The sequence below is a fragment of the Zestomonas ipomoeae genome (assembly GCF_057128665.1).
This window is the reverse complement of the sequence record NZ_JBSKHQ010000001.1, coordinates 155,986-606,511: the sequence shown is the minus strand read 5'-3', so window position 1 is coordinate 606,511 and position 450,526 is coordinate 155,986. Positions and strand designations below refer to the sequence as shown.

The 450,526-nt window shown below is 64.4% G+C and carries 414 protein-coding genes, 4 tRNA genes, 1 other RNA gene and 2 pseudogenes (2 of these 421 running past the window's edge); 274 read left to right on the top strand and 147 right to left on the bottom strand.

Annotated features, from left to right (window positions below; all coding sequences use genetic code 11):
* The 6 genes from ACWKV7_RS02750 to gliR form a co-directional block, all read right to left on the bottom strand.
* Positions 1 to 1,390, bottom strand: the 5' portion of a protein-coding gene (locus ACWKV7_RS02750) for a GumC family protein (protein ID WP_483856095.1). 599 nt of this gene lie to the left of the window's left edge; only the first 1,390 of its 1,989 coding nucleotides appear in the window; it begins with the start codon at positions 1,388 to 1,390; its stop codon lies off the left edge, out of view.
* Positions 1,391 to 1,448: 58 nt separating this feature from the next.
* Complete coding sequence (locus ACWKV7_RS02745) at positions 1,449 to 2,276, bottom strand: polysaccharide biosynthesis/export family protein (protein ID WP_483856094.1); 828 nt, start codon at positions 2,274 to 2,276, stop codon at positions 1,449 to 1,451.
* A gap of 5 nt (positions 2,277 to 2,281) precedes the next feature.
* Positions 2,282 to 3,193 (bottom strand): glycosyltransferase family 2 protein, encoded by a 912-nt coding sequence (locus ACWKV7_RS02740; RefSeq protein ID WP_483856093.1) that lies wholly within the window; start codon positions 3,191 to 3,193, stop codon positions 2,282 to 2,284.
* A complete protein-coding gene (locus tag ACWKV7_RS02735) occupies positions 3,193 to 4,647 on the bottom strand; it encodes a mannose-1-phosphate guanylyltransferase/mannose-6-phosphate isomerase (protein ID WP_483856092.1) in 1,455 nt (484 codons plus the stop codon). Before ACWKV7_RS02735 ends, ACWKV7_RS02740 begins: the two co-directional genes overlap by 1 nt.
* 3 nt (positions 4,648 to 4,650) lie before the next feature.
* Positions 4,651 to 6,087, bottom strand: a complete 1,437-nt coding sequence (locus ACWKV7_RS02730) for an undecaprenyl-phosphate glucose phosphotransferase (protein ID WP_483856091.1) — start codon at positions 6,085 to 6,087, stop codon at positions 4,651 to 4,653.
* Between the two features lie 292 nt (positions 6,088 to 6,379).
* Positions 6,380 to 7,399 carry an AraC family transcriptional regulator GliR gene (gene gliR, locus ACWKV7_RS02725; RefSeq protein ID WP_483856090.1) on the bottom strand — a complete coding sequence of 340 codons (1,020 nt, stop codon included), beginning with the start codon at positions 7,397 to 7,399 and terminating at the stop codon, positions 6,380 to 6,382.
* Positions 7,400 to 7,524: 125 nt separating this feature from the next.
* On the opposite strand from gliR, the gene ACWKV7_RS02720 reads away from it, so the two are divergent.
* The 7 genes from ACWKV7_RS02720 (at position 7,525) to yegS (ending at position 16,063) form a co-directional block, all read left to right on the top strand.
* Positions 7,525 to 9,120 (top strand): FAD-binding oxidoreductase, encoded by a 1,596-nt coding sequence (locus ACWKV7_RS02720; RefSeq protein ID WP_483856089.1) that lies wholly within the window; start codon positions 7,525 to 7,527, stop codon positions 9,118 to 9,120.
* A complete protein-coding gene (locus ACWKV7_RS02715) occupies positions 9,117 to 10,694 on the top strand; it encodes a glycerol-3-phosphate dehydrogenase/oxidase (protein ID WP_483856088.1) in 1,578 nt (525 codons plus the stop codon). The genes ACWKV7_RS02720 and ACWKV7_RS02715 overlap by 4 nt, the downstream gene beginning before the upstream one ends.
* Before the next feature lie 141 nt (positions 10,695 to 10,835).
* Entirely contained in the window at positions 10,836 to 12,395 is a 1,560-nt protein-coding gene (locus ACWKV7_RS02710) for an FGGY-family carbohydrate kinase (RefSeq protein WP_483856087.1), read from the top strand.
* A 181-nt stretch (positions 12,396 to 12,576) separates the two neighbouring features.
* Positions 12,577 to 12,930, top strand: coding sequence for a response regulator (locus tag ACWKV7_RS02705; protein ID WP_483856280.1), 354 nt, complete (start codon positions 12,577 to 12,579; stop codon positions 12,928 to 12,930).
* Between the two features lie 12 nt (positions 12,931 to 12,942).
* Complete coding sequence (locus tag ACWKV7_RS02700; protein ID WP_483856086.1) at positions 12,943 to 13,545, top strand: chemotaxis protein CheC; 603 nt, start codon at positions 12,943 to 12,945, stop codon at positions 13,543 to 13,545.
* A 17-nt stretch (positions 13,546 to 13,562) separates the two neighbouring features.
* The gene (locus ACWKV7_RS02695; protein WP_483856085.1) at positions 13,563 to 14,888 is read left to right on the top strand and encodes an ATP-binding protein; all 1,326 of its coding nucleotides are present in this window, start codon (positions 13,563 to 13,565) and stop codon (positions 14,886 to 14,888) included.
* A gap of 224 nt (positions 14,889 to 15,112) precedes the next feature.
* On the top strand, positions 15,113 to 16,063 hold the full coding sequence (yegS, locus tag ACWKV7_RS02690; protein ID WP_483856084.1) for a lipid kinase YegS: 951 nt from the start codon (positions 15,113 to 15,115) through the stop codon (positions 16,061 to 16,063).
* 336 nt (positions 16,064 to 16,399) lie between these two features.
* On the opposite strand, the gene ACWKV7_RS02685 is transcribed toward yegS, so the two are convergent.
* From ACWKV7_RS02685 to ACWKV7_RS02640, 10 genes are all read right to left on the bottom strand, one after another.
* Entirely contained in the window at positions 16,400 to 17,038 is a 639-nt protein-coding gene (locus tag ACWKV7_RS02685) for a response regulator (protein ID WP_483856083.1), read from the bottom strand.
* Between the two features lie 277 nt (positions 17,039 to 17,315).
* The gene (locus tag ACWKV7_RS02680) at positions 17,316 to 18,395 is read right to left on the bottom strand and encodes a protein-glutamate methylesterase/protein-glutamine glutaminase (protein WP_483856082.1); all 1,080 of its coding nucleotides are present in this window, start codon (positions 18,393 to 18,395) and stop codon (positions 17,316 to 17,318) included.
* On the bottom strand, positions 18,392 to 18,874 hold the full coding sequence (locus tag ACWKV7_RS02675; protein ID WP_483856081.1) for a chemotaxis protein CheD: 483 nt from the start codon (positions 18,872 to 18,874) through the stop codon (positions 18,392 to 18,394). The genes ACWKV7_RS02680 and ACWKV7_RS02675 overlap by 4 nt, the downstream gene beginning before the upstream one ends.
* The gene (locus ACWKV7_RS02670) at positions 18,871 to 19,680 is read right to left on the bottom strand and encodes a CheR family methyltransferase (RefSeq protein ID WP_483856080.1); all 810 of its coding nucleotides are present in this window, start codon (positions 19,678 to 19,680) and stop codon (positions 18,871 to 18,873) included. The genes ACWKV7_RS02675 and ACWKV7_RS02670 overlap by 4 nt, the downstream gene beginning before the upstream one ends.
* Positions 19,680 to 20,192 carry a chemotaxis protein CheW gene (locus ACWKV7_RS02665; RefSeq protein ID WP_483856079.1) on the bottom strand — a complete coding sequence of 171 codons (513 nt, stop codon included), beginning with the start codon at positions 20,190 to 20,192 and terminating at the stop codon, positions 19,680 to 19,682. Before ACWKV7_RS02665 ends, ACWKV7_RS02670 begins: the two co-directional genes overlap by 1 nt.
* Positions 20,193 to 20,207: 15 nt before the next feature.
* A complete protein-coding gene (locus tag ACWKV7_RS02660; RefSeq protein WP_483856078.1) occupies positions 20,208 to 21,866 on the bottom strand; it encodes a methyl-accepting chemotaxis protein in 1,659 nt (552 codons plus the stop codon).
* Positions 21,863 to 24,097 carry a chemotaxis protein CheA gene (locus ACWKV7_RS02655; RefSeq protein WP_483856077.1) on the bottom strand — a complete coding sequence of 745 codons (2,235 nt, stop codon included), beginning with the start codon at positions 24,095 to 24,097 and terminating at the stop codon, positions 21,863 to 21,865. The genes ACWKV7_RS02660 and ACWKV7_RS02655 overlap by 4 nt, the downstream gene beginning before the upstream one ends.
* An 11-nt stretch (positions 24,098 to 24,108) precedes the next feature.
* Complete coding sequence (locus tag ACWKV7_RS02650; RefSeq protein WP_483856076.1) at positions 24,109 to 24,432, bottom strand: STAS domain-containing protein; 324 nt, start codon at positions 24,430 to 24,432, stop codon at positions 24,109 to 24,111.
* 2 nt (positions 24,433 to 24,434) lie between these two features.
* Complete coding sequence (locus ACWKV7_RS02645; RefSeq protein WP_483856075.1) at positions 24,435 to 24,800, bottom strand: response regulator; 366 nt, start codon at positions 24,798 to 24,800, stop codon at positions 24,435 to 24,437.
* A 20-nt stretch (positions 24,801 to 24,820) separates the two neighbouring features.
* Entirely contained in the window at positions 24,821 to 25,543 is a 723-nt protein-coding gene (locus ACWKV7_RS02640; protein ID WP_483856279.1) for a methyl-accepting chemotaxis protein, read from the bottom strand.
* Between the two features lie 594 nt (positions 25,544 to 26,137).
* Here ACWKV7_RS02640 and ACWKV7_RS02635 point away from each other — a divergent pair.
* Positions 26,138 to 27,073 carry a chemotaxis protein gene (locus ACWKV7_RS02635; protein WP_483856074.1) on the top strand — a complete coding sequence of 312 codons (936 nt, stop codon included), beginning with the start codon at positions 26,138 to 26,140 and terminating at the stop codon, positions 27,071 to 27,073.
* 20 nt (positions 27,074 to 27,093) lie between these two features.
* Here the strand turns inward: ACWKV7_RS02635 and ACWKV7_RS02630 are convergent, their stop codons facing one another.
* Entirely contained in the window at positions 27,094 to 28,155 is a 1,062-nt protein-coding gene (locus ACWKV7_RS02630) for an SMP-30/gluconolactonase/LRE family protein (RefSeq protein ID WP_483856073.1), read from the bottom strand.
* 289 nt (positions 28,156 to 28,444) lie between these two features.
* Here ACWKV7_RS02630 and rnd point away from each other — a divergent pair, with 289 nt between their 5' ends.
* The 5 genes from rnd (at position 28,445) to ACWKV7_RS02605 (ending at position 32,616) form a co-directional block, all read left to right on the top strand.
* On the top strand, positions 28,445 to 29,578 hold the full coding sequence (gene rnd / locus ACWKV7_RS02625) for a ribonuclease D (RefSeq protein ID WP_483856072.1): 1,134 nt from the start codon (positions 28,445 to 28,447) through the stop codon (positions 29,576 to 29,578).
* On the top strand, positions 29,575 to 29,868 hold the full coding sequence (locus tag ACWKV7_RS02620) for a YcgL domain-containing protein (protein WP_483856071.1): 294 nt from the start codon (positions 29,575 to 29,577) through the stop codon (positions 29,866 to 29,868). The genes rnd and ACWKV7_RS02620 overlap by 4 nt, the downstream gene beginning before the upstream one ends.
* A gap of 6 nt (positions 29,869 to 29,874) precedes the next feature.
* On the top strand, positions 29,875 to 30,807 hold the full coding sequence (locus tag ACWKV7_RS02615; RefSeq protein ID WP_483856070.1) for a D-2-hydroxyacid dehydrogenase: 933 nt from the start codon (positions 29,875 to 29,877) through the stop codon (positions 30,805 to 30,807).
* A gap of 79 nt (positions 30,808 to 30,886) precedes the next feature.
* Positions 30,887 to 31,336, top strand: a complete 450-nt coding sequence (locus tag ACWKV7_RS02610; protein ID WP_483856069.1) for a YcgN family cysteine cluster protein — start codon at positions 30,887 to 30,889, stop codon at positions 31,334 to 31,336.
* 56 nt (positions 31,337 to 31,392) lie between these two features.
* Complete coding sequence (locus ACWKV7_RS02605) at positions 31,393 to 32,616, top strand: hypothetical protein (RefSeq protein ID WP_483856068.1); 1,224 nt, start codon at positions 31,393 to 31,395, stop codon at positions 32,614 to 32,616.
* Here the strand turns inward: ACWKV7_RS02605 and ACWKV7_RS02600 are convergent.
* Both ACWKV7_RS02600 and ACWKV7_RS02595 read right to left on the bottom strand, forming a co-directional pair.
* Positions 32,613 to 33,518, bottom strand: coding sequence for a TIGR01777 family oxidoreductase (locus tag ACWKV7_RS02600; RefSeq protein WP_483856067.1), 906 nt, complete (start codon positions 33,516 to 33,518; stop codon positions 32,613 to 32,615). The genes ACWKV7_RS02605 and ACWKV7_RS02600 overlap by 4 nt on opposite strands.
* A 20-nt stretch (positions 33,519 to 33,538) precedes the next feature.
* A complete protein-coding gene (locus tag ACWKV7_RS02595) occupies positions 33,539 to 35,575 on the bottom strand; it encodes a S9 family peptidase (protein WP_483856066.1) in 2,037 nt (678 codons plus the stop codon).
* A 98-nt stretch (positions 35,576 to 35,673) separates the two neighbouring features.
* Here ACWKV7_RS02595 and ACWKV7_RS02590 point away from each other — a divergent pair, with 98 nt between their 5' ends.
* The 4 genes from ACWKV7_RS02590 (at position 35,674) to ACWKV7_RS02575 (ending at position 37,979) form a co-directional block, all read left to right on the top strand.
* Positions 35,674 to 36,123, top strand: coding sequence for an MFS transporter (locus ACWKV7_RS02590; RefSeq protein ID WP_483856065.1), 450 nt, complete (start codon positions 35,674 to 35,676; stop codon positions 36,121 to 36,123).
* 82 nt (positions 36,124 to 36,205) lie between these two features.
* Positions 36,206 to 36,649, top strand: a complete 444-nt coding sequence (locus tag ACWKV7_RS02585) for an HIT family protein (protein WP_483856064.1) — start codon at positions 36,206 to 36,208, stop codon at positions 36,647 to 36,649.
* Positions 36,650 to 36,652: 3 nt separating this feature from the next.
* The gene (locus ACWKV7_RS02580) at positions 36,653 to 37,432 is read left to right on the top strand and encodes a class II glutamine amidotransferase (RefSeq protein WP_483856063.1); all 780 of its coding nucleotides are present in this window, start codon (positions 36,653 to 36,655) and stop codon (positions 37,430 to 37,432) included.
* A 19-nt stretch (positions 37,433 to 37,451) separates the two neighbouring features.
* The gene (locus tag ACWKV7_RS02575; RefSeq protein ID WP_483856062.1) at positions 37,452 to 37,979 is read left to right on the top strand and encodes a DUF2937 family protein; all 528 of its coding nucleotides are present in this window, start codon (positions 37,452 to 37,454) and stop codon (positions 37,977 to 37,979) included.
* A gap of 56 nt (positions 37,980 to 38,035) precedes the next feature.
* Here ACWKV7_RS02575 and ACWKV7_RS02570 read toward each other — a convergent pair whose 3' ends face one another.
* Complete coding sequence (locus ACWKV7_RS02570) at positions 38,036 to 39,460, bottom strand: aminotransferase-like domain-containing protein (protein WP_483856061.1); 1,425 nt, start codon at positions 39,458 to 39,460, stop codon at positions 38,036 to 38,038.
* Between the two features lie 100 nt (positions 39,461 to 39,560).
* Here ACWKV7_RS02570 and ACWKV7_RS02565 point away from each other — a divergent pair, with 100 nt between their 5' ends.
* From ACWKV7_RS02565 to ACWKV7_RS02545, 5 genes and pseudogenes are all read left to right on the top strand, one after another.
* Entirely contained in the window at positions 39,561 to 40,499 is a 939-nt protein-coding gene (locus tag ACWKV7_RS02565; protein WP_487249189.1) for a DMT family transporter, read from the top strand.
* Positions 40,500 to 40,514: 15 nt separating this feature from the next.
* Positions 40,515 to 42,395 (top strand): annotated as a pseudogene (gene moeB, locus ACWKV7_RS02560) (molybdopterin-synthase adenylyltransferase MoeB).
* A gap of 18 nt (positions 42,396 to 42,413) precedes the next feature.
* Positions 42,414 to 43,328 carry a PLP-dependent cysteine synthase family protein gene (locus ACWKV7_RS02555; protein ID WP_483856060.1) on the top strand — a complete coding sequence of 305 codons (915 nt, stop codon included), beginning with the start codon at positions 42,414 to 42,416 and terminating at the stop codon, positions 43,326 to 43,328.
* Between the two features lie 20 nt (positions 43,329 to 43,348).
* The gene (locus ACWKV7_RS02550) at positions 43,349 to 44,356 is read left to right on the top strand and encodes a serine O-acetyltransferase (RefSeq protein WP_483856059.1); all 1,008 of its coding nucleotides are present in this window, start codon (positions 43,349 to 43,351) and stop codon (positions 44,354 to 44,356) included.
* Between the two features lie 84 nt (positions 44,357 to 44,440).
* Positions 44,441 to 45,175: an alanyl-tRNA editing protein gene (locus ACWKV7_RS02545; protein ID WP_483856058.1), complete on the top strand. Its 735-nt coding sequence runs from the start codon at positions 44,441 to 44,443 to the stop codon at positions 45,173 to 45,175.
* 109 nt (positions 45,176 to 45,284) lie between these two features.
* On the opposite strand, the gene ACWKV7_RS02540 is transcribed toward ACWKV7_RS02545, so the two are convergent.
* From ACWKV7_RS02540 to ACWKV7_RS02525, 4 genes are all read right to left on the bottom strand, one after another.
* Complete coding sequence (locus tag ACWKV7_RS02540; protein ID WP_483856057.1) at positions 45,285 to 46,463, bottom strand: vWA domain-containing protein; 1,179 nt, start codon at positions 46,461 to 46,463, stop codon at positions 45,285 to 45,287.
* A 55-nt stretch (positions 46,464 to 46,518) separates the two neighbouring features.
* The gene (locus tag ACWKV7_RS02535) at positions 46,519 to 46,911 is read right to left on the bottom strand and encodes a GFA family protein (protein WP_483856056.1); all 393 of its coding nucleotides are present in this window, start codon (positions 46,909 to 46,911) and stop codon (positions 46,519 to 46,521) included.
* A 57-nt stretch (positions 46,912 to 46,968) separates the two neighbouring features.
* Positions 46,969 to 47,814, bottom strand: coding sequence for an AAA family ATPase (locus ACWKV7_RS02530; protein ID WP_483856055.1), 846 nt, complete (start codon positions 47,812 to 47,814; stop codon positions 46,969 to 46,971).
* Positions 47,815 to 47,965: 151 nt separating this feature from the next.
* Entirely contained in the window at positions 47,966 to 49,027 is a 1,062-nt protein-coding gene (locus ACWKV7_RS02525; RefSeq protein ID WP_483856054.1) for an AsmA family protein, read from the bottom strand.
* A 128-nt stretch (positions 49,028 to 49,155) separates the two neighbouring features.
* On the opposite strand from ACWKV7_RS02525, the gene cysK reads away from it, so the two are divergent.
* Positions 49,156 to 50,130, top strand: a complete 975-nt coding sequence (cysK, locus tag ACWKV7_RS02520; protein WP_483856053.1) for a cysteine synthase A — start codon at positions 49,156 to 49,158, stop codon at positions 50,128 to 50,130.
* Between the two features lie 49 nt (positions 50,131 to 50,179).
* Here the strand turns inward: cysK and ACWKV7_RS02515 are convergent, their stop codons facing one another.
* Positions 50,180 to 51,088: a DMT family transporter gene (locus tag ACWKV7_RS02515; protein ID WP_483856052.1), complete on the bottom strand. Its 909-nt coding sequence runs from the start codon at positions 51,086 to 51,088 to the stop codon at positions 50,180 to 50,182.
* Between the two features lie 265 nt (positions 51,089 to 51,353).
* Between ACWKV7_RS02515 and aceK the strand changes: the two genes are divergently transcribed.
* From aceK to ACWKV7_RS02500, 3 genes are all read left to right on the top strand, one after another.
* Positions 51,354 to 53,084 carry a bifunctional isocitrate dehydrogenase kinase/phosphatase gene (aceK, locus tag ACWKV7_RS02510; protein WP_483856051.1) on the top strand — a complete coding sequence of 577 codons (1,731 nt, stop codon included), beginning with the start codon at positions 51,354 to 51,356 and terminating at the stop codon, positions 53,082 to 53,084.
* A gap of 148 nt (positions 53,085 to 53,232) precedes the next feature.
* The gene (locus ACWKV7_RS02505; protein ID WP_483856050.1) at positions 53,233 to 53,409 is read left to right on the top strand and encodes a hypothetical protein; all 177 of its coding nucleotides are present in this window, start codon (positions 53,233 to 53,235) and stop codon (positions 53,407 to 53,409) included.
* Between the two features lie 101 nt (positions 53,410 to 53,510).
* Positions 53,511 to 53,627: a PA1414 family protein gene (locus tag ACWKV7_RS02500; RefSeq protein ID WP_483856049.1), complete on the top strand. Its 117-nt coding sequence runs from the start codon at positions 53,511 to 53,513 to the stop codon at positions 53,625 to 53,627.
* A gap of 56 nt (positions 53,628 to 53,683) precedes the next feature.
* Here the strand turns inward: ACWKV7_RS02500 and ACWKV7_RS02495 are convergent, their stop codons facing one another.
* The 3 genes from ACWKV7_RS02495 to speB all read right to left on the bottom strand — a co-directional run bounded on the left by ACWKV7_RS02495 (position 53,684) and on the right by speB (position 57,777).
* Positions 53,684 to 55,285, bottom strand: coding sequence for a 5-guanidino-2-oxopentanoate decarboxylase (locus ACWKV7_RS02495; protein ID WP_483856048.1), 1,602 nt, complete (start codon positions 55,283 to 55,285; stop codon positions 53,684 to 53,686).
* A 68-nt stretch (positions 55,286 to 55,353) separates the two neighbouring features.
* Positions 55,354 to 56,748, bottom strand: coding sequence for a YjiH family protein (locus ACWKV7_RS02490; protein ID WP_483856047.1), 1,395 nt, complete (start codon positions 56,746 to 56,748; stop codon positions 55,354 to 55,356).
* A 69-nt stretch (positions 56,749 to 56,817) separates the two neighbouring features.
* Complete coding sequence (speB, locus tag ACWKV7_RS02485) at positions 56,818 to 57,777, bottom strand: agmatinase (protein WP_483856046.1); 960 nt, start codon at positions 57,775 to 57,777, stop codon at positions 56,818 to 56,820.
* 170 nt (positions 57,778 to 57,947) lie between these two features.
* Here speB and ACWKV7_RS02480 point away from each other — a divergent pair, with 170 nt between their 5' ends.
* Positions 57,948 to 58,178, top strand: a complete 231-nt coding sequence (locus ACWKV7_RS02480; RefSeq protein WP_483856045.1) for a hypothetical protein — start codon at positions 57,948 to 57,950, stop codon at positions 58,176 to 58,178.
* A gap of 223 nt (positions 58,179 to 58,401) precedes the next feature.
* Positions 58,402 to 58,755 carry a VOC family protein gene (locus ACWKV7_RS02475; protein WP_483856044.1) on the top strand — a complete coding sequence of 118 codons (354 nt, stop codon included), beginning with the start codon at positions 58,402 to 58,404 and terminating at the stop codon, positions 58,753 to 58,755.
* A gap of 46 nt (positions 58,756 to 58,801) precedes the next feature.
* On the opposite strand, the gene ACWKV7_RS02470 is transcribed toward ACWKV7_RS02475, so the two are convergent.
* Positions 58,802 to 59,557, bottom strand: a complete 756-nt coding sequence (locus tag ACWKV7_RS02470; protein WP_483856043.1) for a substrate-binding periplasmic protein — start codon at positions 59,555 to 59,557, stop codon at positions 58,802 to 58,804.
* 186 nt (positions 59,558 to 59,743) lie between these two features.
* Here ACWKV7_RS02470 and ACWKV7_RS02465 point away from each other — a divergent pair, with 186 nt between their 5' ends.
* Complete coding sequence (locus ACWKV7_RS02465) at positions 59,744 to 60,637, top strand: LysR family transcriptional regulator (protein WP_483856042.1); 894 nt, start codon at positions 59,744 to 59,746, stop codon at positions 60,635 to 60,637.
* Between the two features lie 113 nt (positions 60,638 to 60,750).
* Positions 60,751 to 61,935 carry a thiolase family protein gene (locus tag ACWKV7_RS02460; protein ID WP_483856041.1) on the top strand — a complete coding sequence of 395 codons (1,185 nt, stop codon included), beginning with the start codon at positions 60,751 to 60,753 and terminating at the stop codon, positions 61,933 to 61,935.
* A gap of 58 nt (positions 61,936 to 61,993) precedes the next feature.
* Here ACWKV7_RS02460 and ACWKV7_RS02455 read toward each other — a convergent pair whose 3' ends face one another.
* Positions 61,994 to 62,215, bottom strand: coding sequence for a DUF6316 family protein (locus ACWKV7_RS02455; RefSeq protein WP_483856040.1), 222 nt, complete (start codon positions 62,213 to 62,215; stop codon positions 61,994 to 61,996).
* 251 nt (positions 62,216 to 62,466) lie between these two features.
* Between ACWKV7_RS02455 and ACWKV7_RS02450 the strand changes: the two genes are divergently transcribed.
* Positions 62,467 to 63,438, top strand: coding sequence for a DMT family transporter (locus ACWKV7_RS02450; protein ID WP_483856039.1), 972 nt, complete (start codon positions 62,467 to 62,469; stop codon positions 63,436 to 63,438).
* A gap of 89 nt (positions 63,439 to 63,527) precedes the next feature.
* On the opposite strand, the gene ACWKV7_RS02445 is transcribed toward ACWKV7_RS02450, so the two are convergent.
* From ACWKV7_RS02445 to ACWKV7_RS02435, 3 genes are all read right to left on the bottom strand, one after another.
* On the bottom strand, positions 63,528 to 64,088 hold the full coding sequence (locus tag ACWKV7_RS02445; protein WP_483856277.1) for an NAD(P)H-dependent oxidoreductase: 561 nt from the start codon (positions 64,086 to 64,088) through the stop codon (positions 63,528 to 63,530).
* Positions 64,089 to 64,140: 52 nt separating this feature from the next.
* Positions 64,141 to 65,535 carry a class II fumarate hydratase gene (locus ACWKV7_RS02440; protein ID WP_483856038.1) on the bottom strand — a complete coding sequence of 465 codons (1,395 nt, stop codon included), beginning with the start codon at positions 65,533 to 65,535 and terminating at the stop codon, positions 64,141 to 64,143.
* Between the two features lie 111 nt (positions 65,536 to 65,646).
* On the bottom strand, positions 65,647 to 66,666 hold the full coding sequence (locus ACWKV7_RS02435; RefSeq protein WP_483856037.1) for a DUF2804 domain-containing protein: 1,020 nt from the start codon (positions 66,664 to 66,666) through the stop codon (positions 65,647 to 65,649).
* Positions 66,667 to 66,953: 287 nt separating this feature from the next.
* On the opposite strand from ACWKV7_RS02435, the gene ACWKV7_RS02430 reads away from it, so the two are divergent.
* The 5 genes from ACWKV7_RS02430 (at position 66,954) to ACWKV7_RS02410 (ending at position 71,284) form a co-directional block, all read left to right on the top strand.
* The gene (locus ACWKV7_RS02430) at positions 66,954 to 67,442 is read left to right on the top strand and encodes a DUF2059 domain-containing protein (protein WP_483856036.1); all 489 of its coding nucleotides are present in this window, start codon (positions 66,954 to 66,956) and stop codon (positions 67,440 to 67,442) included.
* 12 nt (positions 67,443 to 67,454) lie between these two features.
* The gene (locus ACWKV7_RS02425; protein ID WP_483856035.1) at positions 67,455 to 67,754 is read left to right on the top strand and encodes a BolA family protein; all 300 of its coding nucleotides are present in this window, start codon (positions 67,455 to 67,457) and stop codon (positions 67,752 to 67,754) included.
* Between the two features lie 123 nt (positions 67,755 to 67,877).
* Positions 67,878 to 68,816 (top strand): oxygen-dependent tRNA uridine(34) hydroxylase TrhO, encoded by a 939-nt coding sequence (trhO, locus tag ACWKV7_RS02420; protein ID WP_483856034.1) that lies wholly within the window; start codon positions 67,878 to 67,880, stop codon positions 68,814 to 68,816.
* 64 nt (positions 68,817 to 68,880) lie between these two features.
* The gene (locus ACWKV7_RS02415) at positions 68,881 to 69,513 is read left to right on the top strand and encodes a DsbA family protein (RefSeq protein WP_483856033.1); all 633 of its coding nucleotides are present in this window, start codon (positions 68,881 to 68,883) and stop codon (positions 69,511 to 69,513) included.
* Positions 69,506 to 71,284: an ABC transporter ATP-binding protein gene (locus ACWKV7_RS02410; protein WP_483856032.1), complete on the top strand. Its 1,779-nt coding sequence runs from the start codon at positions 69,506 to 69,508 to the stop codon at positions 71,282 to 71,284. Before ACWKV7_RS02415 ends, ACWKV7_RS02410 begins: the two co-directional genes overlap by 8 nt.
* Positions 71,285 to 71,313: 29 nt before the next feature.
* On the opposite strand, the gene ACWKV7_RS02405 is transcribed toward ACWKV7_RS02410, so the two are convergent.
* Complete coding sequence (locus tag ACWKV7_RS02405) at positions 71,314 to 73,242, bottom strand: transglycosylase SLT domain-containing protein (RefSeq protein WP_483856031.1); 1,929 nt, start codon at positions 73,240 to 73,242, stop codon at positions 71,314 to 71,316.
* 187 nt (positions 73,243 to 73,429) lie between these two features.
* On the opposite strand from ACWKV7_RS02405, the gene ACWKV7_RS02400 reads away from it, so the two are divergent.
* Together ACWKV7_RS02400 and ACWKV7_RS02395 are read left to right on the top strand one after the other, a co-directional pair.
* Positions 73,430 to 75,337 carry an ATP-binding cassette domain-containing protein gene (locus tag ACWKV7_RS02400; protein ID WP_483856030.1) on the top strand — a complete coding sequence of 636 codons (1,908 nt, stop codon included), beginning with the start codon at positions 73,430 to 73,432 and terminating at the stop codon, positions 75,335 to 75,337.
* A gap of 20 nt (positions 75,338 to 75,357) precedes the next feature.
* Entirely contained in the window at positions 75,358 to 76,044 is a 687-nt protein-coding gene (locus tag ACWKV7_RS02395; RefSeq protein WP_483856029.1) for a DUF6901 family protein, read from the top strand.
* A gap of 45 nt (positions 76,045 to 76,089) precedes the next feature.
* Here the strand turns inward: ACWKV7_RS02395 and ACWKV7_RS02390 are convergent, their stop codons facing one another.
* Positions 76,090 to 76,530, bottom strand: coding sequence for a universal stress protein (locus tag ACWKV7_RS02390; RefSeq protein ID WP_483856028.1), 441 nt, complete (start codon positions 76,528 to 76,530; stop codon positions 76,090 to 76,092).
* 80 nt (positions 76,531 to 76,610) lie between these two features.
* Between ACWKV7_RS02390 and ACWKV7_RS02385 the strand changes: the two genes are divergently transcribed.
* Positions 76,611 to 77,045, top strand: a complete 435-nt coding sequence (locus ACWKV7_RS02385; protein ID WP_483856027.1) for a hypothetical protein — start codon at positions 76,611 to 76,613, stop codon at positions 77,043 to 77,045.
* 101 nt (positions 77,046 to 77,146) lie between these two features.
* Here ACWKV7_RS02385 and ACWKV7_RS02380 read toward each other — a convergent pair whose 3' ends face one another.
* Positions 77,147 to 77,956 carry a hypothetical protein gene (locus ACWKV7_RS02380; RefSeq protein WP_483856026.1) on the bottom strand — a complete coding sequence of 270 codons (810 nt, stop codon included), beginning with the start codon at positions 77,954 to 77,956 and terminating at the stop codon, positions 77,147 to 77,149.
* A 450-nt stretch (positions 77,957 to 78,406) separates the two neighbouring features.
* Here ACWKV7_RS02380 and fadB point away from each other — a divergent pair, with 450 nt between their 5' ends.
* The 6 genes from fadB to ACWKV7_RS02350 all read left to right on the top strand — a co-directional run bounded on the left by fadB (position 78,407) and on the right by ACWKV7_RS02350 (position 85,703).
* Positions 78,407 to 80,554: a fatty acid oxidation complex subunit alpha FadB gene (gene fadB / locus ACWKV7_RS02375; RefSeq protein ID WP_483856025.1), complete on the top strand. Its 2,148-nt coding sequence runs from the start codon at positions 78,407 to 78,409 to the stop codon at positions 80,552 to 80,554.
* Between the two features lie 29 nt (positions 80,555 to 80,583).
* On the top strand, positions 80,584 to 81,759 hold the full coding sequence (fadA, locus tag ACWKV7_RS02370; RefSeq protein WP_483856024.1) for an acetyl-CoA C-acyltransferase FadA: 1,176 nt from the start codon (positions 80,584 to 80,586) through the stop codon (positions 81,757 to 81,759).
* Positions 81,760 to 81,834: 75 nt separating this feature from the next.
* Positions 81,835 to 82,062 (top strand): DUF1653 domain-containing protein, encoded by a 228-nt coding sequence (locus ACWKV7_RS02365; RefSeq protein WP_483856023.1) that lies wholly within the window; start codon positions 81,835 to 81,837, stop codon positions 82,060 to 82,062.
* Positions 82,063 to 82,175: 113 nt separating this feature from the next.
* A complete protein-coding gene (gene topA, locus ACWKV7_RS02360; protein WP_483856022.1) occupies positions 82,176 to 84,782 on the top strand; it encodes a type I DNA topoisomerase in 2,607 nt (868 codons plus the stop codon).
* A gap of 93 nt (positions 84,783 to 84,875) precedes the next feature.
* On the top strand, positions 84,876 to 85,394 hold the full coding sequence (locus tag ACWKV7_RS02355) for a DUF6586 family protein (protein WP_483856021.1): 519 nt from the start codon (positions 84,876 to 84,878) through the stop codon (positions 85,392 to 85,394).
* A 72-nt stretch (positions 85,395 to 85,466) separates the two neighbouring features.
* The gene (locus tag ACWKV7_RS02350; protein WP_483856020.1) at positions 85,467 to 85,703 is read left to right on the top strand and encodes a hypothetical protein; all 237 of its coding nucleotides are present in this window, start codon (positions 85,467 to 85,469) and stop codon (positions 85,701 to 85,703) included.
* Positions 85,704 to 85,749: 46 nt separating this feature from the next.
* Here ACWKV7_RS02350 and sulA read toward each other — a convergent pair whose 3' ends face one another.
* Together sulA and lexA are read right to left on the bottom strand one after the other, a co-directional pair.
* The gene (gene sulA, locus ACWKV7_RS02345; RefSeq protein ID WP_483856019.1) at positions 85,750 to 86,214 is read right to left on the bottom strand and encodes an SOS-induced cell division inhibitor SulA; all 465 of its coding nucleotides are present in this window, start codon (positions 86,212 to 86,214) and stop codon (positions 85,750 to 85,752) included.
* Positions 86,215 to 86,224: 10 nt separating this feature from the next.
* Positions 86,225 to 86,833, bottom strand: a complete 609-nt coding sequence (gene lexA, locus ACWKV7_RS02340) for a transcriptional repressor LexA (RefSeq protein WP_483856018.1) — start codon at positions 86,831 to 86,833, stop codon at positions 86,225 to 86,227.
* 262 nt (positions 86,834 to 87,095) lie between these two features.
* Between lexA and ACWKV7_RS02335 the strand changes: the two genes are divergently transcribed.
* The 4 genes from ACWKV7_RS02335 to ACWKV7_RS02320 are packed head-to-tail and all read left to right on the top strand — an operon-like array spanning position 87,096 to position 90,147.
* Positions 87,096 to 87,803 carry a TetR/AcrR family transcriptional regulator gene (locus tag ACWKV7_RS02335; protein ID WP_483856017.1) on the top strand — a complete coding sequence of 236 codons (708 nt, stop codon included), beginning with the start codon at positions 87,096 to 87,098 and terminating at the stop codon, positions 87,801 to 87,803.
* A 48-nt stretch (positions 87,804 to 87,851) separates the two neighbouring features.
* On the top strand, positions 87,852 to 88,376 hold the full coding sequence (locus ACWKV7_RS02330) for a L,D-transpeptidase family protein (protein WP_483856016.1): 525 nt from the start codon (positions 87,852 to 87,854) through the stop codon (positions 88,374 to 88,376).
* A 24-nt stretch (positions 88,377 to 88,400) separates the two neighbouring features.
* Positions 88,401 to 89,399: a beta-N-acetylhexosaminidase gene (gene nagZ, locus ACWKV7_RS02325; RefSeq protein WP_483856276.1), complete on the top strand. Its 999-nt coding sequence runs from the start codon at positions 88,401 to 88,403 to the stop codon at positions 89,397 to 89,399.
* Between the two features lie 10 nt (positions 89,400 to 89,409).
* Positions 89,410 to 90,147 carry an S-methyl-5'-thioinosine phosphorylase gene (locus ACWKV7_RS02320; RefSeq protein WP_483856015.1) on the top strand — a complete coding sequence of 246 codons (738 nt, stop codon included), beginning with the start codon at positions 89,410 to 89,412 and terminating at the stop codon, positions 90,145 to 90,147.
* 57 nt (positions 90,148 to 90,204) lie between these two features.
* On the opposite strand, the gene ACWKV7_RS02315 is transcribed toward ACWKV7_RS02320, so the two are convergent.
* Both ACWKV7_RS02315 and mfd read right to left on the bottom strand, forming a co-directional pair.
* Positions 90,205 to 90,729 carry a CsiV family protein gene (locus ACWKV7_RS02315; protein ID WP_483856014.1) on the bottom strand — a complete coding sequence of 175 codons (525 nt, stop codon included), beginning with the start codon at positions 90,727 to 90,729 and terminating at the stop codon, positions 90,205 to 90,207.
* An 11-nt stretch (positions 90,730 to 90,740) separates the two neighbouring features.
* On the bottom strand, positions 90,741 to 94,187 hold the full coding sequence (gene mfd / locus ACWKV7_RS02310) for a transcription-repair coupling factor (protein WP_483856013.1): 3,447 nt from the start codon (positions 94,185 to 94,187) through the stop codon (positions 90,741 to 90,743).
* 150 nt (positions 94,188 to 94,337) lie between these two features.
* On the opposite strand from mfd, the gene ACWKV7_RS02305 reads away from it, so the two are divergent.
* From ACWKV7_RS02305 to sthA, 10 genes are all read left to right on the top strand, one after another.
* Entirely contained in the window at positions 94,338 to 95,786 is a 1,449-nt protein-coding gene (locus ACWKV7_RS02305) for a glyceraldehyde-3-phosphate dehydrogenase (protein ID WP_483856012.1), read from the top strand.
* Between the two features lie 355 nt (positions 95,787 to 96,141).
* Positions 96,142 to 97,479, top strand: coding sequence for a Na(+)-translocating NADH-quinone reductase subunit A (locus ACWKV7_RS02300; RefSeq protein WP_483856011.1), 1,338 nt, complete (start codon positions 96,142 to 96,144; stop codon positions 97,477 to 97,479).
* A 3-nt stretch (positions 97,480 to 97,482) separates the two neighbouring features.
* On the top strand, positions 97,483 to 98,694 hold the full coding sequence (locus tag ACWKV7_RS02295) for an NADH:ubiquinone reductase (Na(+)-transporting) subunit B (RefSeq protein ID WP_483856010.1): 1,212 nt from the start codon (positions 97,483 to 97,485) through the stop codon (positions 98,692 to 98,694).
* On the top strand, positions 98,687 to 99,475 hold the full coding sequence (locus ACWKV7_RS02290; protein WP_483856009.1) for a Na(+)-translocating NADH-quinone reductase subunit C: 789 nt from the start codon (positions 98,687 to 98,689) through the stop codon (positions 99,473 to 99,475). Before ACWKV7_RS02295 ends, ACWKV7_RS02290 begins: the two co-directional genes overlap by 8 nt.
* Positions 99,472 to 100,146, top strand: a complete 675-nt coding sequence (locus tag ACWKV7_RS02285; protein WP_483856008.1) for an NADH:ubiquinone reductase (Na(+)-transporting) subunit D — start codon at positions 99,472 to 99,474, stop codon at positions 100,144 to 100,146. The genes ACWKV7_RS02290 and ACWKV7_RS02285 overlap by 4 nt, the downstream gene beginning before the upstream one ends.
* Positions 100,146 to 100,754 carry an NADH:ubiquinone reductase (Na(+)-transporting) subunit E gene (gene nqrE, locus ACWKV7_RS02280; protein WP_483856007.1) on the top strand — a complete coding sequence of 203 codons (609 nt, stop codon included), beginning with the start codon at positions 100,146 to 100,148 and terminating at the stop codon, positions 100,752 to 100,754. The genes ACWKV7_RS02285 and nqrE overlap by 1 nt, the downstream gene beginning before the upstream one ends.
* A 15-nt stretch (positions 100,755 to 100,769) precedes the next feature.
* Positions 100,770 to 101,996, top strand: a complete 1,227-nt coding sequence (gene nqrF / locus ACWKV7_RS02275) for an NADH:ubiquinone reductase (Na(+)-transporting) subunit F (protein WP_483856006.1) — start codon at positions 100,770 to 100,772, stop codon at positions 101,994 to 101,996.
* A 1-nt stretch (position 101,997) separates the two neighbouring features.
* Positions 101,998 to 103,026, top strand: coding sequence for an FAD:protein FMN transferase (locus ACWKV7_RS02270; RefSeq protein WP_483856005.1), 1,029 nt, complete (start codon positions 101,998 to 102,000; stop codon positions 103,024 to 103,026).
* The gene (gene nqrM, locus ACWKV7_RS02265; protein ID WP_483856004.1) at positions 103,023 to 103,256 is read left to right on the top strand and encodes a (Na+)-NQR maturation NqrM; all 234 of its coding nucleotides are present in this window, start codon (positions 103,023 to 103,025) and stop codon (positions 103,254 to 103,256) included. The genes ACWKV7_RS02270 and nqrM overlap by 4 nt, the downstream gene beginning before the upstream one ends.
* Before the next feature lie 125 nt (positions 103,257 to 103,381).
* The gene (sthA, locus tag ACWKV7_RS02260) at positions 103,382 to 104,776 is read left to right on the top strand and encodes a Si-specific NAD(P)(+) transhydrogenase (protein ID WP_483856003.1); all 1,395 of its coding nucleotides are present in this window, start codon (positions 103,382 to 103,384) and stop codon (positions 104,774 to 104,776) included.
* A gap of 227 nt (positions 104,777 to 105,003) precedes the next feature.
* On the opposite strand, the gene ACWKV7_RS02255 is transcribed toward sthA, so the two are convergent.
* Genes ACWKV7_RS02255 through ACWKV7_RS02245 form a run of 3 tightly spaced genes read right to left on the bottom strand, consistent with a single transcriptional unit; the run spans position 105,004 to position 106,605 of the window.
* Entirely contained in the window at positions 105,004 to 105,723 is a 720-nt protein-coding gene (locus ACWKV7_RS02255) for a glycerophosphodiester phosphodiesterase (protein ID WP_483856002.1), read from the bottom strand.
* 1 nt (position 105,724) lies between these two features.
* On the bottom strand, positions 105,725 to 106,015 hold the full coding sequence (locus tag ACWKV7_RS02250; protein ID WP_483856001.1) for a phosphodiesterase: 291 nt from the start codon (positions 106,013 to 106,015) through the stop codon (positions 105,725 to 105,727).
* A gap of 8 nt (positions 106,016 to 106,023) precedes the next feature.
* Positions 106,024 to 106,605 (bottom strand): PilZ domain-containing protein, encoded by a 582-nt coding sequence (locus ACWKV7_RS02245; RefSeq protein WP_483856000.1) that lies wholly within the window; start codon positions 106,603 to 106,605, stop codon positions 106,024 to 106,026.
* A 94-nt stretch (positions 106,606 to 106,699) separates the two neighbouring features.
* Between ACWKV7_RS02245 and ACWKV7_RS02240 the strand changes: the two genes are divergently transcribed.
* The 3 genes from ACWKV7_RS02240 to ACWKV7_RS02230 are packed head-to-tail and all read left to right on the top strand — an operon-like array spanning position 106,700 to position 109,893.
* Positions 106,700 to 107,956: a lipoprotein-releasing ABC transporter permease subunit gene (locus ACWKV7_RS02240; protein WP_483855999.1), complete on the top strand. Its 1,257-nt coding sequence runs from the start codon at positions 106,700 to 106,702 to the stop codon at positions 107,954 to 107,956.
* On the top strand, positions 107,949 to 108,647 hold the full coding sequence (gene lolD / locus ACWKV7_RS02235; RefSeq protein WP_487249188.1) for a lipoprotein-releasing ABC transporter ATP-binding protein LolD: 699 nt from the start codon (positions 107,949 to 107,951) through the stop codon (positions 108,645 to 108,647). Before ACWKV7_RS02240 ends, lolD begins: the two co-directional genes overlap by 8 nt.
* 1 nt (position 108,648) lies before the next feature.
* Entirely contained in the window at positions 108,649 to 109,893 is a 1,245-nt protein-coding gene (locus tag ACWKV7_RS02230) for a lipoprotein-releasing ABC transporter permease subunit (RefSeq protein WP_483855997.1), read from the top strand.
* A gap of 12 nt (positions 109,894 to 109,905) precedes the next feature.
* On the opposite strand, the gene ACWKV7_RS02225 is transcribed toward ACWKV7_RS02230, so the two are convergent.
* On the bottom strand, positions 109,906 to 110,433 hold the full coding sequence (locus ACWKV7_RS02225) for a DUF2062 domain-containing protein (protein WP_483855996.1): 528 nt from the start codon (positions 110,431 to 110,433) through the stop codon (positions 109,906 to 109,908).
* A gap of 129 nt (positions 110,434 to 110,562) precedes the next feature.
* Here ACWKV7_RS02225 and ACWKV7_RS02220 point away from each other — a divergent pair, with 129 nt between their 5' ends.
* The 8 genes from ACWKV7_RS02220 (at position 110,563) to murB (ending at position 117,354) form a co-directional block, all read left to right on the top strand.
* On the top strand, positions 110,563 to 112,788 hold the full coding sequence (locus tag ACWKV7_RS02220) for a DNA internalization-related competence protein ComEC/Rec2 (protein WP_483855995.1): 2,226 nt from the start codon (positions 110,563 to 110,565) through the stop codon (positions 112,786 to 112,788).
* Positions 112,789 to 112,857: 69 nt separating this feature from the next.
* Positions 112,858 to 113,490: a MotA/TolQ/ExbB proton channel family protein gene (locus ACWKV7_RS02215; RefSeq protein WP_483855994.1), complete on the top strand. Its 633-nt coding sequence runs from the start codon at positions 112,858 to 112,860 to the stop codon at positions 113,488 to 113,490.
* The gene (locus ACWKV7_RS02210; protein ID WP_483855993.1) at positions 113,487 to 113,912 is read left to right on the top strand and encodes an ExbD/TolR family protein; all 426 of its coding nucleotides are present in this window, start codon (positions 113,487 to 113,489) and stop codon (positions 113,910 to 113,912) included. The genes ACWKV7_RS02215 and ACWKV7_RS02210 overlap by 4 nt, the downstream gene beginning before the upstream one ends.
* A complete protein-coding gene (gene lpxK / locus ACWKV7_RS02205) occupies positions 113,909 to 114,913 on the top strand; it encodes a tetraacyldisaccharide 4'-kinase (RefSeq protein WP_483855992.1) in 1,005 nt (334 codons plus the stop codon). The genes ACWKV7_RS02210 and lpxK overlap by 4 nt, the downstream gene beginning before the upstream one ends.
* A 14-nt stretch (positions 114,914 to 114,927) precedes the next feature.
* The gene (locus ACWKV7_RS02200) at positions 114,928 to 115,113 is read left to right on the top strand and encodes a Trm112 family protein (RefSeq protein ID WP_483855991.1); all 186 of its coding nucleotides are present in this window, start codon (positions 114,928 to 114,930) and stop codon (positions 115,111 to 115,113) included.
* Entirely contained in the window at positions 115,110 to 115,874 is a 765-nt protein-coding gene (gene kdsB, locus ACWKV7_RS02195; RefSeq protein WP_483855990.1) for a 3-deoxy-manno-octulosonate cytidylyltransferase, read from the top strand. Before ACWKV7_RS02200 ends, kdsB begins: the two co-directional genes overlap by 4 nt.
* Positions 115,874 to 116,338: a low molecular weight protein-tyrosine-phosphatase gene (locus ACWKV7_RS02190; protein WP_483855989.1), complete on the top strand. Its 465-nt coding sequence runs from the start codon at positions 115,874 to 115,876 to the stop codon at positions 116,336 to 116,338. The genes kdsB and ACWKV7_RS02190 overlap by 1 nt, the downstream gene beginning before the upstream one ends.
* Positions 116,335 to 117,354: a UDP-N-acetylmuramate dehydrogenase gene (gene murB, locus ACWKV7_RS02185; RefSeq protein ID WP_483855988.1), complete on the top strand. Its 1,020-nt coding sequence runs from the start codon at positions 116,335 to 116,337 to the stop codon at positions 117,352 to 117,354. The genes ACWKV7_RS02190 and murB overlap by 4 nt, the downstream gene beginning before the upstream one ends.
* Before the next feature lie 57 nt (positions 117,355 to 117,411).
* Here the strand turns inward: murB and ACWKV7_RS02180 are convergent, their stop codons facing one another.
* Together ACWKV7_RS02180 and ACWKV7_RS02175 are read right to left on the bottom strand one after the other, a co-directional pair.
* Positions 117,412 to 118,410 (bottom strand): sulfotransferase family protein, encoded by a 999-nt coding sequence (locus tag ACWKV7_RS02180; RefSeq protein WP_483855987.1) that lies wholly within the window; start codon positions 118,408 to 118,410, stop codon positions 117,412 to 117,414.
* Positions 118,407 to 119,222, bottom strand: coding sequence for an aspartyl/asparaginyl beta-hydroxylase domain-containing protein (locus ACWKV7_RS02175; RefSeq protein WP_483855986.1), 816 nt, complete (start codon positions 119,220 to 119,222; stop codon positions 118,407 to 118,409). The genes ACWKV7_RS02180 and ACWKV7_RS02175 overlap by 4 nt, the downstream gene beginning before the upstream one ends.
* Positions 119,223 to 119,321: 99 nt before the next feature.
* On the opposite strand from ACWKV7_RS02175, the gene cysC reads away from it, so the two are divergent.
* Complete coding sequence (cysC, locus tag ACWKV7_RS02170) at positions 119,322 to 119,909, top strand: adenylyl-sulfate kinase (RefSeq protein WP_483855985.1); 588 nt, start codon at positions 119,322 to 119,324, stop codon at positions 119,907 to 119,909.
* Between the two features lie 3 nt (positions 119,910 to 119,912).
* Here the strand turns inward: cysC and ACWKV7_RS02165 are convergent, their stop codons facing one another.
* Complete coding sequence (locus tag ACWKV7_RS02165) at positions 119,913 to 120,974, bottom strand: metal-dependent hydrolase (protein WP_483855984.1); 1,062 nt, start codon at positions 120,972 to 120,974, stop codon at positions 119,913 to 119,915.
* 131 nt (positions 120,975 to 121,105) lie between these two features.
* On the opposite strand from ACWKV7_RS02165, the gene arfB reads away from it, so the two are divergent.
* Together arfB and ACWKV7_RS02155 are read left to right on the top strand one after the other, a co-directional pair.
* Positions 121,106 to 121,519, top strand: coding sequence for an alternative ribosome rescue aminoacyl-tRNA hydrolase ArfB (gene arfB, locus ACWKV7_RS02160; RefSeq protein WP_483855983.1), 414 nt, complete (start codon positions 121,106 to 121,108; stop codon positions 121,517 to 121,519).
* A 416-nt stretch (positions 121,520 to 121,935) separates the two neighbouring features.
* On the top strand, positions 121,936 to 122,277 hold the full coding sequence (locus ACWKV7_RS02155; protein WP_483855982.1) for a DUF1622 domain-containing protein: 342 nt from the start codon (positions 121,936 to 121,938) through the stop codon (positions 122,275 to 122,277).
* A 97-nt stretch (positions 122,278 to 122,374) separates the two neighbouring features.
* On the opposite strand, the gene ggpS is transcribed toward ACWKV7_RS02155, so the two are convergent.
* Together ggpS and ACWKV7_RS02145 are read right to left on the bottom strand one after the other, a co-directional pair.
* On the bottom strand, positions 122,375 to 124,630 hold the full coding sequence (gene ggpS, locus ACWKV7_RS02150) for a glucosylglycerol-phosphate synthase (protein ID WP_483855981.1): 2,256 nt from the start codon (positions 124,628 to 124,630) through the stop codon (positions 122,375 to 122,377).
* A 69-nt stretch (positions 124,631 to 124,699) separates the two neighbouring features.
* On the bottom strand, positions 124,700 to 125,971 hold the full coding sequence (locus tag ACWKV7_RS02145) for an MFS transporter (protein ID WP_483855980.1): 1,272 nt from the start codon (positions 125,969 to 125,971) through the stop codon (positions 124,700 to 124,702).
* Positions 125,972 to 126,257: 286 nt separating this feature from the next.
* Here ACWKV7_RS02145 and ACWKV7_RS02140 point away from each other — a divergent pair, with 286 nt between their 5' ends.
* A complete protein-coding gene (locus tag ACWKV7_RS02140) occupies positions 126,258 to 128,054 on the top strand; it encodes a hypothetical protein (protein ID WP_483855979.1) in 1,797 nt (598 codons plus the stop codon).
* Between the two features lie 7 nt (positions 128,055 to 128,061).
* Here ACWKV7_RS02140 and ACWKV7_RS02135 read toward each other — a convergent pair whose 3' ends face one another.
* From ACWKV7_RS02135 to phhA, 4 genes are all read right to left on the bottom strand, one after another.
* The gene (locus tag ACWKV7_RS02135; RefSeq protein WP_483855978.1) at positions 128,062 to 129,384 is read right to left on the bottom strand and encodes a DUF2254 domain-containing protein; all 1,323 of its coding nucleotides are present in this window, start codon (positions 129,382 to 129,384) and stop codon (positions 128,062 to 128,064) included.
* A gap of 124 nt (positions 129,385 to 129,508) precedes the next feature.
* Entirely contained in the window at positions 129,509 to 130,705 is a 1,197-nt protein-coding gene (locus ACWKV7_RS02130) for an amino acid aminotransferase (protein ID WP_483855977.1), read from the bottom strand.
* Positions 130,702 to 131,058 carry a 4a-hydroxytetrahydrobiopterin dehydratase gene (locus tag ACWKV7_RS02125; protein WP_483855976.1) on the bottom strand — a complete coding sequence of 119 codons (357 nt, stop codon included), beginning with the start codon at positions 131,056 to 131,058 and terminating at the stop codon, positions 130,702 to 130,704. Before ACWKV7_RS02125 ends, ACWKV7_RS02130 begins: the two co-directional genes overlap by 4 nt.
* A gap of 165 nt (positions 131,059 to 131,223) precedes the next feature.
* Positions 131,224 to 132,150, bottom strand: a complete 927-nt coding sequence (phhA, locus tag ACWKV7_RS02120; RefSeq protein WP_483856275.1) for a phenylalanine 4-monooxygenase — start codon at positions 132,148 to 132,150, stop codon at positions 131,224 to 131,226.
* 119 nt (positions 132,151 to 132,269) lie between these two features.
* Between phhA and ACWKV7_RS02115 the strand changes: the two genes are divergently transcribed.
* From ACWKV7_RS02115 to ACWKV7_RS02010, 22 genes are all read left to right on the top strand, one after another.
* Positions 132,270 to 133,823 (top strand): sigma-54-dependent transcriptional regulator, encoded by a 1,554-nt coding sequence (locus ACWKV7_RS02115; protein WP_483855975.1) that lies wholly within the window; start codon positions 132,270 to 132,272, stop codon positions 133,821 to 133,823.
* An 809-nt stretch (positions 133,824 to 134,632) separates the two neighbouring features.
* Positions 134,633 to 136,594, top strand: coding sequence for an acetate--CoA ligase (gene acs / locus ACWKV7_RS02110; RefSeq protein WP_483855974.1), 1,962 nt, complete (start codon positions 134,633 to 134,635; stop codon positions 136,592 to 136,594).
* Positions 136,595 to 137,360: 766 nt separating this feature from the next.
* Positions 137,361 to 138,134: an ABC transporter substrate-binding protein gene (locus ACWKV7_RS02105; protein ID WP_483855973.1), complete on the top strand. Its 774-nt coding sequence runs from the start codon at positions 137,361 to 137,363 to the stop codon at positions 138,132 to 138,134.
* 214 nt (positions 138,135 to 138,348) lie between these two features.
* A complete protein-coding gene (locus ACWKV7_RS02100; RefSeq protein ID WP_483855972.1) occupies positions 138,349 to 139,038 on the top strand; it encodes an ABC transporter permease in 690 nt (229 codons plus the stop codon).
* Positions 139,035 to 139,733 (top strand): ABC transporter permease, encoded by a 699-nt coding sequence (locus ACWKV7_RS02095; RefSeq protein WP_483855971.1) that lies wholly within the window; start codon positions 139,035 to 139,037, stop codon positions 139,731 to 139,733. Before ACWKV7_RS02100 ends, ACWKV7_RS02095 begins: the two co-directional genes overlap by 4 nt.
* A 2-nt stretch (positions 139,734 to 139,735) precedes the next feature.
* Positions 139,736 to 140,848, top strand: coding sequence for a succinylglutamate desuccinylase/aspartoacylase family protein (locus ACWKV7_RS02090; protein ID WP_483855970.1), 1,113 nt, complete (start codon positions 139,736 to 139,738; stop codon positions 140,846 to 140,848).
* A gap of 23 nt (positions 140,849 to 140,871) precedes the next feature.
* Positions 140,872 to 141,636: an ABC transporter ATP-binding protein gene (locus ACWKV7_RS02085; protein ID WP_483855969.1), complete on the top strand. Its 765-nt coding sequence runs from the start codon at positions 140,872 to 140,874 to the stop codon at positions 141,634 to 141,636.
* Between the two features lie 50 nt (positions 141,637 to 141,686).
* Positions 141,687 to 142,670 (top strand): GlxA family transcriptional regulator, encoded by a 984-nt coding sequence (locus tag ACWKV7_RS02080; RefSeq protein ID WP_483855968.1) that lies wholly within the window; start codon positions 141,687 to 141,689, stop codon positions 142,668 to 142,670.
* Positions 142,671 to 143,067: 397 nt separating this feature from the next.
* A complete protein-coding gene (locus tag ACWKV7_RS02075; RefSeq protein WP_483855967.1) occupies positions 143,068 to 144,288 on the top strand; it encodes an aspartate aminotransferase family protein in 1,221 nt (406 codons plus the stop codon).
* 166 nt (positions 144,289 to 144,454) lie between these two features.
* Entirely contained in the window at positions 144,455 to 145,471 is a 1,017-nt protein-coding gene (gene aruF, locus ACWKV7_RS02070; RefSeq protein WP_483855966.1) for an arginine/ornithine succinyltransferase subunit alpha, read from the top strand.
* Between the two features lie 65 nt (positions 145,472 to 145,536).
* Positions 145,537 to 146,562, top strand: coding sequence for an arginine N-succinyltransferase (astA, locus tag ACWKV7_RS02065; RefSeq protein WP_483855965.1), 1,026 nt, complete (start codon positions 145,537 to 145,539; stop codon positions 146,560 to 146,562).
* 11 nt (positions 146,563 to 146,573) lie between these two features.
* Positions 146,574 to 148,037, top strand: coding sequence for a succinylglutamate-semialdehyde dehydrogenase (gene astD, locus ACWKV7_RS02060; RefSeq protein ID WP_483855964.1), 1,464 nt, complete (start codon positions 146,574 to 146,576; stop codon positions 148,035 to 148,037).
* Positions 148,034 to 149,380 carry an N-succinylarginine dihydrolase gene (gene astB / locus ACWKV7_RS02055; protein ID WP_483855963.1) on the top strand — a complete coding sequence of 449 codons (1,347 nt, stop codon included), beginning with the start codon at positions 148,034 to 148,036 and terminating at the stop codon, positions 149,378 to 149,380. Before astD ends, astB begins: the two co-directional genes overlap by 4 nt.
* A 77-nt stretch (positions 149,381 to 149,457) precedes the next feature.
* On the top strand, positions 149,458 to 149,739 hold the full coding sequence (locus ACWKV7_RS02050) for a topoisomerase II (protein WP_483855962.1): 282 nt from the start codon (positions 149,458 to 149,460) through the stop codon (positions 149,737 to 149,739).
* A gap of 10 nt (positions 149,740 to 149,749) precedes the next feature.
* The gene (gene astE / locus ACWKV7_RS02045) at positions 149,750 to 150,745 is read left to right on the top strand and encodes a succinylglutamate desuccinylase (protein ID WP_483855961.1); all 996 of its coding nucleotides are present in this window, start codon (positions 149,750 to 149,752) and stop codon (positions 150,743 to 150,745) included.
* A gap of 104 nt (positions 150,746 to 150,849) precedes the next feature.
* The gene (gene ltaE / locus ACWKV7_RS02040) at positions 150,850 to 151,851 is read left to right on the top strand and encodes a low-specificity L-threonine aldolase (protein ID WP_483855960.1); all 1,002 of its coding nucleotides are present in this window, start codon (positions 150,850 to 150,852) and stop codon (positions 151,849 to 151,851) included.
* Positions 151,852 to 151,969: 118 nt separating this feature from the next.
* Complete coding sequence (gene alaS / locus ACWKV7_RS02035; protein ID WP_483855959.1) at positions 151,970 to 154,594, top strand: alanine--tRNA ligase; 2,625 nt, start codon at positions 151,970 to 151,972, stop codon at positions 154,592 to 154,594.
* A gap of 99 nt (positions 154,595 to 154,693) precedes the next feature.
* Entirely contained in the window at positions 154,694 to 155,929 is a 1,236-nt protein-coding gene (locus ACWKV7_RS02030) for an aspartate kinase (protein ID WP_483855958.1), read from the top strand.
* Positions 155,930 to 156,115: 186 nt separating this feature from the next.
* Complete coding sequence (gene csrA / locus ACWKV7_RS02025) at positions 156,116 to 156,301, top strand: carbon storage regulator CsrA (RefSeq protein ID WP_090211452.1); 186 nt, start codon at positions 156,116 to 156,118, stop codon at positions 156,299 to 156,301.
* A gap of 61 nt (positions 156,302 to 156,362) precedes the next feature.
* Positions 156,363 to 156,453, top strand: a tRNA-Ser gene (locus ACWKV7_RS02020).
* 105 nt (positions 156,454 to 156,558) lie between these two features.
* Positions 156,559 to 156,635 (top strand) — tRNA-Arg (locus tag ACWKV7_RS02015).
* Positions 156,636 to 156,707: 72 nt separating this feature from the next.
* Positions 156,708 to 156,784, top strand: a tRNA-Arg gene (locus tag ACWKV7_RS02010).
* Between the two features lie 72 nt (positions 156,785 to 156,856).
* On the opposite strand, the gene ACWKV7_RS02005 is transcribed toward ACWKV7_RS02010, so the two are convergent.
* Positions 156,857 to 157,579 (bottom strand): XRE family transcriptional regulator, encoded by a 723-nt coding sequence (locus ACWKV7_RS02005; protein ID WP_483855957.1) that lies wholly within the window; start codon positions 157,577 to 157,579, stop codon positions 156,857 to 156,859.
* Between the two features lie 174 nt (positions 157,580 to 157,753).
* Between ACWKV7_RS02005 and ACWKV7_RS02000 the strand changes: the two genes are divergently transcribed.
* The 24 genes from ACWKV7_RS02000 (at position 157,754) to ACWKV7_RS01885 (ending at position 175,883) form a co-directional block, all read left to right on the top strand.
* A complete protein-coding gene (locus tag ACWKV7_RS02000; RefSeq protein WP_483855956.1) occupies positions 157,754 to 158,284 on the top strand; it encodes a hypothetical protein in 531 nt (176 codons plus the stop codon).
* Between the two features lie 219 nt (positions 158,285 to 158,503).
* On the top strand, positions 158,504 to 158,878 hold the full coding sequence (locus ACWKV7_RS01995; protein ID WP_483855955.1) for a putative holin: 375 nt from the start codon (positions 158,504 to 158,506) through the stop codon (positions 158,876 to 158,878).
* On the top strand, positions 158,871 to 159,146 hold the full coding sequence (locus tag ACWKV7_RS01990; RefSeq protein WP_483855954.1) for a phage holin family protein: 276 nt from the start codon (positions 158,871 to 158,873) through the stop codon (positions 159,144 to 159,146). Before ACWKV7_RS01995 ends, ACWKV7_RS01990 begins: the two co-directional genes overlap by 8 nt.
* Before the next feature lie 78 nt (positions 159,147 to 159,224).
* Positions 159,225 to 159,758 carry a phage neck terminator protein gene (locus ACWKV7_RS01985; RefSeq protein WP_483855953.1) on the top strand — a complete coding sequence of 178 codons (534 nt, stop codon included), beginning with the start codon at positions 159,225 to 159,227 and terminating at the stop codon, positions 159,756 to 159,758.
* 1 nt (position 159,759) lies between these two features.
* Positions 159,760 to 161,259: a DUF3383 domain-containing protein gene (locus ACWKV7_RS01980; protein WP_483855952.1), complete on the top strand. Its 1,500-nt coding sequence runs from the start codon at positions 159,760 to 159,762 to the stop codon at positions 161,257 to 161,259.
* A 67-nt stretch (positions 161,260 to 161,326) separates the two neighbouring features.
* Positions 161,327 to 161,758 carry a phage structural protein gene (locus ACWKV7_RS01975; protein ID WP_483855951.1) on the top strand — a complete coding sequence of 144 codons (432 nt, stop codon included), beginning with the start codon at positions 161,327 to 161,329 and terminating at the stop codon, positions 161,756 to 161,758.
* 2 nt (positions 161,759 to 161,760) lie between these two features.
* On the top strand, positions 161,761 to 162,168 hold the full coding sequence (locus ACWKV7_RS01970) for a phage tail assembly chaperone (protein WP_483856274.1): 408 nt from the start codon (positions 161,761 to 161,763) through the stop codon (positions 162,166 to 162,168).
* The gene (locus ACWKV7_RS01965) at positions 162,165 to 162,329 is read left to right on the top strand and encodes a hypothetical protein (protein ID WP_483855950.1); all 165 of its coding nucleotides are present in this window, start codon (positions 162,165 to 162,167) and stop codon (positions 162,327 to 162,329) included. The genes ACWKV7_RS01970 and ACWKV7_RS01965 overlap by 4 nt, the downstream gene beginning before the upstream one ends.
* Positions 162,319 to 163,641, top strand: coding sequence for a hypothetical protein (locus tag ACWKV7_RS01960; protein WP_483855949.1), 1,323 nt, complete (start codon positions 162,319 to 162,321; stop codon positions 163,639 to 163,641). The genes ACWKV7_RS01965 and ACWKV7_RS01960 overlap by 11 nt, the downstream gene beginning before the upstream one ends.
* Before the next feature lie 9 nt (positions 163,642 to 163,650).
* Positions 163,651 to 164,427 (top strand): phage baseplate protein, encoded by a 777-nt coding sequence (locus tag ACWKV7_RS01955; protein WP_483855948.1) that lies wholly within the window; start codon positions 163,651 to 163,653, stop codon positions 164,425 to 164,427.
* Positions 164,424 to 164,741, top strand: coding sequence for a phage baseplate plug family protein (locus tag ACWKV7_RS01950; RefSeq protein WP_483855947.1), 318 nt, complete (start codon positions 164,424 to 164,426; stop codon positions 164,739 to 164,741). The genes ACWKV7_RS01955 and ACWKV7_RS01950 overlap by 4 nt, the downstream gene beginning before the upstream one ends.
* Positions 164,738 to 165,583, top strand: a complete 846-nt coding sequence (locus ACWKV7_RS01945; protein ID WP_483855946.1) for a phage protein — start codon at positions 164,738 to 164,740, stop codon at positions 165,581 to 165,583. Before ACWKV7_RS01950 ends, ACWKV7_RS01945 begins: the two co-directional genes overlap by 4 nt.
* Positions 165,576 to 166,217: a Gp138 family membrane-puncturing spike protein gene (locus tag ACWKV7_RS01940; protein ID WP_483855945.1), complete on the top strand. Its 642-nt coding sequence runs from the start codon at positions 165,576 to 165,578 to the stop codon at positions 166,215 to 166,217. Before ACWKV7_RS01945 ends, ACWKV7_RS01940 begins: the two co-directional genes overlap by 8 nt.
* Entirely contained in the window at positions 166,214 to 166,567 is a 354-nt protein-coding gene (locus ACWKV7_RS01935; protein ID WP_483855944.1) for a contractile injection system sheath initiator, read from the top strand. Before ACWKV7_RS01940 ends, ACWKV7_RS01935 begins: the two co-directional genes overlap by 4 nt.
* 51 nt (positions 166,568 to 166,618) lie before the next feature.
* Complete coding sequence (locus ACWKV7_RS01930; protein ID WP_483855943.1) at positions 166,619 to 167,764, top strand: baseplate J/gp47 family protein; 1,146 nt, start codon at positions 166,619 to 166,621, stop codon at positions 167,762 to 167,764.
* Entirely contained in the window at positions 167,761 to 168,399 is a 639-nt protein-coding gene (locus tag ACWKV7_RS01925; protein WP_483855942.1) for a baseplate wedge 1 family protein, read from the top strand. Before ACWKV7_RS01930 ends, ACWKV7_RS01925 begins: the two co-directional genes overlap by 4 nt.
* Positions 168,396 to 169,550 (top strand): hypothetical protein, encoded by a 1,155-nt coding sequence (locus ACWKV7_RS01920; protein ID WP_483855941.1) that lies wholly within the window; start codon positions 168,396 to 168,398, stop codon positions 169,548 to 169,550. The genes ACWKV7_RS01925 and ACWKV7_RS01920 overlap by 4 nt, the downstream gene beginning before the upstream one ends.
* A 94-nt stretch (positions 169,551 to 169,644) precedes the next feature.
* The gene (locus ACWKV7_RS01915) at positions 169,645 to 170,163 is read left to right on the top strand and encodes a glycoside hydrolase family 24 protein (RefSeq protein WP_483855940.1); all 519 of its coding nucleotides are present in this window, start codon (positions 169,645 to 169,647) and stop codon (positions 170,161 to 170,163) included.
* Positions 170,160 to 170,567: a hypothetical protein gene (locus ACWKV7_RS01910; protein WP_483855939.1), complete on the top strand. Its 408-nt coding sequence runs from the start codon at positions 170,160 to 170,162 to the stop codon at positions 170,565 to 170,567. Before ACWKV7_RS01915 ends, ACWKV7_RS01910 begins: the two co-directional genes overlap by 4 nt.
* Complete coding sequence (locus tag ACWKV7_RS01905) at positions 170,564 to 170,836, top strand: hypothetical protein (protein ID WP_483855938.1); 273 nt, start codon at positions 170,564 to 170,566, stop codon at positions 170,834 to 170,836. The genes ACWKV7_RS01910 and ACWKV7_RS01905 overlap by 4 nt, the downstream gene beginning before the upstream one ends.
* 210 nt (positions 170,837 to 171,046) lie before the next feature.
* Complete coding sequence (mgtE, locus tag ACWKV7_RS01900) at positions 171,047 to 172,486, top strand: magnesium transporter (RefSeq protein ID WP_483855937.1); 1,440 nt, start codon at positions 171,047 to 171,049, stop codon at positions 172,484 to 172,486.
* A gap of 197 nt (positions 172,487 to 172,683) precedes the next feature.
* Positions 172,684 to 172,935: an OadG family protein gene (locus tag ACWKV7_RS01895; protein ID WP_483855936.1), complete on the top strand. Its 252-nt coding sequence runs from the start codon at positions 172,684 to 172,686 to the stop codon at positions 172,933 to 172,935.
* Between the two features lie 25 nt (positions 172,936 to 172,960).
* The gene (oadA, locus tag ACWKV7_RS01890; RefSeq protein WP_483855935.1) at positions 172,961 to 174,736 is read left to right on the top strand and encodes a sodium-extruding oxaloacetate decarboxylase subunit alpha; all 1,776 of its coding nucleotides are present in this window, start codon (positions 172,961 to 172,963) and stop codon (positions 174,734 to 174,736) included.
* Between the two features lie 10 nt (positions 174,737 to 174,746).
* Positions 174,747 to 175,883, top strand: a complete 1,137-nt coding sequence (locus ACWKV7_RS01885) for a sodium ion-translocating decarboxylase subunit beta (RefSeq protein WP_483855934.1) — start codon at positions 174,747 to 174,749, stop codon at positions 175,881 to 175,883.
* A gap of 130 nt (positions 175,884 to 176,013) precedes the next feature.
* Here the strand turns inward: ACWKV7_RS01885 and ACWKV7_RS01880 are convergent, their stop codons facing one another.
* Positions 176,014 to 176,346, bottom strand: a complete 333-nt coding sequence (locus ACWKV7_RS01880; protein ID WP_483855933.1) for an Arc family DNA-binding protein — start codon at positions 176,344 to 176,346, stop codon at positions 176,014 to 176,016.
* A gap of 376 nt (positions 176,347 to 176,722) precedes the next feature.
* Positions 176,723 to 177,190, bottom strand: a complete 468-nt coding sequence (locus ACWKV7_RS01875; RefSeq protein WP_483855932.1) for an Lrp/AsnC family transcriptional regulator — start codon at positions 177,188 to 177,190, stop codon at positions 176,723 to 176,725.
* Between the two features lie 197 nt (positions 177,191 to 177,387).
* Here ACWKV7_RS01875 and ACWKV7_RS01870 point away from each other — a divergent pair, with 197 nt between their 5' ends.
* The 3 genes from ACWKV7_RS01870 (at position 177,388) to ACWKV7_RS01860 (ending at position 183,470) form a co-directional block, all read left to right on the top strand.
* A complete protein-coding gene (locus ACWKV7_RS01870; protein ID WP_483855931.1) occupies positions 177,388 to 180,855 on the top strand; it encodes an indolepyruvate ferredoxin oxidoreductase family protein in 3,468 nt (1,155 codons plus the stop codon).
* An 87-nt stretch (positions 180,856 to 180,942) separates the two neighbouring features.
* Positions 180,943 to 182,001: a Glu/Leu/Phe/Val dehydrogenase dimerization domain-containing protein gene (locus tag ACWKV7_RS01865; protein ID WP_483855930.1), complete on the top strand. Its 1,059-nt coding sequence runs from the start codon at positions 180,943 to 180,945 to the stop codon at positions 181,999 to 182,001.
* Between the two features lie 65 nt (positions 182,002 to 182,066).
* Positions 182,067 to 183,470, top strand: coding sequence for a sodium-dependent transporter (locus ACWKV7_RS01860; protein WP_483855929.1), 1,404 nt, complete (start codon positions 182,067 to 182,069; stop codon positions 183,468 to 183,470).
* Here ACWKV7_RS01860 and ACWKV7_RS01855 read toward each other — a convergent pair.
* Complete coding sequence (locus tag ACWKV7_RS01855) at positions 183,467 to 183,937, bottom strand: N-acetyltransferase family protein (protein ID WP_483855928.1); 471 nt, start codon at positions 183,935 to 183,937, stop codon at positions 183,467 to 183,469. The two genes, ACWKV7_RS01860 and ACWKV7_RS01855, sit on opposite strands and share 4 nt — an antisense overlap.
* 104 nt (positions 183,938 to 184,041) lie before the next feature.
* On the opposite strand from ACWKV7_RS01855, the gene ACWKV7_RS01850 reads away from it, so the two are divergent.
* The 5 genes from ACWKV7_RS01850 (at position 184,042) to ACWKV7_RS01830 (ending at position 188,351) form a co-directional block, all read left to right on the top strand.
* Positions 184,042 to 184,118, top strand: a tRNA-Arg gene (locus ACWKV7_RS01850).
* Positions 184,119 to 184,334: 216 nt separating this feature from the next.
* Positions 184,335 to 185,678, top strand: a complete 1,344-nt coding sequence (locus ACWKV7_RS01845; protein ID WP_487249187.1) for a glutamine synthetase family protein — start codon at positions 184,335 to 184,337, stop codon at positions 185,676 to 185,678.
* Between the two features lie 65 nt (positions 185,679 to 185,743).
* Positions 185,744 to 187,030: an MFS transporter gene (locus ACWKV7_RS01840; RefSeq protein WP_483855927.1), complete on the top strand. Its 1,287-nt coding sequence runs from the start codon at positions 185,744 to 185,746 to the stop codon at positions 187,028 to 187,030.
* Entirely contained in the window at positions 187,027 to 187,722 is a 696-nt protein-coding gene (locus ACWKV7_RS01835) for a TIGR04283 family arsenosugar biosynthesis glycosyltransferase (protein ID WP_483855926.1), read from the top strand. The genes ACWKV7_RS01840 and ACWKV7_RS01835 overlap by 4 nt, the downstream gene beginning before the upstream one ends.
* On the top strand, positions 187,719 to 188,351 hold the full coding sequence (locus ACWKV7_RS01830; RefSeq protein WP_483855925.1) for a TIGR04282 family arsenosugar biosynthesis glycosyltransferase: 633 nt from the start codon (positions 187,719 to 187,721) through the stop codon (positions 188,349 to 188,351). The genes ACWKV7_RS01835 and ACWKV7_RS01830 overlap by 4 nt, the downstream gene beginning before the upstream one ends.
* A gap of 11 nt (positions 188,352 to 188,362) precedes the next feature.
* Here ACWKV7_RS01830 and ACWKV7_RS01825 read toward each other — a convergent pair whose 3' ends face one another.
* From ACWKV7_RS01825 to flgA, 4 genes are all read right to left on the bottom strand, one after another.
* The gene (locus tag ACWKV7_RS01825) at positions 188,363 to 189,106 is read right to left on the bottom strand and encodes a flagellar brake protein (protein WP_483855924.1); all 744 of its coding nucleotides are present in this window, start codon (positions 189,104 to 189,106) and stop codon (positions 188,363 to 188,365) included.
* Positions 189,107 to 189,191: 85 nt separating this feature from the next.
* The gene (locus ACWKV7_RS01820; protein WP_483855923.1) at positions 189,192 to 189,659 is read right to left on the bottom strand and encodes a flagella synthesis protein FlgN; all 468 of its coding nucleotides are present in this window, start codon (positions 189,657 to 189,659) and stop codon (positions 189,192 to 189,194) included.
* 49 nt (positions 189,660 to 189,708) lie between these two features.
* Positions 189,709 to 190,044 carry a flagellar biosynthesis anti-sigma factor FlgM gene (gene flgM / locus ACWKV7_RS01815; RefSeq protein WP_483855922.1) on the bottom strand — a complete coding sequence of 112 codons (336 nt, stop codon included), beginning with the start codon at positions 190,042 to 190,044 and terminating at the stop codon, positions 189,709 to 189,711.
* Positions 190,045 to 190,202: 158 nt separating this feature from the next.
* On the bottom strand, positions 190,203 to 190,961 hold the full coding sequence (gene flgA / locus ACWKV7_RS01810; RefSeq protein ID WP_483855921.1) for a flagellar basal body P-ring formation chaperone FlgA: 759 nt from the start codon (positions 190,959 to 190,961) through the stop codon (positions 190,203 to 190,205).
* Positions 190,962 to 191,039: 78 nt separating this feature from the next.
* Here flgA and ACWKV7_RS01805 point away from each other — a divergent pair, with 78 nt between their 5' ends.
* The 49 genes from ACWKV7_RS01805 (at position 191,040) to flhB (ending at position 241,400) form a co-directional block, all read left to right on the top strand.
* On the top strand, positions 191,040 to 191,972 hold the full coding sequence (locus tag ACWKV7_RS01805) for a chemotaxis protein CheV (protein WP_483855920.1): 933 nt from the start codon (positions 191,040 to 191,042) through the stop codon (positions 191,970 to 191,972).
* A gap of 44 nt (positions 191,973 to 192,016) precedes the next feature.
* Positions 192,017 to 192,844, top strand: a complete 828-nt coding sequence (gene cheR / locus ACWKV7_RS01800; protein WP_483855919.1) for a protein-glutamate O-methyltransferase CheR — start codon at positions 192,017 to 192,019, stop codon at positions 192,842 to 192,844.
* A 269-nt stretch (positions 192,845 to 193,113) separates the two neighbouring features.
* A complete protein-coding gene (flgB, locus tag ACWKV7_RS01795; RefSeq protein WP_483855918.1) occupies positions 193,114 to 193,521 on the top strand; it encodes a flagellar basal body rod protein FlgB in 408 nt (135 codons plus the stop codon).
* 14 nt (positions 193,522 to 193,535) lie between these two features.
* Positions 193,536 to 193,979, top strand: a complete 444-nt coding sequence (gene flgC, locus ACWKV7_RS01790; protein ID WP_483855917.1) for a flagellar basal body rod protein FlgC — start codon at positions 193,536 to 193,538, stop codon at positions 193,977 to 193,979.
* Between the two features lie 20 nt (positions 193,980 to 193,999).
* Positions 194,000 to 194,680 carry a flagellar hook assembly protein FlgD gene (gene flgD / locus ACWKV7_RS01785; RefSeq protein WP_483855916.1) on the top strand — a complete coding sequence of 227 codons (681 nt, stop codon included), beginning with the start codon at positions 194,000 to 194,002 and terminating at the stop codon, positions 194,678 to 194,680.
* A gap of 42 nt (positions 194,681 to 194,722) precedes the next feature.
* Positions 194,723 to 196,123, top strand: a complete 1,401-nt coding sequence (locus ACWKV7_RS01780; RefSeq protein WP_483855915.1) for a flagellar hook protein FlgE — start codon at positions 194,723 to 194,725, stop codon at positions 196,121 to 196,123.
* A 188-nt stretch (positions 196,124 to 196,311) separates the two neighbouring features.
* Positions 196,312 to 197,052 (top strand): flagellar basal body rod protein FlgF, encoded by a 741-nt coding sequence (gene flgF, locus ACWKV7_RS01775; RefSeq protein WP_483855914.1) that lies wholly within the window; start codon positions 196,312 to 196,314, stop codon positions 197,050 to 197,052.
* A gap of 46 nt (positions 197,053 to 197,098) precedes the next feature.
* Positions 197,099 to 197,884, top strand: a complete 786-nt coding sequence (gene flgG, locus ACWKV7_RS01770; protein WP_483855913.1) for a flagellar basal-body rod protein FlgG — start codon at positions 197,099 to 197,101, stop codon at positions 197,882 to 197,884.
* 66 nt (positions 197,885 to 197,950) lie between these two features.
* Positions 197,951 to 198,667 (top strand): flagellar basal body L-ring protein FlgH, encoded by a 717-nt coding sequence (gene flgH / locus ACWKV7_RS01765; RefSeq protein WP_483855912.1) that lies wholly within the window; start codon positions 197,951 to 197,953, stop codon positions 198,665 to 198,667.
* Positions 198,668 to 198,741: 74 nt separating this feature from the next.
* A complete protein-coding gene (gene flgI / locus ACWKV7_RS01760) occupies positions 198,742 to 199,815 on the top strand; it encodes a flagellar basal body P-ring protein FlgI (protein ID WP_483856272.1) in 1,074 nt (357 codons plus the stop codon).
* A 10-nt stretch (positions 199,816 to 199,825) separates the two neighbouring features.
* Positions 199,826 to 200,968 carry a flagellar assembly peptidoglycan hydrolase FlgJ gene (gene flgJ, locus ACWKV7_RS01755; protein ID WP_483855911.1) on the top strand — a complete coding sequence of 381 codons (1,143 nt, stop codon included), beginning with the start codon at positions 199,826 to 199,828 and terminating at the stop codon, positions 200,966 to 200,968.
* A 7-nt stretch (positions 200,969 to 200,975) separates the two neighbouring features.
* Positions 200,976 to 203,009: a flagellar hook-associated protein FlgK gene (gene flgK, locus ACWKV7_RS01750; RefSeq protein WP_483855910.1), complete on the top strand. Its 2,034-nt coding sequence runs from the start codon at positions 200,976 to 200,978 to the stop codon at positions 203,007 to 203,009.
* A 72-nt stretch (positions 203,010 to 203,081) separates the two neighbouring features.
* A complete protein-coding gene (locus ACWKV7_RS01745) occupies positions 203,082 to 204,755 on the top strand; it encodes a flagellar hook-associated protein 3 (RefSeq protein ID WP_483855909.1) in 1,674 nt (557 codons plus the stop codon).
* 110 nt (positions 204,756 to 204,865) lie between these two features.
* On the top strand, positions 204,866 to 207,688 hold the full coding sequence (locus ACWKV7_RS01740) for an O-linked N-acetylglucosamine transferase family protein (RefSeq protein WP_483855908.1): 2,823 nt from the start codon (positions 204,866 to 204,868) through the stop codon (positions 207,686 to 207,688).
* Entirely contained in the window at positions 207,685 to 208,458 is a 774-nt protein-coding gene (rfbF, locus tag ACWKV7_RS01735; protein ID WP_483855907.1) for a glucose-1-phosphate cytidylyltransferase, read from the top strand. Before ACWKV7_RS01740 ends, rfbF begins: the two co-directional genes overlap by 4 nt.
* Entirely contained in the window at positions 208,440 to 209,522 is a 1,083-nt protein-coding gene (rfbG, locus tag ACWKV7_RS01730; protein WP_483856271.1) for a CDP-glucose 4,6-dehydratase, read from the top strand. The genes rfbF and rfbG overlap by 19 nt, the downstream gene beginning before the upstream one ends.
* Positions 209,519 to 210,079, top strand: a complete 561-nt coding sequence (locus tag ACWKV7_RS01725; RefSeq protein ID WP_483855906.1) for a dTDP-4-dehydrorhamnose 3,5-epimerase family protein — start codon at positions 209,519 to 209,521, stop codon at positions 210,077 to 210,079. Before rfbG ends, ACWKV7_RS01725 begins: the two co-directional genes overlap by 4 nt.
* Entirely contained in the window at positions 210,076 to 211,311 is a 1,236-nt protein-coding gene (locus ACWKV7_RS01720; RefSeq protein ID WP_483855905.1) for a methyltransferase domain-containing protein, read from the top strand. The genes ACWKV7_RS01725 and ACWKV7_RS01720 overlap by 4 nt, the downstream gene beginning before the upstream one ends.
* A gap of 32 nt (positions 211,312 to 211,343) precedes the next feature.
* Entirely contained in the window at positions 211,344 to 212,099 is a 756-nt protein-coding gene (locus ACWKV7_RS01715; RefSeq protein ID WP_483855904.1) for a TylF/MycF/NovP-related O-methyltransferase, read from the top strand.
* Positions 212,100 to 212,133: 34 nt separating this feature from the next.
* On the top strand, positions 212,134 to 213,042 hold the full coding sequence (locus ACWKV7_RS01710) for an NAD-dependent epimerase/dehydratase family protein (protein ID WP_483855903.1): 909 nt from the start codon (positions 212,134 to 212,136) through the stop codon (positions 213,040 to 213,042).
* 31 nt (positions 213,043 to 213,073) lie between these two features.
* Positions 213,074 to 213,841 (top strand): cephalosporin hydroxylase family protein, encoded by a 768-nt coding sequence (locus ACWKV7_RS01705; RefSeq protein ID WP_483855902.1) that lies wholly within the window; start codon positions 213,074 to 213,076, stop codon positions 213,839 to 213,841.
* 358 nt (positions 213,842 to 214,199) lie between these two features.
* Entirely contained in the window at positions 214,200 to 215,807 is a 1,608-nt protein-coding gene (locus ACWKV7_RS01700) for a flagellin (RefSeq protein WP_483855901.1), read from the top strand.
* A gap of 372 nt (positions 215,808 to 216,179) precedes the next feature.
* A complete protein-coding gene (locus ACWKV7_RS01695; RefSeq protein WP_483855900.1) occupies positions 216,180 to 217,790 on the top strand; it encodes a flagellin in 1,611 nt (536 codons plus the stop codon).
* A gap of 76 nt (positions 217,791 to 217,866) precedes the next feature.
* Entirely contained in the window at positions 217,867 to 218,277 is a 411-nt protein-coding gene (locus ACWKV7_RS01690) for a flagellar protein FlaG (RefSeq protein WP_483855899.1), read from the top strand.
* Between the two features lie 74 nt (positions 218,278 to 218,351).
* Positions 218,352 to 220,082 (top strand): flagellar filament capping protein FliD, encoded by a 1,731-nt coding sequence (fliD, locus tag ACWKV7_RS01685; RefSeq protein WP_483855898.1) that lies wholly within the window; start codon positions 218,352 to 218,354, stop codon positions 220,080 to 220,082.
* Positions 220,083 to 220,478: a flagellar export chaperone FliS gene (gene fliS, locus ACWKV7_RS01680; protein ID WP_483855897.1), complete on the top strand. Its 396-nt coding sequence runs from the start codon at positions 220,083 to 220,085 to the stop codon at positions 220,476 to 220,478.
* Between the two features lie 99 nt (positions 220,479 to 220,577).
* Entirely contained in the window at positions 220,578 to 220,958 is a 381-nt protein-coding gene (gene fliS / locus ACWKV7_RS01675; protein ID WP_483855896.1) for a flagellar export chaperone FliS, read from the top strand.
* A gap of 19 nt (positions 220,959 to 220,977) precedes the next feature.
* On the top strand, positions 220,978 to 221,274 hold the full coding sequence (fliT, locus tag ACWKV7_RS01670) for a flagellar protein FliT (RefSeq protein ID WP_483855895.1): 297 nt from the start codon (positions 220,978 to 220,980) through the stop codon (positions 221,272 to 221,274).
* A gap of 249 nt (positions 221,275 to 221,523) precedes the next feature.
* A complete protein-coding gene (locus ACWKV7_RS01665; protein WP_483855894.1) occupies positions 221,524 to 222,993 on the top strand; it encodes a sigma-54 dependent transcriptional regulator in 1,470 nt (489 codons plus the stop codon).
* A 169-nt stretch (positions 222,994 to 223,162) separates the two neighbouring features.
* Positions 223,163 to 224,374, top strand: coding sequence for a sensor histidine kinase (locus tag ACWKV7_RS01660; protein WP_483855893.1), 1,212 nt, complete (start codon positions 223,163 to 223,165; stop codon positions 224,372 to 224,374).
* 4 nt (positions 224,375 to 224,378) lie between these two features.
* Positions 224,379 to 225,767, top strand: coding sequence for a sigma-54-dependent response regulator transcription factor FleR (gene fleR, locus ACWKV7_RS01655; RefSeq protein WP_483855892.1), 1,389 nt, complete (start codon positions 224,379 to 224,381; stop codon positions 225,765 to 225,767).
* A 202-nt stretch (positions 225,768 to 225,969) separates the two neighbouring features.
* The gene (fliE, locus tag ACWKV7_RS01650; RefSeq protein WP_483855891.1) at positions 225,970 to 226,302 is read left to right on the top strand and encodes a flagellar hook-basal body complex protein FliE; all 333 of its coding nucleotides are present in this window, start codon (positions 225,970 to 225,972) and stop codon (positions 226,300 to 226,302) included.
* Positions 226,303 to 226,317: 15 nt separating this feature from the next.
* A complete protein-coding gene (gene fliF, locus ACWKV7_RS01645) occupies positions 226,318 to 228,108 on the top strand; it encodes a flagellar basal-body MS-ring/collar protein FliF (protein ID WP_483855890.1) in 1,791 nt (596 codons plus the stop codon).
* Positions 228,101 to 229,120 (top strand): flagellar motor switch protein FliG, encoded by a 1,020-nt coding sequence (gene fliG / locus ACWKV7_RS01640; RefSeq protein ID WP_483855889.1) that lies wholly within the window; start codon positions 228,101 to 228,103, stop codon positions 229,118 to 229,120. The genes fliF and fliG overlap by 8 nt, the downstream gene beginning before the upstream one ends.
* Positions 229,121 to 229,900, top strand: a complete 780-nt coding sequence (gene fliH / locus ACWKV7_RS01635) for a flagellar assembly protein FliH (protein ID WP_483855888.1) — start codon at positions 229,121 to 229,123, stop codon at positions 229,898 to 229,900.
* On the top strand, positions 229,890 to 231,242 hold the full coding sequence (gene fliI / locus ACWKV7_RS01630; protein ID WP_483855887.1) for a flagellar protein export ATPase FliI: 1,353 nt from the start codon (positions 229,890 to 229,892) through the stop codon (positions 231,240 to 231,242). Before fliH ends, fliI begins: the two co-directional genes overlap by 11 nt.
* A gap of 2 nt (positions 231,243 to 231,244) precedes the next feature.
* Entirely contained in the window at positions 231,245 to 231,694 is a 450-nt protein-coding gene (gene fliJ, locus ACWKV7_RS01625; RefSeq protein WP_483855886.1) for a flagellar export protein FliJ, read from the top strand.
* Between the two features lie 201 nt (positions 231,695 to 231,895).
* On the top strand, positions 231,896 to 232,201 hold the full coding sequence (locus tag ACWKV7_RS01620; RefSeq protein ID WP_483855885.1) for an STAS domain-containing protein: 306 nt from the start codon (positions 231,896 to 231,898) through the stop codon (positions 232,199 to 232,201).
* A 14-nt stretch (positions 232,202 to 232,215) separates the two neighbouring features.
* Positions 232,216 to 233,913: an ATP-binding SpoIIE family protein phosphatase gene (locus ACWKV7_RS01615; RefSeq protein ID WP_483855884.1), complete on the top strand. Its 1,698-nt coding sequence runs from the start codon at positions 232,216 to 232,218 to the stop codon at positions 233,911 to 233,913.
* 93 nt (positions 233,914 to 234,006) lie between these two features.
* Entirely contained in the window at positions 234,007 to 234,360 is a 354-nt protein-coding gene (locus ACWKV7_RS01610; protein ID WP_483855883.1) for an Hpt domain-containing protein, read from the top strand.
* Between the two features lie 102 nt (positions 234,361 to 234,462).
* Positions 234,463 to 235,728 (top strand): flagellar hook-length control protein FliK, encoded by a 1,266-nt coding sequence (locus ACWKV7_RS01605; RefSeq protein WP_483855882.1) that lies wholly within the window; start codon positions 234,463 to 234,465, stop codon positions 235,726 to 235,728.
* Positions 235,729 to 235,922: 194 nt separating this feature from the next.
* Complete coding sequence (gene fliL, locus ACWKV7_RS01600) at positions 235,923 to 236,444, top strand: flagellar basal body-associated protein FliL (protein WP_483855881.1); 522 nt, start codon at positions 235,923 to 235,925, stop codon at positions 236,442 to 236,444.
* Between the two features lie 8 nt (positions 236,445 to 236,452).
* The gene (gene fliM / locus ACWKV7_RS01595) at positions 236,453 to 237,424 is read left to right on the top strand and encodes a flagellar motor switch protein FliM (protein ID WP_483855880.1); all 972 of its coding nucleotides are present in this window, start codon (positions 236,453 to 236,455) and stop codon (positions 237,422 to 237,424) included.
* 44 nt (positions 237,425 to 237,468) lie between these two features.
* The gene (gene fliN / locus ACWKV7_RS01590; protein ID WP_483855879.1) at positions 237,469 to 237,948 is read left to right on the top strand and encodes a flagellar motor switch protein FliN; all 480 of its coding nucleotides are present in this window, start codon (positions 237,469 to 237,471) and stop codon (positions 237,946 to 237,948) included.
* Positions 237,949 to 237,952: 4 nt separating this feature from the next.
* Positions 237,953 to 238,384, top strand: a complete 432-nt coding sequence (fliO, locus tag ACWKV7_RS01585; RefSeq protein ID WP_483855878.1) for a flagellar biosynthetic protein FliO — start codon at positions 237,953 to 237,955, stop codon at positions 238,382 to 238,384.
* The gene (gene fliP / locus ACWKV7_RS01580) at positions 238,384 to 239,160 is read left to right on the top strand and encodes a flagellar type III secretion system pore protein FliP (protein ID WP_483855877.1); all 777 of its coding nucleotides are present in this window, start codon (positions 238,384 to 238,386) and stop codon (positions 239,158 to 239,160) included. The genes fliO and fliP overlap by 1 nt, the downstream gene beginning before the upstream one ends.
* Positions 239,161 to 239,170: 10 nt before the next feature.
* A complete protein-coding gene (gene fliQ / locus ACWKV7_RS01575) occupies positions 239,171 to 239,440 on the top strand; it encodes a flagellar biosynthesis protein FliQ (protein ID WP_483855876.1) in 270 nt (89 codons plus the stop codon).
* Position 239,441: 1 nt separating this feature from the next.
* On the top strand, positions 239,442 to 240,218 hold the full coding sequence (fliR, locus tag ACWKV7_RS01570; protein WP_483855875.1) for a flagellar biosynthetic protein FliR: 777 nt from the start codon (positions 239,442 to 239,444) through the stop codon (positions 240,216 to 240,218).
* A gap of 45 nt (positions 240,219 to 240,263) precedes the next feature.
* Positions 240,264 to 241,400: a flagellar biosynthesis protein FlhB gene (flhB, locus tag ACWKV7_RS01565; RefSeq protein WP_483855874.1), complete on the top strand. Its 1,137-nt coding sequence runs from the start codon at positions 240,264 to 240,266 to the stop codon at positions 241,398 to 241,400.
* A 38-nt stretch (positions 241,401 to 241,438) separates the two neighbouring features.
* Here the strand turns inward: flhB and sodC are convergent, their stop codons facing one another.
* A complete protein-coding gene (sodC, locus tag ACWKV7_RS01560) occupies positions 241,439 to 241,960 on the bottom strand; it encodes a superoxide dismutase [Cu-Zn] SodC (protein WP_483855873.1) in 522 nt (173 codons plus the stop codon).
* Positions 241,961 to 242,174: 214 nt separating this feature from the next.
* Between sodC and flhA the strand changes: the two genes are divergently transcribed.
* The 15 genes from flhA to ACWKV7_RS01485 all read left to right on the top strand — a co-directional run bounded on the left by flhA (position 242,175) and on the right by ACWKV7_RS01485 (position 256,897).
* Complete coding sequence (flhA, locus tag ACWKV7_RS01555; RefSeq protein WP_483855872.1) at positions 242,175 to 244,286, top strand: flagellar biosynthesis protein FlhA; 2,112 nt, start codon at positions 242,175 to 242,177, stop codon at positions 244,284 to 244,286.
* A gap of 12 nt (positions 244,287 to 244,298) precedes the next feature.
* Positions 244,299 to 245,612 (top strand): flagellar biosynthesis GTPase FlhF, encoded by a 1,314-nt coding sequence (flhF, locus tag ACWKV7_RS01550; protein WP_483855871.1) that lies wholly within the window; start codon positions 244,299 to 244,301, stop codon positions 245,610 to 245,612.
* Between the two features lie 58 nt (positions 245,613 to 245,670).
* A complete protein-coding gene (gene fleN / locus ACWKV7_RS01545; RefSeq protein WP_483855870.1) occupies positions 245,671 to 246,501 on the top strand; it encodes a flagellar synthesis regulator FleN in 831 nt (276 codons plus the stop codon).
* A complete protein-coding gene (gene fliA / locus ACWKV7_RS01540; RefSeq protein ID WP_483855869.1) occupies positions 246,498 to 247,244 on the top strand; it encodes an RNA polymerase sigma factor FliA in 747 nt (248 codons plus the stop codon). The genes fleN and fliA overlap by 4 nt, the downstream gene beginning before the upstream one ends.
* 83 nt (positions 247,245 to 247,327) lie before the next feature.
* Positions 247,328 to 247,702 carry a chemotaxis response regulator CheY gene (locus tag ACWKV7_RS01535; protein ID WP_178113450.1) on the top strand — a complete coding sequence of 125 codons (375 nt, stop codon included), beginning with the start codon at positions 247,328 to 247,330 and terminating at the stop codon, positions 247,700 to 247,702.
* 19 nt (positions 247,703 to 247,721) lie between these two features.
* On the top strand, positions 247,722 to 248,516 hold the full coding sequence (locus tag ACWKV7_RS01530; RefSeq protein ID WP_483855868.1) for a protein phosphatase CheZ: 795 nt from the start codon (positions 247,722 to 247,724) through the stop codon (positions 248,514 to 248,516).
* A gap of 12 nt (positions 248,517 to 248,528) precedes the next feature.
* Positions 248,529 to 250,829 carry a chemotaxis protein CheA gene (locus ACWKV7_RS01525; protein ID WP_483855867.1) on the top strand — a complete coding sequence of 767 codons (2,301 nt, stop codon included), beginning with the start codon at positions 248,529 to 248,531 and terminating at the stop codon, positions 250,827 to 250,829.
* Between the two features lie 47 nt (positions 250,830 to 250,876).
* Complete coding sequence (locus ACWKV7_RS01520; protein ID WP_483855866.1) at positions 250,877 to 251,974, top strand: protein-glutamate methylesterase/protein-glutamine glutaminase; 1,098 nt, start codon at positions 250,877 to 250,879, stop codon at positions 251,972 to 251,974.
* 10 nt (positions 251,975 to 251,984) lie between these two features.
* Entirely contained in the window at positions 251,985 to 252,725 is a 741-nt protein-coding gene (locus ACWKV7_RS01515) for a flagellar motor protein (RefSeq protein WP_483855865.1), read from the top strand.
* Positions 252,726 to 252,743: 18 nt separating this feature from the next.
* The gene (gene motD, locus ACWKV7_RS01510) at positions 252,744 to 253,568 is read left to right on the top strand and encodes a flagellar motor protein MotD (protein WP_483855864.1); all 825 of its coding nucleotides are present in this window, start codon (positions 252,744 to 252,746) and stop codon (positions 253,566 to 253,568) included.
* 53 nt (positions 253,569 to 253,621) lie between these two features.
* Positions 253,622 to 254,410, top strand: coding sequence for a ParA family protein (locus ACWKV7_RS01505; RefSeq protein ID WP_483855863.1), 789 nt, complete (start codon positions 253,622 to 253,624; stop codon positions 254,408 to 254,410).
* A gap of 95 nt (positions 254,411 to 254,505) precedes the next feature.
* Positions 254,506 to 255,330 (top strand): CheW domain-containing protein, encoded by an 825-nt coding sequence (locus ACWKV7_RS01500; RefSeq protein ID WP_483855862.1) that lies wholly within the window; start codon positions 254,506 to 254,508, stop codon positions 255,328 to 255,330.
* A gap of 91 nt (positions 255,331 to 255,421) precedes the next feature.
* On the top strand, positions 255,422 to 255,901 hold the full coding sequence (locus tag ACWKV7_RS01495; RefSeq protein ID WP_483855861.1) for a chemotaxis protein CheW: 480 nt from the start codon (positions 255,422 to 255,424) through the stop codon (positions 255,899 to 255,901).
* Positions 255,902 to 255,904: 3 nt separating this feature from the next.
* Positions 255,905 to 256,309, top strand: a complete 405-nt coding sequence (locus tag ACWKV7_RS01490; protein ID WP_483855860.1) for a DUF2802 domain-containing protein — start codon at positions 255,905 to 255,907, stop codon at positions 256,307 to 256,309.
* A 156-nt stretch (positions 256,310 to 256,465) separates the two neighbouring features.
* A complete protein-coding gene (locus ACWKV7_RS01485) occupies positions 256,466 to 256,897 on the top strand; it encodes a rhodanese-like domain-containing protein (RefSeq protein WP_483855859.1) in 432 nt (143 codons plus the stop codon).
* A gap of 87 nt (positions 256,898 to 256,984) precedes the next feature.
* Here ACWKV7_RS01485 and ACWKV7_RS01480 read toward each other — a convergent pair whose 3' ends face one another.
* Together ACWKV7_RS01480 and fliK are read right to left on the bottom strand one after the other, a co-directional pair.
* A complete protein-coding gene (locus ACWKV7_RS01480) occupies positions 256,985 to 257,323 on the bottom strand; it encodes an EscU/YscU/HrcU family type III secretion system export apparatus switch protein (protein WP_483855858.1) in 339 nt (112 codons plus the stop codon).
* Positions 257,320 to 258,867, bottom strand: coding sequence for a flagellar hook-length control protein FliK (gene fliK / locus ACWKV7_RS01475; RefSeq protein WP_483855857.1), 1,548 nt, complete (start codon positions 258,865 to 258,867; stop codon positions 257,320 to 257,322). Before fliK ends, ACWKV7_RS01480 begins: the two co-directional genes overlap by 4 nt.
* Before the next feature lie 151 nt (positions 258,868 to 259,018).
* Between fliK and ccmA the strand changes: the two genes are divergently transcribed.
* The 11 genes from ccmA (at position 259,019) to ACWKV7_RS01420 (ending at position 267,622) form a co-directional block, all read left to right on the top strand.
* Positions 259,019 to 259,654, top strand: a complete 636-nt coding sequence (ccmA, locus tag ACWKV7_RS01470) for a cytochrome c biogenesis heme-transporting ATPase CcmA (RefSeq protein WP_483855856.1) — start codon at positions 259,019 to 259,021, stop codon at positions 259,652 to 259,654.
* The gene (gene ccmB / locus ACWKV7_RS01465; RefSeq protein WP_483855855.1) at positions 259,651 to 260,322 is read left to right on the top strand and encodes a heme exporter protein CcmB; all 672 of its coding nucleotides are present in this window, start codon (positions 259,651 to 259,653) and stop codon (positions 260,320 to 260,322) included. The genes ccmA and ccmB overlap by 4 nt, the downstream gene beginning before the upstream one ends.
* Before the next feature lie 19 nt (positions 260,323 to 260,341).
* Positions 260,342 to 261,100 (top strand): heme ABC transporter permease, encoded by a 759-nt coding sequence (locus ACWKV7_RS01460; RefSeq protein WP_483855854.1) that lies wholly within the window; start codon positions 260,342 to 260,344, stop codon positions 261,098 to 261,100.
* Positions 261,100 to 261,276, top strand: coding sequence for a heme exporter protein CcmD (ccmD, locus tag ACWKV7_RS01455; protein WP_483855853.1), 177 nt, complete (start codon positions 261,100 to 261,102; stop codon positions 261,274 to 261,276). Before ACWKV7_RS01460 ends, ccmD begins: the two co-directional genes overlap by 1 nt.
* A complete protein-coding gene (ccmE, locus tag ACWKV7_RS01450; protein ID WP_483855852.1) occupies positions 261,273 to 261,740 on the top strand; it encodes a cytochrome c maturation protein CcmE in 468 nt (155 codons plus the stop codon). Before ccmD ends, ccmE begins: the two co-directional genes overlap by 4 nt.
* The gene (locus ACWKV7_RS01445) at positions 261,737 to 263,710 is read left to right on the top strand and encodes a heme lyase CcmF/NrfE family subunit (RefSeq protein WP_483855851.1); all 1,974 of its coding nucleotides are present in this window, start codon (positions 261,737 to 261,739) and stop codon (positions 263,708 to 263,710) included. The genes ccmE and ACWKV7_RS01445 overlap by 4 nt, the downstream gene beginning before the upstream one ends.
* Entirely contained in the window at positions 263,707 to 264,246 is a 540-nt protein-coding gene (locus tag ACWKV7_RS01440; RefSeq protein WP_483855850.1) for a DsbE family thiol:disulfide interchange protein, read from the top strand. Before ACWKV7_RS01445 ends, ACWKV7_RS01440 begins: the two co-directional genes overlap by 4 nt.
* Positions 264,243 to 264,728, top strand: coding sequence for a cytochrome c-type biogenesis protein (locus tag ACWKV7_RS01435; protein WP_483855849.1), 486 nt, complete (start codon positions 264,243 to 264,245; stop codon positions 264,726 to 264,728). Before ACWKV7_RS01440 ends, ACWKV7_RS01435 begins: the two co-directional genes overlap by 4 nt.
* The gene (gene ccmI, locus ACWKV7_RS01430; protein ID WP_483855848.1) at positions 264,725 to 265,930 is read left to right on the top strand and encodes a c-type cytochrome biogenesis protein CcmI; all 1,206 of its coding nucleotides are present in this window, start codon (positions 264,725 to 264,727) and stop codon (positions 265,928 to 265,930) included. The genes ACWKV7_RS01435 and ccmI overlap by 4 nt, the downstream gene beginning before the upstream one ends.
* Positions 265,931 to 265,962: 32 nt before the next feature.
* Positions 265,963 to 266,406 (top strand): hypothetical protein, encoded by a 444-nt coding sequence (locus tag ACWKV7_RS01425; protein ID WP_483855847.1) that lies wholly within the window; start codon positions 265,963 to 265,965, stop codon positions 266,404 to 266,406.
* 397 nt (positions 266,407 to 266,803) lie between these two features.
* The gene (locus ACWKV7_RS01420) at positions 266,804 to 267,622 is read left to right on the top strand and encodes a cyclase family protein (protein WP_483855846.1); all 819 of its coding nucleotides are present in this window, start codon (positions 266,804 to 266,806) and stop codon (positions 267,620 to 267,622) included.
* On the opposite strand, the gene ACWKV7_RS01415 is transcribed toward ACWKV7_RS01420, so the two are convergent.
* The 10 genes from ACWKV7_RS01415 to gcl form a co-directional block, all read right to left on the bottom strand.
* On the bottom strand, positions 267,619 to 269,508 hold the full coding sequence (locus tag ACWKV7_RS01415) for an ATP-binding protein (protein ID WP_483855845.1): 1,890 nt from the start codon (positions 269,506 to 269,508) through the stop codon (positions 267,619 to 267,621). The two genes, ACWKV7_RS01420 and ACWKV7_RS01415, sit on opposite strands and share 4 nt — an antisense overlap.
* A 221-nt stretch (positions 269,509 to 269,729) precedes the next feature.
* A complete protein-coding gene (locus tag ACWKV7_RS01410; protein WP_483855844.1) occupies positions 269,730 to 270,074 on the bottom strand; it encodes a low molecular weight protein tyrosine phosphatase family protein in 345 nt (114 codons plus the stop codon).
* On the bottom strand, positions 270,071 to 270,715 hold the full coding sequence (locus ACWKV7_RS01405) for an HD domain-containing protein (protein ID WP_483855843.1): 645 nt from the start codon (positions 270,713 to 270,715) through the stop codon (positions 270,071 to 270,073). The genes ACWKV7_RS01410 and ACWKV7_RS01405 overlap by 4 nt, the downstream gene beginning before the upstream one ends.
* Positions 270,708 to 271,544 (bottom strand): ion transporter, encoded by an 837-nt coding sequence (locus tag ACWKV7_RS01400; protein ID WP_483855842.1) that lies wholly within the window; start codon positions 271,542 to 271,544, stop codon positions 270,708 to 270,710. Before ACWKV7_RS01400 ends, ACWKV7_RS01405 begins: the two co-directional genes overlap by 8 nt.
* 116 nt (positions 271,545 to 271,660) lie before the next feature.
* Positions 271,661 to 272,542, bottom strand: coding sequence for an urea transporter (locus ACWKV7_RS01395; RefSeq protein ID WP_483855841.1), 882 nt, complete (start codon positions 272,540 to 272,542; stop codon positions 271,661 to 271,663).
* Positions 272,543 to 272,787: 245 nt separating this feature from the next.
* Positions 272,788 to 274,203: a pyruvate kinase gene (pyk, locus tag ACWKV7_RS01390; RefSeq protein ID WP_483855840.1), complete on the bottom strand. Its 1,416-nt coding sequence runs from the start codon at positions 274,201 to 274,203 to the stop codon at positions 272,788 to 272,790.
* Complete coding sequence (locus ACWKV7_RS01385) at positions 274,190 to 275,473, bottom strand: glycerate kinase type-2 family protein (protein ID WP_483855839.1); 1,284 nt, start codon at positions 275,471 to 275,473, stop codon at positions 274,190 to 274,192. The genes pyk and ACWKV7_RS01385 overlap by 14 nt, the downstream gene beginning before the upstream one ends.
* A 377-nt stretch (positions 275,474 to 275,850) precedes the next feature.
* Entirely contained in the window at positions 275,851 to 276,741 is an 891-nt protein-coding gene (locus tag ACWKV7_RS01380; RefSeq protein ID WP_483855838.1) for a 2-hydroxy-3-oxopropionate reductase, read from the bottom strand.
* A 13-nt stretch (positions 276,742 to 276,754) separates the two neighbouring features.
* On the bottom strand, positions 276,755 to 277,537 hold the full coding sequence (gene hyi / locus ACWKV7_RS01375; RefSeq protein WP_483855837.1) for a hydroxypyruvate isomerase: 783 nt from the start codon (positions 277,535 to 277,537) through the stop codon (positions 276,755 to 276,757).
* 114 nt (positions 277,538 to 277,651) lie between these two features.
* Positions 277,652 to 279,427 carry a glyoxylate carboligase gene (gcl, locus tag ACWKV7_RS01370; protein WP_483855836.1) on the bottom strand — a complete coding sequence of 592 codons (1,776 nt, stop codon included), beginning with the start codon at positions 279,425 to 279,427 and terminating at the stop codon, positions 277,652 to 277,654.
* A gap of 334 nt (positions 279,428 to 279,761) precedes the next feature.
* Here gcl and ACWKV7_RS01365 point away from each other — a divergent pair, with 334 nt between their 5' ends.
* Complete coding sequence (locus ACWKV7_RS01365) at positions 279,762 to 280,205, top strand: GlcG/HbpS family heme-binding protein (protein ID WP_483855835.1); 444 nt, start codon at positions 279,762 to 279,764, stop codon at positions 280,203 to 280,205.
* A gap of 243 nt (positions 280,206 to 280,448) precedes the next feature.
* On the opposite strand, the gene ACWKV7_RS01360 is transcribed toward ACWKV7_RS01365, so the two are convergent.
* Positions 280,449 to 281,087 (bottom strand): TetR/AcrR family transcriptional regulator, encoded by a 639-nt coding sequence (locus tag ACWKV7_RS01360; RefSeq protein WP_483855834.1) that lies wholly within the window; start codon positions 281,085 to 281,087, stop codon positions 280,449 to 280,451.
* Positions 281,088 to 281,289: 202 nt separating this feature from the next.
* Here ACWKV7_RS01360 and moaA point away from each other — a divergent pair, with 202 nt between their 5' ends.
* The 4 genes from moaA to ACWKV7_RS01340 all read left to right on the top strand — a co-directional run bounded on the left by moaA (position 281,290) and on the right by ACWKV7_RS01340 (position 293,092).
* Positions 281,290 to 282,285 (top strand): GTP 3',8-cyclase MoaA, encoded by a 996-nt coding sequence (gene moaA / locus ACWKV7_RS01355; protein ID WP_483855833.1) that lies wholly within the window; start codon positions 281,290 to 281,292, stop codon positions 282,283 to 282,285.
* A gap of 59 nt (positions 282,286 to 282,344) precedes the next feature.
* Positions 282,345 to 283,163 carry a substrate-binding periplasmic protein gene (locus ACWKV7_RS01350; RefSeq protein WP_483855832.1) on the top strand — a complete coding sequence of 273 codons (819 nt, stop codon included), beginning with the start codon at positions 282,345 to 282,347 and terminating at the stop codon, positions 283,161 to 283,163.
* Between the two features lie 327 nt (positions 283,164 to 283,490).
* Positions 283,491 to 284,042, top strand: coding sequence for a hypothetical protein (locus ACWKV7_RS01345; RefSeq protein WP_483855831.1), 552 nt, complete (start codon positions 283,491 to 283,493; stop codon positions 284,040 to 284,042).
* 8 nt (positions 284,043 to 284,050) lie between these two features.
* A complete protein-coding gene (locus tag ACWKV7_RS01340; protein ID WP_483855830.1) occupies positions 284,051 to 293,092 on the top strand; it encodes a calcium-binding protein in 9,042 nt (3,013 codons plus the stop codon).
* Between the two features lie 131 nt (positions 293,093 to 293,223).
* Here the strand turns inward: ACWKV7_RS01340 and ACWKV7_RS01335 are convergent, their stop codons facing one another.
* The 7 genes from ACWKV7_RS01335 to puuE form a co-directional block, all read right to left on the bottom strand.
* The gene (locus ACWKV7_RS01335; RefSeq protein ID WP_483855829.1) at positions 293,224 to 294,090 is read right to left on the bottom strand and encodes an outer membrane protein OmpK; all 867 of its coding nucleotides are present in this window, start codon (positions 294,088 to 294,090) and stop codon (positions 293,224 to 293,226) included.
* A gap of 110 nt (positions 294,091 to 294,200) precedes the next feature.
* The gene (locus ACWKV7_RS01330; protein WP_483855828.1) at positions 294,201 to 295,631 is read right to left on the bottom strand and encodes a uracil-xanthine permease family protein; all 1,431 of its coding nucleotides are present in this window, start codon (positions 295,629 to 295,631) and stop codon (positions 294,201 to 294,203) included.
* Positions 295,632 to 295,935: 304 nt separating this feature from the next.
* Entirely contained in the window at positions 295,936 to 297,237 is a 1,302-nt protein-coding gene (locus ACWKV7_RS01325) for a urate hydroxylase PuuD (RefSeq protein WP_483855827.1), read from the bottom strand.
* A 47-nt stretch (positions 297,238 to 297,284) separates the two neighbouring features.
* The gene (locus tag ACWKV7_RS01320) at positions 297,285 to 297,788 is read right to left on the bottom strand and encodes an ureidoglycolate lyase (protein WP_483855826.1); all 504 of its coding nucleotides are present in this window, start codon (positions 297,786 to 297,788) and stop codon (positions 297,285 to 297,287) included.
* 119 nt (positions 297,789 to 297,907) lie between these two features.
* Entirely contained in the window at positions 297,908 to 298,903 is a 996-nt protein-coding gene (alc, locus tag ACWKV7_RS01315) for an allantoicase (RefSeq protein ID WP_483855825.1), read from the bottom strand.
* Between the two features lie 27 nt (positions 298,904 to 298,930).
* Positions 298,931 to 299,446 carry a 2-oxo-4-hydroxy-4-carboxy-5-ureidoimidazoline decarboxylase gene (uraD, locus tag ACWKV7_RS01310; RefSeq protein WP_483855824.1) on the bottom strand — a complete coding sequence of 172 codons (516 nt, stop codon included), beginning with the start codon at positions 299,444 to 299,446 and terminating at the stop codon, positions 298,931 to 298,933.
* Positions 299,443 to 300,372 (bottom strand): allantoinase PuuE, encoded by a 930-nt coding sequence (gene puuE, locus ACWKV7_RS01305; RefSeq protein WP_483855823.1) that lies wholly within the window; start codon positions 300,370 to 300,372, stop codon positions 299,443 to 299,445. The genes uraD and puuE overlap by 4 nt, the downstream gene beginning before the upstream one ends.
* A 409-nt stretch (positions 300,373 to 300,781) precedes the next feature.
* Here puuE and uraH point away from each other — a divergent pair, with 409 nt between their 5' ends.
* Positions 300,782 to 301,135, top strand: coding sequence for a hydroxyisourate hydrolase (gene uraH, locus ACWKV7_RS01300; RefSeq protein WP_483855822.1), 354 nt, complete (start codon positions 300,782 to 300,784; stop codon positions 301,133 to 301,135).
* A gap of 190 nt (positions 301,136 to 301,325) precedes the next feature.
* On the opposite strand, the gene ACWKV7_RS01295 is transcribed toward uraH, so the two are convergent.
* Together ACWKV7_RS01295 and ACWKV7_RS01290 are read right to left on the bottom strand one after the other, a co-directional pair.
* The gene (locus ACWKV7_RS01295) at positions 301,326 to 301,952 is read right to left on the bottom strand and encodes a LysE family translocator (protein WP_483855821.1); all 627 of its coding nucleotides are present in this window, start codon (positions 301,950 to 301,952) and stop codon (positions 301,326 to 301,328) included.
* A 71-nt stretch (positions 301,953 to 302,023) separates the two neighbouring features.
* On the bottom strand, positions 302,024 to 303,373 hold the full coding sequence (locus ACWKV7_RS01290) for an NCS2 family permease (RefSeq protein ID WP_483855820.1): 1,350 nt from the start codon (positions 303,371 to 303,373) through the stop codon (positions 302,024 to 302,026).
* 584 nt (positions 303,374 to 303,957) lie between these two features.
* On the opposite strand from ACWKV7_RS01290, the gene ACWKV7_RS01285 reads away from it, so the two are divergent.
* Positions 303,958 to 304,722 (top strand): GntR family transcriptional regulator, encoded by a 765-nt coding sequence (locus ACWKV7_RS01285; RefSeq protein WP_483855819.1) that lies wholly within the window; start codon positions 303,958 to 303,960, stop codon positions 304,720 to 304,722.
* An 87-nt stretch (positions 304,723 to 304,809) separates the two neighbouring features.
* Here ACWKV7_RS01285 and guaD read toward each other — a convergent pair whose 3' ends face one another.
* From guaD to xdhA, 5 genes are all read right to left on the bottom strand, one after another.
* On the bottom strand, positions 304,810 to 306,114 hold the full coding sequence (guaD, locus tag ACWKV7_RS01280; protein WP_483855818.1) for a guanine deaminase: 1,305 nt from the start codon (positions 306,112 to 306,114) through the stop codon (positions 304,810 to 304,812).
* 86 nt (positions 306,115 to 306,200) lie between these two features.
* On the bottom strand, positions 306,201 to 307,034 hold the full coding sequence (gene xdhC, locus ACWKV7_RS01275) for a xanthine dehydrogenase accessory protein XdhC (RefSeq protein ID WP_483855817.1): 834 nt from the start codon (positions 307,032 to 307,034) through the stop codon (positions 306,201 to 306,203).
* Positions 307,031 to 307,204 (bottom strand): hypothetical protein, encoded by a 174-nt coding sequence (locus ACWKV7_RS01270; RefSeq protein ID WP_483855816.1) that lies wholly within the window; start codon positions 307,202 to 307,204, stop codon positions 307,031 to 307,033. Before ACWKV7_RS01270 ends, xdhC begins: the two co-directional genes overlap by 4 nt.
* Before the next feature lie 154 nt (positions 307,205 to 307,358).
* A complete protein-coding gene (xdhB, locus tag ACWKV7_RS01265) occupies positions 307,359 to 309,758 on the bottom strand; it encodes a xanthine dehydrogenase molybdopterin binding subunit (RefSeq protein ID WP_483855815.1) in 2,400 nt (799 codons plus the stop codon).
* Entirely contained in the window at positions 309,751 to 311,202 is a 1,452-nt protein-coding gene (gene xdhA / locus ACWKV7_RS01260; RefSeq protein WP_483855814.1) for a xanthine dehydrogenase small subunit, read from the bottom strand. The genes xdhB and xdhA overlap by 8 nt, the downstream gene beginning before the upstream one ends.
* Positions 311,203 to 311,480: 278 nt before the next feature.
* On the opposite strand from xdhA, the gene ACWKV7_RS01255 reads away from it, so the two are divergent.
* From ACWKV7_RS01255 to ACWKV7_RS01225, 7 genes are all read left to right on the top strand, one after another.
* Positions 311,481 to 313,100, top strand: a complete 1,620-nt coding sequence (locus tag ACWKV7_RS01255) for a methyl-accepting chemotaxis protein (protein WP_483855813.1) — start codon at positions 311,481 to 311,483, stop codon at positions 313,098 to 313,100.
* 13 nt (positions 313,101 to 313,113) lie between these two features.
* Complete coding sequence (locus ACWKV7_RS01250) at positions 313,114 to 313,617, top strand: chemotaxis protein CheW (RefSeq protein WP_483855812.1); 504 nt, start codon at positions 313,114 to 313,116, stop codon at positions 313,615 to 313,617.
* On the top strand, positions 313,614 to 314,864 hold the full coding sequence (locus tag ACWKV7_RS01245; protein ID WP_483855811.1) for a CheR family methyltransferase: 1,251 nt from the start codon (positions 313,614 to 313,616) through the stop codon (positions 314,862 to 314,864). Before ACWKV7_RS01250 ends, ACWKV7_RS01245 begins: the two co-directional genes overlap by 4 nt.
* Complete coding sequence (locus ACWKV7_RS01240) at positions 314,851 to 315,522, top strand: chemotaxis protein CheW (protein ID WP_483855810.1); 672 nt, start codon at positions 314,851 to 314,853, stop codon at positions 315,520 to 315,522. Before ACWKV7_RS01245 ends, ACWKV7_RS01240 begins: the two co-directional genes overlap by 14 nt.
* Positions 315,519 to 317,735, top strand: a complete 2,217-nt coding sequence (locus ACWKV7_RS01235) for a response regulator (RefSeq protein ID WP_483855809.1) — start codon at positions 315,519 to 315,521, stop codon at positions 317,733 to 317,735. The genes ACWKV7_RS01240 and ACWKV7_RS01235 overlap by 4 nt, the downstream gene beginning before the upstream one ends.
* Entirely contained in the window at positions 317,732 to 318,739 is a 1,008-nt protein-coding gene (gene cheB, locus ACWKV7_RS01230; RefSeq protein ID WP_483855808.1) for a chemotaxis-specific protein-glutamate methyltransferase CheB, read from the top strand. Before ACWKV7_RS01235 ends, cheB begins: the two co-directional genes overlap by 4 nt.
* An 84-nt stretch (positions 318,740 to 318,823) precedes the next feature.
* Positions 318,824 to 319,786, top strand: a complete 963-nt coding sequence (locus ACWKV7_RS01225; protein ID WP_483856270.1) for a diguanylate cyclase domain-containing protein — start codon at positions 318,824 to 318,826, stop codon at positions 319,784 to 319,786.
* 18 nt (positions 319,787 to 319,804) lie between these two features.
* Here ACWKV7_RS01225 and ACWKV7_RS01220 read toward each other — a convergent pair whose 3' ends face one another.
* The 3 genes from ACWKV7_RS01220 to ACWKV7_RS01210 all read right to left on the bottom strand — a co-directional run bounded on the left by ACWKV7_RS01220 (position 319,805) and on the right by ACWKV7_RS01210 (position 324,032).
* A complete protein-coding gene (locus ACWKV7_RS01220) occupies positions 319,805 to 321,115 on the bottom strand; it encodes an NAD(P)/FAD-dependent oxidoreductase (RefSeq protein ID WP_483855807.1) in 1,311 nt (436 codons plus the stop codon).
* A gap of 47 nt (positions 321,116 to 321,162) precedes the next feature.
* A complete protein-coding gene (locus tag ACWKV7_RS01215) occupies positions 321,163 to 322,527 on the bottom strand; it encodes a glutamine synthetase family protein (RefSeq protein ID WP_483855806.1) in 1,365 nt (454 codons plus the stop codon).
* Positions 322,528 to 322,898: 371 nt separating this feature from the next.
* Positions 322,899 to 324,032, bottom strand: a complete 1,134-nt coding sequence (locus tag ACWKV7_RS01210) for an alkane 1-monooxygenase (protein WP_483855805.1) — start codon at positions 324,030 to 324,032, stop codon at positions 322,899 to 322,901.
* 305 nt (positions 324,033 to 324,337) lie between these two features.
* Here ACWKV7_RS01210 and ACWKV7_RS01205 point away from each other — a divergent pair, with 305 nt between their 5' ends.
* The 5 genes from ACWKV7_RS01205 to ACWKV7_RS01185 all read left to right on the top strand — a co-directional run bounded on the left by ACWKV7_RS01205 (position 324,338) and on the right by ACWKV7_RS01185 (position 333,553).
* Positions 324,338 to 324,997, top strand: a complete 660-nt coding sequence (locus ACWKV7_RS01205) for a GntR family transcriptional regulator (RefSeq protein ID WP_483855804.1) — start codon at positions 324,338 to 324,340, stop codon at positions 324,995 to 324,997.
* A gap of 9 nt (positions 324,998 to 325,006) precedes the next feature.
* Positions 325,007 to 328,495, top strand: a complete 3,489-nt coding sequence (smc, locus tag ACWKV7_RS01200; RefSeq protein ID WP_483855803.1) for a chromosome segregation protein SMC — start codon at positions 325,007 to 325,009, stop codon at positions 328,493 to 328,495.
* Between the two features lie 178 nt (positions 328,496 to 328,673).
* A complete protein-coding gene (gene zipA / locus ACWKV7_RS01195) occupies positions 328,674 to 329,492 on the top strand; it encodes a cell division protein ZipA (protein ID WP_483855802.1) in 819 nt (272 codons plus the stop codon).
* An 89-nt stretch (positions 329,493 to 329,581) separates the two neighbouring features.
* Positions 329,582 to 331,945: an NAD-dependent DNA ligase LigA gene (gene ligA / locus ACWKV7_RS01190; protein WP_483855801.1), complete on the top strand. Its 2,364-nt coding sequence runs from the start codon at positions 329,582 to 329,584 to the stop codon at positions 331,943 to 331,945.
* A 651-nt stretch (positions 331,946 to 332,596) separates the two neighbouring features.
* The gene (locus ACWKV7_RS01185) at positions 332,597 to 333,553 is read left to right on the top strand and encodes a methyltransferase domain-containing protein (RefSeq protein WP_483855800.1); all 957 of its coding nucleotides are present in this window, start codon (positions 332,597 to 332,599) and stop codon (positions 333,551 to 333,553) included.
* 140 nt (positions 333,554 to 333,693) lie between these two features.
* Here ACWKV7_RS01185 and ACWKV7_RS01180 read toward each other — a convergent pair whose 3' ends face one another.
* Complete coding sequence (locus ACWKV7_RS01180) at positions 333,694 to 334,656, bottom strand: LysR family transcriptional regulator (protein ID WP_483855799.1); 963 nt, start codon at positions 334,654 to 334,656, stop codon at positions 333,694 to 333,696.
* A 636-nt stretch (positions 334,657 to 335,292) separates the two neighbouring features.
* Between ACWKV7_RS01180 and ACWKV7_RS01175 the strand changes: the two genes are divergently transcribed.
* Together ACWKV7_RS01175 and ACWKV7_RS01170 are read left to right on the top strand one after the other, a co-directional pair.
* Positions 335,293 to 342,525 (top strand): DUF7933 domain-containing protein, encoded by a 7,233-nt coding sequence (locus ACWKV7_RS01175; RefSeq protein WP_483855798.1) that lies wholly within the window; start codon positions 335,293 to 335,295, stop codon positions 342,523 to 342,525.
* Complete coding sequence (locus ACWKV7_RS01170) at positions 342,522 to 346,727, top strand: OmpA family protein (protein WP_483855797.1); 4,206 nt, start codon at positions 342,522 to 342,524, stop codon at positions 346,725 to 346,727. Before ACWKV7_RS01175 ends, ACWKV7_RS01170 begins: the two co-directional genes overlap by 4 nt.
* Positions 346,728 to 346,890: 163 nt before the next feature.
* On the opposite strand, the gene ACWKV7_RS01165 is transcribed toward ACWKV7_RS01170, so the two are convergent.
* From ACWKV7_RS01165 to ACWKV7_RS01140, 6 genes are all read right to left on the bottom strand, one after another.
* Positions 346,891 to 347,952 (bottom strand): alpha/beta hydrolase, encoded by a 1,062-nt coding sequence (locus ACWKV7_RS01165; protein ID WP_483855796.1) that lies wholly within the window; start codon positions 347,950 to 347,952, stop codon positions 346,891 to 346,893.
* A gap of 129 nt (positions 347,953 to 348,081) precedes the next feature.
* Complete coding sequence (locus tag ACWKV7_RS01160; RefSeq protein ID WP_483855795.1) at positions 348,082 to 348,360, bottom strand: HU family DNA-binding protein; 279 nt, start codon at positions 348,358 to 348,360, stop codon at positions 348,082 to 348,084.
* 102 nt (positions 348,361 to 348,462) lie between these two features.
* Entirely contained in the window at positions 348,463 to 349,503 is a 1,041-nt protein-coding gene (gene arsB, locus ACWKV7_RS01155; protein WP_483855794.1) for an ACR3 family arsenite efflux transporter, read from the bottom strand.
* On the bottom strand, positions 349,500 to 349,979 hold the full coding sequence (locus ACWKV7_RS01150; RefSeq protein WP_483855793.1) for an arsenate reductase ArsC: 480 nt from the start codon (positions 349,977 to 349,979) through the stop codon (positions 349,500 to 349,502). Before ACWKV7_RS01150 ends, arsB begins: the two co-directional genes overlap by 4 nt.
* 39 nt (positions 349,980 to 350,018) lie before the next feature.
* Positions 350,019 to 350,495: an ArsI/CadI family heavy metal resistance metalloenzyme gene (locus tag ACWKV7_RS01145; RefSeq protein ID WP_483855792.1), complete on the bottom strand. Its 477-nt coding sequence runs from the start codon at positions 350,493 to 350,495 to the stop codon at positions 350,019 to 350,021.
* Positions 350,496 to 350,552: 57 nt separating this feature from the next.
* Entirely contained in the window at positions 350,553 to 350,891 is a 339-nt protein-coding gene (locus ACWKV7_RS01140; RefSeq protein ID WP_483855791.1) for a metalloregulator ArsR/SmtB family transcription factor, read from the bottom strand.
* A gap of 198 nt (positions 350,892 to 351,089) precedes the next feature.
* Between ACWKV7_RS01140 and ffs the strand changes: the two genes are divergently transcribed.
* Positions 351,090 to 351,186, top strand: an RNA gene (gene ffs / locus ACWKV7_RS01135) — signal recognition particle sRNA small type.
* 25 nt (positions 351,187 to 351,211) lie between these two features.
* Here ffs and ACWKV7_RS01130 read toward each other — a convergent pair.
* Positions 351,212 to 351,940, bottom strand: coding sequence for a substrate-binding periplasmic protein (locus ACWKV7_RS01130; RefSeq protein WP_483855790.1), 729 nt, complete (start codon positions 351,938 to 351,940; stop codon positions 351,212 to 351,214).
* Positions 351,941 to 352,081: 141 nt separating this feature from the next.
* On the opposite strand from ACWKV7_RS01130, the gene dnaX reads away from it, so the two are divergent.
* The 4 genes from dnaX (at position 352,082) to recR (ending at position 356,438) form a co-directional block, all read left to right on the top strand.
* A complete protein-coding gene (gene dnaX, locus ACWKV7_RS01125) occupies positions 352,082 to 354,127 on the top strand; it encodes a DNA polymerase III subunit gamma/tau (protein ID WP_483855789.1) in 2,046 nt (681 codons plus the stop codon).
* A gap of 10 nt (positions 354,128 to 354,137) precedes the next feature.
* Positions 354,138 to 354,464, top strand: coding sequence for a YbaB/EbfC family nucleoid-associated protein (locus tag ACWKV7_RS01120; protein WP_483855788.1), 327 nt, complete (start codon positions 354,138 to 354,140; stop codon positions 354,462 to 354,464).
* A gap of 556 nt (positions 354,465 to 355,020) precedes the next feature.
* On the top strand, positions 355,021 to 355,335 hold the full coding sequence (locus tag ACWKV7_RS01115) for a KGG domain-containing protein (RefSeq protein ID WP_483855787.1): 315 nt from the start codon (positions 355,021 to 355,023) through the stop codon (positions 355,333 to 355,335).
* A 503-nt stretch (positions 355,336 to 355,838) separates the two neighbouring features.
* Positions 355,839 to 356,438: a recombination mediator RecR gene (gene recR / locus ACWKV7_RS01110; RefSeq protein ID WP_483855786.1), complete on the top strand. Its 600-nt coding sequence runs from the start codon at positions 355,839 to 355,841 to the stop codon at positions 356,436 to 356,438.
* A gap of 54 nt (positions 356,439 to 356,492) precedes the next feature.
* On the opposite strand, the gene ACWKV7_RS01105 is transcribed toward recR, so the two are convergent.
* Entirely contained in the window at positions 356,493 to 357,008 is a 516-nt protein-coding gene (locus ACWKV7_RS01105) for an N-acetyltransferase family protein (protein ID WP_483855785.1), read from the bottom strand.
* Entirely contained in the window at positions 357,002 to 357,442 is a 441-nt protein-coding gene (locus ACWKV7_RS01100) for a rhodanese-like domain-containing protein (protein WP_483855784.1), read from the bottom strand. The genes ACWKV7_RS01105 and ACWKV7_RS01100 overlap by 7 nt, the downstream gene beginning before the upstream one ends.
* Positions 357,443 to 357,541: 99 nt before the next feature.
* Here ACWKV7_RS01100 and ftrA point away from each other — a divergent pair, with 99 nt between their 5' ends.
* Both ftrA and ACWKV7_RS01090 read left to right on the top strand, forming a co-directional pair.
* Complete coding sequence (gene ftrA / locus ACWKV7_RS01095; protein ID WP_483855783.1) at positions 357,542 to 358,510, top strand: transcriptional regulator FtrA; 969 nt, start codon at positions 357,542 to 357,544, stop codon at positions 358,508 to 358,510.
* Between the two features lie 105 nt (positions 358,511 to 358,615).
* Positions 358,616 to 359,764, top strand: a complete 1,149-nt coding sequence (locus ACWKV7_RS01090) for an acyl-CoA dehydrogenase family protein (protein ID WP_483855782.1) — start codon at positions 358,616 to 358,618, stop codon at positions 359,762 to 359,764.
* 42 nt (positions 359,765 to 359,806) lie between these two features.
* On the opposite strand, the gene ACWKV7_RS01085 is transcribed toward ACWKV7_RS01090, so the two are convergent.
* Positions 359,807 to 360,259: a MarR family winged helix-turn-helix transcriptional regulator gene (locus ACWKV7_RS01085; protein WP_483855781.1), complete on the bottom strand. Its 453-nt coding sequence runs from the start codon at positions 360,257 to 360,259 to the stop codon at positions 359,807 to 359,809.
* Positions 360,260 to 360,434: 175 nt separating this feature from the next.
* Here ACWKV7_RS01085 and ACWKV7_RS01080 point away from each other — a divergent pair, with 175 nt between their 5' ends.
* From ACWKV7_RS01080 to ACWKV7_RS01060, 5 genes are read left to right on the top strand one after another with little or no spacing between them, the layout of a single operon-like run.
* Positions 360,435 to 363,281: an ATP-binding protein gene (locus ACWKV7_RS01080; RefSeq protein WP_483855780.1), complete on the top strand. Its 2,847-nt coding sequence runs from the start codon at positions 360,435 to 360,437 to the stop codon at positions 363,279 to 363,281.
* A complete protein-coding gene (locus tag ACWKV7_RS01075; protein ID WP_483855779.1) occupies positions 363,278 to 363,658 on the top strand; it encodes a response regulator transcription factor in 381 nt (126 codons plus the stop codon). Before ACWKV7_RS01080 ends, ACWKV7_RS01075 begins: the two co-directional genes overlap by 4 nt.
* The gene (locus ACWKV7_RS01070; protein ID WP_483855778.1) at positions 363,655 to 364,785 is read left to right on the top strand and encodes a YaiO family outer membrane beta-barrel protein; all 1,131 of its coding nucleotides are present in this window, start codon (positions 363,655 to 363,657) and stop codon (positions 364,783 to 364,785) included. Before ACWKV7_RS01075 ends, ACWKV7_RS01070 begins: the two co-directional genes overlap by 4 nt.
* Entirely contained in the window at positions 364,775 to 365,884 is a 1,110-nt protein-coding gene (locus ACWKV7_RS01065; protein ID WP_483855777.1) for a HEAT repeat domain-containing protein, read from the top strand. Before ACWKV7_RS01070 ends, ACWKV7_RS01065 begins: the two co-directional genes overlap by 11 nt.
* The gene (locus ACWKV7_RS01060) at positions 365,874 to 367,277 is read left to right on the top strand and encodes a glycosyltransferase family 2 protein (RefSeq protein WP_483855776.1); all 1,404 of its coding nucleotides are present in this window, start codon (positions 365,874 to 365,876) and stop codon (positions 367,275 to 367,277) included. The genes ACWKV7_RS01065 and ACWKV7_RS01060 overlap by 11 nt, the downstream gene beginning before the upstream one ends.
* 15 nt (positions 367,278 to 367,292) lie before the next feature.
* Here the strand turns inward: ACWKV7_RS01060 and ACWKV7_RS01055 are convergent, their stop codons facing one another.
* Positions 367,293 to 368,096, bottom strand: coding sequence for a substrate-binding periplasmic protein (locus tag ACWKV7_RS01055; protein ID WP_483855775.1), 804 nt, complete (start codon positions 368,094 to 368,096; stop codon positions 367,293 to 367,295).
* Positions 368,097 to 368,199: 103 nt separating this feature from the next.
* The gene (locus ACWKV7_RS01050) at positions 368,200 to 368,886 is read right to left on the bottom strand and encodes a spermidine synthase (protein ID WP_483855774.1); all 687 of its coding nucleotides are present in this window, start codon (positions 368,884 to 368,886) and stop codon (positions 368,200 to 368,202) included.
* Between the two features lie 374 nt (positions 368,887 to 369,260).
* Between ACWKV7_RS01050 and ACWKV7_RS01045 the strand changes: the two genes are divergently transcribed.
* Complete coding sequence (locus ACWKV7_RS01045) at positions 369,261 to 369,536, top strand: con-10 family general stress protein (RefSeq protein ID WP_483855773.1); 276 nt, start codon at positions 369,261 to 369,263, stop codon at positions 369,534 to 369,536.
* 243 nt (positions 369,537 to 369,779) lie between these two features.
* The gene (locus tag ACWKV7_RS01040; RefSeq protein WP_483855772.1) at positions 369,780 to 370,001 is read left to right on the top strand and encodes a hypothetical protein; all 222 of its coding nucleotides are present in this window, start codon (positions 369,780 to 369,782) and stop codon (positions 369,999 to 370,001) included.
* Here ACWKV7_RS01040 and ACWKV7_RS01035 read toward each other — a convergent pair.
* On the bottom strand, positions 369,976 to 370,485 hold the full coding sequence (locus ACWKV7_RS01035; RefSeq protein WP_483855771.1) for a GNAT family N-acetyltransferase: 510 nt from the start codon (positions 370,483 to 370,485) through the stop codon (positions 369,976 to 369,978). The genes ACWKV7_RS01040 and ACWKV7_RS01035 overlap by 26 nt on opposite strands.
* A gap of 250 nt (positions 370,486 to 370,735) precedes the next feature.
* Here ACWKV7_RS01035 and ACWKV7_RS01030 point away from each other — a divergent pair, with 250 nt between their 5' ends.
* Positions 370,736 to 371,566, top strand: coding sequence for an undecaprenyl-diphosphate phosphatase (locus ACWKV7_RS01030; protein ID WP_483855770.1), 831 nt, complete (start codon positions 370,736 to 370,738; stop codon positions 371,564 to 371,566).
* 10 nt (positions 371,567 to 371,576) lie between these two features.
* Here the strand turns inward: ACWKV7_RS01030 and ACWKV7_RS01025 are convergent, their stop codons facing one another.
* Together ACWKV7_RS01025 and ACWKV7_RS01020 are read right to left on the bottom strand one after the other, a co-directional pair.
* Positions 371,577 to 371,924 carry an MmcQ/YjbR family DNA-binding protein gene (locus ACWKV7_RS01025; RefSeq protein ID WP_483855769.1) on the bottom strand — a complete coding sequence of 116 codons (348 nt, stop codon included), beginning with the start codon at positions 371,922 to 371,924 and terminating at the stop codon, positions 371,577 to 371,579.
* Positions 371,925 to 371,948: 24 nt separating this feature from the next.
* Positions 371,949 to 372,860 (bottom strand): LysR substrate-binding domain-containing protein, encoded by a 912-nt coding sequence (locus tag ACWKV7_RS01020; RefSeq protein ID WP_483855768.1) that lies wholly within the window; start codon positions 372,858 to 372,860, stop codon positions 371,949 to 371,951.
* A 132-nt stretch (positions 372,861 to 372,992) separates the two neighbouring features.
* Here ACWKV7_RS01020 and ACWKV7_RS01015 point away from each other — a divergent pair, with 132 nt between their 5' ends.
* On the top strand, positions 372,993 to 373,607 hold the full coding sequence (locus ACWKV7_RS01015) for an FMN-dependent NADH-azoreductase (RefSeq protein ID WP_483855767.1): 615 nt from the start codon (positions 372,993 to 372,995) through the stop codon (positions 373,605 to 373,607).
* A gap of 139 nt (positions 373,608 to 373,746) precedes the next feature.
* The gene (locus tag ACWKV7_RS01010) at positions 373,747 to 374,253 is read left to right on the top strand and encodes a DUF1993 domain-containing protein (protein ID WP_483855766.1); all 507 of its coding nucleotides are present in this window, start codon (positions 373,747 to 373,749) and stop codon (positions 374,251 to 374,253) included.
* 64 nt (positions 374,254 to 374,317) lie between these two features.
* Here the strand turns inward: ACWKV7_RS01010 and ACWKV7_RS01005 are convergent, their stop codons facing one another.
* The 18 genes from ACWKV7_RS01005 to ccoN (ACWKV7_RS00920) form a co-directional block, all read right to left on the bottom strand.
* The gene (locus ACWKV7_RS01005) at positions 374,318 to 375,907 is read right to left on the bottom strand and encodes an ABC-F family ATPase (RefSeq protein ID WP_483855765.1); all 1,590 of its coding nucleotides are present in this window, start codon (positions 375,905 to 375,907) and stop codon (positions 374,318 to 374,320) included.
* Between the two features lie 167 nt (positions 375,908 to 376,074).
* Positions 376,075 to 376,893: a metal-dependent hydrolase gene (locus tag ACWKV7_RS01000; RefSeq protein WP_483855764.1), complete on the bottom strand. Its 819-nt coding sequence runs from the start codon at positions 376,891 to 376,893 to the stop codon at positions 376,075 to 376,077.
* Positions 376,894 to 377,066: 173 nt separating this feature from the next.
* The gene (locus ACWKV7_RS00995; protein ID WP_483855763.1) at positions 377,067 to 377,615 is read right to left on the bottom strand and encodes an adenine phosphoribosyltransferase; all 549 of its coding nucleotides are present in this window, start codon (positions 377,613 to 377,615) and stop codon (positions 377,067 to 377,069) included.
* Positions 377,616 to 377,658: 43 nt separating this feature from the next.
* The gene (gene fnr / locus ACWKV7_RS00990) at positions 377,659 to 378,393 is read right to left on the bottom strand and encodes a fumarate/nitrate reduction transcriptional regulator Fnr (RefSeq protein WP_483855762.1); all 735 of its coding nucleotides are present in this window, start codon (positions 378,391 to 378,393) and stop codon (positions 377,659 to 377,661) included.
* Between the two features lie 138 nt (positions 378,394 to 378,531).
* Positions 378,532 to 379,914: an oxygen-independent coproporphyrinogen III oxidase gene (gene hemN / locus ACWKV7_RS00985; RefSeq protein WP_483855761.1), complete on the bottom strand. Its 1,383-nt coding sequence runs from the start codon at positions 379,912 to 379,914 to the stop codon at positions 378,532 to 378,534.
* 103 nt (positions 379,915 to 380,017) lie between these two features.
* Positions 380,018 to 380,701, bottom strand: a complete 684-nt coding sequence (locus ACWKV7_RS00980) for a sulfite exporter TauE/SafE family protein (protein ID WP_483855760.1) — start codon at positions 380,699 to 380,701, stop codon at positions 380,018 to 380,020.
* On the bottom strand, positions 380,694 to 380,903 hold the full coding sequence (ccoS, locus tag ACWKV7_RS00975; RefSeq protein WP_483855759.1) for a cbb3-type cytochrome oxidase assembly protein CcoS: 210 nt from the start codon (positions 380,901 to 380,903) through the stop codon (positions 380,694 to 380,696). Before ccoS ends, ACWKV7_RS00980 begins: the two co-directional genes overlap by 8 nt.
* 199 nt (positions 380,904 to 381,102) lie before the next feature.
* Positions 381,103 to 383,502, bottom strand: a complete 2,400-nt coding sequence (locus ACWKV7_RS00970; RefSeq protein WP_483855758.1) for a heavy metal translocating P-type ATPase — start codon at positions 383,500 to 383,502, stop codon at positions 381,103 to 381,105.
* 52 nt (positions 383,503 to 383,554) lie between these two features.
* Entirely contained in the window at positions 383,555 to 384,052 is a 498-nt protein-coding gene (locus tag ACWKV7_RS00965; protein WP_483855757.1) for a FixH family protein, read from the bottom strand.
* Positions 384,053 to 384,063: 11 nt separating this feature from the next.
* A complete protein-coding gene (gene ccoG, locus ACWKV7_RS00960; protein WP_483855756.1) occupies positions 384,064 to 385,473 on the bottom strand; it encodes a cytochrome c oxidase accessory protein CcoG in 1,410 nt (469 codons plus the stop codon).
* Between the two features lie 131 nt (positions 385,474 to 385,604).
* Positions 385,605 to 386,555 (bottom strand): cytochrome-c oxidase, cbb3-type subunit III, encoded by a 951-nt coding sequence (ccoP, locus tag ACWKV7_RS00955; RefSeq protein ID WP_483855755.1) that lies wholly within the window; start codon positions 386,553 to 386,555, stop codon positions 385,605 to 385,607.
* On the bottom strand, positions 386,552 to 386,740 hold the full coding sequence (locus tag ACWKV7_RS00950; RefSeq protein WP_483855754.1) for a cbb3-type cytochrome oxidase subunit 3: 189 nt from the start codon (positions 386,738 to 386,740) through the stop codon (positions 386,552 to 386,554). Before ACWKV7_RS00950 ends, ccoP (ACWKV7_RS00955) begins: the two co-directional genes overlap by 4 nt.
* A 7-nt stretch (positions 386,741 to 386,747) precedes the next feature.
* Positions 386,748 to 387,359 carry a cytochrome-c oxidase, cbb3-type subunit II gene (ccoO, locus tag ACWKV7_RS00945; RefSeq protein ID WP_483855753.1) on the bottom strand — a complete coding sequence of 204 codons (612 nt, stop codon included), beginning with the start codon at positions 387,357 to 387,359 and terminating at the stop codon, positions 386,748 to 386,750.
* Positions 387,359 to 388,801 (bottom strand): cytochrome-c oxidase, cbb3-type subunit I, encoded by a 1,443-nt coding sequence (gene ccoN, locus ACWKV7_RS00940; protein ID WP_483855752.1) that lies wholly within the window; start codon positions 388,799 to 388,801, stop codon positions 387,359 to 387,361. Before ccoN (ACWKV7_RS00940) ends, ccoO (ACWKV7_RS00945) begins: the two co-directional genes overlap by 1 nt.
* Before the next feature lie 358 nt (positions 388,802 to 389,159).
* Positions 389,160 to 390,095: a cytochrome-c oxidase, cbb3-type subunit III gene (gene ccoP / locus ACWKV7_RS00935; protein ID WP_483855751.1), complete on the bottom strand. Its 936-nt coding sequence runs from the start codon at positions 390,093 to 390,095 to the stop codon at positions 389,160 to 389,162.
* Entirely contained in the window at positions 390,092 to 390,271 is a 180-nt protein-coding gene (locus ACWKV7_RS00930) for a cbb3-type cytochrome oxidase subunit 3 (RefSeq protein ID WP_483856269.1), read from the bottom strand. Before ACWKV7_RS00930 ends, ccoP (ACWKV7_RS00935) begins: the two co-directional genes overlap by 4 nt.
* Positions 390,272 to 390,288: 17 nt before the next feature.
* Positions 390,289 to 390,900: a cytochrome-c oxidase, cbb3-type subunit II gene (ccoO, locus tag ACWKV7_RS00925; RefSeq protein ID WP_483855750.1), complete on the bottom strand. Its 612-nt coding sequence runs from the start codon at positions 390,898 to 390,900 to the stop codon at positions 390,289 to 390,291.
* Positions 390,900 to 392,339 carry a cytochrome-c oxidase, cbb3-type subunit I gene (gene ccoN, locus ACWKV7_RS00920; RefSeq protein ID WP_483855749.1) on the bottom strand — a complete coding sequence of 480 codons (1,440 nt, stop codon included), beginning with the start codon at positions 392,337 to 392,339 and terminating at the stop codon, positions 390,900 to 390,902. Before ccoN (ACWKV7_RS00920) ends, ccoO (ACWKV7_RS00925) begins: the two co-directional genes overlap by 1 nt.
* Positions 392,340 to 392,424: 85 nt before the next feature.
* Here ccoN (ACWKV7_RS00920) and ACWKV7_RS00915 point away from each other — a divergent pair, with 85 nt between their 5' ends.
* Positions 392,425 to 393,129, top strand: a complete 705-nt coding sequence (locus tag ACWKV7_RS00915) for an alpha/beta family hydrolase (protein WP_483855748.1) — start codon at positions 392,425 to 392,427, stop codon at positions 393,127 to 393,129.
* A 78-nt stretch (positions 393,130 to 393,207) separates the two neighbouring features.
* Here ACWKV7_RS00915 and ACWKV7_RS00910 read toward each other — a convergent pair whose 3' ends face one another.
* Positions 393,208 to 394,773 (bottom strand): methyl-accepting chemotaxis protein, encoded by a 1,566-nt coding sequence (locus tag ACWKV7_RS00910; RefSeq protein ID WP_483855747.1) that lies wholly within the window; start codon positions 394,771 to 394,773, stop codon positions 393,208 to 393,210.
* Between the two features lie 180 nt (positions 394,774 to 394,953).
* Positions 394,954 to 397,629 carry an aconitate hydratase AcnA gene (acnA, locus tag ACWKV7_RS00905; protein WP_483855746.1) on the bottom strand — a complete coding sequence of 892 codons (2,676 nt, stop codon included), beginning with the start codon at positions 397,627 to 397,629 and terminating at the stop codon, positions 394,954 to 394,956.
* A gap of 248 nt (positions 397,630 to 397,877) precedes the next feature.
* Here acnA and rlmM point away from each other — a divergent pair, with 248 nt between their 5' ends.
* The 6 genes and pseudogenes from rlmM to ACWKV7_RS00875 all read left to right on the top strand — a co-directional run.
* On the top strand, positions 397,878 to 398,930 hold the full coding sequence (gene rlmM / locus ACWKV7_RS00900) for a 23S rRNA (cytidine(2498)-2'-O)-methyltransferase RlmM (protein ID WP_483855745.1): 1,053 nt from the start codon (positions 397,878 to 397,880) through the stop codon (positions 398,928 to 398,930).
* Between the two features lie 210 nt (positions 398,931 to 399,140).
* Complete coding sequence (locus ACWKV7_RS00895; protein WP_483855744.1) at positions 399,141 to 400,418, top strand: MFS transporter; 1,278 nt, start codon at positions 399,141 to 399,143, stop codon at positions 400,416 to 400,418.
* A gap of 124 nt (positions 400,419 to 400,542) precedes the next feature.
* Positions 400,543 to 402,447, top strand: a complete 1,905-nt coding sequence (gene htpG, locus ACWKV7_RS00890) for a molecular chaperone HtpG (protein WP_483855743.1) — start codon at positions 400,543 to 400,545, stop codon at positions 402,445 to 402,447.
* 151 nt (positions 402,448 to 402,598) lie between these two features.
* The gene (locus ACWKV7_RS00885) at positions 402,599 to 403,591 is read left to right on the top strand and encodes an amidohydrolase family protein (protein WP_483856268.1); all 993 of its coding nucleotides are present in this window, start codon (positions 402,599 to 402,601) and stop codon (positions 403,589 to 403,591) included.
* A gap of 62 nt (positions 403,592 to 403,653) precedes the next feature.
* Positions 403,654 to 404,118 (top strand): DUF3859 domain-containing protein, encoded by a 465-nt coding sequence (locus ACWKV7_RS00880; protein ID WP_483855742.1) that lies wholly within the window; start codon positions 403,654 to 403,656, stop codon positions 404,116 to 404,118.
* A 241-nt stretch (positions 404,119 to 404,359) separates the two neighbouring features.
* Positions 404,360 to 404,681: pseudogene (locus ACWKV7_RS00875) on the top strand (methyl-accepting chemotaxis protein); the annotation flags it as partial.
* 54 nt (positions 404,682 to 404,735) lie between these two features.
* Here ACWKV7_RS00875 and fabB read toward each other — a convergent pair.
* The 5 genes from fabB to ACWKV7_RS00850 all read right to left on the bottom strand — a co-directional run bounded on the left by fabB (position 404,736) and on the right by ACWKV7_RS00850 (position 411,642).
* A complete protein-coding gene (fabB, locus tag ACWKV7_RS00870) occupies positions 404,736 to 405,953 on the bottom strand; it encodes a beta-ketoacyl-ACP synthase I (protein WP_483855741.1) in 1,218 nt (405 codons plus the stop codon).
* 11 nt (positions 405,954 to 405,964) lie between these two features.
* Entirely contained in the window at positions 405,965 to 406,480 is a 516-nt protein-coding gene (fabA, locus tag ACWKV7_RS00865) for a 3-hydroxyacyl-[acyl-carrier-protein] dehydratase FabA (RefSeq protein ID WP_483855740.1), read from the bottom strand.
* A gap of 206 nt (positions 406,481 to 406,686) precedes the next feature.
* Positions 406,687 to 408,615 carry an ATP-binding protein gene (locus ACWKV7_RS00860; protein WP_483855739.1) on the bottom strand — a complete coding sequence of 643 codons (1,929 nt, stop codon included), beginning with the start codon at positions 408,613 to 408,615 and terminating at the stop codon, positions 406,687 to 406,689.
* A complete protein-coding gene (locus ACWKV7_RS00855) occupies positions 408,612 to 409,535 on the bottom strand; it encodes an ABC transporter substrate-binding protein (RefSeq protein ID WP_483855738.1) in 924 nt (307 codons plus the stop codon). The genes ACWKV7_RS00860 and ACWKV7_RS00855 overlap by 4 nt, the downstream gene beginning before the upstream one ends.
* A gap of 1 nt (position 409,536) precedes the next feature.
* On the bottom strand, positions 409,537 to 411,642 hold the full coding sequence (locus ACWKV7_RS00850; protein WP_483855737.1) for a TonB-dependent receptor plug domain-containing protein: 2,106 nt from the start codon (positions 411,640 to 411,642) through the stop codon (positions 409,537 to 409,539).
* Between the two features lie 224 nt (positions 411,643 to 411,866).
* On the opposite strand from ACWKV7_RS00850, the gene ACWKV7_RS00845 reads away from it, so the two are divergent.
* From ACWKV7_RS00845 to ACWKV7_RS00820, 6 genes are all read left to right on the top strand, one after another.
* Entirely contained in the window at positions 411,867 to 412,889 is a 1,023-nt protein-coding gene (locus ACWKV7_RS00845; protein ID WP_483855736.1) for an NAD(P)H-dependent glycerol-3-phosphate dehydrogenase, read from the top strand.
* A 69-nt stretch (positions 412,890 to 412,958) separates the two neighbouring features.
* Complete coding sequence (locus ACWKV7_RS00840; protein WP_483855735.1) at positions 412,959 to 413,306, top strand: DUF4389 domain-containing protein; 348 nt, start codon at positions 412,959 to 412,961, stop codon at positions 413,304 to 413,306.
* Positions 413,303 to 413,767, top strand: a complete 465-nt coding sequence (sixA, locus tag ACWKV7_RS00835; RefSeq protein WP_483855734.1) for a phosphohistidine phosphatase SixA — start codon at positions 413,303 to 413,305, stop codon at positions 413,765 to 413,767. The genes ACWKV7_RS00840 and sixA overlap by 4 nt, the downstream gene beginning before the upstream one ends.
* 148 nt (positions 413,768 to 413,915) lie before the next feature.
* Positions 413,916 to 415,583 carry an AMP-binding protein gene (locus tag ACWKV7_RS00830; protein WP_483855733.1) on the top strand — a complete coding sequence of 556 codons (1,668 nt, stop codon included), beginning with the start codon at positions 413,916 to 413,918 and terminating at the stop codon, positions 415,581 to 415,583.
* A 96-nt stretch (positions 415,584 to 415,679) separates the two neighbouring features.
* On the top strand, positions 415,680 to 416,411 hold the full coding sequence (locus tag ACWKV7_RS00825; RefSeq protein ID WP_483855732.1) for a substrate-binding periplasmic protein: 732 nt from the start codon (positions 415,680 to 415,682) through the stop codon (positions 416,409 to 416,411).
* Positions 416,412 to 416,558: 147 nt separating this feature from the next.
* Complete coding sequence (locus tag ACWKV7_RS00820) at positions 416,559 to 416,837, top strand: hypothetical protein (protein WP_483855731.1); 279 nt, start codon at positions 416,559 to 416,561, stop codon at positions 416,835 to 416,837.
* On the opposite strand, the gene ACWKV7_RS00815 is transcribed toward ACWKV7_RS00820, so the two are convergent.
* A complete protein-coding gene (locus tag ACWKV7_RS00815) occupies positions 416,807 to 419,539 on the bottom strand; it encodes a cation-transporting P-type ATPase (protein ID WP_483855730.1) in 2,733 nt (910 codons plus the stop codon). The two genes, ACWKV7_RS00820 and ACWKV7_RS00815, sit on opposite strands and share 31 nt — an antisense overlap.
* Positions 419,540 to 419,696: 157 nt before the next feature.
* On the opposite strand from ACWKV7_RS00815, the gene ACWKV7_RS00810 reads away from it, so the two are divergent.
* From ACWKV7_RS00810 to ACWKV7_RS00790, 5 genes are all read left to right on the top strand, one after another.
* Complete coding sequence (locus ACWKV7_RS00810; protein WP_483855729.1) at positions 419,697 to 420,614, top strand: AAA family ATPase; 918 nt, start codon at positions 419,697 to 419,699, stop codon at positions 420,612 to 420,614.
* Positions 420,614 to 421,573, top strand: coding sequence for a DUF58 domain-containing protein (locus ACWKV7_RS00805; RefSeq protein WP_483855728.1), 960 nt, complete (start codon positions 420,614 to 420,616; stop codon positions 421,571 to 421,573). Before ACWKV7_RS00810 ends, ACWKV7_RS00805 begins: the two co-directional genes overlap by 1 nt.
* Positions 421,570 to 423,561: a transglutaminase TgpA family protein gene (locus ACWKV7_RS00800; RefSeq protein ID WP_483855727.1), complete on the top strand. Its 1,992-nt coding sequence runs from the start codon at positions 421,570 to 421,572 to the stop codon at positions 423,559 to 423,561. The genes ACWKV7_RS00805 and ACWKV7_RS00800 overlap by 4 nt, the downstream gene beginning before the upstream one ends.
* 18 nt (positions 423,562 to 423,579) lie before the next feature.
* Entirely contained in the window at positions 423,580 to 424,338 is a 759-nt protein-coding gene (locus tag ACWKV7_RS00795) for a CHAD domain-containing protein (RefSeq protein WP_483855726.1), read from the top strand.
* A gap of 112 nt (positions 424,339 to 424,450) precedes the next feature.
* Positions 424,451 to 425,245 carry an acyl-CoA thioesterase gene (locus ACWKV7_RS00790; protein ID WP_483855725.1) on the top strand — a complete coding sequence of 265 codons (795 nt, stop codon included), beginning with the start codon at positions 424,451 to 424,453 and terminating at the stop codon, positions 425,243 to 425,245.
* Positions 425,246 to 425,358: 113 nt separating this feature from the next.
* On the opposite strand, the gene ACWKV7_RS00785 is transcribed toward ACWKV7_RS00790, so the two are convergent.
* Both ACWKV7_RS00785 and ACWKV7_RS00780 read right to left on the bottom strand, forming a co-directional pair.
* A complete protein-coding gene (locus tag ACWKV7_RS00785) occupies positions 425,359 to 426,840 on the bottom strand; it encodes a methyl-accepting chemotaxis protein (RefSeq protein WP_483855724.1) in 1,482 nt (493 codons plus the stop codon).
* Positions 426,841 to 427,051: 211 nt separating this feature from the next.
* Positions 427,052 to 427,882 carry a TatD family hydrolase gene (locus ACWKV7_RS00780; protein ID WP_483855723.1) on the bottom strand — a complete coding sequence of 277 codons (831 nt, stop codon included), beginning with the start codon at positions 427,880 to 427,882 and terminating at the stop codon, positions 427,052 to 427,054.
* A 176-nt stretch (positions 427,883 to 428,058) separates the two neighbouring features.
* Here ACWKV7_RS00780 and ACWKV7_RS00775 point away from each other — a divergent pair, with 176 nt between their 5' ends.
* On the top strand, positions 428,059 to 429,471 hold the full coding sequence (locus tag ACWKV7_RS00775) for an MltF family protein (protein ID WP_483855722.1): 1,413 nt from the start codon (positions 428,059 to 428,061) through the stop codon (positions 429,469 to 429,471).
* A gap of 99 nt (positions 429,472 to 429,570) precedes the next feature.
* Positions 429,571 to 430,005 (top strand): DoxX family protein, encoded by a 435-nt coding sequence (locus ACWKV7_RS00770; protein WP_483855721.1) that lies wholly within the window; start codon positions 429,571 to 429,573, stop codon positions 430,003 to 430,005.
* Positions 430,006 to 430,021: 16 nt separating this feature from the next.
* Here ACWKV7_RS00770 and ACWKV7_RS00765 read toward each other — a convergent pair whose 3' ends face one another.
* The 3 genes from ACWKV7_RS00765 to thpR form a co-directional block, all read right to left on the bottom strand.
* Positions 430,022 to 431,044 (bottom strand): lipase secretion chaperone, encoded by a 1,023-nt coding sequence (locus tag ACWKV7_RS00765; protein WP_483856267.1) that lies wholly within the window; start codon positions 431,042 to 431,044, stop codon positions 430,022 to 430,024.
* A 58-nt stretch (positions 431,045 to 431,102) separates the two neighbouring features.
* Positions 431,103 to 432,047 carry an alpha/beta fold hydrolase gene (locus ACWKV7_RS00760; RefSeq protein ID WP_483855720.1) on the bottom strand — a complete coding sequence of 315 codons (945 nt, stop codon included), beginning with the start codon at positions 432,045 to 432,047 and terminating at the stop codon, positions 431,103 to 431,105.
* Between the two features lie 228 nt (positions 432,048 to 432,275).
* Complete coding sequence (gene thpR, locus ACWKV7_RS00755; RefSeq protein WP_483855719.1) at positions 432,276 to 432,794, bottom strand: RNA 2',3'-cyclic phosphodiesterase; 519 nt, start codon at positions 432,792 to 432,794, stop codon at positions 432,276 to 432,278.
* Positions 432,795 to 432,978: 184 nt separating this feature from the next.
* Here thpR and ACWKV7_RS00750 point away from each other — a divergent pair, with 184 nt between their 5' ends.
* Positions 432,979 to 433,287, top strand: a complete 309-nt coding sequence (locus ACWKV7_RS00750; RefSeq protein WP_483855718.1) for a class I SAM-dependent methyltransferase — start codon at positions 432,979 to 432,981, stop codon at positions 433,285 to 433,287.
* A gap of 6 nt (positions 433,288 to 433,293) precedes the next feature.
* On the opposite strand, the gene greB is transcribed toward ACWKV7_RS00750, so the two are convergent.
* The 3 genes from greB to ACWKV7_RS00735 all read right to left on the bottom strand — a co-directional run bounded on the left by greB (position 433,294) and on the right by ACWKV7_RS00735 (position 437,047).
* Positions 433,294 to 433,791, bottom strand: coding sequence for a transcription elongation factor GreB (greB, locus tag ACWKV7_RS00745; protein WP_483855717.1), 498 nt, complete (start codon positions 433,789 to 433,791; stop codon positions 433,294 to 433,296).
* Positions 433,792 to 433,854: 63 nt separating this feature from the next.
* The gene (locus tag ACWKV7_RS00740) at positions 433,855 to 436,359 is read right to left on the bottom strand and encodes an ABC transporter permease (protein WP_483855716.1); all 2,505 of its coding nucleotides are present in this window, start codon (positions 436,357 to 436,359) and stop codon (positions 433,855 to 433,857) included.
* 4 nt (positions 436,360 to 436,363) lie between these two features.
* Complete coding sequence (locus ACWKV7_RS00735; RefSeq protein WP_483855715.1) at positions 436,364 to 437,047, bottom strand: ABC transporter ATP-binding protein; 684 nt, start codon at positions 437,045 to 437,047, stop codon at positions 436,364 to 436,366.
* Positions 437,048 to 437,057: 10 nt separating this feature from the next.
* On the opposite strand from ACWKV7_RS00735, the gene ACWKV7_RS00730 reads away from it, so the two are divergent.
* From ACWKV7_RS00730 to ACWKV7_RS00720, 3 genes are all read left to right on the top strand, one after another.
* Entirely contained in the window at positions 437,058 to 437,663 is a 606-nt protein-coding gene (locus ACWKV7_RS00730; protein WP_483855714.1) for an arylesterase, read from the top strand.
* A 104-nt stretch (positions 437,664 to 437,767) separates the two neighbouring features.
* Positions 437,768 to 438,049 carry a hypothetical protein gene (locus tag ACWKV7_RS00725; protein ID WP_483855713.1) on the top strand — a complete coding sequence of 94 codons (282 nt, stop codon included), beginning with the start codon at positions 437,768 to 437,770 and terminating at the stop codon, positions 438,047 to 438,049.
* A 75-nt stretch (positions 438,050 to 438,124) separates the two neighbouring features.
* Positions 438,125 to 439,099 (top strand): L,D-transpeptidase family protein, encoded by a 975-nt coding sequence (locus tag ACWKV7_RS00720; RefSeq protein ID WP_483855712.1) that lies wholly within the window; start codon positions 438,125 to 438,127, stop codon positions 439,097 to 439,099.
* Positions 439,100 to 439,219: 120 nt separating this feature from the next.
* Here ACWKV7_RS00720 and ACWKV7_RS00715 read toward each other — a convergent pair whose 3' ends face one another.
* Positions 439,220 to 439,471, bottom strand: coding sequence for an Lpp/OprI family alanine-zipper lipoprotein (locus ACWKV7_RS00715; RefSeq protein ID WP_483855711.1), 252 nt, complete (start codon positions 439,469 to 439,471; stop codon positions 439,220 to 439,222).
* Between the two features lie 251 nt (positions 439,472 to 439,722).
* On the opposite strand from ACWKV7_RS00715, the gene ACWKV7_RS00710 reads away from it, so the two are divergent.
* Complete coding sequence (locus ACWKV7_RS00710; RefSeq protein WP_483855710.1) at positions 439,723 to 441,087, top strand: hypothetical protein; 1,365 nt, start codon at positions 439,723 to 439,725, stop codon at positions 441,085 to 441,087.
* Between the two features lie 19 nt (positions 441,088 to 441,106).
* Positions 441,107 to 441,385 (top strand): GNAT family N-acetyltransferase, encoded by a 279-nt coding sequence (locus ACWKV7_RS00705; RefSeq protein ID WP_483855709.1) that lies wholly within the window; start codon positions 441,107 to 441,109, stop codon positions 441,383 to 441,385.
* 59 nt (positions 441,386 to 441,444) lie between these two features.
* On the opposite strand, the gene ACWKV7_RS00700 is transcribed toward ACWKV7_RS00705, so the two are convergent.
* Complete coding sequence (locus ACWKV7_RS00700; RefSeq protein WP_483855708.1) at positions 441,445 to 442,521, bottom strand: 3-deoxy-7-phosphoheptulonate synthase; 1,077 nt, start codon at positions 442,519 to 442,521, stop codon at positions 441,445 to 441,447.
* A gap of 153 nt (positions 442,522 to 442,674) precedes the next feature.
* The gene (locus ACWKV7_RS00695; protein WP_483855707.1) at positions 442,675 to 443,094 is read right to left on the bottom strand and encodes a PilZ domain-containing protein; all 420 of its coding nucleotides are present in this window, start codon (positions 443,092 to 443,094) and stop codon (positions 442,675 to 442,677) included.
* On the opposite strand from ACWKV7_RS00695, the gene ACWKV7_RS00690 reads away from it, so the two are divergent.
* The 5 genes from ACWKV7_RS00690 to cysB all read left to right on the top strand — a co-directional run bounded on the left by ACWKV7_RS00690 (position 443,093) and on the right by cysB (position 447,027).
* A complete protein-coding gene (locus tag ACWKV7_RS00690; protein WP_483855706.1) occupies positions 443,093 to 443,482 on the top strand; it encodes a thioredoxin family protein in 390 nt (129 codons plus the stop codon). The two genes, ACWKV7_RS00695 and ACWKV7_RS00690, sit on opposite strands and share 2 nt — an antisense overlap.
* Positions 443,483 to 444,439 carry a putative 2-dehydropantoate 2-reductase gene (locus tag ACWKV7_RS00685; RefSeq protein ID WP_483855705.1) on the top strand — a complete coding sequence of 319 codons (957 nt, stop codon included), beginning with the start codon at positions 443,483 to 443,485 and terminating at the stop codon, positions 444,437 to 444,439.
* 6 nt (positions 444,440 to 444,445) lie between these two features.
* A complete protein-coding gene (locus ACWKV7_RS00680) occupies positions 444,446 to 445,351 on the top strand; it encodes a 5'-nucleotidase (RefSeq protein WP_483855704.1) in 906 nt (301 codons plus the stop codon).
* Between the two features lie 73 nt (positions 445,352 to 445,424).
* On the top strand, positions 445,425 to 445,925 hold the full coding sequence (locus ACWKV7_RS00675) for a universal stress protein (RefSeq protein ID WP_483855703.1): 501 nt from the start codon (positions 445,425 to 445,427) through the stop codon (positions 445,923 to 445,925).
* Positions 445,926 to 446,052: 127 nt separating this feature from the next.
* The gene (gene cysB, locus ACWKV7_RS00670) at positions 446,053 to 447,027 is read left to right on the top strand and encodes an HTH-type transcriptional regulator CysB (RefSeq protein ID WP_483855702.1); all 975 of its coding nucleotides are present in this window, start codon (positions 446,053 to 446,055) and stop codon (positions 447,025 to 447,027) included.
* Positions 447,028 to 447,077: 50 nt separating this feature from the next.
* On the opposite strand, the gene ACWKV7_RS00665 is transcribed toward cysB, so the two are convergent.
* Positions 447,078 to 447,812 carry a phosphoadenylyl-sulfate reductase gene (locus ACWKV7_RS00665; protein WP_483855701.1) on the bottom strand — a complete coding sequence of 245 codons (735 nt, stop codon included), beginning with the start codon at positions 447,810 to 447,812 and terminating at the stop codon, positions 447,078 to 447,080.
* Positions 447,813 to 448,001: 189 nt separating this feature from the next.
* Between ACWKV7_RS00665 and thrH the strand changes: the two genes are divergently transcribed.
* Positions 448,002 to 448,619 carry a bifunctional phosphoserine phosphatase/homoserine phosphotransferase ThrH gene (gene thrH / locus ACWKV7_RS00660; protein WP_483855700.1) on the top strand — a complete coding sequence of 206 codons (618 nt, stop codon included), beginning with the start codon at positions 448,002 to 448,004 and terminating at the stop codon, positions 448,617 to 448,619.
* Positions 448,620 to 448,659: 40 nt separating this feature from the next.
* Here the strand turns inward: thrH and pabB are convergent, their stop codons facing one another.
* Positions 448,660 to 450,006, bottom strand: coding sequence for an aminodeoxychorismate synthase component I (gene pabB, locus ACWKV7_RS00655; protein ID WP_483855699.1), 1,347 nt, complete (start codon positions 450,004 to 450,006; stop codon positions 448,660 to 448,662).
* A gap of 221 nt (positions 450,007 to 450,227) precedes the next feature.
* Between pabB and ACWKV7_RS00650 the strand changes: the two genes are divergently transcribed.
* Positions 450,228 to 450,526: the start of a winged helix-turn-helix domain-containing protein gene (locus ACWKV7_RS00650; RefSeq protein WP_483855698.1), read on the top strand. The gene runs 2,413 nt beyond the window's last position; only the first 299 of its 2,712 coding nucleotides appear in the window; the start codon lies at positions 450,228 to 450,230; its stop codon lies off the right edge, out of view.

Below are 450,526 nucleotides of genomic sequence, written 5' to 3'. Positions count from 1 at the left end.
GCAGCAGGATCAGCAGGCTCTTGGGGAAGACCCGGCTGGGGTTGAAGGTGGCTTGTTCGATCTGGGCGATGTTGCTGATCTGGCTGGCATCCAGCTGCCGGTCGATGCGCGCCTTCTCGAGGCTGTCGGTGTACAGCGCGAAGTTCTGCTCGGCGGCCTGCAGCTCCAGTTGCAGCCGGCTCAGTTCCGGTTCGTCGCTCAGCACCTGGTTGCGCTCCTGGCGCAGGCGGGCGATGTGCTGCTCGTAGTCCTTCAGTTGGCCATCGAGCTGACGCTGGCGTAGCTCGGCGTCGAGAATCTGCTGCTTGAGACTGACCACCAGGCTGTTGGGCGCGCGGTTCTGAGAGCGCTCCAGGCGTTCGGCCTCGCTCTCGATCAGCGCTTGCACGGACTTGATGTTCTCCTCCACCTGCACCACTGGCGGCGCTTGCTCGCGGAAGGTCCGCAGCAGGCGTGCGCGCTCGATATTCAGCTCGTTGAGCTTGAGGCGCAGGTCGAGCTGGTTCGGGTTGAGGCTGATCTCGCGTTCGGTCACCACCTCGCCCGGTTGGCGTTTAAGCTGCTCGCGGGCGCTGGCTAGAAAACTATGGATGCCTGCCAGCTGGTTGAGGGTTTCGCCGCGGGCGTCGGTCATGCGGTTGATCTGGTTGGTCAGGTTGTCCAGCCGTTCGCTGACGCTGATGCTGTCGATCTTCTGCAGGCGGCCCTGCAGCTCCTTTTTCAGCTCGGCGATCTGCGCTGCGACCTTCTGGGTTTCGCCCTCGTAGAAGGCGTACAGGCTCTTGCGGCCCAGGGCGCGGGTGCGTTCCTCCATATAGGCGTTGACCCAGGCCTCCAGCACCTTCTGGGCGATGCCCGGATCGTCCCAGGTGAAGCTGATTTCCATGACCGCAGAGCCCGGCTCATGGCCCACGGTGAAAGACTTTTCCAGTTTTTTGGCCAGCCGGTCGACCGGTGATTGCTCCTCGACGATGCCGAGTATCTGCAGGACGTTGCGAATGACTTCCAGGACCTCGCCGATGGCCTTCTTGATGTGGAATTTGACGGTCTTCCAGAACCCCTGCGGCTGGTAGTTCGACATCTCTTCCAGATAGCGCTCGGCCACCATGCGAACGATCGGACGCCCGGTCAGCATCTTCTCCTCGTCAACGACGGGATCGCGCTGGGTGCTCGGGGCGATCAGGGTCTGGCGATTGCTCGCCTCGATCGGCAGGGTAGTGTTGTCCCGCCCGGGCTTGACCAGCAGGCGGGCGTTGGACTCGTACTTGGCCGGCAGCAGGAAGGCGCCAAGCACAGCGACGACCACCGTGGCTATCACTGCCCATTTGAACTCGCGGCGGAAAATGAAGAACAGCCGCAGCAGGTCACGGAAGGAACGGATTTCGATCACGACTCACCCCCTTGAGCAACAGGAGGGCGTGGAAGAGCGAGAGACACGGCGAGCTCCTTCATGGGGTGATGTTGTTGACGGTGCCGATCGTGGTGTTGGAGTTGCCGCTGTTGCTGACATCCGATTGGTTCAGGTCGTAGTTGAAGCCGACACCGATGCCCTTGTTGATTGGGAATAGGCGGGTGAAATACATGTCCACGGCTTCCACGGCGTTGCCGATGCCTGACTTCGGCACGAAGATGATGTCGCCTCGCTGCAAGGCCACCATCGGCCGCTCGGAGTCTTGCAGCAGGGCCGCGAAGTCGAACAGATAGACCTTGTACTTGCCGTCGCGGCCCGGGCGCAGTAGCGCCACGTTCTCGCTGTCCGCCGATGCCAGCACGCCACCTGAGCCGATCAGGGCCTGCTCCACGGTGGCATGGCCGACCAGGTCGAAGAAGGCCGGATTGGGCACCGCGCCGCCGATGTACACCTTGTTGCTCGGTGCGCTGGCGATATTCACCGTGACCGCCGGCTGCCGGTAGATGCTTTCCAGCCTGGCCGTGACCTCCTTGGCGACTTCTTCCGGCGTGCGGCCGGCGCCTTTGACCAGGCCGACATAGGGCATCGAGAAATAGCCGTCGGGACGCACGACGAACAGCGTCATGTCGTCTTTCTCCGACGGCTCCTGGGCATCGCGCACGATGCGCAGGGTGTCGCCGCCCTGGATCAAGACCTCGGGCGGGGGCAGGTCGGCAAGCGACAGGATTTCCTGGTGGCGCAGCGCGCGGGCGTCGGCGTTCGGCAGCGGCACGGTGGCCGGGGTCGAACAGGCCCCCAGCAGCAGGCACAGCACGCTGCCGAGCAAGGAGCGGAGCAGGGTCGGGTTCCGGGATGAGTCAGGCATGGGCATCAGGACCAGTAGGCGGGAAACATGCTGAGGCGGCGTTTCAGCGTGAGGGGGAGACGGTGTTCCAGTTGCCCGAGGCGGTAGCCGAGCAGCTTCAGGGCGCTGCGCAGCAACGTCTCCGGCACGCGATGCAGCGCACCGGCCTGGCGCAGCGCGGCCAGCTCGGCCAGCACATAGCGCTTGCCTTCGCCGCCGGCGCCGCCGAATGCCTGGCGAATCCAGCGCTCGCGTCCATAGAACACGCCAATGTCGAAATACCGCCGGAATTCCTCCCCCAGGCGGTAGTCGTGGGAATGCTCGACCTGTGCATCGGCCGCGTAGCGGATTGCTTTACCGGCCAGCAGCAATTTTGCCGCGACATAGGCGTCCTCGCTGCCGATCACGTCCCGCGGGAATCCGCCGACCGCATCGAGCGCGCTGCGGCGGTAAGCCGCGAAGGAGTCCGAACTGAAGCAGGTCTTGATACCCAGTTCGGCGGCATCCTCCAGCCGCTTGGTGCGGCTGGTCGGCGGATAGTTGAAGCGCCGTGCCTGGGCGCCGAGCAGGCCGGCGTGCGGGTGTGGCAACTGGCGGCCGTAGGCGGCACCGATATCGCTCTCGCCGAGCAGCGCGTCGCGCAGGCGCTGGAAGCTGTCGGCATGGGCGGGAATCGCGTCCTGGGTCAGGTAGATCAGCACGTCGGCGGAGACCTGTTCGCTGGCCCAGCGGCGCGTGCCGCCGTGGTTGAACTGCCTTGGCTCGATCACGTGGACCCGTGCGCCGAAGTCGCCCAGGCGAACCACGGTGTCGTCCGTGGAGCTGCTGTCGACGACGAGGAACTCGTCGGGCTGCAAGGTCTGCCTGGCCAGCGCCGGCAACAGCCGATCCAGGTGGGCGCCGGCGTTGCGGGTGGGAATGATCAGCGCGGTCCGCATCAGGCCTTGGCCTCGGCGGCGGGTGCGCGGCCATAGAGGTCGTTGAAGCGCACGATGTCGTCTTCGCCGAGGTATTCGCCGCTCTGCACCTCGATCATGACCAGGTCGATCACGCCGGGGTTGCTCAGGCGATGGCTGTGCCCCGCGGGAATGAAGGTCGACTCGTTGGTATCGAGCAGGAACTCGCGCTCGCCGTTGGTGACCTTGGCCATGCCGCTGACGACGATCCAGTGCTCGCAGCGGTGATGGTGCATCTGCAGGGACAGGGAGGCGCCGGGACGAACCATGATGCGCTTGATCTTGAAGCGCGGGCCTTCCTCCAGCACGGTATAGCTGCCCCAGGGGCGCGAGACGGTGCGGTGCAGGCGATAGGCATCGTGGCCGCGCCGCTTGAGTTCCTGGGCGATGTGCTTGACGTCCTGGCTGCGGCTGGCGTCGGCGATCAGCAGTGCATCCGGGGTGTCGACCACGATCAGGTCCTTGACTCCGACGGCGCCTACCAGGCGCCTGGGCGTGTCGATGTAGCATCCGCTGACATCGTGCAGCACGGCCTCGCCATGCACGCGGTTGCCTTCGGCGTCGGCCGGCAACAGTTCGCTGACCGCCTGCCAGGAGCCAATGTCGCTCCAGCCCAGGTCGCAGGGCACGACAGCGACCTTCTCGGAGCGCTCCATCAGGGCATAGTCGATGGAAATGTCCGGGGCCCGGGCGAAGCTGGCGGCGTCCAGTTCGCATTGGCGGTTCTGCGCTCCGCTCAACGCATGGCTTTGCTCCAGGCAGGCGCTCACCGCGTCGAGCAGTTCAGGTGCATGCTGGCGCAGTTCGGCCAGCAGCGCGTCGGCACGGAAACAGAACATGCCGGCATTCCACAGGTGGCGGCCGCCGTCCAGGTAGCCTTGCGCGGTGTTCGCGTCAGGCTTCTCGACGAAGCGCGCAACACGGTTTCCGTCCATCAGCGGCTGGCCCTTCTCGATGTAGCCGAACCCGGTTTCCGCGTGGGTGGGGCGGATGCCGAAGGTGACCAGCCAGCCTTCGTCGGCAAGCTGGCGCGCCTTGCCCACGGCCTCGGCAAAGGCCTGCTGGTCGCGCACCAGGTGATCGGCGGGCAGAACCAGCAACTGGGTTTCCTCGCCATACAGGCGGGCGGCATGCAGCGCTGCCGCAGCGATGGCCGGTGCGGTGTTGCGGCCGCAGGGCTCGAGCAGGAAGTCCAGCGGAAGGGCGCGGCGATTGGCTGGGCGGTAATGATCGAGGGTGGGGAAGAGCAATTCCCGATTGGTCACCGTCAGCAGGCTGGTCACGCCGGGCAGCTCGGCGGCGCGGCAAAAGGTCTTCTGCAGCAGGCTGTCGCCGTCGGGAAGTGCCATGAAGGGCTTGGGCATCGCCTCGCGAGACAATGGCCACAGGCGGGTGCCGGCACCGCCGGCTATGATGCAGGGCAGCAGGGTGCTCATCGATCAGTAAGCCTCTCGGGTGAAGAGCACCGCGGGAATGGTGCGAAACAGGATGTACAGGTCGAACCACACCGACCAGTTTTCGATGTATTCGAGGTCGTACTCGACGCGTTTCTCGATCTTCTCCAGGGTGTCGGTTTCGCCGCGGTAGCCATTGACCTGGGCCCAGCCGGTGATGCCGGGCTTGACCCGGTGACGCGCGGTGTATTCCTTGACCGCATCCTCGAACAGGATGCCGGCGGCCTTGGTGGCGGTGGCATGGGGGCGGGGGCCGACCATGGACATGCTGCCGAACAGCACGTTGAACAGTTGCGGCAGCTCATCGAGGCTGGTCTTGCGAATGAAGCGACCGACCCGGGTGATGCGGTCATCGTCACGCGTGGTTTGTCGCTCGGCATTCGCATCGCTCTGGTGGTGATACATCGAGCGGAACTTGTAGACCTCGATCAGGCGGTTGTTGTAGCCGTAGCGTTTCTGGCGAAACAGCACCGGGCCGGCGGAATCCAGCTTGATCGCCACCGCCAGGGCCAGCATGACCGGCGACAGCGCCAGCAGCGCCAGGCTGGCCAGGATCAGATCCTCGCAGCGCTTGAAGAACGGCGACCAGCCATTGAGCGGCACCTCCGAGGCGTTGAACATCGGCAGGCTGGCGACCTCGGTGACGCGGTTGTGGGCATGGCGGAAGGCAACCATGTCCGGCACCAGCAGGACGTTCACCGGCAGCCGGCGCAGTTCGCCAATCACGTGGGCGATACGGCTTTCCGCCGACCAGGGCAGCGCCACCAGCACCTGGGTGACCTTCTCCTCGCGGATCAACCGTTGCAGCTCGCGGGTGTCGCCGAGCAACGGCAGGCCGGCGATCGTGTCGGGCAGGCGGGCGATGCGGTCGTCGATGAAGCCGAGCAGGCCCGAGCGAATGTCGCGGTTCTGCTGCAGGTATTCGGCCAGGCGCATGCCGTTCTCGGTACCGCCGAGGATCACCGCGTTCTGCAGGAACGATCCCCTTCGCATCAGGCGACGGAACAGGGCAAGCAGGGCCAGGCGTTCGCCGCCGAACAGCGCCAGGCTGGAGGCGAACCAGAGCGCCAGCTGCATTTCCGAAAGATGCTTGAGCAGCGCCAGTCCCTGGCTCATGAACAGCAGCAGGCAGAAGGAGGCGGACCAGGCGAAGAAGGTGATGCGAAAGCGCAACAGGTTGCTGAACATCGCCTCGCCGTAGATGCCCAGCGCCTGGAACATCAGCACGCTGAGCAGGCCGAAGAACAGCAGCACCGCAAGGTAGCTCTGGTCTAACAGCGGCTGGCCCCCGTGGGCGTAAAGCGGGATCAACAGGCCAGGCAAGACGGCGGTCAGCGCATGGAGCAGGCGCACGCCGGCCAGGAAGTACTCGACGAATCCTGGGCGTGTCAGCAGCAAGCTGTCGACTGATTGCAAGCGCATGGCAAATTCTCCCGACCACGGCAAAGGTTCGGCGGCAGTAAAAAGACTGGATTTGTCAGAAAACCAGCAGAGGGAAAAGCCAATTTATTGGCATTTTTTTGCCATTAAAACGACATGCCAATTTTTTGTCGAAATAGAACACATTACTGATGGCATTTCAATAGCAATTGGCCCGCTCGGTCATTGGTGGTGCCAGCCGGTCGGTTTTTGCCTGGCAGCCGTTTCGAACCGAGCCCAAGTAAGGAGGTCGGCCGAGAGAGAGGTGTGCTTGAGGGTTTCCCGACGAGGGGCGCTAGCGGCGGCTGGCGCGGAATTCCCCCGGCGTCATGCCGGTCCAGCCTTTGAAGCTGCGATGGAAGGAGCGGGCCTCGGTGAAGCCGAGGTAGCAGGCGATGTCCTGGATCGGCAGGTCGCTGCGGGTCAGGTAGTGTTCGGCCAGTTCCTGGCGCAATTGGTCGAGGATTTCCTGGTAGCTGGTGCCGGCCTGTTGCAGATGGCGTTGCAGGGTACGCACGGTCATGGCGAATTTTTCCGCCACGCGCTCCTTGCGCGGCAGGCCGTCCTTGAGCAGCTGGCGCAGGGCGTTCTTGACCCGTAGCGGCAAGGGCTCGTCCTCGTCGAAGCCGGCCATCAGGGCGAGGGCGTGCTCTTCGAGGGTGCGCAGCAGGTTGGCGTCGGCCTGGCGCAGGGGGACGGCGAGGTATTCCAGCGGCACCAGCAGGGCGTTGAGCGGTTGGCCGAACCTCACCGGGCAGCCGAACACCGTTTCGTAGTCGTCCTGGGTCGTACCGGTCGGGCGTTCATGTTCGAGCCAGACCTCCTGCGGCGAGCGGTCCACGCTGTCGGCCATCCAGCGGGCGTAGAGCAGCCAGGAGGCGAGCACGCTTTCCACCATGTGCCGGCGGATGTCCGGGGTCCGGTGCCGGCAGCTCCAGATCAGCCGCACGTGATCGCCGGCTGCTTCGATGCGGCTGGTGCCCATGTCGCCCACCAGTTTCTCGTAGGGCACGATGCGGCTCATCGCTTCGCCGAGGGTGGCGCAGTTCATGGCGATGTAGCCGAGCACGCTCCAGGAGCCGGGCTGCACGTAGCGCGCCGAGTGCAGGCCGAACAAGGGGTCGGCCGAGGCCTCGATCAATGTGGCCAGCAAGGCTTCGTGGGCTTCGCCGGGCAGGCGCTGGTTGTTGTCGCGCAGGTCATCGGCAGCAAGCCCGGCAGCCGCGAGCGCCGCGTCCGGGTCGAGGCCCAGCTCTTCGGCATGGCGCAGGTATTTGAGCAGGGCGGAAACCGAGGTGTAGCCAAGGGAATGCATGGCGTCGTGCTTGTTGTCTTGATTGGCGACAGGGGCTGGCCCGATCCGACAGTGACGACCATCGGCGGCCGGCTAGTATAGGCAGCCATTGGCGGTAATCGAAACTGGCTTGAGAGGAGTGCGGCATGCGGCGTTGGAACGGTTGGGGCGACGAGGCGACGTTAGTGGAGCTGCCGGCCCATGGTGGCGAGTTCCTTGCCGCGCGTATCGGCCCTGGGCAGGCGCTGCCGGATGCCAGCCTGGAGCAGGTATTGGCCAAGGTGCCGGAGTCGCGCCTGGCGGCCCACCCGCTGATCGTCACTCGCGCCGAGGACCGCGTGCGCCATGCCCGCGGGCAAAGCCTGCCGGACTGGCTGGCCATGCGCTCGGGTGACTTCGGCGTGTTCCCCGACGGGGTTGCCTACCCGGAAACCGCCGAGGACATCCGCAAGCTGATGGCCTGGGCGGCCGAGCAGGACGTGCTGTTGATCCCCTACGGCGGCGGCACCTCCGTGGCCGGGCACATCAACCCGCCGGAGTCCGGCAAACCGGTGCTGACCCTGTCCCTGGAGCGCATGTACAAGCTGCTGGAGCTGGACGAGCAAAGCCTGGTCGCCACCTTCGGGCCAGGCGCCACCGGCCCGCAGGTGGAAAGCCAGTTGCGGGCCCGCGGCTATACCCTCGGGCATTTCCCGCAATCCTGGGAGCTGTCGACCCTCGGCGGCTGGGTCGCGAGTCGCTCCAGCGGCCAGCAATCGCTGCGCTATGGGCGCATCGAGCAACTGTTCGCCGGCGGCACCCTGGAGACCTTCGCCGGGCCGCTGGAGTTGCCCACCTTCCCGGCGTCCGCCGCCGGCCCTGACCTGCGTGAACTGGTGCTGGGCTCGGAAGGGCGCTTCGGGGTGATCTCCGAAGTCAAGGTGCGGGTCACCCGCCTGGCCGAGCGCGAAGCCTTCTATGCGGTGTTCCTGCCGAGCTGGGGGCAGGCACTGGAGGCGATCCGTACCCTGGCCCAGGCACGGGTGCCGCTGTCCATGCTGCGCCTGTCCAATGCCATCGAGACCGAGACCCAGCTGGCCCTGGCCGGGCACCCGCAGCAGATCGCCCTGCTGGAGAAATACCTGGCGCTGCGTGGCTGCCGGGAGGGCAAATGCATGCTGACCTTCGGCGTCACCGGCAGCCGCCTGCAGAACGCCGCCTCGCTGAAGCAGGCGAAGAAACTGCTCAAACGCTTCGGCGGCGTGTTCACCGGCACCCTGCTGGGCAAGAAGTGGGCGGAGAATCGCTTCCGCTTCCCCTACCTGCGCGAAGGCTTGTGGCAGGCCGGGTATGCAGTGGACACCCTGGAAACGGCCACCGATTGGAGCAACGTCGACAGCCTGCTGAACACGATCGAGGCCAGCCTGCGCGGCGCGTTGGCCAGCGAAGGCGAGCAGGTGCATGTGTTCACCCACCTGTCCCATGTCTACGGCGAAGGGTCGAGCATCTACACCAGCTACGTGTTCCGCCCGGCGGACAGCTACGCCGGCACCCTGGAGCGCTGGAAGAAACTCAAGGGCGTCGCCAGCACGGTGATCGCCCACAACCGCGGCACCATCAGCCACCAGCATGGCGTCGGTCGCGACCACGCGCCCTACCTGCCGGTGGAGAAGGGCGTGCTGGGCATGGCTGCGCTCAAGGCGATGGCCGGGCATTTCGACCCGCAGGCCCGGCTCAACCCCGGCGCGCTGATCGAAGAATGAACAACTGGAACGCCGCCTGGCGCGAGCGGGCGCTGCCCGAACTGGCGACCCGCGAGTGGGACCTGATCGTGGTCGGCGGCGGCATCACCGGCGCCGGTATCCTGCGCGAGGCGGCGCGGCGCGGCTGGAAATGTCTGCTGCTCGAACAGCGCGACTTCGCCTGGGGTACCTCCAGCCGCTCGTCGAAAATGGTGCACGGCGGGCTGCGCTATGTCGCCAAGGGGCAACTCGGCCTGACCCGCGACTCGGTGCGCGAACGCCAACGGCTGCTCAGCGAGGCGCCGGGTCTGGTGGAGCCGTTGAGCTTCGTTATGGCCCACTACCGCGGCGGCTTTCCCGGTCCGAAGGTCTTTGGCGGGCTGCTGGCGGTGTACGACGCCCTGGCCGGCAAGCGCAACCACCTCTACTACCCGCTGCAGCAGCTGCGCTTCCTGGCGCCGGGCCTGAAGGAGGACGGCCTGCTCGGCGGTACGCGCTTCTTCGACGCGGTCACCGACGACGCCCGCCTGGTGCTGCGCGTGCTCGGCGAGGCGCGCGCCGAAGGTGGCGAGGCATTGAATGGCATGAAGGTGGCGCAGCTGTGCCGGGACAACGGCCGGGTGGTCGGGCTGGTCGCCAACGATGCGGAGAGCGGCCGTCAGTTCACTTTTCGCGGTCGTGCTGTGGCGCTGGCCACCGGCGCCTGGTCCGATCGCCTGAGGAACAAGGCTGGCAGCGAGTCCATACGACCGCTGCGCGGCAGCCATCTGTTGCTGCCGGGCTGGCGCTTGCCGGTGGACCACGCGTTCAGCTTCATGCATGGCGAGGACGGCCGCCCGGTGTTCGTGTTTCCTTGGGAGGGGGCCACGGTGGTCGGCACTACCGACCTTGACCACGGCGACGATCTCGATCAGGAAGCACGCATCAGCCCGGCTGAGGTGGACTACCTGCTGGCGGCCTGTGCCCAGCAGTTTCCGTCCGCTGCCATCGCGCGCGACGACGTGCTGTCGACCTGGGCCGGGGTTCGCCCGGTGGTCAGCGACGGCGCCCCAGGCACCAAGCCGTCGGACGAGAAGCGCGAGCACGCGCTCTGGGTCGAGCCCGGCTGCGTGACCCTGGCCGGCGGCAAGCTGACCACCTTTCGCCTGCTGGCGCTGGAGGTTTTGCGCGCTTGCGCGCCGATGCTCGGCAAGTCGGTGGAGGATCGTGGCACGGCAGTCTTTCGTGCCGTGCAGCCGGTGCCCCTGCCGCAGCTCTCGCCGAGCCGGCAGAAGCGCCTGGCCGGGCGCTACGGGCGCTATCTGCCGGAGGTTGCCCAACTGATCGATGTTCGCGGCTGCGAGCGGGTCGGCGCCAGCGAAACGCTCTGGGCCGAGCTGGCCTGGGCCTGCGACAACGAACTGGTGCTGCACCTGGACGACCTGCTGCTGCGCCGCACCCGCCTCGGGCTGCTGCTGGCCAACGGCGCGGCCGCCGAACTGCCGCGCATGCGCACCCTGTGCCAGTCGCGCCTGGGGTGGGACGACCAGCGCTGGGCGCAGGAAGAGCAGCGCTATCGAGCGCTCTGGCAGCGCTGCTACAGCCTGCCGGCGTGAGCGCTGGAAGCGAAGGTGTCGATGTGCGGCGGCAGGCGCGGGCGGTTGCCGGTGGGTAGGTGATGTCGGTCGGCGACTGGATATCAGGCAAGCGGGTGCTCGCTGGGGTGCCCGGCAATCAACAAGAACGGAAGTATTTTCTTGAGTGAATCAAGCTATCTGCTGGCCATCGACAACGGGACCCAGAGCGTGCGCGCGTTGCTTTTCGACCTGGAGGGCAACCTGCTCGGCAAGGGCAAGGTGGAGCTGGAAGCCTACTACTCCAAGCAGCCCGGCTGGGCCGAGCAGGACCCGGAATACTACTGGCAGAGCCTCGGCGAGGCCTGCCGGCGGCTCTGGCAGGCGGTGCCCATCGACAAGCGGCTGATCAGGGGCGTGTCCCTGACCACCCAGCGCGGCACGGTCATCGCCGTCGACGAACAGGGCCAGCCGCTGCGCCCGGCAATCCTCTGGCTGGATCAGCGCCGCGCCGAAGTGCCGGGCAGGATCAAGGGGCCCTGGGGCTGGCTGTTCAAGCTGATCGGCGAAGAGGCGACGGTGGACTACTTTCGCGCCCAGGCCGAGGTCAACTGGATCGCTCAGCAGCAACCGGACATCTGGAGCAAGACCCACATGCTGTTGCTGCTGTCTGGCTTTCTCACCCAGCGCCTGACCGGCCGCTTCGTCGATTCTGTGGGCTGCCAGGTGGCCTATCTGCCGTTCGACTACAAGCGACTGCAGTGGGCGGCGCCGAGGGACTGGAAGTGGCAGGCGATGCCGGTGCGTCAGGAGCAGTTGCCCGAGCTGTACAAGCCCGGCGAGCGGCTGGGTTGCATCAGCGCCGAGGCCAGCCGGCATACCGGCATTCCCGAAGGGTTGCCGCTGATCGCCGCCGGCTCGGACAAGGCCTGCGAAGTGCTCGGCGCCGGCGGGGTCGAGCCGAGCATCGCCTGCCTGTCCTATGGCACCACCGCGACCATCAACACGACCCGCAGCCGCTATTTGGAGACCATCCCGCTGATCCCGCCGTACCCGGCAGCGATTCCCGACCACTACAACACCGAGGTGATGATCTACCGCGGTTTCTGGATGGTCAGTTGGTTCAAGCAGGAGTTCGGCCTGCGCGAGATGCAGCGGGCCAAGGAACTGGGCGTCGAGCCCGAGGCACTGTTCGACGAACTGGTCGACAGCGTGCCGCCCGGCAGCATGGGCCTGATGCTCCAGCCTTATTGGTCTCCCGGCATCCGCGAGCCGGGGCTGGAGGCCAAGGGCTCGATCATCGGCTTCGGCGACGTGCACACCCGTGCGCACATCTACCGGGCGATCCTCGAGGGGCTCGCCTACGCCCTGCGCCAGGGCAAGGAGCGCATCGAGAAGCGCTCCGGCACTCGCGTGGAGCGCCTGCGGGTCTCCGGCGGCGGCTCGCAGAGCGATGCCGCCATGCAGCTCACTGCCGATATCTTCGGCTTGCCGGCCGAGCGTCCGCACGTGTACGAGACCTCTGGCCTCGGTGCGGCAATCGACTGTGCGGTGGGCCTCGGTCTGCACGCCGATTTCCCCAGCGCCATTGCCGCCATGACCCGTGTCGGCGATGTGTTCCAGCCCAACGCCGAGGCACGGCAGGTATACGAACGGCTCTACCAGGAGGTCTACCAGCGCATGTACAAGCAGCTGCGCCCGCTGTACCGCAGCATCCGCGAGATCACCGGCTACCCGGCCTGAACCTGGTGTCCGCTACGCCAGGGATAGGGCCGCTGGCAACGAGGTCTAATCTCTTCAGCAGCTCCCGTGCAGGCGCGGGAGGCGCCCGCCGGGTTCCGGCCATGCCGGGCGAAGGCGGGGGTTTGCTGCTATAACCTCAATCAGCGCCATCGAGAGTCGAGAAGGGGAGACACGCTTGAAAGTGCTAATCGTCGACGATTCCGCCATGTCCCGGAAAATGGTGATGAAGGCCCTGCCACCGGAGTTCCAGTTAGACGTCAGCCAGGCCGCCAATGGCGAGGAAGCGTTGGCGGCCTATCATGCAGGTAATGCCGAAGTGATATTCCTGGACTTGACCATGCCGGTGATGGATGGCTTCAAGACCCTGGAAATGCTCAAGCGCGAGGAGGCCAACGCCGTTGTCATCGTCATCAGCGCGGATATCCAGCCGCAGGCCCAGCAGCGGGTGCGGGAGCTCGGTGCGGCCGCCTTCGTGAAGAAGCCGATCACCGCCGAGGCCATGCATGCCGCCTTGTTCGAAATAGGTCTGATTTAAATGAGCAGCCTCATGAGTCTGAACGAAGAGCAGCGGGACGCCTTGCAGGAACTCATGAACGTGGCGATGGGCCAGAGCGCCGATCGCCTTGCGCGGCTGACCGAGACCTTCGTCACCCTGTCGGTGCCGCGCATCCACCCCATGGAGGGGGCCCAGGCCAACCTGCTGGACAAGCTGATGATCGCCGGGCAGCCGGCCATCGTCACGCGGCAGTCGTTCCTCGGTCGCCTGCGTGGCGAAGTGCTGGTTTGCTTCGGCGAGAACGGCGCAGACCAACTGGCCGAGCTGATGGGCTACGAGGGCGAAGACAGCGGCGGCATCCAGGAAGAGTTGATGCTGGATGTCACCAACATCCTTACCGGTGCCTGCATCAATAGCCTGGCCCAGCAGATCGACATCAAGGTCAGCTACGGCGCGCCTTCGCTGTTGTCCCGCGGACGCTCGCTGCAGGAGGTGCTGGGCAGCCAGGTACTGCAGGGGCACCAGACCCTGGTGCTGGAGATTCACTTCGAAGTCGCCAGCCATAGCTTCTACTGCGATCTGCTGGTGTGCATCGCCGAGGAAACGGTATCCACGGTCATCGAAGTGATCGACCGCCTGTTGAGTGATTTCTGACCCGATAAGGATGCGAAATGGCAGTCATCACCCCGGGGGGAAACCTGCATACCGCGCTAGAGTCCGTACTTCAGCAGATCAACAATGGCGTGCTGTTGCTCGACAGCGAATACCGCGTGGTCTTCTGGAACGATTTCATGGTGGTCAACAGCGGCAAGCCGAGCGATGAGGTGATCGGCCGCTCGTTGTTCGATCTGTTTCCCGAACTACCCAGGCTGTGGGTCAAGAAAAAGATCGACAGTGTCTTTACCCTGCAGAACCTCGCCTTCACCTCCTGGCAACAACGTCCGCACCTGTTCGATTTCTCCGATAGCAGGCCGATCACCGGGCAGGGCCAGACGATGTACCAGGACTGCACGTTCTTTCCCGTTTTCGATTCGAGTGGCAATGCGATGTATGTCTGCCTGGTGGTGGTCGATGCCACCGAGACGGCCGCGCAGCATCTGGAAATGGAACGGCTCAACAACTTGCTGCGTGCCGAGAAGGACGAACAGGCGCGCCTGATCAAGAAACTCGAAGAGGCGCAGGCGCAGTTGCTGCAGTCGGAGAAGATGGCGGCTATCGGCCAGTTGGCGGCGGGTGTTGCGCACGAGATCAATAACCCGGTCGGCTACGTCTACTCCAACTTCTCCAGCTTGCAGAGCTATGTCGGTGACTTGCTCAAGCTGATCGACACCTTTAGCGAAAAGACCAAGGGTTTGCCCGAGGGCGGGTTGCGCGCCGAGATCGAGCAGGCGTGCCAGGCGCTGGACTATGAGTTCCTGCGCGAGGATATCGGTGCCCTGGTGCGCGAATCCCGCGAGGGGTTGGAGCGGGTCAAGCGCATCGTCCAGGACCTGCGGGACTTTTCCCATATCGACACGGCCGACTGGCAGATGGCCGACTTGCACAAGGGCCTGGACAGCACGCTGAACGTGGTCTGGAACGAGGTGAAGTTCAAGGCCGAGGTGGTGAAGAACTATGGCGAGATCGAGCCGGTCGAGTGCATTGCCGCGCAGCTCAACCAGGTGTTCATGAACCTGATCATCAATGCCACCCATGCTATCGAGACCAAGGGCACCATCTGGCTGGAAACCGGCCGGCAAGGCGACTGGGTGTTCGTGCGGGTGCGCGACGACGGCTGCGGTATCGCTCCGGAAAACCTGCCACGCCTGTTCGAGCCGTTCTTCACCACCAAGCCCGTGGGCTCGGGCACCGGCTTGGGCCTGTCGGTTTCCTACAACATCATCAACAAGCACCATGGGCGTCTGGAGGTGGAAAGCGAGCTGGGTAAAGGCACGGCCTTTACCGTCTGGCTTCCCCTGCGCCAGCCCGAACCGGCCATTACAGGCGTTCCTGCCTGACGCGTCGTTCAGGCGCAGCCGTGACCGCCGGGTCGTCGCCGCTATGCGTGGCGGCAGACCTTCTCTCCAGCGGCGCGGTCCATATCGAGCAGGCCGTTGAAACGCTTGGGCGAAGCAGCCGTGAGGCCAGTCGCCCTCGACAGGATGAGGCGAAAAGTGGAGCCTGCTTAAACGCGTCGGCCACGCCGGTGGTCTTTTTCAGGCTCACTCCAGAGAAACAGCCCATGAACGAACGCAAGGCCCTACTGATTCTGCATGGCAAGCAGGCGCAGAACGAAGAGGTGCGCGCGGCAGTGCGAACCCGCCGTGACGATGGCTGGGAGCTGGCCGTGCGGGTGACCTGGGAGCCCTGCGATGCGCAGCGCTTCGTGGCCGAGGCGCTGGATGCCGGCTACCCGACGATCATCGCCGGCGGCGGCGATGGCACCCTCAGCGAGGTGGCCGAGGCGCTGGCGCAGGCTCCGCAGGAGGCCAGCCTGGCTCTGCTGCCGCTGGGCACGGCCAACGACTTCGCGCGCGCTGCCGGGGTTTCCCTGGTGCCGCTGGAAGCGCTGGCGCTGCTGGATGAGCCCGCCCGGCCGCTCGATCTCGGCGACGTGGATGGGCATCTGTTCCTGAACATGGCCACCGGCGGCTTCGGCTCGCAGATCACCGCCAGCACCTCGGACGAGTTGAAAAAACTGCTCGGCGGCACCGCTTACCTGCTCACCGGACTGACCCGCTTTGCCGAAGTGCATCCGGCGTTCGGCCGCTTCCAGGGGCCGGGTTTCGACTGGGAAGGCGAGTTTCTCGCCGTCGGCATCGGCAATGCCCGCCAGGCCGGTGGAGGGCACGTGCTGTGCCCCGATGCCTTGGCCGACGATGGCCTGCTCGACCTGTGCATCGTGCCGGCACCGCAGGATCTGGTGGGCACCCTGGGCACGCTGCTGTCCGGTGGCGTGCTCGGCCTGGAGGCGATTTCCGTCCGGGCACGGTTACCCTGGATCACCCTCGAAGCCCCGGAAGGCCTGCATCTGAACCTGGATGGCGAACCGGTGGGGCCGGATACACACTTGCGCTTTTCCATTCGCCGCCGGGGCTTGCGAGTGCACCTGCCGGCAGGGTCGCCCATCCTGGCCTCACCGCCCGCGGAGCGGCAGGAGCAGGAACTGGCGGTGCTGGAGTCGGGCCGCTGAACCGTGGAGCCATGCAGGTTGAGGCCATGGTGCTCACTCGGCGCTGCCTTCCCCTGGATGCCGGCCTTCGCCGGTATGACGGAGTTGTCCGGGGGGCTCGTCGTTCGTGCCGTACAGGCCACCCCCGGCTCTCCTGCGCGTTTCGCCGTTCCATCCAACCGCCACCCCGCAGGCCGGGGCCCAGGGAGCACTACCAGGACGCCGGACGCTGCCTGCCGCTGAGGGCTGACCTTCGCCGGCAATACTGGTTATTGCTGGTTCGGGACGTCTGCCGCGGTGGCTCGCCGATGCGTCGGGGAGGCGCATTTGTGTGCGCGCCTCTGCCGGATTGGCGGGTCAATCGTCCGGGCTGATGATGCCTTCGCGAATGGCGAACAGCACCAGCCCCGGCACGTCGTGGATCTGCACGCGCCGCATGATCTGCGAGCGGTGTGCCTCCACGGTCTTCACGCTCAGGCCAAGGCCCTCGGCGATGGTGCGGGTCGACTGGCCGCGGGTGATCAGCCTGAGGATCTCCAGTTGCCGCTGGGTCAGTTCATGTTCGGGGTGGCTGCGGGAAACGGCCTGTTCGATTACCGGTTGCACGATGGCCGAGCTGAGGTAGCGATCGCCTCTCCGTATCGCGTCCAGCGCCATGCGCAACTCGGCGGTGGCGGAGTTTTTCAACAGGTAGCCGTTGGCGCCTTTTTGCAGCGCTTCGAGCACCACCTCCGGGTTGGAGTGCATGGACAGGATCAGCACCTTGCTGTCGGGATCGCGGCGCTTCAATGCTTGCAGGGCTTCGAGGCCGCTGACGTTGCGCATGGTGATGTCCAGCAGAACGATATCCGGGGCCAGCTCGCGGGCCAGTTCGACGGCTTCCTTGCCGTCCTCGGCCTCGCCGACGATGGTGTAGCCATCTATGTCGTGTACCAGCGCCCGGACACCCGCGCGAATCAGGGCATGGTCGTCGGCGAGCAGCAGGCGGCAAGTCATGGCCTGTCCCCCGCAAGGCGGCAGGAAGGTGTTCGGCGGTCGAGGAGGGGTGACGGCTGAAGGACACAGGTTCGCATCATTACCATTGCTCCTTATCCCTGCCGAGCTCTGGCGAACCCGGTCCTTGGGCGTGCACCGGCGAAGCGGTGACGAACTACTGAGCGTTAATCATAGGAAGTTCTGGCGAAAGCGAAAGTTCAAGGCGCAGCGCGCCCTGCCCAAGCGGAAGGGTTTCCGCAGGCAAAGCGCGCCGCGCCGGCCGTGGCCCGCAGGCGGATTACCGTCTGTCTGCTTTCTGCAGACCGGGGATGGCCTCTGCGCGGGCATACTGGCCGATGACCCTCGGTAGATTGGCCAGCGCTTCGGTGGATTCCGCTGCGCCCATGCGCAGCGCTTCCTTGGGCATGCCGAACACTACGCAGCTGGCTTCGTCCTGGGCCACGGTGCGTGCGCCTGCTTCGCGCATGGTCAGCAGGCCGCGGGCGCCGTCGTCGCCCATGCCGGTCATGATGATGCCGAGGGCATTGTGGCCGGCGTGGCGAGCCACCGAGCGGAACAGCACGTCCACCGAGGGCCGGTGCCGGTTGACCGGGGGGCCGTCGAGCACTTCGACAAAGTACTGGGCGCCGCTGCGCTTTAGCTGCATGTGCTTGCCGCCCGGCGCCAGCAGTGCCAGGCCGGGGCGGACCCGGTCCAGATGCCTGGCTTCGCGCACTTCGATCTGGCAGATGCTGTTCAGCCGTTCGGCGAAGGCCGCGGTGAATTTTTCCGGCATGTGCTGGACGATGACGATGCCGGGCGAGTCGACCGGCAATTGGCGCAGCACCAGCTCCAATGCCTGGGTGCCACCGGTGGACGTGCCCAGTGCCACCACCCGGTCGGTGGTGGTCAGGGCCGCTTGCGGGCAGCTTTCCAAGGCTGGCTCGGGCACCAGGCGCGATTTACCGGGCATGGCACGGGGATGACTGCGGGCGGCGATTTCGATCTGCTTGATCAGCTCGCCGGAGAGCTGCTGCAGGCTGTCCTTCAGGCCCAGGCGTGCCTTGGTGAAGACGCCGACGGCACCGGCGGCCAGTGCATCCAGCGTGATGGCCGCGCCGGCCTCGGTCAGGGTCGAGCAGATGATGGTGGGCGTGGGGCGCTCGGCCATCAGCTTGCGCAGGAAGGTGATGCCGTCCATGCGCGGCATTTCCACGTCCAGCACCAGCACATCCGGCCAGTCGCGCTGCATCTTTTCCAGGGCGAAGAGCGGGTCGGCGGCCTGGCCGATGACGCGGATGTTCGGATGGCTGTCGAGGCAGGCGGTGAGTACCTGCCGTACCAGGGCAGAGTCGTCGACGATGAAGACATTGATCATGCTTTGCCCGTCAGTAAGGTGGGTGTGGCGAGGCATTGGCAGACCAGGCTGCCATCGCGTCCGTTGAGGGTGAGCCGGCGATATTCCTTGCCGCCCAGGTGTTCGTGGTCGATGCGCCAGCCCAGCAAATGGAACTGTTCGCGAGCGAAGCGCACGTTGGCCGCACCGACCTGCGTCTTCGGGTTGTCACCGCAGTTGATGCGGCTGCCGCCGCCGAACAGGCCCTTGCGAAACTCGCTGGCTTGGGTGCCGTGGCGGCGCATATCGCTCAGCAACTGGTGGAAGACGCCCTCGCCGTAGCGAGTGTCATGGGCGTCCGAATCGCGGCTGCGCGCCAGCAGAAAGTGCGAGATGGCGACCAGCCGTCGTTGCGGGTGCCAGAGTGTCACCGCCACGCAGGAACCGAGCAGGGTGACGATCGAGCCGTCGAACTCGCCGAAGAAGTAGTCACCTGGCAGGACGAACTGATGGCTGCTCACTGGAGGCGATAGACCGAGGGGGCCACGGTGCGCAGCGGCAGGTTCAGCCCGTGCAGGCTCTCGGCGTGGCCGATGAACAGCAGGCCGTCCGGGCGCAGGCGTTCCAACAGGCGAGCGACGATGGCGCGCTTGTCTTCCGGCGTGAAGTAGATCAGCACGTTGCGCAGGAAGATCAGGTGAAAGTCGTCGACCTCTCTGGGAATCGGCCGCATCAGGTTGATTTCCCTGAAGCTGACGCGCTGGCACAGGGTCGGCGCGACGCGAAACATACCCTCGTATTGGCCGATGCCGCGCAAGCAGTGGCGTTTCAGCCAACCGGTGGGGAACTGGCCGGCCTCGTCCATCGGGTAGACGGCGGCGCGAGCCTTGTCGAGCATGCGCAGGCTGAGGTCGCTGCCGAGGATCGACCAGTCGTCATGCCGTGCGTGCTCGGCCATCACCATGGCCAGGCTGTAGGGCTCCTCGCCGGACGACGAGGCGGCGCTCCACAGCCGCAGCGGGCCTTGCCTGCTGCCCAGCCAGTCGGCGAGGAAGGTGAAATGCTGCGGTTCGCGAAAGAAGTAGGTCTCGTTGGTGGTCAGCAGATCGATGACCAAGCGGCGTTCTTCCTGCTGCTTGCCATCGCTCAGCAGTTTCAGGTACTCGCCGTAGCTGGACAGGCCCAGCGCCCGCAAGCGGCGCATCAGGCGGCCCGCCATCAGGGGCCGCTTCTGCTCGCTCATGCGAATGCCGGACTCTTCGGCCATCAGCGCCTGCAGATGCTTGAATTCCCGGTCGCCCAGCACCGGCAGGCCTGAACTGCTCATCAGCTGGCCTGGGCCACGGCGCGGTTGATCTGCAGGATGTCGTCCAGCGAGAGCACCCGGCGCACGTCGAGGATGATGGTGAATCCGCGCTCGTCGCGGGCCATGCCGGCGATGAAGTCGGTGCGGATGCCGGCCCCGAACGGCGGCGCGGGTTCGACATCGCCGGCTTCGATGTCCAGCACTGCATCCACCGCATCGACCACCAGGCCGATGCGTTGATGCAGGTCGTCCAGCTCCAGCTCGATGATGACGATGCAGGTGCGTTTGCCCGGCACCGTCAGTTCAAAGCCGAAGCGCGCGGCCAGATCCAGCACCGGCACCACATTGCCGCGCAGGTTGATCACGCCATGGATGCACGGCGGCATCATCGGCACGGTGGTGATCTGCCCGTACTCGATGATTTCCCGCACCAGTTCGATGGGCAGGGCATAGCGCGCCTGCCGCACCCGGAACGACAGGTTCTGCACGCTGGTCGGCGTGCTGTCCTGGGAGAGAACTTGAGGAAGGTTCATGCGCGCGTCCCTCCGTCAGCTGAAGCTGACGAACTGGCCTTCATCGACCCGGGCGGCGACCGGGTGCTCGCTGCGTGGCGAGCGAGCGGGGCGCTGCGGCAGGTTGCGCACGTTGCTGTCGCGACGCACGTTGCTGTGGGAACCGCCGGTTCCGGTCGAGCCATCAAGGCGGAAGTAGCTGATCAGCTCCAGCAACTGGCTTGCCTGGGCATTCATCTCTTCTGCGGTCGCGGCCAGCTCCTCGGAAGCCGAGGCGTTCTGCTGGGTGATCTGGTTCATCTGGCCCATGGCCACGTTGATCTGCCCGGCACCAACGCTCTGCTCCTGGGACGCGGCGGTGATCTCCTGGACCAGGTCGGAGGTCTTCTGGATATTCGGCACGATCTCGTCGAGCAGCGAGCCGGCCTGTTCGGCCAGGTGCACGCTGTTGCTGGCGACACCGCCGATTTCCTGGGCGGCCACCTGGCTGCGTTCGGCCAGTTTGCGTACCTCGGCGGCGACCACGGCAAAGCCCTTGCCGTGGTCGCCGGCACGGGCGGCCTCGATGGCGGCGTTCAGCGCCAGCAGGTTGGTCTGGTAGGCGATGTCGTCGATGATGCCGATCTTGTCGGCGATCTGTTTCATCGCGATCACCATGTCGCGGACCGCACGGCCACCTTCCACCGCATCGTTGGCGGCCTTGCCGGCGATGCCGTCGGTGATCTTGGCGCTCTCGGTGTTCTGGGTGATCGAGGCGGACATCTGCTCCACCGAGGCAGTGGTTTCCTCGACGCTGGCGGCTTGCTCGCTGGCGGCCTGGCTCAGGGACTGCGAGGTGGCGCTGACTTCCTCGGAGGCCGAGGACAGGGAATCCGCCGCGCTGCGCACATCGCCCATGATGGTGCGCAGGCGCTCGGTCATGTGCTTCATGGAGGCCAGCAGCTTGCCGGTCTCGTCCTTGCGGTCGACTTCGACCTGGATGCCCAAGTCGCCGGCGGCCAGGCTGTCGGCCACGCTGACGGCTCGGTTCAACGGGCGGGTGATGCTGCGGGTGACCAGGATGCCGACGCCGAAGCCGAGCAGGGCGGCGATCACTACCAGGACGATCATCTGAGTACGCGAGCTGAGATAGATCTGGCTGATTTCGTCGTTCGACGCGCTGGCGCTCTTGCGCCGGAAGTTCACCGCCTCGGTCATCAGGGCATCGACGATGTCGGCGCGCTGGGACAGTTCGGGCAGCTTGCGGCCGGCAGCGCTTTCTTCCTGTACGTTGCCCGAGGCCAGGTGCAAGCCGAGCACTTCCTTCAGGGTACTTTCATAAGCCTTCAGCGGCTCATCCAGGCGATTGACCAGGGCCTTGCCCTCTGCCGTGGTGAACGACTGCTTGGCCCGCTCCAGGGAGGCCCAGGTATCGACGATGGCCTGCTTGCTTTTTTCCGCCGCGGCGTCGCGGGCCTCGTAGGAGGTGGCCAGAAGCGCTACGCGCAATGAGCGGCCAGCGACGATCAGGGTGTAGTTGGCGTTCTGCATTTCGTTCAGGCCAACCAGATCGCGTTCATACATGTTGTCGGCCAGTTCGTTGACCTGCCCGAGGTTGCGTATGCCGACCAGCCCTACCGCGACGGTCAGGACCACCACCAGGAGAAAGCCCAGGATCAGGCGCATACCGATTTTCATGTTGCTAAAGAAGTTCATGCTGGGATTTCTCCTTGTTGACCGCTGATGTCCTGGCGTTGCTGGCCCATGCGGGAATCGGCAGCATTCGCTTCGACGTGGTTTTGCAGATGACGGAACAGGCTGGGAATATCCAGGATCAGGGCGACTTGCCCGGTCCCTAGAATGGTGGAGCCGCCGACGCCCTGAAGATGTTGAAACAGGGGGCCGAGCGGCTTGATAACGGTTTGCAGCTCGCCGTGCAGGTTGTCGACGATCAGCCCGGCCTGTTGCCGGCCCTGGCTGACCACGACGATGTTGCGGCGTTTGCTGCGGCTGTCGGGCAGATCGAAATGGGCGGCCATCGACAGGCAGGGCAGGGGCTTGCCGCGCAGGTTGAGATAGCCGTAGGCACCATTGAGCTGCGCATCGTCCATTTCCAGGCACTCGGTGACCATGTCCAGCGGGATCACGAAGTGCTCCTCGCCAAGGCTGACCAGGAAGCCGTCGATGATCGCCAGGGTCAGCGGCAGGCGGATGCGAAAGGTGCAGCCATGGCCCAGGCGCGAGTCGATTTCGATGCTGCCGCGCAGGGCGTCGATGGCGCTACGCACCACGTCCATGCCGACGCCCCGGCCGGAGAGGTCGGAGACGCTCTCGGCGGTGGAAAAGCCGGCGGCGAAGATCAGCGCATGGATGTCCGGCTCGGCCAGGTTGGCCTGGGCATCGATCAGCCCGCGGGCGATGGCTTTTTCGCGAATGCGTTCGGTGTTCAGGCCGCGGCCGTCGTCGCCGACTTCGATGACGATCATGCCCGACTCATGGTAGGCATCCAGGCGCAACTGGCCCTCGGCCGGCTTGCCGGCGGCAAGGCGCTCCTCGGCCGGCTCGATGCCGTGGTCGATGGCGTTGCGCACCAGGTGGGTGAGCGGATCGGCGAGCTTGTCGATCACCGATTTGTCCAGCTCGGTATCGGCGCCGCGAATCTCCAGGCGGATGTTCTTGCCCAACTGCTGGCTGACGTCGCGCACCACCCGGTGGAAGCGGTTGAAGGTGTCGCCGATCTCGATCATGCGCAGCTTGAGTGCCGCCTCGCGGATCTGCTCGACGTGTTGGTTGACCGTCTGGGTGGTTTCCACGCAGCCGGCGTCACCGTGGGAGCGGGCGCGTAGCTGGGCGCCGGCGGCGCTGATCACCAGTTCGCCGACCAGGTTGATCAGCTCGTCGAGCTTATGGGCGGCGACGCGGATCTGGCTGCTTTCCTGGCTGCGCTTCTCGCGCACCGCCTGCTGCTTGGCCAGCGCAGCGTTGACCGCTTGCGGCGCGACCATGCCTTCTTCCACCAGCACCGCGCCCAGCGGCGGCTTCAGCTCCTGGGCCTGGGCCTGCAGGGCCAGGCCTTGCGCCAACTCGTGCTCGGTGAGCAGGCCGGCGGCCACCAGGATGCGACCGATGCGCGCGTCGTTTTCCGGCAGTTCCTGAATCAAGCGCAGGTAGTCGTCCAGCGCACTGTTCGGCGGCAGGATGCGCAGGGTGCAGAAGTCGCGCACGAACTCGAATACTTCCTCGATCTCGCTCTTGCTCGCCGAGGTGCACAGGTCGACCTCAAGGCCGAGGTAGCAGTTTTCCGGGTCCAGCTCCGCCAGGGACGGCAGGGCCTCGTCGATGGTTTCCAGATGCAGGATGTCGCCCAGACGGCCGAGGTAGCGCAAGAAGGCCGCCGGATCGAAGCCGTTGCGCAGCAGGTCCCCGTCGAAGCGCAGGGAAATGTGCCAGGCACCGTCGGCCTTGCACCCCTCGCAGGCTTCCAGGCGACCGCGGCTCTGGCAGTCGGCGGTTTCCACGGTGGCCACCGGGATCGCCGGCAGCGTCTGGCCGCTGTGCTGGCTGAGGGACTCAAGCAGTTCGGCCTGGTGTACCTCATCCACCGTCAGGTCGCCGCTGTCGACGTCGATCAGCTCCACCATCGAGCCGATTTCATCCAGGCAGCGCAGCATCAGCGAGATCAGCGGCGCATTCAGCTCGCGCTCGCCGTCGCGCACCAGCATCAGCAGGTTTTCCAGGTGGTGGGTGAAGTTCACCAGGGGCGTCAGCGAGAACAGGCCGGCGGAACCCTTGAGGGTATGCATGGCCCGGAACAGGCCGTTGATGGCGTCCTCGTCGGTGGGCGATTGATCCAGCAACAGCAGGTATTCCTCGGCCTGCTTGGCCAGGTCGCGAGCTTCTTCGATAAAGCCCTGCAACAGCTGGCTCCATTGTTCGCCATTGAACATCGCAGTCTTCCTCAGCCGTGGGCCGGCAGCAGATCCGGGTAAAGCGCCTGCAGGCGCAGCAGTTCGAGCAGTTCCAATACCGCGGCGCCGGGGTTGCAAACCTCCAGGCGGGCGCCGGCCTGGGCCAGGTGCCGCTGTGCCGCGAGCAACAGTTGTGCACCGGCGGTATCCAGTTCCTCGAGGGCCTGCAGGTCGAACTGCCAGTGATCGCCCGGCTCGTTGCCGAGCACTTCGAGCAGGGCGGCGTGGGCCTCGCGCACCTCGTAGATGGTCAGGTTGCCGGACAGGGCGAGTCGCGCCGGTTGTTCGCTGGGGTCATGGCTCAGCTGGAACATGCTCAGCCCACCAGCTTGTCGACGGCGGCCAGCAGCTGTTGCGGCTGGAACGGCTTGACGATCCAGGCCTTGGCGCCGGCGGCCTGGCCCTCGGCCTTCTTGCCCTGCTCGCTTTCGGTGGTGAGCATGACGATGGGGGTGAAGCGATAGTCGTTGCGCGCCTTGACTTCCTTCACCAGGCCGATGCCGTCCAGGTTCGGCATGTTCACGTCGCTGATGATCAGGTTGATCTTCTGGCCGTTGAGCTTGGTCAGCGCGTCGCGGCCGTCCACGGCCTCGATCACCTGGTGCCCGGCCCCGGTCAGGGTCATCTTCACCAGCTGGCGCATCGACATCGAGTCGTCGACGATGAGAATGGTCTTGGACATGTGGAGCTCCTTGTAGAGGTTTAGAAGAAGGTCACTTCGTTCTGCGGTGCGCTGCGGCGGCGGCCGTGGCGCTCCTCGTCGGTGGTGAAGTGCTGACGCAGCTCGCGCAGCCAGCGCTGGGGATTGGCGAGAATCTCGTCCTGGGTGCCGATGGCCTGTTGCATGCGCTGCAAGTCGTTCTGCACGTGGTCGAGCATCTGGTCGGTGCGGTCCTGGAACTGCAGGTTGACCACGATCTCTTCGATATCGGCCTGGGTGACGCGGGTGTCCTGCTGCAGTTGCAGCGAGATGCTGGAGAGTTCCTCCAGGTTCTGGCTGAGGCCCTGCATCACTTCGCCGGCGACGGTATCGAGGTAGCCGAGGTTGCTCGCCTCGCTGCTCGACAGCTCCTCGGCGGCGGTGACCGTCGAGCGGATGGCCTTGTTGATCTCGCCGACCTTCTCGCCCATGCGCTGGCCGGTTTCGGCAGACAGGGTGGAAAGCTTGCGCACTTCATCGGCGACCACCGAGAAGCCGCGGCCGTACTCGCCGGCGCGGGCGGCCTCGATGGCGGCATTGAGGGCGAGTAGGTTGGTCTGGCTGGCGATGTCCTGAACCAGCTTGGACATGCTCTGCAATTCGCTGGCGTAGTTGTTCAGCTCGCCGATGGTGCCGAGCAGTTCGGTCTTGCGTGCGCTGGCCTGGTGGAAGGCCTGGATCACTTCGTTGAGGCGGGCGTGGGCCTGGCGCAGGCTGTTGGCCATGCCGTTGCCGCCGATCACGCTCTCGGAATTGCTCAGGCTCTGGCGCAGGCGCTGGGTCAGCGCATCGAAGTGTTCGAACAGCTGGCGGATGTTGCTTTGCAGCAAGTTGCGCACCTGGCCGAGGTTCTGGCTCCAGGTCGGCAGCACTTCCAGCAGCAAGGGTTCCATGATCGGAGCGGCGGGAGCGATCTCGGTCGTGGGCTGGGGTTCGGCGTGGCTCGTGGCGGGCCCGGGGCGAAGGAAGAACGCGGCCACGGCGCAGGTGGCGGCGGCCGCGCCGCTGAGCCATGGCAGCCCCAAGCCCAGGCCGACAAGACCGATGATGATTCCTGACCAAAGTGTGCAGTAGGCAAACACGCGTCGCACTCCCTCTGTGGGTGACAGCTGGAGCGAACGATAGAGAGCCGTCGGCGACGGAGAAATCGGGGATTCCCCTAGACCACCCTAAGGGGGCGCCTGAGGGATGTAAGCGCCTGTCGCCTCGGGCCTTTCAGAGCTGTCAGGGTAGTGGCGAACGGCTATGCTGTGGAAGTCGACGGGGCTGCCGATAACCCTGTACTGACACCGGCATCGCACTATTGGTAGGAGCACACGATGGCGAGCATTCTCGATTCAGTAAACCAACGCACCCAACTGGTGGGCGAGAATCGCCTGGAAATCCTCATGTTCCGCCTGGCCGGGCGGCAACTGTTCGCGATCAACGTGTTCAAGGTGCAGGAAGTCCTGCAGATGCCCAAGCTGACGCTGATGCCCCAGCGGCATCGCTTCGTCTGCGGCGTGGTCAACCTGCGTGGCCAGACCCTGCCGGTGATCGACCTGTCCCAGGCCATCGGTATGCGCCCTCTGGTGCCGGACGAGCGCAGCACCATCATCGTCACCGAGTACAACCGCTCGGTGCAGGCGTTCCTCGTCGGCGGTGTGGACCGCATTCTCAATCTCAACTGGGAAGACATCCTGCCGCCGCCCGGCGGAGCAGGGCGCCAGCACTACTTGACTGCCATCACTAAGGTCGAGGAGCAACTGGTCGAGATCATCGACGTGGAAAAGGTGTTGGCGGAAATCGTGCCCTACAACGCCACGGTGTCCAGCGACCGCCTGGCCGATCCGATCTTCCAGAAGGCCCGCGGCCGCGAGGTGCTGCTGGTGGACGACTCCAGCGTGGCGCTGGCGCAGTTGCGCGATACCCTGACCCAGCTCGGCCTGAAGATGCACACCGCCAGCGACGGGCTCAAAGGCCTGGGCCTGCTGAAGAAGTGGGCCGACAGCGGCGCGGTGATGACCGACAAGCTGCTGATGGTCTTCACCGATGCCGAAATGCCGGAGATGGATGGCTACCGCCTGACCACCGAGATTCGCAACGACCCGCGCCTGAAGGATCTCTACGTGGTGCTGCACACCTCGCTGTCCGGCAGTTTCAACGAGGCGATGGTGAAAAAGGTCGGCTGCGACAATTTCCTCTCCAAGTTCCAGCCGGACAAGCTGGTGGACGTGATTCGCGAACGCCTGCTGCTGGACGAGGCGCGTTCCTAGACCGTTGCCCGGCGGTTCGTTCAGCGAATGCGCAGTTTGCCGATCCGGTCGCCTTCCAGGCTGCCCAGGTAAAGGTAATCGCCCACCGGCTTTGCCGAGGTGACCATGCGCAGATGGCTGCCGCTGGTGTCGTGCAGGCAGCGCTGGATGTTGCCCTGCTCATCGATGGCGAGCACCAGCCCATAGCGAATCGGCTTGGGCAGCATCGAGCGCGGCAGCTTGGCAACCTGTGCCTTGAGCCAGGGAAAGCGGTGCAGCAGGTCTACGCTGCTCTTGCGCGGGCTGGGCAGGGCCACCCAGAAGGTGCCGGCACCATCGCCCTGCAGGTTGTCCGGCAGGCCCGGCAGGTTGTCGACGAGCACCTCATGGCTACCGGCCTTCTCGCCCTTCAGCCAGTAGCGCAGGATGCGATAGCGATAGGTCTCGTTGACCAGCACGAAGTCTTCCCGCGCCGACAGCGCGACGCCGTTGGCAAAATACAAGTCGTCCAGCAGCACTTCGGTGCGGCCGGTTGCCGGGTCGTGGCGCAGCAGCCGGCCGTGGGGGCGGGCTTCCAGCAGATCGAGCATGTACTCGGGCTGGGTGAACTTGCTGGAGGCGTCGGTGAAGTAGATGCGGCCGTCGCTGGCGATATCCACATCGTCGGTGAAGGCGAAGGGCACACCGCCGGCTTCGCGCGCCAGCACCTCGATCCGTCCCTGCGGGTCTATGCGCAGCAGACCCTTGTGGGCATCGGCGACGACCAGCCTGCCAGTGCTGTCGAAATCCATGCCCAGCGGCCGGCCCTGGGTATCGGCGAACGTCTGCGGCGAGCCGTCGGCGCCGATACGCACTATTCTGCCATCATGCAGGCCCGCATAAACGCGCCCTTCGGCATCCACCGCGGTGTCTTCCGGGCCATCCAGTTGGCCCGGAGCGAGCAGTTCCGCCTTCATCAGGGTGTCGTTGGGCTCCAGCACGCCGGTCATGGCCGGCGCCTCGGGGGCCTGCCAGGCCAGCGGGTCGATGGGGCTCGGCGTCAGGGCCAGATAGCCGAGCGCGGCAATGGCCAGCAGGGCGACGACGCCCAGGAGCTTTTTCATGGCAATCCCTTGTGTTGCTGAGGTACGTGAGCGCGGCAGCATAGGAGGCGCGAGCGGCACGCGGCAAGTCGCGAATACCCGTGGCCTGCCGGGGTCGATATACTGCGCGCTTTTTTGCGGCGAATACCGTCGGGTTTCGCGGGGCGGCACCCGCAGCGGGTGACTTCTGCCCGGAACCCGTGGGGTAGCGCACGGCGCGAGTGGTGCATGGCCGAGCCGGGCGACCGCCTGTGGGTTGCCTTGGACACCTTCAGGGTGAAGTGTTCAGTGCTTTTTGTAGGAGAGCCGTGTGGCTATCGATATACATTGGATTTGTGACGACGCCAGCCTGGCCGCGCATTGCGCCGCCTGGCAGCAGCTACCGTACCTGGCCCTCGATACCGAGTTCATGCGGGTCGACACCTTCTATCCGCGTGCCGGGCTGGTGCAGGTCGGCGATGGCAACCGGGCGTTCCTGATCGATCCGTTGCTGATCGGCGACTGGTCGCCGTTCGCCGCGGTGCTGGAGAACCGCGGGGTGGTCAAGGTGTTGCACGCCTGCAGCGAGGATCTGGAAGTGCTGCAGCGGCTGACCGGCAGCCTGCCGCTGCCGCTGTTCGATACGCAACTGGCCGCGGCCTACCTCAATCTCGGCTTCTCCATGGGTTATTCGCGCCTGGTGCAGACGGTGCTGGACATCGAACTGCCCAAGGGCGAGACCCGCTCCGACTGGCTGCAGCGCCCGCTGACCGAGATGCAGGTGCGCTACGCCGCGGAAGATGCCCAGCACCTGGCCGAACTTTACGAAGCGCTGTGCCCGAAATTGTCCGCCGAGAAGCGTGACTGGGTCCTGGAGGACGGCGCCGAGCTGGTCGCCAACCTGGGGCGTGAGGTCGAGCCGGACGAAATCTACCGCGAGGCCAAGCTGGCCTGGAAACTGTCCCGCGCGCAGCTTGCCGTGCTGCGCCCGCTGTATGCCTGGCGCGAGCGCGAGGCGCGTCGGCGCGACCAGCCGCGCAACCGCATCCTGCGGGAGAACTCGCTGTGGCCGCTGGCGCGCTTCCAGCCCGCCGACCTGGTGGCGCTGGCGCGAATCGACGAAATGCACCCGCGCACGGTGCGCCAGGACGGCGAGACGCTGCTCAAGCTGATCAAGGACGCTGCCGCGCTGCCGCCCGCCGAGTGGCCCGAGCCGGTACCCGAGCCGTTGCCGGTGGAAGCCTCTGCGCTGCTGAAGAGGCTGCGCGCCATCGGCCAGGCCGAGGCCGAGCGCCTGCAGATAGCCCCCGAGCTGATGCTGCGCAAGAAAGTGCTCGAAGCGCTGCTGAAAAGCGGCTACCCCAATGGTCCCTTCCAATTGCCCGAGTCCCTGCGGGGCTGGCGGCGTGAACGACTGGGACAGGCCCTGCTCGACAGCCTGGCCGCCGAAGGAGAACGACTGTGAAACGCATCTGCTCCATCTACCGCAGCCCGCGCAAGCGGGACATGTACCTCTACGTCGAGAAGAAAGATGCCCTGGAGCGGGTGCCGGAAGGCCTGCTCGCGGCCTTCGGTGCACCGCAGCATGCCTTCGACCTGGTGCTCAGCCCGGAGCGCCAACTGGCCCGCGAGGACATTCACAAGGTCCTGGAGAACCTGGAAACCCAGGGCTATCACCTGCAGATGCCGCCGCCCGAGGAGGACTACATCGAGCACCTGCCGGAAGAACTGCTGCGCATGAACGACCCGATCTGACCGCCGATGCGTCTGCTGATCGCCGAGCGTAGCGGCGCCCGCTATGCCGAACTGCTGGCGCGGGCCGAGCCGGCGCTGGACATCGTCGCCAGCGACGATCTCGGCACGCTTGCCGCGCAAGCAGCCGAGTGTCCGCTGTGGCTCGGCCAGCCGGACCTGCTCGCCACACTGCTGCGACAAGGCCATCGACCCCTGTGGCTGCAGGCGACCTGGGCCGGCATCACGCCGCTGTTGGCCGACGACCTGCCGCGCGATTACCGCCTGAGTCGCGCGGTCGGCATCTTCGGCCAGGCGATGGCCGAGTACGTACTGACCTATCTGCTCGCCCATGAGCGGCACCTGCTGGGCCGCCTGGCCAACCAGGTCGAACGCCGCTGGGAGGCGCGCCCGCCGCGAAGCCTGGCCGGGCGGCGCGCGCTGATCGTCGGTTGCGGGGAGATCGGTACCGAGGTGGCGCGCTTCCTCGCACCCTTCGGCCTCGAACTGGAGGGCATCGCCAGCGCCGTCCGCGAGCAACCGCCGTTCGCCAGGATCGCACCGCTGGACCGGCTCGGCGACCGGGCGGCCGGCGCGGATTACCTGATCAACCTGCTGCCCGATACCCCGGCCACCCTGGACATCTATGACGCTGCGCTGTTTGCCCGCCTGGGGCCGTCCGCGCTGTTCATCAACGCCGGGCGCGGCAGTGCGGTGGTCGACGGCGACCTGGTCGCTGCCCTGGCGCAGGGACGCCTGGGCGCCGCGGTGGTCGATGTCTGCCGGCAGGAGCCGTTGCCCGCCGAGCATGCGTTCTGGACGGCGCCACGCCTGCTGCTCACCGGCCATAGCGCGGCACCGACACTGCCCGAGGCCATGGTCGGTCTGTTCCTCGATAACCTGCAGCGCTATCGCGCCGGCGAGCCCCTGCGTGGCCAGGTGGACTTCCCCCGTGGCTATTGAGTCCGGCGGTCGCGTCCGCTTGGCCGGCTGCCGGCGCCAGGCTAGACTGCCGGCCCTTCGCCGCTAACCTGTCGTCGCCATGGCCGCCAAAGTCGAACCCTTCTGGAAACGCAAGACCCTCGATCAGCTCGATCAGGAAGAATGGGAATCGCTGTGCGACGGTTGCGGGCTGTGCTGCCTGCAAAAACTCGAAGACGAGGACGACGGCAGCGTCTACTACACCCGTATCGCCTGCAAGCTGCTCGACCTGACGAGCTGTCGCTGCACCGACTACGCCAACCGCAAGGCCTCGGTGCCCGACTGCATCCAGCTCACACCGGCCCAGGCCGACCAATTCAAGTGGCTGCCACCGACCTGTGGCTATCGCCTGGTCAGCGAAGGCAAGGACCTGCCGCTCTGGCACCCGCTGGTCTGCGGCGATCCGGAAGCGGTGCACCACGAGCGCATTTCCCAGTCCGGACGCATGCTCGCCGAGGGCAGCGTGGCGGAGGATGAGTGGGAGGATCACCTGATCTTCCGCGCCGGTTGAGCGTTTCGTCGGCGCCCTGTCTAATGGGTTCGGTCTTCATACAAGGAATCCGCTTCATGCCTGTCGCAGTGAAGTCGCTGTTGCTGTCTGCCGTTCTGCTGAGCCTGAGCGCCCCGGTCTGGGCGAAGAAAGTCGATCTGGATTACCACGTGCGCCTGCTGCCGGAGAGCGACCAGGCCGAGGTGCGGATCACCCTGGCAAACGGGGCGGCCGTGCGCAGCTTCGATTTCGATCTCGGCGACAAGGGCTACTACAGCGACTTCGCCACCGATGGCCAGTGGCAGCAGACCGACGAAGGGCGCGGCGTCTGGCAGCCGGCGGCCGGCAAGACCAGCCTGACCTATCGGGTACAGGTCAGCCACCCGCGCAAGAATGATCGTTTCGATGCGCGCCTGACGCCGGGCTGGGCGCTGTTTCGCGGCGACGACCTGGTGCCGAGTGCGCGACTGCGCCAGGAAAAGGGCACCGAGCTGGTTTCGCGCCTCGAGTTCGAGTTGCCCAAGGGGTGGCCGGGCGTGGAGACCGGCTGGGCGCGCATCGGGCCGCGGCGCTTTCGTGTCGATAATCCCGAACGCAAGTTCGACCGCCCCACTGGCTGGATCGTTGCCGGCAAGATCGGCAGTCGCCGTGCCACGCTGGGCAATACCGCCGTTACCGTTTCCGCGCCGCTCGGCGAGGGCATGCGGCGCATGGACGTGCTCACGCTGCTGACCTTCACCTGGCCCGAGTTGACCGCGGTATTTCCCCGTGAGCCGGACAAGCTGTTGATCGTCGGCGCCGGCGACCCGATGTGGCGCGGCGGCCTGTCGGCCTCCAATTCGTTCTTCATGCATGCCGACCGGCCGCTGGTCAGCGAGAACGGCACCAGCTCCCTGCTGCATGAGCTGGTGCACGTGGTCGGCCGCATCTATGGCAAGGATCGCAGCGACTGGATCAGCGAGGGGCTGGCGGAGTTCTATGCCGTCGAGCTGCTGCGCCGCGCTGGCGGCCTGAGCGAAGACCGTTACCAGAAGGTTCGCAAGCAGCTCGGCGGCTGGGGCGGCAAGGTCAAGAGCCTGCGTGGCGACCGCGTCAAGGGCCCGGTCACGGCGCGTGCGGTGCTCTTGTTGCAGGATCTCGACCAGGAAATCCGCAAGCGCACCAAGAACCAGCGTTCCCTGGACGACGTGACCCGCGGCCTGATGCGGCTGGATAAGGTCAGTACCGCCGAGTTCATCGAGATCAGCGAGAACGTCATGGGCGGCGCGTCGAGGGTGCTGGACACCAAGTTGCTGCGCTAGGCCAGGTCCGCCAGGGCTGAGGACAGATCGGCGTAGTTGAACGCGAACCCGTGCTCCAGCAGCCTAGTCGGCACGACCCGTTGCCCGGTGAGCAGGATTTCCTGCGCCATCTCGCCGGCCAGCAGCCGCAAGGCGAAGGCCGGCAGGTGGATTCTGGCGCGTGTGCCCTTGAGACGGCCGAACAGCTCGCAGAACTGTCGGTTGGTGACGGGATGCGGCGCGGTGGCATTGATCGGCCCGCTGAGGCTCGATTGGGTGCCGACGAAGGAAACGATACGCAGCATGTCATCCAGGTGAATCCACGACATCCACTGCCGCCCATTGCCCAGTTGCACCGCCAGCGACCAGTCGAAGGGCTTGCGCAGTTCCGCCAGCGGACCGCCATGCCTGCCAAGCACAATGCCGATGCGCAGCAGGCATACCCGCGTTCCCAGGGCCTCGAATTGCCGGGCGCTGTCTTCCCAGGCCTTGCACAGGCGATGGGAATAGCAGTCGGTATAACCGCCGTTTTCGTCCAGTTCGTTGTCGTCCTGGTGCCCGTAGTAGCCGATCGCGGAGCCGTTGATCAGTACCTGCGGCTTGCGCCGCAGGCGTGTCGCCAAGGCTAGCAACGCAGCGGTCATCTGCAGCCGGCTGTCGAGGAATTGCGCCTTGCGCGCGGCGTTCCAGCGGCCCTTGGCCAGGGGCTCGCCCGCGAAGTTGATGATCCAGTCGAAGGTCGCGTCGTCGCCGATGTCCGCCAGGTCGCCGATCAGCCGGATGGGCGCCGCCAGGGTCTGGCGCGCCTTGTCGGGGTTCCGGGCCAGTACCCAGACCTCGTGTCCGTCGGTGGCCAAGGCCTGGGCAAGCGGCTGGCCGATGAAGCCGGTGCCGCCGGTGAGCAGGATCTTCCTGGGCGGCACGGATTTCCCGTTCGCACCGATCAACGGGACGCCAGCCCCAGCACCTTGAGCAGGAAGGCATATTCCAGCGCCACGTCCTTCAGGGCCTGGTACCGGCCGCTCATGCCGCCATGGCCGGCGCCGAAATCGGTCTTCAGCAGCAGCAGGTTGCCGTCCGTCTTGGTGGCGCGCAGCCGGGCCACCCATTTGGCGGCCTCCCAGTACTGCACACGGCTGTCGTGGTAGCCAGCGACCGCCAGGATGGCGGGGTAGGGCTGGGCGCTGACGTTCTCGTAGGGGGCGTAGCCCTTGATGCGTTCGAAAACCGCCGGCTCGTGGGGATCGCCCCACTCGTCATACTCGGTAACGGTCAGCGGCAGGTCCGGGTTCTGCATGGTATTCAACACGTCCACGAACGGCACTTCGGCGATGGCGGCGGCGAACAGGTCAGGTCGCTGGTTGAGCACGGCGCCGATCAGCAGGCCGCCGGCGCTGCCGCCGCTGATGGCCAACTGGCGCGGCGTGGTATGGCCGCTGGCGATCAGGTGTCCGGCGCAGGCGATGAAGTCGCCGAAGCTGTTCTGCTTGTGTTCCAGCTTGCCGCCGCGGTACCAGGCCTCGCCCAGCTCGCCGCCGCCGCGTACGTGGGCGATGGCGAAGACGAAGCCGCGGTCGAGCAAGCTCAGGCGTGCGTGGGAGAACCAGGGGTCGAGGCTTTCTCCGTAGGCGCCGTAGCCGTACAGGTAAAGCGGCGCAGGCTTGCCGAGCACGTCGCGCTTGCCTACCAGACTGATGGGGATGCGCGTGCCGTCGGCGGCCGTCGCCCACAGCCGCTGGCTGAGGTAGTCGTCGGCATCGAACGGGCCTTCCACCGGGGTCTCCTTGAGCACCACCTGGGCGCCGCTGGCCAGGTCCAGCTGGCGAACCTGCGCCGGTCGGTTCAGGGCCTCGTAGCGCAGGCGGATCACCGGGCTGTCGAATTCCAGGCTGTCGCGCACATGCAGGCTGTAGGCGGCGTCCGGGAGCTGCACGCGATAGGTGGCGGCGCCCTGCGGGTGGACCTCGACGATCGGCAGGCCGCCTTCGCGCAGGCCGAGGGTGAAGCCGCCGGCATTCAGGGTGAGGTCTTCGAGCATGCAGCTGTCGCTATGGGGAATCAGCTCCTGCCAGTGCTCGCGGGTCGGGGTGCTTTCCTTCGCCTGATAGAGCGCGAAGTTGATGCCGCTCTGGTTGCTGCGGATCAGCCAGGCCCAATTGCCGTCGAGGCGGCCGTGGTCCGGGTAGTACTCGTGGCCTTCCTGCCGCGGTGCCAGGCAGACGAAGGCTTCGCGCGGCCGCTGTGCATCCAGGACCCAGGCCTCGCTGGTGGTCTTGCTGTTCAGCAGCAGGATCAACTGGCGCTCCGAACTGGAGCGATAGCAGTGCAGGAAGAAACGCCCGTCGTTCTCGTGGAAGACCATGTCCGCCGTCTGGTCGCCGAGGCGGTGGCGATAGAGCTTGTGCGGGCGGTGGGTATCGTCCAGCTCGCCGAAGAACAGCGTCTGGCTGTCGTTGGCCCAGGTCATGCTGCCATCGCAGTCCTCGAAGGGCAGGGCGTCGATGGTGCCGCTGGCCAGGTCCTTGACGTACAGGCGGTAGATTTCGTCTCCGCTGGTGTCCAGGCTGTAGGCCAGCTTGCCGTGGTCCGGGCTTACGCTGAAGGCGCCGAGGGCGAGATAGCCGCCAGCGGCCAGTTCGTTCGGATCGAGCAGTAGCTGCTCGGCGGCTTCGTCCACCTGCAGCGTGCCGTCGGCCGGGCGAGGGCAGCGGTAGTGGCGCGGGTATTCGTCACCGGCGGTGGTGCGCTGGTAGTAGAGGTAGGGGCCCCAGGGCGTGGGCAGCGACAGATCGGTCTCGCGAATGCGTGCCTTGATTTCCTGGAAGAGGGTTTCACGCAGGTCGGCCTGGTCGGTCAGCTCGGCTTCCAGGTAGGCGTTTTCCGCCTTGAGGTAGTCGAGCACGTCCGCCGCGTCGCGGTTTTCCAGCCAGCGATAGGGGTCGGTACCGGGCTCGATGCGGGCGATGGGGGCTTGCGACATGGGACGCTCCGATGGTCAGCGGCCGACGGCGGGGAGGCCGGGGCGGGGAAAAGCCGCTATCATAAGCCCCCCTTTGAGCTGCCTGCCAACCGACGCCAATGATCGAGACCGACTATCACCTTGCCTGGGCCGCCTATGGAGTGGCCGCTCTCGGCTGCCTGTTGGTGTGGTTCCGCCTCACCCGATGGATGTGGCGCTGGCTGCGCGAGCCGCTGCGGGTACTGGTCGCGGTGCTGCTGTTGACGCCGACGCTGGTCGATCCGGGCAAGGAATTGTTCGCGCCGGCGATCGCCATCACTGCCATGGACCTGTTCCTGAAAGTCGGCAACAACGCCTGGCGCGCGGTCTCCGATCTGGTGCTGTTCGGGCTCATCGCCTTCGGTGCCTACTTGCTGTTCGTCGCCGTGCGCTGGCCGATCGAGCGTTGGTGGCGGGCCAATCACAGCGATCATGAACCAGTCGGCAGCGAGCGGACCCTGCGCGAGGTGCTCGATCGCGACGAGGCGAACCGTTACAGTCGCGGCGAACGTCGCGAGCCGCGCCTCTAGCCCAAGCCTCCTGGCGCACGTCCGGCTTGCAGCCGGGGCCTCGGCCATTCAGCATGGAGGCCAGTTGCGAAAAGGAGAGCCCATGGATTGCGTATTCTGCGCCATCGCCGCCGGCAGGCTGCCGGCCCATCTGCTGCATGAGGACGAGGATTTTCTCGTCCTGCTGGACATCTTCCCGCTGCGCCCGGCCCATGTACTGGTCGTTTCCCGGGCCCATGCTCCTCTGCTTCGCGACCTGCCAGCTTCGGCCCGCGAGCGCCTGCTGCCGCTTACCGAACTCCTCGCCCGGGCGTTGCGCGATTGCGGGCTGGGCGTTGAAGGCATCAATCTGATGGTCAACGACGGCCCGGCGTCCAACCAACACGTGCCACACTTCCATCTGCATCTGGTGCCGCGTCGCAAGGGTGACCTGCCGGCATTGTTGTGGCGCTTCCTGACGCGCTTCCTGCCGTTCGGCCAGGCGCCGCGGCATCGCTTGGAAAGCGAGGCCGCGCAGCTGCGCCAGGCACTCCAGCGAGAGGCCTGAGCGATGTGCGAGCTGCTCGGCATGAGCGCCAACGTGCCCACCGATATCGTTTTCAGCTTCACCGGGCTGATGCAGCGCGGTGGCCATACCGGTCCGCACCGCGACGGCTGGGGCATTGCCTTCTACGAGGGGCGTGGCCTGCGCCTGTTCCGGGACCCGGCGGCCAGCGCCGAGTCAGAGGTGGCCAGGCTGGTGCAGCGCTACCCGATCAAAAGCGAGACCGTCATCGGCCACATTCGCCAGGCCAACGTCGGCAAGGTTTGCCTGGCCAACACCCACCCGTTCGTGCGCGAGCTGTGGGGGCAGAACTGGTGCTTCGCCCACAACGGCCAGTTGAGCGACTTCGTTTCCGAGCCGGGCTTTTATCGCGCGGTGGGCGATACCGACAGCGAGGCGGCCTTCTGCGCGCTGCTCGATCGCCTGCGCACGGCCTTCCCGGAGCCGGTTCCCGCAGAAGCGCTGCTGCCGATCCTGGTCGAAACCTGCGACGGCTATCGCGCCAAGGGCGTATTCAATTGTCTACTGAGCAACGGTGACTGGCTGTTCGCCTACTGCTCCACCAAGCTGGTGGAAATTACCCGGCGGGCGCCGTTCGGGCCGGCGCGCCTGAAGGATGCGGAAGTCACCGTGGACTTCCAGACGGAAACCACACCCAACGACGTGGTGACGGTACTGGCGACCGAACCCTTGACCGCGAACGAGCGCTGGGCCTTGTACCGGCCGGGCGAATGGAGCCTTTGGCGGCTGGGTGAGTGCATTGCCCGTGGCCAACCCGCGGCGTGAGCCATAACCGGAGTGCGGCATGCTGAGAAGCTATCTGCGTTTGATGTTGTTCGCCTTGGGCCTGCTGGTCGGGGTGCAGGTGCCAGGTTTCATCGACGACTACGCCAAGCGTGTCGAGGCCCATCGGTTAGAGGCCGAGCTTAGCCTTCGCGGTTTTCGCGAGACGGCCGAGCGCTTCTTCCAGGGCGATCTGCAGGCGCTGGTGGAGCACTATCGGGCCAGTACCGATCCGGTCATGCAGAGCGATGCACGCAGCGTCGGGCAACTGATCGACCGGCGCCAGTTGCTGGAGCGGGAATGGCAGGCCATGCAGGGGCCCTGGTATGTGCAAGCCTGGCATCTGGTTCATGGGGCCGACCGCGGGTTGCTGCAGGAAACGCTGGACGCCTATCGCTATCAGGTACTGCTGGCCCCCGAGGCTATCGCCTGGGGCATCGTCTGCGCGCTGTTGCTGGCGTGGTGGGTGGAGAGCCTGTTGCTGCTCGTCGGTTGGTTGCTGGGCGGCATGCACCGCGACCGCCGCAGCCTGGCCCGCCATCGGCGCTGAGCGGCAGACTGCGCCGCCTGCCCGCGATGCGATAGCCAGGGGCCGCTGACGGCCGGTCACATGCTGTACTGCCCGGCGTCCTCCTTGAGCGTGTTGGTCAGCACCTGAAAGCCGTCGAGCAGCAACTGGTCGTTGCTCGAGGCGTTGCTGACGCTGGCGCGGATGTATTGCGGCACCGCGCTGCGACCCACGGCGAACGCCTCGGCGACCGACACCAGATAGTTCTTCTGCTTCAGATCCGCCTCGATTTCCGAGGCACGCCAGGGTTCCGGCACCTCGATCCAGAAGTGCGGGCTCTGCGGGTGGGTGCGGTAGTTCAACCCGCTCAGCAGATGCGTGACCATCGCCTTGCGCCGACCGATCTCGGCTACTTGCTGGCGGCGCAACAGGTCCGACGTGCCGTCCTCGATCCAGCTGGTGGCCATTTCCAAGGCCAGTGGCGTTCCCATCCAGCAGCTCACCCGCAGCGCTGCCGACAGGCGACTGAGCAGGGACGGCGGCGAGTGCAGGTAGCCGACCCGCAAGCCGGCGGCCACCGCCTTGCTCAGGCTGCTGATCAGCACGGTGCGCTCCGGGGCGAAGCGGGTCAGCGGTGGCGGGCGGTCGTCCACCAGCACGGCATGGGCTTCGTCTTCGATGACCAGCAGGTTGTATTCCCGGCAAATGCGCGCAATCGCTTCACGCCGCTCCAGGGAGAGCACCGAGGTGGTGGGGTTCTGAATCGTCGGGGTGCAATACAGCGCGGAAATCCGGTTGTTGCGACACAGCTCCTCCAGCGACTCGGGGATCAGGCCGAACTCGTCCATCACCACGCCCTGTACCTTGATGCCCAGAAAACGCGCGGCGCTGATCAGTCCCGGATAGGTCAATTGTTCGGTGGCAATGCTGTCGCCGGCCCGCAGCAGGCCCATCAGCGCGCAGAGCAGGCCATGCTGGCCGCCGTTGACGCAAATCACCTGGTCGGCCTGGGGCTGGAAGTCGCCATGGGCCAGCCACTTGGCACCTGCAGCGCGATAGCGGGGCAAGCCCACATCGGGGGTATAGAGGGTGAGGTCCTGGAGCAACTGCGGATCGCTGGCGAAGGCTCGCAGCGTTTGCGCCAGGTAATCCCGCTCATGCCCGGGAATGTGCATGTTGCGGCTCATGTCGTAGTACTGCTGGGGTTCGTCGATGAAGTTGCGAAAGCCCTCGTCGCGCTTGCGCTCCAGGCCGCGCTTGCGCACGAAGGTGCCGTCGCCGACCCGTGCCACCACCAGGCCGGTGCGCTCCAGTTCGGCATAGGCCCGGCTCACCGTGCCGATGGTCACCCCCAGCCGGTCGGCCAGCGCACGGTGGGGCGGCAGCTTCGCGCCGCTCTCCAGAGTGCCGTCGACGATCTTCCCTTCCAGGGCTTCGGCCAATCGCTGGTACTTGGCGCCTTGGCCCGATTGCAGAGCGGATTGGAGTATTGGCACCGTGTCAATAATTGGTTTGACAGTCATATTAGGTCCTAATAGCCTGATTGAACTGTATCAATATATGGGTTAACTCTCGATTTGACACAGTAATTTACCGCCAAATGAGAGAAATGTAATCATGCCAATGTCCGCAGTGATCGAGAGTGATGCCAAGGCGCAGAGTGTCTGGCTGGCAAGGTTTTTGACGGCGGTGCTTTTTCTGATCGTCTGCCTGAGCTGGGGCACGACGTGGCTGGGGATCAAGATCGCGGTAGAAAGTGTGCCGCCGCTGACATCGGCGGGGCTGCGGTTCCTGATTGCGTTTCCGTTGTTTCTGGTCTTTGCACTGGTCAGGCAGGACCCGATCTTCTTTCCCCGCAAGAGTCTCTGGTTCTTTGCCTTCGTGACCCTGTCTTACTTCTGCATTCCCTACTACTTGCTCAACTATGGGGAACAGCATGTCTCTTCCGGATTGACCTCTCTGCTGTTCAGCAGCATGCCGGTATTCATCCTGATTTTTTCCGCCTTCTTCTTGAAGGAAAAAATCTACTTCTCGCAAATCCTCGGTATTGCCATTGGTTTCGGCAGCCTGTTCATGATCATCAAGACCCAGGGGTTGCACCTGGACAAGGCAGAGTTCTTCGGCGTGGCAGCCATCCTGCTGGCGGCGGTGATGCATGCGCTCTGCTACGTGATCACCAAGCAGAAGGGCGCGGCGATCAGCGTCATCACCTACAACACGCTGCCTATCGGCCTGGCCGGCCTGATGCTGTTCGTCGCCGGGCTGGTCATGGAACAGCCGGACATGGGGGCCATCACCCTGCGTTCCTGGACGGCGCTGACCTACCTGGGGATCGTCGCTTCGGTCGGCGGGTTCATTGTCTACTTCATGCTGCTCAAGCGCCTGAGCCCGATCATTCTGTCCTTCGTGTTCATCATTTTCCCGGTGTTCGCCGTGATCATCGGCTCCTGGTACGAGGGCATCGCGATATCCCGCGACCTGGCCACCTACTCGGCCATCCTGCTTACCGGGTTTGCCATAACCAAGTTGCCGGTGGAAAAGTTGCTGGCGAAGAAGTCTTGAGAGAACGAAGTCGTCATGGACATTTTCGATAAGGACGTTCTGGAGCGAATCTATCGACATGGGGTCGATACCTATCCGGAGGAGTGCTGCGGTTTCATCTTCGCCGATGGCCGCGTACATGCCGGGGTCAATATCCAGAGCGAATTGAATGCACGCAATCCGGAAATCTATTCGCGCGATTCCACGACCGGATACACCTTCTCGGTGAGCGATACGCTGCTGTTGAACAAGAGTTTCAGAAGCGACAACCCGGTTTCCGTCGTTTATCACTCCCATCCGGATGTGGGGGCTTATTTCAGTCGGGAAGACGAAGACAAGGCGCTGTTCCAGGGCGAGCCGATCTACCCGGTCAAGTACCTGGTGGTGGACATACGCGAGTCCCGGGCCCGCGGCGCCAAGTTGTTCGAGTGGGCCGATGGGAAATTCATATGCAGTCAGGAGTTCTCCTGCTGATTAACGACCTTGGCAAAAGGAGTTGAAATGAAAACGGTGATCTTTCCGGAAGTTCTGGCAAAAGTGGCCAAGTTGCCAAATACGGAAATGCATGCTGAGGGGCGCACGCTGCGCGAAGTGATCCAGTCCATTTGCGAGTCGCATGCCGAATTGCGCGGGCACATGTTCTACCAGAACGATCATTTCAAGGAACACTTCCTGCTGACCGCCAACGGCAGCCTGGTCGACCCGGACAGTGAGCTGCCGGAAGCCTGCGAGGTGGACATCATGCTCGCCACCTCCGGCGGCCTGGATCTGGACCAGTTGTCCAACGACGAAGTCAGGCGCTACGTGCGGCATATCACCTTGCCGAACGTTGGCCGCGACGGACAGTTGCGCCTGAAGAAATCCCGCGTGCTGATCATCGGCACCGGCGGACTGGGCTCGCCGGTTTCGCTCTACCTGGCGGCGGCAGGGGTGGGCACGCTGGGGTTGATCGATTTCGACGTGGTCGAGTCGAGCAATTTGCAACGACAGGTGGTGCACGGCACCAGTACCCTGGGCCTGCCCAAGGTGGAGTCGGCCAAGCAGCGGCTGCTCGACCTGAACGCGGACATCCGCATCAACACCTACAATTGCCCGCTCAACATCGACAACGCGCTGGAGCTGATCGGCCAGTACGACATGGTCATCGACGGCTCGGACAATTTCTCCACCCGCTACCTGGTCAACGATGCCTGTGTGCTGCTGGGCAAGCCGTTCGTGTATGGCGCGATCTATCGCTTCGACGGGCAGATGAGCATCTTCAACCTCAACGGCGGGCCCTGCTACCGCTGCCTGTTCCCGAAAAGCCCACCTTCGGAGCTGGCGCCCAACTGTAGCGCTGGCGGCGTGATCGGCGTGCTGCCCGGCGTCGTCGGGCTGATCCAGGCGACCGAGGCGGTCAAGCTGATTCTCGGGCTCGGCGAGCCTCTGGCCGGTCGGCTGCTGCGCTTCGACGCCCTGGCGATGAAGTTCACGGAGGTGCGTTTCAACAAGCGCGCGGATTGCCCGATGTGTTCGTCCAACCCGAGCATCACCTCGCTCAGCCAGGAGGCAGCGGTATGCGCCAGCGCGCCGCCGGCCCAGCCGACCCTGACCGACGACTTCTATGTCACCCCGGCGCAGCTGAAGGAAATCCTTTCTCGCGGCGACCAGCAGACGGTGGCGCTCGATGTGCGCGATGCCAATGAATTGGAGGTCTGCAAGCTCGATGGAGCACTGCACATCCCCTTGGCCGATCTCGACCAGCGTCTGCACGAGCTGGACAGGCACAAGACCTACTACCTGATCTGCTACAGCGGGGCGCGCGCCGAGCGTGCCGCGGGCAAGCTGTTGGAAGCGTCGATCAGCAATACCTTCGTTCTCGCTGGAGGCATGAAGCGCTGGGCCCGGGATGTCGATCCCGACATGCCCCTCTACTGAGCAGGACGGTTCGACGCGATGATCTATAACTCCATTCTCCAGGCCATCGGCCAGACTCCCATCGTCCGGCTCGGGGCTCTGTCCGCCGAGCTTGGGCTGAACGTGTTCGCCAAGCTGGAATCGCTCAATCCCGGCGGCAGCCACAAGGTGCGCATCGCCCTGGGCATGATCCAGGAGGCCGAGCGCAAAGGCATCCTGGTACGGGGCCGGCGGCAGACGATCATAGAACCGAGCGGTGGCAATACCGGTATCGGCCTGGCCATCGCCGGCAACATCCTCGGCTACAAGGTGCTGCTGGTGATCCCGGACAACTACAGCCCGGAAAAACAGAAGGTACTGAAGCTCTACGGAGCCGAGGTGGTGCTCTCCGACAGTCGCCTGGGCAACAACTCCCATGGCCAGAAGGCGATGGAGTTGCAGTTGGAGAACCCCGACTTCGTCATGCTCAACCAGCAGCGCAATGCCGCCAACCCGGAGACCCATCGGCAGACCACGGCCAAGGAAATCATTCGCTCCTTCGGCGAGCGCAAGGTGGATTACTTCGTCGGTGGTATCGGCACTGGCGGGCACATCACCGGTCTGGGCGAAACGCTGAAAGAGCAGTGGCCGTCGATGCGCGTGTTCGGCGTCGAACCGGAGCAATGCGACCTGCTCAACGATCGCCATGCTCCCCACGAGATCCAGGGCCTGTCGGTGGGCATCATCCCCAGCATTCTCAACCTGTCGGTCCTTGATGGCATGCTCAAGGTCTCGAAGCGCGAGTGCGTCGAGCAGGTGCAGAAAACCATGTGCAGCGACGCGATCAGCCTGGGCATTTCCTCGGCGGCGAACCTGGTGGCCATTTCCAAGCTGGCACCGGAGATCGAGAAGGATTCGGTCGTGCTGACCATGATTTACGACGGCGTGGATTCCTATCTGTCCTATTTCGATTGACCAGAGCCAGCGGAGGGCCCATGTGGAGTTTTCTTCACAAGATCGACCTGTACGACAGATTGCTCGATCACTTGATCAATGCACTCAAGCATTCGGAAATCGAGCTGATCTTCGAGCACATCGAAACCATCATGAATCCCGCGGTGAAGCTGGTGGAGGAGGATCTGGAGGCCTACGCGCTGCGGGACCCCGCCGCGGGCGGCCGCGGCGACCTGATCTTCGATGCCTATGCTTCGTTCAAGGCGGTGCTCTACTACCGCCTTGCCCATGAAGTCTGGCGGCTGTCGGACGATCTCAATGGCATGCGCGCCATCATCGCCCACAAGCTGACCAACAAGGGCAAGATCTGCTCGGGCGCGGAGATCCATCCGGCGGTAAAGGTCGGCCGGCGCTTCGTGCTGGACCACGCCTACGGCACGGTGATCGGCGAAACCTGCGAGATCGGCGACGACTGCTACATCCTCAGCGGCGTCACTCTCGGAGCATCGGGCATCGCCAACAACCCCAGCGGCAAGCGTCATCCGAAGCTCGGCAACAATGTCGAGGTCGGTGCCGGGGTCAGGGTGCTCGGGCCGGTGACCATCGGCGACAACGTGTTCATCAGCCCCGCCTGCGTAGTGACCCAGGACATTCCATCCAACAGCAAGGTCAGCATCGTCAACCAGGTGCAGACCCAGCGCTTGTCCGATGGCAAGGGCGCCGGTTTCTACAGTGCCTTCGCCTCCGGCGGGCGCCTCTACCTGATCGGCGAGAGGCTCGATTTCAGCGACCTTTCGCTCGTGGATGCCAACCACCGCAAGGTCGTCGGTCTGGCCATGCAATGCGCCGCGCGCGGCAGCAATCACCTGGAGTTCCAGTTGCATCGGCACTCCGCCGGCAATGCCGCGGCGCCGGATTTCCCGCTGAGCCTGAGGATTTCCGGCGCGCTGCACGAAGTGACGCTGCTCAGTCCACCGGGACTCGATGCCCTGGCACGACAGGTCCTGGGGGCGAGCGAGCACTCGGAAGCCCTGGTGGGCAAGAGTTGAGAACGCTTGCAGGATGCAAGCAATACGTTCGACAAGAAAAACCAAGAGAGCCTGATACTCATCTCGAACACTTAGGAGGCTGACATGCCTGGTGCTGTGGCGAAAACGCTCCCGCTCTTCGACGAATCACCCTACCAGACCACCTTTACCGCCGAGGTCGTTGCCCTGGGGGAACTGGGGGTGGCGCTGAACCAGACCCTGTTCTATCCCACCGGTGGTGGACAGCCCGGCGATGTGGGCAACTTCATCCTGGCCGACGGCTCCTGCGTGATGATCACCGGCACCCAGCGCGATCCCGTCGAACGCTCGGTCATCTGGCACCAGGTCGAGGGCGGCCTGGAAGCGTTCACGCCGGGGCTGAGCGTGCAGGGCTGCATCGATTGGGAGCGGCGCTACCAGCACATGAAGATGCATACTTGCCTGCACCTGTTGTGTTCCATCGTCGACGCGCCGGTCACCGGTTGCAGCATCGGGCATGAGAAGGGTCGTCTGGATTTCGACCTGCCGGAGATGACCCTGGACAAGGACGCCATCACCGAGGGCCTGAACGAGATGATCAAGTGCGCCATCGATGTGCAGACCCACCTGATGCCCGCTTCGGATTATCCGGCGATCGCCCAAATGACCCGCACCCAGGCGGTGGCGCCACCGGTGTTCGACGAAGCGGTGCGGGTGATCGAGATTCCCGGCATCGACATCCAGCCCTGTGGCGGCACCCACGTGAAGAACACGCTGGAGATTGGCCGGGTGGTTTGCGACAAGATCGAGAAGAAGAGCAAGCACAACCGGCGTGTCGTGCTGCGCTTCGTCGAGGCCTGAGGCTCCCGCCTTGCTCATGCCCGCGAAGACCGCCTGGCGGTGCTTCGCGGCGATGCCAATGCTTGTCGGGTGAGCTGGGCGCCTGGCTGGCGACGCCGGCCGGCGGGCGTCACTTGGAAAGGAAGCGCATGCCTTCTTCCAGCCCGCGCAGGGTCAACGGGTGCATCTGGTCGTTGATCAGTTCGCGCACGATGTTGGTGGAGGCGGTGTAGTTCCAGGTGTCCTTCGGGTAGGGGTTGATCCAGATGAGCTTCTTGTATTTCTCCATGAAGCGCTTCATCCATACGTAGCCCGGTTCTTCGTTCCAGTGCTCGACGCTGCCTCCGGCCTGGGTGATCTCGTAAGGCGCCATGGCGGCATCGCCGACAAATACCACCTTGTAGTCCGGGCCGTACTTGTGCAGCAGATCCTGGGTCGAGGTGCGTTCGCTGGTGCGGCGCAGGTTGTTCTTCCACACCGACTCGTAGATGAAGTTGTGGAAGTAGAAGTATTCGAGGTGCTTGAACTCGGTCTTGCAGGCCGAGAACAGCTCTTCGCAGACCTTCACGTGGGCGTCCATCGAACCGCCGATATCCAGCAGCAACAACAGCTTCACGGTGTTGCGCCGTTCCGGGCGCATCTGGATGTTGAGCAGGCCGGCATCCTTGGCGGTATGGTCGATGGTGCCGTCGATGTCCAGCTCTTCCGCCGCCCCCTCGCGGGCGAACTTGCGCAGCCGGCGCAGGGCCACCTTGATATTGCGCGTGCCCAGTTCGACCTGGTCGTCGAGATTCTTGTATTCGCGCTGGTCCCAGACCTTGACCGCCTTGCCCTGGCGCTTGCCGGCATCGCCCACGCGAATGCCCTCGGGGTTGAAACCGCCGGAGCCGAACGGACTGGTGCCGCCGGTGCCGATCCACTTGTTGCCGCCGGCATGGCGTTCCTTCTGCTCCTCCAGGCGCTTCTTGAATTCCTCGATCAGCTTGTCCAGGCCGCCGAGGGACTGGATCTGCGCGCGCTCCTCATCGGTGAGCATGCGTTCGAATTCCTTGCGCAGCCATTCCTCCGGAATCAGCGCCTGCAAGTGGTCGTCGAGCTTTTCCAGACCCTTGAAGTAGGAGCCGAAGGCCCGGTCGAACTTATCGAAATGGCGCTCGTCCTTGACCATGATGGTGCGGGCAAGGAAGTAGAACTCGTCCATGTCGGCGAATACCACGTTGTGCTTGAGCGCATTGATCAGGTCGAGCAGCTCGCGCACCGATACCGGTACCTTGGCGGCACGCATTTCATTGAACAAGCCAAGCAGCATGGGCACCTCGGGTCGTGCCGCTCGGCGGCACGCTAGATAACGATTGAAAGAAGCCTCAGGCGTCGCCGCGGTGTTGCGGCAGGCCGTCGCGCAGTTCGTACCAGTCGGCCTTGGAGCCAGTGAAAATGTGCGATTGCGGCGGCACGCCGAGCGGCGAGTCGAGGGTGCCGACGGCTACGCCCAGCATGTCCTCGCGGTTGTCGACGAACTGCAGATTGGCCCCGCAACGCTGGCAGAAGGTCCGCGTTACATGCTCGGAGGAATGGAAGACGCCCAGTCGGTCCTTGCCCTCGGTGATGTGGAAGGCTCCCGGCGGCACGCTGGCGTAGGTCGCGAAGGCTGCGCCGTGGGCCTTGCGGCACATGCTGCAATGGCAGTGGCTGAGGGACGTGATGGGCGCATCGATGCGATATCTCACGCTCCCGCAAAGGCAGCTACCGGTATGCATGGGCTCGTCCTCCTGTCCGTTCGAGTCTGCCCGCTCCACGAGCGGGGCGGGCGTCTGTCAGCGGCTGGCGCGACGGCTCATGAACGCCAGGCGCTCGAGCAGCTGCACGTCCTGTTCGTTCTTCACCAGGGCGCCGGCCAGGGGCGGAATCGCCTTGGTCGGGTCGCGCTCGCGCAGCACGGCTTCGCCGATGTTGTCGGCCATCAACAACTTCAACCAATCGACCAGTTCGGAGGTGGAGGGTTTCTTCTTCAGCCCCGGCACCTTGCGCACGTCGAAGAAGACGTCGAGCGCCTCGCTGACCAGGTCAGCCTTGATGTTCGGGTAGTGCACATCGACGATCTTCTGCAGGGTCTCGCGATCCGGGAAGGCGATGTAGTGGAAGAAGCAGCGGCGCAGGAAGGCGTCCGGCAGTTCCTTCTCATTGTTCGAGGTGATGATGATGATCGGGCGCTGCTTGGCCTTGATCGTCTCGTTGGTTTCGTAGACGTAGAACTCCATCTTGTCGAGTTCTTGCAGCAGATCGTTGGGGAATTCGATGTCGGCCTTGTCGATCTCGTCGATCAGCAGGATGACCCGCTCCTCGGCTTCGAAGGCTTCCCACAGCTTGCCCTTCTTGATGTAGTTGCGCACGTCGTGGACCTTGTCCACGCCCAGCTGCGAATCGCGCAGGCGGCTGACCGCATCGTATTCGTAGAGCCCCTGGTGGGCCTTGGTGGTGGACTTGATGTGCCAGGTGATCAGCTTGGCGCCAAAGGACTCGGCCAGTTGCTCGGCGAGCATGGTCTTGCCAGTGCCCGGCTCACCCTTGACCAGCAGCGGCCGCTGCAGGGTGATGGCGGCATTGACTGCCAGCTTGAGGTCGTCGGTGGCGACGTAGGATTGGGTGCCTTCGAACTTCATCGTGGATTCCTTGGGACCGAAGCCCGGTAGAACCAGGCGTTTTACAGAATGGGAGGCTGCAGACTATAACGCGGGGAACGTCCGGCTGTGAACGAGTCGGCGGTATTCAGTCACTGAATGGTCAAGACGCTCGCGTCGTCTCCGCCGCGCCTCATTCCCCTCGCTCGTAGGTGGGTTTGAAGGCATCGATGAAGGCGTTGCGCAGGATCGCTAAAAATGCCTGGAAAGGGCTGGTGTCGGGGCTCGTCAGGTTGCCGGACAGCTCGATTCGCGTGGCGAACTGATCCTTCGGCTGGTTCTGCAACAGGCCTTCGACGGCGCCGACCAGGCCCTCCCAGGCTCCTTGCCAGAGGCTTTTGTCCTGGTCCTGCACATCCTGTTGCCAGTCGAAGACTTCGGTGTCGTGAAACAGCGGCTTGATGTAGCCATCGAGCTGGCTATCGCTCACGTCGACCTCCATCACCAGGTCGCCGCTGCCGTCCTTGAAGTCGAGGTTGGCGTAGGCCCTGGCCAGGTCGTTGACGCGCGTGAGTTCGATGCCTCGGATCTTCAGGCGGAACTCGAAGTTCTCCATGCGCACCAGCGGATCGAAGGTCGCATGGGCTTCCATGGGAGCATGGGCGAGGAAGCGTGCCGAGGCGTCCAGTTCGGCATCGCGTGTGCCCTCCGGGTCAGCGATGTTGCTGAGGTTGTACACGCTCATCTGCACCTGGTCGGCATAGACGTCCACCGGCGGTTCGGAGGCGAAGTTGCGAAAATGCACCTCGCCATTGTCGACGCGCACTTCGTTGAGCCGGATCGGCACCATATCGCGCAACTTGTCGCGCCAGTCCACACCTTCGCCCTTCTGGGTATCGTCGGGGGTCTTGCCGTCGACGAAGTTCAGCTCGGGGCTTTCCAGGATCACCTGCGCCACCAGCGCGCCGTCATTGAACAGCGAGCGCCAGCTGACGCCGATATCGATGCCGGGGATCTTCAGGAAGGCCACCTCGATCTGCTCGGTGGTCTTCTCTACCACCAGGCCGTCGATGCGATAGGCACCGCGCCACCAGGCCAGGTCCACGTCGCTGATGTGGCCGCGATAGTCGCCCATGTTCGCCATCTTGTCGTTCAGGTAGTTGCGCACCCAGTAGGGCAGGGCCAGTTGCGCCACGGCCAGCACGGCGACGAAGATTAGCAGGACGAGCAAGGGCAGGCGGTGGCGGCGTTTCATTGGCAGGGGTCCGGGACGGCGACATTGCTTGGTGGACAACCGCCGTGGCGACAAGGTTCGGCGATGCTGGACGACCAACCCGCGCCGGCATAGGCTCTTGGGTCCCGGCAACGACAAGGACACGCTTCATGAGCCGCATCTACGCTGACAACGCGCAAAGCATCGGTAATACCCCGCTGGTAATGATCAACCGTCTCGGTCCCAGCGGCGTGACGATTCTGGCCAAGATCGAAGGACGCAACCCAGGCTATTCGGTGAAGTGCCGGATCGGCGCCAACATGATCTGGGACGCCGAGGCCAGCGGCCGCCTCAAGCCGGGCATGACCCTCGTCGAACCCACCTCCGGCAACACCGGCATCGGCCTGGCCTTCGTCGCCGCCGCCCGTGGCTACAAGCTGCTGCTGACCATGCCGGCCTCCATGAGCCTGGAGCGGCGCAAGGTGCTCAAGGCCCTCGGCGCCGAGCTGGTGTTGACCGAACCGGCCAAGGGCATGAAAGGGGCCATCGAGAAGGCCGGCGAGATCGCCGCCTCCGATCCGTCGAAATATTTCATGCCGCAGCAGTTCGATAACCCGGCCAACCCGGCGATCCACGAGAAGACCACAGGGCCGGAAATCTGGAAAGACACCGACGGCACCATCGATGTGCTGGTCGCCGGGGTCGGCACCGGGGGCACCATCACCGGGGTATCGCGCTATATCAAGCAGACCCAGGGCAAGCCAATTCTCTCGGTGGCGGTGGAGCCGGCTGCCTCGCCGGTCATCAGCCAGGCGCTGGCCGGCGAGGAAATCAAACCCAGCCCGCACAAGATCCAGGGCATTGGCGCCGGCTTCGTGCCGAAGAACCTCGACCTTTCGATGATCGACCGGGTGGAGCGGGTGACCGACGACGAGTCCAAGGCCATGGCCCTGCGTCTGATGCGCGAGGAGGGCATTCTCTGCGGGATTTCCTGCGGCGCGGCGATGGCGGCGGCCGTGCGCCTGGCCGAAGACCCGTCCATGCAGGGCAAGACCATCGTCGTCGTGTTGCCAGATTCCGGCGAGCGCTACCTGTCGAGCATGTTGTTCAGCGACCTGTTCAGCGAGCAGGAACTGGTCCAGTAGAGGGACCGCGCTAGCCCTGTTGCGCCCTTGGGCGCCGCCGGGCTGGCGATCAGCTTGCTTCCGCCGCCGGGCGCACCGCCACGGCCGGCTTCAATACCAGCCAGAGCGCCAGGGCGATCAGCGCGCCGCCCTGCAGGTGGGCCCAGGACAGCGATTCGTCCAGCAGCAGAGCGCCCCAGAGCACCCCGAACAGCGGAATCAGAAAGGTCACCGTCATGGTTTTCACCGGACCGATATCGGCGATCAGGCGGAAATAGATGATGTAGGCCAGCGAGGTGCAGATGAAACCGAGCCCGGCCAGGGCCATCCAGACCAGCGGGTCGGCCAGCGGTGCCAGCGGCATCTCCGGGCTGCCGTAGGCGAAGATCGGCAGCAGGCAGAGGGTGGCGCCGATCTGGCAGCCGAAGGACACCAGGCGGCTGTCGAGACCGCCGGCATCGCTGATCCAGCGCTTGCTCAGGAACCCGGCCAGGCCGTAGCAGGCGGTGGCGGTCAGGCATGCTGCGGCGCCCCAGAGCAGCTCCACGTCGAAAGCGACCGGCCCGGTGCGGGTGAGCAGGGCGACGCCGCCCAGGCCGAGCAGCACGCCCAGGCTCTTGGCCAGGGTCAGCGACTCGCTGAAGAACAGGGCGCCGATCAGCACGCCCATCAGCGGTGTGGTGGCGTTGAAGATGGCCGAATAGCCGGCCGGCAGCACCTGGGCGGCCAGGCTGTACATGGCAGCGGGTATGCCGGAACTGATGACGCCGATCAGCAGCGTCTTGCCCAGCTTGCCGCGGAAATTCCAGCCCACCCGCAACGCGGCGAGGATCGCCAGCAGGCCGATGGCGGACAGCGAGACGCGGAAGAACGCCGTTGGCATGGCGCCGATCTGTGGCACCAGCAGGCGCATGAACAGGAAGCTGGCGCCCCAGATGGCGGCGAGGCCGAGCAGACGCAGGCAGGCGGCGGGATTCATGGCGAGTCGTTCCCTAGGGCGGAGTGCTGGCCAGCTTACGCCGGCCCCCGGAGGGTGCAATCCACAACTGGCTTTCAAATGAGCGGCACAGTTGGCGAAAACAGCGCAACGGTCATCGGGAAACTGACCGATTCGACAACGGCGGTCGGCGGGATGCATTTCATCGTGCCGTCGACCGGAGGCGAAGTTTCCAGCGAGAACGCTTTTCCTCGGCTCGGTCACTGGCTAAGCTCGCCTTCTCCGATTCGCAGCAGAGACCTTCTCCATGGCGCAGCAATGGCCGGCCGCCGATATCGCCCGGCAGATCCTCCACGGTTTCGACGACTATCGCGAACACTTCCGCCAGATCACCGACGGGGCCCGCGCGCGCTTCGAGCAGGCGCAGTGGCTGGAGGCGCAGAATGCCTCGGCGGCGCGCATCAACCTCTATGAGGAGAAGGTCAGCGAGGTGGGCGAGCGCCTGCGGCACAACTTCAGCGAAGACGTGTTGCTGGATGTGGAACTGTGGCCTCTGGTGAAAAACGCCTACATCAGCCTGATTGACCTGCGCTTCGACGACGAGCTGGCGGAAACCTGGTTCAACTCGATCTTCTGCGGGCTGTTCAGCCATGACTGCATCAGCGACGGCACCATGTTCGTGCACACCACCCGGCCCTCGCTGCGCAGCCACGAGCGCGCGGCGCAGACCCGCAGCTATCGGCCCCAGGCGCACCTGCGCGGCATGCTCGAACAGATCCTCGAGGACTATCGTTTCGCCGAACCCTACGACGACCTGCCGCGAGATATCGAACGCCTGGAAACCCAGTTGCGCGCGCACCTGCCCGATTGGGTCTGCAAGGACCCGGAGCTGACCGTCGAGCTGTTCTCCTCGGTGCTTTACCGCAACAAGGGAGCCTACCTGGTCGGCCGCATCTTCACCCGCGACGAACAGTGGCCGTTGGTGATTGCCCTGGTGCACCGCGAGGGTCACGGCATCCAGGCCGACGCGCTGATCACCGACGAGGCGGAGGTGTCGATCATCTTCTCCTTCACCCGCTCGTACTTCATGGTGGACGTGGCGATCCCGGCGGAGTTCGTCGGCTTCCTCAAGCGCATCCTGCCGGGCAAGCACATCGCCGAGCTGTACACCTCCATCGGCTTCTACAAGCACGGCAAGTCGGAGTTCTACCGCGCGCTGATCAACCATCTCGCCAGCACCGACGACCGTTTCATCATGGCGCCCGGCGTGCGCGGCATGGTGATGAGCGTGTTCACCCTGCCGGGCTTCAATACGGTGTTCAAGATCATCAAGGATCGCTTCTCGCCGTCGAAGAACGTCGACCGCGCCACCGTGATCGAAAAGTATCGCCTGGTGAAGAGCCACGACCGGGTAGGGCGCATGGCTGATACCCAGGAGTTCTCCGACTTCCGTTTCCCCAAGAGCAAGTTCGAACCCGAATGCCTGGCCGAACTGCTGGAGGTGGCGCCGTCCACCGTGGTGCTGGAAGGCGATACGGTCCTGGTGCGCCACTGCTGGACCGAGCGGCGCATGATCCCGCTGAACATGTACATCGAAACCGCGACCGAGAGCCAATTGCGCGAGGCGCTCTACGACTATGGGCTGGCGATCAAGCAACTGGCGGCGGCGAATATCTTCCCGGGCGACATGCTGTTGAAGAACTTTGGCGTTACCCGCCACGGCCGCGTGGTGTTCTACGACTACGACGAGATCTGCTACCTGACCGAAGCCAACTTCCGGCGCATCCCGCCGCCGCGCTACCCGGAGGACGAAATGGCCTCCGAGCCCTGGTATTCGGTGGCGCCCAACGACGTCTTTCCCGAGGAGTTCCCCACCTTCCTGTTCGCCGATCGCGAGCACCGCAAGTTGTTCAAGGAGCTGCACGGCGATCTGTACAAGGCCGAGTACTGGCAGGGTTTTCAGGAGGCGATCCGCGCCGGCAAGGTGATCGATGTGTTCCCCTATCGGCGCGATGGGCGCCTGGAGGAATCGCGCTAGTCGGGCTGTTCGCGGGCGCTTTCCGAGCCCCGCGAAACACCTGTGCTCGTCCCGTAGGAAAGGACGGGGACGGCCGCTGAACTAATGGTTGCGAGCGTCGTCGATTCTTATATCGCCTGCTTACTTCCACTTTCAGAAGGCCGACTCCATGGACGAGCAAGAAACCCTCGGTTCGGTGCTTATGATCAGCGCTGCGCTCCTTCTTCTTATCGTGATGAGCAGTCTCGCCGACGCGGCACCTTTGGCGCCATCGGCGGACGACGCGCCTGCCCAGCGAGCCTGGCAGGCGTGCACGGCGTTGGCACCGCTGCCGGCCTCCCGTTGAGCCGACCGTTCATCAGGATCAGGGCGAAACAATCGCCAGCATCTAGTCTGTTAGTAAGAGGGCTGCGCCCTCGTTCCCAAGTCGTCAGAGGAGTGCAGTCGATGAGAGCTTGGTTTGCGCGTTGTACCTGGCAGTTGGGCGTCGCTTTGGGCCTGATCGAACCGCCGCGCTTGCAGCCGATCCGGGTTGAGCTGGAATCGCCGCCCCGCCGACGTTAGTTGGAAAGAGAACGAGCCGCCTTCGGGCGGCTTTTCTTTGCGCGTCCGGTCCGTTCCTAGGGGTGGAACGGTGGGGCCTCCAGCACTTCGATCAGCAGAGGGCGGTCCTGCGGTGCGTGGCGCAGCAGCTCGGCCAAGTGTTCGTAGTCGCAAGCACGCTCGGCGGCGCAGCCGAAGCCGCGGGCAATGGCGATCAGGTCCGGGGTGTAGATGTCCACGCCAATCGGCTCGATGTCGCGGCGTTGCATATAGCGCTTGATCTCACCGTAACCCTGGTTGTTCCACAGCAGCAGGATCACCGGCACCCTGGCTTCCACCGCGCTGGCCAGCTCCGGCAGGGTGAACTGCAGGCCGCCATCGCCGATCAGGCAGATCACCGTCCGGCCCGGTTCGGCCAACTGGGCGCCGATGGCCGCCGGCAGGCCGTAGCCGAGAGTGCCGTAGCCGGTGGAGGAATTGAACCAGCGTCGCGCGCCGTCCAGTTCCACCAGGTGGTTGCCGGCATACACGGTCTGCGTCGAGTCGCCGACGAAGCGGGCCTCGGGCAGCACCTCCAGTACCGTGTCGAATAGTTGGCGATAGTGGCCCCAGCCGCCGAGGTCTTCGGCCAGTCGCGCCAGGGCGGCAGCGGTGCGCTGCGCGCCGGGGCTGTAAGGCCCGGCGCTGCGCGGGTTGAGCCCGGCCAGCAGCATGCGCATGGCCAGGCGCGCGTCGCCGTGGATGGCCAGGGTCGGCGCGTGGTTGCGGTACAGCTGCTGTGGGTCGATGTCGATGCGGATCAGCTGGCCGGCGATGCGGAAGTTGCCGTCGAACACCACGTCGTAGTCGGTCTCGCCCAGTTCGGTGCCGATGGCCAGCACCACGTCGGCCTGGCGCGCCAGTTCCCGCACCGGCTCCAGAGACTGGTTGCTGCCCAGCAGCAGTGGGTGCCCCGGTGGCAGCAGGCCCTTGGCGTTGATGGTCAGTGCGGTCGGCGCGTCCAGCGCGGCGGCCAGGGCGCGCGCCTCGGCCTGGGCCTCGACGCAGCCACCGCCGAGCAGCAGCAAGGGGCGCCTGGCTCCGCGCAGCAGGTTGGCGGCTTCCTGCAGCAGGGCGCGATCCGGCGCGGGGCGGGCGCTGCGTGGCTTTGCCTGGAGACACAGGTGGCCGGCATCGGCGGTGATGATGTCCAGCGGCAGCTCGATATGCACCGGCCGTGGCCGCTCGCCCTCGAACACGGCGAAGGCGCGGGCCAGCACGGCCGGCAGTTCTTCGACGCTCATCAGCGTGTGGCTGAAAGCGCTGACTCCGGCGACTAGCCCGCGCTGGTCCGGCAGTTCGTGCAGGAAGCCGTTGCCCAGGCCCAGGCGGTGCCGTTCGTTGACGCTGGAGATCACCAGCATCGGGATCGAGTCGGCGTAGGCCTGGCCCATGGCGGTGAGGATGTTGGTCATGCCTGGGCCGGTGATGATGAAGCAGACGCCGGGTTTGCCGATCACCCGTGCATAGCCGTCGGCCATGAAGCCGGCTCCCTGCTCGTGGCGCGGGGTGATGTGGCGGATGCGGCTGCCGGGCAGGCCGCGGTACAGCTCGACGGTGTGCACGCCAGGGATGCCGAACACGGTGTCGACGCCCCAGGCTTCCAGTTGCTTGACGAGAAATTCGCCGCAGGTGGTCATGTCTTGATCCTGTGTAAGCAGTAGACCCTCACCCCAACCCCTCTCCCGGAGGGAGAGGGGGTGTGAGCTTAGCCGACTATCCAGTGCGCCATCAGCGCGATGATTGGCAGGGTGATCAGGGTGCGGATGACGAAGATCGCGAACAGCTCCATCACGTTCAGCGGCAGCTTGGCCTTGATGATCAGTACGCCCACTTCCGACATGTAGATCAGCTGGGTCAGCGACATGCAGGCCACCACGAAGCGCGTCAGCTCACTCTCGATGCCCTTGCCCAGCACCGCCGGCAGGAACATGTCGGCGAAGCCCACCAGCATGGCCGGTGCCGCCTTGGCGGCTTCCGGTAGCTGCAGCGCTTCCAGCAGCGGCACGATGGGGTAGGACAGCCACTGGAATACCGGGGTGTACTCGGCGATGGCCAGCGAAACGGTGCCGATGGCCATCACCAGCGGCAGCAGGCCGAGCCAGATATCCACCACGTTGAGCACGCCGACCCGCACCATCTGCAGCGGCGAGGGATTGCTGTTGGCACGCTTGACCGCCTGCGCCGTGCCCCAGCGCAGCAGCGAGACATTGCTCGGCACGTCTTCCCTGATCTGCTTGCCGACGCCGGCCAGGTAGTCGTCCTTTTTCCACGACAACGGCGGGATGCGCGGGGTGATGATGGCGGCAGCCAGGCCGGCGACCACCACGGTCAGGTAGAAGGGCACGAACAGGTGGTCGAGCTTCATGAAGCTGGTGATCAGCAGGCTGAAGGCGATCGAGGCGATGGAGAAGTTGGTGGCGATCACCGCCGCCTCGCGGGCGCTGTAGAAGCCCTTGTGGTACTGCTGGGCGGTGATCAGCACGCCGACGGTGCCCGAGCCGAGCCAACTGGCGATGGCGTCGATGGCTGAGCGCCCCGGCAGGCCGAAGACCTTGCGGAACACATTGCGCACCAGGGTGCCGCAGAACTCCATCAACCCGTAGTCGGTGAGCAACGGTAGCACCAGGCCGGCGACCAGGAAGAAGGTGATCAGCACCGGCGCCAGGTCCTTGAGCACCACGCCACCGGTGTTCGCATTCCAGATCCAGGCCGGGCCGAATTCCCAGAAGGTCATGATCGCGAAGGCCGTGCCGACTACCCGCAGGCTCAGCCAGAACGGATGCAGGTTGAACAGCTCGTTAAGCGCGGGGCGTTCGACGATCCAGTGCGGTTTGAACAGCGAGCCGATCAGGCCGAGCAGGCTGGACAGCGCCAGCAGTGCGACGGCGATGGCCGGCAGATAGGGGCCGCTGATCGCCTTCAGGCCGTCGGCGAGCAGGCCGAGGCCGATGGTGACCTTGTCGTCGTAGACGATGGGGGTCAGGAACAGCAGCACGCCGAGCAGGGAGGGGATCAGGAAAATCAACAGCTGGCGCAGATTGAAGGAGCGGTCGGCCGGGGGTTGGTCGTCCAGCAGCAGTGCGGGTTCGTCGTGGTTCATGGGTACACCTTGCTTATTGTTGTTCAGTGTACGGGCGCCGCGGCCGGCGCCCAGTGGTAATGAAAGGCCCTAACGGCGCTTTACACCGGGCAACACGCACAACATCTCGTAGAGCAGGTTGGCTCCCAGCAGCGAGGTGTTGCCGGTGGTGTCGTAGGGCGGGGAAACCTCCACCAGGTCGCAGCCCACCAGATCCAGGCCGTGGCAGCCGCGGATGATCTCCATCGCCTGAATGGTGGTCAGCCCGCCGATTTCCGGGGTGCCGGTGCCCGGTGCCCAGGCCGGGTCGATGCCGTCGATGTCGAAGGACAGATACACCGGGCCGCCATCGACCTTGGCGCGGACTTCTTCCATCAGCGGGGCGAGGGACTGGTGCCAGCACTCCTCGGCCTGCACCACGCGAAAGCCCTGCTTGCGGCTCCAGTTGAAGTCCTCGGCGGTGTAGCCCTGGGCGCGCAGGCCGATCTGTACCACGCGCTCGCAATCGAGCAGCCCTTCTTCGACCGCGCGGCGGAAGGTGGTGCCGTGGGCGATCTTCTCGCCGAACATGTGATCGTTGACGTCGGCATGGGCATCGATGTGCACCAGGCCGACCTTGCCGTGCTTCTTCCTGATCGAACGCAGGATCGGCAGGGTAATGGTGTGGTCGCCACCGAGGGTCAGCGGCAGGATGCCGTGTTCGAGAATGCCGTCGTAGGCCTCCTCGATGATGCGGATCGCCTCGGCCATGTTGAAGGTATTGATCGGCACGTCGCCGATGTCGGCCACGTTCAGCGAGTCGAAGGGCGCGGCGCCGGTGGCCATGTTGTAGGGGCGGATCATCACCGATTGGGCGCGGATTTCCCGCGGACCGAAGCGGGTGCCGGAGCGCAGCGAGGTGCCGATATCCAGCGGCACGCCGACGAAGGCGGCGTCGAGGGCATTGAGTTCGGCGGGCGTCTGGATGTGCGGCAGGCGCATCATGGTGGCGATGCCGCCGAAGCGGGGCATCTCGTTGCCGCCCAGGGGCTGGTGGAGGGTCTTGTCCACGGCAGGGCCTCATCATTTTGTTGTGTTTGTGGGCCGGATTCTTGGCCAACCGGGGCGGCGGAAAAATCGCTGGGGGCAAAAACTCAGTTCAGGAATTTGTGAACTGATTCCGTTGCCATCTGAGGTGGGCTTTGGCGTCATGCCTGCTGTACGAACGGAAGGCCGGGAAGATGGACGAGATCATCGGTGCGTTGCTACGTGTTGCGGTGTACGTGGTAACCGAGCTTTTCTTCGGCACGTTGTGCTATGGCTTGGGTTGGCCAGTGATATGGCTAGCGACCTTGGGTCGACATCCGCGCAAGGGATGCTGGCTGAACGGGTCGCGTGAAGAAGTGTATGTCTGCGCTGTTGGCATGCTGGTTCTCCTTTTCACGCTGTTGGCGATGCTCGGCCAGTTCTGAAAATGTTGATCGCGCGTTAACAGGCCGTTGAAAACGTCGGCGAGGCAGGCAAGACAAGGCCCAGGCGGCCCCGCAAAGCAGGCGAGGAAAGGTCGGAGTCGCGGGCGACTTACGCGCTGAAAATGAGCATTCCGACCGGGCTGGCGATCCAGCCTGTTTTTAACGCAGTACTGTCATCGCAGGTGGTTTTTCAACGGCCTGTTAATCATAAGGAGAAGGGAAATTGCCCACTGATCAGAAGATTGATTATCTGGAGCTGCCTGCGCGCGATTTCGATGCCGTCCAGGGCTTCTACTCGCAAGCCTTCGGCTGGACATTCACTGACTACGGCTCCGAGTACCGTGCTTTCAGCGATGGCCGGCTCGACGGCGGTTTCTATCGCTCCGAGGCCTGCTCCACAACGGCTAATGGTGCGGCGCTGATCGTGCTGTATGCCGACGATCTGGAGCATGCCCGGGAGCGGGTGCTGGCTAGCGGGGGCAGTCTGGTGAAGGACATCTTCTCGTTCCCGGGTGGGCGGCGCTTTCACTTCGCCGACCCCAGCGGCAACGAACTGGCGGTCTGGTCGGATCGCTAACTGCAGTGAGCGGACGGGGCGCCGCAGGGCGCCTCGCTCCGTTTGGCTATTGCCAGTCCTGCAGACCGTACTTGTCGAGGATGACCTTCAATTCCCCGGATGCCCTCAGCTTCTTCACACCGTCGCTGAGCAGCTGGGTGTAGGCCTTGGAGGTGGCTTTGGCCGGCGAGCAGGCGATGTACATGGCCACTGGCTCGGTCAGCGCGCCGGCGGATTCGACCTGGTCGGCCACCCCCATGTCCTTGAGCTTGGCTTGCATCACCGCCGGTGATTCCAGCACGCTGTCGACGCGGCCGGCGAGCAGCTTCTTGATGTTCTGTTCCAGCGCGTTGTTGGCATTCAGGGTTTGCGATTGCACACCATTGGCGGGTTGCTCGATGAAGGCGGCGAACTCCTCGTCGTAGGCGTAGCCGCCGATCAAGCCAACGCTGCGGCCCTTGAGCGAGGGCAGGCCATCGAAGCGCCACGGCTCGCCCTTCTTCACATAGAAATGCGATTGGTCCATGCCCAGCGGCTCGTCCGGGAAGACAAAGTCCGGGGCGTCTTCCTTATAGGCGCCGACTGCGCAGTCGTACTTGCCTTCGCGCACCATCAGCAGGGTGCGTTCCCAGGGCAGGGTGGCATAGTCCACGCGGTGGCCGCCGGCCTCCAGCGCAGCCTTGGCGATTTCGATCATATAGCCGGGTTTGTCCGAATTCGGCTTCCCGTTCATGGGATACCAGAGGTCGGCTCTCAGGGTGACGGTGTCGGCAAACGCCAGGCCGCAGAGGCTTAGCAAGGCAGGAATGAGCAGGTACTTCATGGGCTGGCTCCTGGCTGAGTCTTTCGGGGCGGTGTGCTGCGGCAATGAGGCCGCACCTTCTAACCCTAGCAGCCAGGCGCCGGCCGCGTTCCGTTTTCGACCGACTGAAGGCCGCGTTGGCATCGCGGTATGTCGCTCGCTTCGCTTGGCGCTAGACTGGGTTTCGTCCGCCACGGGTTGCCGTCCATGCCGTCCGATTTTCCCGACCTGAAACTACTGCGCATCTTCGTCAGCGTGGTCCGCCACCAAGGCTTTGCCGCAGCGCAGCAGGATCTGAACCTGTCCACCTCGGCGATCAGCACCTACATGAGCCAACTGGAAAGCCAGCTCGGGCTCACCCTGTGCCACCGCGGCCGTGGTGGCTTCAGCCTGACCAGCAAGGGTGAGCTGTACTACCAGCAAACCCTGCGCCTGTTCGGCGAACTGGAGGGCTTCGAGCGCTATGCCGCCGAACTCAAGGGCGAATTGCGCGGCACGCTCAACCTGGGCGTGCTGGATTCCACGGTGAGCGATCCGGCCCTGCCGTTGCCGGACGTGATCGGCGCCTATAGCCAGGAACACCCCGCGGTGCATCTGCATCTGGCGGTGCTGAGTCCATACGAGCTGCAACTGGCGGTGCTGGAGAACCGTCTGGATCTCGCCATCGGCGCCTTCTCGTCGCGCATGAATGGTCTGCTCGAGCAGCCGCTGTATCGCGAGCAGCACTGGTTGTATTGCAGTGACCGTCATCCGCTGTTCGAAGCGCGTGGCATTCCGCCGGAGACCATCACCCGCCAGCGCATGGTCGGCCGAGGCTACTGGAGCCAGGCGGAACTGGCCCGGCATGGTTTCAAGCACAGTGCGGCGACGGTGGAGAGCATGGAGGCGCAGTTGATCCTGGTGCTGTCCGGCGCCTACGTCGGCTATCTGCCCGAGCACTACGCGCAAGCGTGGGTCGAGCAGGGACGTCTGCGGGCCTTGCTGCCGGCGATCTTCGGCTATCAGGCACCGTTCTCGCTGATCCTTCGCCGCGGTCGCGCGCGCGAGCCGCTGTTGCAGGCGTTTCGCGACTTGCTCAAGGCGCGGCTGAGCCAGTCCTGAGCGCGACCCCGCCGGGATGGTCCCGCATACGCTTGATGAATGATCGTCGCCGAAGGAGATTCTCTGGTTCTATCCTCAGCCCATCGTCAACCGAACAAGCAATGAGGTATGCCATGCGTGAAGTGGTGATCGTCGACAGCGTGCGGACCGGCCTGGCCAAGTCCTTCCGCGGCAAATTCAACCAGACCCGCCCGGACGACATGGCGGCCCATTGCGTCAACGCACTGTTGGCCCGTACCGGCATCGATCCGGCGCTGGTGGACGACTGCATCGTCGGCTGTGGCTCCAACGAAGGCGCCCAGGGCTACAACATCGGGCGCAATGTCGCGGTGCTGTCCGGCCTGGGCATCCAGGTCGCCGGCATGACCCTCAACCGCTACTGCTCTTCCGGCCTGCAAGCCATCGCCATTGCCGCCAACCAGGTGGCGTCCGGCTGCAGCGATGTCATCGTCGCCGGTGGGGTGGAATCCATCAGCCTCACCCTCAAGAGCGTCAACACCGACAACCTGTTCAACCCGCTGATCAAGGAGCGCTTCCCCGGCATCTATTTCCCCATGGGGCAGACTGCCGAGATCGTCGCCCGCCGTTATGGTGTGACCCGCGAGCAGCAGGATGCCTATGCCCTGCAGAGCCAGCAGCGCACCGCGCGGGCCCAGGCCGATGGCCTGTTCGACGATGAAATCGTGCCGATGAGTGTGAAGTATGCGGTGGAAGACAAGGCCACCGGCGAGAAGAAGATCCTCGACGGCGTGGTCGATCGCGATGATTGCAACCGCCCGGATACCACGCTGGAAAGCCTGGCCAGCCTGAAGCCGGCGTTCGCCGAGGACGGTTCGGTAACTGCCGGCAACGCCTCGCAGCTGTCCGACGGTGCATCCATGACGCTGGTCATGAGCCTGGACAAGGCCCTGGCGCTGGGGTTGAAGCCGAAGGCATTCTTCCGCGGCTTCACCGTTGCCGGTTGCGAACCGGACGAGATGGGCATCGGCCCGGTGTTCTCGGTGCCCAAGTTGCTCAAGGCCAAGGGCCTGCAGGTAGCCGACATCGACCTGTGGGAACTGAACGAAGCCTTCGCGTCCCAGTGCCTGTACAGCCGCGACCGCCTGGAAATCGACAACGACAAGTACAACGTCAATGGCGGTTCGATTTCCATCGGCCATCCCTTCGGCATGACCGGTTCGCGCCAGGTCGGTCACCTGGTGCGCGAGCTGCAGCGGCGCAATCTACGCTACGGCGTGGTGACCATGTGCGTGGGTGGTGGCATGGGTGCCAGCGGGCTGTTCGAAGCGGTGCGCTGAACAAACCGGGAGCGACACGCACGGCCAGCGCCGTGCGTGCGATCGGAGAAGGGGAGCTTCAGCGGTCCTGCAACGCCGCCGCCCTGGCATAGAGCGCCTTGGCGAGCTGCATGCGCTGGATGTAGCGCTCGATCTGAAGTTCGGCATCGACCCGTGTGTAGAAGGGCCCTTCCAGGGTGCCCTCACGGGTGGCGAAAAAATACTGGCCGTTGATCGCGCTCACCCGCTCGCTGCGGTAGTGGGTGCCTGGGATTGGATCGATTTTGCGCTGGCCGAACATAGCGGGGACCCCCGAGAAGCGAGCCATATGCTTTTGAGTCTAATGGGCTGTTGCCGGTTTGCCGTCATAGCCGACAAATGGTCGCTGTTTTTCAGCTAGTTCCGCGATTTTCACTCTTTTGACGCCAGATTTACGCCGTTAGCCGGTACAGTTGCTTCGTGCAACTGTTCCTGTGCCACGCACAGGCTCCGGCCTAGAATGCCGTTTTGCGGCCATCGCCCGGCGATGGTCGCCGCGCATACGAGGCCGTCATGCATATCTCCTCCGGCCGCTGGCTTTATGGCCTGCTGCTCGCTCTGCTGACCACGCTGCTGTGGGGCATCCTGCCAATCAAGCTTAAGGAAGTACTACAGGTGATGGATCCGATTACCGTCACCTGGTATCGCCTGTTGATTGCCGGCTCGCTCCTGTTTGCCTGGTTGGCCGCCAGCCGGCGCTTGCCGAGCTTCCGCCCGCTGGGGCGCAGCGGTGCCTGGCTGCTGGTGCTGGCGGTCGCCGGTCTGGCGGCCAACTATGTGCTCTATCTGATGGGGCTCAGCCGGCTCAGCCCCGGCACGACGCAACTGGTCATCCAGGTGGCGCCGATTCTGCTGCTGATCGGCAGCATCTTCGTCTTCCGCGAACGTTTCAGCCTCGGCCAGGGCGTTGGCCTAGTCCTACTGCTGTTGGGCTTCGGCCTGTTCTTCAATCAGCGCCTGGGCGAACTGCTCACCTCGCTCACCCAGTACACCGCCGGTGTGCTGCTCATGCTGGCGGCGGCGTTGGTCTGGGCAATCTATGGCCTTGCGCAGAAGCAATTGCTGACGGCGTGGAATTCGCTGCAAGTGATGATGGTGATCTACCTCGCCTGCGCCGCGCTGCTGACACCCTGGGCGCATCCGCTGGAGGTAGCCCGGCTCAGCAACTTGCAGTTTTGGCTGTTGATCGCCTGCTGCCTGAACACGCTGGTGGCCTATGGTGCCTTTGCCGAGGCTTTGGCGCATTGGGAAGCGTCGCGGGTCAGCGCCACGCTGGCGACCACGCCGCTGGTGACGTTCTCTGCGGTCGCCGTGGCTTCCAGCCTGTGGCCCGAGCATGTAAAGCCGGAGCAGCTCAATCTGCTGGCTTATGGCGGCGCCACGTTGGTGGTGGTGGGTTCGGCGCTGACTGCCATAGGGCCGACCTTGCTGGCCAGTTGGCGGAGCCGGCGAGCACGCCTGGCGGCGAACCCCAGCGCGCTCTAGATTCCATGGCGATCTTTCGCGCGTAGCGCCGGGGCCGCCCCGGTCGCTTGGTTGGCGATTGCTGCCTGGCCCGGCCACGAGCCCATCATTCAGGCACGGCAGCCGAGGATTTCGGCCTTGCGTAGCCAGGTCTGGCGCTGTTCCTCCGAAGAGAGCCGCACCGGGGAGAACTCGGCCAGGCGGCGGGTCTTGATGCCACTGAAGCCGAGAATGGTGCGCACCATCTGCCGGTGAGCCGGCGCACCGTAGATCCAGCGGAAATACCAGGGCGGAGTATCCAGCGTCACCAGCAGGTCGGCAGTGCGGCCGCTGAGCAGCTTGTCCCAGGCCTGCGTGTGCCCACGGAACTTGAAGGCGAAGCCAGGCAGGAACACCCGGTCGAAAAAGCCCTTGAGCAGCGCCGGCATGCCGCCCCACCAGACCGGATAGACGAATACCAGGTGCTCGGCCCAGTGGATCTGTCGCTGGGCTTCCAGCAGATCGTTCTCCAACGCCTGGCTTTGGTCGTAGCCGGCATGGAGGATCGGGTCGAAGGCCAGTTCGCCGAGCCTGATCTGTCGCACCACGTGCCCTTCGCCTCGCGCGCCCTGGGCATAGGCATCGCCGAGGGCATGGCAGAGGCTGCCGCTCTTCGGCGAGCCATAGATCATCAGAATCCGCTTGCCGTCCCCTTCCAGTGGGGTTGCTCCGCTCTTGCTCCGTTCAGTCACTCTTGCCTGCCTCCAACATGGTTTCCGGGCGCACCCAGGTATCGAATTCTTCCGCGCCAAGATACCCCAGCGCCAGCGCCGCCTCGCGCAGGGTGGTGCCTTCGGCATAGGCCTTCTTGGCGATCTCCGCGGCCTTGTCGTAACCGATGTGCGGGTTGAGCGAGGTGACCAGCATCAACCCCCGTTCCAGATGCTCGGCCATTCGTGTCGCATCGGGCTCCAGGCCAGCGACGCAATGCTGCTGGAAATTCCGGCAACCGTCGGCGAGCAGGCGGATCGACTGCAGCAGATTATGAATGATGACCGGCTTGAACACGTTCAGCTGCAAATGCCCCTGGCTGGCGGCGAAGCCGATGGCGACGTCGTTGCCGAGTACCTGACAGGCGAGCATGGACAACGCCTCGCACTGGGTCGGGTTGACCTTGCCGGGCATGATCGAGCTGCCCGGCTCGTTGGCCGGCAGACGGACTTCGGCGAACCCGGCGCGCGGGCCGGAGCCGAGCAGGCGCAGGTCATTGGCAATTTTCATCAAGGCCACGGCGAGGGTCTTCAGGGCCCCGGCCAGGCTGACCAGCGGCTCGTGGCCGGCCAGCGCGGCGAATTTGTTCGGCGCCGAGACGAGCGGCAGGCCGCAAAGAGCCGCGAGTTCGGCGGCGATCGCTTCGGCGAAGCCATGGGGGGAATTCAGCCCGGTGCCTACCGCAGTGCCGCCCTGTGCCAGCTCGTAGACCGCCGGCAGCGCGGCGCGAATGGCCTGCTCCGCATAGTCCAGTTGGGCGACGAAGGCGGACAGTTCCTGGCCGAAGGTGATGGGCGTGGCATCCATCAGGTGGGTGCGCCCGGTCTTGACCAGGCTGATGTGCCGCGCGGCCTTTTCCGCGAGGCCGCCGGACAGCTCGGCAATGGCCGGCAGCAGGTCGTGTTGCACCGCCTGGGCCGCGGCGATGTGCATGGCGGTGGGGAAGCAGTCGTTGGAACTCTGCGCGCGGTTGACGTGGTCGTTCGGGTGAACCGGGCTCTTGCCGCCGCGTTGGCCCCCGGCCAGTTCGTTGGCGCGGCCGGCGATCACCTCGTTGACGTTCATGTTGCTCTGGGTGCCGCTGCCGGTCTGCCAGACCACCAGTGGAAACTGGTCGTCATGCTGGCCGGTGAGCACTTCGTCGGCAGCCTGCTCGATCAGCCTGGCGATGTCCGGCGACAACTCGCCGATGCGGCTGTTGACCCGCGCCGCAGCCTTCTTGATCAGCGCCAGGGCATGCAGTACCGGCAGCGGCATGCGCTCCTGGCCGATGGCGAAGTTGCTCAGCGAGCGCTGGGTCTGAGCGCCCCAGTAAGCGTCCTCGGGGACGTCGACCGGGCCCAGGCTGTCGGTTTCGGTGCGGCTCATGGCGGTGTGCTCCAAGCGGGCGAATACCGCAGTTTAGGCCGCTTGGGGCAGGGTGGGTTCCGTCATGCGGCCCATGGCCCGCTCGGGCTTTGCCGTATGGCTGGGGTGCGGTTACCAGCAGGTGCGGGTCTTGCCCAGCCAGCCGAGGGCGCCGAGCACCGGTACACGCTCGCCGGCTGGCCCGCGCAGGGTGCCATCGAAGCGGCCGAACCACTGACGGGTGTCGGCATAGAAGGGGCCCAGCTTCGGGCAGGCGTGATGCTGCTGGCGGGGGCTGAATTCGAGGGCGACGCGGTCGTCGTTGCTGTGCAGGCGCCAGGGGCTGCCCGGTTCGTCATCCACGGGCGGCTGGATGTTCACGGCTTCCTCCAGATGCAGCAGCTCGCCGCCGAACCATAGGGCATTCTCCGTCAGCCCTGCGTGCTCGGCCCAGCCGCTGCCGAAGTTGCCGGCAATGCCGCCTGGCGCGGCGAAGGCGGCGCGGGTCCAGTGGCTGTGCAGGGGCCAGACGCCGCGGCCGAAATCCAGCGCCGCAAAGCTTTGCCGGGGCTCGCAGCGATAGTGACGTTCGCCCAGGTAGAGATTGCCCAGCGCCGGGAGGCCGAGCTGCCTGCTGCAGGCGTGAAATCCGCCATTCGGAAACGGTGCCGCCAGGTTGAGCGAGTCCAGGTGGGAGGGGCGCTGGATATCCAGCGCAACGTGGAGCGAATTGCCTCGCCCGACGTTGTCGGCGTTCGCCGTCAGCAGCAGCCGCCCAGGCTGTTCATCGATCCGCAGTTGCAGGTGCGGATGGCAGAATTCGTGGCTTTCCAGGGGCGTGTCCGGGAGCTGGCAGCCCATGGCCAGGGGGCGCAAGTGGGTGCGATGAAAGCTCTGGCCGCTGTTCAGGTCGAGGAAGTAGGCGGCGCCGTAGCCGACGTAGTCGAGGTCGGCGATGGTCAGCGAGAGCATCCAGTCCGGCGAGGTGATGCACCAGTGATTCCAGCGCTTGCGCCGTCCGTAGTGGCCGGGCAGGGCGCAGTCCAGCAGGGGCCTGGGGGAGAAACCGATGGCGTGCGGATCGAGGTGGCCGCGGGCATCGCACAGGGACGGTGTGGCGGCGGGGGGGAGAGCGGTGACGAAACTGTTCATTCGGACACGTCCATGTGTGCTGGTCAGCTGAGAATAGCTGCTGCGCGGCAAGGCGCGCGCTATTTTTGCGCGGGCGTGGTCTAGGGGCATGCAGGATGCGGCGGTGACGGAAACCGAGGCAAGTAATGGCACTTTGGTAAGCGTCGATCCGGTGAGCCAGTGCGCAAAGCGGGCGTGATCGGGTGCACGACCCGGTCGCTTGAGCCCTGCGCGGGCTCGGCGCACAATGACCGGCCCGCGGCGTGACTCCGTCCCCGCTTCATCTCTCTGCTTCCAAGGAATCGCCGATGCCCGGTCTACGCACCCTTTGCGCCGCACTTCTGTTCGCCAGCACCCAGGCGCTGGCCGATGCCGCCAGCCATGCCGCCGACGCGGAGAACTTCCTCAAACTCGCCCATGCCGACAAGTTGACCGTGCCGGTGTACGCCCAGGTGCAGCAGATGTTCGCCCAGCGCTTTGCCCAGGCCCCGGCCGGCGAAGGCAAGCAGGCCTTGCTCGAGCGTTACCAGGCCAAGGCCAATGCCGCGCTGGACAAAGCGGTCGGCTGGGGCGAGCTGAAGCCCGAATTGGTCAAGCTGTACACCGCCAACTTCAGCGAGAGCGAGCTGAAGGAGCTGGTGGCTTTCTATCAGTCGCCGCTGGGTCGCAAGGTCATGGAGAAGATGCCGACGCTGACTGCCGAATCCGCCAAGCTGACCCAGGCTCGCCTGGAAACCGCCGTGCCGGAAGTCAACAAGCTGCTGGCCGAGATGAGCAAGGAACTGGGAGCGGAGTAAACCGTGGCGAACATGCGCGAACGTATCGAAGCGGCCCTGGCGGCGCTCGAGCCCCAGCACCTGGAGGTGCTGGACGAAAGCCACCTGCACAGCCGTGGGCAGGAAACCCACTACAAGGCAGTGATCGTCAGCCCGGCATTCGTCGACCTGAATGCGGTCAAGCGGCACCAGAAGGTCTATGCCGGCCTGGGTGAGCTGATGGGGCAGATCCATGCCCTGGCGTTGCATACCTATACGCCGGATGAGTGGCAGGGGCAGATGGCCGCGCCGGACTCGCCGACCTGCCGCGGTGGCAGCAAGCTCGACCACTGAGGCGCGCGGGTGCGCCAAGGCGTGCCCCTGGGGTAAACTTCGCGGCGCGCCGGCCTTCGCCGGCGCCTTCGTTTCGATTGCCCCGGTCCGCCCTTTGCGTGGGCGACCACTGAGGAAGTCTCCATGACCGACAAGATCGTCGTGGCGGCGCTGTACAAGTTCGTCTCCCTGCCGGACTACGTCGCGCTGCGCGAACCCCTGCTGCAAATCCTGATCGACCACGGCATCAAGGGCACCCTGCTGCTCGCCGAGGAAGGCATCAACGGAACTGTCTCCGGTAGTCGCCAGGCGATAGATGCCTTGCTTGCCTGGTTTGGCCGCGACCCGCGCCTGGCCGATATCGACCACAAGGAATCCTACTGCGACGAGCAGCCGTTCTATCGCACCAAGGTCAAGCTGAAGAAAGAGATCGTCACCCTCGGCGTGCCAGGCGTGGACCCCAACCAGCGGGTCGGCACCTATGTGGAGCCGCAGGACTGGAACGCGCTGATCGATGACCCGGAAGTGCTGCTGATCGATACCCGCAACGATTACGAGGTGGCCATCGGCACCTTCGAAGGCGCGGTCGATCCGAAAACCAAGTCGTTCCGCGAGTTCCCGGACTACATCAAGGCCCACTTCGATCCCACCCGGCACAAGAAGGTGGCAATGTTCTGCACCGGCGGCATTCGCTGCGAGAAGGCCTCCAGCTACATGCTTGGCGAAGGATTCGAGGAGGTCTACCACCTCAAAGGCGGCATTCTCAAATACCTCGAGGAAGTACCCGAGGCGCAATCGAAGTGGCGTGGCGACTGCTTCGTCTTCGACAACCGCGTCACCGTGCGCCACGATCTTTCCGAGGGCGACTACGATCAGTGCCATGCCTGCCGTAACCCGATCTCGGTCGAGGACCGCCAGTCGCCTTATTACGCGCCGGGCGTCAGCTGCCCGCATTGCTGGGGCTCGCTGCCGGAAAAGACCCGCGCCAGCGCCCGCGAACGGCAGAAGCAGATCGAGCTGGCCAAGGCGCGCAACCAGCCGCATCCGATTGGCCGCGACCCCCGGCAGGTCGCGGACGGCTGAGCGACCGGGCGGTCCTGGCGACAAGACGGTCCATGGCGGCCAACCATTCGACGGAGAAGCAGTGATGAGCGCGCGCCTGATCTACGTAATGGACCCGATGTGCTCCTGGTGCTGGGGCTTTGCCCCGGTGCTGGAAGCCCTGGCCGCGCAAGCGCGGGCGCAAGATGTTCCCTTGCATCTGGTGGTCGGTGGCCTGCGCCGGGAGTGCGCCGCGCTGGACCCCGCCGCCCGGGTGCGCATCCTGGCCCACTGGCAGGCGGTGAATGCCACCACCGGGCAGCTGTTCAATTTCCACGACGGCTTGCCCGAGGGCCTGGTCTACGATACCGAGCCCGCCTGCCGGGCGCTGGTCGCGGCGCGTACGCTGGACGAGCAGAGCGTGTGGCCGCTGACTCGGTTGATCCAGCAGGCCTTCTACGAAGAGGGTTGCAACGTGACCCAGGCGGGTGCGCTGCTGGCGCTGGCCGAGCAGGCCGGCATTCCACGTATCGAATTCGCCGAGGCCTTCGACAGCGTGGCCATGCGCGAGGCCACCGCCGGCGACTTCGCCTGGGTGCAGGCCCTGGGCATCGCCGGCTTCCCGACCCTGCTGGCAGAGCGCGGCGGCCAACTGGCGCTGCTCACCAACGGGTACCAGCCATTGAACGAACTCGCCCCGCTGCTGGCGCGCTGGCTGGAGCGGGGTGCCCATGCCTGATCGCTTGAGCTGGGCGGAGGTCCGTCGCCTTGCCCTGCGTCATCGCAAGGCTCTGATCGTAGCCAACCTGGTGGCAGTGCTCGCCACCCTCTGTAGTGTGCCGATCCCGCTGCTGTTGCCGCTGCTGGTGGACGAGGTGCTGCTGGGCGAAGGCGATGCCGCGCTCAAGGTGATGGATAACGTCCTGCCTGAGAGTTGGCAGGGCCCCGTCGGCTACATCGGCCTGATGCTGGCGGTCACCCTGACGCTGCGCGTGTCCGCCCTGGTGTTCAATGTGCTGCAGGCGCGGCTGTTCGCCCGCCTGTCGAAGGACATCGTCTATCGCATTCGCCTGCGTCTGATCGAGCGCCTCAAGCGCATTTCCCTCGGCGAGTACGAGAGCCTTGGGGGCGGCACGGTCGCCACCCATCTGGTGACCGATCTGGACACCCTCGACAAGTTCGTCGGCGAAACCCTCAGCCGCTTTCTGGTCGCCATGCTCAGCCTGGCCGGGACCGCGGCGATCCTGGTATGGATGCACTGGAAGCTGGCGCTGCTGATCCTGCTGTTCAATCCGCTGGTGATCTACGCCACGGTGCAGCTGGGCAAGCGCGTCAAGCACCTGAAGAAGCAGGAAAACGACAGCACCTCGCGCTTCACCCAGGCGCTCACCGAAACCCTGGAGGCTATCCAGGAGGTACGCGCCGGCAATCGCCAGGGCTACTTCCTGGGGCGCCTGGGCAACCGGGCGCGGGAGGTGCGCGACTATGCGGTGGCCTCGCAATGGAAGAGCGATTCCGCCAGCCGCGCCAGCGGCCTGCTGTTCCAGTTCGGCATCGATGTGTTTCGCGCCGCGGCCATGCTCACGGTGCTGTTCTCCGATCTGTCCATCGGCCAGATGCTGGCTGTGTTCAGCTACCTGTGGTTCATGATCGGGCCGGTCGAGCAGTTGCTCAGCCTGCAATACGCCTTCTACGCCGCCAGCGGCGCGCTGCTGCGCATCAATGAGCTGCTGGCGCGCCGCGACGAACCGCGGCATAGCGGTGGTGTGGACCCGTTCAAGGGGCGCGAGACGGTGGGCATTCAGGTCAGCGACCTGCGTTTTTCCTATGGCGACGAGCCGGTTCTGGAGGGACTCGACCTCTCCATCGCACCCGGCGAGAAGGTGGCGGTGGTCGGCGCCAGCGGCGGCGGCAAGAGCACCTTGGTGCAGCTATTGCTCGGCCTGTACAGCGCGGAGGCCGGCACGATTCGCTTCGGCGGCTCGACGCTGGAGGAAATCGGGCTGGAGACGGTGCGGGACAATGTCGCGGTGGTGCTGCAGCATCCGGCGCTGTTCAACGACAGCGTGCGGGCCAACCTCACCCTGGGGCGCGAGCGCAGCGACGAGGCCTGCTGGCGTGCGCTGGAGGTTGCCCAGCTGGCGGACACCGTTCGCCTGTTACCGCAGGGGCTCGACAGCGTGGTCGGCCGTTCTGGCGTGCGACTGTCGGGCGGTCAGCGCCAACGGTTGGCCATCGCCCGCATGGTCCTGGCCGAACCCAAGGTGGTGATTCTCGACGAAGCCACCTCGGCCCTGGATGCCGCCACAGAATACGCGCTGCATCAGGCGCTCGGGCGCTTTCTCAATGGCCGCACCACGCTGATCATCGCCCACCGCCTGTCCGCGGTGAAGCAGGCCGATCGCGTGCTGGTGTTCGATGGCGGCAGTATCGCCGAGCAGGGCGATCACCAGCAGCTGATCGCCGAAGGAGGGCTCTACGCCAAGCTCTACGGGCACCTGCAGCACTAGGGTCGCTTCTGCAGGCCCGGCCGCTCCGGCTACTGCCCGTCGAAGTAGCGTTCGTGCCAATCCACCAGCGGTTGCGGTGTATTGAGCTTCTGTCCGTAGATTACCGAGTAGGTCAGCACGTTCTGCACGTACTGGCGCGTTTCATCGAATGGAATGGTTTCCACCCAGACGTCGAAGGACAGGTGGTTGGCATCCCTGAGCCATTGGCGCACGCGACCGGGGCCGGCGTTGTAGGCGGCCGAGGCGAGTACGCGGTTGCCGCCGAACTGGTTGTAGATCTGGCTGAGGTAAGCGGCGCCCAGTTGGATGTTGACCTTCGGGTCCAGCGCCTTCTGCGGGGAGCTCAGCGGGATCTTGAAGCGCCGAGCGGTCTCCTTGGCGGTGGCGGGCATCAGTTGCATCAGGCCCATCGCGCCCACCGGGGACTTGGCGTCGGCCATGAAGGCGCTTTCCTGGCGAGTGATGGCGAAGACCCAGCTTGAATGCAGGTCACGCACCTTGGCCTCGCGGGTCAGGCTGCTCTGGTGGGCCATGGGGAAACGAATGTCCAGGTCGTCCCAGTACTGCGCCTGGCTGATGGTGCGGATCGCCGGGAAATACCATTCCTTGTCATACGCCATGCGGGCCTGGGCCACCAGCTCCTCGCGGCTGAACAGACGGCTGACGTGGTACCACTCGCGGCGACCGTCGACGATCTGGCCGCGATCGTGGAATTCCAGTGCGCGACGGATGCCAGCGGTGTTGCGCACCTTCTGCACGGTCTTGGGATCCAGCACCAGCGGCTTGTTATTGAGGCTGTAGGGCGCCTGGATGCGGTCGGCGGCGAGAAATCCGTAGTAGTCCCGCTCACCCGCGACAGGTTGGTACAGTGCCAGCGGCTGCTTGCTCTGCGGTTGCGCCAGCTGCAGGCTGCGTGCCTTCCAGTAGCGCCAGCGGTTGCTCTCGGCCAGCTCCGGCGGCAGTTGGGTGGTCAGTTGGTAGGCCTCGCCCCAGCGTCCCAGGCGCAACAGCAGCCGTGTCCGCCATTCGGAAACGGTGTTGTCGCGCAGCTCAGGGTCGTACTCGGCCATCACTTTCAGGGCGCGGGCGTCGAAGCGCTTGGCCAGGGTCAGGCCGATCTCCCGGGCGATCGCCACCTTTTCCTCGGCCGAGAAGGGCAGGCGCTTGGCATAGCTGTCCAGCAGGTTCAGCGCTTTTTCCGGGTCCTGGCGGCCCAGGCGCCGCAGGCCGAGGCCGACCACATCGGCCATCGCCCGGTCGGCCGGGGCGAAGCGTGTCGTTTGGTTGAGCAGTTCGGGTTTCTGCGCCACCTCCAGCAGCAGTTTCCCGTGCGTGTCGAGGGTCTTGAGCTTCTTGACCAGATAGCCGGCCAGTCCGTAGTTGCGCGACTCCGCCGCCAGCTTCGCGCGTTTCCAGAACATCTGCTCGGTCAGTTGGCCCTCGGCTGCCCAGCGGTCGAACAGACGGTCGCAGGCTTCGGGTTGCGACTTGCCCACCAGCCAGAGCTTCTCGGCGGTGGCAAAGCCTTCGGTCTTGAGCCCGTGGCCGAGCTGGTACTGGCCATACAAGCAATCCAGTTCGGTGAAGTTCAGAGTCGGGTCGTAGTGGTTGATGAAGGTCTTCCACTCGCCGCGCTCCGCCAGCCAGCGCAACCAGCGCAGCTTCATCCAGCTCGCCTGGGGCAGGTCGCCGTGCTCGGCGAGGAATTTCTCGATTTCGTCGTTGCTGGCCGATTTCAGACGGGCGGTCAGCTCGTCGTAAGCCAGGTAGGGCGTCAGCGGGTAGTCCCGCAGGGCAGCGGCATAGCGCTTGTAGGGGCCGCTGTCGCCCTTGGCCAGCGCGCGCTTGGCCTCGTCGTAGTACTGACGCTGCTGCGCAAGGGTGGTCGCATGGGCGGTATCGAAGGGGGGGGTGGAGAAAAACAGGCAGAGAACCAGACTAAACAGACAGCCGCGCATGACACTTCCGGACAAGATGAACGCCAAGTAGCGCCGGGTGCCGACGCCGAATGCACCTAGCTTAGCTGTTGCCCGGAAAGGGTGAAAGCGTCGTCCGGCGGGCATTTGCATGATGAAAAAAGGCCAGCATGGTCTTGTTGTGGCTTCCGCTCAGGTAGAATGCGCGCCCAGTTGTTGGAGACGCCCCATGACCCTGCTCAAATTCGCCGATGTTTCCCTTGCCTACGGCGCCATGCCGCTGCTGGAGCGGGTCTCCTGGCAGATCGCCCGCGGCGAGCGGGTATGCATCATCGGCCGCAACGGCACTGGCAAATCCAGCATGCTGCGGCTGGTCAAGGGTGAGCAGAGCGCCGATGACGGCGAAATCTGGCGGGCGCCGGGACTCAAGATCGGCGAATTGCCACAGGAGCTGCCGCGTGCCGACGACCGCACCGTCTTCGACGTGGTGGCCGAAGGCCTCTCCGGGGTCGGCGAGTTGCTCGCCCAGTACCACCATCTCAGCCAGAACATCCACAGCGACGCCGACCTGGAAAAGCTGATGCACGTCCAGCACGATCTGGAAGCGAAGGATGGCTGGCGCCTGCAGCAACTGGTGGACAGCACCCTCAGTCGCCTGCAACTGCCCGCCGACAAGACCCTTGCCGAGCTTTCCGGCGGCTGGCGTCGCCGTGTGCTGCTGGCCCAGGCCCTGGTTTCCGAACCCGACTTGCTGCTGCTCGACGAACCTACCAACCACCTCGACATCGGCGCTATCGCCTGGCTGGAAGAGGCGTTGATGGGCTTTGGCGGTGCCGTGCTGTTCATCACCCACGACCGCTCCTTCCTGCAGAACCTGGCGACGCGCATTCTCGAACTGGACCGCGGCCACCTGATCGACTGGAACGGCGACTACGCCAGCTTCCTGGTGCACAAGGAGCAGCAACTGGCTGCGGAAGAGACCGCCAATGCGCTCTTCGATAAACGCCTGGCCCAGGAAGAAGTCTGGATTCGCCAGGGCATCAAGGCGCGGCGTACCCGCAACGAGGGCCGGGTGCGCGCACTGAAGGCGATGCGTGCCGAGCGCAGCGAGCGTCGCGAGCGTCAGGGCAAGGCGAATATCCAGCTCGACACGGCGGAGAAATCCGGCAAGCAGGTGATCGTCGCCGAGCACGTCAGTTTCGCCCATGCCGGCGGTGTACCGCTGATTCGCGACTTCTCCCTGGTGCTGCAGCGCGGCGACCGCATCGGTCTGCTCGGCGCCAACGGCACTGGCAAGACCACGCTGCTCAAGCTGCTGCTCGGCGATCTGCAGCCGACCAGCGGCACGATCGAAGTCGGTACCAAGCTGGAAGTCGCCTACTTCGACCAACTGCGTCACCAACTGGACCTGGAAAAAACGGTGATCGACAACCTCTCGGAGGGTCGCGACTTCATCGTCATCGATGGCCAGAGCCGGCATGTGCTGAGCTATCTCGGCGACTTCCTGTTCAGCCCGCAGCGTGCGCGCACGCCGGTCAAGGCGTTGTCGGGTGGCGAGCGTGCCCGGTTGCTGCTGGCCAAACTGTTCAGCAAGCCAGCCAACCTGCTGGTGCTGGACGAGCCGACCAACGACCTCGATGTGGAAACCCTCGAGCTGCTCGAGGAAGTGCTGCTGGGCTTCCAGGGAACCGTGCTGATGGTCAGCCATGACCGTGCCTTCCTGGATAATGTGGTGACCAGCACGTTGGTGTTCGAGGGCGAAGGGCGCGTTCGCGAATACGTCGGTGGCTATCAGGACTGGCTGCGTCAAGGCGGCTCGCCGCGTTTGCTGGGCGTGGGTGAAAGCAAGCCGGAGAAGGGCGAGGTGGCTAAGGCCGAGGCACCGGTCGCCGCGCCCGTCGAATCGCCGGCGGCACCGAAGAAGAAACTGAGCTACAAGTTGCAACGGGAGTTGGAGGCGATTCCAGAGCGCATCGATGTTCTCGAAGGCGAACTGGCCGCTTTGCAAGAGCAGATCGCCGATCCGGCGTTCTATCAGCGGCCGGCGGATGAGACCAGCGCCAGCCTGGCTCGCCTCGATAGCCTGCAGCAGGAACTGGACCAGTTGATCGAGCGCTGGGCCGAGTTGGAAGCCTAATCAGCCTGTCGGAGACATGCATGGCTATTGAGTACCGCATCACCCTGGATGATGACCACGACTTCAGCTACCGCATCGAGCCGGAACGCGTCTACGACAGCGAGACTGCCCGACAGGCACCGAAGTGGACGCGTCTGGAGCACCAGCAGTGCAGCAACTGCCCGCTGCGCAAGGAAGAGTTCAGCCATTGCCCGGCGGCGGTGGATTTGCACCGGGTGATCGAGGACTTCCAGGGGCTGCCGGCTTTCAAGCGGGCACGGGTGTGGGTACGCACGGCGGAGCGTGAATACACCAAGGAGGTGGGGTTGGAGGAAGGGCTGCGCTCCCTGCTCGGTGTGATCATGGCCACCAGTGCTTGTCCGGTACTTGGCAGGCTGAAGCCGATGGCCTACAACCACCTGCCGTTTGCCAGCAACCAGGAGTTCATCCTGCGGGCGGTGTCGCTCTACCTGTCCCGGCAGTATTTCAACTTTCGCGAGGGGCGCCACGCGGACTGGGAACTGAAAGGGCTGGTGCGGCTGTTCCAGCAACTGCAACTGGTCAACCAGGCATTCTGGCAGCGCATTCACGATACCTGCGAGGGCGACTCCAACCTCAAGGCTTTCCTGTCGTTCTTCTCTCTGTCGTCGAGCATGACCTACTCGCTGGAAACCCAGTTGCAGAAGATCCGGCCGCTGGTGATGAGTGCAGGGGATTCGCTGGAATAACGGCTGCATCGACACCCAGCAGCGGGCGATGCAGCCTTTGGCCCATTACTCGGGCTTGCTCAGGCGTACGGCCAGCACATCGCATGGTGCGCCATGCAGCAGATCGTTGGCGGTCGAGCCGAGCAGCAGGGCAAGACCATGGCGACCATGGCTGCCGACCACGATCAGGTCGCAGCCCTGCTCGGTGGCCAGTCGGTGGATTTCCTGGCGCGGCTGGCCGTAGGCGAGGTGGCGGTGGTCGGGGCTGAGTTCGGCATAGCGGCCGGCAAAGCTGTCCAGCCGTTCCCGGGCCTGCTCGAACTGTTGCTGCTGGAGCATGGAAATATCCATCGGAACATCGCCGCCGAACGCCATGGCCATCGGCTCGACGATATGCACCAGCGACAATCGGGCTTGATTGCTCTTGGCCAGATCCTGGGCGCGGAGCATCACTGGGTGGCACTCGTCGGTCAGGTCGACGGCAACCAGGATGTGCTGGTAGGGCATGGGACAGTCTCCTTTGTATTTGGCGAATTCATTCAAGTATGGCCTTCCTGGCCATACTTAACAGATTTTTGGGGTAAACCGTGGCGCTGTGGATTCTCCTGTTGCTTGCACTGCTGCTGAGCCCGCTTGCCTGGCTGGTGCCTTCGCGGCGCCAGCGCGGGCAGATGGAGCAGCGCCTCGCTGCCCGGCGCATGGGGCTGTCCATGCAGCTGTCGCGCCAGGAATGGCCTCACTGGTTGCCACGCACGCCGCCCGATCCCTGCGCGCAATATCATCGACCCAGGCTGGCCGGTCGCGCTGATAGTTGGTGCTACTGGCAGGCGGAGCCGGGGCAGTGGCTGAATCGCTGGCGTGAGCCCTGTGTCGACAACGCTTTGCTGGATCTGTTGGCTGCGTTGCCGGAGGATGTCTACAAGGTCGAGGCTGGGCCGCAGATGGTTGCGTTGTGCTGGGGTGAGCGCAGCGGGCCGGAGGCATTGCAGCGTATCGCCGCGCTGCTCAAGGCGCTGGCCTGAGTCGACGGTGCGTCCGATGCAGGCAAGAAAATGCCCGGTGGGAGCACCGGGCTGGAAGTCAGGCCAGGCAGGCCGGATAAGCTGGGTGGTCGGTAACAGCGTCAGGGCTGGGCCGCGGCGTACTGGGCGGAGACGCTTTCCAAGCCTTCGATGATGCGATCCGAATACTTGTTGATCAGGAACGGCACGCTGTTCTCGTTGTAGTTGGTCAGCGACTTCTCGATATAGCGCCACTTGACGCCGACCTCGCCGAGCTCCTGCTTGATCTGCGCGGTGTTTTGCGGCGCCTGCTCCAGGCTCGCCAACTCCGTTGCGAATTCTCGGGCGAGTTCGTCGATGGCCTTGCCTTCGTTGCCGCCGAAGAAGGTGGCGCCGACCGAGGCACTGCGTGAAGCATAGTCCAAGGCGATGGTTTGCATCAGCAGACTCTGCTCGCGGCTCTGCTGGATCAGGGGCGGCACCTTGCTGCCGCTTTCCTGCTGGATCTTCCCGTACAACTCGTTGCTCGACTTCAGCAGTTCCTGGTTGCGTCCATAGAGGTCGGCGATCGGTTGCAGGTCGGTGAAACCTTGCGTCTTGAGGGTGGCGACCAGGCTCTTCAGCAGGCCCTGGTAGTCCTTCCATTGCTGGTCGAGGCGGATGCGTAGCGCCTTGGAGGCTCCTCCCGGCATCTCGCCGATGGCCTTGAGGTGGCTGTCGGCGTCCTGCAGGGACTGGTCGATCATGCGCGCGTAGCGCAGGTCGCCTTCCATGCCCATGTACATATAGAAGTCACCCAGGCTCTTCAGCGTGATCAGTCGCAGCTGATGCAATTTGAGCAGGCTGGTGGCCGGGTCGCTGTCCTTGCCGAACGCGGGGGAGGCGAAGGCGAGCAAGGCGCTGAGAATGGCGGCAAGCAGACGGCTTGGCATGGGGCTATTACTCCGTGTCACGGCCGTTGGCGGGGCCGCATCTTGTTGTTCTTGTGTCACAGTCGAGCGGAATGCTGTGTTGCGGCGACTCTAACCCGAGCTATCCGCTTTTACCAGATGTGCACCAGTTCACGGCTATTTGCCCATTTTGTCTGGCCGAAATGCCAATGCTGGGCTACCGCATCGGCCGCCACGCCGGTCCCGCTCCAGATGTGTCCGAGCAGCCCGATTGACAATTCGGCGCTTTTCCCTGAAGGTGTGCACACCCAAATCAAACGGGCGTATGAATTGAGCGTTTGCCTGCGGGCGGCGACTCGCAAAACAGTCCGAATATCGCGTTGGCGGGTGTGCCAGACGGTTTGGGACTATCCTCGACGGCTGCGCCGTGAGTGAGTCCCTGGTTGGCGTCCGACGTGTACAGTTCAGCTTCCATACCGTGGAGATCAGTTGATGATTTACGAAGGTAAAGCCATCACGGTTAAGGCTCTTGAGAGTGGCATCGTCGAACTGCAGTTCGACCTCAAGGGTGAGTCCGTCAACAAATTCAACCGTCTCACCCTGAACGAACTGCGTCAGGCGGTGGATGCCATCAAGGCGGATGCCTCAGTCAAGGGCGTGATCGTCACCAGCGGCAAGGACGTGTTCATCGTCGGCGCCGACATCACCGAATTCGTCGACAACTTCAAGCTGCCCGACGAAGAGCTGGTTGCCGGCAACCTCGAAGCCAACAAGATCTTCAGCGACTTCGAAGACCTCAATGTTCCCACCGTGGTTGCCATCAATGGCATCGCTCTGGGTGGCGGCTTCGAAATGTGCCTGGCCGGCGACTACCGTGTCGCGGCCGAATCCGCCAAGGTTGGCCTGCCGGAAGTCAAGCTGGGCATCTACCCTGGCTTCGGCGGTACCGTGCGCCTGCCGCGCGTGATCGGTACCGACAATGCCATCGAGTGGATCGCTTCCGGTAAGGAAAACAAGGCTGCCGACGCGCTGAAAGTAGGCGCCGTCGATGCCGTGGTCGCCGCCGACAAGCTGCAGGCCGCGGCGCTGGACCTGGTCAAGCGCGCCATCTCCGGCGAGCTGGATTACAAGGCCAAGCGTCAGCCGAAGCTGGAAAAGATCAAGCTCAACGCCATCGAGCAGATGATGGCTTTCGAGACCGCCAAGGGCTTCGTCGCCGGTCAGGCCGGTCCGAACTACCCGGCTCCGGTCGAGGCGATCAAGACCATCCAGAAAGCGGCTAACTTCGGTCGCGACAAGGCCCTGGAAACCGAAGCCGCCGGCTTCGTGAAACTGGCCAAGACGTCCGTCGCCGAAAGCCTGATCGGTCTGTTCCTCAACGACCAGGAACTGAAGAAGAAGGCCAAGCAGTACGACGAAATCGCCAAGGACGTGAAGCTGGCCGCCGTGCTCGGCGCCGGCATCATGGGTGGCGGCATCGCCTACCAGTCCGCCGTCAAGGGCACTCCGATCCTGATGAAGGATATCCGCGAAGAGGGTATCCAGATGGGTCTGACCGAGGCCTCTAAACTGCTCGGCAAGCGCGTCGAGAAAGGCCGCCTGACCCCCGCGAAGATGGCCGAAGCCCTCAACGCCATCCGTCCGACCATGTCCTACGGCGATTTCGGTAACGTCGACATCGTCGTCGAAGCCGTGGTCGAGAACCCCAAGGTCAAGCAAGCCGTGCTGTCCGAGGTGGAAGGCCTGGTGAAGGAGGATGCGATCCTGACTTCCAACACCTCTACCATCTCCATCAGCCTGCTGGCCCAGGCGCTCAAGCGCCCGGAAAACTTCTGCGGCATGCACTTCTTCAACCCGGTGCACATGATGCCGCTGGTTGAGGTCATCCGTGGCGAGAAGTCCGGCGAAACCGCCATTGCCACCACCGTCGCCTACGCCAAGAAAATGGGCAAGACGCCGATCGTGGTCAACGACTGCCCTGGCTTCCTGGTCAACCGCGTGCTGTTCCCGTACTTCGGCGGCTTCTCCAAGCTGCTCGAGTTCGGTGTCGACTTCGTGCGCATCGACAAGGTCATGGAGAAGTTCGGCTGGCCCATGGGCCCGGCCTACCTGTCCGACGTGGTCGGCATCGACACCGGCCACCACGGCCGTGATGTAATGGCCGAGGGCTTCCCGGATCGCATGGCTGTCGAAGGCCGCACCGCGGTCGACGTCATGTACGAAGCCAACCGCCTGGGCCAGAAGAACGGCAAGGGCTTCTACGCCTACGAAATGGATAAGCGCGGCAAGCCGAAGAAGGTCTCCGACCCGCAGGCTTACGAATTGCTGAAGTCCATCGTCAGCGAGCAGCGTGAGTTGACCGACGAAGACATCGTCAACTTCATGATGATTCCGCTGTGCATGGAAACCGTCCGTTGCCTGGAAGACGGCATCGTCGAAACCGCTGCCGAAGCCGACATGGGCTTGATATACGGCATCGGCTTCCCGCCCTTCCGTGGTGGTGCGCTGCGTTACATCGACAGCATCGGTGTAGCCGAATTCGTGGCCCTGGCCGACAAGTACGCCGAACTGGGCCCGCTGTACCACCCGACCGCGAAGCTGCGTGAGATGGCCGCCAACGGCCAGAGCTTCTTCGGTTAATCGGAACGAACAGAGCGAGAGCGAAATATATGAGCCTGAATCCGAGAGACGCCGTCATTGTCGACTTCGGCCGCACCCCGATGGGCCGTTCCAAGGGTGGCATGCACCGCAATACCCGTGCCGAGGACATGTCGGCGCACCTGATCAGCAAGCTGTTGGAGCGCAACGCCAAGGTCGATCCGGCCGAGGTGGAAGACGTGATCTGGGGCTGCGTCAACCAGACCCTGGAGCAGGGCTGGAACATCGCACGCATGGCGTCGCTGATGACCCAGATCCCGCACACCAGCGCTGGCCAGACTGTCAGCCGTCTGTGCGGTTCCTCCATGAGCGCCCTGCACACTGCCGTGCAGGCGATCCAGACCGGCAATGGCGACGTGTTCGTCATCGGTGGTGTGGAGCACATGGGTCACGTCGGCATGATGCACGGCGTCGATCCGAACCCGCATCTGTCCCTGTACGCCGCCAAGGCGTCGGGCATGATGGGCCTGACCGCCGAAATGCTCGGCAAGATGCACGGCATCAGCCGCGAGCAACAGGACCAGTTCGGCGAGCGTTCCCATCGCCTGGCCCACAAGGCCACCGTCGAAGGCAAGTTCAAGGATGAAATCATCCCGATGCAAGGCTACGACGAGAACGGTTTCCTGAAAGTCTTCGACTACGACGAAACCATTCGTCCGGAAACCACCGTCGAAAGCCTGGCGCAGCTGAAGCCGGCGTTCAATCCGAAAGGCGGCACCGTGACCGCGGGTACTTCCTCGCAGATCACCGACGGCGCTTCCTGCATGATCGTCATGAGCGCCCAGCGCGCCCAGGATCTGGGCATCCAGCCGATGGCCGTGGTTCGCGCCATGGCCGTGGCCGGTGTCGATCCGGCGATCATGGGCTACGGCCCGGTGCCGTCCACCCAGAAGGCGCTCAAGCGTGCCGGCCTGACCATGGACGACATCGACTTCGTCGAGCTGAACGAAGCCTTCGCCGCCCAGGCCCTGCCGGTTCTGAAAGACCTGAAACTGCTCGATAAGATGGAGCAGAAGGTCAACCTGCACGGCGGCGCCATCGCCTTGGGCCACCCCTTCGGTTGCTCCGGTGCCCGTATCTCTGGCACTCTGCTCAATGTCATGAAGCAGAACGGTGGTACCTTCGGTGTGTCTACCATGTGCGTAGGCCTCGGTCAGGGCATCACCACCATCTTCGAACGCCTGTAAGGATTTCGTCGATGTGAAGCCGGGGCCTAGTGCCCCGGTTTTTGTTTTTAGCGGTTTTAACCCAGGAGCCATGCAATGCAGCTACAGCCTGGCATTTATCGCCACTACAAAGGTCCGGAGTATCGCGTATTCGGCGTGGCCCGGCATTCCGAGACGGAAGAGCAGATGGTGGTCTACCAAGCGCTCTACGGCGAATATGGCCTCTGGGTAAGGCCGCTGAGCATGTTCAGCGAAAGCGTCGAGCTGGACGGCGAAAGCGTGCCGCGCTTCGCCCTCGTGCAGGCAGAGAACAGCCGCTTCTGAGCGGCATTGACCTTGCGCCAAGCTTGACCTCGGCTTGACTGCCACTATATATAGCGGTGCCGCGTCAGGCGCCTCCCGCCTTTCACCTCTCGAATTCAGGAACTTTCCGATCCATGGGCAAATCGCTGGTCATCGTGGAATCCCCGGCCAAGGCCAAGACCATCAACAAGTATCTGGGCAGCCAGTACGTGGTGAAATCGAGCATCGGCCATATTCGCGATCTGCCTACCAGCGGCTCGGCCAGCGCCGCCAAGGAACCGGCCAAGCGTGGCAAGGCCGCCGCCGAGGCGCCGGCCCTCTCGCCCAAGGAAAAGGCCAAACGCCAGTTGTTCTCCCGTATGGGCGTCGATCCCGAGCATGGCTGGAAAGCCAAGTACGAGATTCTTCCTGGCAAGGAGAAGGTCATCGAGGAGCTGCGCCGACTGGCCAAGGATGCCGATACCATCTATCTCGCAACCGACTTGGATCGCGAAGGGGAGGCCATCGCTTGGCACCTGCGCGAGTCCATTGGTGGCGACGACAGCCGCTACAAGCGCGTGGTGTTCAACGAGATCACCAAGAAGGCTATCCAGGAGGCTTTCTCCGCGCCGGGAGAGTTGGATATCAATCGCGTCAACGCCCAGCAGGCGCGGCGCTTTCTTGATCGCGTCGTCGGCTACATGGTCTCGCCGCTGCTCTGGCAGAAGATCGCCCGCGGCCTGTCCGCTGGGCGCGTGCAGTCGGTTGCGGTGAAGCTGGTGGTCGAGCGCGAGCGCGAGATCCGCGCGTTCGTGCCGGAAGAGTACTGGGAGATCCACGCCGACCTCGGCACCGCCAAGGACGCCAAGGTGCGCTTCGAAGTGGCGCGGGAGAAAGGCCAGGCCTTCAAGCCGCTCAATGAAGCCCAGGCGATGGCTGCACTGGAGAAGCTAAAAGCCTCCAGCTACAGCGTGGCCAAGCGCGAAGACAAGCCGACCAGCAGCAAGCCTTCGGCGCCGTTCATTACCTCGACCCTGCAGCAGGCGGCGAGCAATCGACTCGGCTTTGGCGTGAAGAAGACCATGATGATGGCCCAGCGCCTTTACGAGGCGGGCTACATCACCTACATGCGTACCGACTCGACCAACCTCTCCGCCGATGCCATTGGCATGGTGCGCGGGTTCATCGAGGACGAATTCGGCCAGAAATACTTGCCGGCCAAGCCCAATGTCTATTCCAGCAAGGAGGGCGCACAGGAAGCCCACGAAGCAATTCGCCCCTCGGACGTCAATCTGCGGCCGAACCAGCTTTCCGGCATGGAGCGCGATGCCGAGCGCCTGTATGAGCTGATCTGGCGCCAGTTCGTCGCCTGCCAGATGCCTCCCGCAGAATACCTCTCCACCACCGTCAGCGTGGCGGCGGGCGACTTCGAGCTGCGCGCCAAGGGCCGCATTCTCAAGTTCGACGGCTACACCCGCGTCCTGCCGGCACAGAGCAAGCCCGGCGAGGACGACGTGCTGCCGGAAATGAAGGAAGGCGAAGTGCTCAGGCTGCTCAAGCTTGACCCCAGCCAGCACTTCACCAAGCCGCCGGCACGTTACTCCGAAGCCAGCTTGGTCAAGGAGTTGGAAAAGCGGGGCATTGGCCGTCCTTCGACCTACGCGGCGATCATCTCGACCATCCAGGAGCGTGGCTACGTCGCGCTGCACAATCGTCGTTTCTATGCGGAGAAGATGGGCGATATCGTCACCGACCGGCTCTCGGAAAGCTTTTCCCACCTGATGGACTACGGCTTCACCGCCGGCATGGAGGAGAACCTGGACGATGTCGCCCAGGGCGAGCGCGACTGGAAGCACTTGCTCGACGAGTTCTATGGCGATTTCAAGACCAAGCTGGAAGTCGCCGAGGCAGCCGACAGCGGCATGCGTGCAAACCAGCCGACGCTGACTGACATTGCCTGTCGCGAGTGCGGACGGCCGATGATGATCCGCACCGCATCCACCGGGGTGTTCCTCGGCTGCTCGGGCTACAGCCTGCCACCCAAGGAACGGTGCAAGGCCACCATCAACCTGATTCCCGGCGATGAGATTGCAGCGGACGATGAGGGCGAATCCGAATCCCGCGTGCTGCTAGGCAAGCATCGCTGCCCGATCTGTGCCACGGCCATGGATGCCTATCTGCTGGATGAAACGCGCAAGCTGCACATCTGCGGCAACAATCCGGATTGCGCCGGCTACGAGGTCGAGCAAGGGCAGTTCCGCATCAAGGGTTACGAGGGGCCGAGCCTGGAGTGCGATAAGTGCGGCAGTCAGATGCAATTGAAGACCGGTCGCTTCGGCAAGTTCTTCGGCTGCACCAATGCGAGTTGCAAGAACACCCGCAAGCTGCTGAAGAGTGGCGAGCCGGCGCCGCCGAAGATGGATGCGATCAAAATGCCGGAACTCAAGTGCGAGAAGGTCGATGACGTCTACGTGCTGCGTGACGGGGCGTCCGGATTGTTCCTCGCCGCCAGCCAGTTTCCGAAGAATCGCGAAACCCGTGCGCCACTGGTAAGCGAAATCGTTCCACACAAGGATGAGCTGGACCCCAAGTACCATTTCCTGCTCAGTGCACCGCAGAAAGACCCGGACGGCCGTCCGGCGGTGATCCGCTTCAGCCGCAAGACCAAGGAGCAGTATGTGCAGTCCGAAGTGGACGGCAAGCCCACGGGCTGGCGAGCGTTCTACGACGGCGGCAAGTGGAAGGTCGAAGACAAGCGCTGATCGTGCCCTACGCGCGCCCGTGGCGGGCGCGCGTATAGTCGATTAACCGCCCGACCGGGCGGTCAGCGATCATCCCCATCGGAGGCTGCCGCAATGGCCCACGAGCTCTATACCCGAACCAACCAGAAGCTGTATTTCGCTGGACTGGCGCTGGATGCCTGGCGCCAGGCCGAAGCCGGTCGTGCCATGAATGCGCAAGCGCTGATCCAGGCCGAGCGCGAGGCCTCGCTGTTCCACCTGTATGGCGCTGTGCTGGGCCTTTGCCATGAAATCGCCGGCTTCTATCGCCTGCCTGAGGCTGATGCAGAGCGTGCCGAGTCTTTGTTGACCCAGTCTGTGCTGGACGCGGCCCCGAGCCCGGAGTTGGCGGAGTTGGTGGAATTGACGCAACAGCCGGAAACCTGGCTGGCGCAGCTGCTAGCTGCCTATGACGCATTGTTCCTGCCGCCGAAGCCGCCCAGGAAGGCCAAGCATGATCCAGGCTTGCCGCTGATCCAAGCGATAAGCCTCGACGAGCAGGAGCAGCCGCTGGCGCGTGAGCAGCTGGAAGACTGGCGCCAACGTCTAAAGGAGCTGGCGCTGCGTTTTCGGGAAACCCTCACGGAGTGCTGAACGGGCCGCACCGGGCTAGGGCCTGGCGGTATCGGCTGGTACAATAGGGGGCCTTTGCCTGAGAACTGACCTATGCCCACCTCCTTCCTGGAAATCGTAGAACTGCCCGACGGGCGCATTGCATTGCGTCGCGCAGATGACGAAGAGGCATTGGTCACCTTGGATTTCTCCGCCGATGCCAAGGCCTTCTTGCAAGGTCATCATGTGGAGGTTGCCAAAGCCATGTTGAACGTCGGCGTGCAGATGGCCGGCCGTTTGGCTGAAGGCGACTTCGAGCGAGAGGATGAGGGCGCGCGAGTCCTGCACTGAGCGGATCACGCTTCAAGCGGTGCACATCCTTGTGCATATGGGTTTTTCAGCCCAGGCAAATATTCAGGCTTTGCGCATTGCCCTCAGTGGCGCTCGCAGCCAGTCGCTGTCTTGTTTGTGATGAGAGCGGAGCCAGCCAGCTCACTACCGTATGGCTGCGGCCCAGGCGTAGCGCTTCGCAAGCCAGTTCGGTCGCGCTCTGGCTGCCGCGTGGCCGAAGGAGCAGAATGCGCTCGCGATTCAGCCCGGCTTCCCGCAACCAGCTCTGCGTGAGGCTGGCTGGGGGTGCGATCAGCGTCAGCCAGCGCGCATCGGCTTCCTCGCTCAGTTCGCGCAAGATCGGTGCCAGCAGGTGCAGGCAATGGCCGGCTGCTCCACTCAATGCCAGTTCGCTGAAGGCAGGCGAGCCGATATCCGTCATCTCCTTCGGCGATGGAGTTGCTTCCCTTGGGGTTAGAAAGGTGCCGAACAGGGGCAGTTGTGTGCGCTCAAGCGTCTGTTGATACAGCATGACCGTTCCTCTAGCGGCGAATAACGCCGACGCTCAAACCTTCTATCACCAGGTCCTGCTGCTGCAGATCCACCTCGATCGGAGCGAACTCGGGGTTCTCGGCGATCAGCCAGACCTTGTCGCCCTCACGCTTGAAGCGCTTCACCGTAACCTCGTCGTCCAGTCGCGCGACCACGACTTGGCCGTTGCGCGCTTCCGGAGTGCTGTGCACGGCCAGCAAGTCCCCGTCGAAAATCCCGATGTCTTTCATGCTCATACCGCGAACCCGCAGCAAGTAGTCGGCGCGAGGATGGAAAAAAGACGGGTTGATCTTGCAGGAGTCCTCGATATTTTGCTGAGCCAGGATGGGAGCGCCGGCGGCTACGCGACCGATCACTGGTAATCCGTCGGTTTCGCTGCTGGGCTCGAATCCAGGTATGCGAATGCCTCGTGAGGCACCGGGTGTCATCTCGATGGCGCCCTTGCGTGCCAGTGCCTTCAGGTGTTCCTCGGCGGCATTGGGTGATTTGAAGCCAAGTTCCTGGGCGATCTCTGCGCGGGTTGGCGGGTAGCCGTTGTCTTCGATGCAGCGCTTGATAAAGGCGAGGATCTCGCTCTGGCGGGGCGTCAGCTTCAGCATGTCGTGGGCTCTGTCTTTTTATACAGTTGCTGGGATTATATACAGTGATCGAGGCTTGGCAATCTTCTATTTTTCCGGCGATCGATTTGCCCAGACCGCGAACGAGGTGGGAGGTGTAACCTATTGCCGCGACCGGTCGTCTCGCTTTTATTGCGCATGCGGTCGATGTCCCTGACCGGTCAGCCAAAATCGGACTCTGTGACTTGACAAGGCGACGGGCTGAAACGTATGTTTCAAACAAGTGTTTGTCAGGTGAGTAGTCATGGCCCAATCAGAAACCGTCGAGCGCATTCTCGATGCCGCTGAACAACTGTTCGCGGAGAAGGGCTTTGCCGAGACTTCGCTTCGGTTGATTACCAGCAAAGCCGGGGTCAACCTGGCTGCGGTCAATTATCACTTCGGTTCGAAGAAGGCCTTGATCCAGGCGGTTTTCTCTCGCTTTCTCGGGCCGTTCTGCGTCAGCCTGGAAAAGGAACTCGATCGCCGCCAGGCCAAGCCTGAGTCCAGGGCCAGTCTGGAAGAGCTTCTGGAAATACTGGTGGAACAGGCCCTGGCGGTTAAGCCTCGCAGTGGTAACGATCTTTCAATCTTCATGCGCTTGCTGGGCCTGGCTTTCAGCCAGAGTCAGGGGCACCTGCGTCGCTATCTGGAAGATATGTACGGCAAGGTATTCCGTCGCTACATGCAATTGGTGCATGAGGCCGCGCCGCGCATTCCGCCGATCGAACTGTTCTGGCGGGTGCATTTCATGCTCGGCGCGGCGGCGTTCAGCATGTCCGGTATTAAGGCGCTGCGTGCCATTGCCGAGAATGATTTCGGAGTGAACACCTCGATCGAACAGGTCATGCGGCTGATGGTGCCGTTCCTGGCTGCGGGCATGCGCGCGGAGAGCGGCGTCAGCGATGAGCGTCTCGCCACGGCGCAATTGAAGCCGCGCAGCAAGGCGACGGCGGCGACCGCCAAGCTTTGATGTTTCGGTGTGGGCGCTGGCCGGTCTGATCGGCTAAGCTAGCGGCCCATGCGCCCCCTCGATTTTCTCCATGTTTCCCTTGCCGACCAGCGCCTCTATGGCTTCGCCGACGGTCGCCTGCTGCTTCGCCTTCCGGTTTCCACTGCCACCAATGGCGGAGGCGAACGCAATGGATCCGGCTGCACGCCGCGGGGCTTGCACCAAGTGCGGGCCAAGATCGGCGATGGCCTACCGGAGGGGGCGGTGCTGCGTGGCCGGCGCTGGACCGGTGAAGTCTGGACGCCAGATCTGCACCGGCAGTTCCCTGGGCGCGACTGGATACTGACGCGCATTCTCTGGCTCAGTGGCTGCGAGCCGGGGCGCAATCGGCTCGGCGAGGTCGATACCTTTCGCCGCTATGTCTATTTGCATGGCACGCCGGACAGTGAGCCCATGGGCGTGCCCGGCTCCCATGGTTGCGTGCGCGTGCGCAATGCCGACCTGCTGGAGCTCTATGAGCGGGTGCCGCTGCACTGCCCCGTGCGTATCGAAGACGCGCCGTGTCCGGACTGGGCCGCGGCAGAACTCGGTTAAGGATTTCTCTGTATGACTTCAAGCCTGCAAGGCTCTTTGATGCTGGATGTCGGCGGCACCTGGCTGACCGCCGAGGATCGGCAGTTGCTGCGTCAACCCGAAGTGGGTGGGCTGATCCTGTTCGGCCGCAACATCGAGCATCCGCGTCAGGTGCGCGAGCTGTGTGAAGCGATTCGTGCCGTGCGTCCGGATATTCTGCTCGCAGTGGATCAGGAGGGCGGGCGCGTGCAGCGCTTGCGCCAGGGCTTCCTGCGCCTGCCGGCGATGCGTGCGATTGCCGACACCCCCGATGCGGCGGGGCTTGCCGAGCAAGTCGGCTGGCTGATGGCCACCGAAGTGTTGGCTGCAGGGTTGGATTTCAGCTTCGCGCCGGTGCTGGACCTCGACCACCAGCGCAGCGCGGTGATCGGTAGCCGTGCCTTCGAGAGCGACCCCGAGCGGGCCTCGCAACTGATTGCGGCGTTCATTCGCGGCATGCGCGCGGCAGGCATGGCCTGCACCGGCAAGCATTTCCCCGGGCATGGCTGGGCCGAGGCCGACTCGCACGTGGCAATTCCCACCGATGAGCGCAGCCTGGAGCAGATTCGTGCCGTCGACATGCTGCCTTTCGCCCGTCTGGCTGCCCAGCTGGATGCCGTGATGCCGGCCCATGTGATCTATCCTCAGGTCGATGCGCAGCCCGCAGGATTTTCCCGGCGTTGGTTGCGGGACATCCTGCGGGGCGAGCTGAAGTTTTCCGGGGTGATCTTCAGCGACGACCTGTCCATGGCGGGTGCCCAAGTGGCTGGCGATGCCGCCGGGCGCATCGAGGCGGCGCTTGGCGCCGGCTGCGACATGGGGCTGGTGTGCAACGACCGTGCTGCCGCCGAGCTTGCCTTGTGTGCCTTGCAGCGGCTCAAGGCAAGGCCGTCCGAGCGGCTGGCGCGCATGCGTCGCAGCGCCTGGCCGTCCCTCGAATATCGCCAGGATCCCCGCTGGCTCGCTGCCCTTGGCGCCCTGCGGGCCGCCCATTTGATCGACTAAGGAAGAACCAATGACTGTCTACGCCATTATCGGTGGCACCGGTCTGACCGAGCTGGAAGGTCTGACCATTGAAGAAGCCTTGCCGATGGATACGCCTTTTGGCGCGCCTTCGGCGGATATCCTGCGCGGTGTCTATGCGGGTCGCGAGGTGCTGTTCCTCGCCCGCCATGGGCAGCCGCACCGTATTCCTCCGCACCAGGTCAACTATCGCGCCAACGTCTGGGCGCTCAAGCAGGCCGGTGCCAATGCGATTCTCGCGGTGAACGCGGTAGGCGGCATTCATGCGGCGATGGGGACCGGGCATTTCTGCGTGCCCCATCAGGTCATCGACTACACCTCGGGACGTGCCCACACCTTCTATGAGGGCGAGCTGGAGCATGTGACCCATGTCGACTTCAGTCATCCCTACGACGACGTCCTTCGCGAGAAGCTGGTGGCGGCGCTGATGGCCGAGGGCTGTTCCCATAGCGGTCACGGCGTCTATGGCTGCACCCAGGGCCCGCGCCTGGAAACGGCCGCGGAGATCGCGCGCATGGAGCGGGACGGCTGCGATATCGTCGGGATGACCGGTATGCCGGAGGCGGTCCTGGCACGCGAGCTGGCGTTGCCCTATGCCTGCTTGGCGTTGGTCGTGAATCCGGCGGCTGGCAAGTCGACCGCCCAGATCACCATGGCGGAGATCGAGCGGGCCTTGGAGCAGGGCATGGGTAAGGTCAAGGCGACCCTGAAGCGCGTCCTGGCAGGGTGATGTCCAGCTGGGGAAGGGGATAAGGGCCGCTTGCGCGGCCCTCTTTCATTAATGGTTTCAGAGCCGGCTGATGCGGACCAACAAGCCCAGGTTGCCGTGGTCAATGTAGGTAAGCTCGCCGGTCTTCACGCGGGCGCTTTGCTTGAGTCTTTCGCTTTCGGTGAGCAGGCCGCTGTCGTCGAACCGGTTGATCCAGAGGTTGGCCGAGAAGTCTGTACTGCGTCCCTGTTGGAGCGTCAGCGTACCTTCGACGGGATGGTGGCCGAATTGCCCTTCGCCCGCGCTCAGGGCTACGGTGGACGGCTGGTCGCCGAGGCTCTGCTGCCAGGCCTGGTGCAGCAGCACCTGATAGCCGTTGTTCGGATTCAGCTTGGCGGCCTCGCTGTCGAGCAGAGTCGAGCGCTCGTTTTGCGAAGATAGCAGTTGAGCGCCGGCGGACCAGTCGTCCGGTGCCGGCTGGCTGGCGAGCACCGGTTCGCCGGCTTGGCGGAAGACAATCAGTTCGACCTGATACAGGCCATCGGCGAAAGCGGCCGGGGCGAGAAGGGCGAGCAGCAGGGCAAAGTGGCGGAAGGCACGCATGAATCAGTCCTTTAAGCAGAGGGTGGAGCGAGGCGTTCGAGCAGCGCCTCCAGTGTATTGAAGCGTTCTTCCGGGCGCTCCATCGGCACCTGGAATTTGAACAGGGTGGCGCCTTCGAACTTGTAGCGATTCGGTTGGCCTTGAATCAGCTTGATCAGCACCAGCGGGTCAACGCAGGTGTCTGCGGCGAACTCGATACGTCCGCCTTGCGGTCCGGCATCGATCTTCCTGATGCCGAGCTTTTCCGCTTGCAGCTTGAGCAGCGTCAGGCGCACCAGGTTCTTCGCCGGTTCTGGCAGCAGGCCGAAGCGATCGATCATTTCCACCTGCAGCTCCTTCAGGCCCTCCTCGTCGACCGCCAAGGCGATGCGCTTGTAGAGAATCAGGCGGCCATGCACGTCCGGCAGGTAATCGTCCGGTATCAGCGCCGGAATGCGCAGGTTGACCTCGGGTCCGCCGCCGAGCGGTTGCTCCAGGTTCGGTTGCTCGCCCTTGCGAATGGCCTTCACGGCCCGCTCGAGCATTTCCATGTATAGCGTGAAGCCGACGGCCTGGATCTGCCCGCTCTGGCCCTCGCCGAGCAGTTCGCCTGCGCCGCGGATTTCCAGGTCGTGGGTCGCGAGGACGAAACCGGCACCGAGGTCCTGGGCATTGGCGATGGCTTCCAGGCGCTTTTCCGCGTCCGGGGTCATCTGTTTGCGCGGCGGAGTGAGCAGGTAGGCGTAGGCCTGGTGGTGACTGCGGCCGACGCGGCCGCGGAGTTGATGCAGCTGTGCCAGGCCGAACTTGTCGGCCCGCTCGATGATGATGGTGTTGGCGCTCGGCACGTCGATGCCGGTCTCGATGATGGTCGAGGCGATCAGCACGTTGAAGCGCTTGTGATAGAAGTCGCTCATCACCTGTTCCAGTTCGCGCTCGCGCATTTGCCCGTGACCGACGGCGATGCGTGCCTCCGGTACCAGCTCGGCCAGGTCGCGGGCACACTTCTCGATGGTCTTCACCTCGTTGTGCAGGTAGTAGACCTGCCCTCCGCGAAGCAACTCCCGCAGCAGTGCCTCCTTGATCACGGCGTTCTGCTGTTCCATGACGAAAGTACGCACGGAGAGGCGGCGTGCCGGCGGTGTGGCGATGATCGACAGGTCGCGCATGCCTGCCACCGCCATGTTCAGCGTGCGCGGAATCGGCGTAGCGGTGAGGGTGAGGATGTCTACCTCGCTGCGCAGCGCCTTGAGCTGCTCCTTCTGTCGCACGCCGAATCGGTGCTCTTCGTCGATGATCACCAGGCCAAGATTCTTGAACTTGACGTCATCCTGCAGCAGCTTGTGGGTGCCGATGACGATGTCCACCTTGCCCTCGGCAAGTTGCTGCATCGCGCTTTCGACCTCCTTGGCGGACTTGAAGCGGCTCATCACCTCGACGGTGACCGGCCAGTCGGCGAAGCGGTCGCGAAAACTGTTGTAGTGCTGCTGGGCGAGCAGGGTGGTCGGTACCAGTACCGCTACCTGTCGGCCGCTGTGCACGGCGATAAAGGCGGCGCGCATTGCCACCTCGGTCTTGCCGAAGCCGACATCGCCGCAGATCAGGCGGTCCATCGGCTTCGCAGCGAGCATGTCCTCGCGCACCGCCTCGATGGCGGCCTGCTGGTCGGGAGTCTCCTCGAAGGGGAAGCCAGCGCTGAAGGTGGCGTAGTCTGCCGCCGGGTCCTTGAACGCATAGCCTTCGCGGGCCGCGCGGCGGGCGTAGATATCCAGCAGCTCGGCTGCTACGTCGCGTACCTGCTCCGCGGCCTTGCGCTTGGCCTTCTGCCAGGTTTCCGAGCCAAGTTTGTGCAGCGGCGCCAAGGCATCGTCGCTGCCGGTGTAGCGGGCAATCAGGTGCAGGCTGGCGACGGGTACGTAGAGCTTGGCGTCATCAGCGTATTCGAGGGCGAGGAACTCGGCGTTCTGCCCGTCGATCTCCAGAGTGACCAGGCCCAGGTAGCGGCCGACGCCATGGTCGATATGCACCACCGGCGCGCCTTCGCGCAGCTCGGTGAGGTTCTTGATCACATTGTCGCCGCCGTCGCGCGCCTTCTCGCGCCGGCGACGCTGCATCACGCGCTGGCCGAACAGCGGACTTTCGGCGACCAGGGCGATGCCGGGGTCTTCCAGCAGCAGTCCTTCGTCCAGGGGGGCGATGCAGATGGCCAGGCGTTCCGGGCTGGCGAGGAACTGCGGCCAGCCTTCGACTTCCAGCGGCTTGAGTTTCAGTCGGGCGAGCAGCTCCAGCAGCACTTCGCGACGCCCGGCGGACTCCGCGCTGAACAGCACGCGGCCGGGGAACTGGTCGAGGAAGCGGCGCAGGGCGCCGAGCGGTTCGCTGGCCTTGGCTTCGATGGCCAGCTCGGGCAGCGGCTGTGCCGGAAAGCGCTCGCGGCCGATGCCCGGCTCCACGTCCTGCTGGCTGACGACCACCCGCGGCCAGCTCTTCAGGCGCGCGAAACAGTCCTCCACCGGCAGGAACAGCTCGGCGGGCGGCAGGATGGGGCGCTCCGGATCGATGCGGCGGTCCTCGTAGCGGTTGCGCACGTCGTTCCAGAACTGTTCGGCGGCCTGTTCGATGCCGGGCAGCGAAAACACCTGGGTGTCTTGCGGCAGATAGTCGAAGAGGGTGGCGGTCTCTTCGAAGAACAGCGGCAGGTAGTACTCGATGCCCGCCGGGGTGATGCCGCTGGCCAGATCCTGGTAGACCGGGCAGCGGCGGAAGTCCACGTCGAAGCGCTCGCGGAAGCGACCGCGGAAATCGGTGACGGCCTTCTTCTCCAGCGGAAATTCGCGGGCAGGCAGCAGGCGGATCGAGTCCACCTTGTCGATCGAGCGCTGGGTTTCCGGATCGAAGGTGCGCAGCGTCTCGATTTCGTCGTCGAACAGGTCGATGCGGTAGGGCAGGGGGCTGCCCATCGGAAACAGGTCGATCAGTGCACCGCGCACGGCGAACTCGCCATGCTCGTAGACGGTATCCACGCAACGGTAGCCGGCGGCTTCCAGACGCAGGCGCATCTGCTCGACGTCGAGCGTCTGGCCGACATCGAGCACCAGGCTGGAGCCGAGCAGGAAGCGCGGTGGAGCCAGGCGGTGTAGGGCGGTGCTGATCGGCACTACCAGAATGCCGTGGGTCAGTTCCGGTAGGCGATAGAGCGCGGCGATGCGCTCGGAAATGATGTCCTGATGCGGCGAGAAAACGTCGTAGGGCAGGGTTTCCCAGTCCGGGAAATGCAGCACTGGCAGGTCCGGCGCGAAAAACGCCAGCTCCTGCTCCAGGCGCTCGGCGCTTTGGCTGCCGTCGGTCAGTAGCAGCGTGAAGCGGCTGGCGGCGCTGGCGGTCTCGGCGATCGCCAGGGACAGGGCGGCACCGGGCAGGTTGCCCCAGTGTTGCTTGCTGGCGGCGGCAGGCAGTCTCGGGAGGCGCAGTACGGACACGGGAAGCTCGCGGTCGTGACACAGGGCCGGGAATTGTAGCGGGGCATGGCGGTCAATGTCAGGCGCGACGGGCGCGCATTGCTCATGCTTGCGTGCGCCGTCATAATGTAGCCCCTTTTTTCAGCCCCTACATGTGGAAGGTATTGCACCGTGAATCAGAAGCCCGACCAGTGTCTTGGAGAGTGGATTGATCGTGAAGCGCTTGCCGAGGCGATGATTCCGCTGATCGGCCAGCTCTACCGCAATAACAATGTGGTGACCTCGATCTATGGCCGTGGCCTGATCAATCGTTCGGTGATCGCCATCCTTAAGGCGCATCGCTTTGCCCGCCACCGCATGGGCGATGAGACCGAGTTGTCGGTGCACGAGACCTTCCCGATCCTCAAGACCATGAGCGAACTCAAGCTCGGCGCGGCTTCGGTCGATCTGGGCAAGATGGTTTCGAAGTTCAAGACCGAGGGCAATGGCCGCAACATCGAGCAGTTCGTGCGCGAAGAGCTGGCCGAGGTCGTCGGTAAGCAGAACAGCGCACCGCGCGAAGGCACCGACGTGGTGCTGTACGGCTTCGGTCGCATCGGCCGCCTGCTGGCGCGCATCCTGATCGAGAAGACCGGTGGTGGCGACGGCCTGCGTCTGCGTGCCATCGTCGTACGCAAGGGTGCCGAGAACGATCTGGTCAAGCGCGCCAGCCTGCTGCGCCGCGATTCTGTGCATGGTCCGTTCGACGGCACCATCACCATCGATGAGGAAAACAACACCCTCACCGCCAACGGCAACCTGATCCAGGTCATCTACTCCAACGACCCGGCGTCCATCGACTACACCCAGTACGGCATCAAGAATGCCCTGCTGGTGGACAACACCGGCAAGTGGCGCGACGCCGAAGGCCTCGGCCAGCACCTGAAGTGCCCGGGCATCGATCGCGTGGTGCTGACCGCGCCGGGCAAAGGGGCGCTGAAGAATATCGTGCATGGTATCAACCATGGCGACATCACCGCCGACGACAAGATCATCTCCGCCGCGTCCTGCACCACCAATGCCATCGTGCCGGTGCTCAAGGCCGTGAATGACCAGTACGGCATCGTCAATGGTCACGTCGAGACCGTTCACTCGTATACCAACGACCAGAACCTGATCGACAACTTCCACAAGGGCAGCCGTCGTGGGCGCAGTGCCGCGCTGAACATGGTGATCACCGAAACCGGTGCCGCCACCGCCGCCGCCAAGGCCCTGCCGGTGCTGAAGGGCAAGCTGACCGGCAATGCCATTCGCGTGCCGACGCCGAACGTGTCCATGGCCATTCTCAATCTGAACCTGGAGAAGGCGACGACTCGCGAGGAGATCAACGAGTACCTGCGCCAGATGGCCATGCACTCGGACCTGCAGAAGCAGATCGACTTCGTCAGCTCGCAGGAAGTGGTATCCACCGACTTCGTCGGCTCGCGCCATGCCGGTGTGGTCGATGCCGAAGCCACCATTGCCAACGACAACCGCGTGGTGCTCTATGTCTGGTACGACAACGAGTTCGGCTACAGCTGCCAGGTGGTACGGGTGATGGAAGACATGGCCGGGGTCAACCCGCCGGCGTTTCCGCGCTAAACGCTGATGCAAACAGAACGGGAGCTTCGGCTCCCGTTCTGCATTCTGCGGTTTTGTTTCTGGTCGGCGAGTGACGCGCCGGGGCCGGTTCTCGTCTTTTCGGCAGTCTGGTTCAGTGCGTTCGTGGGGCGCTGGCGATGAGCTGGGGAAACTGTCGCCCGCTCCGGAAAAATCCAAAAGAAGCAAGTGCTTGGGTGGCCAGCCGGGGAAGGATGCCCCTATAATCGGGCGGATTTTTTCCCGGGTCGACCGCTTCGCCCACGCCGATCGTTTCAATCGGGGTGCGCCGTGTCGCACGGCTTCGAAGCGCGCACGTACTCAAATAAGTATTCCAAATCAGTGGTTAGGCAAACCTATGATCAAAATAAAACGTGGGCTCGATTTGCCCATAACGGGTGCGCCGGCGCAGCGTATCGAGGCCGCGAGGCCGGTGCGCAGCGTCGCCGTGATAGGCTTCGACTATCACGGAATGAAGCCGACCATGCAGGTCCAGGTCGGTGACCGGGTCAAGCTCGGTCAGGTGTTGTTCTCCGACAAGAAGTCGCCGGGGGGCAACTACACCGCACCGGGGGCTGGCGTAGTCAGCGCCATTCATCGCGGCGAGAAGCGCGTCCTGCAGTCCGTCGTCATCGATCTGGAAGGCGACGAGCAGCTGACTTTTTCCCGCTATTCCTCTGCCGAACTGGAAGGGCTGAGTGGCGAGCAGGTGCGTGAAAACCTGCAACAGTCGGGCCTGTGGACCGCGCTGCGCACCCGGCCGTTCAGCCAGGTGCCGGCGGTTGACGCCACGCCCAGCTCGATCTTCGTCACCGCCATCGATACGCATCCGCTGGCTGCCGATCCGACAGTGGTCATCGGCGAGCAGGCCGAAGCCTTTGCCGATGGCCTGAAGGTTCTGGCCCGCCTGGCCAAGGTCTATCTGTGCAAGGCCGAGGGCGCCAGCCTGCCGGGCGACGGTCTGGCCAATGTTTCCAGCGAGACTTTCTCCGGCCCGCACCCGGCAGGCCTGGTCGGTACCCATATTCATTTCCTCGACCCGGTCAGCGCCAGCAAGAGCGTCTGGTCCGTCGGTTACCAGGATGTGATCGCCATCGGCAAGCTGTTCACCAGCGGCCAGTTGTCGGTCGAGCGCGTGGTCGCTCTGGCCGGACCGGTCGTCGAGCAGCCGCGCCTGGTGCGCACCCGCCTGGGCGCCAACCTCGAGGAGCTGACCGCGGGCGAACTGCAGCCCGGCTACAACCGAGTCATCTCCGGCTCGGTATTCGGCGGCCGCACCGCTCACGGTGCATTCGCCTTCCTCGGCCGCTATCACCAGCAGGTTTCCTGCCTGCGCGAGGGCAGCGACCGCGAGATGCTGCACTACCTGCGCGCCGGGGTGAACAAGCACTCTGTGCTCAATGTGTTCGTCTCCAAGCTGATGGCGGCGAAGAAATTCGCTTTTTCCACCACCACCAACGGCAGCCCGCGGGCCATGGTTCCGGTCGGCAACTACGAGGAAGTGATGCCGCTGGACATCCTGCCCACCCAGTTGCTGCGCTACCTGATCGTCGGCGATACCGAAATGGCGCAGAAACTCGGCTGCCTGGAGCTTGACGAAGAAGACCTGGCGCTGTGCACCTACGTGTGCGCCGGCAAGTACGAATATGGCCCGATCCTGCGGGATAACCTGACCCGCATCGAGAAGGAGGGTTGATCCATGGGTATTCGAGCATTTCTCGACAAGATCGAGCATAACTTCGAGAAGGGCGGTAAGTTCGAGAAGTGGTATGCCCTCTACGAGGCCATAGACACCTTCTTCTATCGTCCCGGCAGCGTGACCAAGACCACCGCTCACGTGCGCGACGGCATCGACCTCAAGCGCATGATGATCACCGTGTGGCTGTGCACTTTCCCGGCAATGTTCTTCGGCATGTGGAACATCGGCTACCAGGCTAACCAGATCTACGCGGCCAGCCCCGAGCTGCTGTCGGCCCAGGAAGGCTGGCGTTTCGCGCTGATCGGTGCCCTGGCCGGCTTCGACCCGTCCAGCCTGTGGGACTGCTTCGTCCAGGGTGCGGCGTACTTCCTGCCGGTGTACCTGGTGACCTTTCTGGTCGGCGGCTTCTGGGAAGTACTGTTCGCGTCGATCCGCAAGCATGAAGTCAACGAGGGCTTCTTCGTTACTTCCGTGCTGTTCGCCCTGATCCTGCCGCCGACCATCCCGTTGTGGCAGGTCGCCCTGGGCATCAGCTTCGGCGTGGTGATCGGCAAGGAAGTCTTCGGCGGTACCGGCAAGAACTTCCTCAACCCGGCGCTGACCGGTCGTGCGTTCCTGTTCTTCGCCTACCCGGCGCAGATGTCCGGTGATGCGGTATGGACAGCGGTGGACGGCTTTGCCGGCGCCACCGCGCTGGGCCTGAGCGCCGCCGGCGGCATCGACAACCTGCTGAGCCACGGCGTGACCTGGATGAGCGCCTTCCTCGGCACCATCCACGGCTCGATCGGCGAAACCAGCACCCTGGCCATCCTGATCGGCGGCGCGGTGTTGCTGATGACCAAGATCGCCTCCTGGCGCATCGTCGCCGGCGTGATGTTGGGCATGATCGGCCTGTCGCTGCTGTTCAATGCCATCGGTTCCACCACCAACCCGATGTTCGCCATGCCCTGGTACTGGCACCTTGTGGTCGGCGGATTCGCCTTCGGCATGATCTTCATGGCCACCGACCCGGTGTCGGCCTCCATGACCAACACCGGCAAGTGGATCTTCGGTGCGCTGATCGGCGTCATGGTGGTGTTGATCCGCGTGGTCAACCCGGCCTTTCCGGAAGGCATGATGCTGGCGATCCTGTTCGCCAACCTGTTCGCACCGCTGATCGACCACTTCGTCGTTCAGGCCAATATCAAGCGGAGGCTGGCACGCAATGTCTAGTCAAAAAGAATCCACCGTACGCACGCTGATGGTGGCCCTGCTGGTCTGCCTGGTGTGCTCGGTGTTCGTTGCCGGCGCCGCCGTGGCGCTGAAGCCGACCCAGGTCGACAACCGCCTGCTGGACAAGCAGCGCAGCATCCTGGCGATCGCCGGGCTGGGCAAGCCGGGCATGTCCGGCCGTGAGGTCAAGGAGCTGTTCAACAGCACCATCACGCCGAAACTGGTGGACCTGGAAACCGGCAAGTTCAGCGATGCCTTCGATCCGAAGACGTTCGACCCGCTGACTGCGGCCAAGAACCCCGAGCTGTCCGAGGTCCTGCCACCCGAGCAGGACATTGCCTCGATCAAGCGCCAGGAGCGCTACACCACCGTTTACCTGGTGGAGAAGGATGGTCAGCTGGACACCCTGATCCTGCCAGTACGCGGTTACGGCCTGTGGTCGACCCTGTACGGCTTCATGGCGGTCAAGGGTGATCTCAATACCGTGGTGGGCATGGGCTTCTACCAGCATGGCGAGACCCCCGGTCTCGGCGGCGAAGTGGACAACCCGAAATGGAAGGCCCAGTGGCCGGGCAAGACGCTGTTCAACGACAGCGGCGAGCTGGCGGTGCAGATCGTCAAGGGCGGCGTGGACCCGCAAAGCCCGAATGCCGAGCATCAGGTCGACGCTCTCGCCGGGGCGACCCTGACCAGCAAGGGGGTGAACAACCTGTTGCACTTCTGGCTGGGTGAGAACGGCTTCGGCCCGTTTATCGCTAACCTGCGCGCTGGGGAGGCTTGATCATGTCGCAACCGACAATCAAAGAAGTCCTGTTCAATCCGATTCTGAACAACAACCCGATCGGCCTGCAGATTCTCGGAATCTGCTCGGCCCTGGCGGTGACCTCGAACCTCAAGACCGCGCTGGTGATGTCCATTGCGCTGACGCTGGTGACGGCGTTCTCCAGCATGTTCATCTCGATGATCCGCAGCCAGATCCCCAGCTCGATCCGCATGATCGTGCAGATGGTGATCATCGCCTCGCTGGTGATCGTGGTGGACCAGGTGCTCAAGGCCTACGCCTATTCGCTGTCCAAGCAGCTCTCGGTGTTCGTCGGCCTGATCATCACCAACTGCATCGTGATGGGTCGCGCCGAGGCTTTCGCCATGCAGAACCCGCCGGTCCTGTCGTTCTTCGACGGCATCGGCAACGGTCTTGGCTACAGCGCCATGCTGATCGTGCTCGGCATCGTTCGCGAGCTGTTCGGCGCCGGCAAGCTGATGGGCTACGAGATCATTCCGGTGGTCAACGACGGCGGCTGGTACCAGCCCAACGGCTTGTTGCTGCTGCCGCCCTCGGCATTCTTCCTGATCGGCTTGATCATCTGGGGCCTGCGTTCCTGGAAGAAGGAACAGATCGAACCCGTCGCCTACAAGATGGCACCGCAGGTATCCAACAAGGAGGCCTACTAATGGAACACTACATCAGCCTGTTCGTGCGGGCGGTGTTCGTCGAGAACATGGCGCTGGCCTTCTTCCTCGGCATGTGCACCTTCATCGCCATCTCCAAGAAGGTGGAAACCGCCATCGGTCTCGGCGTCGCGGTCATCGTGGTGCAAGCCATCACCGTGCCGGCCAACAACCTGATCTACACCTACCTGCTCAAGGATGGTGCCCTGGCCTGGGCCGGCCTGCCTGAGGTCGACCTGAGCTTCCTCGGCCTGCTCAGCTACATCGGCGTGATCGCGGCCATTGTGCAGATCCTGGAAATGACCCTGGATAAGTACGTGCCCTCGCTCTACAACGCCCTGGGTGTGTTCCTGCCGCTGATCACGGTGAACTGCGCCATCATGGCCGGCTCGCTGTTCATGGTGGAGCGGGACTACAACCTGGGCGAGAGTGCGGTCTATGGGGTCGGCTCCGGCCTGTCCTGGGCGCTGGCGATCGCCACCCTGGCGGGTATCCGCGAGAAGCTCAAATACAGCGATGTGCCCGAGGGCCTGCGTGGCCTGGGTATCACCTTTATCACCATCGGCTTGATGTCTCTGGGCTTCATGTCCTTCTCCGGTGTGCAGCTGTAAGGAAGGGATGAGTAGATGATCAATTTCGAGATTTTCCTCGCCATCGGCATGTTCACCGCCATCGTCCTGGGCCTGGTGGTGATCATCCTGATGGCGCGCGCCAAGCTGGTTTCCAGCGGCGACGTGACCATCGAGGTCAACGGCGAGCGGACCATCACCGTGCCCGCCGGCGGCAAGCTGTTGCAGACCCTTGCGGCGAACAACATCTTCCTGTCTTCCGCCTGTGGCGGCGGCGGTACCTGTGCGCAGTGCAAATGCATCGTCGAAAGCGGCGGTGGCGAGATGCTGCCGACCGAGGAGTCGCACTTCACCCGTCGTGAGGCGGGCGAGGGCTGGCGCCTGTCCTGCCAGACTCCGGTCAAGCAGGACATGAAGATCGAGGTGCCGGAAGAAGTCTTTGGCGTGAAGAAGTGGGAATGCACGGTGGAGTCCAACCCCAACGTCGCCACCTTCATCAAGGAGCTGACGCTCAAACTGCCGGAAGGCGAGAACGTCGACTTCCGCGCCGGTGGCTACGTGCAGCTGGAATGCCCGCCGCACGTGGTCAACTACAAGGACTTCGACATCCAGCCGGAATATCGTGGCGACTGGGACAAGTTCAACATGTGGCGTTACGTGTCGAAGGTGGACGAAACCACCATTCGCGCCTACTCCATGGCGAACTATCCGGAAGAGCGCGGGCTGGTGAAGTTCAACATCCGTATCGCTTCGCCGCCGCCAGGCAAGGACGAAATCCCGCCGGGCAAGATGTCCTCCTATGTGTTCAGCCTCAAGCCGGGCGACAAGATCACCGTGTACGGGCCTTTTGGCGAATTCTTCGCCAAGGACACCGATGCCGAGATGGTCTTCATTGGCGGTGGTGCCGGCATGGCACCGATGCGCTCGCATATATTCGACCAGCTCAAGCGGTTGAAGTCCAAGCGCAAGATCAGCTTCTGGTATGGCGCCCGGTCGCTACGGGAAGCCTTCTACAGCGAGGAGTACGACCAGCTGCAGGCGGAGAACGAGAACTTCCAGTGGCACCTGGCGCTGTCCGATCCGCAGCCCGAAGACAACTGGACCGGCCTCAAGGGCTTCATCCACAACGTGTTGTACGAGAACTACCTGAAGGACCACCCGGCTCCCGAGGACTGCGAGTTCTACATGTGCGGTCCGCCGATGATGAACGCCGCGGTGATCAAGATGCTTACCGACCTGGGTGTGGAGCCGGACAACATCCTGCTCGACGACTTCGGCGGCTGACATGATTCCTGCTGTACTCAAGCCCGCCATCGTTGCCGCATTCGCGGCAGCCTTGGCGGGCTGCTGGTTTTCGGATTCCATCGAATCGTTTTCCGGCCCGACCATGGGCAGCACCTATTCGGTGAAGTATGTGCGCGACTCCAGTGCTCCGGAGTCGGCTCGGCTGCAGCCGGAGGTGGAGGCGATCCTTGCAGAGATCGACCGGCAGATGTCGACCTATCGCGCGGATTCGGATATCGAACGATTCAACGAAAGCCCGGCCGAGCGCTGCATGGCCATGCCAGAGCCCGTGCTGCACCTGGTGCGCGCCGGTATCGAGCTGGCTGAGCGCAGCGATGGTGCCTTCGATCTGACCCTGGAGCCGCTGCTCAACCTGTGGGGGTTCGGACCCAAAGCCAAGGGCGATCGGGTGCCGACTGCTGCGGAGCTCGAGGCGGTGCGTGGGCAGTTCGGCTACCGACATCTTTCCATCGACGGCGACCAATTGTGCCGGGATGCGCCGGTGCAGGTGGACTTCAACAGCATTGCCGCCGGCTATGCAGTGGATCGCATCACCGCCTATCTGGAACAGCAGGGCGTTTCCAGCTACTTGGTGGAGATTACCGGCGAGCTGAAGGCGGTCGGCAAGAAGCCCGACGGATCGCCCTGGCGTATCGCCATCGAGGCGCCGCAGAGCGGCGAGCGAGTGGCGCAGAAGATCATCGCGCTGGATGGCTACGGGGTATCCACCTCCGGCGACTATCGCAACTATTTCGAGAAGGACGGCCGGCGCTATTCCCATACCCTGGACCCGCAAACCGCCGCTCCCATCGAGCACACCCTGGCGGCGGTGACCGTGGTGCACCGGGAAACCCTGCAAGCCGACGGACTGTCTACCCTGTTAATGGTGCTGGGGCCCGAGCGGGGCTATGCCTTCGCCGAGCGAGAAGGCCTGGCGGCCTTTTTCGTCAGCCGCGACGGCGACGGTTTCGCCAGCCGCAGCACCCCCGCATTCGACGCGCTCTTCGCAGCGCAAGGAGAACAGCCATGACCTGGCTAGCCGTATTCATCGTGATGCTTCTGGTGGTGCTCGGCATGTCTGTCGGCGTGATCATGGGGCGCAAGCCGATCGCCGGCTCCTGCGGCGGCATCGCCAACCTGGGGATCGAAAAGGAATGCTCGATCTGCGGCGGTGACCGCACCAAGTGCGAGGAGGTCAATGCCGACAAACCGGCCGCCGAGCCGGAGCCCGATCTCGCCTACGATGCGACCAAGCGCTAATGGACGCGCGCCAGTCATCCGCCCAGGCTGACCGGCGCACGCATAAGAAGAATTCTGGCTGGACGGCTGGTCCGGCACTGCCCTGGCGCTAATTCGGCGCCAGGGTTTGTTCTGAAGGAGTAATCATGGCGGTCTACAACTACGACGTGGTGGTGCTGGGCTCCGGTCCGGCGGGCGAGGGCGCGGCGATGAATGCCGCCAAGGCGGGCCGCAAGGTCGCGGTGGTGGACGATCGCAAGCTGGTCGGTGGCAACTGCACGCACCTCGGCACCATTCCCTCCAAGGCGCTGCGTCACTCGGTGCGCCAGATCATGCAGTTCAACACCAATCCGATGTTTCGCCAGATCGGCGAGCCGCGCTGGTTCTCCTTTCCCGATGTGCTGAAGAGCGCGGAAAAGGTCATCGCCAAGCAGGTCACCTCGCGCACCGGCTACTACGCACGCAATCGCATCGACACCTTCTTCGGGACCGCCAGCTTCTCCGACGAGCATTCGGTCGAAGTGGTGTGCCTCAACGGAATGGTGGAAAAGCTGGTAGCCAAGCAGATCGTCATCGCTACCGGTTCGCGCCCCTATCGCCCGGCGGACGTCGACTTCAACCACCCGCGGGTGTACGACAGCGACACCATTCTCACCCTCAGCCACACGCCGCGACGGTTGATCATCTACGGCGCCGGGGTGATCGGCAGCGAATATGCATCGATTTTCAGTGGCCTGGGCGTGCTGGTCGACTTGATCGACAACCGCGACCAGTTGCTCAGCTTCCTCGACGACGAAATCTCCGATGCGTTGAGCTACCACCTGCGCAACAACAACGTGCTGATCCGTCACAATGAAGAGTACGAGCACATCGAGGGCCTGGATAACGGGGTGATCCTGCACCTGAAATCCGGCAAGAAGATCAAGGCCGATGCCTTGCTCTGGTGCAACGGTCGTACCGGCAATACCGACAAGCTCGGCCTGGAGAACATCGGTCTGAAGGCCAACAGCCGCGGGCAGATTCAGGTGGACGAACACTACCGCACCGAGGTCAGCAACATCTATGCGGCCGGCGACGTGATCGGCTGGCCGAGCCTCGCCAGCGCGGCGTTCGACCAGGGCCGTTCGGCGGCGGGCAGCATCGTGGAGAACGGCAGCTGGCGCTTCGTCGACGACGTGCCGACCGGCATCTACACCATTCCGGAGATCAGCTCGCTAGGCAAGACCGAGCGTGAACTGACCCAGGCCAAGGTGCCCTACGAAGTGGGCAAGGCGTTCTTCAAGGGCATGGCGCGGGCGCAGATCGCCGTTGAGCCGGTGGGCATGCTGAAGATCCTGTTCCATCGCGAGACCCTGGAAATACTGGGCGTGCACTGCTTCGGCTACCAGGCTTCGGAGATCGTGCACATCGGCCAGGCGATCATGAACCAGAAGGGCGAGGCGAACAGCATCAAGTACTTCGTCAATACCACCTTCAACTATCCGACCATGGCCGAGGCCTATCGGGTGGCTGCCTTCGACGGACTCAACCGGCTTTTTTGAGCGGCTCCGGCCGGCGGCCTGGGCCGGCTGGGGATGACCCGTTCGATGGCTCGCCTGGCTGGCGCTGGCCGAATCGCGAGAGCTTCTGACGCTTCAGGTAAAAAAAGACCGGCTTTCATGCCGGTCTTGTCCTTTTCGGCTGCTTGTTCCGGAAGCATCGTTTGCTCATTCGGAACTCGCCGACTCCGTAGGGCGGGAGCATTTCGCCGGGGCGGCAGTGAGCGGTCTCAAGCCTGCAGGGTGTGTACCGCCAGCCCGGGAAAGTCGGTGATGATGCTGTCGACTCCGAAGTCGGCGAGCCGGCGCATCAGCGCCGCATCGTTGACCGTCCAGACCGATACGTGCAGTCCTTGCTTCTGGGCCTTGGCCAGTCGCTCCGGCGTGCAGAGGGTCCAGTTCAGTGCGAGCATCTGGCAGCCGTAGTGCCTGGCGACCTTCAGCGGGTCAAGCCAAGCGTATTCGGCCACCAGGCCGCGCGCGAGGTCCGGGGTCAGTCGTTTGAGCGCGCGCAGTACTTCCCTCGAACTGGAGGTGACGGTGACCTTGTCGAGCAGACCGTGCTGCTCGGCCAGCGCGCGAATTGCCAGCACGGTACGGGCGGCCCGTCCTTTCGAGGCGCTCTTCACCTCCAGTTGCCAGTGCTCGAACGGGCACTTCTCGAACAGTTCGGCGAGTCGCGGAATGGGGCAGGGCTGGGGCCAGTCCGGTCCTGCGCGGCGGGCGTCGTATCGGGCCAGCTCATCGGCATCGTGCTGCACCACCTTGCCGTGCCGGCCGGTGGTGCGCTTGAGGGTCGGGTCGTGGATCACCATCAGTTCGCCGTCGCGGGACAGGTGCAGGTCCAGCTCGCAGCGCCTGACGCCATGCTCCAGGCATTGCTGGAAGCTGGCCAGGGTGTTTTCCGGTGCTTCGCCCTTGGCGCCGCGATGACCGTAGATCAGGGTCAACTCATTCTTCCTTCGTGGTGTGAGGTTGGTGATGGCGCACGCTATCGATCACGCGGCCACTTTCGAAATAGACCGAGAACTCGCGATAGTCCCAGCGGCTGATCGGCGGCTTGCCGACCGGCGCATGCTCCTCGTCGGCCAGGCCGAAGCGTTCGAGCACCGCACGCTGCGACTCCCCTCGCTTGGGCAGCGGGATGTCGGCGGTGCCTTGCTGGCCAATGGGGATTTGCAGGGTGTCGGCGTAGCCGGCGACGGGCAGGAGCAGGGCGAACAGCAGGACAAGGCGGGACATGGGCACTCTCAACGTTGTGGATCGGGACGTTCGCGGGCCTGGCGGCGTTCCAGGGCCTGCCGCTGGAGGATATGCCGGGCGAGCAATTGACGCTGTGCGTCGGTCAACGCTTCGAACTCGGTACCGATCTCGAATTGCCCGCTTGGCAGCTCGCGGCAATGCAGCACCTGGGCTCTCAGCAGGAGACCGAGGGCCTGGGGCATCAGTACCATCTTCACCGCCAGATGGCTGCCTACCGCCACCGCCTTGCCATGGTTGAAGCTGATGCCACCTTCGGAGAGGCTGACCTTGCGGGGTTCGCCGATGTCTCTCAGCAGGCTCTGCGCGACGGCCTGGCCGAGCAGGTCGATACGCTTGTTGATTACTTTCAGGTAGTTGGCCAGGGTGCGGTCGCGTTCGCTGATATGGCGCAGCAGGTGCTGCGACTCGAAGTCCATCAGGTGCAGATCGCTGAGCAGGTTGAACAGCGGCGAGGGGTCGTGAAGTATGTCACCGGCCTGCGCCTCCGGGCCGGCCAGCAGGCTAAATTCCAGTGCGATCGTATCCTCGATACGATAGTATTCGCGGCGATCCTCGACATCCTGTGACATGGTGACCCCATGACTGCATTGGTGCTTCGAGTGTAAAGCCGCGCGCCAAGCCCCGCCACAAGGACGTTTCTCTTTCCAGCGAACCAGCCCCGACATGTTCAGACCTTTGTCCCTGTACATTGGCGCGCGCTATACGCGGGCCAAACGCCGTAATCACTTCGTCTCCTTCATTTCCCTCACCTCCATGATCGGTCTCGCCCTCGGCGTGCTGGTGATGATCGTGGTGCTCTCGGTGATGAACGGTTTCGACCACGAGATGCGCAACCGCGTGCTTGGCCTTGTGCCGCACGCCACCATCGAGTCGGCCCAGCCGATGGACGATTGGCAGCAGACCGCCGCCGAGGTCGCGCGCCACCCGCAGGTCGAGGCGGTCGCCCCCTTCACCCAGATGCAGGGCCTGCTGAGCAACGCCGGCAAGGTACAGAAGGTCCTGATCAACGCCGTCGACCCCGCCGCGGAAGCCCAGGTGTCGATCATCGGCGACTTCTTCCAGCCCGGAAAAGGCTCCCTGCAAGCCCTTGAGCCCGGCAAGTTCGGCATCGTGCTTGGCAGCCGTTCCGCGGAAAAACTCGGCGTGGGCATCGGCGACAAGATCACTTTCGTCGCTCCCGAGGTGGCGGTCACGCCAGCGGGCATGTTCCCGCGCATGAAGCGCTTCACCGTGGTGGGCATCTTCCACACCAAGGTCGGCGAGTTGGATGGTTTCCTGGCACTGACCCATATCGAGGATGCTGCGCGGCTGAAGCGTTGGCGGCCCGAGCAGGTGCAAGGGCTGCGCCTCAAGCTGGAGGACCTGTTCCAGGCGCCGCAGGTGGCCTGGGAACTTGCCACGCGGCTGGATGGCGAAGAATTCTTCGCCCGCGATTGGACCCGCACCCATGGCAATCTGTACCAGGCCATTCGCATGGAAAAGGCGATGATCGGCCTGCTGTTGCTACTGATCGTCGCCGTGGCGGCCTTCAATATCATTTCCACCCTGGTGATGGTGGTCACCGACAAGAAGTCCGATATCGCCATCCTGCGTACCCTGGGCGCCACGCCGGGCCAGATCATGGCGATCTTCATGGTGCAGGGCACGGTGATCGGGGTGATCGGTACGCTGATCGGGACCGTGCTCGGCGTGCTCGCCGCGCTCAATGTCAGTGCCGGGATCGCAGCGCTCGAGCGCTTGCTCGGCCACACGTTCCTCGATGCCGAGGTGTATTTCATCGGCTACTTGCCGTCGAAGATTCTGCTGAGCGACGTGCTGATGATCAGCGGCGCGGCGCTGGTCCTGAGTTTCCTCGCCACCTTGTATCCGGCCTGGCGTGCCGCGCGCACCCAGCCCGCGGAGGCCTTGCGCTATGAGTGATTCGTCCATGAAAGATCGGGCCGTGCTGAGCTGCCGCAGCCTGGGCAAATGCTATGAGGAAGGCCCGCAATCGGTCGAAGTGCTGGCCGATGTGCAACTGGAGCTGCATCCCGGCGAACGGATCGCCATCGTCGGTAGCTCCGGCTCCGGCAAGAGCACGCTGCTCAATCTGCTCGGCGGTTTGGATACGCCCAGTCACGGCAGTGTCTGGCTGGCTGGCGAGGAGCTTTCCGCGCTCAACGAGAAGGCCCGGGGGCTATTGCGCAACCGCGCGCTGGGCTTCGTCTATCAGTTCCATCACTTGCTTCCGGAGTTCACCGCCCTGGAGAACGTCTGCATGCCGCTGCTGATCGGCAAGACGCCGATCCCCGAGGCCCGGACGCGGGCCACCGCCTTGCTCGAACGGGTCGGTCTCGGCCATCGCCTGGCGCACAAGCCGGCGGAGCTGTCCGGCGGCGAGCGCCAGCGCGTAGCCATTGCCCGCGCGCTGGTCAATCAGCCGGCGCTGGTGCTGCTCGACGAGCCAACCGGCAACCTCGACCAACATACGGCCCATGGCATCCAGGAGCTGATGCTGGAACTCAGCCGCTCCTCGCTGACCGCATTCCTGGTGGTGACCCACGATATGCAACTGGCGCGGCAGATGGATCGCGTACTGCGCCTGGACGAAGGTCGGCTGGTGGCTGCCTGATATGTTCCGGCCTCTCTCGATCTTCATCGGCACGCGCTATACCCGCGCCAAGCGCCGCAATCATTTCATCTCCTTCATTTCCCTGACCTCGATGAGCGGCCTCGCCCTCGGCGTGCTGGCGATGATCGTGGTGCTCTCGGTCATGAACGGTTTCCAGAAGGAAATGAGCAAGCGCATTCTCGGCACGGTTCCCCATGCGGTGATCACGGCCGAGCAACCGCTGGACGACTGGCGCAGCGTGGCGGCGGCGATCTCGCGCAATCCGCAGGTGCTGGCGGCTGCGCCGTTCGGCGAGCTGGAAGGCATGCTCTCCTACAAGGGCGCGATGCAACCGGTACAGATCAACGCCATCGATCCTGCCGAGGAAGCGAAGGTTTCCATCGTCGCCAAGCATATGAAGCAGGGTCGGCTGGATGCCTTGCAGGCCGGCGAGTTCGGCGTGGTGATCGGCGATCTCACGGCGCGCCGCTTCGGCTTGCAGGCGGGCGACAAGTTGACCCTGATCGTGCCCGAGGCGAGCAGCGCGGCGGGTGGCATCACGCCGCGCATGCAGCGGCTGAGCGTCGTCGGGATCTTCAAGGTGGGTGCTGAGCTGGATGGCTCGCTGGCGCTGATCCATATCGCCGATGCGGCGCATATGCAGCACTGGCAACCGGACCAGGTGCAGGGTGTGCGCCTCGAGCTGAAGGACCTGTACCAGGCGCCGCAGGTGGCCGCGAGCATTGCCGCCGGGTTGGGCAAGGAGTACCGCGCGAGCGACTGGACGCAGACCCAGGGCAGCCTGTTCAGCGCCATGCAGATGGAAAAGACTATGATCGCCTTGCTGCTGCTGCTGATCATTGCCGTGGCGGCCTTCAACATCATCGCCACGCTGGTCATGGTGGTTGCCGACAAGCGCGCCGACATCGCCATCCTGCGTACCCTGGGGGCCACGCCGGGACAGATCATGGCGGTTTTCATGGTGCAGGGTACGGTGATCGGTTCGATCGGTACCCTGCTCGGGGCGGTCCTGGGCGTGATCGCTGCGCTCAACGTCAGCCAGTTGGTGGGCTGGATCGAGCGGATCAGCGGCCAGCAGATCCTCAGTTCGGACATCTACTTCATCAGCAACCTGCCGTCCGAGTTGCAAGTGGCTGATGTGCTGCTGATCTGCGGCGCGGCGTTTTCCCTCAGTTTCCTGGCGACCCTCTATCCGGCCTGGCGCGCGGCGCGCACCCAGCCGGCGGAAGCCTTGCGCTACGAATGAGAGGAGGCGGTGTCAGCGATTGCGCTGGCGCCGGCTTTCCTGGCGCTTGCGCCAGCTGCGGCGTACCCACCAGCGCCAGTAGACCATGGTCAGGCAGTAACCCAGCACGGCGCTCACCACGGCGGTGATCAATGATCCCGCCAGCAGCGGTTGCCAGAGGGTGGTCAGGCGGGCGCTGAACCAGGTCCAGCTCAATTCTGCGGGCATGTTCAGTGCCGGTGTCTGCAGTACCCAGGTGCCGAGTTTGTAGGTGCAGTAGAACACCGGCGGCATGGTGATCGGGTTGGTCAGCCAGACCAGCCCCACCGAAATGGCCATATTGGCCCGCAGCGGGATGGCCAGGGCGGCGGCCAGCAGCATCTGCATCGGGATCGGAATCAGCGCGGAAAACAGGCCGACCGACATAGCCCGGGCCACCGAGTGCCGGTTCAGGTGCCAGAGGTTGGGATCGTGGATCAGGGAGCCTAGGAAGCGCAGGGATTTGCTGCCCTTGATACGTTCAGGGTTGGGCATGTAGCGCTTGAAAAAACGACGCGGCATGAAGGCTCTCTGGCAGGCTGAAAAGCGCCGATTATTATGCACCGATTCATGCCCGGTTGCTGGCATAGTGTGTGACAGACGATTTAAACGAAGCGGCAATCGTTCGCTTTATTGGGAGACGGTCCGTCGATGCGCACAGGGATGTTCGCACTCGTCGCGGGACTCTTGGTCCTGCGTTTCATGCCTATGCTGCCGCCCGGCTGGGTCGTGGTGTCCGTGGCGCTGCTGGCGCTCATGCTGCTGCCGTTTCGCTCCTATCCCGTGGCGTTCTTCCTGTTCGGCTGGGCCTGGGCCTGCCTGTCGGCGCAAGGCGCGCTCGACGATCGCCTCGCTCCCGAGCTGGACGGTCGCACGCTGTGGATCGAGGGGCGGGTCGCCGGCCTGCCGGAAGTCGGCGATGGGGCGGTACGCTTCCAGCTCGAGCAGGTGTCTGCGCGTCGTGTCGACTTGCCCTCGCGCCTGCGCTTGGCCTGGTACGACGGCCCGGCAGTGCAGGCAGGCGAGCGCTGGCGCCTGGCGGTGCGCCTCAAGCGCCCCTATGGCCTGGTCAATCCGAACTCGTTCGACTATGAGGCGTGGCTGCTGGCGCGACGCGTTGGCGCCACGGGTACCGTCAGGATGGGGGAGCGCCTGGCACCGGCCAGCGGAATCGCCGCCTGGCGCGATGCGCTGCGCCAGCGCCTGCTGAGTGTCGATGCATTCGGTCGCGAAGGTGCTATCGCGGCCCTGGTGTTGGGCGATGACTCGGGGTTGTCGCCGCGGGATTGGCGAGTGCTGCAGGACACCGGCACCGTACATCTGTTGGTGATTTCCGGGCAGCATGTCGGGTTGCTGGCGGCCCTGTTGTACGGACTGGTTGCTACCCTGGCACGCCTGGGCTTTTGGCCACGCGCCTTGCCTTGGTTGCCCTGGGCGTGCGGCCTGGCGTTCGCCGGTGCGCTGGGCTACGGGCTGCTGGCGGGCTTCGAGGTGCCGGTACGGCGTGCCTGCGTGATGCTGGGGTTGGTGTTGCTCTGGCGCCTGCGTTTCCGCCACCTGGGCGTCTGGCTGCCCCTGCTCGTGGCATTGGCAGCGGTGCTGTTGGTGGAGCCGCTGGCGAGCCTGCAGGCGGGTTTCTGGTTGTCGTTCGCCGCGGTTGCGGTGCTCGCGCTGGCCTTCAGCGGGCGCCTGGGGGCCTGGGCGTGGTGGCGCACCCTGGGGCGGGCGCAGTGGACGGTGGCGCTCGGCCTGTTGCCGGCGATGCTGGCCCTGGGGCTGCCGATCAGTGCCAGCGGGCCGCTGGCCAATCTGTTGGCGGTGCCCTGGGTGAGCCTGGCGGTGGTACCGCTCGCGCTGCTGGGAACCCTGCTGCTGCCGGTACCCTGGGTCGGTGAGGGATTGCTCTGGGTGGCTGGCGCGTTCCTGCACGGACTCTTCTGGCTGCTCGCGCAGGTGGCCGCCGGCATGCCCGCCTGGTTACCGCAAGCCCTGCCGCTATGGAGTTGGGTGCTGGCGCTTTTGGGGTGTCTGATGCTGCTGTTGCCGGCTGGCGTACCGTTGCGCGGGCTCGGCCTGGCAATGCTGCTTCCGCTGTTCTTCCCGGCACAGGAGCAACCGCCGCAGGCGCATGCCGATATCTGGCTGCTGGACGTGGGTCAGGGGCTGTCGCTGCTGGTGCGTACTCGCGAGCATGCCTTGCTGTATGACGCCGGGCCGCGCTTCGGCGAATTCGACTTGGGGGAGCGGGTGGTCGTGCCTTCCCTGCAACGCCTCGGCGTGAGGCGAGTGGATCTCCTGTTGCTCAGCCATGCCGACAGTGATCATGCGGGAGGGGCCCTGGCGGTACGCCGAAGCTTGGCGGTCGATGCCGTGCTGAGCGGTGAGCCCCGGCAGTTGCCCGCGTCGCTGCAGGCGCAGCCGTGCAGCGATGGTGCGGACTGGCAATGGGATGGCGTACGTTTTCGCACCTGGCGGTGGGCCGCGGCGCAGGATGGCAACCAGTCATCGTGCCTGCTGCTGGTGGAGGCCAATGGGGAGCGCCTGTTGCTGACCGGCGACATCGATGTGCAAACCGAGCGAGCATTGATCGATAGCGGCCGGGACCTGCAGGCGCAGTGGCTGCTCGCTCCCCATCATGGCAGTCGCAGCTCGTCGTCGTCGGCCTTCCTGTGGAAGGTGGCGCCGAGCGCGGTGTTGATTTCACGCGGTCGGAACAATTCGTTCGGCCATCCACACCCGCAGGTGCTCGCGCGCTACCGGGCTCGCTCGATCGCCATCCACGACACGGCGGAGCAGGGCGCCGTGCATTTTCGCCTGGGCGATTTCGAATCCGCGCAAGGTTTGCGTGAAGAGCGGCATTTTTGGCGGGAGAAATGAGAACGGCGACGGTCGGCGAGGGCACCACCCTATGCTAGAGTGGCGCCATTTTTCGGAGAGGGTTCAACTGTGTGGGAACTGGTCAAAGCAGGCGGCTGGATGATGCTGCCGATCATTCTCTGTTCCATCGTGGCTGCCGGCATCATCGGCGAGCGTCTATGGACCTTGCGGCCCAGCCGCATCACCCCACCCCAGTTGCTGGGCCAGGTGTGGCGCTGGATCAAGGAAAAGAAACTCGGTAACGACAAGCTCAAGGAGCTGCGCTCCAACTCGCCGCTGGGGCAGATCCTGGCCGCTGGCCTGGCCAACACCAAGCACGGTCGCGAGATCATGAAGGAGTGCATCGAGGAAGCGGCCGCGCGGGTAATCCACGACCTGGAGCGCTACCTCACCGTGCTCGGCACCATCGCCGCCGTCGCGCCGTTGCTCGGTCTGCTCGGCACGGTGCTCGGCATGATCGAGATCTTCAGCGCCTTCATGGGGGCGGGCATGGCCAACGCGCCGATGCTCGCCGGCGGTATCGCCAAGGCTCTGATCACCACCGCAGCGGGCCTGATCGTGGCGATTCCCGCGTTGTTCTTCCACCGCTATCTGCAGCGTCGCGTCGATGAGCTGGTGGTGGGCATGGAGCAGGAGGCGATCAAGCTGGTGGAAATGACCCAGGGTGATCGCGAAGTCGACCTGGGCGAGGGCAAGGCGTGAAGTTCCGGCGCAAACCGCGGGAAAGCGTCGAGATCAACCTGGCGCCGTTGATCGACGTGGTGTTCATCCTGCTGCTGTTTTTCGTGGTGACCACGACCTTCACGCGCGAGACGCAACTCAAGGTCGACCTGCCCGAGGCCGCCACCGGTGCACCGCCGGAGCAGGCCGAACAGCAGCTGGAGGTGTTGATCGGCCCCGATGGCGCCTACTCGCTGAATGGCAAGGCACTGCTGAAGAGCGACCTGAACAGCCTGATGGCGGCACTCTCCAAGGAGTCCGGCGGCGACAATCGCCTGCCGTTGGTGATCAGCGCCGATGCCAAGACGCCGCACCAAGCGGTCATCACCGCAATGGATGCCGCCGGCAAGTTGGGCTTCGCTCATCTGCGCATCACCACCGTCGAGGCGCAGCCGGCACCGTGAGCCTGGCCGGCCGCCTGCAGGACGCCTGGTATCGCGGCCATCCGGCACTGGCCCTGCTGCGCCCGCTGGAAGCGCTGTACCGCTCGGTGGTAAGGCGCAAGCGGGCCCGGTTCCTGGCAGGGCAGCAGGACAGCTACCGGGCCCCAGTGCCCGTGGTGGTGGTCGGCAACATCACCGTCGGCGGTACCGGCAAGACACCTCTGATTCTCTGGTTGATCGAGCACTGCCGCGCCCGTGGCCTGCGGGTCGGCGTGGTCAGCCGCGGCTATGGCGCCCGACCATCGCAGGTGCCCTGGCGGGTGACCGCCGAGCAGAGCGCGGAGCAGGCCGGCGACGAGCCGCTGCTGATCGTCCAGCGCAGCGGCGTGCCCGTGATGATCGACCCGGACCGCGCCCGCGCCGTGCGGGCCCTGCTGGAAAGCGAGCCGCTGGACCTGATCCTCAGCGACGACGGCCTGCAGCATTACCGCCTGGCGCGCGATCTGGAACTGGTGCTGATCGATGCCGCGCGGGGGCTCGGCAATCGCCGCTGCCTGCCGGCGGGCCCGTTGCGCGAGCCGGCCGAGCGCCTGCAGTCGGTGGATGCGGTGTTGCACAACGGCGCACCGGCGGATCGGGCCGACGGTTTCGCCTTCTCCTTGCGACCCATGGCCCTGGTGAATGTGCGCAGCGGCGAACGCCAGCCCCTCGCGCACTTCCCATCCGGTCAGCTGGTGCATGCGGTGGCGGGGATCGGCAATCCGCAGCGTTTCTTCAATACCCTCGAAGCGCTACACTGGCGCCCGATTCCGCATGCCTTCGCCGACCACGCCCAGTACAGTGCCGCGCAGCTCGCTTTCAGCCCGGCGTTGCCGTTGGTGATGACCGAAAAGGATGCGGTGAAGTGTCGAGCCTTCGCTGCCGCCGATTGGTGGTACCTAGCGGTCGAGGCCGTTCCCTCGGCGGCTTTCAGCGACTGGTTCGATGCGCAATTGGCCCGTTTGCTGCCCGGTTGCCCCTGACCCAAGGATTCCCGATGGACCCCAAACTGCTCGATATTCTTGCCTGCCCGCTGTGCAAGGGCCCGCTCAAGCTCGCCGACGACAAGTGCGAGCTGATCTGCCGGGCCGACGCCCTGGCTTTCCCGGTTCGCGACGGCATCCCGGTGATGCTGGAGGGCGAAGCCCGCACGCTCAACGTCGACGAGCGCCTGGACAAATGAGTCCGGCCTTCACCGTTGTCATCCCCGCCCGTTTCGCTTCCAGCCGCCTGCCGGGCAAGCCGCTGCAGGACATCGCCGGCAAGCCGATGGTCCAGCATGTCTGGGAACAGGCGCGCAAGAGCGCTGCGCAGCAAGTGGTAGTGGCCACCGACGATGCGCGCATCGTCGAGGCCTGTCGCGGGTTCGGCGCCGAGGTGCTGCTGACCCGTGCCGATCACAACTCCGGTACCGACCGTCTCGCCGAGGTCGCCAGCCAGCTCGGCCTGGCCGACGATGCCATCGTGGTCAACGTACAGGGCGATGAACCGCTGATCCCGCCGGCCATCATCGACCAGGTGGCGGCCAATCTGGCGGCCCATGTAGAAGCGGGCATCGCCACCCTGGCCGAGCCGATCGACACCGTTGAAGCATTGTTCAACCCCAATGTGGTGAAGGTTGCCGCCGATCTCGACGGCCTGGCCCTGACCTTTAGCCGCGCGCCTTTGCCCTGGGCCCGCGACGCGTTCGCCGCCAGTCGCGACAGCCTGCCGGCCGGCGTGCCCTACCGGCGCCACATCGGCATCTATGCCTACCGCGCGCGCTTCCTGCACGACTTCGTAGCCTGGGGACCGTGCTGGCTCGAAGACACCGAGTGCCTGGAACAGCTGCGCGCGCTCTGGCACGGCGTGCGCATCCACGTCGCCGATGCCCTGGAGTCACCGCCGGCCGGCGTCGACACCGCTGAGGACCTGCAGCGGGTACGCCGCTTGCTGGGGGCCTGATGCGCATCCAGTTCGTCTGTCTCGGCAATATCTGTCGTTCGCCCACTGCCGAAGGGGTATTCCGCCATCTGGTGCGTGAAGCGGGGTTGTCCGAGCGCATCAGCATCGCCTCTGCCGGCACCGGCGGCTGGCACGTCGGCAAGGCGCCGGACAGCCGTACCTGTCGCGCCGCACGGCTGCGCGGGTACGACCTGTCGCAGCAGCGCGCGCGGCAGTTCGAGGCGGCGGACTTTTCCCGCTTCGATCTGATCCTCGCCATGGACCGCAGCAACCTGCAGCACATCGACGCCCTGCGTCCGGCTCAAGCCGGCGCCGAAACCGATCTGTTCCTGCGCCGCTATGCGCTGGCGGTGGACGAGGTCCCGGACCCCTACTATGGCGGCGAAGACGGCTTCGAACGCGTGCTGGACCTGATCGAGCAGGCCAGTGCGGCGCTGCTGGCCGAGATCAGGGGACGTCTGTGAGCTTGTCGCTGCGGGACCAGGTTTCCCTTCGGCCGTTCAATACCTTTGGCCTCGACGTCCGTGCCCGTCTGTTCGCGGAAGCTCGGGATGAAAGCGAGGTACGCGAAGCCCTGCGCATCGCCGCCGAGCAGCGCCTGCCGTTGCTAGTGATCGGCGGGGGCAGCAATCTGCTGCTGACTGGCGATGTCGACGCGCTGGTGGTGCGCATGGCTGCCACCGGCATTCGCGTGCTGGCCGACGATGGCCGGCAAGTGCTGGTCGAGGCGGCGGCCGGGGAGCCCTGGCATCCCTTCGTTCGCTGGAGCCTGGACCAGGGCTTTGCCGGGCTGGAGAACCTCAGCCTGATACCGGGCACCGTGGGGGCCGCCCCGATGCAGAACATCGGTGCCTACGGCGTGGAGCTGAAAGACGTGTTCGCCGGGTTGACCGCGCTGGACCGCCAGAGCGGCGAGTTGCGTGACTTCAGCCTGGAAGAGTGTGCGTTCGGCTACCGCGACAGCCTGTTCAAGCGCGAGCCAGGACGCTGGCTGATCCTGCGTGTGCGCTTCGCCTTGAGCCGCGAGCCGCAACTGCGGCTCGACTACGGACCGCTGCGCCAGTGGCTGGCAGAGCAGGGCATCGAGAGGCCGGCACCGCTGGACGTGAGTCGCGCGGTATGTGCCATTCGCAGCGCCAAGCTTCCCGATCCGGCAGAGCTAGGAAACGCCGGCAGTTTCTTCAAGAACCCCGTGGTCTCGGCGGAGCATGCCCAGCGTTTGCGCAGCGAGCATGCCGACCTGGTGGCCTACGGGCAGCCCGATGGGCAGGTGAAGCTGGCGGCCGGCTGGTTGATCGAACGCGCCGGCTGGAAGGGCTTTCGCGAAGGGGATGCCGGCGTGCACCGCCAGCAGGCCCTGGTGCTGGTCAACTACGGCAAGGCCAGCGGGGCGCAGTTGCTGTCGCTGGCCCAGCGCATCCAGGCGGACATCGCGGCGCGCTTCGGCGTGGATCTGGAAATCGAACCCAACGTGCTCTGAGCGCATCGCGTGGCGGGGAAGGTTCTCGACGGATCGGCCTTGCGTTCGCCCGCCGTTTCACGGCGAGGGATGTTCCCTCAGCCGCAATGCCTCCAACTCCCGATAGGCTGGCATGGCCCAGCGCTCCACCGCCTCGCGAACCTCGGTGCTGGCGGCGGCGCGCTTGCGCTCGCGGTCCGGGACGAAGCCGATACCCGGTTGCTTGGCATCCCGCCCGGCGGCTTGCGCCAGCGCCGCCTGGGCGGACTTCGGCACGGCCAGAATCTCTCCCAGGCGTCCCCAGACCGCCGTCGGCAATTCGCTGTAGTTCACCGCCATGCAGCCGTCGCTGCGGCACTCGGCGAGCCCTCGTTCGAGGATGCGGCCGATGCAACGCGCGGCGAACTCCAGCGAAGACATCTGCGCCATTTCCTCCAGGTCGAACGCCAGCAGCGATGGGCCGATCATTCCTGGCACCATGTGGATGCCGGGTTGCCGTAGCTGGGAGACGACGATTTCCAGCGGATCGCGGTAGAGAAACAGGCAGGGCGTCTGTGGATACAGCTGGCGCAGGAATTGCGCTTCGAACACATTCCAGGCATCCAGCTTGACCACCAGGGCGTGCTCCGTGCCGCGGCGCGGCTGGCCGTAGGCAGAGAGCAACGCACTGACCGAGGCGCCTTGCCAGGCGCTGGCACGCGGATCGAGGAAATGGGCCCGCAGCAGCGCATCCAGGGGCGGGGGTTCGGAGAGCACCACGTGGGAATCCAGCGTCGCCAGCATCTGGGCGATCAGCGTCGAGCCGCAGCGCGAGGCATGATGGATGAAGGCTTTCGGCGCCACCCCAGGGCTGCGCGCCTGCCAGGCGAGCAGGGCATCGAGCCCGCTGATGCGCCGCATCGCCTGGTTGAATGGCCGGCGCATGGCTACCTGCACGCTGTCGCGGAAGAACGGCTCGGCCAGCGCGCATTCACCGAACCAGCACCAATCGACCCACCAGTTGCCTTGTTCCGGCCATACGCGAATGGGCAGCCAACCCTGGAAATCCCCTTCGCAGTCCATCGCCTGCATGCTCATATCACCCACTGTTCGGTCCAGGAACGCCGCCCCTGGCGCATGGCCGCCTGCACGTCGTCGTTACTGAACGCCAGCCCCAGCTGCGCGCCCAGTTCCACTGCCGCGTCGGCGAAGCGCTCGGCGTCCTCGATATCCACCAGGCGCTCGCGCAGCGCCGGATCGCCTTGCACGCGCGAGCGGAACAGCGCGAACTGCGCCGTTCCTCTTGCCGGGCCGGCCGGTGGCGTATGGGGCAGGCCTGCGGCGATCTGGCCGAGCAGCCAGGCGTCGCGGCGGCAATCGATCACCAGATGCACGCGCACATGCGTGCTGCGATTCTCCACCCGGTGCGGGCGGCTGAGGTCGAGAAACCAGCATTCGCCCGGCTGCATGGGAATGCTCCGGCCGTCGAGCATGAACTCCACCTCCTCGTGGCTGAGAATCGGTATGTGCAGGCGCAGATCCCCGTCCGGGCGGCCGAGGTCCGGATCGACATGCTCGCGAATCCGCGCACCGGGGCCGAGGCGAAGCAGGCGAGCGCTGCCGATGGGCGAGACAATGCTGCCGAGAATGTCGCGCCAGAAGGGATAGTCCAGCAGCGTGGCGGTGGGTGCCACGGCCTCGCCGGGGTTGCCGACCCGTAGCGGGCTGCCGGTCTGTTGCGGGGCGAGCAAGGCGATGCCGCTCCAGTCTCCGGTGAAATAGTCTTCGTTGAAATGGGGCGTCCATAGCTGCTCCGGCAGCCTGGCCAGCTCGGTTTGCAACGTGGCGACGTCGAAGGTCAGGGGCAGTCGGGCGAAGGCGGGAAGGCGGGACGCTGTCGTTGGGCTCATCGGTGGCGCTCGGCTTTTTTCGCGCAGTCTAGGCGAAAACTTTCCTGCCGGCTGCCGGGCTGCTAAAAGAGCCGGTACTCAAGGTCAGGATGTCATCGTATGGAGCACCACGCGGAAACTGTCAGTCTCGATTGGCGGGAGGCGCGCAACGGCCACCGTGCCGCCGTGGTTTTGCTGACCGGGCTGTCCGGCGCCGGCAAGACCACTTGGGCCCGGGCTCTGGAGCGCGCCTTGTTCGTCTGTGGCGCGCAAAGCTATGTGCTCGATGGCGATCAATTGCGCCAGGGGCTGAACGCCGATCTCGGGTTCTCTCCCGAGGCCCGGCGGGAAAACGTGCGTCGAGCCGGCGAAGCCGCCCGATTGCTGGCCGACGCCGGGCAGATCGTGGTGCTCGCGCTGATCGCGCCGCTGACGGAGTATCGCGCGCTGCTGCGGGCGCAGTCGCGCGTGCCGTTCCTCGAGGTCTGGTGCAGCGCGGCGCTGGAAGTATGCGAAGCCCGCGACTGCAAGGGACTCTATGCGCGGGCGCGTGCTGGAGAGCTGCGCGAGTTCACCGGGGTGTCCGCTCCCTACGAAGCGCCGCAACAGGCCGATCTGATCCTCGACAGCGGCACCCTCGGCATCGCCGACGGTGTCGAACGCCTGCTGGCGTTGCTGAGCGAGCGCGGTATCCTGCCGCCGGCCTGAGCGCTACTGCTGCGCCGCCTGCTGCGCGCCCCGTTGCAGCGCGCTGGCCCAGGCCAGTAGCGGCACCTCGCGCTCCTCCTGCCAGATGCGCTGCCAGAGCAGTGCCAGCCGGCCGAAGTCGCCGCGCTCCAGTGGCCAGCGCTCGATGCGTTCGATCAGGTGCCAGCGCCCCTCGCGCCGTTCCGCGAAGGCGAAGCGGAAGGGGTGGAAGCCGGTCATGCCCAGGCGCAGATCGGTGACCACCAGTTGGTCGTCGAGCACGTCGTAGCGCAGCACGCCATTGGTGAACCAGCGCAAACGAGCGTACTGCGGTGAATCGCCGAGTGCCTGGGCCAGCTCGGTGTGGCGAGCAATACGCTCCAGCCGAGGCAACCCCTTGTCGAACCAACTGACCAGCGCCTCGTGGTAGTCCTCGCCATCCAGCACGACCACGCGCCAGAGCAATCCATTGAACGGCGTCGGCGTGCTGAACATCGCCTGCGCCTCGATGCCATCCCGCGCCAGGGCCTGCTCGACGCGCGACTCCGCCATCCACTTGCCCGCCACGCCGAAGGCCAGGTACAGGCTGGAAATCGCCAGGGCCGCGACCGGCCAGCGTGGCGCTTTGTCGCGCAGCCCGGACAGCAGCCCGACGACCACCGCGACGATCAGCGGCACGGTGTACAGCGGGTCGATGATGAACACGCTGGACCAGGCGATCGGCGTGCTTTGCAAGGGCCAGAACAGCTGCGTGCCGTAGCTGGTGAAGCAATCCAGCAGCGGATGGGTGATCAGCGCCAGCCAGAGGGCCAGGAACAGCCGCATCGTCGAGTAGCCGGGGTTCGGGCGAAACTGCCGCACCAGCCAGGTCAGCAGCAGCGCCAGCCCGCTGAGCACGAACAGCGAATGGCTGAAGCCGCGGTGGTAAGTCATGTCGGCGATGGCATCGCCGTAATCGATGATCACATCGAGGTCCGGTAGGGTGCCCAGCATGGCTCCGTAGAGCAGCGCCTTGCGTCCTTGCCAGCGGCCGAGCAGCGCCCCCTGAATGCTGGCGCCGAGGACGGCTTGAGTAATCGAATCCATGAAACAGCCCCGTAGATAATCGAGCCGATACGTTAACGGAGCCTGGCGGGCGGGGCTGCCGATAAATTTCAAGCAAAGGTTTCAGCGCCTGGCGGGTTATCCTGGCTGCTCATTCCACGATCGAATCCGTCATGCTGGAAATCTCCAACGCCGTCCAACTGCCCGACAGCGAGGTCGAACTCACCGCCATCCGCGCCCAGGGCGCCGGCGGGCAGAACGTCAACAAAGTCTCCAGCGCCGTGCACTTGCGCTTCGACATCCATGCGTCCTCCTTGCCGCCATTCTACAAGGAGCGTCTGCTCGCCCTGCGTGACAGCCGCATCACCGCCGACGGCGTGATCGTCATCAAGGCCCAGCAGTACCGCACCCAGGAACAGAACCGCGCCGACGCGCTGGAGCGCCTGGCCGATCTGATCCGCAGCGTCGCCAAGGTAGAAAAGGCCCGCCGCCCCACCAAACCCACCCTTGGCTCGAAAAAGCGCAGGCTGGAAGGCAAGGCCAAGCGAGGAGCGATCAAGGCGGGGAGAGGGAAGGTGGATCTCTGAGGTGCTCAGCATGCCACGGACGTCGACCACGCTACGCATCGCTGATGCCCGCACTGTCGCCGCGATTCGGGTGGTGGCCTGGCGCGTGACGTACGACCACATCCTGCCAGCCACCTGACTATCTGGACCCCGCGCGGAGCGACTCAGAGCTTCGCCAGGTAGGCGCACTTGATCGCTGTGCTTCGCTTGAGTCGATGCGCAACGGCCAGGATTTCGGCGCCATGCCTGAAATCGGTGGGGCTCGGATTACCGAGCAGGCTCAGGGTGTTTGCCGCCCTCGTCGCATTGCGCGGAGTGGCGAACGCTGAGACCAGGCTCCGCATCGACGATAAGCGATGGAACCCCCTTGCAGACCGAAGGCCGAAACGTCAGTGGTCAGTCCGTGGGGCGGGGTGACTCTTGAGCTGGGAGGTCGCATGCCATCGTTTCTGGAAATGGTCGAATTGGCTGGGTTGGTGATCGACGGCGTCGGAGTGCTGGTCATCATGTTTGGGCTGGCATGGGCAGTGGTGCGTTTCTTTTCCGCCGGGCGGAATGTGGCGGAACCCTATCGGCGTTTTCGCCAGGAACTCGGCAAGGGCATCCTGCTCGGGCTGGAGTTTCTGGTGGCGGCGGACATCATCCGCACCGTGGCCATGACGCCCACGCTCGACAGCGTGCTGGTACTGGGGGTGATCGTCGTGATTCGTACCTTTCTCAGCATGTCGCTGGAGATGGAACTGGAAGGGCGCTTGCCCTGGCGGCGCTCCGGCGAGTGAGGCGGCGGTAGTTCATCCGGGGCTCCTGGAGGGCTCGGTGGACCGTGCCTCCAGCGCCCCGGATGAACCGCCCGCCACGACAGCGCTTCTGGCCGGTTCAGGCCGTGGCTGGCTCCGCGAGGGCGGGCTGAGGTTCGAGAGTGCCGAGGAACTCATCGCCCCAACGGCGAATATCGTTGAAGCTGACGATATCGAACAGTTCGCGCAGTCGTGCCTGGGCTTCGGCCTTGGGCAGGTTGAGAGCCAGGTAGCAGGTCTGCGCGAGGTCGGCCGGATCGTGGGGGTTGGTCAGCAGGGCACCCTTGAGTTCGGCGGCGGCGCCGGCGAACTCGGAAAGCGCCAACACGCCGTGGCCTTCCAGCAGGCCCTGCGTGGCGACGAATTCCTTGGCCACCAGGTTCAGGCCGTCCCGTAGCGGGGTGATCCACATGACGTCGGCCATGGCATACCAGGCAACCACCTCCTCGAACGGGAAGGCGCGGAAGAAGAACTGTACCGGCGTCCAGCCGATGCGGGCGAAGCGACCGTTGATGCGGCCGACTGCCTGTTCGATCTGCGTTTGCAGCGCGTCGTAGACCGTCATCTCCTGCGCCGCCGGCACGCAGATGCTGACCAGGGTGACCTTGCCGAGCAGTTCGGGATTGTCGGCCAGCAGGCGCTCGTAGGCCTGCAGCTTCTCCAGCACGCCCTTGGTGTAGTCGAGGCGTTCCACCGACAGAATCAGCTTCACCCCGCGCAACGCTTCCCGCAACCGTGCCATCTGCGACTGGACCCTGGGTTGGGCGAGGGCGTTGCGCACACGGTCCAGGTCGAGGCCGACCGGGTGGGCGCCGAGCCTGACCTCACGGTTGCCGGTGTCGATGGCGGTGGTCATGCGATCGAGGCCCACCGCGCAGCCGTAGGTGACGAAGCGCGGCGCGCAATTCTGCCGTGCCAGGGTCTTGAGCGGAAACACGCCGCGGGCGACATCGACGAAGTTTTCCACCTGGCGCGGGATGTGGAAGCCGATGTAGTCGCATTGCAGCAGGCTGCCGACGATCTGCCGGCGCCAGGGCAGCACGTTGAACACATCCGCCGAGGGAAAGTAGGTGTGATGGAAGAAGGCGATGCGCAGGTCCGGGCGCAACTCACGGAGGAAGGCCGGCACCATCCACAGGTTGTAGTCGTGCAGCCAAACGATGGCGCCTTCGGCGGCCTCTAGCGCGGTGCGCTCGGCGAAGGCGCGGTTGACCTTGAGGAACACCTGCCAGTCGTCATCGTTGAAGGTCGCGCGCTCCCAAAAGGTGTGCAGCGTCGGCCAGAAGGCCTCCTTGGAAAAGCGCTTGTAGAAGGTGTCCACCTCGTCCTTGCTCAGCGGCACCCGCGCGGCGGTCAGGCGCGGGTAGCGCTCGGCGTCGACGGTGGTATGGCTGTCGAAGGCCTCGTCGCCCGGCTCATGAACCGCCCAGGCGACCCAGGAGCCCTTGCGGCCGTCGGCGAAGAAACTGAGCAGGGTAGGGATGATGCCGTTGGGCGAGGTGGGCCGGCGCCGTTGCAGCGCGCCGTCGACCCGATGCTCCTCGTAGGGCAGGCGATGGTAGACGATCACCAGGTCGGCCTGGCCGGGTGCGGCTGCCTGGCGACTCTCGGCGGCGATGCCGTGTTCGCCGAGGAAGCCGAAATGGGCGAAGGCCTGGAGGATGCCGCCGCAACCGGGACGCTCGGCGTGCAAGACGCGGGTGCAGTGGCGGGTGCGTTCCAGCAGCTCCGGTTCGGAGTGGCCGACGCAGACGCCCTTGAGCCCGCTGGTGAGCATCGAGAGGTCGTTCAGTGTGTCGCCTGCGGTCAATACCTGTTCGGTATCCAGGCCCAGGTGCTCGGCCAGCGCCAGCAGGCTGCTGCCCTTGTTCACTCCGCGTGGGAGAAAATCCAGGTAAAGGTCGGCGGAGTACAGCAGGTCGCAGCCGAGGGCATCGGCGATTTGCCGCAGGGCGGGGTCGGCTGCCCGTTCCGGGGTGCAGAAGTAGGAGCAACGGCGCGCCTGTGGGACATCCTGGCGCTGCATGTCGGGGAACTCGGCCAGTGCGCTGGCGACCTGGGACTCCCCTGGCCAGCGGGCGTCGATCCGGCTTTGCAGCGGCTGGATCGGCTGCAGGGTTTCGCCGTCGTACAGACTGGCGCCGACGTCGGCGATGATGTAGTCCGGCTGCGGCAGGGTGGGGTCGGCCAGCAGCGGCAGAACCGCTTCCAGGCTGCGTCCGGTGACATAGGCGAGCTGGATGTCCGGGTGCGCGGTGATGGTCTGGTAGAGGCTGAGGCGATCGGCGGGATCGCCGGCGAGAAAGGTTCCATCGAGATCGGTGGCAAGTAGCATGCGCTGTCTCCCTGTCCATTCAATTGGGTGCAGTTGACGCGCCGACCTGGGCCGACGTGCAGGGTTTGCTTAGAAGTGTTCCTCTCCGGCAGTCGCGGTGGCAGGTTCGCCTTCGGGCTCTTGGGGTGGCGCGTCGGGCATCAGTTCCAGCACCGCGGGGCTGGTGCGCAGCATGGGGGCGAAGTGACCGTGGGGTTCGGTGAGCAGATCGCTGACATGGCGCAAGCGGTGAAAGGTGTAGCCGGCCAGCAGCGCCAGAGACAGGGCGAAATAGAGCGGCAGCGCCGCTGGGCCGAACTGCTCCATCAGGCTACCGGCGAGCAGCGGGCCGGCCGCCGAGCCCAGGCCGTTGACCAGCAGCAGGCTGCTGGAGCTGGCTAGGATCTCATCGGGATGCAGCTGGTCGACCATCTGCGCCACGGCAATGGGATAGAGGGAGAACGCCAACCCGCCCCAGAGGAATATCGCGCCCAGTAGCAAGGGGCCGGCCGTCAGCTGGCTCATCACCAGTGCCAGCAGCGTGCCCAGCACGGCGACCCAGAGCAGCACCTGGCGGCGGTCATGGCGGTCCGAATAGAGGCCGATCGGCCATTGCAGCAACGCGCCGCCGAGAATGCTGCTGGTCATCAGCAGGCCGACGCCGGCGGAGTCGAAGCCGTTCAGGTTGGCATACGCCGGTGCCAGACCCCAGAACGCGCTCATCGCCAATCCGGAGAAACCCGCCGCGGCCACCGCCAGCGGTGCGGCCCGGAAAAGCTGGCGCAGGTTGCTGCGCGGGCGCTCCGGCAGGGCGGGCTGGGCCTGGCGGGTAAGGGTGATCGGCATCAAAGCGCAGCAGATCAGGATCGAGGCGATGGCGAAGAGAGTGAAGGCAGAGGGGCTGGCCAGGCTCAGCAGCTGCTGGGCAAGCGCCAGGGCCACCAGGTTGACCGTCATGTAGACGGCAAAAATCTGGCCGCGCCGTTCGTCCGAAGCCTGCGCGTTCAGCCAGCTCTCGATGGCCATGTACAGGCTGACCAGGGCGATGCCGTAGAAGACCCGCAGGACCAGCCAGACCCAGGGATCGACGATCACCGCATGGAGCAGGGCGCTGACCGACGCGAGCGCCGCACTGAAGGCGAACATGCGGATATGCCCGATGCGGCTGATCAGCGGGCCGGCCAGCCAGGTGCCGAGGAGGAAGCCGACGAAGTAGCCGGACATGATCAGCCCGAGCATCGTGCTGGAGTAGCCTTCGGCTACGCCGCGCAGGGTCAGCAGTGTATTGAGCAGGCCATTGCCGAGCAGGAGTAACGCGACCCCGCCGAGCAAGGAGCTGATGGGGGCAATTGAGGACCACATGGCGAACTACCCTAGGGAACTCTCACCCGCATGGCAAGCACGGTATGCTCCGAAGATGCTTCTCTGTTGCTCATAACCAATTGAAATATCTGAATAAAAAACCGGAGCGACAAGGCTGATTTTTTATCCGTGGCGTTTCGACCTGGCGGGTAGATCCGGTTCCAGCCGATGTGCGCCTCTGGCATTGCGCACGGCGTCACGTACAGGCGCGCCAAGCATTGCCCGGATGTACGCATGCTGGCATTTTGGTGCGCTGTTTTTCCTTTCTCCTACAAGGACGTATCCCATGGACGTTGCCGTTCAGCCTGCGACCCCCGTTTTCGGTTCCAACATCATGCGTGGCGGGGACTTTCCCTTTCGCCCCTGGAGCGGTTTGACGCTGGAGATCGACGGGCAACCGGAAACCGGTGCCCCGCTGCTCGGCGTGGCCGGGTACCTGGTGCGCCAGGCGCTGGCCGACGTCTATCCGGACAAGGTCAAGCGCGCCGCCGATGTCGAGTTGCTGCTGTTCGGGCTCAAGGCCCATGTGAGCCTGGAATCTGGCGGTGTGGTAACGCTGGGGGATGGCTATACGCCGCCGGAGTTGACGGAAAGCCGGGTCTTGCCGGGCCTGGCCCTTGGCAATCGTCTGCTTGATTCCAGTATGGATGCTGGCGGCGGCGTCGCCGAACTCTATGACCGGCTGGCTCCGGCCAACGGTTTCGAGACTGCCCTGGCGGACCTGGAGCGAGCCGAATCTCCGGTCCCGCTCCAGCTGGTGAGTGCTCGCCTGCCGAGCATGGTCATCGATCTGGAGCCGCCCTACGAGGAGCGCTTCTCGCTCGTTTACGAGAGCAAGCTGGTGGAGTTCAAGGCCCAGTTGGAGAGCGAGCAGTATCTGCTCGACCGCATCGGGCGGGCGCGCTACGACATTCTGCTGGGTGACCGTGCCCTGGCGGCGGATGACCCGCTGTATGAGCTGTCGGAACTCCTGCTGGAACGCATGCTGCGCGAGCTTGAGCAGCGGGATCGCCAGGCCGGCACAGCGAGCCTGGAGGCGCGCGCCACCGAATGGGACAGGCTGCATCTGGTAATCGGCAGCGAGGTGAGCTGCGAGCCACTGTTCATTCTCGATCCGGAATCCATGCAGCCGGTATTGCCGGAAGCGACGCGCAGCGTGCGCTTCGCCTCGGTGGAGATGATGCTTGCGCCCGAGCAGCCGGGTGTCGAGATGGGCGAACAACTGTGGTCCGCCTTGGCGACCGACGAGGCCTGGAAAGCCTGGCGGGAAGTCGAGGGCAGCGATTCGTTCGAAGGACGTTGCACGTTGATCCGGTTGAACGTGCAGGCACGCCTCGATGTGCTGGAGCAAAAAGCCGGCGCGGCGCCTCGCGTGCTGGAAAGCCATAGCGACAGCGAGCTATTGCCCGACAGGCAACCCGAGCCGGCCGTCGAGGAACCCGTCGAGAGGGTGGAGAGCAGTGCTATTCCCACACCGGAGGCTGACCCTGAGGCTGAGGCCGGGAATGAAGCGGCTGGCTTCGAGCTGCAACTGTCCATCAACGGCAGACCCTGGACCGAGGGCGGTGATCTCGAAGCGTTGTGCCGCCGGCTTGCCCAGCGCTACGCCGCCACAGCCAAGGTCGAGTTGCTGCCGGAGCACGTCTGCGTGCTGGATATCCGTTCCGGCGATGTCCACGGGCTGCGCTCGCCAGAGGCAACGGGGCAAGGAGAAGTGGTGCGCTCCATCCGTATCGGCGAGGAGGTGTTCTCCCTGGAGAGCGGGCCCGACCGGCAGGGCATCGCCGCGCTCTATGAGCAGTTGCAGGTGGACGAAGAGCAGGCGTTCGCCGAGTTCGCCTGCATGGATGACGGACGCTCGATTCCGCTGGTCCTGGTGACCCCGCAGGTGAATTGCCGAATCCTGCGCGACCGGGTCCTGGTGGCCGAGATCGGCCTGACGGCATCGGTGCGGCTGGAACATTCCGAAGTGAAGCGACGCGAAGGGGAGCGCGAGCATGTCGCCAGCCTGGAGATGGAAGCGGGCTTCTTCTGGCTCCTCGTCGCAATGACGGTGATGGTGCTGTTCTTCTTGATGAACTGACCGGGTTTCAACGAAATGTGCCGATCCTGTGCAGCGGGTCGCTGTAGCGAAGTTCGGCGTTGAGGCGCTCGATCTGCTGGTCGATGGCGCGCCGGTCGTAGCTGTTGTGCAGATTGCCCGCCGCTGCCTCCACCAGGCTGACGGCGAAGCTGTGCAGTGCCTGTTCGTCCGCTTCCACCGGCTCGCTGCGCAGCAGGTTGCCGACCGCCTGCAGCAAGCACAGCATGATCTGGGCGTTGCCGCAGCCATAGGTGCGGAGCGGCCCGTATACCTGGAACAGCATGTCGTCGAGCGGCAGCTCACGGTAGAACAGGCGTAGCTCGTCCGAGGCGGTCTCGATATCAAGCATCGGCAGTTTCAACCGCTCGGCGAACAGCGCACTGAGCATGTCGATGGCCTTTGCCGCGGTGCCGGGGTCGTTGATGCCGGGGCTCAGGGCCTTGATCGCGATCTCGCTGATCTGCTTGAAGCCGAAGAAGAAATGGGTGCTGGCGTATTCCTCGACGAAGAAGTCGAAGCAGTCGAGCAACTGTGCGCTGACCTGCTCGGTCGGCTTGCGGCTCAGGCAGAACAGCGCGGTGCCGGGCATCACGAAGAAGCCGCGGTGCGCCAGCACCGCCATGTGCAACCCCTGTTCCTTGAGGATGGTCTGAGCCGCCTGGGCATTGAGCGCCTTGAAGTAGCCCGAGCGCCGGGCTTGCACCTCGTGCCAGTCGGCCTGCACAGGCCAGACCAGAAAGTGCGGGCTGCGCTCGAGCTGGTCGATGCGCCCTTGCAGTTTCTTCCGCGTCGCTTGGTAGATCTCGGTAAGGATGTAGTCGACCTGTATCGAGTGGGAGATCGAGCGAATGAAGTGGATGAACAGGCCCAGGCACACCAGGCCCATGCACAGCGAAACGAGCACCCCCAGGCTGGGAATGCGGTCCGGGCCGCCCTGCTGGATGGTCGAGATCAGCAGCAGCGCGTAGAGGATGGTGCCAAGGTAGACGCCCAGGGTCTTCTGGTGGCTCTTGCTGCTGATCAGGCTGGGAATGACCCGTGGCGTGAGCGAGGCGGCGGCGCTGTTGAGTACCACCATGACCATGGTGAAGCTGAACACCATCAGCGACAGGATGCCACCCACCAGTGTGCCGAGGATCAGTCGCGCGTTGTCGGCGTTACGGGCCAGCCCCATCCGGGATTTGATCTCCAGCAGCCAGGGTTGGTACTCCAGGAAGATGGTCAGCACCAGCAGGAGCAGGTAGCCGAGGGCGATCAGCGTCGGATAGAGGGCGATGCTGTGGATGATGCGTTGGTAGAGGCGAAACAGGCGATTGGGCAGTAGCTGCATGGGCGCGTCCTGCGAGTGAGACCTTAGGAACAGTAGAGGGCGCCCGGCGCGCTGCGGTTCCCTGGCGAAATCCACGCAAAAAAACGCCGGCTTTGGGGCCGGCGCAAAGAGGGTGTTGCCTGGTTCAGTCGCAGACCCGGGCGATGGCCCCGGCCAAGGCATCGAGTCGGGTGGCGTCGAGGCCGGCGACGTTGGCGCGGCCGGAGCCGACCATGTAGATGCTGAACTCGTCCCGCAGGCGTGCCACCTGGGTCGGCGTCAGGCCGGTGTAGGAGAACATGCCGCGCTGCACGCCGATGTGGGCGAAGCGCTCGGCCAGGCCGTAGGGGCGCAGGGCATCGAGCAGGCCCAGGCGCAACTCGGCGATGCGGCGGCGCATGGCTTCCACTTCGCGCTGCCAGAGCGCCTTGAGTTCTTCGTCACCGAGAATCTCCGCAACCACCGCCGCACCGTGGGACGGTGGGGTGGACCATAGGCTGCGGGCCAGAAAGGCCAGTTGGCTGCGCACGTCGGCGAGCTGTTCGGCGTTGCCTGCGCAGACGATCAGCGCGCCGGTCCGCTCGCGGTAGAGGCCGAAGTTTTTCGAACAGGAGCTGGTGATCAGTAATTCCGGCAACGCCTCGGCGAACAGGCGCACGGCGTAGGCGTCCTGCTCCAGGCCATCGCCGAAGCCCTGGTAGGCGAAGTCGATCAGGGGCAGCAACTGGCGCTCGCGCACGATCTGCAGGACCCGCTGCCAGTCGTCATGGGACAGGTCGAAGCCGGTGGGGTTGTGGCAACAGGCGTGCAGCAGCACCACATCGCCCTGGGGAATGCGCTCCAGCGCGGCGAGCATGGCGGCCACGTCGAGGCGGTTGTCCGCGCCGACGTAGGGATAATGGTGGACCTTGAGGCCGGCGGCATCGAACAGCGTTTCGTGGATCGGCCAGGTCGGGTTGCTCAGCCAGATGCCGCGACCGGGCAGGCAGTGGGCGATGAAGTCCGCCGCCAGACGCAACGCCCCGGTGCCGCCAGGGGTCTGGCTGGCGCCCGCGCGCTGCTGGCCGAGCAACGGCGAATCGCTCCCCAGCACCAGCTCGCAGAGCAGGTTGCCGAACACCGGCGCGCCGTGCCCGCCGACATAGCTCTTGGTGGTTTCGCTGGCGGCCAGGCGTTGCTCGGCGAGCTTGACCGCCTCGGGGATGGGCGTCAGGCCCTGGGCATCCTTGTAGACACCGACGCCGAGGTCGAGCTTGGCCGGGTTGGGGTCGGCGCGGAAGGCTTCCAGCAACCCGAGAATCGGGTCGCCGGGCACACGCTGGACCTTGTCGAAATGACTCATTTGCGCCCCTCGGCGGTGTGCGCAACCTCGTCGGTGCGTGCTGCCATGATGAAGTCGTTGCGGTGCAGGCCCTTGATCGAGTGGCTCCACCAAGTAACGGTGACCTTGCCCCATTCGGTGAGCAGACCGGGGTGGTGGCCTTCGGCTTCGGCGATCTCGCCGACCGCGTTGGTAAAGGCCAGGGCGTGCTTGAAGTTCTTGAACAGATAGACTTTTTCCAACTCCATGTGGCCGTCCCGAGTCTCGATATTCCAGTCGGGAATCTGCTTGATCAGCTCGGCCAGTTCATCGTTGCTCACCTTGGGCGCGTCGGCGCGGCAGGCTTCGCAGTGGGCTTGGGAGAGTGCGGACATGATCGGTTCCTTGGTTCATTGATGGAAAATTTGGGGGTAGGCGCAACCCGGCGTGGCAGGTTGGCTTTCACCGGAAACGCAGTGCCCCATGTTGGGCTTCGCTTCGCTCAACGCCAACCCACGTCACGCGCAGGTTGGCAGAGGCCGTGTGGGAAGCGTATGGGCTCAGGCCGCTTTCGGTGGGAATTTCGGTGCGTGAAGGCCCAACTGCATGGCCTTGTGCACCATGCCCATGATGTCTTCGTGGGCCAGCTCGAACAGGCGCTTGAGGTCCGGCAGTACGAAGTAGAGCGGCTGCAGGATGTCGATGCGATAGGGCGTGCGCATTGCCTCCATGGGATCGAAGGCCTGGTGCTCCGGCTCGTTGGACAGGCTGTAGAGGGTTTCCTTCGGCGAGGAGAGGATGCCGCCGCCATAGATGCGCCGGCCGACCGGGGTGTCCACCAGGCCGAATTCGATGGTCATCCAGTACAGGCGGGCGAGGAAGACGCGTTCTTCCTTGCTCGCGGCCAGGCCGAGCTTGCCGTAGGTGTGGGTGAATTCGGCGAACCAGGGGTTGGTGAGCAGCGGGCAGTGGCCGAAGATTTCATGAAAGATATCCGGCTCCTGCAGGTAATCCAGCTCTTCCGGCGTGCGGATGAAGGTGGCTACCGGGAATTGCTGGCTGGCGAGCAACTCGAAGAACGTCTGGAACGGAATCAGCGCCGGCACCCGCGCCACGCGCCAGCCGGTCGCGGCTTCGAGCACGCGGTTGATCTCGCCGAGTTGCGGAATGCGATCATGGGGCAGGCCGAGCTGCTCGATGCCGTCCAGGTATTCCTGACAGGCGCGGCCATCGATCACCTTCAACTGGCGGGTGATCAGCGTATTCCAGACTTCATGTTCGGCTTCCGGGTACTGGATGAAGCCTTGTTCGTCTGGCTGACGGGCCACGTATTGCGTTGCTTTCATTGTCGCCTCCTGCCGCGGAGCCTTGTTGTTGTATGGCTCTAGCGATAGCGCAGAAGGCCGCCTGGCGCAGCCCCTGGCTCGGCGCTGGCGGCGGGAACGGGTCGGGAAATCCGTAAAGAATGCATTACGTTTTTCGGCCAGTGGCGAAGTTCGGCCTTGCTGGTGCGACGAACTGTCACATATTCTTGACGATGAATGCGGCCCCGAGAGCGATTCTTCGGCCCGCCTGACCTCGATTTCGCCACTGACAGAGCCGCTCCATGCGCATCAAAGTCCACTGCCAGAACCGCGTCGGCATCCTGCGCGACATCCTCAACCTGCTGGTCGACTACGGCATCAATGTGGCCAAGGGCGAGGTGGGCGGCGAGCAGGGCAACGCCATCTACATGCTCTGCCCGAACCTGATCAACCTGCAATTCCAGGCCCTGCGGCCGAAGCTGGAAGCCGTTCCGGGAGTGTTCGGCGTCAAGCGCGTGGGGCTGATGCCCAGCGAACGGCGGCATCTGGAACTGAACGCGCTGCTCGGCGCGCTGGACTTCCCGGTGCTGTCCATCGACATGGCCGGCAGCATCGTCGCCGCCAACCGCAGCGCCGCGCAATTGCTCGGTGTGCGGGTGGACGAAGTGCCGGGCATTCCGCTGTCGCGCTACGTCGAGGACTTCGACCTGCCGGAGCTGGTGCGGGCGAACAAGGCGCGCATCAACGGCCTGCGCATCAAGGTGAAGGGCGATGTGTTCCTTGCCGACATCGCGCCGCTGCAATCCGAGCACGACGAGAGCGAGGCCCTGGCCGGCGCGGTATTGACCCTGCACCGGGCGGACCGGGTCGGCGAGCGCATTTACCATGTGCGCAAGCAGGAGCTGCGTGGCTTCGACAGTATTTTCCAGAGCTCCAAGGTGATGGCCGCAGTGGTGCGCGAGGCCCGGCGCATGGCGCCTCTGGATGCGCCGCTGTTGATCGAGGGTGAGACCGGCACCGGCAAGGAGCTGCTGGCGCGTGCCTGCCACCTGGCCAGCCCGCGCGGGCAGTCGCCGTTCATGGCGCTCAACTGCGCGGGGCTGCCGGAATCCATGGCCGAGACCGAGCTGTTCGGCTACGGCCCCGGTGCTTTCGAGGGCGCGCGCCCCGAGGGCAAGCTCGGCCTGCTGGAGCTGACCGCCGGCGGCACGCTGTTTCTCGATGGGGTGGGGGAGATGAGCCCGCGCCTGCAGGCCAAGTTGTTGCGCTTCCTGCAGGACGGTTGCTTTCGCCGGGTCGGCAGCGACGAGGAGGTGTATCTCGACGTGCGGGTGATCTGCGCGACCCAGGTGGACCTCTCCGAGCTATGCGCCAAGGGCGAGTTCCGCCAGGACCTCTATCACCGGCTCAACGTGCTCAGCCTGCACATCCCGCCGCTGCGCGAATGCCTGGACGGGTTGCCGCCGCTGGTGGATCACTTTCTCGACCAGGCCAGCCGGCAGATCGGCTGCAGCCTGCCGAAGCTGGCACCGCAGGCGCTGGAGCGGCTCGGCCACTATCACTGGCCGGGCAATGTGCGGCAGCTGGAAAATGTATTGTTCCAGGCGGTATCCCTGTGCGAGGGCGGCACTGTCAAGCCCGAGCACATCCGCCTGCCGGACTACGGCGCGCCCCAGCCGCTGGGCGAGTTCTCCCTGGAGGGCGGGCTGGACAACATCCTCGGTCGCTTCGAGAAGGCGGTGCTGGAACGGCTCTATCAGGAGCACCCGAGCAGCCGCCAACTGGGCAAGCGGCTGGGCGTGTCCCATACCACCATTGCCAACAAGCTGCGGCAGTATGGGATGGGCAAGGAGTAGAGGTGGTTCTCTCGGTGGCTTCGGCGTTGCCTGCTTCTAGATACCGGCCTTCGCCGGTATGACGGGCCGGGCAACGGTAGATAGCCAGTTGCCTGATGCGTCTTGCTGAGTTGCCAGGCAGTGCCGCCGATGGTTTCCACGCGTGGAAACCCCTCAGGGGACGCTCCGCGTCCCACAGGCGCGGAGCGTCCGGCGTTGCATTCCCACGCGGAGCGTGGGACCGATCTACTTCCCCGATATGTGGGCGCGAAAGGGAGCGGCTTCGCTACCGCCTGCTCCCTGGATACCGGCCTGCGCCGATATGACGGGCTTGAGGCTCCGGGGTAGATAAGGCAGCGAGAGTCGCCTGGTCGTCTCTGTAGGCTGCCGGATAGGGTTCGACGCGTCGTCTCGGGCGCGTTTCCCATCGGCCCGTCACCCTGGCGAAGGCCGGGGTCCAGGCGGGTTGGATGGCGATGGCGAGGTCGCTCGCCGTAAAAACCTGCCTGCCGCAGCACCATCCTAGGTGTGAGTCATGGCCTACGACCTTGGTGCAATGGCTCGCCATCCAACCGTTGCGGTTCAATGCAGGTGTCCGATGCCTGCAAGGTTCTTGGGCGTGAGCGTTTATCCATTCCTCCCGGAATGTTTGGGCGGGCGACCTCCGAGGTCGCCCTTTTTTATGCCTGCGAGAACGCCTGGCCTCACTTCGGGAAGGCGCGCTCGACCTTGGTCTTAGGCCGGTAAGACCATGGTCGAATGGTTCCGCGGCGGGGCGAGACCTACAAATATCCACATAGAAAAAACAACTACTACCGTCGAGGTTTCCGATGAGTGCTGCTTCCCTGTATCCCGTGCGTCCCGAAGTCGTTGCCAACACGCTGACCGACGAGGCCACCTACAAGGCCATGTACCAGCAGTCGGTGATCAACCCCGATGGATTCTGGCGCGAGCAGGCCAAGCGCCTCGACTGGATCAAGCCGTTCACCAAGGTAAAGCAGACTTCGTTCGACGATCACCACGTGGACATCAAGTGGTTTGCCGACGGCACCCTTAACGTCTCCTACAACTGCCTGGATCGACACCTGGAAGAGCGCGGGGACCAGGTGGCGATCATCTGGGAGGGCGACGACCCTTCCGAGCACCAGCACATTACCTACCGCGAGCTGCACGAGCAGGTCTGCAAGTTCGCCAACGCGCTGCGTGGCCAGGATGTGCACCGCGGCGATGTGGTGACCATCTACATGCCGATGATCCCGGAGGCGGTGGTGGCCATGCTGGCCTGCGCACGCATCGGGGCGATTCACTCGGTGGTATTCGGTGGCTTCTCCCCCGAGGCGCTCGCCGGTCGCATCATCGATTGCCAGTCCAAGGTGGTGATCACTGCCGACGAAGGCGTGCGTGGCGGCAAGGGCATCCCGCTGAAGGAGAACGTCGACGAGGCGCTGACCAATCCGGAAACCGCCAGCGTGCAGAAGATCATCGTCTGCAAGCGCACCGGGGCGACCATCAAGTGGCACGGGCACCGCGACATCTGGTACGAGGACCTGATGAAAGTCGCCGGCAGCGTCTGCGCGCCGAAGGAGATGGGTGCCGAGGAACCGCTGTTCATCCTCTACACCTCCGGCTCCACCGGCAAGCCCAAGGGCGTGCTGCATACCAGCGGCGGCTACCTGCTGTACGCCTCGCTGACTCACGAGCGGGTGTTCGACTATCGCCCTGGCGAAGTGTTCTGGTGCACCGCCGACATCGGCTGGGTCACCGGCCACAGCTACAACGTCTATGGTCCGCTAGCCAACGGCGCGACCATCGTGCTGTTCGAGGGCGTGCCGAACTACCCGGACGTCACCCGCGTGGCGAAGATCATCGATAAGCACAAGGTCAACATCCTCTACACCGCGCCAACCGCCATCCGCGCCATGATGGCCCAGGGCAAGGCCGCGGTGGAGGGCGCCGACGGCTCCAGCCTGCGCCTGCTGGGCTCGGTGGGCGAGCCGATCAACCCGGAGGCCTGGCAGTGGTACTACGAAACCGTCGGCCAGAGCCGTTGCCCGATCGTCGACACCTGGTGGCAGACCGAGACCGGCGCCACCCTGATGAGCCCGCTGCCGGGCGCCCATGGCCTGAAGCCGGGCTCGGCCGCGCGGCCGTTCTTCGGCGTGCAGCCGGCGCTGGTGGACAACCTGGGCAACATCCTGGAAGGCGCCACCGAGGGCAACCTGGTCATCGTTGACTCCTGGCCGGGGCAGGCGCGCACCCTGTTTGGCGATCACGACCGCTTCGTCGATACCTATTTCAAGACGTTCAAGGGCATGTACTTCACCGGCGACGGCGCGCGCCGTGACGAGGACGGTTACTACTGGATCACCGGGCGCGTCGACGACGTGCTCAACGTGTCCGGGCATCGCATGGGTACCGCTGAGGTGGAGAGCGCGGTGGTCGCTCACCCGAAGGTCGCCGAGGCGGCGGTGGTTGGCGTACCCCATGACCTCAAGGGGCAGGGCATCTACGTCTACGTCACTCTTAATTCCGGCGAAGAGCCATCCGAGGCGCTGCGTCTGGAGCTGAAACAGTGGGTCCGCAAGGAAATCGGTCCGATCGCCACGCCGGATGTGATCCAGTGGGCGCCGGGCCTGCCGAAGACCCGCTCGGGCAAGATCATGCGTCGCATCCTGCGCAAGATCGCCGTCGCCGAATACGACGCCCTCGGCGATATCTCCACGCTGGCTGATCCCGGCGTGGTGCAACACCTTATCGACACCCACCGGAGCATGCAGGCCGCCTGCGCCTGACCGCTCCACCCGAGCGCCCCGCCCAGGCCACAAGCCTGGGTGGGGCGTTTCGCTTCTAACAGAGATGCGCCGAATAGGGCCCTCCATGCCGCGTCACGCCGGCGGTATCCAGAAACAGAAGCGCCTGATCTCCGGCAAGCCTCTGAACACCCGCCTGCGGGGGAGGGTGGTCTACCGAGGGGGCTCACGAACGACTTCGTCGTGCCGGCGCAAGCCGGTGCCCCGAGACAGGCAGCCACCGTAGCTGGCTGCAAGCCTCTCGGCGCAGCCTATGCCCGAGTGAACTGAAGACCCGGCATTGCAGCGATATCTCTTTGCTTTCAGGATTTTTATCCGTTTATCGGATTGCCCGAGAGGTGTCACCGGTCGGTAACAGTGGGGGCAGGAACGGGGCGCGCGGAAACAAATTGTCCCCTTGGAGTGGCCCTTGAGAGAAATATTCTTCTCACGTAAGCCGCATGAAATCGAGGTCTTGATATATCGGGCCCGCTTATTGCTACAACTCCAGGTTACCCTTCTCTATGTGCTGAGCACTTTTCGTGGTGCCTGTCAATGTCGACCATTGGCCCGTCCGAGGCTTTTGTAATTTGTTGTCGCATTGAAGAAATATCGGCTTTTGACCCCTCGCTAGAATGCCGAGCACCCGGCCGGAGCCCCAAACTGCGCGAATCGTGCAGCAAACTGGGCGGCTCTTCCTACAATTCAAGCGCGGCCCGGGCGTTTACCACTCTGCCAATCGATGCCAACCATTCGAGGGAGTCACAACATGAAGAAGATCGTACTTCTCGGCGCCATGGCGCTTTCCGTGCTGTCGCCGCTGGCCATGGCAGACAAGCCTCTGCGCATTGGGATCGAAGCGGCCTACCCGCCCTTCGCCTACAAGACCCCGGAAGGCAACATCACCGGTTTCGACTACGACATCGGCAACGCCCTCTGTGAGGAAATGAAGGTCGAGTGCAAGTGGATCGAGCAGGAGTTCGACGGCCTGATCCCGGCGCTGAAGGTACGCAAGTTCGACGCGGTGCTGTCCTCCATGTCCATCACCGAGGACCGTCTGAAGTCGGTGGACTTCACCAGCAAGTACTATCACACCCCCGCCAAGCTGGCGATGAAGGCCGGCACCGAGATCAAGGACCCGCTGGTCGACCTGAAAGGCAAGAAGGTCGGTGTGCAGCGCGCGTCCATCTACGATCGCTACGCCACCGACAAATTCGCCCCGGCCGGTATCGAAGTCGTGCGCTACGGCTCGCAGAACGAGGTGTTCCTCGACCTCGTTGCCGGTCGCCTGGACGCTACCCTGGCCGACGTGGTGAACATCGACGAAGGCTTCATCAAGACCGACGCCGGCAAAGGCTTCGCACTGGTGGGGCCGGACTTCACCGAAGAGAAGTACTTCGGCAAGGGCGCCGGCATCGCCGTTCGCAAGGGCGACAAGGAACTGGCCGACAAGATCAGCGCCGCCATCGCCGCCATTCGCGCCAACGGCAAGTACAAGGAAGTGCAGGACAAGTACTTCGACTTCAACGTCTACGGCGAGTAATCGCCTTCCCTGAAAGTCTCACAACCGAGGTTCGCACCGGGACGCGATCCGCTGGTACAGGGCGTGCCACGGCTCTCGGTCGGGTCGAGTCCTTTTTTTGCGGATTCGACGCGCTACGGGCAATTGCTGGTCAATTGCCCGGCTACCCTGATGTTGTGCCGCTTTTTCGTTGTAGCGGACGCCGCAGTGGTGTCCTGCATGAGGAATCAAGATCATGCTGCAAGGCTACGGGGCAACCATCCTCCATGGTGCCTGGCTCACTCTGTTGCTGGCGCTGGCCTCCATGGGCGTGGCTGTCACGCTCGGCCTGATCGGCGCCTCCTTCCGTTTGTCGCCGATCAAGTGGTTGGCGTGGCTCGGCGATGCCTATGCCACGGTCATTCGCGGAATTCCGGATCTGGTGCTGATCATGCTGATCTTCTACGGCGGCCAGGACATGGTGAACCGCATCGCACCGCTTCTCGGCTACGAGGACTACATCGACCTGAACCCGTTTGCGGCGGGCGTCGGTACCCTGGGTTTCATCTACGGTGCCTACCTGTCGGAAACCTTCCGCGGTGCCTTCATGGCGATTCCCAAGGGGCAGGGTGAGGCTGGTGTGGCCTATGGCATGAATGGAGTGCAGGTGTTCTTCCGCCTCCTGGTGCCGCAGATGATCCGTTTCGCCATTCCCGGTATCACCAATAACTGGCTGGTGCTGGTCAAGGCCACGGCCCTGGTGTCGCTGGTCGGCCTGCAGGACATGATGGCCAAGGCCAAGAGCGCTGGCGACGCCACCCATGAGCCGTTCACCTACATCCTGGCGGCGGCGGCGATCTACCTGTTGTTCACGAGTATTTCCCTGCTTGCCTTGCGGTTCCTGGAAAAACGCTACTCGGTAGGCGTTAAGGCGGCCGAATTATGATCTTCGACTACACCGTAATCTGGTCCAATCTGCCGCTTTACTTCAGCGGCGTGCTGACCACCCTCGAGCTCCTGGCGATGTCCCTTGCCGTCGGTCTGGCCGCCGCGGTACCGCTGGGGCTGATGCGGGTATCGCGCAAGCCCTGGGTAAATTTCCCGGCCTGGCTCTATACCTACGTCATCCGTGGTACGCCCATGCTGGTGCAGCTGTACCTGATCTACTTCGGTCTGGCCCAGTTCGACGTGATCAAGAGCAGCGCGCTTTGGCCCTACCTATCCGATGCGACCTTCTGTGCGGTGCTGGCGTTCGCCATCAATACCAGCGCCTACTCCGCGGAGATTCTTGCCGGCAGCCTTAAGGCCACGCCCCATGGCGAGCTCGAGGCGGCCAAGGCGGTGGGCATGTCGCGCGGCAAGCTGTATCGGCGGATCCTGTTGCCCTCGGCCCTGCGCCGCGCGCTGCCGCAGTACAGCAACGAGGTGATCATGATGCTGCATGCCACCAGCCTGGCATCGGTGGTGACCTTGGTGGATATCCTGGGTGCGGCCAAGACCGTCAACTCGCAGTTCTACATGCCGTTCGAGGCCTACATCACGGCCGGCGTGTTCTATCTGTGCCTGACCTTCATCCTGGTGCGCCTGTTCAAGCTGGCCGAGCGCCGCTGGCTGGGCTACCTCGCCCCGCGGAAGGCCTGAGCATGCAGCGCATCGACCATGAGCTGCCCTGGGGCTGTCCCGGTACGGAGCGCCGCCTGACGGTGTTCCGTTTTGGCAGCGGGCCCTGCAAGGCCTATATCCAGGCATCCCTGCATGCCGACGAGCTGCCGGGCATGCGCGTGGCGGTGGAGTTGAAGCGCCGCCTGCGCGAGCTGGAGGCCGAAGGGCGCTTGACCGGCGTGATCGAACTCGCGCCGGTGGCCAACCCGATCGGGCTGGGGCAGATGTTCCAGGCGACCCAGCAGGGCCGGTTCGAGTTCGGTAGCGGCAGGAATTTCAATCGCGACTTTCCCGATCTGGCCGAGTTGGTCGCGCCGTTGGTGGAAGCCACCGTCGGTGCAGACGGCCCCGCCAACGTGCGGTTGATCCGCCAGGCGATGTCGCAGGTGTTGGAAGCGCTGCCGCCGGCCGGCTCGGAGCTGCTCGGTTTACAGTGCCTGCTGCTCAAGCACGCCTGCGACGCCGACGTGGTGCTCGATCTGCACTGCGACTTCGATGCGGTGGTGCACTTCTATCCGATCCCCCAGCAGTGGTCGCAGTGGAAATCCCTTGCGGCGCGGCTGAAGGCCGGCGCGGTGCTGCTAAGCGAGGACTCCGGCGGCAGCTCCTTCGATGAAGCCTGTTCGATGCCTTGGGTGCGATTGTCGCGGCGCTTTCCGGATGCAGCCATTCCGCTGGCTTGCCTGTCGGCGACCATCGAGCTCGGCGGCATGGCCGATACCGAGAAGGAAACTGCGGAGCGGAGTGCCGAAGCCATTCTTGCCTTCCTTGCCGAGCAGGGCCTGATCGCCGGCGACTGGCCTGAGGCGCCGGAAGAATGTTGCGAGGCGACGCCCTTCGAGGGCGCCGAGTACGCCTATCCGCCCCATGCGGGCGTGGTGAGTTTCCTTCAGCCAGTGGGGGCGCAGGTCAAGAAGGGTGATCCCCTGTTCGAGGTGATCGATCCTCTGGATGATCGCCACAGCATTGTCCGCGCCCATACCGATGGCGTGCTCTACGTGCGCGAGCGTCTGCGTTTCGCTCAGCCCGGCCTGTGGCTGGCCAAGGTGGCCGGCCGCACCCCTATCCGTCAGGGACGCTTGCTCAGCGACTGATTAACCGTATCGAGACCGAAACCATGTACAAACTGGAAGTCCAAGACCTGCATAAGCGCTATGGCAGCCACGAGGTGCTCAAGGGCGTGTCCCTGGCGGCCAAGGCGGGCGACGTGATCAGCATTATCGGCTCGAGCGGTTCCGGCAAGAGCACCTTCCTGCGTTGCATCAACCTGCTGGAGCAGCCCCATGGCGGCAAGATCCTGCTCAATGGTGAGGAGCTGAAGCTGGTGGCGAACAAGGACGGTGGCCTCAAGGCGGCCGATCCCAAGCAGTTGCAGCGCATGCGCTCGCGGCTGTCGATGGTGTTCCAGCACTTCAACCTCTGGTCGCATATGACCGCGCTGGAAAACGTGATGGAGGCGCCGGTGCACGTGCTCGGCATGCCCAAGCAGGAGGCGCGGGAGAAGGCCGAGCACTACCTGTCCAAGGTTGGCGTGGCCCACCGCAAGGATGCCTATCCGGGGCATATGTCCGGCGGCGAGCAGCAGCGCGTGGCCATCGCCCGGGCCCTGGCGATGGAGCCGGAGGTGATGCTGTTCGACGAGCCGACGTCGGCGCTCGACCCGGAGCTGGTCGGCGAGGTGCTCAAGGTGATGCAGGACCTGGCCACCGAGGGGCGTACCATGGTGGTGGTCACCCACGAAATGGGTTTTGCTCGCGAAGTGTCCAACCAGTTGATCTTTCTGCATAAAGGCCTGGTCGAAGAGAGCGGCGATCCGCGCGAAGTGTTGGTCAATCCGCAATCCGAGCGTCTCAAGCAGTTCCTGTCGGGTAGCCTGAAGTAAAGTCGCTGCCGCGCCTGGCGCATGTGTAACCGGAGCCTAAACTGCCTGTCATGACTGCCCATAAGATTGGTTTTCTCCTGTGGTCCAGCGCTAAGCCGATGACGCTTGCGCTGGCCGAGGAAGCATTGCGGGTCGCCCAGCGGGTTCATCCGGACGTCACTTACGAGTTGCTCTTTCTGCAGGCGGAACCGATGGTCGAGGAGGGCGCCTGGCGCCTGCCGGGCGAGCCCTGGGCGGGCCGTCTCGAGGGCTGCCAGAAGCTCTTCCTGCTCGCCGACGAGCCGCCGGCGCAGATGGCGCCAGCGCTTTCCGCCGCGCTACGGCAGGCGGTGCGGGCTGGTTGCGTGATCGGCGGGTTGTCCGCCGGGGTCTATCCGCTGGCCCAGCTCGGCCTGCTCGACGGCTATCGTGCTGCCGTGCACTGGCGCTGGCAGGACGATTTCGCCGAGCGGTTCCCCAAGGTCATCGCCACCAGCCATCTGTTCGATTGGGATCGTGATCGCCTGACCGCCTGCGGTGGCCTGGCAGTGCTCGACCTGCTGCTTGCCGTGCTGGCCCGCGATCACGGCGCCGAGCTGGCTGGGGCGGTGAGCGAAGAGTTGGTGGTCGAGCGCATTCGCGAGGGCGGCGAGCGGCAGCGCATTCCGCTGCAGAATCGCCTCGGTTCCAGTCATCCCAAGCTGACCCAGGCCGTGCTGCTGATGGAGGCGAATATCGAGGAGCCGCTGACCACCGACGAGATCGCCCAGCACGTCTGCGTCTCCCGTCGTCAGCTGGAGCGCATCTTCAAGCAGTACCTCAACCGCGTGCCCAGCCAGTACTACCTGGAGCTGCGACTGAACAAGGCGCGCCAGTTGCTGATGCAGACCAGCAAGTCGATCATCCAGATCGGCCTGTCCTGCGGCTTTTCCTCCGGGCCGCATTTCTCCAGTGCCTACCGCAATTTCTTCGGCGCCACGCCGCGGGAAGACCGCAACCAGCGTCGCAGCAGCAGTCCTTTCGAGTTGACTTCCTCGGGCACCGAGCGGGGCTGAATCATACGCTGATATCCGGATATTTATCCGGATAATGAAGGCTTATGGCGCAGCTTCCTCCCGCTCAATCCGATCGCTGGGGGCATTCTCCGTGTTCTTGCCCTGTGTTGCAGGGGGTCTCTGGTGGCTCCCCTGGGTGGCGTCCTGTGCTGATGGCTCAAGGCTAGCTGCCGTATTTTCGGCGTGCTTGCGGTGGCCGAGAAAATTTCCCCGCCGTCGCTCTCCGGTGGCGAACAGCGTTTAAACTGCGCCTTCCCGACGCTTTCTGTCGCATTTACGTAAGCCTCGGGATTTATCGGGTTTGAGCTATAAGAAGTTGTCGCATAGCGGCAATGCCCGCCCCCAATCAGCCCCTACAATCCTCTCATCGCAAGCCGTTCTAGGCAGGAGAACCCCGATGTCTGTTGAACATGCGCCGGTAGCACGTGCCGACTTCGACCAGGTAATGGTCCCCAACTATGCCCCCGCCGGTTTCATTCCGGTCCGCGGTCAGGGCTCCCGCGTCTGGGATCAGAGCGGTCGCGAGCTGATCGATTTCGCCGGCGGCATCGCGGTGAACGTGCTCGGCCATTGCCATCCGGTGCTGGTCAAGGCGCTGGCCGACCAGGCCAACACCCTCTGGCACATCTCCAACGTGTTCACCAACGAGCCGGCGCTGCGCTTGGCCAAGAAGCTGGTGGATGCCACCTTCGCCGAGCGTGCCTTCTTCTGTAACTCCGGTGCCGAGGCCAACGAAGCCGCCTTCAAGCTGGCCCGTCGCTACGCCAACGATGTGCATGGCGCCGACAAGTTCGAAATCATCGCCGCGACCAATAGCTTCCATGGACGCACCCTGTTCACCGTCAACGTCGGTGGTCAGCCCAAGTATTCCGACGGCTTCGGGCCCAAGATCGAGGGTATCAGCCATGTGCCCTACAACGATCTCGAAGCGCTCAAGGCCGCCATCTCCGACAAGACCTGCGCCGTGGTGCTCGAGCCCGTACAGGGCGAGGGCGGCGTGCTGCCGGCCGACAAGGCCTACCTAGAGGGCGTGCGTGCGCTCTGCGACCAGCACAAGGCGCTGCTGATCTTCGACGAAGTGCAGACCGGCATGGGCCGCAGCGGCGAGCTGTTCGCCTACATGCACTACGGCATCACCCCGGACATCCTCTCCAGCGCCAAGAGCCTGGGCGGCGGCTTCCCGATCGGCGCCATGTTGACCACCGAGGCCATCGCCAAACACCTGGTGGTCGGCACCCACGGCACTACCTACGGCGGCAACCCGCTGGCCTGTGCGGTGGGCGAGGCGGTGATCGATACGATCAACACCCGCGAGGTGCTCGATGGCGTGAAGGCCAAGCACGACCGCTTCAAGACCCGTCTTGAGCAGCTCGGCCAGCAATACGGCCTGTTCACCCAGGTGCGCGGCCTCGGTCTGCTGCTCGGTTGTGTGCTCAACGAGGCCTGGAAGGGCAAGGCCAAGACTGTGCTCGATGCCGCTGCGGCCGAGGGGCTGATGGTGCTGCAGGCCAGCCCGGACGTGGTGCGCTTCGCCCCCAGTCTGGTGGTCGAGGACGCCGACATCGAAGAGGGCCTGGCTCGCTTCGAGCGCGCCCTGGCCAAGCTGACCCAGGCATGAGCCCGGGCCGGATATCCGGCCTACGCTGAATGAGCTTCCCGCGGCACAAGGCAGTGCCGCGGTTCACCCAAGGAAGGCCGTCTCTTGTGTGTGCTGTGGTTTTCCACGGCTTTCTCTGAGTTGCTCGCCCGAGTGGCTCGGAGCTTTTATTGAAAGGAGTGACACCATGCTGGTGATGCGCCCTGCGCAAATGGCTGATCTGGCCGACGTTCAGCGTCTGGCTGCGGATAGCCCGGTCGGTGTCACTTCGCTGCCCGACGATGCCGACCGCCTGCGCGACAAGATCGCTGCCTCGGAAGCATCGTTCGCGGCGGAAGTCAGCTTCAACGGCGAGGAGAGCTACTTCTTCGTGCTCGAGGACAGCGACAGCGGTCGCCTGGTCGGCTGTTCCGGCATCGTCGCGTCGGCCGGCTATTCCGAGCCGTTCTACAGCTTTCGCAACGAAACCTTCGTGCATGCCGCCCGAGAGCTGAAGATCCACAACAAGATCCATGTGCTGTCGCTCTGCCACGACCTCACCGGCAACAGCCTGCTGACCAGCTTCTACGTAGAACCGGCGCTGGTCGATACCGCCGCCGCCGAGCTGAATTCCCGCGGTCGCCTGCTGTTCCTCGCCAACCACCCGGAGCGTTTCGCCGATGCGGTGGTGGTGGAGATCGTCGGCCAGAGCGACGACCAGGGCGATTCGCCATTCTGGGATGCGGTCGGGCGTAACTTCTTCGATATGAACTACGCCGAGGCCGAGCGCCTGTGCGGGTTGAAGAGCCGCACCTTTCTCGCCGAGCTGATGCCTCACTACCCGATCTACGTGCCGCTGCTGCCGGATGCCGCCCAGGAAGCCATGGGCCAGGTGCACGCACGGGCACAGGTCACCTTCGACATCCTCATGCGCGAAGGCTTCGAGACCGACCACTACATCGACATCTTCGACGGTGGCCCGACGCTGCACGCGCGCACCTCCGGCATTCGCTCCATTGCCCAGAGCCGCGTCGCGCCGGTGCGCGTCGGCGAGCCGGGCAAGGGTGGGCGCTCCTATCTGGTGGCCAATGGTCAGCTGCAGGACTACCGGGCCGTCGTTACCGAGCTGGACTGGGTACCCGGCAAGCCGGTGACCCTCTCGGCGGAAGCCGCCGAAGCCCTGGGTGTCGGCGAGGGCGCCAGCGTCCGGTTGGTAGCGGTTTAACAAGCCCGAAGCTGGCCGCCTGGTGCGGTCTTCAGCTTCCAGCGCATAGCTTGAACGGAGTGACTATGATCGTTCGTCCCGTACGCAGCGCCGATCTACCGGCCCTGATCGACCTGGCCCGCAGCACCGGCGCCGGCCTGACCACCTTGCCGGCCAACGAGGAGCGCCTGGCGCACCGGGTCGGCTGGGCCGAGAAAGCCTTTCGCGGCGAGGCCGCGCGGGCCGATGCCGACTACCTGTTCGTGCTCGAGGACGACGACGGCAAGGTCATCGGTATCTCCGCCATCGCCAGCGCCGTCGGCCTGCGCGAGCCCTGGTACAACTACCGTGTCGGCCTGACCGTCAGTGCCTCCCAGGAGCTGAACATCCATCGGCAGATTCCCACGCTGTTCCTGGCCAACGACCTGACCGGCAACTCCGAGCTGTGCTCGCTGTTCCTGCACGCCGATCATCGCAGCGGGCTCAATGGTCGCCTGCTGTCGAAGGCGCGCTTCCTGTTCATCGCCGAGTTCCGCGAACTGTTCGGCGACAAGGTGATCGCCGAGATGCGCGGCATGTCCGATGCCGAAGGCCGCTCGCCGTTCTGGGAAAGCCTCGGCCGGCACTTCTTCAAGATGGAATTCAGCCAGGCCGACTACCTCACCGGCGTCGGCAACAAGGCCTTCATCGCCGAGCTGATGCCCAAGTTCCCGCTCTACACCTGCTTCCTCTCCGAAGAAGCGCGCGGGGTCATTGGCCGCGTGCATCCGGATACCGAGCCGGCCCTGGCCATGCTCAAGGCCGAGGGCTTCAGCTTCCAGGGTTACGTCGACATCTTCGACGCCGGCCCGGCCATCGAATGCGAAACCGGAAAGATTCGCGCGGTGCATGACAGCCAGCCCCTGGTGCTGGCCATCGGCACCCCCGGCGACGACGCGCCGCGTTTCCTGATCCACAACCGCAAGCGCGAAGACTGCCGCATTACCGCCGCCGCCGCGCGCATGGCTGCCGGAACCCTGGTGGTCGACCCGCTTACCGCCAAGCGCCTGCAATTGAATGCCGGCGACCAGGTACGCGCCGTGCCGCTGTCGGCCAAGCCGCTGGCCAGCTGAGGAGAACCGAGATGACTACCCATTACATCGCCGGCCAATGGCAGGCCGGGCAGGGCGATGCCCTGGAATCGCTCAACCCTGTCAGCCAGGCGGTGATCTGGCGTGGCGCTGGCGCCAGCGCGGCGCAGGTCGATAACGCCGTGCAGGCCGCCCGTGCTGCCTTTCCGGTCTGGGCCAGACGTTCCCTGGACGAGCGCATTGCCGTACTGGAGCAGTTCGCCGCCGCCCTCAAGGCCCAAGCCGACGAACTGGCCCATGCGATTGGCGAAGAGACCGGCAAGCCGCTGTGGGAAGCCGCCACCGAAGTCACCAGCATGGCCAACAAGGTCGCCATCTCGATCCAGAGCTACCGCGAGCGCACCGGCGAGAAGAGCGGCCCGCTGGCCGACGCCACTGCGGTACTGCGCCACAAGCCTCATGGCGTGGTCGCCGTCTTCGGCCCCTACAATTTCCCCGGTCATCTGCCCAACGGCCATATCGTGCCGGCGCTGCTGGCCGGCAATACCGTGGTGTTCAAGCCCAGCGAGCTGACCCCCAAGGTCGCCGAGTTGACGCTCAAGTGCTGGATCGAAACCGGCCTGCCGGCCGGTGTGCTCAACCTGGTGCAGGGTGCCCGTGAAACCGGTATCGCCCTGGCTGGTAATCCGGGCATCGACGGGCTGTTCTTCACCGGTTCCAGCCGCACCGGCAACCTGCTGCACCAGCAGTTCGCCGGCCGCCCGGACAAGATCCTCGCCCTGGAAATGGGCGGCAACAACCCGCTGATCGTAGACCAGGTCGCCGACGTGGGTGCCGCCGTCTACACCATCGTCCAGTCGGCGTTCATTTCCGCCGGCCAGCGTTGCACCTGCGCCCGCCGTCTGCTGGTGCCGCAAGGCGCCTGGGGCGATGCGCTGCTGGCACGCCTGGTACAGGTTGCCGGCCAGCTCAAGGTCGGTCGTTTCGATGAACAGCCGGCGCCGTTCATGGGCTCGGTGGTCTCCTTGCAGGCTGCCAAACAGTTGCTGGAGGCTCAGGCCGCGCTGCTCGCCAACGGTGCGACTGCCTTGCTGGAAATGACCCAGCCGGAGCCGAACGCCGCGCTGCTCACCCCCGGCATCCTCGACGTCAGCGCCGTCGCCGAGCGCCCGGACGAAGAATTCTTCGGCCCGCTGCTACAGGTGATCCGCTACGCCGATTTCGACGCGGCCATCGCCGAAGCCAACAACACCGCCTACGGCCTGGCCGCTGGCCTGCTGTCGGATTCCCGCGAGCGCTACCAGCAGTTCTGGATCGAGAGCCGCGCCGGCATCGTCAACTGGAACAAGCAGCTCACCGGTGCCGCCAGCACCGCGCCGTTCGGCGGTATCGGCGCCTCTGGCAACCACCGCGCCAGCGCCTACTACGCCGCCGATTACTGCGCGTATCCGGTCGCCTCGCTGGAAACCGACGCCCTCAGCCTGCCTGCAACCCTGTCGCCTGGAGTCAGCTTATGAACGCCTTTGAAGTGAATTTCGACGGTCTGGTCGGGCCGACCCACAACTACGGTGGGCTGTCCTACGGCAACGTGGCTTCGCAGAGCAATAGCCAGGCGGTTTCCAGCCCGAAAGACGCCGCCAAGCAGGGCCTGGCGAAGATGAAGGCGCTGATGGAGATGGGCTTCAAGCAGGGCGTGCTGGCCCCGCAGGAGCGTCCGGACGTCAACGCGCTGCGTGGCCTGGGCTTCACTGGCAGCGATGCCGAGGTAATTCAGAAGGCCGCCAGGGACGCCATGCCGCTGCTGGTCGCCTGCAGTTCGGCGTCGAGCATGTGGACCGCCAACGCCTGCACCGTCAGCCCCAGTGCCGATACGGCGGACGGGCGGGTGCATTTCACCGCTGCCAACCTCAACTGCAAGTTCCACCGCAGCATTGAACATCCGACTACCAGCCGTGTGCTCGGCGCCATGTTCGCCAACCCGCAGCACTTCGCCCACCACGCCGCATTGCCGGCGGTGAGCCAGTTCGGCGACGAGGGCGCGGCCAATCACACGCGCTTCTGCAAGGGCTACGGCGATGCCGGCGTCGAATTCTTCGTTTTCGGTCGCAGCGCCTTCGACAATCGCTTTCCCGCGCCGCAGCGCTACCCGGCACGGCAGACCCTGGAGGCCTGCCAGGCAGTGGCCCGCCTGCATGGCCTGAGCGAGGAGGGCGTGGTCTACGCCCAGCAGAACCCGGCGGTGATCGACCAGGGCGTGTTCCATAACGACGTGATCGCGGTCGGCAACGGCGAAGTGCTGTTCCATCACGAGGATGCTTTCCTCAATACCGATCAGGTGCTGGCCGAACTGCATGACAAGCTCGGCCGGCGCGGCGGCCGCTTCCAGGCGGTCTGCGTTCCGCGCGAGGCGGTCAGTGTCGAGGATGCGGTGCGTTCCTACCTGTTCAACAGCCAGCTGTTGACCCGCGCCGATGGCAGCATGCTGCTGATCGTGCCCGAGGAATGCCGCAACAACGAGAGTGTCTGGCACTACCTGCAGCGCCTGACCGCCGAAGACGGCCCGGTGCGTGAGGTGAAGGTGTTCGACCTCAAGCAGAGCATGCAGAACGGCGGTGGCCCGGCGTGCCTGCGCTTGCGCGTGGCGCTCAACGAAACCGAGCTGAACGCAGTGAATCCGGGGGTGATCATGACCCCGTCGCTGTACGACACGCTGATTGCCTGGGTCGACAAGCACTACCGCGACCGCCTGGTGGAAGCCGACCTGGCCGATCCGCAGATGCTGGTGGAATGCAGAACGGCATTGGATGAACTGACGCAGATCCTTAAACTGGGCTCCGTCTATCCTTTCCAGATCAACTGAGCTTCAAGCTCCAGGCGGCAAGTACCCTTTTGCCGCCCAGGCTTGCAGCTTCTGGCCTATAGCTTGGAGCCAACGCAATGACCGATGCCCTGCAACTCGTGCTGGAAGATACCGACGGCACCCAACTGGAAACCTCCTGCACGCGCTTCGCCGTCATCTGGCAGGGTCGCGAGGTCTGGATCCAGGCGGTTGGCGATCAACTGCTGATTGGCGTCGACGTGGAGGAGGGCGATACCGAGTACGCCAACCTGCTGCTGCGCCCGCAGGCGACCAACCTGGTCAGCCTGCAATTGGAAATGGAACCGGTAGAGTCGGCGGACGAGGACGACCACGTCCATGGGCCCGACTGCAATCACTGAGGACTGACCGATGCTCGCTCTCGGCAAACTGCTCGAACTGACCCTGGCCGGCCGCGAGCCGACCGAGAAGATCCAGCTCACCGCCGAGGGCACGCGCCTGCACTGGCTGGCCGAAGGCGCGCTGGAGATCACCCCGCCGGCGGCGGCCGACAACGGCATGGACCTGCTGCTCTCGGCGGGCATTCATGGCAACGAAACCGCGCCGATCGAGCTGCTCGACCGCCTGATCCAGGGCATTGCCCGGCGCGAGCTGAAGCCGCGGGCGCGTATTCTCTTCCTGTTCGGCAATCCCGAGGCCATGCGCCGTGGCGAACGCTATGTCGAGCAGGACATCAATCGCCTGTTCAACGGCCGGCACGCCGAGTCCAGCGGTTTCGAAACCCTGCGCGCCAACGAGCTGGAGCATCTGGTTGCGGCCTTCTTCAGCAAGCCCGAACGCACCCGTCTGCACTACGACCTGCATACCGCCATCCGCGCCTCGAAGATCGAGCAGTTCGCCCTCTATCCCTACGTGGAGGGGCGCCAGCACTCGGCCGCCGAGCTGGCCCGGTTGGCGGCCGCCGGCATCGAGGCGGTGCTGCTGCAGAACAAGACCGGCATCACCTTCAGTTCCTATACCTATGCCCAGTTGAACGCCGAAGCCTTTACCCTCGAACTGGGCAAGGCGCGGCCGTTCGGGCAGAACCAGCTGGTTAACCTCGATCGTCTGGAGATCATGCTGCAAAGCCTGGTGGAAGGTCGCGAGACCCCGGTCGACGGCGGCCTGGATGGACTCAAGCTGTTCTCCGTGGCGCGCGAGATCATCAAGCACAGTGATACCTTCTGCCTGCACTTGCCGGCGGATGTGGAGAACTTCAGCGAGCTGCCTGTCGGTTACCTGCTGGCCGAGGACATCGCCAACACCCGCTGGATCGTCGAAGAGCCCGGGGCCCGCATCATCTTTCCGAACCCCAGGGTGAAGAACGGCCTGCGCGCCGGCATCCTGGTGGTGCCTGCCGCGCTCTAGTCCGCGCATCGCGGTCGTTTTTCTCGCCTACTGTATCTGTCAGTGAGGTGCATGAGCCGGTAGGGTGGGCGGACTTCGTCCGTCGACCCCCAGGAACCCGTGCCATGCCCTTCATCGATCTGCGCAGCGATACCGTCACCCAGCCTACCCCCGGCATGCGCGAAGCCATGCTGCGCGCCGACCTGGGCGACGACGTCTATGGCGAAGACCCGACGGTCAACCGCCTGGAGGCGCAGCTCGCCGAGCAGCTTGGCTTCGCCGCGGGCCTGTTCGTGCCAACCGGCACCATGAGTAATCTGCTCGGCCTGATGGCCCACTGCGAACGTGGCGACGAGTACATCGTCGGCCAGCAGGCCCATACCTACAAATACGAAGGCGGCGGCGCCGCGGTGCTCGGATCGATCCAGCCGCAGCCGGTGGAAATGGAAGCCGACGGATCCCTCGATCTGACAAGGGTCGAGGCGTTCATCAAGCCGATCGATCCCCACTTCGCCCGCACCCGCTTGTTGGCGCTGGAAAATTCCATGCAAGGCAAGGTGCTGCCGCTGGACTATCTGCAGGACGCGCGCGACTTCACCCGCGAGCATGGCCTGGCGTTGCACCTCGATGGTGCCCGTTTGTTCAACGCCGCAGTCAAGCAGGGTGTCGAGGCGCAGGTGATCACCCGCCATTTCGATTCGGTTTCGGTGTGCCTGTCCAAGGGGCTGGGCGCGCCGGTAGGGTCGGTGCTTTGCGGCAGTCGCGAGTTCATCGCCAAGGCGCGGCGCTGGCGCAAAGTGGTCGGCGGCGGCATGCGCCAGGCCGGCGTGCTGGCCGCGGCCGGGCTGTATGCACTGGAGCACCAGGTTGCGCGGCTGGCCGAGGATCATGCCAATGCCGAGAGGCTGGGCAAGGGGCTTCAGGCCCTGGGCTACAGCGTCGAGCCGGTGCAGACCAACATGGTGTACGTGCAGGTCGGCGATCGCGCGGAGGCGCTCAAGGCTGCCGCGGCAGAGCAGGGCATCAAGCTCAGCGCCGCCGCGCGCATGCGTCTGGTCACGCACCTGGACGTGTCTGCGGCGGGCATCGACAGGGTGCTGGAATTCTTCGCTGAAGCAAAAGGCTGAAGCCCGGGGTCCGATAGCCGCTGTCTATCGCACAAAGCTCTACCGCCCAGGCGCGGGGCCGATATAATGCGGCCCTTTGCCGGCTTTTGCCGTGGCCGCCGTTTCCGTGGAAGAACCTATGAAAAGCGCAGAAATCCGTGAAGCCTTCCTCCGCTTCTTCGAAGAGAAGGGGCACACCCGCGTCGCCTCCAGTTCGCTGATTCCGGCGAATGATCCGACCCTGCTGTTCACCAACGCCGGCATGAACCAGTTCAAGGACTGCTTCCTCGGCCTGGAGAAGCGCGCCTACACCCGCGCCACCACCAGCCAGAAGTGCGTGCGTGCCGGCGGCAAGCACAACGACCTGGAAAACGTCGGCTACACCGCGCGGCACCACACCTTCTTCGAAATGCTGGGCAACTTCAGCTTCGGCGACTATTTCAAGCGCGACGCCATTACCTACGCCTGGGAATTCCTGACCAGCGACAAGTGGTTGAACCTGCCCAAGGAAAAGCTCTGGGTCACCGTCTACGCCAGCGATGACGAGGCCTACGACATCTGGCACAAGGAAGTCGGCATCCCCGCCGAGCGCATGATCCGCATCGGCGACAACAAGGGTGCCCCCTACGCCTCGGACAATTTCTGGGCGATGGGCGATACCGGCCCCTGCGGTCCCTGTACCGAAATCTTCTTCGACCACGGCGAGCATATCTGGGGAGGCCCGCCCGGCTCGCCGGAGGAAGATGGCGACCGCTACATCGAGATCTGGAACAACGTGTTCATGCAGTTCAACCGGACCGCCGATGGCGTGCTGCACCCGCTGCCGGCACCGAGCGTGGACACCGGCATGGGCCTGGAGCGCATCAGTGCCGTGCTGCAGCACGTCAACTCGAACTACGAGATCGACCTGTTCCAGAACCTGCTGAACGCTGCGGCCAAGGCCATCGGCTGCGCCAACGACGGCCAGGCTTCGCTGAAAGTGGTGGCCGACCACATTCGTTCCTGCAGCTTCCTCATCGCCGACGGCGTGACCCCTTCCAACGAAGGTCGTGGCTACGTGCTGCGCCGCATCGTTCGCCGTGCCTGCCGCCATGGCAACAAGCTGGGCGCCAAGGGGGCGTTCTTCCATCAGATCGTCGCCGCGCTGGTGGCCGAGATGGGCGAGGCCTTCCCCGAGTTGAAACAGCAGCAGGCGCATATCGAGCGCGTGCTGAAGACCGAGGAAGAGCAGTTCGCCAAGACCCTGGAGCAGGGGCTGAAGATTCTCGAGCAGGATCTGGCGGAGCTGAAGGGCAAGGTCATTCCCGGCGAAGTGATCTTCAAGCTCTATGACACCTACGGCTTCCCCATGGACCTCACCGGCGACATCGCCCGCGAACGCGACCTGACCCTCGACGAGCAGGGTTTCGAGCGCGAGATGGAGGCCCAGCGCGAGCGCGCTCGTAAATCCAGCGTCTTCGGCATGGACTACAACAGCCTGGTCAAGGTCGAGGGCGAGACCGCCTTCACCGGTTACGTCGGCACCGCCGGCACCGGCAAGGTGGTCGCCCTGTTCAAGGAAGGCATGGCTGTCGAGCAGCTCGACGCGGGCGAGGAGGGCGTGGTGGTACTCGACCAGACGCCGTTCTATGCCGAGTCCGGCGGTCAGATCGGCGACTGCGGTTATCTGTCCGCCAATGGCCTGCGCTTCGATGTGCGCGATACCACCAAGGCCGGCGGCGCGTTTCTGCATCACGGCATTCTCGATAGCGGCAACCTGCGCGTCGGTGCCAGCGTCGAGGCTCAGGTCGATGCCAGCGTGCGCCAGGCCACCGCACTCAATCATTCCGCCACCCACCTGCTGCACGCCGCGCTGCGCCAGGTGCTTGGCGAGCACGTGCAGCAGAAGGGCTCGCTGGTCGATAGCCAGCGCCTGCGTTTTGACTTCAGCCACTTCGAGGCGATCAGGCCGGAGCAACTGCACGCGCTGGAAGAGATCGTCAACCGCGAAATCCGCCGCAACAGCGAAGTCGAGACCGAAGAAACCGATATCGAATCGGCCAAGCAAAAGGGCGCCATGGCGCTGTTCGGCGAGAAATATGGTGATCAAGTGCGCGTCCTGAGCATGGGCGGCAGCTTCTCCGTCGAACTCTGCGGTGGTACCCATGTCTCTCGCACCGGCGATATCGGCCTGTTCAAGATCACCAGCGAAAGTGGCGTCGCTGCCGGCGTGCGGCGCATCGAGGCAGTGACCGGTGCGGCCGCGCTGGCCTACCTCAATGGCGCCGAGGAGCAACTGAAGCAGGCCGCGGCCCTGGTCAAGGGCAGTCGCGATAACGTGCTGGACAAGCTGACCGCGCTGGTCGAGCGCAACCGCCAGCTGGAAAAGGAGCTGGAGCAGCTCAAGGCCAAGGCCGCCAGTGCGGCCGGCAACGATCTCAGCGGCTCGGCGATCGACGTCAAGGGCGTCAAGGTGCTGGCCGCGCGTCTCGATGGGCTGGACGGCAAGGCGCTGCTGGCGCTGGTCGACCAGTTGAAGAACAAGCTGGGCCGCGCAGTGATCCTGCTCGGTGGCGTACAGGACGACAAGGTCGTGCTGGTCGCCGGTGTCACCCAGGATCTCACGGGCCAACTCAAAGCCGGTGACTTGATGAAGCAGGCAGCCGCAGCAGTTGGCGGAAAAGGGGGCGGTCGGCCGGACATGGCCCAGGGTGGTGGCAGCGATGCCGCGGCGCTGGAGCAGGCGCTGGCACTGGCCGTTCCGTTTGTCGAGCAGGGGCTTTAAGGGTTCTGCGCATGCGCTCGCCCCAGTCGGGGCGGGCCTTGGCAGCATGCGGCGTTGAATGTTTAATGGGCGCCCTTCACGGGCTTAGGCGGCTTTGAAATGGCTTTGATCGTACAGAAATTTGGGGGCACCTCCGTCGGCAGCGTCGAGCGCATCGAACAAGTCGCCGAGAAGGTGAAGAAATTCCACGAGGCGGGCAACGACCTGGTGATCGTGGTATCCGCCATGAGTGGCGAGACCAACCGCCTGATCGACCTGGCCAAGCAGATCAGCGACCAGCCGGTACCGCGAGAACTCGACGTCCTGGTATCCACCGGCGAGCAGGTGACCATCGCGCTGCTGGCCATGGCGTTGATCAAGCGCGGCGTGTCGGCGGTGTCCTACACCGGCAACCAGGTGCGCATTCTCACCGACAGCGCCCACAATAAGGCGCGCATCCTGCAGATCGACGACCACAAGATCCGTACCGACCTCAAGGCCGGGCGAGTCGTGGTGGTTGCCGGTTTCCAGGGCGTCGATGAGCACGGCAACATCACTACGCTCGGCCGGGGCGGTTCCGATACCACCGGCGTGGCCCTGGCGGCGGCGCTGAAGGCCGACGAGTGCCAGATCTACACCGACGTCGACGGCGTCTACACCACCGATCCCCGGGTCGTGCCGCAGGCGCAGCGCCTGGACAAGATCACCTTCGAAGAGATGCTGGAAATGGCCAGCCTCGGCTCCAAGGTGTTGCAGATCCGCTCGGTGGAGTTCGCCGGCAAATACAATGTCCCGCTGCGCGTGTTGCACAGCTTCCAGGAGGGGCCGGGCACCCTCATTACCCTTGATGAAGAGGAATCCATGGAACAGCCGATCATCTCCGGCATCGCTTTCAACCGCGACGAAGCCAAGCTGACCATCCGTGGCGTACCGGACATTCCAGGCGTGGCTTTCAAGATCCTGGGCCCGATCAGCGCCGCCAACATCGAAGTCGACATGATCGTGCAGAACGTTTCGCACGATAACACCACCGACTTCACCTTCACCGTGCATCGCAACGACTACCAGAACGCGCTGCAGGTGCTGGAAAACACCGCCCGCGACCTGGGTGCGCGCGAGGTGGTGGGTGATACCAAGATCGCCAAGGTCTCCATCGTTGGCGTCGGCATGCGTTCCCACGCTGGCGTGGCGAGCCGCATGTTCGAGGCGCTGGCCAAGGAAACGATCAACATCCAGATGATCTCCACCTCCGAAATCAAGGTATCCGTGGTGATCGAGGAGAAGTACCTGGAATTGGCGGTGCGCGCGCTGCACACTGCCTTCGAACTGGACGCTCCGGCCCGACAGGGCGACTGAGGCGTTAACCGAAAGGCGCGGCTTGTCCGCGCCTTTCGTCATTTTTGATCGGCGCGGCTGGGAACTTTCCTTTTGCCCGGGCTGGTCAATACTTGGGTGAAGGTCCCTGCGGCAAGCTTGCAGGGATCCTAGCCATTTTCTTTTTTGCAGACTGTTGTCCTGAATTGAATCCGTAAGGAGAAAGGAATGCTGATTCTGACTCGCCGGGTCGGAGAGACCCTGATGGTCGGTGATGATGTCACTGTCACCGTGTTGGGCGTGAAAGGTAATCAAGTGCGCATTGGCGTTAACGCGCCGAAGGAGGTTGCCGTGCACCGTGAGGAAATCTACCAACGCATCCAGAAAGAGAAGGGTGAGGAACCAAGCCACTAATTTTCTTAAATTTTTGGCTTTGCAAGCGGGGTAAAGATGAGTATCATGCGCCCCGTGTTGCGGAGAGGTGGCCGAGTGGCCGAAGGCGCTCCCCTGCTAAGGGAGTACATCTCAAAAGGGTGTCGGGGGTTCGAATCCCCCCCTCTCCGCCATTGCATTACCTGGGATGTGAAAAAGAGTTAGAAGGGCAACTCACTGAATTGCCTGGAAAAATTCTTGATCGAATCGTAAAAGTCCCTATAATGCGCACGCTCAGCGCACTCATAGCTCAGCTGGATAGAGTACCCGGCTACGAACCGGGCGGTCGGAGGTTCGAATCCTCCTGAGTGCGCCATATTCGAATGGCTTGCAGCGATGCAAGCCATTTTGCTTCAACCAGCGGTGATCTGGTCTAAAAGCGCCACACGCACTCATAGCTCAGCTGGATAGAGTACCCGGCTACGAACCGGGCGGTCGGAGGTTCGAATCCTCCTGAGTGCGCCATACCGAAAGGGCCTGCAGCGATGCAGGCCCTTTTTCTTTGCGTGGTCGTTTTGGAAAAGCCGTGCCGCTCGTTCAGAGCAGCACGGAGTACCAGAACACCCGGCCGATGATGTTGATGTGCTCGACCACCTCGGCGTGCTCGTAGCGCTCGTCAGGGTGCTCGTCGCTGTTGAAGCTGCGAATGCGCAGGCCGCCTCCGGGAAGCCGGTAGAGCAGCTTTACGCGCAGCTGGCCGTCGTGATCGAAGGCGTACATGTCGCCATCCTTGATGGTCCTGGCGCTGGTGTCGACTCCCACCGTGCTGCCGTCCGGCAGCACCGGTTCCATGCTGTTGCCGCTGACGGTCACGCAGGCGGCGCTGGCTGCGTCGATATTCTTCTTGCGCAGTGAGTACTTGCCGAAGCGCAGCTTGCGCCCGGTGGTCTGCAGCACCACGCTGCTGCCCTTGCCGCCGGACAATTCCACCTCCTTGTAGAAGGGCAGTTCGATCTCGTCGGGGCTGAGTGGCGTGTCATCGTCCCAGGACTCCACGGCGCCCGCCCAGCTGGCGTTTCCGCTCTGTAGGGCAGGGCCGGTAGGGCGGCTTCGCTCCAGCATCTCTCCACGGCCTTCTGCGAGCCATAGCGGGCTGACACCGCAGATGGCTGCGATCTGCGCCATGAAGCTGGTTGCGCGCGATTTGCCGCGCTCCAGGTCGGATATTGAGGTTTGGGTCATGCCGGCGGCGGAAGCAAGCTGTACCTGGCTGAGGTTGGCATGCTTGCGCGCGGCTTTTATGCGGTCTTTGAGTTCCATGGGGCGCAGATTAGAGGTAGCCCTATGTGTTTGCAAGCCTTATAATATGGGAAAACCCGTTATGGCTCCTTCTGGTGAGCCGGTTCGCCTGTATGCAGTCGCCCGAAAATGGCCGGCATGCCGGCCATGTCAGAATTGCCGGGCGCGCCCGGTCCTTGAAGAAGGAAAATCCCGATGTTTCAGAGTGCAGAGCAAGCCCTGGCCGTTGCCTACCGGATGTCCGAGCAGGTGCAGGGGCCGAGGTCCTCGACCGCCATTGCCATCGATATGCTGCGCGAGCGCTATGACGCTTCGTTCGTCGAGCGGCTGCCGAGCGGTTTGTCCTCCCATGAATGGCAGGCGCAAGCGGTCATTACCATCAAGTTCGCCCAGCGTCTGCTGGCGGACATGCCGCTGGAGCTGGCCGCGGTGCGCGCCGAGTTCGCTCATGGGCGTGAGTTCGTGCTGGGCATTGCGGCACTGCGTGACTGGCTCAAGCCCGAGGGCAACTCTGCCGAGCAGCGAGCCACGCTGGCGCTGTTGATGCGCATGTTCCGTCGCCCGCCCCATGGCATTCGCGAGATCGAGCGTCTGTCTGGCGTTTCCAAGAGCACCCTGCATCGTTGGGATCATGTCTGGCGCCCCAGGGTGGCAGCGCTGCTGCAGTCGGCTCTGCAGCGCCTGGAGCAGCCGATGGCGCAAGCGGGAATCGTGGAGGGGCAGTAAAAAAATTTGTTCAAGAAAATAGCTTTTCCCATATTGACGCTATGGGACGATATGGGTACTATAACTCCACAATGAAATACGTCTGAGCAAAGCCCGCCAAGCGCGGGCTTTGTCGTTTCCGGGCCGCTTGCGAGGGCGCTGGGCCTCGGTCGATGCCTTTCGGTATCGGTCGGGACTCAACGCATTCACCAGCGGCCTCCTGTTGTAAAGGAGTCCACCATGTCCGAGCCAAGCTCTATGGCTACCCTGGCCGGTGCGACGGCTGGCGTTGGGGTGGCCGTGTGGTTTCCTGGCGTGGACGGTAATGCACTGATCGGTGCCTTTGGCGGCGCGATTTTCTTCGTGGTATTCGCCAGGGATTACGGGCGCTTGACCCGCGTCGGATACCTGTTGGTGTCTTGGGTCGGCGGCTATTACACGGCGGTCGAAGCGGTCAGTCGTGGCATGGCGCAAACCAGCGGGGTGGTGGCGTTCGTCGCCGCGACGTTGTGTGTCACTGCCGGTATCGGCCTATTGGAATGGATGCGAGGCGGCCAGTTGCCTGGATGGCTGAAGGCGGTTCTGCGACGGGATCGTGGAGGCAACGATGGATGATCCCTTGGCCTGCGCCACGCTGCTGGTGTGCTCGGCGATCTGCCTGCGCTTGCTGACATACCGTCGCCACGGCGCACGTTTTCGTCCCGCTGTGTCGCTGTGTGCCTACCTGCTGGCGCTCTGTACCGGCTGCCAGGCGCTGGCGATCGTGCTCGGGCGCTATCGGGGCGACGATCTGTCGCCCTGGATGCTCGGCATTCTGTTGGTGCTGCTGCTTCTGGTGCTCAGGGCCCGCGGCAACATCGCGCGGATTCTGCACCTCGGCTGAACCCTGCTTTTTATTCATTCTCACATCGTGCGAATGGCCCTGGCTGTTCGCACCCTGACTGCCTGTCTGGAAAACACCATGAACTATCACGCTCTGCGGCTGGATATGGCCGCGTTGAGGGATCTGCTGTGTTCGCTCTTCGGGCTGCCGGTTGGGCAGGTCCTGGCGGCCGACCAAGCCGATCCGCCACCTCCTGGCCTCTATCTGGTGCTGCGTGAGCAGCAATCGCAGGAGGTCGGCATCTCTCGCTGCCGGTTCAACGGCGACGGCGAACGGGAGCGGGTGATCACCAGTTGCGAAACCACGTTCCGCCTCGGCGGCTACGGTCCGGGCGCGCTGGAACTGCTTCGAGACGCCCGTTCGCTGCTGCAGTCCAGCCGCGCCCGCGAAGGGCTGCGCGGCTTACGCGCCGCGCTTCTGCGCCTATCGGTGCTCGAGAACCTGAGCACCGTGCAGAACGGCCAGGCGCTCGAGCAGGCGCGCATCGACCTGGTCGTGAGCCACGAGCATCTCGTGGAAGTCGAGCAGAAACGCATCGCTACGGCAACGGTCGAGGCCCGCTCCTGCTCGGGCCTGACCGTGGCCACCACTATCAATCAAACGGAGACTTGATATGTCCCTTCCGCTTTCGCAAATCGTCAACGTGCAGCTGAATGTGCAGCCGGTATCCACGCCGCGCCGCGACTTTGGCCAGTTGGTCCTGTTCACCCCTGAAGCCGGCAACGTCTTCACCGACACCGCCACGCTGCATATCGCGTGTGCCAGCCAGGCGGACGTCGAGGCCGCCTTTGGCGCTACCTCGCAGACCGCCGCCGCCGCACGGCCGTTCTTCGCTCAGTCGCCACGACCCAAGCAGATGCTGGTGGCGCGCTGGTTGAAGCAGGCGCGCGATATCCCGGCGCTCAAGGCCAGCCTCAACGGCACGCCATTGCAGGCGACCCTGGCGCAGCTCAAGGCCATCGTCGATGGACAGTTCAGCCTCGACATCGACGGCGAACGCTTCGATGTCAGCGGCCTGGACCTGAGTGCCGCCAGCGATCTCGCTGCGGTCGCCGCGCTGCTCGATGCCAAGCTTGCCAGCCAGGCGGTGAGTTGCCGCTTCGATGCAGTCGGCAATCGCTTCATGCTCGAGGCGGATGTCGCCGGCAGCAGCAAGCGTGTCGGCTATGTGCAAAACCATGCGCTGGCGGGTACCTACCTGGGCGCTCTGCTGCGCATGGAAGAGGGCATGGCGCAACGGATCGTCGGCCGCGACGCGGTCACCCTGGGCGCGCAAACGCTGCCGGAGGCCTTCGCGGCGCTGAGCGAGATGAATGCCGGGTGGTATGCCGCGACCGTCGCCGCGTCGCTCACTGACGATGAAATCGAGCAGGCGTCCGACTGGGTGCTGGCTGCCGACAAGAAGATTTTCGGCGTCACCACACTGAACCCTGGCCATCTGGAGTTCGTGGAGGGCAACCCGTTCAAGCGCCTGCGCGACCGCCAGAGCTATCGCACCGTTGCGGTCTACGACAAGAACGACCCTTATGCGGTGAACAGTTGGCTGGCCCGTGCGCTGTCGGTGAACTTCGCCGCCAACCATTCCACCCTGACCATGAAATTCAAGCAGCTGCCCGGTATCAGCGCGGACAACCTGAGCCTCACCGAAGCGGATAAGTGCCGCAAGCTGGGCCTGAACTTCTACACCTACTTCGATGAGTCGGCGATGGTCGCCGAGGGCACCGTGGTGGGTGGGCGCTTCTTCGACGAGGTGCATATCCTCGATTGGTATGTCGATGCGGTGCAGAAGGAAGTGTTCGCCACCCTCTATCGTTCGCCGACCAAGGTGCCGCTCACCGATGCCGGCATCGCGCGGCTATTGGCCTCCGTACGCAAGGTTTGCCGCGAAGGTGTGAACAACGGCGCCTTCGCTCCGGGGGTATGGAATGGTGATCCGTTCGGCACGCTGGCCTCCGGCGATTACCTGGAGGAAGGCTTCTACGTCTGGGCCGGCAGCGTCGACACCCTGTCCACCTCCGACCGCGAACAGCGCAAGGCGCCGCCGATCCAGGTGGCATTGAAGATGGCCGGTGCCGTGCACTCGGTCGATGTGCTGGTCAACTTCGACCGCTGATGCGTTCGAACCCGATTCAACCGAACCCCGCCCCGAGCGGGGTTTTCTTTTTCCGATGGAGTGTCACATGGCTATTTACGACCACACCCAGCTGTCCGTGCTGATCAATGGTTACGAAATTCGCGATTGGGGCGATGGCGCCGACGCCTTGAAACTGGAGTACGCCAAGGCGGCCGGCGAACTGAAGATGGGCAGCAACGGCAGCGGCGTATTCGTCGCCAGTTCCGACCGTTCCGCGACCCTGACGCTGAAGCTCAAGCAGCATTCGCCGGACAACAAGTTTCTCAACAAGCTGCGCACCCTGCAGGACAGCAACATCAAGGCGTTCCTGCCGCTGACCCTGGAAGTGCGCGACCTGCTCAACGAAGATCTGGTCAGCGCCACCAAGGGCTACTTCACCACCCGTCCCAGCTACACCCGCGGCAATGCGGTGAACGACACCACCTGGGTGATCGTCTTCGAGCGCGCCAATATCAACCTCGAACAGGGAGTGGCGTGAGCATGGAGCAGGAATACCGCGTCACCCTCGACGACGCCACCTACCTGATGCGTCCGGCCAACGCGCTGCCGGCGTGGAATGCGCTGAAGAAGGCCGCGCGCCTGTTGCAGGGGCTGGAGGTCAAGCGCGGCGAGGGCAGCGAAAGCCTCGCCATTGGCGCCATCCTTGCCAACCTGGGCGATCCGGTGGTGGCAGAGATCGAGGCTCTGGTCATGCAACACACCACTGTGCAGCCCGCCGAAGGGCAGCCGTTCCGCCTGGCCGAGCGCGCCGAGGGGCATTTCAACCGTCACCGGGGGCATCTGCTGCCGGTGCTCATCGAGGGGGTGAAATATCAGTTCAGCGATTTTTTCGCCGCCGCCATGCCGGCCCTGACGGGGATGCTGTCGGGGCAGGTGAAGGCGGAGTGACCGACTGGTTCGTCTTCACCCCTGTCATGCGCCAGCTCTGCACCCTGCATGAGCTGCGCGCGCTCTACACCCTGGCCGACCTGTGCGACTTCCACGACGCGATAGCCGAGTGGGATGAGGCGCAGCGTCAGGCCCAAGAGAGGCAGGCCAATGGCACATAACAGGTTGCAAGTCGATGTCGACCTGGCATTCGACCTTACCCAGATAACCAACAACCTGACGCAGAACATCAATCAAAGCATCACGCAGGTCAGCCAGAGCCTGACGCAGAACACCTTCGTACAGGCGCTGGACAAGGTGGAGGACAGCGCCTTCAAGGTCCAGGACGCGTTGTCGTCGGTGGCGCAGAAGATTGGCGATTTCATCGGCGATGCGCTGAAAAGCCTGGAGAAGATCAAGCGAGGTCCCGATGCCCTGGGCGTGGTCACCGGCCAGCAGGTGATGGCGGCCAAGGCTTACCAGCAGGCGATGAAAGGGCTGGAGGGCGTCCTCCAGGCGGTGCAGATCCGCATCGGCCTGGGGATCGCGCCCAAGCTCACCGAACTGACCACGCGCTTTCTGGCCTTCATCGGCAGCAACAAGGCGCTGATCAGCGACGGGCTGGGTCGCGTGGTGGAGGTGCTCAGCGAAGGGATCGACGCGCTGGACAACTTCGCCCAGGCCATCGATATCGTGATCCGCTCGACCATCGGCTGGAAATCGGCCTTGCTGATCCTCGGCGGCGCGCTGGCCTGGGTGGGCAGGGCCTCGCTGGTCGCCTTCGCCACCAACCCGGTGGCCTGGATCATCGCCGCCATCGCGGCGCTGATCCTGCTGGTGGACGACTTCATGACCTACCTGGAAGGCGGCGAGTCGGCGCTAGGCACCTTTTGGGAGCCGTTCAAGCTGGGCCTGGAAGTGGTCGGCGTGGCGCTGGCAGCGTTCAAGGCGCTGTTCGCTGCCTTCTGGAACGAGAATGGCGCCCTGGTGCAGGCCTTCGCCGACGGGCTGCTGGTGGTGATCGGGGCCAGCATTTCCAACCTGATCAATCTGTTCAAGGGCTTGTTCGCCTTGCTCACCGGGGACTTCGACGGTCTGCGCGCGGCATTCGACGGTTGGTTGGAGGGCGTCAAGACCCAGTTCGCCGTACTGACGGAGCTGTTCGGCAAGACCATGGACTGGTTGGGTTTTGGCGATGACACGGTGGAACTCGAGCGCAGCGGGCAGACAACGGAGGCCGCACTGAGCCAGTTGGTTGGCCAGGCCAAGCGCGTCCAGACCGGAGTGCACGGTGCGCAAAGCCAGGCTGCGGGCGCGCTGATCAACCTGCCGGTAGCGTCCGCGGGCTCCCAAACCCAGAACTACAACCAGACCGTCAGCATCCAGGTGAGCGGGGACGAGCCGCGGCAGATCGGCGAACGCGTCGCCGAGAGCGTGGCCCGCCAGCAGCAGCGCCTGGCGACCCACAACAACAGCAGCCCCTTCAAGCAGTGAGGTGAATCCATGGTCATGTTGATCAACCGGCGCATCGGTACGCTCAAGCTCGATGCGGTCATCACGGAAAACCACGCGGCAAACCTGAAGGTGACGGAGAACCCGGTGGAGAGCGGGGCGAACGTGGCCGACCATGCCTTTGTCGAGCCCAGGTCGCTGACTGTCAGCGGCTACCTGGTCGAGCATTCGCTGCCGGATATCGCCGGTTTGCCCGCGGCCTTGGCAGGCTTGCGCGGTGGTGCGAACTTCCTCGATCTCGGCCAACTGCCCACGAGTTTGAAGACCGTCACCAGCCAGGCCCGGCAATACGCCGAACGCCATTTGAAAACCTGGCTGCAGGCAGGCGCCGCGCGGCTGATCGTCAACGATCTGCCCCGGCCCCTGGCGCCCTGGATGCTCGGCGCACAGCCGTCGCTCAGTGGCGACAGCTCATCCAGCCAGTCGCGCATCCAGCAGCTCTACCAGGCGTTGCTGGATCTGCAGAAGTCCGGCGAGACGCTGCAGGTGCAGACCGGCTTCTACCTGTACAAGAACATGCTGATCACCTCCCTGAGCGTTACCCAGGAAGATGACAATGCCGTACAGGTGGACCTCGGCCTGCGCGAGGTGCTGATCGTCGAGACCCGCAAGATCGACGGCGTCACCGTGCCGGCGGCGGGCAGCCAGCGCTCGGGACGCGCGGCGAACCAAGGCGCGCCGAAAAGCCCGCGGGGACGCACCCAGCCGAAGGCCGACGGCAAACGCGACAAGAGCCTGCTCAGGGCCGTGCTCGGGGTGTTCTCATGAAGCGCATCCCGCTGGACAGCAACCCCCATCAGGAACAGCGCTTCGAATTCGCCGGGCGGCGCCTGCGCCTCAACCTGCGCTACAACAGCATCGGCGACCATTGGGCGCTGGACCTGTTCGATGAGCAGGCCGGTGCCTGGCTCGCCCAGGGGCTGGCGCTGGTGGTCGGCGTGCCGCTGCTCTGGCGCAGCACCCTGCCGTTCTTCTTCTGGCTCGACGACCTCAGTGGCACCGCGCTCGATCCCCTCGGCGGGCAGGACCTGGGCAGTCGCTGCCAGCTGTACATCGGCGAGAAGGCGGAGGTGCGGGTATGAAGCAATTCGGCCGTCGCTATCGGCTGGTGCTCGGCAACGGCGAAGACGGCATGGTGATCGATAGCCTGCGGGTGGCTTTCAATTTTCGAAAGAGCATCGACAGCAAACCCAATCCGGGCGTCATTCGAATCTGGAACCTCAGCCCGCAAAGCATCGCCTTGCTGCAGAGTGGAACTTATCGCCAAGCGTGGCTCTGGGCCGGCTACAGCGAGCTGCGCCTGCTTTACGCCGGCGACATCATCAAGGCCGAACTGAAGCGCGAAGGGTTGGACTCGATCGTCAGCCTGACCTGCGGCAGCGGCGACCAGGACTACCAGCAGGCGCGCCTGGCTTGCACCTTGCCGGCCGGCAGCGACGACCAGCAGGTGGTCGATCAGGCCCTCGCCAGCATGGACGAAACAAGGGCGGGCACGGTCGTATTGCCGCAGCGTCGGCCGCTACCGCGCGGCCGCGTGCTCTCTGGGCTCAGCCGCGATGTGCTCAGCCGCGTGGCGGCGATGCAGGGGGCGGATTGGTCGATCCAGGACGGTGACCTGCTGCTATTGCCGGCCGGCACGGTGCTCGACGACGAAGTGGTGTTTCTCTCCCAGGAAACCGGCCTGATCGGTCCGCCAAAGGAAGCCGGCGACGATCTGGAGCTGACCTGCCTGATCGACCCCACGCCGCGCGTCGGTGGGCGCGTGCGGCTGCAGTCGATCCATGAGCGCTACAACGGCGACTACAAGATTCTCTGCGTGGAGTGCGTCGGCGATGTGCTGGACAAGGACTGGTTCTGCATGCTCACCGTGCACAAGGGCGATTTCAGCCCGGCCACAACAGGCCAAGGAGGTGCGAGTGGGTAACTACGACTGGCAGAACCCGTCGCTGGAAGGTGCCGGCGATGCCGCACTGGATAACCGCATCAAGCGTCTGCACACCGCCCTGCCGGGACGTATCGTGGTTTTCGACCCTGCCCGGCAGACCGCCAGCGTGCAACCGCTGATCGAGCAACAGCTGCGCGACGGCACGCGGCAGAAACTGCCGTTGCTGCCGGACGTGCCGGTGCAGTTTCCGCGCGGCGGCGGCTTCGTGCTGACCTTCCCGGTGAAGCCGGGCGACGAATGCCTGTTGCTGTTCAACGAACGCTGTATCGACGGTTGGTGGCAGAGCGGCGAATCCAGCGAGCCGCTGGACTACCGCCAGCACGATCTTTCCGACGCGGTAGCGGTGCTGGGCATCAGTTCGTTGCCCCACGTGGTGCCGGGCTTCGCCGGGGACGGCGCGATGCTGCGGCGGCTGGACGGCTCGGCGTTCGTCAAGGTTGACGAGGCCGGCGTGGTGACCATCGACGGCAGCAAGCTGCAAATCAACTGCCCAGTGGTATTCGCCGCGGGCATGACGGGGCAGGGCGATGTGGTGTCCGCCGGCATCAGCCTGGAGAAGCATCTTCATGGCCAGGTTCAGCCCGGCTCCGGCACGACAGGAGTAGCGCAATGAGAGTTCGACGAATCGACGCCGACGGCGACTGGCTGTTCGGCCAGGGCCGGAACAACTACGCGGATAGCGGCGAGTCGGTGATGCAGCGGGTGCGCACGCGCCTGCAATCCTTCGAAGGCGACTGGTTTCTGGACCTCGAGCACGGCCTGCCGTGGTTCGAGCGCATGGCCCGGCCGGCCGACGTGGCGCGGCTGGAGAGCGACCTCAAGCGCTGCATCCTGCAGACCGAGGGGGTGAGCGAGATCCTCGAGTTCCAGCTCGAAGGCAATTCCGACGACCGCCGGCTGCGCATCGCCATCCGCCTGCGCGACCGCTATGGCGGCACGCAAAGCGCCGTGATCCGGCGCTGATCCATTCACCAGAAGCCCCGCCCTGCGGGGCTTTTTCATGGGAGTCCACACATGGGACAACTGACAGACAAGGGTTATGTCGGCGAGCGCCTGGACCGCATCCTCAGCGAGCTGGACCATGGTTTCCGAGCCATCTACGGCGAAGACATCGACCTCGCCCCGGACAGCCCGGACGGCCAACTGCTCGGCCTGATCGCGCAGACGCGGGCCGACCTGGAGGAGCTGGGCGAAGTCATCTATCGAGCCCTCGACCCCGACCACGCCAGCGGTGCCTGGCTTGAGCAGCGTGTCGCCTATGCCGGCCTGCAGCGCCGCCAGGCGCGCTACAGCTACCTGCGCGGCGTGGTGCTGACCGGCCTGCCCGGCGCATTGATTCCAGCCGGGGCGACGGTGCGCGATGCCAATCAGGGGCGCTGGCAACTGGTCAGCGAGTTGCATCTGGGGAGCGACGGCTCGGCGCGGGCCGATTTTCGCAGCGAACAGCTGGGCGCCTTTCCGGTGCCGGCGCATACCGCACTGAGCGTCGAGACCATCGTGCTCGGCTGGAGCACCGCCACCACCCTGGAAGCGGCGGAAATCGGTGCAGAGGAAGAAACCGACGCCGAATTGCGTGCGCGATTCTTTCGTAGCCGGGCACGGCCGGCGCAGAACAGCCTGGACGGCATCGTCGCCGAACTGCTGCAACTGCCGGATGTGCGCGAGGTGGTTGGCCTGGAAAACGTCGGCAGTGCCTCGGATGCCGATGGCGTGCCGGGCCACAGCCTCAACCTGATCGTCGATGGTGGCGAGGAACTGGCCATCGCCGGCGTCATTTTCCAGCGCAAGACCGCCGGTACCGGGTTGTTCGGTGCAGTTGCCGTGGACGTCACGGACGCGCAAGGCCAGCGCCGTGCCGTGCGCTTCGATCGCCCGACGCCGGTGGATTGCCGGGCCTTCATCGAGGTGCAGCGCAACGCCGAGTTCACCGCGGTGGATACCGACGCGATCAAAGCCGCCCTGGCCGCGACGCCGTTTGCCATTGGCCAGGAGGTGCAGCTGTCACGGTTGTATAGCCCGCTGAACACGGTGCAGGGCTTCTGGATCAGCAAGCTGCAGATCGGGCGCGTCGGCGGCGGGTTGGGCAGCGCCAATCTGTCGATCGGTGTGCGCGAGCGCGCGCGCTTCGCCGAACGCGATATCGAGGTGGTGGTGCTATGAGCTACGACCGCCTGCTGATCTGGCAGTACCAGAGCAAGCCACGGGCGCGTGCGACCGCGCGCCTGCTCGATGAACAGTTCGCCGCGACCTGGCGTGGCCTGGCGCAACTGCCGGACGCCCTGGATATCGATCGCGCCGAAGGCGCCAACCTCGATCTGGTGGGCAAGCATGTCGGGCAGGGACGCGTGCTCAAGGGGTTGGCTCCGCGCAGGTTGTTCGCCTTTCGCGATGCCGAGGGCGGCAAGGGCTTCGGCCGCGGCAAGTGGTATCGCCTGGACGACCCGCTGCGCGAGTCGGTGGTGCTCGACGACGATGACTATCGCTTCCTGATCAAGTGCCGCATCGCCCGCAACTACCAGGTGGGCAGCATCGACGATATCAGCGCCGCACTGGCCTTCATCTTCGGGCAGGAGGCGGTGGTCTTCGACCAGTACGACATGACTCTGACGGTGCTGATCCGCAGCGATGCCATCACCGATTTCAAGCGCTACGCCATCACCACCCTCGACATCCTGCCGCGCCCCGCCGGCGTCGGCATTCGTTTCTACATCGCTGCCCCCACCCGCGCCTTCGGCTTCCGAGGCGCGGTGGGCGCGCTGGCATTCAATCAAGGCAAATTCGCGAGGTTCCTATGACGCAATACAACCGCCCCAGTGAAGAAGTCTTCGCCTCCGGGGCCAAGCCAGGGGAAGTGGAAAACTTCCCGAACATCGCCCGCGGCTGGGGTGTGGCTTTCGACCAGACCGCCGGCATCCCGCCGATGGAATGGTTTAACGCGCTGTTCCAGCGCACCGACGAAGCGCTGCGCTACCTGATGCAACGTGGCCTGCCGGAGTGGTCGGCGACCGAGGACTATCCCGTCGGCGCTTATGTGCAGGAGGGCGGCAAGACCTGGAAGGCCAAGCTGGCCAACATCAATAAGAAGCCCAGTGCCAACGTCGCTAGCTGGGTGGAGTGGGGGCTGACCAGGGATGAACTGAATACCGCCTATGCGGTGGCTTCCCATGCACATAGCTTTGCGTCGTTGACGGGGAAGCCGACGACTTTGGCGGGGTATGGAGTAACTGATGGTTTAACTGTCGACGCAATAGCTTGGCCTTTGTGTGCTCTCCCGTACCCGATTATTTCTACCCCCGATAATCGCCTCGGGGTAACTGCCCAAGCAGCTGCTGGTGGTGGTGGGAAAATCAGCCTTCAAAAAGATGTAAACATCTCGCTAGGGCAGCGTCTGGGAAGCACAGAAACAGGCAGGCTCCGAACGTTTGCTTCGCCGGATTGGGTTTCTCCGGTGCTCGATATAAATTCTACTTATTTCTTGCGTGCCCAAGTTTCTGCGGTAGGAGATCTAGTGGTTTATATGCAGAAGGGCACTGATGACGACTTGCCTGACTCTACCTTGCGTGGTTCTCCGGGCGCTAGCGTAGGCGGTGGCTTTGACTCGACGGTGCTCGATATCCTTTTGGCGAAAGTGGTGACGAGTGGCGCTGGCACTCAACCGGTTGTGACGACACTGAAGAATGCCTCGGTTTTGAAGCAGTCTACCTCAGTAGTCGGCGCTTATAATATTGCTCCTAGTATCTTCACCTTTTCCTACAACTGGGCGCGTACGCCTGAAGCCTACGTACCGGCCTTTGATGCGGAAATTGGCTCAGATTATGATCAAATGGCTGGGGTCAGATTGAATGCTGTAACCCGCTACGGGTTACAGCATTCGGGCGTTGCTTATAGAGGTTCTCCGCCATCGAGTATTTATTGCCCTAGTTATATGGTTTCTGTTCGCGCATAAGTTAATAAAAATGGCGTAGCTCACTTGGATTAATCAATACGTACGTAATGTTTGTACGCCCGCTTTCGCGGGCGTTTTTATTTATGGAGTATTTATGGCTCGCATTACAGACTATGAGGCAGGCGGCCGCAATGTGTTCGCTTTCCTCGATATGCTGGCCTGGGCCGAGGGTACTCGGACCATCCAGGCCAGCGACGATGGCTACAACGTGCTGGTCGGCGGCAACTTGTTCCATGGTTACGCCGATCACCCTCGGCGTCGTGTGTGGCTGCCCCGTTATCGCATTTACTCCACCGCCGCCGGCCGCTATCAGTTGTTGGCCCGCTACTGGGATGCCTACCGGCATTCGCTGGGCTTGAAAGGGGGCTTCACCCCGGAGAATCAGGACCGTGTAGCCCTGCAGCAAATTCGCGAATGCAAGGCGCTGGGCGATATCCAGGCAGGTCGTGTCGCCCAGGCGGTGCAGTGTTGCCGCAATATCTGGGCAAGCTTGCCGGGGGCTGGGTATGGGCAGCGCGAGCAGTCGCTCGCCGATCTGCTGGTGGTCTACCGGGACTGCGGCGGACGCTTGGCGCCCCAGCGCCGCGAGTTGGAGCAGGAGGGGCAAGGATGAACCTTTTGTCCCTGATTCCCTCGCCGGCGCGCTTGGCTGTCACCGTCGCCCTGGCCCTTGGTCTCGCCTTCGGAGGTGCGCTGCTTGGCGCTCGTCTTGCTGCAGCCCACTATGGGCCGCAGTTGGAGCGGTTGCGTTTCGAAGGCGTGAACTGCGCCGTTCGGCGCGAAAGTGCCGAGCGGCAGTTGCATGCGCAAGCCGAAGCGCTGGACCGCCTGCAGCGAGGTGCCGAGGCCCAGCGCAAGGCCCAGGCTCAGGCGCTCCAGCAAGCGCAGCAGTCGGCGCAGCGAGACTACCTCGACGCGCTACGCATTCTGCAAGCGCCCTCGGAGCCTGACGCAGACCGTTGCGAGGCGGCGCGGCTGGCGTTCGAGGCGGAGTTGAGGCGGGAGCGAGGCTTATGAGGGCATGGTTGCTGGCGATATTGACCGCGAGCCTCGTCGGTTGCGCGGCGCGAGACGAGGCTCCGGTGATCGGTCGCTTTCCCGTGCCGATTCAATGCGACGTCGCTGTGCCTTCCCCGCCGGTATTCGCCGTCTACGGTCTATCGTTGGGGGCCGGTATCGATCGGCAGATGGCGGCGTTGCGAGCGGAGCGGTTGCAGCGGATCGGTTACGAAAAGGAGCTGCTCGCCGCCCTGGCGGCCTGCCGCCGATCCGTTGAGCTACCCTGAAGTTTGCGATGCAAGCGATTGTTCCTGACCGGATTTTGCCGGGTGCAAAGCGTGGCTCTGGTGTATCATTGCCGCCGTCAGCCCCGCCGGGGCTTGTGGAATACCACCATGGACTTACCCAGTAGTCACTCCGAACCTCGATTGCGCAATTGCGTACGTATTGATTGATCTCCCTTTGGCGCGATTCCGCCGCTGGGGGTGGAGCGCGCCATGACCGAAGTAGACGCCAAGAAGCAAGAAAGCCCGCAGGACCGCCTGGCGCAGGTGGTCGAGCTGCTGCACCGGCACAAGCTGGTGGAAAACCTGACCCACCGCCAGGAGGGGCATCACCAGGAACTGGTCGAGGGCCTGGTGCACCGGCAGAACTTGGCCGAGTTGCAGCGTCGACTTGACGAGCTTCACCCCGCCGACGTCGCCCATATTCTCGAAGCCCTGCCGCTGGAAGAGCGCCTGACCGTCTGGAAGCTGGTCAACGCAGAACGCGACGGCGACATCCTCCTCGAAGTATCCGATGCGGTCCGTGAGACGCTGATCGCCGACATGGACGATCACGAGATACTCGCGGCCGCCCGGGAAATGGACGCCGACGAACTCGCCGACCTCGCCTCGGAGTTCCCGCGGGATGTCGTCCACGAGCTGATGGAAAGCCTCGATGCGCAGCAGCGCGAGCGTGTGCGCTCGGCGCTGTCCTACGAGGAAGACCAGGTCGGCGCGCTGATGGACTTCGAAATGGTCACCATCCGCGACGATGTGGCACTGGAGGTCGTGTTGCGCTACCTGCGCCGGCTGAAGGAACTGCCGGGGCACACCGACAAGCTTTTTGTGGTCGACTACGACGGCATTCTCAAGGGCGTGCTGCCGATCAAGCGGCTGCTGGTGAACGATCCCGAGCGGCTGGTGGGCGAGGTGATGGCCAGCGACCCGGTGAGCTTCCATCCGGACGAGGATGCCTACGAAGCTGCCCAGGCTTTCGAGCGCTATGACCTGATCTCCGCCCCGGTGGTGGAGAAGAGCGGCAAGCTGATCGGTCGCCTGACCATCGACGAGATGGTCGACCTGATCCGCGAGGAGAGCGAGAGCGAAGTGCTGAGCATGGCGGGTCTGCGCGAGGAGGAAGACATCTTCGCCTCGGTGTGGAAGTCGGTGCGCAACCGCTGGGCCTGGCTGGCGATCAACCTGATCACCGCCTTCATCGCCTCGCGGGTTATCGGTCTGTTCGAGGACTCCATCGAAAAGCTGGTGGCGCTGGCGGCGTTGATGCCCATCGTCGCCGGTATCGGTGGCAATTCCGGTAACCAGACCATCACCATGATCGTGCGTGCAATGGCACTGGACCAGCTCGGTGCCGGTCACAATTCCCGGCTAATGCGCAAAGAACTGGGCGTGGCGCTGATCAACGGCCTGCTCTGGGGCGGAGTGATTGGTGTGGTGGCCTGGATACTCTACGACAGCTGGTCGCTGGGCCTGGTCATGACCGGGGCGATGACGCTCAACCTGTTGCTGGCCGCGTTGATGGGGGTGTTGATTCCCATGACCCTGGTGCGCCTGGGACGCGACCCGGCGCTGGGCTCCAGTGTCATGATCACCGCGATGACCGATAGCGGCGGTTTCTTCATCTTCCTCGGCCTGGCCACGCTCTTCCTGCTGTAACTCCCCCTTTCGCCTCTCGCTCGGCCCGGCAATGGGTCGAGCGCAATGCGGGTGCGGCGCCTTGCCGTCCTGGTCGTGTACTCGGTTTGCTTCAAACGCTCGTTTCAGGCTACTGTTCGGCAGATTTGCCTGGGCCCGCTACTGGCCTTCTTCCAAGAAAAACAAGCGCGGCCAGAGCCGCTGGCAAAGGAGCCACGATGACCCCTAGTCAACTCCTGCTCGAGGGAGTCGAGCTCATGCTGCTGGGCATGGGTTTCGTTTTCGCTTTCCTCATCCTCCTGGTGTTCGCCATTCGCGCGATGTCCCGCCTGATCGATCGCTTCGCCGCCGCTCCTGTGCCAACCGCCGCGCCCGTGCCGGCGAAGGCCGCCGTGGCGCTGGAGCCGGATGCCGATCTGCTCGCCGCCATTCAATCCGCCATTAGCCAGCACCGCGCACGTCGCGGTTGATTCCGGTCCGATAGGGAGTTCTTGCATGACCGTCTCAAAACAAGCGCTTGGAATCACCGATGTAGTGCTGCGCGATGCCCACCAGTCGATTCTCGCCACCCGTGTCCGCCTGGAAGACATGCTGCCGATCGCGCCCAAGCTCGATCAGGTGGGCTTCTGGTCCGTCGAGTCCTGGGGTGGGGCGACGTTCGATGCCTGCATTCGCTACCTGGGCGAAGATCCCTGGGAGCGCATTCGCGAACTGAAGAAGGCCATGCCCAGGACCCGCCAGCAGATGCTGCTGCGTGGACAGAACCTGCTGGGTTATCGCCACTATGCCGACGATGTGGTGGAGAAGTTCGTCGAGCGGGCCGCCGTCAACGGCGTCGATGTGTTCCGCGTTTTCGATGCGATGAACGACCCGCGCAATCTGCAGACAGCCTTGCAGGCGGTCAAGCGCCAGGGCAAGCACGCCCAGGGCACCATTTCCTACACCACCAGCCCGGTACACACGCTGGAGATGTGGGTCGACCTGGCCAAGCAGATCGAGGACATGGGCGCCGATTCCGTGGCGATCAAGGACATGGCCGGTATTCTCAATCCCTATGTTGCCTTCGAGCTGGTGTCGCGGCTGAAGACCAGCCTGTCGATCCCGATCCACATGCAGTGCCATGCCACCGCGGGCCTGTCCACGGCGGCCATTCTCAAGGCGGTGGAGGCGGGCATCGACAATGTCGACACCGCCATCTCGTCGCTCTCCATGACCTATGGCCACTCACCGACCGAATCGGTGGTAGCGATCTTCCAGGGCAGCGAACGCGATACCGGGCTCGACCTGGAGTTGCTTGAAGAGATCGCCGCCTACTTCCGCGAGGTGCGCAAGAAGTATGCGAAGTTCGAAGGCAATCTCAAGGGAGTCGATTCGCGCATCCTGGTGGCCCAGGTGCCCGGCGGCATGCTCACCAACATGGAGAGCCAGCTCAAGGAGCAGGGCGCCCAGGACAGGTTCGACCAGGTGCTGGCGGAGATCCCGCGGGTGCGCGAAGACCTCGGCTTCATCCCCTTGGTGACCCCGACCTCGCAGATCGTGGGTACCCAGGCGGTAATCAACGTGCTGACCGGCGAGCGCTACAAGTCCATCACCAAGGAAACCGCCGGCGTTCTCAAAGGCGAGTACGGCGCGGCGCCAGCGCCGTTCAACGAGGCGCTGCAAGCTCGCGTGCTGGATGGTGGCGAGCCGATCACCTGCCGCCCCGCCGATCTGCTGGTCCCGGAAATGGACAAGCTGACCGCCGAGCTGAAGGCACTGGCTCGGGAGAAAGGCATCACCTTGGCCGCGAATGAAATCGACGATGTGCTCACCTATGCGCTGTTCCCGCAGATCGGCCTGAAGTTTCTGGAAAACCGCGGCAATGCCGCGGCCTTCGAGCCGGCGCCGACCGGCAAGGAGCTGCCGGCGCGGGAGGCTGGCAAGCCCGAGGTCTACACCGTCGAGGTCAGCGGCAAGTCGTTCGTGGTGCAGGTCAATGAGGGGGGCGACATCAGCGGCATCAAGCCCCTAGGCGGTGCCGGTGCATCGCCTGCGCCAGCCGCAGCGGTGGTGTCGGGTGGCGAGCCGCAGAGCGCGCCGCTGGCCGGCAATATTTTCAAGGTTCTGGTGAAGCCGGGGCAGGTGGTCGAGGAAGGCGAGCTGATCGTCATTCTCGAGGCGATGAAGATGGAAACCGAGATCCGCGCCTTCAAGGCCGGCACTATCGGCGTCATCAACATCAAGGTCGGTGATGCCGTGGCGGTGGGCGACAGCCTGCTGACCATCGCCTGAGGAGCGACGCATGGATAAGTTGCTCAAGATCTGGCAAAGCACCGGTCTCTACCATTTGGAGCCGGGCCAGGCGCTGATGATCGCGGTCTGCCTGGGGTTGATCTTCCTAGCCATTCGCAAGGGCTTCGAACCGCTGTTGCTGATCCCCATCGGCTTCGGCGGCCTGCTGGCGAACATCCCGGTGGCGAACATGGCCGAGGGGGCCGGCGTCCTGCATCTCTTTTACGAGGTGGGGTTGCCGACCAGCGTGTTCCCGCTGTTGATCTTCATGGGCGTGGGGGCAATGACGGACTTCGGTCCGATGCTGGCCAATCCCAAGACCCTGCTGCTCGGCGCGGCGGCGCAGTTCGGTATCTTCGGTACCCTGCTCGGGGCGTTGGCGTTGACGGCCATGGGCATCCCCGGCATGGAGTTCACCCTGAAGGAAGCGGCCTCCATCGCCATCATCGGTGGTGCGGACGGCCCGACCTCGATCTTCGTGACCTCCAAGCTGGCGCCCGATCTGCTCGGCCCCATCGCCGTGGCCGCCTACTCCTACATGGCCCTGGTTCCGTTGCTGCAGCCGCCGATCATGCGTGCGCTGACCACCAAGGACGAGCGCGCCATCGTCATGCAGCAACTGCGACATGTCAGCCAGGCCGAGAAGATCGTCTTCCCGCTGTTGCTGTGCCTGCTGATCGGCATGCTACTACCGGACGCGGCGCCGCTGGTGGGCATGTTCGCCTTCGGCAATCTGCTGCGTGAGAGCGGCGTGGTGGAGCGCCTGGCCGATACTTCGCGCAATGCCTTGATCAACATCGTCACCATCGCCCTGGGGTTGACGGTTGGCTCCAAGCTATCCGCCGATGCCTTCCTGCAAATCAAGACCCTGGGCATCCTGGTGCTCGGCATGATCGCCTTCTGTGGCGGCACCGCGGCAGGGGTCCTGATGGCCAAGCTGATGAACATGTTCAGCAAGCAGAAGATCAACCCCTTGATCGGTTCGGCCGGCGTCTCCGCGGTGCCGATGGCGGCGCGGGTGTCCAACAAGGTGGGGCTGGAAGCCAATCCGCAGAACTTCCTGCTGATGCATGCCATGGGGCCGAACGTGGCCGGGGTGATTGGTTCGGCGGTGGCGGCGGGGGTGCTGCTGAACTTCGTGGGCTGAGATTCTGCGCCCAGCAGAAAGCCGCCTTTATGGCGGCTTTTGTTTGCGCCCCGTTTTCCAGCAACTGCAGTCTGCTGGGGCACACCGCAGAAGGCCGGCGGGTGCCGGCTCTCCTGGCGAGCGGTACCGCTTAGGCCTCTTCGGCGTTCGCGGCGAGCTCTGCGTCGTGGGCGATCAGCGCTACCAGTGCATTTTGCTGGCGCCGCGACAGCTGGCGGAAGCGCTGCAGCAATTCTCGCTCGTGCAAGGACAGCTCAGGGCTGTCCAGGCGCATGCTCAGGTCTTCGTCCAGCGTGCCTTCTTGAATCAGGCTTTGCTCTAGGCGGGCGATGATTTCGGAGTTCATGCTGCGATGGTGGTTGCGCGCCACATCGGCGATGCGCTCACGCATGCCATCCGGCAAACGGACGACGAATTTGTCAGCCGTGCGGCTGGAGTAAATAGCCTGTTTCATAGGGCGCATAATGTTTAACCCGGGTTGGTTCAGGGAAGCGATGCTGGCAATGAGCTACAAGATAGTCACCGGTTTGACTGCCTTGAATGCAAGTCGTTCACTCAGTATCGCGCTTGACGTCCTTATGACCATTAGCCATATGATCAGTTCCTTGACGTCAATTCTGTGTCGTATTTTGGTCAATGTAGCGGCGCTTTGCCAGCACCGATTATCAGAAATGCGTTGCATTAAGCAAACTGAGTGGTTATTTGCGAACCCGGTCGGTGCCGATCGAGATTCTGTCCACCCTGCCAGGAATTGCGCGGCTACTGTACGGCGTATCGCTGGGACCGCAACCCAGCGAAATGATGGGGCCGCCGACTGGCACTACCGTTGATCGACTGGCTCAGTCCAGAGGCAGCTCGGTGGTCCGCTTGACCTCGCTCATGGCGATGTTCGAGTGTGCTTCCTGCACGTGCGGGCGCTGGAGCAACTGATCCCGCAGAAAGCGCTCGTAGCTGGCAATGTCGCGGGCCACCACCTTCAGCAGATAGTCCGAGCTGCCGGCCATGGTGTAGCACTCCAGCACCTCCGGATAACCGACTACTGCCTGCTCGAACTCCTCCAGGTTGTTGCGGCCGTGGGCCGAGAGCTTGACGTTGACGAACACCGTCATGCCCAGGCCGAGGCGTTGGGGATTGAGCAATGCCACCTTGCGCTCGATCACTCCCTCTTCCTGCATGCGATGGATGCGTCGCCAGCAGGGCGATTGCGATAACTCCACTTTTTCGGCGATCTCCGCAGCCGACAGGTCGGCGTCGTGCTGCAATAGTCGGAGAATGCGCCGATCGATGGTGCTCAGCTTTTCCTGCATTAATGTTTCCTTTTTATTGTTCTTAGCGAAAGGATTTTGCGGATTATGCTCGGCGAAGCCTGAAAATAGAAAGAAAAAGCCGATACCCCTCAGTCATAGTTTTGCCCCAGTGGCTCCGCGCGGCGATCCCGTGCGGGGCAGGATGGCGGCACTAATAAAGTGCCGCTTCGCTCGCATAAGAATAAAAGGAGCGCCCCATGTCACTGGCCGAGATCCGCCTGGATGACAAGTACCGGCTCGCCACCGGTCATCTGTATCTCACCGGCACCCAGGCGCTGACCCGCCTGCCGATGTTGCAAAAGCAGCGCGATGCCGCCCACGGGCTGAACACCGCCTGTTTCATATCCGGCTACCGCGGCTCGCCGCTTGGCGGGCTCGACAAGAGCCTGTGGGAAGCCAAGCAGTTCCTCCAGGAAAACCACATCCATTTTCAGCCCGGCGTGAACGAAGAGCTGGCCGCCACCGGTGTGTGGGGTAGCCAGCAGACCAATCTGTTCCCCGGTGCCCGCTACGATGGCGTGTTCGCCATGTGGTACGGCAAGGGACCGGGCGTCGACCGCTGTGGCGACGTCTTCAAGCATGGCAACTCCGCCGGCGTTTCACCCCATGGCGGCGTGCTGCTGCTGGCTGGCGATGACCACGGGTGCAAGTCGTCGAGCATCGCCCACCAGAGCGAGCATGCGTTCATCGCCGCCTCGATTCCGGTATTGAATCCGGCCAACGTCCAGGAAATCCTCGACTACGGCATCATTGGGTGGGAGCTATCGCGCTACAGCGGTTGCTGGGTGGCGTTGAAGACCATTGCCGAGAACGTCGACTCCTCGGCGGTGGTGGATGTCGACCCGTTGCGCATCGAACTGAAGATTCCCGACGACTTCGAGCTGCCGGAAGGCGGTGTGCACATCCGCTGGCCGGACCCGCCGCTGGCCCAGGAAAAACGCCTCAATACCTACAAGATCTACGCCGCCCGGGCCTTCGCCCGTGCCAACCACCTGAACAAGGTGATGCTCGACTCGCCGAATCCGCGACTGGGCATCATCACCACCGGCAAGTCCTACCTCGATGTGCGCCAGGCGTTGGTCGACCTTGGCCTCGACGACGAGCTGTGTGCCCAGGTCGGCCTGCGCGTGCTCAAGGTCGGCATGAGCTGGCCGCTGGAGCCGGTCTCGGTGCACGAGTTCGCCGAGGGCTTGGACGAAATCCTGGTGGTCGAGGAAAAACGCAGCATTATCGAAGACCAATTGACCGGCCAGCTCTACAACTGGCCGGTGGGCAAGCGCCCCCGCGTGGTCGGGGAGTTCGACGAGCAGGGCAACTCGCTGCTGCCGAACCTCTCCGAACTGACACCCGCGATGATCGCCCGGGTCATCGCCAAGCGCCTGGCGCCGATCTACACCAGTCCCACCATCGAGCAGCGCCTGGGTTTTCTCGCCGCCAAGGAGAAAGCCCTGGCGGCTCCCAAGCACCAGACCAAGCGCACCCCGCACTTCTGCTCCGGCTGCCCGCACAACAGCTCTACCAAGCTGCCCGAAGGCAGCCGCGCCCTCGGTGGCATCGGTTGCCACTACATGACCCAGTGGATGGACCGCAATACCGACACCTTCACCCAGATGGGCGGCGAGGGCGCCACCTGGATCGGCCAGGCGCCGTTCACCGATACGCCCCACGTGTTCCAGAACCTCGGCGACGGCACCTATTTCCACTCGGGACAGCTGGCCTTGCGCGCCTCGGTCGCCGCCGGCGTCAACATCACCTACAAGATTCTCTACAACGACGCGGTGGCCATGACCGGCGGCCAGCCCATCGATGGCGAACTGCGAGTCGATCAGCTCAGCCAGCAGGTATACGCCGAGGGCGTCAAGCGCATCGCCCTGGTCAGCGATGAGCCGGAGAAATACCCGACCCGCAGCACCTTCGCCCCTATTGTCACTTTCCATCACCGTCGCGATCTGGATGCCGTGCAGCGCGAGTTGCGCGAGTTCAAGGGCGTTTCGGTGATCATCTACGACCAGACCTGCGCCACGGAAAAGCGCCGCCGGCGCAAGCGCGGCAAGCTGGCCGACCCGGCCAAGCGCGCCTTCATCAACCCGGCCGTATGCGAGGGCTGTGGCGATTGCAGCGTGAAGTCCAACTGCCTGTCGGTACTGCCGTTGGAAACCGAGCTGGGTCGCAAACGGCAGATCGACCAGAACGCCTGCAACAAGGATTTCAGCTGCGTCGAGGGCTTTTGCCCGAGCTTCGTTACCGTGCACGGTGGCAGTTTGCGCCAGCCGGAAGCCGTGGGCTTGAATGCACTGTTCATTGCCTTGCCGGAACCGCGACAGCCTGCCCTGGCACGCCCCTGGAACATTCTCTTGCCCGGCGTCGGCGGCAGCGGCGTGACCACCGTCGGCGCCCTGCTGGGCATGGCCGCGCATATCGAAGGCAAGGGCTGCAGCGTGCTCGACCAGGCTGGCCTGGCGCAGAAGTTTGGCCCGGTGGTCACCCACATTCGCATTGCCGCCAAGCAGGAGGACATCTATGCCGTGCGCATCGCCGCCGGCGAGACCGACCTGTTGCTCGGCTGCGACCTGGTGGTGGCGAGCAGTGAGGAGGCCCTGGCCAAGCTCAACGACAAGATCGCCCACGCAGTGATCAATAGTCATGAAGCGGCCACCGCCGAGTTCACCCGCAACCCGGACGCCCAGGTTCCCGGCGCCGCCATGCGCGAAGCGCTGGTAGAGGCGGTGGGCGAGGGCAAGACCCATTTCGTCGATGCCACGCGCCTTGCGACGCGACTGCTCGGCGACAGCATCGCCACAAACCTGTTCATGCTGGGCTACGCCTATCAGAAGGGACTGGTGCCGGTTTCCGCCGCTGCCATCGAGAAAGCCATCGAGCTGAACGGTGTGGCAGTCAAGCTCAACCAGCAGGCGTTCCTGTGGGGGCGTCGCGCTGCCCATGATCTCGCCGCCGTGGAAAAGCTGGCCAAGCCAGCCGATCTGGCCGAGCCCAGCTGCGAAACCCTGGACGAGATCGTCGAGCACCGTGTCGCACTGCTCACCGCCTACCAGGATGCCGCCTATGCGGAGCGCTATCGCGAGCGCGTGGCGGCTGTGCGCAGGATCGATGCCGACAAGGATCATGCGTTGACCAGGGCGGTGGCGCGTTACTACTTCAAGCTGCTCGCCTACAAGGACGAATACGAAGTGGCGCGCTTGTACAGCGATGCGGCCTTCACCCGGCAATTGCAGGCGCAGTTCCAGGGCGACTACCGGCTGGAGTTCCACTTGGCTCCGACCTGGCTGGCCAAGCGCGATCCGCTGACCGGCGAACCGCGCAAGCGTCAGTTCGGCCCTTGGATGCTCACGGCATTCAACCTTCTGGCGCGATTCAAGTTCCTGCGCGGCACCGCACTCGATCCGTTCGGCTACAGCGCTGAGCGCCGCCTGGAGCGGGAGCTGATCGAGCAGTACGAGCAAGACCTGGACCTGCTGCTGGTGGTGCTCAATCCGGACAACTACCGCACTGCCGTGGCCCTGGCCGAGCTGCCGGAGCAGATCCGCGGCTATGGCCATGTCAAGGACAAGGCCGTGGCCAGGGCACGTGAACAGGCGACCTCTCTCAAGGCGCGTCTGACCGCCAGTGAAACGCAGGTGGTGCGCCTGTTCGAGCCCGCAGCCTGACAGCGACGGCTTGCCTGCGCCTGCCGGCAAGCCCGTCCACCAGCCCTAGACAGTACCGACCCCACAATCAGAACCCGAGGAACCCGCATGTCCGTGTTTTCCCACGTCGAATTCGATCACCATGAGCAGGTCGTATTCGGTCACGACAAGGCAACCGGCCTGAAGGCCATCATCGCCATCCATGACACCACCCTTGGTCCGGCCTTGGGCGGCTGCCGCATGTGGCCGTACGCCACCGACGAGGAAGCGCTGCGCGATGTGCTGCGCCTGTCCCGCGGCATGACCTACAAGTCGGCCCTGGCGCAGTTGCCGTTGGGCGGCGGCAAAGCGGTGATCATTGGCGATCCGCGAAAGGACAAGAGCGAAGCGCTGTTCCAGGCCATGGGCGATTTCGTCGACAGCCTCGGTGGTCGCTACATCACCGCAGCCGACTCCGGCACCGGCGTGGCGGAAATGCAGTTCATGGCCCAGCGCACCCGCCACGTGGCAGGTGCCGGTCTGCGCGAGGCCTGGGATGGCGGCATGCGCAGCGGCGATCCGTCGCCCTCGACCGCCTATGGCGTGTTCATTGGCCTGAAGGTGGCCGTTGCCCACCGCCTGGGGCGCGGCGATCTCAAGGGATTGAAGGTGGCGATCCAGGGCGTCGGCCAGGTCGGCTTCGGCCTTGCCCGCCAGCTCCACGAAGCCGGTGCCGAACTCTGGGTCACCGACATCCAGGACGCCAACGTGCAGCGTGCCGTGGAGGAACTGGGTGCCCATGCGGTGCGTCAGCAGGACATCTATGGCCTGGACGTGGACGTCTTCGCACCCTGTGCCCTGGGCGGCATCATCAATCCGCAGACCCTCGAGGCGTTGCGGGCACCGGTGATCGCCGGGGCCGCGAACAATCAGCTGGCCGATGCCCAGTTGGCCGAGGAACTTCAGTCGCGCCGCTGCCTCTATGCTCCGGACTACGCAATCAACGCCGGCGGCATCATCGACGTCTGCTACGAGCGCACCGGCGGTAGCGCGGCGGAACTCAAGGCGCATATCGAAGGTATCGGCGAAACGCTGCGGCAGATTTTCGAGCGTGCCGATGCCGAGGGCGGCACCACAGCGGCCGTGGCCGATCGCCTGGCCCGGGAGCGGCTCCAGGCTGGCCGCTGAACAGCAGGCTTGCCGGCGCCACGCGGTGGCGCCAACCCCCCTACAACAACAAGAAGGCAAACCCTATGAGTCAAGACAGCAGCGTCGGCGTCGGCACCTTTGCCGACAGTTCCAGTAGCGACGGGCGTGGCCTGTGGTCGTCACGCTGGATCTTCTTCCTGGCCGCCACCGGTTCCGCCGTGGGCCTGGGCAACATCTGGAAGTTCCCCTACATCACCGGCGAGCATGGCGGCGGCGCCTTCGTGCTGGTCTACCTCGCATGCATCCTGGTGATCGGCATCCCGTTGCTGATGGCCGAAGTGATGATCGGCCGCAGCGGCCGGCGTAACCCGGCCGGTGCGGTGGCAGCGGTGGCGCGCCGCGCCGGGGCCAGTCGGCACTGGGGAGCGTTGGGTGGCCTGGGGGTGCTGACCGGCTTCCTGATCCTGAGCTTCTATGCGGTGGTGGCCGGCTGGGCGCTGGCCTATGTGCCCGTGGCGGCGAGCGGCGGATTCAATGGCCTGGCGGCCGAGGCCAGCGACAGCCTGTTCGGCGGCCTGCTGGGTAATCCGCTCAAACTGGTCGGCTACGGCACCCTGGTGCTGCTGGCGACCCTGCTGATCGTCGGTTTCGGCGTGCGCAAGGGCCTGGAGCGCTCGCTGCGCTTCCTCATGCCGGGACTCTTCGCCTTGCTGCTGGTGCTGGTCGGCTACGCCGCCACCACCGGGCATTTCAATGAAGCCGTGCGTTTCCTGTTCGTCGCCGACTTCAGCAAGCTGAGCGCGCAGAGCGTGCTGGTGGCCATGGGGCATGCCTTCTTCACCCTGAGCCTGGCCAGCGGCGCGATGATGGCCTACGGCTCATATCTGCCGGAGGGCACCTCGATCGCCAAGACTTCGATCATGGTAGCGCTGGCCGATACCGCCGTGGCGCTGCTCGCCGGCCTGGCGATCTTCCCGGTGGTGTTCGCCAACGGCCTGGAGCCGGGGGCCGGCCCGGGCCTGATCTTCGTTACGCTGCCCATCGCCTTCGGTCAGATGCCGCTGGGGCAACTGATTGGCACGCTGTTCTTCGTCATGCTGTTCGTTGCCGCCCTGACTTCGGCGATCTCCCTCAGCGAGCCGACCATCGCCTGGCTGACCGAGAAGTTCGGCATGAGCCGGCGCGCGGCGGTGGCCCTGAGTGGCGTCGCCCTGTGGCTGCTGAGCCTGGGCACGGTGTTCTCGTTCAACCTCGGCGCGGACTACACGCTGTTCGACAAGACCTTCTTCGATTGCCTGGACTATCTGACCACCAACCTGTTGATGCCCCTGGGCGGCCTGTTCACCGTGCTGTTCGCCGGCTGGGTACTGAAGGAGTATCAGGTGCGCGACTCGCTCGGCATGGCCAGCCCGCAATGGTTCCGCGCCTGGTGGTGGGTGCTGCGCTGCCTGACGCCGCTGGGCATCCTGGTGGTGTTCCTGAATGCCATCGGCGTGTTCGGCGGTTAGCGTCGCGGCGCTTCAGCCAGCGGTAGGGCCAGGCTGAAGCCGTGGTGTCGGTAGCCGAGTTCGGCATAGAAATGCTGTGCGGCTTCCCGATCCCTGCGGGTCGATAGTGCCAGCTTGTAGCAGCCCCAGGCACTGGCCTGGGCTGCGGCTTCGCCGAGCAGGGCGCGACCAATACCCTGGCCGCGCTGTTTGGCATCGACTACCACGTCCTCCAGGATCGCGGAGCGAGCGAAGTTGTGCGCAAGGTGTTCGATGAGGTGCAGCGTGCAGGTGCCCAGCAAGTGATCGCCGGATTCCGCGACCAGTACCACCCGACCGTCAGGCAGGTGTGCCAGGCGCTCGGCGAGTGCCTGGGCATCGGGGCGCGGATCCTGGCTGCCGAGCTGCTGCAGCAGGCGGGCCAGTGGCGTCGCGTCGCTGGCACATGCTGTGCGTACGCGGAAGGCGGCTTCTCGAGGTGATGGCATGGCGGTTCTCCGAGCGCGGGTGACAGGTTTCAGACTCCACGGGCGACAACATGACAAAACGGTCCTCGGCCGTTAACATGCGCGCCGACGATCCGCCGCACTGCGTCCCAGTAGCTCAATTGGATAGAGCATCCCCCTCCTAAGGGGAAGGTTGTGAGTTCGAACCTCGCCTGGGACGCCATCTCGATCTGCCTGTTCTGGCACCGGCGCATCCCTCTTTCGATCGTCCCCACCCACAGAATGTCAGTTTTCGGTCTCCCTATTATGGAAGTGCGTCGGCAAGCGGCGAACGGTCCGTGGATTCTTCCTCGTGTGCTTGAAATTTTGAACGGCTGATGCGAATTTTGTGCGCATCGCCGCTGCCAGCGGCATTGCCAGAACAATAAGGATAAGAGTCATGAGCAATAACGGCCGTAGTCCACTCGCTGAGCGTTTGGCCGGTATCGACGAAATCGAATGCGTGACTCCGGATTTGAACGGAGTGCCGCGTGGCAAGGTCATGACCGCCGAGGGCTTTCTCGAAGGGCGGCGTCTGCAATTGGCCCGTGGGGTGTTGCTGCAATGCATCATGGGCGGCTACCCGCCGGCACGTTTCTATGGCAGCGACGATGGCGACGTGGCGCTGCTGGCCGACCCCGCACAAGTCCATCGCCTACCTTGGAGCGATACTCCGCGTGCGCTGGCGATCTGCGATGCCGACGAACTGGACGGCAGCCTGTGCGGCCTGTCCACCCGAGGCCAGCTCAAGCAGGTGATCGCCCGTTATGCCGCCCACGGCTGGCAGCCGGTGGTGGCTACCGAACTGGAGTTCTACGTGTTCGCGCCAAACCCCGATCCGCAACAGCCGTTCCAGCCGCCGGTCGGCCTGGACGGCCGGCGGGAGCAGGGCTTCTCGGCGTTCAGCGTGTCGTCCAACAACGGCCTGCGGCCGTTCTTCGAAGAGGTCTATCGCTGCATGGCGGCCATGGGCTTGCCGCGCGACACCTTCATGCACGAGATGGGCACCAGCCAGTTCGAGATCAACCTGCTACACGGAGATCCACTGCTGCTGGCGGACCAGACCTTCCTGTTCAAACATCTGCTCAAGGAAGTCGGCTTGCGCCATGGCGTCAACGTCGTCTGCATGGCCAAGCCGGTGCCGAAGATTCCGGGCAGCTCCATGCATGTGCATCAGAGCGTGGTGGAGCAGGGTAGCGGCCGCAATATCTTCAGCGACGAACAGGGTGAGGCCACCGCGGCGTTTCGTCATTTCATCGGCGGTCAGCAGGCTGCGCTGGCCGACCTCACGCTGCTGCTGGCACCCAACGTCAATTCCTACCAGCGGCTGTGCAACCCCTATGCTTCACCGAACAATGCCTGCTGGTCCCACGACAACCGTTCCGCGGGGCTGCGCATTCCGGCCAGTGCACCGGTGGCGCGGCGGGTGGAAAACCGCTTGCCGGGCGCCGATGCCAACCCCTACCTGGTCATTGCCGCCAGTTTGGCGGCCGGCCTGTATGGCATCGAGCGCGAGCTGGAGCCGAGCGAGGCGATCCAGGGCGAGTTCGAGACGCCCGACGCATTGACGCTGCCCTGTACCATGCATGCGGCAATCGAGCGTCTGAAGCGCAGCCAGCTGGCGCGGGAATTGTTCGGCAATGAGTTCATCGAAGGCTACATTGCCAGCAAGACCATGGAGCTTTCGAGCTTCTTCGATGAAATCAGTCCCTGGGAGCGCCGTATTCTCGGTTCCCAGGTTTAACCAACGCGCCGGACGTTCCTTGCGAGCGGCCCGGTGCCCTCTGCAGGGAGCCGCTCGGAACGCCGATGCGTCGAATCTGGAAGTCTTTTCGCGCGCTGTATTTCGCGACGCTGTTGATGTTGATCGGCTCGGGTCTGCTGAGCACCTACCTGGCGTTGCGTCTGGCCGATACGGTGGACGGCCTGTGGGTCGGGGCCCTGATGACGGCCAACTACCTCGGGTTGGTGCTGGGCGGCAAGTTCGGCCACCGCTTGATCGCCAAGGTCGGGCACATCCGCGCCTATGTCGCCTGTGCCGGGGTGGTCACTGCGGCGGTGCTCGGTCATGGCCTGATCGACTGGCTGCCGGCCTGGCTGCCACTGCGCATGCTGGTAGGCCTGGGCATGATGTGCCAGTACATGGTGATCGAGAGCTGGCTCAACGAGCAATCCGATGCCAGCCAGCGCGGGCTGGTGTTCTCCGGCTACATGGCGGCTTCCTACCTGGGTCTGATCCTCGGCCAATTGGTACTGGTGGTGCATCCGGCCCTGGGGCTGGAGCTGCTCATGCTGGTGGCGCTGTGTTTCGCCCTTTGCCTGGTGCCGGTGGCAGTGACGGGCAAGTTGCACCCGGCGCCGCTGCATCCGGCGCCTTTGGAGCCACGTTTTTTCATGGAGCGGGTGCCGATGTCGCTGATCGCGACGTTGGCGTCCGGGTTGCTTATCGGTGCCTTCTATGGCCTTGCGCCGCTGTATGCGACGCGTCAGGGGCTCTCCACCGAACAGGTCGGCTTGTTCATGGGCGGCTGCGTGCTGGCAGGCCTGCTGGTGCAGTGGCCGCTCGGCTGGCTATCCGACCGTAGCGATCGCTCGCGACTGATTCGTGGCTGCGGTTTGCTGCTGGCGCTCACCGCGTTGCCGCTGGCGGTGATGCCGGAAGTGCCGGTCGGCATGCTGGCTATCGGTTTTGTCGTCAGCCTGTTGCAGTTCAGCCTGTATCCGCTGGCGGTCGCCTTTGCCAACGACCACGTCGAGGCGGAGCGGCGCGTGTCCCTGACCGCCATGCTGCTGGTGACCTTCGGCATCGGTGCCAGCCTGGGACCGCTGTTGGCGGGTGTGCTGATGAAGTTCATCGGTGCCCATATGTTCTACGCCTTCGTCAGCGGCTGCGGCTTCCTGCTGGTGCTGCTGATCCGGCCGCAGGCAGTGACCCATCTGCACCAGGTCGAGGATGCACCGCTGCATCACATTGCCATGCCGAACAACATGACCAGTTCGCCCCTGGTGGCTGCGCTCGATCCGCGGGTCGACGAACAGGTGGTGCACGAGCAGATGCACAGCTCCCCGGAGCCCGAGGAAGACCGGCCGCAATGACACCCCCAGTGCTCAGCGTGGTCATTCCCGCCCTCAACGAGGCCGAGGCGTTGCCGCGCCTGCTCGAGGACCTGGCGCCGCTACGGGCGCAGGGCGTCGAGCTGATCCTGGTGGACGGCGGCAGCCAGGACGGTACGGCGGAGGTCGCGTGCGTTGCGGTGGACAAGCTGCTCGCGTCACCCTCCGGGCGTGCGCGGCAGATGAATGCCGGCGCCGCCCAGGCCGCTGGCGAGTATCTGTGGTTCCTGCATGCCGACACACGAGTCCCTGCGCTCAGCAGGTCGCGGTTGCTCGAAGGACTTGCCGCACGGCCGCTGTGGGGGCGGTTCGATGTGCGGTTGTCGGGCAATGGCCCATCGCTACGTCTCATCGGCACAATGATCGGCCTGCGTTCGCGGTTGACCGGAATCGCCACCGGGGATCAAGGTATCTTCGTGCGCCGGGCTCTGTTCGAGGAGCTGGGTGGCTACGCCGAGCAGCCGTTGATGGAGGATATCCAGCTGACGCGCTGTCTCAGGCGCCTGGCTCGCCCGCTTTGCCTGCGGCCGCCGCTGGTGACGTCGAGTCGCCGTTGGGAGCGTCATGGCGTCTGGCGTACCGTATGGCTGATGTGGCGCCTGCGCCTGGCCTATTACTTCGGCGCCAGCCCGGAGCGGTTGGCCCGGCAGTACTACGGAGGACCGCCGTTATGAGTCTGTCGATTTCCTTGCACCTGCTGGCGCGTGCTCCCGAACCAGGGCGGGTGAAGACCAGGCTGATACCCGCGCTGGGCGAGGAGGGCGCCTGCGACTTGCAGCGCATCCTGGTGGAGCATGCCCTCACCTTGCCGACCGAGGGCTTCTGCGAACGTTTCCTGTGGCTCGACGATGGCCCCGACGAGGCCCTGGAGGCCCTGGCCGAACGGCAGGCGTGGACCGTCATGGAACAGCCGGTGGGCGACCTGGGCGAGCGCATGCGCCGTATCGCCGCGCTGGGCCTGGCCGATAGCGATGCAGTGGTTCTGATCGGCAACGATTGTCCGGCGCTGGACAGCGCCTACTTCCACGCCGCCCGCCAGTCGCTGGCCGTAAACGATGTCGTACTGGGGCCTGCCGAAGACGGCGGCTACGTGCTGCTTGGCCTGCGCCGGGTCGATCCGCTGCTGTTCGAGGGGTTACCCTGGGGCACCGACCAGGTCTTGTCATTGACGTGCGAGCGAGTGCAGCAACTGGGCTGGTCCCAGGCCTTGCTGCCGGTGCTATGGGATGTCGACCGCCCCGAGGACCTGCCGCGCCTGGCCGAGCTGGGTGTCAGTCTTTGCTCCCATGAGGGCGGGATCTAGGCCTCACCGGTCTACGTTTCGTCGTCTACCCGGCGGGCTTCGCGCTGAAGCTGGTAGACGAAGCGCTCGACCTGGCGCTGCTCCAGGCCGCTCATGCGATGGAAGCGCATGCCGGCGAAGGTGATGTCCAGCTTCTCTTCGTAGATCAGGTGCCGCAGTTCCACCTGGGTGGTCAGGGTGCCGAAGGGGAGCGCGGCGGTGAAGCGTTCGTAGACTTGGCCGGTTTGCAGGCCGTTGGTGACGTTGCCGGCGAAGCGCAGCTTGCAGCCGGTGGCGGAAATGTCCAGCAGACTACCCTTGAGCGAGCGATTAAGCTTGCTGCTGCCGAGTTCGACCGAAATCGCCTGCCCTTGACGCAACTGTGCACGATAGGCGCTGCGGCGTTGGTGATAGGTCACCGCATCCGGCAGGTTGACCCAGTAGCAGCGGGCTCCTTCGAGTTCGCCGATGCGTACTTGCTGCTGGCATTCCCAAGCGATGCGCACGCCTTCATGAAAGGCTTCTATGCGGAAGGACTCGCCGTTTTGCAGATAGCGTTCGCCGTCGTTCGGCACCAGTTCGTCGAAAGCCAGCAGGCCGCGCTCCCGGTTCACCTCCACCAGATAGCTCTGGAAGCGCTGGCCGCGCCCGTGGAAGGTAATCACCAGCGGATCGTGGTTTTGCTGCAGCAGCCGCAGGTTGGCAAAGATTTCCAGGGGGGCTTTCAGCACCTTGGGTGGCTGCGGGCCTTCATCCTCGTGAAAGGGATTGGACACGGTCCAGGACTCTCCGGCAGAAAATACTACTACGGCACTAGCATACTGGCATTGTGCCTGTATGTCCTTTGCCTTGTTATTGATGTCAGGCCTGGCTGAGTGGGCGCTGCTGGCCGATTCTAGCGGCCCCGCCACGGCTGTCATAGAGGCCGGGTGTCTCGCCGCCCCGCAGGATGCCGAGCACGCTGCTGAGAGTGGCCTGGTTGGCTCGAATCAGCCGGCCGTTGCGCTGGTTGGCATTCTGGCATCGTTGCAGCAGTTCGCTTAGCTCGTCGCCCCGGGCCAGCAGTTCGGCGCCATGAGCGGAGCGTGCAGCGAGCGCCTGTAAACCGGCACGATCGGCGCTCAAACTCAGGCTGGCAAGTAGCTGGCTGCGCTGGTTGCCATGCTGGGCGAGCAGGGCGAGCAGCGGCTGTTTCTCTCCCAGGATGCGCTCCAGGCGAGGCAGGTCGCGTTCGCTGAGGGCCTGGAATTCGCTATCGATCAGCTCAAGCAGTTGCCTGGTGCTGTCGATATCTTCAGTGATCAGTTGGAGCAGGGTCGTGTCTTGCATCGTGGGCTCGGGGGGTCAGGCGTCCAACACCCCCAGCGCAGCCCTAAGACTAGCGCTGGGATTCGAAATCGAGCAGTTTGTTGGCTACGCGCTTGCTGTCGACCTGGTAGGTGCCGTCGGCAATCGCCTGCTTCAGTTGAGCCACACGATTCTTGTCGACGCTCGGCAGGTCGCGCAATTTGTCGGTGGCCTCTTGCAGCTGCTGGGCCTCGCGGCTGAACTGCACGGATTCGCCAATCTTGGGAGCGGTTTCCTGCTGGGCGGGAACCGGAGCGGACTGGTTGTCGCTGGCGGCTTCACTGCGGCCGCCGGTCTGGACGCCGCTGGAGCGCCCGGTATTGGCGGGAGTGGCGGCGTTGTTCGGCCGGTTGAAGTCGATAACCATGATGCAAACCTCGGACTGTATTTGGACGCTTGCCAGGCTTTTCGGCCGTGTTCAGGAAAACTTTAGGGCTAATTTTCGCCAGCCGCCTAAATATTCGAAAGCACGCGTCGCCTGACAGTGTAGAAAATCGTCGGGTGAAAGCACTACAAGATTCATGCCTACATGGCAACTTCCACTTGGCCTGGCCCGACTACCCTGGCTTTGATCACGCGCTGCGAGCGCAGGTTCCGAACGCTGATCTGTTCGCCCTGGGCCCCGTCGGAGAGCGCTTCGCCAGGCATTCGCACGTTCACTCCGGCGCTGCGCGCGCTGATCACCACCTGGTCGCCGCGGTGCACGACCTCTGCCAGTTGCAGATGAACGGGCGCCAGTACCTGATCCGGCAGTAGCGGACGCGTCAGTTTTTTGCCGACAGCTTGCTTCAACTCGGTCAGGTAGCCCTGGTTGAGCGATCCCACATCGCGCTCCGCCAGCCCCAGGTCTGCTTCCCGTAGCACGTTGTTGCGCTTCAGCGGTCGACTGGCTACGACCACATCGCGGTACAGCCGCACTTCGGCCGGTACGAAGACCGACCAGGGTGACGAGCCTTCGCAGCGTACGCGCACCGTCACCCGGCCCAGCGGCTGGGCGGGGCTCTCCAGGGCGGCTGTCAATTCCTTGTCGCACAGCGGGAGGCGCAGCCGTGGGTCGAGCCGATTGACCAGAACCTCGTGGCGCGCCTGGATTTCGCTACGCTGTAGGTAGTCGCCCACTGCGGATTCAAGAAAGCCTTGGGTGGCGCCGATAAGGTCTTCGGGCAAGGTGGCCGAGGCGGATGCGACGGTGCTGTGGCCCAGCCCGCACAGAGCGGGTAAAACGACCAACAGGATGTGGCATTTTGCTATGCAGCGGCGGAAAAGCGTCGATTTCGCGTTCATACAAGTTCAAAAAGCAAGGCCCGTGCCGCCTGCTAATCTAAGCTAAGCGTCGGGGTACTTGATCGATAGGAGTCTGGCATGGCCGGTGTATTGGATTCGGTTAACCAGCGTACGCAACTGGTTGGGCAGAACCGCCTGGAGTTGTTGCTGTTCCGTCTCGACGGCAGTCAGCTGTACGGGATCAACGTGTTCAAGGTGAAGGAGGTGCTGCAATGCCCCAAGCTCACCATCATGCCCAAGTCCAGCCCGGTGGTGCGCGGTGTCGCCAACATACGCGGGGGCACCATCCCGATCCTCGACCTGTCGATGGCGACCGGGCGCAAGGGGTTGGATGATCTGAAAAACAGCTTCGTCATCATCACCGAGTACAACACCAAGGTGCAGGGTTTCCTGGTGCGTTCGGTGGAGCGCATCGTCAACATGAACTGGGAGGAGATCCATCCGCCACCCAAGGGCACCGGTCGCGATCACTACCTGACGGCGGTGACGCGGGTCGACAAGCAGTTGGTGGAAATCATCGACGTGGAGAAGATCCTTGCCGAAGTGGCGCCGATGTCGGAGCACATTTCCGAGGGAGTCATCGATGTCGAGACGCAGGCCCGGGCAGTCTCCAAGCATGTGTTGATCTGCGACGACTCCTCGGTGGCGCGCAAGCAGGTGGCGCGTTGTCTGCAGAGCGTCGGTGTGGAGGTGACGGCCCTGAACGACGGGCGCGAGGCACTGGACTATCTGCACAAGATGCTCAGCGAGGGCAGGAACCCGGAGCAGGAACTGCTCATGCTGATTTCCGACATCGAGATGCCGGAAATGGACGGCTACACCCTCACCGCGGAGATTCGTGCCGATCCGCGCATGCAGAAGATGCATATCCTCCTGCATACTTCGCTATCCGGTGTGTTCAACCAGGCGATGGTCAAGAAGGTCGGGGCCAACGATTTCCTCGCCAAGTTTCGTCCCGACGAGCTGGCGGCGCGGGTGGCTGAACGCATCAAAGCAGTGGACGGGGGCTGAGGGCTCGGCCCTCGGCAATTCATATGAGCGGCGAGGCGTTGCTAGTGTCTTCGGGAAATGTGGATTTTGAGCAGTTCCGGATCTTTCTGGAAAAGGCCTGCGGTATTCTGCTTGGCAGCAACAAGCAGTACCTGGTGTCCAGCCGACTCAACAAGCTGATGGAGCAGCAGGGCATCAAGACCCTTGGCGAGCTGGTGCAGCGCATGCAGGGTCAGCCGCGCAGCGGCTTGCGCGAGCAGGTGGTGGACGCCATGACCACCAACGAGACCCTGTGGTTTCGCGATACTTATCCGTTCGAGGTGCTGAAGAACCGGGTGCTGCCGGAGATGATCAAGGCCAGCCCCGGACAGCGTCTGCGCATCTGGTCGGCGGCCTGTTCGTCCGGCCAGGAGCCGTATTCGCTGTCGATGACCATCGACGAGTTCGAGCGCAGCAACCTGGGGCAGCTCAAGTCCGGTGTGCAGATCGTGGCCACTGACCTGTCCAGCTCCATGCTCACGGCCTGCAAGGGCGGTGAGTACGACAGTCTGGCGATGGGGCGCGGCCTGTCCCAGGAGCGCTTGCAGCGCTACTTCGACCCCAAGGGCCCGGGACGCTGGGCAGTCAAGGCGCCGATCAAGAGTCGGGTGGAGTTCCGAGCGCTGAACCTGCTCGACAGCTATGCCAGCCTCGGCAAGTTCGACATCGTGTTCTGCCGCAACGTGCTGATCTATTTTTCCGCCGAGGTGAAGAAGGACATCCTCACCCGCATCCACGCCACGCTGAAGCCCGGGGGATACCTGTTCCTGGGGGCCTCCGAGGCGCTGAACGGGTTGCCGGACAAGTACCAGATGGTGCAATGCAGCCCGGGGATCATCTACAAGGTGAAATGATCGCCGCGACGCTCGATGGGGAGGCCACATGGCCTCCCTTTTTGTTTCCGTGATGGATCGGCGGCGAGCGCTCGCACGCCGAGGGCATGGCTTGGCGGCAACCTGGGGTCCAGGTTTGCCGCTTCTGTGTCCACTGGCGGAAAAGCCTTGCCGCTTTCGCCTGCCTTGGGCAGGCTTAATTCATTAAGTGTCTGAAAATAAAGAATAAATTAAATTGGCACGGCGCTTGCTGAATGTCTGGCACGCAACACCAGACAAGGTCCCCGACCATGAGCATCAGTTTCGAAAGCGCGCTTGGCATCCACGAAAAAGCACTTGGCTTCCGCGCCCAGCGCGCCGAGGTGCTGGCCAACAACATCGCCAACGCCGACACGCCCAACTACAAGGCCCGCGACCTGGACTTCGCCTCGGTGCTTGCCGAGCAGAACGCCCGGGCGCAGCGCGGCACTATGCAGCTGAGCCGGACCAGCGACCGGCACATCGCCGCGCAGGGCCTGGAGCTGGCAGACGCCGGGCTGCGCTTTCGTTCGCCGAACCATGCATCGATCGACCAGAACACCGTCGACCTGCAGGTGGAACAGGCCAACTACGCCGAGAACACCGTGCAGTACCAGGCCAGCTTCACCTTTCTCAACAGCAAGTTCAAAGGGCTGATCGGCGCCCTGCGCGGCGAATAACGGAGAGCACTGCCATGTCCCTAGCCAACGTCTTCAATATCGCCGGTTCTGGCATGAGTGCCCAGAGCACCCGTCTGAACACCATCTCCAGCAATATCGCCAACGCCGACACGGTGTCGTCGAGCGTCGACCAGACCTACCGTGCCCGTCACCCGGTATTCGCCACTCTGTTCCAGCAAGCGCAGGACGGCGATCGCGGCTCGCTGTTCGCCGAGCAGGACAACGCAGGGCGCGGTGTGCAGGTGCTCGGCGTGGTCGAGGACCAGAGCAACCTGGTCCAGCGTTACGAGCCGAACCATCCGGCCGCTGACGAGAACGGCTACGTGTATTACCCCAACGTCAACGTAGTCGAGGAAATGGCGGACATGATCTCCGCCAGCCGTGCCTTCCAGACCAACGTCGAAATGATGAACACCGCCAAGCAGATGTTGCAGCGCGTGCTGACCCTGGGTCAGTAAGCCACTAACGAGGGATCAGCATGAACATCAGTAGCAACATCGAAACGGGCAAATCGGTTCTCGACCAGTACCAGCTCAGCAACGAGCGCAAGACCAGCAAGGACCTCGGCAAGAACGAATTTCTCCAGTTGCTGGTCACGCAGTTGAACAACCAGGACCCGCTGTCGCCGCAGGAGAACGGCGAGTTCATCGCCCAGCTGGCGCAGTTCAGCACCGTCGAAGGGGTGGAGAAGCTGAACAGCAGCATGGAGTCGATTCTCTCCGGCTACCAGTCGTCCCAGGCGCTGCAGGCGTCCTCGCTGGTCGGCCGCAAGGTTATCGTGCCAACCGATCGCGCGGTGGTGGATACCAGTTCCACCTTCCGCGCCAGCCTGGCCCTGCCGGCGACCAGCAGCAACGTCTACGTCAACGTCTACGACAACGCCGGGGCCGCGGTCAGCCGGGTCAACCTGGGGCAGCAGAGCGCCGGCAATGTCAGCTTCATGTGGGACGGCAAAGATGCCAGCGGCAATCTCTTGCCGCCCGGCACCTACCGCTTCGAGGCGCAGGCCAGTTATGGACAGGAAACCAAGGGGCTCAGGACGATGCTGCCGGCCAACGTCGACAGCGTCACGCTCGGGCAGAACGGCGGTGAGCTGATGCTCAACCTCGCCGGCCTCGGCAGCATCCCCTTGTCCCAAGTCCAGGTCATCGGTCAGTAACCACAGGCTTAGTCGCCGGCGCTACCGGCAGAGGAGTACACCATGTCGTTCAATATCGGTCTCAGCGGTCTGCGGGCGGCCTCCAAGGACCTCAACGTCACTGGCAACAACATCGCCAACGCCGGTACCGCGGGCTTCAAGCAGTCGCGGGCGGAGTTTGCCGATGTCTACGCCTCCTCGGTGTTGGGAACCGGCTCGAACCCCCAGGGCAGCGGCGTGCTGCTGGCGAACGTGTCGCAACTGTTCAACCAGGGCAACATCAACTACACCCAGAATGCCCTGGACCTGGCGATCAACGGCAACGGCTTCTTCGTCACCAGCAACAATGGTGAAGTGAGCTACACCCGTGCCGGTTATTTCGGTACCGACCGCGATGGCTACCTGGTCAATAACTTTGGCTACCGGCTGCAAGGCTATGCGGTGGACGCCAACAACAACCTGCAGAATGGTGTGGTCAGCGACCTGTTGATCCAGACCGCCAGCCAGGCGCCCCGGGCCAGCGAGAATCTGACCCAAACGTTCAACTTGAACTCGACCAACCAGACGCCCGCCGCCTGGCAGGGAGCCTACAACACCTCGATCGCCGGCGCGGTGGACCCGCTCAACCCGACCCCGGCTGAAATTGCCGCAGCCCGGGCGGCGGGTAACGCTACGTTCGATCCGAGCGATCCGACCACCTACAACTCGTCCACCTCGGTGAACGTCTACGACGCCCAGGGCAACTCCCATGTGCTGACCCAGTACTTCGTCAAGACCGGGGCGAACAACTGGACGATGAACCTGTTGATCGACGGGCGTAACCCCAACGATCCGACCCTGACTACGCCGTACCGGACCAACCTGACCTTCACCGCGTCCGGCCAGCTCGACCAGACCGCGCTGAACTCCGCCGATCTGACGGTCAATCCCGACGGCACCTTGAACCTCAGCAACTGGGTGCCTGCCGCGCCGGATTCCTCGGTGCCGCCGGTATGGAGCGCCAACGGCGCCTCGCCGGCTACCGCAGGGTTGACCATCGACCTGCGTACGGCCACCCAGTTCGCCAGCTCCTTCGCGGTCACCCAAGTGAGCCAGGATGGCTACACCACCGGCCAGTTGTCCGGTCTGGAGATCGACGACACCGGCGTGATCTTCGCCCGCTATACCAACGGGCAGTCGCTGATCCAGGGGCAGGTGGTGCTGGCCAACTTCGCCAACGTGCAGGGGCTGACCCCGGTGGGCAAGACTGCCTGGGTGCAATCGTTCCAGTCCGGCGACCCGGTGATTGGCACGCCGCGCTCGGGCACCCTGGGCGCTCTGCAGGCCGGAGCCCTGGAGGATTCCAACGTCGAACTGTCGGACCAGTTGGTCAACCTGATCGTTGCCCAGCGCAACTACCAGGCCAACGCCAAGACCATCGAGACCGAGAACGCCGTCACCCAGACCATTATCAACCTGCGTTGATCCATCGGGCTTGCCGCTTGCGGCAAGCCTTCGCCGGTTTTCCATCTCGCGGGCCTCGCCAGAGGCCCGCCTTACGTATAAAGCCCTTTCATATCAATGGGTTGCTCTAGTTTTCCGCTTCTGGCACAGCACTTGCTATCTCATGGGTAACAGTGCAACGGGCCTTACGGCCCAGCGGAGAAATCGCCATGGACAAGATGCTTTACGTCTCCATGACCGGCGCCAAGAACAACAGCCTGGCCCAGCAAGCCCACGCCAACAACCTGGCGAACATTTCCACCACCGGCTTTCGCCGTGATTTCGAGCAGGCGCGCTCCATGGCGGTGTTCGGCGACGGCTTTCCGGCGCGCGTCTATGCCATGACCGAGCGGCCGGGCACCGACTTCACCCCCGGCACCCTGCAGGAGACCGGCCGCGAGCTGGACGTCGCCATCGGTGGCGAGGGCTGGCTGGCGGTGCAGGCGCCCGATGGCAGCGAAGCCTATGTGCGTACCGCGAGCCTCAGTATCGATGCCCTGGGCATGCTGCGCACCGGCAACGGCTTGCCGGTGTTGGGCAACGCCGGTCCGATTGCCGTGCCGCCGGAGCAGAAGGTGGAGATCGGCCAGGACGGCACCATCAGCATTCGTGCCCTGGGCGAAGCGCCCAGCGTGATGGCCGAGGTCGACCGGCTGAAGTTGGTCAACCCCGATCTGCGGCAGATGGAGAAGGGCAGTGATGGCCTGATCCGTGTGAAGGGCGGCCAGCCGGTCGAGCCTGATGCCACGGTCCGGGTGACCTCCGGTTTCCTCGAGGCGAGCAATGTCAATGCCGTCGAAGAGATGACCTCAATCCTTTCCCTGTCCCGCCAATTCGAGTTGCAAATCAAGATGATGCGTACCGCCGAAGACAATGCCTCGGCTGTGGCGCGGGTTTTGCAGATTAGCTAATTACCAGTACGGGGCGGCGTAATTCCGGCGCCCGAGGAGAATGACGATGCTTCCGGCTCTGTGGGTCAGCAAGACCGGTCTGTCCGCCCAGGACATGAACCTGACCACGATTTCCAACAACCTGGCCAACGTGTCCACCACCGGCTTCAAGCGCGATCGCGCCGAGTTCGAGGACCTGCTGTACCAGATCCGCCGGCAACCCGGCGGCCAGTCCAGTCAGGACAGCGAGCTGCCTTCCGGCCTGCAGTTGGGTACCGGTGTGCGCATCGTCGGCACCCAGAAGATTTTCACCGCCGGCAGCCTGCAGACCACCGAGCAGCCGCTGGATCTGGCGGTCAACGGGCGCGGCTTCTTCCAGGTATTGCTGCCGGACGGCACCGTTTCCTATACCCGCGACGGCAGCTTCCACCTGAATTCCGATGGCCAGGTCGTGACCTCCCAGGGCTTTCCCCTGGAGCCGGCAATCGTGCTGCCCGCCGAAGTGCAGACCTTTACCGTCGGCGAGGACGGCACCGTATCGGTGACCACCTTCGGCAACCCGACGCCGCAGGTCATCGGCAACCTGCAAACTGCCGACTTCATCAATCCGGCGGGCCTTCAGGCGATCGGCAACAACCTGTTCCTGGAAACCGGTTCCAGCGGCGCTCCGCAGGTCGGCACACCGGGCCTCAACGGCCTGGGCAACGTACTGCAGAACACCCTGGAAAACTCCAACGTCAGCGTGGTCGAGGAGTTGGTGAACATGATCACCACCCAGCGCGCCTACGAGATGAACTCCAAGGTCATCTCCACCGCCGACCAGATGCTCGCTTACGTTTCGCAGAATTTGTAATTGACGGCGGCTGACCCCGCTGAGTAAGGCCCGCGGTTGTGTCCGCACTAGTTCGAGGTAGTGGTTATGAATCGGCTGATGTTCCTTCTCCCGCTGCTCGGCGCCGTTGCGCTGAGCGGCTGCATGGCGCCCCAGGCCAAGCCGAACGATCCCTACTATGCGCCGGTGTTGCCGCACACGCCGCTGCCGCCCGAGCAGAACAACGGCGCCATCTACCAGGCCGGCTTTGCCACCGAGCTGTATAACGATCGCAAGGCCCATCGGGTTGGCGACATGATCACCATCACCCTCAACGAGCGCACCCAGGCGAGCAAGAACGCCAGCTCGCAGCTGGACAAGGACAGCAGCGCCAACATCGGCCTGACCTCGTTGTTCGGCGGCGCAGTGTCGATGGCCAATCCGCTGGCTGGCAGCCTCAACCCGCTGAAGGCACAGGACCTGACCCTGGGGGCCGAGTACGGCGCCGAGCGCAGCACCCAAGGCTCCAGCCAGGCGGGGCAGAGCAACAGCCTGTCCGGCTCGATCACCGTCACCATCGCCGAAGTACTGCCCAACGGCGTGCTGGCCGTGCGTGGCGAGAAGTGGCTGACGCTGAACACCGGCGACGAGCTGGTGCGCATCGCCGGGTTGGTCCGCCCTGACGACATCAGCTCGGACAACATTGTCTCCTCGACCCGCGTAGCCGATGCGCGCATCACCTATTCCGGCACCGGCGCCTTTGCCGATGCCAGCCAACCGGGCTGGCTGGACCGGTTCTTCATGAGCCCCATGTGGCCGTTCTGAGCAGGGGAACCGAGATGTCCAAGAAGAAAACGAGCCTGACGAAGACCGCCGTAGTCGCGCTCTGCCTGATCTTCATGCTGCTGGGGTTCATCACGCCGCTGCGCGCCGAGCGCCTGAAGGACCTGGCCAGCATCCAGGGCGTGCGCAGTAACCAGTTGATCGGCTATGGCCTGGTGGTCGGCCTCAACGGCACCGGCGACCAGACCACCCAGACGCCGTTCACCCTGCAGACCTTCAATAACATGATGGCCGAGTTCGGCATCAAGGTGCCGAACGGCGGCAACGTGCAGTTGAAGAACGTCGCCGCGGTGTCCATCCACGCCGAGCTTCCGCCGTTCGCCAAGCCGGGCCAGACCATCGACATCACCGTGTCCTCCATCGGCAACTCGAAGAGCCTGCGCGGTGGCAGCCTGCTGATGACCCCGCTGAAAGGTATCGACGGCAACGTCTACGCCATCGCCCAGGGCAACCTGGTGGTCGGCGGCTTCGATGCCGGTGGCGCGGATGGTTCGCGCATCACCGTGAACGTGCCTTCGGCCGGTCGCATTCCGTCCGGCGCCACCGTCGAACGCGCGGTGCCGAGCGGCTTCGGCCAGGGCGACTACCTGACCCTCAACCTCAACCGGCCGGATTTCACCACCGCCAAGAACATCGTCGACAAGCTCAACGAACTGCTCGGCCCTGGCGTCGCCCAGGCCCTGGATGGCGGCTCGGTGCGCGTCAGCGCGCCACTGGACCCCAGCCAGCGCGTCGACTACCTGGCGATTTTGGAGAACCTCGAAGTCGAGGCCGGGCAGGCGGTGGCCAAGGTCATCATCAATTCCCGCACCGGCACCATCGTCATCGGCCAGAACGTGCGCGTGCAGCCCGCGGCGGTGACCCATGGCAGCCTGACCGTGACCATCACCGAAGACCCCATCGTCAGCCAGCCCGAAGCGCTGTCCGGTGGCGACACCGCCGTGGTGCCGCGTTCGCGAGTGAACGCCGAAGAAGAAGCCAAGCCGATGTTCAAGTTCGGCCCGGGTACCACCCTGGACGAGATCGTCCGGGCGGTGAATCAGGTCGGCGCCGCGCCGAGCGACCTGATGGCGATCCTCGAGGCGCTCAAGCAGGCCGGCGCGTTGCAAGCCGACCTGATCGTGATCTGAGGACGGCGCCATGGATATTCGACGCGGCGGGCCTGATAGCCAGGCCTATACCGACCTGAACCGACTCAGCCAACTGAAGGTCGGCGAGGATCGCGACAGCGAAGGCAATATCCGCAAGGTGGCGCAGGAGTTCGAGTCGCTGTTCCTCAATGAAATGATCAAAGCCATGCGCTCGGCCAACGAGGTGTTCGCCGAAGGCAACTTCCTCAACAGCAACGAGAGCAAGACCTACCAGGACATGCATGACCAGCAGCTTGCCGTTACGTTGTCGCGCAATCAGGGCATTGGCCTGGCCGACGTCCTGACACGGCAACTGAGCAAGAACAAGCCGACCGCGGCGCGGGTCAACCCGTTCGCCCAGGTCGAGGCTCCGGTGCAACCGGCTAGCGCCGCGTCGACTGCCGTGGATGGCAAGCGCGACGATTCGGCGCTGATCAACCAGCGACGCCTGGCGCTGCCGGGCAAGCTGACCGACCGCCTGCTGGCCGGTATCGTGCCGACTACCGCCGAAGCGCAGCCGCTGGCCGGCGCTGACTGGGTGCCGGCGCAAAGCTTCGCTGCGCCGCAGGATGCGCCGATCAGCATCAATGGCAGCGATGCGGAAAGCGGCCGCCGCCTGGCCCAGCCGCCGCTCAAGCCGGGCAAGGCGGCATTCGGCTCCAAGGACGAGTTCATCGCCGCGATGCTGCCGATGGCCCAGGAAGCCGCCGACAAGATCGGCATCGACCCGCGCTACCTGGTGGCCCAGGCCGCCCTCGAAACCGGCTGGGGCAAGTCCATCATTCGCCAGCAGGACGGCTCAAGCAGCCACAACCTGTTCGGCATCAAGGCCCACGGCGGCTGGCAGGGCGACTCGGCACGGGTGCTGACCCGCGAGTACTACAACGGCAAGCCGGTCAAGGAAGTGGCCGCGTTCCGCACCTACGGCTCGTTCGAGCAGAGCTTCAACGACTACGTCGACTTCCTGCAGAACAACGGCCGCTATCAAAAAGCGCTGGCATCGGCCGATAACCCGGAACGCTTCGTGAGCGAATTGCAGCGGGCCGGCTATGCGACCGATCCGAAGTACGCCCGCAAGGTGTCGCAAATCGCGCGGCAGATGGCGACCTACCAGAACATCGCCGCTGCCGACAGCGTGCCGAGCAAGGGGTGAGTGAGCCATGGCTGACCTACTGAATATCGGCCTGTCGGGCCTGTCGGCGAACAAGACGTCGCTGGCGGTCACCGGCCATAACATCACCAACGTCAACACGCCGGGCTACTCGCGGCAGACCACGGTGCAGGCCACGCGCACCCCGCAGTTTTCCGGCGCTGGCTACATCGGTTCGGGCACCACGCTGGTGGACGTGCGGCGCATCTACAACGATTTTCTCAGCACCCAGGTGCGCAGCTCGACGGCGCTGGACAGCGACGTCAAGGCTTACCTCAGCCAGATCAACCAGCTCGACTCCTTGCTGGCGGGCAATACCACCGGCCTGGCCCAGGGCATGCAGCGGTTGTTCGCGTCACTGCAGACCGCTGCCGAAGACCCTGCCAATATCCCGGCGCGGCAGCTGGTGCTGTCCGAGGCCGAGGGGCTGGCCAAGCGATTCAACAACGTCTACGACCGCCTGTACGAGCAGAACTCGTTCATCAACAAGCAGTTCTCCGCGGTGACCGACCAGGTTAACCAGCTATCCGCCTCGATTGCCGGCTATAACGATGCCATCGCCGTGGCGGCCGCCAACGGCCAGCAGCCCAACGACCTGCTGGATGCCCGCGAAGAGGCGGTGCGCAAACTGTCCGAGTTCATCGGCGTGACCGTGGTGCCGCAGGACAACAACACCTACAACCTGTTCATCGGCTCCGGGCAACCCCTGGTGGTCGGCAGCAGCGCCGCGCGCCTGGAAATCGTGCCCGGGGTTTCCGACCCGCTGCGCAGCGAGATCCAGTTCGTCAGCGGCAACTCCCGGCAGGGCATTACCACGCTGATCACCGGCGGGGAACTGGGTGGGCTGGTGCGCTACCGGCAAGACGTCCTGGATACCACGCTCAACTCGGTCGGGCGGTTGGCCCTGTCGGTATCCGAGCAGATCAACAGCCAGCTGGGCCAGGGGCTGGACCTCAACGGCAATTTCGGCGGCCCGATGTTCCGCGACATCAACGATGCGTCGATCGTCGGCCTGCGCAGCCTGGCCCGGCAGGGCAACAGCGACAGCAGCGCCAACCTCAACGTGTTCATCGAAGACACCACGGTGCTGAGCACCAGCGACTACACCGTGGAATTCACCAGCGGCACCAACTACACCGTGCGGCGCAATTCGGACGGTACCAATTTCGGCCCCTTCGACATCACTACAGTACCGGCGCCGACCGTCGAGGGCTTCTCGCTCGGGGTCGCCAGCGGCACCTTCGCAGCCGGCGACCGTTTCCTGGTGATGCCCACCCGCAACGGCGCGAGCAACATGCGGGCCGACCTCAAGCGCCCGGAAGAACTGGCATTCGCCGCGCCGCTGAAGGCCGAGACCAGCCCGGCCAACATCGGCACCGGGGTGATCACCCAGCCCAGCGTGGTCACCACCATCGACATCCACGATCCGGTGGCGCAGGCGGACCTGCAGGCCAGTCTGCGCAATGCTCCGCCGATGCGCCTGGTGTTCGGTGCCGCCGGTGGCGCGACGCAGAGCTACGACGTCGTCGACATCAATGGCAATACCATCGCCAGCGGCAGCATCGTGCCGGGGCAGAACAACAAGCTGACGCTGAGCGTGGCGGCGAACCCGCCGACAGTGCCGTCCGCCTTCGATTTCAACGTGACCGTCAGCGGCCGCCCGGCGAGCGGCGACAACTTCACCGTCGCCTTCAACACCAACGGCGTGTCGGATAACCGCAATGCGTTGAAACTGGCGGATCTGCAGACCCGGGCAACGATCGGCATCAACCCGGCGGCACCGGGAACCACGGGCGCCAGCTTCACTGACGCCTACGGCGACCTGGTGGAGCGGGTCGGTACCCTGACCAGCCAGGCACGGGTCGATGGCGAGGCGACCGCGGCCATCCTCAAGCAGGCCAGCGACAATCGTGACTCGGTGTCGGCGGTGAACCTCGACGAGGAAGCGGCGAAGTTGATCCAGTTCGAGCAGTACTACCAGGCGTCGGCGCAGATCATTCAAGTCGCGCGTTCGTTGTTCGATACACTGATCAATACCTTCTAACGCAAAGGCCTCGCTTTGCGGCGAGGGTAGGGCGGGCCGGGAGCCGGCCGACAAGAGGTCAACCATATGGTCATGCGCATTTCCTCCATCCAGGCCTTCAACAATGGGGTCACCGGATTGCAGCGCAACTACGGCAGCGTGATCCGCACCCAGGAGCAGATCAGCAGCGGTAACCGCATTCTCACCCCGGCGGACGACCCGGTGGCTTCGGTGCGCCTGTTGCAACTGGAACAGCAGCAGGCGGTGCTCAAGCAATACAACGACAACCTGACGGCGGCCAAGAACAGCCTGACCCAGGAAGAAACCACCCTGGGTTCGGTGGTCAACGTGCTGCAGCGGATACGCGAGCTGTCCGTGCAGGCCGGCGGAGGTGCGCTGTCGGGCGAGGATCGCAAGGCGATTTCCAAGGAACTGGGCGAGCGCGAGAACGAACTGCTCAACCTGATGAACAGCCGCAACGCCCGCGGCGAGTACCTGTTCTCCGGCTTCCTCGGCAAGACCCAGCCCTTCCTGCGCAACCCGGACGGCACCTATTCCTACCAGGGCGACGAAGGCCAGCGCAGCCTGCAGGTGGCCGGCTCCACCACGGTGGCGATCAACGACAACGGCCGGCGCCTGTTCGAGAACGTCACCAACGCCAACCGCGTACAGAACACCGGCGGGGTGAACAACGCCGCGTTGCCGACGCCGCCGTTGCCGGCCACCACCATTCCCGCCGTGGCCGCCGTCGACCAGCGGGTGTTCATGTCGCCTGGCCTGGTCGAGGACAACCAGGCGTTCAACAGCGCCTTCCGCAACGGCGAACCCTACTCGCTGGTATTCGTCAGCGGTAATGAGTTTCGCATCTACGACGCAACGGGGGCGGACTTGACCTCCGAAGTGCCTGGCGGCGGGAAAATCGATCCGCTGGCCAGCGGCGGCAACGCCATCAATTTCCGCGGCATGCGCTTCCAGCTGGATGTGATTCTCAAGGATGGCGACAACAGCTTCGACCTCGACAACCTGCTGGCGGATACCACCACGCCAGGTAGTCCGGGCATCAATACCCACAGCTTTACGCTGCAGTCGGCGCCGACCCAGTTCGCCGTGACGCGTGCCTCCACCAATACCTCGGCGGCCCTGGTCAGCAACGGCACCATCGCCAACCAGGCCACCTTCAACGCCCAGTTTCCCACCGCCGGGGTGCTGCTGCGCTTTACCGATGCCACCAACTACGAGGTCTATTCGCAGCCCGTAGGGCCCAGCAGTACGCCTATCGCCACCGGTACGGCGGCTGGGCCGTATCCGTCCACCATCAACCTGTTCGGCGCCCAGTTCAGTCTGTCCGCGCCCGCGGCCGCGGCGGGCGGCGACGAGTTCAGCGTGCAGCCGCAGTTCCAGGAGCAGCGCAGCATCCTCAACAGCATCTCGCGCCTGCGCCAGGCGCTGGAGTCCTCGCCCACTTCGCCGGCCGGCAACCTGGCGATTCGCGACGAAGTGGCCATTGCCCTGAAGAACATGGACAACAGTATCGGCCAGGTGCTGGAAGTGCAGACCGAGATCGGCGCGCGCTTGAACCTGGTCGAGACCACCGGCGACGACAACGAGAGCGTGACTCTGGTCAACAAGTCGGTTCAGGCCGAGCTGCGCGAATTGGACTATGCCGAAGCGCTGTCGCGCCTGTCGTTCCAGACCATCGTGCTGGAGGCGGCGCAGCAGAGCTACGTGAAGATCGCCGGGCTGAATCTGTTCAACCAGTTGCGCTGAGTTCTGGCGGGTGCGCTCACCGTGGTGCGTCCGCGGTCAATTTTTCCCTGCGTCTGGCGTGTTAATTGCTAACTTGCTTGGACAGTGGTGAAAAATTGACGGGACCATGCATGACAGTCGATACCGAGTGGATTGTAGATTTCTTTCGCCGGCAAGCCCGCCTGGGTTTCGAGGAAGGCGACTACACGCGTACCCGCAACAGCTGTCGCGAACTCCTGCAGTATGTACCCGATGACGTCGAAGCCTGGGCCCTGTTGGGCGAGGCTGCGCTGGCCAGCCACGACAGCGTGACGGCGCTGCGGGCGTTCGACCGGTTGCTCGACCTGCAACCGGATAATGCCGACTCCGCGATGAAGCTTGGCCAGGCCTGCCTGCAGGCCCAGGACTGGCCGGCGGCGGTGTCCGCCTTCAAGCAAGTGCTGGACCTGCAGCCCGGTCACGCGGGTGCCCAGGAGGCCCTGGCGCTGATCGATCAACTGCAGGCGCGGCTGAACGTGCTCGGCCAGAACACAGCCGTACAGCCCCGGCGCAATGACCCATGCCCCTGCGGCAGCGGTCTCAAGTACAAGAAGTGCTGCCTGGAAAAGAGCTCGCAGGTGATGATTCGCCAGCGCTTCGACCAGGCCTATGCGGCGCAACAATGGCAGCAGGTCATCGACCTCGGCGCCGAGCTGCAGAGGCAAACCGACGAAGTGCGCCGGGCCCTGGCGCTGGCGCATTATCAACTGCTCCAGCGCGGCCCGGCGTATCCCTTGGTCAAGGCGGCCTACAACCGGAACCCGGATGATCTGGAGCTGCGCGCGGCCTTGGCCGATCTCGAGCTGGACCAGGACGTCGCGCTGGCGCAGCGCCTGGCCGAGTCGGTGCTGGCTGTGGAACCCGGGCAATGGCGCGCCAGCCTCGTACTGGCTGCCTGCCATGCGCGTTTCGCCCGGCCGCGAGAGGCCGAGCGGGTGCTGCGCGAGCTGCTCCTGCACAACCCGGATTGCGAACTGGCCTGGCAACGGCTGAGCTACTTTCTGCGCAAGAACCAGCGTCTGGACGACGATCTGGCAGCGATGGGCGAGTGGACCGAGCGCTGCCCGACCAATGCCCAGGCCTGGTGTCACCGCGGCATGTCGGCCGTCATGAATGGCGAGATCGAGGCAGGGCGCGAGTATCTGCATCAGGCCCTGGCGCTGAATCCGAACAGCCATGAGGCGCTGTGTTGGCTGGGGCAGTCCTACCAGCAGGAGCAGAATCCGCACCGCGCGCTGGAGTTCCTCGCCCAGGGCCTGCGGCTGAAGCCCGACTACCAGCCGGGCTGGAACATGCTGGGCGGCGTCTACCAGTCAGTGGGGCGCCAGCACGAGTCCGAAGGTTGCTTCATGCGCGCCCTGGCGATCGAGCCGCTGCAGCCGCTGGCCTGGAACAACCTGGCCAATACCTACCTGGACGGCCACGTGCTCGACGAGGCCGAGCACGTCATGCAGGTCGCGCTGCAGTTGAACCCCGACGATCCGAGCCTGTGGAACAACCTGGGCAATATCCTCAGCGCCGGCCGCCGGCTCAAGGAAGCGCGCGGGGCCTTTCGCAAGACCCTGGAGGTTCATCCTGGCTACGAACCCGTGCTGATCAACCTGGCGGGTGTGGAGTCGCACTTCAACAACCTCGATCGCTCGATTTCGCTGCTGCGCCAGGTGCTTCATCTGCCGGGATCGCGGACCAACCTGCTGTTCTTCGCCAACTACCATCCCGACTGGACCGGTGAACAGGTGTTCGAGCTGTATCGCGAGGTCACTCAGCACTTCCCGGCGCGGTTGTACTTCGATTACCCCAACAGTCGGGAGCCGCAGCGCCGGCTGCGCATCGGCTACGTATCGCCGGACTTCCGCCACCATGTCTGCGCGCTGTTCATCGAGCCGCTGCTGCGCAATCACGACCGTACCGAGGTGGAGCTGTTCGCCTACTCCCTGGCGCGCCGCGAGGATGCGGTAACCGAGCGTTTCATGGGCCATGTCGACCATTGGCGGCATTGCGTCGGCCTCAGCGATGAAGCCATCGCCGAGCGCATCCGCGAAGACGGCATCGATATCCTGGTGGACCTCGCCGGCCATACCGGCAACAACCGGCTGCAGGTCTTCGCGCTCAAGCCCGCGCCGGTGCAGGTCAGCTGGTGGATGGGCTTCGCCTTCGGTACCGGGCTCGATCAGGTCGATTATTTCCTGGCCGACGAGCAGATGCTGCCGCCGGGTTGCGAATCATCGTTCGCCGAATCGCTCTGGCGCATGCCGGCGCCCGCCATCGCCTACACCGCCCCGGCGCACATGCAGGTGGCCGAGGTCGAGCCGCTGCCGGCGCTGAGCAACGGCTACGTCACCTTCGGCAGCCTAACCCGGCCGGTGCGCCTCAATCATCGGGTGATTCGGGCCTGGTCCGAATTGCTCAAGCGGGTGCCGAATTCGCGCCTGATGCTCGACAGCGGCTCTTTCCAGGACGAGAGTCTGCGCGATCACTACCAGGCGCTGTTTGCCGAACAGGGCATCGAGCCCGAGCGCCTGTTGCTCGGCTACACCTCGCCAGCCACCGCCGCGCTGTCGCAGATGGATATCGCGCTCGACTGTTTCCCCCACAATTCCGGCACTACGCTCTATGAGAGCCTGTGGATGGGCTTGCCGGTGGTCACCCTGCGCGACCGGCCCTCGATGGGACGGGTGGGGGCGCTGATTCTCCACGGCATGGGGCGCGACGAATGGATCGCCGATACCGAACAGGAGTACCTCGACAAACTGGTGGCGCTGGCCAGTGACGTGCCCGCGCTGGCGGCCATTCGCAGCGGGCTGCGCGAAGAAATGCGCGCTTCGCGCCTGTGTGACGAGGCCGATTTCACCCGCCGGATGGAAGCGACCTATCGGCAGATGTGGCAACGCTATTGCGCAGGAGAACAACCATGAAGGCAGTCATTCTCGCCGGTGGCTTGGGTACGCGGATCAGCGAGGAATCGCACCTCAAGCCCAAACCGATGATCGAGATCGGCGGCAAGCCGATCCTCTGGCACATCATGAAGATGTACTCGGCCCACGGCATCCAGGACTTCGTCATCTGCCTGGGCTACAAGGGCTATGCGATCAAGGACTTCTTCGCCAACTATTTCCTGCATACCTCGGACGTCACCTTCGACATGCGCAGCAATGCCATGGAGGTGCACCAGAACTACAGCGAACCCTGGCGGGTGACCCTGGTCGAGACTGGCGAGGACACCATGACCGGCGGCCGACTCAAGCGCGCCGGGCGCTACCTGAGCGACGAAGAGTCCTTCTGCTTCACCTACGGCGACGGTGTGTCGGACATCGACATCGGCGCATCGCTGGCCTTCCACCGGCAGCATGGCCGATTGGCCACTGTCACTGCCGTGCAGCCGCCGGGACGCTACGGCGCCCTGGCCCGCGACGGCGACGCGGTGCTCGGCTTCACCGAGAAACCCCGCGGTGATGGCGGCTGGATCAACGGCGGCTTCTTCGTGCTTTCGCCCAAGGTCCTGCCCTATATCACCGAGGACTCCACTTCCTGGGAGGCCGAGCCACTGACCCGCCTGGCCGAGGAAGATCAACTGCGCGCCTTCCAGCACGAAGGCTTCTGGCACGCGATGGATACGTTGCGCGACAAGAACTATCTGGAGCAGCTATGGCTCAGTGGAAAGGCACCCTGGAAGCAGTGGAGCTGACGGCGCAGTTCTGGCGTGGCAAGCGCGTCCTGCTGACCGGGCATACCGGCTTCAAGGGCAGTTGGCTGGGGCTCTGGCTCCAGCAGTGGGGCGCCCAGGTCACCGGTTTCGCCCTGGCGCCGAATACCCAGCCGAGCCTCTACGAGCTGGCACGGGTCGGCGAGGGCCTGGACAGCTGCATCGGCGACCTGCGCGACCTGGCGGCGGTGCAAGCCGCGTTGACCGCGGCTAAGCCCGAGATCGTCCTGCACCTGGCGGCGCAGCCGCTGGTGCGAGAGGGCTATCGCGATCCGCTCGGCACATACGCCAGCAATCTGATGGGCACCCTGCATCTGCTCGAAGCGATTCGCCAGAGCGACGGCGTGCGTGCCTGCGTGCTGGTCACCACCGACAAGGTCTACGCCAACCACGAGTGGGCGTGGCCCTACCGGGAGAACGAGGCACTTGGCGGCCACGACCCCTACAGCAGCAGCAAAGCTTGCTGCGAGTTGGCGGCGCAGTCCTATGCAGCGTCCTACTTTCCCGCGGCGCGGCACGCCGAACACGGCCTGGCGCTGGCCACGGCGCGGGCTGGCAATGTGCTGGGCGGCGGCGACTTCGCCGCTGATCGCTTGATTCCCGATGTGCTGGCGGCCTGGTCCCGTGGCGAGCCGGTGACCCTGCGCTATCCCCAGGCGGTCAGGCCGTGGCAGCACGCGCTGGAACCGCTGGCCGGCTACCTGCAGTTGGCTCAGGGCCTGTATGAGCATGGCCCCGAATGGGGCGGCGCCTGGAACTTCGGCCCCGCCGACTCCGATATGTGCAGCGTCGGCGAAGTGGTCGAGCGCCTGGCCAGCCGCTGGCCGGATGCGCCTGGGCTGCAAGTCCAGGCCAGCGATCTGCACGAGGCCGGCCTGCTGCGCCTGGACAGCAGCCGTGCCCGCCAACTGCTTGGCTGGCGCCCGCGCTGGAGCCTGGCGCAATGCCTGGAGCAGACCCTGGAGTGGCACCTGGCCTGGCAGCGTGGCGAAGACATGCAGGCCTACAGCCTGGGCCAGTTGGCGTCGTACTGGGGCGCACCGTGAGCGATCTGCAATTGCACGAACTGCCGCTGCCGGGTCTGTTCTCCCTGCAGCACCGAGCCCATGAGGACGAACGCGGACGCTTCGCCAGGCTGTTCTGCGAGGGCAGCCTGGCGGCTTTTGGCCAGCCCTTCCATGTCCGTCAGATCAATCATTCCCGCACGGCGCTCAAGGGCGCGGTGCGCGGTCTGCATTACCAGAGGCCGCCCCATGCCGAGGCCAAGCTGATTACCTGCCTGCGCGGTGCGGTCTGGGACGTGGCGGTGGATGTGCGCGCCGGTTCGCCGACCTTCCTGCGCTGGCATGCCGAGCGCCTGGAGGCCGGCGATGGGCGCAGCCTGTTGTTGCCGGCGGGTTTTGCCCACGGCTTCCAGGTGTTGAGCGAGGACTCCGAATTGCTTTATCTGCACAGCGCCGACTACGCCCCCGAGCATGAGGCAGGGCTGCGTGTGGACGATCCGCGCCTGGCGATCGCCTGGCCGCTGCCAATCGCCCAGCTGTCGGCACGCGACGGCGGGCATCCCCGTCTCGACCAGGGTTTTCAGGGAGTGTGTCTATGAACTGTCGTGGTTGCGCCAAGCCACTGTCTCTACCGTTGATCGACCTGGACACTGCGCCGCCGTCCAATGCCTACCTGAGTGCCGCACAGCTCGACCAGGCCGAGCAGTGGGTGCCTTTGCGGGTCATGGTCTGCCAGCACTGCTGGCTGGTGCAGACCGAGGACTACCGCGCCGCCGACAGCCTGTTCGACTCCGACTACGCCTACTTCAGCTCGTACTCGACCTCCTGGCTGGCCCATGCCGAGCGCTATGTCGCCCAGATGACCGAGCGCTTTGCCTTGGACGAGCAGAGCCGGGTGGTGGAAATCGCCGCCAACGATGGCTACCTGCTGCAGTACGTAGCCCGGCGTGGCATTCCCTGCCTGGGCGTCGAACCGACCGCCAGCACTGCCCGCGCGGCGCGCGAAAAGGGGCTGGAGATTCGCGAGCTGTTCTTCGGCGAGCGGACGGCCCGGGCCTTGGTGGAGCAGGGCTGGTCGGCCGACCTGATGGCCGCCAACAACGTGCTGGCCCATGTGCCGGACATCAACGATTTTCTCAAGGGATTTGCCTGCCTGCTCAAGCCCGAGGGCGTGGCGACCTTCGAGTTTCCTCACCTGCTGCGCCTGATGGCCGAGCACCAGTTCGACACCCTTTATCACGAGCACTATTCCTACCTGTCGCTGTCTGCCGTGCAGACGCTGTGCGCGCGCAACGGCCTGGCGATCTTCGATGTGGAAGAGCTGCCGACCCATGGCGGATCGCTGCGCGTCTATGCGCAGCGGGCGACCGCGACGCGCACGGTGAGCCCGTCGGTGGCCGAACAGCTGGCGCGTGAAGAGGCCACCGGCGTCAAGACGGCGGCGTTCTACGCCACCCTGGCGCCGGCTGCCGAGCGCATCAAGCATGAGCTGCTGCGCTTTTTGCTGCAGGCCAAGGCCGACGGCAAGCGAGTGGTGGGATACGGCGCGGCGGCCAAAGGCAACACGCTGCTCAACTATGCTGGCGTGCGCAGCGACCTGCTGGCCTGGGTGGCCGATGCCAACCCGCACAAGCAGGGCAAGTTCCTGCCGGGTAGTCGCATTCCCATAGTCCCGCCGGCACGTATCGGCGAAGAGAAGCCGGATTATGTGCTGGTGCTGCCCTGGAACCTGCTGCACGAGGTGATGGAGCAGCAACGCCAGGTCATCGAGTGGGGCGGGACGTTCATCGTGGCGGTACCGGAGCTGCGGAAGTTTCCTCATCGGGATTGATAAGTGCAGCGTTCATTGTTCGGGAGCGAAAGATGGCTAACTTCATTACCGAAGAGTTCTATGGCGTCATGGACAAGAAGCTGTTCTCCGAAGGGATGTCCAGCGCCATCAACTCGCTGACACCCAATGGCATCTTCGCCGGAGACAATCTGTTCACCTGGTCGCGGAGCCTGGGCTTTCTTCAGGATCAGGACTTCGTTGCGGCAGTCGACAACAACCGGCCCGATCGCCAGGAACTGTCGCTGGTCTGGCGCCTGAATACGCTGTGCTGGGCGGCGCGCCAGTGCAGCCGGCTTTCCGGCGACTTTGTCGAGGCTGGGGTTTACAAGGGGTTTACGGTCAAGGTTATTTGCGACTATCTGAATTTCAATTCGATGGATAGGGACTATTACCTGTACGACGTTTTCTACCATTCCCCGGAGATGGAGCACCCAGCGCTATCGGCGCACTCCGACGATCTTTATGCAACGGTGTGCGCGCGCTTTCAGGACTATCCGCGAGTGAAGATCATCCAGGGGTTGGTGCCTGATTCTTTCGCGAAGGGTATGCCGGAGAAAGTTGCCTTCATGCATATCGACATGAATAACGCGGTCGCGGAAGTTGCTGTTCTGGACGCCTTGTATGAACGCTTGGTCCCGGGGGGAATGATCGTTTTCGACGACTATGGCTGGATATTTTATGAAGAGCAGAAGCTGGCCGAGGATGCCTGGCTGGCCGAGCGCTATTTCGAGCGGATTCTGGAATTGCCTACCGGCCAAGGTCTGTTGGTCAAACCGTGCTCGCGCTGATTGAGGGCTGTAGACCGGGAGTGTACGAGGCGATATGCGGCGAATTCTGCTAACAGGCGCTGGAGGCTTTGTTGGGCGCCCTGCGCTCCAACAGCTTCTGGTTGGACAGTACGAGGTGCATGCCGTCTACAGCCCGCATGGCCAAGGGCACGATGGCGCCGAGGGGGGGACTGCGCACGTTGTCGACCTGTTGATGCCAGGGGCTGCCGCCGATCTGATGGCAGCCGTTCGCCCTGACCGTTTGCTGCACCTGGCCTGGTGCGCCAAGCCCGGGGTGTACTGGACCTCGCCGGAGAATATCGGCTGGGTGCGGGCGAGCCTGGAGCTGTTGGAGGCCTTTCAGCGACACGGCGGCGAGCAGGCCGTGCTGGTGGGCAGCTGCGCGGAATACGACTGGAGCGGCGACGGCATCTGCCGAGAGTACGAGACGCCCCTGCTGCCGGCGACGCCCTATGGTCGCTGCAAGAATGCCACCCGTGAGCTGGCCGAGCTGTTCGGCCAGTTGCATGGCCTGCCGGTGGCCTGGGCGCGGATCTTCCACGCCTACGGCCCCCATGAAGCCCCGGGCCGTCTGGTGCCAGCGGTGCTCACCGCGCTGCTCAAGGGCGAGCCGGCGCGCTGCTCCCATGGCGAGCAGCAGCGTGACCTGCTGCATGTGGCGGATGTGGCGTCGGCCCTGGTGCAACTGCTGAACGTGAAGGCCGAGGGCGTTTTCAATATCGGCGGCGGTCGCGCGATTCGCCTGCGCGAGGTCATCGAACACCTGGCCGGGCGGCTGGATGCGGCTCATCTGCTGCAATTCGGGGCTATTCCGGTTGCGGCCAACGACCCACCGCTGCTGATCGCCGACAACCAGCGTCTGCTGGCAACCGGCTGGCGGCCGCGGTTCGATTTGCAACATGGATTGGACGATACCCTGGCCTGGTGGCGCGGGCGTAGTTAACTCTAGATAGGATTCTCGATAGGAGCAGGACATGAAACTGACGGTCGATACCGATAACAACAAGCTGATCCTCGACGAGCAGGGCGCCGTTCGCGAGCTGGAGCTGTATACCGACGAGGCGTTCGAGTTGCTCAGCCATGAATGGGTACGCCTGGGCTGGAACCAGAAGTATCCCTACACCTTTTCGTGGATGGGCCGCCCGGTCATCCAGCTGCCGGAAGATATGATCCGCATCCAGGAAGTCATCTATCAGGTCAAGCCCGACGTGGTGATCGAAACCGGCATCGCTCATGGCGGCTCGCTGATCTACTACGCCAGCCTGTTCAAGGCCATGGGCAAGGGGCGGGTGATTGGCGTGGACATCGAAATCCGTCCGCACAATCGCAAGGCCATCGAAGAGCACGAACTGTTCGAATACCTGACGCTGATCGAAGGTAGCTCGATTGCCGATGACGTGGTCGCCCAGGTCAAGGCACTGGTCAAGCCCGGCGAGAAGGTGCTGGTGATCCTCGATTCCAACCACACCTATGCCCACGTCTCCGAAGAGCTGCGCCGCTATTCGCCGCTGGTCACGCCCGGCTCCTACATCGTCTCGACCGATGGCGTGATGCGCGACCTGACCGACGTGCCGCGCGGCAACCCGGGCTGGGGCAAGGACAATCCTTCCCAGGCGGCCATCGATTTTGCCAAGGACAACGCGCAATTCGTCATCGAGCAGCCCACCTGGCCGTTCAACGAAAGCACGCTGAACAAGAACGTCACCCACTGGCCGAACGCTTGGCTGAAAAGAATCGCCTGATCGACCGGGCTGCGGCCTTCAGCGCCGCAGCCCGACCCTCCCAGCGCCGCATGTGCGCTTGTCTTTCCCGAACATCACTCTCCCACGCCCATTCGCCCACTTGCTCCAGGGTGAACCTTGCCGCTTTGCCGATTGGGGCAAGCAGGGCGGCAGCGCATTGCCGCGTGTTGCCTGCCGACACCCGGCAAGCTTTTGCCATCTACGCTAGATCGTATTTGCAATCTATTGTTTTTAAAGGAATTTTTAAGTTGGCACGCTATTGGCATTTCCGGGTATGTCACAGATGTCGGCGCCTGGTGCTCTATCGGTTCCGGCCCGAAGCGCTTATGCAGCAGACATATTCACTGGAGAAAACACCATGGCTCTGACAGTCAATACCAACGTGGCATCGCTGAATACACAGCGGAACCTGAACTCCTCTTCCAAAGGGCTGGATACCTCCCTGCAACGCCTGTCCACTGGCTTGCGCATCAACAGCGCCAAGGACGATGCGGCCGGCCTGCAGATTTCCAACCGACTGACCAGCCAGATCCAGGGCCTGGCGGTGGCGGTGCGCAACTCCAACGACGGCATCTCCCTGGCGCAAACCGCTGAAGGCGCCCTGCAACAGTCCACCGGTATCCTGCAGCGCATGCGCGACCTGGCGTTGCAGTCGGCCAACGGTTCGAATGGCGCCAGCGAGCGTGCCGCCCTGCAGGGTGAAGTCGCGCAGTTGCAGCAGGAACTGAACCGTATCGCCGACACCACCAGTTTCGGCGGGCGCAAGATTCTCGACGGGACCTTCGGCTCGCAGAGCTTCCAGGTCGGTGCCAACGCCTTCGAAACCATCAGCGTTTCGATTGGTGCCGCATCGGCTTCGCGCATCGGTGCCAGCCGCTTCAACAGCAGTGTGCCTAGCGATACCGATTCCCAGGCCGGGATCGCCGCCAGCGTGGTCACCGGCTTCGCCGACATCACCTCCACCGGTGTGGGCTATGCCTCTTCGCCGGCCACCACCGATGGCCTGACCATCAGAGGCAAGCTGGGCGAGGCATCGATCGGTCTGGTCGACGGCAGCTCGGCACGCGAACTGGCCACAGCCGTCAACCGTGCAACCGACTCCACCGGTGTCACCGCCAGCGCCCGTACTGCGGTGCGCCTGCAGCAGGATGCCAGCGGTGGCTTCACCAACACCGATACCGCCGGCACCATCAGCTTTACCCTGTATGGTTCCAACGACGCCAAGGTGGGCGATGGCGTGGCGATCTCCGCGACCATTTCCGACTGGGGCGACCTGTCCGGTCTGGCCGATGCCATCAACAAGGAAACCGGTCGCACGGGCATCAGTGCCAGAATCCTGGTCAACGGGGCTCTGGAGATGGTCAGCGAGCGAGGCGACAACATTGCCATCGATGGCTATACCGCCGAGGGCGCCACGGGTAACACCATCGCCGCCGAGTTGCAGACCCTCTCGTTCAATGGTGACAACAGCATCGATGATGCGGCGGATGCCAGCGACACGATCGGCGCCGCCGCGACCCTGACCGGTGATGGTACGAACGGCGCGGTCGCCGTCGGCCAGGTCCGTTTCGAGTCGCCCGATCCCTTCAAGGTGGAGAATTTCGATTCCATCGATGGCGGCATACAGGGGGCCAACGTATACAGCCTGCTCGAGTCGGTCGACGAGGTGGACGTGGGTACCTATATCGGTGCTCAGAACGCGCTAGGCATCATCAGTGCGGCGATTGCCAATATCGACAGCCAGCGGGCCCAACTGGGTGCGGTGCAGAACCGCTTCGAGAACACTATTTCCAACCTGCAGAACATCGGTGAGAACGCTTCCGCTGCCCGCAGCCGGATCCGTGACACCGACTACGCGGCGGAAACCTCGGAGCTGACCAAGAACCAGATCCTGCAGCAAGCCGGTACTGCGATCCTGGCCCAGGCCAACCAGTTGCCCCAGGCCGTGCTCAGCCTGCTCCAGTAAGACCGCTAGAACGCCAAGCCGGGAGGTCGATGTTTCGATCTTCCGGCTTGGCGTTTCTGCGTCTGCTTCATTTGCCTGGCACTTTGCCTTCGATGGCAAAAAGACCCTAAAGAAACCTGCAGCACCGCCGATGTATACGCTGGCAGAGCTGCAGGTCGATGCCAGGCGTTTGCGCCATGGCTCCAACGACTTGCGTAACTGCCTGATTGGTCGGCAAAAAAAATCTGAAAATTTTTCTTGCCGAAGCCGCCTAAAGTTGCTCCGGGCGGCGCCGATACAAAGATCGAATGCGAACTTTATAGGGTGTCTGAGCATGCAGGCCCGAAGCTCGCAGGCTCAGGCAAACTTAGCGGTCCCTTGGAGGCAATTACCATGGCCCTTACAGTCAACACAAACGTAGCGTCGCTCAATACGCAGCGTAACTTGGGTAGTTCGGCCAAAGGCCTGGATACCTCGCTGCAGCGTCTTTCCACTGGTTTCCGCATCAATAGCGCCAAGGACGATGCGGCCGGCCTGCAGATTTCCAACCGCCTGACCAGCCAGATCAATGGCTTGAACGTAGCGGTGCGCAACTCCAACGACGGTATCTCCCTGGCGCAGACCGCTGAAGGTGCCCTGCAGCAGTCCACCGGCATCCTGCAACGTATGCGCGATCTGGCGTTGCAATCGGCCAACGGCTCCAACGGCGCCAGCGAGCGTGACGCTCTGCAAGGCGAAGTCGCCCAGCTGCAGCAGGAGCTGAACCGTATCGCCGAAACCACCAGCTTCGGTGGCCGCAAGATCCTCGACGGGACCTTCGGCTCGCAGAGCTTCCAGGTCGGTGCCAACGCGTTCGAAACCATCAGCGTGGCGATTGGTGCGGCCTCGGCTTCGCGCATCGGTGCCAGCCGTTTCAACAGCAGCGTGGCCAGCGATACCGATGCGCAAAGTGGCATTGCCGCCAGCGTCGTTACCGGCTTCGCTGACATCACCTCCACCGGCGTGGGCTATGCCTCTTCGCCGGCTACCACCGACGGTTTGACCATCAAGGGCAAGCTGGGTGAGGCGTCGGTTGCCCTGGTCGACGGCAGCTCGGCGCGTGAGCTTTCCAATGCGGTTAACCGCACTTCGGACTCCACCGGCGTGACCTCGAGCTCGCGTACTGCGGTGCGCCTGCAGCAGGATGCCAGCGGTGGCTTCACCAACACCGATACCTCCGGCACCATCAGCTTCACCCTCTATGGCTCCAACAGCGCTAAAGAAGGCGACGGCGTGGCCATCTCCGCCAGCATTACCGACTGGGGTGACCTGTCCGGTCTGGCTGACGCCATCAACAAGGAAACCGGCCGTACCGGCATCAGTGCTCGGGTGCTGAACAACGGCGCCTTGGAGATGGTCAGCGAGCGTGGCGACAATATCGCGATCGACAAGTACAAGGCGGTTGGCGACGACGGCACCACGGCTATTGCCGCCCAACTCCAGACCCTGGCGTTCGATGGCGACAACGGTATCGACGATGCCGATGATGCCAGTGATACCGTGGGCACCGCTGCGGCGCTGACCGGTGACGGTACTAACGGTGCGGTTGCCGTCGGTCAGGTACGCTTCGAATCGCCGGATGCGTTCGAGGTGAAGAACTTCGACTCCATCGACGGTGGCAACCAAGCGGCGAGCAAGTACAGCGTCCTGGAGGCGGTGGATTCGATCAACATCGGTACGGCGATCGGCGCGCAGAATGCCCTGGGCATTATCAGCTCCGCGATCTCCAACATCGATAGCCAGCGTGCTCAACTGGGTGCGGTTCAGAACCGCTTCGAGAACACCATTTCCAACCTGCAGAACATCGGTGAGAACGCCTCCGCTGCCCGCAGCCGGATCCGTGACACCGACTACGCGGCGGAAACCTCGGAACTGACCAAGAACCAGATCCTGCAGCAAGCCGGTACTGCGATCTTGGCCCAGGCCAACCAGTTGCCCCAAGCAGTCCTCAGCCTTCTGGGCTAAGGGTAAAAGGCGCTAAACTGCGGGGGGAAGGGCATAGCAGCTCTTCTCCCCGCTTCCTCATTGCGAGGTCAAGGTTATGGACGTCGGCTCAATCAAAAACTCACTCAACTTGGGTAGCCCCCAGAGTGTCGTGCGCCTGCCGGCCTCCGATGCTTCCAATAGACCTGAAGCTGCTGCGCAGCAGCGCGCAACGGTTGACGGCGAGCACGCGGCTCAGCAGCGAACCGAGCAGACGCAGGCCATCGAACGGACTACGGAAGTTTCTCGGGAAGAAGTGGAGGGCGCAGTTGCCACTATCCAGGAGTTCGTGCAGTCGGTGCGTCGCAGCATCAACTTCTCGGTGGAGGAAGGCAGCGGGCGGGTGGTGGTCAAGGTGACCGATGCCGGCTCCGGTGACGTGATCCGCCAGATTCCTTCGGAAGAGGCGTTGCAATTGGCTGAGAATCTTTCCGAAGTACGCAGTTTATTGTTCAAGGCGGAGGCCTAGCGTACCGCGTTGGCACAACTTTTGACTGTCTTTTCTACATGATCGATGGAGTCAGTTTCTTGGCGAGGTGAGTTATGGCGGGCATATCTGGACTGGGATCAGGCATCGATATCGGCAGCATCGTCAAGGCGCTGGTCGATGCCGAGCGAGCCCCGAAGCAGGGCCAGCTGGACCGGCTGGAAAAAACCACCAGCTCACGGATTTCCGCCCTGGGTACGCTGCGCTCGGTCGTTGGCGAACTCAGCAGCACGCTGCAGAACCTGAACAAGCTCTCGGCCTTTCAGAAGCAGACCGTCAGCAGCTCCAGCTCAAGCGTACTTACCGCCACCGCCAGTGGTAGCGCCACGGCGGGCAGTTTCAGCCTGCAGGTTCAGCAGTTGGCATCCACCAGCAAGGTGGCTCTGCAGTCGGTGACCGGCGGCAGTAGCGCGACCTTCAACTCAGGCACGCTGAGCATCTCCGCCGGCAGCACCAGCTTCGACGTCGCCATCACCGCAGGCAACAACAGCCTCAGCGGAATTCGCGATGCCATCAATACCGAGGGCGAAAGCCGCGGTATCAGCGCCAGCATCGTCACCGATGCCTCCGGGTCGCGCCTGGTGGTCAGCTCCAACAAGACCGGCGAAGGCAACGATGTGCAGGTTGCCGTCAGCGAAGATGGCGTCACCCTGGGCCAGAACTCGCTCAAGGCGCTGGCGTTTTCCTCCACTCAATCGTCCGTGCAACTGGCCAAGCTGGCCGGAGGCAGTGCCGCGACCTTCAAGGAAGGTACCCTGAGCATTGCCAGCGGTGCGCTCAATCTTGATGTGGCGATTACCGCCGAGGATTCGCTGGCCGACATTCGCGACGCGATCAATGCCCAGGGCGCCGGCCAGGGGTTTTCCGCTTCTATCGAAACGGTCGACGGCGGCGCTCGCCTGGTCGTCAACTCGGCAAGCGGAGATGCGGTTACCGTCAGCTCCACCAGCAACGACACCGGGCTCGGCGACAATAATCTGTCGACCCTGAATTCGGTTACCCAGAGCAATGCCAAGACCATCGACAAGGCCAAGTCCGCGCTGCTCACCGTCGACGGCCTGTCCGTGGTCAAGGACAGCAACAGCATTTCCGATGTGATTGCCGGCGTTACCCTCAATCTGGCCTCTGCGCAATCCGCCGATGACATCGCGGCCGGCAAGACCGTGAACATTACGGTCGGCCAGGACCGCAGCCTGGTGCGCACCAACCTGCAGAAGTTCGTCGATGCCTACAACAAGCTGGTCCAGAGCACCGGGGAACTGACCGCCGTGGTCCAGGTAGGAGAGGGCAAGCAACCGGTGACCGGTCCGCTGCTCGGCGATTCCTCCATTCGCAACCTGATGTCCGGCTTGCGCAACGAGTTCTCCCGTCTGGGCGACGACTCCACCGTGAACTCCCTGGCCGAACTGGGGATCACCACTGGCAAGGATGGCAAGCTGAGCCTCAATGCCGCCAAGCTGGACGAGGCGCTGGCGGGCAGCAACTACGACAAGGTCGCTGAGTTCCTCGCGGGCGACAAGGGCCTGATGAAGCGGTTGAACAGCGTGGTGACGCCCTTCACCCAGACGGGCGGCATCCTGGATCAGCGCCAGAAGGGCCTGCAGTCCACCTTGTCGAGCGTGGACAAGCAACGTGCGGCGCTGGACCTGCGCATCGAGAAGGTGCAGGCTCGTTTGCTCAGCCAATACAACGCGATGGACCAGTTGGTCGGTCGATTGCAGAAGACCAGCGAAAGCCTGGCCAGCCAACTGGCCAGCCTGCCAGGCTTCGTAAGAAAGGATAAGTAGATGAGCAAGCCAATCGATACCTACAAACAGGTCAAGACCAGTCCGGATGTCAGTCCGTATCGCATCGTGCAGATGTTGCTCGAAGGGGCCATCGAGCGGGTGATGCTGGCCAAGCAAGCCCAGGCCGAAGGAGACACGCAGATTCGTGGCATGGCGGTGGGAAACACCATCACCATTCTTGGCGCCTTGCAGGCCAGTCTGGACAAGCAGCAGGGCGGCGAGATCGCCGAAAACCTCGACGCGCTCTACGACTACATGACCCGTCGTCTGGCCGGTGTTTCGCTGGACCAGACGGCCCACAGCCTGGATGAAGTATTGACGCTGCTTGGGCAAATCAAGGAAGCCTGGGATGCCATCGACCCGGAGCAGCCGGAGGGTGACGCCGGGTCGCGCTGATCCGCGACTTTTTTGCCGAAACGCAACTCAGGGAGCTCAAGCTGTTGGGGCTGGTGCCGATAGATTAGGTATCCAGCCAAACAAACAAGCGGAGCGATTATGAACGCGATGGCGGCCCTCAAGCAGTACCAGACGGTCAACACTCAGGCCCAAGTGTTCGAGGCTACTCCTCATCGCCTGATCCAGATGCTCATGGAGGGCGGCATTTCCCGCCTGGCCCAGGCCAAGGGCGCCATGGAGCGCGGCCAAGTGGCGATGAAGGGCGAATTGATCGGCAAGGCCATCGCCATCATCGGCGGGCTGCGCGAAGGGCTGGATCTGGAGCAGGGCGGCGAACTGGCCGCCAATCTGGATAGCCTTTACGATTACATGGTTGGCCGTCTGGTTGAGGCGAATCTGCAAAACGATGCGGCGCGGCTGGACGAAGTGGCGGAATTGCTGCGCAATGTAAAGACCGGTTGGGACGCCATCAGTCAATAACGGTGTCCGGGAGACGATCATGAGTTCATCCGTTCAGCATCTCGAAGCGACCGGCTCGGCATTGCGCGATGCATTGGCGCGGCAGGACTGGGCCGCCATCGGCGAGTTGGATCAACAGTGCCGCCTGGCGGTGGACGAAGCGATGCTGGACGCCGCGCGCGATGAAGAAGGCCTGCGGGTCCGCTTGCAAGAGATGCTGGACCTCTACCGCGAGCTGGTTACGCTTTGCCAGACCGAGCAGCGCCGCCTGGCCGGTGAGTTGATCCAATTGAACCAATCCCAACAGGGTGCCAAGGTCTATCAGCTATTCGGCTGAGCGACGCCATCGGTACTACTCTCTTTTGTGAAGGCGGTTTCTTCTGTAAACCGCTTTTGTGCTGCAAGTGGCGTTTCACGCGCTCCCCCCGAACGTTTGGTTGGCCGTTTTGTCGGATAAAGCGGATTTATCACGCCATAAATTTGACTCAATTCAAAATTTTGACTTAACTAGTGGCTAACTGATGGCGCTCCCGGGGTTTTTTAGGGCGTGCCTCCTTCCTTCAGCCCACGAGCAAGAACAAGACAGATGTGGCGTGAAACCAAAATTCTGCTGATTGACGACAATCACGAGCGCCGCCGGGATCTGACGGTCATCCTCAATTTCCTTGGCGAAGAGCATCTTGCCTGCGGCAGCCAGGATTGGCAGCGCACGGTCGCCTCGCTGTCCTCCAGTCGCGAGGTACTGAGCGTCTTGCTCGGTGACGTCGAGTCCAAGGGCGGCACGCTGGAGCTGCTCAAGCAACTGGCAGCGTGGGACGAGTTCCTGCCTCTGATGCTGCTGGGCGACCCGGCACCCGGCGACTGGACCGAAGAGCAGCGTCGTCGTGTGCTCACCAGCCTGGAAATGCCGCCGAGCTACAACAAACTGCTCGACTCACTGCATCGCGCCCAGGTCTACCGTGAGATGTATGACCAGGCCCGCGAGCGCGGTCGCCAGCGCGAGCCCAATCTGTTCCGCAGCCTGGTGGGAACCAGCCGGGCGATCCACCAGGTGCGGCAGATGATGCAGCAAGTGGCCGACACCGAAGCCAGTGTGCTGATTCTCGGAGAGTCGGGCACCGGCAAGGAGGTGGTGGCGCGCAACCTGCACTATCACTCCAAGCGTCGCGAAGGGCCGTTCGTACCGGTCAACTGCGGTGCCATTCCGGCGGAGCTTCTGGAAAGCGAGCTGTTCGGCCACGAGAAGGGCGCGTTCACCGGCGCCATCACCAGTCGTGCCGGTCGCTTCGAGCTGGCAAACGGCGGCACATTGTTCCTCGACGAGATCGGCGACATGCCGCTACCGATGCAGGTCAAGCTACTGCGCGTGTTGCAGGAGCGCACCTTCGAGCGTGTCGGCAGCAACCGTACCCAGTCCGCCGACGTACGCATCATTGCTGCCACCCACAAGAACCTCGAACAGATGATCGAGACGGGCAGTTTTCGCGAAGACCTCTACTACCGCCTCAACGTCTTTCCCATCGAGATGGCTCCGTTGCGCGAGCGGGCGGAAGACATTCCGCTGCTGATTAACGAGCTGATCTCGCGCATGGAGCACGAGAAGCGCGGCTCCATCCGCTTCAATTCGGGCGCGATCATGTCGCTCTGCCGGCACGATTGGCCGGGCAATGTGCGCGAGCTGGCCAACCTCGTGGAGCGCATGGCCATCATGCATCCCTATGGCGTCATTGGCGTCGGCGAGCTGCCGAAGAAATTCCGCCATGTCGACGACGAGGACGAGCAGCTGGCTTCCAGCCTGCGCGAAGAGTTCGAAGAGCGCGCGGCAATCGGCCCCAGTCTGCCGGGCCTCACGTCCTCGGCCCTGCTGCCGCCTGAGGGATTGGACCTCAAGGATTACCTGGGCAACCTCGAGCAGGGTCTGATCCAGCAGGCGCTGGACGATGCCGGCGGAGTGGTCGCCCGAGCCGCCGAGCGTTTGCGCATTCGTCGCACCACCCTGGTGGAAAAGATGCGCAAATACGGTATGAGCCGTCGCGAGGACGAGCAGGACGAGTGATCCCGCCGATTCGCTGACAGAGTGGGCCGAGATAGCCGGAGGTTTGACGCAACCTCCGGCTTTTATTTTTAAACTATTGAAAAATAAGACTAATTTTTTAGGCACGGGGATTGCTAAAGCTCTTGTAACCGACCGTCTTTATGACGCTGAGTCGAGCGAGAGAAGAAAGATGACCCCAGCCGTTCGCGACACCCTCGACCCGCAAGCCAGCGATGCGCCTATCGAGCAAGCCAGCCGTGCCGGCCTGGAACAGGCTTTCGCCCTGTTCAACCAGATGTCCAGCCAGCTCAGCGAGTCCTACAGCATGCTGGAGGCCCGCGTCAGCGAGCTGAAAGGCCAACTGGCCCTGGTCAGCGCCCAGCGCATGCAGGAGCTGGCCGAGAAAGAGCGTTTGGCCCACCGACTGCAAAGCCTGCTCGATCTGCTGCCCGGCGGCGTGATCGTCATCGACGGCCAGGGCGTCGTGCGCGAAGCCAATCCGGTGGCTCGGGGCCTGCTCGGGCAGCCGTTGGTCGGCATGCTCTGGCGCCAGGTCATCGCCCGCAGCTTCGCCCCCCGGGAAGACGACGGGCACGAAATTTCCCTGCAAGACGGGCGCCGTCTCTCCATCGCTACCCGTTCCCTGCATGCCGAGCCCGGCATGCTGATCCTGCTCACCGACCTGACGGAAACCCGCCGCCTGCAGGACCAGCTGTCCCGTCACGAGCGCCTGTCCGCCCTGGGCCGCATGGTTGCCTCGCTGGCCCACCAGATCCGCACCCCGCTATCTGCTGCCTTGCTCTATGCCAGCCACCTCAACGAGCAGGTGTTGCCGGCCGAGCAGCAGCAGCGCTTTGCCGGTCGCCTCAAGGAGCGCCTGCACGAACTGGAGCATCAGGTGCGTGACATGCTGGTGTTCGCGCGCGGCGAACTGCCATTGCCCGATCGCCTGTCGCCGCCGGCGCTGTTCGAGGCGCTGCGGCGTGCTGCCGAGCCCCACGTACAGGACATGACGGTGCGCTGGCAGTGCGATGTCCAGGCTGGCGAGCTGCTGTGCAACCGCGACACCCTGGTCGGCACCTTGCTCAACCTGATCGAGAACGCCATCCAGGCGGCTGGCCGCGATGCGCGCTTGAAAGTCCATCTCTACCGCCGCGGCAATGTGCTGCGCCTGTCCATCAGCGACAACGGCCCCGGCATCGATGCCGGCACCCTGGCGCGCCTGGGCGAGCCCTTCTTCACCACCAAGACCACTGGAACCGGCCTCGGCCTGGCGGTGGTCAAGGCGGTGGCGCGTGCCCATCAGGGCGAGCTGCAACTGCGCTCGCGGGTTGGGCGTGGAACCTGCGCCATTTTGACTTTGCCGCTGATTCCCGCGGCGCCAACGTTAATCCAGGAGTAAACCCATGACCGCCAAAGTTTTGCTGGTTGAAGACGATCGCGCGCTGCGCGAGGCCCTGGGCGACACCCTGTTGCTCGGCGGTCATGACTATCGTGCGGTGGATTGTGCCGAGGCCGCGCTGGCGGCACTAGGAGAGGAGTCCTTCAGCCTGGTGGTCAGCGATGTGAACATGCCGGGCATGGATGGGCATCAGCTGCTGGGATTGATCCGCAGTCGCTTTCCTCAACTGCCGGTGCTATTGATGACCGCCTATGGCGCTGTCGAGCGCGCGGTCGAGGCGATTCGCCAGGGCGCGGCCGACTACCTGGTCAAACCCTTCGAGCCCAAGACCCTGCTGGAGCTGGTGGGGCGGCATGCCCTCGGGCGCCTGAGTGAGGCGGACGGAGAGGGGCCGGTGGCGCTGGAGCCGGCCAGCCGGCAATTGCTGGAGCTGGCGGCGCGGGTCGCCAGGAGCGATTCCACCGTATTGATCTCCGGTGAGTCCGGTACCGGCAAGGAGGTGCTGGCCCGCTACATCCACCAGCAATCCCCTCGTGCCGGCAAGGCCTTCATTGCCATCAACTGCGCGGCTATTCCCGACAACATGCTCGAGGCCACGCTGTTCGGCCACGAGAAGGGCTCGTTCACCGGCGCCGTCGCCGCCCAGCCGGGCAAATTCGAACTGGCTGATGGCGGCACCATTCTGCTGGACGAGATTTCCGAAATGCCCCTCGGTCTGCAGGCCAAGCTGCTGCGTGTCTTGCAGGAGCGCGAAGTGGAGCGGGTAGGGGCGCGCAAGCCGATCTCCCTGGACATTCGCGTGCTCGCCACCACCAACCGCGACCTGGCGGGAGAAGTGGCCGCCGGGCGTTTCCGCGAGGACCTGTACTACCGCCTGTCGGTATTCCCGCTGGCCTGGCGTCCATTGCGCGAGCGTACCGCCGACATTCTGCCGCTGGCCGAGCGCCTGCTGGCCAAGCATGTCAAAAAAATGAATCACGCCACCGTGCGCTTGTCGCCGGAGGCGCAGAGCTGCCTGACCAGGCATCCGTGGCCGGGCAATGTGCGTGAGCTGGACAACGCCATTCAGCGGGCGCTGATCCTGCAACAGGGTGGGGTGATCCAGCCTCAGGATCTCTGCCTGAATGCTCCCATCGGCCTGGCGCCTGCGCCGTTGGCGGCGCCCGTGGCGGTTGCCCCAGCGCCCGCCGAATCCTGGGGCGAGCCCAGTGCGCTCGGCGAGGACATGCGGCGCCACGAGTACCAGATGATCATCGACACCCTGCGTGCCGAGCGCGGTCGCCGCAAGGAGGCTGCCGAACGCCTGGGCATCAGCCCGCGAACCCTGCGCTACAAGCTGGCCCAGATGCGCGATGCCGGCATGGATGTGGAGGCGTACTTGTTCGCCAGCTAGAGTCGCCTCGATGCCTCGCCCATTCCCGCTCGGCCGCGCCGGATAATTTCGGCGTGGCTCGCTAGCGTTACGGGCTGCGCCGCGCGCGGCCGTCCCTCCGTCTGCGTCTCGCAGCCGCTGGCTGCTCCTTTGGCACCCTTGTTGCAATCCCTCTGTTATCGAACCGCGCAGCGTCAATTTTCCGCGGTCAGTGGAGGAAACCATGAGCCAGGGTGTTGAATTCAATCGCCTTATGTTGGAAATGCGTTCCATGCAGACGGAAGCGATGGCGCGCAGCAAACCTGCCGTCAGCGCTCCCGCCGAACCCGGCGCGCCCAGCTTTTCCGAGATGCTCGGGCAGGCCGTGAACAAGGTGAACGAGACCCAGCAGACTGCCAACCAGATGGCTACCGCCTTCGAGATGGGCCAGAGCGGCGTGGATCTTTCCGACGTGATGATCGCCTCGCAGAAGGCCAGTGTTTCCTTCCAGGCCATGACCCAGGTGCGCAACAAGCTGGTCCAGGCGTACCAAGACATCATGCAGATGCCGGTTTAAGGGGCGGGTTGAGAGATGGCTGAAGCAGTCGCGGACAACATGCCGGCCAAGGCCGGCGATCTCGAGCCGAAGAAACCTCTGCTCGGGCTGACCTTTCTGGAAAACCTCGCCGACATGTCGGTGCTGCGTCAGCTCGGCCTGTTGGTCGGCCTGGCGGCCAGCGTCGCCATCGGTTTTGCGGTGGTGCTCTGGTCGCAGCAGCCGGACTACCGTCCGCTGTATGGCAGCTTGTCCGGGATGGACGCCAACCAGGTAGTGGAAACCCTGACCGCCGCCAACATCAGCTACAGCATCGAGCCTAATTCCGGCGCCTTGCTGGTCAAGGCCGAGGACCTGGCCAACGCCCGCCTGAAGCTGGCCGCCGCTGGCGTGGCGCCGAGCGATGGCAATATCGGTTTCGAGATCCTCGATAAGGAACAGGGGCTCGGTACCAGCCAGTTCATGGAAGCGACCCGCTATCGCCGCGGCCTGGAAGGCGAACTGGCCCGCACGGTCTCGAGCCTGAACAACGTCAAGGCCGCCCGTGTGCACCTGGCGATTCCGAAGAGTTCGGTATTCGTGCGCGACGAGCGTAAGCCAAGCGCGTCGGTACTCGTCGAGTTGTATCCGGGCCGTGCCCTGGAGCCGAGCCAGGTGATGGCGATCATCAACCTGGTCGCCACCAGCGTGCCGGAGCTGAACAAGTCGCAGGTCACCATTGTCGACCAGAAGGGCAACCTGCTTTCCGACCAGCAGGAGCTGTCCGAGCTGACCATGGCCGGCAAGCAGTTCGACTACACCCGGCGCATGGAAAGCCTGTTCACCCAGCGCGTGCATAACATCCTGCAGCCGGTACTGGGTAGCGGCCGCTACAAGGCAGAGGTCTCGGCAGACGTCGACTTCAGCTCGGTGGAATCCACCTCGGAGATGTTCAACCCGGACCAGCCGGCGCTGCGCAGCGAGCAGTCGGTCAACGAGCAACGCCAGAGCAGCCTGCCGCCGCAGGGGGTGCCCGGCGCGTTGAGCAACCAGCCGCCCGGTGCCGCTAGCGCACCGGAGAAGGCCGGGCAGGCCGCCGCTTCGGCCGCGGTCGCCCCTGGGCAGCCGCTGGTGGACGCCAATGGCCAGCAGGTGATCGATCCGGCCACCGGCCAGCCGATGCTGGCGCCGTTCCCGGCCGACAAGCGCGAGCAGTCGACCCGCAACTTCGAACTCGATCGCTCGATCAGCTATACCAAGCAACAGCAGGGCCGCCTGAAGCGCCTGTCGGTGGCAGTCGTGGTGGATGACCAGATTCGTGTCGATCCGCAGACCGGCGAAACCAGCCGTGTGCCCTGGACCACCGAGGATCTGGCGCGCTTCACCCGCCTGGTCCAGGACTCGGTTGGCTTCGATGCCAGTCGTGGCGACAGCGTCAGCGTGATCAACACGCCGTTCATGGCCGATCAGGGCGACGAGCTGGTCTCGCTACCGTGGTACCAGCAGGAGTGGTTCGGCATGATCCTCAGCGGGCTGCGGCAGTCGCTGCCGTTCCTGATCATCCTGGTGCTGATCTGGTTCGTGCTGCGCCCGGTGCTGAACAACATCGTCAGCGGCGGCAAGGGCAAGGAGCTGGCCACCAGTGGCGACGTCGAGCTGGGCGACATGGGTGGGCTGGAAGGCGATCTGGCCGATGATCGCGTTAGCCTCGGCGGGCCGCAGAGCATTCTCCTGCCGAGCCCGTCCGAGGGGTATGATGCACAATTGAACGCCATCAAGAACCTAGTGGCTGAAGATCCGGGCAGGGTAGCTCAAGTCGTCAAAGAGTGGATCAACGCCGATGAGTAACGAAAACGCCCGTGCTCCCAAACTGACCAAGGTCGACAAGGCGGCCATCTTGCTGCTGTCCCTCGGCGAAACCGATGCCGCGCAGGTGCTGCGCCACCTGGGACCGAAGGAAGTGCAGCGGGTCGGCGTGGCGATGACGCAGATGCGCAACGTGCATCGCGAGCAGGTGGAAAAGGTGATGGGCGAGTTCGTCGACATCGTCGGCGACCAGACCAGCCTGGGCGTGGGGTCCGACGCCTACATCCGCAAGATGCTCACTGCGGCCCTCGGCGAAGACAAGGCCGGCAACCTGATCGACCGCATCCTGCTCGGCGGCAGCACCAGTGGCCTGGATAGCCTGAAGTGGATGGAGCCGCGCGCCGTGGCTGACGTGATCCGCTACGAGCACCCGCAGATCCAGGCCATCGTGGTCGCCTACCTCGATCCCGACCAGGCCGGCGAGGTGCTCAGCCACTTCGACCATAAGGTACGCCTGGACATCATCCTGCGCGTCTCGTCCCTCAATACCGTGCAGCCGGCGGCGCTCAAGGAACTCAACCAGATCCTGGAGAAGCAGTTCTCCGGCAGTGCCAGCACCACGCGCGCCGCCCTGGGCGGCATCAAGCGCGCGGCAGACATCATGAACTTCCTCGACAGCTCGGTGGAAGGACAGTTGATGGACTCCATCCGCGAGGTGGACGAGGACCTCTCGACCCAGATCGAGGACCTCATGTTCGTCTTCGACAACCTGGCCGATGTCGACGACCGTGGCATCCAGGCGCTGCTGCGCGAGGTTTCTTCCGACGTGCTGGTGGTGGCATTGAAGGGCTCCGACGAGGCGATCAAGGAGAAGATCTTCAAGAACATGTCCAAGCGCGCGGCCGAGCTGCTGCGCGACGACCTGGATGCCAAGGGGCCGGTACGTGTCAGCGACGTCGAAGCGGCGCAGAAGGAAATTCTCACCATTGCCCGTCGCATGGCCGAAGCCGGGGAAATCGTACTCGGCGGCAAGGGCGGCGAAGAGATGATCTAAATGGCCAAAGAGCTTCCCAGTGAGCTGATTCGTGCCAAGGATGTCAACGTTTTCGATCGCTGGTCATTGCCCAGTTTCGATCCCCCCGGCCAGGAGCCGGCCGAGGAGGCCGTGCCCGAAGACGCGGTAGCGGAGGACGCGGTCGAGCGTGAGGCCGAGGACGTCCCGCTGGAGGCCGTCAAGCCGCTGACGCTCGATGAACTCGAGGCGATCCGCCAGGACGCCTACAACGAAGGGTTCAGCACCGGCGAGAAGGACGGCTTCCATGCCGGCCAGTTGAAGGCCAAGCAGGAGGCCGATGCGGCCTTGCAGCTCAAGCTGCAAGGGCTTGAGCGGTTGATGGCCCAACTGTTCGAGCCCATCGCCGAGCAGGACCAGCAACTGGAGCAGGCGATGGTGACCCTGGTCAGCCACATGACCCGCCAGGTCATCCAGCGCGAACTGGAAATCGACTCCAGCCAGCTGCGCCATGTGCTGCGCGAGGCCTTGAAGCTGCTGCCGATGGGCGCCGAGAACATTCGCATCCATATCAATCCGCAGGACTTCGAGCTGGTCAAGGCGCTGCGCGAGCGTCACGAGGAGAGCTGGCGCATTCTCGAAGATGAGACCTTGCAGCCCGGCGGCTGCCGCGTCGAAAGCGAGCACAGCCAGATCGACGCCAGCATCGAAACGCGCCTGACCCAGGCCCTCAAGCAATTGTTCGAGCAGCAGCGCGAGCAGACCGTGCACCCGCTGGCGGCCGACCTCGACGTTGATCTGGACACTTCCGATGCGCATTGAGCGGACCAGTTTCGCCAAGCGCCTCGGGGGCTACCTCGAGGCGGTGAAGCTGCCCAGCCAGCCGGTGGTGGAAGGGCGCCTGCTGCGCATGGTCGGGCTGACCCTGGAGGCCGAGGGTCTGCGTGCCGCGGTCGGCAGCCGCTGCCAGGTGATCAACGACGACAGCTACCATCCGGTGCAGGTCGAAGCCGAAGTGATGGGCTTTTCCAATGGCAAGATCTACCTGATGCCGGTCGGCAGCCTGGCGGGCATCGCCCCTGGGGCCCGTGTGGTGCCATTGCCGGACACCGGTCGCCTGCCGATGGGCATGAGCATGCTCGGCCGTGTGCTGGACGGTGCAGGCCGTGCCCTGGATGGCAAGGGTGGGATGAAGGCCGAGGACTGGGTACCGATGGACGGGCCGGCGATCAACCCGCTCAACCGGCATCCCATCGACGAGCCGCTGGACGTGGGTATTCGCAGCATCAACGGCCTGCTTACCGTCGGCCGCGGCCAGCGCCTGGGGTTGTTCGCCGGTACCGGGGTCGGCAAGAGCGTGTTGCTCGGCATGATGACGCGCTTCACCGAGGCGGAAATCATCGTGGTTGGCCTGATCGGCGAGCGTGGCCGCGAGGTGAAGGAGTTCATCGAACAGATCCTCGGCGAGGAGGGGCTCAAGCGCTCGGTGGTGGTGGCCTCGCCGGCGGACGACGCGCCGCTGATGCGCATGCGCGCGGCCATGTACTGTACGCGCATCGCCGAATACTTCCGCGACAAGGGCAAGAACGTGCTCCTGCTGATGGACTCGCTGACCCGCTACGCCCAGGCCCAGCGCGAAATCGCCCTGGCCATCGGCGAGCCGCCGGCGACCAAGGGGTACCCGCCCTCTGTGTTCGCCAAGTTGCCGAAGCTGGTGGAGCGTGCGGGAAATGCGGAGGCCGGCGGCGGCTCGATCACTGCGTTCTACACCGTTCTGTCCGAAGGCGACGACCAGCAGGACCCGATTGCCGACGCTGCTCGTGGCGTGCTCGATGGTCATATCGTGCTGTCACGGCGGCTGGCCGAGGAAGGGCATTACCCTGCGATCGACATCGAGGCGTCCATCAGCCGGGTGATGCCCCAGGTGGTATCCGCCGAGCACCTGCGTGCCTCGCAGCGCTTCAAGCAATTGTGGTCGCGCTACCAGCAGAGCCGCGACCTGATCAGCGTCGGCGCCTACGTGCCTGGCGGCGACCCGGACACCGACCTGGCCATTGCCCGCCAGCCGGCCATGGCCAAGTTCCTGCGCCAGAGCCTCGGCGAGAGCGAGCCCCTGCCGCAGAGCGCGGCGCAACTGGCGGGCATCGTCAGCCCCGGTAGCTGACCATGGCCACCAGCCGCGCCGCCCGCCTGGCGCCCGTGATCGAAATGGCCGAACGCGCCGAGCGCGAGGCGGCGCGCCAGCTTGGTCGCTGCCAGGCGGCCCTGACCCAGGCAGAGGGCAAGCTGGGTGATCTGGAACGCTACCGCAACGACTACCAGCAGCAGTGGATCAGCGAAGGGCGCCAGGGCGTCTCCGGGCAGTGGCTGATGAACTATCAGAGATTTCTCTCCCAGTTGGAAACCGCCATAGGCCAGCAGAGTCAAAGCGTTGACTGGAACCGCAGCAACCTCGCCAAGGCGCGGGAGATCTGGCAGCAGCGCCATGCACGTCTGGAAGGTCTGCGCAAACTGGTGCAGCGCTACCTCGATGAGGCGCGTCGCGTCGAGGACAAGCGCGAGCAGAAGCTGCTCGACGAGCTGGCCCAGCGGCTGCCGCGCCAGGAGCGGGACTGATTCGGGGGACCCCTCTATGACGGGGTTTGCATCGGTGGGATAGAAATCCTGTGCATCGCCGCTGGCGGTGGCGTTCGCTTGGCGCAATCGGCATAGTGTCGCCCCCGACGGTACCGGACGGATTTCTTCGACCGGGTTGCTCAAGGCCTGGGTCGATGCTACATCTTCAGCATGCGCAATCGCATCAACAAGGAGTTATAAATGGCTATCACCTCGCTGCCCTCTAACGATGGGCAAGAGTTGACCATCCTCATTCAGGGGCGTTTCGATTTCGGTGCGCATCAGGAATTTCGCGATTCCTATGAACGGGTGAACATCACGCCGAAAAGCTATGTGGTCGACCTCAAGGGCACCACCTACCTCGATAGCTCCGCACTCGGCATGCTGCTGCTGCTGCGTGATCACGCCGGGGGCGACAATGCCCAGATCCGCCTGATCAACTGCAACCCCGACGTGCGCAAGATCCTTGCCATTTCCAACTTCGAACAGCTGTTCCAGATCGCCTGAACAGGGGCACGCCGATGGCCGAGCGTTTGTCCATCCTGATCGCCGAGGACAATGCTGCCGACCGAATGCTCCTGTCGACCATCGTCAGCCGCCAGGGTCACCGGGTGCTCACCGCTGCCAATGGGCTGGAGGCGGTCTCGTTGTTCCAGCAGGAGCATCCGCAGCTGGTGCTGATGGATGCTCTGATGCCGGTGATGGATGGCTTCGAGGCGGCGCGAAGGATCAAGCAGATCGCTGGCGAGGAGCTGGTGCCGATCATCTTCCTCACCTCGTTGACCGAGGGCGAAGCCCTGGTGCGCTGCCTGGAGGCCGGTGGCGACGATTTTCTCGCCAAGCCCTACAACCGGGTGATCCTCGAGGCCAAGATCAATGCCATGGATCGCCTGCGTCGGCTGCAGGCCACCGTGTTGCAACAGCGCGACCTGATCGCCAAGCACAACGAACACCTGATGACCGAGCAGCGGGTGGCCAAGGCGGTCTTCGACAAGGTGGCGCATTCCGGCTGCCTCAGTTCTCCGAACATTCGCTACCTGCAATCGCCCTATGCGCTGTTCAACGGCGACCTGTTGCTGGCGGCGTTCAAGCCCTCCGGTGGCATGCATGTGCTGCTCGGCGATTTCACCGGCCATGGCCTGCCGGCGGCCATCGGCGCGATGCCGCTGGCCGAGGTGTTCTACGGCATGACGGCCAAGGGCTTCTCCATGGGGGAAATCCTTCGGGAGATGAACGCCAAGCTCAAGCGCATCTTGCCGGTGGGGGTCTTCTGCTGCGCCACGATGCTCAATCTCAGCTTTCAGCGGCGGGTGGTCGAGGTATGGAACGGCGGCCTGCCGGATGGCTACCTGCGACGCATGGGCAGCGGCGAACGCATCGCCCTGGTGTCGAGGCATTTGCCACTGGGGGTTTTGGAACCGACGGCGTTCGATGACAAGTACGAGGTCTATCCGCTCGACCTTGGGGATCGCCTTTTCCTGCTGTCCGACGGCGTGCTGGAGGCCTGCGACAGCAGCGGCCAGCTGTTCGGCGAGAATCGCCTGATTGAGGTGTTCGAGGCCAATCGCCAGCCGGAGCGGCTGTTCGAGGAAATCCAGCAGGCGCTGCTGTCGTTCCACGGCGAGGTGCAGGACGACATCAGCATGGTCGAGATCAGCCTGGTCGAGGAAAGCCTGCTGACCCGACCGCAACTGTCTTTCTCCGATAGCGGCCAGAGCAGTCCGCTGGACTGGTCCGCCAGTTTCGAGTTCCGAGCCGAAACCCTGAAGCGCTTCAATCCGCTGCCGTTCCTGTTGCAGCTGTTGCTGGAGGTGCGAGGCTTGCGGGCGCAGGGCGGGGCCTTGTACACGGTGCTTGCCGAGCTGTATTCGAACGCCCTGGAACACGGCGTCATGGGGCTGGATTCGGCGCTCAAGCGAGATGCCCAGGGCTTTGCCCAGTACTACCGCGAGCGCAGTGCGCGCCTTTGCAAGCTGCAGGAAGGCTACGTGCGTTTTCATCTGGAGCTGCAGCCAGAGCAGGGTGGCGGTCGCCTGATCATCCGGGTCGAGGACAGTGGCCCGGGCTTCGATGTGAAGCGCATGCTCGAGCAACAATTGTCGAACGATCGGCTCAGCGGCAGGGGGCTGACACTGGTACGCAATCTGACCGAAGGCTTTACCTGGCAGCCGGATGGACGGGGGGTCTGCGTGGAGTTTTGCTGGTCCGCTCAGGCATAATCTAGCGTTTCGCCATCATGGCCTGCGCAGCGTGCGGCCTTGATGTTTCAGGCAGGCTCAGGGGGTCTGCATTGCCTCATTTGGAGTGACCCGGTGTCCGAATCTCATCTCGACAATGCCGTCTTGGCCGCCTTGCAGGATGTCATGGAAGACGAGTACCCGGTTTTGCTGGATACCTTCCTGGCGGATTCCGAAGAGCGGCTGCGGCTGCTCCAGCAGGCCCGCGAAGACGCCGACGCTCAGGCCCTGCGCCTGGCAGCGCACAGTTTCAAAGGCAGTTGCAGCAACATGGGCGCGCCCATGCTCTCGGGGCTGTGCCGGCGGCTCGAAGAAGCGGCCCGCCGTGAACGGCTCGACCAGGCCCCCGCCTTGATCGAGCAGATCGAGCGGGAATTCGCCATCATCCGCATCCTGCTCAAGTCCGAACGGCAACGCTATCGCCCCTGACCGGGCTGCGGCGGCCACGGTGTCTGTCAAACCGTTGCCCGTTCGAGTTGGCCCACCCCTTGCTATATCACTGGCACGATCCAACCCGAACGGAGAGTGCACATGTCTGCCGCACCCGATCTGCTCCTCAAGGCTGCGCCTGAGGTAAAACCCAAGGCGCCGCCTGCCAAGGCCCCGGCGAAGGCTGCCGAGCCCAGCAAGGACGGGGCTTCCGACTTCGCCCAGGTCTATGCCAAGGAACGTCAGGCCAAGGCTGCCGAGCGCAGCGAAGGCTCGTCCAAGGCCGCTGAGGACAAGCCGAAGAAGGCCGAGTCGAGCGAGGATGCCGACGATCCTTCTGCCGCCGTGACACCTCCGGTTGCCGATAGCGGCAATGCCTTGCCGGCCGAGCCCGAGGCGATCGACCCGCTGCTGTTGATGGGCATGGCCGGCCAGCAGGCGGAAGACGCCCCGGACCTCGACCCTGAATTGGCCGAGGGGGAGGAGGCGGCCTTGCTGCCGGTATCGACCGCCGTGCTCGGTACGCCAGTGGCCAAGCCGGCCGAAGTCATCGCCGAATTCGAACCCGAGCAGCAGGCCGCGCCCTTGCTGCGCATGGCCGTCGACCCGCAGGCCGAGGCCAAGTCGGCTGCCCAGCAGACCATGGCCGCTACCGGCAGCGCCCAGGGCGCGGCGAACGCCAGCCAGGGCCTGGGCAACGCCTTGGCGGCTTTCGCCGACCCGCGCGAGACGGTCGGCAAAGCGGATGCCAAGGTGGAATTGCCGGCCGGCGATTTTGCCGGCGAACTGCTCGAGAGTCTCAAGGAGGCTCCGGGCAATAGCGCCCGCAGCGAGGATTTCGCCGGCAAGCTCAACGCCCTGAGCCAAGCCATCTCGCAGCAGACCGCACAGATTGCACGGCCGACGCCGGTGGTGCCTGGCCAGCCAGTACCCATGCAGCAAGGCGTGTGGAGCGAAGCGGTGGTCGACCGGGTGATGTGGATGTCCAGCCAGAACCTCAAGTCCGCTGAAATCCAGCTGGACCCGGCCGAACTTGGACGCCTGGAAGTGCGTATCCACATGACCCAGGACCAGACCCAGGTGACCTTCGCCAGCCCCCACGCCCATGTTCGCGATGCGCTCGAAGGCCAGATGCATCGCCTGCGTGAGCTGTTTTCCCAGCAGGGCATGAACATGCTCGATGTGAACGTGTCGGACCAGTCCCTGGCGCGTGGCCAGCAGCAGGAGCAGGGAGGCGACGGCCGCGGTCGCGGTGGGGCGCCGGGTCGCCTGCTTGGCGAGGTCGAAGGCGACCTGCCGTTGGCTTCGAGCGAGCTGCGCAGCAGTGTTGTCAGTAGCGGGAGGGGGCTGGTGGACTACTACGCCTGAGTTGCCCCAGCCTCGCTGAACTAGACTTGATTTCGCCCGGCCCTCGAATGAGCGCCGGGCGAAGTCGTTCCAGGAGCAGGCGTTCGCCGAGGAAACTCCCCGCGCCCTGGCCGCGGGATATTGTTAAGCTGGCATAACACTTGCTCCGCCCCCTTGGAGCACTGGAACTTCCTAATTTCTGACGGATTTTTGGCATGGCGAAGAAAGAAGCACCGGAAGCCCCGTCGGGAGAGCCCAAGGCCCCCGGCAAAAGCAAGCTCAAGCTCATCCTGCTGATCGTGGTGCTGTTGCTGGTCGCAATTGGCTTGTCCGTGGGGGCGACCTGGTTCTTCCTTGGCAAGGGCGGCGAGGCAAAGCCCCATGAAGAAGAGCAGGTCAGTGCCGCGCCGGTGAAGCAGCCAGCGATCTACGAGGAGTTGGTGCCGGCGTTCGTGGTCAACTACAGCTACAAGGGGCGGCAGCGCTACATGCAGGTCAGCGTGGCGCTGATGGCCCGCGACCAGGCTGCCCTGGAGGCGTTGAAGGTGCATATGCCGGTGCTGCGCAACCGTCTGGTCATGCTGTTTTCCGCCCAGGACTTCGAAACCCTCGGCACATCGGTAGGGCGGGAAATGCTGCGCCAGCAAGCCACCGCCAGCGTTCAGGAGTTGGCGCAGAAGGAAGTGGGTAAACCGGTGATCGAGCAAGTGCTCTTCACTAATTTCGTGCTGCAGTAGGATTCCCTATGGCCGTGCAAGATCTGCTATCCCAGGACGAGATCGACGCGCTACTCCATGGCGTCGACGACGGCCTGGTCGAAACCGAAACCGCCGCCGAGCCGGGCAGCGTCAAGAGCTATGATCTCACCAGCCAGGACCGCATCGTGCGCGGGCGCATGCCCACCCTGGAGATGATCAACGAGCGCTTCGCCCGCTACACCCGCATCAGCATGTTCAATCTGCTGCGTCGCTCTGCCGACGTGGCGGTAGGCGGCGTGCAGGTGATGAAGTTCGGTGAATACGTTCATTCGCTCTACGTGCCCACCAGCCTCAACCTGGTGAAGATGAAGCCTCTGCGCGGCACCGGGCTGTTCATCCTCGACGCCAAGCTGGTGTTCAAGCTGGTGGACAACTTCTTCGGCGGTGACGGCCGCCACGCCAAGATCGAGGGCCGCGAGTTCACGCCCACCGAGTTGCGCGTGGTGCGCATGGTGCTGGACCAGGCCTTCATCGATATGAAGGAAGCCTGGCACGCGGTGCTGGACGTCAACTTCGAGTACATCAACTCGGAGGTGAATCCGGCGCTGGCGAACATCGTCAGCCCCAGCGAAGTCATCGTGGTTTCCACGTTCCATATCGAACTGGACGGCGGTGGCGGCGATCTGCACGTGACCATGCCCTATTCGATGATCGAACCGATCCGCGAGATGCTCGACGCCGGCTTCCAGTCGGATGTCGACGACCAGGACGAGCGCTGGGTCAAGGCCCTGCGCGAAGACATCCTCGACGTCAGCGTGCCGATGAGCGCCAGCGTGGTTCGCCGCCAGTTGCGCCTGCGCGACATCCTGCACATGCAGGTCGGCGACGTGATCCCGGTGGAAATGCCGGAAAACATGATCATGCGCGCCAATGGCGTGCCGGCCTTCAAGGTCAAGCTGGGGGCCCACAAGGGCAATCTGGCGCTACAGGTTCTCGAGCCGGTCGAGCGCATGCGCTGACCGACGCCCGATCGACATAGACAACAGCCCGCCGAGGACAACCGATGGCAGACGAAAACGAACCCACTTCCCCGGAAGAGCAGGCCCTCGCCGATGAGTGGGCGGCCGCCCTGGCCGAAGCCGGCGACGACGCCAACCAGGACGATATCGATGCAATGATGGCGCAAGGCGCTGGCGGGGGCGGTGCGCCCGCAGCACCGCTGGCGCCGATGGAAGAGTTCGGCAGCTCGCCGAAGGCCGGCAGCGCCCCGGTCAGCCTGGATGGGCCGAACCTGGATGTGATCCTGGACATCCCGGTGTCGATATCCATGGAGGTCGGCAACACCGAAATCACCATTCGCAACCTGCTGCAGCTCAACCAGGGCTCGGTGATCGAACTCGATCGCCTGGCGGGCGAGCCGCTCGACGTGCTGGTCAACGGTACGCTGATCGCCCATGGCGAGGTGGTGGTGGTCAACGAGAAATTCGGCATCCGCCTGACCGATGTCATCAGCCCCAGCGAACGCATCAAGAAGCTGCGCTAAGACCATGAAGAAACTATTTGCCCTACTACTGCTGTTGCCCCTGTTTGCCCTGGCCGCCGAACCGCAGGCCCAGGCGGCGACGCCGATGGCCGCCAGTAGCATCGGCGGGCAACTGGTGCAGCTGTTGCTCGGATTGCTGGTGGTGGTCGGGCTGATCTTCCTGCTGGCCTGGGTCATGCGTCGGGTGCAGCAGGTCGGCCCGCGTGGCAACCAGGTCATCAAGCTATTGGCCAACCAGGCCCTGGGACCGCGCGAGCGGTTGTTGCTGGTGCAGGTTGGTAGCGAGCAGGTCCTGCTTGGCATCACGCCGGGCCGCATCACCCCGCTGCACGTGCTCGCGGAGCCTGTGCACCTGCCGGAAGCCGAGGCCGCGTCGCCGGAGTTCGCCCAGCGTCTGATGGAGCTGCTGGGCAAGGATCAGAAGGACAAGAGCTGATGCTGCGATTCTTGCTGGCCATGCTGTTGCTCATGGCCGCGCCCTTGGCCTTGGGCCAGGAAGGCGATGCCCTGTTCGCTCAGGGTGACAACCCGCTGTCGATCCCCGCGATCACCCTGACTACCGATGCCCAGGGACAGCAGGAGTATTCGGTAAGCCTGCAGATCCTGCTGATCATGACGGCGCTGAGCTTCATCCCGGCGTTCGTCATGCTGATGACCAGCTTTACCCGCATCATCATCGTCTTCTCCATCCTGCGCCAGGCGCTGGGGCTGCAGCAGACGCCGTCGAACCAGATTCTCGTCGGCCTGGCGCTGTTCCTCACGCTGTTCATCATGGCGCCGGTGTTCGATCAGATTAACCGCGAGGCGCTGCAGCCGTACCTGAACGAACAGCTGCCGGCCGGTGAGGCGCTGGCCCGGGCGGAGGGGCCGATCAAGAAATTCATGCTGGCGCAAACCCGCGAAAGCGACCTGGAGCTGTTCGTGCGCCTGTCCAAGCGCAACGACATTGCCACTCCGGAAGCTACGCCGCTGACCATCCTCGTGCCGGCGTTCGTGACCTCCGAGCTGAAGACCGCATTCCAGATCGGTTTCATGATCTTCATTCCGTTCCTGATCATCGACATGGTGGTGGCCAGTATCCTGATGGCGATGGGGATGATGATGCTATCGCCGCTGATCATCTCGCTGCCGTTCAAGATCATGCTGTTCGTGTTGATCGATGGCTGGGGGCTGATCATCGGTACCCTGGCCGGCAGCTTCGGCACGCTATAGGGAGCCGCTCATGACGCCTGAAATAGCGATCGACCTGTTTCGCGAGGCGCTCTGGCTGACGGCGATGATCGTTGCCGTCCTGGTGGTACCCAGCCTGTTGGTGGGCCTGGTGGTGGCGATGTTCCAGGCCGCCACGCAGATCAACGAACAGACCCTGAGCTTCCTGCCGCGCCTGTTGGTGATGCTGCTGACGCTGATCTGGGCCGGACCCTGGCTGACCCGTCAGTTGATGGAGTACACCCAGGCGCTGATCCAGAACATTCCGCTGCTGATCGGCTGACATGTTCGAGCTGAGCGGTGCACAGATTGGCGGTTGGGTCGGCAGTTTCCTGTTGCCGCTCTTTCGCATCGCCGCGCTGCTGATGGTCATGCCTATCGTCGGGACCCAACTGGTACCGACCCGCGTGCGCCTTTACCTGTCCCTGGCCATCTGCCTGGTCCTGGCGCCGACGCTGCCATCGATGCCACAGGTGGACAGCCTGAGCCTGGGCTCCCTGCTGCTGATCGGAGAACAGGTACTGATCGGCGCCATGCTCGGCTTCGTGCTGCAGTTGTTCTTCCAGTTGTTCATCGTTGCCGGGCAGATCATCGCCATGCAGATGGGCCTGGGTTTCGCCTCCATGGTAGACCCGGCCAACGGCATCTCGGTGCCGGTGCTCGGGCAGTTCTTCCTGATGCTGGTCACGCTGCTGTTCTTGCTGATGAACGGCCACCTGGTGGTCTTCGAGGTGCTTGCCGAGAGCTTCGTGACCTTGCCGGTGGGCGAGGGGCTGCTGGTGGAGCACTACTGGACGCTCGCCGGCCGCCTTGGCTGGGTGATCGGTGCAGGACTGCTGCTGGCGCTGCCGATCATCACCGCGCTGCTGGTGGTGAACCTCGGCTTCGGGGTGATGACCCGGGCGGCGCCGCAGTTGAACATTTTCTCCATTGGCTTCCCGCTGACCTTGGTGCTGGGGTTGCTGATCACCTGGGTGGGCATGGCCGACATCCTCGCGCAGTACCAGGTATTCGCCAGCGAAGCCCTGCAGTTGCTGCGCGAACTCGCGAGGGTGCGTTGATGAACGGATGCCGCGACCGCGTAACCGGGTGCATCGAGGTGCTCCATGGCGGAAAGTGAAAGCGGCCAGGACCGCAGCGAAGAACCCACGGAAAAACGCCGCCGTGAATCGCGCGAGAAAGGCCAGGTCGTGCGCTCCAAGGAGCTCAGCACCCTGGCGGTGACCCTCGGAGGCTTCGGCGGGCTATTGAGCTTCGGTGCGAGCCTGGGCGAGCGCATGCTGGCGCTGATGCACGGCAATTTCGAGCTGCCCCGCGAGGTGCTGATGGACGAGCGCTCCATGGCGCTCTATCTGCTGGCCTCCGGGGAGCTGGCGCTGGAGGCGATACTGCCGCTGCTCGGCGTGCTGCTGGTCGCCTCCATCCTCGGCCATATCGCCCTGGGTGGCTGGCTGTTCTCGGGCAAGGCCATGGCGCCGCAGTTCAGCCGAATGAACCCGCTGTCGGGCTTGAAGCGCATGTTCTCGGCGAAGGCATTGTTGGAGCTGGTGAAGGCGCTGGCCAAGTTCCTGGTGATCCTGGCGATCGGCTTGCTGGTGCTGTCGGCGGACAAGCACGACCTGCTGGCGATGGCCCATGAACCGCTGGAGATGGCGATCATGCACAGCATCCAGGTGGTCGGCTGGAGCGCGCTGTGGATGTCGTGCGGGCTGATTCTGATCGCGGCGGTGGATGTGCCGTTCCAGCTCTGGGACAACAAGCAGAAGCTGATGATGACCAAGCAGGAAGTGCGCGACGAGTACAAGGACAGCGAAGGCAAGCCCGAGGTCAAGTCGCGTATTCGCCAACTGCAGCGGGAGATGGCCGAGCGGCGCATGATGCAGGCGGTGCCCGAGGCCGACGTGGTGATCACCAACCCGACCCACTTCGCCGTAGCGCTGAAATACGACCCGACCAAGGGCAATGCACCGGTGCTGCTGGCCAAGGGCGGCGACTTCCTGGCGCTGAAGATTCGCGAAATTGCCCAGGAGCATCAGGTCCTGGTGCTGGAGTCGCCAGCCCTGGCGCGGGCGGTCTATCACTCCACCGAGCTGGACCACGAGATTCCCGCGGGGCTCTACCTGGCAGTGGCTCAGGTGCTGGCGTATGTCTATCAGCTCAAGCAGTACCGTGCCGGCAAGGGCAAGCGGCCCGGACCGTTGCCCGACCTGCCGATTCCACCGGATTTGCGGCGCGACGAATAGCGCTCCCGCGTAGCAGTGGCTGCACGGGAGCGGCAGCCTTACTCGATGACGCCGCAGGCTACGCGAGCGCCGCCGCCACCCAGGGGTTCGGGTTGGTCCGAGTGGTTATCGCCGCCTTGGTGAATCATCAATGCATGGTCTTTGAGCTGGTCGAGGCTGGTCAGGCGTGGGGCCAGTACGGGTTGATTCGCCTTGCCGTCAGCTGTGACCAGCAGTGTCGGCAGGTCGCCCAGGTGGCCTGCGCCCCAGGGTTCGCCGTGCTTGCCGCTGTTCTTCGGGTCCCAGTGGCCACCAGCCGCGACCGCGGCGGCTGGCTTGCCATCCTTGTCGGCAGGGGCGCAGCTCGGGTTGGCGTGGACATGGAAGCCGTGAATGCCCGGTTGCAGGCCGCTCAGGTCGGGCCTGAAAACCAGGCCGTGCTCGCTGGGTTCGACGGTGACGGAGCCAATCTCCGAGCCCACGCCCTTGGCATCGACAGTGTGAACGGCGATGGACAGCGACTCGGCATGCAGCGCCGTGGAGCAAGCGGCGAGAAGGGCCGCGGTGATCCATTTCTTCATGGTGAAACTCCTTGTTTGGCAAGTGAGTACTGCGAGCGCCGGGCTCGCAGGGGCTAAGACTACCGTGGTCCTGCTCGGTTCGTGCCGTTGCGTGGCTACTTCTGTGAAGGCTTTCATTTCAATGGTTTAGCTAACTTGGAAAGCTTCTTGCACAAGCTCCCGGCATGACGCCTGCTGCGTCAAAAGATTGTTCGTATCGGTACGGGAGAATCGGGTGGATCGCACGCAACTGCTAACCAATATGCGCGGCCTGGGCCGTGGCAACCTGGGGGTGCCGATCCTGCTGCTGGTGGTGCTGGGCATGATGACCCTGCAGGTGCCGCCATTCCTGCTGGACGTGTTCTTCACCTTCAACATCGCCTTGTCGATTGTCGTGCTGCTGGTCGGCGTGTATGCCTTGCGCCCGCTGGATTTCGCCGTTTTCCCCACCATTCTGCTGGTCGCCACGTTGCTGCGCCTGGCCCTGAACGTCGCGTCCACCCGGGTCGTCCTGTTGCATGGCCATGATGGCGGCGATGCCGCCGGCAAGGTGATCCAGGCGTTCGGCGAGGTGGTGATCGGCGGCAACTACGTAGTCGGCGTGGTGGTGTTCGCCATCTTGATGATCATCAACTTCGTCGTGGTCACCAAGGGCGCCGGGCGTATCTCCGAGGTGAGCGCGCGCTTCACCCTGGATGCCATGCCCGGCAAGCAGATGGCCATCGATGCCGACCTCAATTCGGGGTTGATCGACCAGCCGGAAGCCAAGAAACGCCGCGCCGAAGTGGCCCAGGAAGCCGACTTCTACGGCTCCATGGACGGTGCCAGCAAATTCGTGCGCGGCGACGCCATCGCCGGCCTTCTCATCCTGTTCATCAACCTGATCGGCGGTGTCGCCATCGGCATGGCACAGCACTCCATGGGCTTCGCCGACGCCGGCAAGATCTATGCGTTGCTGACCATCGGTGACGGCCTGGTGGCCCAGGTTCCGTCGCTGCTGTTGTCCACCGCCGCGGCGATCATGGTGACGCGGGTGTCGACCTCTGAAGACATGGGCCAGCAGGTCAATCGCCAGATGTTCGCCTCACCCAAGGCGCTGGCGGTGTCGGCGGCGATCCTGATCTTCATGGGCCTGGTGCCGGGCATGCCGCATGTGGCGTTCATCGGTCTGGGCCTGATCTGCGCAGGCGGCGCCTACTGGATCTGGCACCGGCAGAAGCAGGCCAAGCAGGTGGCCGAGGTGGAAGCCAAGCGCCAGCAGGAACTGTTGCCCGCGCAGAAGGCCCAGGAAGTCAAGGAACTCGGTTGGGACGACGTCACGCCAGTGGACATGGTTGGCCTGGAGGTTGGCTATCGGTTGATTCCACTGGTGGATCGCAACCAGGGTGGCCAGTTGCTGGCGCGCATCAAGGGGGTACGCAAGAAGCTGTCCCAGGAAATGGGCTTTCTCATGCCCTCGGTGCACATCCGCGACAACCTCGATCTGCTGCCCAATGCCTACCGCCTGACCCTGATGGGCGTCAGCGTGGCCGAAGCCGAGGTCTATCCGGATCGCGAGCTGGCGATCAACCCAGGTCAGGTATTTGGCACGCTCAACGGTATCGCCGCCAAAGACCCGGCGTTCGGCCTGGAGGCGGTGTGGATCGACCCGACCCAGCGCGACCAGGCGCAATCGCTCGGCTACACCGTGGTGGACGCCAGCACGGTGATCGCCACCCACCTCAACCAGGTGCTGCACAAGCACGCTCATGAGCTCCTGGGGCATGAGGAGGTCCAGCAATTGATGCAATTGCTGGCCAAGAGCTCGCCGAAGCTGGCCGAGGAGCTGGTGCCGGGCATGGTGTCGCTGTCCACCTTGCTCAAGGTACTGCAGGCGTTGTTGCAGGAGCAGGTGCCGGTGCGCGACATCCGCACCATCGCCGAGGCCATCGCCAACGTCGCGCCGAAGAGTCAAGATCCCGCCGCGATGGTGGCCGCGGTGCGAGTCGCGTTGTCCCGCGCCATCGTGCAAAGCGTGGTGGGGCTTGAGCCGGAGCTGCCTGTCATCACGCTCGAGCCAAGGTTGGAACAGATATTGCTGAACAGTCTTCAGAAGGCCGGTCAGGGCAGTGAAGAGGGCATCCTCCTCGAACCCGGCATGGCCGAGAAGCTGCAACGCTCCCTGGTGGAGGCGGCGCAGCGCCAGGAGATGCTCGGCAAGCCGGCAATATTGCTGGTAGCCGGTCCGGTCCGGGCTATGTTGTCGCGATTCGCTCGCCTCGCAGTGCCGAACATGCACGTGCTGGCGTACCAGGAAATACCCGACAACAAGCAGGTCACCATCGTCGCCACTGTGGGACAGAACTGAGGTCCATAGGCCATGCAAGTCAAACGCTTCTTCGCCGCCGATATGCGTCAAGCCATGAAGCTGGTTCGCGATGAACTCGGCGCAGATGCCGCCATCATCGGCACACGCCGGGTTGCCGGCGGCGTCGAGTTGACCGCTGCGCTCGATTACCAGCTGCCGCCGGAGCCGGTTCGCCAGCCGAACCCGGCGCTGGAGGCCGAGCTGCGCAGGACTCAGGCGAAGATCGCCTCGGCCCAGGCCGAACTGGCCGGCAGTGCAGCGACTGCCGGAAAGGACCGCCAACTGCTTGGCGCTTCGGCTCCGGCACCCAAGGCCAAGCCTGCCGTGGCTCCGGCCCCGACACCACGGCCGGTAGCAGCGGCCGCGGCGAAGCCGGCGGCCGATCAGCGCGTGCTCGACGCGATGCGTTTCGAGCTGCACGGCCTGCGCGAGCTGATCGAAGTGCAGCTCGGCTCGATCGCCTGGGGCCAACTGCAGAACCGCCGTCCGCAGCAGGCCAACCTGTGGCGCCGCCTGCAGCGCATGGGGCTTTCCGCCGAACTGTCCCGCGCCCTGCTGGACAAGGTCGCCAACGTCCAGGAGCCGCGCCAGGCCTGGCGCATGCTGCTGGCCCACCTGGCTCATGCGATCAAGACGCTGAAGCAGGAACCGCTGGAGGAGGGCGGGGTGATCGCCCTGGTCGGTCCGGCCGGAATGGGTAAAACCACTACGCTGGCCAAACTGGCGGCCCGTTATGTGCTCAAATACGGCGCCCAGCACATTGCGCTGGTCAGTCTGGACAGCTATCGCATCGGTGCCCAGGAGCAGCTCAAGACCCTGGGGCGCATCCTGAATGTCTCGGTGACCCAGGTGGATCCAGGCCAGTCGTTGACCCAGGCCCTGGCGCCGTTGGCGAAGAAGCGCGTTGTGTTGATCGATACCGCTGGCCTGCCGGCCAGCGATCCGGCCTTGCGCATGCAGTTGGAAACCCTGGCCAGCCGGGGGGTGAAAGCAAAAAATTATCTGGTTTTGGCGGCCACAAGTCAGAGCCAAGTGCTCAAGGCGGCCTACCATAGTTATAAGCGCTGCGGTCTGTCCGGTTGCATTCTGACCAAGCTGGACGAGGCCGCGAGCCTGGGCGAGGTGTTGGGGCTGGCTATTGGCCAGCGTCTGCCGGTAGCCTACCTGACGGACGGGCCGCGCATTCCGGACGATCTGCACCTGCCGCGCAGCCACCAACTGGTGAGCCGGGCCGTCAGCTTGCAGGCACCCGAGGAGCCGAGCGAGGAAGCCATGGCCGACCTGTTCGCCGGCCTGTATCACAACCCGCCGCGCCGCGCCGGGTAGTCAGCGCAGAGGATTTCAACGATGCCTCAGTCGCAGCAAGACAAGGTGTGTAGAGAACATGGGTAGTATGCATCCCGTACAGGTGATAGCGGTGACCGGCGGCAAAGGCGGCGTCGGCAAGACCAACGTGTCGGTCAATCTGTCCATGGCCCTGGCCGATCTCGGTCGGCGGGTCATGCTGCTGGATGCCGACCTGGGGTTGGCCAACGTCGATGTCCTGCTCGGCCTTACGCCGAAGCGCACGCTGGCCGACGTCATTCACGGCGAATGCGAGCTGCGTGACGTGCTCCTGCAAGGCCCCGGCGGCATTCGCATCGTGCCCGCCGCTTCCGGCACCCAGAGCATGGTGCAGCTCTCGCCGCAGCAGCATGCCGGGCTGATCCAGGCCTTCAGCGACATCAGCGACAACCTCGACGTGCTGGTGATCGACACCGCCGCAGGCATCGGCGATGCGGTGGTCAGCTTCGTTCGCGCCGCCCAGGAAGTCATCGTGGTGGTTTGCGACGAGCCGACCTCGATCACCGATGCCTACGCGCTGATCAAGCTGCTCAATCGCGATTACGGCATGAGCCGCTTCCGTGTGCTGGCCAATATGGCCCATAGCCCGCAGGAGGGTCGCAATCTCTTTGCTAAGCTGACCAAGGTCACTGATCGTTTTCTCGATGTGGCCCTCCAATACGTAGGGGCGATTCCCTATGACGAGTCGGTACGCAAAGCCGTGCAGAAGCAGCGAGCGGTGTATGAGGCGTTCCCCCGCTCGAAGTGCGCCCTGGCGTTCAAGGCGATTGCCCAGAAGGTCGACACTTGGCCGCTTCCGGCCAATCCGCGCGGCCACCTGGAGTTCTTCGTCGAGCGCTTGGTGCAGCCAGTAGCAGATTCATCCGTATGACAGCAGCCAGTGGACTTCGTATGTACAACAAGGCACAGGCGAAGGACTCGCAGCATCAACTCATTGAGCGCTATGCCCCGTTGGTCAAGCGCATTGCCTATCACCTGCTGGCGCGTCTGCCGGCCAACGTGCAAGTGGATGATCTGATGCAGGCTGGCATGATCGGCCTGCTCGAAGCTTCGAAGAAATACGATGCTGGCAAGGGGGCCAGCTTCGAAACCTACGCCGGTATCCGCATCCGTGGCGCGATGCTCGACGAGGTGCGCAAGGGCGACTGGGCGCCGCGTTCCGTGCATCGCAACACCCGCATGGTGAGCGACGCCATCAAGGCAATCGAGGCCAGAACCGGTCGAGACGCTAAAGATCAAGAGGTTGCGGCCGAACTCCAATTGAGTCTCGAAGATTACTACGGCATTCTGAGCGACACTTTGGGCAGCCGTTTGTTCAGTTTCGACGATCTCCTCCAGGACGGCGAGCACGGTGGGCTGCGCGAAGACGGCGGCAGTACGCAACCCGAGCCTGCGAGCGAGTTGGAAGACCAGCGCTTCCGCCTGGCGTTGGCCGAAGCCATCGAGAACCTTCCAGAGCGCGAGCGCCTGGTTTTGGCGCTGTACTACGACGAAGAACTGAATCTCAAAGAAATCGGCGAGGTACTGGGCGTCAGCGAATCGAGGGTCAGCCAGTTGCACAGCCAGTGCGCCGCGCGTCTGCGGGCGCGCCTGAGCGAGTGGCGGGCAAGTTGAAGAGCAAGCCGGTTTCGCGATTAAACGGCGTTCTCAGGAACTGAGTGCGTTAGGACTGTACGGAGGTCGACTTGGACAAGAACATGAAAATCCTCATCGTTGACGACTTCTCAACGATGAGACGGATCATCAAGAACCTGCTGCGCGACTTGGGGTTCACCAATACCGCAGAGGCCGACGATGGCACCACCGCGCTGCCCATGCTGCAAAGTGGCAGCTTCGACTTTCTCGTCACCGATTGGAACATGCCCGGCATGACCGGCATCGACCTGCTGCGCGCGGTGCGTGCCGACGAGCGCCTGAAAACGCTTCCGGTGCTGATGGTGACCGCCGAGGCCAAACGCGACCAGATCATCGAAGCGGCCCAGGCCGGGGTGAACGGTTACGTGGTCAAGCCGTTCACGGCCCAGGTACTGAAAGAGAAGATCGAAAAGATATTCGAGCGGGTCAACGGCTGATGCCTGCCGCGAGGGCGCTATGGAACACGAAGACTCCCAACTGGGTGACGTTGAGTCGACCCTGAAAGCCAATGCCCGTGAGCTGGTCAATAGCCTGGAACGAGGCAATTTCAGCGAAGCGGTGCAGTTCATTCACGAGCTCAACAAAGTGCGTGATCGCGGCCTTTATCAAGAGGTCGGCAAGCTGACCCGTGAGCTGCACAACGCCATCGTCAACTTCCAGCTCGACCCTCGGGTGCCACATGCCAAGGAAGTCTCGCAGATCGCCGACGCGACCGAGCGCCTGAACTACGTGGTGCAGATGACCGAGAAAGCGGCCAATCGCACCATGGATTTGGTGGAGGAGTGCGCTCCGCTGGTCAACGATCTTAACGACGAGGCGCAGAGCCTGGGAGCCGACTGGGGCCGTTTCATGCGCCGGGAAATGAGCGCGGACGGTTTTCGTGAGTTGGCCAAGCGCATCGAACTGTTCCTGACCCGCAGCGAGCGCGACAGCGGCAAGCTCTCCAGCCACCTCAACGACATCCTTCTGGCGCAGGATTACCAGGACCTCACCGGCCAGGTGATCAAGCGGGTGACCCAACTGGTGACCGAGGTGGAAAGCAACCTGCTCAAGCTGGTGCTGATGGCCAGCCAGGTGGATCGCTTCGCCGGCATCCAGCACGATCAAGAGTCATTGCAAGCCGATCAGAAAAAACAACAACAAAAAGCGTCCTCCCAAGGTGAAGGTCCGCAGATTAATGCCGATAAGCGTGAAGACGTCGCGTCCAGCCAGGACGACGTCGACGATCTGCTATCCAGCCTGGGTTTTTAGGGGAGCATCCATATGAGCTTCGACGCCGATGAAGAAATCCTCCAGGACTTCCTGGTAGAGGCCGGCGAGATTCTCGAACAATTGTCCGAGCAGTTGGTTGAGCTTGAGAGCCGCCCGGACGACACGGGGTTGCTCAATGCCATTTTTCGCGGCTTCCACACCGTCAAGGGTGGGGCCGGCTTTCTCCAGCTGAACGAACTGGTCGAGTGCTGCCACATCGCCGAGAACGTCTTCGACATCTTGCGCAAGGGCGAGCGGCGCGTCGACTCGGAGCTCATGGATGTCGTCCTGCAGGCACTGGACGCGGTTAACGAAATGTTCGGCCAGGTGCGCGAGCGCACCGAACCGACACCGGCTTCCCCCGAACTGCTCGCGGCCCTGGCGCGCCTGGCCGAGCCGGCCGGTGCCGAGGAAGCCAGCGCACCGGCGGTGGAGGCTGAGCCAGAGCCGGAACCCGAACCGGAGCCGGTCGCTCCGGCGGCATCCAGCGACATCACCGACAGTGAATTCGAGAAACTGCTCGATGCCCTCGGCGACGAGCCTGCGCCGGCGGCCAGTGCGCCAGCGCCGGCAGCGGGCGGCGACGAGATCACCGACGACGAATTCGAAGCGTTGCTGGATCAGTTGCATGGCAAGGGGCAGTTCGCCGCCGCGCCGGCTGCCAAGCAGGCCGAGCCGAAGCCGGCGCCCCCTGTTGCAGAAACCCCTGCCGCCGGTGGCGACGAGATCACCGACGATGAATTCGAGGCGCTGCTCGACCAGTTGCATGGCAAGGGCAAGTTCGTTGCGCCCGAGGAGCCCGCTCCAGCGGCTCCCGCCGCCAAGCCGGCCGAACCGGCTGCGCCGGCCAGCAGCAGCGACCTGATCACCGACGACGAATTCGAAGCGCTGCTCGATCAACTGCATGGCAAGGGCAAGCAGCCCGAAGCGAAGGCGCCTGCCGCGCCGCCCGCTGCCGCCAAGCCGGCCGCGCCAGCCCCACCGCCCGCGAAGCCAGCCACACCGCCGGCGGCAGCCAAGCCAGCGGCACCGGCGAGCAAACCTGCCGAGAAACCGGCCGCCAAGGCGCCCGAGCCCGCCAAACCAGCAGGCACCGCCGCACCCGCGACGGCTCCAGCCGGCGACAAGCCGGGTGCGATGAGCGAAGCGGAAACCACCGTGCGGGTCGATACGGCTCGCCTCGACGAAATCATGAACATGGTCGGCGAGCTGGTGCTGGTGCGTAACCGCCTGGTGCGCCTCGGCTTGAACAGCGGCGACGAGGCCATGGCCAAGGCCGTGTCCAACCTCGACGTGGTGACCGCCGATCTGCAGACCTCGGTCATGAAGACCCGCATGCAGCCGATCAAGAAGGTCTTCGGCCGCTTCCCGCGCTTGGTCCGCGACCTGGCACGCAACCTGAAGAAAGAGATCAACCTGGAACTGGTCGGCGAAGAAACCGATCTCGACAAGAACCTCGTCGAAGCGCTGGCAGACCCGCTGGTGCACCTGGTGCGCAACGCCGTCGACCATGGCGTGGAGTCGCCCGAAGAGCGCGAGGCCGCGGGCAAGCCCCGTACCGGCAGGGTCGTGCTGTCCGCCGAGCAGGAAGGCGACCACATCCTGCTGATGATCACCGACGATGGCAAAGGCATGGATGCCGACGTGCTGCGCGCCAAGGCGGTGGAGAAAGGCCTGCTGGAAAAGGATGCTGCCGACCGCCTGACCGACCTGGAGTGCTACAACCTGATCTTCGCCCCCGGCTTCTCGACCAAGACCGAGATTTCCGATGTATCCGGCCGCGGTGTCGGCATGGACGTGGTGAAGACCAAGATTTCCCAGCTCAACGGCACGGTCAACGTGTTCTCCCAGAAGGGGCAGGGCTCGAAGATCGTCATCAAGGTACCGCTGACCCTGGCGATCATGCCGACCCTGATGGTCATGCTGGGCAACCAGGCCTTCGCCTTCCCGCTGGTGAGCGTCAACGAGATCTTCCACCTCGACCTGTCGCGCACCAACGTGGTGGACGGCCAGGAAGTGGTGATCGTGCGCGACAAGGCGCTGCCGCTGTTCTACCTCAAGCGCTGGCTGGTACGCGGCGCGGCCCATGAAGAGCAGCGCGAGGGGCATGTGGTGATCCTGTCGGTGGGCAACCAGCGTATCGGCTTCGTCGTCGATCAGTTGGTGGGCCAGGAGGAAGTGGTCATCAAGCCCCTGGGCAAGATGCTGCAGGGCACCCCCGGCATGTCCGGCGCCACCATTACCGGCGACGGTCGTATCGCCCTGATTCTCGACGTACCAAGCATGCTCAAGCGCTACGCCCGCCGCGTTTGACTTTATTGGCGCCGGCCCTGTCGGCCGCGCCTGCAGATGGAGTGTTTATGGCAGTCAAGGTCCTGGTGGTGGACGATTCCGGCTTTTTCCGGCGCCGGGTTTCGGAAATTCTGTCCTCCGACCCGAACATCCAGGTGGTCGGTACGGCCACCAACGGCCGCGAGGCGATCGATCAGGCGTTGGCGCTCAAGCCCGACGTCATCACCATGGACTACGAGATGCCGATGATGGATGGCATCACGTCCGTGCGGAACATCATGCAGCGCTGCCCGACGCCGGTGTTGATGTTCTCCTCGCTGACCCACGAGGGCGCCCGTGTCACCTTGGACGCGCTGGATGCTGGAGCGGTGGATTACCTGCCGAAGAACTTCGAAGACATTTCGCGCAACCCGGAGAAGGTCAAGCAACTGCTGTGCGAAAAGGTCCATACCATCGCCCGCAGCAACCGGCGCTACAGCGCCTATGCCGCGACGCCGGCAGCCGCGCCAGTTCCGGCTCCCGCACCGAGCACCGGGGCCGCCAGTCGGCCTGCACCGGTCGCTCCCAGTGCCCCGTCAGGGAATTCCCCTGCCCCAAAGCGTAAAGCCTACAAGTTGGTGGCCATTGGCACCTCCACCGGTGGGCCGGTTGCCTTGCAGCGAGTCCTGACCCAGTTGCCCGCCAATTTCCCGGCTCCCATCGTGCTCATCCAGCACATGCCTGCCGCTTTTACCAAGGCCTTTGCCGAGCGCCTGGACAAGCTTTGCCGGATTCGCGTCAAAGAGGCCGAGGACGGTGACCAGTTGCGTCCGGGCCTGGCCCTGCTGGCACCCGGCGGCAAGCAGATGATGGTCGATGCCCGTGGCACGGTGAAGATCCTGCCGGGCGATGAGCGGCTGAACTACAAGCCCTGCGTGGATATCACCTTCGGTTCGGCCGCCAAGTCGTTCGGCGACAAGGTGCTCGCCGTGGTGCTGACCGGCATGGGGGCGGACGGCCGCGAAGGCGCGCGCCTGCTCAAGCAGGGCGGCAGCCATGTCTGGGCCCAGGACGAAGCCAGTTGCGTGATCTATGGCATGCCCATGGCGATCGTCAAGGCCAACCTGGCCGATGCGGTCTATGGCCTGGACGACATCGGCCGGCACCTGTCCGAGGCTTGTCAGTGAGCAAACGCTGATGGACGTCCTCAGCCTCATCGGGGTGGCACTCGCCTTCGTCGCGATCATTGGTGGCAATTACCTCGAAGGCGGCCATGTCGGCGCGCTGATCAACGGACCGGCGGCGCTGATCGTCGTTGGCGGCACCCTGGGCGCGGCATTCCTGCAGGCGCCGGTCAGCGTGTTCAAGCGCGCCCTGAATATCTTCGGCTGGATCCTGTTTCCGCCACGCATCGATCTGGTCGGCGGCATCGAGCGGGTGGTTGGCTGGAGCATGACGGCCCGCAAGGAGGGGTTGCTCGGCCTGGAGCCGGTGGCCGACGCCGAACCCGATGCCTTTGCCCGTAAAGGATTGCAGCTGCTGGTCGATGGTGCCGAACCGGAGGCCATCCGCAGCATTCTCGAAGTCGACCTGTACACTCAGGAAGGCCGCGATATCCAGGCCGCCAAGGTGTTCGAAAGCATGGGCGGTTACGCGCCGACCATCGGCATCATCGGTGCGGTAATGGGCCTGATCCACGTCATGGGCAACCTTGCCGACCCGAGCAAGCTGGGCAGCGGCATTGCCGTGGCCTTCGTCGCCACCATCTATGGCGTGAGCTTCGCCAACCTGTTGTTGCTGCCGGTGGGCAGCAAGCTCAAGGCCGTGGCCATGCGCCAGTCGCGCTATCGCGAGATGCTGCTCGAAGGCATTCTCTCCATCGCCGAAGGCGAGAACCCTCGTTCCATCGAGCTGAAGCTGCAAGGCTTCATGGACTGACGGGACGAGGATGAGCTTATGGCCCGGCGTCGCCACCACGAAGAACACGAAAACCATGAGCGTTGGCTGGTTTCCTACGCCGACTTCATCACCCTGTTGTTCGCCTTTTTCGTGGTGATGTATTCCATCTCTTCGGTCAACGAAGGCAAGTACAAGATCCTCTCCGATACCCTGGTTGGTGCCTTCAATCAGCCGGACCGCTCGCTCAAGCCGATTCCCATCGGCGAGGAGCGCGTGCTGTCCACCACCTCCAGCATCAACGAGGACGTGGGTGGCCAGGCTGGCGACCCCTTGGAGGAAATCGCCGAGAGCGTGCGCAACGCCTTCGGCGACCTGATCAAGACCGACCAACTGGCAGTGCGCGGCAACGAAATGTGGATCGAGATCGAGCTGAGCTCGGGCTTGCTGTTTCCCAGCGGCGACGCGCTGCCCAACGACAAGGCGTTCGATATCATCGAGAAGGTGGCCAAAATCCTGGCACCCTATGAAAACCCGGTGCAGGTCGAGGGTTTCACCGATAACTTGCCGATCAATACACCTCAATATCCGACCAACTGGGAGCTGTCCTCGGCGCGCGCCTCGAGCATCGTGCGTATGCTGGCGATGGACGGGGTGAACCCCAGTCGCCTGGCCGCGGTCGGCTATGGCGAGTTCTCTCCGGTGGCGGACAATTCCACGGCCGAGGGCCGGGGCCGCAACCGGCGCGTGGTCTTGGTGATTTCGCGCAATCTCGACACTCGCCGCAGCGGCAACAAGCCGGGGGCTGGCACGCAACCTGCACCGACGCCCTCAGCGCAGGCTCCGACCCCTGGAGCCGTCAATTCCCCGTCGCCGTCCCCTTGAGGGCGGCGCCAAGTCTCGGCCAGGGCGCGGGCCCGCCGGGAGGATGAACGAAGATGAGAGTCTGGGCAGTAGCCAATCAGAAAGGTGGTGTCGGCAAGACCACCACGTCGATCGCCCTGGCGGGCCTGGTGGCCGACGCCGGCAAACGCGTGCTGGTAGTCGACCTCGATCCCCACGGGTCGATGACCAGCTATTTCGGCCATGATCCCGACGCCCTGGAGCGCAGCACCTTCGACCTGTTCCAGCATCAGGGCAACGTGCCGGAGGGGTTGCCGCAGCAGTTGCTGCTGCCCACCAGTCACGAACGCATTGCGCTGCTGCCTTCGAGTACCGCCTTGGCGACGCTCGAGCGCCAGTCGCCGGGCAAGAGCGGCCTGGGCCTGGTGATCTCCAAGAGCCTGGCGCAGCTGTGGAACGATTTCGACTTCGCCATCATCGACAGCCCGCCGCTGCTCGGCGTGTTGATGGTCAACGCCCTGGCCGCCAGCCAGCATCTGGTAATCCCGGTGCAGACCGAGTTCCTAGCGGTCAAGGGCCTGGAGCGCATGATCAGTACCCTGGCGATGATCAATCGCTCGCGCAAGCAGGCGTTGCCCTACACCATCGTGCCGACCCTGTTCGACCGCCGTACCCAGGCCTCCCTGGGAACCTTGCGCACCTTGCGCAACAGCTATCCCGAGCACCTCTGGCCAGCCTACATCCCGGTGGACACTCGTCTGCGCGATGCCAGCCGCGCCGGGACGACGCCGTCGCAGTTCGACAGCGGCTGTCGCGGTGTACTGGCTTATCGCGCCTTGCTCAAGTACCTGCTGTCCCAGCAGCCAGCGATGCAGGTGGCTTAGTCGATGCCCGGTCTGGCCTATGCTGAAGAGAATGGCTCAAGTCCCATGCCGGCTTGGCCGATAGCCTGTACAGATCATTTTTCCGAGTCGTGCCTATGAGTCGTACCACTGCCACCGCCACGCGTCCTCAGTTGGCTCTGCAATCCTACCTGGATGCATTGCTGCAGGAGGCTGCGGTCGAGCTGGCCGATTCCGTCAGCCTCGATGAGTTCGAAGCGGCGGTGCTCGAGGAGCAGGTGCGCGATGCTCATCTGGCTCCGGCTCCGGCTCCGGCTCCGGCTCCGGCTCCGTCAGCGGAATTGCGGCCGGTGATGGAACCGGTCGTGCCACCCGCGCCGGTGGTGGAGGCTCCGCCCGCTCCGGTCGAACCGCTGGCCGACATACATGTACCGGCCGCACCCCGCAACCCGCCTGCGCCGATCAAGCTCGACGGCCGTCCCGATTGGGCCGAGGAGCCGTTCGAATGCCTGCTGTTCGACGTCGCCGGGCTGACGCTGGCAGTACCGCTGGTGTGCCTGGGATCGATCTATCCCCTGGCCGGCCAGGAGTTGACGCCGCTGTTCGGCCAGCCGGACTGGTTCCTCGGCATCTTGTCGTGCCAGGCTGGAAACCTGAAGGTATTGGACAGCGCCCGCTGGGTAATGCCCGAGCGTTACCGCGACGATTTCCGCGAGGGGCTGCAGTACGTGATCTCCGTGCAGGGTTACGAGTGGGGATTGGCGGTGCATCAGGTCAGCCGCTCGATCCGTCTGGACCCGGACGAGGTCAAGTGGCGCAGCCAGCGCAGCCAGCGCCCGTGGCTGGCCGGTACGGTGATCGAGCACATGTGCGCATTGCTGGATGTGGCAGCTCTCGCCGAGTTGATCGCCAGCGGTGCGGCCAAGCAGATGGCGGGCAGGAAGCCGGTTCACCCGAGATAACAGGCCCTGCGACGCGGGGCTCTTCTATAGTAACGACAGCGGGTATGCCCGCGTTCACCGCCGCAGGCGGTTACAAACGAGGCTAGGGGATATGAAGAAGACGTCTGCACAGGGTTCCGAAGATCCCATTCTGCAATGGGTGACCTTCCGCCTGGACAACGAAACCTACGGCATCAACGTGATGCAGGTCCAAGAAGTGCTGCGCTATACCGAGATCGCCCCGGTGCCGGGCGCGCCAAGCTATGTGCTCGGCATCATCAACCTGCGCGGCAACGTGGTGACCGTCATCGATACCCGGCAGCGCTTCGGGCTGGTGCCGGCACCGGTGACCGACAACACCCGCATCGTCATCATCGAGGCGGACAAACAGGTGGTTGGCATCCTGGTCGATAGCGTTGCCGAGGTGGTTTACCTGCGCCAGTCCGAGATCGAGACTGCTCCGAACGTCGGCAACGAGGAATCGGCCAAGTTCATCCAGGGTGTCTGCAACAAGAACGGCGAGCTGCTGATCCTGGTCGAGCTGGACAAGATGATGACCGAAGAGGAGTGGTCCGAGCTCGAGAGCATCTGATTCATGTTGGAAATTGCGCTTGGGGTGCTCGTCGTCGTCTGCATCTTGCTGGTGGTCGCGTGCCTGTGGCTGGCGCAGAACCAACGCCTGCAGGCACGCTTGCAGGCCGAGCGCGATGCCCTGCGCGACCAGCGCCTGAAGGACCTGAGCAGGCGCCTCGATGCCTATCTCAGCGGCAGCGTGCGCATGGGCGAGGAGTTGCACGAGTTGCGACGCATCGTGGCGCCGCTGCCGGACAAGCTGCAGCAGATGGAGCAGCGCGACCCGGGCAGCCTGTCCTTCACCCAGGCTGCGCGCCTGGTCGGGCTGGGCGCCAGTGTCGACGACCTGACCCAGTCCTGTGGCCTGAGCAAGGCCGAGGCCGAACTGGTGAGCAAGCTGCACCAGGCGCAACGCCAGAAGGGCTAGCGCCACCGTCTGTCCCGGCCCAGGAACCTGGGTCGTCTCATTCCCCTCCAAATTCCCAAGAGCGCCGGGTGCCATCGCTATAGCCAATGGCTCCAAGGCGCGTCCTACCCCACGCCTAATCTCACTATATGGGCTTCCCTGTGAGGAGGGCTGCAAATGCTGCGCTTCCTGCTTGTGCTGTGTTGTTGCGTACCGCTTTGGGTCCAGGGACAGGAGGCGCCGGTCAAGGTCGACGGAGCTTTCACGGTCAATGCGCTGCAGGCCAAGCGCCTGTACGACCTGGGGGCGGTTTTCGTCGATGTGCGCCCGGCCCGCGAGTGGAGTTGGGGGCATGTCTACGGTGCGGTGCACCTGGATCTGTCCGAGCATTTCGTCGGCTTGGCCATGCCCGATGTGCCACGGGAAATGCCGCTGGTGATCTATTGCGACAGCGAAGTCTGCTCCCGGGGCGCGCTGGCGGCGGAAATGGCGGTCGCCTGGGGTTACCAGAAGGTCTTCTATTTCCGCGAAGGCTATTTCGCCTGGCAACTGCTGGATTTCCCTCAGGGCAAGGGGCTATCCGGCGAGGTGGTGGCGCTGACGCCCTGAGTCGATCCGGGGGCGGAGACTGCTGGTGCTTCCGGGGTGAGCCGGATGTCGTGGCCGCGAATTCGCGTACCTGCAACTTCGCAGTCCTTACGTGCGCTTGCTCGGGCCTTCCAGTAACGGGCGGGGTGGTGTGACGTCGCGGTCCCGCTCCTCGGCAAAACCGGGCGGGCATTTGCCTTTGAGGTGCCAGGCGAAGGCGATGATTTCCGCGATGCAGCGGTACAGCGCTTCGGGAATCGCATCTCCGAGTTCCAGGCGAGCCAACAGCCGCACCAGGTCGGCGTTTTCGTAGATCGGCACTTCGTATTCGCGGGCGATGGCGAGAATAGCCTCGGCCAGTTCGTCATCGCCCTTGGCGGTCACGTTCGGGGCACTCTGGCCATCGTAGTTCAGGGCGATGGCCTGGCGCGGGGCGGTGTTCTTCATGCGGTTTCATCCACCCAGCGTTGCTCGAGAATCGTGCGCTGGCCCTGCGGCGGCGTGCCCTGGCGGCAGGCCAGTTCGCCGACGGTGAGCCCGGTGGCGTTGAGCCGTTCGCGCAACCGATCCAGTTCTGTCTCGATCAATTGCACGGTGCGTTCGCGTTCAGCCCACATCTGGCTGGAAAAGCTGCCGCGCAGCAACTGTGCCTGGACCTGAAGCGGACCCAGCGGTGCCAGGTCGAAGGCCAGTTCGATGCGCCAGAGGGTCTGCTGCTCCTTCTTTTCCTTCTCCGGGGGCTGCTCGCGTTGCAGCTTGACCTGCAGCGGCACCAGTTCCTGTTGGTCGCGCATCGGCAGCTCCAACTGCCAGGTGGTCAGCAGGGTGCCGTCGGGGCCGACCTGGTTCTGGGCGAGGCTGGACAGCTGGTGGGTCTGCAAACGGGATACCGCGGCGGCGGCAAGCTTCAGCAAGGCTTCCAGATCGCCTTCACCCTCCATGCTCTGCAGCAATCCGGCCGGCAAGGGAAAGCGCAAGGCCTGTTGGCGTGGGCTGGCCTGGCCGATGCTGCCGAGCGCTTCGCGAACGAAGGCGGGCAATGCCTGGGCCAGGTTGGCGCCCGCCGAGGCCAGGCCCGCCGGTGCGCTGCCCGGCAGGTTCGGCAGCAACTGCGCGACCATGCGCAACAGGTTGGCCTTGAGGTCATGGGGCAGGGCGGCGCTCTGGCCGCTGAGCAGTTTGGCCTCCAGGAACAGGCCGCTGTTCTCCATGGCCTTGGCCAGCATCTTGGGGTCGCCCAGCTCGCGCATCTCCGGCAGGCCGGCGAGCAGCTTGTCCAGGCTCGCGCGCAGGCCGTCAGGCAGCCCTTGCTGGCCGCTGAGGCCTTTCATGGCCTTGAACAGGCTGTCCAGCGGGCCCTGGCGGCCCTGTTGGGTGGCGAGTTGCTGGCCCAGCTCCAGCTGATCCAGACGGCCGCTGAGCGGCAGGAAGTTCAGGGCCTGGCTTGCTTGCACCTGGGCCGTCAGCAGGCTGCCCACCGGCAACTGCAAGGGGGTCTCCACGGACAGCTTGCTGCCGGCCAGCGACGTATTGAGCAGGTTGACCAGCACCTTGTAGACCGTCTGCTCGGCCTTCGCCTGTACCACCTGCTGGCTGGCCACCACTTTGCCTTGCAGCAGCGTGCCGACCGGCAACTGATCGAGGTCCAGGCTGGTCAGGGGCTTGTCGCCGCCGCTGCCTTGCAGCAGCACCGCCAGGCGCGTATCCGACAGCGCCGTGACCGCCAGCGCGGTGCCTTGCGCCAGCGGGCGCGGGCTACTGGCTTGCAGGGTGGTCTGGCGGCCGTTGTCCAGGGTCAGTTTGAGCAGCAGCTGAAAGCTCTGCGCCTGCTCCTTGAGGGCGATCACCTCCGCCTTGGCGCTTTCCCCGGCGGCCAGCAGGCCTTCCAGCGGTTGCAGGAGCTTCAGCGCCAGGTCGGTGGCCGCGGCGTTTGGTCGCAGGTTTGGCGTAACGGGTGGAAGAGGCCGGGAACTGCCTATTTCAGCGGGCATCGAGGTAACAACCTGTTGAAAATGCCGGCTAGGGAGCGGCGGCATGGCATGTATAATGCCGCCCCATCCGGGCCGGCTGCTGTTTTCAGCGTGTGCTCAGTATAGCGGCCAGGCCTCCCTCGTCTTGAATGCCCGACAGGTGTCCCATCGCGTGACCAGTCCTCTTCTCGAAGCCGTGGCGCTCTCATGCGAGCGGGATTGGCGCATGCTGTTCGAGCACCTCGATCTGCGCCTGGCGGCCGGCGAGATGCTGCAGGTGGCCGGTCCCAACGGTAGCGGCAAGACCAGTCTGCTGCGCCTGCTGGCCGGGCTGATGGCGCCCACTGCCGGAACTGTGCTGCTCAACGGCCGGCCGCTGGATCGGCAACGTGGCGAGCTGGCGCGCAATCTGTTGTGGCTCGGGCATGCCGCCGGCATCAAGGGCCTGCTGAGTGCCGAGGAAAACCTGTCCTGGCTGTGCGCCCTGCACCAGCCGGCCGAGCGCACTGCCATCTGGCAGGCCCTGGAAGCCGTCGGCCTGCGTGGCTTCGAAGATGTTCCCTGCCATACCCTGTCCGCCGGTCAGCAACGTCGCGTGGCGCTGGCCCGGCTGTATCTCGATCCACCGCCGCTGTGGATCCTGGACGAGCCCTTCACCGCGCTGGACAAGCATGGCGTCGCGCAACTGGAGAGCCACCTGGCCAGGCACTGCGAGCAGGGCGGGCTGGTGGTGCTGACCACCCACCATCGGCTCAGCGAAACGCCCGCTGCCTACCGCGAGCTTGACCTGGGGCAGCACAAGTCATGAGCACTCTGTTTGGCCTGCTGTTCGCCCGCGAAGCTCGGCTGCTCTGTCGTCGCCCGGCGGAGTTGATCAACCCGTTGATCTTCTTTGCGATTGTCATCGCCCTGTTTCCGCTGGCGGTGGGCCCTGAAACCCAATTGCTGCAGACCCTATCGCCAGGATTGATCTGGGTCGCGGCGCTCTTGGCGGTGCTGTTGTCGCTCGATGGGATGTTTCGCAGCGATTTCGAGGATGGTTCGCTGGAACAGTGGGTGCTGTCGCCGCATCCGCTGCCGTTGCTGGTTTTGAGCAAGGTGCTCGCGCACTGGCTGTTTTCAGGGCTGGCACTGGTCTTGCTGTCGCCGCTGCTGGCCCTGATGCTCGGCCTGCCGGCGCGCTGCATGCCGACGTTGCTGGTTTCTCTGCTGCTGGGTACGCCGGTGCTGAGCCTGCTCGGTGCGGTTGGCGCGGCGCTGACGGTGGGGCTCAAGCGTGGCGGCCTGTTGCTGGCGCTGCTGATCCTGCCGCTGTACATCCCGGTGCTGATCCTCGGTAGCGGGGCCCTGCAGGCCTCGCTGCAAGGCCTGCCAGCGGACGGCTACCTGCTGTGGCTGGCCAGCTTGGCCGCGCTGGCGGTCACACTGACTCCTTTCGCTATTGCCGCTGGTCTGAAGATCAGCATCGGTGAATAACTACAGGAATACCGTCAATATGAATTGGACTTGGTTTCACAAGTGGGCCTCGCCCAAGTGGTTCTATGAGCGCAGTGGTCGTTGGCTACCGTGGCTGACTGTGATCGCCACAATTCTTTTAATCACGGGTCTAGTCTGGGGGGTGGCGTTCACGCCCTTGGAATCGAAACAGGGCCAGCTCCACGCATTTCGAATTATTTACATTCATGTCCCAACTGCCTTTCTTGCTCAGGCTTGTTATTTGTTTATGGCGGTAGTTGGTGTGGTTGGGCTTGTATGGAAGCTGAAGCTTGCGGATGTGGCGTTGCAGCAGGCGGCGCCAGTTGGCGCCTGGATGGCCTTTATTGCTCTGGTCACAGGTGCGCTCTGGGGTAAGCCGACTTGGGGGACATATTGGATATGGGATGCTCGACTTACTTCTATGCTGATCCTGCTATTTCTTTATTTCGGGGTTATTGCTTTGGGCAACGCTATCAGCAATCGTGAGAGCGCGGCTAAAGCTTGTGCACTTTTGGCGGTAGTCGGATCTGTCAATCTCCCGATCATTAAGTACTCAGTGGATATTTGGAACACGCTGCATCAAAAAGCGACATTTAGTATCGTTTCGAAGCCACAGATGCTTTCTGCACACTGGATTCCGTTATTGATTTCGGTGCTCGGAATCTATTGTTTCTTCGCTGCAGTCTTGCTCTATAGGATGCGTACCGAGGTGCTCAAGCGTGAGGCCCGCAGCAGTTGGGTCAAAGCGGAAGTTGCTCGTTTATTGGGAGGTAAGTAATGGTTTTTTCCTCCTTCGCCGAGTTCATTGCAATGGGAACTCATGGCCCTTACGTGTGGTCGGCCTACGGCATCAGTCTGGTAGTGCTGGCGCTCAATGTGGTGTTGCCAGTGCTGGCGCGTCGCCGCTATCTGCAAGACGAGGCGCGCCGTTTGCGCCGGGAGAAGTCGAAATGAACCCGCTGCGCAAGAAACGCCTGTTCATCGTCCTCGCCATCCTGGCCGGAGTGGGTATCGCCGTGGCGCTGGCGCTGGCCGCGTTGCAACAGAATATCAACCTGTTCTACACCCCGACCCAGATCGCCAGCGGCGAAGCGCCGCGCGATACGCGCATCCGCGCCGGTGGCCTGGTGGAGGAGGGCTCGGTGAAGCGCTCGGCGGATTCGCTGCAAGTGGATTTCCGCGTCACCGATGGCGTGGAAACCGTGACCATTCGCTACCAGGGCATTCTTCCCGACCTGTTCCGTGAGGGGCAGGGCATCGTTGCCCTGGGTGAGATCAATGCCGAGGGTGTGCTCATTGCCGACCAGGTGCTGGCCAAGCATGACGAGAACTACATGCCGCCGGAGGTCACCCAGGCGCTGGAGAAGAGCGGCATGATGAAGCACTACGAAAACAGCCAGAAAGGGGGCGCGCAATGATTCCCGAACTGGGCCATCTGGCGTTGATCCTCGCCCTGTGCCTGGCCTTGGTGCAGGCGACGTTGCCGCTGATCGGCGCCTGGCGCGGCGACCACCAGTGGATGAGCCTGGCCCAGCCGGCCGCCTGGGGCCAGTTCGCCTTCCTGTTGTTTGCCTTCGCCTGTCTGACCTACGCCTTCATGGTCGACGATTTCTCCGTCGCCTACGTGGCCAGCAACTCCAACAGCGCGCTGCCCTGGTACTACAAGTTCAGCGCCGTCTGGGGTGCCCACGAAGGGTCCCTGTTGCTCTGGGCGCTGATCCTCGGGGGCTGGACCTTTGCCGTGTCAGTGTTTTCCCGGCAGTTGCCGGAAGTCATGCTGGCGCGGGTGCTGTCCGTGATGGGCATGATCAGCATCGGTTTCCTCTTGTTCCTGATCGTCACCTCCAACCCGTTCGAACGCCTGCTGCCGCAATCGCCGGTCGATGGTCGCGACCTCAACCCGCTGCTGCAGGACTTCGGCCTGATCGTGCATCCGCCAATGCTCTACATGGGCTATGTCGGTTTCTCGGTGGCCTTTTCCTTCGCCATCGCCGCGTTGCTCGGCGGCAAGCTGGACGCTGCCTGGGCGCGCTGGTCGCGGCCATGGACCATCGTCGCCTGGTCGTTCCTCGGCATCGGCATCGCGCTCGGCTCCTGGTGGGCCTACTACGAACTGGGTTGGGGCGGCTGGTGGTTCTGGGACCCGGTGGAGAACGCCTCCTTCATGCCCTGGCTGGTCGGCACGGCGCTGATCCATTCGCTGGCGGTCACCGAGAAACGCGGCGTGTTCAAGAGCTGGACGGTGCTGCTGGCCATCGCTGCCTTCTCCCTGAGTCTGCTCGGTACCTTCCTGGTACGGTCCGGGGTGCTCACCTCGGTACATGCCTTCGCCACCGATCCGGAGCGCGGCATCTTCGTGCTGGCGTTCCTGCTGCTGGTGGTCGGCGGCTCGTTCACCCTGTTCGCGGTGCGCGCGCCGGTGGTCAAGAGCGATGTCGGCTTCGCCCTGTGGTCGCGGGAAACCCTGCTGCTGGCCAACAACCTGGTGCTGGTGGTGGCGGCCTCGATGATCCTGCTCGGCACGCTCTACCCGTTGATCCTGGATGCCCTGACCGGCGCCAAGCTGTCGGTCGGCCCGCCGTATTTCAATGCGCTGTTCCTGCCGCTGATGGGCCTGCTGATGTTGGCGATGGCGGTCGGCGTGCTGGTGCGCTGGAAGGATACGCCGCTGAAATGGTTGCTCGGCATGCTCACGCCGGTGCTGGTTGGCAGCCTTGTGGTCGGCATGATCGCCAGCCTGGCGTTTGGCGATTTCGGCTGGGCGGTGCTGGCGGTCTGGTCGATTGCCGCCTGGGTGCTGCTTGCCGGGGTGCGCGACCTGTTCGACAAGTGCCGTCACAAGGGCCTGCTCAAGGGCATGCGCAGTCTTTCCAGCAGTTACTGGGGCATGCAACTGGCCCACTTCGGCATCGCCGTATGTGCCCTGGGCGTGGTGCTCTCCAGCCAGTACAGCGCCGAGCGCGATCTGCGCCTGGCCCCGGGCGAGGCGGTCGAGCTGGCCGGCTACCGCTTCGTGTTCGAGGGGGCCAAGCACTTCGAAGGGCCCAACTTCACCTCCGACAAGGGCACGTTGCGCGTGCTGGACGATGGCCAGGAGATTGCCGTGTTGCATCCGGAAAAACGTCTGTACCGCGTGCAGAACTCGATGATGACTGAAGCCGGCATCGACGCCGGCTTCACCCGTGACCTCTATGTCGCCCTGGGCGAGCCGCTGGAAAACGGCGCCTGGGCGGTGCGGGTGCACGTCAAACCCTTCGTGCGCTGGATCTGGCTCGGCGGCCTGATGATGGGCCTGGGTGGATTGCTCGCGGCCTTCGACCGTCGTTACCGGGTCAAGGTGAAGACCCGGGTGCGCGAAGCGCTGGGGCTGGCGGGGGTGCAGGCATGAAGCGTCTGCTCCTGCTGGTGCCGCTGGCGATCTTTCTCGGCATTGCGCTGTTTCTCTATCGCGGGCTCTACCTCAACCCCACCGAATTGCCGTCGGCGCTGATCGGCAAGCCATTGCCGGCTTTCAGCCTGCCGGCGGTGGATCAGGCGGGGCGTACCCTCACCCAGGACGATCTTCTCGGCAAGCCGGCTCTGGTCAACGTCTGGGCTACCTGGTGCGTGGCCTGCCGCGTCGAGCATCCGATGCTGAACAAGCTGGCGCAGCAAGGCGTGACCATCTACGGCGTCAACTACAAGGACGACAACGCCGCAGCGCTGAAATGGCTGAAGGAATTCCACAATCCGTACGCGTTGAACATCAGCGATGCCCAGGGCAGCCTTGGCCTCGACCTGGGGGTCTATGGGGCGCCGGAAACCTTCTTCATCGACGCGCACGGCATCATCCGCCACAAGTACGTCGGCGTGATCGACGAACGTGCCTGGCGCGAGCAATTGGCGCCGCTGTACCAGGAACTGGTCGACGAGGCGCAGCCATGAGGCGCCTGCTTGTCGCGGCTCTTGGCCTGGTGCTCTGGGGCAGTGCGCTGGCGGCCATCGATACCTATCAGTTCGACAGCGAGGCCGAGCGTGCGCGTTTCCGTCAACTGACTGAAGAGCTGCGCTGCCCGAAGTGCCAGAACCAGAACATCGCCGACTCCAACGCACCGATTGCCACCGATCTGCGCCGGGAAATCTTCCGCATGCTGGAGGAGGGCAAGAGCAACGACGAGATCGTCGAGTTCCTGGTGGATCGCTACGGCGACTTCGTGCGCTACAAACCGCCGGTCAACGCGCGCACTTTGCTGCTCTGGTACGGTCCGGCGGCGCTGCTGATCGGCGGTCTCGGCGTGCTTGCGGTGATCGTGCTGCGCCGGCGCAGGGTGGAAAATGCCCCGGGCAGCGTGGCGCTGTCTGCCGAAGAACAGCAACGGCTCGAAGCGCTGCTGAACAAAGAACCACGGGATAACCAAGACTCATGATCGATTTCTGGCTCGCTGCCGGCCTGCTGGTGCTGGCCGCCCTGGCTTTTCTGTTGTTGCCCGTGGTGCGCGGCCGCAGTCTGCAGCGCGAAGAGGACCGCACCGCGTTGAACGTAGCGCTCTACCAGGAGCGCCTCGCCGAGTTGGAAGCGCAGCTGGCCGCCGGTGTGCTCACCACCGAGCAGTTGGCCGCCGGGCGCGCCGAGGCAGCCCGCGAGCTGCTGCGCGACACCGAGGGCGCCGAAGATCGGCGCGCCTCCCGTCTGGGCCGGGGTGTTCCGCTGGCCGTGGCGCTGCTGATGCCGTTGCTTGGCTACGGCCTGTATCTGCACTGGGGCGCCAGCGACAAGCTGGAACTGGCCAGGCAGTTCGCCGAACAGCCGCGCAGCCTCGAGGACATGACGGCGCGCCTGGAGCAGGCCGTCGACGTTCAGCCGGACTCGGCGGAAAACTGGTACTTCCTCGGCCGGGCCTACATGGCGCAGGACCGTGCCGCCGATGCCGCCGGAGCCTTCTCCCAGGCCGCCGACCTGGCCGGCCGTCAGCCGGAGCTGCTCGGCCAGTGGGCGCAGGCGCTGTACTTCGCCGGCGACAAGCAATGGACCGACGAGATGCAGGTACTGACCGACGAGGCACTCAAGGCCGACCCGCAGGAGGCCACCAGTCTCGGCCTGCTGGGCATCGCCGCCTTCGAGGAGCAACGCTTCAAGGACGCCATCGGCTACTGGCAGCGTCTGGTCGTGCAGCTGGACCCGCAGGACCCCGCCCGCGCGGCCATCGAGGGTGGCATCGCGCGGGCGCGCCAGCAGCTCGGCGAGCAGGCGCCGGCCGCAGAGCAGCCAGCGGTAGCGGTCTCGGCCGAGGTGAAGGCGAAGGTCAGCCTCGACCCGATCCTGGCCGCCAAGGTGCAGCCGGGGGACAGCGTGTTCGTCTTCGCCCGTGCGCTCAACGGGCCGCCGATGCCGCTGGCGGTCAAGCGCCTGACGGTGGCCGACCTGCCGGCGGAGGTCGTGTTGAGTGATGCCGATGCAATGATGCCGCAGTTGAAGCTGTCCAATTTCCCCGAGGTCCAGTTGGTCGCGCGGGTTTCCCGCTCCGGCGACGCCACCTCCGGTGAGTGGATCGGCCGCAGCAAGCCCGTCGAGACCCACGAGGCCGGCGCGACCCACTTGCTGTCCATCGACCAGCCCGACCACCCTTGAAGCGCACGGGCGGCCGCCAACCAGAGGTGAAGATGACCACTCTCCCGTCGAGCCGTCGAACCCTATCTGTCCTGTCGCGGGTACTGACCCTGGGGGCCGCCCTGTTGCTGACCGCGTGTGCGGCAAGGGTGGCCGAACAGCCGCCTCGCCAGCCCCAACCGTTGCCCAGGCCCGGCGTGCAGGTGCCGCCCAAGGCGCCTTCCCGGCCGATGATATTGCAGGCCCCGGCGCCCAAGGCTCCGCCGGCGACGCAGAAGACCCACCCGCGCTACGCCCCGCCGCCCCAGGGCGACTACCACTGGGACAATCGCCTGGGCGTCTATGTGGTCAAGGGCAACAACCTTTACTACCGCGAGCGCCTCTACTACCGCTGGAACAACGGCTGGTACTGCGCCGCCCGCCCGGATGGCCCCTGGGAAACCGTGGCCCTGCCAAGCGTGCCGCCCGGCCTGCGTGGTCGCCATCCGGCCCCCTGAGCCTCGGTTCGGCCCGCGTTAGCGAGAGCGCCTGCCAAGGCCTTGCACGGTACGGCACCGTCGCTGACGCCGAGCGCCGCCAGGGGCAAGCTCAGCATGGGGAGAAGTTCGCCAAGCAGCGCACCGAGGCATGCCATGGCCAGCGCCCCTGCCGCCAGGGTGCCCCGGAAAACCGGCATGTCACCCATCTGCGCTCCCATCCAGAAGCAACCGATTGGACCGAAACGCTTGCGCGCAGACGATCTCGCGTACTGACCGGCTACTGCTGCCAGGCGTCAAGGCACGCTAATGGTTTGGCGATGAGGCGGCGAATCATGTTATTTACTCGACCGCCCGACAGGACAAGGAGCTTCTTCGTCTGAACGGCAAGATCAATGAGAAAAACAAGGAGATATCCATGATCAAGGCAGTGCTAACACCGGGCGGATGGTTTGCCAAACTGACCTGCGCCGGTACGATCGCCGCTCTATTTCTAGCCGGCCCGACCGTGGCCAGTGCGCAAGGCAATGGTATGCACAATATCCAGTTCCGCCACGTCGTCGACCTGAGTCACGACATCACCACCGACATCCCGCTCTGGCCCGGCGATCCCGCCGTGGAGTTCAAGACGGTCGCCACCCTGGAAGAGGACGGGTACTACCTGCGTTCCTTCACCATCGGCGAGCATAGCGGCACCCATATGAATGCACCGAACAGCTTTCATGCGGATGGCATCGGCATCGACCAGTACCGCCCCCAGTCGCTGGTGCGGCCGCTGGTGGTGATCGACGTCAGTGCCAGGACCCTGCGCAATCCGGACTATGTGATCAGCCAGGATGACGTGCTGGCCTGGGAGCATGTGAACGGCCGCATAGCGAAGGGCTCGGTAGTGGCGTTCTACACCGGCTGGCAGAAGTTCTGGAAAGATCCGCAGAAGTTCTTCAACCCGGATGCGCAGGGCGGCTTGCATTTCCCCGGCGTCGGTGCGGAAACCACGCGCCTGCTGCTGGAGAAGCGCGGTATCGCCGGCATTGGTATCGATACCCACGGGGTCGATCCGGGGCAGGATGAGGAATATGCGACCAACACCCAGGTGCTGGCCAATAACGGCATCATCCTGGAGAACCTGACCAACCTGCATCGGTTGCCGGCCAAGGGCACGACCATCGTGATCGGCATCCTGCGCCTGCAGGCCGGCTCGGGCACACCGGTCGCCGTGACCGCGTTCGTTCCCTAACCCGCGCTACCCAGTTCCCGGTGGGGCGATTGCGTCTTGTCGCCCCGTCGGGATCTCGATGCCTGTTTCAACTTTTCCACCAGCGCCTGCAGCTTCACCGGCTTGATCAGGTAGTCGTCCATACCGGCCTGCCTGCACTTTTCGATTTCGCTGCGAAAGGCATTGGCGGTGAACGCGACGATGTAGGGCGGTCGGCCGCGGTGTCCGCCGCGAATCTTTCGCGTGGCCTCCAGCCCATCCATATGCGGCATGTTCAGGTCCATGAAGATGACGTCGAACGATTCCTGCTCGCAGGCGGCAAGCGCCTCCAGGCCATCGAGCACCAGCTGCGCCTGGTAACCCAGCTTGGCGAACATCGCCAGCGCGATCTTGCCGTTGACCGGATTGTCTTCCACCACCAGGATCCTGAGCGGATGGGTCCGGGACAGGTTCTCGTCGGGCACCGTGGCAGGTGCATCCGGCAGCGCGATCGGCAGCTCCTGGTCCGAGGCACTGCAGGGAATGGCGAAGTAGAAGGTCGACCCGCTGCCGACATGGCTGGTGACCTGGATGGTTCCGCCCAGGGCTTCGACCAGATTCCGACAGATGGACAGCCCCAGACCGGTGCCGCCATAGCGACGCGTGCTCGAGATATCCAGCTGGGTGAAGGGTTTGAAGAGCTTGCCGATCTGTTCCGGGGGAATGCCGATGCCGGTATCGGTCACGCTGAAATTCAGCAGGACGTCGTCTTCCCGCTGCGTGGCGGTGATCGACAGGCGCACTTCGCCCGCGTCGGTGAACTTGACCGCGTTGCCCAGCAGATTGAGCAGGACCTGGCGCAGGCGATCGGCATCGGTATGCACCAGCGCGGGCACTTCCTCGGCGATCCAGTAGCTCAAGCGAATCGACTTGCCGCCCAGGTTCTGCTGGATCAGCTCGAGGGTGGTATCCACCAGAGGGGCGAGCGCGAAGGTGTGGCGGTGCAGCTCCAGCTTGCCGGCCTCGATCTTCGAGAGGTCCAGGATGTCGTCGATCAACGACAGCAGGGTCTGCCCGCTGGTCTGGATCGTGCGCACGTAGTCCGCCTGCTCCGGCGTCAGGCCGCTGTCGAGCAGCAGCTCGGTGGTGCCGATCACCCCGTTCATGGGCGTCCGGATCTCATGGCTCATAGTGGCCAGGAAGGCGCTCTTGGCGCGGTCGGCGATCTCCGCGGTTTCTTTCGCCTTCGTCAGCGCCAGCTCGTTGGCGCGGTGTTGCAGCAGGTGCTTGCGCAGGCGCAGCAGGTAGAGGGCGACCGCCAGGCTGAGCGAGGCGAAGGTGAGAATCGCCAGGCCGACGTGGTAGAGCGAGTCCCGGCGCAGCATGGAGTGATAGTCCCGCAGGGAGATTTCGGCGCCGGCTATATAGGGCGTGCCGTCCTTGGAGCGATAGGGAACGAACACGGCCCGGAAGTCGCCCCAGTGGTCGGTGTAGTCGGTCCAGGTGGGCTCGCTGCGTTCGAAGCTCTGGTGCAGTGCCTCGCTGGCATCCGGATAAGGGTCGAAGAAACGCACGTAGTCGTTGTCGCGCAGCTCCTCGTCGGAGGCGCTGGAGCTGATCAGGATGACCTGGCCGTCGCGCTTGATGGCGGTATAGACGAATGTCAGGCCGAGCTCGTTGTTGAATTCGGTCAGGCGCTCGATCGTGCGCCAGTCTTCGGCTTCGGTCTTGGAATGCTTGTCGACCAGTCCGTCGTGATAGGTATCGCCGAGGATCGACGCGGTCGCCCTGGCGGCATAGAGCAGCTTGTTGTTGATGTTGTCGTCGATGATGTCCTTGGTCTCATCGTAGAGGTAATAGACATAGCCTCCGACACCCACCATGTAGATCCAGGCCAAGGCCAGGAACTTCCATCCTAGTTGGCGCATCCGTGCCAGCTCCTACCGTTGTGTTTCAGTTGCGCCCCCGGGGTAACGGCAACAGCGCTTCAGGGCGGATTGCAATCGACTGCAGCCGCGAAGGATACCCGAACAGCGGCTGGCTTCGAAAACGGCCGGTCGGATCGTGCGCCGGTTTCTCGCGTTTTTCCGGGACAGCTCACAGGATGAGCTGGGCGAGACGCTTGCCTGCCATGCCTGGCGGGGAGATCTCAAGCGTCATGCCTGGCATCGAGATCGAGAAGGGCCGCTACCGAGTCTTCCAGCATGGCCACCAAATCGGGGTCCATGAACCGGTAATCGTCTGGAATCTCCAGCACATGGATCGGCTTGTGGTCGAGCATGCGAGTGAATTCGGCCCTGAGGCGGTTCTTGTGCTTCTGCTCCATGGCGACGATCACGTCGGCCCAGCGAATATCCGCTTGCGTGACCGGGCGACGGGCCTGCGGGCTGGTGCCGGCTGAGCGTGCAGTGATCGCCGGGTGCCGGCGCCAGATCGCTTCCGCGGTGGGGCTGCGCCATCGGTTGCGGCTGCAGATGAACAGGACGTTGGTCATCCGTTGCTCGCTCCGGCAGCTGTCGTATTGCCTGCCAGGTCCTGCAGCGCCTGCGCCAGGTTACGTCGTGCCGACGTTTCCCAACGCTCGGCCAGTGCTGGATGGCGGTAGAGCCGCGGCATGTCCAGCAGGTGCTGTATCAGCTTGCTGCGCCCGGCGCGAAACAGCGGTTCGGGCACCCAGGCGTATTCGGCGCGAATGGCACGTTCGTAGTCGGCATAGACCGCCGGCTCGCTGGCGAGAATGGCGAGGTCGATGTCGACGGTGAGCGCCGCGTCCGGGTCTTCGGGCACGTCCTGGTGGCGGGTGGCGAGGATCAGTTCGCGCAGCGGATCGGCGTGACGTTCGAGCCTGGCGGCCTGCAGCCAGGCACAGGCGCGCTCGGCGCTGGCGGCTTCGTTGTCCTGGCGGCGGGTGTCGTAGACGAGATCGTGGGTCCAGAGTGCCAGTTCCACCAGGTCCGGTTGCCTGGCCAGTGCTTTCCATTCATCGAAGTGCTTCAGGCAGGCGGCGATATGGGCCGTGCTGTGGTAATGCCGGTGGGGTTCGCCATAGGCGGCGCACAGCTCGGCGAAGCTGTCGGCCGGCGCCTGGCCGCCCAGGCGCTGCCAGAGTGTTTGCCAGCGTGTGGGATCAAGCATCTCGTTGGGCCTCGTGGGGGAAGAGCGAGTGGCCGCAGCGGCTGCAGAAGGCGGCGCTGGCTTCGTGGTTGAGCTTGGCGCAGTTGGGGCAGTGATGCTGCATGTTGTCCTGGCGCATGGCATTGGCCAGCTCGGCGGTGAAGATCCCGGTGGGCACGGCGATGATGGAGTAACCGGTAATCATCACCAAAGTGGCGAGCGCCTGGCCGAGGGCGGTCTTCGGCACGATGTCGCCGAAACCGACGGTGGTCAGAGTCACCACTGCCCAGTAGATGCTCTTGGGAATGCTGGTGAAGCCGTTCGGCGGCCCTTCCACGACGTACATGAGGGTGCCGAAGACGATCACCAGGGTGGTGACGCTGAGCAGGAACACGGTGATCTTCTGCCGGCTGCCACGCAGGGCGACCATCAGGAAGTTGGCCTGGCTCAGGTAGGGCGTGAGCTTGAGCACGCGGAACACCCGCAGCATGCGGATCACGCGGATGACCATCAGGTACTGGGTGGCCGGCAAGAGCAGGGCGATGAAGCTGGGCAGCACCGCGAGCAGGTCGATCAGGCCATAGAAGCTGAAGATGTAGCCGCTCGGCTTGGGGCTGCTATAGACCCGCAGGGCGTATTCGATGGCGAACAAGGCGGTGAACAGCCATTCCAGGGCCGACAGCCAGGCGCCGTACTCCCGGTGGATGGAGGCGACGCTGTCGAGCATCACCACGACGAGGCTCGCCAGGATGGTGATCAGCAGCCAGGTATCGAAGCGGCGGCCGGCGGGGGTGTCGACGTGGAAAATGATCGTGTACAGGCGCTGGCGCCATTCTTGCGCGTTGCTCATTGAATCTCCGTTGCGGTGCGGCGGGTCGGGCCGCTGGACAGCGCCGTAGCGTAGCGTGCGGGGGAGATTGAGTCGATCCGCGGGGTGTCACGGGCCATCCGGTGTTCGCTGCTTGCTCAGCGCATGCCCACCTTGCGGCAGTCCGCCGCCGCCTGGCGCAGCAGCCGCTGGCTGGCCAGGACCAGCCAGCAAGCGAGGATGAAGGGCGCGGTGAGCGCCGGCAGGCCGAGGCCGGCAAAGCCGGGTTGCAGCAGGATGGCTAGCAGGAGACCGGTCAATGGCGCCCAGGAGCGATGGGTCTGGCCGAGGGCGATGGCAACCAGCGCCGGTGCGTAGCCATGCAGGCCGAGCAAGGCCGCCGTGCTTGGCCAGCCTTGCAGCAGCGCTATTGCCAGCCCGGCGGTGGAGCCGAGCAGCGCCCAGCCGGCGGCGCGAGGGTCGGCCAGCAGCAGGCCGACGAGGATGACGAGCCCCGCCAGCGGATGGTCGAGAAAGACGATCTGGCCGACGCCGCGGGCGATGGCGGCGGACAGGCCGAGCAGGTCGACGGTCGCTGGAACATCGACGCTCGCGGCAGGCACGGGGTGCAGGCCATCCAGCTCGAGCAGCAGCCAGCCGAGCACCACGAAGGGCAGGGTATAGGCGGGCAGCCATTGGCGCCGGCGCATGCCGCGCATCAACGGACGCAGCGCCACGCTGGATAGTCCGGCAGAGAGGGCGATAAGCGCCACCAGCGAGATTGACCAGGCGTGCTGGAGGCTCAGCAGCAAACCCAGCAGCACGCCGTTGTAGCCGTACAGGCCCATGTCGATATCGTCGCGCTCGTAGCGCAGCGCGGTGGCCAGCAGGCCGGAGGCGGTCCCGCCGAGCAGCGCGCCGGCGGCCAGGCTTGGCGCGCTCAGGGCGATCGCCAGCAGGCAGCAGAGGCCGCACAGCGGGTGGCGTTGCAGGAAGATCTGGCTGAAGCCGTTGAGAAGGACACTGACGCACCGAGGCATGGCGCACCTGGGAGATAAAAAGGAGGCGTCCGCAGGGGATAACCACGGACGCCTCAACTGATGGAAAGTGTCACCTGCAGTCAGGGCCGGCTCCCGTCTGCAGGAGCGAATTCATTCGCCTGCCTCTGCCTCGCGGGTGCCTACCTGCCGGGGCGAACCAACTTTGTCCGGCCGGGAGGGAAGCGGCGGGTTTCACCCGCCCTACGCCAGATTGCCCGCCAGGCGAATGCATTCGCCCCTACCAGTTACAGCAGGGTCTCGATCTGCAGGCTATTGGTCGTACCCGGCTGGCCGAAGGGCACGCCGGCAGTGATCACCACGGTGTCGCCCTGGCGCGCCATGTTCTGCGCCTGGGCGATTTCCAGGGCGGTGGAGCAGACCTGTTCGACTTCTTGCAGGGCCTGGTTGATAACCGAGTAGACGCCCCAGGCCACGGTCAGCTTGCGCGCGGTGCGAATGCTTGGGGTCAGGCTGAGGATCGGCGCGGCCGGGCGCTCGCGGGACGCGCGCAGGCTGCTGGCGCCGGACTCGGTGTAGTTGACCAGCACCGCCACCGGCAGGATGCCGCTGATCCGGCGGATCGCACAGCTGATGGCGTCGGACACCGTGGCTTCCGCCTGCGGGCGGTTGACGTCGAGCTGGGCCTGGAAGTCCGGACCACCTTCGACCTGGCGAATGATCTTGCTCATCATGCTCACCGCTTCCAGCGGGTAGTCGCCAGAGGCGGTTTCGGCGGAGAGCATCACGGCGTCGGCGCCTTCGGCCACGGCGTTGGCGACGTCGGTGACCTCGGCGCGGGTGGGTGCCGGCGAGAAGCGCATCGACTCCAGCATCTGCGTGGCAACCACCACCGGCCTGCCCAACTGGCGGCAGATGCGCACGATGTTCTTCTGGATGCGCGGCACGTTCTCCGCCGGCACTTCGACGCCCAGGTCGCCGCGGGCCACCATGATGGCGTCGCATAGCTTGGCGATGTCTTCGATCTGCTCGACCGCCGAGGGCTTCTCGATCTTGGCCATCAGGAACGCACGGTCGCCGATCAGTTGGCGGGCTTCGACGATGTCCGCCGGACGCTGTACGAACGACAGCGCTACCCAGTCCACGCCAAGTTCCAGGCCGAACGCCAGGTCACGGCGATCCTTTTCGGTCAGCGGGCTGAGTTCCAGCACCGCTTCCGGCACGTTGACGCCCTTGCGGTCGGACAGCTCGCCGCCGGCGATCACCTCGGTGTCGATGGCATCGGCATGCTTGGCGGTCACCTTCAGGCGCAGCTTGCCGTCGTCCAGCAGCAGGCTCATGCCAGGCTGCAGGGCGGCGATGATTTCCGGGTGGGGCAGGTTGACCCGGCGGCTGTCGCCCGGCGTGCTGTCCAGGTCGAGGCGGAACGGCTGGCTGCGCACCAGCTGCACCTTGCCTTCGGCGAAGCGGCCGACCCGCAGCTTCGGGCCCTGCAGATCCATGAGGATGCCGATGGGGTAGTTCAGTTGGCGCTCCACCTCGCGTACCCACTCGTAGCGCTGGGCATGATCGGCGTGCTCGCCGTGGCTGAAGTTGAGGCGGAACAGGTTGACCCCGGCCTCCACCAACTGGCGGATGTCGTCGATGCCGTTGATGGCGGGGCCGAGGGTGGCGAGGATCTTAACTTTCTTATCGGGCGTCATTACTGCTGTCCTCGAGGATAAGGATGGCGCGGAAGTCGTTGACATTGGTACGCGTCGGGCCGGTGACGATCAGGGCGTCGAGGGCGGCGAAGTAGCCATAGCCGTTGTTGTTGTCCAACTCGTCGCGGGCGGAGAGCCCCTGGCGCTCCGCCTGGGCATAGCTGTGCGGGGTCATGAGGGCGCCGGCGTTGTCTTCCGAACCGTCGATGCCATCGGTGTCGCCGGCCAGGGCGTAGACGCCCGGCAGGCCCTTGAGGCTTTCGGTGAAGCTGAGCAGGAACTCGGCATTGCGCCCGCCGCGGCCGTTGCCGCGCACGGTGACGGTGGTTTCGCCGCCGGAGAGGATCACGCAGGGCGGTTTGATCGGCTGGCCGTGCTGGACGATCTGCCGGGCGATGCCGGCGTGCACCTTGGCCACGTCGCGGGATTCACCCTCCAGGTCGCCGAGGATCAGTGGCGTCAGGCCGGCGGCGCGCACCTTTTCGGCGGCGGCATCCAGCGACTGCTGCGGCTTGGCGATCAATTGGAAGTGGCTGCGCGACAGCACCGGATCGCCGGGCTTGACCGTTTCCGAGCGTGGGTCCTGCAGCCAGGCACGCACGTTGGCGGGGATGGCGATGTCGTAGCGGGCAAGAATCGCCAGGGCTTCTGCCGAGGTGGTGGGGTCGGCCACGGTGGGGCCGGAGGCAATCACCGTGGCTTCGTCGCCGGGCACGTCGGAAATCGCATAGGTGTAAACGGTGGCCGGCCAGCAGGCCTTGGCCAGGCGGCCGCCCTTGATCGCCGAGAGGTGCTTGCGCACGCAGTTCATCTCGCCGATGGTGGCGCCGGACTTGAGCAGGGCCTTGTTGATCGCCTGCTTGTCCTGGAGGCTGATGCCTTCCGCCGGCAGGGCGAGCAGCGACGAACCGCCGCCGGACAGCAGGAAAATCACCCGGTCGTCTTCGCTCAGGCCGCTGACCATCTCCAGCACGCGTCGGGCGACGCGCTCGCCGGCATCGTCCGGCACCGGGTGGGCGGCTTCCACCACTTCGATCTTCTTGCAATCGGCGCCGTGGTCGTAGCGGGTCACCACCAGACCGGCGATATCGCCTTGCCATTCCTGCTCGATCACCTCGGCCATCGCAGCGGCCGCCTTGCCGGCACCGATGACGATGACCCGGCCGCTGCGGTCGGCGGGCAGGTAGTCGGCCAGCACCTGGCGCGGATGGGCGGCGTCGATGGCGCTGGCGAACAGCTCGCGCAGCAGGCGTTGCGGATCGATGGACATGGTTGGCTCCTGACTTCTTATCTTGCTAATGGGCCGATTGCAGCCCCCAACACTCGCGTTGGCAAGCGCTGGGGGCTGGAATCGACCATCCCGGCAGTCGGGCCGTGACACCTCTTGCCGGGCGGTCGAAACTTTCCAACTCTTTTGGCATTCATCCCCTTCTCCCTCCGGGAGAGGGGCTAGGGGAGAGGGAAATATCGGGCATGACCAATGCTCGGTGTTGCCCTCCGGCGCTGCACCACGTTTCTCGGTGCCGCAACTCCGTGCATCTCATCCTCCTCCCCCGACCCTCTGGCGGGAGAGGGTCGGGGGGGCACGCCTAGTGGGGAGGGGGCTGCCCAGCGCATGGAGCTATGACTACTCCCTGCGCTATCGCCTCACTCCCCGCGAATCGAGAAGTTGGCCATGTGCTCCAGGCCCTTGATCAGCGCCGAGTGATCCCAGTTGCTGCCGCCGATGGCCGCGCAGGTGCTGAACACCTGCTGGGCGTTGGCGGTGTTGGGCAGGTTCAGGCCCAGCTCGCGGGCGCCGGACAGCGCCAGGTTGAGATCCTTCTGGTGCAGGCTGATGCGGAAGCCCGGGTCGAAGGTGCCCTTGATCATGCGCTCGCCGTGCACTTCGAGGATCTTCGAGCCGGCGAAGCCGCCCATCAGCGCCTCGCGCACCTTGGCCGGGTCGGCGCCGTTCTTGGCGGCGAACAGCAGGGCTTCGGCCACGGCCTGGATGTTCAGGGCGACGATGATCTGGTTGGCGACCTTGGCGGTCTGGCCGTCACCGTTACCGCCGACGCGGGTGATGTTCTTGCCCATCGCCTGGAACAGCGGCAGGGCGCGCTCGAAGGCGTTCTCGCAGCCGCCGACCATGATCGACAGGGTAGCGGCCTTGGCGCCGACTTCGCCGCCGGACACCGGGGCGTCCAGGTAGGCGGCGCCGGTGGCCTTGATCTTCTCGGCGAAGACCTTGGTGGCGGTGGGGGAGATCGAACTCATGTCGATCACCACTTTGCCGGCGCCAACGCCTTCGGCCACGCCGTCGGCACGGAACAGCACGTCTTCCACCTGCGGAGTGTCCGGCACCATGACGATGATGAACTCGGCCTCCTGGGCCACTTCGCGCGGGTTGGCCAGGCCGATGCCGTTATCGCCGAGCAGGTCGGCCGGGGCTTTTTCGAAATGTTCGGAGAAGAACAGGGTGTGGCCGGCCTTCTGCAGGTTCTGAGCCATGGGCTTGCCCATGATGCCGGTGCCGATGAATCCGATTTTAGCCATGAGAGTTTGCTCCTCAGATTGCGTTGTGCGCTTTCATCCAGCCGAGGCCGGCAGCGGTGGTGGTGGCAGGCTTGTATTCGCAACCGATCCAGCCCTGGTAACCGATGCGGTCCAGGTGCTCGAAGAGGAAGCGGTAGTTGATTTCGCCTGTGCCGGGTTCGTTGCGGCCGGGGTTGTCCGCCAGTTGCACGTGGTTGATCGCCGCCAGGTTGCTTTCCAAGGTGCGGGCGAGATCACCCTCCATGATCTGCATGTGGTAGATGTCGTATTGCAGGAACAGGTTGGCGCTGCCGACTTTCTCGCGAATCTCCAGCGCCTGCGGCGTGTTGTTCAGGTAGAAGCCGGGAATGTCGCGGGTGTTGATCATCTCCATGACCAGCCTGATACCGGCTGCCTGGAGCTTTTCGGCGGCGAATGCGAGGTTGTCGACGAAGGTCTGCTCGATGGTCGCGCAGTCGTAGCCCTGCGGGCGAATGCCGGCCAGGCAGTTGATCTGGGTGTTGCCCAGTACCTTGGCATAGGCGATGGCCTTGTCCACGCCAGCGCGGAACTCTTCGACACGGTCCGGATGGCAGGCGATACCGCGCTCGCCCTTGGCCCAGTCGCCGGCAGGCAGGTTGAACAGCACCTGTTGCAGTTTGCTGGCGTCCAGGCGGGCCTTGATGTCCTCGGCCGGGAAGTCATAGGGGAACAGGTATTCGACGCCGCTGAAGCCGGCTTCGGCGGCGGCGGCGAAACGATCCAGGAAGTCCACTTCGGTGAACAGCATGGACAGGTTGGCAGCGAAACGGGGCATGGTGTGCTCCTTTGTTGGCTCCCTCTCCCGATGGGAGAAGGTCGGGATGGGGTGCTCCGAGTTCTTCAGGCGGCCCTCACCCCGGCCCTTCTCCCAGAGGGAGAGGGGAGTCGGTTAGTCCAGCAGCGAGATGGCGGTCGGGGCGTCGGCGCCGCGCTCGGCCAGCTCCTCGAACTCGTTGATGGCGTTGATCTCGGTGCCCATGGAGATGTTGGTGACACGCTCGAGGATGACCTCGACCACCACCGGCACGCGGAACTCTTCCATCAGTTGCTTGGCCTTGGCGAAGGCCGCCTGCATCTGGTCCGGCTCGAATACGCGAATCGCCTTGCAGCCCAGGCCCTCGACCACCGCGACGTGGTCGACGCCGTAGCCGTTGAGTTCCGGTGCGTTGACGTTCTCGAAGGCCAGCTGCACGCAGTAGTCCATCTCGAAGCCGCGCTGCGCCTGGCGGATCAGGCCCAGGTAGGAGTTGTTCACCACCACGTGGATGTACGGCAGGTTGAACTGCGCGCCGACGGCCAGCTCCTCGATCATGAACTGGAAGTCATAGTCGCCGGACAGCGCCACCACCTTGCGGCTCGGGTCGGCCTTGACCACGCCGAGGGCCGCCGGAACGGTCCAGCCGAGCGGGCCGGCCTGGCCGCAGTTGATCCAGTGGCGCGGCTTGTAGACATGCAGGAACTGCGCACCGGCGATCTGCGACAGGCCGATGGTGCTGACGTAGCAGGTGTCCTTGCCGAAGAACTCGTTCACTTCTTCGTACACGCGCTGCGGCTTGACCGGAATGTTGTCGAAGTGGGTCTTGCGCTGCAGGGTGCGCTTGCGCTCACGGCAGGCTTCGAGCCAGGCGCTGCGGTCCTTGAGCTTGCCGGCGGCCTTCCATTCGCGGGCTACGGCGAGGAAGGCGTCCAGCGCGGCACCGGCGTCGGAAACGATCCCCAGGTCCGGGTTGAACACGCGGCCGATCTGGGTCGGCTCGATATCGACATGAATGAACTTGCGGCCCTGGGTGTAGACCTCGACGGTACCGGTGTGGCGGTTGGCCCAGCGGTTGCCGATGCCGAACACCAGGTCGGACTCCAGCAGGGTGGCGTTGCCGTAGCGGTGCGAGGTTTGCAAGCCGACCATGCCGACCATCAGCTTGTGGTCGTCCGGGATGGTGCCCCAGCCCATCAGGGTCGGCACCACCGGCACGCTGGTCAATTCGGCGAACTCCACCAGCTTGGCGCAGGCATCGGCATTGATGATGCCGCCACCGGCGACGATCAGCGGACGCTCGGCCTCGTTGAGCATGCTCAGCGCCTTTTCGGCCTGGGCACGATTGGCGGCCGGCTTGGCCAGCGGCAGCGGCTCGTAGGCTTCGATATCGAACTCGATCTCGGCCATCTGCACGTCGAACGGCAGATCGATCAGCACCGGGCCGGGACGGCCGCTGCGCATTTCATAGAAGGCTTTCTGGAACGCATAGGGCACCTGGCCCGGCTCGAGTACGGTGGTCGCCCACTTGGTGACAGGCTTGACGATGCTGGTGATGTCGACGGCCTGGAAGTCCTCCTTGTGCATGCGGGCACGCGGCGCCTGGCCGGTGATGCAGAGGATCGGGATGGAGTCGGCGGAAGCGGAGTACAGCCCGGTGACCATGTCGGTGCCGGCCGGGCCGGAGGTACCGATGCAAACACCGATGTTGCCGGCGTTGGTGCGGGTGTAACCCTCGGCCATGTGCGAGGCGCCTTCGACGTGGCGCGCCAGCACGTGGTCGATGCCACCGACCTTTTTCAGTGCGGCGTACAACGGGTTGATGGCGGCGCCGGGGATGCCGAACGCGGTATCCACGCCTTCGCGGCGCATCACGAGGACGGCAGCCTCGATTGCTCTCATTCTGGCCATTTTTCTGTGCCTCTTTTCTTGTGAAATTGTATACAAGCCTGCGGTTGGATTCTATTCATGAGTTGACTTTTGGGTCAAGAAAATTTCCAGGGCAGCCTCAGAGATTCCTGAAATCTTTTAAAACGGGCGTTTCAGCGCGGCTGGCGATGGTTGCCAGCTCGTCGCTGAGAATAATGTATACAAAACAGAGTTGAATAGTATTCGAGTATTGATTTTTTTGTGTGCGGTGGGATAGTGGCTTTGACTTTTCGTGAAGCCCCGGGCTGGGCGACAGGGCTTTCGGCCCCTGTCCGGCGGGGCTTCTGGCCGATTCACAACGACTGAGGAAACCACCATGAAGGCATTGACCCTGGAACTCGCCACCACCATTTCCAGCCGTGCGCTGGCCACCGGCCGGGAAATGAAGACCGCACCGCTGACGGTCGCCGTATTGGATGAAGGCGGTCACCTGATCAGCTTGCAGCGCGAGGATGGCGCCAGCCTGTTGCGCCCGCAGATCGCCATCGGCAAGGCCTGGGGCGCCGTCGCCTTGGGCAAGGGCTCACGGCTGATCGCCGCCGACGCTCAGCAGCGCCCGGCTTTCATTGGCGCGGTGAACACCCTGGCGGACGGCAACCTGGTGCCGGCGCCGGGCGGGGTGCTGATTCGAGACGAGAAGGGCGAGGTCATCGGCGCCATCGGCATCAGCGGCGATACCTCGGACATCGACGAGCAATGCGCAATCAGTGCGGTGGAATCGGTGGGGCTGAAGGCGGATGCGGGAGTGGCGACCGCTTAGCGGCTTCTTCCCGATGGCGAATAAATTCGCCCCTACAAGTGCGGCGTCGTGTCTGCATGGCGTTAACGCAATCTGGACACGTCACTCGGATTGCAATGCACTTCTCGACCTAAGCGAAAGATTCAGGGTGAGACGGTGCGGCGGACGCAGGGGGCACGGCAGAGCAACTTCTGTAGGGGCGAATTTATTCGCCAGATGTCTTGCTAAGGCGAATGAGTTCGCCCCTACAGGCAGTGCAGGATTTCAAGCGCTCTTGGCCTTGCTCGCGGCGGGCGCTTCTTCGATGTCGCAACCCTTGAGCACCAGGCGAATGATGGTTTGCGCCGCGGCCTCATAGTCTGCCTCGTCGAGGCTGGATTTGCCGGTAACGGTGGAGATCTGCCAATCGAAGTCGGCATAGGTCTGGGTCGCGGCCCAGATGCTGAACAGCAGGTGGTGGGGGTCGACCTTGGCCATCTGGCCCTGGTCGATCCAGCGCTGGATGCAGGCGATGTTGTGCTTGGCCTGGGCGTTCAACTGCTCGGTCTGATCGGCGGACAGGTGCGGCGCGCCATGCATGATCTCGCTGGCGAATACCTTGGAGGCGTAGGGCAGGTCCTGGGAAATGCGGATCTTCGAGCGGATGTAGGCCTTGAGCACGTCTGCCGGATGGCCGGCCTGGTTGAAGGGTTCTGACGCTGCCAGCAGCGGTTCGATGATGCTCTCCAGCACCTCGCGATAGAGGTTTTCCTTGGACCTGAAGTAGTAGTAGACGTTGGGCTTGGGCAGCCCGGCCTTGGCTGCGATGTCGCTGGTCTTGGTAGCGGCGAAGCCTTTGTCGGCGAACTCTTCGCTGGCCGCGCGCAGGATCAGCTCTTTGTTGCGTTCGCGAATGCTGGTCATAAACCCTGATGGTTCTGGTAGGCAGGTGGGCATGCTAGCACCGGCGTCGCGCGCGGCTCAACCGGCGGCGGGAGCGGCAAGGAGGATTGTCGAAAATATTGTCTATTTTGTTGTATACAAAAAAATCGTTTTCTGTTTGTATCTGTCCATCTGCCGTCCAATAAGAAAACGCTTCGGCTCCTTGAGCAGTAGGAGACCCGCCATGAGCGAGAACCAACTGGTCGACCCTTTCGGCCGGCGCATCACCTACTTGCGGCTGTCGGTCACCGATCGCTGCGACTTCCGCTGCACCTACTGCATGAGCGAAGACATGGTCTTCGCCCCGCGCGCGCAGATCCTCACGCTGGAAGAGCTGTACGCGGTGGCCGATGCCTTTATCGGCCTGGGCGTCAAGCGCATCCGCATCACCGGCGGCGAGCCGCTGGTACGCAAGGGCCTCACCGGCCTGCTCGGCAAGCTCGGTGCGCGACCGGAACTGGAAGACCTGGCGATCACCACCAACGGCTCGCAACTGTACGAGATGGCCGGCCAGTTGCGTGCCGCCGGGGTCAGGCGCTTGAACATCAGCCTGGACTCTCTTCAGCGCGAGCGGTTCGCCGCTTTTACCCGTCGCGACAAGCTCGACCAGGTACTTATGGGCATAGAGGCCGCGCGCAGCGCCGGCTTCGCACGCATCAAGCTCAACTGCGTGGTGCAGAAGGGGCGCAACGACGACGAGGTGCTGGATCTGGTCGACTATGCCATCGAGCGCGGCCTGGATATCAGCTTCATCGAGGAAATGCCGCTGGGCAGTGTCTCCAGCCATGAGCGCAAGGCCACGCTGTGCACCAGCGACGAGGTGCGCGCGCGCATCGAACAGCGGCATGCGCTGGTGCGTTCCAGTCACGTCACCGGCGGGCCGTCGCGCTACTGGCAGGTGGTAGGCAGCACCACCCAGGTCGGCTTCATTTCTCCTCACAGCCATAACTTCTGCGGCGACTGCAATCGTGTGCGGGTCACCGCGGAAGGCAAGCTGGTGCTGTGTCTTGGTCATGAAGGTGCGCTGGACTTGAAGGCGCTGCTGCGTCGCCACCCTGGCGATCGTCAGCGCCTGCGCCAGGCTCTGGTCGACGCGCTGCAGCTCAAGCCGCAGCGGCACTATTTCGATCCCGACGAACAAGTGCAGGTCGTGCGCTTCATGAGCATGACCGGCGGCTGAATAGACCCAAAGAATGGCCGTTCGCGGCCACCCCAGACCAATAAGAAAAGGAGGCTGCCGTGAAGCCTGTATCCCTCTGCCTGCTCGCTGCTCTTTTTACCGGCCCGGCTGTTGCCGAAAGCTATGTGATAGGCGTCGAAGACGTCGCTTTCCTGCCGCATTACAGCGTCGATGAACAAGGCAATTACCAGGGCTATGCCCGTGAGGTTTTCGATCTTTTCGCCGCCAAGGCCGGCGTGCAGTTGACCTACAAGCCGCTATCGATCGAAAAGCTGCTGCCGGCCCTGCTTGATGGCCAGGTGGACTTCAAGTACCCGGATAACCGCAACTGGTCCGGCGTTGCCAAGGCCGGCAAGACCCTGCATTACAGCCAGGCGGTGGTGAACTACGTCGACGGCGTGCTGGTGGCGCCCAAGCGCGTAGGCAAGGGGCTAGACCAGCTCAAGCGCTTGTCCATCGTCGAAGGCTGGACGCCCTGGGGCTACGAGAAGCGCATCGACGCGCAGCAGGTACTGCTGATGGAAAGCGAGGGCCTGCGCCAGATGATCCGCCAGGCACTGCTCAAGGACACCGATGGCGCCTACTTCAATGTGGTGGTCGCCACCCATTACCTGGACAACATTCGCGCGAAACCGGGTGCCTTGGTATTCGACCCGGACCTGCCGCACACCCGCAGTACCTACAACCTCTCGACGGTCCGCCATGCCAAGCTGATCGAGCGCTTCGACCGCTTTCTGGTGGAGCAGGATGCGCAGATCGCCGCGCTCAAGACCAAATACGCGGTGGAAGCCAACCTGAACTCGGAGTACATGGGCATGGAGCAGTGGAAAGTGGACTTCCTTAAACGCCAGAAGGCCAAGGAGTCGGCCGAGCTGTAGGGCGTTCCGCCAGGGAGAGCGTGTTGGCATGGTCCAAGCTGACTGGGTCGACAAAATTTTGACTTGAATGTTCCGACGTCATTCGGCCTAATGGCACTCCGGTGCCAACTGGTGGCGGCCGCTCTGTTTCGTGCCTTTCGTAAGAGGCGAGCGGTTTTTGCTTAGGAACGAGTCATGTCAAAGGACTGTCGGAGCGGGATGCTTTTGTGGGCCAACCTCTGTCGCTGGATGCTGTTGTGCTGCGCCATGCCGGCATTGCTCGCCTGTGAACAGCGCCCCCTGCCGAATACCCCCCAATACCTGCACGCCCATGGTATCGAGCCGGGGATGGCCACCACCATCAGTGTCGGCACCTCCCAGTTCGAGGTTCCCGCTACCGTACCGCTGGAGGTCTTCACGGAAGGCGAGATCGAGAAGGGAAGGGCCGATATGCTCACGCTCTATCTGGATTTCGCCTCTCTGCTCCCGAACGCACCGGATACCGGCATTCTCTCCCCGGCCAGCGTGCGCGTCGAAATCAGGAACACCCCCAACGCCACCGAGCCTCCGCCCCTGGAGTCCGCGCCCGGCAGGCAATGGTCGTCGGTGCTGGAGCGTCCCGATCTCGGGCTGACCGAATTCCGCGCCCAGCCGTTCGACGGCGGCTGGGGCTATCTCTCTTACCAGGCAACCGCCCCCGATGTTCGCACGCCGGCCGGCGGCCCGATCCAGTTCGCCTGCCGCGGCCTGCCCTATCACAGGCCGGACATGTGCTGGGGCGGCTTTCGCCTGAATGCCGGAACCACCGTCTGGTATTTCCTCAGCGACGACCTCCTGCCGCACTGGCGCCAGGTACACCACACCATCATCAACACGCTGCACACCTATGAAAGGACGTGAATAGGGATATGGCTATCTACCTCACTCAAGAACAAATCGACGTCATCGCCGCTTATGCGCAACGTGGCCCCAATGCCCAGGGTCGCTTCGACGATGTGTACGCCGCGATCGGTGAAATGCTGCCGGATAGCGACGTGAAGCGCTGGTTCGCCGGTGCCGAGCAAGCCAACGCAGGGCGGGGCGCCTTCTCGGTGATCATCCGGGAATACAGCCAGCGGCAGCTGGAGTTGAGGGGCGGTACCTACACACCTGAGTTGATGCAGGCCGCATCGAATGCGGTCGCCACCAATGCGCTCAGGGACATCCTGGATCCGCGGCGCAAGATGGCTGATGGTCGCTGGTTGTTCCCCACCATCGACGATATCGCCAAGAACGACGCCGTAGGGGTGGGGCAGGTACTGTTCCAGGCGCTGGGTGCCAACGATACCGCGGGGGGACAGATCAACGCCGCCTGGTCCGGCACCATTCTCTTTTCCGCCTTGGGTTCGAATCAGACGGGGCGTCTTACCATGGCCGGCGGAGGCGATCTCGATCGGCTGGACGACTTCAAGAACCTGCTGTTCGCCTACGACGCGTTCAGCAAGGCCATCGTTGCGGCGCGTGGGTTGCCGCTTTCCCAGGTCACGGAACTCGACCGGCAGATCATCACCGACCTGGGTATCGGCTGGGATACCTTCTGGTCCATCAGCGTCAAGGACCTGTACGCCATCGCAATGGGGCAGATCAGCCGCTTCCTCTCCGGGGATGCGCAGAAGCTCGGGAAGCTGATCGAGCAGGCGGAACCTCACCTGGTACTCGACTGGATCCGCTCCAGTTACGAGGGCAAGAACCTCGGCATCACGACCACCGAAGACAGCTTCTTCAACGTGGCCAAGGGTTTCTTCGCGGGAATCAGCGCCAGCACCTTGCAGGGCACCCAGGCCCGCTTGTTGGCCGGCAGCAAGCAGGAAATCCTCGGCATGGCCAAGCAGGACATGGCGGTGCGTAACGCGCTCTGGGTGCTGTCTCCCATCGCCATCAGCCTGCCCGGCTACAGCCAGGACCTGAGCCTGATGAACCTGGAGACTGGGGAAGGCGCGCTGTCCGAAGAGTGGCTCGACAAGCGCGCCTCGTTCCTTGTCTTCGAGAAGCTCTATCGCCAGGACGGGCAGAACGACGGTGTATTCGAGATGCCCCTCGGGCTGCCGGTGCCGATCATCGGCGACATCGAATTCAAGGACTTCACCAGCGGCAGCGAATATCGCCTGAAGATCGACGGGGTCGACGCGGGGATCGCCGATGTGCGCCACATCGTCTTTGGTGGCAAAGGCGGCGATGCTATCCAGGGCGGTGACGGCGAGGACTTCCTGTTCGGCATGGCCGGCAATGACAACATCCAGGGCGGCGACGATAAAGACTACCTGGAAGGTGGCGATGGCAACGATGTCCTGGATGGCGGTGCCGGGGATGACCGGCTCTACGGTGGCAAGGATGACGACACGCTGAAAGGCGGGGAAGGGGCGGACAAGCTCTACGGCGGCAAGGGCAAGGATCGCCTGGAAGGCGGTGCCGGCAAGGATATCCTGGCCGGCGGCGAGGGACGGGACGAGCTGTTCGGCGAGGATGGCTACGACGTCTATTACTCCGATTCGGAAGATGTCATCGAGGACACCGACGGCCGTGGCGCCGTTTACCTGGCCAAGAAACTGCTCACCGGCGGCAAGCGCAAGGAAACCGACCCGGAGAATATCTACTACGGCGGCGGCAACAAGTACGAGCTGCAAGGTTCCACGCTGGCCATCAACGGCGGCCTGACGATCAACACGTTCACCAATGGCGACCTGGGGATCAACCTGGAAACCGAGCCCGACGAGGAAGAAGAGTCGCCGGAAACCGACGATGCCGAACGCCGCACCTCGCCCATCATCCTGGACCTCGATGGGGACGGTGTTGAGACCCTGGCCCTCGGCTCGCAATACTTCGACCACGATGGCGATGGGCTGAGCGAGCGATCCGGCTGGGTCGGCCCCGACGACGGCCTGCTGGTGCATGATCTCGATGGCGACGGCGTGGTCAGCAACGGCGGCGAGTTGTTCGGCAACAACACCCTGCTGAAAAGCGGCCAGAAAGCAGCGAACGGCTTCCAGGCGCTGGCAGAGTACGACGACAACGGCGACGGTCGGATCGACGCCGAGGACGCCTCCTTCGCCAAGCTGCAGGTCTGGCGCGACCTCAATGGCAACGGCATCAGCGACGTTGGTGAGCTACAGGGGCTGGGCGAGGCGGGTATCCGCTCGATCGGCACCGGCTATGAGCAATCCAACCATGTCGATGCCAACGGGCATGCACACCAGCAGGTCGGTTCGCTGGTGCTGGCGGATGGCACGGTGTCCACCGCGACCGATGTCTGGTTCAAGATCGACGCCAGCAAACGGGTGAACAACGGCGCCATCGAGCTGACGGCCGATGTGGTTTTCATGCCCAACGCGAAAGGCTTCGGCCAGGTTCAGGACCTGCACCAGGCCATGGTGCTGGATGCCGGTCTGAAGAATCTGGTGCAGCAATACATCGATACCCCGGACGCCGCGGCGCGCAATACCCTGTTGGACTCGTTGATCTACCGCTGGGCCGGCGCCGATGGGGTCGACCCCTACAGCCGCGATCCGAAAAAGGTCTACGGGCATGTGATGGATGCGCGCCAGCTGGTGACGCTGGAAAAGCTGGTGGGTCGCCCGTACCTGGGCACCTGGTGCTGGGGGGAGCGTGACCCCAACCCCCATGGCCAGGCGGCGCCGCTGCTGATTGCCGAATATCTCGAATTCAAGCGCTTCACCGCTGCGCAGATTCTCGCCCAGACCGAATACGCCGGTGAGCTGGATATCATTCGCTCGCACTTCGGCTCCGACGCCCAGCGCATCGTGGTGGACTGGGACCAGTTGCAAGGCCGCCTCGAAGCATTGCATGCCAGCGGTGCCGATGAGCGCCTCAAGGGCGTGATCAACGTGCTCAACGACCTCGGCACCTACTCGCCGGGCTACCGCACCCAGCGCGATGCCACCTTCAAGGCCATCGCGTCGTCCCGCGCCGAACTGGCGCCGTTCTTCGACTTCTCCACCCTGGTCGGTACGGCCAATGGGGACACCCTGAACGGCGTGGCTGCCGGTTCCATCTTCAATGGCCGTGGCGCCGACGACCGCCTATATGGGCAAGCCGGCACGGACGTCTATCACTTCGCCAGGGGCGACGGCAACGACACGCTGCTGGATCGCGGTGGTTTCGACCAGATCGTCTTCGGCGAAGGAATCGCGGCGACCGATATCGAGTTCACCCGCAATGTCACCACCGTCTGGATCAAGGTCAAGAACGCCGATGGCAGCGAGGCCGGTTCGATTCGCATCGACAACTTCTTCGATTTCGACGGCACCCTGACCTACGGCGCCATCGAGAAGATCAAGTTCTTCGACGGCAGCGCGCTCGACCAGCAGCAGATCCTCGCCATTCTCACCTCGTCCTCGGTTTCCGCCGGAGATGATCTGGTGATCGGTACGACGGGCGCCGACAACATCGATGGCCTGGCGGGCAACGACAAGATCCACGGGCTTGGCGGCAACGACCAGCTCAAGGGCAACGCGGGCAATGACGAGCTGCTGGGCGATGACGGTGACGACACGCTGGACGGCGGCGCTGGCGACGACATCCTGATAGGTGGACGCGGCAACGACAGCTATGTCTTCGGCGCTGGTCATGGTAACGACGTCATCAACAACTTCGCCGAAGACATCGGCCAGGTCGACCGCATTCGCTTCGATGAAACGATCGACAAGAGCGGCGTCAGCCTCAAGCGCGAAGGCAACGATCTGCTGATCCGCACCTCTGCGCAAACCAGCATCAAGGTGACCTCCTATTTCCTCAACGAGGCGGCTAGCGCTAACGCCGTGCAGGAAATCGTCTTTCACGACGGCACGGTATGGAATGTCGAGACGGTCAAGGCAGCGGTGACTGCCGCCGGCGAAGGCGACGACCTGATCCAGGGCTACGCTGGCAACGACGTGTTCGCTGGCCTGGCGGGCAATGACCAGCTGTACGGCAACGGCGGAGACGACCGTTTGCTGGGCGGCGAGGGTGACGACCAGCTCCAAGGCGGTGTGGGCAACGATGAGCTGTTCGGCGAAGCCGGCAACGACCTGCTCAAGGGCGACGAAGGCAACGACTTGCTGGATGGCGGGGACGGCAACGACCAACTCTACGGTGGGTTGGGCGACGATACTTTGCTCGGTGGAGCGGGCGACGACACCCTGGTTGGCGATGCGGGCCGCGATACGCTGCGTGGCGGAGACGGCAACGACAACCTGCAAGGCGGCATAGGTGACGACTTCCTCGCGGGGGGCAAGGGCGACGATTACCTCGATGGCGGCAACGGCACCAACAGCTACCTGTTCGCCAGGGGCGATGGCCGCGATGTCATTCGCGATGCCTACGAAGGTACGGTGACCATTTATGTGCAAGATCTGTCGCTGGAGAAGCTGGTCTTCCGTCGCGATGGCAACAACCTACAGGTGACCTTCCTCGACAGTCCGGGCGACCGGTTGACACTAAGCGCGTTCTTCCGCAACGAAGTGCCCTATAGCGGCATCCGCCTGCACTACGGCGAGCAGATCCAGGAACTCAGCCCGGCCCAGTTGCAGTTGCTGACCTTGGATGGCACGCCGTTCGACGACCTTATCGCCGCGTACTCCGGCGACGATGTGATCCAGGCGTTGGCGGGCAACGACACGGTATTCGCCGGTGCCGGCAACGACCACATCGAAGGTGGCGAGGGTGACGACCAGCTCAATGGCGAGGCCGGCGATGATGTCATCGACGGCGGCGCCGGCAACGACCAACTGCGTGGAGGTGCGGGGAACGACACCTATCGCGTGGCTGCCGGATGGGGCACCGATCATGTGTATGACTCGGAGGGTGTCGATACCCTCAGGTTCGATGGCGTACCGCCCGGCGAACTGATGTTGCGCAGGAACGGCAACGACCTGCTGGTCACCCATGCCGGCAATGGCGACCGCATCACCATCAGCGGGCAATTCCAGGATGTCGCCGGTAGCCAGGGCTATTCGCCCATCGAACGCTTCGAGTTCGATGGCGGCGTGAGCTGGGATTTCGAAACCATCAAGCGCATGGCGCTGGCGGGTACGGCGCAAGACGATGTCATCCATGGCTTCGTGGATGACGATGCGATCGCTGCCGGTGACGGCGATGACGCGCTGTACAGCGGTGCCGGCAACGACAGCCTGACCGGCGGGCGTGGCAACGACTCCCTGGAAGGCGGTGCCGGGGATGATTTGTATATCTTCAGCCTGGGCGATGGCGTGGACCGCATCGTCGACAGCTCCGGTAACGATGCCCTGCGCTTCACCGATGTCTTGGCGTCGGATCTGGTGCTACGCCGCGATGGTGCGGATTTGCTGATCCGCCATGTATCCAGCGGCGATGAGATTCGCATCCAGGGGCAGTTCTCCTACCAAGCTGGTGCCGTGGGCGCTACCGCCATCGAGTCGCTGCAGTTTGCAGACGGCACCACCTGGGATTACGCCCGGATCAAGCAGATGGCCCTGGCCGGCACCGCGCAGGATGACGAGATTTTCGGCCACGCCGATGGCGACCTGATCCATGCCGGTGTGGGCAACGACATCGTGCACGGCCAGGACGGCGACGACGAAGTGCACGGCGAAGCCGGCAACGACACCCTGAATGGCGGTGCGGGCAACGACACCCTGTTCGGCGAGGCCGGAGACGACACGCTCAACGGCGATTGGGGCGACGACGTGCTCCATGGCGGCGAGGGCAACGACGTCCTCAACGGCGGTGGCGGCAACGACGCGCTCTACGGTGGCGATGGCGACGACCAGCTCACCGGCGAAGGGTTGCTTGACGGTGGGGCCGGGCACGATCTCCTGGAAGGCAGCGGCCAACTGATCGGCGGCGAGGGTAACGACACGCTCAAAGGCCAGGGCTTCGACACCCTGCAAGGTGGCGCCGGCGACGACCTGATCGAGGCCTACAGCAATGCCTGGGACCAGGGCAGCAATACCCTGGAGGGCGGCACCGGCAACGACACCATCTACGGCTCGTTTGGCGAGGACACCTACGTGTTCAATCTGGGCGACGGCCATGACCTGTGGATCGAGCGGCGCGCCGACCAGGCCTTCAGCAACATCGAGCCGACTGCCGATACCGTGCGTTTCGGTGCGGGCATCGCGGCTGCAGACCTGAGCTTCCACCGCCGTGGCCTGGACATGATCATCGAGCATGCCAACGGCAGCGACTCGATCACGGTGCAGAACTGGTTCAAGGAGCCGACCGACCACTTCAAGCTGGAGCACTTCGTATTCGCCGACGGCAGCGAACTGAGCCAGGCCCAGGTGGAGGACCGTGTGGTACGCCATGGCACCGAGGGCGCCGACAGTTTCATCGGCTATCGCGACCTGAACGACACCATGCGCCTCGGCGCCGGCGACGACAAAGCCTGGGGGCGTGCCGGCGACGATGTGATCTACGGCGAGGCCGGCAATGACTATCTGGAAGGCGAGGCAGGCAACGACGAAATCCACGGCGGCGACGGCAACGACCAGCTCGATGGTGGCGTCGGCGACGACCTGCTGCTGGGCGGCGCGGGCGACGACAAGTACGTCTACGCCCTGGGCGACGGAGTGGACACCATCGATAACAGCGGCGGTGGCTACGACGGCGTGTTCTTCACCAACGGCATCACCGAGGATCGCCTGAGCTACAGCCGTGACGGCGATGACCTGTTGATCCAGGTCGATGGCGACGCGCAGCAATCGGTACGCGTACTGGGCCATTTCCTCGGCGGTGGCAAGGCCATCAGCTATGTGCAGCCCGATGGTGGCTTCCTGATCGACGCGGCACGCATCGCGCAGATCATCGCGGCCGGCAATGTGCCCGGCGGCTTCGACACCCTGGTCGAAGGTACCGACGCCGGCGAGCAACTGGCCGGTGGCCAGGGGCGCGACCTGCTGCGGGGGCTGGCGGGCAACGACAAGCTCTTCGGCATGGGCGGGGATGACCAGCTGGAGGGCGGCGACGGCAACGATTACCTGTCAGGCGGCAACGGCTCCCAGGCAGGGTCGGGCAACGACACGCTGATCGGCGGCCTGGGCAACGACGTGCTCGATGGCGAGGACGGCGACGATGCGCTCGCGGGCGGCGCCGGCGATGACCAGTACTATTACCGCGCCAACGGCGGGGTGGATGTCATCGACAACAGCGGCGGTGGTTTCGACGGTGCCTTCTTCATCGGCATCGCCCGCTCGCGGCTGAGCTTCCACCGCGACGGCGACGATCTGGTGATCCTGGTCGACGGCGATCTCCGGCAGCAACTGCGCGTCACCCAGCATTTCCTCGGCGGCGACCATGCCATCGACTACGTGCAGCCCGACGGCGGCAGCTACCTGACCACCGCGCAGATTGCCGGCCTGCTGACCGCACTGCCGGATGGCAGCGGCGAGCCGGGGGATGGCGGTACCGAGCCTGGAGACGGCGGCACGCAGCCGGGCGACGGTGGCACCAACCCCGGCGACGGTGGCCAGCCGCCGGTGACCGGCATCGGTGGTGACGACGTGCTCACCGGCACCGCGGGCAACGATGTGCTGCTCGGCGGTGCCGGTAACGACACGCTCAGCGGCGCGGCCGGCAACGACCTGCTGCTCGGCGGCGTCGGCGACGACACCTATGTCTACACCGCCGGCCAGGACGTCATCGAGGAACTCGGCGGCAACGATACGCTGCGTTTCGCCAACGGCATCACCTTCAACCAGGTCGGTTCCGGCCTGACCAAGTCCGGCAACGACCTGGTGCTCAAGGTCAACGGCAGCACCGCCAATCAGGTCACCCTGAAGAACTTCTTCCTGGGCGGCGAGCATCTGGTGGAAACCATGACCTTCGACACCGGTGGCCAGCTCACCGCCGCGCAAATCTTCGGCGCGTTCGGCATGCAGGTGCCGACTGCCGCGGCTGCCTTCGATAACAGTGTGCAGGGCAGTTCGGGCAACGACGCGGCGCTTAACGGCACCGCCCAGCGCGATCTGCTGCAAGGCTTCAACGGCGATGACGTGCTATCCGGCGATGCCGGCAACGATCGCCTGGAAGGCGGCAACGGCAACGATACGCTGAAGGGCGGAGCGGGTAACGACACCCTGCTCGGCGGGCGCGGCGACGACACCTATGTGTTCGCCAGTGGCGGCGGCCAGGACCTGATTGACAACACCGGCGGCGGCTTCGATACCCTGCGTTTCGAGGGTATCGGCTTCAACCAGGTGGCCAGCGGCCTGATGAAGAGCGGCAACGACCTGGTGCTGAACGTCAGTGGCGGCAGCGACAAGGTCACCCTGAAAAACTGGTTCCTCGGCGGCGACTACGTGGTGGACAGCATCGTCTTCGCCTCCGGCGGCCAGCTGACCGCGGACCAGCTGTTCGGCGCCTTCGGCCTGAGCAATCCGGACCCGAAGGGCTCGCCCAGCTACCGGAACCTGCCGGACGAGCGTGCTTTCGGCACCATCCTCGGTGGCCAGGCCGGCGACCAGAACGTGCTCGGCTCGTCCGATGCCGACCTGATCGATGGCGGTGCGGGTAACGACAAGCTGCGCGGCAACAAAGGTAACGACTACCTGATGGGTGGCGACGGCAGCGATACCTACTACTTCGCCGCCGGCGATGGGCAGGACACGCTGAACAACCTGTCCAACACGCCTGCCGACAACGACGTGCTGAGCATCGAGGGCATTGCCCGCGAGAACCTCTGGCTGTCGCGGCAGAACGACAGCCTGGTGATCGACGTGTTGGGTTCCGACGACCGCATCACGGTGCAGGACTGGTACGCCAACCCGGCGCAGCAGCTCGATGCCGTGCAGGCTGGCGGTTCCACGCTGTACGCCAACGCGGTGGACAACCTGGTCAACGCCATGGCGGCATTCGGCGCGCCGGCCGCTGGTGAGATCACGCTGAGCCAGACGCAACGCGACCAGGTCAACGCGATGATCGCGGCGAACTGGCAGTAGCGGTTCGACGCTAGAGGAAGCCCACCGTGAGGTGGGCTTTTTCATGGCAGCAATAAAAAGGGGGATGACGCCAGGCGCCATCCCCCTTGCTTTGAACCCCTGCCGCCTACCCGGCAGGGGCCTACTCGCTCTTAGAAATGGTATTTCACCAGCGCCTGCACGGCAGTCTGGTTGAAGCCGTCGGTGCTGCCATCGATGGGGTCGAGGCCGTACTTGTTGTGCCAGTAGTTCAGCTCGGCGCCGACGTAGAGCTTGCGCTCGGCGGAAAACAGCGCCTTGCCCGCGTCCCACTTGAACTGGATGGACGAGCCCAGCGAGGTCTGGGTGCCGGCGTCCTTGGAGGGCGAGCGCCAGTCGGCGTAGCCGTCGATGACGAAGTCCTGGTCGCCGATGGAGAACGGATAGGCGCCGGCCACGGTGAGCTGGGTGGCGTAGCCGTTGCCCACCGAGCTGGCCTGGAAGTCGTGGTCGAACAGTACGTGGTTGTTGATCTTCACCCGGTACAGGTTGGTCTGCAGGAAGGCGAAGCCGGGGGCGTCCCAGTCCAGGCCGATGCCGTACAGGTAGTTCTCGGTGCCGGGGCCGCCGTTGCCCTTCTCATAGGTGAAGGCCGCCTTCACGTCCTTCAGCGGGCCGACGGAGAGGTCCTGGCCGGTCAGCCAGCTGAGGCTCACGCGCGGCGAGAATTCCATGTAGTAGAAGCTGTCCTTGTCCTTCACTTCCATGTTGCCGAAGGTGCTGCCGCGGTACTGGGTGTTGTCGGCCTTGATGTAGTCGAGGAAGAAGAATACGTCGCCCCACACCCAGCCACTGGCGTGCTCGAAGGTGAAGGTGGTCTGCGAGCGCTGTTCCTCGCCGTTGAAGTTGAGGCGCTGGAAGTTGCTGCCATAGAGGTAGGTCAGGCTGTTGTCCTGCCAGAACAGCAGGTCGCCGGCTGCCGCTTGCCCGGCGGTGAACAGACCGCCGGCCAGCATCAGGGAGGTGAGGGTACGCTTCATGTGTGCTCCTGGTACGACTTGTTATGTGTTGGTCGGACTTGCCGGGCCGCGGGGCGCCGGCGTGCCCGGCGGGGGCCGGGCACGGTTGCCTTGCTCGCAGTGCGCGTGCTCTACGGGGTGGGGCTCGGGGCTTCGAGGCTGGCGTCCAGGCCGGTTTCCGGCGCTTCTTCGATGGCGCTGGTGGTTTCCTCGGGAAGGAACAGGTTGAGCAGGATGGCGCTGAAGGCGCCGATGGTGATCGGCGAGCCGAAGATGTTGCGGATCGCTTCCGGCATCTGCGACAGCGCTTCCGGCACGCCGGCCACGCCCAGGCCGAGGCCCAGGGAAATCGCCACGATCAGCATGTTGCGCCGCTGCAGGCCGGCCTCGGCGAGGATCTTCACCCCCGCCACGGCGACGGTGCCGAACATGATCAGCGTGGCGCCACCCAGCACCGGCTTGGGCATTAACTGCAGCACCGCGCCGATGATCGGAAACAGGCCGAGCAGCACCAGGATGCCGGCGATATAGAAGGCCACGTAGCGGCTGGCCACGCCGGTGAGCTGGATCACCCCATTGTTCTGGCTGAAGGTGGTCATCGGCAGGCTGTTGAACATCGCCGCCATCGCCGAGTTGCAGCCGTCGGCCAGTACGCCCGACTTGATGCGACGCAAGTAGATTGGGCCGCTCACCGGCTGGCGCGAGACCATGGAATTGGCGGTGAGGTCACCGGTGGTCTCCAGCGGGGTGATGAGGAAGATCACCGCGATCGGGATGAACGCCACCAGGTCGAAGGCGAAGCCGAACTTGAACGGTTGCGGAATGCTGATGGCCGGGACGTCGGCCAGGCTGGCGAAGTCGACCTTGCCCAGGTACCAGGCGATCGCCGAGCCGACCAGCAGGCCGATGATCACCGCCGAGAGGCGCAGCGCCTGCCACTGGAAGCGGTTGAACACGATGATCACCGCCAGCACCACGCCGGCCAGCGCCAGGTTGTCCAGCGCACCGAGGTCCTGAGCGCCGTAGCCGCCGGCCATGTCGGTCATCGCCACCTTGATCAGCGACAGGCCCATGAGGCAGATGATGGTGCCGGTCACTACAGGGGTCATCACCTTGCGCAACTTGGTGATGAACTGGCTGAAGGCGATTTCGATGAACGCCGCGCAGAAGCACACGCCGAAGATGGTGGCGAGGATGTCCTCCGGACTGCCGCCACGCCCCTTGACGATGAAGCCGGCGCTGAGGATGACGCTGAGGAAGCCGAAGCTGGTGCCTTGCAGGCACAGCAGGCCGGAGCCGATCGGGCCGATGCGCTTGGCCTGGACGAAAGTGCCGAGGCCGGAGACGAACAGCGCCATGCTGACCAGGTAGGGCACATGCTCGCCGAGGCCGAGCACACTGCCGACGATCAGCGTCGGGGTAATGATCGCGACGAAGCTGGCCAGCACGTGCTGCAGCGCGGCGAAGATCGCCGGGCCGACGGCGGGACAGTCATCCAACTGATAGATCAGGTCGTTGCTGGGAGTGGGAGCCTTGCCGCTCCGGGGTGCGCTTGCGCTCATATCAGCCTGCCAGTTGTTTTTATACGGTCATGGGCTTTAGCGAGGAGGCCTCGCTCCGATTCGTTCGGAATCCTGTCTCATGGGTCAGGATGGATCGAACTATAACAACTTGTGGACAATTGTGAACAACAATTTATCTGTAAATTGTGCACAAAAATACGAGCGCCGTTTCGCGCGAGCAGATGGGCGTGTCCAGCGCTGCCTTTCCGCGAAAGAACGTGCGACGAGCGCGAGTGACTGCGGCGGGAGGGTTTTGGTCGAAAAAAACCCGCCTTACGGCGGGCTCAAGCGTGGAGGGTAAAACTCAGTTGATCGGTGCACCCTGGTCGACCCAGGCGCCGATCAGGTCGCGTTCTTCCTGGGTCATCTGGGTGATGTTGCCCAGTGGCATGACCTGGCTGGCGACGGCCTGCGCATGGATGCGCGCGGCGAGCTGCTGCATCTGCTCCGGGGTGTCGAACATGACGCCGCCGGGGGCGGTGCTGAACATCGGGCTGGTGGGCTGCGCCGAGTGGCAGACGGTGCAGCGCTCATGGATGACGCTGGCCACCTTGGCAACGTCCGACCCGGCGTCGCTGGTACCGGCGGCAGCCGGTTCGGCGGGCGCCTCGCTCGGTGCTTCGGCAGGTTGCGCCTGGGTACTCTCGCTGGCTGCCGGCGCCTGCTGCTCGGCGTGGTTGGTGCTAACGGCGGCGTTGACCACCGGTGTCGGGCGGTTCGGCGAGGTGACGAAGGCCAGGCAGATCATGCCCAAGGCCGCGACGGGTAGGGTCCAGGCGAACTTGTTGCTCTCGTGGCGGGTGTTGAAGTAGTGGCGAACGAGGACTGCCATCACCGCGATACCGGCCAGGATCAGCCAGTTGTAGGTGCTGCCGTAGGTGCTCGGGAAGTGGTTGCTGATCATGATGAACAGCACCGGCAGGGTGAAGTAGTTGTTGTGGCGCGAACGCAGCAGGCCCTTGGCCGGCAGCACCGGGTCTGGCGTGCGGTTTTCCTCGATTGCCTTAACCAGGGCGCGCTGGGCCGGCATGATGATGCGGAACACGTTGCCGACCATGATGGTGCCGATCAGCGCGCCGACATGGATGTAGGCGCCGCGGCCGCTGAATACCTGGGTGAAGCCCCAGGCGGCGCCGACCACCAGCAGGAACAGCACCAGGCCGAGCAGGGCGGGCTGCTTGCCCAGCGGCGAGTCGCAAAGGAAGTCGTAGACGAACCAGCCGGCAACCAGCGCGCCGATGCCGATGGCCACGGAGGTGGCGGGCGACAACTCGCTGCCCGGCGCCATCAGGTACAGCTCGGGCTTGAGGTAGAACACCACGGTCAGCAGAGCGACGCCCGACAGCCAGGTGAAATAGGCTTCCCACTTGAACCAGTGCAGGTTCTCCGGCATTTTCGGCGGGGCCAGCTTGTACTTCTCCAGGTGGTAGATGCCGCCACCATGGATCGCCCAAAGGTCGCCGGACAGCCCGTCGCGCGGGTTGGCCCGATTGAGGTTGTTTTCCAGCCAGACGAAATAGAAGGATGCGCCGATCCAGGCGATGCCGGTGATCATATGGATCCAGCGGATGCCCAGGTTCAGCCATTCAGTCAAATGTGCTTCCACAGTCAGTACCTCTTTCCCGATGCCTGCATGCCGACAACGGGCTTCTCTTATTGGTGGGGGTCGAGGAGGAGCAGCTCGTCCTCGTTGAAGTAATGCTCATCGCAGTTGTTGCCAGAACCGCTGCGATCAACCACCAGGAAGTCATCCCGCTTTTCGATCGTCAGCACCGGGTGGTGCCAGACGCCGCGATGGTAATTGACGCCCTGCCTGCCATTGCTGAGGAAGGCACGGACCAAGCCTGATACAGGTGCATCGCCAAGTGGCGCGACCACGATCAGAAAGGGGTTGCCGAGCAGCGGCACGAATGCCTGGCTGCCCAGCGGATGGCGCTCCAGCATGCGGATGCGCAGCGGCATCTCTAGCGCCTCGGCGCGGAAGATGCTGATGATCGCCTTATCGTCCGGTTGCGCGGTCTCGACCGTGGCCAGTTTGTGATAGCGGCGGGTGGAGCCGTTGTTGATCATGAAGAACTCGCTGCCTTCGGTTTCGATGACGTCGCCGAAAGGTGCGAAGGCTTCCTTGGTCAGTGGCTCGATTTTCAGTGTGCGCATGCTGGTCTACTAATCCGATTGCTCTCGATTCCCCTCTAGGGGCTAAGGGAGAGGGGAACTCAACCTGCCGTTCCCCTCACCCGGCGCGTCGCGCCACCTTCTCCCGAGGGGAGAAGGGTTTACTTGGCGACCTTGCCGAACAGGCGCATCCGGCTGATGCCGCCGTCGGGGAACACGTTCACCCGCACGTGGGTGATCGGGCCGAGCTTGGCAATCTGCTCGACGAACTCGTGTTCCTGGTGCATCTGCAGCTTCTGGCTCGGCAGCAGCTCGCGCCAGAACAGGCTCTGGGTTTCGATCTGGCTGTCGGTGCCGCCTTTCACGTAGGCGCCCTGGATGGAGCAGCTATCCGGGTAGTTGCCCTTGAAGTGAAGGGTGTCGATGACGATGCGCTCGACCTCGCCCGGATGGCCCAGGGCGACGATCACCCAGTCATTGCCAGGGGTGCGGCGGCGAGCGGTTTCCCAGCCATCGCCCATGTTCACGCCACGGCCCGGATTGAGGATGTTGCCCATGCGGCCGAAGTGCTCGTCGGAGCAGGCCAGCGCGCGGCCGCCATTGAGCGCGGCAGCGAGGTCGATCTCCTGGCTGGCGCTGACGTTGGACCAGTCGCGGTAGGGAATGCCGTACACGCGCAGGCGGGCCACGCCGCCGTCCGGGTAGATGTTGAAGCGCAGGTGGGTGAACGCCTGCTCGTTGCTGATTTCGTGGTAGTGGTGGCTGTTGCCCTTCAGCTCGACGGCCGGCAGCACTTCGGTCCAGACGGTGTCTTCGCTCGGGTCGCCCTCGGCGACGAAGCAGGCTTCCAGCGAGGCGGATGGCGGGAAGTTGCCGGTGAAGAAGCTGGTATCGATGTCCACGCCCTTGATCGAGCCCGGCACGCCCAGGCGGATCACCGCGTGATCGTAGCCCTCGAAACGCTTGCGGCGGGATTCCCAGCCATCCATCCACTTGCCGTTGTCGTCGTACACGCCTTCCTTCCACACCGGGGCGGTGGGCTGGAGCATGCGGTTGACCTCGGCGAACCAGTCGTCGGTGACGGAGATGGCCTTGGTGCCGAGGCGGGCGTCGGCCAGGTTGAGGTATTTCTCGAAGGGGGCGGCGTAGGTTCTCATGATTTTTCTGCCTTGCGTAAAAGGGGGTTACATCTGCTGCAAGCGGAACAGCGCGATCTTGTTGATTTCGGCCAGGGCGCGGGCGAACTCGGCCTCGGCCGAGTTGTGGATGCGCTCTTCGAACGCCGCCAGGATCTGGTGCCGGTTGCTGCCCTTCACCGCCATGATGAAGGGGAAGTGGAACTTGGCCTTGTAGGCATCGTTCAGTTCGGTGAAGCGTTGGAATTCCTCGGTGGTGCATTCGCCGATGCCGGCACCGGCCTGTTCGGCGGTGCTCGATGCGGTCAGTTCGCCGCGAACGGCGGCCTTGCCGGCGAGGTCCGGGTGAGCGTTGATCAGCGCCAGTTGGGCGGCCTTGTCGGCGGACAACAGGATGTCGGCCATGCGCTGATGCAGGCCGTCGATGTCATCCAGGCTTGCATCCACGCCCAGGTCGTAGGCCTTCTCGGCGACCCAGGGCGAGTGCTCGTAGATGTCGGCGAAGGCGGCGACGAAGGCGTCGCGGCTCAGGCTGGACGGCGTGAGGGTCTGGAAACGGCTCATTTGCTGCTCGCTTTGAAAGGGTGGGTGGCATGCCAGTGGCGGGCGATGTCGACGCGGCGGGCGAACCAGACCTTGTCGTGGCCCTTGACGTACTCGACGAAGCGGGCCAGCGAGGCCAGCCGCGCGGGGCGGCCGAGCAGGCGGCAGTGCATGCCGATGGAGAGCATCTTCGGCGCACCGGCTTCGCCTTCGGCATAGAGCACATCGAAGGCATCCTTCAGGTACTCGAAGAAGTCGTCGCCCTTGTTGAAGCCTTGCACCTGGGTAAAACGCATGTCGTTGGTATCCAGGGTGTAGGGGATCACCAGGTGCGGTTTTTCCGCGCTGCTTTCCGGGTCCCAGTAGGGTAGGTCGTCGTCGTAGGTGTCGGAGTCATAGAGGAAGCCGCCTTCCTCGCGCACCAGGCGCCGGGTGTTCGGCCCGGTACGGCCGGTGTACCAGCCGAGCGGGCGCTCGCCGGTCAGCTCGGTGAGGATGCGGATGGCTTCGAGCATGTGCTCGCGCTCCTGCGCCTCGTCCATGTACTGGTAGTCGATCCAGCGATAGCCGTGGCTGCAGATCTCATGACCGGCTTCCACCATCGCCTTGATCGCCTCCGGGTGGCGCTGGGCGGCCATAGCCACGGCGAAGATGGTCAGCGGGATATCGTGCTGCTTGAACAGCTTGAGCAAGCGCCAGACGCCGGCGCGGCTGCCATATTCGTAGAGCGATTCCATGCTCATGTTGCGTACGCCCTGCAGCGGCTGGGCGGCGACCATTTCCGAAAGGAAGGCCTCCGACTCCTTGTCCCCGTGCAGGACGTTACGCTCGCCGCCTTCCTCGTAGTTGAGCACGAAGGATAGGGCGATGCGCGCGTCACCGGGCCAGTGCGGGTGGGGCGGGTTGTTGCCGTAACCGATGAGATCGCGGGGATAGTCGGCGCTCACTGCTGTATTCCTTTCTGAATGGGGCGGCTGTCGCGCCTTTGCCAAGCGGCGCGAGGCGACGCGGATGAGCAATTGTATACAAATTAATGCTTGTTTTGTAAATCGAAACTTTCGGCGCATATCTGCACCAGACTGTTGCATGAAACCGGCCTGGCAGCATGCCGCGCCTGACTCCGCCGTTTCGCACGGTTGTGTTTGTCACAGGAGTCTAGATAAGCAGACGAAAGGTATCGGGAAAGAATAGGATTTTGAATGATTGTGTACAATTTCTCTGTAAACTGTCTCGCAGTTGCGGCTCGCCATGCTATGCTGCAAACCCAAACGGGCCCTAGCGCCCGGCGAAATCAACTGAAAGAGAGGAGGTGTGGCGGCTGGCGGGCCGAAAGGCGCTGCGGCCGTCCATGAACCCATGGGACGTTTGACTACGCATGTGTTGGATGCCGCTCACGGCTGCCCCGGCAGCGACATCAAGATCGAACTGTATCGCGTCGAAGACCGGCAGCTGGAACTGGTCGCCACCGCACTGACCAATCATGACGGCCGTTGCGATGCGCCACTGCTGCAGGGCGACGACTATCGCAGTGGCGTCTACCAGTTGCAGTTCCATGCCGGCGACTACTACCGCGCCCGTGGCGTCGAACTGCCGGAACCGGCGTTCCTCGATGTGGTAGTGCTGCGTTTCGGCATCGATGCCGGGCAGGACCACTACCATGTACCTCTGCTGATTTCCCCCTACAGCTATTCCACCTATCGGGGCAGCTGACTCGCACCGACTCGTTACTCTCTACTTTTCCGTCAGTAGAGTCCTTCCGGCCCGCCCACACTGCGGGCCTTTTTTTGTTCTCCGCATTGTCTCCGGGCCGGGTCACTGGGCTGGCAAGCCTTCCGCGTATGTAGGTTGCGGTTGAGCGAAGCCCAACGGACTGGCTCCGGGCTGCATCACAATTTCGGTTTCAGCGGCTCAACAGCGAAGCCGCACCGGCGCCGCCGAACAGGCCCGCGCTGACCCGGTTGAACCAGACCTGGCCTTTGCCGCTGCGCAGGTAGCGCGCCGCGCCATGGGCGCTGAGGCCGTAGAACAGCTTGCAGGCGAGATCCAGCACTGCCCAGGTGGCGATCAAAATCAACAACTGCGTTGCCATCGAGCGCTCGGCACTGATGAACTGTGGCAGGAAGGCGGCGAAGAAGAGGATGTCCTTCGGGTTGCTCGCACCCAGGCCGAAGGCGCGCCAGAACATGGCGCGAAAGCCGGGGTTGACCGGCTCTTCCTGCGCGGTTGCGGGACGGGCAGCCTGCCGCGATTCCTGCCAGCTCTGCCAGGCGAGGTAGAACAGATAGAGCGCACCGACGATCTTCAGGACGCTGAACAATTTTTCCGACGCCATCAGCAGGGCACCGAGGCCAAGGGCCGAGGCGCTGAGCAGGCAGATCGAGGCGCTGACGCCGCCGAGGAAGGCCGGCAGCGAGCGACGCAGGCCATAGTTGAGGCTGTTGCTGACCATCAGCAGCGACAGAGGGCCGGGAATCAGGATCACGATCAAGGCGGCGCTGCTGAACAGCAGCCAGGTTTCCAGGCTCATTGCAGGGTCTCCGGATATGGAAAAGCCCCGGCGCGTTTGACGCCGGGGCTCGGGTATCGCTCAGGCGAACCTTACAGGAAGGCGAACTTGGCGATAAAGATGATGCACAACGCGTACAGGCTGATGGACACCTTGTCACGCTGGCCGGTGAGCAGCTTCAGCGTGGCGTAGGTCAGGAAGCCCAGGGCGATGCCGTTGGCGATGGAAAAGGTCAGCGGCATCATCACCACGGTGACGATGGCCGGGATGGTGTCGGTGTGGTCCTTCCAATCGATGTGGGCCATGCCGCTCATCATCAGCATGGCGACATAGATCAGCGCGCCAGCGGTGGCGTAGGCGGGGATCATGCCGGCCAGCGGAGCGAAGAACATCGCCAGCAGGAACAGCACGCCGACGGTGACGGCGGTCAGCCCGGTGCGGCCGCCTGCGGCCACGCCGGAGGCGCTTTCCACGTAGCTGGTCACCGGCGGGCAGCCGACCAGGGCGCCGACCACGCTGGAAGTACTGTCGGCCTTCAGTGCGCGGGACAGGTTTTGGATCTGGCCATCATCGTCCACCAGGTTTGCGCGGTGGGCGACGCCCATCAGGGTGCCGGCGGTGTCGAACATGTTGACGAAGAGAAACGCCAGGATGACGCTGATCATCGCGACGTTGAAGGCACCGGCGATGTCCATGGCCAGGAAGGTCGGCGCCAGGCTCGGCGGCATCGATACCAGGCCGTTGTATTCCACCAGGCCCAGCATCCAGCCGACGGCGGTCACACCGAGCATGCTGATGAGGATGGCGCCGAACACGTTGCGGTGGCTGAGCACGGCGATCAGCAGGAAGCAGATGGCGGCGAGCAGGGCGCTCGGCTCGCCGAACGAGCCCATGGTGAGCAGCGTGGCCGGGCTGTCGACGACGATGCCGGCGGTCTTCAGACCGATCAGCCCGAGAAACAGGCCGACCCCGGCACCCATGGCGAAGCGCAGGCTCATCGGGATGCTGTTGAGCAGCCACTCGCGGATGCGCGACAGGCTCATGACCATGAACAGCACGCCGGAAATGAACACCGCACCCAGGGCGATCTGCCAGCTATAGCCCATCTCGCCGACCACGGTGTAGGTGAAGAAGGCGTTCAGGCCCATGCCCGGCGCCAGGCCGACCGGCCAGTTGGCGTAGAGGCCCATGAGGAAGCAGCCGAGGGCCGCACCGATGCAGGTGGCGACGAACGCCGCGCCATGGTCGACGCCGGCGTTGGCCATGATGTTGGGGTTCACGAAGATGATGTAGGCCATGGTGACGAAGGTTGTCAGGCCGGCGAGCAGCTCCGTTTTGACGCTGGTCTTGTGCAAGGTCAGTTTGAAGAAACGGTCCAGCCAGCCGGAGCCGGTCAGTCCAGTGGCGTGAACAGCCTGTTGTTCTTGTTTAGCGCTTTCCACAGCGGGTACTCCTCATCTCTCTTGTTGTGCGTCCCAGAGCTGAAGCGGTGACCCGTTCGTCTCTCTGAGGGAGTGTGGCGTGTCGGTGTGCTTGCTGGCTTTGGTTGTTGACCGTTAGGTCAGAAAGTCACACAAGGCCGATTATGCGTTTGTATACAAAAAAAGCAAATAATGTTTTAACTGTTGCGCAAATCGTTACCAGCGCTGTGTGCATAAAGACTGCTGGCCATGGCTGCGACAATCCAGATTGCTGTGGTTGTGTAAAAAATCTATATAAAACAATAGTTTGTAAAATGCAGTCGCGTTTGAGCGATGTCTGCAAAAGGCACTTCATGTGCTGCCGCAGCTTCAGGCGAAGCCCTGGATTCCCTCGATTCTGAGCATTTGGTCAGATTATCGGGGGTGCAAAGTTGGAGGTGGCGGGGCGAGAAAGATCTATAACCGGATAAAGTGTGCGGGTTGGTGTGATTGTGTACAATGAGCGGGTCTTTTACCCGACAACACCCCGATCTGCTTACCAGCAGCTCCGGGAACGCTGTAGAGTTTTCGGCGGATCGCCGACCTCCTTGAGAACACGAGCATTCATGAACGAACAATTGCAGCCATTGAAGAAGCAGCCGCGTGCCGGCAAGAGCAGCCGTAGCGGAACTCAGGACGATATCGTTTACGCCCATATCTTCGATGCCATTCTCGAACAGCGTTTGGCGCCCGGCACCAAGCTGAGCGAAGAGGCCCTCGGCGAGATCTTCGGCGTCAGCCGCACTATCATCCGCCGCGCCCTGTCCCGTCTGGCCCACGAGGGCGTGGTGCTGCTGCGGCCGAACCGCGGCGCGGTGGTGGCCAGCCCGAGCGTGGACGAAGCCAGGCAGATTTTCTACGCACGGCGCATGGTCGAGCGGGCCATCACCGAACTGGCCGTCGAGCACGCCACCGCCGAGCAGTTGGCTGAGTTACGGCAGATGGTGGAAGACGAACAGACCAGCTTCTCCCGTGGCGACCGTGGTGCCGGTATTCGCCTCTCCGGCGAATTTCACCTGAAGCTGGCCGAAGCGGCGAAGAACGCCCCGTTGATCAGCTTCCAGCGCAGCCTGGTATCGCAGACCTCGCTGATCATCGCCCAGTACGAAAGCGGCGGCCGTTCCCATTGTTCCTATGACGAGCACAACGAACTGATCGACGCCATCGAAGCGCGTGACAAGGAGCGTGCGGTGATGCTGATGATGCACCACATGGATCACATCGACAGCAAGCTCAATCTCGACGAGGAAAGCGCCTCGGATGATCTGCACGCGGTGTTTTCGCATCTGTTGCAGACGAAGAAGAAGGCCGGCCGCGCCGCCGCGCGCTGAGGGCGAAATTTCGCCCTACGGGAAAAGCCCTGTGATGCAGGGCTTTTTTGTGTGCGGTAGTCCGGGGCGCGTAATCCGGGCTCCCGTTCAACCGCGCCGATGCACCGACTGCCCGGCGGCGAAGGTTTCCTTCACTGCGCGGTCGTCGCCGAGGGTCATCAGGGCGAAGAGTTTTTCTTCCAGCGTGCGCGCCTGCTGCAGGCGATAGGTCATCAGCGGGGTGGCGCGGTAGTCGAGGACCACGAAGTCCGCGTCCTTGCCCTGGGCGAAGTTGCCGATCCTGTCGTCCAGGTACAGTGCGCGGGCGCCGCCCAAGGTGGCGAGGTACAGGGACTTGAACGGGTCGAGCTTCTTGCCCTGCAGTTGCATGACCTTGTAGGCCTCGTTCAGGGATTGCAGCTGCGAAAAGCTGGTGCCGGCACCGACGTCGGTGCCCAGGCCCACACGCACGCCGTGCTGCTCCAGCTTCGGCAGGTCGAACAGGCCGCTGCCGAGGAACAGGTTGGAGGTGGGGCAGAAGGCAACGGCCGAGCCGGTTTCGCCGAGGCGCTGGCATTCTTCGTCGCACAGATGCACGCCGTGGGCGAACACCGCGCGCGCGCCGATCAGCCTGTAGTGGTCATAAACGTCCAGGTAGCCCTTGCGCTCGGGGAACAGCGCCTTCACCCACTCGATCTCCTTGCGGTTCTCCGAGAGGTGGGTGTGCATGTACAGGTCCGGGTATTCCTGGAACAGCTGGCCGGCGAGGGCGAGTTGTTCGGGCGAGCTGGTGGGGGCGAAACGGGGGGTTACCGCATAGTGCAGGCGGCCCTTGCCGTGCCAGCGCTCGATCAGTTCCTTGCTGTCCGCGTAGGCGGATTCCGGGGTGTCGGTGAGGTATTCGGGGGCGTTGCGATCCATCATCACCTTGCCAGCGATCATGCGCAGGTTCAGCGCTTGCGCTGCCTCGAAGAAGGCGTCCACCGACTGCTTGTGCACGGTGCCGAACACCAGTGCGGTGGTGGTGCCGTTGCGCAGCAGTTCCTTGAGGAAGATGTTCGCCACGTCGCTGGCGTGGGCCTTGTCGGCGAACTGCTTCTCGGTGGGGAAGGTGTAGGTTTCCAGCCAGTCCAGCAGTTGCTCGCCGTAGGAGCCGATCATGCCGGTCTGCGGGTAGTGGATGTGGGTGTCGATGAAGCCGGGGGTGAGCAGCGCGTCCTGGTATTCGACCACCTCGACGCCCTTGAGCGTCGGCAGCAGCTCGGCGGCCGGGCCGACCTTGGCGACCTTGCCGTTCTCGACCAGCAGCACGCCGTCTTCGAAGTACTGGTAGGACTGCTCGGCGCCGACTTCGCTGGGGTCGGCGACGCTGTGCAGGATGGCGGCGCGGTAGGCTTTCAGGTTGTTGTTCATTGCACGCTTGGCTCGAATCGGTGAATCGGAATGGGTTTCGGGGAGCGCTGCGCGCTCCTTGTTGGGTATCGCAAGCTCAACCCAACCTACGGGTGTCTGCGCGATACCGGCATCAGCTTGGCCACCGACTCGCCGCTCTTGGTTTCCTGACCGAAGTTGGCGTTGTAGGTGGCGATGACCTCGCCGGCGATGGATACGGCGATCTCGATCGGTAACTTGCCCTTGACCTCGGACAACCCCATCGGACAGCGCATCTTCTGCATTACCTCCGGCTGGAAGCCGCGGTCGCGCAGGCGGTGTTCGAACTTGACGCGTTTGGTCTTGGAACCGATCAGGCCGTAGTAGGCGAAATCGTTGCGCTTGAGGATGGCGGCGGTCAGCTCCAGGTCGAGTTGGTGGTTGTGGGTCATGACGATGAAGTAGCTGCCGGCGGGCATGCGCTCCACCTCGTCGACCACCTCTTCCTCGACCACCTTTTCCACGCCGGCGGGAATCGATTCGGGAAATTCGTTCTCCCGCGAGTCGATCCAGCGCACCTTGCACGGCAGGCTGGCGAGCAGCGGCACCAAGGCGCGGCCGACGTGGCCGGCACCGAACACCGCAATCTGCGCCTGCGGCTGGCCCATGGGCTCGAACAGCAGCACGGTGGCGCCGCCGCAGCACTGGCCTAAGCTGGCGCCGAGGGAGTAGCGCTCCAGGCGGGTGTCCTGGCTACGCTGTTCCAGCATCTCGCGCGCCAGTTCGATGGCCTTGTATTCGAGATGGCCGCCGCCGATGGTCTCGAAGATACGCTCGGCGGTGACGACCATCTTCGAGCCAGCGTTGCGCGGCGTGGAGCCGCGCTCTTCGATGATGGTCACCAGCACGCAGGGTTCGCCTTTTTGCTGCAACTCGGCGAGGGCGCTGATCCAGCTGCTCATTTGCTCAGCCTCCAGGTTCGCAGGGGCTTGGCCGATTGCGACAGGCGCCAATGGTCTTTCCTGGCGCGGGGCAGGGGACGAACCTCGTCATCCAGCAGGATCACGGGCGGGAAGGCTTCCAGCGCCGGGTTCGCGGTTGTCTCCTGGCCACTGTCGGTGTGTCTTTTCATTGTTGTGCACCTGTCGCGGGTCTGCATTCTTCGTGGGAGCGGGCCATGCTCGCGGATATGGGACTCGGCGTCCCCCCGCTCCTTGTAGGGTGGATGACGCTCCACCCATCCACCATGGCAGCGGAAGAGCTTCGCGGTTTTCCACCCCAACACTTCAGGCCGGTTCGGCCTCGGTTTGAGTAACGGAAGTGGCACTGCCCTGCAGCGCCTTCATTTGCTGCACACCCCAGAGCACGCGCTCCGGCGTGGCCGGTGCGTCGATCTGCGGCTGCGCCTGGTAGTCGGCCAGGCTGGCCACGGCGTCCTTGATCGCGCACCACACGGCGATTCCGAGCATGAACGGCGGCTCGCCGACGGCCTTGGAGTGGAACACGGTGTCTTCCGGGTTCTTGCGGTTCTCCACCAGCTTCACCCGCAGGTCCAGCGGCATGTCGGCGATGGCCGGAATCTTGTAGCTGGCCGGACCGTTGGTCATCAGCTTGCCCTTGGCGTTCCACACCAGCTCTTCCATGGTCAACCAGCCCATGCCCTGGACGAAGCCGCCTTCCACCTGGCCGATGTCGATGGCTGGGTTCAGCGAGGCGCCGACGTCATGCAGGATGTCGGTGCGCAGCATCTTGTACTCGCCGGTCAGGGTGTCGACGATCACCTCGGCGCAGGCCGCGCCGAAGGCGTAGTAGTAGAACGGCCGGCCGGCGGCTTTCTCGCGGTCGTAGAAGATCTTCGGCGTGCGATAGAAACCGGTCGAGGACAACGACACCTGATTGAAATAGGCGAGCTGGATCAGCTCCTCGAACGGCAGGATGCGCTCACGCACGCGTACCTGGCCGTTGCGGAACTCGACGTCTTCCTCGGTCACCTTGAAGTGTCGCGCGGCGAATTCCACCAGGCGCTGCTTGATGGTCTGCGCGGCGTTCTGCGCGGCCTTGCCGTTGAGGTCGGCACCGGAAGAGGCAGCGGTCGGCGAGGTGTTCGGCACCTTGTCGGTGTTGGTCGCGGTGATCTGGATGCGTTCGATGTCCACCTGGAACACTTCGGCCACCACCTGGGCGACCTTAGTGTTCAGGCCCTGGCCCATCTCGGTGCCGCCGTGGTTCAGGTGGATGCTGCCATCGGTGTAGATGTGGATCAGCGCACCGGCCTGGTTGAGGAAGGTGGCGGTGAAGCTGATGCCGAACTTGACCGGAGTCAGTGCCAGGCCCTTCTTCAGCACCGGGCTCTTGGCGTTGAACGCGCGGATTTCCTCGCGGCGCTTGGCGTACTCGGCGCTGGCTTCCAGCTCGGCGGTCATCTCCTGGAGCATGTTGTGCTCCACCGTCTGGTAGTAATGGGTGACGTTGCGCTCTTCCTTGCCGTAGTAGTTGCGCTTGCGCACCTCCAACGGGTCCTTGCCGAGGCTACGGGCCACGGCGTCCATGATCTCCTCGATGGCGACCATGCCCTGCGGGCCGCCGAAGCCGCGGTAGGCGGTGTTCGATGCGGTATTGGTCTTGCAGCGATGGCCATTGATGGTGGCGTCGCCCAGGTAGTAAGCGTTGTCCGAATGGAACATGGCGCGGTCGACGATGGAGCCGGAGAGGTCCGGCGAGTAGCCGCAGTTGCCGGCCAGGTCGATCTCGATGCCATGCAGCAAGCCGTCGTCATCGAAGCCGACGTCGTACTGCACGAAGAACGGGTGGCGCTTGCCGGTCATCTGCATGTCTTCGACGCGCGGCAGGCGCATCTTGGTCGGCCGCCCGGTGAGGTGGGCAATCACCGCGCACAGGCAGGCCGGGCCGGCCGCCTGGGTTTCCTTGCCGCCGAAGCCGCCGCCCATGCGGCGCATGTCGATGACGATCTTGTTCATCGGCACGCCGAGCACCTCGGCAACCAGCTTCTGCACCTCGGTGGGGTTTTGGGTCGAGGTGTAGACGATCATGCCGCCGTCTTCGCTGGGCATCACCGAGGACACCTGGGTCTCCAGGTAGAAATGCTCCTGGCCGCCGATGTGCAGCTTGCCCTGCAGGCGACGCGGGGCCGAGGCCAGCGCCTTGGTCGAGTCGCCGCGCTTGTGCTGGTGGCTGTCGAGCACGAAATGCTTCTTGCGCAGGGCGTCCTCGACGTCCAGCACCGGTTCCAGGTCTTCGTATTCGATGATCGCCGCCATGGCCGCCTTGCGCGCGGTTTCCAGGCTGTCGGCGCCCACCGCGATCACCGGCTGGCCGACGTACTGCACGATGTCTTCGGCCAGCAGCGGGTCGCCGGCGACCACCGGGCCGATGTCCAGCTGGCCGGGCACGTCCTTGCTGGTGATGGCGATGGTCACGCCGGGGAACTGGTAGCAGGGCGCCGTATCGATCTTGACGATGCGGGCATGGGCGCGGTCGCTCATGCGGGCGTAGACGTGCAGCTGGTTGGGGAACTCCAGGCGGTCGTCTACATAAATCGCTTCGCCGGTGACGTGCTTGGGCGCGCTGTCGTGCTTGACCGGGCGGCCAACGCCGGTGACCAGGTCCTGCTTGTAGAGGGCGACCAGTTCTTCCTGGGTCTTGTGTGATTTGTGCTGGTTAGACATAAGCGGTCACCCTGGTCTCGACTTCGGGAGCTTGCAGCTCGAGGAAGAATTTACGCAGCAGGTTCTGCGCGGTGAGCAGGCGGTATTCCTTGCTGGCGCGGAAGTCCGTCAGCGGGGTGAAGTCTTCGGCCAGTGCCTCGCAGGCCCGTTCGATCACTCCCGGATACCAGCCGGCGCCGTTCAGCGCGGCCTCGCAGGCGGCGGCGCGCTTGGGAATGGCCGCCATGCCGCCGAAGGCGATGCGGGCGTTCTGCACTACGCCGTTCTCTACGGTCAGGTTGAAGGCGGCGCAGACCGCGGAAATGTCGTCGTCCAGGCGCTTGGACACCTTGTAGGCGCGGAACGCCTGGTTCGACTGGGCGCGCGGCACGATGATCTTCTCGATGAACTCGCCTTCCTGACGGGCGGTGACCTTGTAGTCGAGGAAGTAGTCCTCCAGCGGCAGGGTGCGGCTGGCGCTGCCCTTGCGCAGCACAACCTGCGCGCCGAGAGCGATCAGCAGCGGCGGGGCGTCGCCGATCGGCGAGGCGTTGCCGATGTTGCCGCCGAGGGTGCCCTGGTTGCGGATCTGCAGCGAGGCGAAGCGGTGCAGCAGCTCGCCGAAGTCAGGGTAGTCGTGGGACAGCGCTTCGTAGCAGTCGGAGATAGCCGCGGCGGCGCCGATCTCGATGTGCTCGGCGGTGACTTCGATGCGCTTCATGTCCTGTACGTGACCGACGTAGATCATCACCGGCAGCTCGCGGTGGAACTGGGTGACCTCCAGGGCCAGGTCGGTGCCGCCGGCGAGCAGGCGGGCCTGCGGGTTGGCGGCGTAGAGGTCGGCCAGGTCGGCGACGGTCAGCGGCAGCAGGCAACGCTTGTCGCCGCTGTTCAGCTCGGCCGTCTCGCGCGGGGCGATGGCGCGCAGCTGCTCGATGGTCTGGGCTTCGACGGCGTCGAACTGGTCCGGCTGCTTCTGGCAGCAGGCCTGCTCCGCGGCATCGATGATCGGGCGGTAGCCGGTGCAGCGGCAGAGGTTGCCGGCCAGGGCTTCCATGGTCTCGGCCTTGTCGAAGCCTGCCGAATTCTTCTGCAGGGCGAACAGCGACATGACGAAACCGGGGGTGCAGAAGCCGCACTGCGAGCCATGGCAGTCGACCATGGCCTGTTGCACGCCGTGCAGTTGGCCGCGGTGCTTGAGGTCTTCCACGGTGATCAACTGCTTGCCGTGCAGCGAGGAGACGAAGGTCAGGCAGGAGTTGAGGGTGCGGTAGCGGATACGCTCACGTCCGTCGACGGTTTCCAGCTCGCCGACCACCACGGTGCAGGCACCGCAGTCGCCGGAGGCACAGCCTTCCTTGGTGCCGGTCTTGCCGAGATGCTCGCGCAAGTAGTTCAGCACCGTGGTGTTCGGATCGAGTCGCTGCTCGGTGCGCAGTTCCCGATTGAGTAAAAACTGGATCAAGGAAGACCTCCAGGCACTTTATTGTTGTGTACGAACGGGCGTCGTATGGAGGCAAATTTAGTGGTGTCTGACCCGTGGGTCAATAAATATTTGACTTTAAGGTCAGGAATTTGGCCCCTGCTTTGGTTATGAGCCGGCATTGTGCAGTCGTGACCGGTTCGCCGGGTCCTCCCTGCCTCCGCCAGCATCCGTTGGCAGGTCGCGACGGCTTGTCATGGGTTCTGCGGGTTAGCTGCTATACCTGAAGGGTCATCAGGACAATGACACAGGAGCAAGACGTGCAGAACTGGACCCTTCGCCAGCGGATCTATGCCAGTTTCTCCCTGGTCATCGCCGTCATGGTGCTGATGGCCGGGCTCATCTACTCAGGCCTGAAATCCATCGAGAATCGTGTAGGGGAGATCCGCCTGGATGCGTTGCCGGGCATGCATTTGGGCGATCAGATCCGTACCGCTGACGTCGAGCGCCTGGTGCTGACCCAGCAGCTCGCCATACACCCGGATTCCGACGAACGCCAAGCGATCTTGCTGCAACTCGACGAGCTGGAAGAGCGCTTGCACGCCCTGGACGTCGACTATCAGAAAACCCTGCTGCGCTCCGAGGATCGCGAGGCGTTCGCCGCACTCAAGGCGCAGCAGCGCAAATACGAAGAGCTGCAACGGGCTGTCGTCGCGCGCTACGCGGAGGGAGAGCAGAATGCCGAAGCCGCGTTGTTGCTGGAGCGGCTGGTACCGGCGTGGCTGGAGGGGCGTGCGCTGCGGGCCCGCATGATGGAGCTGGATCGGGAAGCGGCGGAGGAATACGCCCAGGGGGTGCTTGCCGAGGTGCAGGGGGCCGAGGCCAACATGTTGGTGATGCTCCTGGTGGCCGTGCTGATTGCCGTGGCCAGCGGCTACCTGCTGATGCGTGCGATTCTCGCGCCGATGCAGCGCATTCTCGACGTGCTGGACAGCTTGCGGGACGGCAAGCTCAATGCGCGCCTGATGCTGGAGCGGCAGGACGAGTTCGGCGTGATCCAGAGAGGCCTGAACGGCATGACCGAATCGCTGGTCAAGCTGGTGTCGCAGTCGCAGCAATCGTCCATCGCGGTGACCACGGCGGTGACCGAGATCGCTGCCACCGCGCGGCAGCAGGAGGCCACCGCCACGGAAACCGCCGCCACTACCGCGGAGATCGGCGCCACCTCGCGGGAGATCCTCGCCACCTCGAGGGATCTGCTGCGCACCATGGGCGAGATCGCCGCCTCCGCCGAGCAGGCGTCGGTGATCGCCGGCAGTGGGCAGGAAGGGCTGACGCGCATGGAGGAAACCATGCACCAGGTGATCGGCGCCGCCGAGCTGGTCAATGCCAAGCTGGCGATCCTCAGCGAGAAGGCCGGCACCATCAACCAGGTGGTCACCACCATCGTCAAGGTGGCGGACCAGACCAACCTGTTGTCGCTGAACGCCGCCATCGAGGCGGAAAAGGCCGGCGAGTACGGGCGCGGCTTCTCCGTGGTCGCCACCGAAGTGCGCCGGCTGGCGGACCAGACCGCGGTGGCGACCTACGACATCGAGCAGATGGTGCGTGAGATCCAGTCGGCGGTCTCCGCCGGCGTGATGGGCATGGACAAGTTCTCGGAGGAGGTGCGCCGTGGCATGGCCGAGGTACAGGACGTCGGCGAGCAGTTGGGCCAGATCATCCAGCACAGCCAGGCGTTGTCGCCGCGCCTGTCGATGGTCAACGAGGGCATGCAGACCCAGGCCACCGGCGCCGAGCAGATCAGCCAGGCACTGTTGCAGCTCGGCGAGGCGACCGGGCAGACCGTGGAGTCGTTGCGCCAGATCAGCAGTGCCATCGACGAGCTGAGCCAGGTGGCGAGCGGCCTGCGCAGCGGAGTTTCACGCTTTCAGGTGTGAAGGAGGCTGCCGAGTGTCCGGATCACGGAGTGGCGCCATGGGTCGAGCGGGCATGCTGTTCCTGTTGTTCAAGGTTGGCACCGACCGCTACGCACTGGATGTTCGGGAGGTGGCCGAGGTGCTGCCGCTGCGTCGACTCAAGCCCATCGCACAGGCGCCGGCCTGGGTCGCTGGCATCTTTTCCCACCGCGGCGAGCTGGTGCCGGTGCTCGATTTGAGCGAACTGATGAGCGGTCGCCAGGCGGCTCCGCGAACCACCACCCGGATCGTGCTGGTGCACTACCCGCGGGGCGATGGGCAAGCCCGGTTGCTCGGCCTGATTCTCGAACAGGCGTGCGAAACCCTGCGCTGCGATCCGGCCGATTTCCAGGACTACGGCCTGGACAACCAGGGCGCTCCTTACCTCGGCCCGGTCTACCGCTCGGAGGCCGGGCTCGTGCAACGGGTGCGCGTGAAAGGCTTGCTGCCCGACGCCGTGCAGGCACTGCTGTTTCCCGACCGGAGCGTTGAGGCATGAGCGGCGTGGAGCGCTTCGCCGAATTCCTCAAGACCCGCATCGGCCTGGATGTCGGCACGGTCGGCCCTTCGGTGATCGAGCGCGCAGTGAGGTTGCGCCTTGCCGCGGGGGTGGCCGTCGATAGCGATGGCTACTGGACGCTGCTACAGGAGTCGCCACAGGAGCGACAGGCGCTGATCGAAGCGGTGATCGTGCCGGAGACCTGGTTCTTCCGTTACCCCGAGTCCTTCGTGCTGCTCGCCAGGCTGGCCCGGGAGCGCCTGGCGACGCTTGCCGGTGCGCGCCCGCTGCGCATCCTCAGCCTGCCTTGCGCCACCGGCGAGGAGCCGTATTCCATCGTCATGGCATTGCTGGACGCGGGCATTCCGGCGGCATCGTTCCGGGTGCACGCACTGGACGTCAGCCCCAGGCTGATCGAACGCGCCCAGCTTGGCCGCTATGGCCAGAATTCCTTTCGCGGCGAGGCGCTGGGCTTTCGCAATCGCCATTTCTCCTGGCAGGAGCACGACTATCATCTGGCAGCGCAGGTCCGCGCGCAGGTGCACTTCCGTTGCGGCAACCTGCTCGACCCCGGCCTGCTGGCGGACGAGCCGCCTTACGACGTGGTGTTCTGCCGGAACCTGCTGATCTATTTCGACCAAGCCACGCAGAAGGCGGTGTTCTCCGCGCTTGCTCGCTTGGCAAGGCGCGATGGCGTGTTCTTCATCGGTCCGGCGGAAGCCAGTCTGTTCTCCCGCATGGGGCTGGCGGCGCTGAGCGTTCCCAACAGCTTCGCGTTTCGCTTTCCGGAGCCTGTCGTTGCGGTGGTACCCGAGGCGAAACCGGCCGTCCCGCAGGCGGAGCCGCCCCCGGCGCGCCGGGCGGCTCGCGTGCAGCGTGCTCCCCGGCTGCCCAAGGCGCCTCCGCCGCGAAGCAAGCCAGCGTCTCCAGTGGAGGCCGGAACGACGCTGCAGACCATCGCCGCACTGGCCGACCAAGGGCGCCTGGCCGAGGCCCGGCAGTCCTGCGAGCGCCTGCTCGCCGAGCGTGGGCCCGACGCCGATGCCTTCTATTGGCTGGGCTTGCTGAACGACGCCGAAGGCAGGCCCGGCGATGCCCGTGGTTATTACCGCAAGGCGCTCTATCTGAAGCCGCAGCACCGCGAAGCCCTGCATCATCTGGCGGCATTGCTGACTGCCGAGGGCGATCTCGCCGGGGCGCGGCAGCTACGGGCGCGCGCCGAACGAGGAGCCGATGGCCATGGATGAAAAGGACCGGCAGCCGCTCGACGACTGCTGGAATCGCATCGGCGTGCGGGGCGACAAGTCCTGCCCGAAGCTCGCCGAGCATGTGCATTGCCGCAACTGCCCGGTGTATGGCGCCGCCGCCATCCGCCTGCTCGACCGCTATGCGTTGTCTCACGAAGAGCAGGTCGAGGAGGTGGCCGAGCGGGCATCCATCGCGGACGTAGCCACTCGCTCGCAGCTGATATTCCGCCTTGGCGACGAATGGCTGGCGCTGCCCACGCGAGTGCTGATGGAGGTGCTGCCGACCGCGCCGGTCCACGCCTTGCCGCACTCGCGTTCGCGGGTGTTGCTCGGCGTCGCCAATGTGCGCGGTGCCCTGGTGGCCTGCCTGTCGCTGGCCGAGTTACTCGGCATCGAGGCGACTTCCAGGGTGCCGGCTCAGCGCCGACGGGTGGTACCGCGCCTGTTGGTGATCGCCGCGGAAGGCGGGCACGTGCTGGTGCCGGTGGACGAGGTGGAGGGTATCCACGGCATTGAGCTGACCGCTCTGGACGAGGCGATGCGGCGCAGTTCCCTGAGCAGTCCCTTCAGCCTCGGCGTGCTGGACTGGCACGGACACAGCGTGCGCCTGCTGGATGAGGACGCACTGCTGCTGGCGATGAACCGGAGCCTGACATGACCCCCGACGAAATGCGGGATGCCTCGTTGCTGGAACTGTTCCGCCTGGAAGCGGAGGCGCAGACCCAGGTGCTTGGTGCCGGCCTGCTGGTGCTCGAGCAGGAACCGACCCAGGCCGAGCAACTGGAGGCGTGCATGCGCGCCGCCCACTCGCTGAAGGGCGCGGCGCGCATCGTCGGGGTCGATGCCGGCGTGCGCGTGGCCCATGTCATGGAGGATTGCCTGGTGGCCGCCCAGCAGGGGCGCCTGCGCCTGGCCGCCGAGCATATCGATGCGCTGCTGCTGGGGAGCGACCTGCTGCTGCGCATCGCCCAGCAACCGGGGGAGGTGCCCCCCGTCGAGGTCGACACCCTGGTTGGCCTGCTGGAAGCCCATGCGGGCGGCACAGCGCCCGGGGTCCCGGCAGCACCCGAGGCCATCGGGGCGAAGGACGAGTCGGCGCCAACCACCGCTGCGACGGTAGCGAAGACTGACGAGCGCGCGCTGCGGGTCACCGCCGATCACCTCAACCTCTTGCTCGATCTGGCCAGCAAGACGCTGGTGGAATCGCAGCGGCTGCAGGCGCTGCTGCTGACCCGGCAACGCGGCGAGCGCCTGCTGGGGCAGCTCGGCCGTCTGCTGGAGTTGCTGCAGGATCGCCTGTTGGAAAGCGAGCAGGATTCGCCGCTGCTGGCAACCGTCAAGGAGTCGCGCCGGCTGTGGGGCGAGTCGCGCGAGCTGCTCGAGCGCGAAGCCGCCGAACTCGACGAGTTCGCCTGGCAGGCCGTGCAGCGGGGCCAGCGGCTGTACGACTCCGCCCTGGCCTGCCGCATGCGCCCCCTGGAAGATGTGCTGGTGGGGCAGGCCCGGATGATCCGCGATCTTGCGCGCAGCCTGGGCAAGCAGGTGCGCCTGCAGGTCGAAGGCGAGAAGACCCCGGTGGATCGCGAAGTGTTGGAGCGCCTGGAGGCGCCCTTGGTACACCTGCTGCGCAATGCCCTGGATCATGGCATCGAAGCGCCCCAGGCGCGCCTGGCGTCCGGCAAGCCCGCCGAGGGACTGATCAGCATCCGGGCGCGCCACCAGGCGGGTCTGCTTCTGCTGGAGGTCGTCGACGACGGTGCCGGGGTGGACCTGGCCAGGCTGCGTGGGGCCATCGTCAAGCGCGGCCTGGCCAACGACGACACCGTCGAGCGGATGAACGAAGCCGAGCTGCTCAGCTTCTTGTTCCTGCCGGGTTTCAGCCTGCGCGAGCAGGTCACCGAGCTGTCCGGCCGTGGCGTCGGCCTGGATGCGGTGCAACACCTGTTGCGCCAGCTGCGCGGCAATATCCAGTTGCAGCAGGTACAGGGCGGCGGTTCGCGCTTTCTGATCGAGGTGCCGGTGACGCTCTCGGTGGTACGCAGCCTGGTGGTGCAGATCGCCGGGGAAGCCTATGCCTTTCCCCTGGCCCATATCGAGCGGATGGACGAACTGGAGCCGGATGCGATCGTGCAGCTGGAGGGGCGCCAACAGTTCCTCCACGACGGCGAAGCGGTGGGTCTGGTCGCCGCCAGCCAGTTACTCCAACTGCCTCCGGGCAACGCCGCGGATGCCGCCATTCCGGTGGTACTGATCGGCAAACCGGGAGCTTTCTACGGTATTGCGGTCGAACGTTTCATCGGCGAGCGGAACCTGGTGGTGCTGCCGCTGGACCCGCGGCTGGGCAAGGTGCGCAGCGTGGCTGCCGGCGCCTTGCTGGAGAATCGCACGCCGGTACTGATCCTCGACGTCGAAGACCTGCTGCGAGCCATGGAACTGCTGCTCAGCAGCGGTAGCCTGGAGCGTATCGATGCGGGCGGCCAGGCGGGCGGTTCGGCGCGCAAGCGCGTGCTGGTGGTGGACGACTCGCTGACCGTGCGCGAACTGCAACGCAAGCTGCTGGTGAATCGCGGCTACGAGGTGGCGGTGGCGGTCGACGGCATGGACGGCTGGAACGCATTGCGGGCCGAGCACTTCGACCTGCTGATCACCGACATCGACATGCCGCGCATGGATGGCATCGAACTGGTCACGCTGTTGCGCCGCGACCACCGCCTGCAGGCGCTGCCGGTCATGGTGGTGTCCTACAAGGATCGCGAGGAGGATCGTCGCCGTGGGTTGGAAGCGGGGGCCGACTACTACCTGGCCAAGGCCAGTTTCCATGACGAGGCGCTGCTGGATGCGGTGGAAGAGCTGATCGGAGGGCCGGCATGAAAATCGGTATCGTCAACGATACCCCGATGGCGGTCGAGGCATTGCGCCGCGCGCTGGCCTTCGCGCCTGAGCATGAAGTGCTGTGGGTGGCGCAGGATGGCGCCGAGGCGGTTCGCCGCTGCGCGGTGCAAACACCCGATCTGGTGCTGATGGATCTGCTGATGCCGGTGATGGACGGGGTCGAAGCGACGCGCCAGATCATGGCCCAGAGCCCTTGCGCCATCCTATTGGTGACCGGTGATTCTGCGCGAAACATGCGCCTGGTGTTCGAGGCCATGGGCCACGGCGCCCTGGATGTGGTCGACACGCCGCTGCTCGGCGGTGCGGATGCCGCCGAGGCGGTGGCGCCGCTGCTGCGCAAGATCCGCAACCTGGGCTGGCTGATCGGCCAGGCGGGCAACGGTGCCAAGGCGGGCGCGAGCCCGCTACCGCGGCGGTTGGTGGTGATCGGCGCGTCGGCGGGCGGGCCGAATGCGCTGGCCACGCTGCTGAGTGAACTGCCGGAGACTTTTCCCGCTGCCATCGTGCTGGTGCAGCACGTCGATGCGGTGTTCGCCGCCGGCATGGCCGAATGGCTGAGCGGGGTCTCGGGCAAGCCGGTTCGCCTTGCCCGTAGTGGCGAGGTGCCGCCGGTGGCGGAAATCCTGCTGGCGGGGACAGACAGCCACATACGCCTGATGAAAGACGGTCGCCTGGCCTATACCAGCGAGCCGGACGACTACTCTGTATATCGTCCGTCCATCGATCTCTTCTTCGAGAGTGTCGCCCGGCACTGGCGCGGCGATGCGGTCGGCGTGCTGCTGACCGGCATGGGCCGCGACGGTGCGCAGGGGCTCAAGTCGATGCGTGAGCGAGGCTTTCTCACCATCGCCCAGGACCAACAGAGCAGTGCGGTCTATGGCATGCCGAAGATGGCGGCGGGACTCGGTGCCGCCGTGGAAATCCATTCCTTGCATGACATCGCACCACGTCTGCTGGAAGTCTTTCCCTCAAACGCAAAATAGGCCCTGTCGGCGACGACGGCCAGGGAGGTACAGGTGAGCGAGCCGTTGCAGAGACCGCATCTGTCGGTCGACGAGAATGCGGTGATGGTACTGCTGGTCGACGACCAGGCAATGGTCGGCGAGGCGGTGCGGCGCGACCTGGCGCGGGAGGACAGCATTGACTTCCATTTCTGCGCCGACTCCCAGCAGGCGGTTGCGCAGGCCATGCAGATCAAGCCCACGGTGATCCTCCAGGACCTGGTGATGCCGGGGGTGGATGGCTTGTCGCTGGTGCGCGAGTACCGGGACAATCCGGCGACCCGCGACATCCCCATCATCGTGCTTTCCACACGGGAGGATCCGGCGGTGAAGAGCGCGGCTTTCAGCGCCGGCGCCAACGACTACCTGGTCAAGCTGCCGGACGCGGTCGAGCTGATCGCTCGCGTGCGCTATCACTCGCGCTCCTACCAGACGCTGCTGCAGCGTGATGAGGCCTTTCGCGCCCTGCGCGAGAGCCAGCAGCAGTTGCTGGACACCAACCTGGTGCTGCAGCGGCTGATGAATGCCGACGCGCTCACCGGTCTGTCCAACCGCCGCCACTTCGACGAGTACCTGGACATGGAATGGCTGCGGGCACAGCGCGAACAGGCGCAGATTTCGCTGCTGCTCATCGATGTCGATTACTTCAAGAGCTACAACGACAACCAGGGACACCTGGAGGGGGACGAGTTGCTGCGCATTGTCGCTGCCTCCATGCGCGACCATTGCACCCGTCCGGCCGATTTGGCCGCACGCTATGGCGGCGACGAGTTCGTCATCGTGCTGCCGGGTACTGCCGCGGCGGGCGCTCGGGTGGTGGCGGAGCGGATTCGCGAGACCTTTTCCGAGCGGCGCATTCCCCACAATGTCCCGATGCGCGGCTCTTTCGTCACCCTCAGCATCGGTGGCGCGACCATAATTCCCAAGCCCGGCGAGTCGCGCAACCTGCTGATCCAGCTGGCCGACCAGGGCCTCTACTGCGCCAAGAACCAGGGCCGCAACCGCTTGAGCATGCTGGAGCGGCCCTGAGGCGGGCGTCGGCGTGCCTCAGCGCAGCTTCTCCAGCAACTGGTAGTACCACATGCCGACCGCCAGCATCGGGTTGCCCAGTTGGTCGCCCAGCGGCACCTTGATATGCCGGCAGGCAGCGAACGTGTCGAACTTCTCCAGGCTGCCGGTCAGGGCTTCGGCCATGATCTCGCCCATGATGTGGGTGGTGGCGATGCCGTGGCCGGAATAGCCCTGGCAGTACCAGACGTTGGGCGACAGCTTGCCGAGCTGGGGAATGCGATTCATCACGATGCCCATCGCGCAGCTCCACTGGTAGTCGATCGCCACGCCCTTGAGCTGCGGAAAGGTGCGCTCGATGGCTGGGCGCAGCTCGGCGGCGATATCCCGCGAGTCGCGTCCCGAGTAGTTGCAGCCGCCGCCGAATAGCAGGCGGCCGTCGGCGGTCAGGCGGTAGTAGTCGAGCACGAAGCGACAGTCGTAGACCGCCAGGTCCTGCGGGTTGAGGGCGCGCGCCAACTCGCCGAGCGGGGCGGTAGTGACGATGCCGCCCATCGCCGGAAAGATCATGCCCTTGAGCCGCTTGGCTTCCAGCTTGTGGTAGACGTCGCCGGCCAGCAGCACCTGGCGTGCGTTGACCCGGCCCTCGGCGGTGACCACCGCCGGCTTGTCGCCATGGACGATCTGCAGCACCTCGGAGTGCTCGAAGATCAGCGCGCCCAGGCTCCCGGCGGCCCTGGCCTCGCCGATGCACAGGTTCAGCGGGTGCAGGTGCAGGTTGCGGCGGTTCTTGATGGCGCCGCAGTAGAGCTCGCTGCCCAGGTGCTCGCGTACGCCAGCGGCATCCAGCAGGCTCACCTCGTCGTCCATGCCGCGGCGCACGGCTTCCTCGTAGGCGTCTTGCAGTTCGTCCAGGTGGCTCGGCTTCATCGCCGCGTGCAGGTGGCCATGCTTGAGGTCGCAGGCGATGCCGTATTTCTCCACGCGCCTCTTGATGATCTCGTGGCCGCGCCAGCGCAGGTGCCAGATGAAGTCGTCCACCTCGTCGCCGAGTCGCTTGCGCATCTGCTTGCGCATCGCGCCGTCGCCCGAGAGGCTGCCGGTGACCTGGCCCCCGTTGCGCCCGGTTGCGCCCCAGCCGATCTTCTTTGCTTCGACGATGGCCACCTTGAGGCCGCGCTCGGCCAGCTCCACGGCGCTGGCCACGCCGGTGAAGCCGCCGCCGATGATGACCACGTCGACGGTCACTTCGCCTTGCAGCCGCGGGTAGTCGGTTTCCGCCTCGAGGGTGGCGGTGTAGTAGGAATTGCAGCGCTCGGCGGCAATCGGGTTGTGCAATGCAGCGGTCATTCGAATGCTCCGTGGCAGGCGCGCGCAGGCGCCTGCGGTCGATGGGGTCAGGCCTGGGTCAGGTACCAGCGCCAATCCTGCTCGCCGACTTCGCCCATGAACTGGCGGTACTCGGCGTTCTTCACCGCCAGGTAGACCTTGAGGAAGGCATCGCCCAGAGCGTCGCGGGCCCAGCTGGAGCGCTCCAGGCTGCGGATCGCGGTGAGCCAGTCGGTGGGCAGGCGCTCGCCGGGCTGGGCATAGCCGTTGCCGCTGACCGGCGCGCCGGGGTCCAGCTGCTCGCGGATGCCGCGATGCACGCCGGCGAGAATCGCGGCTGCGGCCAAGTAGGGGTTGGCATCCGCGCCGCAGATGCGGTGCTCGACATGCCGGGTATGGGCCGGCCCCCCCGGCACCCGCAGGCTGACGGTGCGGTTGTCCACGCCCCAGGTGGCGGCCAGCGGCGCGTAGCTGTTGGCCTGGAAGCGCCGGTAGGAATTGGCGTTGGGGCAGAACAGCAGCAACGAGTCCTGCAGGCTGGCGAGCATGCCGGCCACCGCCTGGCGCAGCAGCGGCGTGCCGGCCGGGTCTTCGCTGGCGAACAGGTTGCCGCCTTCGCCATCGGCCAGGCTCACGTGCATGTGCAGGCCGGTGCCGGCCAGGTCGGCGAACGGCTTGGCCATGAAGCAGGCCTGCATGCCGTGGCGATGGGCGACGCCCTTGACCAGCCGCTTGTAGCGCACCGCCTGGTCCATGGCGACCAACGCCGGGCCGTGCTCCAGGGTGATCTCCACCTGGCCCGGCGCGTACTCGGAGATCGCCGTGCGCGCCGGCAGGCCCTGGGCCTTGCAAGCGGCATAGAGATCGGCGAGGAACGGCTCGATCTGCTCCAGCTCGCGCAGGCCATAGACCTGGGTGGCGCGCGGGCGGCCGCCGTCGGCATCCGGAGCGGGCTGCGGGTGACCATTGGCATCGCGGCGTTGGTCGAGCAGGTAGAACTCCAGCTCCGCTGCCATCACCGGTTGGTAACCGTCGGCTTGCAACGCTTCGATGGTTCGGATCAGCAGGTGACGCGGGTCGGCCACCGCCGCCGGCATACCCTCCTGCGGGTGCATGCTGACCTGCACCGCAGCGGTCGCCATGCGCCGCCAGGGCAGTCGCACCAGGCTGCCGGGCAGCGGGTAGGCGCGGCAGTCGATGTCGCCGACGTCCCAGACCAGGCCGGAGTCCTCGACGTCCTCGCCGTGGATGCTCAAGCCGAGAATGGTGCTGGGCAGCGGTCGGCCGCTGCGGTACAGCGGCAGCAGCTCGTCGCGGTGCAGCAGCTTGCCGCGCGGCACGCCGTTGGCGTCAAGGATGAACAGTTCGAAGGCGTCGATATCCGGGTGTTGCTCGAGGAAGCTCAGGGCCTCCTGCTCAGGGGCGAAGATCATGGTGCTCTCGTTAGCGCCGCCGTGGCGCGGATGCGGACAGCTTGCCGAACGCCTGGCGTTCGGTCCGTACAGGGTCAGCTTCAGGCGGCGATATCCGGCGGGCGGGCGTGGCGGCAATGCCAGAGCGCCCAGAACGCCAGGTCGAGGGGCAAGGCGACGCAGAGCGGCGGGCACTGCAGCGTCCGCGCGGCCTGCGCAGCGCGTAGGCTGCGAGGGACCGGGGAAAACGCGGAACGAATTGCATGCGTGCCCATGGGAGGTGCCGTGACGAGCGCGATGGCTCAACCTGCAGCAGGTTTGCACGGCACCGTGCGTTGGTTAAATCGAACTTTCGCGATGTTCAGCTCTGCCTCGGCTAAACATTGCGATGCTCAGGGCGCGGTCTGCGACGCGCTGAGTTGATGCTCTTCCCCGGCATAGTAGGCGCGCACCTTCGGGTCCATCACTGCGCGCCACAGCGGCGGGAACAGCGCGAGTACGACCATGCCGGCGTAGCCATTGGGCAGTTGCGGGCTGTCGTCGAAATGCCGCAGGACCTGGTAGCGGCGCTTGGCATAGGCGTGGTGGTCGGAGTGCCGCTGCAGGTGGAACAGGAACAGGTTGGTCAGCAGGAAATTGCTGTTCCACGAATGGGTCGGGTTGGTTCGCTCGTAGCGACCGTTGTCCAGCTTGCGGCGATGCAGGCCGTAGTGCTCGACATAGTTGACGATCTCCAGCAGGGTGAACGCAAAGAGCGCCTGGCCGAGAAAGAACAGCGCGCCGAGCCAGCCCAGAGCCAGGCCGAAGCCGGCCAGGAACACGCCGCTGAGGGCATACCACCAGACCAGTTCGTTGCGCCAGTGCAGGGCCGGCAGGCCCTTGCGCTTGAGCCGCTCGGCCTCGAGCTTCCAGGCATTGAGAAAGTTGTGCGCGTAGGCATGGGGCAGGAAGGCATACAGGCTCTGGCCGAAGCGCGAGGAGGAGGCATCCTCCGGGGTGGATACATGTACGTGATGCCCGCGCAGGTGTTCCACCTTGAACCCGGCATAACACACCGCAGCGAGCAACACGCCACCGGCATTCTGTTCCAGCTCCGGGTCCTTGTGGATCAGCTCGTGGGCAACGGTGATGCCGATGGCGCCCATCACCGTGCCCACCGAGAGCAGCCAGCCGAGCTGTCCGGCCCAGCTCCAGGCCGGATGGGTGACGAACACCCAGCCGGCCCAGGCCAGCGTGCCCAGCAGTACCGGTACGGTGCTCAGGCTGAGCAGCCGGTAGTAGCCCTGGCGCTCCAGGCGAGGAACCTGCTGCTCGTCCGGGTTGGCCGGGTCGCGGCCGATGACGAAGTCCAGCAGCGGGATGATGCCGAACACTACGCCGACCACCAGCCACGCCCAGGCATCGGCGTGGGTGCTGCCCAGCGAATAGTGATAACTCAGGGGCAGGCCGGCGACCGGGATCAGCCAGAACCAGTAGCCGATGATTTTCAGCGCGATCATCCAGCGTGAGGGTAGGCGTTCAAGCATGGGGGGCTCCTTGTTGGGTGGATATTGTCGGATTGTCTGACAATATTCACTCCGAACGCGTCGCCGCGTAACCCTACCTTTCGCTCTGCAAGGTCTGTCTCGGGTAACACCCTGGCGTAACGCCATGTCGATTGCCTGGGCGCTTCCGGCGTTGGAGCGGGCTCGCCAAACTCAGACAGGCGCCTAGCTGGGCAGCCGATGCCCTGTGTTACACTCGCCGCCTGTTTTTTCGCCCCACGCCAGCGCTGGCGGGGGTTGCGGATCATCCCTCATGCCCCGACAGACCAGACAGCCGAAGGAAGATCATGACGTTCAAGGCACCGGACAGCCTCGCCGAGCAAATCGCCCATCACCTTGCCGAACGCATCATTCGCGGCGAGCTGAAGGAGCGTGAGCGCATTCAGGAACTGAAAGTCACCCAGTCGCTGAACGTCAGCCGCGGCTCGGTGCGCGAGGCGCTGCTGATCCTCGAGCGCCGCCACCTGATCGACATCCTGCCGCGCCGCGGCGCCCAGGTAGCCGAGCTGACGCCGCACAAGGTGCAAAGCCTGTATGCGCTGGTCATGGAGCTGTACATCCTGCTCGGCAATGCGGTGGCCGAGCGCTGGAAGAGCGAGTCCGAGCTGTCGCCGCTGGTGGCGGTGCAGCAGCGTCTGATCGAGTGCGCCGAGCGCCAGGACATCCATGGCTTCGTCGACCACAGCTTCGACGTCATGCGCGCGGCCTTCCCGTTCGCCAACAACCCCTATTTGCAGGAAACCCTGGAGAACCTGCGTCCGGCCATCAGCCGCACCTACCACTTGGCACTGGAACGGCGGAAAGGCGAGATGGGGCGCTTCCTGGAGGTTTTCGCCAGCCTGTTGCAGGCAGTCATCGCCCGCGACCATCAGCGTATTCGCGAGGTGCTGAGCGAGTACGGCAAGCACAATTGCCAGTTGGTCCTGGCTACCCTGGCCGAGCGCTAAGAGCCCTGCATGCGCCTGAAGAGCATCAAGCTGGCGGGCTTCAAGTCCTTCGTCGATCCCACCACGGTCAGCTTTCCCAGCAACATGGCCGCGGTGGTCGGGCCCAACGGCTGCGGCAAGTCGAACATCATCGACGCCGTGCGCTGGGTGATGGGCGAAAGTTCGGCGAAGAACCTGCGCGGCGAGTCGATGACCGATGTCATCTTCAATGGCTCCAACACCCGCAAGCCGGTGACCCAGGCGTCCATCGAGCTGATTTTCGACAACTCCGACGGCACCCTCACCGGCGAATACGCGGCCTTCGCGGAAATCTCCATCCGCCGGCGGGTGACCCGCGATTCGCAGAACACCTATTTCCTCAACGGCGTGAAATGCCGCCGTCGCGACATCACCGACATCTTCCTCGGTACCGGCCTGGGGCCGCGCAGCTACTCGATCATCGAGCAGGGCATGATCTCCAAGCTGATCGAAGCCAAGCCCGAGGACCTGCGCAATTTCATCGAGGAAGCCGCCGGCATCTCCAAGTACAAGGAGCGCCGCCGCGAAACCGAAAGCCGCATCCGCCGCACCCATGAGAACCTGGCGCGCCTGACCGACTTGCGTGAGGAGCTGGAGCGCCAACTCGAGCGCCTGCACCGCCAGGCTCAGGCGGCGGAGAAGTACCAGGAATACAAAGCTGAGGAGCGCCAGCTCAAGGCCCAGCTGTCAGCCCTGAAATGGCGGGCGCTGAACCAGCAGGTGGGCAACCGCGAAGCGGTGATCGGCGACCAGGAAGTGGCCTTCGAGGCCCTGGTGGCGGAGCAGCGCAACGCCGACGCCAGCATCGAGCGTCTGCGCGATGGCCATCATGAGCTGTCGGAGCGCTTCAACCTGGTCCAGGGCCGCTTCTATTCGGTGGGCGGCGATATCGCCCGCGTCGAACAGAGCATCCAGCATGGCCAGCAGCGCCTGCGCCAGTTGCAAGACGACCTGCGTGACGCGGAAAAGGCGCGCCTGGAAACCGAATCCCACCTGGGCCACGACCGCACCTTGCTGGCCACCCTCGGCGAAGAGCTGGCCATGCTCGAACCCGAGCAGGAGATGGCCGCCGCTGCCGCCGAGGAATCCGCCGCCGGCCTGGCCGATGCCGAGCAGGCCATGCATGCCTGGCAGGAACAGTGGGATGCGTTCAACCAGCACAGCGCCGAGCCGCGTCGCCAGGCCGAGGTAGAGCAGTCACGCATCCAGCAGTTGGAACAGAGCCTGGAGCGCCTGGCCGAACGCGAGCGGCGCCTGCGCGATGAGTTGACCCAGCTCTCTGCCGACCCGCAGGACGCCGCCTTGCTCGATCTCGGCGAGCAACTGGCTGCCAGCGAGCTGGCGCTGGAAGAGCTGCATGCCGGCGAAGAAACCCTGGCCGATGGCCTCGAGCAAGTGCGCGGCGAACTGCAGCAGGCCAACCAGGCCCAGCAGCAGGCCCAGGGCGAGTTGCAGCGCCTGCAGGGGCGCCTCGCCTCCCTCGAGGCCCTGCAACAGGCGGCGCTCGACCCCGGCAAGGGCGCGGCGCAATGGCTGCGCGAACAGCGACTGAGCGAGCGCCCGCGCCTGGCCGAAGGCCTGCGCGTCGAGCCTGGTTGGGAGCTGGCGGTGGAAACCGTGCTCGGTGCCGACCTGCATGCCGTGCTGCTGGATGATTTCGCCGGTTTGGAATTCTCCGGCTTCGAGCAGGGCGACCTGCGCCTGGCCAGCCCCGCCAAGGGTGGCGTGCGCGTTGCCGGCAGTCTGCTGGACAAGGTCGATGCCGCTGTCGACTTGGCGCCCTGGCTGGCCAGGGTGCGCCCGGTGGAGAGCCTGGATGAGGCGCTGGCCAGCCGCGCCGCGCTGGCCGAAGGCGACAGCCTGATCAGCCGCGATGGCTATTGGGTCGGCCGGCATTTCCTGCGGGTGCGTCGTGCCAGCGAAGCGGAAAGCGGCGTGCTGGCCCGTGGCCAGGAGCTGGAGCGGCTGCAGGCCGAGTGCGACGAGCGCGAAGCATCGCTGGCGGCGCTGGATGAGCGTCTGCTGCAACTGCGCGAGAGCCAGCGCCGTCAGGAAGAGGCCCGCGAGCAACAGCGCCGCCGTGTGCAGGACGAAAGCCGCCGGCAGGGCGAACTGAAGGCCCGGCTGTCCGCCGGCCAGGCCAAGGCCGAACAGCTGGGCCTGCGTCGCCGGCGCCTTGACGAGGAACTGCGCGATCTCGGCGAACAGCGCGCCATCGAGCATGAGCAATTGGGCGAAGCGCGGCTGCTGCTGCAGGACGCGCTGGATGCCATGGCGGTGGATACCGAGCGCCGCGAACAGTTGCTGGCCAGCCGCGACGGCCTGCGCGAGCGGCTCGACCGGGTGCGCCAGGACGCCCGCCAGCACAAGGACCATGTCCACCAGTTGGCGGTGCGCCTGGGTTCCCTGCGTGCCCAGCACGATTCCACCCGGCAGGCGCTGGAGCGCCTGGAGCTGCAGTTCGAGCGCGCCATCGAGCGTCGTGAGCAATTGACGCTGAACCTGGAGGAGGGCGAGGCACCACTGGAAGAGCTGCGCATCAAGCTGGAAGAACTGCTCGACAAGCGCCTGGCCGTGGAAGACGAACTCAAGCTGGCGCGCCTGGCCCTGGAAGACGCCGACCGCGAGCTGCGCGACGCCGAGAAGCGGCGCACCCAGGCCGAACAGCAGGCACAGCTGCTACGCGGCCAGCTGGAACAGCAACGCATGGACTGGCAGGCCCTGACCGTGCGCCGCAAGGCCCTGCAGGACCAGTTGCAGGAAGACGGCTACGACTTGCACGGCGTGCTCGCCACCTTGCCCGGCGAGGCCAGCGAGCAAGCCTGGGAAGAGGAACTGGAGCGGCTCGCCGCGCGCATCCAGCGCCTCGGCCCGATCAACCTGGCGGCCATCGACGAGTACCAGCAGCAATCGGAACGCAAACGCTATCTGGATGCGCAGAACGACGACCTGGTGGAGGCGCTGGAAACCCTGGAGAACGTCATCCGCAAGATCGACAAGGAAACCCGCAACCGCTTCAAGGAAACCTTCGACCAGATCAATTCCGGCCTGCAGGCGCTGTTCCCCAAGGTGTTCGGCGGTGGTCACGCCTATCTGGAACTTACCGGCGAAGATCTGCTCGATACGGGGGTAGCGATCATGGCGCGCCCGCCGGGCAAGAAGAACAGCACCATCCACCTGCTCTCCGGCGGGGAAAAGGCGCTGACCGCCCTGGCGCTGGTGTTTGCCATCTTCCAGCTGAATCCGGCGCCGTTCTGCATGCTCGACGAGGTGGACGCGCCGCTGGACGACGCAAACGTTGGCCGCTATGCGCGGCTGGTCAAGGAAATGTCGGAAAAGGTGCAGTTCATCTATATCACCCACAACAAGATCGCCATGGAAATGGCTGATCAGTTGATGGGCGTGACCATGCACGAACCCGGTTGTTCGCGGTTGGTGGCGGTGGATGTCGAGGAGGCGCTGTCACTGGTTGAAGCCTGATGCGGCGGACAGTGTAAAGTTGCCTTTCGTCGTGCTAGCTTAGTGCCTTATTTTTGTTACATGTGGAAAACGCCTGACAGAACATGGAGTTGGCGCCACATGGAGTCTGTTGTTCGAAGCCCGGGCTCGGATGCCTGTTTCATCATCATCATCATTTTTTCAGGGGTTACGGAATTACATGGATATCGGTCTGCGCGAATGGCTGATCGTCATCGGCATCATGGTTATCGCCGGCATTCTGTTCGATGGCTGGCGCCGCATGCGCGGCAACAAGGGCAAGCTCAAATTCAAACTCGACCGCAGTTTCGCCAACTTTCCCGACGATGACGGCGACCCCGAGCTGCTCGGCCCGGCCCGCGTCATCCCCAAGCAGAGCGAGCCCTCGCTTGACGAGGAAGACTTGCCCGCGATGAGCGCGCGCGAACTCAACAAGCGTCGTGGCATCGAGCCACGCCAGGGCGACCTGAACCTGGAAGTCGACGAGCCGGTACCGACGCTGCTCAACCCGGTCGACGACGGCGAGCCGGAGATGCGCAAGGGCGCTGCCGACGACCAGCATGCACCGGTCGAGGAAGTGTTGGTGATCAACGTCGTTTCCCGCGACAGCGAAGGCTTCAAGGGCCCGGCGCTGCTGCAGAACATCCTGGAGAGCGGCCTGCGTTTCGGCGACATGGATATCTTCCATCGCCACGAGAGCATGGCCGGCAATGGTGAAGTGCTGTTTTCCATGGCCAACGCGCTGAAGCCGGGTACCTTCGACCTGGACGACATCGAAGGCTTCAGCACCCGCGCGGTGAGTTTCTTCCTTGGCCTGCCGGGCCCGCGCCATCCGAAGCAGGCCTTCGACGTAATGGTCGCCGCCGCGCGCAAGCTGTCCCAGGAACTCAATGGCGAGCTGAAGGACGACCAGCGCAGCGTGATGACCGCGCAGACCATCGAGCACTATCGCCAGCGCATCGCCGAGTTCGAGCGCCGCCAGCTCACCAACAAACGCTGATCCAAGCCAGGGGCTCGCCAGGGCGAGCCTCTGAGCATTCACTCCCAGGAGCAGCTACGGCTGCTCTTTTGGTTTTCGGAAACAGGACCATGACCGACGCTCAGACCGCCGCCGAACGTATCGCTCAACTGCGCAGCGAGATCGACCAGCATAACTACCGCTACTACGTACTCGACGAACCCAGCGTGCCGGATGCCGAATACGACCGCCTGTTCAATGCGTTGAAGGCTCTGGAGGCGGAGCATCCCGAACTGGTCACCGCCGAGTCGCCAACCCAGCGCGTCGGCGGCGAAGCGCTCGCGGCCTTCGGCCAGGTACGCCATGAAGTGCCGATGCTCAGCCTGGGCAACGCCTTCGAGGAGCAGGACCTGCTGGATTTCGACCGCCGTGTGCGTGAGGGCCTGGACCTGCCGGCCGGCGATCTGTTCGGCGAAGGCGCAGCCGTCGAGTACAGCTGCGAACCCAAGCTCGACGGACTGGCCGTCAGTCTGCTTTATGAACATGGCCACCTGGTGCGCGGCGCCACCCGCGGCGACGGCAGCACCGGCGAAGACATCAGCGCCAATGTGCGCACCGTGCGCAACATCCCGCTCAAGCTGCACGGGGAGGGCTGGCCGGCAGTGCTGGAGGTGCGCGGCGAGATCTTCATGTCCAAGGCCGGCTTCGAAGCGCTCAATGCGCGGCAGTTGGAGACAGGCGGCAAGACCTTCGCCAATCCGCGCAACGCCGCCGCCGGCAGCCTGCGCCAGCTCGACCCGAAGATCACCGCCAGCCGCCCGCTGGAGTTGTGCGCCTATGGCGTTGGCCGCAGCGACGGCGAGTTGCCCAGGACCCACTACGAACTGCTGCAGGCGCTGAAGCGCTGGGGCCTGCCGATCAGCCGCGAGCTGAAGATCGCCAAGGGCATCGAGCAATGCCGGGACTATTACCGCGATGTCGGCGAGCGCCGCGATGCGCTGGCCTATGAGATTGACGGCGTGGTGTTCAAGGTCAACGACATCGGCCAGCAACGCGAGCTGGGCTTCCGCGCTCGCGAGCCGCGCTGGGCCATTGCTCACAAGTTCCCGGCGCGGGAAGAGATCACCGAACTGCTCGATGTGGAATTCCAGGTGGGCCGCACCGGAGCCATTACCCCCGTGGCGCGGCTCAAGCCGGTACAAGTGGCTGGCGTCACCGTGTCCAATGCCACCTTGCACAATATGGATGAGGTGGCGCGCCTCGGCGTGATGATTGGCGACAGCGTGATCGTGCGTCGCGCCGGCGATGTGATTCCGCAGGTGCTCGGGGTGATTGCCGAGCGCCGTCCCGCCGATGCGCGCCCGGTGCATGTGCCGGAGCAGTGTCCGGTCTGCGGCTCGGCGGTGGAGCGCACCCAACTGATCAAGCGCAGCAAGGGTCGGGAGTCGGTCAGCGAAGGCTCGATCTACCGGTGCGTCGGCCGCCTGGCCTGCCAGGCCCAGCTCAAGCAGGCGATCATTCATTTCGTCTCGCGCCGGGCCCTGGATATCGACGGCCTCGGCGACAAGATCGTCGAGCAACTGGTGGACAAGGGACTGGTCGGCTCGCCAGCCGATCTCTACACCCTGACCTACGAGCAGGTGATCGAGCTGGAGGGGTTTGCCGAGCTGTCGACCCGCAACCTTCTTGCTTCCATCGATGCCAGCCGGAAGCCGACCCTGGCGCGCTTCATCTTCGCCCTCGGCATTCCAGACGTCGGCGAGGAAACCGCCAAGCTGCTGGCCCGTTCCCTCGGCTCGCTGGAGCGCATCGGCAGGGCGCTGCCGGAAGTGCTGACTTATCTGCCGGACGTCGGCCTGGAGGTCGCCCATGAGATCCACAGCTTCTTCGAGGACGAGCACAACCGCACGGTGATCCGCCAGTTGCGCGAGCGCGGCGTCGAGCTGCAGGAGGAGGGCGAGCTGCATGCCGAGTTTGCCGCCTGCGCTACCCTCGCCGGGTTCCTCGACAAGCTGGACATTCCCTTCGTCGCGGCCACCGGCGCGAAGAACCTGGCCGAGCGATTTGGCAGCCTGGAAGGGATCATCCAGGCCGACTGGCTGGACCTGAGCGCCATGAAGGGCCTGAATGAAAAGGCCAAGCAGTCCGTACGCAGCTACTTCGGCGATTCGGCCAACGCTGAACGTGCCCGTGCCATCGAGGCACAGTTGCGCGACTTCGGTATGCACTGGCAGAGCGAGAGGAAGGCCGTCGAAGGTCTGCCGTTCGCCGGCCAGACCTGGGTGCTCACCGGCACCCTGGAAGCGATGAGCCGCGACCAGGCCAAGGAGAAGCTGGAAGCCCTGGGCGCCAAGGTGGCCGGTTCGGTCTCGGCCAAGACCCACTGCGTGGTAGCCGGCCCCGGCGCTGGCTCCAAGCTGGCCAAGGCCAGCGAGCTGGGAGTGCGGGTGCTGGACGAGGCGCAGTTTCTCGCGGAGCTGGCCAAGTACGGCTGAGCCGTCATGGGTGGGCATGGGCCGCTTCGAAACGCTCGCATGCCGGAGATCCCAGCCGTAGCCCAGATAAGCCTCAGCGCAATCCGGCGTCGCCCTCTCCCGGATTGCGCCGCGTTCCGCGGCTTATCCGGGCTACGAAGCAGCCGATCCCGTGGCGGGCCATGCCCGAGAAGTCAGGCGGCGACGGTCTCTCGCGGGCGTGGCCCGCTCCTACAGGGAGGCTAGGGCCGTAGGATGGGTTGAGCGCAGCGATACCCATCGATCAATGTTTCGAGCAGGGCGCGAGTCCATGTCCACGCAACCTTGGGTATCGCTTCGCTCAACCCAGCCCGACCCATGCTTCGCCCGCTGTCACCTTGCCTAGCTAGCCTCGAACCTGGGTGCGACGGCATGTCTCAGTGACATCGGCGGTGTAACTGCGATGCTGGAGGCAGTTTCATCCGTCAGGTTGAATCATGTCTTGTCGTGCAGCGGTACCTTCGAAAAAGGCAGCTACGGGCGTGCGGTGCGGTTTGCCGGCGCCTGCCAAGAAGCAGTGTCCAGGTGGGGCTCCGAGCCCGTTGGGTCGGATGAATTGCCCCTGGACTTCATGCTCGCTGGCTGCCCTCGGTCCGCAGCCGAACGGATCACCGTTCGCAGAGGAAACCCCGCATGGATATGCGCTCCGTCCCCCAGGACCTTCCCGCCGACGCCGCTCCGGCGAGCCTTACCAACGAAACCATCCGGCAACGCGTCCTCGAGTACTACACAGCCGCCACGCCTGACTACAAGGCGTGGAGCCGCGGCTTCAACATGCACTTCGGATACTGGAGGCGCGGTATCGGCTTGCTCGACCGCGAGGCCATGCTGCAGGAGATGAACCTGCAGGTATTGCGCCGGCTGCAACTACCCCATGACCGGCCGGTGCGGGTCGCCGACCTCGGTGGCGGCACCGGCGCCACGGCGCGGGCGTTCGTCGCGCGGCGGGCCAATGTATCCGTGGATGTGGTCACCATCGCTCCGGTACAGGTCGAAATGGGCAACCAGCTCAATGCCCTGGCGCCGCGCGGCGAGGCGGTTCGCATGCATTGTCGCGATTACCTCGACACTGGCTTGCCGTCGGGCAGTTTCGATGGCGTGCTGATGATCGAAAGCGCCTGTCACGCGGAGGGGCCGACCAAGGCTGCATTGCTGCGTGAAGCCCATCGACTGCTGGCCCCCGGCGGCCGGCTGGTGATGGTCGACGCGATGCTGGTGCGGCCGCTGCCGGAGCGGGGGCTTGCCTCTCGAGCGCTGGCTTCGGTCTACCACCGCTGGTGCGAAGCCTGGGCGGTACCGGAAATGTGCCGTATCGATTTGCTGCCCGCTGCCATGGAGCGCCTCGGCTTTCAGCCGCCGCACATCGAGGACTGGTCCTGGCGCGTAGTGCCCTCGGTCGCGCATGTACCGTTGTTGGCCACCGCGTTCCTGTTCAAGGAGCTGATCAAGGCGCGCGGGTTGCTACCCATGTGGCGTTGGCGACATATCGTCGCTTCGTTGTTGACGCCTTTGCTCGGGTTGCGTCGCTGTACCTTCACCTACTCGGCAGTAACGGCCCGCAAGCCGTCGCTGGATGAGAGGCAAGGCTAGCCGCGTCTGCCTTGCAGAATCGGTGAAGTCGGCGTCGCGGGTGAGGGACTGCCCGCGATGTTCATCCCGCGCCGAAAGCGCTTCGGCGATGTCTGCATGGACGAGGCTGCACGAATGGGATCCGCCACTGGTGCGGGGGATCAGCGAGAGGGACGGCTGCGGCGCGGGGGCTCGGGAGGAGGCGTTGCCGAGTCCAGGGGGGTGATGCCCGCCTGGCGCTGGTCCACCAGTGTTTGCTGGATGTGATCGAGGAGCTGCCGCGCCGTGGGCGTGATGCCTTTGCGGGGAGGTGTCCAGGCATACAGGGTGACGGGCGCCAGGGCCTGCTGCGGGCAGGCCGGTTCCAGCATGCCCGAGGCCAGGTCGGTGATGCACGCGCAGCGCGGGACACAGGCGAGTCCCAGCCCGGCGCGAGCGGCTCGCAGCAGCGTCTGGGTGGAGTCGGCGATGAGTGCCGGTTTGTTCAAGACCCGCGGCCCTTCGGCCAATTGCCAAGGCTGGGCCAGTCCCGCCGCACTCAATGCGAGCAGCCGGCTGTCATCCACGCTGTCCAGCGCTGCGGGGTGGCGAAGCTGGGCGAGCAGCGCAGGTGCGCCCACGATGACCATTTCCAATTCGGCCACCGGCCGGGAGACGATGGCGTTGCTGCCGTCGGGCGCTTGCTGAAGGCTCAGGGCCACGTCGAGTCGCGAGGTCGCCAGGTCCTGCAGTGTGTCGTCAAGTTGTAGCGCGAACTGCACCTTGGGATGGTCACGTCGAAACACCGCCAGCCTGTCGAGGGTCCAGTCCCCCAGCGCGCTCGGTGCCGCCAGCCGAACCAGCCCGCCCGGCGTGCTGTGCGACTCCAGCGCCGACAGCAGCGCAGCTTCCATGGCTGTTCTCATGTCCAGCGCATGGCGATACACCGACTCACCCACGGTGGTCATGGAGAACAGCCGAGTGCTGCGATTGAGCAACTGTACGTTGAGCGATCGTTCCAGCTGGGCTACCCGCCGACTCAGGCTGGAGGTGGCGACACCGGTGCGCTCCGCCGCTCGGGAAAAGCTTCCCGCTTCCACCGCTTGGACGTACCAGTACAAATCGACCAGAAGGCGCGAAGTCATGGTGGGGTCTTGCTGCGTATGACGCATTGATGTCTACCTTGGCAGGTGCTCGGCCGTGCAACCGGGTGAGCCGTTGCGCAATCTTACCTGCCGTATTGGTTTGGGCATTTGAACGGGTGAGTGAAAACGCTATTAGCGTGGCATCGTAGCCTGCCGGTCAGCGATCAGCATCCAAGAGGTTGCTGGACGGTTGGGGCGCCCCGGCGAGCCAAAAACGCTAGGCATGACGCAGTTCTCAACTCGCAATTGCAAAGATTATTTGCCGTCGCAAAGAGGCAAGGTCGTCTGAGTTGTAAAGCAACTTATTGATTTAAAACAATATGTAGTGAAATCCGTAAATCCGGCGTGCCTGGCCAGACCGGATTAACGTTGCGCTGCGCGCAAATTACTTTCCCGCTGTGATGGCTTGTTAATGGCGCGCTTATGGAGACACTTGCTGCCTTCATTTCTAGGACAAGTGGATCCGCCTCCTTTTTCTTCCCAAGCGCACCCATAACGACATTCGCAGTGGCTGTACAGGCAGCCGCTGCGACCTTGCGCATGGAGGAAAAACGACCGGCGGCGGATCCCTTTTAGCGCGACTGGCGCCGGGGGAGTTGCATGTTTTCGCGGGTACCGAAATCTCGTCTGTCGAGGATGCTGTGCTGTGCCTTGCTGGGGGCCGCCGGGCTGATGCCGCTGGGCGCCGATGCCAGCCTCGGTATCAGCAAGACGCGGGCGGCGGGTTTTGCCGATCCGGTGTACGTGGGTGACACCGACGGCTTCCTGATTCAGCTGACCAACAGCTTCACCGACGCCGACATTACCGACGTTGCCTTCACCGATAACATGCCAGCCGGTTTCCAGGTGGCGGGGGCCGGTGTCGTATCCAGCACCTGTGCCGATGGCAGCGGCAACCCGGTCCCCTTCGTCGGTACGGTCACGGCCCCGCTGGGCAGCAATGCCATCGTGCTCAGCGGCGGAACCATTCCGTCCCAGGGCGCGGGTTCCCAGGCCGGCCGCTGCGAGATCGTGGTTCAGGTGACCTCCACCGTGGCCGGGAGCGGCAACAACCTGATCCCGGCCGGCAGCGTGACCGGTACCTATAAGGGCGGCGCCGTCAGCAACGCCGACCCGGCGCAGCAGTCGCTGAACTTCCTCGCCCTGGCGGCACCCACGCTCAGCAAGAGCTTTGCCGCCGGCACTATCGTCAAGGCCGACCAGGCGACCCGCCTGAGCCTGGTGATCCGCAACAACGCAGGCCAGGCGCTGCCGCTCAACGACGCGGGGGACAACCCGCCCTTCGCCATTCGCGACCGCCTCGGCGACTACGGCCTGAAGGTCGCGCCGACCCCCAATGCGCAGATCAACTGCGGCCCGACGCCACCCACCTTCACCCCGGCGGCGGGCGATACGCAGCTCGTTGCCCTCGGCGGCACGGTGCCGGCCAACAGCTCTTGTACGCTGAGCGTCATGGTCGTGGCCGACGGCACGGACAGCGCTTATTCGCTGGGTCTGACCAACGTCGTCGACCGCAACACCGATTTCGGCAACAAGCGCGGGCTGGTGCCGCCGTCCAACGCCACGGCCAACCTGACGGTCACCGCACCGTTGCGCGTGGCCAAGGCGTTCAGCCCGCAGACCGTGGCCAAGGGGCAGGAAGCTGACCTGTTCATCACCCTGACCAACGCCAGCCCCCTGAGCACGCTGACCCTGACCGGGCTGAGCGACACCATCGACGGCGGCGCCGGTGGCCTGACCATCACCAGTGCACCGACCGCCACCTGCACCGGCGGCTCCAGCGCCACCGTCGGCGGTGTCGGCAGCGACACCCTGACGCTGTCCGGCGGCTCGCTGGCGCCCAGCAGCAACTGCGTGATCCGCGTGCCCTATACCGCCAGCCTGGCCACCGCCGGCGTGCCGCAGACCTACACCAACAGCATCGCCGAGGGCGCGGTTTCGGTCAGCAGTCCGGCGGGCGTCATCAGTCAGTCGGCGGTGGCTTCGGTCAACGTGGTCGACCAGTTCCTGGTGCAGAAGACCAGCAGCCCGTCGACGGTCGCGCCCGGCAACCCGGTGAGCTTCAGCGTAGCGGTCGGTAACTATTCGGCGTCGGCCCAGAGCGGTGTCACTGTGACCGACCACTTGCCGAGCGGCATGGTCCTGTTGCGCGCGCCGGACCGTCCCGATCCGGCGGTCAGCGGCAGCGGCTGCAGCAGTGCGGTGGTCGTCGGCGGCACGGATACCAGCCCGACCTTCACCTTCGACATGAACGGCGGCAGCGCCGGCAACCCGGCCATCTGCACCCTGTCGTTCTGGGGCATGGTCCCGGCCAATGCGTCCAGCGGCGCGGTGATCAATGACATCCCGGTAGGCGGGGTCTGTGCCGGCAGCATCTGCAACCACACCTCGACCTCGGCGCAGTACACCGTCAGCAGCTCGACGCTGACGCTGGAAAAGGGCTTCGACTCCGGCAGCAAGCCGGAGGGCACCGCCGCAACCATGACCATCGACCTGGTGAACCTGTCGGCGCAGACGCTGACCGATGTCAGCCTGCTCGACAGCCTGCCGCTGGGCAGCAACGGCACGCCGATGCAGGTCGCCTCGCCGAGCAATGCCTCCAGTACCTGCGGCGGCACGCTGGTGGCTGTGCCGGGAAGCAACGAAGTGCGCCTGAGCGGCGCCACGGTGCCGGCACGCGCCGGGCAGGGCCTCGGGGCGGCTGGCCGTTGCCGGGTGACGGTCAATGTGGTGGGCGCCGCCGGCCACTACGTCAATGCGCTACCGGCTGGCGCCGCCAATGCTATCGAGCACTATGCCGACGGTTCGCAGAACCCCTCCCGCCTGCAAAGCCCCGGTCCGGTGCAGGCGAGCATCGATTTTCTCTCCGCCTTGAGCGGCGCCAAGGTCTTCGTGCCCAACCGCATCCAGCCGGGCGGGCGTTCGACCGTGACCATCAACCTCGCCAACTCCCAGGCCGGCGTGCTGACCAACGTCAGTGTGACGGACGACCTGCCCGCGGGCATGACCGTCGCCAACCCGGCCAATGCCTACTCGACCTGCGACGGCGCCCCTGTCATCCAGGCTGCACCGGGCGGCAGCCAGGTCAGGCTGAGCGGTGCGCGTATCCCCACCGGCAGCTGCGACCTGCTGTTCGACGTGACCGCCACCGGCGGCGGGAACTGGGTCAACACCATCGGCGCCGGTCAGCTGCGCGCCGACGGCGGCGTGCAGAACGTCGCGTCCTTCGGCGCGACGCTGCAGAACGCCTCCGGTGGAGAGGTCACCGTCACCCTCAACCATGCCACCGCCAGCGTCGCGGCGCCCGGCGCCGTCACCCAGCTGACCTACACGCTGTTCAACAGCGGCAGCCTGGATCTCAGCAATCTCATGCTGGCCAGCTATTTCACCGATAGCGGCCTGGCCGGCGGCAATCCGACCGGCGAGCGCGTTGCTGCGGTACCCAACGCCCGCACCACCTGTCCTGGCGGGGTGGTCTCGGCACCGGCAGATGGCACGGCGGTCACCCTCAGCGGCGCCACCCTGACGGCAGGGCAAAGCTGCATCGTCACGCTCGACGTCACGATGATCAATACCGGCACGGTGACGGCCCTCGTGCCGCCCAACGCCATCACTACCGACCAGGGTGTAAGCAACGCCGACCCTGCCTCGAGCAGCCTGCAGACCAGTAGTGGCCTGGGTGTGTCCAAGCAGTTCACGCCCAAGGTGGTCGCACCGGGCGAGCGCTCGCGTCTGCGCATCACTTTCTACAACCCGACCACCCAGCCGATCACCAATCTGGCCACGACCGATACCTATCCGGTCGGTCTGGTGACCGCCAGCCCGGCGAACGTGGTGAGTACCTGCCAGGGCAGTGTGACCACTGCCAGCGGCCAGGTCAGCCTCAGCGGCGGACGCCTGCCTGCCGGGAACGGCACCGCACCGGCCAGTTGCCAGGTGGAGCTCGACGTGGTGGCCAACAGCCAGGGCGACTACATCAATACCATCCCTGGTGGGGCGGTGACCGGCAGCGCCGGCGGCAGCCCGGTGGCCAACAACGAGCCGACCACCGATACCCTGCTGGTCAAGGCGCCGCTCGTCGTGCACAAGGCCATCGCCGGGCGCACGCTGGACAGCGGCAACCCGGCCGGTTTCACCACCGGCACGGCCACCGGCACGGCCGGTACGCCGCGGACCCTCGGCATCCGCTTGCAGAACCCCAATGCCGCGCCGTTGAGCGGCCTAGCCTATACCGACAACCTGCCAAACGGCCTCGTGCTGGCGCAGGTGCCGAATCCGCGCAACAGTTGCGGCGGCACGCTGACCGCGATGGCCTCGGGCACCACGGTGCGACTGGCCGGCGGCCAACTGGCCGGCAACGCCGATTGCCTGGTCGAGGTCGAGGTGCTGAGCAACATTGCCGGCACCTATACCAACAGCATCGCTACCGGTGGCGTCACCAGCTTCGAGGGCTTGAGCAACACCGAACCGACCCGTGCGCGGTTGGTCATTTCCAGCCCGCCGACCGTCGGCAAGCAGTTTGCCCCGGCGGTGATTCCGTCCGGCGGCACGTCGCGCCTGACCATCTTCGTCAACAACCCCAACGCCACGGCCATGACTCTGACCGCGGCGCTGACCGACAACCTGCCGACCTCGCCGGGCCCGGTGCGCGTCGCCGCCGTACCCAACGTCGGCGGCACCTGCCCGGGCGCCGCGATCACCGCCACGCCCAGCGCCAGCTTCGTGCGCCTGGCCAGCGGTACCTCGGTGCCGTCGGGCGGCTGCACCATCGAGGTCGATGTCACTGCCAATACCGTCGGCGAGCACACCAACATCATCCCGGCCGGCGCCTTGCAGACGGACATGGGCGTCAACCCGGAACCGGTCTATGCACCCTTGACGGTCAGCACCCAGGGCTTCATTTCCGGGCGCGTCTACCTGGACAACGACCTGAACGGCAGCTATTCGTCCGGCAGCGACAGCCCCCTGGCCGGTGTGGCCATCGAACTGCGCAGCGGAACGAGCTGCAGCAGCGGCACCCCGGTCGGCGGCATCAATGGCCTGCTCAACCCGGCGACCACCGATGCCGCCGGCAACTACCTGTTCGCCGGGCTGCCTGCCGGCACCTATACGGTATGCCAGGCCAGCCAGCCGGCCGGCACCCTCAACGGCCAGCCGGTTGCGGGAAGCATCGTCGCGGTGAACGGCAGCAGCGGCTCGGCGGGATCGCCGAGCAACCCGAGCGAAACCAGCAGCCAGATCGCTGCCATCGTGCTGACGGCCGATGGCGTGGCCGGGGAGACCAGTGGGTCGGCCGGCAACGATTTCCCGGAGGTGCGGCCGGCAAGCCTGGCGGGCGCGGTCTTCCTCGACGTCAATAACGACGGCATCCGCCAGAGCGGCGACAGCGGTCTTTCGGGCGTGGCCATCGAACTGGCCGGTACCGATTGGCTCGGCCGCCCGGTCAGCCGTACCGCGACGACCGATAGCAGCGGCAGCTACCGCTTCACCGACCTGCCGCCCGGTACCTACGGCGTCACCGAGCCGAACCAGCCGGCCGGCACCAGCAACGGCATCACGAGCGCCGGCAACAGCGATGGCGGCGCGCCCAGCGCCACCCCGGTGGGCAGCACGCCGAGCGCGATCGGCGGCGTGGTCCTGAGCCCTGGCTACGTCTCGGAGAACAACGACTTCGCCGAGCTGCTCAACGGCCGCGGCATCTACGGCAAGGTGTTCCACGACCGCGACGTGGACGGCGCACCGACGTCCGGCGATGCCGGGCTGTCCGGGCAGACCATCACGCTCACCGGGACCGATGTGAACGGCAACAGCGTCAGCCGCAGCACGGTCACCGACGCCAACGGCGATTTCAACTTCACCGGCCTTCCGCCCGGCACCTACTCCCTGGTACAGCCGAACCAACCGAGCGGACTGGTCAACGGCTCCACCACCGCCGGCACGGCCGGGGGCGCGGTCAGCGAAGGACCGAGCACCATCGCCAGCGTCGACCTGACCGCTACCGCGCTGTCGGTGGACAACTGGTTCGCGGAGATTTCCATCCCGTCGCTGTCCGGCACGGTGTGGATCGACAGCAACCACGACCGCGTGCGCGATCCGGGCGAAACCATCCTGCCGGGCTGGACCGTCGAGCTGCTGCGGCACGGCGCGGTCATCGCGACCACCGTGTCGGACGCCAACGGCGCCTATGCCTTCAACGATCTGGCGCCCGGCAACGGCTATGAGGTGCGCTTCCGCCATCCGGACTCCGGCACCCTGTTCGGCCGCCCCGTGCCGAACGAGAAGGGCACACCCTACACCCCCGGTAGCGTTGGCCCCGGCAACCCGGCTGGCGCCGATAACGGGAGCGGCACGTTGAACCACGTCGCCATTCCCCTCGGCCGCAACGTGGTCGAGCAGAGCCTGCCGCTCGACCCGGCCGGCGTGGTGTATGACGCCATCAGCCGTCAGCCGGTGCGTGGCGCGGTGGTGAGCATCAGCGGCCCGCCGGGCTTCACCGCGGCCAACGTGCTCGGCGGCTCGCTGAGTCAGACCACCGGCGCCGACGGTTTCTACCAGTTCCTGTTGTTGGCCGGTTCGCCGGCGGGAACCTACACCCTCAGCGTTAGCGCGCCGGCGGGTTATCTGCCGGCGCCGTCCGCACTAATTCCGGCCTGTACCAATACCCTGCCGGTCACCGCGATACCTGACCCGGCACTGGTGCAGACCAGCAACCTGGCGCCGGCGGAGTCGGTGACCCGGCATGACCCGGCCACGTGCCCGGCGAGCAGTGCCGGCCTGGCCGGCGGTGCCGGCAGCACCCAGTACTACTTCAGCTTCGTGCTGGACGGCAGCAGCGCCGACCTGGTGAACAACCACATCCCGCTGGACCCGGTGATGGGTGGGGCCATCGTCATGACCAAGGTCACGCCGAAGGTCAACGTTACCCGTGGCGAGCTGGTGCCCTACACCCTGACCGCGCGCAACACCCTGGGCGTGTCGCTGGCCGACATCGCCATCGAGGACCAGATCCCGCCGGGCTTCAAATATGTGAAGGGCTCCGCCCAGATGGACGGAGTTCCGGCCGAACCGGATGTGGAAGGACGGCGCCTGCGCTGGCCGGGCCGCACCCTGGCCGGAGGCCAGGTGATCACGGTCAAGCTGCTGCTGGTGGTCGGCTCGGGGGTCGGCTTCAACGAATACGTCAACCAGACTTGGGCGCTCAACCTGGCGGCCGCCGTGCGCGTATCCAACGTCGCCACCGCCTCGGTGCGCGTGGTCGCCGATCCGACCTTCGATTGCTCGGACCTGATCGGCAAGGTCTTCGACGACAAGAACCGCAATGGCTACCAGGACGAGGGCGAACCCGGCCTGCCGGGCGTGCGCCTGGCCACGCCGAAAGGCTGGCTGATCACCACCGATGCGCACGGCCGCTATCACATCGCCTGCGCCGACGTGCCCAGCGAGATGCGCGGCAGCAACTTCATCCTCAAGGTGGATGAGCGCACCCTGCCCAGCGGCTACCGCATCGTCACCGAGAACCCGCGCGTGGTGCGCATGACCCAGGGGCGCCTGGTCAAGGCCAACTTCGGCGCCAGCATCCATCGCGTGGTACGCCTGGACCTGACCGGCGAAGCCTTCGACGGCAAGCGTTTGACCTCGGCCTTCCAGGCGCGCATGGACGAAGTTCTGGCTGCATTGCATGCCGAGCCTTCGATCCTGCGCGTCGCCTACCACCTGCCGGTGGGTGGCGACGTGGACATGGCCAGGGACCGCATCGGCTATGTGACGGACTGGATCAAGGAGCATTGGGAGCCCCACGAGTGCTGTTACGACCTGCAACTGGAGGAAGAAATCGTACCGGCGACTGAAAGCGTGGAGGTGATCCGATGAGCATGCGCAAATTCCTGGCGTGCGGCATCGCCGCCATGGCACTCAACCCGCTGGCTGTCGCCATCGCACAAGCCGGTGCTTACTGTGAAGCAGGCAAGGGCTGCGGCCTGCAGGGCGCACGCGGGGCGATGGAGGACGAGTCGCTGCTGCAGCGGCGTCCCTTCACCCCCGGCGGCCTGCCGGCCCTGCCGCACAATGCCGAGCGGGAACTGCCGCGCGAGAAACTGATCCTCTGGCAGCGCGAGGGCGCCCTGGGCGAGCGCGATCAATTGCTGGAACTCGGCGACGAGACGATCGACACCATCGCCCTGCGCGACGGCCTGCCGATGGTGCGCTTCGCCTCCGGTCGCTCCGCGGTGCCCGACGAAGACAGCGAAGTTCTCGACAAGCTGATGCGCCGCCTGGCCGGCAAGCGCAATCTGCGCCTGCGCCTGATCGGCCACACCGATCCGCAGCGCCTGTCCCCGCGCACCCGTGCCATCTATGGCGACAACCAGGGACTGGGCCTGCAGCGCGCCAAGGAAGTCGGCGCAGTGTTCATGCAGCGCCTGAACCTGCGGCCCGAGCAACTAATGTTCGACAGCCGTGGCCCGAGCGAGCCGCTGGTGGCCGGTGACAGCCCCGAGGCCTGGGCCATCAATCGCCGTGTCGAGGTGGAGATCTGGTACGACGAATCCGTCGTCAGCACCCCCGCCAAGCCCCAGGAATGTGCGCCGGGCAGCGTGGCCGAGGAGGGCGTCGCGCCGTTCCGCCTGAGCATCGACGGTCAACCGCAGGGCGAGAATGCGCCCGGCAGCGCCGACAGCCAGCGCTGCGTCGACCTGGCCCTGGCGCGCGATCTGTTGCAGGTGCGCTTCGACAACCTGTCGGCCAAGCCCCGGCTGAATGTCGCCTCCGGTGCGCGCCTGGCCCGTATCGGCCAGCCGCTGAGCTTCAAGGGATTCAGCAACTACCTGCACTGGGTCGAGCGCGCCGAAGTACGCATCATCGGCAAGAGGCGCCTGTTCGGCGAACCGGAGCTGCTCGAAACCGTGACGCTGGACGAGCAGTTGCAGGGCCAGTGGACGCCATCGGCCGACTTGCCGGAGCGTGTCTACTACCAGCTACGCGTCTACGACGCCGAGGGCCGCTACGACGAGACCAGCCCGCAGTCGATCAGCGTTGCCCGTGGCCAGCGCGAAGCCGAGGAGGAGGCCGAGAGCGAGGCCAACCTGCTGGCCGGCTACGACGGCAACCGCCTGTCCCGCCACGCCATTCCGGTGGCCGGTGGCACCGTCACCGTGAACGGCAAACAGGTCCGCGAAGGGCAGCACGTCTTCGTCATGGGCCGGCCGGTGCCGGTGGATCGCGGTGGCAGCTTCGCCGCGGCGCAGATCATCCCGCGCGGCCTGCATACCGTGGAGGTGGCGGTACTCGACGAACAGGGCAAGGGCCGCCTGTACCGGCGCGACCTGCGCCTGCCGCAACAGGACTGGTTCACCGTGGCCATCGCCGACTTCACCGTCGGCCAGCAGGACACCAGCGGCCCGGCGCGGCTGGTCACCGGCGAGAAGCGCTACTACGACGACAAGCTCTATGCCGACGGCCGCCTGGCCTTCTACACCAAGGGCAACATCGACGATAAGTACACCGTCACGGCGAGCGTCGACACCGGCGAAGAACCGGCCGACAGCCTGTTCAGCAACTTCAACGACAAGGACCCCCGCGAGTTCCTGCGGCGCCTGGACTCCGAGACCGACAAGGGCTGGACCACCTTCGGCGACGACTCGACGCTGGTCGAGGATGCCCCCACCCGTGGCAAGTTCTACGCCAAGGTGGAGGACGAGAAGTCCCATGCCATGTGGGGCAACTTCCGTGAGCAGATCCGCGACACCGAGCTGGCGCAGGTCGATCGCAGCCTCTACGGCGCCCAGGCGCGTTATCGCAGCGACGCCTTCACCGGCTTCGGCGAGCGCCGCCTGCAAGTGGAAGGCTTTGCCGCCGAGCCGGGCACCGCATCGGCGCGCGAAGACTTCCGCGGCACCGGCGGCTCGCTCTACTACCTGCGCCACCAGGACCTGACCGTCGGTAGCGAGCGGGTGCGCATCGAGGTGCGCGACAAGGACTCCGGCCTGGTGCTGCACAGCCAGGACCTGGTCGCCGGCATCGACTACGAAATCAACGCCCTGCAAGGCCGGGTCATCCTCAGCCAGCCGCTGTCCGCCAATGCCGACGGCAGCGGGTTGATCCGTTCCGGCAGCACCCTGTCCGGGCATCCCGCGTTCCTGGTGGTTGGCTACGAATACTCGCCGGGGCTGGAGAGCCTGGAGGACATGGCCTATGGCGGACGTGCCGCCTACTGGGTCAACGACCAGGTGCGTATCGGGGTGACCGGCAGCCAGCAGGAACAGACCGGCCGCGACGACCAGACCCTGGGCGGTGGCGACTTGCTGCTGCGTCACAGCGAAGGTACCTGGTTGAAGGTGGAGTCGGCGCAGAGTCGCGGCGACAGCCTCGACCAGCGCTTCTCCTACGACGGCGGTTTCGGCTTCGGCGAGCAGGTTGCCGGCACCGACTCGCGCGCTCGCGCCAATCGCATCGAAACCGCCTTCGACCTGCGCGATGTGGTCGCCGATGCCGAAGGCCGCGGCACCTTCTATTACGAAAGCCGCGATGCCGGATTCGCCGCGCCGGGCCGCCTGACCGACCTGGCCACGGACCAGGTCGGCGGCAGCTACACCGCTCCGCTCGGCGAGAAGACCGAACTGACGGTCAAGGGCGACCAGACCGACGAGCAGGGCGGCCGTTCGCGGCGCGCCGTGGAAGGCGCCATCGCCTACGACCTGAGAGAGGCCTGGCGTCTGTCCGCCGGGCTGCGCAACGACCGCCAGACCTATGGCGGCGCCTACCGCAACCTCTACACCGGCACCTACGCCGGCTACGACAGCGGCAACTACGACGAGGGCGAACGCAACGACGCCATCCTCCAGGCGCTGTACCACGGCGCCGAGGACTGGTCGCTGTACGGTTTCACCCAGGGCACCGTCAGCCGCGACGCAGGGCGCCAGGCCAACAACCGTATCGGCGTGGGCGGCGACTATCGCCTCAACGAGCGGACATCGCTCAATGGCGAGCTGTCCGGCGGCAACCTTGGGCTGGGCGCCAAGGCGGGGGTCAACTACGACGCCTCCGAGCGCACCAACCTGTACCTGAACTACCAGCTCGACAGCGACCGCGGCGACGACGGCTTCGCCAGCCGCAGCGGACTGACCGGCACCGGCCGTACCGGGCAGATCGTCACCGGCGCCCGTTCGCGCTGGACCGACAGCACCAGCGTCTATGCCGAGCAGCGCATGCAGCACGGCGACCAAGCGGGCCTGATCCAGGGCTACGGGCTGGATTTCGCGCCCGACGAACACTGGAGCTACGGCCTGACCACCGAGTTCGGCACCTTCAACACCGAGACCGAGTACGAACTCAAGCGCCGCGCCTACGGAGCGAAGGTCGGCTACAGCAACGGCGACCTGCGCTACGCCAGCCGCCTGGAATACCGCCAGGACAGCAGCCAGGTGCAGGACCTCTCCGTATGGCTGATGCGCAATAACCTGAGCTACCAGGTCAACCCGGACTGGCGCTTCCTCGGCCGCCTGGACTTTTCGGTCGGCGACTCGGATCGCGGCGATTATTTCGACGGCGACTTCGTCGAAGCCTCGCTCGGCTACGCCTACCGGCCGGTGCTCAACGACCGCCTCAACCTGCTGACCAAGTACACCTACCTGGCGGACCTGCCGCCGCCGGACCAGGTGTCCACCGCCACCGGCACCAACGTCGACTACGCCCAGCGCAGCCACGTGTTTGCCATCGACGCTATCTACGACCTCAGCGAGCGCTGGAGTGTCGGCGGCAAGTACGCCTACCGCCTGAGCGAGCTGCGCATGAGCCGCGATACCTCGGCGGAGTGGTTCGACAGCCGTGGCCAGCTGCTCGCGGCGCGGGTCGACTGGCATGTGGTGAAGAAGTGGGACCTGATGGTGGAGCTGCGTCGGCGTGAGGAATCGCAAGCCGAGGACAGCAAGACGGGGGCGCTGGTGGGGGTCTACCGGCACTTCGGCAACCACTTCAAGGCAGGGGTCGGCTACAACTTCAGCGACTTCAGCGATGACCTGACCGATCTGTCCTATCGCAGCCAGGGCTGGTTCTTCAACGCCGTCGGCAAGTACTGAGGCGGCGCAGTAGTCCTGCTGGGCTACGGTCCACTCTCAGCCGCCGATGCCGCTTGCCCGGAGGCAGCGGCAGGAGAGGGCGCCCGAGGATGAGCCGGCAAGGCCGCCGGGCGGGTGCAGCGTCGCGGGTGAATGAGCCAGCCGCGACGTTCGCTTCGATCGCTTAAGGCGCTTCGCCTGTGCGTAGCCAGTTCAAGGCTTGCACGAAGGTGGTCCGCCAGTCCTGGGGGAAGCTGTGTCCGCCTGGATGTTGCCGCGTCTGCAGCTGATTGCGGGCGGAGAACAGCGCTGCCAGCTCCTGGGTCATGGTCTGGTTGCGCTCGCCTTCCTGGATGCCGTTGACCAGGTAGACCCGCTTGCCGTTGGCCTCGGTCTGCGTGGGGCTGGCTTGCCGGCCACCCGGTGAAACCAGCAGGGCCCCGGCGTAGTCATCAGGATGGAGGGCCAGCAGTGCGGCGGCATGTTGCGTGCCCTGTGAAAAGCCCATCAGATAGATCTGGCTTTCATCGATGCGCTCCTGCTCGAGCAGGCGCTGCAGCGCCTTCCGTACGGCCTGCTGGGTAGTCTCGAAACCCTGGCCGGACCAACGAAAGCTGTGTTCGTTGCTAAGCATTTCCGTGCCGTTGATCGCCAGCACCACCACGCCGCTGTCGGCGAGGACCTGCATCTCCGAGTCTTCCCCGGACACGCCGTAGCCGTGCAGCCAGACCAGCACCGGCCACCCGCTCGACGGGCGCTTGCCGTGCTTGGGCAGCAGCCAGAATGCTGCCCCGGCGCGATCCTTGGCCTTCGCAGGGTAGCGTTTCGTGGCGTTGGCCAGGATGCCTTGAAAGCGCGGGCTGTCGCGCAGGGAGGAAAAGTCTTCGTCCTCTTCCATGAACAGGCTGAACCACAGGCCGCGTTGGTCGGCCAGTTCCAGGTAGTCCTCCGCCAGTTCCGGGTTGCCCATGCGTGCCAGCACGGCAGCGGCCTGATAGGGGGCCCAGATTTGCTGAGGGTCTTCCCGCGTGGCGACCAGATACAACGCCAGTGCTTGCATGGGCTGGTCGACATTGATGTCGTCGGCTCGCTCGATCAGCGAGGCGCTGTCGGGGTTGTTGATCATGGCTTCGACCACCGCCAGCAACCGATCTTCTCGTTCATCGCGTGCCGAGGGGGTCGCTACCGCGGAGCAGGCGGACGCCAGGCCGACTAGAAAAAGGCATGTGCCGAATATCCGTTTCATGAGTTGTCCATGTTCTGTGCCCTGGCGGATGCCGGGCAGAGCGATTTTTTGCGGCGGGTGTCGCCTGGTGGCGCTTCCATTTGCATGGAGCGCCATTTCGCTGGCGGCGGGGCACCCGCAGGCGAGCGGTCAGTTGATGGCGTCGGTCAGGGCCTTGGCCGGTACGAATTTGACTACTTTCTTGGCGGCGATCTGGATGGCCGCGCCAGTCTGCGGATTGCGGCCGGTACGGGCCGGACGCTCGCTGATCTTGAGCTTGCCAATACCGGGGAGGGTCAGTTCCTCGCCATTTTCCATCGCATCGAGCACGATTTCGCTGAGCTGCTCCAGGACGTCGCGGACCACGGGTTTGGGGTAGTCCAGGCATTCGGCGATATCTTCAATCAGCTTCGTTTTGGTAATGGCCATGCTTGGCCCTCCCTCTATGGTCATTTGAAGGTGCGGCACGCTAGCGGGTCGCATGGCGTTTGGCCAGTTACAAGGCGCTTGGCTGTGCGGCAGTAAGCGTTTTCAAGCTGGAAACCAATGTCGCGTGCGATTGGCGAAGGCACACAGCGAAAGCATCACCGGCACTTCCACCAGCACCCCGACTACTGTAGCCAGGGCGGCGCCGGAGTGCAGACCGAACAGCGAAATGGCCACCGCGACCGCCAGCTCGAAGAAGTTGGATGTGCCGATCAGGCAGGCCGGCGCGGCGATGCGGTGGGGCAGCTTCCAGACGCGGGCCCAGGCATAGCCGATGGCAAAGATGCCGTAGGTCTGCAGGGTCAGTGGTATGGCGATCATCAGAATCACCCACGGCTTGTCGAGCAGCGTCTGAGCCTGGAAGGCAAAGAGGATCACCACGGTGGCCAGCAGGCCGAGGATCGACAATGGCTTGAGCCTATGCAGCAGGCCATCGTAGGCGGCGCGCCCCTTCTTCATCAGGGCCTGGCGTACCAGCACCCCCGCGATCAGAGGGATCACGACGTAGAGCAGGGTGGAAAGCAGCAAGGTCTGCCAGGGGACCGTCACCTCGGTGACACCCAGCAGCAGCGCGGCGATGGGGGCGAAGGCGAAGACCATCACCAGGTCGTTCACCGACACCTGCACCAGGGTGTAGCCGGGATCGCCCTTGGTCAGCTGGCTCCAGACGAAGACCATGGCGGTACAGGGCGCGACGCCGAGCAGGATCATGCCGGCGATGTACTCCTGCGCGCTGTGGGGATCGACGAAGGGTGCGAAGAGGAACTCGAAGAACAGTACGCCGAGGGCGGCCATGCTGAACGGCTTGATCAGCCAGTTGACCGCCAGTGTCAGCACCAGCCCCCGTGGCTCGCGGCTGACCGACTTCACGGCGGCGAAGTCGATCTGCACCATCATCGGGAAGATCATCACCCAGATCAGCATGGCCACCGGCAGATTGACCTGGGCCACTTCCAGCCTGGAGAGCCGTTCGAACAGCTGCGGCAGCAGGTTGCCGAGCAGCACGCCGGCCGCAATGCACAGCGCTATCCAGAGGCTCAGGTAGCGCTCGAACAGGCCCAGTGGGCTGGTGGCTTTGGCGGTCACGGTGTGTTGGCTCCGATCTGGTTCAGCGAGGTGCGCAGGGCATCGTCATCCATCTCTTCGATGGGCAGGCGCAACAGTTGCTGGATGCGGGCTTCCAGTTGCCGGTAGGTCGTTGCGAACGCAGCGTGGATGTCGGCCTGGCTGCCGGTCACATGGGCCGGATCTGGAATGCCCCAATGGGCCTTGATTGCCCTGCCGCTGAACAGCGGGCAGCTTTCGCCGGCGGCGTTGTCGCAAACGGTGATCACCAGGTCGAAAGGCACATCCACCAGGCTGTCCCAGCTTTTGCTCGAATAGCCCACGGTCGGTACGCCTTGCTCATGGAGAATGGCCAGGGCGCCGGGGTTGACCATGCCGGTGGGCTGGCTGCCGGCGCTCCAGGCGCGCAAACGACCGGCCCCCAGATGATTGATCAGCGCCTCGCCGATGATTGAGCGGCAGGAATTGCCGGTGCAGAGGATCAGCACATTATGCATGGGGTACTCCAGAAGAGGCCGGTCAGCGCCGGCGAAATGTCAGCAGCAGCCGGTGCCGGGTTTGCAGCTCGCTTCGCCGAGCCTGACGCGCGGCTTCTCGGCCTTGGGTGCGCAACAGGCGCTGCCCTCGGCTTTGGGCGCGGCATGATTGAAGGTGGGGATGGCCTTCAGCGAGTGGAACTGCTCCCAGGCTATGCCGGAGGGGTCGATGGTCCAGTACTTGTCCGATTCCATGTAGCAGCAGGCACCGCTCTCCTCGGTTACCGGGGCGCCGGCAGCCTTGGCGCGACTTTCCAGTTCGGCAAGCTCGGCGGCGTCTTCGGCCTGGATGCCCAGGTGATCCAGGCCGACCTTGCCGGAGCGGGTGGAAATGGCGAAATTCATACGCGGGTCGTCGAGCAACCACTTGGCGTAGTCGTCGTGGCGCACGCTTGGCTGGCTGCCGAACAGGGCAGTGTAAAAGGCGACGGATTGCTCGAGATCGGCGACGCCGAGATGGACGTGAAGGCGTTTCATGATGCACCTCTTATTCGTTCATGCGGATAGGCAGATGTACGAAGGCTGCGTAAAAACTCAGGCGCAGCAGTTGGCGTCCTCCAGCGACGCAGTCGAATCGGTGTCCATACTCAAGCGTGAATCGAGAGCGCAGGCGGCGAGGGTTTCCCGCAGAATGGCCTTGGCCCAGTCGGGCAGTTCCGGATTGATCTGGTAGTACACCCATTGGCCCTGGCGTCGATCCAGCAGAATGCCGTCGCTGCGCAGCAGGGCCAGGTGACGGGATATCTTCGGCTGTGCCAGGTCGAGGGCGCACGTCAGTTCGCACACACAGCGCTCGCCGCGGCCGAGCAGGACCAGGCAGCGCAGGCGGGTCTCGTCGGAAAGGGCTTTGAGCAGGCGGACAGGCGTGAGCATGGGTGACCTCCATTTGGATATGCGGATAAGCGTATATATGAGTGCCCAGCCTGGCAAGGCGTTTCCCGGCTGCTCATGCCGGGAAATGTGCGCGCCCGCTCGCCAGGCTTCGCTAAGTGCTTGAAGCAGTTGTAAGTTCGCGGTGAGTCGGTACAATGGCGCCGCTCGCCGTCTGGCGGGTTTCGTTATGGTGGGCCCTGCCGGTCCCCTCGCAACGATCAGCCGTGAACCCGGTCAGGTCCGGAAGGAAGCAGCCGTAGCGGTGACATCGTGTGCCGGGGTGTGGCTGGTGGGGTCCCACCTCCAGTTCCAGGTAGCTGTCAGCGATGACGAGCTACTATCCGCTCCACCGCTCCCGACGCCTTCATTTCCTTCAGCTCCCTTAATATCTCTCGCGTGGGCACGTCCGCAGCGTTGCGCACCAGGCAGCTCAGCGACTCTTCGGTCAGCGTGCGCTGGCTCTCCAGCCGGCCGGACGTGGCATACAGGCGATTGAACCAGTCCAGCGCCAGCTCGCTGCTGACGGCGAAGTCGTAGCGCTTGGCCAACAGTTTCTGCAGCACCAGCTCCTGATTGCGGGCGTCGTCGCGGATCAGGCGCATCTCGTCGAAGTACGGTTGCAGGGTCGGATAGCGATAACCGGCAACGGTGCCGACGCTCGCCGGCTTGGCTGCATTCAGCGGCAGGGGATAGCCCTCGCCGCGGCGCACGACCAGCACGTCCCGCTGCTGGAGTATCTCTACGCTCCACAGGTAGCCGCCACCACCCTGGTGGGCCCAGGCCGGGGACACATAGCAGCGCACGTCGAATTCCTGCTGTTCCTGGGCCATCTGGGTCCGCAGATAGGGCATTACCTTGTATTCGGCACGCCGCCCGAGCCGGGTGGCGAGCTGATCCATCAGCTCATAGAGGATGCCGCCCTCGAATTGGCCGTCCTCGAACCTGGCCAGCGGCATCGCCCAACTTTCCATCACCGCGAAGCGCAGCGGCGGGGGCTCCGCATGGGCATGGCCGCAGATCAATAGAAGCAGCAACGCGAGACGGCGCATACAAGGCCCTCAACCGGATGACGCAAGCAGCACTACCGCTATGGCTGCTTGTATTGACCATAGGCGGGGCACCCATCGGATGCAATTTGCACCATGCTCCGCTAGCATTAGCGGTCTTTGCTCCCTCTGCGACGGTTTTCGATGAGTTATCAGGTTCTTGCACGGAAATGGCGCCCGCGCTCGTTCCGCGAAATGGTCGGCCAGACCCATGTGCTCAAGGCGCTGATCAACGCCCTCGATAATCAGCGCCTGCACCACGCCTATCTATTCACCGGTACCCGCGGGGTCGGCAAGACCACCATCGCGCGGATCATCGCCAAGTGTCTGAACTGCGAAACCGGCATCAGTTCGACGCCGTGCGGGCAATGCTCGGTGTGTCGGGAGATCGACGAGGGCCGTTTCGTCGACCTGATCGAAGTCGACGCTGCCAGTCGTACCAAGGTCGAAGATACCCGCGAGCTGCTTGACAACGTGCAATATGCACCGAGCCGTGGGCGCTACAAGGTCTACCTGATCGACGAAGTGCACATGCTCTCCACGCACTCGTTCAACGCCCTGCTCAAGACCCTCGAAGAGCCGCCGCCGCACGTCAAGTTCCTGCTCGCGACCACCGACCCGCAGAAGCTGCCGGTGACCATCCTGTCCCGCTGCCTGCAGTTCTCCCTGAAGAACATGCCGCCGGAGCGGGTGGTGGAACACCTCACCCATGTGCTCGGCGCGGAAAACGTGCCGTTCGAGGAAGACGCCCTCTGGCTGCTCGGTCGCGCCGCCGACGGCTCGATGCGCGACGCCATGAGCCTGACCGACCAGGCCATTGCCTTCGGCGAGGGCAAGGTGCTGGCCGCCGATGTGCGCGCGATGCTTGGCACTCTCGACCATGGCCAGGTCTACGGCGTACTTCACGCCTTGCTCGAGGGCGATGCCCGGGCACTGCTGGAGGCCGTGCGGCATCTGGCCGAGCAAGGGCCGGACTGGAACGGCGTGCTGTCCGAGATTCTCAATGTGCTGCACCGGGTGGCCATTGCCCAGGCGCTGCCGGAGGCAGTGGACAACGGCCAGGGCGACCGCGACAAGGTACTGGCTCTGGCCCAGGCGCTGCCGGCCGAGGACGTGCAGTTCTATTACCAGATGGGCCTGATCGGCCGACGCGACCTGCCGCTGGCGCCCGATCCGCGCGCCGGTTTCGAAATGGTGCTGCTGCGCATGCTGGCCTTCCGGCCGGCCGATGCCGGCGGCGCGCCGAGATCGCCGCTAAAGGACCTGGGGATCGGCAAGGCCACGGCTGATTCCATGACCAACCCGGTGGCCGGGCCCGCTCCTGCGGTTCCGGCGGTCGCTTCGACTCCGGTTACCCCTGTGGTCCCGCCTGTGGTCGCAGCTCCCGAACCAGCTGCGCCACCTGTCGCTTCGATGCCCGTCGAACCGATGGTTGCAGCCCCTGGCGGCGAAGCTCCTGACGCACCCGCACCCGCACCCGCACCCGCACCCGCACCCGCACCCGCACCTGTTGTGGCGGCTGTTGATCTGCCTTGGGAGGACCCGGCGGCGGTTCCAGAGCCTGTGCCGGTAGAAGAGCCTCCGGCTGCGCAACCCGAGGCGGTGCCGCCAGTGACCGAGCCAGAGCCCGAAGCCGTGATGGCCAGCGTGTCCGAGGCGGCCGACGACGAGCCCCCACTGTCCGACGATGACTATTACGAAGTGGACGGCGATGCCTACGAATACCTGATGCCGTCGGAGGAGATGCCCCAGGCCGTCGAGGCCGAGCCGCTCCCCGCCGCGCAACCGGCCACCGGCCTGGCCGCCGAGTGGCTGGACCTGTTTCCGCGCCTGGGCCTGGCGGGCATGACCGGCAGCATCGCTGCGAACTGCACGCTGGTCGCCATCGACGGAGATACCTGGCATCTGCACCTGGACCCGGCCCAGAGCGCATTGTTCAATGCCACCCAGCAGCGGCGCTTGAACGACGCCCTGAGCCAGTACCATGGCCGGCCGCTGGTGCTGAAGATCGAGCTGATCAAGCCCGAGCAGGAAACCCCGGCGCAGGCTGCCAGTCGCCGTCGCGCGGAGCGCCAGCGTAATGCCGAGGCTTCGATCGCCAACGATCCGCTGGTGCAGCAGATGATCCAGCAGTTCGCCGCGGTGATCCGCGAGGGCAGCATCGAACCCATTGAACCCCTGAATACCTGAGGTGATTCCCATGATGAAAGGTGGCATGGCCGGCCTGATGAAGCAGGCCCAGCAGATGCAAGAAAAGATGCAGAAGATGCAGGAAGAGCTGGCCAACGCCGAGGTTACCGGTCAATCCGGAGCTGGCTTGGTAAGCGTCGTGATGACTGGTCGCCACGACGTCAAGCGTGTCAGCCTGGACGACAGCCTGATGCAGGAAGACAAGGAGATCCTCGAGGACCTGATCGCCGCCGCGGTGAACGACGCGGTGCGCAAGATCGAGCAGAACAGCCAGGAAAAGATGGCTGGCATGACCGCCGGAATGCAACTTCCCCCAGGCATGAAGCTACCTTTCTGACGCGCAGCAGGCCGGCTTGCCGGTCGGCGTGTACACCGATGGTCGGGCCAGGTCCGGCCATCGGTTTTTTCTACCGTCCCTGCACTGACCCTGCTCCTCGCGACGCTGCTTCGGCTTGCACGCCCACGATTTCTTTCGCTATACCTTTCCCGCTCGCCTCGGTGCGTCGCCGCTACGCCGTGTTTTGGCGCATGACTTCCAAGAAGAAGTATTGAGATTGTGTGCATTCCCTTATTTGATCGAGCGCATCGTTATGCATGAAATTCGCAGGTGCTCGTTTACGTCTCGCAGGAAGACAGGTGCATGTCTAAAGGTGGGAAGTTAGCGCCTGCCTGTTATTTGCAAATGCTCCGCTTTTATTATCGAACGCTCGCATTATGTCTCGCCTGTATCGATCTGAAATCAAAGGGCTAGTAGCCATTCGTCAGGGCTGCAGTGTGGCGGTCGTTTAGCGCTGAACTCTCGGTCCTCGGTTTATTCATAAATCATGGCGGGTTCTTTTGCTGAAAATGAGATGAAGCTGTCTCTGCAATCGACGCGGTAACGAAGCAGGAGCATGGATATGGCAGACAAAGGCGATATGAGTGTGCGTGACGCAGGTCGTAAGGGCGGCGAAGCACGCAGGGAACAACTGGGCCCAGAGGGCTATTCCGAAATCGGCAAGAAAGGCGGCGAAGCCCGCAAAGGGCAACTGGGCAGCGAAGGGTATTCGCAGATGGGCCAGAAAGGCGGCGAAACCCGGAAGCAGCAACTGGGCCCGGAGGGTTATTCGGAAATGGGCCAGAAGGGCGGCGAAGCCCGTAGAGAGCAACTGGGCCCGGAAGGTTATTCGGAGCTCGGTCAGAAGGGTGGAAAACGTGTCCGCGAATAAGCGGCAGGAAGAGGAAAATGGCTGATTGTTCGATTTGAAATTGCACGCTGTGGCTGGGCGTGCAGGTTATTCGGAAGTTGGCTGTGAAGATGGGGAAAGAGTTCGCGAATTGATCAAGGGAAGGTAAAGGCAAGAGGGTCAAGGAGAGCAGTATTGCAATGGGGCTATTCTTCTGCGGGGCGTTGGGTCCCGCATTTTATTTCATTGAGCGAGGCGAGAAACAAAATAGCCATGCAGTAGGCTGGTGGTGCTTGTTCACGAGTGCTGGTCTTTGTGCGATCTGATCGCTTGTCACTAAATCAAATCGGATGGAGGGTCGAAAATTATGAAGTGGTGCCACCACCCATGGACTTCTGGTTCCGGTCCGGTTTCATTCCGATTATTGGAGTTTGCTTGTTGGCATCCATCGAGATGCCCTGGCAGTTGATTCGAGCCTTGCGTTGACGCTGCCCCAAGGGCGCGGGTATAACCGCGCCTCTGTGTAGTTGCCCGGCCTTTCTCCCATGAGCTTCAGCCCCCTGATTCGCCAACTGATCGATGCCCTGCGCGTTCTGCCGGGCGTGGGTCAGAAGACCGCCCAGCGCATGGCGCTGCAAATGCTCGAGCGTGACCGCAGCGGCGGCATGCGCCTGGCCCAGGCGCTCGGCCAGGCAATGGAAAAGGTCGGCCACTGCCAGTGCTGCCGAACCCTGTGCGAGGACGAACTCTGTCCGCAGTGCAGCGACCCTCGCCGCGACGACAATCTGCTCTGCGTGGTGCAGGGTCCCATGGACGTGTTCGCCGTCGAGCAGACTGGTTTTCGCGGCCGCTACTTCGTGCTCAAGGGGCATTTGTCTCCCCTGGATGGCCTCGGGCCGGAGGCCATCGGGATTCCCGAACTGATGACGCGGATCGGGCAGGGCAGCTTCTCCGAGGTGATCCTGGCCACCAACCCCACCGTGGAAGGCGAGGCGACGGCTCACTACATCGCCCAATTACTGGTGCCCAAGGGCCTTATCGTGTCGCGCATCGCCCATGGCGTGCCGTTGGGAGGCGAGTTGGAACTGGTCGACGGCGGCACCCTGACTCACGCCTTTTCCGGTCGCAAACCCATTTCCCTCTAGCCCGACACGGGCGACGCAATGTCGCCGGACGCCGCTTGCTGGGCTTCGCTGCGTTTAGCGTCGACCTCCGGTAGGTCCGCAGTCCGTATCGGCAAGTGCGGCGAGCGCTTCGGCGTCGAGGCAATAGCCGATCCAGCGACTATCCGGCCGACCGCCCAGCCGCTGGTAGAACGTTTCGGCGCGATGGTTGCCCGCCAGCACGTCCCACTTCAGGCGTCCCGCACCCCGTGCCATGGCCCAGTTCGCCACCTCGGCCATCAGCAGCCGGCCGAGGCCCGCGCTGCGCTGGCCGGGGGCGACATACAGTTCCTTGAGCACGACGGTAGTTCGCAGGTCGTAAGTGAACGGGATTTCCACCACCACGGCGTATCCCAGCAGCCGGCTGGCGTCTTCAGCAACCCATATCCGGCACTGGGCCTGCGCGCCGAATGCACGCCGCTGCAGCTCCGCCGCGGTGACTTCGAAGGCCTCCCGGTAGCCTTCGAAATCGGCCAGGGCGTGCATCAGCGGCAACAGTTCGGTCACATCTTCTGGCTGCGCCGGACGGATGCGCACACCGCTGCTCAACATGCGCAGGAAATGCCTTGGGTGGTACCGGTCGATTCGCCGCTTTCGCTGATCAGCTCCAAGCCTTCGTCGAGCCAGCCGGTGATGCCGCCGAGCATTTCCTTGACCGGGTACTCCAGGCTCGCCAGGCGCACGGCAGCGCGGTGCACGCCGTTGCAGTGCGGGCCGGCGCAATAGACCACGAACAGCGTATCGCGCGGATAGCCGGCCAGGTACTCGGCGGTCATAAGCCGGTGGGGAATGTTGATCGCGCCCGGCACATGGCCGGCGGCATACGCGGTCGGGCTGCGCACATCGACCAGCACGAAGTCGACCTGCCCGGACTGGAAGCTGGCATGGACGTCCGAGCAGTCGGTTTCGAAGGTCAGGCGATTGCTGAAATGCATGAGCGCGACGGCGGAAGGGGCGGCGGGGGTCTGGCTGATCAGGCTGGGCATGGTACGACTCCGGTGTCGGTTGGATGTGCCTGCACTGTATTCGGCGCGCGCCAGGCGCTACAATGGCGGCCCGGACAAACATCGGTAAGTTTCCGCCAAATGACGCACGACCCTGGTTTGGTTGCGGTGCTGGCCTACGATGGCCTCTGTACGTTCGAGTTTGGCATCGCCGTGGAGATCTTCGGCCTGCCGCGGCCGGAGTTCGACTTTCCCTGGTATCGCCACCGCATCGTCGGCCTGGACGAGGGACCCATGCGCGCCATGGGCGGTGTCCGGGTGCTGGCCGATGCGGGCCTGGAGCGGCTGGCGGAGGCTCGCACCATCATCGTTCCTGGATGGCGTGACCGCAGCGAGGCGCCACCGGAGCGGCTACTGCTGGCGCTGCGTGAGGCACACAGTCGCGGCGCGCGGCTGCTATCCATCTGTTCCGGCGTGTTCGTGTTGGCGGCGACCGGGTTGCTCGACGGCTGCCGCGCAACCACCCACTGGCGCTATGCCGACGAGCTGGCGCGGCGCTTTCCGACGGTGGAGGTGGACCCGGACGTGCTCTACGTGGACGCCGGTCAGCTGATCACCTCGGCCGGCAGTGCAGCCGGCATTGACGCCTGCCTGCATCTGGTGGCGCGTGACTTCGGTACGCGGGTGGCCAACGACGTGGCGCGGCGCTTGGTGATGTCGCCGCAGCGGGCCGGTGGGCAGGCCCAGTTCATTCCCGCGCCGCTGGCCCGGACGCCGCGCAGCGACCTGTCGACAGTGCTGGACTGGGCCCGGCAGCGCTTGGAGCAGCCGCTGGACGTCGCCCAACTCGCCCGTCGCGCGGCCATGAGCGAACGCACCTTCCTGCGCCGCTTCAGCGAAGCCACCGGCATGGCGCCCAAGCGCTGGTTGCAGCACGAACGCCTGGCCAGGGCCAGGGAACTGCTCGAAAGCAGCGACGAGAGCGTGGAGCGCATCGCTGAGCGTTGCGGCTTTCGCTCGGTGGAGGGCTTTCGAGTGGCCTTTCGCACGGCCGCCGGTTTACCGCCTTCGCGCTATCGCGAGCGTTTCGGCAGGACGCCGCTGGTCTGACCGGCCGGCGAGCTGCCGGCCCGTACCGGTCAATGGCGGAAATCTCGCCTTGAAAACCAAGCAAGCGCTAGGTAAGTTCCCGGTAACCCCAACCAGGATTTGCCCATGCCCGCTGCCCAGGATTACTTCGACGCCTCCCATCGACTGGTTCGCGACTCGGTGCGCCGCTTCGTCGAGCGGGAGATCCTGCCCCATGTCGCCGACTGGGAGGAAGCGGAGACGTTTCCCCGCGAGCTGTACCTGAAGGCCGGCGCCGCCGGCATCCTCGGCATCGGCTACCCGGATGCCCTCGGCGGTAGTCACGAAGGCGACCTGTTCGCCAAGGTGGCGGCCAGCGAGGAACTGATGCGCTGTGGCTCCGGCGGGTTGGTGGCCGGCCTGGGCTCGCTGGATATCGGCCTGCCGCCGCTGCTCAAGGGGGGCCGGCCGGAGTTGCGCGAACGGGTGGTGCCGGCGGTGCTGGCTGGCGAAAGGATCATGGCGTTGGCGGTGACCGAGCCCTCCGGCGGTTCCGATGTGGCCAACCTGAAGACCCGGGCGGTGCGCGATGGCGATTGCTACCGGGTCAGCGGCAGCAAGACCTTCATCACCAGCGGCGTGCGGGCCGACTACTACACGGTGGCGGTGCGTACCGGCGGCGAGGGTTTCGGCGGCATCAGCCTGCTGCTGGTCGAGAAGGGCACTCCTGGCTTCACGGTGGGGCGCCAACTGAAGAAGATGGGCTGGTGGGCCTCGGATACCGCCGAGCTGTTCTTCGACGACTGCCAGGTGCCGGCGGCCAATCTCATTGGCGTCGAGAACGCCGGTTTCGCCTGCATCATGGCCAACTTCCAGGCGGAGCGGCTGTCGCTGGCGGTGATGGCCAACATGACCGCGCAGTTGGCGCTGGAGGAGGCGCTGAAGTGGTCCCGCGAGCGCGAGGCGTTCGGCAAGCCGATCGGCAAGTTCCAGGTGCTCAAGCACCGCCTTGCCGAGATGGCCACGCAGGTGGAGGTATCGCGCGAGTTCACCTATCGCCAGGCAGCGCTAATGGCGGCAGGCAAGAGCGTCATCAAGGAAATCTCCATGGCCAAGAACTTCGCCACCGACGTGGCCGACCGGGTCACCTACGATGCGGTGCAAATGCTCGGCGGCATGGGCTACATGCGCGAGAGCCTGGTGGAGCGGCTGTATCGCGACAACCGCATCCTCTCCATCGGCGGTGGCTCGCGGGAGATCATGAACGAGATCATCGCCAAGCAGATGGGCTTGTAGGTCATCCACCCACCGCCCTCGGCGGCACCGCTCGCCCCGCGCTCAGGGCATGGCTTTCTGCAGGTTGCCGCGCAGGGCGACCAGGTCTTCCTTCAGGGCCATCAGTTCTTCGACGGACCGTTCGCTGGCCTGCAGGATGCAGTCGGGTACGTTCCGCGCCTGTTCCTGTAGCGCACGCCCCTTGGCCGTAAGGTATAGCTCCACCACACGCTCGTCGGTCTTGCTGCGCCGGCGATCGATCAACCCCTCGGCTTCCAGGCGCTTGAGCAAGGGCGTGAGTGAGCCGGGGTCGGTCAGCAGGCGGGCGCTGATCTCGCTGACGGTAATGCCTTCGCGCTCCCAGAGAACCAGCATCGCCAGGTATTGCGGGTAGGTCAGGCCGAGCGCCTGCAGCAACGGCTTGTACACCTTGGTCATCAGCAGCGAGGTGGAGTACAGGGCGAAGCACAACTGGTTGTCGAGCAGCAGGTTGTTGCAGGTGGCGGCCATGGTCATCACGCGAGTTCGGGCGGGCGGGGGCAAGGTTATCGCGCTAATTGCCGGGGTGCCAGCAGACCTTGGCTACGCGAGACAACCTTTCCCGGCCGATTGCAGTCCAACGCACTGACTATGGTGACAGTCGACCCACGTCGAACGCGACGCGCGTCCCCGCAGATGGAAAGGAGAAAGCATGCCCCGCGGGCTCCGCAAGATTCCAGTGCAGGCACTGGCGTTTTTCCTGGCCTTTGCCCTTCTGACCGCGCTCGCCTGGCAGGGCGCGCGCCTGCAGCGGGAGCTGTTGATCGATAGCGCGGCGATTGCCCACAGCCTGGAAGTGATCGCCGCCGTGCAGTCCATTCGCTCCTCGTTGCAGGACGTCGAAACCGGCGAGCGTGGCTTCGTCATCAGCGGCGAGCCGATCTACCTGACCCCCTATCTCCAGGCGCTTGAGCGGATCGAAGGTGAGCGGCGGCGGCTGGACGAACTGCTCAAACCGATCGACGAACAGAGCCAGCGCTGGTTGGACCGCCTCGATCAGGATATCGCCAGCCGCCTGCAGCTATCCGCCGAGAATATCCGCATGCGCCGCGAGCAGGGGTTGCAAGCCGCGGCGGCGCATATGATGGCGACCGGCGGCAAGCAAACGATGGACCGGCTGCGCGAACGGCTGGATGAACTGGAACGTAGCGAGCGGGATCGTCTCCAGCGCGAAGGCGAGGCGCTGCGCGGTCGCTTGCAGGACAGCCGCGATCAACTGTTGGTGGGCGGCCTGCTGGCCATGGCGCTGTTTCTCATTTCCTTCACCATTCTCAGTCGCAGCTTGAGCCTGCGACAGCAGTCCGCTTTCGAGGCGCAGGCCAGCGAATCGCGCCTGCGGGCGCTGTTCAGGGCGATTCCCGACTCCCTGTTCGAGATCGACGCCGATGGCCAGGTCCGCAGCCTGGCCGGCAATGGCGCGGGCCTGGAAGCGTTGCCGGGAGAATTGCTCAGGCAACGGGTGCGGCACGACAGCCAGGACGAACTGATCAGCTTCCACTGGCAGAACCCCGAGCACAGCGAATTCGAGGTGCGCATGCTGCCGGCCGGGGCCGGCACCTACCTGGCCATCGCCCGCAACGTCACGGAAACCCGGCGCGCGCGTAGGCACCTGCGGGACCAGCAGGCCTTTCTGCGCAATGTGGTGGATACGGACGAGAACCTGATCTTCGTGCGTGACGCCGATGGCCGGTTCCTGCTCTGCAACCAGGCGTTCGCCCAGTTGCTGGGCATGCAGCCAGCACAGGTGGAGGGGCGACTGCCTGCCGACTTGCCGGGTATCGATGCGCTCGAGCCGCTGCTGGCGGGCGATGCCGAACTGCTGCACGGCCAGCCGGAGCGGCGGGTGGGCGAACTCTGCGTGCGCGATGCGCAGGGCGGGGAGTGCTGGTTGCAATTGATCAAGCGGCCGTTGCGGCTGTCCGACGGCAGCCTGCAGATCCTCGCGGTGGCGGTGGACGTATCCATGCGTCACCAGGTCGACCGCCTGAAGGGCGAATTCATTTCCACCGTCAGCCACGAGCTGCGCACGCCGTTGACGGCCATTCGTGGTGCGCTCGGCATGCTGATCGGTGGCGTGGCCGGGCCCTTCGCGGAGGGGCAGCTGCCGCTGCTGGACATTGCGCATCGCAACAGCGAGCGGTTGGTGCGGCTGATCAACGACATCCTCGACATGGAGAAGCTGGAATCCGGACGGCTGGAGTTCCATTGGGAGATCAGCCCCTTGGGGCCGCTATTGCAACAGGCACTGGAAAGCAACCAGCCCTATGCCGAGGAATACCAGGTCGCCTTGCGCCTGCGGGTCGAGCGGGATGCAGCGGTGCGCCTGGATACTGACCGCTTCGCCCAGGTCATGGCCAACCTGCTGTCCAACGCCATCAAGCACTCGCCCAGTGGCGGCATCGTCGAGGTCGAACTCGATCGCGTGGACGAATGGCTGGAAGTGGCAATCCGCGATCACGGCGAGGGCATTCCCGAGGCCTTCCAGTCCCGCCTGTTCGAGCGCTTCGCCCAAGCCGACTCCTCCGATGCGCGCAAGCGTGGCGGTACCGGGTTGGGCCTGGCCATCACCCGCTCGCTGGTCGAACACCTCGGTGGGGAGATCGGCTTCCACAGCGAGGCCGGGCGCGGTACGCGCTTTCATGTGCGCCTGCCCCTGGCCGCCCAGGCGAGTGCGCAGCAGGGCCAGCCCCAGCCGCGACCCCAGGTGCTGGTGGTGGACAGCGACGCCGGCGCGGCCAGCGCCCTCAGCGGGTTGCTCGAGCAGCAGGGCTACGCCACCCTGGTGGCCGGCAGCGCGGCCCAGGCCCGTCGCCTGCTCGGCGAGACCCAGGTGCACGCCCTGACCCTGAGCCCGCAACTGGCGGACGATGACGGCCTGGCTTTCCTGCGGCGGCTGCGCGAGTTGCCGGCCTACCGGCACTTGCCGGTGCTGATGGTCGGCCTGCGCTCGGCCAGCGATACCGATGACGTGCAGGGCGGTGCGATCGGCGTGGTCGACTGGCTGCGCCCGCCATTCGACGCCGAACGGCTGCAGGCGTCGGTGCGCACCTGCCTGGGGCAGGGTAGCCCGCTGAACATCCTGCATGTGGAGGACGACCCGGATCTGCGCCGGGTGGTCGCCGAACTGCTCGCCGATAGCGATTTTCGCATCCACGGGGCCGGCAGCCTGGCCGAGGCGCGGGAGCAGATGGCCCGCCGTCACCACGCCCTGGCGATCCTCGATCTGGCCCTGCCAGACGGTGATGGCGTCGAGCTGTTCGGCGAGTTCGCCGCGGCCAGCCCGCCAACCCCGGTGGTGGTATTCAGCGCTCGCGAAGAGCCCGGCGAAGCGCCCGGCGTGGTGCTGCGCAAGCTGGTCAAGTCGCGCCACGACAGCTACGAGTTGGCCGGGCTGATCGAGCACTACCTGCGCGCCTGGCCCCCCACCGCGACGGCTTTTCATGACACCGGTCGCCTGCGATCCCAAGACCTGAATTCCGGTTCGAAGGAGCACTCATGAGCAATCCGACGATTCTGATGGTGGAAGACGAAGAGGACATCGCTTTCCTGGTGCGCTACCTGCTGGAGCGCAACGGTTATCGTGTCGAGCATGCCGCCGACGGCCGCCAGGCCCTTGAGCGCATCGAGCAGGACGACCCGCCGGAGCTGGCGCTGATGGACATCATGCTGCCGTACCACGACGGTCTCGACCTGGTGCAGCGACTGCGCGCGCGGCCGGGCTGGCAGTCGGTGCCGGTGCTGATGCTGACGGCCAAGGCCCGTGAAGGGGATATCGTCCGCGCCCTGGAGCTGGGCGCCGATGATTACGTGACCAAGCCGTTCCAGCCCGAGGAGCTGCTGGCCCGCATACGGCGACTGACGAGAAAGAGCCGATGAGGTGGCCGGTACTTCTGCTGGCGGGCTTGCTGCCACTGCTGGCCCAGGGCACGGAGCTGGCCGAGGCGCAGCGGCAGGTCGATGCGCAGGATCTGGAGGGCGCCCAGCGTACCCTGGAAGCACGCCTGGCCGAGCAACCGCAGGATGCCGACAGCCATTACCTGCTGGCCCGCGTACTGGCCTGGCGCGGCCAGTACGGGCCGTCCCTGCGGCACTACGAATGGCTGCTGGCCCGCGAACCGGACAACGCCGACTATCTGCTCGGCCAGGGCCAGGCGCTGCTCTGGTCAGGCCGCCCGCAGCAGGCGCTGGTGCCACTGGAGCGCGCCGCTCGGCTCGCGCCCGACTACGCCGCCGTGCAACAGGCCCTTGCCCAGGCGCGGGCTACGCCGAGCGTGCCCAGGGCGCTGCCCGAACCCTTGCCGCCACCGGCGGCACGTCGGCGCCATGAGCTGGGGTTGTCGCTGCGCCACGATGACGTCGACAGCCACCTCGCGGATTGGCAGACCCAGCGCCTCGACTATCTCTCCAGCCAGCCGGAGGGACTGTCGTGGTATGGCGCGCTGGTTCGCGAGCAACGCTTCGCCGACTGGGACCAGGGCCTGGAGGTGGGCATGGTGGCGCCGCTGACGGCTGACTGGGCGCTGCAAGTGGAGGGCGGTTACCAGGCGAATCCGGATTTCCTGCCGGAGTGGTATGCCGACCTGCGTGCGCAACGGGTGTTGCCGCAGGGCTTCATCGGTGCCGCCAGCCTGCGCCGCACCCGCTATGCGCAAACCCGCATCGACCGGCTGGCGTTGTCGGTCGAGCGCTACTGGGGGCCTTGGCGCGCCGGCTATACGCTGAACCTGTCGGATGTCGAGGGCGGCGGACATCCGGTCGGCCACGCGCTGGCGCTGGATCACTACTACGCCGGCCTGAGCTATGTCGGCCTGCGGACCAGTTTCGGCGAGGAAGAGGGTCTGGAGGAGGGGCGGGTATTCACCAGCGACGTGCGCTCCTGGGGGCTGGAAGGCCGGCATTGGTTCCATGCGCGCTGGGCGTTGACCTGGGAGCTCGGCCATCTTCGCCAGGGCGACTTCTATTCCCGCGACTGGTTGATGCTGGGTGTGCGGCATGCCTTCTGAGCTGCGCTGCCCGGCCTGGTTGTGCGAGGCGCTGGCCAGCCTGCCGGGCGATCCGATTCTGCGGCTGGCCGTGTATGTGGCCTTGGCCCTGGGCGCGGCCACCCTGTTGGTCATGTTCCAGGTGCTGCTGCTGGCGGAGCTGGCTGATCGTCGCGCGGCACGGCGGGAGCGCTTCAACCGGCAGTGGCGGCCGTTATTCGCCCAATGCAGCCTGAGCGAGGAACGGGTCGAACCGGCCCCGCCGGGACCGGGCCAGCGGCTGTGGTTCCTGCTGCTGTGGAATCGAACCCAGCAACAACTGCGCGGTGCCGCGCGGCAAAGGCTCAATGCCCTGCTCGAGCAACTGGGCATGCATGCCCATGCTTTGCGCCTGCTGCGCAGCCGTTCGCTGCGCAAGCGTCTGATCGGCCTGACCTGCCTGCGCTACCTGGCCGACGGCGGCGACTGGCCGGCGGTCCGGCCGTTGCTGGAGGCCCGCAGCCCGCTGGTGTCCCTGGCCGCCGCGCAGACCCTGGTGGCTATCGACGCAGCACGGGCCATGCCGGAGGTGCTGCCGCGCTATTTGCGGCGCAGCGACTGGGCCCAGCCACGGCTGGTCGCGCTCTGCCAGCGAGCCGGTGCCGAGGCGCTGACCGGTCCGTTGCTGGAGGCGCTGCAGACGGCCCCGGAGCCTGCACGGCAGCGTCTGCTGGGACTGCTCGCCTGGGCCGATCCGCGGCGCAGCGCGCCCTGGGCGCGGGCGCAGATGCTCAACCCCAGCGGTAGCGAAAGCCTGCAGGCAGCGCTGACCTGCCTGGGCAGCCTGGGCGATCCGCGTGATCACGTACATCTGCTCGCCATGCTTGTCCACGCCGACCCGGATGTGCGCCTGAGTGCCATCCGCGCCCTGCGTCGGCAGGCCAGCAGCACGGATGCCGTGGCCTTGCGCGACCTGCTCGGCGACAGCAGTTGGTGGGTGCGCCAGGAGGCGGCGGATGCGCTGGTCCGCCTGCCGGGCCTGACCGACCAGATGCTGCGGGCCCTGTGCGACGAACTGCCCGATCGCTACGGCCGCGATGCCTTGCGCCGGGCCCTGGCGGAGCACCGCGATGAGCGGTGACTGGCTGTGGTGGGCGCAGGTCGGCTTCATTGCCTACTTCATTCTGCTCAATGGCAGTTACCTGCTGCTCAATGGCCTATCGATGCTCAGCCTACTGGCGTACATGCGCCAGCGCGCCGAGCTGGGCGAAGATGCCGCCTATCTCGGTATCGAGCCCGGTGTGTCGGTGCTGATGCCAGCCTTCAACGAGCAGGCGACGATCCGCACGTCGGTGCGCTCGATGCTGCAACTGCAGTATCCGGAGTTCGAGGTGTTGGTCATCAATGACGGCTCCACGGACGCCACCCTGCAGGTGCTGGTCGATGAGTTCGAACTGGAGCCGCACCCGGAGCCGCTGCGCCAGGCCGTGCCGCACCAGCCGGTGCGTGGCATCTACCGCTCCCGGCGCTACGCCAATCTGCGGGTGATCGACAAGGTCAACGGCGGCAAGGCCGACGCCCTCAACGCCGGCATCAACGCCGCTCGCCATCAACTGTTCTGCGGTGTCGATGCCGACTCCATCCTGCAGCGCGACAGCCTGCTGCGGGTGGTGCAGCCGTTTCTCGAGGATGAGCGCACCGTGGCCGCCGGCGGTACCGTGCGCATCGCCAACGGCTCGGAGGTGCGCGGCGGCTTTCTGATCCGCGCCGGCCTGCCGGACAACTGGCTGGCGCGCTTCCAGATCGTCGAATACCTGCGGGCGTTTCTCTTCGGCCGGCTCGGCTGGTCGCCTCTCAATGCGGTGCTGATCATCTCCGGCGCTTTCGGTCTGTTCGACCGCGAGCGGGTGATGGCGGTCGGCGGCTACCACAGCGACACCGTGGGCGAGGACATGGAGCTGGTGGTGCGCCTGCATCGCTACCATCGCGAGCGGCACATTCCCTATCGCATCCGCTACGTGCCGGACCCGATCTGCTGGACCGAGGCGCCGGAGGACCTGGGCACGCTCGGCCGCCAGCGCAGTCGGTGGCAGCGCGGGCTGGCGGAAAGCCTGGGTCGCCATGCGCGGCTGTTCTTCAGTTGGCGCGGCGGCGCCGCCGGGCACCTGGCCTGGCCGTTCATGGCGTTGTTCGAGTGGATAGGGCCGCTGGTGGAGCTGGTCGGCTACGGCTTCATGCTGGGCGGCTTCGCCCTCGGGCTGGTCTCCTACAGTGCGCTGGCGGCATTTTTGCTGGTGGCCATCGGCATGGGCATTCTGCTGTCGGTCAATGGCCTGCTGCTGGAGACCCTGTCGTTCCGCGTCTATCAGCGCCGCCGGGATGTGCTGCGGCTGTTTCTCATGGCGATCCTGGAGAACGTCGGCTATCGCCAGCTCAATACCCTGTGGCGCTGCCGTGGCATGTGGCAATGGTTCTCCCGTCGCAAGCACCAGTGGGGTGCGATGAAGCGCAGCGGGCGATGGGGCCAGCAGTAGCCGGTGCGCGGAAGGTCACCTGTCCAGACCGTATTTTTTCTTGAGCGCGTCGACGGCCTGCCGCTGCCGGTCCAGGAAGAGGTCGAAGCGGCGGATCAGTTCCGGATGGCGAATGCTGGACAGGTAGTAGTGGCTGTCCTGCAGGGCCAGCAGGCGGGGCTCTATCCGCAGCCCGTCGGGGTTTCCCCTGCGCTCGAGGTGGTAATGGGCCACCTGCTGGGCCATGTTGGCGGCGTCAATGTAGCCGGACAGCGCCATATGGATCAGCCCCTGCGGATTGGGTGCCTCCTTGATCTGGACCTGCCCGGAAGCGATCTGGTCCTTGAATTTCCACGGCGTAAAACCGCGGATGAAGCCCAGGGTACGGTAGTTCTCCAGAGGCTCGCCCAGCCGCGTCGGCAGTACCAGCATGGCGTCCTGGAACACCAGCAGCGGCTGCGAATAGGTGATGGTGAAGGGGTCCTTCTCCTTTACGTCCCAGCGCGGGTTGTCGGGGAACACCAGGTCGAGCCGGCCGGCGTGATACTCGTGGCGCAGGCGGCGCACCGGCAACGGCAGGTAGACCAGTTGAATGCGTTCGTCAGCTGCGAACAGGTCTAGCACGTCGCGGGCGTAGCCACGGTAGAGGTAGTCCGGTGGCGCGGCGGAGTAGATGGGGTAGTAATCCACGTTCTCCACGCCGACGCGGTAGGTCGGCGCTTCTTCGGTCGCCCAGGCGCCACTCACCAGCAGCAGGCATAGGAGCAGCCCACCACAGCGGACTCGCCAGGCTTGCAGGGAGGCAGGGAGGATCAGCACGTCAATCGCCAACGACCTCATGGAATGGAGCCAGGCGGCGATAAGCGCTTCGCTGCCCAAGTAGTTCTATTCAAGCCCAGGATTGCAGAGGCCGCTCGGTCTTCCCGTCAAATGAAGGGCGGCCTCAGTCCTTGAGTTTCCGGGCAATCCAGATGGTATGGCGGGTGCCCTTGTTGCCGTGGGCGAACACTTGCACTTCCTGCGCCTTGAAGCCTGCTTTGCCGAGCCTTTCGCTGAATTGGCGATCGGCACTGGCCGACCACACGGCAAGCACGCCGGCGGGTCGCAGCGCCTGGGCACAGGCGCTCAGGCCGGCCATCGAATACAGCCAGCTGTTGGCCTTCTGGGTCAGCCCCTCCGGGCCGTTGTCGACGTCCAGCATGATCGCGTCGAAGCCTTGCGGCTCGTCCTTCAGCACCTCGGCGACGTCGGCGTTGAGCACTCTGGCGCGGGGATCGCGCAGCGGATAGCCGGACTTCTCGCCCAGCGGGCCGAGGTTCCACTCGATCACCCCGGGCACCAGCTCGGCCACCACCACGTCGGCGTCCGTTCCCAGATGCTTGAGCGCGGAGGCCAGGGTGAACCCCATGCCCAGACCGCCGATCAACACGCGTGCCCGAGGGCGTGCCGCTACCTGCGTGCAGGGAATCTCGGCCAGGGCATCCTCGGAGCCATGCATGCGCGTATTCATCAGTTGGTTGCCGTTGCCGCCCTGAATCTTGACCACGAAGTCCTCGCCATACTCGAACAGGCACAGGGCGCCGCCGTTACCGGGAATTGGAGCGGTGTCGAGCAATACAAAGCGTTTCATGGAGACTCTCGCGGGGACTGGCAACGGGCCGAGCACGGCTGGCAGTAAGCGGGTGCGCTCGGCGGGGTTGGCCATTCTAACGGCAAGTGCAACTGGTCGTGGTCTGGAGAGCCGTAGCGGCTGCGTACGCACGTGTTGGTGCAGGGCGACGCCCCTCGTCCGGTTTGGTCACGGACTGCCATACAGACAGGCGCTTGGTGCCGTGCTAGACGGCCTGAACCGTTTATCTGGATGGATGAAACTCCCCAGTCACCGTGTCCTCGTATTTTCTGTGAGGCGATGCTGCGGCGCTGAGCCAATGATCGCTTGGCGACGCCTACGCCTCTGGTTTTGATTATCAAAACCGTCTTTCCCTATCCAATTAGGAGGTACCTATGAGCGATAAGAAAGGAGACATGAGCGTAAGCGAAGCAGGCCGCAAAGGTGGTGAAGCCACTTCAGCCTCCCACGACAAAGAGTTCTACCAGGATATCGGTCAGAAGGGGGGGGAACGCAGCGGCGGCAACTTCGCCAACGACCCCGAACGAGCAGCCGAAGCTGGCCGCAAAGGCGGACAGAACAGCGATGGCAATTTTGCCAGCGATCGCGAGAAAGCTTCGGAAGCAGGCCGCAAAGGTGGCCAGAACAGCCACGGCGGTGGTCGTAGCTGATGCAGCGTACCGAGTGGAGGCCCAGCCTCCACTCACTTCTCGATACGCCTTGTTCGACCCCGCATGAATCGCCGGCCAGGTTCCTGCTGTCGGATCGCGACAGCCCCCGTCCGGCACCGTTCCTCGTCCACACGCGCTGTTGCCAGTCGATGACCGGCGTGCGGCACCTGCACGAAACGCCGACTGTCTCGATTGCCCATGGCAGGTGGGGCCGCCCTGCGTTCGGCTAAGTGCCGCTGGGTGATGACTGCGCGTAAAATCTTTACGGTCATGGTCCGGGCATTGCTACCGGCCCTGGGCAGCGGCGGACCGCCGGCTGTCGCCGAGGTGGAGGACATGCTTTCCGACGCCCATGAGCGGACCGAGGAGACCCAGGGCCTCGGTGCTCTGTTCACCGACGGCTTCGTGTCGTTCAGCTTGCTTTGCGCGGCCTGGACCCCTAGCGGGTCGCCAGGAACAGCCTGAGATTCTCGTCGCCGCCCGGCGGCCGCACCGTTCCGCCGGCCGAGAAACCGAGCTTGCGCAACAGCCGGATCGACGCCTGGTTGCTTTCCATGACGATGGCGCAGATGCGCTCGATGGCCAGTTCCTGCCTGGCGTGCTCCAGCACGGCGCGCGTCGCCTCGTGCGCATAGCCCTGGCCGCAGAAGGCTTGTAGAAGGGCGTAACCGAGGTCGATGTCCTGCAGGTAGTCGCGCTTGAGCAGGCCGACCATGCCGATCGGCAGGTCCCCGTCCCGCAGCCCGACCCGCCAGAGGCCGAAGCCCTGTTGCCGATAGCTTTCGAGCGGACCCTCGAGCAGGTAGCGCCGTGCGCCGTCCAGGTCGTGCACGCCCTTGTCGGCGATGTTGGCGATGAAAGCCGGCTCGTTCAGCAAGCGCAGGATGAAGCTTGCATCGTCGAGAACGAACGGCCGGATGGTCAGGCGGGCGGTCTTCAGCTCGATCATGGGGTTCCGAGTCGATTTGCGGCGAAAGGCCGGGCGGTCACCAAGATGACTGCCACGGGGCGGGCGGTTCTGCGTGGAGCGGCTGAGAAAAATGTCTGATAGCATCCTGCCGCGCAAATGGCAAAGACCCTGCCCAGAGGGTTTCCGCTTCGGAACCTCGTCGGCGCCCTTGGGTCCGACACACGTCAGGCGGTCATGACTGCCCATGTAGTACTTTCGCGATGCACTGGCATGGCTTTGAGGGGGATGGATGGAATTGTGGACCGCCGTGCAGGCGTTGATCCTGGGTATTGTCGAAGGGTTGACCGAATTTCTGCCGATTTCCAGCACCGGTCACCAGATCATCGTTGCCGATCTCATCGGCTTTGGCGGCGAGCGGGCGAAGGCGTTCAACATCATCATCCAACTTGGCGCGATTCTAGCGGTGATGTGGGAATACCGGCGCAAGATTCTCGGCGTCATGTTCGGCTTGCCGAGCAATCGTTCCGACCAGCGCTTCACGCTCAACCTGATCATTGCCCTGTTGCCGGCGGTGGTGCTCGGCGCGACCTTCGCCGAGATGATCCAGCACTATCTGTTCAATCCGATCACTGTGGCCGCGGCATTGGTGCTGGGCGGTCTGGTCATGCTCTGGGCCGAGCGGCGGCATCACCAGGTGCATGCCGAAACGGTAGACCAGATCACCTGGAAGGACGCCCTCAAGGTCGGCCTGGCCCAGTGCGTGGCGATGATCCCCGGTACTTCGCGCTCCGGCGCCACCATCATCGGCGGCCTGCTGTTCGGCTTGTCGCGCAAGACCGCCACCGAGTTTTCCTTCTTCCTGGCGATGCCGACCATGGTCGCGGCGGCGTTGTATTCCGGCTACCACAACCGCGCATTGTTTCAGTGGAGCGACGTCCCGGTGTTCGCCATCGGCTTCGTCATGGCGTTCGTCTTCGCCATGCTGGCGGTGCGGGCGCTGCTCAAATTCATCGCCAACCACAGCTACGCGGTGTTCGCCTGGTACCGCATCGGCTTCGGCCTGCTGATCCTGGCCACCTGGCAGTTGGGCTGGATCGATTGGTCGACTGCCCAGCTCTGATGCCGGTCGGCTAGTCCAGCAGCAGGCCCACCCGTTGGCGTTTCGGCAGGCGGCCTACCACCAACTGGTGTGAGCGGGTCAGCAACTGGCGCAACTCCTCGTCGCCCAGCTGGAAGGGCGGCGCCACGCTGATCCAGTGGGCGCGTGCCAGGTAGGGGGCCGGGCGTATGCCGGGGCGATCGCAGAAGCCGAGGAAGAGTTCGTCGTCGACCTTGAACGCCAGGCTGTCGCCGGCGAAGGCCAGGGCCGCGAACATCTTGTTACCTGCCACCGAGAACACCCGCACGCCGCCCCATTTGAGATCTTCGCGGGCGCCCGGCAGTTGCAGGCAGAAGGCGGCGATGGCATCAGGGGTCATGCTTGGGTTCCTTGTTTGGGTGGTTCAGATCGGCTGCTGCCAGTCTTGTCGATAGGCCGCAGTGAGGTGCTCGATCCAGGCCCGAACCGCCGGCAGCATACCGCGTCGATGGGGATAGACCGCCTGCAAGTAGCCACCGGGCAGCGACCAGTTCGACAACAAACGCTGCAGGCTGCCATGGGCCAGTTCTTCCTCGCAATACAGCTGTGGTAGCAGGGTGATGCCCAGCCCACCGAGTGCCGCGGTTTTGCGCACGACGAAGTCGTCGATGCCCAGGCGTGCTTCCAGCGCGATGTCCTGCCGGCTGCCATCGGCGCCGATCAGCCGCAGGTGCACCCGGCGGTCGGCCTCCACGGCGCCAAGCACGGGCAGCCCGACCAGATCTTCCGGGCGTTCGATGCGGTGACCCCGCACGAGACTTGGCGCCGCCACCAGGAACGACTGCGCTGGGCGCAGGCGCCGGGCGATCAGGGCCGGGTCCTCGTCATCCTGGTCGCGCACCCGCAGGGCCACATCCACGCCGTCTTCCAACAGATCGATGCGCCGGTTGCTCAGCAGCATTTCCAACCGCACCTCGGGGTAGGCGCGCAGAAAGGAGGTGATGGCTTCCGGCATCGGCGACATCTGCGCCAGGGCGACCGGGCAGGACACGCGCAGGCGGCCGCGCGGTTCGCTGGACAGGCTGGCGACGGTTTCCTCGGCCTGTTCGGCCTCCAGCAGCATCGCCTGGCAGTGGCGCAGGTAGCGCTCGCCGACATCCGTCAGCACCAGTTTGCGTGTGCTGCGCTGGAGCAGGCGCACGCCGAGGCGCTCCTCCAGTTCGGCGATGCGCCGCGACAGGCGCGACTTGGGAATGCCCAGGACTCGGCCGGCCGCAGCAAAGCCGCCGGCTTCCACCACCTTGGCGAAGTAAAACAGGTCGTTCAGGTCTTGCATCGGAGATCGTCCTATAGATGGGACGAACTATCGCATTTTTGCCATCTACTGCGCCATTCGCCTCACCGGTAGTCTTTGCTTCAAGTCGGTCGCAATCGCGACCCAGAATCAGGCCAGATCGGAGAGACACCCATGAAGCTCCTGCACCTCGACTCCAGCATCCTCGGCGATGCTTCCATTTCCCGCCAACTGTCCCGCGCCGTGGTCGAGGCCTGGCAACAGGCCGAGCCGGCCGTCCAGGTCAGCTACCGCGACCTGGCCGCCGACGCGCTCGGGCACCTGTCGTCCGGCAGCCTGGTGGCGAGCAATACGCCGGCCGAGCTGCGCGATGCGGCGCAGACACACGAGGCCGCGCTGGCCGAGTCGACCATGGCCGAATTCCTCGCCGCCGACGCCATCGTGATCGCTGCGCCGATGTACAACTTCAGCGTGCCGAGCCAGTTGAAGGCCTGGATCGATCGCGTGGCGGTCGCTGGCAAGACCTTCCGCTACACCGAGAATGGCCCCCAGGGCCTGGCCGGTGGCAAGCAGGTGGTGATCGTCTCGACCGCCGGCGGCCAGCACGCCGGGCAGGCGAGCGGCGTGGCCCATGAGGACTACCTGCGGCTGGTGCTGAATTTCCTCGGCATCACCGACATCCGCGTGGTCCGTGCCGAGGGCCTGGCAATGGGCGACGCGGTGCGCGGCGAGGCGCTGGCCAGCGCCAGGCAGCAGATCGAGGCGCTGTTCGAAAGCGTCGCCGCCTGACCCTCCAGCAAGGCAAAGGCCTCGGCTCTCCGGGGTCTTTGCCTGTTCGTTCCCAGCCTCTGGCAATGGACTCCCTGCTTGTTGCGAATGCAGCTAACCTAGCAGCTTCATTCGCTTCTTCAGTAAAAGGAGTTCACCTATGTCGCTATCCTTCTACCAGGCATCCATACCGCTGCTCGTGCGCATGTTTGGCAATCTTTCGGCCATTCTCGACAAGGCCGAAGCCTATGCCGAAGCGAAGAAGATCGATCCCGCCGTGCTGCTCAATGCCCGCCTGGCGCCGGACATGCATCCGCTGACGCGACAGATCCAGATTGCCAGCGACACCGCCAAAGGTTGCGCGGCGCGCCTGGCGGGCGTGGATATCCCCAGCTTCCCCGATACCGAGAGCAGCTTCGCCGACCTGAAGGCGCGCATCACCAAGACGCTGGAATTCATCCAGAGCCTCAATGCCGAACAGATCGACAGCGGGGAAGGCCGGGAAATCGTGCTGCGCTTCCCGGGCAACGAGTTGAAGTTCAGCGGCGCGAACTACCTGTTGCATTTCGTTCTGCCCAACTTCTATTTCCACGTCACCACGGCCTATTCGATCCTGCGCCACAACGGCCTGGATATCGGCAAGATGGACTATCTCGGTCGCGCCTGACCGACGGACGAAAATGAAAACGCCCCGACGATGCGGGGCGTTTTTCATGGGGGCGAGGAGGTCCTCAGACCACCAGGCCCTGGCTGCGCAGGTAGTCGTCGTAGCTGCCGCTGAAGTCGGTCACGCCGTTCTCCGACAGCTCGATGATGCGGGTGGCCAGGGAGCTGACGAACTCGCGGTCATGGCTGACGAAGATCAGCGTGCCGGGGTAGTTCTCCAGCGCCAGGTTGAGTGCTTCGATGGATTCCATGTCCAGGTGGTTGGTCGGCTCGTCGAGCACCAGCACGTTGGGCTTCTTCAGGATCAGCTTGCCGAACAGCATACGGCCCTGCTCGCCACCGGAAATCACCTTCACCGATTTCTGGATCTCGTCGTTGGAGAACAGCATGCGGCCCAGCGTGCCGCGCACCACCTGCTCGCCACCCTGGGTCCACTGCGCCATCCAGTCGAACAGCGTCACGTCGTCGGCGAAGTCCTCGGCGTGGTCCTGGGCGTAGTAGCCGAGATCGGCGCTCTCGGTCCACTTCACTTCGCCGCTCATTGGCTGCATCTCGCCGACCAGCGTGCGCAGCAGGGTGGTCTTGCCGATGCCGTTGGGGCCGATGATGGCGACCCGCTCGCCGGCTTCGATCTGCATGTTGAGATTCTTGAACAGCGGCACGCCGTCGAAGCCCTGGCTGACCCGTTCCAGGGTGACCGCCTGGCGATGCAGCTTCTTGTACTGCTCGAAGCGAATGAACGGGCTGACGCGACTGGACGGCTTGACCTCTTCCAGCTGGATCTTGTCGATCTGCCGGGCGCGGCTGGTGGCCTGCTTGGCCTTGGATGCGTTGGCCGAGAAGCGGCTGACGAAAGTCTGCAGTTCGGCGATCTGCGCCTTCTTCTTGGCGTTGTCCGACAGCAGACGCTCGCGGGCCTGGGTCGCAGCGGTCATGTACTCGTCGTAGTTACCGGGGAACAGGCGCAGCTCGCCGTAGTCCAGGTCGGCCATGTGGGTGCAGACCGAGTTCAGGAAGTGGCGGTCGTGGGAAATGATGATCATGGTGCTGTTGCGCGCGGTGAGCACGCCTTCCAGCCAGCGGATGGTATTGATGTCCAGGTGGTTGGTCGGTTCGTCCAGCAGCAGCACTTCCGGGTCGGAGAACAGTGCCTGGGCCAGCAGCACGCGCAGCTTCCAGCCCGGTGCCACGGCGCTCATCGGGCCGAAGTGCTGCTCCAGCGGGATACCCAGGCCCAGCAGCAGCTCACCAGCGCGGGATTCGGCGGTATAGCCGTCGAACTCGGCGAACTGCACTTCCAGCTCGGCCACGGCCATGCCGTCGTCCTCGCTCATCTCCGGCAGCGAATAGATGCGGTCGCGCTCGGCCTTCACCGCCCAGAGCTCGCTGTGGCCCATGATCACGGTGTCGATCACCGTGAAGTCTTCATAGGCGAACTGGTCCTGGCGCAACTTGCCGAGACGCACGTTCGGCTCGAGCATCACCTGGCCGCCGGAAGGCTCCAGTTCCCCCCCGAGGATCTTCATGAACGTCGACTTGCCGCAGCCATTGGCGCCGATCAGGCCGTAGCGGTTGCCATTGCCGAACTTGACGGAAACGTTCTCGAACAGCGGCTTCGCGCCGAACTGCATGGTGATGTTGGCGGTTGAAATCACGAAGGGAATCCCGAAAAGCTAGGGCGCTCGCGCGCAAAAGGCGGCGATTGTAGCGGTTTCGGGCGTGCAAGGGCAGTCGCAGGGACGGGCGGGGCATGGCGCAGGCTGAAAGCGCGGCCCGACAGCGTAGGCCGCCGGGCCGAGGCGTCACGCTGCCGGGGAGTTCATCAGCCGGCGAACGCCAGCTTCTGCTTCCAGCGCTGTTCCAGCGTCTTGGTGTCGTGGTCGTTGGGGTGGAAGCCGGGACGGTAGTAGTCGAAATAGGCGCCCAGCAGTTGGGTGAAGTAGCCGTTGCGCGGGCCGAACAGGGTCTTCAGGCCGTATTTCCAGGTGCGCCAGTTGAACAGCTGGCCGTCCTTGCGCAGCAGGTGCAGCTGGAACCAGCCGATCACGCCCAGGAATACCAGGGTGGTGCTGGCCATGATCGCTACGCGGGTGAAGTAGCCGCCACCGACATGCTGGTAGACGTCGTAGGCCACGGCCTTGTGCTCGTTCTCTTCGATGGCGTGCCACATCCACAGCTTGTACAGCCGCGGATCGTTCATCTGGGTGGTGAGGTCTTCGCGGCGCAGCAACTGCTCGGCCATGGTCGCGGTGAAATGTTCCAGGGCGCAGGTGGCGGCCAGGCGCTGCTTGCGGGTGCTGAAGCGGGTGACCCATTCCAGCAGTACCTTGATGCGCAGTTCCAGGCGCTCGAGGTCGATATCGTGTTCGGCAGCGTACTGGTTATAGGTGGCGTGTTCCTTGGAGTGCATGGCCTCCTGGCCGATGAATGCACTGATGTCCTTCTGCAATTGCGGGTCGGTGACCTGCTGGCGCACCGCGCGCACGCTGTCGACGAAGAACTTCTCACCGTAGGGAAACAGAGAAGACAGGTTGTTCATGAAATGGCTCATGAACGGGTCGTCATTCCACCAGTACTTGGCGCTGCTGGCGAAGCTGAAATCCATCCGGCGAACGGGAAAACTGGCCTGGGGCGCGGTCATGGGAGTGACTCCTCGGCGGCATCGTTGGTGATTCGAAGGCACGCTAGTGCTCAAGGCCAATGATTGAGCGTGCAGGCTCGCCGGACCACCCATCCAAAGTGCTGGGATTGTCGAACAGTCCGGCACTTGGTAGGGGTGGGAGGTCGGCCCAGGACAGTCGGTAGTCGCGGGGGTTAGCGGTCGTCGAGGGCGAAGGCGGTCAGGGTGTAGGTGGGAATGCCCATGTCCTGCAGCTTGCGCGAACCGCCGAGTTCCGGCAGGTCGATGATGGCGGCGGCCTCGAACAGGCTGGCGCGCATACGCCGCACCAGGCGAGCGGCGGCCAGCAGGGTACCGCCGGTGGCGATCAGGTCATCGAACAGCAGCAGCGAGTCGCCTTCGCAAAGGCTGTCGGCCTGCACCTCAAGATGGGATTCGCCGTATTCGGTCTGGTAGGCCTCGGCGAGCACCTCGCCGGGCAGCTTGCCTTCCTTGCGGAACAGGACCAGCGGCCGGTTCAGCTCGTAGGCGATGATCGATCCGATGAGAAAGCCCCGTGCGTCCATGGCGCCGATATGGCTGAAGTCGGCCTCGACATAGCGCTGGATGAAGCTGTCGGCAACCATGCGCAGTGCGCGCGGGGACTGCAGCAGCGGCGCAATGTCGCGAAACACTACGCCGGGCTTGGGGAAGTCCTGAATCGGGCGAATCAATGACTTGATGGTGAATTCGTCGAAAATCATCTGTAGATCCTGAACCGCCTGCGGGGCTGCGGATGAAGTCGTCTCAGGCCTCGAGATTGCCACCGGCCAGGGCGCAGAGCTGGATGGGGTCGAGAATGTGTACTTCCTTGCCCTCGGCGGCGATCATGCTGTTCTGCTGGAAACGGGTGAACACGCGGGATACGGTCTCCACCGCCAGGCCCAGGTAGTTGCCGATCTCGTTGCGGGACATCGCCAGGCGGAACTGGTTGGCCGAGAAACCACGGGCGCTGAAGCGCGCGGAAAGGTTGACCAGGAAGGTGGCAATGCGCTCGTCGGCGGTTTTCTTCGAGAGCAGCAGCATCATTTGCTGGTCATCGCGGATTTCCCGGCTCATCACCCGCATCAGCTGCCGGCGCAGTTGCGGCAGGCGGATGGCCAGGTCGTCGAGGCGGTCGAAGGGAATTTCGCAGACCGAAGTGGTTTCCAGCGCCAGCGCCGACACCGGGCAGGCGGCGGTGTCCATGCCGGAGAGGCCGACCAGTTCGCTGGGCAGGTGGAAGCCGGTGATCTGTTCTTCGCCGCTATCGGTGACGCTGAAGGTCTTCAAGGCGCCGGAGCGCACGGCGAATACCGAGTTGAAGGGGTCGCCCTGGCGGAACAGGAATTCGCCCTTTTTCAAGGGTCGACCGCGCTTGACGATCTCGTCGAGCGAATCGATATCGCTCATGTCCAGGCTCAACGGCAAGCACAGCGAGGCGAGGCTGCAGTCATGGCAGTTGGCCTGGTGCTGCGCGCGGACCTTGATGTTTTCAGACATGGGAGTGGCGATTCCTGAGAGCGGAGCAATACGCCAAAGGTTAACCCAGGCGCCCGGTAGCTGCCACCCTGCGCTCGCGGTCATTTCGTCGCATTGACCCCCGATCCTGAGCGGTTCCGCATAGGCAGCCAGCCCGGTTCAGATCACGCGCGAGAATCGTGGGCATTCTCCTTGTTCGCCTAGGTAGCGATCGAACAGCATGCAGACGGCGCGGACCAGCAAGCGGCCCGCTGGCAGGATGTCGATGCGTCGCTTATCCAGTACCAGCAGCCCATCGGTCGCCATTTGCTGCAAGGCGGGCCAGGCGGAGGCGAAGTAGCGCCGGAAATCGATGGCGAAATCGCGTTCGATGCGGGCGAAGTCCAAGTGAAACTCGCAGATCAGTTGTTGAATCACCGCTTTCCTCACGCGGTCGTCCGCGTTGCATATCAATCCTCGGCTGGTTGCCAGTTGGCCTTCGTCGAGCGCGTGCTGGTACTGGGCGATGTCGTTGTTGTTCTGGCAGTAGAGGTCGCCGATCTGGCTGATGGCGGAAACGCCCAGGCCGATCAGGTCGCAATGACCGTGGGTGGTGTAGCCCTGGAAGTTTCGTTGCAGCGTGCCGTCCTCCTGGGCGCTGGCCAGTTCGTCATGGGGCAGGGCGAAATGGTCCATGCCGATGTAGCGGTAGCCGGCAGCATCCAGTTGCTCGATGCTGCCCTGGAGCATGGCCAGTTTGTCTTCCGGCTTCGGCAGGTCGCTGGCGTTGATGCGTCGCTGCGTTGCGAAGCGTTCCGGCAGGTGTGCGTAGTTGAAGACCGAAAGACGGTCCGGCTGCAGGGCAATTACCTCCTTGACCGTGCGAGCGAAACTTTCCGGGGTCTGCAGCGGTAGGCCATAGATGAGGTCGATGTTCACCGAGCGAAACTGCAGCGTGCGCGCGGCCTCGACGATGGCGCGGGTTTCTTCGAGGCTCTGCAGGCGATTGATCGCCCGCTGCACGGTGGGATCGAGGTCCTGCACACCGACGCTGACTCGGTTGAAGCCCAGTCGGCGCAACAGGCCCATGGTCGACCAGTCCGCTTCGCGCGGGTCGATCTCGATGTTGTAGTCGCCGCTGCTGTCGTGCAGGTTGAAGTGCTTGCGCAGTTGCCCCATCAGCTGGCTTAACTCGTCGTGACTGAAGAAGGTGGGCGTGCCCCCCCCCAGGTGCAGTTGTTCGACGGTCTGCTTGCGGTCGGTGTGGCAGCCGATGATCTCGATTTCGCGCTGCAAGCGCTCCAGGTAGGGCAGGGCGCGGCCGTGGTCCTTGGTGATGACCTTGTTGCAGGCGCAGTAGTAGCAGACATTGGCGCAGAACGGCACGTGGACATAGAGCGAGAGCGGGCGCTGGGCCTTGCGGCTGTCGCGCAGGGCATGGAACAGCTCGAAGGGACCGATACCATCGTGGAACTGCATGGCGGTCGGGTAGGAGGTGTAGCGTGGGCCGGCCTGGTCGTAGCGGCGGATCAGTTCGGCATCCCAGCGGAGTGTGGCTGGCATTTGGGCATTCCCGATGTGGCAGGGCTGTGTCGGGAAGTGTACGAAGCAGGCGCCGGGGGCACGTTGACCTGTATCAAGGGGTCGCTGCGGGCCGAAGGGCGCGTCAATGCCCCATCAACCAATGCTGGTGCGGCCCTGGAAGGGTCCAGATGCCGAACAGCATGACCAGCAGGCCGCCAGCGATGCGCACGCCGCGCCGACGTAGCAAGGCCGTCAGGCGCTCCGCGGCGAGCCCGGTGGTGACCAGTACCGGCAGCGTGCCGAGGCCGAAGGTGAGCATCAGCACGGCGCTGTCCAGCGCATCGCCCTGGCTCGCCGCCCAGAGCAGCGTGCTGTAGACCAGGCCGCACGGCAGCCAGCCCCACAGCGAGCCGAGCAGCAGGGCCCTGGGCAGGCTGGTTACCGGCATGAAGCGCCGGGTCAGGGGCTGAATGTACCGCCACAGGCCGCGGCCGAGGGCTTCGATGCGGGTGAGGCCACTCCACCAGCCCGCTAGGTACAAGCCCATGGCGATCAGCAGCAGGCCGGCGCCGATGCGCAGCGCCATGGCTGCGGGGCTGCTGGCCACCGCCCAGCCGGCGAGGCCGATCAACAAGCCGGCGGCGGCGTAGCTGAGAATTCGGCCGAGGTTGTAGGCGAGCAGCAGGCGTAGGCGTCGGCCCCGCTGTTCGGGAGGAATGGCCAGGGTCAGGGCGCCCATCAGGCCACCGCACATGCCCAGGCAGTGACCGCCGCCGAGCAGGCCGAGGACCAGCGCGGAAACCAGCAGCGGGGCGAGATCAGTCACGGGAGGCGTCCTGTTCGTCGGCCTTGCCTTCGGCTTCGTCGACGCCGGCCTGATGCTTGGGATCCTCGTCGTCGAACAGGATGCTATGGGCCGGGCTGTCCATGTCGTCGTACTGGCCGCTGTCGACCGCCCAGAAGAACAGCCAGATGGCCAGCGCGACCACGATCACGGCGACGGGAATCATTACGTAAAGTGCGATCATGCTGTCTCCGGTTCTGCTGGCCGAATCGCGCTGCGCGGATCCGAGCTGCTTTCAATTCTCGCGAGGTGGATTCGCGTTTGCGTCCCCCCTACGCTCGCCAGCAAGTGGAGCGTTCGGCGAACTGGCGAATGAATTCGCCCCTACGGCATGCCCTAGGGTGGTTGTCGCCTTTTACATCCACCATGCATTGGTTTGCGCCCTATGGTCGGCTCAGCCGCAGGGCGTTGAGTACCACCAGCAGCGAGCTGATCGACATGCCGATGGCCGCCCAGATCGGGGTGACCCAGCCGATGGCGGCGAACGGCAGGACCAGGCCATTGTACAGACTGGCCCAGGTCAGGTTCTCGATGATGATCCGCCTCGTGCGACGGGCCTGGTCGAAAGCCTGCACCAGGCTGTCCAGTCGATTGGACAGCAGCACCGCGTCGGCACTGGTCTTGGCCAGGTCGGTGGCCGAGCCCATGGCCACGCTGATGTCGGCCGCAGCCAGCACCGGTACGTCGTTGACGCCGTCGCCGAGCATCAGCACCCGGCGCCCGCGACTGTGCAATTCCCCGAGGGCAGCCAGCTTGGCGTCAGGCGTCAGGCCGCCGCGCGCGTCGGCGATGCCGAGGCGCGCGGCGATTTCGCCGACCATTGGCGAACTGTCGCCGGACAGCAGTAGGGTCTGCCAGCCGCGTGCGCGGCAGGCCTCGAGCAGCGCGGGGGCGTCCTCGCGCAGGCGGTCGGCCAGCACCAGCCAGGCCAACGGCCCCTGGCGGTCGGCGAGCAGCAGCCACTGGCCATGGCTGCCGGGAATCTCCGGTGCGGCCCGATCACTCAGGGCGCAGGCAAAGGAGGGCTGGCCGATGCGCAGAAGGCGACCCGCGACTTCGCCCTCCAGACCCAGGCCGGGCATGCTTTCGACCCGCTCCGCCGCTTGTGGCGCCCGGCCGAAGGCACGGGCAATCGGGTGTTCGGAATGGTTCTCCAGGGCGGCGGCCAGTGCCAGGCAGGTATCGCCATCCAGGTCGCGCAGGGGGTGGATCGCCTCCAGGATCAGGCGTCCCTCGGTCAAGGTGCCGGTCTTGTCGAAGATCACCGTATCGATCTGGTTCAGGCCCTCCAGCACATGGCCGCGCGTCAGCAGCAGACCGAGTGCGTGCAAGCTGCCGGTGGCCGCCGTCAGGGCGGTCGGTGTGGCCAGGGACAGCGCGCAGGGACAGGTGGCCACCAGCAGGGCGAGCACGATCCAGAACGCCCGCTGGGCGTCGATCTGCCACCACACCAGGCCGACGACTGCGGCTACCGCCAGTACCAGCACCAGGAACCATTGAGCGACGCGGTCGGCCAGTTGCGCCAGCCGTGGCTTGTCGGCCTGGGCGCGCTCCAGCAGGCGCACGATGGAGGAGAGCCGGGTGGCGTCGCCCAGAGCCTGCACTTCGACGGTCAGCGGTCCCTCGACATTCAGGGTGCCGGCCGTGACGCTGTCGCCGACGCCCTTGGGTTGGGGCAGGTATTCACCGGTCAGCAAGGCTTCGTCGATGCTCGACTGCCCGGCGAGTATGCGGCCATCGGCCGGCAGCAGGGCGCCGGGCGGCACCAGTACGCGGTCGCCGAGCTGCAGCTCGGTGAGCAGTACCCGCTGGCTTTGGCCGTCGCTTTCCAGGCGCAGGCAGGAGGCGGGCAGCAGCTTGACCAGTTGTGCCGTGGCCGCTGCGGTGCGCTCGCGGGCTCGCCGTTCCAGATAGCGGCCGGCGAGCAGGAACAGCGCGAACATGCCCACGGCATCGAAATACAACTCGCCGCTCGCCGTCAGGGTCGACCAGATGCCGGCGACATAGGCGCCGCCGATGGCCAGGGAGACCGATACGTCCATGGTCAGGTGGCGCGTGCGCAGGTCGCGCAGGGCGCCCTTGAAGAAGTCCGTGCAGCAATAGAAGACGATCGGCGTGGCGAGAAACAGGCTGACCCAGCGCAGAATGCTGTCCATGCCTGCCGACAAGTCGATGTTGAACTCCGGCCAAGTGGCCATGCTTGCCATCATCACCTGCATCCACAGCAATCCGGCGACGCCGAGCTGGCGCAGTGCACGACGGTTTTCCCGCTGCAGTTGTGCCGCTGCCTGGTCGGCCTGGTAGGGGTGGGCCGCATAGCCGATGCGCCGCAGTTCCTTGAGCAGGTGGCTGAGCGGCAGGCGGCTGTCCTGCCAGCGCACGTGCAGGCGGTGGTTGGACAGGTTGAGGTTGGCCTCGGCCACGCCCGGCAGGTCGCGCAAATGTTTTTCGATCAGCCAGCCACAGGCCGCGCAGCTGATGCCTTCGATCAGCAGGCAGGTGCTGGCCAACTCGCCCTGGTGCTCGACAAGCGGCTGCTGTACCTCGGCGCGGTCATACAGCTCCAGTTCGTCGGGCAGGGCCTGGGGCAGGTTTTCCGGATTGGTCGAGGCTTCGCTGCGGTGCCTGTAGTAGCTTTCCAGCCCGCCCGCGACGATGGCCTCGGCCACGGCCTGGCAGCCCGGGCAGCACATATCCCGCACCTCGCCCAGCACGTGCGCCTGGAACCGGCTGCCGGCGGGAACCGGCAGGCCGCAGTGGTAGCAGGGAGTGGGGGAGGCCATGGGTCGTATCGGGACTCGAGTGTGGGCGCGCGACCGGCACGCGCTGCGGTGCTCAGTCGTTGCCTAGCTGGATGGCGAGACCGTTGGCCAGGTCCTCTTCCTCGAACAGGCGCCAGTCCTTGCCGCCCTCGGTGCCGAGCAGCTCGACGAAGCGGCGGCCCTGTACGGCGTCCTGCATCTGTCCCAGGTAGAGCCCATCGCCCTGCGGCTGCAGGACGACCCGGCGGTCGCGCTCGGGCTGGGTCGGCGAGATCAGGTTGAGCACCAGGTGCGGCGGGCGGCTGATGCCGGTCAGCATGACCTCGGCCGTACCGGCTCCCTCGTCGAGGGTGAGTCGGGCGCCCATCTTCAATTGCTTGGCCAACTGCTCGCGTTCCAGCGAGGTGTTGATGCCCTTGCCGGCGTCGTAGTAGTTGTCCACCACCAGGCTGTCGGAGTGCGTGATGGCGATGGTCAGCATCGACAAGCCGAGCACCACGGACGAGGCGAGGATGGCGATGATGAACCAGGGCCAGAACTGCTTGTACCAGGGGTTCTCGGTCGACTGCATGGGTTACCTGTTTAGCGGACGGCGGGGCCGATGAAGCGGCTGTCGGCGTCGTTCTTGATGTCGGGATTATCCGCCGATTGCACGCGGAAAATGATTTCGTTGGTACTGGACGGCAGCTTCTCGGGCTCGATGGACAGCTCCACCGCCAGCGACAGGACCTCGCCGGCCAGTGCGCGGACCTCGCGTTTGCCTTCGTAAACCAGGCCGTCGAGACCATCGGCTTCGATCACGAAGGTCTGGTCGTGCTGGGCCTTGTTCATGATCTTCAGGGTATAGACATTCTCGACCCGGCCTTCTTCGTTCTCGCGGAACAGCACGCGGTCCTTGATTACGTCCAGCTGTACCAGCGGGCGTTCGGTCAGGGCATAGGCGAACAACCCCATCATCGCTGTCAGAGCCACGGCATAGCCGATCAGGCGCGGGCGCAACAGCTGGGTCTTCTGCCCGGACAGGTTGTGCTCGGTGGTGTAGCTGATCAGCCCACGCGGGTAGTTCATCTTGTCCATGATGGTGTCGCAGGCGTCGATGCAGGCGGCGCAGCCGATGCATTCGATCTGCAGGCCGTCGCGGATGTCGATGCCGGTGGGGCAGACCTGCACGCACATGGTGCAGTCGATGCAGTCGCCGAGACCCTGGGCCTTGTAGTTGGCGTCCTTCTTGCGCGGGCCGCGTTTCTCGCCGCGGCGTGGGTCGTAGGAAACCACCAGGGTGTCCTTGTCGAACATCACGCTCTGGAACCGTGCGTAGGGACACATGTAGATGCACACCTGCTCGCGCAGGTAGCCGGCGTTGCCATAGGTGGCCAGGGTGAAGAAGCCGATCCAGAACAGTGCCCAGCCATTGGTGTCGAAAGTCAGCAGATCAGGGATCAGTTCGCGGATCGGGGTGAAGTAACCGACGAAGGTGATGGCCGTGAGCAGCGCCACGCCGACCCATATGCTGTGCTTGGCCAGCTTGCGCAGGAACTTGTTGATCGTCATCGGGGCCTTGTCCAGCTTCATGCGCTGGTTGCGATCGCCCTCGGTGACCTTCTCGGCCCACATGTAGACCCAGGTGAATACGCTCTGCGGGCAGGTATAGCCGCACCACACGCGGCCGGCGAAGACAGTGATGAAGAACAGGCCGAAGGCGCAGATGATCAGCAACCAGGACAGCAGCATGAAGTCCTGCGGCCAGAAGGTGGCGCCGAAGATATGGAACTTGCGCTCGGGCAGGTCCCACCAGACGGCCTGGCGGCCTTCCCAGTTGATCCAGACGGTGCCGAAATAGAGCAGGAACAGCAGGCTGCCACCGACCATGCGCAGGTTGCGGAACATGCCCTTGAAGGCGCGGGTGTAGATTTTTTCGCGCTTGGCGTACAGATCGACGTTTTCGACCTGCTTTACGGGGGTGACGTCTCGGAGGGGGATCTGCTCGCTCATCTAGTCGTACCACGGCTTGGGGTTGGTGCCCCGACCGATGCGTGCCGGCCGGGGTCAATTTCCTGCTGCGTATGGTACGCCCGAAGAGCCGCATGACAGTGCGACAGGGCGTCGCGCCTCATGCGTCGGTGTTACTTCTGAGCTTCTACCGGCTTGCCTTGCGACAAGCTGTAAACGTAAGCAGCAAGCAGGTGCACTTTGTCATTGCCCAGATGCTCTTCCTGAGCCGGCATGCGGCCGTTACGGCCGTAGCGCAGGGTCTGCTGGACCTGGGCGAAGCTGGAGCCGTACAGCCAGGTCTTGTCGGTCAGGTTGGGGGCGCCCATCGCCTGGGTGCCCTTGGCCTCGGGTCCGTGACAGGCTACACAGTTGCCCTTGAAGATTTCTTGACCTGCGGCAACGTCGACGCCTTCAGGATTCTTCAGGCCGGACAGGCTGCGCACGTAGGCAGCAACGTTCTTGATGCCCTGCTCGCCGATGATTTCCTTCCACGCCGGCATCGCTGCCTGGCGACCGCCCATGATGGTGGTCTTGATGGTCTCCGGCTCGCCGCCGTACAGCCAGTCGTTGTCGGTCAGGTTGGGGAAGCCGTAGGCACCCTTGGCGTCGGAGCCATGGCAGACCGAGCAGTTGGAGGCGAACAGGCGACCGCCCATTTTCAGGGCCTGCTCATCCTTGGCGACTTCCTCGATCGGCATGGCGGCGTACTTGGAGAACAACGGGCCGTATTGCGCTTCGGCCTTGGCCATTTCCTTTTCCCACTGGTGCACGCCGGTCCAGCCTTTCACGCCGTTGCTGAACTCCTCGCCGTCCTGGTAACCGGGCATGATGCCTTTCCAGTTGCCCAGGCCGGGGTAGAAGGTCAGGTAGCCCACTGCGAACAGCAGGGTCGCGACGAACAACATGAACCACCACTTGGGCAGCGGGTTGTCGTATTCCTCGATGCCATCGAAGGCGTGGCCGACGGTTTCGTCGGTCGTGTCGGCACGCTGGCCCTTGCGGGTCGCGAAAATCAACCAGGTCAGCGCCACCAGGGTGCCGACGGTCAGGATGGTGACGTACCAACTCCAAAAAGTGGTCATTCGCTCTTACTCCTAGAAGCTTCTTCGTCGCGCTCTCTGGATTTCGGATTCTCGTCGGCGAAGGGCAGGTTGGCGGCTTCGTCGAAGCTTTTCTTGCGTTTGCTGCTATAGGCCCAGAGCACGACGCTGATGAAAGCGACGAATACCAACAGGGTGCCTAGGCCGCGAAGCGTTCCGATATCCATAGGGGCGTTACCGTTTGTTCTTGAGGCTGGTGCCGAGGACCTGCAGATAGGACACCAGGGCGTCCATCTCGGACTTGCCTTTGACGGCATCCTTGGCGCCGGCGATGTCTTCGTCGGTGTAGGGCACGCCGAGGGTGCGCATGGCTTCCAGTTTGCGGGCGGTGTTCTTGCCGTCCAGGTGATTCTCAACCAACCACGGATAGGCCGGCATCTTCGACTCCGGCACGACGTTGCGCGGGTTGTACAGGTGGGCGCGGTGCCAGTCGTCCGAGTAGCGGCCGCCGACGCGGGCCAGGTCCGGGCCGGTGCGCTTGGAGCCCCACAGGAAGGGGTGGTCCCAGACGCTTTCGCCGGCGACGGAATAGTGGCCGTAGCGCTCGGTCTCGGCACGGAACGGGCGAACCATCTGCGAGTGGCAGCCGACGCAGCCTTCGCGGATATAGATGTCGCGGCCTTCCAGCTGCAGCGCGGTATAGGGCTTGAGGCCTTCCACCGGCTGGGTGGTTTCCTGTTGGAAGAACAGCGGGACGATCTGCACCAGGCCGCCGATGCTGACGGCCAGGACCATGAACAGAGCCAGCAGGCCGACGTTCTTTTCGACTACTTCATGCTGTTTCATCAGTGGGCTCCTTCAACCACGAACTGCGCCGCTGCTTCGGCTTCCGCCGGCTTGGAGGCAAGTACGGTACGCAAGGTGTTGTAGGCCATCAGCAGCATGCCGGTGAGGAAGAAGCCGCCACCGACCATGCGCACGATGTAACCGGGGTGGCTGGCTTGCAGGGCTTCGACGAAGGAGTAGGTCAGGGTGCCGTCTTCGTTGACTGCGCGCCACATCAGGCCCTGGGTGATGCCGTTGACCCACATCGAGGCGATGTAGAGCACGGTGCCGATGGTGGCGAGCCAGAAGTGCGCGTTGATCAGGCCGATGCTGTGCATCTGCTGGCGGCCGAACACCTTGGGGATCAGGTGGTAGATGGCGCCGATGGAAATCATCGCAACCCAGCCGAGGGCGCCGGCATGTACGTGGCCGATGGTCCAGTCGGTGTAGTGGGAGAGGGCGTTGACGGTCTTGATGGCCATCATCGGGCCTTCGAAGGTGGACATGCCGTAGAACGCCAGGGAGACCACCAAAAAGCGCAGGATCGGATCGGTGCGCAGCTTATGCCAGGCGCCGGAGAGGGTCATCATGCCGTTGATCATGCCGCCCCAGCTCGGTGCCAGCAGGATCAGCGACATCGCCATGCCGAGGGACTGGGCCCAGTCCGGCAGCGCGGTGTAGTGCAAGTGGTGCGGACCCGCCCAGATATAGACGGAGATCAATGCCCAGAAGTGCACGATCGAGAGACGATAAGAGTAGATCGGCCGCTCTGCCTGCTTGGGCACGAAGTAGTACATCATCCCGAGGAAGCCGGCGGTGAGGAAGAAGCCCACGGCGTTGTGGCCGTACCACCACTGGATCATCGCATCGGTTGCACCCGAGTAGATCGAGTAGGACTTGAAGGCGCCAACCGGGATTTCCAGGTTGTTGACGATGTGCAGCAGCGCCACGGTAAGGATGAAGCCACCGAAGAACCAGTTGCCCACATAGATGTGCTTCACCTTGCGCTTGACGATGGTGCCGAAGAACACCACTGCGTAGCTGACCCAGACCAGCGCGATCAGGATGTCGATCGGCCATTCCAGTTCGGCGTACTCCTTGGAGGAGGTGAAGCCCTGGGGCAGGGTGATGATGGCGAGCACGATGACCGCTTGCCAGCCCCAGAAGGTGAAGGCGGCCAGGCCATCAGAAATCAGTCGGGCCTGGGAGGTGCGCTGAACCACGTAGTAGGACGTGGCGAACAGGGCGCAGCCGCCGAAGGCGAAGATCACCGCGTTGGTGTGCAGCGGGCGCAGACGGCCGAAGCTGGTCCACGGCAGGTCGAAGTTCAGTACCGGCCACACCAGCTGTGCGGCGATCAGAACACCGAGACCCATCCCAATGACCCCCCAGATCACCGTCATAACGGCGAACTGGCGGACCACTTTGTAGTTATAAGCAGTCTGACTGATTGCTGTGCTCATGCTTGGTTCCACGGTTAATGGAGTTTTATTGGGGCAAAAAACGGCGGCAAGTATGGAGAAAGCAGGTAGCCATTGCAACGCGCGAGGGTACCGTCCAGCGCCGTTCAAGCTCTGCTAAGTCGCGATATCCCAAGCGTTTTTCAGAGCTTTCACCTGCCAGACCGGCAGGCGTGAAGGAAGGGTTTCGCCTTGGTATTCGGGGTGTGTCGGGCGAATGCCAAGCAGGTTACCGGCAAGCGGCGTGGGGAGCCAGGTGGGAAGGTACAAGCGGAGTGCGACACTTGGTCGCAGACTGCGCGCACCTTTTATGGCGCGGCAGTCGGGCGGGAAGGGTGGCGCGTCCTTGCGCCTGCCTGGATCAGCGGTCTGCGACCTGCTGCGGCCGCTGCGACAGGCTGTACACGTAGGCCGCCAGCAGATGCACCTTGTCGTTGCCCAGGTATTGCTCCTGCGCCGGCATCTGGCCATTGCGGCCGTGGCGGATGGTCTGCTGCAACTGGGCCAGGCTGGAACCGTAGATCCAGCCGGCCGGCTTGGTCAGGTCCGGGGCGCCCATCATCGCCATGCCCTGACCACTCGGGCCGTGGCACGCGGCGCAGTTGCCGGCGAAGATCTGCCTGCCGGCGGCCAGGTCGGCCTGCGCGTTCTCGCCCAGCGGCAGACCCGCCAGATCCCTGCGCACGTAGGCGGCGACGTTTTTCACGCCCGCGTCTCCGAGAATCGGACCCCAGGCCGGCATTGCGGCCATGCGTCCGTTCAGGATGGTGGCCTTGATGGTTTCCGGCTCGCCGCCCCAGCGCCAGTGGCTGTCGGTGAGATTGGGGAAGCCGACGGCGCCCTTGGCATCCGAACCGTGGCAGATGGAGCAATAGGTGGCGAACAGACGACCGCCCATCTTCAGAGCCTGTTCGTCCTGTGCTGCGACTTCGATGGGCATCGCGGCATATTTGGCGAAAATCGGCCCATATTCCTGGTCTGCTTTCGTTACTTCCCGTTGCCACTGCTTGGCTTGCGTCCAGCCGTCCTCATAGCCCGGCAGCACGCCCTTCCAGTTGCCGAGCCCCGGATAGAGGATCAGGTAGCCGGCGGCGAAGACGATGGTGCCGACGAACAGCAGGAACCACCACTTGGGCAGCGGGTTGTCGTACTCCTCGATGCCATCGAAGGCATGGCCCATGGTCTTGTCGGTGGTGCCCTTGGATTCGCCCTTGCGGGTGGCGAATACCAGCCAGAGCAGCGCGACCAGCGTGCCGAGGGTAAGCAGAGTGATGTACCAGCTCCAGAAGCTGCTCATTGGGGGGTGCTCCTTGAAACATGTGGGGCGCGGGGCGTGGGTTCGTCGGCGAAGGGCAGATTGGCGGCCTCGTCGAAGGCGGCCTTGCGTCTGCCGCTATAGGCCCAGAGCGTCACGCCGATGAAGGCGAGCATCACCAGTGCGGTGCCGAGCCCGCGCAGGGTTCCGATGTCGATTCCAATGGTCATCGGGCTCACCGCTTGTTCTTCAGCGCGGTGCCGAGCACCTGCAGGTAGGCGACCAGGGCATCCATCTCGCTCTTGCCTTTCACCGCATCCGCTGCGCCAGCGATGTCTTGCTCGCTGTAGGGCACGCCGAGGGTGCGCATGGCCTGCAGCTTCTTGGCGGTGTCCTTGCCGTCCAGCTGGGCTTCCACCAGCCAGGGGTAGGCCGGCATCTTCGATTCCGGTACCACGTTGCGCGGGTTGTACAGGTGGGCGCGGTGCCAGTCGTCCGAGTAGCGGCCGCCGACGCGGGCCAGGTCCGGACCGGTACGCTTGGAGCCCCAGAGGAACGGGTGGTCCCAGACGCTTTCGCCGGCGACGGAATAGTGGCCGTAGCGCTCGGTCTCGGCGCGGAACGGACGAACCATCTGCGAGTGGCAGCCGACGCAGCCTTCGCGGATATAGATGTCGCGGCCTTCCAGCTGCAGCGCGGTATAGGGCTTGAGGCCTTCCACCGGCTGGGTGGTTTCCTGTTGGAAGAACAGCGGGACGATCTGCACCAGGCCGCCGATGCTGACGGCCAGGACCATGAACAGAGCCAGCAGGCCGACGTTCTTTTCGACTACTTCATGCTGTTTCATCAGTGGGCTCCTTCAACCACGAACTGCGCGGCCGCTTCGACTTCCGCCGGCCTGGCCACTCGCACGGTGCGCCAGGTGTTGTAGGCCATCAGCAGCATGCCGCCGAGGAAGATGGCGCCGCCGATCAGGCGCACCACGTAACCCGGGTGACCGGCTTGCAGGGCTTCGACGAAGGAATAGGTCAGCGTGCCGTCCTCGTTCACCGCGCGCCACATCAGGCCCTGGGCGATGCCGTTGACCCACATCGAGGCGATGTAGAGCACGGTGCCGATGGTGGCGAGCCAGAAGTGCGCGTTGATCAGGCCGATGCTGTGCATCTGCTGGCGGCCGAACACCTTGGGGATCAGGTGGTAGATGGCGCCGATGGAAATCATCGCAACCCAGCCGAGGGCGCCGGCATGTACGTGGCCGATGGTCCAGTCGGTGTAGTGGGAGAGGGCGTTGACGGTCTTGATGGCCATCATCGGGCCTTCGAAGGTGGACATGCCGTAGAACGCCAGGGAGACCACCAGGAAGCGCAGGATCGGGTCCGAGCGCAACTTATGCCAGGCGCCCGAAAGCGTCATCATGCCGTTGATCATGCCGCCCCAGCTCGGTGCCAGCAGGATCAGCGACATCACCATGCCGAGGGACTGGGCCCAGTCCGGCAGTGCGGTGTAGTGCAAATGGTGCGGGCCGGCCCAGATGTACACGGCGATCAGCGCCCAGAAGTGCACGATGGACAGGCGGTAGGAGTACACCGGGCGCCCGGCCTGCTTGGGCACGAAGTAATACATCATCCCGAGAAAGCCGGCGGTGAGGAAGAAACCCACGGCGTTGTGGCCGTACCACCACTGGATCATCGCATCGGTCGCGCCGGAATACAGCGAGTAAGACTTGGTCAGGGTCACCGGAATTTCCAGGTTGTTGACCACATGCAGTAGCGCCACGGTGAGGATGAAACCGCCGAAAAACCAGTTGCCGACGTAGATGTGCTTGGTCTTGCGCTTGATCAGCGTGCCGAAGAACACCACCGCATAGGCCACCCAGACCACCGTGATCAGCAGGTCGATCGGCCATTCCAGTTCGGCGTATTCCTTGGAGCTGGTCCAACCCATCGGCAGGGTGATCGCCGCCAGCAGGATCACCAGTTGCCAGCCCCAGAAGGTGAAGGCCGCCAGTTTGTCGGAGATGAGGCGGGTCTGGCAGGTGCGTTGCACCGCATAATAGGACGTGGCGAACAGGGCGCAGCCGCCGAAGGCGAAGATCACCGCATTGGTATGCAGCGGTCGCAGGCGGCCGAAGCTGGTCCAGGGCAGGTCGAAGTTGAGCTGCGGCCACGCCAATTGGGCGGCGATGAGCACGCCGAGCCCCATCCCGACGATGCCCCACACCACCGTCATGATGGCGAATTGGCGGACCACCTTGTAGTTGTAGGCGGTACTGGTTGCTGTGTTCATGTATGGGTTCCCATCCACGGTTACGGGCAGATTGTTTTTTGGGTCCGGCCCTTGGCGGGCAGGATCGATCGATGCGAGGCAAAGCATGGGCAATGCGCAACGAGACGGTATTGACGGGGATCAATACCCACAGACTGCGAGTGGACAAGGCGACTGGCTATGGAGCCGGCCGGAAGGAAAGGCCACAGGCACCCTGATCCTGGCCCATGGTGCTGGTGCGCCGATGGATAGCCCGTTCATGGAGGACATGGCCCAACGTCTTGCCATCCGTGGGCTGGCGGTGGTTCGCTTCGAGTTTCCGTACATGGCGGCGAGACGCCTGAAGGGAGGCAAGCGACCACCGAATCCGCAGGCGCAATTGCTGGAGTGCTGGCGCCAGGTATACCGAGAGGTGCGACACCAGGTCACGGGGCCGCTGGCCATTGGAGGCAAGTCCATGGGCGGAAGGATGGCGAGCCTGCTGGCCGACGAACTGCTGGCCGACGCACTGGTCTGTCTCGGCTATCCCTTCTATGCCGCCGGCAAGCCGGAAAAGCCGCGGGTGGCACACCTGGCGTCGCTGCAGACCCCGACCCTGGTCGTGCAGGGCGAGCGCGACGCCTTGGGCAACCGGGCCAACGTGGAGAACTACGTGCTATCCGACAGCATTCGGCTGCACTGGCTGGAGGCGGCGGACCATGATCTCAAGCCGTTGAAGGCAACCGGATTGACCCATGCGCAGCATCTGGATAGCGCGGCGGAGGAAGTGATTGCGTTTCTGGCAGGGGCCGAGTCGACCGGATCCAACTGAAAAGCTGACTAAAGTCGCCTTTTCAGTTGGATGCTGGGCGTCGCTTCATCCGGTTGAAGGGAGGCTCACGAGCCTACATCAACGATTGAACCGCTCCACCAGCGAACTCTGGTTCTGCGCGGTCACCGTGAGTTCCTCGCTGAGGCGGGCGGTGTCGTGGGCTTCGCCGGAGGTCTTGTCGGCGAGTTGGGCGATGGTGCTGATGTTCTGGTTGATTTCCTCGGCCACTGCGCTTTGCTGTTCGGCAGCGGCGGCGATCTGGTTGGCCATGTCGGCGATGTTAGACACCGCATCGCTGATGCCGAGCAGTGCCTCGTCGGCCTGCTGCACGCGCTCGACCCCTTCGTCGGCCTCTTTGCGGCCGGTCTCCATGGTCTGCACCGCCTCTTCGGCGGTTTTCTGCAGTTTGGCGATCAGTTGGTGGATCTGTCCGGTGGATTCGGCAGTGCGCTGTGCCAGGGAGCGCACTTCATCGGCCACCACGGCGAAACCGCGACCCATTTCACCGGCGCGTGCCGCTTCGATGGCAGCGTTCAGCGCCAGCAGGTTGGTCTGGTCGGCGATGCTCTTGATCACATCGACCACGCCGCCGATCTCGTTGCTGTCCTGCGCCAGGCGAGTGACGGTCTCGCCGGTGCTGGCCACCGAAACCGACAACCGCTGGATCGCCTCGCGGGTTTCCGCGGCGACACGGCGCCCCTGGCTGGTCAGGCGATTGGCGTCCTGGGTGGCCTCGGCGGTACGGGCGACGTTGCTCGCCACTTCCTGGGTCGTGGCAGCCATTTCGTGGATGGCGGCGGCCACTTGCTCGGTCTCCACCCGCTGGCGATCCAGGCCGGTGGAGCTGCTGTGCGCCAGGGCATCGGCCTGGCGCGCTTGCCGGGTCAACTGCTCGGCGGTGTCCTGCAGGCGGGTCAGGCAGGTCTTCAGGCGGGCGTCCTGGCTGAGCATGGCCATTTCCAGGCGTGCCTGGTCGCCGCGGCTGTCGGTGTACATCTGCGCGATCAAGGGGTCTGAGGTGGCCTGCTCGGCGAGTTGCAGCAGGCGCTTGATGCCGCGGTTCTGCCAAGCCAGGCCGGCGAGGCCCAGGGGCACGGAAAGCAGGGCTGCCAGCAGGAAGCCCCAGTGGCTGTCCAGCCAGGCGCCGACCAGAAATCCGATCTGGCTGACCAGGATGAATGGCAGCCAGTCCTGCAACACCGGCAGCCATTTGTCGCGGCTCGGAATCGCCGATTTGCCGGAGTTTATCCGCTGGTAGAGCGTTTCGGCGCGTCGGATCTGTTCGGCAGTGGGCTTGATGCGTACCGATTCGTAGGCCACCACCTGGCCCTTCTCCAGAACCGGAATGACATAGGCGTTGACCCAGTAGTGGTCGCCGTTCTTGCAACGGTTCTTGACGATGCCCATCCATGGCCGCCCCTGCTTAAGGGTGTTCCACAGGTGCTCGAAGACCGCGGGCGGGACATCGGGGTGGCGCACCAGGTTGTGTGGCGCACGTAGCAGTTCTTCGCGGGAGAACCCGCTGATCTCGACGAACGCATCGTTGCAGTAGGTGATGACACCCTTGATGTCGGTGGTCGAGATGAGGCGCTGCTGGGCGGGAAAGGTGCGTTCCCGCTGGGTGATGGGCTGGTTATTGCGCATGGGGCTATCCGAATTGGCTGTGCCAGTTGATCGGCTGGCGAACAATGAACTTAAGGCGCTGCTCAAAGAGCGCAGTGTAACCGTATATGAACGGCTTCACATTTCTGGCGCCAGGATTACGCCGTTGCCGGGCGCGATCGGATTCGGTTGCGCCGGAACGCTTGGCGTTCCGGCGTTCGCTCAGGAGGCGATCAGTTGGCGCAACACGTAATGCAGGATGCCGCCGGCCTTGAAGTACTCCACCTCGTTGGCGGTATCGATTCGGCACAGCACGGGGAAGTTGGAACGTGAGCCGTCGCTGCGCTCGACCTCTATCGTCAGTAACTGGCGAGGTTTGATATCGACCGACAGCCCGCGGATGGAAAGCTTTTCCGTACCGCTGAGACCGAGCGTCTTGCGGTTCTGGTCGCCGACGAACTGCAGCGCCAGCACGCCCATGCCGATCAGGTTGGAGCGGTGGATGCGCTCGAAGCTTTCGGCGATCACCGCCTTGATGCCCAGGAGATTGGTGCCCTTGGCCGCCCAGTCGCGGGACGAGCCGGTGCCATATTCTTTGCCGGCCACCACGACCAGCGGCACGCCTTCGGCTTGGTAGCGCATCGCCGCGTCGTAGATCGAAAGCTTCTCGCAGCCGGGTTGATAGAGGGTGTTGCCGCCTTCTTCGCCGCCGAGCATTTCGTTCTTGATGCGGATGTTGGCGAAGGTGCCGCGCATCATGACTTCATGATTACCGCGGCGAGCGCCATAGGAGTTGAAGTCCTCGGGTTTCACCCCCAGCCCCTGCAGGTACAGCCCTGCCGGTGAGCTGGGTTTGATGTTGCCCGCCGGGGAAATGTGGTCGGTGGTTATGGAGTCGCCGAACAGGGCCAGGATGCGGGCGCCTTCGATATCTTTCGGCGGGGCCGGTGGCTGGTCGATATGGCTGAAGAATGGCGGGTTCTGCACGTAGCTGGAAGCGGGGTCCCACTGGTAGGTATCCCCGGCGTTGAAGGAAATGGCCTGCCAATGGGCATCGCCGCTGAACACGTCGGCGTACTGTTTGTGGAACATGGCGCCATCCACCGCTGAAACGGCCTGGGCCACCTCGGCGCTGCTCGGCCAGATGTCCTTCAGGTAGACCGGCTGCTCGTTGTCGTCATAACCCAGCGGCTCCTTGCTCATGTCGATGCGCGTGGTACCCGTCAGGGCGAACGCCACCACCAGCGGCGGAGAGGCCAGCCAGTTGGCCTTCACCAGCGGATGCACGCGTCCTTCGAAGTTGCGGTTGCCGGAGAGCACCGAGGAGACCGTCAGGTCGTTGTCGGTGATCGCCTGGGCGATAGGGGCGGGCAATGGCCCAGAGTTGCCGATGCAGGTGGTGCAGCCGTAGCCGACCAGGTTGAAACCCAGCGCGTCGAGATAGGGCGTCAGCCCGGCTTTGACCAGGTAGTCGGTCACCACCTTGGAGCCGGGCGCCAGCGACGACTTCACCCACGGCTTGCGCTGCAAACCGCGCTCGACGGCTTTTTTGGCCACCAGACCGGCGGCCATCATCACGCTGGGGTTGGACGTATTGGTACAGGAGGTGATCGCGGCGATCACCACGGCGCCGTGTTCCAGGGCGTAGTTCTCGTTGGCAACCGGGAAGGGGGTGTTGGCTTGCTGCTTCTTGCCGGAGGTTTCCAGCAACAGGTCGAACGCGGAGCCGATGTCCCACAGGTTCACCCGATCCTGGGGACGCTTCGGGCCGGCCAGGGATGGCTGCACGCTGGCCAGGTCGAGTTCCAGGCAGTCGGTGAACACCGGCTCCTCGGCATTGGCATCGCGCCAGAGGCCCTGGGCCTTGCAGTAGGCTTCCACCAGTTCGATGGCGTGCTCGTCGCGGCCGGAGAGGCGCAGGTAGTCCATGGTCACCGCATCGACCGGAAAGAAGCCGCAGGTGGCGCCATATTCCGGCGCCATGTTGGCCATGGTGGCGCGATCGGCCAGCGGCAGGTGATCGAGGCCGGGACCGAAGAATTCGACGAACTTGCCCACCACGCCGTGCTTGCGCAGCATCTGCGTCACCGTCAGCACCAGGTCGGTTGCGGTGACGCCTTCGTTGAGCCGGCCGGTCAGGCGCATGCCGATCACTTCGGGAATCAACATGGACACCGGCTGGCCTAGCATGGCCGCTTCCGCCTCGATGCCGCCGACGCCCCAGCCGAGCACGCCCAGGCCGTTGATCATCGTCGTGTGGGAGTCGGTGCCGACCAGGGTGTCGGGATAGGCATAGGTGAGGCCGTCTTCTTCGCGGGTCCATACGACCTGGGCCAGGTACTCCAGGTTGACCTGGTGGCAGATACCGGTGCCCGGCGGTACCACGCGGAAATTGTCGAACGCCTGCTGGCCCCAGCGCAGGAAGGCGTAGCGCTCGCCGTTGCGCTGGATCTCGAAGGCGACGTTATCGGAGAACGCCTGTGGCGTGGCGAAGTGGTCGACCATGACCGAGTGATCGATCACCAGGTCGACCGGCGACAGCGGGTTGATCTTTTGCGGATCGGCGCCGGCCTTGGCGACCGCGTCGCGCATCGCCGCCAGGTCGACCACGCCGGGGACGCCGGTGAAATCCTGCATCAGCACCCGTGCCGGCCGATACTGGATTTCGCGCTCGGAACTGCGAGTCTTCAGCCAGACGGCCAGGGCGGTGAAGTCATCGGCGCGCACCGTGCTGCCGTCTTCCCAGCGCAGCAGGTTCTCCAGCAGCACTTTCAACGAAGTGGGCAAGCGTTCGATTTCGCCCAGGCTCTTGGCCGCCTCGGGCAGGCTGAAGTAATGGTAGGTACGGCCACCGACTTCCAGGCTGCGGCGGCAGTTCAGGCTGTCCAGGGAAGGCATGCGCGTCTCCTTTTGCCCGCATTCATGGGATTGGCCCGGACCTGCGCAGTCCGGGGAATCGTCCGAGTGCCGGCGGCATTGGCAACCGCCGACGCTACTTCCGGGAGTCTTGAAGCTAGCTTGCTTTTACTGCCCCCGCCAACACTGGACCGGCCGGGGCGGGCGACGGTTCCCGGCTTTCTCGGTGCGCCGCCGCTCGCAGGGGCTGGCCGCAACGCCTATCATGCGCGGCCTGAGGAGAACTGCGAATGAATACTCTGCTGTTGCACTGCCGCCCCGGATTCGAGGGCGAGGTGTGTGCCGAACTGGCCGAACAGGCGGCTTGCCTGGACATTTCCGGCTACGCCAAGGGCAAGCCCCATAGCGCCTGTGCCGAATTCATCTGCCAGGAGCCCGGCGGGGCCGAGCGATTGATGCGTGGGTTGCGTTTCGCCCGGCTGATCTTCCCCCGGCAGTGGGCTCGCGGCGAGTTCATCGAGCTGCCGGAAGCCGACCGCATCAGCGTGCTGCTGGAGCGTCTGGCGGCCTATCCGGTCTGCGGCAGCCTGTGGCTGGAAGTGCTCGATACCAATGACGGCAAGGAGCTGTCGAATTTTTGCAAGAAATTCGAGGCGCCGCTGCGCAAGGCACTGCTCAAGGCGGGCAGGTTGGTGGAAGGGCCCGGCAAACCGCGCCTGTTGATGACTTTCAAGAGCGGCCGGGAAGTCTTTCTCGGCATCGCCGAGCCGGATAACTCGGCCCTCTGGCCGATGGGCATCCCGCGCCTGAAATTCCCCCGCGAGGCCCCCAGTCGTTCGACTCTCAAGCTGGAGGAGGCCTGGCATCAGTTCATTCCCCGCACCGAGTGGGATGCGCGCCTGGCCCCGGCAATGACGGCCGTCGACCTCGGCGCTGCCCCCGGCGGCTGGACCTGGCAGTTGGTCAACCGGCACATGCGGGTAATTGCCGTAGACAACGGTCCGATGGCGGAAAGCCTGATGGACTCCGGTCTGGTCGAGCATCAGCGTGCCGACGGCTTCACCTTCAAGCCACGCAAGCCGGTGGATTGGATGGTCTGCGACATCGTCGAGAAGCCGGCACGCAACGCCGCGCTGATCGAAACCTGGCTGGGAGAGGGCTGGTGCCGCGAGGCGGTGGTCAATCTGAAGCTTCCAATGAAGCAGCGCTACGCCGAGGTGCGCCGCCTGCTAGAACGCATCGAGCAGGGTATGGCGGCCCGCGGCCTGAAGGTGTCCATCGCCTGCAAGCAGCTTTATCACGACCGCGAGGAAGTCACCTGCCACCTGCGGCGCCTTTCCTGAGAGAGGCAGGACGGCTGTCAGGCTGGAAACTTTGTCGAAAAGCATCGACTTTTCGATAGATTAGCGACGCGCCGGGCTTTATCGTGGCGCACTTGCCAGGGGCGGGCGATCGCCGCGCCCCGGGGCAACCCCTAAAAACGAACTTCTCCCGTCTGAATGCATCGTCCGCGTCGCGGCGAGAAGGCCTGCTCCAAGCACAAGGAACCTCGGATGGATGCGCTGCTGATTCTCGGCGGATTGCTGCTGATTCTCGCCGGCCTGGTCTGGCTGGTCATGCTGGCTTTCGGTACGAGCCTGCTGTGGGGGCTCGGCAGCCTGGTGCCGCCGCTGACCCTTGTGTATGTGCTGAGTCACTGGCGCACGGCGCGCAAGGCCCTGGCCCTCAGCGCGCTCGGCTTCATCCCCCTGGTGGTTGGCCTGACCATGCTGGCGGGGCAGGACAGCGAGCGGCTCGAGGCCATCCTCAGTCTCAGCTGGCTCAAACCGGAAGCGCCGACGCCGAGCGACCTGAGCATCCAGCTGCATGGCGAACTCAACGGACAACCGTTTTCCCCGCGGCACGGCGAGTTGATCGATGGCACCTTGAGCCTGCGCGAAGGCCAGGACTTCTTTGCCAGCCGCGAGATCAGCATTCGCTTGCCCGGCCCGGTCAAGGGTCCCCTGAGCCTGGACGTGTTGCCGCAGGACAGCGGCAAGCAGCTGCCGGAAGTGGAGATCAGCTGGCTGCTGCCCGAGCAGGAGTTACCAGAAGCACGGCGCCTGACCCACGGCTATACCCTGCATCTGGATCTGCAACCGGAGCCGCCGAACAAGCTGGTCGGCGATTTTCACCTGGTGCTGCCGGCACAGTTCAACACCGCGCTGAGCGGCAAGGTCGAACTGTTCACCGACCGCCTGCGCTACCGCGACGGCGAAGTGGACACTCGTTACGACTCCCGCGATACCCTGGCCTATGTGATCGAGGACTATCTGCAGCGGCGTTTCGCCACGCGCGCGGTGGAAGCCATCGAGCTGCCGTCGGTCACTTGGCCGGCCACCGCCCTGGATCTCGAGGTCAAGGCGCGCATCGATGGCCAGGAGCAGACCGTGCCGGTCCTGCTGCACAAGTCCGAGCTGGCCGGCTGGGCGGTGACGGACGATCGCTATCCGCCGCTGGCAGCGGCTGCGGAGCCCGAGCCACAAGTGACCGCCGTCTCGGACGCCGAGGCGATCAAGAAGATTGCCGAGCGGGTGTCGGCAGAGCGGATCAGTCGGCCGCTGGATCGACGCCAGCGCTTCTCGCTGGAGCGTCTGCTGCGCACGCCAAGCCTGTATCAGAACCTCACCATGCGTGTGCAGACCGAGCGCGGCAGCCTGGCGGAAGGACGCTTTGTCGGCCTCAGTGCCGACGGTCACGTACAGATCCGCCGCAAGCTCAATGGCCACGGCGAGGCCAGCTTCAGCCTGCCTCCGAACGAGATCAGCAAGATCGAATTGCTGGAGCCATAGCGGCGAGCGGGGGCGAAGTTCGGGATATCGCAGCCTAACTACTTGAAATCCTGAACGAAGCCCCCATCTGCTTGGACATCCGCCGCAGTTGCGGCCCATGCCATCCAAGTGGAGTTCGACGACCATGAGTGTGGAAACTCAAAAAGAAACCCTGGGCTTCCAAACCGAGGTGAAGCAGTTGCTTCACCTGATGATCCATTCGCTGTATTCCAACAAGGAAATCTTCCTGCGCGAGCTGATTTCCAACGCTTCCGACGCTGCCGACAAATTGCGTTTCGAGGCGCTGGCCAAGCCCGAACTGCTGGAGGGTGGCGGCGATCTGAAGATTCGCGTCAGCTTCGACAAGGACGCCAAGACCGTCACCCTTGAAGACAACGGCATCGGCATGAGCCGCGAGGATGTGATCACCCATCTGGGCACCATTGCCAAGTCCGGCACCGCCGACTTCATGAAGAACCTCACCGGCGACCAGAAGAGGGATGCACACCTGATCGGCCAGTTCGGCGTGGGCTTCTATTCGGCCTTCATCGTCGCCGACAAGGTCGACGTGTTCAGCCGTCGCGCCGGAGCGCCGGCCAGCGAGGGCGTGCACTGGTCCTCGAAGGGCGAGGGCGAGTTCGAGGTCGCCACCATCGACAAGCCCGAGCGGGGCACGCGCATCGTCCTGCATCTGAAGGCCGGCGAAGAAGAGTTCGCCGATGGCTGGCGCCTGCGCAACGTGATCAAGAAGTACTCCGATCATATCGCCCTGCCCATCGAGCTGCCGAAAGAATTCCACGGCGAAGAGAAGGACAAGCCGGCCGAGCCGGAGTGGGAAACCGTCAACCGCGCCAGTGCCCTGTGGACCCGTCCGCGCACCGAAATCAAGGACGAGGAATACCAGGAGTTCTACAAACACGTCGCCCATGACTTCGAGAACCCGCTGAGCTGGAGCCACAACAAGGTCGAAGGCAAGCTGGAGTACACCTCGCTGCTCTACGTGCCGGGCCGCGCGCCGTTCGACCTGTACCACCGGGAAGCGCCCAAGGGCCTCAAACTCTACGTGCAGCGCGTGTTCATCATGGACCAGGCCGACGAATTCCTGCCGCTGTACCTGCGCTTCATCAAGGGCGTGGTGGACTCCAACGACCTGTCGCTCAACGTTTCCCGCGAAATCCTGCAGAAAGACCCGGTGATCGACTCGATGAAGTCGGCCTTGACCAAGCGCGTGCTGGATATGCTGGAAAAGCTGGCCAAGGACAAGCCCGAGGAATACAAGACCTTCTGGAAAGCCTTCGGCCAAGTGCTCAAGGAGGGCCCGGCGGAAGACTACGCCAACAAGGAGAAGATCGCCGGCTTGCTGCGTTTCGCCTCCACCGAGGACGCCAGCGGCGAGCAGAGCGTGTCCCTGGCGGATTACGTCGGGCGCATGAAGGACGGCCAGGACAAGATCTACTACCTCACCGGCGACACCTACGCGCAGGTGAAGAACAGCCCTCACCTGGAAGTGTTCCGCAAGAAGGGCATCGAGGTCTTGTTGCTCACCGATCGCATCGACGAATGGCTGATGAGCTACCTCACCGAGTTCGATGGCAAGCATTTCGTCGATGTCGCCCGCGGCGACCTCGATCTCGGCAAGCTCGATTCGGCTGAAGACAAACAGGCCCAGGAAGAGATCGCCAAGGCCAAGGAGGGGCTGCTGGAGCGCCTGAAGAGCGCTCTTGGCGAGCAGGTCAAGGAAGTGCGCGTATCCCATCGCCTCACCGACTCGCCGGCGATCCTCGCCATCGGCGAGCAGGACCTCGGCCTGCAGATGCGCCAGATCCTCGAAGCCAGCGGGCAGAAGGTGCCGGAGTCCAAGCCGATCTTCGAGATCAACCCGGTGCATCCGCTGATCGAGAAGCTGGATGCGGAAGCCGACGAGGATCGTTTCGCCGACCTCTCGCACATCCTTTTCGACCAAGCTGCCCTGGCCGCCGGCGACAGCCTGAAGGACCCGGCCGCTTATGTGCAGCGCTTGAACAAGCTGTTGGTGGAACTCTCTGCCTGAAGCGGTGAGGACGAGCAGAAGGCCCGCAGATGCGGGCCTTTTGCATCCAAAGCGCGTTGGTAGATGAACCCAGGCGAAGCGCCAGTGGTCTGCTCTTTGTCGCCCGCTTCAGAGAGCGTTTGCAGTGCATCTGACATTCTTCCTGGGGCTCATGCTGCTTGGCACCACGCTGACCAGCGAAGCCCGCGATTACCGCTATACCGACGCCCACCTTCACTATGTGAATTTCTTCCAGGAAAGCACTGGCATGCCCGACTTGCTGGCGGCGATGGACGCTGCAGGCATTGAGCACGCCATGATTTCCGGCATTCCGGTGGCGAAGAAATGGCACGAGAACGAGCCCAAGCGCCCGCGCTATTACGCAGGTGATGACGCCGGCGCCTACTGGTACAGCGCCACCGATGTCCTGGTGGCCGATGCGGTGAAGAAGCTACCGGCCGAGCAACGCAGGCGCTTTCATCCGTTCCTTACCGGTTTCAATCCCACCGACAAGAACGCCGATGCGCTGATCCGGCGCATGCTGGAGCTTGACCCTGGTTTCTGGCAGGGGCTGGGGGAGGTCTTCACGCGTCATGACGATCTCACCGCGCTGACCTATGGCGATACCCCGCGCGCTAACAACGAGGCATTGACTCGCGTCTACCATCTGGCCGCGGAGTACGACCTGCCGGTGATGCTGCACTCGAATATCACCTCCCAGCGCGAAAAGAATCCGCTATACCTCGCCGAGATTGAGGAGCCATTGCGCAACCATCCGCATGTTCGCTTCATCTGGGCGCATGCCGGCACCAGCATGGAAATTCATCGCCATCAGAAGAAGCTGGATTTCCTCCTACCGGTTCTGGAACGGCTGCTGGAGGATTATCCGAATCTGTACATCGATCTGTCCTGGACGGTGCTGCGGCCCTACCTGCTCGACGCCAAGGGCGAGCCGGCGCCGAGCTGGGTCCGGCTGGTCGAGCGCTTTCCCGAGCGCTTCATGCTGGGTTCGGATGTGGTCGGCAAGTTCGACAACCTGGGCGAGTACATGCACGCCTACGATGCGTTTCTCGATGCCCTGCCGGAGGCGGTGGCGCGCAAGGTGGCGGGCGAGAATTTCCTGGCCATCCTGCCGCGAGGCACCCGTGAGCCTGGCTCGCGATAGTCTGTCATTGAACTGTCACGCCCATGTCATAGGCTCGCGCGATCCCAATCACGGAGCATGACATGCAAGCGTTCAAACTCACTCTGCTGGCCGCCTTCGGCTTCGCTTCCAGCCTGGCCATGGCCGAGGTACGCGTTGACGGCCCCATCGAGTTCGGGGTTTTCGAAAGTCACTATCAGGACCAGCAGCCGGGTGAGCGCGTGCTGACCCGCAGCAATCAGCGCATCCTGACCACGGACCAGGTCCCGGCCAGGATTGGCACCAAGTTCGGCATGCGCTACAGCCTGACCGGCAAGCGCGCCGACGATACGCCGCTGACGCTGCTGTACTTCACCCCTGGCGTGACCACGCCGGACGGTATGCGCCACGACAAATTCGAAGTGGTGCAAAAGCTGGTGCCGGAAGCGCCACTGGACGTAATGGCCTTCGAGTTCACCGAAACCCACGAAGTGGTTCCGGGAGAATGGCGTTTCATGGTCTTCCAGGGCGACCGCAAGCTGGCCGAGCAGCGCTTCCTGGTGAAATGAGGGTGACGGCCGCGTCCATTGAGGGGTGATATCGAGACACCAAAGCGCTATCAGTGGTCGTATCTGAGAAACATGAAAGTGGCCTGCGCTCGGGACTTGGATTCGAGCTGGCCGGACTATTGCTGGTTTTCCTGGGGTTGTTCGCCCTGAGCAAGGTGGTGGGCATGCGAGAGAGTTCCAGTGAAATAGAGGCGAGTGGATTCCAAGCCCGGCCGAACTCGGCGATTTGACGCGCGACATGCTCCGCACTCGCAACCGGCAATCGACCCAGGAAATCGAGCAGATGATCGGTAGCATTCAGCAGGGAACCGGGCAGGCGGTCGGCGCAATGCAGCAGAGCAACCAGCGTGCCCGCTCGGTTCTCGAAGTGGCCCCGGGCCGTTGGGGAGGCATTGAATCTGATCACCTCGGCCATCGGTCATATCAAAGAACGCAACCCGCTGAGCATTCGCGGTCTGTCACGGCAGAGTTCGGTCGGCGCGAACCAGACCAATGCTGGCAGCCAGGAGCTTTCATGCCTGGCCGTGGAACTGAACGGTATGGTGGCGCGCTTCGCCGTATAGCTTTCCTCCAATAAAAAACGGCGCTCTGGGAGCGCCGTTTTTCATCGGGGCCGTTCAGGCTTGGTAGCGCTTGAGTACCAGCGTGGCATTGGTCCCGCCAAAACCGAAGCTGTTGCTCATCACGGTATTCAGCGTGACGTTCTCGCGGGTTTCGCGCAGGATCGGCAGGTCGGCGACTTCGGGATCGAGGGTTTCGATGTTGGCCGAGCCGGCGATGAAGTTGCCTTCCATCATCAGCAGGCAGTAGATCGCCTCCTGTGCACCGGCGGCGCCCAGGGAGTGGCCGGACAGGCTCTTGGTCGAGCTGATGGCCGGTGCCTTGTCGCCGAATACCGTGCGCACCGCCTTGGCCTCGGCAACGTCGCCAACCGGCGTGGAGGTGCCGTGGGTGTTCAGGTAGTCGATCGGCGTGTTGACGGTGGCCAGCGCCTGCTGCATGCAGCGCACTGCACCTTCACCGCTCGGGGCGACCATGTCGTAGCCGTCGGACGTGGCGCCGTAGCCGACGATCTCGGCATAGATCTTGGCGCCGCGCTTGAGTGCGTGCTCAAGCTCTTCGACCACTACCATGCCGCCGCCGCCGGCGATGACGAAGCCGTCGCGGTTGGCATCGTAGGCGCGGGAGGCTTTTTCCGGGGTCTCGTTGTATTGGGTGGAGAGCGCGCCCATGGCGTCGAACAGGAAGCTCTGGGTCCAGTGCTCCTCTTCACCGCCGCCGGCGAACACGACGTCCTGCTTGCCCAGTTGGATCTGCTCCATGGCACTGCCGATGCAGTGGGCGCTGGTGGCACAGGCGGAGGAGATCGAGTAGTTCACGCCCTTGATCTTGAACGGCGTGGCCAGGCAGGCCGAGACGGTGCTGCCCATGGTGCGCGGTACGCGATACGGGCCGACACGCTTGACGCCTTTTTCGCGCAGGATGTCGATGGCTTCCATCTGGTTGAAGGTGGAGGCGCCACCGGAACCGGCGATGAGGCCGACGCGCGGGTTGGAGATTTCCTCCAGGCTCAGGCCCGAGTCCTTGATCGCCTGTTCCATGGCCAAGTAGGCATAGGCCGCGGCATTGCCCATGAAGCGGAAGACCTTGCGGTCGATCAGCGCTTCCAGATCGAGATCGACTGAACCCGATACCTGGCTACGCAAGCCCATTTCGGCGTACTCCGGATTGAAACGGATGCCGGGGCGACTGGCCCGCAGGTTGGCGGAAACGGTGTCTTTATCATTGCCCAGGCAGGAAACGATGCCCAGACCGGTGATCACGACGCGACGCATGGGGAAATCCTTCAGAAGCTGTCGGTAGAGGTAAACAGGCCGACGCGCAGACCTTCTGCGCTGTAAATTTCACGGCCATCGACGCTGACCGTGCCGTCGGCGATGCCAAGGATCAGCGAGCGGTTGATGGTGCGTTTGATCTGGATATTGTAGGTGACCTTCTTGGCGGTCGGCAGGACCTGGCCGAAGAACTTCACCTCGCCCGAGCCGAGCGCACGGCCGCGACCGGGGTTGCCTTGCCAGCCCAGGTAGAACCCGACCAGTTGCCACATGGCATCGAGTCCGAGGCAGCCGGGCATCACCGGGTCGCCTTCGAAATGGCAGGCGAAGAACCACAGGTCCGGATTGATATCCAGCTCGGCGACCAGTTCGCCCTTGCCGTACTTGCCGCCGGTATCGCTGATGTGGGTGATGCGATCCACCATCAGCATATTGGGGGCGGGCAATTGCGCATTACCCGGGCCAAAAAGCTCGCCGCGGCTGCAGCGGAGCAGATCTTCCCGAGTGAAGGCTTGTTGTTTGGTCATGCGAGCTCCTCAATGGTCCCCACGCCTGGCGGCTGGGCTAATCGTCCAGGCTGCCGCGTCTATCGGCAGCCTAGTCATAGACTGTTGCCTTGTGGTGAAAGTCACAGCGCCCTGAGCACAGGTGTACACAGAGCGCAGTCGTTATAGATCGAGTCGGTTGCTGCCGTGCTGTCCGAAGTCAATAACACCCAGCATATCAACAGACCTTACCCCGGCTGACCACCCGCCGATGGTCGGGGTGGCAGCCAGCGCTTGAGCACGCGTTGCAGGTCTGCGCGTTTGAACGGCTTGGCCAGGTAGTCGTTCATGCCTGCATCCAGGCAGGCTTCGCGATCCCCCTGCAAGGCGTTGGCGGTCAGCGCGATGATGGGCACGTTGGTGCCCCCTGTCAGTTGGCGGATCTGCCGGGTCGCCTCGTAGCCATCCATTATCGGCAACCGGCAGTCCATCAGGATCGCCGAGAAGCTGGTATTGCTGACCCGGTGCACGGCTTGTGCCCCATCGGCCACCAGGCTGACCTGATAGCCCAGGCTGCGCAGCATGGCCTCGATGACGGTCTGGTTGACCGGGTTGTCCTCCACCAGCAGAACGTCCTGGCCTTCGCCAGCGCTGCCACCGGCGAGGGCGCTGTCCTGGCTCTGCAGCGCCTGGTGGCGGAACGGCAGCGGGATTTCCAGGGTGAAGATCGAGCCGCGACCTTCCTGGCTTTCCGCCCGCAGGGTGCCGCCCATGCGTTCGGCAAGGGTACGGGCGATCGGCAGACCGAGGCCGGTGCCGCCATAGCGGCGCGAGATCGAGCTATCAGCCTGCTGGAAGGCATCGAACATATGTTCCAGGCGCTCCGGAGGAATGCCGATGCCGCTGTCATGCACCGCGCAACTGAACCAGAGCACTTCGTCGTCCAGCGGTTGCCAACTGGTCTCGATTCGAATGCCGCCGTCCTCGGTGAACTTCAGTGCGTTGCCCACCAGGTTGACCAGGATCTGGCGGATGCGCGTCGGATCGCCCTGCACCTCGATCTGTTCCAGGCCCGGCGGGGTTTCCAGGCGCAGGTTCAGGCCACGCTGATGGGCGCTATGCTGGAACACTTGCACGGAGCCCTGCAGCAACTCCATCAGGTTGAACGGAATGCTTTCCAATTCCAGGGCGCCGCGTTCGATGCGGGAGAAGTCGAGAATGTCGTTGATCACCTTCAGCAGGTGCTCGGTGGACTCGGTCGCCAGCGCGGAGTACTCGGCCTGCTCGTCGCTTAGCTCAGTCGTTTCCAGCAATTGCAGCATGCCGAGCACGCCGTTCATCGGAGTGCGCAGTTCATGGCTCATCATCGCCAGGAAATCAGACTTGGCCCGGTTGGCCTCTTCAGCTTCCTCGCGGGCCTTGATCAGTTGGGCAATGGCCTGCTGTTGCTCGCTGCTGGCCTGTTCAAGGCCGCTGGCGAGATTGTTGATGTGCCGGGCGAGGTCACCGAGTTCGTGCTCGTCGACCTCCGGCAGGCTGGTGCGATAGTCGCCCGCCTGAATGGCCTTGACCGCCTCGCCCATGGCGCTGATCGGTTGCGACAGACTGCGTGCCAGGCGGCGGGCGAGCAGGAAGGTCAGCAGCAGGGCAAGCAGGGCGAGGCCGGTGGCTTTGAGCAGGATCAGTTGCTGGCGATTGCTGAAGGCCTCGTTGGACATGCCGACCACCACCCGGCCAAGGTAGTCGTCGGCATGCTGGTCGACGACCGGAGGCGGGCCGAACAGGGCGTCGTCGTCCAGTACCACCCGCTGCAGCAGGATCGGCGAATGGAACACCGCCACCTGCGACACGTTCTGCCCCTGGTCGCCCGGCTGCTCGACGTAGACCAGAATGTTGTCCTCGCGGTCGCGGACTTCGAGAAAGCGCACGTGGGGCGTGGCCAGCGTTGCCTGCAGCAGGCTGTCGAGCACTTGCAGGTTGCCGGCGATCACGCCGTACTCGCTGGCCGGCGCCAGCTGGTTGGCGATCAGCTGGCCGGTGTGGTTGAGCTCCTGGCGCAGGTCCTGCAAGCGGGCGAAGGTGAAGAAGCCGGTGAGCAGCAAGGTCAGCAACAGGGCCGGGCCGAGGCTGATCAACTGCGTGCGGGTGTGAATGTCCCAGCGGCGGCGCAGGGTCATGGGGTGTTCTCTCCTTCGGCCAACTGCTGCGCCAGTTCGGCGTCCGCAGCCAGTTCTATACCTAGGGCGCGTGCAACCTGGGGGTTGCCGATGACTTTGAAATGCTTGGAGTAAAGGCTGCTTGGCCAGCGCGTGGGGGGCTGGTTCAGCAGCTCGTCGAGTGTGGCCAGCCAGTCATCCTGGTCGCTGTAGCTGCTCGCCAGGCTGCCTGCCTTGACGAACGCGGCACTGGGGCCGAGCAGGGCCCGCTGCTGGGCGTAGCTGCTGAGCAGCAGGGTCTTGGCCGTCTGGGCGTTGTAGAGATCCTGATCGTCGATGCCGAGCAGCAGCTCACTCTGGGCCAGCAACTGGCGTAGTGGGCGATTGTCGCGTGTGTTGGTCCACTCCCGCGAGACGATTTCCAGGCCAAGCGGAGCCGCGGCTTTGCGCAGTTCATCCACCAGAAAGGCGCTGTGCTTGTCGTGCAGGACGCCGATGCGCTTGATCTGTGGCAGCAGCAGGCGCGCCAGGCGCAGTTGGCGTGCCGGGGCCGGGTCGTTCCAGAGCATGCTCAGGCGGGGCGGTATTCGACCACCCAACACTTGCCGGGCGCGGACCTGGTCGATACGCAGCACCAGGGTCGGCGGTCCCTCGCGGCTGGCCAGTCGCCAGCGCAGCGCTGGTTCGCCCAGCAGAACCAGTTGCGTGGAGGAGGGCAGGCGATCGGCCGCCGGCAGTTCGCCCAGAGGCCGGAAAGTCACCTGGTCCTGCGGACGACGCGCGGCCAGGGCCGCACTGAAGGCGCGGATGGCCGGGGAATCTTCGGCGCTTATCAGTACCTCGGCGGCCCAGCAATGACTGGCCAGCAGCTGGACAAGACAGAATACGAACAGGCGCGGCCTCCATGGCCGTCGGCTCTTCCGTGAGACGGGGAAAACCATGCTAAAACTCGAACTCCGCACTGAAATACAGCAAATGGCGCTGATCGTAACGGTTTTCGGTCCAGGTCAGGGGCTCATCGTCGAGACGTTGTTGCAAAACGCCGGCTAGTTCAAGGTTGGAGCCACCGAGCTTGAAGCGTTTGGCCAGGCGCACGTCGACTCGTTCGAAACGTCGTTCGTTGAGCGCATCGGCGCCGTAGTAGAACAGGGCGCTGCTCCACCCCTCGCCCCAGTCGTGCAGCCAGCCGGCCGAACCGCTGTTGCGGGCGGTGAGCCTGCGATCCAGCGGGTCGCTGGCGCTGGCGTCCACGTAGGCATAGGTCAGGCGAAGGCGGTCGTCCTGGCTCGCTTGCCAGTCAAGCTGGGTTTCCGCGCCCGTGAAACGGGTCTCGTTGTCGTTGCTCGGCGCAAAGCTGGAAATCCGCAGCGACTCGCTGATCATGCGGTGAATCTCGTCGTAGAACAGCTTGACGTCCAGGCTCAGGCCGCTGTCCTCGAAGTAGCCGTTATAGCCCAGCTCCCGCGAGCGCATGATCTCCTGCTCGAGATCGCCTGGGCCGCGCGCGCTGGCGAAGTAGTAGGCCGTGCGCTGGCCCAGCGCCGCAGGCTGCAGGCCGCTGACCTGGTAGTTCCAGTTGGCATTGTTCTCGAACATGTCGGGCGAGCGCACGGCTTCGGAGTACACCGCACGCAGCCCATGGCGCGGATTGATCAGATAGTTGACGGCCAGCCGTGGGGTCAGCGAGTGGCCGGACAGCTGGTCTTCCTCGAACATGGCGCCGCCCTGCAGCAGCCAGTGTTCATCCAGGCGCCACTCCAGATGGCCGAACAGGCGCCAGATCTCGTTGCTCATCGAGCCGCCGAAGAAGGTCTCCGAGTCGGCCTTGTCGTAGCGATAGTTCAGGCCGCTGACCAGGCGCAGGTTGTCGGTGAGGCTGAGGGTGTCCTGAAATTCCAGGTCGTAACGGGTCTCCCGGGAGTTTTGATTGACGTCGCCACACACGGTTTGCCGGCCCGTGCCGGCCAGTTGCGTCAGCACATCGTTGGCCAACCCCTGCTTCTGTGCGCTGCCGGCCGGTGGTATGAAGTTGCCGTTTTGAATGTTCTGGATCAGTTCCATCACATAGTTCTGGTCCAGCCGCCACAACTGGCCGAGCTGCTGGCTGAAGACGATCGCGGCCTCGCACACCCGCCACTCCTGGTTGCGCTGCCAGTGCTGGGCATAACCTTGGAGGTGCAGGCTGTGCTCGGGGCTGATGTCCAGGGTCCAGCGGGCCGAACCGGCGTAGTCCTCGGACTTGAAGTCCGAGCCCTCGTCGCCGGGCTCGATGCCGGGGAACAGGGGCTGGTAGGCATAGGGGCGCTGGTTGCTGCCCTCCTTGGCGGACAGCTGCCAGTCCAGGGTCTGGCGGAAGTTCAGGGCATGGCTGGCGGCGAGGCTGAAGCGGTTCAGTCGGCGGCTGTCGCGATAGGGTTCTCCGTGTTCGCCATGATCGAAGCCGTCGTCTTCCTGGCCGGAGAGCGACAGGCGCAGGTCGCCGAAGCCCTCGCTGGCATACCAGTCGCGAATGCCGCGCTGGCCTTGCACGACTTTCAGACGCGTACCCAGGCTGTCGGCTGGCGAGCGGGTGAGGATGTTGACCACCCCCATCAAGGCATTGGCGCCATAGCTCACGGTATTCGGCCCGCGGAACACCTCGATGCGCTCGATGTCCTCGATCGCCAGCGGGATGTCGCTCCAGTCCACCATGGCCAGGCCCGGGCGATAGAGCGACCGTCCATCCACCAGCACCTGCAGGCGGCGGGCGTCGCTGACGTTGGTGCCGTGGTAGTTGACCGTCGCCTGGTTGCCGTTGCGCAGGCCGACCATCATGCCCGGCACCAGGCGCAGCAGTTCGGGGATGTCGCGGGCGCCGCTGGCCCTGATCAGTTCGCGATCGAGCACCGTCATGCTGCCGGGTACGGCGGCCGGCGACTGCTTGAGACGCGTCGCGGTCAGCACCTGCGGCAGCTCCTGCTGGTCGACGAAAAGGTCGTCGGCCACGGCTGCTCCGGTTACCGTCAAACTCAGTAGCAGAAGGGGGAGAGGGGAGTTGCCGATTTGCAAGAAGCGACCTTGTAGTGGGTTTTTATGCGGGCATGTTAACCGAGACGTGAGGCTTTGCCAGTCGTCTGCCCGGTATCGTCGATTCATTTTCGTGGCGAATGCTCCGAGCAAAGCCGGCAGGCAGTGCTCTCAGGTATCGATCGTGACGTCTCGGCCTCGCAAATGGTAGTCGCCGGCGAGGTGGCCCGTATAATGCGCCGATCTGCCATTTGCATGGAAACGTTATGACTGAACAGCAACCTGTCGCGGTGCTTGGGGGCGGTAGCTTCGGAACGGCTCTTGCCAATCTGCTGGCGGAAAACGGGCAGCGAGTGCTTCTATGGATGCGTGATCCCGAGCAGGCCGATGCCATTCGCCGCGATCGGGAGAACCCCCGCTACCTGAAGGGCGTGAAGATTCTTCCCGGCATTGAGCCGGTCACCGACCTCGAAGCCACCCTGGACGCCAGCCCGCTGATCTTCGTCGCCCTGCCTTCCAGCGCCCTGCGTAGCGCGCTGCAGCCAGTGGCCGAGCGGTTGTCGGGCAAGTTGTTGGTCAGCACCACCAAAGGCATCGAAGCCAAGAGCTTCAAACTGATGAGCCAGATTCTCGAGGAGATCGCTCCCAAGGCCCGCATCGGTGTGCTGTCCGGACCGAACCTGGCCCGCGAAGTGGCTGAGCACGCGCTGACCGCCAGTGTCATCGCCTGCGAGGACGACGAACTGTGCCAGCGCGTGCAGAAGGCGCTGCACGGCCGTACGTTCCGTGTCTACGCCAGCGCCGACCGCTTCGGTGTGGAGCTGGGCGGAGCCCTGAAGAACGTCTACGCGATCATCGCCGGCATGGCTGCGGCCCTGGGTATGGGCGAGAACACCAAGAGCATGCTGATCACCCGCGCGCTGGCGGAAATGACCCGTTTCGCCGTTACCCTGGGGGCCAACCCTATGACCTTTCTCGGTCTGGCCGGGGTGGGCGATCTGATCGTGACCTGTACCTCGCCGAAGAGCCGCAACTACCAGGTCGGCTTCGCCTTGGGCGAGGGGCTTAGCCTGGAGGCTGCGGTCGAGCGCCTGGGCGAGGTGGCCGAAGGCGTCAACACCCTCAAGGTGCTCAAGGCCAAGGCCGAGGAGCTGCAGGTGTACATGCCACTGGTGGCCGGTCTGCACGCGATTCTCTTCGAAGGGCGCACCTTGGCGCAGGTGATCGAGGCGTTGATGAGCGGCGAGCCGAAGACCGACGTCGACTTCATTTCCACCGATGGTTTCTAAGCTGCTTCCGGCGGCGAACGAACTTCAGCAAAACCGGACATGCGCGTCCGGTTCAATAAGGAGAGCACCATGAGCACCCCCAGTGACGACCTGCAGCGCGAATCCATTTTGCTACGCATCCTATGGATGGTGATCTTCGCCATCGTCTGGCAACTGGCCGAGCTTCTGCTTGGCGCCGTGGTGCTCCTGCAGCTGGGGTACCGGCTGTTCTACGGCGCGCCGAGCGGCAGCCTGCTGTCGTTTGGCGATAGCCTCAGCCAGTACCTGGCGCAGATCGGCCGTTTCGGCACCTTCAACAGCGAAGAAAAACCCTGGCCGTTCGCCGATTGGCCGATTCCCCGCGCGCCTGAGGGCGAAGCGCCCCATGAGGTGCCGCCGGCCGCGCATCCCGTTCGCGACGAAGAACCGAAGCTGTGAAGCTCTGGCTGCTTCGCCATGGCGAGGCCGAGCCGCAGGCGCGCAGCGACTCGCAGCGGGAACTGACCGCCTACGGTCGCAAGGAGGTCCTGCAAGCCGCGGCGCGGCTTGCAGGGCGTCCGCTGTTGGCCATCGTGGCCAGTCCCTACGTGCGTGCCCAGCAAACCGCAGAGCTGGTGCGCGAAGCGCTGGGTTTCGACGGTGCTGTGGGTACGGCGCCATGGCTGGTTCCGGACAGCAGCCCGCGGGAAGCATTGCGTTTTCTCGATAGCCACGACGAAGCCGAATTGCTGCTGGTCAGCCATCAGCCCTTGGTGGGAGCGCTGGCCGGTTTGCTGATCCATGGCCACCTGCAGCAGCCGGTGCCGATGCGCACCGCCAGCTTGGCAGAGCTCGATGGCGAGATGATCATGGCTGGCGCGATGACCCTGGCCAGCCTGCACCATCCCCAGTCGCACTGACCCGCGTCAGCCCCGCTGCACTACGAGCGAGGGCCTGGCATCCGGGGCGCAGATCAGAAACATTTCTTAACTTGCGGCTCCCCCTTGCGCGTGGAATAGTCGACCAAGCAAGTGCTTGGTCGACCCATAACAACAAGGAGAAGGCCCTGTGGCTGAAGCATTCCGTTTACCGCTCGAGCTGTTTTACGAACGCGAGGCGCGCCATCCGCACAAGATCTATCTGGTGCAACCCCAAGGTGGCGGTGCAGTAGAAGCCTACAGTTGGGCCGAGGTCGGCGAGCAGGCCCGGCGGGCCGCCAGCTGGCTACGCGGGCTGGAGCTGGAGCAGGGCAGCCGCATCGCGATCATCTCGAAGAACTGCGCACACTGGATCGTCGCGGATCTGGCGATCTGGATGGCCGGGCACGTTTCGGTGCCGCTCTATCCGAATCTTTCCTCCGACTCCGTGCGCCAGGTGCTGGAGCATTCCGAAAGCCGCCTGGCCTTCGTCGGCAAGCTGGACGACTGGCCGAGCATGGCTGCAGGCGTACCGGAAGGAGTGCTCACCGTCGGCTTGCCGCTGCGTCCCGAAGGGCGCTTCGATCACCTGTGGAGCGATCTGCAGGCGGTGACGCCGATCCGCGACGAACCCAAGCCAGGCGCCGACCAGCTCGCCACCATCATCTATACCTCCGGCACCACCGGGACGCCCAAAGGTGTGATGCATCCTTTCGGCAACCTCGGCTTCGCCGCCAGCCATGCCACCGAGCTGTTCAATGTCAGCGAGGATGATCGCCTGCTGTCCTACCTGCCGCTGTGCCATGTGGCCGAGCGCATGTTCGTCGAGCTGGCTTCCCTGTACGCGGGGCAGCAAGTGTTCTTCGCCGAGAGCCTGGACAGCTTTCTCGCCGACATGCGCCGGGCACGCCCGACGGTGTTCTTCGGCGTGCCGCGGATCTGGACCAAGTTCCAGATGGGTGTCTATTCAAAAATGCCGGCCAAACGCCTGGACCTCCTGCTCAAGCTGCCGCTGGTAGGGCGCCTGTTCGGCCGCAAGGTGCTCGCCGGCCTGGGCCTGGATGCCGTGCGCTACGCGGTTTGCGGCGCGGCGCCGGTGCCCGAGGCGCTGCTCGACTGGTACCGGCGCCTGGGGCTGGAGGTGCTGGAAATCTATGGCATGACCGAGAACTGTGGCTATTCCCATGTCTGCCGCCCTGGCCGGCACAAACAGGGCTGGATCGGCCAGGCCAACCCGGGCGTGGAGGTACGCATCGCCGAGGACGGCGAAGTCCAGGTACGCAGCGGCGCCACCATGCTGGGCTACTACAAGGACCCGGAGAAAACCGCCGAGACGATCACCGCCGATGGTTTCCTGCGTACCGGCGACCGTGGCGAGCAGGCCGAAGACACCAGTCTGCGCCTGACCGGTCGGGTCAAGGAGATCTTCAAGACCAGCAAGGGTAAATACGTCGCGCCGGCGCCCATCGAGAACCGGCTGGCGGTGCATTCGCGCATCGAGCAGGTCTGTGTGGTCGGCGACGGCCTGCCACAGCCTCTGGCGCTCTGCGTGCTGTCCGAGGTGGGCCGGCGAGAAGCGGCCAATGGTGCCCGCGCCGAGCTGGAGGGAAGCCTCAAGGTGTTGCTGGGCGAGGTCAACGGCGTGCTCGACAAGCACGAGCAACTGCAGGGACTGGTATTGGTGAAGGAAAGCTGGGCCGTGGAGAACGGCTTCTTGACTCCGACCCTGAAGATCAAGCGCGCGGTGATCGAGGATACCTACGGGCCGCGTTTCACCGAATGGGCCGAGCATCGGCAGGCGGTGATCTGGCACGAGTAGCGGCTGCCGCCCGGATATCGTCAGCGCTTTGGAGGCGGCATCCGGGCGAATCTCTTCTAGTCTGTGAGGACAACAGGATCGCCACAGGAGAGATTCATGAAGCAAGCATTACTGGCAGCCGCGCTGGCAGTCGCGGGGTTCGGCGAGGCCACGGCGGAGAATTATGTCGTCGGCGTCGAAGCCCTCAACTACTACCCCCACTACAGCAACGAGGGCGGGCAGTTCAGCGGTTTTGCCCGCGACGTGCTGGATGCCTTCGCCAAGGCCAAGGGCCACAGCTTCGAATATCGCGCATTGCCGGTGGCGCGGTTGTACGAGTCGTTCTTCGCGGGCGAGCTGGACTTCAAGTATCCGGACAACGCCAACTGGCAGGAAGGCATGCGCCAGGGCAAGAACATCACCTATTCCGACCCGGTGGTGGGCTTTATCGACGGTGTGCTGGTGCTACCGGCGAACAAGGGCAAGGGGGTCGGGCAATTGAAGAGTCTGGGCACCGTGCGTGGTTTCACACCGTGGGACTACCTGGACCTGACCAGCAAAGGACAGCTCAAGGTGCAGGAGGTCAGCGACTTCCAGCAGTCCTTGCAGCAGGGCATCAACAGTCGCGTCGATGGCGTCTACATGAATGTCGACGTAGGTCGCTATCAACTCGAGAAGGTGCTTAACCAGCCCGGGGCGCTGGTGTTCGACGAATCCTTGCCCCACACCGAGGGCTCCTACAAGCTCTCAACCCTGGAGCATGGCAAGGTGATCGAGGAATTCAACGAATTCCTCAAGAGCAGCGCCGCCGACATTCAGGCGATGAAGGCGAAATACGGCCTGCAATAGGCGTGGGCCACCGCCGGGCGACGGCGGTAACTCCCGTCGTCCCGCTCTTGGCGAAACCACGATGAATTTCACGTGCTGGCTGCCGCCCGACAGTCCTCGGCACTAGAATGCTGCTCCATCATCATCTGCCGTTGGAGAGTTCTAGCGATGAAAGCGAAGTGCGTACTGGCCCTGCTGGTGTGTTTGTTGGCCGGCTGTGCGGGCAAAACTGCCTACCGCGACAGTTGTGCAAACCAGCTGGATGCCGCGTGGCGCGAGTTGGACCTGGCCAAGGCCGAAGGATTCTCCGGCACCGTCAGCTATTCCAAGGCGCTGACCCTGCTGACCGGGGCCAAGACCCAGCAGCAGTTCGAAGCTTTCCAGGGCTGCACGCGCAAGGCGGAGAAGGCCCGCTTCTACATCCGCGAATCCCGCGCCGGGCGCTGAGGTCCAGCCCGCCGGCTTGCCGATAGGCAGCGCGCTGCGGCCTTTTCCGCTTCCACCAGCAGACACACGCCTGCCGCTACCGCCAGGCACCAGGCCCAGGTTCGCCAGTCCGGGGCGGTAGTGGCGAACAGGCGCTGCAGCGGCCCCCAATAGCTGAATACCAGCTGCAGCAGCACCAGGAGCACCACCATGCACCACACCATGGGATTCGCCCGCCAGCCGAACGAGGCCGGCCCGCCCAGCCGGCGGCAACTGAACAGGTAGCCGATCTCGCCGGCGATGAGCGCGTTGACTGCAAGCGTGCGCGCGGCCTCCAGGCTCCAATCCAGTCGCTGGGCGTAGAGGAACAGACCGAGGCTGGCGCAGGTGAGCAGTAGCGAAACGAACAGCAGGCGCCACAGCAGTTGGCCGTCGAGCAGGGGCGCGCGAGGGTCGCGAGGCGGACGTCGCATCAGGTCGCCTTCCGCCGGCTCGAACGCCAGCGTCAGGGCGAGGGTCACTGCCGAGATCATATTGACCCAGAGAATCTGCAGCGGGGTGATCGGCAGGGTCAGGCCCAGCGCGATGGCTACCAGCAACACCAGGGCCTCGCCGCCATTGGTGGGCAGGATGAACAGAATGGACTTGCGCAGGTTGTCGTAGACGTTGCGTCCCTCGCCGACCGCATGGGCGAGGGTGGCGAAATTGTCGTCGGCCAGGACCATCTGTGCCGCCTCCTTGGCCGCCTCGGTACCCTTCACGCCCATGGCGATGCCGATGTCGGCACGCTTGAGCGCCGGGGCGTCGTTGACGCCATCGCCGGTCATCGCCACGCGTTCGCCCCGTGCCTGCAGGCGCTCGACCAGGCGCAGCTTGTGCGCCGGACTGGTGCGGGCGAAGACGTGGGTACCGGCCAGGCGTGCGTCCAGCTCGAAGTCGTCAAGCTGGTCGAGTTCGGCGCCGGTCAGCGGTGCGGCATTGCCCAGCCCCAGCTGGCTGGCGATGGCCGCGGCGGTAGCGGCGTAATCGCCGGTGATCATCTTCACGTCGATGCCAGCTTCATGGCACTCGGCGATTGCCCGGATGGCTTCCTCCCTTGGCGGGTCGAGCATGCCCACCAGGCCGAGCAGGATGAAGTCGCCATGCAGGTCTTGTTCGTCGAGCGCCTGCTTAGGTGCGCACAACGGTCGCGATGCCAGGCCGAGCATGCGCAGGCCCTGGCTGGCCCCCTCGGCGAGAACCCGATGCCAATGACGCAGGTCCAGCGGCTGCGGCGTGCCGTCGCGCCACTGGCGATTGCAGGCTTCGAGCAGTCGCTCCGGCGCGCCCACCAGGTAGACCAGGGCATGACCGGCATGGTCATGGTGCAGGCTGGCCAGGCTGCGGCGTTCCGAACTGAAGGGGATGGCATCGATCCGGGGTAGCTGCTGCGCTTCGCCGCGCCAGTCCAGACCGAGCTTCCCCGCCAGCGTCAACAAGGCAGCCTCGGTGGGGTCGCCGCTGATACACCATTTCTCGTCAGCGAGGCATAGGCTGGCACTGTTGGCCAGCAGGCCGGCGCGGGCGAGTTCGAGCAGGTCCTGCGCCTGGCCAGGTACGCACGGATTGCCTCGGGCATCGCGAATGCCGCCTTCGGGCGCATAGCCGACCCCGTCGATGCGGTAGTGATTGGCGGCGGTGTACACCTGCTGCACGGTCATTTCGTTGCGGGTGAGCGTGCCGGTCTTGTCCGAGCAGATCACCGTCACCGCCCCAAGGCTTTCCACCGCTGGCAGCCGGCGAACGATCGCATGGCGCCTGGCCATGCGCTGCACGCCAAGCGCCAGGATGATGGTCAGGACCGCCGGCAACCCTTCGGGCACCGCGGCAACCGCCAGGCCTACCGTGGCCAGCAGCATGTCGGCGGCGGAGTAACCGCGCAGCCACACGCCAAAAGCGAAAGTCAGTGCGGCCAGGCCGAGAATGATCACGGTCAGTTGCCGGGCAAAGCGCGCCATGTCGGCCAGCAGCGGCGTCTGTAGCTGCTGCACGCCACCGAGCAGCCGGTCGATGCGTCCCAGTTCGGTTCGCTCGCCGGTGGCCACCACCAGTCCGCGACCGCTGCCGGCGCTGACGAGCGTTCCCGAGTAGGCCATGCTGCGCCGGTCGCCGAGGCAGGCGTCGGGCGCCACCGGTGTGCTCTGCTTTTCGCTGGGCACGGCCTCGCCGGTCAGCGCGGCTTCGTCGACCCGCAGATCGCGACAGTCGAGCAGGCGCAGGTCGGCTGGTACCCGATCGCCTGCTTCCAGATGCACCAGATCGCCGGGCACCAGGCGCTCGGCGGCTATGCTCTGCAATGAGCCGTCGCGGCGTACGCGGCTGTCGAGGGTGAGCAAGCGCTGGATGGCATGCATGGCCTGCTCGGCCTTGCCCTCCTGGATGAAGCCGACCAACGCATTGATCAGTACCACGGCGAAGATGACGGTGCTGTCAAGCCACTTGCCCAGGCCGATGGTAACCAGGCCGGCAACCAGCAACAGGTAGATCAACAGGTTGTGAAACTGGCTGAGGAAGCGCTTCAGGGGATTGCGGTCACGACGGGCCGGCAGGCGGTTGGGGCCATGCACGGCCAGGCGTCGCTCGGCTTCGGCGCTGCTGAGGCCTTCCGGGCCGCACTCGAGCGCCGCCAGGCTGTCGCTGCCGGGCTGTGCGTGCCAGTGGATGTGCGAACGTTGCTGATGCATGGATAAGCTCGCGGAGACGGTCGATTGCAGCCTAGGGCCTGGCCACGGAAATTGTGTTGGCCTGGATCAATTCACGTATTCGTCAGCAAAGATTGCAGGCGCTTTGCCGAGGCGCCGCCGGCCCGCTAGCATCGACGGTTCACAAGAGGAGTGATGCATGCGCACGAAACTGGACGCCGTTCTGCAGTCTGTGAACCAAGTGCTGCTCGGCAAGCAGCCCCAGGTGCGCCTGGCGCTGACCTGTCTGCTGGCTCGCGGCCACCTGTTGATCGAAGACTTGCCGGGCATGGGCAAGACCACCCTGAGCCATGCCCTGGCTCGCGTGCTGGGCCTGAGCTTCCAGCGCATCCAGTTCACCTCAGACCTGTTGCCCGGCGACATCCTCGGTACCTCGGTGTTCGACAAGGACACCGGACAGTTTGTCTTCCATCCGGGGCCGATCTTTGCCGAGCTGGTCCTGGCCGACGAGATCAACCGTGCCACGCCGAAAAGCCAGAGCGCCTTGCTGGAGGCGATGGAAGAGGGGCAGGTGACCATCGAGGGCTCGACCCGGCCGTTGCCCGAGCCGTTTTTTGTCATCGCCACGCAGAACCCGGTGAGCCAGGGCGGTACCTTCGCCCTGCCGGAATCCCAGCTCGACCGCTTCCTGATGCGCCTGTCCCTCGGCTATCCGGCCAAGGCTGCGGAGCGGGCGCTCTTGCTCGGCGAAGCCCGGCGCGATCTGTTGCCGCGGCTGGAGCCGCTACTCGATCATGCCGAGCTGGCAGCGTTGCAGGCGGAAGTGCCGCAGGTACGGGCCAGCGATGCGCTGGTGGACTACGTGCTGCGCCTGGTGGAAGCGACGCGCAGCCAGTCGCAGTTCGCCTGGGGCCTGTCGCCGCGCGCCAGCCTCGCACTGCTCGCAGCCGCCCGTGCCTGGGCCTATCTGGCCGGCCGCGACTATGTAATCCCGGAAGACGTGCAGGCGGTGTTGCCTGCCGTGGTTGGCCACCGCCTGCGCGAGCGCGCCGATCCCAGCGGCCACGGCGGCGGTGCGCTGGTGCAATGGCTGCTCAGCGAGGTGCCGGCGCTTTGATGTTGGAACGGCAAATCAAGCCGCGCTGGAACCACTGGCTGAACCGGCGCATTCCCCCGGCTTCCAGCGTGCTGCTCAACCAGCGCCGCATCTTCATCATTCCCTCCCGTACCGGGGTGGCCTTTGGTGCCGCCCTGGTGCTGATGCTGCTGGCGGCGATCAACTATCAGAACAGCCTGGCCTACGGCCTGACCTTTCTGCTGGCTTCGGTCTTCGTCGTCGCCATCCTGCACACCTATCGCAACCTGGCCGGGCTGAGCCTGCATGCCGCCGGCGCGGGGGCGGTCTTCGTCGGCGAGCGGGCGCGTTTCCGCGTTCGCCTGGAAAGCAGCGGCCGGTCCCACCAGGCTATCGCCATTGGTTGGCCGCCGGCCGAGTTGCGGGTTGTCGACGTAGCAGTCGACGGCGTCAGCGAATGCGAGCTGCACATCCCGGCAACACGCCGTGGCTGGCTGCGCCCGGGGCGGCTGCGGGTGGAGAGCCGTTTCCCGTTGGGCATTCTGGTGGCCTGGTCCTGGGTCGACCTGGAGCAGGCCGCGTTGATCTATCCGCGCCCGCTGGAAGGGGACCTGCCGAGCAGCGTCGGTGCCGGTGAGGACGACGAGCAGGACGGCAGCCGCGTACTGGGGCAGGGCGCGGACGACTACCAGGGGCTGCGAGTCTATCAACCTGGCGACTCCAAGCGACGGCTGCACTGGAAGGCTTATTCCCGTGGCCAGGGTCTCCTGGTCAAGGACTTCGCGGCACTGACCGGCAGTGACCTGTGGCTGGATCTGGAAGGCCTGAGCGGAGATCTGGAAAGTAGACTGTCGCTGCTCAGCTACTGGGTGCTGCAGTTTTCCGAGCGCCAGCATCCGTTCGCATTGCGCCTGCCGGGCAGTGTGCTGGGGCCCGATATCGGCGAATCCCACCGCGATGCCTGTCTGCGCGCGCTGGCGCTGTACGGGATCTACCCATGAGCGCGATCCAGCCGATTCCGCGGATCAGCCTGATCTGGTTGCTGGTGGCCCAGGCGCTGGTGATTGTGCCCCACTTGGCGCACCTGCCGATGTGGATCGTCGGGCTCTGGCTCGGTTGCGCGGCCTGGCGCATCCAGATTTTCCGCATGCGCGCCAGCTACCCGAACGGCCTGGCCAAGGCCGGGCTGATGGTCGGTGCCGGTTTCGGCGTGTTTCTTTCCCGGGGCGGACTGATCGGGCTGGATGCCGGGGTGGTGCTGCTGATCGCTGCGTTCATTCTCAAACTGGTGGAAATGCGCAGCCGCCGCGATGCGCTGGTGCTCATCTTCCTCGGCTTCTTCGTGGTTGTGACTGCCTATCTGTTCGACGACAGCATGCTCGCGGCGCTGTTCAGCCTGCTGCCCATTACTGCCTTGCTGGCGGCGCTGATCGGCTTGCAGCAAAGCACATTCGCCGAGCGGCCCTGGCCGACCCTGCGCCTGGCGGCGAGCCTGCTGTTGCAGGCGTTGCCGGTGATGCTGCTGCTGTTCGTGTTCTTCCCGCGGCTGGGGCCGCTGTGGTCGCTGCCGCAGCCCAATGCCAAGGGCGTCACCGGGTTGGCCGACAGCATGGCGCCCGGGGATATCGCCGAACTCAGCCAGTCCGATGCGCTGGTGTTCCGCGCCAGCTTCGATGGGCCTTTGCCGCCGCGCTCCGAACTCTACTGGCGTGGGCTGACCCTGGAGCAGTTCGATGGCCGGCGCTGGTCCCAGTCACCGGACGGCCCGTTCCTGCCGGCGGCGGCCTGGCAAAAGCGCGGCCAACCGGTCAGCTACAGCGTGATCATGCAGCCGACCGGCCAGCATTGGATGTTTGCGCTGACGGTTGCCGAAGCGGATGGGACTGGCGTGCGGCAGATGAGCGACTTCCGTCTGGAACAGCGTCGGCCGATCAACAAACCGCTGCTCTACGAGGTCGTTTCCTGGCCAGACGCGCTGCGCGAGCCTTCGCGCATTGCCTATGGGCGCCGGGCCACCTTGCAGCTCCCGGCCCAGGGCAACCCACGCAGTCGTGCCTGGGCCAGCGAGCTGCGCGCGCGGCATGCCGAACCGCAGGCTCTGGTTGCCGAACTGCTCGCGCATTTCAACCGGGAACCCTATGTCTACACACTGAAGCCCCCTGTGCTGGGCGCCGACAGCATCGACGAATTCCTCTTCGACAGTCGCCGCGGCTTCTGTGCCCATTACGCGGGTGCCATGACCTTCGTGTTGCGTGGCGCCGGCATCCCGGCCCGCGTGGTGGCCGGCTACCAGGGCGGGGAGTTCAATCCGGCAGGCAATTACCTGGCCGTGCGGCAGCTGGACGCCCACGCCTGGGTCGAGTACTGGGACCGGGAACAAGGCTGGATCAGTGTCGATCCTACTTTCCAGGTGGCGCCCGAGCGCATCGAGCAAGGGCTCGAGCAGGCGATAGGTGCGGAGCAGGATTTCCTGGAGGGCTCGCCGCTGTCGCCGCTGCGTTTTCGCCATGTGGATTGGATCAACCGACTACGACTGGCTTGGGATAACCTCAACTACGACTGGCAGCGCTGGGTACTCGGTTACCAAGGCGAACAGCAGCTGCAATTCCTCCAGCGCTGGTTCGGCGGTGTCGAAGCCCGAACCGTAGGCATCGCCCTGGTGGGTGGAGGGGCGATGCTGATCGGCCTGCTGGCTTTGCTGCTGTTCAAGCCCTGGCGTCGTGAGCGCGATGCTCAGCAGAGAGTCTTTTCCCGCTTCGAGCGACTGCTCGATCGCCATGGCCTGCACCGTTCGCCCGGAGAAGGGCCACGCGCCTTTGCCGAGCGCGCGGCGCGCAGCCTGCCGGTCCAGGCCGACGCCATTCGCGCCTTCGTGCGGCTCTATGAAGCACAGCGTTATGCCGGCGTGAGCCGCTCGCCGAGCGAACTGCGCAAGGCCTTGCAGCGGGTGCGCAGGTCACTGCCTTGGCGCTTGACCCGTGCGGGATGAGTTCAGGGGAGGGATGAAATGAGCAGGCTAGCCGATCAACTGGTGGCCCAGGTATTGCGCCTGCAGGTGAGCCTGCAGGCCAGCGGCGCGCGCCTGGCTGCCGGGACCGACCCGGAAGCATTGCACGATCTGCGCATCGCGCTGCGTACCCTGCGCAGCCTGTTGCGCCCGCTGCGCGAGCTACCGGGTAGCGAGGCCCTGGAGCAAGCCGCTGTCGAGCTGGCGCGGTCGAGCGGACCGTTGCGAGACGAAGAAGTCTGGCTGGAGGAGTTGCGCCGGCTGGAACGGTCCGCGGCACACCAGGCGGCGTTGACGGACGGCTATCGTGGGTTGCTCGAGGGAGCGGCGTTGCGGCGGCTGCATGAAACCCTGGACGCCTGGCCCGGGCACCTCCGGCAGGCACAGCGCCAAGGCCTGCTAAAGGGGTTGCGCAATCGGCTGCGCAAGCGCTTGGGCAAGCAGCGCAGGCGCCTGGAGCGGGCATTGCGCGATCCGGCCCATGATCGTCATCGCCTGCGGTTGCTAGTCAAGCGTGTGCGCTACGGTGCCGAGCGCTACCCGCAGTTGGCCGGGGTATCCTCGTCGGCATGGTTGGCATTGAAACAGGCGCAGTCAGCCTTGGGCGGCTGGCACGACCGCCTGCAATGGTTGGCACGCGCGGAGCGGGACCCGTCCCTGACGCCGCTGGCGGCGGTCTGGCGAGAAGCCTTGCACACCGCGGAGCGGGAAAGCGACCAGGCACTGCTCTCATTGCAGAAGCACCTCCGCGACGGATAATGCCCTGGTGTCATTTCCGCCGATAGATTGGCCTGAGTGCCATCTTTGCTCCCTATCCTCTGCCACCGGCCACCGATAAGATCGCCCGGTAGTCCACGTCATCGAGGTAAGCATGACTTTTTCCGAGCTGATCCAGGCGGTGCGTCGCCATCCCGACGCGGTAGTCGTCCCCGAGACCTGGGGGCAGGGGCGCGCCGGATTCGGCGGCCTGGCTGTGGCCATGGTCTATGAAGCGATGCGTGCCCGGGTGCCCTCCGGACGTCCGGTGCGATCGCTGGCGATCACGTTCGTCGGCCCGCTGTCGGTGAATACGCCGACGCGCTTCGAGGTCGAGGTGTTGCGCGAGGGCAAGGCAGTCAGCCAGGTGCTCGGCAAAGCGCTGCAGAACGACCAGGTGGTGACCCTGGTACAGGGCAGCTTCGGCGCGTCACGGGAGTCGGCGGTTGCGGTCGAGGCCGAGGCCGCACCCTCCATGAAGGCACTCGAGACGTGCCAGGAACTGCCCTACGTCAAGGGCGTTACCCCGGAATTCACTCGCTATCTGGCGATGCGCTGGGGTGTCGGCGGCATGCCGTTCACCAATAATCCGTCGCGAGAGATGGGCGGCTGGGTGCGCTTGCGCGACCACCCGCACGAGCCGGTGGACGAGGCGCACCTGCTGGCGCTGGTCGACGCCTGGCCGCCAGCCACATTGCCGCACCTGCGCACCCCGGTGCCGGGCAGTTCGCTGACCTGGACCATCGAGTTCGTGCAGCCCAGCCCGCGGTTGAGCACCCAGGATTGGTGCCTGTATCGGGCAACCATCGAGCACGCCCGCGATGGCTATGGGCATATCGCCGCCGCCCTGTGGAGCCCGGCGGGTGAGCTGGTGGCGCTGAGCCGGCAGACCGTGACGGTGTTCGGCTGAAACCAGCGGCCCGGAGCGTCTCGAACGGAACGCCCCGCCCCGGCCACGCGATCAGCAGGCCGTTGAAAAACGACCTGCATCGCGTTGGCAATACTGCATTTTTCAACGCCCTGTTAGAGCTTCAACTGCCGGATTGCCTTGCTCAGGTCGCTGGATAGGCTGGCCAGTTCCGCGCTGGTGGCGGCGGAGTCGACGGTCTGATTCACCGTCTGTTCGGTGACGTCGCGAATACCCACCACGGAGCGGCTCATTTCCTCGGCGACCTGGCTCTGTTGTTCGGCGGCCACGGCAATCTGGGTATTGCTGTCGCGCATCTGCGCCACTGCACCGGCAATCGCCGCCAATGCCTCGCCGGCTTCCTCGGCTTGCTCCACGCAGCCATCGGCCTTCAGCGAACTTTCCTGCATGAACTCCACGGCGTCGCGGGTGCCGGATTGCAGGGCGGCAATCATCTGGGTGATTTCGTCGGTAGAGTCCTGCACGCGCTTGGCGAGATTGCGCACCTCGTCGGCAACCACGGCGAAACCGCGGCCCATCTCGCCGGCGCGGGCTGCCTCGATGGCCGCATTGAGGGCGAGCAGGTTGGTTTGTTCGGCAATTCCGTGGATCTCATTGACCACGCTGCTGATGCGCTGGCTGTCTTCGGCCAGCTTCTGGATCATCTCGGCGGTCTGCTGGACCCCGCTGGACAGCCCGGCGATGGATTGGCTGACGCGCCCGACCACCTGCTGGCCGGCGCCGGCCAGTTGATCGGCGTTCTTCGACTGATCGCGGGTGTCCGCCGCGTGCCGGGCGATGTTGTGAACGGTGGCGGACATTTCGTTGATTGCCGTGGCGGCTTGGTCCGTCTCGCTCTGCTGGGCGAGCATGCCCTGGCGCACCTCGGTCATGCTCTTGGCCAGGCGCTTGGCGCCCTCATCGAGGCGTTCGGCGGACTGGGCGACGGTGCTCACCACGCGCTGGTAGCCGGCCTGCATGGCGTTGAACGCATTGGCCATCTGCCCGACCTCGTCGCGGCAGTCGAGCGGTACGCGGGCGGATAGGTCGCCGCTCTTCTCCACGTGCAGCATTACATCTTTGAGGGTGTTGAGGTGAGTGAGCAGGAAGTGGATCAGTAGCTGCGAGGCGGCCAGCAGCATCAGCATCAGCAGCCCGACGACCCAGGCATAGCTGAAGGCGCGGTCGGCGAAGACCTGGGACAAGCTCGGCGCGCGGGCCAGCACGGCCACCCGCTGGCCCTCGCCCAGATCGAGCACCTGGGCACCGATCAGTGGATCCTTGCCGAACAGGGCGTCATGTTCCAAGGCAACCCAGCCGCGGCCACGGGCCAGTGCGGCACCGTCGCTGCTGCCCAGACGCGGCGTTTCGCCGGCGGCGAAGCGCAGCAACTGTGCCTGGTTGGGTAGTGCCTGGCCGGTCGGCCAGCCGGAGAGCACCTGCGCCTGGGCTTGCGCGGCCGCCTGGGCTTGGGTCGCGCGACCCTGTTGCTCCAGATGCATGGCATAGAGCACCAGCAGCAGGCTGGTGAAGAAGGCGACCGCGTTCACGGCCCAGAACTTGTATTTCAGAGAGATATCGCGAATCCAGGCGCTCATGGTGTTCTCTTTGTTCAATTGAGCCGATCGGGGATTGCCGAGGAAGTGGCATAGTGCCGAATGGCCGGGCGCGGGCCGTTGACACGGATCAAGCCCGGTCCGAACAGGTTAACGGCCTTCCTGCGCAGCTCTTGAGGGAGGCGGCGTGCGATTTTCATGGACTTTCTTCCGGTCCTGGCGGCGGAGTCGGCTGCTTCGCCGCGGCGGCAGGTCAGTCCCGCTCAGCCGGTTGTGCGCATGGCAGCTCCGGCAGACCGAAGAACGCCCTGGCGCAGGCGCTGGTGTGGGCGGCAAGTCGCTCGATCGACTCGCTGCGATGCGTGGCCACCACGCGCAGTACCTCCGGGAGAAACGCCGGCTCGTTATGTCCGCTCTTTGGCTTGGGCCGCAGGCTGCGTGGCAGCAGGTAGGGGGCGTCGCTCTCGAGCATCAGGCGGCCGACGGGAATTTCCCGCACCAGCGAATGCAGATGGGTACCGCGGCGTTCGTCGCAGATCCAGCCGGTGATGCCGATGTGCAGGTCTAGATCCAGGTAGCCGAACAGTGCGCGCTTCTCACCGGTGAAACAGTGCACGACCGCCGCCGGCAGGCGGTCGCGGTAGTGGCGCAGGATCGCCAGCAGGCGCTGATCGGCGTCGCGTTCGTGGAGGAAGACCGGCATGCCCAGTTCCACGGCGAGGGCCAGTTGTTCCTCCAGCGCTTTTTCCTGCTGCGGGCGCGGGGAGAAGTCGCGGTTGAAGTCCAGACCGCATTCGCCCACGGCGCGCACCCGCGGCTCCTGTAGCAGGGCGCGTAACTGAACGGCGTTGGCGCTGTTCCACTCGCTGGCATCGTGGGGATGCACGCCGGCGGTGCTGAACAGCCGCTGCGCGGATTCATCCAGTTCCTGGCAGAGGGCCAGCGCCTGCTCGCTATCCGCCAGGCTGGTGCCGGTCAGCATCAATTGCACGACGCCTGCGGCGTAAGCGCGAGCGAGCAGTGCCTCACGTTCCCGAGCGAAGCTTGCGTGGGTCAGATTGACGCCAATGTCGATGAGTTGCATGGTGCCTACCTTGGAGGAGTGGTTCCAGTGAAGGGTTTTAAAGAGAAACTCTTTGATTTTCAGTTATTTGAAGCGGCTTTATCAATTTCACATGATGTCTGCGGCTGGCGTTCGCGCCCTGCCTGTGCCAACCTCCGCGCCCCGCGCGGGCTGCGGCGTTCGCTTCCGAGAGAGCCATGATTCGACCTCTATTGCTTCTGCTGTGTCTGCTGGTGCTCATGCCTCAGCTGGCAGTCGCGCGCGTGGTCGGGCCGCCGGAAACCTGGCAGTCGGGCAAGACCCGCGATCTGGCGGAGATTCGCAGCGGCGGCGTGTTGCGAGTATTGATCAACCAGAGTCGTAACAGCTCGGGAGAGGTCAAGGGGCAGCCGATCGGCAGCGAATATCCGCGTTTGCGCGCCTTCGAGCAATTCCTCAATCGCAACGCCGGGGAGGGGCGGCGACTGACCCTGAAGATCGTCCCGCTGGCTAAGGACCGCTTGTTTGCGGCGCTGCAGCGAGGCGAGGGTGACCTCGTCGTACCGGGCGAGCTGTTTGCCGAGCGCCCGCGGGGCATCAGCGGCAGTGCGGCAATCCTGCGGCAGGTTCCACTGGTGATCGTCGGCCGCCAGGGCGATCGGCGCTACCAGCGCTTCGAGCAACTGTCCGGGCGCAGTATCGCTCTGCCGATCGGCAGTGCCGCCGGGGCGGCGTTGCGTTCGATCAACCTGCAACTGGCCGAGCACGGCAAGGCGCCGATACTCATCGAGTGGGTCGATCCAAGCCTGGCGGTGGAAGACGTGCTGGAGATGGTCCAGGCGGGCATTTATCCGCTGACCGCCGTGGAACAACCGATTGCCGAGCGCTGGGCCAAGGTCTTGCCGAAGCTGCGCATCGAACGGCACTTGGTGTTGGCCAACCAGGGCGACATCGGCTGGTTCATGTTGCGCGACGCGACCATGCTGCGTGCCAGCGTCGACCGCTTTCTCAAGGGCTACCACGGCTCTTCCAACCAGGACGCGGCCTTCCAGCGCATCTACCGGCGTTTGTACAAAGTGCACTTCCCGCTGGCACGAGCCGATCGCCAGCGCTTGGAAAAGGTCCGCCCGGTGCTGCAGCGGCATGCCCAGCAGGAGGACATGGACTGGTTGGCGCTGGCCGCGCTGGCCTACAAGGAATCGACCCTCAACCCGGCCGCGCGCGGTGCGGGGGGCGCGACGGGCCTGCTGCAGATCACACCGGTGGCGGCGCGCAGCGTCGGCATAGGCGACTACCGGAGCCTGGATGGCAACGTCCAGGCTGGCGTGCGCTACCTGGCGCGCATTCGCCGCAATTTCTTCGCCAGTGCCCGGCTCAACGACCGCGAGCGCATGGCTTTCATGCTGGCCGGCTACAACATGGGACCGCAACGCGTGCAAAGCATGCGCGCCGAAGCCCGGCGCCGTGGACTCAACCCGAACCAGTGGTTTTTCCAGGTCGAGCGCATCGCCATGGAGCAGTTCGGCATGGGGGTCGTCAACTATGTCAGTAGCGTCAACAAATACCACCTGGCTTTTTCCCGGGAGCGCTATCACCTGGAGCCGCAGCGAGAAGTGAGCGATAGGAAATGATCGAATTGATCGATTGTTGAAAGCCGTATATTGCGCTTTTTATATCGGCCTGATGGGCTAGTCTAAGGGTGTCCGCACAACACGTCCTTCGGAGTCCACATGAACACCCTGATCAAATCCCTGCTCTCCACTCAGGCCGGCTACGGCGCTACCGTCTTGCGCATCGTCGCCGGACTTACCTTCGCTGCCCATGGTTCACAGAAGCTGTTTGGCTGGTTCGGCGGCTATGGCCTGGTGGGGGTCGGTCAGTGGATGGAAAGCATCGGTCTGGCACCGGGCTACCTGCTGGCCCTGATGGCTGGCAGTGCCGAGTTTTTCGGGGGCCTGGCGCTGGTAGTCGGGCTGCTCGTGCGCCCGGCGTCGGCCGTGCTGGCGGTGACCATGCTGGTGGCGATCTTCAGCGTGCACATCGGCAACGGCTTTTTCATAAGCAACAACGGCTATGAATACGCCCTGGCACTGCTGGCCGTCAGCGTGGCGCTGCTGATCGACGGGGGCGGCAAACTCTCGCTGGACCGCCGTATCGCCGGCTGAGCCGGCGCCCGGCGCGTCAGGCGTCGGGCTTGCTGCGCGAGGCCGCCAGTTGTTCGGCGGCTTCCAGGCGCAGGCGTTCGTGCTCGTCGAACTGCTCTTCGGCCAGTCGGGCGATGGCTGCACGCTTGTCGCCGTCGCTCAAGCCTCGATTGGCGTCGATTTCCGCCTTGGCGGTCTGGTAGTTGGCCAGCCGCTGCTTCCAGCTTTGCCGCTGCCGATCCAATTGCTCAAGGCGTGCCGTGGCCTCGGCACCCACCAGTTGCTGGCGCAGCTGGCGAATCTGCATGGCACTGGCGCCCCCGGCCTGCAATTGCGCCGTGCGGCTGCGCAGCTCGCTCTGCAATTGCGGTAGCACGCTGGCTTGCAGGTCTTCAGGCAGGCTTTCGCGCAAGCGGTCGACGGCGATGGCCTTGGCTTGTGCATCCAGCGTCGTGTCGTTCTGGATCGCCAGGCGCTCAAGGGTAAAGCGGTTATAGGCTTCTTCCCGGGAAAAGAACGCCTGCAATACCTCACCGTCGAACAGCCGAGCGCGCAGCGCCTGCACCGCCGCTTCGCGCTGGCGCATGGCTTCCAGGCTCGGCAACTGCGGCAGGTCGCGCTCCAGTTGGACCAGCTCGCGCTTGTAGGCGAGGTACTGGTCGAGCAACGCTGCCGCATGTTCGGCAGCGGGCGGCGGCAGTTGTGCGGCGATATAGGCGCGCAGGCGGTCGACGCTGTCGCGCAGCGGCTCCTCGCCGATCGAGCTGAGGAAGTAATCGAAGATGCGTCGGATGTCTTCGCTGATCAGCAGGTTACCCGCCGCATCGATGCGGAAAATCCCGTCCACCTGGGTGCCGACCAGAGAGGCTGGCAGAGGCTTGTTGGCGCCGGACGACCGCTGCGCAGCAACCTCATCGGCGGGCGCCGTGGCTGGCTGCCCGGGGCGAAGGGTGGCGGGCGTCTGGAAGACCTGGGCAGGCGGCGCTTGCGGTTCGAGATAAAGCAGCAGGGCCACGCCAGCGGCAAAACCCACCGGCAGAAGCAAGAGAAGTCGTTTCAGCGGCATGACGGAGGTCCGGTGGTTGGCCCGGGGTCTCGGTGGCCCCGGGCCGGGCGGCTTAGAGGCCGTCGTTCTTGAGGCGATTGGCCAATTGCCGGTAGACGGTCACCGGGTCCGTCTCGAACAGGCTGGTCAGGCCGAGGGTCTGGTTCACTTCGTCCAGATGGTTCATGCGGTAGTTGTCGCGGATCACTTTGCCCAGGTGCGAACTGCAACGGCCGACCAGGCCATCGTTGGCTTCGCTGCCGAACGTCAGGGCACTGGCGCCGAGCATCAGGTCGCTGGGGTCGAACAGGTTGGTCAATGGGCTGGTGCCGCTCCAGGAGTAGTAGCGAATGCCGCCGACACTGTAGGCGCCCTCGCCGCAGGCGCTGCTCGGCAGGCCCTGGGGAAACTTGGCGTTGAAACGCGCGGCCCCTTCGCTGTTGAGCGACTCCAGCGCGCCGAGGGCGTTCTGCGTCGAATCGCTGCTGCTGCCGGAGAGGAAATTGATCAGCGCGCCGAGGCCGTTGACGATTCCGGCCAGCAGGGCTTCGCCAGCAGAGCCTTCCGGGACGCGGCGGATGAAGTCTGCGGTAGCCGAGCCTTTGTGCGGCGAGCCAACGCTGGTGACCGAGGCGACCAGGTCAGGACGTACCGCTGCAACGTAGCGAATGGTCGGGCCGCCGTGGCTGTGACCGACCAGGTTGACCCTGGGCTTGCCACTGATGGCGACGATTTCCTCGACCTGCTCCAGCAACTCTTCGCCCCGGGCTTCCGAGGTGTTCAGCTGGCTGACTTCGGTGACGTAGACCTTGGCACCGTCGCGACGCAGGGCCGAGGGAATCCCGTACCAGTAGTCGACGCCCAGCAGGCTGTCGAAGCCGAGCATGCCGTGGGTGAGTACGACGGGGTATTTGGTTTCGGTGTAGCCGGAGGAACCGAAGAAAAATGCGTGGGCTTGCCCGGATGCGGCCAGGCCGACTCCAAGGCAGAGGGCGAGCAAGGTCTTGTTGTTGTTCATGGGCGCTCTCGAAAGGGTGGTGGATCGGGCAGTTCGATGCTTCCTTGCGAGTCGCCACGCCTGTCCTGGGCGGGTACGGCAGCGCCAGGGGGCGGCGCACAATCCGTGCCAGCTTTCCACCACCTGCTGGCCAGGGCTCTGGGGCGCGGCTTGTACGGTGGTTTCGGTGGTCGCGGCGCTGGACGGAGCGCCGCTTCGCTGTTACCCGGTGAAACGCTTGTTTGCGACCTAAGGCCGCAGCGGCCAGCAGGCGAGGGCGCGATAGCGATTGCCTCTGGGGCTGTTTTCCGAGGCGAAGAGGGTGAATCGGTCGGCTGACCAATCGAAGGTTGGGGGCGTGGCGGTTGGATGCTGCGGGTAGTGCCGGGCCAGGGTCAGGTGGGGGTGGAAGGCGCGGCTTTCCAGCACGAAGTCGGCACCGGTCAAGCGCTCGCGCAGTTGCCTTTCGAGCTCCAGCAGCCCTGCTGGAGGCTGACTGGCGCGCAAGTGCAGCAGGCCGCCATGCCAACGCTCCAGTTGATCCAGGCAGATATCGAAGGGGGCGATGCGCACACGCTCGCCAATGCGTTTCAGCTCCGGCAAGCGCCCGCGGGGCTGGCTGCCGAGGAAGACCAAAGTCAGGTGCAGGTTGTCGGGTGCCACCGGTCGACCGCCTGGCGGCAGGCTGTTGCGCCAGGTCGCCACGGCCGTGGCAAGCGGCAGCGGACAGGGCAGGGCGAAGAACAGGCGCAGCGGTGGCGTGGTCATGGCTGGCTCCGTGCCTTGACAGTATCCGGCCGGCTTCTCTAGCATCCCGACCCATGCGCCGATTTAAACAGCTACTTGCGGGGCGCCGGAAGTCTCTCCCGACTTCGAAATACCGCTAAAGCGCTGGTTCGGTGTCGCCTCTCACCGCTGCCCAGCGGGATTCACGAGGCGGAGACCCGACAGCATGACCTGTCCCCAACCCCAGCTGCGGCTGGCCCCGATCACCTCCGGGCTGACGCAACGCAATCTGAAAATCCTTCTCGGCGGTACCCACCAGCCGACCCTGCTGCGCTATCTCGATGGCTGGCCCAGGAGGCAGCGACGGCCGCGCAACTTCCTCGTGCAGTTCGTCATCGACGAACGATCATTGGCATCGTATGCCACCGACAGCTTCGATCTGGCGGTCATCCAGGCACCTATGGCGCAGGCGTTGGAGCAAGTAGTGCGGGATCTGACGCGGGTCGCCCGGCAGGGGCTGATCGTCCGCCGCTAGCGGCGCTTAGGGATAGTCGATGGCGATCACGTACCAGGTCTTCGGTCCGGTCGGCGCCTGCACGGTCACTTCGGCATCGAGACTCTTGCCCACCAGTGCCCGCGCCAGCGGCGAGTCGATGCTGATCAGGTTCTGTTTCAGGTCCAGTTCGTCCGGGCCGACGATGCGATAGCGAGCCTCCTGGCCATCCTCGTCTTCCAGGGTAACCCAGGCGCCGAAGTAGACCTTGTGCGGGTCGGCGGGACGCTCGCCGACCACCTTGAGGCTTTCCAGGCGCTTGGTGAGAAAGCGCACGCGCGAGTCGATTTCCCGCAGCATCTTCTTGCCATAGGTGTACTCGGCGTTCTCCGAGCGATCGCCCTGGGCGGCGGCTTCGCTGACCGCCTGGGTCACTTGGGGGCGGCGCACGTGCCACAGCTCATGGAGCTCGGCACGTAGACGCGCTTCGCCTTCGGGCGTGATCAACGGGGTGCCGGCAGAGCGGGGTGGACGATAGCGGCTCATGGGGATCGACAGGGTCAAGAAAAGGTAGCGATCTTACCAGTCACGGGGTGGCCGATCACAGCCTCAGGCCTCCCGCAGCACGGTCAGTGGGCTGGCACTCAATGCGCGACGGGTGCCAAGCACTCCTGCACCGCCGATCAGCAATGCGCCGGCCAACGGCAGCAGCAGTAGCCAAGGGTGCGGCTGCCAGCGCAGGTCGAACGCATAGTGATAGAGCAGGGCACTGACCAGTTCGCAGCCGATGGCGGCGAGCAGGCCGCTGGCTGCGCCGAGCAGGCTGAACTCGATGCGCCTGGCTTTGACCAGCAGCGTCCTCTCGCCGCCCAGGGCGCGCAGCAGGGCGCCTTGCCGAATGCGCTCGTCGAGGGTCGACTGCAGGCCGGCGAAAAGCACGGCAAGACCGGCAGCCAGCACGAACAGCAATACGTACTCCACGGCCAGGGTGACCTGGGCAAGAATCGCCCGCAACTGCGCGAGCAGGGCTTCTACCTGCAGCAGCGTGACCGCCGGGAACGCGCGGGCCAACTCCACCAGTTGCCGCTCATGGCGGGGCGGCAAATAGAAGCTGGTCAGATAGGTGGCGGGTAGATCCTGCAGGGTGCCGGGTTCGAAGATCATGTAGAAGTTCGGGCGGAAGCTGTCCCAGTCCACCTTGCGCAGGCTTGCGACCTGTGCATCGCGAGTCATTCCGCCGACGGTGAAGCTGAGGCGGTCGCCCAGCTTCAGTCCCAGGCTTTGCGCCAGTTCGGCCTCCACCGACACGCCAGGTAGCATGTCGGCTTCGCTGGCCTGCCACCATTCCCCGGCGGTCAACTGGTTGTCTGGCGGAAGGTCGCTGGCCCAGGTCAGGCTGAGGTCGCGACGAATCGCGCGCTCGCCGCGCGAGTCCTTGCTGACCACCTTGCGCACCGGCTCGTCGTTGATCGCCACCAGGCGGCCCGGTACCACCGGATAGAGCGGCGCCGGATAGGGCGACAGTCCGGCCAGGCGCTCGGCGAAGGCTTGTTTATCGGCGGGCAGGATATTGAGGGCGAAGTGATTGGGCGCGTTTTCCGGAAGCTGGTCCTGCCAGGTGTCCAGCAGTTCGCCCCGCAGCAATGCGATCAGCGCCATGGCCAGCAGGATCAGGCCAAACGCCAGTGATTGTCCGGCCGCCGCCAGCGGGTGGCGCAGCAACTGGCCGAGCCCGAGCCGCCAGGCCAGGTTGGCGCGCGCCAGCAAGCGCCGCAGGCCGCGCAGGGCGAGCAACAGCAGGCCGCCGAGCAGCAGGCTGGCGAGCAGCCCACCGCCGAGCAGGGAGAGGGTCAGCTTCAGATCCAGGCTCAGGCGCCACATGATCAAACCGAGTGCAAGCAGCGCAAGGCCGTAGCTGAACCATGCGCTCGGCGGCACCGGCAGCAAATCGCGCCGCAGCACCCGCAGCGGCGGAACCCGGCCAAGGGCGGCCAGGGGTGGCAGCGCGAATCCAGCCAGGGCGACCATTCCCGTGGCCATGCCTGCCAGCGCCGGCAGCGGCCCGCCGCTTGGCACCTGGGCCGGCAGCAAATCCCGCAGCAGGTAGAACAGGCCGTACTGCGCAAGCCAGCCCAGCAGGGCGCCGCAAGCGCTGGCAACAAAGCCGAGCAGTGCCAGTTGCGTGGCATATAGCCCCAGGGTTGCCCGGCGGGACAGACCCAGGCAACGCAGCATCGCGCTGGCATCGAAGCGGCGTGCGGCGAAACGCGCCGCCGACAGCGCCACCGCCACACCGGACAACAGCACGGCGGCCAGGCTCGCCAGGTTCAGGTAGCGCTCGGCCCGAGCCAGGGCGCCACCGAGCTGGCGATTGCCATGGCGGGCGTCCTGCAGCGTCTGGTTGGCGGCCAGGGTCGGCTTGATCTGCTGGCGATAGCGGCCCAGCAGCCCCGGCTCGCCGCGCCAGAGTTCGCGATAGCGCACCCGGCTTCCCGGCTGGACGATGCCTGTGGCGGCCAGGTCGTCGAGGTGCATCAAGACGCGAGGCGTAAGGCTATAGAAGTCTCCCGCACGATCCGGCTCGTAGGTCAGCACGCGGGTCAGGCGCAGGGATTTCTCGCCGACTTCGATGTGGTCTCCCACCTTGAGATCGAGAGCGGCGAACAGACGGGTTTCCGCCCAGGCTTCGCCTGGCTGTGGTCCGCGACCCTCGACGTCGGCCTGGTAGGGGGCAGGGGCGCTTTTCAGTCGGCCGCGCAAGGGGTAGGCATCGTCCGCGGCCTTGACGCTGGCCAACTGCAGGCCGTCGTCGGTGGCGATGACGCTGGAGAACTCCACCAGGCTGGCATGCTTGAGACCCAGCAGGCGGCCTGCTTCGATCTGCTCGGCCGTTGCCGGCGAGCTACCGTTGAGCGCCAGGTCGGCGCCGAGAAACTCGCTTGCCCGCAGCAACATGGCATCGTTCAGGCGTGCACTGAAATAGCCGATGGCACTGCTGGCGGCGACTGCTACCAGTAGTGCAAAGAACAGCACGCGCAATTCGCCGGCCCGTGAATCGCGCAGCAGTTGACGGTATGCCAAGGCGACCAGGCGCGAGAAGGGCAAGCCGCTCATCTCATCAGGGCTCCACGCTGTCGACCAGGCGGCCGCTTTCCAGGCGGATCAAGCGGCGGCAACGGTGGGCCAGGCGTTCGTCATGGGTGACGAGCACCAGGGTGGCACCGCGTTCGCGATTGAGCTCGAACAGCAGGTCGCAGATGCGTTCGCCGGTATGAGTGTCGAGATTGCCGGTCGGCTCGTCGGCGAACAGCACATCCGGTTCCGCAGCAAAGGCTCGGGCAATGGCGACGCGCTGTTGCTCGCCCCCGGAAAGCTGCCGCGGGTAGTGGCCGAGCCGCTGACCAAGCCCCACCCGCTCGAGCAACTCATGCGCCCGCCCGCGGGCCTCTGCGTGGCCTTCGAGTTCCAGTGGGAGCATCACGTTCTCTAGGGCGTTGAGGCTATCCAGCAGCTGGAAGGACTGGAAGACGAAGCCGACATGCTCGGCACGCACCCGCGCTCGCTGATCCTCGTCCAGCGCGCCCAGGTCGCGTCCGGCCAGAGACACGTTGCCAGAGCTGGGCAAGTCCAGGCCGGCGAGCAGGCCGAGCAGGGTGGATTTGCCCGACCCGGAGCTGCCGACGATGGCCAGGCTGTCGCCGCGCTCGAGCGTCAGGTCGAGGCCGTCAAGGATGGTCAGCTCGCCTTCCGTGCTGGGAACCACTTTGCTAAGGTTCCGCGCGGTGAGAATGCTTGCGCTCATGGAGAGTCCGATGCGTGCGTGGTGGGTAGGTTTGGCTCTGGTGTTGTCGATGTCGACCCAGAGCGTGACAGCGGGCACCCTGCTGATCGTCGGCGATAGTATCAGCGCTGCTTTGGGCCTCGATAGCCGCCAGGGCTGGGTCCGTCTGCTGGAAAAGCGGCTGGAGGAAGCCGGATACGACCACCAGGTGGTCAACGCATCGGTCAGCGGCGACACCAGCGCAGGCGGTCTGGCACGCCTGCCAGCGCTACTTGAGCGACATCGTCCGGAGCTGCTGATCATCGAATTGGGCGGCAACGACGGCCTGCGTGGACAGTCGCCGGCGCAATTGCAACAGAATCTTGCGTCGATGATCGACCAGGCCCAGGCCAGGGGTACCCATGTGCTGTTGTTGGGCATGCGTCTGCCGCCGAACTATGGTGCACGCTACACCCGTGCGTTCGCCCAGGTATTTTCTCGCCTGGCTGAAGAAAAGCAGGTTTCCCTGGTTCCCTTCTTTCTCGAGGGCGTAGGCGGTGTGCCGGGAATGATGCAGCCCGACGGTATCCATCCTGCGCTGGCAGCGCAGCCGAAGCTGCTGGAAAACGTTTGGCCGGTGCTGCAACCGCTGCTATGAGCCGGCGGTGACGTTCGTCGGGCAAGCTGCCGGTGGCTACCATCTGGCCACTTTTCCGCCATAAGGCTTTCGGCTAAGGTGGCGCCCCCGCCCTGGAGTTGCCGATGCCGCGTCCCGCCTGGACTTTGCATGCCTACCAGTTGCTCGAGCCTGACGAGCAACTGGACCTGTTTGCCTGTCGCGAAGTGCGCATGCATCTGGTCGCCCGTCAGTTGGAGCTTGGTGGTCATGCCGATCGCACCCTTTGCGGCGGACTGCTGCCTGCCCAGCCTCGCTGGCGTGGCCTGGAGCGAGCAATGTTGAAGGACAAGCGTCTGTGTGCCGCCTGTCGCGATGCGCTGGCGGCGCAGAAGCGGGGCTCATGGCCGGTCTGGCAGGCCAATTGAGCTCTCCCGGTCCGTCTGGTCGCGGTGATACAATTCTCAAACTTTTATAACCAAGCCCTGTCAAGGATTTCCCGGATGTCGCCGCGCGCTCCTGCCTTCGCCCGTTGTTGCCTGTCCCTTGCCGCGCTGCTTACGGCCGGCACCGCCTCAGCCCTGGAGTTGCCATTGCCCCCACCCGGGGAAGATGTCGTCGGCCAGGTTCAAGTCATCCAGGCCAAGTACGAGGACACCTTCGCCGATCTCGGCCAGGTGCACGACCTGGGCTATCTGGAGATGGTCGCGGCCAACCCGGGCGTCGATCCCTGGCTACCCGGCGCTGGCACCGAAATCATCTTGCCGACACGCTATGTCCTGCCGCCGGGCCCACGTGAAGGCATCGTGATCAACCTTGCTGAATACCGCATGTACTACTTCCCGAAAGGCAAGAACGTGGTGCACACCTTTCCCCTGGGCATCGGTCGCGAGGGCTGGGGGTCTCCCGTGGCGGATACCACCATTACCGGCAAGTACCCGAAGCCTGCCTGGTATCCGCCGCAGTCGATCCGTGAAGAGCACGCTGCCGATGGCGATCCGTTGCCGACTGTGGTGCCGCCGGGTCCGGACAATCCCCTGGGGCCGTTCAAATTCAGCCTTGGGGTGTCGGGTTACCTGATCCATGGCTCGAACAAGAAGTTCGGCATTGGTATGCGTGTCAGCCATGGCTGCTTCCGCATGCTTAATCACAATGTGCTTGAGTTGGCGGGCATGGTGCCTGTCGGTACCAAGGTGCGGATTATCAACGAGCCTTATAAGTTCGGTATCAGCGCCAATAAGGTTTACTTGGAAGCCCACGCACCGCTGGATGATCACGGCGAGCCTTCCGTGGTCGACAAACACACCGCCGTCATCAATGCGTTGCTGAAGCGCGATGATCTGGTCGGTAGTCTGCGACTGGATTGGGATGTTGTTCGAGAAGTGGTGGCCGCCGAAGATGGACTGCCCATCGAGATCGCCGAACCTATTACCGATGGCGGTGCCTCGCTAGTAAGTAGTGAGCCGATAAAGCTCTGAATGCCTTGTTGTGAAGCCCGCCGAGCGCTATGCGCCGGCGGGTTTTTTATTGCGCGTGTTACTGGCGGCAATAAAAAAGCCGACCCACTTCTGGGTCGGCTTGTTAGCCTCGAAAGACTATTACTTGCGGCTGGCTTTTTCCAGCATACGCAGGGCGCGCTCGTTGGCTTCGTCAGCAGTTTGCTGAGCCTTCTGAGCAGCAGCCATGGCCTCTTCGGCCTTGCGGTAGGCTTCGTCGGCGCGAGCTTGGGCGCGAGCAGCGGCGTCTTCGGTAGCGGTCAGACGAGCTTCGGTTTCTTTGGACATGCTGGTGCAACCGGTAGCCAGAACAGCAGCCAGGGCCAGAGCAGAAAATTTCAGAACGTTGTTCATCGTGTTCCCCTTAAGGTGGACTTCCATATAAAGCAACTTCCCAGCTGGGAAATTAGCCGGCCTACATACTACCTATAACTTTTAGTAAGTAAACGGAGGCAACGCAAGGCCTGCAAATTTTTTTGCAGGAATTCCTGCAGTTGCATGACAACTAAGGGGGAATTGGATAAAAAACATCCAACTTCGAGGTTCCCCGTCATTATTTGGTGTGTGGGACGCTCCGGGAGGCGCAAGGTTCCCCTTCGGTCTTCATGGAAATGTCCTCTCGGCGTGACGTGCCTGCTGGCATCCTGCTACTCTCGCGCGCCCCGTCAATGGCGGAAGCAACTCGAAGAACCAAGGATGTAGGCATGACGAAGATTTTCAAATGGGCGGTATTGGGCGCTCTGGCTATTGCGTTGCTGATCAAGCTGTCGCTCTGGCTGTCGGTGCGCAGCATCATGAACGACGCGATCGAGCAGCTGTCGCCGATCATGCAGATTCGCTACGAGGGCATCAGCTCGTCCTTCAGCGGTCGGGTCGGCCTGAAAGGGCTGGATATCAGTGTGCCGATGTTGGGCGATAGCCTGCGCGTTTCCCATGCCGAATTGAAATTCAAGAGCCTTGGCGAGTTGTTGAGCTTCAAGGAGCGTCTCGCCGCGGGCAAGTTCCCCGAGCAGATGGCAGTTCGGCTCGAAGGGCTGGAGCTGGAGGTGCATGGGCCGTTCATACAGCGCCTGTATGCCGAGCCGGCAGAACGCAGCCTTTTTACCGCCATGAGCGAGGTGGCGTGTGGCCGGGTCAGCCATATCGGGACCCAGGAACTCCTGGAGATGGGGTATCGCACCTTCGAAACGGACCTGGAGTTCTCCTACCTGTTCCAGCCAGGAATGCAGCGGGTAAGCTTAAACCTGACCTCGGATACCCGCGACATGGGCGAAGTGCGCGTCGGCCTGGCTCTGGACAACGTTTCGGAGAAGCCTGGCGACCTGCTGGTCAATCCTCCCAAGCTGGTGCTGGTGAACGTCGAACTGAACGACAACCAGTATCAGCGCAAGGTCCAGGAGTTCTGTGCCGCCAAGCTGGGGCAGAGCGTGGCGGAGTATCGCAAGACGGCGGTCCAGCAGTTCGACCGGGTATTGCGCAGTCAGCGCATCGCGCTCGATCAGCCGGTCCTGGATGCCTATGCACGTTATCTCGAGGATCCCCAGTCGATGCGCCTGGAGCTCAATCCGAGCGATGGTATGGTGTGGGATGGGCTACAGTTCTTCGAGGCCAAGGATGTGCTGGCCATGCTGCGTCCTGCGGTGCTGGTCAATCAGGAGTTGGTCACTCCGCTGGGTTTCGCCTGGGTTGACGTGGGTGTGCGCAAGGAGCCTAGGGGCGATGAGCGGATCGTATCGGAAGCCAACTCGAAGGTCGAATCCGGACCGCGCTACGAGTTCGTCAACGTGGCTGATCTGTCTGAGCATGCGGGCAAACGCTTGCAGTTCATCACCTTCGACGGCACTTACTATCAGGGCATACTTCACAAGGTGCAGGACGGCAAGGCTTATCTCAGCGTTCAGTTTGGAATAGGTTCGGCGGAGATGTTTCTTCGCCTGGAAAAGATAGATAAGGTACGGGTGATGTTTTGACCCGGATAGAGGAGCAGTGATGAGCGAACCGTTGTCCATCCATCATGACCAGGCTGGTCACCAGTTCGAGGCCACCGTGGATGGTCACCGCGCCTATCTGGCGTACATGGATCTGGGCAAGCAGACCTTGGATATCTATCGTACTTTTGTGCCCAATCCGCTGCGTGGCCGCGGCATTGCCGCAGCCCTCACCGAGCAGGCGCTGAGTTATGCCGAGCGCATGGGTTATACGGTGATTCCGTCCTGTTCCTACGTCGAGCGCTATCTGGAGCGTCGGCAGCGCGCCGCCAAGCAATAGCTGGCAGCGACTCAATGAAAAACGCCGGGCGATGCCCGGCGTTTTTCGTTCTGTCGCGATCAACTGCGCTGGCGCTTGGGCAGCACGTCGGCCAGCTTGGTTCGCATGCTGCGCAGGGTCTTCTCGGTGGTGTCCCAGTCGATGCATGCATCGGTGATGGATACGCCGTATTTGAGATCGCAGAGATTCTTCGGGATGGGCTGGTTGCCCCAGCCCAGGTGGCTTTCCACCATCAGGCCGACGATCGATTGGTTGCCTTCGAGAATCTGGTTGGCGACGTTCTCCATCACCAGCGGTTGTAGTGCCGGGTCCTTGTTGGAGTTGGCGTGGCTGCAGTCGACCATAACGTTCGGGCGGATACCGGCCTTGGTCAGCTCCTGCTCGCACACGGCCACGCTGACCGAATCGTAGTTCGGCTTGCCGTTACCGCCGCGCAGCACCACGTGGCCGTAGGCATTGCCCTTGGTGGTGACGATGGAGACGCCACCCTGCTGATTGATGCCCAGGAAGCGATGGGGGCTGGATACCGACTGCAGGGCATTGATGGCCACGGTCAGGCCGCCGTCGGTGCCGTTCTTGAAGCCGACGGCCGAAGACAGGCCGGACGCCATTTCGCGGTGGGTCTGGGATTCGGTGGTGCGCGCTCCGATGGCCGACCAACTGATCAGGTCCTGCAAATATTGCGGAGAGATCGGGTCGAGTGCCTCGGTGGCGGTCGGTAGTCCCATCTCGGCGAGGTCACGCAGCAACTGCCGGCCGATGTGCAGGCCATCCTGGATCTTGAAGGAATCGTCCAGGTAGGGATCGTTGATCAGGCCCTTCCAGCCGACGGTGGTGCGCGGCTTCTCGAAATAGACGCGCATCACCAGGAACAGGGTGTCGGATACCTCGGCCGCCAGCGTCTTGAGGCGCTCGGCGTATTCATGGGCGGCCTTGATGTCGTGAATGGAGCAGGGGCCCACCACGACGAACAGGCGATGATCCTTGCCATCGAGAATATTGCGGATCACTTCGCGGCCGTGGGCTACGGTGCGCAGGGCGGCGTCGGTGAGGGGGATTTCGCGCTTGAGTTGCTCCGGGGTGATCAGGGTCTCATTGGAGGCAACGTTAAGATCGTCGATCGGTAAATCAGCCATCGTGCTACTCATCAGGGTCTTCAGGTCGCGGGGATCCCCATGTGGCGAAGCGCAGCAGGATGGGCGCAGCTGGGGAAGCGGAACCTTAGCGCGTAGCGGCTGGCTCGACAATGGGACGACGGGCTTTTAGTCCCCAATGCCCACAGAAAACGGCTAATTCAGGCCGGTAGCGGCGAATTCCGCGGCGTGGCGGCTGATCCATTCGCGGGCGACGCTCTCGATCGCCAGCTCATGGCCTTGTTCCCGCTCCAGTTGTCGGCGGTAGTGTTCGATCAGGCAGACCTGCTCGACCATGCGCGCGCGGAACAGGGTTTCTTCGTCGGTGAAGGCGATGCCGACCAGGTAATTCTCGGTCTGCTTGCGGCACCAGGCGACAATGCCTGGGTAGCGCGCCTGGTCGCCGAGCAGCGGAATGCGCAACTCCACTGCCGTGCCCTTGCGAAAGCCGCGGGGCGAGTTGCACGCTACCCCGCCCAGGCTGATATTGTTCAAGCGTTGTCGAGGCAGGAAGGCCTGCTTGCGCAGCACCAGTTCCACGGGCATATCGCTGGGATGACGCAGAAATCTACGCATGAACACAGACTCCAGATGCCGTCAAAAAGACATCACTGCTGAAAGCAGTATAGTGGCCGAACTGGAACTGACGGATTTTGATGCAGATATCCGCTTACTGAACCTGCCCGGCACATCCCTGTTGGTATTTACCAGCACAGGCTGTGCCAGTTGTCGCTGGGCTCGCCGCGAGCTGCCGAAAATGGCGCTCCCGGTGGCGCGTTTGTGCTGGATCGACGCCGGCCAGGATGGTGGTCTGGTGCAGCGCTATGGGGTCTTCCACTTGCCAGCGCTATTTGTTGTTCGTGATGGTCAATTTTTCGGCAGTTTGCACGCGATCTTGAGTGCCGCCGATCTCACGCATGGCCTGGGCGAGGCCTTGGGCCGCCCGCCAGAGGAGCTTCCTTAGATGTCTGCAAGCAAGGGCACGCGGATCGGTGTCATAGGCACCGGTGCCATTGGTGGTTTTTACGGACTATTGCTGGCGCGCGCCGGCTTCGATGTGCATTTCCTGCTGCGCAGCGAGTTTCCTGCGGTGGTTGAGCAGGGGCTGCGGTTGAATAGCAGCGTGCATGGGGCGTTGCACCTGCATCCGGTTCAGGCGTATCGCCAGGTGGACGATATGCCGCCTTGCGACTGGCTGCTGGTGGGGGCGAAAACGACCAGCAACGCAGAGCTTGCGCCGCTCATCGCACAAGCGGCTGCGCCGAACGCCAGGGTGGTGCTGCTGCAGAATGGCCTGGGCGTGGAAGACGCTGTGCGACCGCTGCTTCCGGATGGCTTGCATCTGCTCGGCGGGCTCTGCTTCATTTGCGTGCACCGCGCCGGCCCGGGCCAGATCGAGCATCAGGCGCTCGGGGCGGTGAATCTGGGCTACCACTCCGGGCCGGCACTGCCTGGCGCAGAGCAACAGGCTCTCGTGGAAGAGGGGGCGGCAATGTTGCGTGCTGCCGGGCTGGATTCAACGGCGATGCCGAACCTGGAGCAGGCGCGCTGGCAAAAGCTAGTGTGGAACGTACCGTACAACGGTCTTTCCGTGGTGCTCGATGCGGGCACTACGGCATTGATGGGCAATGCCGACAGCCGTCTACTGATCGAAAGCCTGATGAATGAAGTAGTGCAAGGTGCCATGGCCTGCGGCAAGCAAATGCCGGCTGGCTACGCGGGCAAGTTGCTGGCGGCTACCGAGCGCATGCCCGACTACCTGCCGAGCATGTACCATGACTTCGTCCAGCACCGACCGCTGGAACTGGAGGCGATCTACGCCGCGCCCCTGGCCGCGGCCGAACGCGCCGGTCACCCGATGCCGCGCACGACGATGCTCTATCAGGCGCTGCGTTTTCTCGACGCACGCAACCGGGGGTAAATGCAGATGGGCAAGGGACTGGGCGACAAATTGGTATTGGCGATTTCGTCGCGGGCGCTGTTCGACCTCAGCGAGAGCCACAGGATCTACGAGACAGAAGGTGTCGAAGCCTATCGTCAATATCAGATCGAGCATGAGGAAGAAATTCTCGCGCCTGGCGATGCCTTCCTGCTGGTGGAGAAGCTGCTCAGCCTGAACCTGCGACTCGGCCAGCCCCGGGTGGAGGTGATCCTGGTGTCGCGCAACAGCGCCGATACCGGCCTGCGGGTGTTCAATTCGATTCAGCACTATGGCCTGGCAATTTCCCGTGCGGCCTTCGTCGGCGGACGCAGTCCCTATCCCTACCTGTCCGCCTTTGGCAGTCACCTGTTTCTCTCCACCCACGTGGAAGACGTGCGCAGTGCACTGGATGCCGGTTTCGCCGCGGCGACCATCCTGTCCGGCGGTGCGCGTCGTGCCGCCAGCGCAGAGTTGCGCATTGCCTTCGATGGCGACGCGGTGTTGTTTTCCGATGAATCCGAACGGATCTATCAGCAGGGTGGCCTGGCGGCATTCCAGGCGCGCGAGCGCGAAGCGGCGCGGGAGCTGCTGGGCGGCGGGCCATTCAAGGCCTTTCTTGCGGCATTGAATCTCTTGCAGCGCGAATTTCCCGAAGACAGCTGTCCTATTCGCACGGCTTTGGTTACCGCTCGCTCGGCACCTGCCCACGAACGTGTCATTCGTACCTTGCGGGAATGGGATATCCGCCTGGATGAATCGTTGTTCCTTGGCGGACTGGACAAGGCACCCTTTCTCGAGGCTTTCGCTGCCGACGTGTTCTTCGACGACCAGGTCGGTCATTGCGAGTTGGCCCGCGAAGTGGTCGCCACCGGTCATGTGCCCCACGGAGTGAGCAACGAACCACAGTGCTGACACGGCGAATCGCCGATTGCCGCAGCACTGCTAAGCTCAAGCTACAGGCCCGCTAGGCAGTCGAGGAGGCCGCATGATCCGCTCGATTCTTTACGCCACCGATCTCGGTCTTTATGCCCCCTATGTATTGCAGCACGCCTTGACATTGACCCATGCATTCAACGCCGAGCTGCACGTGGTGCACGCGGTGGAGCCCATGGGATTGTTCGCCGAGTCGGTCTTGCAGACCTACCTGGACGAGAAGACGCTCAAGGAGTTGCGCAGCAAGGGGTTGAGCACGGTCATGGCGAGCATCGAGCAGCGCGTGCTGGAAGGTTTTCGCGACGAGCTTGGCGAGGCCCATCAGGACATGGCCCTGATTCGCACGGTGCGGGTGGTGCAGGGTGATCCGCCGCAGATGATTCTGGATGAGGCACAGAAACTGGGGGTCGATCTACTGGTCGCAGGCAGTCACAGTCATGGTACCGCGCTGGACACTCCGCTGGGGCGGACGGCGGCGCGCCTGGTGCAGTTGTCGGAGGTCCCGGTCTACCTCGTACCCATGTTGCAGCATCGTGGTCGTTGGGAGCTTTAAGGTCGGCGGGACGAAAGGTATGCAAAGTTGAAATAATAGGTCTAGTTTTACACTTCAAACCATTTATATGGTTATAAACGTCATCCGGCCTTTGCTGAGAGACGCTATTCCGCTTTGAGGGATACCTATGAAGCTGCAGCAACTGCGCTACATCTGGGAGGTAGCGCACCACGACCTCAACGTTTCCGCCACCGCCCAGAGCCTCTACACCTCGCAGCCTGGCATCAGCAAGCAGATCCGTTTGCTCGAGGACGAGCTGGGCGTCGAGGTTTTCGCCCGTAGCGGCAAGCACTTGACTCGGGTCACCCCGGCCGGTGAACGAATCATCACGACCGCTGGCGAAATCCTGCGCAAGGTCGAAAGCATCAAGCAGATCGCCCAGGAGTTTTCCAACGAGAAGAAGGGCACCCTGACCATTGCCACCACCCACACCCAGGCGCGTTATGCGCTGCCGGCGGTGATCAGCAGCTTTATCAAGCAGTATCCGGACGTATCGCTGCACATGCACCAGGGAACGCCGATGCAGATCGCCGAGATGGCGGCCGACGGCACGGTGGATTTCGCCATCGCCACCGAGGCGCTGGAGTTGTTCGGCGATCTGGTGATGATGCCGTGCTATCGCTGGAATCGCTGCGTGGTGGTGCCCCAGGGGCATCCGTTGGCGAAGCTGCCTCGGCTGACTCTCGAGGCGCTGGCCGAATACCCCATCGTCACTTATGTATTTGGCTTCACCGGCCGATCCAAGCTGGATGAGGCTTTCAACCACCGCGGCTTGACGCCCAAGGTCGTATTCACCGCAGCAGACGCCGATGTGATCAAGACCTATGTGCGGCTCGGGCTGGGGGTCGGCATCGTGGCTAAAATGGCGGTCGATCCGAAGTTGGACGCGGATCTGGTAGTGCTGGACGCCAGCGAGCTGTTCGAGGCCAGTGTGACCAAGATCGGCTTCCGCCGAGGCACGTTCCTGCGCGGCTTCATGTGCGACTTCATCGAAAAGTTTGCCCCCCACCTGACCCGTGAGGTGCTGGCCAAGGCCGTGCAGTGCCATAACAAGTCAGAGCTGGACGAGCTGTTCGAAGACGTGGAACTACCCACTTACTGAGCGAGGCAAGACACAAGCCGCCAAGCGAGTGCTTGGCGGCTTGTGCATTCCTAGCCTTTGGCGATCAGGTTGCCGGCGTGCAGGCCGCACTCCTTCTGCGTGGCTTCTTCCCACCACCAGCGGCCCTCGCGTTCGTGCTGGTTCGGCAATACCGGGCGGGTGCAGGGTTCGCAGCCAATGCTGATGAAACCGCGCTCATGCAGCGGGTTGTAGGGAATTTCCAGCATGCGGATATACGCCCAGACTTCCTCGCTGCTCATCTGCGCCAGCGGGTTGAACTTGTACAGTGCATGGTCGGCAGTGGAAAACGCGCTATCCAGCTCCAGCACAGCCACCTGGCTACGTGTGCCGGGGCTCTGGTCGCGGCGCTGGCCGGTGGCCCAGGCGCTGACCGTGGACAGCTTGCGCTTGAGCGGTTCGATCTTGCGGATGCCGCAGCATTCGCCATGACCGTCCTTGTAGAAGCTGAACAGGCCCTTTTCTTTGACGAAGGGTTCGAGCTGGCGCGCATCGGGGGAGAGCACGTCGATCGCGATGCCATAGTGTTCGCGCACCTGTTCGATGAAGCGATAGGTTTCCCCGTGCAACCGTCCGGTATCCAGGCTGAACACCTTGACGTTCTTGTTCAGTTTCCAGGCCATGTCCACCAGCACGACATCTTCGGCGCCGCTGAAGGAGATCCAGAGGTCGTCACCAAAGTGCTCGAAGGCGAGCTTGAGAATGTCCTGGGGGGATTTGTTGGCGTAGGTCGCGGCCAACTCGGCGACGTCGAATGCTGGGCTCATCAGGTGACTTCCTAATAGTTATGGCGCTGGCGCGCGCTGTGCCGCGGATGGTAGCAAAAAGGCTTTTATGCATCGAAATATCGATATCCAGCGACAACCTTCAATCCGGATATAAGGCCCGCGTTGCGTCGTCCCTGGCGAGCGGCTAGAGTGCCGCCTTCTTTTCAAGTGCCTAGCGGGGAGTCTGTCGTGGAAATTGCCTGTCTTGATCTGGAAGGTGTGTTGGTACCGGAAATCTGGATCGCCTTCGCCGAAAAAACCGGCATCGATGCTCTCAAGGCCACCACGCGTGACATTCCCGACTATGACGTGCTGATGAAGCAGCGCCTGCGCATTCTCGACGAGCACGGACTGAAGCTCGGCGACATCCAGGAAGTGATCGGTACCCTCAAGCCGCTGGAAGGCGCGGTGGAGTTCGTCGACTGGCTGCGCGAGCGCTTCCAGGTCGTGATCCTCTCCGACACCTTCTACGAGTTTTCCCAGCCGCTGATGCGCCAGTTGGGTTTCCCGACGCTGCTTTGCCACAAGTTGGTGGTCGACGAGAACGACCGGGTGGTCGATTACCAACTGCGCCAGAAGGATCCCAAGCGCCAGTCTGTCATTTCCTTCAAGAGCCTTTACTACCGAGTGATCGCAGCCGGCGACTCGTACAACGACACCACCATGCTCAGCGAGGCCCATGCCGGCATCCTGTTCCACGCGCCGGAAAACGTCATTCGCGAGTTTCCGCAGTTCCCGGCGGTGCACACCTATGAAGACCTCAAGCGAGAGTTCATCAAAGCTTCGAACCGGCCGCTGAGCCTGTAATGAGAGAGCCCGCCGAGCGCGGGCTTTCTACTGGCTGGCCTCAGGGCATGCTTTCCAGCGTGTCCAGCAGCACTTTCACCTTGGTGATGGATTCCTGGTACTCGGCGTGCCAGTCGGAGTCGGCGACGATGCCGCCGCCGCCCCAGCAGCTGACTTGCCCATCCTTGATCAGCAGACTGCGAATGGCTATCGAGCTGTCCATTTCCCCGCGGACATCGAGATAGAGCAACGAACCACAATAGATGGCGCGGCGGGTGGGCTCCAGTTCGTCGATGATCTGCATCGAGCGGATCTTCGGCGCGCCCGTGATGGAGCCGCCGGGGAAGCTGCCGGCGATCAGGTCGAGGGCGTCCTTGCCGGCCGCCAGTTCGCCGGTCACGCTGCTGACCAGATGATGCACGTTGGGGTAGCTCTCGAGCGCGAACAGCTCGGGCACGCGCACCGAACCGATCCGGCAACTGCGGCCCAGGTCGTTGCGCAGCAAATCGACGATCATCAGGTTCTCCGCCCGGTCCTTGGTGCTACCGAGCAGGTCTGCGGCCTGGGCGTCGTCGTCCTGGACGTCCTTGCCGCGCCGTCGCGTGCCCTTGATGGGGCGGGTTTCCACCTGGCCCCGGTTGACGCGCAGGAATCGCTCGGGTGACAGGCTGAGAATCGCGCCGCCGCCAGGCAACGCCTGATAACCGGCAAAAGGTGTGGGGCAGGCTGCCCTCAGCCTGCAGTAGGCTGACCAGGCATCGCCCTGACAAGGCGCTTGGAATCGCTGGGCGAAGTTGACCTGGTAACAGTCGCCGGCCTGGATATAGGCCTGGATGCGTTCTATGGCGCGCCGGTAGTCCGCCTGGTCGATGTTCGCGCTGAAACTGCCCAGCAAGCGAAAAGGTTCGCCGGAGCCGCTCGATCGACGGGTGAACAGGTCCACCAGGCGCCTGCGCTCGCTATCGGCGAGGGCCGGGTGAAACACCAACTGGCAGGTCTGCAGCTGGTGGTCGGTCACCAGCGCCCAGGCGTAGAGGCCCAGTTGCGCATCCGGCAGGTGCAGGTCGTCGCGGGCCTGGTTCGGCAATTGCTCCAGGCGGCGACCGAAGTCGTAGCCGAAATAGCCGAGCAGGCCGCCGCAGAAGGGCAGCTCGTAGCCAGCGGGAGGCTCGGCCGTGCCAAGCGCGGCCAACGCCGCGCGCAGCCGTTGCAGGAATGCGTTGCCCGACTCATCGGCAACAGGAACCAGTTCTGCCAATGGCCAGGCGCTGATAAGATCGTAGCGCCCGCGCTGAGCCGTCGGTCGGCCGGCGTCCAGCATCACTGCGCCGGGCGCTTGGCGCACTGCGGCGAAGTAATCGGCGGGATCGATGCGATAGGGCAGGGTATAGAGAGAGCAAGTAGACATGCTTGGCGGTCGGACGAACGCGGAAGCGGATTGTAGACTGCCGCTGCCGTTCATCCTAGCGGGCCGTCGAAAAAGGCGGTGTGGCTGTCGAGCAATCGTTCATGGCGGTCGGTACGCTGTCTTGTCTGGGTTTACTTGAGGATACAGCGCTGATTAGTATGGAAAGATCCCGCGGAGCTGAAACTCCCACCCAAAACTATAACGAACAAGGGATCCAGGCTGTGGATGACGTTTCGGATCCAACTGCCGGCAGCCTTCAGCGCTCCAAATTGACGTCTCCCCAGGCGTCCGCCGACTGTTTGCCCAGACCGCAAGTCCAGGCTGCCCTGGCTGCACACCCCCATGCCCGTCTCCTGCTGTTCTCGGCGCCTGCCGGGTTCGGCAAAAGCACCGCGCTCGCCGCCCTGTGCGAGGCCCGCCGCGCCGCCGGTAGCGCGGTGGCCTGGTTTTCCCTGGAGGACGAGGACGACGACCCCTCGCGCTTCTTCCAGCAACTGATCGATGCGCTGCGGGTCGCCAT

Bases quoted from the DNA above. Each gene is read 5' to 3' on its own strand.
- ACWKV7_RS02745 (WP_483856094.1), bottom strand. From the start codon at position 2,276: ATGCCTGACTCATCCCGGAACCCGACCCTGCTCCGCTCCTTGCTCGGC.
- ACWKV7_RS02740 (WP_483856093.1), bottom strand. From the start codon at position 3,193: ATGCGGACCGCGCTGATCATTCCCACCCGCAACGCCGGCGCCCACCTG.
- ACWKV7_RS02735 (WP_483856092.1), bottom strand. From the start codon at position 4,647: ATGAGCACCCTGCTGCCCTGCATCATAGCCGGCGGTGCCGGCACCCGC.
- ACWKV7_RS02730 (WP_483856091.1), bottom strand. From the start codon at position 6,087: ATGCGCTTGCAATCAGTCGACAGCTTGCTGCTGACACGCCCAGGATTC.
- gliR (WP_483856090.1), bottom strand. From the start codon at position 7,399: ATGCATTCCCTTGGCTACACCTCGGTTTCCGCCCTGCTCAAATACCTG.
- ACWKV7_RS02720 (WP_483856089.1), top strand. From the start codon at position 7,525: ATGCGGCGTTGGAACGGTTGGGGCGACGAGGCGACGTTAGTGGAGCTG.
- ACWKV7_RS02715 (WP_483856088.1), top strand. From the start codon at position 9,117: ATGAACAACTGGAACGCCGCCTGGCGCGAGCGGGCGCTGCCCGAACTG.
- ACWKV7_RS02700 (WP_483856086.1), top strand. From the start codon at position 12,943: ATGAGTCTGAACGAAGAGCAGCGGGACGCCTTGCAGGAACTCATGAAC.
- ACWKV7_RS02695 (WP_483856085.1), top strand. From the start codon at position 13,563: ATGGCAGTCATCACCCCGGGGGGAAACCTGCATACCGCGCTAGAGTCC.
- yegS (WP_483856084.1), top strand. From the start codon at position 15,113: ATGAACGAACGCAAGGCCCTACTGATTCTGCATGGCAAGCAGGCGCAG.
- ACWKV7_RS02685 (WP_483856083.1), bottom strand. From the start codon at position 17,038: ATGACTTGCCGCCTGCTGCTCGCCGACGACCATGCCCTGATTCGCGCG.
- ACWKV7_RS02680 (WP_483856082.1), bottom strand. From the start codon at position 18,395: ATGATCAATGTCTTCATCGTCGACGACTCTGCCCTGGTACGGCAGGTA.
- ACWKV7_RS02670 (WP_483856080.1), bottom strand. From the start codon at position 19,680: ATGAGCAGTTCAGGCCTGCCGGTGCTGGGCGACCGGGAATTCAAGCAT.
- ACWKV7_RS02665 (WP_483856079.1), bottom strand. From the start codon at position 20,192: ATGAACCTTCCTCAAGTTCTCTCCCAGGACAGCACGCCGACCAGCGTG.
- ACWKV7_RS02660 (WP_483856078.1), bottom strand. From the start codon at position 21,866: ATGAACTTCTTTAGCAACATGAAAATCGGTATGCGCCTGATCCTGGGC.
- ACWKV7_RS02655 (WP_483856077.1), bottom strand. From the start codon at position 24,097: ATGTTCAATGGCGAACAATGGAGCCAGCTGTTGCAGGGCTTTATCGAA.
- ACWKV7_RS02650 (WP_483856076.1), bottom strand. From the start codon at position 24,432: ATGTTCCAGCTGAGCCATGACCCCAGCGAACAACCGGCGCGACTCGCC.
- ACWKV7_RS02645 (WP_483856075.1), bottom strand. From the start codon at position 24,800: ATGTCCAAGACCATTCTCATCGTCGACGACTCGATGTCGATGCGCCAG.
- ACWKV7_RS02640 (WP_483856279.1), bottom strand. From the start codon at position 25,543: ATGGCCAACAGCCTGCGCCAGGCCCACGCCCGCCTCAACGAAGTGATC.
- ACWKV7_RS02635 (WP_483856074.1), top strand. From the start codon at position 26,138: ATGGCGAGCATTCTCGATTCAGTAAACCAACGCACCCAACTGGTGGGC.
- ACWKV7_RS02630 (WP_483856073.1), bottom strand. From the start codon at position 28,155: ATGAAAAAGCTCCTGGGCGTCGTCGCCCTGCTGGCCATTGCCGCGCTC.
- ACWKV7_RS02615 (WP_483856070.1), top strand. From the start codon at position 29,875: ATGCGTCTGCTGATCGCCGAGCGTAGCGGCGCCCGCTATGCCGAACTG.
- ACWKV7_RS02610 (WP_483856069.1), top strand. From the start codon at position 30,887: ATGGCCGCCAAAGTCGAACCCTTCTGGAAACGCAAGACCCTCGATCAG.
- ACWKV7_RS02605 (WP_483856068.1), top strand. From the start codon at position 31,393: ATGCCTGTCGCAGTGAAGTCGCTGTTGCTGTCTGCCGTTCTGCTGAGC.
- ACWKV7_RS02595 (WP_483856066.1), bottom strand. From the start codon at position 35,575: ATGTCGCAAGCCCCCATCGCCCGCATCGAGCCCGGTACCGACCCCTAT.
- ACWKV7_RS02590 (WP_483856065.1), top strand. From the start codon at position 35,674: ATGATCGAGACCGACTATCACCTTGCCTGGGCCGCCTATGGAGTGGCC.
- ACWKV7_RS02585 (WP_483856064.1), top strand. From the start codon at position 36,206: ATGGATTGCGTATTCTGCGCCATCGCCGCCGGCAGGCTGCCGGCCCAT.
- ACWKV7_RS02580 (WP_483856063.1), top strand. From the start codon at position 36,653: ATGTGCGAGCTGCTCGGCATGAGCGCCAACGTGCCCACCGATATCGTT.
- ACWKV7_RS02575 (WP_483856062.1), top strand. From the start codon at position 37,452: ATGCTGAGAAGCTATCTGCGTTTGATGTTGTTCGCCTTGGGCCTGCTG.
- ACWKV7_RS02570 (WP_483856061.1), bottom strand. From the start codon at position 39,460: ATGACTGTCAAACCAATTATTGACACGGTGCCAATACTCCAATCCGCT.
- ACWKV7_RS02565 (WP_487249189.1), top strand. From the start codon at position 39,561: ATGTCCGCAGTGATCGAGAGTGATGCCAAGGCGCAGAGTGTCTGGCTG.
- ACWKV7_RS02555 (WP_483856060.1), top strand. From the start codon at position 42,414: ATGATCTATAACTCCATTCTCCAGGCCATCGGCCAGACTCCCATCGTC.
- ACWKV7_RS02550 (WP_483856059.1), top strand. From the start codon at position 43,349: ATGTGGAGTTTTCTTCACAAGATCGACCTGTACGACAGATTGCTCGAT.
- ACWKV7_RS02545 (WP_483856058.1), top strand. From the start codon at position 44,441: ATGCCTGGTGCTGTGGCGAAAACGCTCCCGCTCTTCGACGAATCACCC.
- ACWKV7_RS02540 (WP_483856057.1), bottom strand. From the start codon at position 46,463: ATGCTGCTTGGCTTGTTCAATGAAATGCGTGCCGCCAAGGTACCGGTA.
- ACWKV7_RS02535 (WP_483856056.1), bottom strand. From the start codon at position 46,911: ATGCATACCGGTAGCTGCCTTTGCGGGAGCGTGAGATATCGCATCGAT.
- ACWKV7_RS02530 (WP_483856055.1), bottom strand. From the start codon at position 47,814: ATGAAGTTCGAAGGCACCCAATCCTACGTCGCCACCGACGACCTCAAG.
- ACWKV7_RS02525 (WP_483856054.1), bottom strand. From the start codon at position 49,027: ATGAAACGCCGCCACCGCCTGCCCTTGCTCGTCCTGCTAATCTTCGTC.
- cysK (WP_483856053.1), top strand. From the start codon at position 49,156: ATGAGCCGCATCTACGCTGACAACGCGCAAAGCATCGGTAATACCCCG.
- ACWKV7_RS02515 (WP_483856052.1), bottom strand. From the start codon at position 51,088: ATGAATCCCGCCGCCTGCCTGCGTCTGCTCGGCCTCGCCGCCATCTGG.
- aceK (WP_483856051.1), top strand. From the start codon at position 51,354: ATGGCGCAGCAATGGCCGGCCGCCGATATCGCCCGGCAGATCCTCCAC.
- ACWKV7_RS02505 (WP_483856050.1), top strand. From the start codon at position 53,233: ATGGACGAGCAAGAAACCCTCGGTTCGGTGCTTATGATCAGCGCTGCG.
- ACWKV7_RS02500 (WP_483856049.1), top strand. From the start codon at position 53,511: ATGAGAGCTTGGTTTGCGCGTTGTACCTGGCAGTTGGGCGTCGCTTTG.
- ACWKV7_RS02495 (WP_483856048.1), bottom strand. From the start codon at position 55,285: ATGACCACCTGCGGCGAATTTCTCGTCAAGCAACTGGAAGCCTGGGGC.
- ACWKV7_RS02490 (WP_483856047.1), bottom strand. From the start codon at position 56,748: ATGAACCACGACGAACCCGCACTGCTGCTGGACGACCAACCCCCGGCC.
- ACWKV7_RS02480 (WP_483856045.1), top strand. From the start codon at position 57,948: ATGGACGAGATCATCGGTGCGTTGCTACGTGTTGCGGTGTACGTGGTA.
- ACWKV7_RS02470 (WP_483856043.1), bottom strand. From the start codon at position 59,557: ATGAAGTACCTGCTCATTCCTGCCTTGCTAAGCCTCTGCGGCCTGGCG.
- ACWKV7_RS02465 (WP_483856042.1), top strand. From the start codon at position 59,744: ATGCCGTCCGATTTTCCCGACCTGAAACTACTGCGCATCTTCGTCAGC.
- ACWKV7_RS02460 (WP_483856041.1), top strand. From the start codon at position 60,751: ATGCGTGAAGTGGTGATCGTCGACAGCGTGCGGACCGGCCTGGCCAAG.
- ACWKV7_RS02455 (WP_483856040.1), bottom strand. From the start codon at position 62,215: ATGTTCGGCCAGCGCAAAATCGATCCAATCCCAGGCACCCACTACCGC.
- ACWKV7_RS02450 (WP_483856039.1), top strand. From the start codon at position 62,467: ATGCATATCTCCTCCGGCCGCTGGCTTTATGGCCTGCTGCTCGCTCTG.
- ACWKV7_RS02445 (WP_483856277.1), bottom strand. From the start codon at position 64,088: ATGATCTATGGCTCGCCGAAGAGCGGCAGCCTCTGCCATGCCCTCGGC.
- ACWKV7_RS02440 (WP_483856038.1), bottom strand. From the start codon at position 65,535: ATGAGCCGCACCGAAACCGACAGCCTGGGCCCGGTCGACGTCCCCGAG.
- ACWKV7_RS02435 (WP_483856037.1), bottom strand. From the start codon at position 66,666: ATGAACAGTTTCGTCACCGCTCTCCCCCCCGCCGCCACACCGTCCCTG.
- ACWKV7_RS02430 (WP_483856036.1), top strand. From the start codon at position 66,954: ATGCCCGGTCTACGCACCCTTTGCGCCGCACTTCTGTTCGCCAGCACC.
- ACWKV7_RS02425 (WP_483856035.1), top strand. From the start codon at position 67,455: ATGCGCGAACGTATCGAAGCGGCCCTGGCGGCGCTCGAGCCCCAGCAC.
- trhO (WP_483856034.1), top strand. From the start codon at position 67,878: ATGACCGACAAGATCGTCGTGGCGGCGCTGTACAAGTTCGTCTCCCTG.
- ACWKV7_RS02415 (WP_483856033.1), top strand. From the start codon at position 68,881: ATGAGCGCGCGCCTGATCTACGTAATGGACCCGATGTGCTCCTGGTGC.
- ACWKV7_RS02410 (WP_483856032.1), top strand. From the start codon at position 69,506: ATGCCTGATCGCTTGAGCTGGGCGGAGGTCCGTCGCCTTGCCCTGCGT.
- ACWKV7_RS02405 (WP_483856031.1), bottom strand. From the start codon at position 73,242: ATGCGCGGCTGTCTGTTTAGTCTGGTTCTCTGCCTGTTTTTCTCCACC.
- ACWKV7_RS02400 (WP_483856030.1), top strand. From the start codon at position 73,430: ATGACCCTGCTCAAATTCGCCGATGTTTCCCTTGCCTACGGCGCCATG.
- ACWKV7_RS02395 (WP_483856029.1), top strand. From the start codon at position 75,358: ATGGCTATTGAGTACCGCATCACCCTGGATGATGACCACGACTTCAGC.
- ACWKV7_RS02390 (WP_483856028.1), bottom strand. From the start codon at position 76,530: ATGCCCTACCAGCACATCCTGGTTGCCGTCGACCTGACCGACGAGTGC.
- ACWKV7_RS02380 (WP_483856026.1), bottom strand. From the start codon at position 77,956: ATGCCAAGCCGTCTGCTTGCCGCCATTCTCAGCGCCTTGCTCGCCTTC.
- fadB (WP_483856025.1), top strand. From the start codon at position 78,407: ATGATTTACGAAGGTAAAGCCATCACGGTTAAGGCTCTTGAGAGTGGC.
- fadA (WP_483856024.1), top strand. From the start codon at position 80,584: ATGAGCCTGAATCCGAGAGACGCCGTCATTGTCGACTTCGGCCGCACC.
- ACWKV7_RS02365 (WP_483856023.1), top strand. From the start codon at position 81,835: ATGCAGCTACAGCCTGGCATTTATCGCCACTACAAAGGTCCGGAGTAT.
- topA (WP_483856022.1), top strand. From the start codon at position 82,176: ATGGGCAAATCGCTGGTCATCGTGGAATCCCCGGCCAAGGCCAAGACC.
- ACWKV7_RS02355 (WP_483856021.1), top strand. From the start codon at position 84,876: ATGGCCCACGAGCTCTATACCCGAACCAACCAGAAGCTGTATTTCGCT.
- ACWKV7_RS02350 (WP_483856020.1), top strand. From the start codon at position 85,467: ATGCCCACCTCCTTCCTGGAAATCGTAGAACTGCCCGACGGGCGCATT.
- sulA (WP_483856019.1), bottom strand. From the start codon at position 86,214: ATGCTGTATCAACAGACGCTTGAGCGCACACAACTGCCCCTGTTCGGC.
- lexA (WP_483856018.1), bottom strand. From the start codon at position 86,833: ATGCTGAAGCTGACGCCCCGCCAGAGCGAGATCCTCGCCTTTATCAAG.
- ACWKV7_RS02335 (WP_483856017.1), top strand. From the start codon at position 87,096: ATGGCCCAATCAGAAACCGTCGAGCGCATTCTCGATGCCGCTGAACAA.
- ACWKV7_RS02330 (WP_483856016.1), top strand. From the start codon at position 87,852: ATGCGCCCCCTCGATTTTCTCCATGTTTCCCTTGCCGACCAGCGCCTC.
- ACWKV7_RS02320 (WP_483856015.1), top strand. From the start codon at position 89,410: ATGACTGTCTACGCCATTATCGGTGGCACCGGTCTGACCGAGCTGGAA.
- ACWKV7_RS02315 (WP_483856014.1), bottom strand. From the start codon at position 90,729: ATGCGTGCCTTCCGCCACTTTGCCCTGCTGCTCGCCCTTCTCGCCCCG.
- ACWKV7_RS02300 (WP_483856011.1), top strand. From the start codon at position 96,142: ATGATCAAAATAAAACGTGGGCTCGATTTGCCCATAACGGGTGCGCCG.
- ACWKV7_RS02295 (WP_483856010.1), top strand. From the start codon at position 97,483: ATGGGTATTCGAGCATTTCTCGACAAGATCGAGCATAACTTCGAGAAG.
- ACWKV7_RS02290 (WP_483856009.1), top strand. From the start codon at position 98,687: ATGTCTAGTCAAAAAGAATCCACCGTACGCACGCTGATGGTGGCCCTG.
- nqrE (WP_483856007.1), top strand. From the start codon at position 100,146: ATGGAACACTACATCAGCCTGTTCGTGCGGGCGGTGTTCGTCGAGAAC.
- nqrF (WP_483856006.1), top strand. From the start codon at position 100,770: ATGATCAATTTCGAGATTTTCCTCGCCATCGGCATGTTCACCGCCATC.
- ACWKV7_RS02270 (WP_483856005.1), top strand. From the start codon at position 101,998: ATGATTCCTGCTGTACTCAAGCCCGCCATCGTTGCCGCATTCGCGGCA.
- nqrM (WP_483856004.1), top strand. From the start codon at position 103,023: ATGACCTGGCTAGCCGTATTCATCGTGATGCTTCTGGTGGTGCTCGGC.
- sthA (WP_483856003.1), top strand. From the start codon at position 103,382: ATGGCGGTCTACAACTACGACGTGGTGGTGCTGGGCTCCGGTCCGGCG.
- ACWKV7_RS02250 (WP_483856001.1), bottom strand. From the start codon at position 106,015: ATGTCCCGCCTTGTCCTGCTGTTCGCCCTGCTCCTGCCCGTCGCCGGC.
- ACWKV7_RS02245 (WP_483856000.1), bottom strand. From the start codon at position 106,605: ATGTCACAGGATGTCGAGGATCGCCGCGAATACTATCGTATCGAGGAT.
- ACWKV7_RS02240 (WP_483855999.1), top strand. From the start codon at position 106,700: ATGTTCAGACCTTTGTCCCTGTACATTGGCGCGCGCTATACGCGGGCC.
- lolD (WP_487249188.1), top strand. From the start codon at position 107,949: ATGAGTGATTCGTCCATGAAAGATCGGGCCGTGCTGAGCTGCCGCAGC.
- ACWKV7_RS02230 (WP_483855997.1), top strand. From the start codon at position 108,649: ATGTTCCGGCCTCTCTCGATCTTCATCGGCACGCGCTATACCCGCGCC.
- ACWKV7_RS02225 (WP_483855996.1), bottom strand. From the start codon at position 110,433: ATGCCGCGTCGTTTTTTCAAGCGCTACATGCCCAACCCTGAACGTATC.
- ACWKV7_RS02220 (WP_483855995.1), top strand. From the start codon at position 110,563: ATGCGCACAGGGATGTTCGCACTCGTCGCGGGACTCTTGGTCCTGCGT.
- ACWKV7_RS02200 (WP_483855991.1), top strand. From the start codon at position 114,928: ATGGACCCCAAACTGCTCGATATTCTTGCCTGCCCGCTGTGCAAGGGC.
- kdsB (WP_483855990.1), top strand. From the start codon at position 115,110: ATGAGTCCGGCCTTCACCGTTGTCATCCCCGCCCGTTTCGCTTCCAGC.
- ACWKV7_RS02190 (WP_483855989.1), top strand. From the start codon at position 115,874: ATGCGCATCCAGTTCGTCTGTCTCGGCAATATCTGTCGTTCGCCCACT.
- ACWKV7_RS02180 (WP_483855987.1), bottom strand. From the start codon at position 118,410: ATGAGCATGCAGGCGATGGACTGCGAAGGGGATTTCCAGGGTTGGCTG.
- ACWKV7_RS02175 (WP_483855986.1), bottom strand. From the start codon at position 119,222: ATGAGCCCAACGACAGCGTCCCGCCTTCCCGCCTTCGCCCGACTGCCC.
- cysC (WP_483855985.1), top strand. From the start codon at position 119,322: ATGGAGCACCACGCGGAAACTGTCAGTCTCGATTGGCGGGAGGCGCGC.
- ACWKV7_RS02165 (WP_483855984.1), bottom strand. From the start codon at position 120,974: ATGGATTCGATTACTCAAGCCGTCCTCGGCGCCAGCATTCAGGGGGCG.
- arfB (WP_483855983.1), top strand. From the start codon at position 121,106: ATGCTGGAAATCTCCAACGCCGTCCAACTGCCCGACAGCGAGGTCGAA.
- ACWKV7_RS02155 (WP_483855982.1), top strand. From the start codon at position 121,936: ATGCCATCGTTTCTGGAAATGGTCGAATTGGCTGGGTTGGTGATCGAC.
- ggpS (WP_483855981.1), bottom strand. From the start codon at position 124,630: ATGCTACTTGCCACCGATCTCGATGGAACCTTTCTCGCCGGCGATCCC.
- ACWKV7_RS02145 (WP_483855980.1), bottom strand. From the start codon at position 125,971: ATGTGGTCCTCAATTGCCCCCATCAGCTCCTTGCTCGGCGGGGTCGCG.
- ACWKV7_RS02140 (WP_483855979.1), top strand. From the start codon at position 126,258: ATGGACGTTGCCGTTCAGCCTGCGACCCCCGTTTTCGGTTCCAACATC.
- ACWKV7_RS02135 (WP_483855978.1), bottom strand. From the start codon at position 129,384: ATGCAGCTACTGCCCAATCGCCTGTTTCGCCTCTACCAACGCATCATC.
- ACWKV7_RS02130 (WP_483855977.1), bottom strand. From the start codon at position 130,705: ATGAGTCATTTCGACAAGGTCCAGCGTGTGCCCGGCGACCCGATTCTC.
- ACWKV7_RS02125 (WP_483855976.1), bottom strand. From the start codon at position 131,058: ATGTCCGCACTCTCCCAAGCCCACTGCGAAGCCTGCCGCGCCGACGCG.
- ACWKV7_RS02115 (WP_483855975.1), top strand. From the start codon at position 132,270: ATGCGCATCAAAGTCCACTGCCAGAACCGCGTCGGCATCCTGCGCGAC.
- acs (WP_483855974.1), top strand. From the start codon at position 134,633: ATGAGTGCTGCTTCCCTGTATCCCGTGCGTCCCGAAGTCGTTGCCAAC.
- ACWKV7_RS02105 (WP_483855973.1), top strand. From the start codon at position 137,361: ATGAAGAAGATCGTACTTCTCGGCGCCATGGCGCTTTCCGTGCTGTCG.
- ACWKV7_RS02100 (WP_483855972.1), top strand. From the start codon at position 138,349: ATGCTGCAAGGCTACGGGGCAACCATCCTCCATGGTGCCTGGCTCACT.
- ACWKV7_RS02095 (WP_483855971.1), top strand. From the start codon at position 139,035: ATGATCTTCGACTACACCGTAATCTGGTCCAATCTGCCGCTTTACTTC.
- ACWKV7_RS02090 (WP_483855970.1), top strand. From the start codon at position 139,736: ATGCAGCGCATCGACCATGAGCTGCCCTGGGGCTGTCCCGGTACGGAG.
- ACWKV7_RS02085 (WP_483855969.1), top strand. From the start codon at position 140,872: ATGTACAAACTGGAAGTCCAAGACCTGCATAAGCGCTATGGCAGCCAC.
- ACWKV7_RS02080 (WP_483855968.1), top strand. From the start codon at position 141,687: ATGACTGCCCATAAGATTGGTTTTCTCCTGTGGTCCAGCGCTAAGCCG.
- ACWKV7_RS02075 (WP_483855967.1), top strand. From the start codon at position 143,068: ATGTCTGTTGAACATGCGCCGGTAGCACGTGCCGACTTCGACCAGGTA.
- aruF (WP_483855966.1), top strand. From the start codon at position 144,455: ATGCTGGTGATGCGCCCTGCGCAAATGGCTGATCTGGCCGACGTTCAG.
- astA (WP_483855965.1), top strand. From the start codon at position 145,537: ATGATCGTTCGTCCCGTACGCAGCGCCGATCTACCGGCCCTGATCGAC.
- astD (WP_483855964.1), top strand. From the start codon at position 146,574: ATGACTACCCATTACATCGCCGGCCAATGGCAGGCCGGGCAGGGCGAT.
- astB (WP_483855963.1), top strand. From the start codon at position 148,034: ATGAACGCCTTTGAAGTGAATTTCGACGGTCTGGTCGGGCCGACCCAC.
- ACWKV7_RS02050 (WP_483855962.1), top strand. From the start codon at position 149,458: ATGACCGATGCCCTGCAACTCGTGCTGGAAGATACCGACGGCACCCAA.
- astE (WP_483855961.1), top strand. From the start codon at position 149,750: ATGCTCGCTCTCGGCAAACTGCTCGAACTGACCCTGGCCGGCCGCGAG.
- ltaE (WP_483855960.1), top strand. From the start codon at position 150,850: ATGCCCTTCATCGATCTGCGCAGCGATACCGTCACCCAGCCTACCCCC.
- alaS (WP_483855959.1), top strand. From the start codon at position 151,970: ATGAAAAGCGCAGAAATCCGTGAAGCCTTCCTCCGCTTCTTCGAAGAG.
- ACWKV7_RS02030 (WP_483855958.1), top strand. From the start codon at position 154,694: ATGGCTTTGATCGTACAGAAATTTGGGGGCACCTCCGTCGGCAGCGTC.
- csrA (WP_090211452.1), top strand. From the start codon at position 156,116: ATGCTGATTCTGACTCGCCGGGTCGGAGAGACCCTGATGGTCGGTGAT.
- ACWKV7_RS02005 (WP_483855957.1), bottom strand. From the start codon at position 157,579: ATGGAACTCAAAGACCGCATAAAAGCCGCGCGCAAGCATGCCAACCTC.
- ACWKV7_RS02000 (WP_483855956.1), top strand. From the start codon at position 157,754: ATGTTTCAGAGTGCAGAGCAAGCCCTGGCCGTTGCCTACCGGATGTCC.
- ACWKV7_RS01995 (WP_483855955.1), top strand. From the start codon at position 158,504: ATGTCCGAGCCAAGCTCTATGGCTACCCTGGCCGGTGCGACGGCTGGC.
- ACWKV7_RS01990 (WP_483855954.1), top strand. From the start codon at position 158,871: ATGGATGATCCCTTGGCCTGCGCCACGCTGCTGGTGTGCTCGGCGATC.
- ACWKV7_RS01985 (WP_483855953.1), top strand. From the start codon at position 159,225: ATGAACTATCACGCTCTGCGGCTGGATATGGCCGCGTTGAGGGATCTG.
- ACWKV7_RS01980 (WP_483855952.1), top strand. From the start codon at position 159,760: ATGTCCCTTCCGCTTTCGCAAATCGTCAACGTGCAGCTGAATGTGCAG.
- ACWKV7_RS01975 (WP_483855951.1), top strand. From the start codon at position 161,327: ATGGCTATTTACGACCACACCCAGCTGTCCGTGCTGATCAATGGTTAC.
- ACWKV7_RS01970 (WP_483856274.1), top strand. From the start codon at position 161,761: ATGGAGCAGGAATACCGCGTCACCCTCGACGACGCCACCTACCTGATG.
- ACWKV7_RS01960 (WP_483855949.1), top strand. From the start codon at position 162,319: ATGGCACATAACAGGTTGCAAGTCGATGTCGACCTGGCATTCGACCTT.
- ACWKV7_RS01955 (WP_483855948.1), top strand. From the start codon at position 163,651: ATGGTCATGTTGATCAACCGGCGCATCGGTACGCTCAAGCTCGATGCG.
- ACWKV7_RS01950 (WP_483855947.1), top strand. From the start codon at position 164,424: ATGAAGCGCATCCCGCTGGACAGCAACCCCCATCAGGAACAGCGCTTC.
- ACWKV7_RS01945 (WP_483855946.1), top strand. From the start codon at position 164,738: ATGAAGCAATTCGGCCGTCGCTATCGGCTGGTGCTCGGCAACGGCGAA.
- ACWKV7_RS01935 (WP_483855944.1), top strand. From the start codon at position 166,214: ATGAGAGTTCGACGAATCGACGCCGACGGCGACTGGCTGTTCGGCCAG.
- ACWKV7_RS01930 (WP_483855943.1), top strand. From the start codon at position 166,619: ATGGGACAACTGACAGACAAGGGTTATGTCGGCGAGCGCCTGGACCGC.
- ACWKV7_RS01925 (WP_483855942.1), top strand. From the start codon at position 167,761: ATGAGCTACGACCGCCTGCTGATCTGGCAGTACCAGAGCAAGCCACGG.
- ACWKV7_RS01920 (WP_483855941.1), top strand. From the start codon at position 168,396: ATGACGCAATACAACCGCCCCAGTGAAGAAGTCTTCGCCTCCGGGGCC.
- ACWKV7_RS01915 (WP_483855940.1), top strand. From the start codon at position 169,645: ATGGCTCGCATTACAGACTATGAGGCAGGCGGCCGCAATGTGTTCGCT.
- ACWKV7_RS01910 (WP_483855939.1), top strand. From the start codon at position 170,160: ATGAACCTTTTGTCCCTGATTCCCTCGCCGGCGCGCTTGGCTGTCACC.
- ACWKV7_RS01905 (WP_483855938.1), top strand. From the start codon at position 170,564: ATGAGGGCATGGTTGCTGGCGATATTGACCGCGAGCCTCGTCGGTTGC.
- mgtE (WP_483855937.1), top strand. From the start codon at position 171,047: ATGACCGAAGTAGACGCCAAGAAGCAAGAAAGCCCGCAGGACCGCCTG.
- ACWKV7_RS01895 (WP_483855936.1), top strand. From the start codon at position 172,684: ATGACCCCTAGTCAACTCCTGCTCGAGGGAGTCGAGCTCATGCTGCTG.
- oadA (WP_483855935.1), top strand. From the start codon at position 172,961: ATGACCGTCTCAAAACAAGCGCTTGGAATCACCGATGTAGTGCTGCGC.
- ACWKV7_RS01885 (WP_483855934.1), top strand. From the start codon at position 174,747: ATGGATAAGTTGCTCAAGATCTGGCAAAGCACCGGTCTCTACCATTTG.
- ACWKV7_RS01880 (WP_483855933.1), bottom strand. From the start codon at position 176,346: ATGCGCCCTATGAAACAGGCTATTTACTCCAGCCGCACGGCTGACAAA.
- ACWKV7_RS01875 (WP_483855932.1), bottom strand. From the start codon at position 177,190: ATGCAGGAAAAGCTGAGCACCATCGATCGGCGCATTCTCCGACTATTG.
- ACWKV7_RS01870 (WP_483855931.1), top strand. From the start codon at position 177,388: ATGTCACTGGCCGAGATCCGCCTGGATGACAAGTACCGGCTCGCCACC.
- ACWKV7_RS01865 (WP_483855930.1), top strand. From the start codon at position 180,943: ATGTCCGTGTTTTCCCACGTCGAATTCGATCACCATGAGCAGGTCGTA.
- ACWKV7_RS01860 (WP_483855929.1), top strand. From the start codon at position 182,067: ATGAGTCAAGACAGCAGCGTCGGCGTCGGCACCTTTGCCGACAGTTCC.
- ACWKV7_RS01855 (WP_483855928.1), bottom strand. From the start codon at position 183,937: ATGCCATCACCTCGAGAAGCCGCCTTCCGCGTACGCACAGCATGTGCC.
- ACWKV7_RS01845 (WP_487249187.1), top strand. From the start codon at position 184,335: ATGAGCAATAACGGCCGTAGTCCACTCGCTGAGCGTTTGGCCGGTATC.
- ACWKV7_RS01840 (WP_483855927.1), top strand. From the start codon at position 185,744: ATGCGTCGAATCTGGAAGTCTTTTCGCGCGCTGTATTTCGCGACGCTG.
- ACWKV7_RS01835 (WP_483855926.1), top strand. From the start codon at position 187,027: ATGACACCCCCAGTGCTCAGCGTGGTCATTCCCGCCCTCAACGAGGCC.
- ACWKV7_RS01830 (WP_483855925.1), top strand. From the start codon at position 187,719: ATGAGTCTGTCGATTTCCTTGCACCTGCTGGCGCGTGCTCCCGAACCA.
- ACWKV7_RS01820 (WP_483855923.1), bottom strand. From the start codon at position 189,659: ATGCAAGACACGACCCTGCTCCAACTGATCACTGAAGATATCGACAGC.
- flgM (WP_483855922.1), bottom strand. From the start codon at position 190,044: ATGGTTATCGACTTCAACCGGCCGAACAACGCCGCCACTCCCGCCAAT.
- flgA (WP_483855921.1), bottom strand. From the start codon at position 190,961: ATGAACGCGAAATCGACGCTTTTCCGCCGCTGCATAGCAAAATGCCAC.
- ACWKV7_RS01805 (WP_483855920.1), top strand. From the start codon at position 191,040: ATGGCCGGTGTATTGGATTCGGTTAACCAGCGTACGCAACTGGTTGGG.
- flgB (WP_483855918.1), top strand. From the start codon at position 193,114: ATGAGCATCAGTTTCGAAAGCGCGCTTGGCATCCACGAAAAAGCACTT.
- flgC (WP_483855917.1), top strand. From the start codon at position 193,536: ATGTCCCTAGCCAACGTCTTCAATATCGCCGGTTCTGGCATGAGTGCC.
- flgD (WP_483855916.1), top strand. From the start codon at position 194,000: ATGAACATCAGTAGCAACATCGAAACGGGCAAATCGGTTCTCGACCAG.
- ACWKV7_RS01780 (WP_483855915.1), top strand. From the start codon at position 194,723: ATGTCGTTCAATATCGGTCTCAGCGGTCTGCGGGCGGCCTCCAAGGAC.
- flgF (WP_483855914.1), top strand. From the start codon at position 196,312: ATGGACAAGATGCTTTACGTCTCCATGACCGGCGCCAAGAACAACAGC.
- flgG (WP_483855913.1), top strand. From the start codon at position 197,099: ATGCTTCCGGCTCTGTGGGTCAGCAAGACCGGTCTGTCCGCCCAGGAC.
- flgH (WP_483855912.1), top strand. From the start codon at position 197,951: ATGAATCGGCTGATGTTCCTTCTCCCGCTGCTCGGCGCCGTTGCGCTG.
- flgI (WP_483856272.1), top strand. From the start codon at position 198,742: ATGCTGCTGGGGTTCATCACGCCGCTGCGCGCCGAGCGCCTGAAGGAC.
- flgJ (WP_483855911.1), top strand. From the start codon at position 199,826: ATGGATATTCGACGCGGCGGGCCTGATAGCCAGGCCTATACCGACCTG.
- flgK (WP_483855910.1), top strand. From the start codon at position 200,976: ATGGCTGACCTACTGAATATCGGCCTGTCGGGCCTGTCGGCGAACAAG.
- ACWKV7_RS01745 (WP_483855909.1), top strand. From the start codon at position 203,082: ATGCGCATTTCCTCCATCCAGGCCTTCAACAATGGGGTCACCGGATTG.
- ACWKV7_RS01740 (WP_483855908.1), top strand. From the start codon at position 204,866: ATGACAGTCGATACCGAGTGGATTGTAGATTTCTTTCGCCGGCAAGCC.
- rfbF (WP_483855907.1), top strand. From the start codon at position 207,685: ATGAAGGCAGTCATTCTCGCCGGTGGCTTGGGTACGCGGATCAGCGAG.
- ACWKV7_RS01720 (WP_483855905.1), top strand. From the start codon at position 210,076: ATGAACTGTCGTGGTTGCGCCAAGCCACTGTCTCTACCGTTGATCGAC.
- ACWKV7_RS01715 (WP_483855904.1), top strand. From the start codon at position 211,344: ATGGCTAACTTCATTACCGAAGAGTTCTATGGCGTCATGGACAAGAAG.
- ACWKV7_RS01710 (WP_483855903.1), top strand. From the start codon at position 212,134: ATGCGGCGAATTCTGCTAACAGGCGCTGGAGGCTTTGTTGGGCGCCCT.
- ACWKV7_RS01705 (WP_483855902.1), top strand. From the start codon at position 213,074: ATGAAACTGACGGTCGATACCGATAACAACAAGCTGATCCTCGACGAG.
- ACWKV7_RS01700 (WP_483855901.1), top strand. From the start codon at position 214,200: ATGGCTCTGACAGTCAATACCAACGTGGCATCGCTGAATACACAGCGG.
- ACWKV7_RS01695 (WP_483855900.1), top strand. From the start codon at position 216,180: ATGGCCCTTACAGTCAACACAAACGTAGCGTCGCTCAATACGCAGCGT.
- ACWKV7_RS01690 (WP_483855899.1), top strand. From the start codon at position 217,867: ATGGACGTCGGCTCAATCAAAAACTCACTCAACTTGGGTAGCCCCCAG.
- fliD (WP_483855898.1), top strand. From the start codon at position 218,352: ATGGCGGGCATATCTGGACTGGGATCAGGCATCGATATCGGCAGCATC.
- fliS (WP_483855897.1), top strand. From the start codon at position 220,083: ATGAGCAAGCCAATCGATACCTACAAACAGGTCAAGACCAGTCCGGAT.
- fliS (WP_483855896.1), top strand. From the start codon at position 220,578: ATGAACGCGATGGCGGCCCTCAAGCAGTACCAGACGGTCAACACTCAG.
- fliT (WP_483855895.1), top strand. From the start codon at position 220,978: ATGAGTTCATCCGTTCAGCATCTCGAAGCGACCGGCTCGGCATTGCGC.
- ACWKV7_RS01665 (WP_483855894.1), top strand. From the start codon at position 221,524: ATGTGGCGTGAAACCAAAATTCTGCTGATTGACGACAATCACGAGCGC.
- ACWKV7_RS01660 (WP_483855893.1), top strand. From the start codon at position 223,163: ATGACCCCAGCCGTTCGCGACACCCTCGACCCGCAAGCCAGCGATGCG.
- fleR (WP_483855892.1), top strand. From the start codon at position 224,379: ATGACCGCCAAAGTTTTGCTGGTTGAAGACGATCGCGCGCTGCGCGAG.
- fliE (WP_483855891.1), top strand. From the start codon at position 225,970: ATGAGCCAGGGTGTTGAATTCAATCGCCTTATGTTGGAAATGCGTTCC.
- fliF (WP_483855890.1), top strand. From the start codon at position 226,318: ATGGCTGAAGCAGTCGCGGACAACATGCCGGCCAAGGCCGGCGATCTC.
- fliG (WP_483855889.1), top strand. From the start codon at position 228,101: ATGAGTAACGAAAACGCCCGTGCTCCCAAACTGACCAAGGTCGACAAG.
- fliH (WP_483855888.1), top strand. From the start codon at position 229,121: ATGGCCAAAGAGCTTCCCAGTGAGCTGATTCGTGCCAAGGATGTCAAC.
- fliI (WP_483855887.1), top strand. From the start codon at position 229,890: ATGCGCATTGAGCGGACCAGTTTCGCCAAGCGCCTCGGGGGCTACCTC.
- fliJ (WP_483855886.1), top strand. From the start codon at position 231,245: ATGGCCACCAGCCGCGCCGCCCGCCTGGCGCCCGTGATCGAAATGGCC.
- ACWKV7_RS01620 (WP_483855885.1), top strand. From the start codon at position 231,896: ATGGCTATCACCTCGCTGCCCTCTAACGATGGGCAAGAGTTGACCATC.
- ACWKV7_RS01615 (WP_483855884.1), top strand. From the start codon at position 232,216: ATGGCCGAGCGTTTGTCCATCCTGATCGCCGAGGACAATGCTGCCGAC.
- ACWKV7_RS01605 (WP_483855882.1), top strand. From the start codon at position 234,463: ATGTCTGCCGCACCCGATCTGCTCCTCAAGGCTGCGCCTGAGGTAAAA.
- fliL (WP_483855881.1), top strand. From the start codon at position 235,923: ATGGCGAAGAAAGAAGCACCGGAAGCCCCGTCGGGAGAGCCCAAGGCC.
- fliM (WP_483855880.1), top strand. From the start codon at position 236,453: ATGGCCGTGCAAGATCTGCTATCCCAGGACGAGATCGACGCGCTACTC.
- fliN (WP_483855879.1), top strand. From the start codon at position 237,469: ATGGCAGACGAAAACGAACCCACTTCCCCGGAAGAGCAGGCCCTCGCC.
- fliO (WP_483855878.1), top strand. From the start codon at position 237,953: ATGAAGAAACTATTTGCCCTACTACTGCTGTTGCCCCTGTTTGCCCTG.
- fliP (WP_483855877.1), top strand. From the start codon at position 238,384: ATGCTGCGATTCTTGCTGGCCATGCTGTTGCTCATGGCCGCGCCCTTG.
- fliQ (WP_483855876.1), top strand. From the start codon at position 239,171: ATGACGCCTGAAATAGCGATCGACCTGTTTCGCGAGGCGCTCTGGCTG.
- fliR (WP_483855875.1), top strand. From the start codon at position 239,442: ATGTTCGAGCTGAGCGGTGCACAGATTGGCGGTTGGGTCGGCAGTTTC.
- flhB (WP_483855874.1), top strand. From the start codon at position 240,264: ATGGCGGAAAGTGAAAGCGGCCAGGACCGCAGCGAAGAACCCACGGAA.
- sodC (WP_483855873.1), bottom strand. From the start codon at position 241,960: ATGAAGAAATGGATCACCGCGGCCCTTCTCGCCGCTTGCTCCACGGCG.
- flhF (WP_483855871.1), top strand. From the start codon at position 244,299: ATGCAAGTCAAACGCTTCTTCGCCGCCGATATGCGTCAAGCCATGAAG.
- fleN (WP_483855870.1), top strand. From the start codon at position 245,671: ATGGGTAGTATGCATCCCGTACAGGTGATAGCGGTGACCGGCGGCAAA.
- fliA (WP_483855869.1), top strand. From the start codon at position 246,498: ATGACAGCAGCCAGTGGACTTCGTATGTACAACAAGGCACAGGCGAAG.
- ACWKV7_RS01535 (WP_178113450.1), top strand. From the start codon at position 247,328: ATGAAAATCCTCATCGTTGACGACTTCTCAACGATGAGACGGATCATC.
- ACWKV7_RS01530 (WP_483855868.1), top strand. From the start codon at position 247,722: ATGGAACACGAAGACTCCCAACTGGGTGACGTTGAGTCGACCCTGAAA.
- ACWKV7_RS01525 (WP_483855867.1), top strand. From the start codon at position 248,529: ATGAGCTTCGACGCCGATGAAGAAATCCTCCAGGACTTCCTGGTAGAG.
- ACWKV7_RS01520 (WP_483855866.1), top strand. From the start codon at position 250,877: ATGGCAGTCAAGGTCCTGGTGGTGGACGATTCCGGCTTTTTCCGGCGC.
- ACWKV7_RS01515 (WP_483855865.1), top strand. From the start codon at position 251,985: ATGGACGTCCTCAGCCTCATCGGGGTGGCACTCGCCTTCGTCGCGATC.
- motD (WP_483855864.1), top strand. From the start codon at position 252,744: ATGGCCCGGCGTCGCCACCACGAAGAACACGAAAACCATGAGCGTTGG.
- ACWKV7_RS01505 (WP_483855863.1), top strand. From the start codon at position 253,622: ATGAGAGTCTGGGCAGTAGCCAATCAGAAAGGTGGTGTCGGCAAGACC.
- ACWKV7_RS01500 (WP_483855862.1), top strand. From the start codon at position 254,506: ATGAGTCGTACCACTGCCACCGCCACGCGTCCTCAGTTGGCTCTGCAA.
- ACWKV7_RS01495 (WP_483855861.1), top strand. From the start codon at position 255,422: ATGAAGAAGACGTCTGCACAGGGTTCCGAAGATCCCATTCTGCAATGG.
- ACWKV7_RS01490 (WP_483855860.1), top strand. From the start codon at position 255,905: ATGTTGGAAATTGCGCTTGGGGTGCTCGTCGTCGTCTGCATCTTGCTG.
- ACWKV7_RS01485 (WP_483855859.1), top strand. From the start codon at position 256,466: ATGCTGCGCTTCCTGCTTGTGCTGTGTTGTTGCGTACCGCTTTGGGTC.
- ACWKV7_RS01480 (WP_483855858.1), bottom strand. From the start codon at position 257,323: ATGAAGAACACCGCCCCGCGCCAGGCCATCGCCCTGAACTACGATGGC.
- fliK (WP_483855857.1), bottom strand. From the start codon at position 258,867: ATGCCCGCTGAAATAGGCAGTTCCCGGCCTCTTCCACCCGTTACGCCA.
- ccmB (WP_483855855.1), top strand. From the start codon at position 259,651: ATGAGCACTCTGTTTGGCCTGCTGTTCGCCCGCGAAGCTCGGCTGCTC.
- ACWKV7_RS01460 (WP_483855854.1), top strand. From the start codon at position 260,342: ATGAATTGGACTTGGTTTCACAAGTGGGCCTCGCCCAAGTGGTTCTAT.
- ccmD (WP_483855853.1), top strand. From the start codon at position 261,100: ATGGTTTTTTCCTCCTTCGCCGAGTTCATTGCAATGGGAACTCATGGC.
- ccmE (WP_483855852.1), top strand. From the start codon at position 261,273: ATGAACCCGCTGCGCAAGAAACGCCTGTTCATCGTCCTCGCCATCCTG.
- ACWKV7_RS01445 (WP_483855851.1), top strand. From the start codon at position 261,737: ATGATTCCCGAACTGGGCCATCTGGCGTTGATCCTCGCCCTGTGCCTG.
- ACWKV7_RS01440 (WP_483855850.1), top strand. From the start codon at position 263,707: ATGAAGCGTCTGCTCCTGCTGGTGCCGCTGGCGATCTTTCTCGGCATT.
- ACWKV7_RS01435 (WP_483855849.1), top strand. From the start codon at position 264,243: ATGAGGCGCCTGCTTGTCGCGGCTCTTGGCCTGGTGCTCTGGGGCAGT.
- ccmI (WP_483855848.1), top strand. From the start codon at position 264,725: ATGATCGATTTCTGGCTCGCTGCCGGCCTGCTGGTGCTGGCCGCCCTG.
- ACWKV7_RS01425 (WP_483855847.1), top strand. From the start codon at position 265,963: ATGACCACTCTCCCGTCGAGCCGTCGAACCCTATCTGTCCTGTCGCGG.
- ACWKV7_RS01420 (WP_483855846.1), top strand. From the start codon at position 266,804: ATGATCAAGGCAGTGCTAACACCGGGCGGATGGTTTGCCAAACTGACC.
- ACWKV7_RS01415 (WP_483855845.1), bottom strand. From the start codon at position 269,508: ATGCGCCAACTAGGATGGAAGTTCCTGGCCTTGGCCTGGATCTACATG.
- ACWKV7_RS01410 (WP_483855844.1), bottom strand. From the start codon at position 270,074: ATGACCAACGTCCTGTTCATCTGCAGCCGCAACCGATGGCGCAGCCCC.
- ACWKV7_RS01405 (WP_483855843.1), bottom strand. From the start codon at position 270,715: ATGCTTGATCCCACACGCTGGCAAACACTCTGGCAGCGCCTGGGCGGC.
- ACWKV7_RS01400 (WP_483855842.1), bottom strand. From the start codon at position 271,544: ATGAGCAACGCGCAAGAATGGCGCCAGCGCCTGTACACGATCATTTTC.
- ACWKV7_RS01395 (WP_483855841.1), bottom strand. From the start codon at position 272,542: ATGCCTCGGTGCGTCAGTGTCCTTCTCAACGGCTTCAGCCAGATCTTC.
- pyk (WP_483855840.1), bottom strand. From the start codon at position 274,203: ATGACGCCCGATAAGAAAGTTAAGATCCTCGCCACCCTCGGCCCCGCC.
- ACWKV7_RS01385 (WP_483855839.1), bottom strand. From the start codon at position 275,473: ATGTCCATCGATCCGCAACGCCTGCTGCGCGAGCTGTTCGCCAGCGCC.
- ACWKV7_RS01380 (WP_483855838.1), bottom strand. From the start codon at position 276,741: ATGGCTAAAATCGGATTCATCGGCACCGGCATCATGGGCAAGCCCATG.
- hyi (WP_483855837.1), bottom strand. From the start codon at position 277,537: ATGCCCCGTTTCGCTGCCAACCTGTCCATGCTGTTCACCGAAGTGGAC.
- gcl (WP_483855836.1), bottom strand. From the start codon at position 279,427: ATGGCCAGAATGAGAGCAATCGAGGCTGCCGTCCTCGTGATGCGCCGC.
- ACWKV7_RS01365 (WP_483855835.1), top strand. From the start codon at position 279,762: ATGAAGGCATTGACCCTGGAACTCGCCACCACCATTTCCAGCCGTGCG.
- ACWKV7_RS01360 (WP_483855834.1), bottom strand. From the start codon at position 281,087: ATGACCAGCATTCGCGAACGCAACAAAGAGCTGATCCTGCGCGCGGCC.
- moaA (WP_483855833.1), top strand. From the start codon at position 281,290: ATGAGCGAGAACCAACTGGTCGACCCTTTCGGCCGGCGCATCACCTAC.
- ACWKV7_RS01345 (WP_483855831.1), top strand. From the start codon at position 283,491: ATGGCCACCACCATCAGTGTCGGCACCTCCCAGTTCGAGGTTCCCGCT.
- ACWKV7_RS01340 (WP_483855830.1), top strand. From the start codon at position 284,051: ATGGCTATCTACCTCACTCAAGAACAAATCGACGTCATCGCCGCTTAT.
- ACWKV7_RS01335 (WP_483855829.1), bottom strand. From the start codon at position 294,090: ATGAAGCGTACCCTCACCTCCCTGATGCTGGCCGGCGGTCTGTTCACC.
- ACWKV7_RS01330 (WP_483855828.1), bottom strand. From the start codon at position 295,631: ATGAGCGCAAGCGCACCCCGGAGCGGCAAGGCTCCCACTCCCAGCAAC.
- ACWKV7_RS01320 (WP_483855826.1), bottom strand. From the start codon at position 297,788: ATGCGCACACTGAAAATCGAGCCACTGACCAAGGAAGCCTTCGCACCT.
- alc (WP_483855825.1), bottom strand. From the start codon at position 298,903: ATGAGAACCTACGCCGCCCCCTTCGAGAAATACCTCAACCTGGCCGAC.
- uraD (WP_483855824.1), bottom strand. From the start codon at position 299,446: ATGAGCCGTTTCCAGACCCTCACGCCGTCCAGCCTGAGCCGCGACGCC.
- uraH (WP_483855822.1), top strand. From the start codon at position 300,782: ATGGGACGTTTGACTACGCATGTGTTGGATGCCGCTCACGGCTGCCCC.
- ACWKV7_RS01295 (WP_483855821.1), bottom strand. From the start codon at position 301,952: ATGAGCCTGGAAACCTGGCTGCTGTTCAGCAGCGCCGCCTTGATCGTG.
- ACWKV7_RS01285 (WP_483855819.1), top strand. From the start codon at position 303,958: ATGAACGAACAATTGCAGCCATTGAAGAAGCAGCCGCGTGCCGGCAAG.
- guaD (WP_483855818.1), bottom strand. From the start codon at position 306,114: ATGAACAACAACCTGAAAGCCTACCGCGCCGCCATCCTGCACAGCGTC.
- xdhC (WP_483855817.1), bottom strand. From the start codon at position 307,034: ATGAGCAGCTGGATCAGCGCCCTCGCCGAGTTGCAGCAAAAAGGCGAA.
- ACWKV7_RS01270 (WP_483855816.1), bottom strand. From the start codon at position 307,204: ATGAAAAGACACACCGACAGTGGCCAGGAGACAACCGCGAACCCGGCG.
- xdhB (WP_483855815.1), bottom strand. From the start codon at position 309,758: ATGTCTAACCAGCACAAATCACACAAGACCCAGGAAGAACTGGTCGCC.
- ACWKV7_RS01245 (WP_483855811.1), top strand. From the start codon at position 313,614: ATGAGCGGCGTGGAGCGCTTCGCCGAATTCCTCAAGACCCGCATCGGC.
- ACWKV7_RS01240 (WP_483855810.1), top strand. From the start codon at position 314,851: ATGGCCATGGATGAAAAGGACCGGCAGCCGCTCGACGACTGCTGGAAT.
- ACWKV7_RS01235 (WP_483855809.1), top strand. From the start codon at position 315,519: ATGACCCCCGACGAAATGCGGGATGCCTCGTTGCTGGAACTGTTCCGC.
- cheB (WP_483855808.1), top strand. From the start codon at position 317,732: ATGAAAATCGGTATCGTCAACGATACCCCGATGGCGGTCGAGGCATTG.
- ACWKV7_RS01225 (WP_483856270.1), top strand. From the start codon at position 318,824: ATGGTACTGCTGGTCGACGACCAGGCAATGGTCGGCGAGGCGGTGCGG.
- ACWKV7_RS01220 (WP_483855807.1), bottom strand. From the start codon at position 321,115: ATGACCGCTGCATTGCACAACCCGATTGCCGCCGAGCGCTGCAATTCC.
- ACWKV7_RS01215 (WP_483855806.1), bottom strand. From the start codon at position 322,527: ATGATCTTCGCCCCTGAGCAGGAGGCCCTGAGCTTCCTCGAGCAACAC.
- ACWKV7_RS01210 (WP_483855805.1), bottom strand. From the start codon at position 324,032: ATGCTTGAACGCCTACCCTCACGCTGGATGATCGCGCTGAAAATCATC.
- ACWKV7_RS01205 (WP_483855804.1), top strand. From the start codon at position 324,338: ATGACGTTCAAGGCACCGGACAGCCTCGCCGAGCAAATCGCCCATCAC.
- smc (WP_483855803.1), top strand. From the start codon at position 325,007: ATGCGCCTGAAGAGCATCAAGCTGGCGGGCTTCAAGTCCTTCGTCGAT.
- zipA (WP_483855802.1), top strand. From the start codon at position 328,674: ATGGATATCGGTCTGCGCGAATGGCTGATCGTCATCGGCATCATGGTT.
- ligA (WP_483855801.1), top strand. From the start codon at position 329,582: ATGACCGACGCTCAGACCGCCGCCGAACGTATCGCTCAACTGCGCAGC.
- ACWKV7_RS01185 (WP_483855800.1), top strand. From the start codon at position 332,597: ATGGATATGCGCTCCGTCCCCCAGGACCTTCCCGCCGACGCCGCTCCG.
- ACWKV7_RS01180 (WP_483855799.1), bottom strand. From the start codon at position 334,656: ATGACTTCGCGCCTTCTGGTCGATTTGTACTGGTACGTCCAAGCGGTG.
- ACWKV7_RS01175 (WP_483855798.1), top strand. From the start codon at position 335,293: ATGCTGTGCTGTGCCTTGCTGGGGGCCGCCGGGCTGATGCCGCTGGGC.
- ACWKV7_RS01170 (WP_483855797.1), top strand. From the start codon at position 342,522: ATGAGCATGCGCAAATTCCTGGCGTGCGGCATCGCCGCCATGGCACTC.
- ACWKV7_RS01165 (WP_483855796.1), bottom strand. From the start codon at position 347,952: ATGAAACGGATATTCGGCACATGCCTTTTTCTAGTCGGCCTGGCGTCC.
- ACWKV7_RS01160 (WP_483855795.1), bottom strand. From the start codon at position 348,360: ATGGCCATTACCAAAACGAAGCTGATTGAAGATATCGCCGAATGCCTG.
- ACWKV7_RS01150 (WP_483855793.1), bottom strand. From the start codon at position 349,979: ATGCATAATGTGCTGATCCTCTGCACCGGCAATTCCTGCCGCTCAATC.
- ACWKV7_RS01145 (WP_483855792.1), bottom strand. From the start codon at position 350,495: ATGAAACGCCTTCACGTCCATCTCGGCGTCGCCGATCTCGAGCAATCC.
- ACWKV7_RS01140 (WP_483855791.1), bottom strand. From the start codon at position 350,891: ATGCTCACGCCTGTCCGCCTGCTCAAAGCCCTTTCCGACGAGACCCGC.
- ACWKV7_RS01130 (WP_483855790.1), bottom strand. From the start codon at position 351,940: ATGCGCCGTCTCGCGTTGCTGCTTCTATTGATCTGCGGCCATGCCCAT.
- dnaX (WP_483855789.1), top strand. From the start codon at position 352,082: ATGAGTTATCAGGTTCTTGCACGGAAATGGCGCCCGCGCTCGTTCCGC.
- ACWKV7_RS01120 (WP_483855788.1), top strand. From the start codon at position 354,138: ATGATGAAAGGTGGCATGGCCGGCCTGATGAAGCAGGCCCAGCAGATG.
- ACWKV7_RS01115 (WP_483855787.1), top strand. From the start codon at position 355,021: ATGGATATGGCAGACAAAGGCGATATGAGTGTGCGTGACGCAGGTCGT.
- recR (WP_483855786.1), top strand. From the start codon at position 355,839: ATGAGCTTCAGCCCCCTGATTCGCCAACTGATCGATGCCCTGCGCGTT.
- ACWKV7_RS01105 (WP_483855785.1), bottom strand. From the start codon at position 357,008: ATGTTGAGCAGCGGTGTGCGCATCCGTCCGGCGCAGCCAGAAGATGTG.
- ACWKV7_RS01100 (WP_483855784.1), bottom strand. From the start codon at position 357,442: ATGCCCAGCCTGATCAGCCAGACCCCCGCCGCCCCTTCCGCCGTCGCG.
- ftrA (WP_483855783.1), top strand. From the start codon at position 357,542: ATGACGCACGACCCTGGTTTGGTTGCGGTGCTGGCCTACGATGGCCTC.
- ACWKV7_RS01090 (WP_483855782.1), top strand. From the start codon at position 358,616: ATGCCCGCTGCCCAGGATTACTTCGACGCCTCCCATCGACTGGTTCGC.
- ACWKV7_RS01085 (WP_483855781.1), bottom strand. From the start codon at position 360,259: ATGACCATGGCCGCCACCTGCAACAACCTGCTGCTCGACAACCAGTTG.
- ACWKV7_RS01080 (WP_483855780.1), top strand. From the start codon at position 360,435: ATGCCCCGCGGGCTCCGCAAGATTCCAGTGCAGGCACTGGCGTTTTTC.
- ACWKV7_RS01075 (WP_483855779.1), top strand. From the start codon at position 363,278: ATGAGCAATCCGACGATTCTGATGGTGGAAGACGAAGAGGACATCGCT.
- ACWKV7_RS01070 (WP_483855778.1), top strand. From the start codon at position 363,655: ATGAGGTGGCCGGTACTTCTGCTGGCGGGCTTGCTGCCACTGCTGGCC.
- ACWKV7_RS01065 (WP_483855777.1), top strand. From the start codon at position 364,775: ATGCCTTCTGAGCTGCGCTGCCCGGCCTGGTTGTGCGAGGCGCTGGCC.
- ACWKV7_RS01060 (WP_483855776.1), top strand. From the start codon at position 365,874: ATGAGCGGTGACTGGCTGTGGTGGGCGCAGGTCGGCTTCATTGCCTAC.
- ACWKV7_RS01055 (WP_483855775.1), bottom strand. From the start codon at position 368,096: ATGAGGTCGTTGGCGATTGACGTGCTGATCCTCCCTGCCTCCCTGCAA.
- ACWKV7_RS01050 (WP_483855774.1), bottom strand. From the start codon at position 368,886: ATGAAACGCTTTGTATTGCTCGACACCGCTCCAATTCCCGGTAACGGC.
- ACWKV7_RS01045 (WP_483855773.1), top strand. From the start codon at position 369,261: ATGAGCGATAAGAAAGGAGACATGAGCGTAAGCGAAGCAGGCCGCAAA.
- ACWKV7_RS01040 (WP_483855772.1), top strand. From the start codon at position 369,780: ATGACTGCGCGTAAAATCTTTACGGTCATGGTCCGGGCATTGCTACCG.
- ACWKV7_RS01035 (WP_483855771.1), bottom strand. From the start codon at position 370,485: ATGATCGAGCTGAAGACCGCCCGCCTGACCATCCGGCCGTTCGTTCTC.
- ACWKV7_RS01030 (WP_483855770.1), top strand. From the start codon at position 370,736: ATGGAATTGTGGACCGCCGTGCAGGCGTTGATCCTGGGTATTGTCGAA.
- ACWKV7_RS01025 (WP_483855769.1), bottom strand. From the start codon at position 371,924: ATGACCCCTGATGCCATCGCCGCCTTCTGCCTGCAACTGCCGGGCGCC.
- ACWKV7_RS01020 (WP_483855768.1), bottom strand. From the start codon at position 372,860: ATGCAAGACCTGAACGACCTGTTTTACTTCGCCAAGGTGGTGGAAGCC.
- ACWKV7_RS01015 (WP_483855767.1), top strand. From the start codon at position 372,993: ATGAAGCTCCTGCACCTCGACTCCAGCATCCTCGGCGATGCTTCCATT.
- ACWKV7_RS01010 (WP_483855766.1), top strand. From the start codon at position 373,747: ATGTCGCTATCCTTCTACCAGGCATCCATACCGCTGCTCGTGCGCATG.
- ACWKV7_RS01000 (WP_483855764.1), bottom strand. From the start codon at position 376,893: ATGACCGCGCCCCAGGCCAGTTTTCCCGTTCGCCGGATGGATTTCAGC.
- ACWKV7_RS00995 (WP_483855763.1), bottom strand. From the start codon at position 377,615: ATGATTTTCGACGAATTCACCATCAAGTCATTGATTCGCCCGATTCAG.
- fnr (WP_483855762.1), bottom strand. From the start codon at position 378,393: ATGTCTGAAAACATCAAGGTCCGCGCGCAGCACCAGGCCAACTGCCAT.
- hemN (WP_483855761.1), bottom strand. From the start codon at position 379,914: ATGCCAGCCACACTCCGCTGGGATGCCGAACTGATCCGCCGCTACGAC.
- ccoS (WP_483855759.1), bottom strand. From the start codon at position 380,903: ATGATCGCACTTTACGTAATGATTCCCGTCGCCGTGATCGTGGTCGCG.
- ACWKV7_RS00970 (WP_483855758.1), bottom strand. From the start codon at position 383,502: ATGGCCTCCCCCACTCCCTGCTACCACTGCGGCCTGCCGGTTCCCGCC.
- ACWKV7_RS00965 (WP_483855757.1), bottom strand. From the start codon at position 384,052: ATGCAGTCGACCGAGAACCCCTGGTACAAGCAGTTCTGGCCCTGGTTC.
- ccoG (WP_483855756.1), bottom strand. From the start codon at position 385,473: ATGAGCGAGCAGATCCCCCTCCGAGACGTCACCCCCGTAAAGCAGGTC.
- ccoP (WP_483855755.1), bottom strand. From the start codon at position 386,555: ATGACCACTTTTTGGAGTTGGTACGTCACCATCCTGACCGTCGGCACC.
- ACWKV7_RS00950 (WP_483855754.1), bottom strand. From the start codon at position 386,740: ATGGATATCGGAACGCTTCGCGGCCTAGGCACCCTGTTGGTATTCGTC.
- ccoO (WP_483855753.1), bottom strand. From the start codon at position 387,359: ATGAAACAGCATGAAGTAGTCGAAAAGAACGTCGGCCTGCTGGCTCTG.
- ccoN (WP_483855752.1), bottom strand. From the start codon at position 388,801: ATGAGCACAGCAATCAGTCAGACTGCTTATAACTACAAAGTGGTCCGC.
- ccoP (WP_483855751.1), bottom strand. From the start codon at position 390,095: ATGAGCAGCTTCTGGAGCTGGTACATCACTCTGCTTACCCTCGGCACG.
- ccoO (WP_483855750.1), bottom strand. From the start codon at position 390,900: ATGAAACAGCATGAAGTAGTCGAAAAGAACGTCGGCCTGCTGGCTCTG.
- ccoN (WP_483855749.1), bottom strand. From the start codon at position 392,339: ATGAACACAGCAACCAGTACCGCCTACAACTACAAGGTGGTCCGCCAA.
- ACWKV7_RS00915 (WP_483855748.1), top strand. From the start codon at position 392,425: ATGGGCAATGCGCAACGAGACGGTATTGACGGGGATCAATACCCACAG.
- ACWKV7_RS00910 (WP_483855747.1), bottom strand. From the start codon at position 394,773: ATGCGCAATAACCAGCCCATCACCCAGCGGGAACGCACCTTTCCCGCC.
- acnA (WP_483855746.1), bottom strand. From the start codon at position 397,629: ATGCCTTCCCTGGACAGCCTGAACTGCCGCCGCAGCCTGGAAGTCGGT.
- rlmM (WP_483855745.1), top strand. From the start codon at position 397,878: ATGAATACTCTGCTGTTGCACTGCCGCCCCGGATTCGAGGGCGAGGTG.
- ACWKV7_RS00895 (WP_483855744.1), top strand. From the start codon at position 399,141: ATGGATGCGCTGCTGATTCTCGGCGGATTGCTGCTGATTCTCGCCGGC.
- htpG (WP_483855743.1), top strand. From the start codon at position 400,543: ATGAGTGTGGAAACTCAAAAAGAAACCCTGGGCTTCCAAACCGAGGTG.
- ACWKV7_RS00885 (WP_483856268.1), top strand. From the start codon at position 402,599: ATGCTGCTTGGCACCACGCTGACCAGCGAAGCCCGCGATTACCGCTAT.
- ACWKV7_RS00880 (WP_483855742.1), top strand. From the start codon at position 403,654: ATGCAAGCGTTCAAACTCACTCTGCTGGCCGCCTTCGGCTTCGCTTCC.
- fabB (WP_483855741.1), bottom strand. From the start codon at position 405,953: ATGCGTCGCGTCGTGATCACCGGTCTGGGCATCGTTTCCTGCCTGGGC.
- fabA (WP_483855740.1), bottom strand. From the start codon at position 406,480: ATGACCAAACAACAAGCCTTCACTCGGGAAGATCTGCTCCGCTGCAGC.
- ACWKV7_RS00860 (WP_483855739.1), bottom strand. From the start codon at position 408,615: ATGACCCTGCGCCGCCGCTGGGACATTCACACCCGCACGCAGTTGATC.
- ACWKV7_RS00855 (WP_483855738.1), bottom strand. From the start codon at position 409,535: ATGGTTTTCCCCGTCTCACGGAAGAGCCGACGGCCATGGAGGCCGCGC.
- ACWKV7_RS00845 (WP_483855736.1), top strand. From the start codon at position 411,867: ATGACTGAACAGCAACCTGTCGCGGTGCTTGGGGGCGGTAGCTTCGGA.
- ACWKV7_RS00840 (WP_483855735.1), top strand. From the start codon at position 412,959: ATGAGCACCCCCAGTGACGACCTGCAGCGCGAATCCATTTTGCTACGC.
- ACWKV7_RS00825 (WP_483855732.1), top strand. From the start codon at position 415,680: ATGAAGCAAGCATTACTGGCAGCCGCGCTGGCAGTCGCGGGGTTCGGC.
- ACWKV7_RS00820 (WP_483855731.1), top strand. From the start codon at position 416,559: ATGAAAGCGAAGTGCGTACTGGCCCTGCTGGTGTGTTTGTTGGCCGGC.
- ACWKV7_RS00815 (WP_483855730.1), bottom strand. From the start codon at position 419,539: ATGCATCAGCAACGTTCGCACATCCACTGGCACGCACAGCCCGGCAGC.
- ACWKV7_RS00810 (WP_483855729.1), top strand. From the start codon at position 419,697: ATGCGCACGAAACTGGACGCCGTTCTGCAGTCTGTGAACCAAGTGCTG.
- ACWKV7_RS00805 (WP_483855728.1), top strand. From the start codon at position 420,614: ATGTTGGAACGGCAAATCAAGCCGCGCTGGAACCACTGGCTGAACCGG.
- ACWKV7_RS00800 (WP_483855727.1), top strand. From the start codon at position 421,570: ATGAGCGCGATCCAGCCGATTCCGCGGATCAGCCTGATCTGGTTGCTG.
- ACWKV7_RS00795 (WP_483855726.1), top strand. From the start codon at position 423,580: ATGAGCAGGCTAGCCGATCAACTGGTGGCCCAGGTATTGCGCCTGCAG.
- ACWKV7_RS00790 (WP_483855725.1), top strand. From the start codon at position 424,451: ATGACTTTTTCCGAGCTGATCCAGGCGGTGCGTCGCCATCCCGACGCG.
- ACWKV7_RS00785 (WP_483855724.1), bottom strand. From the start codon at position 426,840: ATGAGCGCCTGGATTCGCGATATCTCTCTGAAATACAAGTTCTGGGCC.
- ACWKV7_RS00780 (WP_483855723.1), bottom strand. From the start codon at position 427,882: ATGCAACTCATCGACATTGGCGTCAATCTGACCCACGCAAGCTTCGCT.
- ACWKV7_RS00775 (WP_483855722.1), top strand. From the start codon at position 428,059: ATGATTCGACCTCTATTGCTTCTGCTGTGTCTGCTGGTGCTCATGCCT.
- ACWKV7_RS00770 (WP_483855721.1), top strand. From the start codon at position 429,571: ATGAACACCCTGATCAAATCCCTGCTCTCCACTCAGGCCGGCTACGGC.
- ACWKV7_RS00760 (WP_483855720.1), bottom strand. From the start codon at position 432,047: ATGAACAACAACAAGACCTTGCTCGCCCTCTGCCTTGGAGTCGGCCTG.
- thpR (WP_483855719.1), bottom strand. From the start codon at position 432,794: ATGACCACGCCACCGCTGCGCCTGTTCTTCGCCCTGCCCTGTCCGCTG.
- ACWKV7_RS00750 (WP_483855718.1), top strand. From the start codon at position 432,979: ATGACCTGTCCCCAACCCCAGCTGCGGCTGGCCCCGATCACCTCCGGG.
- greB (WP_483855717.1), bottom strand. From the start codon at position 433,791: ATGAGCCGCTATCGTCCACCCCGCTCTGCCGGCACCCCGTTGATCACG.
- ACWKV7_RS00740 (WP_483855716.1), bottom strand. From the start codon at position 436,359: ATGAGCGGCTTGCCCTTCTCGCGCCTGGTCGCCTTGGCATACCGTCAA.
- ACWKV7_RS00735 (WP_483855715.1), bottom strand. From the start codon at position 437,047: ATGAGCGCAAGCATTCTCACCGCGCGGAACCTTAGCAAAGTGGTTCCC.
- ACWKV7_RS00730 (WP_483855714.1), top strand. From the start codon at position 437,058: ATGCGTGCGTGGTGGGTAGGTTTGGCTCTGGTGTTGTCGATGTCGACC.
- ACWKV7_RS00725 (WP_483855713.1), top strand. From the start codon at position 437,768: ATGCCGCGTCCCGCCTGGACTTTGCATGCCTACCAGTTGCTCGAGCCT.
- ACWKV7_RS00720 (WP_483855712.1), top strand. From the start codon at position 438,125: ATGTCGCCGCGCGCTCCTGCCTTCGCCCGTTGTTGCCTGTCCCTTGCC.
- ACWKV7_RS00715 (WP_483855711.1), bottom strand. From the start codon at position 439,471: ATGAACAACGTTCTGAAATTTTCTGCTCTGGCCCTGGCTGCTGTTCTG.
- ACWKV7_RS00710 (WP_483855710.1), top strand. From the start codon at position 439,723: ATGGAAATGTCCTCTCGGCGTGACGTGCCTGCTGGCATCCTGCTACTC.
- ACWKV7_RS00705 (WP_483855709.1), top strand. From the start codon at position 441,107: ATGAGCGAACCGTTGTCCATCCATCATGACCAGGCTGGTCACCAGTTC.
- ACWKV7_RS00700 (WP_483855708.1), bottom strand. From the start codon at position 442,521: ATGGCTGATTTACCGATCGACGATCTTAACGTTGCCTCCAATGAGACC.
- ACWKV7_RS00690 (WP_483855706.1), top strand. From the start codon at position 443,093: ATGAACACAGACTCCAGATGCCGTCAAAAAGACATCACTGCTGAAAGC.
- ACWKV7_RS00695 (WP_483855707.1), bottom strand. From the start codon at position 443,094: ATGCGTAGATTTCTGCGTCATCCCAGCGATATGCCCGTGGAACTGGTG.
- ACWKV7_RS00685 (WP_483855705.1), top strand. From the start codon at position 443,483: ATGTCTGCAAGCAAGGGCACGCGGATCGGTGTCATAGGCACCGGTGCC.
- ACWKV7_RS00680 (WP_483855704.1), top strand. From the start codon at position 444,446: ATGGGCAAGGGACTGGGCGACAAATTGGTATTGGCGATTTCGTCGCGG.
- ACWKV7_RS00675 (WP_483855703.1), top strand. From the start codon at position 445,425: ATGATCCGCTCGATTCTTTACGCCACCGATCTCGGTCTTTATGCCCCC.
- cysB (WP_483855702.1), top strand. From the start codon at position 446,053: ATGAAGCTGCAGCAACTGCGCTACATCTGGGAGGTAGCGCACCACGAC.
- ACWKV7_RS00665 (WP_483855701.1), bottom strand. From the start codon at position 447,812: ATGAGCCCAGCATTCGACGTCGCCGAGTTGGCCGCGACCTACGCCAAC.
- pabB (WP_483855699.1), bottom strand. From the start codon at position 450,006: ATGTCTACTTGCTCTCTCTATACCCTGCCCTATCGCATCGATCCCGCC.